At 63.8% G+C, this 373,312-nt stretch carries 341 protein-coding genes, 7 tRNA genes and 4 pseudogenes (1 of these 352 only partly in view); 152 read left to right on the top strand and 200 right to left on the bottom strand.

Annotation, left to right across the window (positions count from 1 at the left end; genetic code table 11):
* The 3 genes from uvrA to L6639_RS13825 all read right to left on the bottom strand — a co-directional run.
* Positions 1 to 817 carry the start of an excinuclease ABC subunit UvrA gene (uvrA, locus tag L6639_RS13815; protein ID WP_237862231.1) on the bottom strand. The gene continues 2,159 nt to the left of window position 1, outside the view, so the window shows 817 of its 2,976 coding nt (coding positions 1-817); the start codon lies at positions 815 to 817; its stop codon lies off the left edge, out of view.
* A gap of 279 nt (positions 818 to 1,096) precedes the next feature.
* A complete protein-coding gene (locus tag L6639_RS13820; protein WP_237862233.1) occupies positions 1,097 to 1,771 on the bottom strand; it encodes an outer membrane protein in 675 nt (224 codons plus the stop codon).
* 236 nt (positions 1,772 to 2,007) lie between these two features.
* Positions 2,008 to 2,772, bottom strand: a complete 765-nt coding sequence (locus L6639_RS13825; RefSeq protein WP_237862235.1) for an outer membrane protein — start codon at positions 2,770 to 2,772, stop codon at positions 2,008 to 2,010.
* Positions 2,773 to 3,194: 422 nt separating this feature from the next.
* On the opposite strand from L6639_RS13825, the gene L6639_RS13830 reads away from it, so the two are divergent.
* The 3 genes from L6639_RS13830 to gyrA all read left to right on the top strand — a co-directional run bounded on the left by L6639_RS13830 (position 3,195) and on the right by gyrA (position 7,192).
* Positions 3,195 to 3,692, top strand: coding sequence for a single-stranded DNA-binding protein (locus L6639_RS13830; RefSeq protein WP_092234768.1), 498 nt, complete (start codon positions 3,195 to 3,197; stop codon positions 3,690 to 3,692).
* 188 nt (positions 3,693 to 3,880) lie between these two features.
* Positions 3,881 to 4,279, top strand: coding sequence for a DUF2306 domain-containing protein (locus L6639_RS13835; RefSeq protein ID WP_237862237.1), 399 nt, complete (start codon positions 3,881 to 3,883; stop codon positions 4,277 to 4,279).
* Positions 4,280 to 4,447: 168 nt separating this feature from the next.
* Positions 4,448 to 7,192: a DNA gyrase subunit A gene (gene gyrA / locus L6639_RS13840; RefSeq protein ID WP_237862239.1), complete on the top strand. Its 2,745-nt coding sequence runs from the start codon at positions 4,448 to 4,450 to the stop codon at positions 7,190 to 7,192.
* A 106-nt stretch (positions 7,193 to 7,298) separates the two neighbouring features.
* Here gyrA and L6639_RS13845 read toward each other — a convergent pair whose 3' ends face one another.
* Entirely contained in the window at positions 7,299 to 9,152 is a 1,854-nt protein-coding gene (locus tag L6639_RS13845) for a potassium transporter Kup (protein WP_237862568.1), read from the bottom strand.
* A gap of 203 nt (positions 9,153 to 9,355) precedes the next feature.
* Positions 9,356 to 9,613: a hypothetical protein gene (locus L6639_RS13850; RefSeq protein WP_237862241.1), complete on the bottom strand. Its 258-nt coding sequence runs from the start codon at positions 9,611 to 9,613 to the stop codon at positions 9,356 to 9,358.
* A gap of 258 nt (positions 9,614 to 9,871) precedes the next feature.
* Between L6639_RS13850 and coaD the strand changes: the two genes are divergently transcribed.
* The 5 genes from coaD to queA are packed head-to-tail and all read left to right on the top strand — an operon-like array spanning position 9,872 to position 13,002.
* Entirely contained in the window at positions 9,872 to 10,366 is a 495-nt protein-coding gene (gene coaD / locus L6639_RS13855) for a pantetheine-phosphate adenylyltransferase (protein WP_237862243.1), read from the top strand.
* Positions 10,367 to 10,406: 40 nt separating this feature from the next.
* Positions 10,407 to 10,982, top strand: a complete 576-nt coding sequence (locus tag L6639_RS13860) for a peptidylprolyl isomerase (protein ID WP_237862244.1) — start codon at positions 10,407 to 10,409, stop codon at positions 10,980 to 10,982.
* Positions 10,983 to 10,990: 8 nt separating this feature from the next.
* Entirely contained in the window at positions 10,991 to 11,416 is a 426-nt protein-coding gene (locus L6639_RS13865; protein WP_237862245.1) for a hypothetical protein, read from the top strand.
* Entirely contained in the window at positions 11,413 to 11,877 is a 465-nt protein-coding gene (locus L6639_RS13870) for a peptidylprolyl isomerase (protein WP_128951691.1), read from the top strand. Before L6639_RS13865 ends, L6639_RS13870 begins: the two co-directional genes overlap by 4 nt.
* A gap of 51 nt (positions 11,878 to 11,928) precedes the next feature.
* Positions 11,929 to 13,002 (top strand): tRNA preQ1(34) S-adenosylmethionine ribosyltransferase-isomerase QueA, encoded by a 1,074-nt coding sequence (gene queA, locus L6639_RS13875; protein ID WP_237862246.1) that lies wholly within the window; start codon positions 11,929 to 11,931, stop codon positions 13,000 to 13,002.
* A 169-nt stretch (positions 13,003 to 13,171) separates the two neighbouring features.
* Here the strand turns inward: queA and L6639_RS13880 are convergent, their stop codons facing one another.
* From L6639_RS13880 to L6639_RS13895, 4 genes are all read right to left on the bottom strand, one after another.
* On the bottom strand, positions 13,172 to 14,209 hold the full coding sequence (locus tag L6639_RS13880) for an aspartate-semialdehyde dehydrogenase (protein ID WP_237862247.1): 1,038 nt from the start codon (positions 14,207 to 14,209) through the stop codon (positions 13,172 to 13,174).
* A 215-nt stretch (positions 14,210 to 14,424) separates the two neighbouring features.
* Positions 14,425 to 15,030 (bottom strand): PepSY domain-containing protein, encoded by a 606-nt coding sequence (locus L6639_RS13885; RefSeq protein ID WP_237862248.1) that lies wholly within the window; start codon positions 15,028 to 15,030, stop codon positions 14,425 to 14,427.
* A 268-nt stretch (positions 15,031 to 15,298) separates the two neighbouring features.
* Positions 15,299 to 16,045, bottom strand: coding sequence for a TetR/AcrR family transcriptional regulator (locus L6639_RS13890; RefSeq protein ID WP_237862569.1), 747 nt, complete (start codon positions 16,043 to 16,045; stop codon positions 15,299 to 15,301).
* A 150-nt stretch (positions 16,046 to 16,195) separates the two neighbouring features.
* Entirely contained in the window at positions 16,196 to 17,338 is a 1,143-nt protein-coding gene (locus tag L6639_RS13895) for a patatin-like phospholipase family protein (RefSeq protein ID WP_237862249.1), read from the bottom strand.
* 224 nt (positions 17,339 to 17,562) lie between these two features.
* On the opposite strand from L6639_RS13895, the gene tgt reads away from it, so the two are divergent.
* On the top strand, positions 17,563 to 18,711 hold the full coding sequence (gene tgt / locus L6639_RS13900) for a tRNA guanosine(34) transglycosylase Tgt (RefSeq protein ID WP_237862250.1): 1,149 nt from the start codon (positions 17,563 to 17,565) through the stop codon (positions 18,709 to 18,711).
* 12 nt (positions 18,712 to 18,723) lie between these two features.
* On the opposite strand, the gene L6639_RS13905 is transcribed toward tgt, so the two are convergent.
* The 5 genes from L6639_RS13905 to L6639_RS13925 all read right to left on the bottom strand — a co-directional run bounded on the left by L6639_RS13905 (position 18,724) and on the right by L6639_RS13925 (position 21,890).
* Positions 18,724 to 18,942, bottom strand: coding sequence for a hypothetical protein (locus tag L6639_RS13905; protein ID WP_237862251.1), 219 nt, complete (start codon positions 18,940 to 18,942; stop codon positions 18,724 to 18,726).
* Between the two features lie 206 nt (positions 18,943 to 19,148).
* Positions 19,149 to 20,657, bottom strand: coding sequence for a YncE family protein (locus L6639_RS13910; protein WP_237862252.1), 1,509 nt, complete (start codon positions 20,655 to 20,657; stop codon positions 19,149 to 19,151).
* 13 nt (positions 20,658 to 20,670) lie between these two features.
* The gene (locus tag L6639_RS13915; RefSeq protein WP_237862253.1) at positions 20,671 to 21,081 is read right to left on the bottom strand and encodes a DUF305 domain-containing protein; all 411 of its coding nucleotides are present in this window, start codon (positions 21,079 to 21,081) and stop codon (positions 20,671 to 20,673) included.
* 15 nt (positions 21,082 to 21,096) lie between these two features.
* Positions 21,097 to 21,636: an ester cyclase gene (locus tag L6639_RS13920; protein WP_237862254.1), complete on the bottom strand. Its 540-nt coding sequence runs from the start codon at positions 21,634 to 21,636 to the stop codon at positions 21,097 to 21,099.
* A 44-nt stretch (positions 21,637 to 21,680) separates the two neighbouring features.
* A complete protein-coding gene (locus L6639_RS13925; protein ID WP_237862255.1) occupies positions 21,681 to 21,890 on the bottom strand; it encodes a hypothetical protein in 210 nt (69 codons plus the stop codon).
* Here L6639_RS13925 and cysK point away from each other — a divergent pair.
* Both cysK and L6639_RS13935 read left to right on the top strand, forming a co-directional pair.
* Positions 21,889 to 22,860 carry a cysteine synthase A gene (cysK, locus tag L6639_RS13930; protein WP_237862256.1) on the top strand — a complete coding sequence of 324 codons (972 nt, stop codon included), beginning with the start codon at positions 21,889 to 21,891 and terminating at the stop codon, positions 22,858 to 22,860. The two genes, L6639_RS13925 and cysK, sit on opposite strands and share 2 nt — an antisense overlap.
* Positions 22,861 to 22,863: 3 nt before the next feature.
* Positions 22,864 to 23,103, top strand: coding sequence for a BrnA antitoxin family protein (locus L6639_RS13935; protein ID WP_194475792.1), 240 nt, complete (start codon positions 22,864 to 22,866; stop codon positions 23,101 to 23,103).
* A gap of 236 nt (positions 23,104 to 23,339) precedes the next feature.
* Here the strand turns inward: L6639_RS13935 and L6639_RS13940 are convergent, their stop codons facing one another.
* Together L6639_RS13940 and L6639_RS13945 are read right to left on the bottom strand one after the other, a co-directional pair.
* A complete protein-coding gene (locus L6639_RS13940) occupies positions 23,340 to 24,755 on the bottom strand; it encodes a caspase family protein (protein ID WP_237862257.1) in 1,416 nt (471 codons plus the stop codon).
* Positions 24,756 to 24,957: 202 nt separating this feature from the next.
* Positions 24,958 to 25,833 carry a DMT family transporter gene (locus tag L6639_RS13945; RefSeq protein ID WP_237862258.1) on the bottom strand — a complete coding sequence of 292 codons (876 nt, stop codon included), beginning with the start codon at positions 25,831 to 25,833 and terminating at the stop codon, positions 24,958 to 24,960.
* A gap of 147 nt (positions 25,834 to 25,980) precedes the next feature.
* Here L6639_RS13945 and L6639_RS13950 point away from each other — a divergent pair, with 147 nt between their 5' ends.
* Positions 25,981 to 26,379: a RidA family protein gene (locus L6639_RS13950; protein WP_237862259.1), complete on the top strand. Its 399-nt coding sequence runs from the start codon at positions 25,981 to 25,983 to the stop codon at positions 26,377 to 26,379.
* A gap of 69 nt (positions 26,380 to 26,448) precedes the next feature.
* On the opposite strand, the gene L6639_RS13955 is transcribed toward L6639_RS13950, so the two are convergent.
* The 3 genes from L6639_RS13955 to L6639_RS13965 all read right to left on the bottom strand — a co-directional run bounded on the left by L6639_RS13955 (position 26,449) and on the right by L6639_RS13965 (position 28,063).
* Positions 26,449 to 26,997 carry a hypothetical protein gene (locus tag L6639_RS13955; protein WP_237862260.1) on the bottom strand — a complete coding sequence of 183 codons (549 nt, stop codon included), beginning with the start codon at positions 26,995 to 26,997 and terminating at the stop codon, positions 26,449 to 26,451.
* On the bottom strand, positions 26,942 to 27,292 hold the full coding sequence (locus L6639_RS13960; protein WP_237862261.1) for a hypothetical protein: 351 nt from the start codon (positions 27,290 to 27,292) through the stop codon (positions 26,942 to 26,944). The genes L6639_RS13955 and L6639_RS13960 overlap by 56 nt, the downstream gene beginning before the upstream one ends.
* A 183-nt stretch (positions 27,293 to 27,475) precedes the next feature.
* Positions 27,476 to 28,063, bottom strand: coding sequence for a formyltransferase family protein (locus L6639_RS13965; RefSeq protein WP_237862262.1), 588 nt, complete (start codon positions 28,061 to 28,063; stop codon positions 27,476 to 27,478).
* Positions 28,064 to 28,251: 188 nt separating this feature from the next.
* On the opposite strand from L6639_RS13965, the gene L6639_RS13970 reads away from it, so the two are divergent.
* Together L6639_RS13970 and L6639_RS13975 are read left to right on the top strand one after the other, a co-directional pair.
* A complete protein-coding gene (locus tag L6639_RS13970) occupies positions 28,252 to 28,527 on the top strand; it encodes a hypothetical protein (protein WP_237862263.1) in 276 nt (91 codons plus the stop codon).
* Positions 28,528 to 28,865: 338 nt separating this feature from the next.
* Positions 28,866 to 29,102: a hypothetical protein gene (locus L6639_RS13975; protein ID WP_237862264.1), complete on the top strand. Its 237-nt coding sequence runs from the start codon at positions 28,866 to 28,868 to the stop codon at positions 29,100 to 29,102.
* A gap of 3 nt (positions 29,103 to 29,105) precedes the next feature.
* Here the strand turns inward: L6639_RS13975 and L6639_RS13980 are convergent, their stop codons facing one another.
* Together L6639_RS13980 and L6639_RS13985 are read right to left on the bottom strand one after the other, a co-directional pair.
* Positions 29,106 to 29,408 carry a hypothetical protein gene (locus tag L6639_RS13980; protein ID WP_237862265.1) on the bottom strand — a complete coding sequence of 101 codons (303 nt, stop codon included), beginning with the start codon at positions 29,406 to 29,408 and terminating at the stop codon, positions 29,106 to 29,108.
* 96 nt (positions 29,409 to 29,504) lie between these two features.
* The gene (locus tag L6639_RS13985; protein WP_237862266.1) at positions 29,505 to 31,547 is read right to left on the bottom strand and encodes an acetoacetate--CoA ligase; all 2,043 of its coding nucleotides are present in this window, start codon (positions 31,545 to 31,547) and stop codon (positions 29,505 to 29,507) included.
* Between the two features lie 267 nt (positions 31,548 to 31,814).
* On the opposite strand from L6639_RS13985, the gene L6639_RS13990 reads away from it, so the two are divergent.
* Positions 31,815 to 32,060: a hypothetical protein gene (locus L6639_RS13990; RefSeq protein WP_237862267.1), complete on the top strand. Its 246-nt coding sequence runs from the start codon at positions 31,815 to 31,817 to the stop codon at positions 32,058 to 32,060.
* A gap of 17 nt (positions 32,061 to 32,077) precedes the next feature.
* Here the strand turns inward: L6639_RS13990 and L6639_RS13995 are convergent, their stop codons facing one another.
* Complete coding sequence (locus L6639_RS13995; protein WP_237862268.1) at positions 32,078 to 32,302, bottom strand: hypothetical protein; 225 nt, start codon at positions 32,300 to 32,302, stop codon at positions 32,078 to 32,080.
* Between the two features lie 267 nt (positions 32,303 to 32,569).
* Here L6639_RS13995 and L6639_RS14000 point away from each other — a divergent pair, with 267 nt between their 5' ends.
* Both L6639_RS14000 and L6639_RS14005 read left to right on the top strand, forming a co-directional pair.
* Positions 32,570 to 33,670, top strand: coding sequence for an AI-2E family transporter (locus L6639_RS14000; RefSeq protein WP_237862269.1), 1,101 nt, complete (start codon positions 32,570 to 32,572; stop codon positions 33,668 to 33,670).
* A 141-nt stretch (positions 33,671 to 33,811) separates the two neighbouring features.
* Positions 33,812 to 34,204 carry an NUDIX hydrolase gene (locus L6639_RS14005; protein WP_057755621.1) on the top strand — a complete coding sequence of 131 codons (393 nt, stop codon included), beginning with the start codon at positions 33,812 to 33,814 and terminating at the stop codon, positions 34,202 to 34,204.
* Positions 34,205 to 34,406: 202 nt separating this feature from the next.
* Here the strand turns inward: L6639_RS14005 and L6639_RS14010 are convergent, their stop codons facing one another.
* The 4 genes from L6639_RS14010 to L6639_RS14025 form a co-directional block, all read right to left on the bottom strand.
* Complete coding sequence (locus tag L6639_RS14010) at positions 34,407 to 34,694, bottom strand: YciI family protein (protein WP_237862270.1); 288 nt, start codon at positions 34,692 to 34,694, stop codon at positions 34,407 to 34,409.
* A 504-nt stretch (positions 34,695 to 35,198) separates the two neighbouring features.
* A complete protein-coding gene (locus tag L6639_RS14015; protein ID WP_237862271.1) occupies positions 35,199 to 35,441 on the bottom strand; it encodes a hypothetical protein in 243 nt (80 codons plus the stop codon).
* 144 nt (positions 35,442 to 35,585) lie between these two features.
* On the bottom strand, positions 35,586 to 35,828 hold the full coding sequence (locus L6639_RS14020; RefSeq protein ID WP_237862272.1) for a hypothetical protein: 243 nt from the start codon (positions 35,826 to 35,828) through the stop codon (positions 35,586 to 35,588).
* A 173-nt stretch (positions 35,829 to 36,001) separates the two neighbouring features.
* The gene (locus tag L6639_RS14025; protein ID WP_237862273.1) at positions 36,002 to 36,172 is read right to left on the bottom strand and encodes a hypothetical protein; all 171 of its coding nucleotides are present in this window, start codon (positions 36,170 to 36,172) and stop codon (positions 36,002 to 36,004) included.
* Between the two features lie 289 nt (positions 36,173 to 36,461).
* Here L6639_RS14025 and L6639_RS14030 point away from each other — a divergent pair, with 289 nt between their 5' ends.
* Entirely contained in the window at positions 36,462 to 37,139 is a 678-nt protein-coding gene (locus L6639_RS14030) for a hypothetical protein (RefSeq protein ID WP_333909362.1), read from the top strand.
* A gap of 149 nt (positions 37,140 to 37,288) precedes the next feature.
* Here the strand turns inward: L6639_RS14030 and L6639_RS14035 are convergent, their stop codons facing one another.
* The 4 genes from L6639_RS14035 to L6639_RS14050 all read right to left on the bottom strand — a co-directional run bounded on the left by L6639_RS14035 (position 37,289) and on the right by L6639_RS14050 (position 42,840).
* Positions 37,289 to 37,732, bottom strand: coding sequence for a hypothetical protein (locus tag L6639_RS14035; protein ID WP_237862275.1), 444 nt, complete (start codon positions 37,730 to 37,732; stop codon positions 37,289 to 37,291).
* Between the two features lie 1,246 nt (positions 37,733 to 38,978).
* Positions 38,979 to 39,054, bottom strand: a tRNA-Lys gene (locus tag L6639_RS14040).
* Positions 39,055 to 39,369: 315 nt separating this feature from the next.
* On the bottom strand, positions 39,370 to 42,030 hold the full coding sequence (locus L6639_RS14045; RefSeq protein ID WP_237862276.1) for a glycosyltransferase: 2,661 nt from the start codon (positions 42,028 to 42,030) through the stop codon (positions 39,370 to 39,372).
* A 213-nt stretch (positions 42,031 to 42,243) separates the two neighbouring features.
* Positions 42,244 to 42,840 carry a beta-1-3, beta-1-6-glucan biosynthesis protein gene (locus tag L6639_RS14050; protein ID WP_237862277.1) on the bottom strand — a complete coding sequence of 199 codons (597 nt, stop codon included), beginning with the start codon at positions 42,838 to 42,840 and terminating at the stop codon, positions 42,244 to 42,246.
* A 330-nt stretch (positions 42,841 to 43,170) separates the two neighbouring features.
* Between L6639_RS14050 and L6639_RS14055 the strand changes: the two genes are divergently transcribed.
* The gene (locus L6639_RS14055; protein ID WP_237862278.1) at positions 43,171 to 44,730 is read left to right on the top strand and encodes a glycoside hydrolase family 17 protein; all 1,560 of its coding nucleotides are present in this window, start codon (positions 43,171 to 43,173) and stop codon (positions 44,728 to 44,730) included.
* Here L6639_RS14055 and L6639_RS14060 read toward each other — a convergent pair.
* Both L6639_RS14060 and L6639_RS14065 read right to left on the bottom strand, forming a co-directional pair.
* Positions 44,690 to 45,070: a hypothetical protein gene (locus tag L6639_RS14060; RefSeq protein WP_237862279.1), complete on the bottom strand. Its 381-nt coding sequence runs from the start codon at positions 45,068 to 45,070 to the stop codon at positions 44,690 to 44,692. The genes L6639_RS14055 and L6639_RS14060 overlap by 41 nt on opposite strands.
* A gap of 443 nt (positions 45,071 to 45,513) precedes the next feature.
* Positions 45,514 to 46,950 carry a hypothetical protein gene (locus L6639_RS14065; RefSeq protein ID WP_237862280.1) on the bottom strand — a complete coding sequence of 479 codons (1,437 nt, stop codon included), beginning with the start codon at positions 46,948 to 46,950 and terminating at the stop codon, positions 45,514 to 45,516.
* Between the two features lie 180 nt (positions 46,951 to 47,130).
* On the opposite strand from L6639_RS14065, the gene glmU reads away from it, so the two are divergent.
* Positions 47,131 to 48,486 (top strand): bifunctional UDP-N-acetylglucosamine diphosphorylase/glucosamine-1-phosphate N-acetyltransferase GlmU, encoded by a 1,356-nt coding sequence (glmU, locus tag L6639_RS14070; protein WP_237862281.1) that lies wholly within the window; start codon positions 47,131 to 47,133, stop codon positions 48,484 to 48,486.
* A gap of 24 nt (positions 48,487 to 48,510) precedes the next feature.
* A complete protein-coding gene (locus tag L6639_RS14075) occupies positions 48,511 to 48,696 on the top strand; it encodes a hypothetical protein (protein WP_237862282.1) in 186 nt (61 codons plus the stop codon).
* 9 nt (positions 48,697 to 48,705) lie between these two features.
* Here the strand turns inward: L6639_RS14075 and L6639_RS14080 are convergent, their stop codons facing one another.
* A complete protein-coding gene (locus tag L6639_RS14080; protein ID WP_237862283.1) occupies positions 48,706 to 48,927 on the bottom strand; it encodes a hypothetical protein in 222 nt (73 codons plus the stop codon).
* A gap of 221 nt (positions 48,928 to 49,148) precedes the next feature.
* On the opposite strand from L6639_RS14080, the gene glmS reads away from it, so the two are divergent.
* From glmS to L6639_RS14095, 3 genes are all read left to right on the top strand, one after another.
* Positions 49,149 to 50,975 (top strand): glutamine--fructose-6-phosphate transaminase (isomerizing), encoded by a 1,827-nt coding sequence (gene glmS / locus L6639_RS14085; RefSeq protein WP_237862284.1) that lies wholly within the window; start codon positions 49,149 to 49,151, stop codon positions 50,973 to 50,975.
* Between the two features lie 80 nt (positions 50,976 to 51,055).
* Positions 51,056 to 51,826, top strand: coding sequence for a DUF502 domain-containing protein (locus L6639_RS14090; protein ID WP_237862285.1), 771 nt, complete (start codon positions 51,056 to 51,058; stop codon positions 51,824 to 51,826).
* A gap of 107 nt (positions 51,827 to 51,933) precedes the next feature.
* Positions 51,934 to 52,791: an NAD(P)-dependent oxidoreductase gene (locus L6639_RS14095; RefSeq protein ID WP_237862286.1), complete on the top strand. Its 858-nt coding sequence runs from the start codon at positions 51,934 to 51,936 to the stop codon at positions 52,789 to 52,791.
* Between the two features lie 202 nt (positions 52,792 to 52,993).
* Here the strand turns inward: L6639_RS14095 and L6639_RS14100 are convergent, their stop codons facing one another.
* Positions 52,994 to 53,521 (bottom strand): P-loop NTPase family protein, encoded by a 528-nt coding sequence (locus L6639_RS14100; protein ID WP_237862287.1) that lies wholly within the window; start codon positions 53,519 to 53,521, stop codon positions 52,994 to 52,996.
* 147 nt (positions 53,522 to 53,668) lie between these two features.
* Between L6639_RS14100 and panE the strand changes: the two genes are divergently transcribed.
* The gene (panE, locus tag L6639_RS14105; RefSeq protein ID WP_237862288.1) at positions 53,669 to 54,598 is read left to right on the top strand and encodes a 2-dehydropantoate 2-reductase; all 930 of its coding nucleotides are present in this window, start codon (positions 53,669 to 53,671) and stop codon (positions 54,596 to 54,598) included.
* Here panE and recG read toward each other — a convergent pair.
* Positions 54,595 to 56,703: an ATP-dependent DNA helicase RecG gene (gene recG / locus L6639_RS14110; protein WP_237862289.1), complete on the bottom strand. Its 2,109-nt coding sequence runs from the start codon at positions 56,701 to 56,703 to the stop codon at positions 54,595 to 54,597. The two genes, panE and recG, sit on opposite strands and share 4 nt — an antisense overlap.
* Positions 56,704 to 56,888: 185 nt before the next feature.
* Between recG and L6639_RS14115 the strand changes: the two genes are divergently transcribed.
* The 3 genes from L6639_RS14115 (at position 56,889) to L6639_RS14125 (ending at position 62,121) form a co-directional block, all read left to right on the top strand.
* Positions 56,889 to 57,179: an FAD assembly factor SdhE gene (locus tag L6639_RS14115; protein WP_237862290.1), complete on the top strand. Its 291-nt coding sequence runs from the start codon at positions 56,889 to 56,891 to the stop codon at positions 57,177 to 57,179.
* Positions 57,176 to 60,694 (top strand): transcription-repair coupling factor, encoded by a 3,519-nt coding sequence (gene mfd, locus L6639_RS14120; RefSeq protein WP_237862291.1) that lies wholly within the window; start codon positions 57,176 to 57,178, stop codon positions 60,692 to 60,694. Before L6639_RS14115 ends, mfd begins: the two co-directional genes overlap by 4 nt.
* Before the next feature lie 296 nt (positions 60,695 to 60,990).
* A complete protein-coding gene (locus tag L6639_RS14125; protein WP_237862570.1) occupies positions 60,991 to 62,121 on the top strand; it encodes an acyl-CoA desaturase in 1,131 nt (376 codons plus the stop codon).
* 39 nt (positions 62,122 to 62,160) lie between these two features.
* On the opposite strand, the gene L6639_RS14130 is transcribed toward L6639_RS14125, so the two are convergent.
* The 3 genes from L6639_RS14130 to L6639_RS14140 form a co-directional block, all read right to left on the bottom strand.
* Complete coding sequence (locus L6639_RS14130; RefSeq protein WP_237862292.1) at positions 62,161 to 63,384, bottom strand: GGDEF domain-containing protein; 1,224 nt, start codon at positions 63,382 to 63,384, stop codon at positions 62,161 to 62,163.
* 85 nt (positions 63,385 to 63,469) lie between these two features.
* Positions 63,470 to 64,972: an AMP-binding protein gene (locus L6639_RS14135; RefSeq protein WP_237862293.1), complete on the bottom strand. Its 1,503-nt coding sequence runs from the start codon at positions 64,970 to 64,972 to the stop codon at positions 63,470 to 63,472.
* Between the two features lie 4 nt (positions 64,973 to 64,976).
* A complete protein-coding gene (locus L6639_RS14140; protein WP_237862294.1) occupies positions 64,977 to 66,821 on the bottom strand; it encodes an extracellular solute-binding protein in 1,845 nt (614 codons plus the stop codon).
* 258 nt (positions 66,822 to 67,079) lie between these two features.
* On the opposite strand from L6639_RS14140, the gene L6639_RS14145 reads away from it, so the two are divergent.
* Positions 67,080 to 67,904: an invasion associated locus B family protein gene (locus tag L6639_RS14145; protein WP_237862295.1), complete on the top strand. Its 825-nt coding sequence runs from the start codon at positions 67,080 to 67,082 to the stop codon at positions 67,902 to 67,904.
* 93 nt (positions 67,905 to 67,997) lie between these two features.
* On the opposite strand, the gene hspQ is transcribed toward L6639_RS14145, so the two are convergent.
* Positions 67,998 to 68,330: a heat shock protein HspQ gene (gene hspQ, locus L6639_RS14150; RefSeq protein ID WP_018317973.1), complete on the bottom strand. Its 333-nt coding sequence runs from the start codon at positions 68,328 to 68,330 to the stop codon at positions 67,998 to 68,000.
* A gap of 106 nt (positions 68,331 to 68,436) precedes the next feature.
* Between hspQ and L6639_RS14155 the strand changes: the two genes are divergently transcribed.
* On the top strand, positions 68,437 to 69,390 hold the full coding sequence (locus L6639_RS14155) for an AEC family transporter (protein WP_237862296.1): 954 nt from the start codon (positions 68,437 to 68,439) through the stop codon (positions 69,388 to 69,390).
* Between the two features lie 12 nt (positions 69,391 to 69,402).
* Here the strand turns inward: L6639_RS14155 and L6639_RS14160 are convergent, their stop codons facing one another.
* Positions 69,403 to 70,587 (bottom strand): UbiH/UbiF family hydroxylase, encoded by a 1,185-nt coding sequence (locus L6639_RS14160; RefSeq protein WP_237862297.1) that lies wholly within the window; start codon positions 70,585 to 70,587, stop codon positions 69,403 to 69,405.
* A 128-nt stretch (positions 70,588 to 70,715) separates the two neighbouring features.
* On the opposite strand from L6639_RS14160, the gene pcsA reads away from it, so the two are divergent.
* The 3 genes from pcsA to L6639_RS14175 all read left to right on the top strand — a co-directional run bounded on the left by pcsA (position 70,716) and on the right by L6639_RS14175 (position 73,216).
* The gene (gene pcsA, locus L6639_RS14165; RefSeq protein ID WP_237862298.1) at positions 70,716 to 71,441 is read left to right on the top strand and encodes a phosphatidylcholine synthase; all 726 of its coding nucleotides are present in this window, start codon (positions 70,716 to 70,718) and stop codon (positions 71,439 to 71,441) included.
* Positions 71,438 to 72,166, top strand: a complete 729-nt coding sequence (locus L6639_RS14170; protein WP_237862299.1) for a TerC family protein — start codon at positions 71,438 to 71,440, stop codon at positions 72,164 to 72,166. Before pcsA ends, L6639_RS14170 begins: the two co-directional genes overlap by 4 nt.
* 75 nt (positions 72,167 to 72,241) lie before the next feature.
* Positions 72,242 to 73,216: a quinone oxidoreductase family protein gene (locus L6639_RS14175; protein WP_237862300.1), complete on the top strand. Its 975-nt coding sequence runs from the start codon at positions 72,242 to 72,244 to the stop codon at positions 73,214 to 73,216.
* A 1-nt stretch (position 73,217) separates the two neighbouring features.
* On the opposite strand, the gene L6639_RS14180 is transcribed toward L6639_RS14175, so the two are convergent.
* The 4 genes and pseudogenes from L6639_RS14180 to L6639_RS14195 all read right to left on the bottom strand — a co-directional run bounded on the left by L6639_RS14180 (position 73,218) and on the right by L6639_RS14195 (position 76,646).
* A tRNA-Arg gene (locus tag L6639_RS14180) sits at positions 73,218 to 73,293 on the bottom strand.
* A 13-nt stretch (positions 73,294 to 73,306) separates the two neighbouring features.
* Complete coding sequence (locus L6639_RS14185) at positions 73,307 to 74,503, bottom strand: acetylornithine transaminase (protein ID WP_237862301.1); 1,197 nt, start codon at positions 74,501 to 74,503, stop codon at positions 73,307 to 73,309.
* A gap of 254 nt (positions 74,504 to 74,757) precedes the next feature.
* Positions 74,758 to 75,400 (bottom strand): annotated as a pseudogene (locus L6639_RS14190) (DUF962 domain-containing protein).
* Between the two features lie 97 nt (positions 75,401 to 75,497).
* Complete coding sequence (locus tag L6639_RS14195) at positions 75,498 to 76,646, bottom strand: tetratricopeptide repeat protein (protein ID WP_237862302.1); 1,149 nt, start codon at positions 76,644 to 76,646, stop codon at positions 75,498 to 75,500.
* Between the two features lie 125 nt (positions 76,647 to 76,771).
* Between L6639_RS14195 and L6639_RS14200 the strand changes: the two genes are divergently transcribed.
* Positions 76,772 to 77,713, top strand: a complete 942-nt coding sequence (locus L6639_RS14200; protein WP_237862303.1) for a hypothetical protein — start codon at positions 76,772 to 76,774, stop codon at positions 77,711 to 77,713.
* 82 nt (positions 77,714 to 77,795) lie between these two features.
* Positions 77,796 to 79,058 (top strand): methyl-accepting chemotaxis protein, encoded by a 1,263-nt coding sequence (locus L6639_RS14205; RefSeq protein WP_271605882.1) that lies wholly within the window; start codon positions 77,796 to 77,798, stop codon positions 79,056 to 79,058.
* A 21-nt stretch (positions 79,059 to 79,079) separates the two neighbouring features.
* Here the strand turns inward: L6639_RS14205 and L6639_RS14210 are convergent.
* Positions 79,080 to 79,298 (bottom strand): annotated as a pseudogene (locus tag L6639_RS14210) (30S ribosomal protein S12 methylthiotransferase RimO); the annotation flags it as partial.
* 88 nt (positions 79,299 to 79,386) lie between these two features.
* On the opposite strand from L6639_RS14210, the gene L6639_RS14215 reads away from it, so the two are divergent.
* Positions 79,387 to 79,818, top strand: a complete 432-nt coding sequence (locus tag L6639_RS14215) for a MerR family transcriptional regulator (RefSeq protein ID WP_237862305.1) — start codon at positions 79,387 to 79,389, stop codon at positions 79,816 to 79,818.
* On the top strand, positions 79,751 to 80,155 hold the full coding sequence (locus tag L6639_RS14220; RefSeq protein WP_237862306.1) for a carboxymuconolactone decarboxylase family protein: 405 nt from the start codon (positions 79,751 to 79,753) through the stop codon (positions 80,153 to 80,155). Before L6639_RS14215 ends, L6639_RS14220 begins: the two co-directional genes overlap by 68 nt.
* A gap of 168 nt (positions 80,156 to 80,323) precedes the next feature.
* Here the strand turns inward: L6639_RS14220 and rimO are convergent, their stop codons facing one another.
* The gene (gene rimO, locus L6639_RS14225) at positions 80,324 to 81,649 is read right to left on the bottom strand and encodes a 30S ribosomal protein S12 methylthiotransferase RimO (RefSeq protein WP_237862307.1); all 1,326 of its coding nucleotides are present in this window, start codon (positions 81,647 to 81,649) and stop codon (positions 80,324 to 80,326) included.
* A 111-nt stretch (positions 81,650 to 81,760) separates the two neighbouring features.
* Between rimO and L6639_RS14230 the strand changes: the two genes are divergently transcribed.
* The 5 genes from L6639_RS14230 (at position 81,761) to L6639_RS14250 (ending at position 88,107) form a co-directional block, all read left to right on the top strand.
* Positions 81,761 to 82,351, top strand: coding sequence for an ANTAR domain-containing response regulator (locus L6639_RS14230; RefSeq protein ID WP_128951752.1), 591 nt, complete (start codon positions 81,761 to 81,763; stop codon positions 82,349 to 82,351).
* The gene (locus tag L6639_RS14235) at positions 82,348 to 83,511 is read left to right on the top strand and encodes a CmpA/NrtA family ABC transporter substrate-binding protein (protein ID WP_237862308.1); all 1,164 of its coding nucleotides are present in this window, start codon (positions 82,348 to 82,350) and stop codon (positions 83,509 to 83,511) included. The genes L6639_RS14230 and L6639_RS14235 overlap by 4 nt, the downstream gene beginning before the upstream one ends.
* Positions 83,512 to 83,856: 345 nt before the next feature.
* A complete protein-coding gene (locus L6639_RS14240; protein ID WP_237862309.1) occupies positions 83,857 to 84,687 on the top strand; it encodes a formate/nitrite transporter family protein in 831 nt (276 codons plus the stop codon).
* Positions 84,688 to 84,700: 13 nt separating this feature from the next.
* Positions 84,701 to 86,497: a NirA family protein gene (locus L6639_RS14245; protein WP_237862310.1), complete on the top strand. Its 1,797-nt coding sequence runs from the start codon at positions 84,701 to 84,703 to the stop codon at positions 86,495 to 86,497.
* Positions 86,494 to 88,107, top strand: a complete 1,614-nt coding sequence (locus L6639_RS14250) for a sulfite reductase subunit alpha (RefSeq protein WP_237862311.1) — start codon at positions 86,494 to 86,496, stop codon at positions 88,105 to 88,107. Before L6639_RS14245 ends, L6639_RS14250 begins: the two co-directional genes overlap by 4 nt.
* Before the next feature lie 435 nt (positions 88,108 to 88,542).
* On the opposite strand, the gene L6639_RS14255 is transcribed toward L6639_RS14250, so the two are convergent.
* From L6639_RS14255 to pxpB, 3 genes are read right to left on the bottom strand one after another with little or no spacing between them, the layout of a single operon-like run.
* On the bottom strand, positions 88,543 to 89,313 hold the full coding sequence (locus L6639_RS14255) for a LamB/YcsF family protein (RefSeq protein WP_237862312.1): 771 nt from the start codon (positions 89,311 to 89,313) through the stop codon (positions 88,543 to 88,545).
* A 31-nt stretch (positions 89,314 to 89,344) separates the two neighbouring features.
* Complete coding sequence (locus L6639_RS14260) at positions 89,345 to 90,382, bottom strand: 5-oxoprolinase subunit C family protein (RefSeq protein WP_237862313.1); 1,038 nt, start codon at positions 90,380 to 90,382, stop codon at positions 89,345 to 89,347.
* The gene (pxpB, locus tag L6639_RS14265) at positions 90,379 to 91,110 is read right to left on the bottom strand and encodes a 5-oxoprolinase subunit PxpB (protein ID WP_237862314.1); all 732 of its coding nucleotides are present in this window, start codon (positions 91,108 to 91,110) and stop codon (positions 90,379 to 90,381) included. The genes L6639_RS14260 and pxpB overlap by 4 nt, the downstream gene beginning before the upstream one ends.
* 247 nt (positions 91,111 to 91,357) lie before the next feature.
* On the opposite strand from pxpB, the gene L6639_RS14270 reads away from it, so the two are divergent.
* Positions 91,358 to 92,056, top strand: a complete 699-nt coding sequence (locus L6639_RS14270) for a ribonuclease activity regulator RraA (protein WP_237862315.1) — start codon at positions 91,358 to 91,360, stop codon at positions 92,054 to 92,056.
* Positions 92,057 to 92,073: 17 nt separating this feature from the next.
* Positions 92,074 to 92,478 carry a (R)-mandelonitrile lyase gene (locus L6639_RS14275; protein ID WP_237862316.1) on the top strand — a complete coding sequence of 135 codons (405 nt, stop codon included), beginning with the start codon at positions 92,074 to 92,076 and terminating at the stop codon, positions 92,476 to 92,478.
* 10 nt (positions 92,479 to 92,488) lie between these two features.
* On the opposite strand, the gene L6639_RS14280 is transcribed toward L6639_RS14275, so the two are convergent.
* The 4 genes from L6639_RS14280 to L6639_RS14295 all read right to left on the bottom strand — a co-directional run bounded on the left by L6639_RS14280 (position 92,489) and on the right by L6639_RS14295 (position 95,359).
* Positions 92,489 to 92,845: a hypothetical protein gene (locus L6639_RS14280; RefSeq protein WP_237862317.1), complete on the bottom strand. Its 357-nt coding sequence runs from the start codon at positions 92,843 to 92,845 to the stop codon at positions 92,489 to 92,491.
* Between the two features lie 181 nt (positions 92,846 to 93,026).
* Positions 93,027 to 93,920 (bottom strand): DUF2147 domain-containing protein, encoded by an 894-nt coding sequence (locus L6639_RS14285; RefSeq protein ID WP_237862318.1) that lies wholly within the window; start codon positions 93,918 to 93,920, stop codon positions 93,027 to 93,029.
* 154 nt (positions 93,921 to 94,074) lie between these two features.
* The gene (locus tag L6639_RS14290) at positions 94,075 to 94,575 is read right to left on the bottom strand and encodes a hypothetical protein (protein WP_237862319.1); all 501 of its coding nucleotides are present in this window, start codon (positions 94,573 to 94,575) and stop codon (positions 94,075 to 94,077) included.
* Between the two features lies 1 nt (position 94,576).
* A complete protein-coding gene (locus L6639_RS14295) occupies positions 94,577 to 95,359 on the bottom strand; it encodes a transporter substrate-binding domain-containing protein (protein WP_237862320.1) in 783 nt (260 codons plus the stop codon).
* A 114-nt stretch (positions 95,360 to 95,473) separates the two neighbouring features.
* Here L6639_RS14295 and L6639_RS14300 point away from each other — a divergent pair, with 114 nt between their 5' ends.
* Positions 95,474 to 95,971: a DUF1993 domain-containing protein gene (locus tag L6639_RS14300; protein WP_237862571.1), complete on the top strand. Its 498-nt coding sequence runs from the start codon at positions 95,474 to 95,476 to the stop codon at positions 95,969 to 95,971.
* A 60-nt stretch (positions 95,972 to 96,031) separates the two neighbouring features.
* Here L6639_RS14300 and L6639_RS14305 read toward each other — a convergent pair whose 3' ends face one another.
* From L6639_RS14305 to L6639_RS14330, 6 genes are all read right to left on the bottom strand, one after another.
* A complete protein-coding gene (locus L6639_RS14305; RefSeq protein WP_237862321.1) occupies positions 96,032 to 96,508 on the bottom strand; it encodes a hypothetical protein in 477 nt (158 codons plus the stop codon).
* A 171-nt stretch (positions 96,509 to 96,679) separates the two neighbouring features.
* Positions 96,680 to 97,669, bottom strand: coding sequence for a hydroxyacid dehydrogenase (locus L6639_RS14310; RefSeq protein WP_237862322.1), 990 nt, complete (start codon positions 97,667 to 97,669; stop codon positions 96,680 to 96,682).
* A gap of 35 nt (positions 97,670 to 97,704) precedes the next feature.
* Complete coding sequence (locus L6639_RS14315; RefSeq protein ID WP_237862323.1) at positions 97,705 to 98,805, bottom strand: ABC transporter ATP-binding protein; 1,101 nt, start codon at positions 98,803 to 98,805, stop codon at positions 97,705 to 97,707.
* A gap of 6 nt (positions 98,806 to 98,811) precedes the next feature.
* On the bottom strand, positions 98,812 to 99,717 hold the full coding sequence (locus tag L6639_RS14320; RefSeq protein ID WP_237862324.1) for a carbohydrate ABC transporter permease: 906 nt from the start codon (positions 99,715 to 99,717) through the stop codon (positions 98,812 to 98,814).
* Positions 99,717 to 100,655 carry a carbohydrate ABC transporter permease gene (locus tag L6639_RS14325; RefSeq protein ID WP_237862325.1) on the bottom strand — a complete coding sequence of 313 codons (939 nt, stop codon included), beginning with the start codon at positions 100,653 to 100,655 and terminating at the stop codon, positions 99,717 to 99,719. The genes L6639_RS14320 and L6639_RS14325 overlap by 1 nt, the downstream gene beginning before the upstream one ends.
* Before the next feature lie 132 nt (positions 100,656 to 100,787).
* Positions 100,788 to 102,128, bottom strand: coding sequence for an ABC transporter substrate-binding protein (locus L6639_RS14330; RefSeq protein ID WP_237862326.1), 1,341 nt, complete (start codon positions 102,126 to 102,128; stop codon positions 100,788 to 100,790).
* 485 nt (positions 102,129 to 102,613) lie between these two features.
* Between L6639_RS14330 and L6639_RS14335 the strand changes: the two genes are divergently transcribed.
* Entirely contained in the window at positions 102,614 to 103,432 is an 819-nt protein-coding gene (locus L6639_RS14335; RefSeq protein ID WP_237862327.1) for a Spy/CpxP family protein refolding chaperone, read from the top strand.
* A gap of 126 nt (positions 103,433 to 103,558) precedes the next feature.
* Complete coding sequence (locus L6639_RS14340; RefSeq protein WP_237862328.1) at positions 103,559 to 103,936, top strand: response regulator; 378 nt, start codon at positions 103,559 to 103,561, stop codon at positions 103,934 to 103,936.
* An 83-nt stretch (positions 103,937 to 104,019) separates the two neighbouring features.
* Here L6639_RS14340 and L6639_RS14345 read toward each other — a convergent pair whose 3' ends face one another.
* The 3 genes from L6639_RS14345 to glk all read right to left on the bottom strand — a co-directional run bounded on the left by L6639_RS14345 (position 104,020) and on the right by glk (position 105,637).
* Complete coding sequence (locus L6639_RS14345; RefSeq protein WP_237862587.1) at positions 104,020 to 104,169, bottom strand: hypothetical protein; 150 nt, start codon at positions 104,167 to 104,169, stop codon at positions 104,020 to 104,022.
* Positions 104,170 to 104,321: 152 nt separating this feature from the next.
* On the bottom strand, positions 104,322 to 104,525 hold the full coding sequence (locus L6639_RS14350) for a hypothetical protein (protein ID WP_237862329.1): 204 nt from the start codon (positions 104,523 to 104,525) through the stop codon (positions 104,322 to 104,324).
* Between the two features lie 143 nt (positions 104,526 to 104,668).
* Positions 104,669 to 105,637 (bottom strand): glucokinase, encoded by a 969-nt coding sequence (glk, locus tag L6639_RS14355; RefSeq protein WP_237862330.1) that lies wholly within the window; start codon positions 105,635 to 105,637, stop codon positions 104,669 to 104,671.
* A gap of 254 nt (positions 105,638 to 105,891) precedes the next feature.
* On the opposite strand from glk, the gene pncA reads away from it, so the two are divergent.
* From pncA to L6639_RS14420, 13 genes are all read left to right on the top strand, one after another.
* Positions 105,892 to 106,518: a bifunctional nicotinamidase/pyrazinamidase gene (pncA, locus tag L6639_RS14360; RefSeq protein WP_237862331.1), complete on the top strand. Its 627-nt coding sequence runs from the start codon at positions 105,892 to 105,894 to the stop codon at positions 106,516 to 106,518.
* A 16-nt stretch (positions 106,519 to 106,534) separates the two neighbouring features.
* The gene (locus L6639_RS14365) at positions 106,535 to 107,650 is read left to right on the top strand and encodes an alpha/beta fold hydrolase (RefSeq protein WP_377818701.1); all 1,116 of its coding nucleotides are present in this window, start codon (positions 106,535 to 106,537) and stop codon (positions 107,648 to 107,650) included.
* Positions 107,651 to 107,776: 126 nt separating this feature from the next.
* Positions 107,777 to 109,810 carry an NAD(+) synthase gene (locus tag L6639_RS14370; protein WP_237862333.1) on the top strand — a complete coding sequence of 678 codons (2,034 nt, stop codon included), beginning with the start codon at positions 107,777 to 107,779 and terminating at the stop codon, positions 109,808 to 109,810.
* A 37-nt stretch (positions 109,811 to 109,847) separates the two neighbouring features.
* Entirely contained in the window at positions 109,848 to 110,231 is a 384-nt protein-coding gene (locus tag L6639_RS14375; RefSeq protein ID WP_237862334.1) for a GrlR family regulatory protein, read from the top strand.
* Positions 110,232 to 110,361: 130 nt separating this feature from the next.
* A complete protein-coding gene (locus tag L6639_RS14380; protein ID WP_237862335.1) occupies positions 110,362 to 110,574 on the top strand; it encodes a hypothetical protein in 213 nt (70 codons plus the stop codon).
* A 384-nt stretch (positions 110,575 to 110,958) separates the two neighbouring features.
* Positions 110,959 to 111,774, top strand: a complete 816-nt coding sequence (locus L6639_RS14385) for a sugar phosphate isomerase/epimerase family protein (RefSeq protein ID WP_237862336.1) — start codon at positions 110,959 to 110,961, stop codon at positions 111,772 to 111,774.
* A 27-nt stretch (positions 111,775 to 111,801) separates the two neighbouring features.
* The gene (locus L6639_RS14390) at positions 111,802 to 113,439 is read left to right on the top strand and encodes an ABC transporter substrate-binding protein (RefSeq protein ID WP_237862337.1); all 1,638 of its coding nucleotides are present in this window, start codon (positions 111,802 to 111,804) and stop codon (positions 113,437 to 113,439) included.
* 4 nt (positions 113,440 to 113,443) lie between these two features.
* Positions 113,444 to 114,427 carry an ABC transporter ATP-binding protein gene (locus L6639_RS14395; RefSeq protein WP_237862338.1) on the top strand — a complete coding sequence of 328 codons (984 nt, stop codon included), beginning with the start codon at positions 113,444 to 113,446 and terminating at the stop codon, positions 114,425 to 114,427.
* The gene (locus L6639_RS14400) at positions 114,424 to 115,410 is read left to right on the top strand and encodes an ABC transporter ATP-binding protein (protein ID WP_237862339.1); all 987 of its coding nucleotides are present in this window, start codon (positions 114,424 to 114,426) and stop codon (positions 115,408 to 115,410) included. Before L6639_RS14395 ends, L6639_RS14400 begins: the two co-directional genes overlap by 4 nt.
* Positions 115,410 to 116,339, top strand: coding sequence for an ABC transporter permease (locus L6639_RS14405; RefSeq protein ID WP_237862340.1), 930 nt, complete (start codon positions 115,410 to 115,412; stop codon positions 116,337 to 116,339). Before L6639_RS14400 ends, L6639_RS14405 begins: the two co-directional genes overlap by 1 nt.
* Entirely contained in the window at positions 116,336 to 117,196 is an 861-nt protein-coding gene (locus L6639_RS14410) for an ABC transporter permease (protein ID WP_237862341.1), read from the top strand. Before L6639_RS14405 ends, L6639_RS14410 begins: the two co-directional genes overlap by 4 nt.
* Before the next feature lie 161 nt (positions 117,197 to 117,357).
* On the top strand, positions 117,358 to 119,205 hold the full coding sequence (gene ilvD, locus L6639_RS14415) for a dihydroxy-acid dehydratase (RefSeq protein WP_237862342.1): 1,848 nt from the start codon (positions 117,358 to 117,360) through the stop codon (positions 119,203 to 119,205).
* A 235-nt stretch (positions 119,206 to 119,440) separates the two neighbouring features.
* Positions 119,441 to 119,767: a hypothetical protein gene (locus tag L6639_RS14420; RefSeq protein ID WP_128951785.1), complete on the top strand. Its 327-nt coding sequence runs from the start codon at positions 119,441 to 119,443 to the stop codon at positions 119,765 to 119,767.
* A gap of 131 nt (positions 119,768 to 119,898) precedes the next feature.
* Here L6639_RS14420 and L6639_RS14425 read toward each other — a convergent pair whose 3' ends face one another.
* Positions 119,899 to 120,315: a hypothetical protein gene (locus tag L6639_RS14425; RefSeq protein WP_237862343.1), complete on the bottom strand. Its 417-nt coding sequence runs from the start codon at positions 120,313 to 120,315 to the stop codon at positions 119,899 to 119,901.
* 233 nt (positions 120,316 to 120,548) lie between these two features.
* Between L6639_RS14425 and L6639_RS14430 the strand changes: the two genes are divergently transcribed.
* Positions 120,549 to 120,638 (top strand) — tRNA-Ser (locus L6639_RS14430).
* A gap of 280 nt (positions 120,639 to 120,918) precedes the next feature.
* Here the strand turns inward: L6639_RS14430 and L6639_RS14435 are convergent.
* The 14 genes from L6639_RS14435 to L6639_RS14500 all read right to left on the bottom strand — a co-directional run bounded on the left by L6639_RS14435 (position 120,919) and on the right by L6639_RS14500 (position 135,208).
* On the bottom strand, positions 120,919 to 121,368 hold the full coding sequence (locus tag L6639_RS14435) for a DUF1275 family protein (protein WP_237862344.1): 450 nt from the start codon (positions 121,366 to 121,368) through the stop codon (positions 120,919 to 120,921).
* A 224-nt stretch (positions 121,369 to 121,592) separates the two neighbouring features.
* Positions 121,593 to 122,303: an SDR family NAD(P)-dependent oxidoreductase gene (locus L6639_RS14440; RefSeq protein ID WP_237862345.1), complete on the bottom strand. Its 711-nt coding sequence runs from the start codon at positions 122,301 to 122,303 to the stop codon at positions 121,593 to 121,595.
* A gap of 37 nt (positions 122,304 to 122,340) precedes the next feature.
* A complete protein-coding gene (locus L6639_RS14445; protein ID WP_237862346.1) occupies positions 122,341 to 123,123 on the bottom strand; it encodes a 3-hydroxybutyrate dehydrogenase in 783 nt (260 codons plus the stop codon).
* A gap of 44 nt (positions 123,124 to 123,167) precedes the next feature.
* Complete coding sequence (locus L6639_RS14450) at positions 123,168 to 124,772, bottom strand: MDR family MFS transporter (RefSeq protein ID WP_237862347.1); 1,605 nt, start codon at positions 124,770 to 124,772, stop codon at positions 123,168 to 123,170.
* Between the two features lie 41 nt (positions 124,773 to 124,813).
* Positions 124,814 to 125,962 carry an HlyD family secretion protein gene (locus tag L6639_RS14455; protein ID WP_237862348.1) on the bottom strand — a complete coding sequence of 383 codons (1,149 nt, stop codon included), beginning with the start codon at positions 125,960 to 125,962 and terminating at the stop codon, positions 124,814 to 124,816.
* Between the two features lie 53 nt (positions 125,963 to 126,015).
* On the bottom strand, positions 126,016 to 127,191 hold the full coding sequence (locus L6639_RS14460; RefSeq protein WP_237862349.1) for a DUF3734 domain-containing protein: 1,176 nt from the start codon (positions 127,189 to 127,191) through the stop codon (positions 126,016 to 126,018).
* Positions 127,192 to 127,225: 34 nt separating this feature from the next.
* The gene (locus L6639_RS14465) at positions 127,226 to 128,023 is read right to left on the bottom strand and encodes an acetoacetate decarboxylase (RefSeq protein WP_237862350.1); all 798 of its coding nucleotides are present in this window, start codon (positions 128,021 to 128,023) and stop codon (positions 127,226 to 127,228) included.
* 75 nt (positions 128,024 to 128,098) lie between these two features.
* Complete coding sequence (locus L6639_RS14470) at positions 128,099 to 129,304, bottom strand: NAD(P)/FAD-dependent oxidoreductase (protein WP_237862351.1); 1,206 nt, start codon at positions 129,302 to 129,304, stop codon at positions 128,099 to 128,101.
* Between the two features lie 123 nt (positions 129,305 to 129,427).
* Positions 129,428 to 129,718, bottom strand: coding sequence for a hypothetical protein (locus L6639_RS14475; RefSeq protein WP_237862352.1), 291 nt, complete (start codon positions 129,716 to 129,718; stop codon positions 129,428 to 129,430).
* Between the two features lie 101 nt (positions 129,719 to 129,819).
* Entirely contained in the window at positions 129,820 to 130,770 is a 951-nt protein-coding gene (locus tag L6639_RS14480) for a helix-turn-helix transcriptional regulator (protein WP_237862353.1), read from the bottom strand.
* Positions 130,771 to 130,823: 53 nt separating this feature from the next.
* A complete protein-coding gene (locus L6639_RS14485; protein WP_377802680.1) occupies positions 130,824 to 131,702 on the bottom strand; it encodes a helix-turn-helix transcriptional regulator in 879 nt (292 codons plus the stop codon).
* Positions 131,703 to 131,970: 268 nt separating this feature from the next.
* A complete protein-coding gene (locus L6639_RS14490; RefSeq protein WP_237862355.1) occupies positions 131,971 to 134,079 on the bottom strand; it encodes a PAS domain-containing sensor histidine kinase in 2,109 nt (702 codons plus the stop codon).
* Positions 134,072 to 134,506, bottom strand: coding sequence for a response regulator transcription factor (locus L6639_RS14495; protein WP_237862356.1), 435 nt, complete (start codon positions 134,504 to 134,506; stop codon positions 134,072 to 134,074). The genes L6639_RS14490 and L6639_RS14495 overlap by 8 nt, the downstream gene beginning before the upstream one ends.
* Before the next feature lie 39 nt (positions 134,507 to 134,545).
* Positions 134,546 to 135,208 carry a response regulator transcription factor gene (locus L6639_RS14500; protein ID WP_237862572.1) on the bottom strand — a complete coding sequence of 221 codons (663 nt, stop codon included), beginning with the start codon at positions 135,206 to 135,208 and terminating at the stop codon, positions 134,546 to 134,548.
* A 466-nt stretch (positions 135,209 to 135,674) separates the two neighbouring features.
* On the opposite strand from L6639_RS14500, the gene L6639_RS14505 reads away from it, so the two are divergent.
* Together L6639_RS14505 and L6639_RS14510 are read left to right on the top strand one after the other, a co-directional pair.
* Positions 135,675 to 136,439, top strand: a complete 765-nt coding sequence (locus L6639_RS14505; RefSeq protein ID WP_237862357.1) for a sigma-70 family RNA polymerase sigma factor — start codon at positions 135,675 to 135,677, stop codon at positions 136,437 to 136,439.
* Positions 136,440 to 136,561: 122 nt separating this feature from the next.
* Positions 136,562 to 137,491 carry a helix-turn-helix domain-containing protein gene (locus tag L6639_RS14510; RefSeq protein ID WP_237862358.1) on the top strand — a complete coding sequence of 310 codons (930 nt, stop codon included), beginning with the start codon at positions 136,562 to 136,564 and terminating at the stop codon, positions 137,489 to 137,491.
* 1,491 nt (positions 137,492 to 138,982) lie between these two features.
* Here L6639_RS14510 and L6639_RS14515 read toward each other — a convergent pair.
* On the bottom strand, positions 138,983 to 139,495 hold the full coding sequence (locus L6639_RS14515; RefSeq protein ID WP_237862359.1) for a GNAT family N-acetyltransferase: 513 nt from the start codon (positions 139,493 to 139,495) through the stop codon (positions 138,983 to 138,985).
* A 157-nt stretch (positions 139,496 to 139,652) separates the two neighbouring features.
* Between L6639_RS14515 and L6639_RS14520 the strand changes: the two genes are divergently transcribed.
* The 3 genes from L6639_RS14520 to L6639_RS14530 all read left to right on the top strand — a co-directional run bounded on the left by L6639_RS14520 (position 139,653) and on the right by L6639_RS14530 (position 142,123).
* Positions 139,653 to 140,744, top strand: coding sequence for an AI-2E family transporter (locus tag L6639_RS14520; RefSeq protein WP_237862360.1), 1,092 nt, complete (start codon positions 139,653 to 139,655; stop codon positions 140,742 to 140,744).
* Between the two features lie 70 nt (positions 140,745 to 140,814).
* Positions 140,815 to 141,279 (top strand): potassium channel family protein, encoded by a 465-nt coding sequence (locus L6639_RS14525; protein WP_237862573.1) that lies wholly within the window; start codon positions 140,815 to 140,817, stop codon positions 141,277 to 141,279.
* A gap of 154 nt (positions 141,280 to 141,433) precedes the next feature.
* Positions 141,434 to 142,123, top strand: coding sequence for a MarC family protein (locus L6639_RS14530; RefSeq protein ID WP_237862361.1), 690 nt, complete (start codon positions 141,434 to 141,436; stop codon positions 142,121 to 142,123).
* A gap of 15 nt (positions 142,124 to 142,138) precedes the next feature.
* On the opposite strand, the gene L6639_RS14535 is transcribed toward L6639_RS14530, so the two are convergent.
* Positions 142,139 to 142,822 carry a helix-turn-helix domain-containing protein gene (locus L6639_RS14535; RefSeq protein ID WP_237862362.1) on the bottom strand — a complete coding sequence of 228 codons (684 nt, stop codon included), beginning with the start codon at positions 142,820 to 142,822 and terminating at the stop codon, positions 142,139 to 142,141.
* A 272-nt stretch (positions 142,823 to 143,094) separates the two neighbouring features.
* Between L6639_RS14535 and L6639_RS14540 the strand changes: the two genes are divergently transcribed.
* On the top strand, positions 143,095 to 143,718 hold the full coding sequence (locus L6639_RS14540) for a response regulator transcription factor (RefSeq protein ID WP_237862363.1): 624 nt from the start codon (positions 143,095 to 143,097) through the stop codon (positions 143,716 to 143,718).
* A 171-nt stretch (positions 143,719 to 143,889) separates the two neighbouring features.
* Entirely contained in the window at positions 143,890 to 144,213 is a 324-nt protein-coding gene (locus L6639_RS14545; RefSeq protein ID WP_237862364.1) for a response regulator, read from the top strand.
* Positions 144,214 to 144,227: 14 nt separating this feature from the next.
* Here L6639_RS14545 and L6639_RS14550 read toward each other — a convergent pair whose 3' ends face one another.
* Genes L6639_RS14550 through L6639_RS14560 form a run of 3 tightly spaced genes read right to left on the bottom strand, consistent with a single transcriptional unit; the run spans position 144,228 to position 147,423 of the window.
* Positions 144,228 to 144,815, bottom strand: coding sequence for an invasion associated locus B family protein (locus L6639_RS14550; protein ID WP_237862365.1), 588 nt, complete (start codon positions 144,813 to 144,815; stop codon positions 144,228 to 144,230).
* Positions 144,816 to 144,838: 23 nt separating this feature from the next.
* Positions 144,839 to 145,723: an alpha/beta hydrolase family protein gene (locus L6639_RS14555; protein WP_237862366.1), complete on the bottom strand. Its 885-nt coding sequence runs from the start codon at positions 145,721 to 145,723 to the stop codon at positions 144,839 to 144,841.
* Positions 145,724 to 145,734: 11 nt separating this feature from the next.
* On the bottom strand, positions 145,735 to 147,423 hold the full coding sequence (locus L6639_RS14560; RefSeq protein WP_237862367.1) for an aspartate:alanine exchanger family transporter: 1,689 nt from the start codon (positions 147,421 to 147,423) through the stop codon (positions 145,735 to 145,737).
* Positions 147,424 to 147,557: 134 nt separating this feature from the next.
* Between L6639_RS14560 and L6639_RS14565 the strand changes: the two genes are divergently transcribed.
* From L6639_RS14565 to L6639_RS14585, 5 genes are all read left to right on the top strand, one after another.
* A complete protein-coding gene (locus L6639_RS14565) occupies positions 147,558 to 148,238 on the top strand; it encodes a YoaK family protein (RefSeq protein ID WP_237862574.1) in 681 nt (226 codons plus the stop codon).
* Positions 148,235 to 149,938, top strand: a complete 1,704-nt coding sequence (locus L6639_RS14570) for a SulP family inorganic anion transporter (protein WP_237862368.1) — start codon at positions 148,235 to 148,237, stop codon at positions 149,936 to 149,938. The genes L6639_RS14565 and L6639_RS14570 overlap by 4 nt, the downstream gene beginning before the upstream one ends.
* 138 nt (positions 149,939 to 150,076) lie before the next feature.
* Positions 150,077 to 152,830: a decarboxylase gene (locus tag L6639_RS14575; protein ID WP_237862369.1), complete on the top strand. Its 2,754-nt coding sequence runs from the start codon at positions 150,077 to 150,079 to the stop codon at positions 152,828 to 152,830.
* Positions 152,831 to 152,848: 18 nt separating this feature from the next.
* Entirely contained in the window at positions 152,849 to 154,549 is a 1,701-nt protein-coding gene (locus L6639_RS14580) for an aspartate:alanine exchanger family transporter (protein WP_237862370.1), read from the top strand.
* A 20-nt stretch (positions 154,550 to 154,569) separates the two neighbouring features.
* Positions 154,570 to 155,004, top strand: coding sequence for a hypothetical protein (locus tag L6639_RS14585; protein WP_237862371.1), 435 nt, complete (start codon positions 154,570 to 154,572; stop codon positions 155,002 to 155,004).
* 70 nt (positions 155,005 to 155,074) lie between these two features.
* On the opposite strand, the gene ppk2 is transcribed toward L6639_RS14585, so the two are convergent.
* Positions 155,075 to 155,875, bottom strand: a complete 801-nt coding sequence (gene ppk2 / locus L6639_RS14590) for a polyphosphate kinase 2 (protein ID WP_237862372.1) — start codon at positions 155,873 to 155,875, stop codon at positions 155,075 to 155,077.
* 127 nt (positions 155,876 to 156,002) lie between these two features.
* Positions 156,003 to 156,458, bottom strand: a complete 456-nt coding sequence (locus tag L6639_RS14595; RefSeq protein WP_237862373.1) for a hypothetical protein — start codon at positions 156,456 to 156,458, stop codon at positions 156,003 to 156,005.
* A 164-nt stretch (positions 156,459 to 156,622) separates the two neighbouring features.
* Between L6639_RS14595 and L6639_RS14600 the strand changes: the two genes are divergently transcribed.
* The 7 genes from L6639_RS14600 (at position 156,623) to L6639_RS14630 (ending at position 163,869) form a co-directional block, all read left to right on the top strand.
* Positions 156,623 to 157,033, top strand: coding sequence for a hypothetical protein (locus tag L6639_RS14600; RefSeq protein ID WP_237862575.1), 411 nt, complete (start codon positions 156,623 to 156,625; stop codon positions 157,031 to 157,033).
* Positions 157,026 to 158,261, top strand: a complete 1,236-nt coding sequence (locus L6639_RS14605; protein ID WP_237862374.1) for an HlyD family secretion protein — start codon at positions 157,026 to 157,028, stop codon at positions 158,259 to 158,261. Before L6639_RS14600 ends, L6639_RS14605 begins: the two co-directional genes overlap by 8 nt.
* An 18-nt stretch (positions 158,262 to 158,279) precedes the next feature.
* Positions 158,280 to 158,702 carry a hypothetical protein gene (locus L6639_RS14610; protein WP_237862375.1) on the top strand — a complete coding sequence of 141 codons (423 nt, stop codon included), beginning with the start codon at positions 158,280 to 158,282 and terminating at the stop codon, positions 158,700 to 158,702.
* Positions 158,703 to 158,787: 85 nt separating this feature from the next.
* Positions 158,788 to 160,683, top strand: coding sequence for a sensor histidine kinase (locus tag L6639_RS14615; RefSeq protein WP_237862376.1), 1,896 nt, complete (start codon positions 158,788 to 158,790; stop codon positions 160,681 to 160,683).
* A 105-nt stretch (positions 160,684 to 160,788) separates the two neighbouring features.
* Entirely contained in the window at positions 160,789 to 162,501 is a 1,713-nt protein-coding gene (locus tag L6639_RS14620) for a DUF3300 domain-containing protein (RefSeq protein ID WP_237862576.1), read from the top strand.
* Complete coding sequence (locus L6639_RS14625; protein WP_237862377.1) at positions 162,498 to 163,415, top strand: DUF2950 domain-containing protein; 918 nt, start codon at positions 162,498 to 162,500, stop codon at positions 163,413 to 163,415. Before L6639_RS14620 ends, L6639_RS14625 begins: the two co-directional genes overlap by 4 nt.
* On the top strand, positions 163,399 to 163,869 hold the full coding sequence (locus L6639_RS14630) for a hypothetical protein (protein WP_237862378.1): 471 nt from the start codon (positions 163,399 to 163,401) through the stop codon (positions 163,867 to 163,869). Before L6639_RS14625 ends, L6639_RS14630 begins: the two co-directional genes overlap by 17 nt.
* Before the next feature lie 21 nt (positions 163,870 to 163,890).
* Here the strand turns inward: L6639_RS14630 and L6639_RS14635 are convergent, their stop codons facing one another.
* From L6639_RS14635 to L6639_RS14650, 4 genes are all read right to left on the bottom strand, one after another.
* Positions 163,891 to 165,096, bottom strand: coding sequence for an MFS transporter (locus L6639_RS14635; RefSeq protein WP_237862379.1), 1,206 nt, complete (start codon positions 165,094 to 165,096; stop codon positions 163,891 to 163,893).
* 106 nt (positions 165,097 to 165,202) lie between these two features.
* A complete protein-coding gene (locus L6639_RS14640) occupies positions 165,203 to 165,685 on the bottom strand; it encodes a cupin domain-containing protein (protein WP_237862380.1) in 483 nt (160 codons plus the stop codon).
* Between the two features lie 113 nt (positions 165,686 to 165,798).
* Positions 165,799 to 167,160, bottom strand: a complete 1,362-nt coding sequence (locus L6639_RS14645; RefSeq protein ID WP_237862381.1) for a dihydrolipoyl dehydrogenase family protein — start codon at positions 167,158 to 167,160, stop codon at positions 165,799 to 165,801.
* Between the two features lie 11 nt (positions 167,161 to 167,171).
* Positions 167,172 to 167,666, bottom strand: a complete 495-nt coding sequence (locus tag L6639_RS14650) for a DUF302 domain-containing protein (RefSeq protein WP_237862382.1) — start codon at positions 167,664 to 167,666, stop codon at positions 167,172 to 167,174.
* 268 nt (positions 167,667 to 167,934) lie between these two features.
* On the opposite strand from L6639_RS14650, the gene L6639_RS14655 reads away from it, so the two are divergent.
* Positions 167,935 to 168,651, top strand: coding sequence for a peroxiredoxin-like family protein (locus L6639_RS14655; RefSeq protein ID WP_237862383.1), 717 nt, complete (start codon positions 167,935 to 167,937; stop codon positions 168,649 to 168,651).
* A gap of 38 nt (positions 168,652 to 168,689) precedes the next feature.
* Here the strand turns inward: L6639_RS14655 and L6639_RS14660 are convergent, their stop codons facing one another.
* Positions 168,690 to 169,577, bottom strand: a complete 888-nt coding sequence (locus L6639_RS14660; RefSeq protein ID WP_237862384.1) for a LysR family transcriptional regulator — start codon at positions 169,575 to 169,577, stop codon at positions 168,690 to 168,692.
* Positions 169,578 to 169,767: 190 nt separating this feature from the next.
* Here L6639_RS14660 and L6639_RS14665 point away from each other — a divergent pair, with 190 nt between their 5' ends.
* Together L6639_RS14665 and L6639_RS14670 are read left to right on the top strand one after the other, a co-directional pair.
* The gene (locus tag L6639_RS14665) at positions 169,768 to 170,592 is read left to right on the top strand and encodes a 3-hydroxybutyrate dehydrogenase (protein WP_237862385.1); all 825 of its coding nucleotides are present in this window, start codon (positions 169,768 to 169,770) and stop codon (positions 170,590 to 170,592) included.
* Positions 170,593 to 170,662: 70 nt separating this feature from the next.
* A complete protein-coding gene (locus L6639_RS14670; protein WP_237862386.1) occupies positions 170,663 to 171,805 on the top strand; it encodes a patatin-like phospholipase family protein in 1,143 nt (380 codons plus the stop codon).
* 109 nt (positions 171,806 to 171,914) lie between these two features.
* Here L6639_RS14670 and L6639_RS14675 read toward each other — a convergent pair whose 3' ends face one another.
* The 5 genes from L6639_RS14675 to L6639_RS14695 form a co-directional block, all read right to left on the bottom strand.
* Positions 171,915 to 172,973: a class I SAM-dependent methyltransferase gene (locus L6639_RS14675; RefSeq protein ID WP_237862387.1), complete on the bottom strand. Its 1,059-nt coding sequence runs from the start codon at positions 172,971 to 172,973 to the stop codon at positions 171,915 to 171,917.
* A 69-nt stretch (positions 172,974 to 173,042) separates the two neighbouring features.
* Positions 173,043 to 173,555, bottom strand: coding sequence for a DoxX family protein (locus L6639_RS14680; protein ID WP_237862388.1), 513 nt, complete (start codon positions 173,553 to 173,555; stop codon positions 173,043 to 173,045).
* Complete coding sequence (locus L6639_RS14685; RefSeq protein ID WP_237862389.1) at positions 173,552 to 174,334, bottom strand: HvfC/BufC N-terminal domain-containing protein; 783 nt, start codon at positions 174,332 to 174,334, stop codon at positions 173,552 to 173,554. Before L6639_RS14685 ends, L6639_RS14680 begins: the two co-directional genes overlap by 4 nt.
* Positions 174,324 to 175,229 (bottom strand): MNIO family bufferin maturase, encoded by a 906-nt coding sequence (bufB, locus tag L6639_RS14690; RefSeq protein WP_237862390.1) that lies wholly within the window; start codon positions 175,227 to 175,229, stop codon positions 174,324 to 174,326. The genes L6639_RS14685 and bufB overlap by 11 nt, the downstream gene beginning before the upstream one ends.
* Before the next feature lie 41 nt (positions 175,230 to 175,270).
* Entirely contained in the window at positions 175,271 to 175,576 is a 306-nt protein-coding gene (locus L6639_RS14695; protein ID WP_237862391.1) for a BufA1 family periplasmic bufferin-type metallophore, read from the bottom strand.
* Between the two features lie 297 nt (positions 175,577 to 175,873).
* On the opposite strand from L6639_RS14695, the gene L6639_RS14700 reads away from it, so the two are divergent.
* Positions 175,874 to 177,967 carry an adenylate/guanylate cyclase domain-containing protein gene (locus tag L6639_RS14700; protein ID WP_237862392.1) on the top strand — a complete coding sequence of 698 codons (2,094 nt, stop codon included), beginning with the start codon at positions 175,874 to 175,876 and terminating at the stop codon, positions 177,965 to 177,967.
* 47 nt (positions 177,968 to 178,014) lie between these two features.
* Here the strand turns inward: L6639_RS14700 and L6639_RS14705 are convergent, their stop codons facing one another.
* Positions 178,015 to 179,100: a helix-turn-helix transcriptional regulator gene (locus tag L6639_RS14705; protein WP_237862393.1), complete on the bottom strand. Its 1,086-nt coding sequence runs from the start codon at positions 179,098 to 179,100 to the stop codon at positions 178,015 to 178,017.
* A gap of 393 nt (positions 179,101 to 179,493) precedes the next feature.
* Here L6639_RS14705 and L6639_RS14710 point away from each other — a divergent pair, with 393 nt between their 5' ends.
* Both L6639_RS14710 and L6639_RS14715 read left to right on the top strand, forming a co-directional pair.
* The gene (locus L6639_RS14710) at positions 179,494 to 192,096 is read left to right on the top strand and encodes an Ig-like domain-containing protein (RefSeq protein ID WP_237862394.1); all 12,603 of its coding nucleotides are present in this window, start codon (positions 179,494 to 179,496) and stop codon (positions 192,094 to 192,096) included.
* Between the two features lie 307 nt (positions 192,097 to 192,403).
* Complete coding sequence (locus L6639_RS14715) at positions 192,404 to 192,595, top strand: hypothetical protein (protein ID WP_237862395.1); 192 nt, start codon at positions 192,404 to 192,406, stop codon at positions 192,593 to 192,595.
* 4 nt (positions 192,596 to 192,599) lie between these two features.
* On the opposite strand, the gene L6639_RS14720 is transcribed toward L6639_RS14715, so the two are convergent.
* Positions 192,600 to 192,827 carry a hypothetical protein gene (locus L6639_RS14720; RefSeq protein WP_237862396.1) on the bottom strand — a complete coding sequence of 76 codons (228 nt, stop codon included), beginning with the start codon at positions 192,825 to 192,827 and terminating at the stop codon, positions 192,600 to 192,602.
* Positions 192,828 to 193,030: 203 nt separating this feature from the next.
* On the opposite strand from L6639_RS14720, the gene L6639_RS14725 reads away from it, so the two are divergent.
* On the top strand, positions 193,031 to 193,357 hold the full coding sequence (locus tag L6639_RS14725; RefSeq protein WP_237862397.1) for a DUF1476 domain-containing protein: 327 nt from the start codon (positions 193,031 to 193,033) through the stop codon (positions 193,355 to 193,357).
* Positions 193,358 to 193,371: 14 nt separating this feature from the next.
* Here the strand turns inward: L6639_RS14725 and L6639_RS14730 are convergent, their stop codons facing one another.
* Positions 193,372 to 193,950: a TIGR00645 family protein gene (locus tag L6639_RS14730; RefSeq protein WP_237862398.1), complete on the bottom strand. Its 579-nt coding sequence runs from the start codon at positions 193,948 to 193,950 to the stop codon at positions 193,372 to 193,374.
* 148 nt (positions 193,951 to 194,098) lie between these two features.
* On the opposite strand from L6639_RS14730, the gene L6639_RS14735 reads away from it, so the two are divergent.
* Complete coding sequence (locus tag L6639_RS14735; RefSeq protein WP_237862577.1) at positions 194,099 to 194,392, top strand: hypothetical protein; 294 nt, start codon at positions 194,099 to 194,101, stop codon at positions 194,390 to 194,392.
* 30 nt (positions 194,393 to 194,422) lie between these two features.
* Here L6639_RS14735 and L6639_RS43050 read toward each other — a convergent pair whose 3' ends face one another.
* Positions 194,423 to 194,551 (bottom strand): hypothetical protein, encoded by a 129-nt coding sequence (locus L6639_RS43050; protein WP_271597404.1) that lies wholly within the window; start codon positions 194,549 to 194,551, stop codon positions 194,423 to 194,425.
* Positions 194,552 to 195,353: 802 nt separating this feature from the next.
* On the opposite strand from L6639_RS43050, the gene L6639_RS14740 reads away from it, so the two are divergent.
* Positions 195,354 to 196,283, top strand: a complete 930-nt coding sequence (locus tag L6639_RS14740; protein WP_237862399.1) for a septal ring lytic transglycosylase RlpA family protein — start codon at positions 195,354 to 195,356, stop codon at positions 196,281 to 196,283.
* Positions 196,284 to 196,300: 17 nt separating this feature from the next.
* On the opposite strand, the gene L6639_RS14745 is transcribed toward L6639_RS14740, so the two are convergent.
* Positions 196,301 to 197,260 (bottom strand): alpha/beta fold hydrolase, encoded by a 960-nt coding sequence (locus L6639_RS14745; RefSeq protein WP_237862400.1) that lies wholly within the window; start codon positions 197,258 to 197,260, stop codon positions 196,301 to 196,303.
* Between the two features lie 152 nt (positions 197,261 to 197,412).
* On the opposite strand from L6639_RS14745, the gene L6639_RS14750 reads away from it, so the two are divergent.
* The 7 genes from L6639_RS14750 (at position 197,413) to L6639_RS14780 (ending at position 206,700) form a co-directional block, all read left to right on the top strand.
* Positions 197,413 to 198,675 carry a D-alanyl-D-alanine carboxypeptidase family protein gene (locus tag L6639_RS14750; protein ID WP_237862401.1) on the top strand — a complete coding sequence of 421 codons (1,263 nt, stop codon included), beginning with the start codon at positions 197,413 to 197,415 and terminating at the stop codon, positions 198,673 to 198,675.
* A gap of 2 nt (positions 198,676 to 198,677) precedes the next feature.
* Complete coding sequence (gene tmk / locus L6639_RS14755; RefSeq protein ID WP_237862402.1) at positions 198,678 to 199,364, top strand: dTMP kinase; 687 nt, start codon at positions 198,678 to 198,680, stop codon at positions 199,362 to 199,364.
* Complete coding sequence (locus L6639_RS14760; RefSeq protein WP_237862403.1) at positions 199,361 to 200,407, top strand: DNA polymerase III subunit delta'; 1,047 nt, start codon at positions 199,361 to 199,363, stop codon at positions 200,405 to 200,407. The genes tmk and L6639_RS14760 overlap by 4 nt, the downstream gene beginning before the upstream one ends.
* Positions 200,408 to 200,516: 109 nt before the next feature.
* Entirely contained in the window at positions 200,517 to 202,469 is a 1,953-nt protein-coding gene (gene metG / locus L6639_RS14765) for a methionine--tRNA ligase (protein ID WP_237862404.1), read from the top strand.
* 424 nt (positions 202,470 to 202,893) lie between these two features.
* Complete coding sequence (locus L6639_RS14770) at positions 202,894 to 204,951, top strand: hybrid sensor histidine kinase/response regulator (protein ID WP_237862405.1); 2,058 nt, start codon at positions 202,894 to 202,896, stop codon at positions 204,949 to 204,951.
* A 161-nt stretch (positions 204,952 to 205,112) separates the two neighbouring features.
* Positions 205,113 to 205,889, top strand: a complete 777-nt coding sequence (locus tag L6639_RS14775; protein WP_237862406.1) for a TatD family hydrolase — start codon at positions 205,113 to 205,115, stop codon at positions 205,887 to 205,889.
* A 13-nt stretch (positions 205,890 to 205,902) separates the two neighbouring features.
* Positions 205,903 to 206,700, top strand: a complete 798-nt coding sequence (locus tag L6639_RS14780) for an MBL fold metallo-hydrolase (RefSeq protein WP_237862407.1) — start codon at positions 205,903 to 205,905, stop codon at positions 206,698 to 206,700.
* A 26-nt stretch (positions 206,701 to 206,726) separates the two neighbouring features.
* Here L6639_RS14780 and L6639_RS14785 read toward each other — a convergent pair whose 3' ends face one another.
* The 5 genes from L6639_RS14785 to L6639_RS14805 all read right to left on the bottom strand — a co-directional run bounded on the left by L6639_RS14785 (position 206,727) and on the right by L6639_RS14805 (position 213,295).
* Positions 206,727 to 208,376 carry an acyl-CoA synthetase gene (locus tag L6639_RS14785; RefSeq protein WP_237862408.1) on the bottom strand — a complete coding sequence of 550 codons (1,650 nt, stop codon included), beginning with the start codon at positions 208,374 to 208,376 and terminating at the stop codon, positions 206,727 to 206,729.
* Between the two features lie 26 nt (positions 208,377 to 208,402).
* On the bottom strand, positions 208,403 to 210,292 hold the full coding sequence (locus L6639_RS14790; RefSeq protein WP_237862409.1) for a TRAP transporter large permease: 1,890 nt from the start codon (positions 210,290 to 210,292) through the stop codon (positions 208,403 to 208,405).
* 15 nt (positions 210,293 to 210,307) lie between these two features.
* Positions 210,308 to 211,327 carry a TRAP transporter substrate-binding protein gene (locus tag L6639_RS14795; RefSeq protein WP_237862410.1) on the bottom strand — a complete coding sequence of 340 codons (1,020 nt, stop codon included), beginning with the start codon at positions 211,325 to 211,327 and terminating at the stop codon, positions 210,308 to 210,310.
* Between the two features lie 454 nt (positions 211,328 to 211,781).
* Entirely contained in the window at positions 211,782 to 212,000 is a 219-nt protein-coding gene (locus L6639_RS14800) for a hypothetical protein (protein ID WP_237862411.1), read from the bottom strand.
* Positions 211,997 to 213,295 (bottom strand): DUF2254 domain-containing protein, encoded by a 1,299-nt coding sequence (locus tag L6639_RS14805; RefSeq protein WP_237862412.1) that lies wholly within the window; start codon positions 213,293 to 213,295, stop codon positions 211,997 to 211,999. The genes L6639_RS14800 and L6639_RS14805 overlap by 4 nt, the downstream gene beginning before the upstream one ends.
* 151 nt (positions 213,296 to 213,446) lie before the next feature.
* On the opposite strand from L6639_RS14805, the gene L6639_RS14810 reads away from it, so the two are divergent.
* Both L6639_RS14810 and L6639_RS14815 read left to right on the top strand, forming a co-directional pair.
* Positions 213,447 to 213,896 (top strand): DUF1622 domain-containing protein, encoded by a 450-nt coding sequence (locus L6639_RS14810; RefSeq protein WP_237862413.1) that lies wholly within the window; start codon positions 213,447 to 213,449, stop codon positions 213,894 to 213,896.
* Positions 213,897 to 214,319: 423 nt separating this feature from the next.
* Positions 214,320 to 219,089 carry a hypothetical protein gene (locus L6639_RS14815; protein WP_237862414.1) on the top strand — a complete coding sequence of 1,590 codons (4,770 nt, stop codon included), beginning with the start codon at positions 214,320 to 214,322 and terminating at the stop codon, positions 219,087 to 219,089.
* A gap of 14 nt (positions 219,090 to 219,103) precedes the next feature.
* Here the strand turns inward: L6639_RS14815 and L6639_RS14820 are convergent, their stop codons facing one another.
* Both L6639_RS14820 and L6639_RS14825 read right to left on the bottom strand, forming a co-directional pair.
* Complete coding sequence (locus L6639_RS14820; RefSeq protein ID WP_338076535.1) at positions 219,104 to 222,145, bottom strand: ATP-binding protein; 3,042 nt, start codon at positions 222,143 to 222,145, stop codon at positions 219,104 to 219,106.
* Positions 222,146 to 222,548: 403 nt separating this feature from the next.
* Positions 222,549 to 223,298, bottom strand: coding sequence for a trypsin-like peptidase domain-containing protein (locus L6639_RS14825; RefSeq protein ID WP_237862415.1), 750 nt, complete (start codon positions 223,296 to 223,298; stop codon positions 222,549 to 222,551).
* A 161-nt stretch (positions 223,299 to 223,459) separates the two neighbouring features.
* Between L6639_RS14825 and L6639_RS14830 the strand changes: the two genes are divergently transcribed.
* Both L6639_RS14830 and L6639_RS14835 read left to right on the top strand, forming a co-directional pair.
* The gene (locus L6639_RS14830) at positions 223,460 to 223,762 is read left to right on the top strand and encodes a hypothetical protein (RefSeq protein ID WP_237862416.1); all 303 of its coding nucleotides are present in this window, start codon (positions 223,460 to 223,462) and stop codon (positions 223,760 to 223,762) included.
* 22 nt (positions 223,763 to 223,784) lie between these two features.
* Positions 223,785 to 223,922, top strand: a complete 138-nt coding sequence (locus L6639_RS14835; protein WP_237862417.1) for a hypothetical protein — start codon at positions 223,785 to 223,787, stop codon at positions 223,920 to 223,922.
* 41 nt (positions 223,923 to 223,963) lie between these two features.
* On the opposite strand, the gene L6639_RS14840 is transcribed toward L6639_RS14835, so the two are convergent.
* Positions 223,964 to 224,722, bottom strand: coding sequence for a CBS domain-containing protein (locus L6639_RS14840; RefSeq protein ID WP_237862418.1), 759 nt, complete (start codon positions 224,720 to 224,722; stop codon positions 223,964 to 223,966).
* Here L6639_RS14840 and L6639_RS14845 point away from each other — a divergent pair.
* A complete protein-coding gene (locus tag L6639_RS14845; protein ID WP_237862419.1) occupies positions 224,703 to 225,548 on the top strand; it encodes a c-type cytochrome in 846 nt (281 codons plus the stop codon). The genes L6639_RS14840 and L6639_RS14845 overlap by 20 nt on opposite strands.
* Before the next feature lie 57 nt (positions 225,549 to 225,605).
* On the opposite strand, the gene L6639_RS14850 is transcribed toward L6639_RS14845, so the two are convergent.
* On the bottom strand, positions 225,606 to 226,421 hold the full coding sequence (locus L6639_RS14850) for a hypothetical protein (protein WP_237862420.1): 816 nt from the start codon (positions 226,419 to 226,421) through the stop codon (positions 225,606 to 225,608).
* Positions 226,422 to 226,615: 194 nt separating this feature from the next.
* Here L6639_RS14850 and L6639_RS14855 point away from each other — a divergent pair, with 194 nt between their 5' ends.
* Entirely contained in the window at positions 226,616 to 227,176 is a 561-nt protein-coding gene (locus L6639_RS14855; RefSeq protein WP_237862421.1) for a helix-turn-helix domain-containing protein, read from the top strand.
* On the opposite strand, the gene L6639_RS14860 is transcribed toward L6639_RS14855, so the two are convergent.
* Positions 227,173 to 229,164 (bottom strand): primary-amine oxidase, encoded by a 1,992-nt coding sequence (locus tag L6639_RS14860; protein ID WP_237862422.1) that lies wholly within the window; start codon positions 229,162 to 229,164, stop codon positions 227,173 to 227,175. The two genes, L6639_RS14855 and L6639_RS14860, sit on opposite strands and share 4 nt — an antisense overlap.
* Positions 229,165 to 229,179: 15 nt before the next feature.
* Positions 229,180 to 230,376 carry a serine hydrolase domain-containing protein gene (locus tag L6639_RS14865; RefSeq protein ID WP_237862423.1) on the bottom strand — a complete coding sequence of 399 codons (1,197 nt, stop codon included), beginning with the start codon at positions 230,374 to 230,376 and terminating at the stop codon, positions 229,180 to 229,182.
* Positions 230,377 to 230,556: 180 nt separating this feature from the next.
* On the opposite strand from L6639_RS14865, the gene L6639_RS14870 reads away from it, so the two are divergent.
* Entirely contained in the window at positions 230,557 to 231,540 is a 984-nt protein-coding gene (locus L6639_RS14870) for a helix-turn-helix domain-containing protein (protein WP_237862424.1), read from the top strand.
* Positions 231,541 to 231,546: 6 nt separating this feature from the next.
* Here the strand turns inward: L6639_RS14870 and L6639_RS14875 are convergent, their stop codons facing one another.
* The 4 genes from L6639_RS14875 to L6639_RS14890 form a co-directional block, all read right to left on the bottom strand.
* Complete coding sequence (locus L6639_RS14875; protein ID WP_237862425.1) at positions 231,547 to 232,212, bottom strand: methionine ABC transporter permease; 666 nt, start codon at positions 232,210 to 232,212, stop codon at positions 231,547 to 231,549.
* Positions 232,202 to 233,329: a methionine ABC transporter ATP-binding protein gene (locus L6639_RS14880; protein ID WP_237862579.1), complete on the bottom strand. Its 1,128-nt coding sequence runs from the start codon at positions 233,327 to 233,329 to the stop codon at positions 232,202 to 232,204. Before L6639_RS14880 ends, L6639_RS14875 begins: the two co-directional genes overlap by 11 nt.
* Positions 233,330 to 233,563: 234 nt before the next feature.
* Positions 233,564 to 235,039 (bottom strand): DASS family sodium-coupled anion symporter, encoded by a 1,476-nt coding sequence (locus L6639_RS14885; RefSeq protein ID WP_237862426.1) that lies wholly within the window; start codon positions 235,037 to 235,039, stop codon positions 233,564 to 233,566.
* A gap of 103 nt (positions 235,040 to 235,142) precedes the next feature.
* The gene (locus L6639_RS14890; protein WP_237862427.1) at positions 235,143 to 235,949 is read right to left on the bottom strand and encodes an enoyl-CoA hydratase/isomerase family protein; all 807 of its coding nucleotides are present in this window, start codon (positions 235,947 to 235,949) and stop codon (positions 235,143 to 235,145) included.
* A 123-nt stretch (positions 235,950 to 236,072) separates the two neighbouring features.
* Here L6639_RS14890 and nthA point away from each other — a divergent pair, with 123 nt between their 5' ends.
* From nthA to L6639_RS14905, 3 genes are read left to right on the top strand one after another with little or no spacing between them, the layout of a single operon-like run.
* A complete protein-coding gene (gene nthA, locus L6639_RS14895; protein WP_237862580.1) occupies positions 236,073 to 236,702 on the top strand; it encodes a nitrile hydratase subunit alpha in 630 nt (209 codons plus the stop codon).
* Entirely contained in the window at positions 236,699 to 237,358 is a 660-nt protein-coding gene (gene nthB / locus L6639_RS14900; protein WP_237862428.1) for a nitrile hydratase subunit beta, read from the top strand. Before nthA ends, nthB begins: the two co-directional genes overlap by 4 nt.
* On the top strand, positions 237,358 to 237,738 hold the full coding sequence (locus tag L6639_RS14905; RefSeq protein WP_237862429.1) for a nitrile hydratase accessory protein: 381 nt from the start codon (positions 237,358 to 237,360) through the stop codon (positions 237,736 to 237,738). The genes nthB and L6639_RS14905 overlap by 1 nt, the downstream gene beginning before the upstream one ends.
* Before the next feature lie 144 nt (positions 237,739 to 237,882).
* On the opposite strand, the gene queC is transcribed toward L6639_RS14905, so the two are convergent.
* Positions 237,883 to 238,596, bottom strand: coding sequence for a 7-cyano-7-deazaguanine synthase QueC (gene queC, locus L6639_RS14910; protein WP_237862430.1), 714 nt, complete (start codon positions 238,594 to 238,596; stop codon positions 237,883 to 237,885).
* A gap of 127 nt (positions 238,597 to 238,723) precedes the next feature.
* Here queC and mazG point away from each other — a divergent pair, with 127 nt between their 5' ends.
* Complete coding sequence (mazG, locus tag L6639_RS14915) at positions 238,724 to 239,542, top strand: nucleoside triphosphate pyrophosphohydrolase (protein ID WP_237862431.1); 819 nt, start codon at positions 238,724 to 238,726, stop codon at positions 239,540 to 239,542.
* Between the two features lie 14 nt (positions 239,543 to 239,556).
* On the top strand, positions 239,557 to 240,015 hold the full coding sequence (locus L6639_RS14920) for a GNAT family N-acetyltransferase (RefSeq protein WP_237862432.1): 459 nt from the start codon (positions 239,557 to 239,559) through the stop codon (positions 240,013 to 240,015).
* Between the two features lie 11 nt (positions 240,016 to 240,026).
* Here L6639_RS14920 and L6639_RS14925 read toward each other — a convergent pair whose 3' ends face one another.
* The 9 genes from L6639_RS14925 to L6639_RS14965 all read right to left on the bottom strand — a co-directional run bounded on the left by L6639_RS14925 (position 240,027) and on the right by L6639_RS14965 (position 250,498).
* Positions 240,027 to 240,470, bottom strand: coding sequence for an SMI1/KNR4 family protein (locus L6639_RS14925; RefSeq protein WP_237862433.1), 444 nt, complete (start codon positions 240,468 to 240,470; stop codon positions 240,027 to 240,029).
* 40 nt (positions 240,471 to 240,510) lie between these two features.
* Positions 240,511 to 241,893 (bottom strand): GTPase HflX, encoded by a 1,383-nt coding sequence (hflX, locus tag L6639_RS14930; RefSeq protein ID WP_237862434.1) that lies wholly within the window; start codon positions 241,891 to 241,893, stop codon positions 240,511 to 240,513.
* Between the two features lie 11 nt (positions 241,894 to 241,904).
* Positions 241,905 to 242,153 carry an RNA chaperone Hfq gene (gene hfq, locus L6639_RS14935; protein WP_007591126.1) on the bottom strand — a complete coding sequence of 83 codons (249 nt, stop codon included), beginning with the start codon at positions 242,151 to 242,153 and terminating at the stop codon, positions 241,905 to 241,907.
* A 248-nt stretch (positions 242,154 to 242,401) separates the two neighbouring features.
* Entirely contained in the window at positions 242,402 to 243,772 is a 1,371-nt protein-coding gene (gene ntrX / locus L6639_RS14940) for a nitrogen assimilation response regulator NtrX (RefSeq protein ID WP_237862435.1), read from the bottom strand.
* Positions 243,773 to 243,789: 17 nt separating this feature from the next.
* Complete coding sequence (locus L6639_RS14945; protein ID WP_237862436.1) at positions 243,790 to 246,204, bottom strand: sensor histidine kinase NtrY-like; 2,415 nt, start codon at positions 246,202 to 246,204, stop codon at positions 243,790 to 243,792.
* Between the two features lie 349 nt (positions 246,205 to 246,553).
* Positions 246,554 to 246,724 (bottom strand): hypothetical protein, encoded by a 171-nt coding sequence (locus L6639_RS14950; protein ID WP_237862437.1) that lies wholly within the window; start codon positions 246,722 to 246,724, stop codon positions 246,554 to 246,556.
* Positions 246,725 to 246,750: 26 nt separating this feature from the next.
* Complete coding sequence (locus L6639_RS14955) at positions 246,751 to 247,101, bottom strand: phasin (protein WP_237862438.1); 351 nt, start codon at positions 247,099 to 247,101, stop codon at positions 246,751 to 246,753.
* Between the two features lie 16 nt (positions 247,102 to 247,117).
* Entirely contained in the window at positions 247,118 to 247,981 is an 864-nt protein-coding gene (locus L6639_RS14960; RefSeq protein WP_237862439.1) for an alpha/beta fold hydrolase, read from the bottom strand.
* A gap of 9 nt (positions 247,982 to 247,990) precedes the next feature.
* The gene (locus L6639_RS14965) at positions 247,991 to 250,498 is read right to left on the bottom strand and encodes an alpha/beta hydrolase (RefSeq protein ID WP_237862440.1); all 2,508 of its coding nucleotides are present in this window, start codon (positions 250,496 to 250,498) and stop codon (positions 247,991 to 247,993) included.
* Positions 250,499 to 250,629: 131 nt separating this feature from the next.
* On the opposite strand from L6639_RS14965, the gene L6639_RS14970 reads away from it, so the two are divergent.
* From L6639_RS14970 to L6639_RS14990, 5 genes are all read left to right on the top strand, one after another.
* Positions 250,630 to 251,556, top strand: a complete 927-nt coding sequence (locus L6639_RS14970; protein ID WP_237862441.1) for an alpha/beta fold hydrolase — start codon at positions 250,630 to 250,632, stop codon at positions 251,554 to 251,556.
* Complete coding sequence (locus L6639_RS14975; protein ID WP_237862442.1) at positions 251,553 to 252,149, top strand: hypothetical protein; 597 nt, start codon at positions 251,553 to 251,555, stop codon at positions 252,147 to 252,149. Before L6639_RS14970 ends, L6639_RS14975 begins: the two co-directional genes overlap by 4 nt.
* Before the next feature lie 93 nt (positions 252,150 to 252,242).
* A complete protein-coding gene (locus L6639_RS14980) occupies positions 252,243 to 252,890 on the top strand; it encodes a CoA transferase subunit A (RefSeq protein ID WP_237862443.1) in 648 nt (215 codons plus the stop codon).
* 3 nt (positions 252,891 to 252,893) lie between these two features.
* A complete protein-coding gene (locus tag L6639_RS14985; RefSeq protein ID WP_237862444.1) occupies positions 252,894 to 253,544 on the top strand; it encodes a 3-oxoacid CoA-transferase subunit B in 651 nt (216 codons plus the stop codon).
* Between the two features lie 12 nt (positions 253,545 to 253,556).
* Positions 253,557 to 254,015 carry a MaoC family dehydratase gene (locus L6639_RS14990; protein ID WP_237862445.1) on the top strand — a complete coding sequence of 153 codons (459 nt, stop codon included), beginning with the start codon at positions 253,557 to 253,559 and terminating at the stop codon, positions 254,013 to 254,015.
* A 6-nt stretch (positions 254,016 to 254,021) separates the two neighbouring features.
* Here the strand turns inward: L6639_RS14990 and fabI are convergent, their stop codons facing one another.
* The 4 genes from fabI to L6639_RS15010 are packed head-to-tail and all read right to left on the bottom strand — an operon-like array spanning position 254,022 to position 259,238.
* Positions 254,022 to 254,810: an enoyl-ACP reductase FabI gene (gene fabI / locus L6639_RS14995; protein WP_237862446.1), complete on the bottom strand. Its 789-nt coding sequence runs from the start codon at positions 254,808 to 254,810 to the stop codon at positions 254,022 to 254,024.
* Positions 254,807 to 256,021, bottom strand: a complete 1,215-nt coding sequence (locus L6639_RS15000) for an acetate/propionate family kinase (RefSeq protein ID WP_237862447.1) — start codon at positions 256,019 to 256,021, stop codon at positions 254,807 to 254,809. The genes fabI and L6639_RS15000 overlap by 4 nt, the downstream gene beginning before the upstream one ends.
* 5 nt (positions 256,022 to 256,026) lie before the next feature.
* Positions 256,027 to 256,986 carry a phosphate acetyltransferase gene (locus L6639_RS15005; RefSeq protein WP_237862448.1) on the bottom strand — a complete coding sequence of 320 codons (960 nt, stop codon included), beginning with the start codon at positions 256,984 to 256,986 and terminating at the stop codon, positions 256,027 to 256,029.
* Positions 256,987 to 257,015: 29 nt separating this feature from the next.
* Positions 257,016 to 259,238 (bottom strand): DUF3141 domain-containing protein, encoded by a 2,223-nt coding sequence (locus L6639_RS15010; RefSeq protein WP_237862449.1) that lies wholly within the window; start codon positions 259,236 to 259,238, stop codon positions 257,016 to 257,018.
* A gap of 179 nt (positions 259,239 to 259,417) precedes the next feature.
* Here L6639_RS15010 and L6639_RS15015 point away from each other — a divergent pair, with 179 nt between their 5' ends.
* Positions 259,418 to 259,564, top strand: coding sequence for a hypothetical protein (locus tag L6639_RS15015; protein ID WP_237862450.1), 147 nt, complete (start codon positions 259,418 to 259,420; stop codon positions 259,562 to 259,564).
* A 187-nt stretch (positions 259,565 to 259,751) separates the two neighbouring features.
* On the opposite strand, the gene ntrC is transcribed toward L6639_RS15015, so the two are convergent.
* Genes ntrC through dusB form a run of 3 tightly spaced genes read right to left on the bottom strand, consistent with a single transcriptional unit; the run spans position 259,752 to position 263,371 of the window.
* Positions 259,752 to 261,194 carry a nitrogen regulation protein NR(I) gene (gene ntrC, locus L6639_RS15020; protein WP_237862451.1) on the bottom strand — a complete coding sequence of 481 codons (1,443 nt, stop codon included), beginning with the start codon at positions 261,192 to 261,194 and terminating at the stop codon, positions 259,752 to 259,754.
* Between the two features lie 9 nt (positions 261,195 to 261,203).
* Complete coding sequence (locus tag L6639_RS15025) at positions 261,204 to 262,373, bottom strand: two-component system sensor histidine kinase NtrB (protein WP_237862452.1); 1,170 nt, start codon at positions 262,371 to 262,373, stop codon at positions 261,204 to 261,206.
* Entirely contained in the window at positions 262,370 to 263,371 is a 1,002-nt protein-coding gene (gene dusB / locus L6639_RS15030; RefSeq protein ID WP_237862453.1) for a tRNA dihydrouridine synthase DusB, read from the bottom strand. Before dusB ends, L6639_RS15025 begins: the two co-directional genes overlap by 4 nt.
* 282 nt (positions 263,372 to 263,653) lie before the next feature.
* Here dusB and L6639_RS15035 point away from each other — a divergent pair, with 282 nt between their 5' ends.
* The 8 genes from L6639_RS15035 (at position 263,654) to L6639_RS15070 (ending at position 271,373) form a co-directional block, all read left to right on the top strand.
* A complete protein-coding gene (locus L6639_RS15035) occupies positions 263,654 to 264,850 on the top strand; it encodes a bifunctional 2-C-methyl-D-erythritol 4-phosphate cytidylyltransferase/2-C-methyl-D-erythritol 2,4-cyclodiphosphate synthase (protein ID WP_237862454.1) in 1,197 nt (398 codons plus the stop codon).
* A 3-nt stretch (positions 264,851 to 264,853) separates the two neighbouring features.
* On the top strand, positions 264,854 to 265,462 hold the full coding sequence (locus L6639_RS15040) for a CinA family protein (RefSeq protein WP_237862455.1): 609 nt from the start codon (positions 264,854 to 264,856) through the stop codon (positions 265,460 to 265,462).
* 776 nt (positions 265,463 to 266,238) lie between these two features.
* A complete protein-coding gene (locus tag L6639_RS15045) occupies positions 266,239 to 266,946 on the top strand; it encodes a c-type cytochrome (RefSeq protein ID WP_237862456.1) in 708 nt (235 codons plus the stop codon).
* A gap of 52 nt (positions 266,947 to 266,998) precedes the next feature.
* Positions 266,999 to 268,207, top strand: coding sequence for a cytochrome c (locus tag L6639_RS15050; RefSeq protein ID WP_237862457.1), 1,209 nt, complete (start codon positions 266,999 to 267,001; stop codon positions 268,205 to 268,207).
* Between the two features lie 8 nt (positions 268,208 to 268,215).
* Positions 268,216 to 268,392 carry a hypothetical protein gene (locus L6639_RS15055; RefSeq protein ID WP_211395848.1) on the top strand — a complete coding sequence of 59 codons (177 nt, stop codon included), beginning with the start codon at positions 268,216 to 268,218 and terminating at the stop codon, positions 268,390 to 268,392.
* Positions 268,389 to 268,952 carry a cupredoxin domain-containing protein gene (locus L6639_RS15060; protein ID WP_237862458.1) on the top strand — a complete coding sequence of 188 codons (564 nt, stop codon included), beginning with the start codon at positions 268,389 to 268,391 and terminating at the stop codon, positions 268,950 to 268,952. Before L6639_RS15055 ends, L6639_RS15060 begins: the two co-directional genes overlap by 4 nt.
* Entirely contained in the window at positions 268,939 to 270,558 is a 1,620-nt protein-coding gene (locus tag L6639_RS15065) for a b(o/a)3-type cytochrome-c oxidase subunit 1 (protein ID WP_237862459.1), read from the top strand. The genes L6639_RS15060 and L6639_RS15065 overlap by 14 nt, the downstream gene beginning before the upstream one ends.
* The gene (locus L6639_RS15070; protein ID WP_237862460.1) at positions 270,558 to 271,373 is read left to right on the top strand and encodes a c-type cytochrome; all 816 of its coding nucleotides are present in this window, start codon (positions 270,558 to 270,560) and stop codon (positions 271,371 to 271,373) included. Before L6639_RS15065 ends, L6639_RS15070 begins: the two co-directional genes overlap by 1 nt.
* On the opposite strand, the gene L6639_RS15075 is transcribed toward L6639_RS15070, so the two are convergent.
* Together L6639_RS15075 and lipA are read right to left on the bottom strand one after the other, a co-directional pair.
* Positions 271,374 to 271,856 carry a type II toxin-antitoxin system RatA family toxin gene (locus tag L6639_RS15075; RefSeq protein ID WP_237862461.1) on the bottom strand — a complete coding sequence of 161 codons (483 nt, stop codon included), beginning with the start codon at positions 271,854 to 271,856 and terminating at the stop codon, positions 271,374 to 271,376. It abuts the gene before it with no gap.
* A 6-nt stretch (positions 271,857 to 271,862) separates the two neighbouring features.
* The gene (lipA, locus tag L6639_RS15080; protein ID WP_237862462.1) at positions 271,863 to 272,819 is read right to left on the bottom strand and encodes a lipoyl synthase; all 957 of its coding nucleotides are present in this window, start codon (positions 272,817 to 272,819) and stop codon (positions 271,863 to 271,865) included.
* Positions 272,820 to 272,949: 130 nt separating this feature from the next.
* Between lipA and L6639_RS15085 the strand changes: the two genes are divergently transcribed.
* The gene (locus L6639_RS15085) at positions 272,950 to 273,552 is read left to right on the top strand and encodes a DNA-3-methyladenine glycosylase (protein WP_237862463.1); all 603 of its coding nucleotides are present in this window, start codon (positions 272,950 to 272,952) and stop codon (positions 273,550 to 273,552) included.
* A 2-nt stretch (positions 273,553 to 273,554) separates the two neighbouring features.
* Here L6639_RS15085 and L6639_RS15090 read toward each other — a convergent pair whose 3' ends face one another.
* From L6639_RS15090 to L6639_RS15135, 10 genes are all read right to left on the bottom strand, one after another.
* Positions 273,555 to 276,431 carry a valine--tRNA ligase gene (locus L6639_RS15090; RefSeq protein WP_237862464.1) on the bottom strand — a complete coding sequence of 959 codons (2,877 nt, stop codon included), beginning with the start codon at positions 276,429 to 276,431 and terminating at the stop codon, positions 273,555 to 273,557.
* A 129-nt stretch (positions 276,432 to 276,560) separates the two neighbouring features.
* Entirely contained in the window at positions 276,561 to 277,334 is a 774-nt protein-coding gene (locus L6639_RS15095; protein ID WP_237862465.1) for a PopZ family protein, read from the bottom strand.
* A 304-nt stretch (positions 277,335 to 277,638) separates the two neighbouring features.
* Complete coding sequence (locus L6639_RS15100; protein WP_237862581.1) at positions 277,639 to 279,030, bottom strand: TolC family outer membrane protein; 1,392 nt, start codon at positions 279,028 to 279,030, stop codon at positions 277,639 to 277,641.
* A 205-nt stretch (positions 279,031 to 279,235) separates the two neighbouring features.
* Positions 279,236 to 279,898, bottom strand: coding sequence for a protein-L-isoaspartate O-methyltransferase family protein (locus tag L6639_RS15105; RefSeq protein WP_237862466.1), 663 nt, complete (start codon positions 279,896 to 279,898; stop codon positions 279,236 to 279,238).
* A gap of 137 nt (positions 279,899 to 280,035) precedes the next feature.
* Positions 280,036 to 280,215, bottom strand: a complete 180-nt coding sequence (locus L6639_RS15110) for a hypothetical protein (protein WP_237862467.1) — start codon at positions 280,213 to 280,215, stop codon at positions 280,036 to 280,038.
* A gap of 214 nt (positions 280,216 to 280,429) precedes the next feature.
* A tRNA-Asn gene (locus L6639_RS15115) sits at positions 280,430 to 280,504 on the bottom strand.
* A 135-nt stretch (positions 280,505 to 280,639) separates the two neighbouring features.
* A complete protein-coding gene (locus tag L6639_RS15120; protein ID WP_237862468.1) occupies positions 280,640 to 281,008 on the bottom strand; it encodes a hypothetical protein in 369 nt (122 codons plus the stop codon).
* A 212-nt stretch (positions 281,009 to 281,220) separates the two neighbouring features.
* Positions 281,221 to 282,924 (bottom strand): flotillin family protein, encoded by a 1,704-nt coding sequence (locus tag L6639_RS15125; protein ID WP_237862469.1) that lies wholly within the window; start codon positions 282,922 to 282,924, stop codon positions 281,221 to 281,223.
* A 19-nt stretch (positions 282,925 to 282,943) separates the two neighbouring features.
* Positions 282,944 to 283,606 carry an OB-fold-containig protein gene (locus L6639_RS15130; RefSeq protein ID WP_237862470.1) on the bottom strand — a complete coding sequence of 221 codons (663 nt, stop codon included), beginning with the start codon at positions 283,604 to 283,606 and terminating at the stop codon, positions 282,944 to 282,946.
* A gap of 13 nt (positions 283,607 to 283,619) precedes the next feature.
* Positions 283,620 to 284,783 carry a PspA/IM30 family protein gene (locus L6639_RS15135; protein ID WP_237862471.1) on the bottom strand — a complete coding sequence of 388 codons (1,164 nt, stop codon included), beginning with the start codon at positions 284,781 to 284,783 and terminating at the stop codon, positions 283,620 to 283,622.
* A gap of 325 nt (positions 284,784 to 285,108) precedes the next feature.
* On the opposite strand from L6639_RS15135, the gene L6639_RS15140 reads away from it, so the two are divergent.
* On the top strand, positions 285,109 to 286,251 hold the full coding sequence (locus L6639_RS15140) for a transporter substrate-binding domain-containing protein (protein ID WP_237862472.1): 1,143 nt from the start codon (positions 285,109 to 285,111) through the stop codon (positions 286,249 to 286,251).
* Positions 286,252 to 286,488: 237 nt separating this feature from the next.
* On the opposite strand, the gene L6639_RS15145 is transcribed toward L6639_RS15140, so the two are convergent.
* Positions 286,489 to 286,752, bottom strand: coding sequence for a hypothetical protein (locus L6639_RS15145; RefSeq protein ID WP_237862473.1), 264 nt, complete (start codon positions 286,750 to 286,752; stop codon positions 286,489 to 286,491).
* Between the two features lie 289 nt (positions 286,753 to 287,041).
* Between L6639_RS15145 and L6639_RS15150 the strand changes: the two genes are divergently transcribed.
* Complete coding sequence (locus L6639_RS15150; protein ID WP_237862474.1) at positions 287,042 to 287,260, top strand: hypothetical protein; 219 nt, start codon at positions 287,042 to 287,044, stop codon at positions 287,258 to 287,260.
* Between the two features lie 32 nt (positions 287,261 to 287,292).
* Here the strand turns inward: L6639_RS15150 and L6639_RS15155 are convergent, their stop codons facing one another.
* The 9 genes from L6639_RS15155 to L6639_RS15195 all read right to left on the bottom strand — a co-directional run bounded on the left by L6639_RS15155 (position 287,293) and on the right by L6639_RS15195 (position 299,402).
* Positions 287,293 to 287,439, bottom strand: a complete 147-nt coding sequence (locus L6639_RS15155; RefSeq protein ID WP_237862475.1) for a hypothetical protein — start codon at positions 287,437 to 287,439, stop codon at positions 287,293 to 287,295.
* Positions 287,440 to 287,630: 191 nt separating this feature from the next.
* A tRNA-Cys gene (locus tag L6639_RS15160) sits at positions 287,631 to 287,704 on the bottom strand.
* A gap of 56 nt (positions 287,705 to 287,760) precedes the next feature.
* Entirely contained in the window at positions 287,761 to 288,513 is a 753-nt protein-coding gene (locus L6639_RS15165) for an ABC transporter ATP-binding protein (protein WP_237862476.1), read from the bottom strand.
* Between the two features lie 8 nt (positions 288,514 to 288,521).
* Complete coding sequence (locus L6639_RS15170; protein WP_237862477.1) at positions 288,522 to 289,352, bottom strand: ABC transporter permease; 831 nt, start codon at positions 289,350 to 289,352, stop codon at positions 288,522 to 288,524.
* 85 nt (positions 289,353 to 289,437) lie between these two features.
* Positions 289,438 to 290,178 (bottom strand): tRNA-uridine aminocarboxypropyltransferase, encoded by a 741-nt coding sequence (locus L6639_RS15175; protein WP_237862478.1) that lies wholly within the window; start codon positions 290,176 to 290,178, stop codon positions 289,438 to 289,440.
* 41 nt (positions 290,179 to 290,219) lie between these two features.
* A complete protein-coding gene (locus L6639_RS15180) occupies positions 290,220 to 293,324 on the bottom strand; it encodes an efflux RND transporter permease subunit (protein ID WP_237862479.1) in 3,105 nt (1,034 codons plus the stop codon).
* Positions 293,324 to 296,470: an efflux RND transporter permease subunit gene (locus tag L6639_RS15185; RefSeq protein ID WP_237862480.1), complete on the bottom strand. Its 3,147-nt coding sequence runs from the start codon at positions 296,468 to 296,470 to the stop codon at positions 293,324 to 293,326. Before L6639_RS15185 ends, L6639_RS15180 begins: the two co-directional genes overlap by 1 nt.
* Positions 296,471 to 296,506: 36 nt before the next feature.
* Positions 296,507 to 297,931 carry an efflux RND transporter periplasmic adaptor subunit gene (locus tag L6639_RS15190; RefSeq protein ID WP_237862481.1) on the bottom strand — a complete coding sequence of 475 codons (1,425 nt, stop codon included), beginning with the start codon at positions 297,929 to 297,931 and terminating at the stop codon, positions 296,507 to 296,509.
* The gene (locus tag L6639_RS15195; RefSeq protein ID WP_377818691.1) at positions 297,921 to 299,402 is read right to left on the bottom strand and encodes an efflux transporter outer membrane subunit; all 1,482 of its coding nucleotides are present in this window, start codon (positions 299,400 to 299,402) and stop codon (positions 297,921 to 297,923) included. Before L6639_RS15195 ends, L6639_RS15190 begins: the two co-directional genes overlap by 11 nt.
* 401 nt (positions 299,403 to 299,803) lie before the next feature.
* Between L6639_RS15195 and L6639_RS15200 the strand changes: the two genes are divergently transcribed.
* From L6639_RS15200 to L6639_RS15215, 4 genes are all read left to right on the top strand, one after another.
* Positions 299,804 to 301,117, top strand: a complete 1,314-nt coding sequence (locus tag L6639_RS15200) for an NAD(P)/FAD-dependent oxidoreductase (RefSeq protein WP_237862482.1) — start codon at positions 299,804 to 299,806, stop codon at positions 301,115 to 301,117.
* 4 nt (positions 301,118 to 301,121) lie between these two features.
* Positions 301,122 to 301,958 carry a DUF1365 domain-containing protein gene (locus L6639_RS15205; protein WP_237862483.1) on the top strand — a complete coding sequence of 279 codons (837 nt, stop codon included), beginning with the start codon at positions 301,122 to 301,124 and terminating at the stop codon, positions 301,956 to 301,958.
* Positions 301,959 to 302,052: 94 nt separating this feature from the next.
* Positions 302,053 to 303,282, top strand: coding sequence for an SAM-dependent methyltransferase (locus L6639_RS15210; protein WP_237862484.1), 1,230 nt, complete (start codon positions 302,053 to 302,055; stop codon positions 303,280 to 303,282).
* Between the two features lie 83 nt (positions 303,283 to 303,365).
* Positions 303,366 to 304,400 (top strand): cysteine synthase A, encoded by a 1,035-nt coding sequence (locus tag L6639_RS15215; RefSeq protein ID WP_237862485.1) that lies wholly within the window; start codon positions 303,366 to 303,368, stop codon positions 304,398 to 304,400.
* A gap of 28 nt (positions 304,401 to 304,428) precedes the next feature.
* On the opposite strand, the gene L6639_RS15220 is transcribed toward L6639_RS15215, so the two are convergent.
* The 7 genes from L6639_RS15220 to L6639_RS15250 form a co-directional block, all read right to left on the bottom strand.
* Positions 304,429 to 304,965, bottom strand: coding sequence for a DUF805 domain-containing protein (locus L6639_RS15220; protein ID WP_237862486.1), 537 nt, complete (start codon positions 304,963 to 304,965; stop codon positions 304,429 to 304,431).
* A 110-nt stretch (positions 304,966 to 305,075) separates the two neighbouring features.
* Positions 305,076 to 307,322 (bottom strand): O-linked N-acetylglucosamine transferase, SPINDLY family protein, encoded by a 2,247-nt coding sequence (locus L6639_RS15225; RefSeq protein ID WP_237862487.1) that lies wholly within the window; start codon positions 307,320 to 307,322, stop codon positions 305,076 to 305,078.
* A 141-nt stretch (positions 307,323 to 307,463) separates the two neighbouring features.
* On the bottom strand, positions 307,464 to 309,701 hold the full coding sequence (locus L6639_RS15230) for an O-linked N-acetylglucosamine transferase family protein (RefSeq protein WP_237862488.1): 2,238 nt from the start codon (positions 309,699 to 309,701) through the stop codon (positions 307,464 to 307,466).
* A 90-nt stretch (positions 309,702 to 309,791) separates the two neighbouring features.
* Positions 309,792 to 310,529 carry an amino acid ABC transporter ATP-binding protein gene (locus L6639_RS15235; RefSeq protein WP_237862489.1) on the bottom strand — a complete coding sequence of 246 codons (738 nt, stop codon included), beginning with the start codon at positions 310,527 to 310,529 and terminating at the stop codon, positions 309,792 to 309,794.
* Between the two features lie 11 nt (positions 310,530 to 310,540).
* A complete protein-coding gene (locus tag L6639_RS15240; protein WP_237862490.1) occupies positions 310,541 to 312,061 on the bottom strand; it encodes an amino acid ABC transporter permease in 1,521 nt (506 codons plus the stop codon).
* Positions 312,058 to 313,263: an amino acid ABC transporter permease gene (locus L6639_RS15245; RefSeq protein WP_237862491.1), complete on the bottom strand. Its 1,206-nt coding sequence runs from the start codon at positions 313,261 to 313,263 to the stop codon at positions 312,058 to 312,060. The genes L6639_RS15240 and L6639_RS15245 overlap by 4 nt, the downstream gene beginning before the upstream one ends.
* A gap of 24 nt (positions 313,264 to 313,287) precedes the next feature.
* Positions 313,288 to 314,304, bottom strand: a complete 1,017-nt coding sequence (locus L6639_RS15250; RefSeq protein WP_237862492.1) for an amino acid ABC transporter substrate-binding protein — start codon at positions 314,302 to 314,304, stop codon at positions 313,288 to 313,290.
* A gap of 369 nt (positions 314,305 to 314,673) precedes the next feature.
* Between L6639_RS15250 and metC the strand changes: the two genes are divergently transcribed.
* Entirely contained in the window at positions 314,674 to 315,858 is a 1,185-nt protein-coding gene (metC, locus tag L6639_RS15255; protein ID WP_237862493.1) for a cystathionine beta-lyase, read from the top strand.
* Between the two features lie 156 nt (positions 315,859 to 316,014).
* On the top strand, positions 316,015 to 317,703 hold the full coding sequence (locus tag L6639_RS15260; protein ID WP_237862494.1) for a Na/Pi cotransporter family protein: 1,689 nt from the start codon (positions 316,015 to 316,017) through the stop codon (positions 317,701 to 317,703).
* 9 nt (positions 317,704 to 317,712) lie between these two features.
* Here L6639_RS15260 and L6639_RS15265 read toward each other — a convergent pair whose 3' ends face one another.
* The 6 genes from L6639_RS15265 to L6639_RS15290 form a co-directional block, all read right to left on the bottom strand.
* Positions 317,713 to 318,051, bottom strand: coding sequence for a lipid-A-disaccharide synthase N-terminal domain-containing protein (locus L6639_RS15265; RefSeq protein WP_237862495.1), 339 nt, complete (start codon positions 318,049 to 318,051; stop codon positions 317,713 to 317,715).
* Complete coding sequence (locus L6639_RS15270) at positions 318,048 to 318,782, bottom strand: glycosyltransferase family 2 protein (protein WP_237862496.1); 735 nt, start codon at positions 318,780 to 318,782, stop codon at positions 318,048 to 318,050. Before L6639_RS15270 ends, L6639_RS15265 begins: the two co-directional genes overlap by 4 nt.
* A gap of 63 nt (positions 318,783 to 318,845) precedes the next feature.
* Positions 318,846 to 319,691 carry a phosphatase PAP2 family protein gene (locus L6639_RS15275; RefSeq protein ID WP_237862497.1) on the bottom strand — a complete coding sequence of 282 codons (846 nt, stop codon included), beginning with the start codon at positions 319,689 to 319,691 and terminating at the stop codon, positions 318,846 to 318,848.
* A 1-nt stretch (position 319,692) separates the two neighbouring features.
* Entirely contained in the window at positions 319,693 to 321,435 is a 1,743-nt protein-coding gene (locus tag L6639_RS15280) for an ArnT family glycosyltransferase (RefSeq protein WP_237862498.1), read from the bottom strand.
* 50 nt (positions 321,436 to 321,485) lie between these two features.
* The gene (pbpC, locus tag L6639_RS15285; RefSeq protein WP_237862499.1) at positions 321,486 to 323,693 is read right to left on the bottom strand and encodes a penicillin-binding protein 1C; all 2,208 of its coding nucleotides are present in this window, start codon (positions 323,691 to 323,693) and stop codon (positions 321,486 to 321,488) included.
* Between the two features lie 8 nt (positions 323,694 to 323,701).
* Positions 323,702 to 328,909 (bottom strand): alpha-2-macroglobulin family protein, encoded by a 5,208-nt coding sequence (locus tag L6639_RS15290; protein WP_237862500.1) that lies wholly within the window; start codon positions 328,907 to 328,909, stop codon positions 323,702 to 323,704.
* Between the two features lie 404 nt (positions 328,910 to 329,313).
* Between L6639_RS15290 and L6639_RS15295 the strand changes: the two genes are divergently transcribed.
* Positions 329,314 to 329,390, top strand: a tRNA-Arg gene (locus tag L6639_RS15295).
* A gap of 169 nt (positions 329,391 to 329,559) precedes the next feature.
* A complete protein-coding gene (locus tag L6639_RS15300; RefSeq protein WP_237862501.1) occupies positions 329,560 to 329,772 on the top strand; it encodes a hypothetical protein in 213 nt (70 codons plus the stop codon).
* Between the two features lie 142 nt (positions 329,773 to 329,914).
* Here L6639_RS15300 and L6639_RS15305 read toward each other — a convergent pair whose 3' ends face one another.
* The gene (locus L6639_RS15305; RefSeq protein WP_237862502.1) at positions 329,915 to 330,217 is read right to left on the bottom strand and encodes a hypothetical protein; all 303 of its coding nucleotides are present in this window, start codon (positions 330,215 to 330,217) and stop codon (positions 329,915 to 329,917) included.
* A 151-nt stretch (positions 330,218 to 330,368) separates the two neighbouring features.
* Here L6639_RS15305 and L6639_RS15310 point away from each other — a divergent pair, with 151 nt between their 5' ends.
* Positions 330,369 to 330,539, top strand: a complete 171-nt coding sequence (locus L6639_RS15310; protein WP_237862503.1) for a hypothetical protein — start codon at positions 330,369 to 330,371, stop codon at positions 330,537 to 330,539.
* Between the two features lie 305 nt (positions 330,540 to 330,844).
* On the opposite strand, the gene L6639_RS15315 is transcribed toward L6639_RS15310, so the two are convergent.
* The 3 genes from L6639_RS15315 to L6639_RS15325 all read right to left on the bottom strand — a co-directional run bounded on the left by L6639_RS15315 (position 330,845) and on the right by L6639_RS15325 (position 332,356).
* Positions 330,845 to 331,636, bottom strand: a complete 792-nt coding sequence (locus L6639_RS15315; protein ID WP_237862504.1) for a hypothetical protein — start codon at positions 331,634 to 331,636, stop codon at positions 330,845 to 330,847.
* A 171-nt stretch (positions 331,637 to 331,807) separates the two neighbouring features.
* Entirely contained in the window at positions 331,808 to 332,044 is a 237-nt protein-coding gene (locus L6639_RS15320; RefSeq protein WP_237862505.1) for a hypothetical protein, read from the bottom strand.
* Positions 332,045 to 332,119: 75 nt separating this feature from the next.
* The gene (locus L6639_RS15325) at positions 332,120 to 332,356 is read right to left on the bottom strand and encodes a hypothetical protein (RefSeq protein ID WP_237862506.1); all 237 of its coding nucleotides are present in this window, start codon (positions 332,354 to 332,356) and stop codon (positions 332,120 to 332,122) included.
* Positions 332,357 to 332,615: 259 nt separating this feature from the next.
* Between L6639_RS15325 and L6639_RS15330 the strand changes: the two genes are divergently transcribed.
* On the top strand, positions 332,616 to 332,963 hold the full coding sequence (locus tag L6639_RS15330; RefSeq protein WP_237862507.1) for a DUF6481 family protein: 348 nt from the start codon (positions 332,616 to 332,618) through the stop codon (positions 332,961 to 332,963).
* Between the two features lie 156 nt (positions 332,964 to 333,119).
* Here the strand turns inward: L6639_RS15330 and L6639_RS15335 are convergent, their stop codons facing one another.
* A complete protein-coding gene (locus L6639_RS15335) occupies positions 333,120 to 333,365 on the bottom strand; it encodes a pentapeptide MXKDX repeat protein (RefSeq protein ID WP_237862508.1) in 246 nt (81 codons plus the stop codon).
* 346 nt (positions 333,366 to 333,711) lie between these two features.
* Between L6639_RS15335 and L6639_RS15340 the strand changes: the two genes are divergently transcribed.
* The 3 genes from L6639_RS15340 to L6639_RS15350 are packed head-to-tail and all read left to right on the top strand — an operon-like array spanning position 333,712 to position 336,640.
* Entirely contained in the window at positions 333,712 to 334,734 is a 1,023-nt protein-coding gene (locus tag L6639_RS15340; RefSeq protein WP_237862509.1) for a TRAP transporter substrate-binding protein, read from the top strand.
* Positions 334,731 to 335,285 carry a TRAP transporter small permease gene (locus L6639_RS15345; RefSeq protein WP_237862510.1) on the top strand — a complete coding sequence of 185 codons (555 nt, stop codon included), beginning with the start codon at positions 334,731 to 334,733 and terminating at the stop codon, positions 335,283 to 335,285. The genes L6639_RS15340 and L6639_RS15345 overlap by 4 nt, the downstream gene beginning before the upstream one ends.
* Positions 335,282 to 336,640 (top strand): TRAP transporter large permease, encoded by a 1,359-nt coding sequence (locus L6639_RS15350; protein ID WP_237862511.1) that lies wholly within the window; start codon positions 335,282 to 335,284, stop codon positions 336,638 to 336,640. Before L6639_RS15345 ends, L6639_RS15350 begins: the two co-directional genes overlap by 4 nt.
* A gap of 97 nt (positions 336,641 to 336,737) precedes the next feature.
* Here L6639_RS15350 and L6639_RS15355 read toward each other — a convergent pair.
* From L6639_RS15355 to L6639_RS15370, 4 genes and pseudogenes are all read right to left on the bottom strand, one after another.
* A pseudogene (locus L6639_RS15355) lies at positions 336,738 to 337,648 on the bottom strand (hydroxymethylglutaryl-CoA lyase).
* Between the two features lies 1 nt (position 337,649).
* Entirely contained in the window at positions 337,650 to 339,653 is a 2,004-nt protein-coding gene (locus tag L6639_RS15360) for an acetyl/propionyl/methylcrotonyl-CoA carboxylase subunit alpha (protein WP_237862512.1), read from the bottom strand.
* 4 nt (positions 339,654 to 339,657) lie between these two features.
* Positions 339,658 to 341,262, bottom strand: coding sequence for a carboxyl transferase domain-containing protein (locus L6639_RS15365; RefSeq protein WP_237862513.1), 1,605 nt, complete (start codon positions 341,260 to 341,262; stop codon positions 339,658 to 339,660).
* Positions 341,263 to 341,296: 34 nt separating this feature from the next.
* Positions 341,297 to 342,469 carry an isovaleryl-CoA dehydrogenase gene (locus L6639_RS15370; protein ID WP_237862514.1) on the bottom strand — a complete coding sequence of 391 codons (1,173 nt, stop codon included), beginning with the start codon at positions 342,467 to 342,469 and terminating at the stop codon, positions 341,297 to 341,299.
* Positions 342,470 to 342,583: 114 nt separating this feature from the next.
* Between L6639_RS15370 and L6639_RS15375 the strand changes: the two genes are divergently transcribed.
* A complete protein-coding gene (locus L6639_RS15375) occupies positions 342,584 to 343,612 on the top strand; it encodes an AraC family transcriptional regulator (RefSeq protein ID WP_237862515.1) in 1,029 nt (342 codons plus the stop codon).
* A gap of 92 nt (positions 343,613 to 343,704) precedes the next feature.
* Here L6639_RS15375 and L6639_RS15380 read toward each other — a convergent pair whose 3' ends face one another.
* The 5 genes from L6639_RS15380 to L6639_RS15400 form a co-directional block, all read right to left on the bottom strand.
* Positions 343,705 to 345,138, bottom strand: a complete 1,434-nt coding sequence (locus L6639_RS15380) for an HlyD family type I secretion periplasmic adaptor subunit (protein ID WP_237862516.1) — start codon at positions 345,136 to 345,138, stop codon at positions 343,705 to 343,707.
* The gene (locus L6639_RS15385) at positions 345,128 to 347,272 is read right to left on the bottom strand and encodes a type I secretion system permease/ATPase (protein ID WP_237862517.1); all 2,145 of its coding nucleotides are present in this window, start codon (positions 347,270 to 347,272) and stop codon (positions 345,128 to 345,130) included. Before L6639_RS15385 ends, L6639_RS15380 begins: the two co-directional genes overlap by 11 nt.
* A gap of 22 nt (positions 347,273 to 347,294) precedes the next feature.
* Positions 347,295 to 348,239, bottom strand: a complete 945-nt coding sequence (locus L6639_RS15390) for a hypothetical protein (protein WP_237862518.1) — start codon at positions 348,237 to 348,239, stop codon at positions 347,295 to 347,297.
* 216 nt (positions 348,240 to 348,455) lie between these two features.
* On the bottom strand, positions 348,456 to 348,953 hold the full coding sequence (locus L6639_RS15395) for an Lrp/AsnC family transcriptional regulator (protein ID WP_237862519.1): 498 nt from the start codon (positions 348,951 to 348,953) through the stop codon (positions 348,456 to 348,458).
* Positions 348,954 to 349,046: 93 nt separating this feature from the next.
* Positions 349,047 to 349,352 carry an ETC complex I subunit gene (locus tag L6639_RS15400; protein ID WP_237862520.1) on the bottom strand — a complete coding sequence of 102 codons (306 nt, stop codon included), beginning with the start codon at positions 349,350 to 349,352 and terminating at the stop codon, positions 349,047 to 349,049.
* Between the two features lie 315 nt (positions 349,353 to 349,667).
* Between L6639_RS15400 and L6639_RS15405 the strand changes: the two genes are divergently transcribed.
* On the top strand, positions 349,668 to 350,846 hold the full coding sequence (locus L6639_RS15405) for an OpgC domain-containing protein (RefSeq protein WP_237862521.1): 1,179 nt from the start codon (positions 349,668 to 349,670) through the stop codon (positions 350,844 to 350,846).
* A gap of 211 nt (positions 350,847 to 351,057) precedes the next feature.
* The gene (locus L6639_RS15410; protein WP_237862522.1) at positions 351,058 to 351,483 is read left to right on the top strand and encodes a translational machinery protein; all 426 of its coding nucleotides are present in this window, start codon (positions 351,058 to 351,060) and stop codon (positions 351,481 to 351,483) included.
* 16 nt (positions 351,484 to 351,499) lie between these two features.
* Here the strand turns inward: L6639_RS15410 and L6639_RS15415 are convergent, their stop codons facing one another.
* From L6639_RS15415 to L6639_RS15435, 5 genes are all read right to left on the bottom strand, one after another.
* Entirely contained in the window at positions 351,500 to 351,694 is a 195-nt protein-coding gene (locus tag L6639_RS15415; protein WP_237862523.1) for a hypothetical protein, read from the bottom strand.
* Between the two features lie 853 nt (positions 351,695 to 352,547).
* Positions 352,548 to 352,624 (bottom strand) — tRNA-Pro (locus tag L6639_RS15420).
* Positions 352,625 to 352,756: 132 nt separating this feature from the next.
* Positions 352,757 to 353,242: a DUF192 domain-containing protein gene (locus L6639_RS15425; protein WP_237862524.1), complete on the bottom strand. Its 486-nt coding sequence runs from the start codon at positions 353,240 to 353,242 to the stop codon at positions 352,757 to 352,759.
* A gap of 161 nt (positions 353,243 to 353,403) precedes the next feature.
* On the bottom strand, positions 353,404 to 354,036 hold the full coding sequence (locus L6639_RS15430) for a cold-shock protein (RefSeq protein WP_237862583.1): 633 nt from the start codon (positions 354,034 to 354,036) through the stop codon (positions 353,404 to 353,406).
* Between the two features lie 199 nt (positions 354,037 to 354,235).
* Positions 354,236 to 354,997, bottom strand: coding sequence for an SIR2 family NAD-dependent protein deacylase (locus L6639_RS15435; RefSeq protein WP_237862525.1), 762 nt, complete (start codon positions 354,995 to 354,997; stop codon positions 354,236 to 354,238).
* 270 nt (positions 354,998 to 355,267) lie between these two features.
* Here L6639_RS15435 and L6639_RS15440 point away from each other — a divergent pair, with 270 nt between their 5' ends.
* Positions 355,268 to 355,432: a hypothetical protein gene (locus L6639_RS15440; protein WP_164933808.1), complete on the top strand. Its 165-nt coding sequence runs from the start codon at positions 355,268 to 355,270 to the stop codon at positions 355,430 to 355,432.
* Between the two features lie 72 nt (positions 355,433 to 355,504).
* On the opposite strand, the gene L6639_RS15445 is transcribed toward L6639_RS15440, so the two are convergent.
* Complete coding sequence (locus tag L6639_RS15445) at positions 355,505 to 355,789, bottom strand: hypothetical protein (RefSeq protein WP_237862526.1); 285 nt, start codon at positions 355,787 to 355,789, stop codon at positions 355,505 to 355,507.
* A 279-nt stretch (positions 355,790 to 356,068) separates the two neighbouring features.
* On the opposite strand from L6639_RS15445, the gene L6639_RS15450 reads away from it, so the two are divergent.
* The gene (locus tag L6639_RS15450) at positions 356,069 to 356,299 is read left to right on the top strand and encodes a hypothetical protein (RefSeq protein WP_237862527.1); all 231 of its coding nucleotides are present in this window, start codon (positions 356,069 to 356,071) and stop codon (positions 356,297 to 356,299) included.
* Between the two features lie 78 nt (positions 356,300 to 356,377).
* Positions 356,378 to 356,503, top strand: coding sequence for a hypothetical protein (locus L6639_RS43055; protein WP_271607020.1), 126 nt, complete (start codon positions 356,378 to 356,380; stop codon positions 356,501 to 356,503).
* Here L6639_RS43055 and L6639_RS15455 read toward each other — a convergent pair.
* The 5 genes from L6639_RS15455 to L6639_RS15475 all read right to left on the bottom strand — a co-directional run bounded on the left by L6639_RS15455 (position 356,500) and on the right by L6639_RS15475 (position 359,574).
* The gene (locus tag L6639_RS15455) at positions 356,500 to 356,697 is read right to left on the bottom strand and encodes a hypothetical protein (protein WP_237862528.1); all 198 of its coding nucleotides are present in this window, start codon (positions 356,695 to 356,697) and stop codon (positions 356,500 to 356,502) included. The two genes, L6639_RS43055 and L6639_RS15455, sit on opposite strands and share 4 nt — an antisense overlap.
* A 140-nt stretch (positions 356,698 to 356,837) precedes the next feature.
* Entirely contained in the window at positions 356,838 to 357,188 is a 351-nt protein-coding gene (locus L6639_RS15460; protein ID WP_237862529.1) for a GrlR family regulatory protein, read from the bottom strand.
* A 462-nt stretch (positions 357,189 to 357,650) separates the two neighbouring features.
* Positions 357,651 to 357,791, bottom strand: a complete 141-nt coding sequence (locus L6639_RS15465; RefSeq protein WP_237862530.1) for a hypothetical protein — start codon at positions 357,789 to 357,791, stop codon at positions 357,651 to 357,653.
* 503 nt (positions 357,792 to 358,294) lie between these two features.
* Complete coding sequence (locus tag L6639_RS15470; RefSeq protein ID WP_128962535.1) at positions 358,295 to 358,591, bottom strand: HU family DNA-binding protein; 297 nt, start codon at positions 358,589 to 358,591, stop codon at positions 358,295 to 358,297.
* A gap of 191 nt (positions 358,592 to 358,782) precedes the next feature.
* A complete protein-coding gene (locus L6639_RS15475) occupies positions 358,783 to 359,574 on the bottom strand; it encodes an AraC family transcriptional regulator (RefSeq protein ID WP_237862584.1) in 792 nt (263 codons plus the stop codon).
* A 98-nt stretch (positions 359,575 to 359,672) separates the two neighbouring features.
* Here L6639_RS15475 and L6639_RS15480 point away from each other — a divergent pair, with 98 nt between their 5' ends.
* Together L6639_RS15480 and L6639_RS15485 are read left to right on the top strand one after the other, a co-directional pair.
* Positions 359,673 to 361,214, top strand: a complete 1,542-nt coding sequence (locus L6639_RS15480; protein WP_237862531.1) for a carboxylesterase/lipase family protein — start codon at positions 359,673 to 359,675, stop codon at positions 361,212 to 361,214.
* A 157-nt stretch (positions 361,215 to 361,371) separates the two neighbouring features.
* Positions 361,372 to 361,674: a hypothetical protein gene (locus tag L6639_RS15485; protein WP_237862532.1), complete on the top strand. Its 303-nt coding sequence runs from the start codon at positions 361,372 to 361,374 to the stop codon at positions 361,672 to 361,674.
* 48 nt (positions 361,675 to 361,722) lie between these two features.
* Here L6639_RS15485 and L6639_RS15490 read toward each other — a convergent pair whose 3' ends face one another.
* The 3 genes from L6639_RS15490 to L6639_RS15500 form a co-directional block, all read right to left on the bottom strand.
* Positions 361,723 to 361,887, bottom strand: a complete 165-nt coding sequence (locus tag L6639_RS15490) for a hypothetical protein (protein WP_237862533.1) — start codon at positions 361,885 to 361,887, stop codon at positions 361,723 to 361,725.
* A 6-nt stretch (positions 361,888 to 361,893) separates the two neighbouring features.
* The gene (locus L6639_RS15495) at positions 361,894 to 362,100 is read right to left on the bottom strand and encodes a hypothetical protein (protein ID WP_237862534.1); all 207 of its coding nucleotides are present in this window, start codon (positions 362,098 to 362,100) and stop codon (positions 361,894 to 361,896) included.
* A 98-nt stretch (positions 362,101 to 362,198) separates the two neighbouring features.
* Entirely contained in the window at positions 362,199 to 362,519 is a 321-nt protein-coding gene (locus tag L6639_RS15500; protein WP_237862535.1) for a hypothetical protein, read from the bottom strand.
* Between the two features lie 109 nt (positions 362,520 to 362,628).
* Between L6639_RS15500 and L6639_RS15505 the strand changes: the two genes are divergently transcribed.
* The 3 genes from L6639_RS15505 to L6639_RS15515 all read left to right on the top strand — a co-directional run bounded on the left by L6639_RS15505 (position 362,629) and on the right by L6639_RS15515 (position 364,468).
* Entirely contained in the window at positions 362,629 to 363,528 is a 900-nt protein-coding gene (locus L6639_RS15505; RefSeq protein WP_237862536.1) for a LysR family transcriptional regulator, read from the top strand.
* A 22-nt stretch (positions 363,529 to 363,550) separates the two neighbouring features.
* Entirely contained in the window at positions 363,551 to 363,838 is a 288-nt protein-coding gene (locus tag L6639_RS15510; protein WP_237862537.1) for a hypothetical protein, read from the top strand.
* A gap of 312 nt (positions 363,839 to 364,150) precedes the next feature.
* Complete coding sequence (locus L6639_RS15515) at positions 364,151 to 364,468, top strand: PilZ domain-containing protein (protein ID WP_237862538.1); 318 nt, start codon at positions 364,151 to 364,153, stop codon at positions 364,466 to 364,468.
* Between the two features lie 28 nt (positions 364,469 to 364,496).
* On the opposite strand, the gene L6639_RS15520 is transcribed toward L6639_RS15515, so the two are convergent.
* The 4 genes from L6639_RS15520 to L6639_RS15535 form a co-directional block, all read right to left on the bottom strand.
* Positions 364,497 to 367,190 (bottom strand): hypothetical protein, encoded by a 2,694-nt coding sequence (locus L6639_RS15520; RefSeq protein WP_237862539.1) that lies wholly within the window; start codon positions 367,188 to 367,190, stop codon positions 364,497 to 364,499.
* A gap of 276 nt (positions 367,191 to 367,466) precedes the next feature.
* Positions 367,467 to 368,072 (bottom strand): hypothetical protein, encoded by a 606-nt coding sequence (locus L6639_RS15525; protein ID WP_237862540.1) that lies wholly within the window; start codon positions 368,070 to 368,072, stop codon positions 367,467 to 367,469.
* Positions 368,073 to 368,148: 76 nt separating this feature from the next.
* Complete coding sequence (locus tag L6639_RS15530) at positions 368,149 to 368,469, bottom strand: AzlD domain-containing protein (protein WP_276576234.1); 321 nt, start codon at positions 368,467 to 368,469, stop codon at positions 368,149 to 368,151.
* Positions 368,462 to 369,187 (bottom strand): AzlC family ABC transporter permease, encoded by a 726-nt coding sequence (locus tag L6639_RS15535; RefSeq protein WP_338076536.1) that lies wholly within the window; start codon positions 369,185 to 369,187, stop codon positions 368,462 to 368,464. The genes L6639_RS15530 and L6639_RS15535 overlap by 8 nt, the downstream gene beginning before the upstream one ends.
* Before the next feature lie 24 nt (positions 369,188 to 369,211).
* Here L6639_RS15535 and L6639_RS15540 point away from each other — a divergent pair, with 24 nt between their 5' ends.
* The 3 genes and pseudogenes from L6639_RS15540 to L6639_RS43460 all read left to right on the top strand — a co-directional run bounded on the left by L6639_RS15540 (position 369,212) and on the right by L6639_RS43460 (position 371,674).
* Positions 369,212 to 369,835, top strand: coding sequence for a CGNR zinc finger domain-containing protein (locus L6639_RS15540; RefSeq protein ID WP_237862542.1), 624 nt, complete (start codon positions 369,212 to 369,214; stop codon positions 369,833 to 369,835).
* A gap of 408 nt (positions 369,836 to 370,243) precedes the next feature.
* Positions 370,244 to 371,128, top strand: a pseudogene (locus L6639_RS43455) (tannase/feruloyl esterase family alpha/beta hydrolase); the annotation flags it as partial.
* Positions 371,129 to 371,134: 6 nt separating this feature from the next.
* Positions 371,135 to 371,674, top strand: a complete 540-nt coding sequence (locus L6639_RS43460; RefSeq protein ID WP_465251681.1) for a tannase/feruloyl esterase family alpha/beta hydrolase — start codon at positions 371,135 to 371,137, stop codon at positions 371,672 to 371,674.
* Positions 371,675 to 371,799: 125 nt separating this feature from the next.
* Here the strand turns inward: L6639_RS43460 and L6639_RS15550 are convergent, their stop codons facing one another.
* Together L6639_RS15550 and L6639_RS15555 are read right to left on the bottom strand one after the other, a co-directional pair.
* Positions 371,800 to 372,381, bottom strand: coding sequence for a hypothetical protein (locus L6639_RS15550; RefSeq protein WP_237862544.1), 582 nt, complete (start codon positions 372,379 to 372,381; stop codon positions 371,800 to 371,802).
* Entirely contained in the window at positions 372,378 to 373,190 is an 813-nt protein-coding gene (locus L6639_RS15555) for an abortive infection family protein (protein ID WP_237862545.1), read from the bottom strand. Before L6639_RS15555 ends, L6639_RS15550 begins: the two co-directional genes overlap by 4 nt.
* Between the last annotated feature and the right edge of the window lie 122 nt (positions 373,191 to 373,312).

Consider the following 373,312-nt stretch of genomic DNA (forward strand, 5'->3'; position numbering starts at 1 on the left):
CGTGGATCTTTGCGGTCTTCTTTTTCTCTTCGACCGGCGCCGCCGCCGGGCTGTCGGCGAACTCGACGACAGCGAGGCCCTCGGCGAGCTTCAGCGCGGTCTCAAAGCTTTCGGCGAGGCGCTGGCCGATATCGGCACGCACCACGATGCGGTCGACGACGACGTCGATGTCGTGCGGGAATTTCTTGTCCAGCGTCGGCGCTTCCGCGAGCTCGTAGAACGTGCCGTCGATCTTGACGCGCTGGAAGCCCTTCTTGAGCCATTCGGCGAGCTCTTTCCGATACTCGCCCTTGCGCCCGCGCACGACGGGCGCGAGCAGATAGAGGCGGGTGCCCTCGGGCAGCGCCAGCACGCGGTCGACCATCTGCGAGACGGTCTGGCTCTCGATCGGCAGGCCCGTGGCCGGCGAATAGGGCACGCCGACGCGCGCCCAGAGCAGGCGCATGTAGTCGTAGATCTCGGTGACCGTGCCGACGGTCGAGCGAGGATTCTTCGAGGTCGTCTTCTGCTCGATCGAGATCGCCGGCGACAGGCCGTCGATCTGGTCGACGTCAGGCTTCTGCATCATCTCCAGGAACTGGCGCGCATAGGCCGACAGCGATTCGACGTAGCGGCGCTGGCCCTCGGCGTAGATGGTGTCGAAGGCGAGCGAGGATTTGCCGGAGCCTGATAGCCCGGTGAACACCACGAGCTTGTCGCGGGGAATCTCGACGTCGATGTTCTTGAGGTTGTGCTCGCGCGCGCCGCGGATCGTAATTGCGCGCAGGCTGGAGCCCGCGTTCTGCTGTTGGCGCTTCGCCTTGATCACTTCATCCATCCGATTTGCCCTCAAGGAATCCAAAAGCGCGCGATCGCGCCAACGTGCAGGCGCGCTTCGCCCGGAACCGGGATCGGCGCCAATGGGGTTGTGAGCGAACGTAGGAAGAACGAAGGCGGATTTCCAGTGGGACTTGCGAATCGTCAACGGATTGTTGGGTCGCTGGCGGGACTTGGCAGCAGCGCCGGGCAATCGAGGCCGACGGGACAAACAAAAAGGCCGGCGCGAGGCCGGCCTTTCGTGACGATCTGACGTCGGTCGCGAAGATCAGTACTGAACTCAGTACTTGGCAACGACCGGGCCATTGAAGTGGTAGTTCACGCCGAGCTGCACGGTGTGCAGGTTGAGCGTGCCGGTCGGCAGGGCGCCCGAGAAATAGGTCTCGCCGCCGAGGCTGCGATACAGGTACTCACCCTTGACCGACCACTGCGGAGCGATGAAGGCCTCGACGCCGGCGCCGACGGTCCAGCCCGAGTGGAACTGGCTGTCGGAGATGCTCACACCGAGCGCGGAGAGGGTGATCTTGTTGTCGATCCAGGCGTAACCACCGGTGCCGTAGAACAGCACGTTGTTGACGGCGTAGCCGATGCGGCCGCGCACGGTGCCGAGCGCGTCGGTCTTCGAGTTCGCGGTCACGACACCGAAACCGGGAACGGTGGCCGCAGCGGAGGCGCTGACGTCAGCCCAGGAGCCATCGGCCTCGATACCGAACACGACGTTACCGGTCTGCCAGTTGTAGCCGGCGGTGCCGCCGACGAAGCCGCCCTGCATCCGCGGGCTGTTCGCATCTTCCCAGGCGCCGCCGCCGACGAGACCGAGGTAGAAGCCGGTCCAGTTGTAGACCGAGGCCATCGCCACGGGAGCCTTGGTGTAGGGGCGCGCCGCCAGGTCGGCAGCCGAAGCGGCGCCAGTGAGGGCGATCAGAGCGGCCGAAGCCAACAAAACCTTCTTCATTTTCAACTTATCCCAGTCCCAGTTTCTGTTGTTGCCTTCCGCAAGATCGGAAGGGCATCGGACGTTCCGGTCCAACTGATGACGTGCTTACACCACCAAAGCTGCAAGTTGTGTCTCTCAAAAGCCACAACAAATACAAAATGTAACGATCGCTGACCTATGGTTCCCGCTCGGGAACAGAAAAACAAAAGGCCGGCGCGAGGCCGGCCTTTTATTCTCGAACGATTCCAGGTGGATCAGTACTTCGCGATGACAGGGCCGCCCCAACGATAATTGACCCGGACGAGACCCATGTCGACATTCTGGCCGATTCGGTCGGTCTGGAATGCAGTGCCACCGGGCGCATTGAGCGTCAGAGTTCTGCTCCCCAGGAAGATGTGGTCGTACTCGAAGCCCACCGACCAGTTCGGCGCAAAGCCGAACTCGACGCCGGCGCCGACCGTGCCGCCCCAGCGGTTGTCGCTGGTCGAGGCGAGCAGGGTGCCGGCTCCGGCGAGTCCGGGCGCGGTGTAGATATTGAACTTGTCGGCGATCACGGCACCGCCGCCCTTCACGTAAAACAGCACGTTGTTCCAGGCGTAGCCGACTTGGCCCGTGATCAAGCCGAAGGCGTCGATCTTCGAGCGGTTGCGCTGGGTCAGGATGAGCGTGCTGACATTGTCACCGGCGAAGTCGGCCCAGTTGCCCTGACCTTCGAGGCCGAACACCCAGTTGGCGGACTGCCAGCGGTAGCCGACCTGGCCACCGACCGTGCCGCCGGTCGCATTGTGGCAACCCTCGCCAAGCAGCGCGCCGGTGGTCGGCGCGACGAAGTCCCAGCACTTGTGGCTCGATCCGCCACCGCCGTTGATGCCGATGTAGAAGCCGCTCCAGTCATAGATGGTGGCGATCATTGGCGCCGGCGCCTTGGTGTAGGGACGCGCCGCAAGATCGGCTGCACTCGCCGGTGCAGACAGGCCCAAAGCAACAATACCGATTGTACTGAACAGAATTTTCTTCATTGCGGTCTCCCCAGTGTCGTCCGCTCCAGTTGTCCCCTGAAGCGGTCAATCAGGCGCGACGCCCATTCGAACCAATTCCGACTCAACGGTAGTCCAATCGGGCGGCAGAGTCCGTCTCTGGAATGCAACAGTCGTCAGGCAATTGATCTGGCCTAACCTAATGAATGTTAAGCGCTTTCTTGCCTTTCCGGTTCCAATTCATGGCGCCGTGCATAGCGGCATTTGATATCGTTTGCACGCTTGGGTCGCGCCAATTTCACCGGGAACAAATCTGGAACACATGTTCGATCGGTGCTATATGTGGGGATAACCGAGGGCGTGCCGGGCCGATCGGCCCCTGTAAGCGTATAGGGTCGACCCAACAGGCGGCAGCGCGGGCGCGCCTTTTCGAAATTCAGTGGCATTTGGAGTGGAGAGCGGCGATGGCGGGAAGCGTCAACAAGGTCATTTTGGTCGGAAATCTCGGCAAGGATCCGGAAATCCGCCGCACCCAGGACGGGCGGCCGATCGCGAATCTGAGCATCGCGACCTCCGAGACCTGGCGCGACAAGAACAGCGGCGAGCGCAAGGAAAAGACCGAGTGGCACCGCGTCGTGATCTTCAATGAAGGGCTCTGCAAGGTCGCCGAGCAGTATCTGAAAAAGGGCGCCAAGGTTTACATCGAGGGCGCGCTCCAGACCCGCAAATGGACCGACCAGAGTGGCGTCGAGAAGTACTCGACCGAGGTCGTGCTCCAGGGCTTCAATTCGACCCTGACCATGCTCGACGGCCGCGGCGGTGGCGGAGGAGGCGGCAGCTTCGGTGATGAGCCGGGCGGCGATTTCGGCTCGTCCGGTCCGGTCAGCAGCGCACCGCGCCGCCCCGTGGCTGCTGGCGGCGGTGGCCGCAACAACGACATGGACGACGATATCCCATTCTAAGGCCAAGCGGGCTTCGGCTCGGCTCGTGTAAAGCGACAGAGCTTCTTGCCAATTGGCGGGCTCAGCTTGGCTTTTCCTGGCTGGCCTCATGTATTGTCTCAAGCCTTTGACTAGGCGTGATGTGAATGATATTAACTTCATGTTAATCTTGTTCACATGGTCGGCTCCCCGGTCGAAGAACGTGCCACATGAGCCTCGCGCCGCTGCTTGATGCTGCTCCGGCGATCCCGTTGCATGCCTTCGCAGCGATGGCGGCGTTCGTGCTTGGCCTCGTCCAGTTCGCGGCGCCCAAGGGCACGCTGCCGCACCGGACTATCGGCTGGATCTGGGTCGCGCTCATGGCCGTAGTGGCGGCCTCGTCGTTCTGGATCCATGAGATTCGCCTGGTCGGATCGTTCAGCCCGATCCATCTGCTGTCGATCTTCACACTGGTGATGCTGCCGCTTGCGGTTTGGCGGGCGCACACCCACCGCGTAACCGATCACCGGCGCATCATGATCCTGATGTTTGCTGGCGCGCTGGTGGTGGCAGGCCTGTTCACGCTGCTGCCTGGCCGCATCATGCACCACGTGGTTTTCGGGACTTGAGCGGCGGTTCCCGGCGGCTCGCTCAGGCCGCGCCCCGGGCGGTGACGGGTAGGGCGTAAGTCTCTGGAAAAACAGTCGGAAAAAGCGCTTTCCGGAAGCCCCCAAGGGTGGTTATCAGGGCGTCGATGCGCTATATGATTCCCAGATAAAATCTCACCGGATTCCCCTTTGGCTGACGACGACAACAAGCCCGGCGACCAGCCGGCGCAACCCTCGGACATTCGCCCCGTCTCCATTTTCGAGGAGATGAAGAAGTCCTATCTCGACTACGCCATGAGCGTGATCGTGGCGCGCGCGCTGCCCGATGCCCGCGACGGTCTGAAGCCGGTGCATCGCCGCATCCTCTACTCGATGAACGAGCAGGGGCACACGCCCGACAAGAAGTACGTCAAATCCGCCCGCGTGGTCGGCGACGTCATCGGTAAGTATCACCCGCACGGCGACCAGTCGATCTATGACGCGATGGTCCGCATGGCGCAGGACTTCTCGATGCGCGTGCCGCTAATCGACGGCCAGGGCAATTTCGGCTCGGTCGACGGCGATCCCCCCGCCGCCTATCGCTACACCGAAGCGCGCTTGACGAAGGCGGCGCTGGCTCTGCTGGCCGACATCGACAAAGACACCGTCGACTTCCAGCCGAACTACGACAACAACGAAACCGAACCGTCGGTTCTTCCGGCCAAGTTCCCGAACCTGCTCGTCAACGGCGCCGGCGGCATCGCGGTCGGCATGGCGACCAACATCCCGCCGCATAATCTCGGCGAGGTCATCGATGCCTGCGTCGCTTTGATCGACAATCCTGCGCTGACCATCGACGAACTCATCAATATCGTGCCGGGACCGGATTTTCCGACCGGCGGCGTCATCCTCGGACGTCAGGGCATCCGTTCCGCCTATCACCTCGGCCGCGGCTCGATCGTCATGCGCGGCAAGGTCGCGATCGAGAACATCCGCAAGGAGCGTGAGGCGATCATCATCAGCGAGATTCCCTACCAGGTGAACAAGGCGACGATGGTCGAGCGCATCGCCGAACTGGTGAAGGAAAAGAAGATCGAGGGCATCGGCGACCTGCGTGATGAATCCGACCGCGAAGGCTACCGCGTTGTCATCGAATTGAAGCGCGATGCCGTGCCGGATGTGGTGCTGAACCAGCTCTACAGATTCACGCCGCTGCAGACGAGCTTCGGCGTCAACATGGTGGCGCTGGATAGCGGCCGTCCGCGGATTATGCATCTGAAGGACCTGTTGGCGATCTTCGTCGACTTCCGTGAGCGGGTCGTCACGCGGCGGACCAAGTACCTGCTCGCCAAGGCGCGTGATCGCGCGCACATCCTGGTCGGTCTGGCGATTGCGGTCGCCAATATCGACGAGATGATCCGCGTCATTCGGACCTCGCCAGACCCGGCCACTGCGCGCGACACCCTGATGTCGCGCGACTGGCCGGCACGGGACGTCGAGGACATGCTGACGCTGATCGACGATCCACGCCACCGCATCAGCGAAGACGGCACGATCCGGCTGTCGTTGGAGCAGGCCAGGGCCATTCTCGACCTCCGCCTGCAGCGCCTCACGGCCCTCGGCCGTGACGAAATCCGCGACGAGCTCGACACGCTCGCCGGCGAGATTGCCGATTATCTCGATATCCTGCGTTCGCGCGCCCGTGTCCTGGACATCGTCAAGACCGAGCTTGCCGAGGTGAAGGCGGAGTTCGCCACGCCGCGCAAGACTGTGATCATTGAGCAGGAAGGCGAGGTCGAGGACGAGGACCTGATCCAGCGCGAGGAGATGGTCGTCACCGTCTCGCACGCCGGCTACGTCAAGCGGGTGCCGCTGTCGGCCTATCGCGCCCAGCGCCGCGGCGGCAAGGGCCGCGCCGGCATGCAGACCCGCGACGAGGATTTCGTCAGCCGCCTGTTCGTGGCCTCCACGCACACGCCGGTGCTGTTCTTCTCGTCCCGAGGCCAGGTCTACAAGGAGAAGGTCTGGCGCTTGCCGATGGCCGCGCCGAACGCGCGCGGCAAGGCGATGATCAACATCCTGCCGCTGGAGCAGGGCGAGCGCATCACCACCATCATGCCGCTGCCCGAGGACGAATCGACCTGGGCCAACCTCGACGTGATGTTCGCCACAACGGGCGGCAACGTCCGCCGGAACAAGCTGTCCGACTTCGTCGACGTCCGCCGCTCCGGCATCATCGCCATGAAGCTCGACGACGGCGAGGCGATCGTCGACGTGCAGATCTGCACCGAGCATGACGACGTGCTGCTGACTGCGGCCGGCGGCCAGTGCATCCGCTTCCCGGTCCCTGACGTGCGCGTCTTCACCGGGCGCACCTCGATGGGCGTGCGCGGCATCGCGCTTGGCGAGGGCGACAAGGTGATCTCGCTAGCGATCCTGCGCCATGTCGAGACCACGTCCGATGAGCGTTCAGCCTATTTGAAGATGCGCCGCGCGGTCGCCGGCGAAGCTGCGGCGGAAGAGCCGGCAGCGGATGCCGAGGCAGAGGAGACCTCCGGCAGCTTCCAGCTGGCGCAAGAGCGCTATGCCGAGATGTCGGCGGCCGAGCAGGTCGTCCTCACCGTCTCCGTCAACGGCTATGGCAAGCGGACTTCGTCGTACGAGTACCGCACCACCGGCCGCGGCGGCAAAGGCATCGTCGCCATGAGCGTCAACAACCGCAACGGCAACCTGGTGGCGTCCTTCCCCGTCGAGGATGCGGATCAAATCATGCTGGTCACCGACAAGGGCCAGCTGATCCGCTGCCCGGTCGAAGGCATCCGCATCGCGGGCCGCTCGACGCAAGGCGTGATCGTGTTCGACACCGCCGAGGACGAGCACGTCGTCTCGGTCGAGCACATCACGGAAGAGGCGGAGAGTGGGAATGGCGCGAATGGGGAGACGAGCGGGGATTGATGTGTCATCCCCGTAGCCCTGATGGCGCAAAGCGAAATCCGGGTTGCTTGCCATACGCTGAGAGACCCCGGATTGCGCTTCGCGCCATCCGGGCTACGCACTTGCCCTAGATCTCCAGCTCCGTCCCGAACTCCACGACCTGCTTGGTCGGCACGCCGAAAAACGCCGCTGACCGCTCGGCGTTGCGCTGGAGGAAGGCGAACAGGCCTTCGCGCCAGACCCACATGCCCGGAACGTCCTCGCGCGGGATGATGGTCTCGCGCCCGACATAGTAGGTGATGTCGGAGAGATCGATGCCGGGCAGCTTGCCCTGGCGGCAGACGAGCTTCAATCCGTCATAGATCGTCGGGTTCTGCATGAAGCCGTAATGCAGGATCACGCGGGTGATGCCGGGAATGATCTCGATGATTTCGGCGCGGTCCTCGTCGGCGATGTGCGGGGATTCTTCGATCAGCACCGTCACGAGGAGGATTCGCTCGTGCAGCACGCGGTTGTGTTTGACGAATTGCGTCAGTGCGAGCGGCACACCCTTCGGCGCCGAGGCTAGGTATACGGCTGTCCCGGGCAGCCTCGCCTTACACTGGTTGACGGCGGTTTCGATCAGGTCCTCCTCCGGCTGGCGCAGCCGGGCGCGGGCCGCCTCGACCAGCTTCACGCCGGCGCGCCAGGTCAGCATCAGGAAGGCGACGAGGCCGGCGAGCAGCAGCGGAAACCAGCCGCCCTCGAACAGCTTGATCGAGTTGGCGGAGAAGAAGATCACGTCGATCACGAAGAAGAAGCCGTTCACGGCCACCACGAGCCACGGCGAATAGCCCCACTGGATCGCGACCAACGCCGCGAGCAGTGTGGTGATCGCCATCAGCAGCGACACCGCGATGCCATAGGCGCCGGCCAGCGCATCCGAGGTGCCGAAGCTCAGCACGGCGCCGAGGGTTGCCGCGGCGAGCAGCCAGTTCACCAGCGGCACGTAGATCTGGCCGATCGCATCGCTCGTCGTGTGACGGATCTGCATGCGCGGCAGGAAGCCGAGCTGGATCGATTGCTGGGTGAGCGAGAACACGCCGGAGATGATGGCCTGCGAGGCGATCACGGTCGCAACGGCCGAGAACGCCACGAGGCCGTAATGCAGGAAATCAGGGCAGAGCTGGAAGAACGGATTCTCGATCATCGAGGGATCGGTGATCAGCAGCCCGGCCTGGCCGAAATAGTTCAGCACCAGTGCCGGCAGGCAGATCGTGAACCAGGCGAGTCGGATCGGCAGACGGCCGAAATGCCCCATGTCGGCATACATCGCCTCACCGCCGGTGACCGCGAGGAAGGCCGCGCCCAGGATCGCGAAGGAGACCTGGAAGTCCTGGTGGATCAGGAAGTCCACGGCGTAAAACGGGCTGAGCGCCGCGAGCACCGCCGGCGCCTTGAGGATGCCGTGGATGCCGAGCGCGGCCAGCACGATGAACCAGGCCAGCATGACCGGTCCGAAGATGCGACCGATGAAGCCGGTGCCTTGTTTTTGCATCACGAACAGGCCCACCAGGATGGCGATCGTCAGTGGCACCACGACCGGCGAAAGCGAGGGAGCGTCGACCTTGAGTCCTTCGATGGCCGATAGCACCGAGATGGCCGGCGTGATCGCGCCGTCGCCATAGAGCAGCGCCGCGCCGACCAGGCCGACGACCAGCAGGTGCGCGCGCCAAGTGCCGGGCTGGGCGTGACGGGCATGCAGCAGCGCCAGCAGCGCAACGATGCCGCCTTCGCCGCGGTTGTCCGCGCGCAGGATCAGCAGAGCATATTTCAGCGAGATGATCAGCAGCAGCGCCCACAGGATCAGCGAGGCAACGCCGAGGACAGCGTCTTGTGTCACGGTGCCGCCATGGGCGGCCGCCTTGGCGGCTTCCTTCAGCGCATAGAGGGGGCTGGTGCCGATATCGCCATAGACCACCCCGAGGGCGCCCATGGTCATTGCAAGCGGAAGCGGATTGGGATGATGGCCGGAAGCGACTGCGGGCGTACTGGACAAATGCAAACCCCTCAATGGGACCTCGCCCGTCGGGCCATTCCGAGGGGCGCGCGCGCCAAACACTCTGCGACGAGACGTCGCAAATTGCCATGGGGTTTCTATCGGGGTTTGTGCCGGCGTTTTATGACGCCAGCCTGACAATCCGCCTACGGAGTGCGGTCTGCCGTGACAAGGCGAGCAATGCGGACGTCAGCCTTGGTGCCGGCGCGGCGCAGGCAGGAGGCCTCGAAATTCGGCCACGCCTGCTGCGAGCAATCCCTGCCGATGGCCTTGATGTCGAGCCGGTCGCTCTTGGCCAGCGGTTGCGGCACGCTCGCTTCGACTGTCGGAGCGAAGCCGGGCAGGAGGGTGAGGGCTGCAGCAACACACGCAGCAAGAGCGATCGCTGAAAGAGCCTTGATCATTGACTGTCCCCTGTGATGCAGCCGCTACGCCCAGTATGCGGCCCGTCGTTCGTTGGCTGGATTGATAACCATGGCCAGTTTCCGGACGTCTTCACCGATGCTGGAAATGGTTTCGTGCGCGTGCCGTTGTGTGTCGTGGACGCCCCGAGGACGAAACAAACCGGGGCCTTCCGCCGCGCAATGGCGGAAAAATCGGCGAAAACGGGCAGGGAACCGGTCCGGCTTGCCGGGCAGGGCCGGGCGCGGTAGGACGTGGGCATGCCGCGTATTGCCTTTTACCCAGGTTCCTTCGACCCCATCACCAACGGCCATCTGGACGTGGTCCGGAGCAGCGTGCCGCTGTGCGACCGGCTGGTGGTCGCGGTCGGGATCCATCCCGGCAAGAAGCCGCTGTTTTCGACCGAAGAGCGGCTCAAGATGCTTCATGACGTCTGCGGGCCGGTAGCGGCCCAGGCCGGTTGCACGCTCGAGGCGGTGACCTACGACGATCTCGCTGTGGCCGCGGCGCGCAAATACGGCGCCACCGTCATGATTCGGGGCCTGCGCGACGGCACCGACCTCGACTACGAGATGCGGCTCGCGGGCATGAACGGCACCATGGCGCCCGAGGTGCAAACCGTCTTCCTGCCGGCCTCACCTCTGGTCCGCCCGATTACCGGCACATTGGTGCGTCAGATCGCCGGCATGGGCGGAGACGTCTCGGCCTTCGTACCGCCGCTCGTTGCATCTCAGCTCAAGGCAAAATTCGCCTGAAAACGGCGCGCTTTTTCATCTCACCTGATCCGGAGTTTCCATGATCCGTCGTCTCGCAATTCTTGCCACGATGTTCGTCGCGCTTATTGGCGCGGTCCCGGCCGTGGCGCAGCAGCTGCCCGCCAATCTCGACAAGGCCAATGCGCTCGTCATCGACACCACCAAGGGCCGTATCGTCATCAAGCTCCGGACCGACCTGGCGCCGCAGCACGCCGAACGCCTCAAGCAGCTCGCGCGCGAAGGCTTTTACAACAACGTTCCGTTCCACCGCGTCATGGATGGCTTCATGGCCCAGACCGGCGATGGCCAGAACGGCAACGGTACCGGTGGCTCGAAATATCCGAACCTGAAGCAGGAATTCTCCAAGGTCCACTTCTCCCGCGGCATCGTCGGCATGGCTCGGCGCGGCGACAGCGTCGATACCGCCAACTCGCAGTTCTTCATCATGTTCGCCGACGGCGGCAGCCTCGACGGTCAGTACACCGTGGTCGGCGAGGTCGTGCAGGGCATGGACGTCGTCGACAAGCTGAAGAAGGCACCGGCCGGTTCGCCGAGCGGCACTGTCACCGATCCCGACAAGATGGTGAAGGTGCAGGTCGCCTCCGACATCAAGTAGGAGGGCTCATGGCGCGCCGCGGCGACAGGCTCCTGCTCGCTGCCGCGGCGCTGCTGTTCGGCCTCACCAATGCGGCCGCACAGGACGCACCTGTCAACACCATCCAGGACGTCTTCCAGCACTTGCGGAGTTGCTGGAAGCCGCCGCCGCCGGCCAAGGCCCGCCCACTCGACATCACCGTCGTGGTGAGCTTTAACCGGTCCGGAAACATTCTGGGCCATCCGAGGATTACCTATGAATCCGCGGAGGCCTCCGACAATGACCGGCTGCAATACCGGATCGCGGTGATGGAGGCGTTGCAACGCTGCACGCCGGTGCCATTTACCGATGCAATGGCGGGCGCTGCCGCGGGACGTCCATTCGCGATCCAGTTCCGCAGCCGCAAAACGTCACCTGACAAGACTTCACCTTCAACACAAGAGAGACGAGCATGAGCGTCACCGAAAACACATTGATCCTCGAGACCACGCAGGGCCCCGTCACCATCGAGATGCGCCCGGACCTCGCGCCCGGCCATGTCGCCCGCATCAAGGAGCTGGTCCGCGAGGGCTTCTACGACGGCATCGTGTTCCATCGTGTGATCGAGGGCTTCATGGCGCAGACCGGCTGCCCGCATGGCACCGGCACCGGCGGCTCGGGCAAGAAGCTGAAGGCCGAGTTCAACAAGGAGCCGCATGTGCGCGGCACCACCTCGATGGCCCGCGCGGCGAGCCCCGATTCCGGTGACAGCCAGTTCTTCATCTGCTTCGACGATGCCCGCTTCCTCGACAACCAGTACACGGTGTGGGGCAAGGTCACCGAGGGTATGGAGAACGTCGACAAGATCAAGCGCGGCGAGCCGGTACAGAACCCGGACAAGATCGTCAAGGCGCGGATGGCGGCCGACAAGGAGTAAGCTCCTCATTCCAGGGGCGCGCATCGGCGCGCTCCTGGTGGCAAGTCACGAATGCGCACCGACCTCTTCGATTTCGACCTGCCGCCCGAGCGCATCGCGTTGCGCCCGGCTAGTCCGCGCGACTCCGCGAAAATGCTGGTCGTCGAGAACGGCGCGCTGCGCGACCAGACCATCGCGGATTTGCCGCACTGGCTGAAGCCGGGCGACCAGCTCGTCGTCAACGACACCAAGGTGATCGCGGCGCAGTTGAAGGGCCGGCGTATCGGCCGCGAGACCGAGCCGAAGATCGAGGCGACGCTGATCAAGCGCCTCGACGGGTCGCGCTGGCAGGCGCTGGTAAAGCCTGCGAAGAAGCTTGTCGCCGGCGACCGCATCCGCTTCGGCAATGAGGGCAAGGTCTGCCTGCTCGGCCATCTCGATGCCGAGGTCGAAGCCAAGGGTGCTGAAGGCGAGGTGACCTTATCATTCTCGTTCCATGGCCCGGCGCTGGATCAGGCGATCGCCGACCTCGGCAGCCCGCCGCTGCCGCCCTACATCGCCTCCAAGCGCACGCCTGACGATCAGGACATCGCGGACTACCAGACCATGTTCGCAGCCAACGAAGGCGCCGTCGCTGCGCCAACCGCGGGACTGCATTTCACGGCGGCGCTGGAGCAGGCGCTGCGCGACCGCGGCGTCGGCATCGTCAAGGTGACGCTGCATGTGGGGGCGGGGACGTTCCTGCCGGTGAAGGTCGACGACACCGACGCTCACAAGATGCATGCTGAGTGGGGCACGATCTCCGCCGAGACCGCAGAGCGGCTCAACACCGCACGGAAGAAGGGCGGCCGCATCATCGCCGTCGGCACCACGTCATTGCGGCTGCTGGAGAGCGCGGCGAGCGAGGACGGGACCATCCAGCCGTTCACGGCCGAGACCTCGATCTTCATCACGCCCGGCTATCATTTCCGCGCCGTCGATATCCTGATGACGAATTTTCACCTGCCGAAGTCGACATTGTTCATGCTGGTGTCGGCCTTCGCCGGTCTGAACACGATGAAGCAGGCTTATGCGCATGCGATCGCGAGCGGGTACCGGTTTTATTCGTATGGCGATGCGTGCTTGCTGTTTAGGGCGCGGGCATGAGCAACAAGCGCCGCTTCATCACCGTCACCCTGAGGTGCTCGCGCCTCTTCAGCGAGCCTTGAAGGGCGACGGCCCCGCTGCTCCGTCTCGGCCGTTCATCCTTCGAGGCTCTCCCAGCGCTGCAAAGCAGCGCTGGGCTCGCGCCTCAGGATGACGGGTCGAGGGCGCGTTACGCCATCACCCGCTGCGGCAACAGCTCCGCGATTTGTACCGCGTTCAGCGCAGCGCCCTTCAGCAGCTGATCAGCCGCCACGAACATCGAGATCGAATGGCCGGAGGGGTCGCTGAGGTCCTTGCGGATGCGGCCGACCAGGACGTCGTCCTGGCCCGAGGCGTCGATCGGCATCGGGAAGTAGTTCTTGACGCGGTCGTCGACCACCTTCACGCTGGGCGCCTGCGCCATGAGGCTGCGGACCTCGTCCTCGGTGATCGGCTTTTCGCATTCGAAGGTGATAGCCTCGCAATGCGCGCGCAGCACCGGCACGCGGACGCAGGTGACGCCGATCGCGATCTTCTCGTCCTCGAAGATCTTGCGGGTTTCCTTGATGACCTTGGTCTCTTCGTCGTTGTAGCCGGTCTCGGGGTCGACAGCCGTGTTGTGATTGAAGAGATTGAACGCGTAGGGATGCGGCATCACCTTGGGCGTATAGACCTGCCCGTTGAGATTGGCGCGGGTGCTCTCGACGAGCTCGTCCATCGCGGCCGCGCCGGCGCCGGAGGCCGCCTGGTAGGTCGAGATGATCACGCGCTTGATGCGGTTCTTTTGGTGGATCGGCCAGAGCGGCACCAGCGCGGTGATCGCGGCACAGTTCGGGTTGGCAATGATGCCCTTGTGATCGCGGACGCGGTTGCCGTTGACCTCTGGAATCACCAGCGGAACGTTCGGGTCCATGCGGAAGGCGGAGGAATTGTCGACGACGACGGCGCCGGCCTTGACCGCAATGGGCGCGAACTTCTTGGAGATACCGCTGCCGGCGGAGAACAGCGCGATGTCGACGCCCTCGAAGGCGCGCTCGGTCAGTTCCTCGATGACGACATCCCTGCCGCGGAACGACACCGTTTTGCCGGCGGAGCGGGCGCTGGCGAGCGCCTTGAGCCTGCCGACGCGGAAGCCGCGCTTGTCCATGGTGGCGATGAATTCGGCGCCCACCGCACCGGTGACGCCGACAATCGCGACGACGGGATCGTTACTCACTGTGTCCTCCATTGAGATCGATTTAGACAACAAAAAAGCCCCGGACCATCATGGGCGGGGCTGCGGTAGAGCTGATGCGTTTTAGTCGACGACTATGCGCGCACGCCTCCCCGGGCCCCGAAGGCCGTGGTGGTTTTGGTCGTGCGTTTGGTGGTCGCGAACATGGCGGGACTTATGCGGGAGAGTTCTGCGTCCGTCAATGGCTTTCGGGCGGGATTGTGGCCCCGTTATTTGCCGCGGGCGCCCGGCGGCTCGAGCAGGACCTCCTTGAGGTCGTCGCCGCTGATGACGACGATCGCGAAATTGAGCCGGCCGCGCTCGCGCACCAGCCCGCCGCTGATGGCCTTGCCTGATGCCGCCTTCTCGGCGACGCGCACCGCGTCAGCCAGGCGGTGCTTGATGATGCCGAGTACGGCGAGGTTGCTGCGATCCTCATTGTCCAGCTCGGTCAGGGGAAGGGCAGCTTCGCCGCCAATGACCTCGCCGGTCGCCGCGTTGATGGTGTACCGCCAGATCCGGTCATTGTGCAGGGTCTTGACCCGATACACCGGCACGCCCGAGCCGCCATCGAAGCTGATGTCCGCGGTGGTCGCGCCGGCATGACGCGCTTCCGCGATCGCCATCGCCTGGCTGATCGAGACCGACGAAGAGCGGAAGCGTTCGATTTCGCGGCTGACGGCCTGGCGGTCCGCCGCGGCGTCCCCATCTGTGTCGCTGTGGAGGGCGGCGGGCGTAGAGACCGCCGAGATGGTCGCGCGAGCGGGCGCTGCGATGAGCAGGCCCGACAGGGCGATCGCCAGCAAACCGCATACCCCTGGTCTCGTCGCGCTCATGGTCCAAACCTTCGGCCGGCAGGTCTCACGCCAGCAAGTCTGCCGGATGTTCGTAAAGAAATCGCGGCCGACCTTGGGCACCGGCCGGCCGCGGAACGTCACCACGGGCTGTACCCGTCGCGGCGATCCAAGCGGCCCGGTCCTCTTTGGGGCTGGTGAAAAAAGTGGCCCGCACCGCTCTATAAACAAAACCATACCGTATCGTTTTGTTATGGTCAACGAAGCGGCCAGCGTCTGCAGGGGACAAATCGCAGGTCTCACGGAAATGTCAGCGGGAGGGACGGCGCCGTTGCGCGGCTTTTGGCGCGTTTGGGATGCGGTCCGCAGGACCGATCGCGCCGGCCAGGAACAGCTTGATCGCCGCGCGCATCCGCTTCTCGGCGGCCTTCAGCTCCATCGGCGTCCCGAACGTCGCCATGCGGTGCGTGTGGCCAACGACAACGTCGAGGAACACTTCGGCCGCGATCGTGGTGTCGTCGACATCCAGCGCGCCTTGCGCCACCAGACGGTCGAAGAAGCGCGCGGTGGTCGCGACGGCCTTCAACCAGCCCTCTTCCTTGCCGAGCTTGGCGACGTCGGGGAAGTTGATGGCCTGTGACGTCATCATGCGGCTGAAGGCCACGGCGTCGGGACCGCAGGTGAAATTGAGCATCTCGCGCCCGATCTCGACCAGCCGCTGTTCGACCGGGATATCGTTTGCGCTGCTGAGCTGCGTCTCTGCCGCAGCCGACAGCGGCGCGAGCCAGCGCGCGATCTCGCGGCGGAGCACGGCGGCAAACAGGCCGCGCTTGTCGCCGTAACGGGAATAGACGGTGGGCTTGCTGACCCGCGCGGCCTCGGCCACCGCATCGAGCGAGGTCGCGTCAAAGCCGCGATCGAGGAACAGGCGGGTGGCGACCTCGATCAGCCGCTGATCGCGTTCGATTGCGGCGCTCTTGGTCGGCCGGCCGCCGCGCGATTTCGAGACCTCGCGTCGCGACGTTGCCGTTCTTGCCTTGATCGCAGCCAATCCCATGCCCGATGATGTGCCCAATGATCCGCCCGATGATTCCTGCGCGGTCGTGCCGGTGGTCATTGCTCTATAACGCGCGGCAACCGGGGCGTCATCGCGAATCTGGCCGAATTGGCCGTATCGTCAACGGTCTTCCACCATCGCCGTTCCGCCTCATGGCATCCGCGAGGTCCAGGCTTGGCCGCCCGCCGCTTTCTCATAGCCGTACTGGTAGAGCGCACGCATATAGCCGGTATCAAAACCTTCGGACGGCGGCGCCGGATAGTCACGCTCGATGTAGGAAAGATGGAAGCCGAGGTGGTTGCGTTGGGCAAAATCGTAGGTCGACAAGATGACCGAGCGCGTCTGCGATTGAGTGATCGAGGAGAGGCTGCGTGAGGCGACATCGATCGTGCTGTTGGCGACCAGCTCGAAGTTGCGCTCGATCTTCTTGTTGACGAGGATGTAGATGTCCATCTTCGCGTTGCCGGGCAGGCGTCCCTGCAACAGCAAGGCTTCGGGCAGCGTCAGCACCGGGGCGGTCACGCCGCCGTCGACATGCATCTCCTGAAACCTGCGCCCCTGGCCTTCGGCCTCGATCAGGATCGGCGGAAACACCAGGGGAATGCTGGCGGAGGCCGCCATCACATCACGAAACAGCTTTAGCGCTTCGGGCGTGCCGACCGCGGCGATCTTGCCCATGTCCCAGATCGCGGTGCGCTGGGTGTCGAGATCGGTGGTGACGACCAATAGCCGCCGGCCCTTGGCGTTCTCGCGCGCGACCTGCGCCATGATCTCCGGCCCGACATAGCGCGCGACCAGCTCGCGCAGCCGCGTATTGCCGAACAGGCCGGAGCCGAACAGCACGCGGATGATGCTCGGATCGTTCAAGAGGCTCTCGGCGATGCCGCTGGTGTAGAGCTCGCGCAACGTGTCGTCATATTGCGATCCGAGGAACGCAAAGGGCGCGATCAGGCCGCCGGTGCTCACGCCGGAGACGACGGAGAAGGTCGGACGGTTGCGCGCCGCGGTCCAGCCGTTCAGCACGCCGACGCCATAGGCGCCATCGGCGCCGCCGCCTGAAAGCGCCAGATAGGTTCGGCTCCGGGTCGCCTTGTCCTGCTCGAAGCTGAATTTGGTGACAGGCTCGTCGGCGTAGCGCCGCAGACCCTCGATATCGAGCACGCGCGAGCTGCTTGCATCGGCCGCCGTGTAGGGTGTCCGGGGGATCGAGGTGCAGGCGGCGAGGGCCAGGCTGCACGCCACGGCCAGCGACCTGATCAGGCGCTTTGTCCAGTCGTCTGAGACGGCGGACATGTCCGTCGAACATGTGGGGAGGGGCATCGGTCGGTGGCTGACGATCACGCATTTGCGGCCGCCGGCCATTTGCCGCGGCGTCTCGTCCAACCCCCGGCAGCGAAACTATACTGTATCGTTTTGTTTATCAAGCGACTGCGATCATCACGTCCCCGTCAACGCTGTGCCAGTCTGAGGCATCCTGCGGGTTGATCGGGCTCGCCCGACACGCAATAAGCACCGCCATGAATCCTGCTGACACCGCTCTACCCAATCATTTCGAACTGCTCGCCACCGATGGCGCCGCGCGCACCGGCCGCCTGACCACGCCCCATGGCGTGGTGCGGACCCCGGCCTTCATGCCCGTTGGCACCGCCGGCGCCATGAAGGGGATGCACTGGCGCGAGGTGCGCGATGCCGGCGCCGATATCGTGCTCGGCAACACCTATCACCTGATGCTGCGCCCCGGCGCGGAGCGTATCCACGCGCTTGGTGGCTTGCAGCGCTTCACGGGCTGGAACGGGCCGATGCTGACGGATTCCGGCGGCTTCCAGGTGATGTCGCTGGCGGACCTGCGCAAGGTCAGCGAGCATGCCGTGACGTTCCGCTCGCATATCGACGGCGCCAAGGTCGAGCTGTCGCCGGAGCGCTCGATCGAGGTGCAGCGCTTCCTCGGCTCCGACATCGCGATGCAGATGGACGAATGCGTGCGGCTGCCGGCCGAGCGCGACGACATCGAGCGTGCGATGCGGCTGTCGCTGCGCTGGGCCGAACGAAGCAAGCGTGCCTTCGAGAGCGCGCCGGACGGCTACATGCTGTTCGGCATCGTGCAAGGCGGCGACGTGCCGGAGCTGCGCCATGCGAGCGCGCAGGGCCTGGTCGAGATCGGCTTTCACGGCTACGCGATCGGGGGCCTCGCCGTCGGCGAGCCGCAGGCCGTGATGCTGGCGATGATCGACGAGACCGCGCCCCGGCTACCGACCGACCGGCCACGCTATCTGATGGGCGTCGGCACGCCCGATGACATTCTCGAAGCGGTGAAGCGCGGCGTCGACATGTTCGATTGCGTGATGCCGACGCGCAATGGCCGTCACGGGGTCGCCTTCACCCGTTTCGGCCAGGTCAACTTGCGCAACGCCCGCCACGCCGACGATCCGCGTCCGCTCGACGAGGAGAGCGCGTGGCCGTCGACGCGCAATTGCGCGCGCGCCTATCTGCACCATCTCGTCAAGGCGGGCGAGACGCTGGGGGCGATGCTGCTGTCCGAAATCAATATCGCCTACTACCAGTTCCTGATGCAGGGCATCAGAGACGCGATCGCACACGGAACATTCGACGAGTTCTATCAGCGTACGCGCGAGGACTGGGCGAGGGGCGATATCGCCCCGCGCTAGGTCGATCAAAGGTCAGTTGCACACGATCCGCTGCTTGACGGCATGCTTGGTCACGAAACCATAGCCGCAATTGTCGCAGGTCCAGAGATACGAGATCACGTGGTCCGAGACGTAGGCGGACGCTTCAGCGGCAACCATTGAATCGGCGCAGACGGGACAGGTGGGCAACTCACTACAACGCGGATCACGCGTTGGCGCGACGGTCGACAACACTTCAGCAACTGCTGACATCGTGGTGACCTCCCTGCTTCGAGACCTAAGTCTAACATAAGCAGAATCAGTTGACGAGGTCGCAACACGAACGTGTTGATTTTTCGTAATTGCTCCCGCTTCGGCGACGTCTTTGCGATTGTTCCGGATCTATCGCAATGCAAACAACAGTGTGCATTGCGATAGGACGGATGAATTTGTGTTGATCAGATGTCGCGCGAAGCTGCTTACGGCGCCTGCACCTGCACCGGCTTTCCAATCTCGGTCATTGAGCCGGGGGCGATCACGAGATAGCGGCGTGAATCAGCTGTGTCGCTCTGCACAATTTGGCGGATCGGACCAAGCGCATTGACGATCGCCGATCCAGCCGGATTGGTCATGAAGCCAGCCAAGGGCTCGAGCTTGCCGCTGCCGTCGGGATGCGTGGCGAGCGCCAACACGTAGTTGTGTTTGGGCTCGAGCCCGGTCGCTGCGGCCTGCAACACCTGGGACAGGCCCTGGTCGAACAGGCTGACGCTGGTCAGGGCCTTCGTGCTCTCCGAGACCGGACCGACCCGAGCCATGGCGAAATGCGCGACCGCACCGGCAATGCCGAGCTGCTGCAAATTCGCGGCTTCAGGACTCGTTGCCTCGTCCATGACGCTCATGGCGCCGTTTCCGGACTCGCGTACCGTCGGCACAGCATCGGGCACATAAGCGACGGCCTGGGGCGCCTGGCCGATCGGGATGTTCGCGATGACACGGTTCGTGAGCGTGTCGACGGCTGTCAGCTGATCGTCATTCTCCAACCCGACATAGATCCGCGAGCCGTCGCCGGATGGCCAGATGCCATGCGGCAGCTTGCCGACCGGAATGGTCGCAACCTTGCTGAAGTCATCAGTGCGGTAGACCTGGATCTCGTTCAGACCGCCGACGGTGATGTAGGCGAACTGCCCATTGGCGTTGCGGACGATGTTGACGTGATTGGTGATCGGCCCCGTATCCAGCGTCTTGAGCAGGTTGAAGGGAGGGCGGGCGTCGAAGACCTGCGCCTTGCCGGTATCCTTCAGGGTGAACCAGACTTGCGCGCCGTCAGGCGTGGCTGCGAGATCGGGACAGAACGGGCTGGCCTGCGCAACCTTTCCGACGACGGAATGATCGGCCACGGAGATGACCGCGATTTCCGGAACGAACGACGAGCAGACATAGCCGTATTTGCCGTCGGGCGAGAAGATCTGCATCCCCGGCCCGTTCGCCAGCACGATCCGCGCCTTCTCTTCAAAGCTGACGGGGTCGAGGACGGCCACGTAGTTCTCGCCGCGCACGGTCACCCAGACCTCCTTGCCGTCGGGCGTGAAGAAGGCTTCATGCGGCGAGCGGCCGACATAGGTCGTGTGCTTGACCATGTTGGTCGCGGTATCGATGAAGGTGACGGAGTTGGATCCGATCGAGACCACGGCCAGCGTGCGGTGGTCAGGCGAAAATCCCATGCCATGCACCAGCAGCTGTCCCCGATAGAGCGGGCTGAAATTGGCCGGCGACGGCGCGCCCAGCCTGATCACGCCGAGCAGCTTGTTGTCGGCGGGATCGGTGACCGAGATCGTGTTGGAGAATTGCTCGGCTGCGTAGACCCGGTCGTGGTGGCTGACGGGAATGTCGGCCGCGGCCGAGGAGCCCGGCGCCTGTCCGCTCCAGGCCGGCAGTGCCGAAAAACCGGACAGGCCAAGCGAAATTGTGAGCGCGAGAATTCGCTTCATGGCGGGCTTCCTCCTATTTGCGAACCAGGGCCGCCCTGGTCGTTGACGGCGGCGGTTGATCGAGCGCAAGCTGCATGACGGCGATCTCCTGCTGCTGATCGACGATGATCTCCTGGGCGATGCGGCGCAGGGATTCATTTCGGCCGTAACGCAATTCGGCCTGCGCCATCGCGATCGCGCCGCGGTGGTGCGGGATCATCATCGCGGAGAAATCACGATCGACATCGCCTGACGGCGCGATATCCATCTCGCTCATCATCCGATGCATCGCGGTCTGGTTTTCGGCCATGAAAGACGCTTCGTCGCCGCACAGCTCCGACGTCATCGTGTGGGATTCCAGATGGGCGGGTTGGCTGGCGAACCTGGTGCCGCCGGCGAACGCCGCCACGGCGAGGGGCAGGGCGACTGCCAGGGATTTCCACATGGGCGCTCCTGATTTTTACTTCGGCAGTTGGCCGACCTGTTGCAGCAGGGTGAGATTGTCTTCCAGGTGCCAGTTCTCGGCGATGCGCCCGCCCGCGACCCTGTATATGTCGGTCGCGATGAATTCGATGACCTCGCCCTTTCCTTGCGCTTCCTTGAAGCGGCCGGTGAAGTGTCCGCGGAAGTGCAGATGCGCGACCACGCGATCTCCGGCCACGATCATCTGTTCGATCTCGCAGCTCAGATCAGGGATGGCCGTGCGCACGAATTTCGAGGCGGCGAGCGGGCCCTGGATGCCCTGGGCCCGTCCGGGCGGCAATGTGCGGTCCATGAAATCAGGCGCCAGCGCATCGGTCGCGAGCTGCTCTTCTCCATTATTCCAGAACGAGTCGTAGCGGCGGGCCGCAAGGATTTGCGCCTCGCGCTGCGCTTCGGGCAGGCTGGCATCGACGACGAGCTGCCTTGGCTGGACGAGCTCGGCCGCCTGGGCGGGAGGAACGACAAAGGCTGCAACGGCAATCGCCATCGGGAGCAATCGCTTCTTCGTTGCGGTCATTTCAGAGTGGAAATCCATCGCCAATTGTCTCGGGGCATGGGAAGTCAGTACGTGCCGCGCATACTGCCTCCGAGGTCGCCCTGAGACACCCGAAAATGTCCGCAAGCGATTGAGTATCCGTGCGAATGCGAAATCTGCATCGCTTGATGGAAGTCGATCTCGCCTGTTGCTAAGGTGATTGCATCGACGTTGGCGGTCATGCGATCCAGACGCACGGGAAACGCCACGAATCGTCGTAACAGGGAGTTGATCATGGACGCATCGTCCAAGACGGGACGCCAGCCCGGCCGCGGCCGGATCTATGACTCGATCGTCGAGGCGTTCGGCGACACGCCGATCGTTCGCCTGCGCCGGCTGCCGGGCATGCGCGGCGTCAACGCGACGATTCTGGCGAAGCTTGAATATTTCAATCCAGCCGCAAGCGTGAAGGACCGCATCGGCGCCGCCATGATCATCGCCATGGAGAAGGCGGGCATCGTCAAGCCCGACACGGTGCTGATCGAGCCGACATCAGGCAATACCGGCATCGCACTCGCCTTCGTCGCGGCTTCACGTGGTTACCGTCTGAAGCTGGTGATGCCGGAATCCATGTCGATCGAGCGGCGCAAGATGCTGGCGTTCCTCGGCGCCGAGCTGGTGCTGACGCCGGCGGCGCAAGGCATGAAGGGCGCGATCGCGACCGCCGAAGAGCTGTTGAAGACGACGCCGAACTCGGTGATGCCGCAGCAATTCAAGAACCTCGCCAATCCCGAGGTGCATCGCCGTACCACGGCGGAAGAGATCTGGAACGACACCGCTGGCAATATCGATTACTTCGTCGCCGGCGTCGGCACCGGCGGCACCATCACAGGCGTCGGTCAGGTTCTGAAGCCGCGCAAGGCATCCCTGCGCGTGGTTGCAGTCGAGCCCGAGGAGAGCCCGGTGCTATCAGGCGGCACGCACACGCCGCACAAGATCCAGGGCATTGGCGCGGGCTTCGTCCCCGACATTCTCGATCGCTCCGTGATCGACGAGATCGTGAAGGTCAATTCGACGACAGCGATCGAAACCTCGCGGGCGCTGGCGCGGCATGAGGGAATTCCGGGCGGCATCTCCTCGGGGGCTGCGATCGCCGCCGCGCTCGAGATCGGCAAGCGGCCGGAAGCTGCGGGAAAAACCATTTTGGCTATCGTGCCGTCGTTCTCCGAGCGCTATCTTTCGACGGCATTGTTTGAAGGGATCTGAGAGATGGCGGATCAACCGAGGCGGCCGCGGACATTGGGCGATGCGCGCACCGAAGCCGAGGCGGCATTCAAGAAGGTGACGGCCAAGGTGGCCGCACCGCCACCGAAGCAGAACGTGGCGCCTGGCATCAAGGAGCAGGTGACGCTGCGCATCGATCAGGACGTTCTGGAGTTCTTCCAGGAGGGCGGCCCAGGCTGGCAGGACCGCATCAACGAGGCGCTGCGGAAGGCCGCGGGGAAGTAGGCGCTTGGCTTGCTGCGAGCCGAGACGCTCGCGTGAGGCACGCCTCTCTCCTCGTCGTTGCGAGGAGCCCTTGCGACGAAGCAATCCAGACTATTGCCGGGGCGGGATTTTGGATTGCTTCGCTGCGCTCGCAATGACAGAATTTGCGGCAGCACTGTCCTTCTGCCTTCACCAAGAACAGCAAAGAAAAAGCCCGGCGTGAGCCGGGCTTTTTGTTTTGAGACTGGATTTTTGCCTCAGCGGCGGAACATTCCGCCCATCATGCCGCCGACCACGCCGCCCATGAAAGCCGCACCGGCGTCGCCGCCACCGCTGTGGCGGGGGGCGGGCGCGCTCTGCGCCTGTGCCGGGGCTGCGCGCCGGGTCGGCTTCGGGCTGTCTTCGCTCGCGGTCGTCGTGGTGGCGACGATCTCGGACAGCAGGGCCTTGTGCTGGAGCTTGTTGAGGAAGCCCGTCGACGGATAGCCGCGGGCGGCCTGCCAGCGCTTGAGCACCGAGCGGGTCTCGTCGCTGAACGCGCCGGTGACCTTGGTGTCGAAGCCGAGGCCGGTGAGGCGGCGCTGCACGTCACGGCGCTGACCCTTGTCGAGACCGATCTGGTCCTCGGTGAGCTGGGTGGCGTCGTCGGTGAAAGTTGCGGGATCGACGCCGGCATTGAGGTTGCGGGTCGTGGTCGACGGACCGTTCTGGATCGCAGCGAGCCGCGCCATTGCCAGCGGCTTGAACTGGCCGTTGGGATAAGCGGAGAGGTAGGCGTTGAGCTCTTCCGGCTTGTTGGATTCCTTCACCGAGCGCCAAAACTCGACTTCAGCCTCGGAGTTACCGGCCACCGCGGCTGGCGCGGCGGTAGCCGTCGGCGCCGCATTGGCGACTTGGGTCGTCGGCGCCGGATTGAGGTAGACGGCGCCGATCAAATTGGTGTGGCCCCAGGGAAGCTGGCCCTTGTGGGTCTCTTCATTGACCTGCGCGCGCACCGAGGTCATCGCCTGCTGAATCTCGACGCCGGGCTTGGTGATGTTGTCGATCAGCGCGCGGGTGAACGGGCTGTTGTTGCCCTCCTGGCCGTCGAGCGCAGTCTGGCCCGGGCCGGTGGCGAACGCGATCAGCGTGCCTTCGCCCGACTTCATCTCGGCGAGACCGCTGCCGACATTGACGCTGCGGGTGGCCGAGTTCGACTTGATCTTGGCGGCGAAGGGATTGTCGCGGCAGGCATCGAGGAACACCAGCTTGACCTTGGCATCGCCCATGGTCTGGTCGAGGGTCAGGTCGATGTTAATGGCCGCGCCAAGCTTGACGTCCATCTCCGACTTGATGTCGGCATCGACGGGCAGGAGATAGTTGGTGCCGCCGACGGCGATGCCGTGACCGGCATAATAGAACACCGCAACATCGGAGCCCTGCGCCTTGCGGCCGAAATCGAGCAGCTTCTCCGTCATCTGGTCGCGGGTCAGGTTGGATCCTTCGATCACCTCGAAGCCGACATTGCGCAGCGTGGCCGCCATCGCCTTGGCGTCGATCGGCGGGTTCGGCAATTGCGCGACGTTCTTGTAGGCGCCGTTGCCGACGACGAAGGCGACGCGGCGGTCGGCCTTGGCGGCGCTGACCGACAGCGCCATGCACATCAGCGAAACGATGATGGTGAGAGTGCGCATCTGAAATCCCCAACAGAATCGAATGACAGGCAGCAACAGATTGGCGTCGAACCTACACGAAAGCGGCTGGCCTCGCGCTAGCAAAACAACTGATGACCCAACCCATTGCCCTGTGACCAAGTGTGCACGATGGAATGCCCCTCCAACGTGATCCAAATCACGCTCGACCACTCGGATGTGTCGCATCAGGCCGCGTGGCGGTTCACTGAGCGCGGGCCGAAACCAGGGCGGCCGGCTTCAAATTCAGGAGATTGCCAAACAGGATCAGCGCCGCGCCAAGCACGGTCCAGGCGTCGAGCCGCTCGGAATAGAGCAACCAGCCGGCGGTCGCGGTGAGGGGAACCCGCAGGAAGTCCATGGGCACGACAATTGTGGCGTCCGCATAGCGCAGCGCGCTGGCGAGGCAGTAGTGCGAGAAAGTGCCGCAGACCCCGATGACAAGCAGCCAGCCCCAGAGTGTCGCCGACGGCCATGTCCAAACGTAGAGCGTCGGCGCGAAGCCCACCACCACCTGAACCACGATCATCCAGAACAGGATCGACAAGGCGCTCTCGGTCCGGGTCAGCGACTTCGCCAAAGCCATGGAGATGCTGAAGCCAATCGCGGCGCCGAGCGCGATCAATTGACCCGGATTGATCTCGCCGGTAGCGGGCCGCACGATCATGACGACGCCGACGATGCCCAGCACGACGGCGGCGATCTTCCAGATGGTCATGCGCTCGGACAGGAAGGTTGCGGCGAGCAGTGCGGTCCAGATCGGCATCGTGAATTCGATCGCGACGACCTGGCCGATTCCGATCAGCATCAGCGCGTAGAACCAGCCGAGCTGCGCAAAATAATGCACGCCGTTGCGTGCGAGATGCTGCGGCAGACGCTTGGTCGCAACGGCCTTGAAGCCGCCGGAGCGGTAAATGATCGGCAGCAGCAGCGTAAAGCCGATCAGCGAGCGCACCTCCATGATTTCAAAGACGTTCAGGAAGCGTGTGGTCTCGCGGCCGGCAACCGCCATGATCAGCATCAGGGACAGCCAGCCGGCCATCCACAGTGCAGCCATCGTTCTCGACGGTGTTGTGCTCATCGGTGCGGGCGGGAGATCGAACCAGAGGGGAGGCCGGTATCAGCGACATCGCCGGTGATTGCAACGGCCAAATCTGCCGATGCAGCGATGCGCGGCGACGTGCTAAGCCAAGCCTAGACCAACAAGAAAATCGGGAGAGCTTCGCTCATGCGCATCTTGCAGCCAGCCGAATGGAAGAAGCCGCGCGGCTTTTCACATGGCGTCGTGGCCGAGGGGCCGGGCCGCTGGGTCGTGCTGGCCGGACAGACCGGCGGCGACGAGACCGGCAATTATGAGCCCGACATGGCGGCCCAGGTTGCAACCGCGCTGAAGCGGATCATCAAGCTTCTCGCGGAGGCCGGCGCCGGTCCCGAGCACATCGTGCGCCTGACCTGGTACCTGACCAGCCGCAGCGAATATGAGGCTGCGGGCGCCGGTATTGGTGCCGCCTGGAAGGAGACGCTCGGGCGCAATTTTCCGCCGTCGACGCTGCTCTATATCGGTGGGCTCGTGGACGACCGTGCCAAGGTCGAGATCGAGGTCACGGCGTTCGTGCCGACTTCGTAAGATCCTGCGCATAAAAAATCGACCCGGCGAGGTCACCGGGTCGATGATCGTGTCACCCGTGCTGTCGGCCTATCTCGACAGCGAGATATTGGCGCCACGGAACTGGCTGTCCGCACGCATTGTGACGCTCTGCTTGTTGCCGCTCGTTCTCAGCGCAATGTTGGCGTTGAATCCGGCGGCAGAGGCGACCACTTCGAAGTTCCCGCCGCCGCCGCGGCCCTGAAGTGAGCCGGAGATGTTGCGGCTCGCCTCGGACCAGCTTCCCGTAATGGTATTACCCGCCGACTGAACGTTCGCGGAGAGGATGAATTTGTAGGCGTCGCTGGCGCAAGTCAGCGTCATTTCCATCGTGGGTCCAATGGGGGCGTATTTGGCCCGGCAACGGATGCGTTCCGTCGATCCGTCCTCGAGGCTGACGGTGCCGCTGCCGCTCCAGCTGCCCGCAAGCGGCGCGAAGGGGCCAGCCTGGGCCTTGCCCTCCGAGCTGGTGGCAGCAGCAGTCACAAACAAAACGGCGACCGCCATGAGCAGCCGCCGATTGAGGACGTTCATTCCGAATTGCTTATTGGCGCGATGCTTCCCACCGCCCGCTGCACGGTATGCCTGCAGATGCTCCATTCCACTTTCCCGATCCGGCGTTGCCGCTGAGTTGACCGTTGGCATATGCACCATTGATCGAAACTTTCACAAGACCCCCACTGCCGATGGTGCCGGAAACGTTAGCGCCGGGCGCGGTGATCTTGCCGTCGGCAACCGTCAGCATGGAACTCGCGGTCGCCTCGCAGGAACCGGTCTTGGTCACAATCGTGACCTGCCAATTGCCGTCATAGGGGGTCTGGGCGAAAGCGGGAGCGGCGAGAGTGGCAGTAATAATTGAAGCGGCACAGAACGCCGCGATGCGACCAAAACGCATGAATTCCGTCCTTGAATGTGTCTGATATGCTGACCGTTATTCGGGCCCAAATGTGACGGAAATTTGGTGCAATGCAAAGTCGAAAATTGTTCCTGTGGAAACAATGGTTTATTTGCGTTTTGGCCCCAATTTTTGAAGCAGAATCAATGCGACTTCACGTTAATCCTTAACGCGATAGGCGACTTAGGAAAGACTGGGCGCTGAGGTCGCGAACTGCTCGTCCTGAGTCTTGGCCGGCAGCGCCTTGTGGACCTTGGCGTAGTCGATCACATCAGCCAGCAGCTTGAGCCCGAGCGGCGCCAGCGCGCGTTCCCAGAGCTCGCGGGCGGTCTCACCCTTCTTCACGAAGCACCAGTCCTGAGCGGCGATGGCGCCGGCATCCATACGGTCGGCGAGATGATAGATCGTGCCGCCGGCAATCGGGTCGCCTTCCTTGATGGTCCATTCCACTGCGGCTTTGCCGCGATGGCGCGGTAGCAGCGAGGGGTGATAGCCGATCCCGCCGAGCTTGCTGGCTGCGAGCGCGTCCTTGCCGATCCGGGCATGGCTGTGCGCGGTGATGATCAGATCGGTGTCGGGGGCGATTTCGGAGGCCACCACCAGCTTCGGATTGGCCTGCACCACGACCTCGATGCCGGCAGCCTTGGCGGTTGCGGCCAGGCGGTCGTCGGCGTCGGCTACCACGACCCGCACGACCCCGACGCCGTGCTCGCGAAGCATGTTCAGGGTGGTCACGCCGAAATGGCGGGAGCCGACGAGGGTAATGCGCATGGGTGTCTGTTCCGTCTCGCAGCTGCGTCCTCCCCCGATAACACGTCCGGACGCCCTGTCACCACCCGCGCGGCGTTTGCGCCGGTTATCAACAACGCGCGGGCAAGAAACTCGGCGATTGCACCACGGGCCGTTCCGGTGTTTCGATACGCAGACCGCGACCTGCCCGGAGCGAGCCTATGCGCTGCGTGTTGTCTGTCATTTTCGCGACGCTGATGGTGGCGGCTCCAGCCCACGCCGGTGGACCATACCCGGCGGTCCCGCCCGAGATCGGGGTGGCGCCGTTCATCGGCCCGACCTGGGACGGTTATCGTTGCGCTGAAGGCACGATCTATAATTTCTACCATGGCGCCTATTACGGCGAGGAGCCGCCGGCGCTCCATCGCGGCTATGCCTACAGGCCGTATTACCGCTACAGCGCTTATCGCAAATGGCCGCACAAATATTTCTGCGTCTCGGACTGAGCGTTGCCGCAGCGCCACGGTCGGCGGCAAATGATCAATGCGCCGGTTCCTGTGTTTCGTTTTTAACAGAGGAATTCCGTATGTGCGGCTAAACTCTGCGCCAACCGGGGCTGGTCAGATTTCATTCCGGATCCGTTTTCGAACCCGGTTGAAGCCGCTGGCGCAATCGCCAGCGGCTTTTTCGTTGTCCGCCTCACCGGATCATCAAACGGTAACACGTTCTCAACCTCATTGTCGTATCGACGAATCCGTCGCGGATTTGTATTGCGTACCGCGACACCAAGAATGTCCCGCCGGCGTGGGTGCGCCGTGCCGGCATTTTTGCCGGGACCTTTTTCATGTCGAACGCAATTGCGCAGATCGTTGACGCCTATGTGCGGCTGAAGAACCGCCGTGGCCTCGATGAGCTGATGATGCACAGGCAGCGCCTCGCCGTCGATCTGAAGAGCAAGTCAGGCGCTTACGACTTCAGCCTGCCGATCAGCAAGATCGACGAGGAGATCGCGATCATCGAGGAAGGCCTCAGCCGGCTGAAGGCTGAATCCACCGACACCGGCACAACGCGTCCGATCTGACGCTCAGTCGCGCCGTCCGCCATCGATCACGGTGAACAAGGGCCGCGCCGGGGTCGGCTCGACCAGCAGTTCCTCCACCAGCGCGGTTGCCGCGTCGACATATTTGCGCGTGGGCTTGTCGAGCTCGCGTTCCGCCTCGTCATCGAGCGCCACTTTTGCGGCCTCGACCAGCTTGCGCATTCGCGCCGCGTGGTCATCGCCTGCCGTCAGCGTCGCGCGTGCCAGCGAACGCAGCACGAACAGCTCGCCTTCGAGGCGAAGCAGGCGGTCGTTGAGCCGGGTGAGGACAGCGTTGAGGTCGGCCATGGCGTGCTGTTCGTTGCAGGGGTCCTGACCCGTCTAGCTGTCATCGGTGAACGTAGTGCAAATGCCGAAGGCGCAATTGGTCCGATCTGTCCGAGATCAGACCGCATTTCGCGCCAGATAGTCGCGCGCGAAGGCCAGATACCAGTCGAGGCAGGCCGGATTGGCCATCGCTTCTTTGTTGATGACCTTCTCGACGGGGTGGCCGAGCAGCAGCTTCTTGATCGGCAGCTCCTGCTTCTTGCCCGACAGCGTGCGCGGGATCTCGGCGACGGCAAAGATCTCGTTCGGCAGAAAGCGGCGTGAGAGACCTGCCTCGATCGCCTTGTTGATCTTCGCCTGCATCGCGCCGTCGAAGGCGACGCCCTCGCGCAGCACCACGAACAGCGGCATGTAGCTGTCGCGGCCGAGATATTCGAGGTCGACGACAAGGCTGTCGAGCACCTCCGGCAACGCCTCGATCGCGGAATAGAGCTCGCTGGTACCCATGCGCAGGCCGTGCCGGTTGATCGTCGCATCGCTGCGGCCGTAGATCACGCAGGAACCATCCAGGTTGACCTTGAGCCAGTCGCCGTGCCGCCACACCGGCCCGCGGCCGCTGCCGTCGAAATTGTCAGGATAGGTCTCGAAATAGCTGGCGAGATAGCGCGCGTTGCCCTTGTCGTTCCAGAAATAGAGCGGCATCGACGGCATCGGCTCGGTGCAGACGAGCTCGCCGACCTCGTCCGTGACGGCGCAGCCCTGTTCGCTGAAGGCTTCCACGGCGGCGCCGAGCAGGCGGCATTGCATCGCCCCCGGCGTCTGCGGCAATTCCCTGTTGCCCCCGATGAAGGCGCCGGCGAAATCGGTGCCGCCGGAGATGTTCGCCCACCAGATATCGGCCTGCGCCTTGCTGCCGTTGGTCTTCGACAGTGCGGCGAAGCGTTCGTTGAACCAGGCCTGGGTGTCGGCGCTGAGCGGCGAGCCGGTCGAGCCGAGACAGCGCAGGCGTGAGAGATCGCCGGCAGCGGCAAGGTCAATCTCCGCCTTGGCGCAATTGGCGAAGAACGCCGCGCCCGCGCCGAAGAAGGTTGCTTTCGATTGCGCCACGAAGCGCCACAGCGTGGTCCAATCAGGCTTGTCTCTGGTGCCGCCGGGGCTGCCGTCGAAAATGCAGCAGGTGGTGCCGCTCAGCAGACCTCCCACTTGCGAATTCCACATGATCCAGCCCGTCGACGAGTACCAGTGATAGCGCTCGCCGAATGAGTTCTCGTGATAGGAGCAGCCGATGTCGTTGTGCAGTCCGAGCAGAGCCAGCACGACGATGACGATGCCGCCATGGCCATGGACGATCGGCTTCGGCAGACCGGTGGTGCCGCTGGAATAGACGATCCAGAGCGGATGATCGAACGGCAGCCATTCCGGCTCGAACGCGTCGACCGCGGCGCCCGTCGTCGCGGTGATGTCGGAGAGCAGGGCGTCCGGCGCCGCGGAAGCTTCGCTATGCAGGATCACATGCTCGACCGTCGGCAGCGATCGCCGCAGCTCGGCGACGACGTCCTTGCGATCGTGCCTGCGCCCGGCATAGGTGACGGCGTCGCAGGCGATCAGCACTTTTGGCTCGATCTGCTTGAACCGGTCGATCACGGCCGGCGCGGCCATGTCGGGCGCGCAGACGCTCCAGACCGCACCGATGCTGGCGCTGGCGAGAAACGCGATGATGGTCTCGGGGATGTTGGGGAGGTACGCCGCGACGCGGTCGCCGGGCTTGATCCCCTTGTCCTTCAGATGCAAAGCGAGCGCGGCCGCCTTGCGCCGCAGCTCGGGCCAGCTGGTTTCCGTGAGCTTGCCGTCCTCGCCGCTCGAGACGATCGCGGGCAGGCCTGCGGCATGCGCCGCGTCCACATGCCGGAACACCTGCCGCGCATAGTTCACCTGCGCGCCGGGAAACCACACCGCGCCGGGCATCTTGCGCTCGGTGATGACGGCCGCAAATGGCGTCGGCGACTGCAGGTCGTAATAGTCCCAGATGCTGCGCCAGAACGCATCGAGGTCGCGCACCGACCATTGCCGCATCTCTTCGTAAGTCGAAAAGGTCAGGCCGCGTTGCTCGGCGAGCCAGCTGCGATAGAGGGCGATCTGCGGGACGAAAGGAGCGGTCATCATATATCGGCTTCAGTTGCGGAGAAGGCGAACTTAGCCGGTGTCGACCTTTAGCAAAAGCCGCGCATCGCCCGCCGAATGGCAGGCATGACTTCGCGACCTCGGTGTGCTTTCGGCCAGCTCCAATGCCGCACCCATCGTTGATCTACGTCAACGTTGCCCGTGCACCGCGACGCACGTTGCGTTCAGTTCAGGCTGGGGCACAGCCATCACTATCCAATTGTGCAATGAGGGAGGATCACCATGCGCCGGAGCGAGCGTCGTTCGATGAAGCCAGTGGTTGTCGCAGCGATTGCGGCCGCCGGTCTTTTGGGGACCGTTGGTGTCGCGCTCAGTCCGACACCCGCGAGGGCCGTGGTCTATTGCCAATATATCGATTATCCGCCGTCCTGCGTCGCACGCGCCGGCGTGGTGCTGCGGCCACGCCCTGTTGCACGTGCGGCGGTTCGGGCCGGCACGGCGAGCAGGACCAATCTGAATGGCGGTGTCAACCGCGTCGGCGTGCGTCGGTAAGCGATCTGCGATCGTTACTACTGCACGCCGGCCCAGCGCCGGCCGAACACCGCTGGCTTGGTCCTCACGGCCTGCCAGCCGAAGAAATGGTGCTTGCCGGACCAGCTGTGCACCACGCTGCCGCAGATGGCGCATTTGAAGCTGCCGGCATGCGGCTCGGCATGCTCCTCCCGGGTCGCGGTGTAGTTCATGCTGCAACCCGTGCAGGTGAATTCTTCGATCGTCCAGATGCTGTTGGCCATTGCACCGCAAGTGTTTTTGGGACCTTGCGACGAAGCATAAGTGCGAGCCTTTGCATCGGCGTAAATTGGTCGGCTGAAATCCGGTTAATCGTCGTTAGGCAATCCCGGCGCACGTTGCGGATCTTTCTGGATTTTCCTGGATTTGGGCTAGCCTTGCAGGATCGGGCCCGTCTCCGGCCGTCTTGACGGCCGGCCCGGGGCTCGCAATAACCCGGGGCCGCGCAAGCGCCGGCACCCGCGTTGATGCCCGCAAGGAAAGCCGTGCCTGTGAAAAGTCTGCGTCAGCTCCTGACGGGCGAGGACGTCATCCAGCTCGTGATCCGGCTCGGCCTGTTGGCGCTGCTGATCATCTGGACATTCCTGATCGTCCGGCCGTTCGTGCCGATCCTGGCCTGGAGCGGCGTGCTCGCGGTCGCATTCTATCCGGCCTTTAGCTGGCTGGCCAAAGTGCTTGGCGGCCGGCCCAAGACCGCAGCCGCTATCCTCACCCTGGTCACGCTCGGCATCGTGCTCGGTCCGGCGACATGGCTCGGCGTGAGTGCGGTCGACGGGGGCAGGGAGCTGGCGCATCAGCTCAGCACCGGCGACCTCGCGCTACAGTCCGCTCCGGAACCGATCAAGTCATGGCCGGTGATCGGTCCGACATTGTTCGAGTTGTGGGACCAGGCCTACACCAACATCCGCGCGGTGCTGCGTGAGGTCGCGCCCTATCTCCAGCCGCTGGCAGGACCGCTGCTGACGCTCGCTGGTGATGCCAGCCTCGGCACGCTCCAATTCCTGGTCTCGGTGTTTGTGGCCGGCTTCCTGTTTCCGCACGGGCCACGGCTGGTTGCGGCCGGGCGCGGCTTCCTGTCGCGCATCGTGCCCGAGCAGAGCGAGCATTTCCTCACGCTTGGCGGCGCCACCATCCGTGCGGTCGCACAAGGCGTGATCGGCGTTGCCATCGTGCAGGCGCTGCTGGCCGGCATCGGCTTCAAGCTCGCTGCCGTGCCGAGCGCCGGATTGCTGGCCTTCCTCGTGCTGCTGCTGTCGATCGTGCAAATCGGCGCCTTTCTCGTATTGCTGCCTGTCATCATCTGGATCTGGACCGCCAAGGACGTCACCACCGCCCTGGTGCTGACCGTGTTCTTCGTCGTGGTCGGCTTCATCGACACCATGCTGAAGCCGCTCGTGATGGGACGCGGTCTCAACACGCCGACCATCGTCATCTTCGTCGGCGTGATCGGCGGCACGCTGGCCCACGGCATTGTCGGCCTGTTCATCGGGCCGATCATCCTGTCGGTGGCGTGGGAGATGGCAGCGGCGTGGATCGGGAGCGAGGCGGGGAAGCGGACCGCTGTATCGCAGGCTTCCGACGAGGTCCCATAGCGTCTCACGCGCGGGCCACACGCCTTTCGCAGAATGTGGACAATTGGGGATGGCGGTGGCCATCAGGGCGGCCGCGGAACTTGTCTAATGAATTAGACAAGTTACGATGGCGCCAGATTCTTTTTTCGGTTTGCGATAGGAATGGCGAAGTCTTCCAAGCTGGTTGCCGCCAAACGCGGCAAGGTCTTGTTGGTCAGGAGACGGTCGGACGGCCTCTGGATGTTCCCGGGCGGCCGCAAGCGTGCGCGCGAAACCGAGAAGGCCTGCCTGCGGCGCGAGATCAAGGAAGAGCTGCCGAAGCTGAAACTCGGCCGGATCAGCCTCTGGAAAGAGGTGAAGGCCAAGAACAAGCGTTCGGGCCGCAAGATGAGCGACGCGATCTTCATCGCCAAGAGCGCCAAGGGGCGCCTTGCGATCGGCGACAAGAAGGAGATCGACCGCGCCGCCTGGCAGAAACCGCGCGGCATCCGCCTGACCGCGACCTCGCGCTACATCCGGGATCGCCTGTTTCCGCGGAAGTCGCGCCGGAGCTAGCCGCCAAGTGCGACAACCGAGGGCGTGACAATAAGGGGTGTGACAAAGAATCCGACAAGGCGCGCATCGCGTGTGAAGCAGTTCACAAGCCGCCACGAAGAGGGCTGCTACACAAGCGTCATTGCCCTTACCAATTCATAATCTTTGAAACACCCCCAGTGTCTCCACGCACTGGGGTTTTTCGCGTCCAGCCCCGGATGGCTCAGCCCTGCCGCCGCACGAAGCCGGTGATCGTGACTTTCTCCCAGATGCCGGCCGCCGCGAACGGATCGGCGCGATTGAAGGCTTCGACCTCAGTACGGCCAGGAGACTCGATCAGGAACAGGCTGCCGATCATGGTGGCGCCGTCGTCGGCGACCAGCGGCCCCGACATCACGATCTTGACGCCGAAGCGCGAGGTATCGCCGAGGAAGGCCTTGTGGGCCTCGTAATTGGCAAGCCGCCTCGGCAGTGCACCGGTGCGGTCGATGGCGTGGATGGCAAACAGCATGATGTCTCCGGGAGCCCTGAGGGATGACTGTCACGTTAGCCATCCGATTGCGCCATCGCGGCTGGATCGGAGCAACGTTGGTGGCCGAGCAGCCGCTACTCGGACCTTCCATGCACCCGAGCCCGCCCGGCGGATGACGACCGCGAACGCGGAGCCGCCCGCGGTTCTGGCGGGGTCGCGATCCTGACCGCCTCGGCCTCGCGCTGCTCTTTGCGCGCCTGCCGTGCGCTTCGCATTGCGCGCTTGATGAACGGGTGCTGAGCGTCGTCGGCGAAGAACAGCACGACTTCGCAACAAGGACATTGCCTGGAATAGCCGTCCTGCAATCGTCCTGCGCGATCGCGAAACATCGTCTTGCAACGCGTGCACTGGATCTGGACGAAACTCATGCGCCGACAACAATGATCATTGGAAATCGGCAGCCACGGTGGGGCCGAACATCTGAAGAAACCCTCAACGCCGGCGTCCGCTTTCTCGTTGCCGCGTGCATTCGCGTGCGAGGCCCTACTGCTTCGCCACCATCGCATCGAGGCAGTGATTGACAAAGTCGGCCCGATCTCGCGGCAACACCTTCGCCAGATCGGCCTTCTGCGCGCATTCGCGCTGGCGGATCTGCTCGGCGCGGCGTTTTTCGGCCGCCTCGCGGTACTCGGGTGCAACCTTGCTGGGATCGACGAGAGCTTGTGAGCGGGCAGGCGAGGTGGCGAGCAGCGCGACAACTGCGACAGCAATAATGACCTGTTTCAAATGAGCCTCCGTAAAAGGCTCATCGTAGCGCCCGCTGCCGGGCGGCTCAACCGTGCATGCGACCGATAGCGGGGCAGCCTCGTCCGCGCGGCTAGCGGCCGTCTGAACAGTTCATCCCGAGGACATCAATTCGGTTAAACGACGTCACTTTGGGACATGGTCGATCTTGTGTCCCAAATGCCCGGTGTCGTGGTCACGACGCAATTGGCTCAGCGACGTTTCGTTCAACTGATGCAAGACCTCGCCGAGAGTTGCCGTATCCGGATACCCGGCCGCAAAGCCCTTGCCGTAGATCTTCCGCAGTGTCCCGATCAGCGTGTTGCCGTGCTTCTTGCTGATTGCTCCATCCTTGTCCCGGTGGCGACCATCAAGGCCCGGTTCCTTCATGTTGCACTCCCTCGCAGCGTCTGCGCGCCTGGAAAAAGCGTGCGCCCAAAACAGTCGGTTGGCAATGGGACGGCACGTGCAAGCTGAACACTTGCGTACGGCACCGCCGCGACATTGCTTTCGCTTCCGCAAGGGATCGCGAGCCCAAGCGACCCAGGTGCGCGGGGAGGCGGCTAGGCGGCCTGCTCCTCGAAGGAGGTGTAGACCCGGCCATCGGGATCGACGATCTGAACGTCGCGGCACCCGTCCTGGATCAGCTCCCTGGCCTTCTTCAGGGCGGCGGCGAGGGACTCACGCTTGAGGCTGACGACGCCTGCCGTGTCGAAACCGGTGATTTCAAACATGCCGTTCCCTCCGTTTTGTCGAATCCTACACCTTTCGGGTCTGATGTCTCCTGGCTTTTTTCGGCTGGGCAGATGGAACAGGGGACAGCATGAGCCCGCCGTCACGGCTCGCAGCGCCCCGTAATCAGCCGGGGTCACGGGACCTGCCCGGCGACCGCGTCGCTAACGTGGAATTAATCCGAAAAGCCCACAATTTTAGGCAGTTGTGTAAGTGAGTGCTGCGTAAAGGAGGCGTCGAGAGGACGTTCCGGCGACGGCCTCCTTTTGCTCGCTCATGAGGTCAATGCGCATGACCACGACATCCGAAACGCTGGGCTTCGCCGAGCACCTCGACGCTGCAGCCCTTGCAGCCGCAGCGTCAGAATCCCAGCCTGAGTCCGAGGCCCTGGAAGCTCCAGTACCGCTCAAGCGCTCCAGCCGTAAATCGGTCCTGGCCTTCGCGGTGTGTGCCCTGGCGATCAATGGCGCGGCGGCCATCTACACTTCGCCCTTTGATCTGCCTTCACCTGACATCAGCAACCTGGCCGCGCTGTTTCCGCGCCAGGAAGAGCCTGCGCCGAAACCGGATCCCGTTGTCGCTGCCCTGAAGGAGATCCAGTCGGCCCAGCAGCAGCAGGCCGCCGCGCTGCAGGAGATCAATTCGTCCTTGCAGCAGAACACGGCGCTGCGTCAGCAGGACTCGACGACCCTGATGTCGCTCCGGCAGAGCATCACGGACGAGCGGGGCGATGTGAAGAAGATATCGCCGCAGCTTTCGACGCTGATCTCGAAGATCGACACGCTGCAAAACACGATGATGTCCGATGTCACGGCCTCCATCCCGCGCTTGCGCGCGCGCGATCGGCTGTTGCTGCGCAAGCGGATGGTTCGGCAGCCGAAGTCGATCGGGCCGGTTTCGATTGGGCCGGTTTCGGTCGGAGGCGCTCCGCTAAGCGCGCCCGCGACGGTTGCGGTCCCGGAGAGCTGAAGGCGGGGCGGGCAAAGCGCGGGGCCATTTCCGCGCAAGCCTCCTTGCGGGAGGCGCCGTGCACAGTCACCTTGAATCGAACAGGGGCGATTGGCGATCGAACTTCGCGTCGGGTCATCACCATCGAGTTAGCAGGCGGGCTGACGCGCCTAAAGATGGAGAAGCATGTACATCGATATCATCAGGCCAACGAAAAATAGGATCGTTGAGCCATAGATCATGTAGACAGCCAAGCGAGCTGATTCACCGGCTCTCTCGCCGGGATCCGGCACGGGCTTGCCAGCGCGTACAGCTTCGACTGAGTCGCGGTAAGCCGTGTCGATCGAGGAGACTGCTGAATAGTAGAAGAAGTAGGCGAATGAAAAGCTCGCAATCCCCAGCGCGAACGATAGCGCTGAAACCTTCAATCCGGTCAGGGGGACGTGCTTGTCGAAAGCGCTTCCAATCGCCGCCGCCGATGCAAGCAAGCCAGCCGCGTTCCCTGCGCCGACAATTCGAATTGCTTCAAACGATAGTTCATAAGAAGTCTTGCCGATAACTTTCTTCGTCAACTCATGCGAATCTATCGTCTGCCTCTCTTCTTGCTGGGACATCTGGACAATCTACAATTCACAACCTTGTGGTGTTGTTGCGTATCTTCGCCGGCAGTTGCGGGGACGGTGCTGGACTGCAACCCTGAAGTGAGACACGGGAGTTACGGGAGTTACGGTGACAGTGCACTAAATTGGCATTGCCTGGCGCCGACGTTCTTAGCAAGGCTTTAGGAAGGCGGTAGGGTACGGAGTTTAGTGCACTGTCACCGCAATTCGCTGTCACCGCGTAATTCTGGCGGTCGCCTCATAGCCGAAGGCGACGCCATCGAGCCGAGATCTACTGCCGTTCCTCAAATATGTTGCAGTGAGGATCGCCTGGCTTCACCCGGCGAAGCTCCTGGAACGACGGCCCGTCACATTGGAGCAGCGTGTATTCCTTGTAAGAGGGCGGCGGTACGCGCCAGCAAAGCGCCTCACCAGCGGGAACTGTGTGGGCATCTCCCATGCCGATCACATAGTTGCAGTCCGACACAGGCTTTTTGACCTGATCTTCTGCATGAGCCTGGGCTAGCGAAGCCACTGCGAAGAACGCCACGGACAAGACGCGCATTGTTCTCCCCTCTCGCGACAGCAAACACTCTTCACTTAGGAGGAGACCAGTGGGGGAGGTAAGAAATTCCCCGATTTCTGACGGCCGCATGGGGCGGCATCAGCACGACATTGACGAACTCCTGATCACGTCCGCCGCGGCAGGTGCGAGCGTTCCATCTCGCTGAAGGTGATTTCGGTCACACAATCAGGCACGACAGCGTCATCCCACTGAATTGAGCGATCGTGAACCCACCGGCACTTGGGGATGATTGACGGCCGAACCACATGTCCAGCTGCGAATGCTCGATTGGAAACAGCGATGATGCGGTCTGTTTTAGCCCTGGGCCTATTGCTTGCTCTGAGTGCTGCGGGGAATGCTGCCACGGCGCATCGCTCAACGTCACCATTGCGCACACGCCAGCAAGTGTTCGTTCCTCCCGCTCAATCCGTTGTTCCCGGTCGAGGCGTGGCCACCCCCGGCTTCGCCGTCCCGGGCTGGACCGACGAGGCCACAAGGCGATGGCTGGACAGCCCCACCGCCTGCTTGGGCTGTGGCGGATAGCCCGCCACGGTGTGGCATCTGACGGCGGAATGGTCGCGGGAAAGCGGGTGGAACGAGGCGGAGGCCGCTCGCACTGGGACCACTCAATACTCGGCATCCCACGTGGTGCGTGCCGATCCCAGGCGATGAGCAGGGCTGCCACCACTGGCTTGTTGGTGAGCGCGCTGGGGCTCGAACCCAGGACCCCGTGATTAAAAGTCACGTGCTCTACCGGCTGAGCTACGCGCTCCCATGGCCGCTGATGGCTTCGAAATCGCCATCGTCTTCGGACATTCGAGAAGCATGTCTTGCCGCTACGCTTCAAACTCGCGTCGCGGGGAAAACCGGCTGTTTCCGGATCATGCCTTTCGGCCCGCGCTGTGTAGGGGGATGGGGCGCTGAGGTCAATAGCAGGGGTGACTGCCAAAACACGCGGCAGAAGCGGGGATTTTCCTGCCGCTTCCAGCGCTTAGACCAGGGTTTTGAACCTGTTTGGCGGGGCGTCATCCACGCTCAAACACCTCGTGACTTTTATTGACGGGAGGTGGGGCACCAATCCGCCCCCTCAGTTCGCCTCCCGTCGCACCTCGCTCGGCACTGGTTGCGCGTTGCCGGGCCCTGGCAGGGCGACGGGGCGGAGACCAATCAGCTCGGCGGTGCGGATCGCGCTGTCGCGCCAGAACTGGAACGAGTTGATGCGGCTGAGCTCGAGGATCGCGATCGCGACCGCGGCGAGGAACGGCAGGCTCTGCAGCACCAGCACGCCAGCGAAGATGTAGATCTCGGTGATCTGGCGGAAGGAGTTGGAGGCGATCAGCACGCCGGCGCCGACCAGGAGCAGGACGCCGATCACGGCCTCCCAGAACGCCTGGAATTCGATCGACATCCGGCTCAAGCCGCCCTTGGACGTGCGCGCGAAGGCGATGTGTTCGGTGATCAGGCCTTGCGCGACGGCGCGTGACACCGTCCATTGCACGCTCATCGCTGCGATCATGGCGCCCAGCATCTGGCCGGGCTTGATCGCGACGCGGGCGCGATACATCGACAGGAAATGCGCAAGCGAGACGACGAAGGCGCCGATGATCGGCAGCGTCAGGATCTTGTCGGGGATGGCGATGTCGGCGAAGGCGACGATCGGCACCCAGACGAGGTTGAGCAGCGCCACCACCACGCCGAGGCTTTCGGCTCCGAGCCAGTTCAGCCAGCCAAGGCCGTATTCGCGCTTCTGGTCGGGCGTCAGCCGGCTCCGTCCGGGCAGGAACTGGCGCCAGTGCTTCTTCACGATCTGCAGGCCGCCATAGGCCCAGCGGTGGCGCTGCTTCTTGAAGGCCTCGTAGGTGTCGGGCAGCAGCCCCTTGCCATAGCGAGTGTTGGTGTAGTGGGTGATCCAGCCGAGCTCCTGGATCGCAAGGCCGAGATCGGAGTCCTCGCAGATCGTGTCGGATGACCAGCCGCCGGCCATGTCCATCGCGGCGCGGCGGATCAGGCACATCGTGCCGTGCACGATGACGGCGTTGAGCTCGTTGCGCTGGACCATGCCGATGTCGAAGAAGCCGGCATATTCGCCGTTCATGATGTAATGCATGATCGACAAATCGCCGTCGCGATGCTCCTGCGGCGCCTGCACCAGGCCAACGCGCGGATCGGCAAAAGCGGGCACGAGGTCCTTCAGCCAGTCGGGCTCGACGACGTAGTCGGCATCGAGGATGCCGATGATCTCGGCATCCACGGCAGTGCGGTCCATGGCGATACGCAGCGCGCCGGCCTTGAAGCCCTGCACTTTCTCGGCGTTGATGAACTTGAAGCGCTCCCCGAGCGCGCGGCAATGGTCCTGGATCGGCTGCCAGAACGCCGGGTCCGGCGTGTTGTTGATGATGACGACGCATTCGTAGTTCGGATAGTCGAGCCGCGACAGCGCATCGAGCGTCTGCTTCAGCATCTCGACCGGCTCGTAATATGCGGGGATATGGATCGAGACCTTCGGGTAATAATTCTCAGGCACGTTCTCGATCGGCTTGCTCTTGGTGATCAACCGCTGCGGCGGCCGTCCGAAGGCAACAGCCGCGATCTCGTCGATGCGGGCCATCGCGATGAGGACGAGAGGAACGAGGAGAATCATGCCGAGGGTCAGCGCGAAGGCCGAGCCGAAGATGAAATAGTGGCCGTTCCAGAACGCGAACACGGTCGCGGCCCAGGCGCCGACGCCGTTGGCCGTGGCGGACAGCAGAAAGGCCTGTTTTGCCGTCGGCTGGTGCAGCCGCAAGATGGGCAGCGACAGCAGGACGCCGACCAGGAGGGCGATCGTCATGAGCTTCCAGTAGTCGGGGTTCTCGACCGGGCCGGTCCAGGCGAATTTCGGCTCGCGGCTGGCGTTCAGGATGCCCCAGTACGGACCGACGCCGCCTTCAAAATACTTCCAGGGCTGATCGATCGCCTCGACGATGTTGTATTCCATGCCCATGGCTTCGGCACGGCTGACGAAGTTCCGCAAGGTCAACGCTTGCTGGAACAGACCTGGATCGGCCTTGCGCAGATTATAGCCCGCGCTTGGCCAGCCGAACTCGGCGATCACGATGCGCTTGCCGGGAAACAGGTTGCGCAGCAGGTTGTAGCGGTCGACGGCCTGGTCGACGGCCTCGTCCGAGTGGAAGTTCTCCCAATAGGGCAGCACGTGCGCAGCGATGAAGTCGACGTTGGAGGCAAGGTCGGGGTTGTCGCGCCAGATGTTCCAGATCTCGCCGGTGGTGACGGGCACGCGCACCGCGCTCTTCACCTTCTTGATCATCTCGATGAGGTCTTCGACCTTCTGCTCACCGCGGTAGATCACCTCGTTGCCGACGACGACGCCGTTGACGTTGCTGTTCTTGCGGGCGAGCTCGATGGCGGATTTGATCTCGCGCTCGTTGCGCTCCTCGTCCTTGCCGATCCACGCACCGACGGTGACCTTGAGCCCGAATTCGGCGGCGATCGGGGGCACCAGCTCGTTGCCCTCCGTGGACGAGTACGAACGGATCGCGCGCGTCATGGTCGAGAGTTTTTTCATATCGGCGCGAATCCGTTCGGGGTCGACGGTGTTGTCGACGACATGCCCGGGTTCGAACGGCGTATAGGACAGGCTCGGCAGCAGGCCCTTGAAATCAGGCGCGGGTTCCCGGTCGCGCAGGACTCCCCAGATGCCGGCGTGGAGGACGGACACGAGCAACAGAACGGCGGCGACAACGCGCATCGCGGCTAAACCAATAGGGGCTGAAATGGCAGGGCTGCGGATCCGACCCCGAGATCCGACCGAGTCCGCGGCAAAGGGAGCATACCTCTGCCGCACGGTTTCTCAACTGTCATGGCCTCATGTCCTTATGAGGGCATGGCCTTTTGGGAGCGCGGCAGTGCCAACCCCAGCTATCGCCGATCGTTCCTGAACGACAGGTGAAACGACCTTCGGCTATTTCTGGGGTGCGGGCGAGGGGCTTGCGGCAGGCGCTGGGCTCGCGGCCGGCTGGGCGGCCGGCGCGGCGCCGTTGGTCTGCGCCGGGGGCTGGGAGGCTGCTGCCGCCGCCTGTTGCGGCTGGGCGGCCGGATTGATCCAGCAGGCGTGGACGCGGCTATCCAGGGTCTCGGCAACCTTGGGATCGATCTGGGCGCCGAAGCGGGTCAGGCAGCGGAACGCAGCCTGGATGTGGCCGCCGGGGCAGCCGAAGCGGTCATAGAGGTCGAGATGGCGGAACGCGGTATCGAGGTCATCCCGCCACATCAGCCGCACCACGCGCCGCCCGAGCCAGACGCATTCGGGATTACCTGCCGGCCCGTTGATGGCCTGGGCGGCCTCGGCGAATTCGTCGGTGCGGCGCTGGTTCTGGGCGGTGGCGTCCTTGGCGGCGTCGGCAGGCTGGGCGGCGGCCTTGCTCTGGTCGGGCGCGGGGGTCCCGCTCTGGGCGGAGGCGCCACCGAGGCTGGCCAGAAGGACAAGGGAAGAAACGGCCAACGAGGCGGCGAACTGCCGCAGGACCGCATTTCGTAACTCGAACACCCGTCGCCGCATGAATTCCCCAATGTCTCAGCCGTCCGCCCGCGGGAGGACCTCGCGGACGCCGGTCGTGATGGCGTCCAAATGGGTCTCCAATGCGGCGGAAAAGTCCCGCGAAATCCATTGGCCTGTATTTGGATTTTTGTCCAGCAAAGTCACGATGCTAGGGGCCGGTCGAACCGCCGCAGCCCAATTCGTCGGGGAGAGGGCGCGGCCAAGGCGCCTCACCCCCTTGGCAGACGACGTGCGAGCAGGTAATCGACGGACCCTTCGCGGAGGACGGAACAAATTTCTCTTCGTACGCCACTGGCGCTCCTGCTCGTCTCACTGGGTGCGATTGCTGCCGTGTGGTGGTGGCTTGCCACGCCGATCACGCTCGCGCGCGCCCCCATCGACCCCAATGACAAGGTTCAATGCGTCTCCTATGCGCCGTTCCGCGGCGAGCAAACGCCGCTGGACGCATGGACCCACATCGAGGCCGATCAAATTGAGCAGGATCTGCGCCAGCTCAAGCAGATCACCGACTGCGTCCGCACCTACTCCATTGAAAATGGGCTCGACCAGGTGCCCGCCGTTGCGACCAAGGTCGGCGGGCTGAAGGTGATCCAGGGCATCTGGCTCGGCAGCAATCGCGCCAAGAACTTTGCGCAGGTGGCGACCGCGATCCGCCTCACCAAGGAATTCCCCGACACCATCTCCGCGCTCGTCGTCGGCAACGAGGTGTTGCTGCGCGGCGAGATGACGACGCAGGATCTCATCGCCATCATCCGTTCAGTGAAGGCGCAGGTCACCGTGCCCGTGACCTATGCCGACGTTTGGGAATATTGGCTGAAGAACCGCGAGGTCTATGACGCCGTCGATTTCGTCACCATTCACATCCTGCCTTACTGGGAGGACATGCCGGTGAAGGCGAAATTCGCCTCGTCCCATGTCGAGGCGATCCGCGAGCGGATGGCGGCGGCATTCCCTGACAAGGAGATCCTGATCGGTGAAACCGGCTGGCCGAGCGAGGGCCGCATGCGCGATGGCGCGCTTCCGTCACGCACCAACCAGGCGCGCGTCGTCTCGGAGATCTTGGGCCTCGCGAAGTCCCAGAAGTTTCGCGTCAATCTCATCGAGGCCTATGACCAGCCGTGGAAACGGCGGCTGGAAGGCACCGTCGGCGGCTATTGGGGCCTGCTCGATTCCGTACGGCGCCAGCTGAAATATCCGCCGGGCCAGCCGATCAGCAATTTCCCCCTCTGGAAATGGTACATGGGCGCCGGCATGGGCCTCAGCGTGCTGGTGTTCGCGGTTGCGGGTATCACGCTGCGGCGCCGGCCCTGGACGCCGCGCTTCTCGGCCTGGCTTGCCGTCGGCATCTCCGCGACATCGGCGGGCATCCTGCTCGGGATCGCCGCCGACAAGATGTATTACGAGAGCTATGGCTGGGGCGGCTGGCTGCAATGGGGGGCATTGCTGCTTGCCGGCATCCTCTCGCCGATCTTCTGCGCGCAGGCGCTTGTCATCGGCCGCAATCTTCCGAGCTTCCTCGACCTGCTCGGGCCGCGCGAGGGCCGCAAATGGTCGAAGCTTTCGGCCGTGCTCGGCCTGACCCTGGCGGTGACGGCGGTGATCGGGGCCGAGACCGCGCTCGGCTTCGTGTTCGATCCGCGCTACCGCGACTTCCCCTATGCCTCGCTGACGATGGCGGTGGTGCCGTTCGCGCTGCTGATGCTAAACCGGCCGCAGATCGGCGTGCGTCCGATCGCGGAAGCGGTGTTCGCGGGACTGCTGGCGGTATCGGCGGTCTACGTGTTTCTGAACGAAGGCCGCGACAATTGGCAGGCGATGTGGACCGGCGCGATCTATCTCTTGTTCGCGCTCACGCTGTGGCGGGCGCGGGCCGAGCAAAGCCAAGGATGAGCAGGCCGATCGCAAGGCCCGCCAGCACGATGTTGTAGAGCACGATGCCGAGGCCGGCTGCGACCACGCCGAGCGTGAGCAGCACGATCGAGGGCCGCATCAGGTTCAGCGTCGCGATGACGAGCGCAACGATGCCGAACACCGAGTTCTTGAACAGCGACGTCGACAGCGAGCGCGCCTTGCAGATCATGGTCTGCAGGCCGGCGTCGCACGCGAGCGCCACCGTCGAGAACTCGATCGCGAGATAGCGCACATAGAGCGCCCAGCCGACGGTGACGAACCCGACGACGATGAGAAACTGGACCTGATAGGGCGTGAGGCGAAACGGCTTCTTTGTCATGCCGGCAATATGGTCGGGATGGCCGGAGGGAGCAACAGGGGGCAGGGCATTTTTGCACCGGGTCACTGCTCGGCCCGCTGGCTTATTTGCTGCACTCCGCGAATCGGAACCGTAGCGATACGGATTTGCGAAAATTTTGGCCCGCCCTAACGTTCGACTCGAACGCGCGGGGCGTGACGGCTGATTCGATCAGGAGCTGATCACCTCGTTCAAGGGCGCGATGGCGAGGAAGCAAGCGGGGTTCGCAATGACTGAAGCGTTGCAGATCAATTTCGCGCTGTGGGGCATGATCATCTGTGCGGCGATCAAGATCAGCCAGATGATGGCCATCTAGCGGGGCGCATCCGTCGCCAGATCGCAGCGCGCAAGCTTGGTCATGAGCTGGCCCCGGCCTCGCTCACGCAACCCTGAGCTCCGGCTCGTCAATCAAGCGCGCTGATCGCCTATCGCCTGAAGAACGACGATATCGCCGATCCCGCTGACGCCGTCTCCGGTGGCTTGGCTGCGGCTGCCGCCGGCTGCGGCGCGGGCGCCGGCTCTTCGCGCTTCGAGCGCTTGGAGGAGTAGCTGCGGCGATGCCTGTCGGGCTTGACGGTCGGCGCAGGCGAAGGCGCCGGGGTCGTCTCGGCTTGTGGCACGGAGTCCTGGGTCTTCTCGGAGTTCTTCTCCGATCCCTTGTCTTGGGATTTGTCTTGGGATTTGTCCTGGGATTTGTCCTGAGATCTTTCCTGGGATTTTTCCGAGCCGCCGCGCATCGACAGGCGCTGGCCATCGAACACCGTGGTCTCGCAATGGCGGTCGCTTTCGGCGAGGCCGGCACAGAGCTTTGCCGCGGCGGCGGCATTGATCAGCGGACCTGCGCCGAGCCGGAGCTGCATGCCGAGGCCGTTCGAGCCTTCCTTGATCATGATGATCGGCCGGAGTGCGGCGATCTCGGGGTTGGACTTGCTCAGTCCACGCCAGAGCGCGCGCAAGCCATCGACCGAATTCGCACCGCCGAGTTCGATCGCAAAGCGCGTCTGCTGAACTGCGATGGCGGTGGCCTCGGCTTCCGTTGCCTCCGCCGGCTTGGCTGATGCCGCTGCGACTTCGGTCGGAGCTGGCGCCGGCTCGGGCTTCTTGTCGGCGGCCTTCTCGCTTTGCTCCGGCTGGATCAGTTTCGACGCGGCGGGATCGGGCGGCGCCATGATCGATTTCTGCTGCACCAACGGAAGAATGGGCACAGTCGATGCCGTCGCCGGCGACTGCGGAACGAGCGAGGCGGCAGCCGCCGTCTGCGGGGGCGGGTTCGACTGATCCTTCGCCGCCTCTTTCGAGGCGTCCTTGCTCGCGTTGTCCTTGGCCTCTTTGCCGGGCGTGGCGCGCGGCTTGTCGACCAGCGAGGCGGCGGTCGATGCGACCGGTGCGACGTCAGGTGCCGGAGGCGCGGGCTGCGCGGCGGCGACGGGCGTCTCTTGCGGCTTGGAGGCTGGCGCCGGCTGCGACGTCGCGCTTTGCTTGGCGATGGCGCCGGTGACGGAGTCGAGCCCTTGCTCGAGCACCGTGACACGCGAATAGAGCCGGTCGCGATCGGTGTTCAGGGTGTCGATCGCGGAGGCGAGGCGCCGGGCTTCGAGCTGGCTTTGCTTGGTCAGCACCTGAATCTGATCGGATTGGCGGACGAGGTCGGCGGAGGCGACCTGGTCGCGCCGCCAGCCGAGCTGGGCCTGGTTGGCCATCACGGCGATCACGACGGCGCCGACAGCGCCGACGCCCCATGAGCCCAGCCGCCACAGCAAACGACGATCGAAAGGGCCTTCCTCGGCCAAAAGTCCGGAGAACAGCCCGCCGGTCTCCTTGTCGCCGAAGGCATCCGCCAGTGGGTCGGAATCCTTTGCCATGAACGTTAAGTGCCCAGCCCTGTCTGGCTTCCCCGAATCAATCAAGGAACATTAACAGGAAAACCCACGCGCACTTGAATTCCGGGCGTTTGCGGGGGTAGCAAGGCAGAAAGCTCAGGTGGCATCGGCGTGTCGCCCGTCGATGTGATGATCGATTCGGCCATATTTGACAGGATTGCGATGACCGTCCGCTCTAGCCTCACGATCGTGCTCGCCGCCGGCGAGGGCACGCGCATGCGATCGAACCTGCCGAAAGTGCTGCATTCCGTCGCCCACCAGTCGTTGCTGGCCCATGTGCTCGGCGCCGCTCCGCAGGGAACCGGTACGGCGCTTGCGGTGGTGATCGGCCCCGACCATCAGGCGGTCGCGGACGAGGCAAGGCGTATCCGCCCCGACGCGCTCATCTTCGTGCAGGCCGAGCGGCTCGGCACGGCGCATGCGGTGCTGGCGGCGCGTGAGGCCATTGCGCGCGGCGTGGATGACATCCTGATCGCCTTCGGCGACACGCCACTGATCTCGGCCGAGACTTTTGCGCGGCTGCGTGCGCCGCTCGCTAGCGGGGCCGCGATCGCCGCGCTCGGCTTCCGCGCCGCGGATCCGTCAGGTTATGGACGCTTCATCGTCGAGGGCGATCGCCTGGTTGCGATCCGCGAGCATGCCGATGCGAGTGCCGAGGAACGCAAGATCGATCTGTGCAATGCCGGCGTGATGGCGATCGACGGCCGCCGTGCGCTCGCGATCCTCGACAGGATCGGCAACGCGAATTCCAAGGGCGAGTTCTATCTGACCGATGCGGTCGGCGTTACCAACGACAATGGATGGGAGTCCGTCGTGATCGAAACAAGCGAGGACGAAGTGCGCGGCATCAACACCAAGGCCCAGCTTGCGGAAGCGGAAGGCGTGATGCAGGCGCGGCTGCGCAGGGCTGCAATGGAGGCGGGCGTCACGCTGATCGCCCCCGAAACGGTCTTCCTCGCCGCCGATACCGTGTTCGGCAAGGACGTCACCATCGAGCCGTTTGTGGTGATCGGCCCCGGCGTGTCGATCGCCGACGGCACCGTCATTCATTCCTTCTCGCATATCGTCGGGACCGCGCTCGGCAAGAAGGTGTCGATCGGACCCTATGCGCGGCTCAGGCCCGGCACGTCGCTCGGCGACGGTGCGCGGATCGGCAATTTCGTGGAGACCAAGGCGGCGACGCTCGAGGCCGGCGTCAAGGTCAACCATCTCTCCTACATTGGAGACGCCACCGTCGGTGCCAATTCCAACATCGGCGCCGGCACCATCACCTGCAACTACGATGGCTTCAAGAAGCACAAGACGGTGATCGGGCAGGGCGCCTTCGTCGGTACCAATTCCTCGCTGGTCGCGCCGGTGAAGATCGGCAACGGCGCCTATATCGGCTCGGGTTCTGTGATCACGCGCGATGTGCCCGACGACGCGATGGCGCTCGAGCGCAGCCAGCAGACCATCCGCGAAGGCGGCGCGGCGCGCTACCGCGAGATGAAGACGGGCGGCAAGAAAACTGAGAAGTAGTCGGGGAAATGAGCGCTGATTGCCGTGTCCCCGCGCTTTGTTCGTGATCTCGTCAGTTTTCTGATTGACACATTCGTCACGGGGATTGGGCGAGTTCTGCTGTGGGAAATCAACGAGTACGAACCGCCAGCGATTGTAGCTCTCGTCATCGGGCTGACGTTCTGGGCGCTCCTCATTTTCCTCGTGTGGGCCGCGCTGATGGGGTGGTGAGGTCTGCCGTTATTCGTCGTCGGCGAATTCGGAGAAGATGGCGCGCGTCAGGCGCCAGCCGCGCGGCTTGGCGCGTTTGACCGGCTCGCCTTCAGGATGCTTGATGAAAACGGGCTTGCTTTCCTTGCCGCGCTGAGGCGGCGGCCAATGCGCAAGGTGCGTGCCGGAGGTCTCACTGGCGCGGATATACAGCGATGACAGACCCTTGCGGTCGGACGTGGTGGCTTTCATGGCCTTGATCTCCCGGGCGGGAATCGTTGGCCAAACTTGTTGACATCGGGTTAATGCGCGCGGTTAAAGGCCGACTAAATCGACGCAGGCGAAGCTCAGGTTGCGGTCCACGCTGTCTCAATCCGCAATAATTATTGAGTATCTGGTTCCCTCTGAATTTCGCTAAAAACCGAGCGCGTCGTTTAGGCGATTTTTCGACGATTTGGGGGATATTGATCCGCATGTGCGGGATTGTCGGCATTCTCGGGCGCGAGCCGGTTGCAGAGCAATTGGTGGATTCGCTCAAACGTCTCGAATATCGCGGCTATGATTCCGCGGGTGTCGCCACTCTCGAAGGCAAGCACCTGGCGCGCCGCCGCGCCGAGGGCAAGCTGAAGAATTTGGAGAAGCGGCTGGAAGCCGAGCCGCTGAAGGGGACGACCGGCATCGGTCACACCCGCTGGGCCACGCACGGCAAGCCGACCGTCAACAACGCCCATCCGCATGCGACCGATCGCGTTGCGGTCGTGCATAACGGCATCATCGAGAATTTCCGTGAGCTGCGCGAGGAGCTCGAGAAGAAGGGCACGGTGTTCCACACCGAGACCGACACCGAGATCGTGCTGCACCTCGTCGACGATCTTCTGACGCGCGGAAACAAACCGGTGGAAGCGGTCAAGCTGACGCTGGCGCGCTTGCGCGGCGCCTTCGCGCTCGGCTTCATCTTCGCCGGCGACGACGACCTCATGATCGGCGCCCGCAACGGACCGCCACTCGCGATCGGCTATGGCGACGGCGAGATGTATCTCGGCTCGGACGCCATCGCGCTCGGCCCGTTCACCGACACGATCAGCTATCTCGAGGATGGCGACTGGGTGGTGCTGACCCGCAAGGGCGCCAACATCTTCGACAAGGACGGCCAGTCCGTCGAACGCGACAAGATCAGGCACGCCGCCTCGACCTCGCTGGTCGACAAGGCGAACTACCGCCACTTCATGGCGAAGGAAATCCACGAGCAGCCGGAAGTGGTCGGCCATACGCTGGCGCGCTATGTCGACATGGCGACCGAGCGGGTCTCGCTGCCGGTCAAGCTGCCGTTCGATTTCAAGGACATCCAGCGCATCAACATCACGGCCTGCGGCACCGCGAGTTACGCCGGTATCGTCGCCAAATACTGGTTCGAGCGCTTTGCGCGCCTGCCGGTCGAGGTCGATGTTGCCTCCGAATTCCGCTACCGCGAAGCGCCGCTGCGCAAGGGCGATCTAGCGATCTTCATCTCGCAATCCGGCGAGACCGCCGACACGCTGGCGGCGCTGCGCTACGCCAAGGCGGAGGGCGCGCACACGATCGGCGTCGTCAACGTGCCGACCTCGACGATCGCGCGCGAAAGCGAGACCGTGCTGCAGACGTTGGCCGGCCCCGAGATCGGCGTCGCCTCGACCAAGGCCTTCACCTGCCAGCTCATGGTGCTGGCAAATCTGGCTATCGCGGCCGGCAAGGCGAGAGGCGTATTGTCCGATGAGGACGAGACCAAGCTCGTTCACGGCCTCGTCGAGATTCCGCGTCTGATGTCGGATGCGCTCACCACCGAGGTTCAGATCGAGAAGCTCGCGCACCGGATCGCAAAATCCCGCGACGTGCTCTATCTCGGTCGCGGCACCAGCTTTCCGCTGGCGCTCGAAGGCGCGCTGAAGCTGAAGGAAATCTCCTACATCCACGCCGAGGGCTATGCCGCCGGCGAGCTCAAGCACGGCCCGATCGCGCTGATCGACGAGACCATGCCTGTCGTCGTGATCGCGCCCTATGACCGCGTGTTCGAGAAGACCGTCTCCAACATGCAGGAGGTCGCGGCCCGCGGCGGCAACATCATCCTGATGACCGACGCCAAAGGCGCTGCGGAGGCGACGGTGAATTCGCTCGTCACCATCGTCCTGCCCGACATGGCCGCGGCCTTCACGCCGATGGTCTACGCCGTTCCGGTCCAACTGCTCGCCTATCACACGGCGGTCGTGATGGGCACCGACGTCGATCAGCCGCGCAATCTCGCGAAATCCGTGACAGTGGAATAGGCAGAAGGGATTCAAGTCGCGCTCTTCCAAAACCTGCTAGAAGCCCCTAGCTTGGACGAAGCGACCGACCTGGAACCCGAATGACCACCCGCGACGACGCGCCAGCGCCTCTTGATCCTGCCCCGGAACCGCATACCGGCCTGATGGGCCGGTTTCGCAATTATTTCCTGACTGGGCTGATCGTCACCGGTCCGATTGCGATCACGCTGTATCTGGTCTGGTGGTTCGTCACCTGGGTCGACGGCGTGGTGCGGCCATTCGTGCCGCTGGCCTATCGGCCGGAAACCTATCTGCCTTACGGCGTTCCCGGCTGGGGACTGATTGTCGCATTCTTCACGCTGACGCTGGTCGGCTTCCTCGCGGCGAACCTGATCGGCCGCACGCTGGTCGATGTCGGCGAGACTTTCCTCGGCCGGATCCCGGCGGTGCGCGCAATCTATCGCGGCCTGAAGCAGGTGTTCGAGACGTTGTTCTCGGGCAAGGGTTCGAGCTTCCGCAAGGTGGGCCTCGTCGAGTTTCCTTCGCCCGGCATGTGGTCGATCGTGCTGATCTCCCAATCGCCGAACGAAGAGGTTTCACGCAGCCTGCCGGGGCAGGAGGAACATGTCTCGGTGTTTCTGCCGTGCTCACCGAACCCGACCACCGGATTCTTCTTTTACGTGCCCAAGAGCAAGATCATCGAGGTCGATCTCACTGCCGAGGATGCCGCAACGCTGATCATGTCGGCCGGCGTGGTGCAGCCCGGCTCGGCCCCGGACCCGAAGAAGGCCGCCGCGCTCGCGGGCATGGCCAATGCCGCGCGCATTGCCAATGCCTCCACGCTCCAGCCCGAGCCTGCGAAGGCGGAGTAGGGCTATTCCCCGGCGGGATAGCCTGCGGTCACGCAGGCGTTTGCGTCCTCTGCTATTGTTCCAGTCGGACCGAGCGTCACGCTTGGAAGTCGAACTGGAGTGCCTCGATGTCAAAGACCATTGCGATCCTCGCGCCCGGTGCCATGGGCAGCGCGGTGGCCCGTCGCCTGAGCGAGAACGGCGCGCGCGTGCTGACATCTTTGAAGGGACGCAGCGAGGCGACGCAGCAGCGCGCGGCGGATGCCGGCATGATCGGCGCCGAGGACGATGCGATCGCGGGTGCCGATATCATTCTCTCGATCGTGCCGCCGGGCGAGGCGGAGGCACTGGCGGAGCGACTGGCCGGCCTGATCGTGAAGCGGGCGAAGAAGCCGGTCGTGGTCGACTGCAACGCCGTCAACGTCGACACGGTGAGGCGGATCGAAGAGATCATCGGCTCGGCGCAGGCGCCCTTCGTCGACGGCGGCATCATCGGCTTCCCGCCGCAGCCGGGCGGCAAGAGTCCGGCCTTCTACATGTCCGGCGAGCACGCCAAGGATCTCGCCGATCTCAGGGATTTCGGGCTCGACATCCGCATCGTCGAAGGTCCGGTGGGTGCCGCCTCTGCGCTCAAGATGTCCTATGCCGGCATCGTCAAGGGTCTCGCCGGCATCGGCTCGGCCATGGTGGTCGCGGCGACCAAGGCGGGAGCCGCGGACGCGCTCCGCGACGAGCTCGCGCTCAGCCAGCCCGCAATCCTGGCGCGGCTCGAGGTCGCACTGCCGGACATGATCCCCAAGGCCTATCGTTGGGTCGCCGAGATGCAGGAGATATCAGGCTTCCTCGGGCCCGATCATCCGGCAAGCCAGATCTACGAAGGTTTTGCCAAATGGTTCGAGCATCTCGCCGCTGACGCGAAGGGAGAGGCGGTCGATGTGGCGCTGCTGAAGGCGTTCGCGGCCAGTGTCGCGAAGAAGAAGGCCTGATGATCAGGCTTTCGGGCCCGAAGCGTCAGACCAGTTGACCATTACCGCGTCCAGGCGATCGCGATCCCGTGAGCTGACTTCATGTGTCCTGAGGGACCGAGCATCCCGCGCATCACGACGTGCATGATGCAGCATAAATCGGAGCTCAGCCCGGGATGCCGCGCGATCGTGGATCGCGACACCGCGCCGCCGCAGCAGGCGGTCAAGACGGACCCCGATCTGGAGTAAGAGTCGCCACAAAATCCGTGATGTCCCGGTCGCTTCCCAGGCGCACGACTGGGACCTGGGCGCCATATTTTAACCGTTCCGCCTCGATGACCGGCGCACGTTCGGTGCCATATCGCCAGGCCTCGCGCATCAATTTCCAGTCGAACTGCTCCGGGCATCCCTTCGGCAAATCGGGCCTCATCGCGTCGCGATCGACAGCCGAGCGCCGGAGAATGCGCCACTGGCACAGCCAGCGCGGGCGGTCGATGACGACCAGAAGCTCGGCACGCGCGAGCGTGAGATCGAAGGCCAGTCCTGAGAAGCTGCCATCGACGACCCATGCATCGGCCGCGATCGCTTCACTGACGCGGAGGCGAAAGCCTGCCGTTTCGGATGGTTTCCATCCCGGCCGCCAATAGAGCACGTCGAGATGGATGACCGGCAGCCCGAGCTTTCTCCCGAGCTTGAGCGCAAGAGCAGTCTTTCCACTTCCCTGGCTGCCAACGACGATGATCCGGCGCATAATGCGAGGGTTTCACGAAATTTGCCGCATTGAAAGATAGTCGCGCGGGCCGAACTGATCGAGGCGTGGAGAGTCCATCCACGTCGTCAACGCGAGCGGCATCTGCTATTGTTTTACGGACGCAGGATTTCTGCGATGGGAGTTCGAATGCGGGTTTTGGTGATCGGCGCGGGCGCGCTCGGGGGGTATTACGGCGCTTGCGTCGCGCGGGCAGGTGGCGACGTGACGTTTCTGGTTCGCGCGAAACGAGCCGAGCAATTGCGCCGGGATGGATTGCGGATCGTGAGCCCGCATGGCGACTTTGCCGTGCAGCCGAAGATCGTCGAGGCCAGCGATCTCAAGGCGCCCTACGATGTCGTGCTCGTCGGCGTGAAAGCCTACTCGCTCGACGACGCAATGAGCCAGTTCGCCCCCGCCGTCGGCACCAACACCATGGTTCTGCCGATCCTGAACGGGTTGAAACATATCGACGCTCTGACCGCGCGGTTCGGCGCGGCGTGCGTCCTCGGTGGCTTGGCCAATGTCAGCGCCGGGCTCGATGCGGATGGCCGTGTCGTTCAGTTCATGGCCAATCAGACCATCGTCTTCGGCGAGACCAAGGGGGCGCTGAGTGAGCGCACGCTGGCTTTGGAGAATCTGTTCAACGTCCCCGGGATCGACGTGCGCGCCAGCGAAGCGATCATGCAGGACATGTGGGAAAAGTTCGTCCAGCTCTCGACGCTCGCCGGCGTCACCTGCCTGATGCGCGCAAGCATCGGCGACATCCTGGCCGTTCCGAACGGCGAGCAATCAATCTTCCGCTTGTTCGCGGAATGCTGCACAGTTGCGACCGCTTCGGGTTTTGAGCCGCGGGCCCCGTTCGTCGAGTTCGACCGAAAACTGTTCACGACCCTGGACTCGCCGCTCAAGGCCTCGATGCTGCGCGACATCGAGCGCGGCTCGATGACCGAGTCCGAGCATATCCTGGGTGATATGGCCAACCGGGCACGGTCGCTTGGCATCGAAACGCCGCTGCTGGATCTGGCACGGGCGCATGTTGCGGCTTATGAAGTCGGGCGCCGGAGAGCCGCGAGCTAGCCAGCCCCGATCAAGGGGATCGCCTCGTCCCGCTCGTAGAGATACAGCAGGCACCTTAGCGCCTCGCCGCGCTCGCCTTTCAGCTTCGGGTCGTCCTTCATGATGCGTAGCGCTTCGTCGCGGGCCTGCGTGATGAGTTGGCCGTGCACTTCCGAGCGCGCGATGCGGTAGCCTGGCAGGCCGCTCTGGCGCACCCCGAGCACGTCGCCTTCACCGCGCAGCTTCAGATCCTCCTCGGCGATGCGAAAGCCGTCGGTGGTCTCGCGGATCACCTTCAGCCGCGCCTTCGACATCTCGCCGAGCGGCTCGCTGTAGAGCAGGATGCAGGTCGAGGCCTCCGAGCCGCGGCCGATGCGGCCGCGGAGCTGATGCAGCTGCGCGAGGCCAAAGCGCTCGGCATTCTCGATCACCATGATGGTCGCGGCCGGCACGTCGACACCAACCTCGACGACGGTGGTCGCAACCAGAAGGCCGATCTCGTGGGCCGCGAACTGCCCCATGACACGGTCTTTCTCGATGCCTTTCATCTGGCCATGGACCAAACCGACACGATCTCCAAAGCGCTTTTGCAGGCTCTCGAAACGCTTGGTCGCATTGGTGAGGTGCTCGGTGCCTTCGGCCTCGGATTCCTCGACCAGCGGGCAGATCCAGTACACCAGCTTGCCGGACTCCAGCGCGCGGCCGACGCCGTCCATGACCTCACCGAGCCGGCTCATGGCGACGGCACGGGTGTCGATCGGCTGGCGGCCGGCGGGTTTTTCGCGGAGCTCGCTAATATCCATGTCACCGAAATAGGTGAGCACCAGCGTGCGCGGGATCGGCGTGGCGCTCAGCACGAGAACATCGACCGCTTCCCCCTTCGACGTCAGCGCCAGCCGCTCGCGCACGCCGAAGCGGTGCTGCTCGTCGACGATGGCGAGCGCAAGATCGCTAAAGAGCACGTCGTCCTGGATCAGCGCATGGGTGCCGACGAGCAGGTCGATCTCGCCCTCGGCAAGCTGCGCGATGATCTCGCGCCGCTCCTTGCCCTTTTCGCGGCCGGTGAGGATCGCAACCCGCATGCCGGCGCGCTCGGCGAGCGGCACGATGGTCTTGATGTGCTGGCGCGCCAGGATCTCGGTCGGGGCCATCAGCGCGGCCTGCTTGCCGACTTCGGCGACGGCCGCAGCCGCCAGCAGCGCCACCACCGTCTTCCCGGAGCCGACATCGCCCTGGAGCAGGCGCAGCATGCGCACCGGCTGCTTCAGGTCGTCGGCGATGGCCGCCGCAGCGTTGCGCTGGGAGGGTGTCAACGCATAGGGCAGGGCGTCGATGATCTTGTTGCGCAAGTGCCCGTCGCCTGCGTTGCGCACGCCGGCAGGCCGCCGCAGCTGCGCGCGGATCAAAGCGAGCGCGAGCTGGCCGGCCAGCAACTCGTCGAAGGCCAGGCGCGACCAGAAACGCTGGTCGGGCAGGATGTCCGTGAGTTCGACCGGCTGGTGCACGCGATTGAGTGCTTCCGCAACAGGCGGAAAATCGCAGCGGCGCAGCACCTCCGGGCTGATCCATTCGGGCAGCGCAGGCAGCTTGAGCAGCGCCTGCGCGATTGCGCGGCGGAGCGAGCCGAGCGCGAGACCCTCGGTGAGCGGATAGACGGGATCGATCCCCGAGAGCTTCGAGATCGCTTCCTCGTCCAGCACGCGGTCGGGATGCACGATCTGCGGGATGCCGTCATACATCTGCAACGTGCCGGAAACGAAGCGCTTCTCGCCCACGGGCAGCAGCTTCTCGACATAGCCGGGCTTGGCGCGAAAGAACGTCAGCACGACATCGCCGGTATCGTCGCTGGCATAGACCAAATACGGCGCGCGCACATTGCGCGGCGGAGGCGGGCGGTGACGATCGACGGTGACCTCCAGCGTCACCATGGCTCCCTGGACGGCGTCGCGGATCTTCGGCCGGGCCCGGCGGTCGATCACCTGGCTCGGCAGATGCAAGAGCAGGTCGACCAGCCGCGGCGTCTCGCTCCGGCTGAGCAGATATTGCAGCAGCTTGTCCTGCTTCGGACCGACGCCGGGCAGGCTGGTCACGGGAGCAAACAGCGGATTGAGCAGGCTGGGGCGCATGAGGGCGAATCTAGGATCGTTTCGGCCCGTCATGCCCGGCTTTATGCCGGGCATCCACGTCTTTTTTCGTGGCGCCTCCGGCGGGTGCCGCCATGCCAAATCGAGGGCTGACACCGGCAGTTCCAGTGGCTATATCACGGCGGCCCGGCACGTCCGGGCTTTCGGCGTTTGACTGGATTTGAGACATGACGGGAACGACACGATCGAGCAGCGGCCTGGATGATCGCCGCAAGCGGCTTCTATTCCGCTGCTGGCACCGCGGCACGCGCGAGATGGACCTGATCCTCGGCCGCTTCGCGGATGCCGAGATTGGCAACCTCTCGGACGCTGAGTTGACCGAGCTCGAGACCCTGCTCGAGGTCAACGATCCAGATCTCTATGCCGCCATCACGGGTGACAAGCTGCTGCCAGCCGAGGTCACCGGCGCGCTGTTCGCCCGCATCAAGGCCTATCCGATCGCGGACCGCCAGTCGTGAAGCAAGGGATGAAATCTCCGGCCGAGCTGCTCACGCCCGGCCGCGCGCTGACGCTTGCCAATGTCGCCGAGGGCGCCGAAGGCCTCATCGTCTCAGATCTGGCGCGCGCGATCGCGGCGCGGCCGAAGAAGCCGGCTGTCAGCCTCGCGGTGGTCTGCCGCGACGGCGGGCGCATGCAGCAGCTCGAACGCGCGCTGCAATTCTTCGCGCCTGATCTGCCGGTGCTGACTTTTCCGGCCTGGGACTGCCAGCCCTATGACCGGGTCTCGCCGCATGGCGGCATTTTGGCGCAACGCCTGACCACGCTGGCGCGGCTTGCGGCGCTCACCGGCAGCGACAAGCCGCTGATCGTGCTGACAACCGTGAATGCCGTTGTGCAGCGCGTGCCCGCACGCGAACTCGTTGCGGCGCAGGCGCTCTCGGTCGCACCCGGCAACGTGGTGCCGATGGACACCATCGTCGCCTGGCTCGAGCATAATGGTTACAACCGCTCGTCCACCGTACGCGAGCCCGGCGAATACGCCGTGCGCGGCGGCATTTTGGACCTGTTTCCGGCCGGCCTGGAGCAGCCCGTCCGCTTTGACTTCTTCGGCGACAGCCTGGAATCGATCCGCTCCTTCGATGCCGAGACCCAGCGCACGCTGCTCGACATGCGTTCGCTCGATCTGGTGCCGATCTCGGAATTCCAGCTCGTCACCGATACGATCCGCCGTTTCCGCATGGGCTATGTCGCCGAATTCGGCGCGCCCGAGCGCGACGATGCGCTCTACGAGGCCGTCAGCGAAGGCCGCCGCCATCCCGGCATGGAGCACTGGCTGCCGCTGTTCCAGGACCGGATGGACACGCTGTTCGATTACCTGCAAGGCGCCGCCGTCGCGATCGAGCCGCAGGCCGAGGACGCCATCCGCGAGCGCTTCAAGCAGATCCAGGACTATTACGAGGCCCGCCGCGATGCGATGGAGCATCCGGGTGGCGGCGCCATCTACAAGCCGCTGCCGCCCGACCGGCTCTATCTGACTGAGGAGGAGTGGAGCAAGCGCGAACGCGACATCCCGCTGGCGCGGCTGACGGCATTCTCGGTGCCGACCGACGGCACCAGCGTCGTCGACGCTGGCGCGCGCAAAGGCCGCGATTTTGCGCCGGAGCGTAACGACTCCACGGTCAACGTGTTCGAGTCTGTCGTCAGCCACGTCATGGCCCTGCAGTCTAGCCGCAAGAAGGTTGTGATCGCGCTGTGGAGCGAAGGCTCGCGCGACCGCATGACCTCGATGCTGCGCGACCACAAGCTGACGCACACCACCAGCGTCAACACTTGGCGCACGGTGCAGGCAACCCCGCGCAACGAGACCATGCTCGCCGTGCTTGGCCTCGAGAGCGGTTTCGAGACCGACGAGATCGCTGTCATCAGCGAGCAGGACATTCTCGGCGACCGCCTGGTGCGGCCGCGCAAGGCGAGCCGCAAGCTCGACAATTTCATTTCTGAGGTCACGAGCCTCACCGCCGGCGACATCGTCGTCCACGTCGATCATGGTATCGGCCGCTTCATTGGCCTTCAAACGCTGGACGTCGCCGGCGCGCCGCATGACTGTCTCGAGCTGCATTATGCTGCCGAGACGAAGCTGTTCCTGCCAGTCGAGAACATCGAACTCTTGTCGCGCTACGGCTCCGACCAGACCACGGTCGAGCTCGATCGCCTCGGCGGCTCCGGCTGGCAGACGCGCAAGGCCAAACTAAAGAACCGCATCCGCGAGATCGCGGGCGAGCTGATCAAGATCGCCGCCGCGCGCCATCTGCATGAGGCGCCGAAGCTGCCGGTGCAGCAGGGCCTCTATGACGAGTTCTGCGCGCGCTTCCCCTATGACGAGACCGAGGACCAGTTAGGGGCCATCGAGTCCACGCTGAAGGATCTCGAGCTCGGCCGCCCCATGGACCGGCTGATCTGCGGCGATGTCGGCTTCGGCAAGACCGAGGTGGCGCTCCGCGCCGCGTTTGCCGTCGCGCTCGAAGGCAAGCAGGTCGCCGTCGTGGTGCCGACCACGCTGCTGGCGCGCCAGCACGCCAAAACCTTCACCGAGCGCTTCAAGGGCTTTCCTGTGAACGTGGCGCAGGCCTCGCGCCTGATCCCGACCAAGGAGCTGAACCAGGTCAAGAAGGGCATCGCCGACGGCTCGATCGATATCGTCGTCGGCACGCACGCGCTGCTCGGCAAGGCCATCAAGTTCCGCGATCTCGGCCTCGTCATCGTCGACGAGGAGCAGCACTTTGGCGTCACTCACAAGGAGCGGCTGAAGGCGCTGCGGTCCGAGGTGCACGTGCTGACGCTGTCGGCAACTCCGATCCCGCGCACATTGCAGCTGGCGCTGACCGGCGTGCGCGAGCTCTCGATCATTGCCTCGCCGCCGGTCGATCGCCTCGCGGTCCGCACCTTCGTCGCTCCGCACGATCCGCTGATGATCCGCGAGGCGCTGCTGCGCGAGCGCTATCGCGGCGGCCAGGCGTTTTACGTCGTGCCGCGCATCGACGACCTCGCCGAGGTCAAGGATTTCCTCGACAAGAACGTGCCGGAGATGAAGGTCGCGGTCGCGCATGGCCAGATGCCGCCGGCGGTGATCGAAGACATCATGACCGCTTTCTACGACGGCAAGTTCGACATCCTGCTGTCGACCACGATCGTAGAATCCGGTCTCGACATCCCCAACGCCAACACGCTGATCGTGCATCGCGCCGACATGTTCGGCCTTGCCCAGCTCTATCAGCTGCGCGGCCGCGTCGGCCGTTCCAAGCTGCGCGCCTATGCGCTGTTCACGCTGCCGTCGCAGCAGAAGATCACGGCGCAGGCCGAGCGCCGGCTCACCGTGCTGCAATCGCTGGAGACGCTGGGCGCGGGCTTCCAGCTCGCCTCGCACGACCTCGATATCAGAGGTGCCGGCAACCTGCTTGGCGAAGAGCAGTCCGGCCACATCAAGGAGGTCGGCTTCGAGCTCTACCAGTCGATGCTGGAGGAGGCGATCGTCAACCTCAAGGCTGGCGTGTCCGAGCCCGCCGCCGACCGCTGGTCGCCGACCATCACCATCGGCATGCCTGTGCTCATTCCGGAGGATTATGTCAGCGATCTCTCGGTGCGGCTGTCGCTCTACCGGCGGCTCGCCGATCTCGACAGCGAGGAGGAGATCGAGAATTTTGGCGCCGAGATGCGCGATCGTTTCGGCGTGCTGCCCGACGAGGTGCGCTATCTCTTCAAGGTCGCCGCCATCAAGGCGTTCTGCCGCCAGGCCAATGTCGAGAAGATCGATGCTGGCCCGAAGGGCGCCGTCATCACCTTCCGCGACAATTCGTTTGCTCACCCTGATCGCCTGGTGTCGTTCATCAGGAGCCACGGTCAGGCCGCCAAGGTGCGGCCCGACATGAAGGTGGTGTTCCTGCAGAACTGGGAGACGCCGGAAGAGCGCCTCGCCGGCACCACCGAGATCATGCGGCAATTGGCGCAGCTCGCGAAGAGCAAGAAGGCGGCGTAGAGTCCGTAGTATTGCGGAGGCGGCGCACCACGATACAGGCTGCGCCGTGCCAAGGTCTGAAAACAGCGACATATCGGCACTTGCGGAATGACGAAGCAGCCGCCAGATTCCGAATTCACTAACTGAGTCCTGCGTACCGTATCCGTCGATCCGCGACTGGTTTACCGGCCGCGGTTTTTTTTACCGGTTTGCGGGTTGGCCCGCACGTCGAAACAGGTGAGGTCGCGCGCGTGTCTATCAATACCGGTTCTAGCCAGGAATCAGAGCAGAACTCGGAGCACGACCACGACGATGTCATGTATCCGCAGGTCCTCCCGTTCGTGTTGATCCATGCGGGATGCCTCGCGGCTATCTGGTCTGGCGTCACGTGGCAAGCGGCCGCGATGTGCGCCGCCCTGTATGGGTTGCGCATGTTCGGGATCACCGGCGGATACCATCGGTACTTCTCGCATCGATCCTACGCGACGAGCCGGGTGTTTCAGTTCATCCTGGCCTTCCTCGCGCAGAGCAGCGCTCAGAAGAGCGTGCTTTGGTGGGCTGCCAAGCACCGCCATCATCATCTTCACTCGGATACGGTGCACGATGTGCACTCACCCCGGCACAAGGGTTTTGTGTTCAGCCATGTCGGCTGGATCTTTTACCGGCAACATGATGCGACTGACCTCGTGAAAGTCGCGGATCTGGCGTCGTATCCCGAGTTGATGTGGCTGCACCGGCTGGAGCTGTTGCCTTCAGTCGTGCTCGCCGCACTGTGCTTCCTTGTTGCCGGATGGTCGGGGCTTGTGGTCGGATTCCTCTGGAGCACCGTGCTGCTCTATCACGCCACGTTCTGCATCAACTCGCTCGCACACGTGCACGGGCGCAAGCGGTACGTGACCGGCGATGACTCCCGCAACAATTGGCTGCTTGCTTTGCTGACGATGGGCGAGGGCTGGCACAACAACCATCATGCCTATCAGGCCAGTGCGCGGCAGGGTTTCCACTGGTATGAGATTGACCTCACTTATTACGTGCTGGTGGCGTTGTCCTGGCTCGGCATTGTCAGGGATATGAAGATGCCGCCCAAGCAGGTTCTGCGCAACGAGCATCGGTTGGGATCACGGGTGGTCAAGCAGGCGGCCGAGCAGCTCGCCGCCCGCTTCAACCCCGAGCACATCGCGCATGCCATCAGAACGTCGATCCACGAGACCGAATTGTCGGTCCGGGACACGCTCAGTCAGTTGCAGCACCACGCCGATTTGCGCCTGTCCAGCATGCCGACCCGCGACCAGTTGCTGGCCGAAGCGCAGCGCATGTTCGCCAAGACGATATCGCTGGACGACATTGTCGACCGCGCCTACGAGCTCCTGAATGATTCCGTCGGTTTTCTCCTGGCCGCTCCTGCGCCCGCCCTGGCGACCAACGCGAAATCCAAGGGGCGCGTTTAGCGCGCGGTTATTTCTTCTGGAGGCGTGGCGCGCGGATGGCTAGGACGCGGCGCGCGATGCATCGGCCGACAGCCGTCCGAGCAGCGACCTCGCTGTATCCGACGGCGACAGCGAGTCCACTGACACCACGGGATCGCTGCGCATCTCGTGCTTGCCGTTCGATGTGTGTTTCATTACCGCCGACAAGCGGCGGGCGATCATGTGCGCCGTGCGGAAGTCGGTCTCGGCGAACACCACGATGACAGAGCCGTCCTTCTGCGCCGCGCCAAAGTCCATCTGCCGCATCAGGCGGCTGAGGATGCGCGCGGCATCGAGTTGCGCGCGGGGATTACCGGGGTCGAAGGCGAAGCGTGCTACCGACAGGCCGCCGCCACGGACGAGCGTCTGCTCCACTGCCTTGGCGAAGTCGCGCGCAAAAGCTTCCACCGTCAAGAGACCGCTACGCGGATCGAGCCAGCCGCCGGCGTCGATCGAGCGCAGCGTGCGGCTCAGTTGCGCCTCCATGGCGTGCTGGCGGATCAACGGCAGTGCGTTGGCGGCGACCTTGGTGGGCTCGCCGGGGATCAGCTCGAGATTGGGCAAGTCATAGCTCTGCGTGAGCTGATGCGCGGTGACGACCACAGGCAGGTTGCGGAAACGCGTATCCTCCGCGAGCACCGTGAGAAAGGCGTCGGTGACGCGCGGGGTGAAACCGTCAGACAGAACGACACCGTCGATATCGCGTGTATTGAGATGCTTGGCGGCGGCCTCGATCGAAAGCGCGCCGACGACGCCGGTGCGCTCGCCGAGCGCGACCGACAGCGCAGGGTAGGCGGCGCCGCGGCCGATCAAGAGCACGATGGCATCGCGCACGGGATCGGCGTCCGGCAGAGCGACCTTCACCTCCGGCAGGCGGCGCAGCACGGTGGCATGCAGCGTGCGGATGCGGATCGCGGCGCGCAGGCGCGCGATCAGGCGTTCGGCGGCATTGCCGCGTGTGGCGAAAGGCAGCGCGTTGTGGGGCAGCGTTGCTTGCGCATCCAGCGCGACCAGCGGCAGATAAAGCGGCTGATCCGCGATCTTCTTCGCGAGCAGGGGCATGTACGGCTCGTGTCCGCCAGACATCGCCGCAAGGACGGCGGCCGGCTGCACCTCTTCGACGGCGCGCGACGCGCTCGCCCAATCGCTGTCGACGACGGGAAAGAGACGGGCCTCGTCCAGCGCCGCAAGGAAGGCTGGGCGCTCGGAATTGGACACAAAGAGGATCGGGCCCGCCTGGGACATCAGGATACTCTGATCACGCAATCGATGCTGCGCAATCTAGTCCGGCCGCCTTAATGCAGCGTCAATGTATCAGGCAAAACTGCGCTCAAACCGGGCCGGAGCGGTCGCGAAAAGCCTCAACCATCAGGGGGTTAAGACCGAGTTCGCTGAGCGCCTCGCGGGCGCGGGCATTGTCCTGGGCCCGGCCCGCCAACCGATGGCCCGAGAGCCGGTCGGGCAGGGCCGTCAGCAGCGCGCCCTGGCCGAGCCGGCGCGCCCATTCCTGCAGGTCGTTGGAGAGGAAGCGATAGCCGCCGACGGCCATGATGCCGGATGGCGGCGCAGTGATGCAGATTGCACCGCTGGCGCGGTCGATCCGGGCGGCATAGCCGGTGTCGACATAGTCGCGTGGCGGCTGGGCCGTCAGCGTCTCGCCGACCGGCTGCGGCGGCGCGTAGGCCGCGATCGGCACCATCGGGCCGCGCAGGCCGAGCGTGCCCTTCGGCGTCAGCAGGATCTCGCCGGCGATCGAGGAGCTGGACTGCTCACGTGGAGCGCCGTGCGGGCCGGGCATCACCGCGACAGGCACGCCGTCCTCGCCGCGCCTGGCGCCGAACAGACCGGCCTCGCCGAACAGGTAGACGTCCGTGAGCGGCGCATGCGGCGCGATCCAGGCTTCGCTCGCCGCCACCTGCTCCGGCGCGCGCCAGAGCCCGATGACATTGCGCAAGGTCGGCATCCGCGCCGCCAGACCGGAATCGCCGAGGCGCAGGGCGAGCTGGGCCGGCGCGATCAGCACGTCGCAGGCGTGCTCGTTGATCTGCTGCTCCAGCACCTCGCTCTCGAACGGATGATGCAGCGCAAGCGTGCCGCCGCACAACAGCCACGCCGCGAGCGAGGAGGCGAGGCCCGCGAACGACATCGGTGTGAACGCCGACATCACCGTGGCGCCCTGCTGGATGTCGGCTTCCAGCGACATCGCGAGCCCGCCCGCGATCAGGCTGAAATGCGGCCGCGGCACCGGGCGGAAACCTTCCGCCGTGACGTCGAAGGAGATCATCGCCGCCTTGCGGCCGTCCTGGATCACGGCGCGCGTGGTGCCGGGCGGGCGTGCCAGCACCTCGTCGAGCGAACCCATGCCTTCGGGCAAATCGGTGCCGAAGCCGAACACGTGGTGGATCGAGAAGGCCTCGGCGGCTGCGTGCATCGCGAGGTCGGCGTAGCTGACACTGTCGACCTTGCTCATGGTGACGATGGCGCGGGCCGCGGTGCGGTTGAGCGCGGCCGCCAGTTCCGCCTGTCGCCACAGTAGCGGCAGCACGGCCACGACCAGGCCGGCGCGATGGGCGGCCAGCACCGTCAGCACGAACTCGATGGTCGAGGGCAACTGGATCGCGATCACCGAATTGGCCGGTAGGCCCGATTCGACGAAATGCGCCGACAGCGCCTCGATGGCGGTGTCCGCCTCGGCGTAGGTCAGCCGCCGCGGCTGGTGGCCGGTGATGCGGGATTTGTTGAGAGGGTCGAGCAAAGCGGGCGCGTGCGGCTGCCGCATCAGCGTCCGCTGGAACAGCGTGTCGAGCGTCGGCGATACGGCTGGCTGGTTCACGGCGTCACTTCGCTGGACTGGCTTGAGGCTCACCCTTCGACCACCAAGTCTCCGGCAAATAGCCTGAGAGCGCAGTGGCCTGTGGTTGTTCTATCCGATTCCAGCGCGCGATCCATTGCTCGGATACGTTAAACAAGGGGATTGTGTAGAAGCCCGCCATCAAGGCGCGGTCGAGCGCCCGCACCGCATCGACGAAATCCGTATGATCACGGGCCTCCAGCAGGGCCTTGATCATGGCATCGACCGCGGGATCCCTCGCGCCCATATAGTTTCGGGTCCCCGGATTGTCGGCCGCCGCGCTGCCCCAATAGAAGTACTGCTCGTTGCCGGGCGACAGCGACTGATCCCAGCGGTTCTGGATCATGTCGAACTCGTAGGACAGCCGGCGCTGGTCGAACTGCACCGGATCGACCGCGCGCACGCTCACATCGATGCCGGCGCGCTTGAGGTCGCGCTGGAACGCGAGCGCGATGCGTTCCTGGTCGCGGGTCGTCACCAGCATCTCGAAGGTGAAAGGCGCTTTTGTCTGGCGGTTGCGCAGCACGGTGCCTTCGAGATCGTAGCCGGCGTCCGACAGCAGCTTCAGCGCTGCACGCAGCGTGGTCCGGTCGCGCCCCGAGCCGTCGGTGACGGGCAGGCGGTAGCTGCCATCCATGATATCTACGGGGATCTGCGCCGCGAAAGGCTTCAGCAGCTCGCGCTCGCGCGCATCCGCGGGCCGAGCATAGGCCGACAGCTCGGAGCCGGCAAAATAGCCGGCGACGCGTGAATACAGCGAGAAGAAATAGTTGCGGTTGACCAGCTCGAAATCGAACAACAGCGTCAGCGCCTGGCGCACGCGGATGTCGGCGAATACAGGACGCCGTGTGTTGAACACCAGGAATTCCGAGGGCTGCGGCACGCCCGGCTTGAAGGTGTCGCGGATCACCTCGCCGCTCTTGGCGGCCGGGAAATCGTAGCCGTCGTGCCAGCGCAGCGGCTCGTTCTCGACGCGGAAATCATAGAGGCCGCGCTTGAACGCTTCGAACTGGCCATTGGCCTCGCGATAATAGTCGAGCCGGATCTCGTCGAAATTGAAGAGCCCGCGATTGACCGGGAGATCGCGGCCCCAGTAATCGGGATTGCGTGTGAGGGTGACGCTGGCGCCGGGCTTGACCGCCGTGACGCGGTAGGGGCCGGAGGCGATCGGTCCTGACAGCGTCGTCTCCTCGAAATTCGCAACGTCGACGGCGTGCTTGGGGAGGATTGGCATCAGGCCGAGGATCAGCGGTAGCTCGCGGTCGTCGGCCCCGGTGAGATCGAAGCGGACGGTGAGGGGATCGGGTGCCTCCGCCTTGGCGACCTTGGAATAGTACTGCCGGAGGTTCGGACGGCCATGGTCGCGCAGCAGCTGCCAGGAGAACAGCACGTCCTCGGCGGTCACAGGCTTGCCGTCGGAGAAGCGCGCACGTGAATCGATGTGGAACGTGACGTAGCTCCGCTCGTCATCGGTCTCGACGGATTTGGCGAGCAGGCCGTAGAGCGTGAACGGCTCGTCCTGGCCGCGCGCCAGCAGGCTTTCGACCACGTAGGCGCGGATCGGCTGCACCGCCAATCCCTTCACGATGAACGGATTGAGACTGTCGAACGTGCCGAGAATGCCCCAGGTCAGCCGGCCGCCCTTGGGGGCGTCAGGATTGGCGTAGGGCATGTGGGTGAAATCGGCCGGCAGCGCTGGCTTGCCGTGCATGGCCATCGCATGCAACTCCTCGGCCTGCCCAGCGCTTGCGATCAGGCCGACGCTGAGGATCAAGGCGAGGCTGCAAAGACGGAGACCGGGCCCCTCGAGCAGGCGCTGGAACATGAACATTCGGACACGTTGATTCGAGGGCTGGTGTAGGGAATCCTATCACAGGGATTTCACTGGGCGTCCGCCCGGATGTGGCCAAAGACGCTTGTCGGCATTGATCTTTCCGTCGACCACGTTAAGAAGGCACGCAATCGCGCAAGAGCGCCGAGCCCGTCACTGATCTGCCTCAATTGACGGGGAGAGAGCCGCGCCCAAGGCGGCTTGGTTCGGTGCTTCGGAGCGGTTCGGGCACTTCCCGTTCAGAAAGGGTTTTCTGCAATGAATTTCCGTTATTTGGCCGCGTCCGTCCGGCCGCGCGGGCGAGTTCTCGCTCTGTTGACGGCGACGGCATTGGCCATCCCGTTTGCCGCTGAAGCCCAGACCCCCGCACCGGCCCCGGGCGCCCCCAAGGCTGCCCCGAAAGCCGCTCCAAAGGCAGCTCCCAAGGCTGCTCCGGCGCCCGCGCCGGCTCCCCAGGCCCAGCAGGCTCCGGCACAGCCGGGTGCTCCGGCGGCGCAGGGTGCCCAGCCCGCCGATCAGCAGATCCAGCTGATCTACGCGCCCTGGACCAAGTTCTGCCTCAAGGGCCAGGATGCCAACGCCAAGCAGGTCTGCTTCACCGGCAAGGACGGTCGCATCGAATCAGGCCAGCCGGTCATCGCCGCTGTCATCATCGAGCCGGAAGGCGAGCCGAAGAAGATCCTGCGCGTGACGCTGCCGCTCGGCATGCAGCTCGTGCACGGCACCCGCATCATCGTCGACAACAACCCGCCGCTGCAGAGCCCGTATGTGATCTGCTTCCAGAACGGCTGTATGTCCGACTACGAGGCAACGCCCGAGCTGATCGCCAACCTGAAGAAGGGCCAGAACCTCGTGGTGCAGGCGATCAACGCCAACGGTGCGCCGCTGACCCTGCCTCTGCCGCTCACCGGTGAATTCCAGAAGGCCTATGACGGTCCGCCGACCGATCCGAAGGTGTTTGAGGAAACCCAGAAGAAGCTGCAGGAAGAGCTTCAGAAGAAGGCTGAAGAGCAGCGCAAGAAGCTGGAGCAAAACGGCGGGGCGCCTGGTGCACCCGCTGCAGCTCCGGCGGGCCAAAAGTAATCGGACTCAGTCCCGGACATGAAAAAGGCGCCCGATCGGGCGCCTTTTTTTGCTGGCTGCTTGATGGCGGTGAAGCTCAGGTCGACGAACGGCTTAGTTCAGCGACGGATTGCGCGGGCGGTAGCCGCCATCCTTGTTCTTGATGAAGATCTCGGCCACCTGGGAATGCCGGATCGGCTCGCCGGACTCGTCGGGCAGCAGGTTCTGCTCGGAGACATAGGCGACGTACTCGGACTCCGCGTTCTCCGCGAGCAAATGGTAGAACGGCTGATCCTTGTGGGGCCGGACCTCTTCGGGGATCGACAGCCACCACTCCTCGGTGTTGTTGAATTCCGGATCGATGTCGAAGATCACCCCCCGGAACGAGAAGATCCGGTGGCGCACGACCTGTCCGATCTGGAATTTGGCTGTCCGCGCTTTAATCATCCTTCGTCGATAGACCAGGATTGTGGCCGATGCTAGTGGCCTGATCTGGAATTAACCTGCCGTTAAGGGGCGGATAACTCCTAAGCCTTCAGAAAACACTTCATCAATGGCCGATATCCTCAATCTGGCGCTACCATATTTCGGCTTGATCTTCGTCGGTTTCGCTTGCGGTAAGGTCAAGTCCTTGCCGGAATCGGGGCTCGCCTGGATGAACTTCTTCCTGCTCTACGTGTCGTTGCCGGCGCTGCTGTTTGCGATCATGTCGAAGACGCCATTCTCGGAGCTGAACAACCCGCCATTCCTGGTGGCGACCACGCTGTCGACAATGGCGGCGTTCACCATCGCGCTGGTGGTCGGCAAGGCGCTCGGGAAGCTGACGCTGCGTGAGGCGACGCTCGCCGGCCTCTCCGGCGGTTACGGCAATATCGGCTACATGGGGCCCGGGCTGGCGCTTGCCGTGCTCGGGTCAAAGGCGGCGGCGCCGACCGCGCTCATCTTCTGTTGCGACAGCATCTTCCTGTTCACGATCGTGCCGCTGCTGATCGAGCTGTCAGACCGCGACCATCCCTCGATCGTGCACGCCTTCGGCGTGGTGCTGAAACAGATCGTGCTCAACCCGCTGATCATGTCGGCCTGTTTTGGCGCAGCCGTTGCCGCGCTGCATATCGAGCTGCCGGTCGCGCTCGACCGCACCATTACCTTCCTCCAGAACGCGGCCGCGCCGACCGCGTTGTTCGTGCTCGGTGTGACCGTTGCGCTTCGCCCGTTCGATCGCGTGCCCTGGGAAGTGCCCGGCGTGATCGCGGTCAAGCTGCTGATCCATCCGCTCGCAGCGTTCGGCCTGATGCTGGCGTTCGGCCCGTTCGCGCAGCCCTGGGCCGCCACAGCGATTCTGATGGCCTCGCTGCCGCCGGCGCTGAATGTGTTCGTGATCGCCCGGCAGAACGATGCCTGGATCGAACCCGCCTCCGTCGCCGTGCTGCTCGGCACGTTCGCGTCGGTGGTCACGCTGACCAGCGTGATGTGGCTGCTGCAGACCGGCCGGCTCGCGTTTCCGTAAAGGCCGCTTGCGCTATTTGCGCCAGGTCGGCGTCAGTCCCTCGCGCATGGCAAAGCGCCTGAGCGGGCCGATGGCGCCTAACAGGTGCATGCCGACGGCGCGGACCGGCTGGAGCGGCAGGAAATCGTTGAGTAGCGAACGATTGGCGATGTCGATCGCAAAGGTCCTGCTCAGAATGTCCGGGCGCCGCGCCCGGTCGTAACGCCTGAGCACCTCATCCGCGCCAGGGTCCTGTCCCGATGCGATGGCCTCGCCGGCGAGCCGGGCGATGTCGGCCGCATCTCGCAGGCCGAGATTGAGACCCTGGGCACCGATCGGGGGAACCACATGGGCGGCTTCGCCGACCAGCGCAACGCGGTCGCGCGCGAAGGATTGCGGCCGCTCAATCGCCAGCGGAAACACATTGCGGCCGGGCTCGACCGTCATGCGGCCGAGGATGGAATGCGACTGCTTCTCGATCGCGACGGAGAGATCTTCGTCGCTGAGGCCGCGAAGCCGCTCGGCCTCGGCCGGTGCCGAGACCCAGACCACGCTGGAGCGGTTGCCGGGCAGGGGCACGAACACGCAAGGGCCATGCGGCGTGTGGAACTCGGTCGAGACGTTGCGGTGCGGGCGGGCATGAGCGACGTTGAAGGTCAGGGCGGTCTGCGTCAGGTCGCGCCGCGTCACCGCAATGCCGGCGGCCTCCCGGCACAGCGAATGCCGGCCGTCGGCGCCGACCACGAGCCGAGCTGTCAGAAACTGTCCGGCGGCCGTGCGCATCGCGACGTCATCGGCTTCGATTACGACGTTTTCGGCCTCGTCGTCGAAACGCACGAGGTTCGGAAGCTCGGCCGCACGCGCTTCCAGCGCCAGCATCAGCGAGCGGTTGTCGATATTGTAACCGAACGCATCGAGCGCGATCTCGTGGCAGGAGAATCGGACCTCGGGCGCGCGGAACAGCCTGTTGGTGTCGTCGACGAGACGCATCACCTCAAGGCTGGCCGCCTTGTCCTTGCAGCGCGACCAGACCTCGAGGCTCTCCAGGAGATCGACGGAGGCACCCAGCAGCGCGGTGGTCCTGTTATCTGCATAGGGCAGGCGTCGCGCGACCAGCGCGGTCCGCGCCCCTCGCTGCGCCAAGGCAATTGCCGCGGCAAGGCCTGCCGGTCCACCGCCGATGACGCTTGCGTCAAAATGTGTCGATGCGTCTGTCATGGAACGACATTTGACACGCCCTGCGGCAAATTCAAGCCCACCTATTTTGCCTGATTTTATGACCGATTGCGCGGCGCAACGCCGCGGTGGCGGATGTGCAAACCGGTCCCGTTCTGGTAGCAGAGGCCATGGATAGCCAAGGGGATTCCCTCAAGCCGACGCCCGTGGTCCGTGCCGCGGCGTTTTCGGTGCACATCTTCACCGCCTTCGGCGCGGCGATCGCGCTGCTCGCGATGCTGGAGGCCGTGCGCGAGCATTGGGCGGCGATGTTCGGCTGGCTGGGCGTCGCCCTCATCATCGACGCCATCGACGGGCCGATCGCGCGCCTGCTCGATGTCAAGAACGTGCAGCCGAACTGGTCCGGCGACGTGCTCGACCTCGTGGTCGACTTCGTCACCTATGTGTTCGTGCCCGCCTATGCGATCGTGGCGAGCGGCATGCTGCTGCCGGTGGCGGCGCCCTTGCTCGGCATCGCCATCATCGTCACCAGCGCGCTCTATTTCGCCGATCTGCGCATGAAGGCGGACGACAATCATTTTCGCGGCTTTCCGGCGCTGTGGAACGCGGCGGCGTTCTATCTGTTCCTGCTGCACTGGCCGCCGCTGTCGTCGACGCTGCTGGTGGCGGCGCTAGTGGTGCTGACCTTCGTGCCGTTCCACGTGCTGCACCCTGTCCGCGTCGTGCGGCTGCGCTGGCTGACGATGTCGCTAATCGTGCTGTGGGGCGTACTCGGCTTCTACGCGCTGGAGATGGATTTTCGCGTCGGCACCGGCCTAACGGTTGCGCTCTGCGCGATCGCGTTCTGGATCGCATTCAGTGATGCATTGATCCGCCTTGTGAGATCGTTCGGATGATGCATTTGTTGACCAGCCCCGAGGCCTGGGCGGCGCTGCTCACCCTGACCTCACTCGAGATCGTGCTCGGCATCGACAACGTGATCTTCCTGTCGGTGATCGTCTCGCGCATCCCCGAGCCGCTGGCCCATCGCGCCCGGCAGATCGGGCTGGCGCTGGCTCTGGTCTTCCGCATCATCCTGCTCAGCGTGCTGGTCTGGCTGATCGGCCTGACCGCGCCGGTGTTCTCGTTCTCAGATTATGATTTCTCCTGGCGCGATCTGATCCTGATCGGCGGCGGCCTGTTCCTGATCGCGAAGGCGACGCACGAGATCCATGCCGAAGTCGACGCCGACGACGAGGAAGGCGAGGGCAAGTCCGCTCGCAGCGCCTTCTTCTGGGTGATCCTCCAGATCGTCGTCATCGACATCGTGTTCTCGCTGGACTCGATCATCACCGCAATCGGCATGGCCCAGGACCTCGAGATCATGATTGCGGCCGTCGTGATCGCCTGCCTGATCATGTACATTTCCTCAGGACCCGTGGCGCGATTCGTCGCGGAACATCCGACCACCAAAATGCTGGCCCTGGCATTTCTGGTGCTGATCGGCGTTGCCCTAGTTGCGGACGGATTCAAATTCCACATTCCCCGCGGTTACATCTATTTCGCAATTGCGTTCTCGGCGGCGGTGGAATTCTTCAACGTGCTGGCCAAGCGCAACCGCAGGAAGGTCGGCAAGCCGTAACCGTTCCAATCTGGGGCGAGTTGACAAGGCGGGCGCGATGTCTTTCGCTGGCTGATGCGAAGAGGAGGTCAGGTGATGACCAAAGCGGTCCGTGTGCACAAGGTCGGAGGCCCCGACGCGCTGGTCTATGAAAGCGTCGACCTGCCGACGCCCGGACCCGGCGAGGTGCGCATCCGCCAGCACGCGGTCGGCCTGAACTTCATCGACGTCTATTACCGCACCGGCCTCTACAAGGCGCCGGGACTGCCCTTCATCGCCGGCAATGAGGCCTCGGGCGAGGTGGTCGCCGTCGGGCCGGGCGTGACGAATTTTCATCCTGGCGACCGCGTCGCCTACTACCATAATCTTGGCGCGTACACGAGCGAGCGCAACATCCCCTGGGAGAAGCTGGTCAAGCTGCCCGATCACATCACCCACGAGCAGGGCGCCGTGCTGATGCTCAAGGGCCTGACCGTCTGGTATCTCCTGCACAAGACGTTCAAGGTCGAACCGCATCATCGCGTGCTGATCCATGCCGCCGCCGGCGGCATCGGCCTCTTGGCCTGCCAATGGGCGAGCGCGCTCGGCGCCCACGTCATCGGCACGGTCGGCACGCGCGAGAAAGCCGAGCTCGCGGAGGCCAATGGCTGCGACCACGTCATCCTCTACAACGAGGAAGACTTCGTCGCGCGCGTCAAACAGATCAGCCGCAACGAGGGCTGCGACGTTGTCTATGACGGCGTCGGCAAATCGACCTTTCCGGGCTCGCTGTCGTGCCTCAAGCCGCGCGGCATGTTCGTCTCCTTCGGCAACGCCTCAGGCCCGGTGCCGCCGTTCTCGATCGCCGAGCTGAACAATCACGGCTCGCTATTTGCGACCCGGCCGAAGCTCAACGACTATATTGGCACGCGCAAGGAGCTGCTGGAAGGCGCCGATACGCTGTTCTCCGCCGTCATCAACGGCAAGCTGCACGTGCCGATCAACCACGCCTATGCGCTCAAGGACGCGGCGAAGGCGCATATCGATCTCGAAAGCCGCAAGACGACGGGTGCGTCGATCCTGAAGCCGTAGATGGCGGTCCCGCGAGGACTCGAACCTCGAACCTCCGCGTCCGCAACGCGGTGCTCTATCCCTTGAGCTACGGAACCCTGCCACCTCGGTTTACGCCACGCGTCTTGCCGCGCCGGCCTTGGTCAGGATGTCGTCGAGACAGCCAATCATCTCGGCGATCTCTGCCTTCGTGACGTTCAGCGCCGGCATGAAGCGCAGGCTGTCGAGCTGCGGCGCGTTGAGCAATACGCCGGCCTCGAACGCCTGCGCGACGATCCCGGACGCGATCGGCAGCTTGAGGTCGAGCGCGAGCAACAACCCGCGACCGCGCACGCCGCCGAGGCCATGCCGCGCCGAGACCTTTTGCAGCTCGCTTTCGAGCAGCAGGCCGGTCTCGGTGACCTGCTTCAGGAACTCCGGCTTACCGACCTCAGCGAGCACAGCGAGCCCGGCCGCGCACATCACAGGGTTGCCGTTGAACGTGCCGCCCTGGTCGCCGTGCTCGAAGCAGGAGGCGCGTTCGGTCGCGAGCAGCGCCGCGAGCGGCACGCCGCCGCCGATGCCCTTGCCGAGCGTCATGATGTCAGGCGCGATGCCGGCGTGCTCATAGTGGAACAGCTTTCCGGTCCGGCCCATGCCGGTCTGGATCTCGTCGAAAATGAGCAGCAGGCCGTGGGCCTCGGTCAGCGCCCGCAGCTCGCGCAGGAACTGGTCGGTCGCAGGCCACACGCCTGATTCGCCCTGGATCGGCTCGAGCATCACCGCGACGGTGTTGTCGTTGATCAGCCTTTCGACCGAGGCAATGTCGTTCAGCTTGGCTTTCTTGAAGCCGGCAACCTTCGGTTCGAACAGCGGCTCGAACGCCTTCTTGCCCGAGGCCGACATCGTCGCCAGCGTCCGTCCGTGGAAGCCGCCTTCGAAGCTGATGATCTCGAACGCGCCGCCCTTGTGCAGGCTGCCATATTTGCGCGCGAGCTTGATCGCGCCCTCATTGGCCTCCGCGCCGGAATTGGCAAAGAACACCTGGTCGAACGCGCTTTTCTCGACCAGCGCCTTTGCAAGCTTGAGGCTCGGCTCGTTGTAGAAGGCCGGGCTCGGCGTCAGCAGCCGCTTCGCCTGCGCGGCGAGCGCATCCGCGATGACGGACGGGGAATGGCCGAGGCAGTTCACGGCCCAGCCCTGCACGAAATCAAGATAGCGCTTGCGACTGTCGTCCCAGAGGTATGAGCCGGCGCCGCGGACGAACACGGCTTTCGGCCGTGCAGTGATGTCCATCAGCGCGTCATACGGATGGGTGGCGGTGGTCATGTCGAACTCCTCTGGAGGCGGGTGAAAAAGGACGCGAAAAGCAAGAAGGCCGCACTTTGCGGGTGCGGCCTTCTCGAAAACTTTGCTGAATTACTGGTTCAGCGGCGTCGTCGGACATGGCGCAACCCATCATCGTCGCTGGTGCGACGACGGAAAGCTGCGCGGCGGTTGGTCCGAGAGTTGATCATGGGGCGCGTCCGTACAGCCGAAGGGCAGGGCTTGTCAAGCCGGTCGTTTGCGAGCCATCCGCTCGCTCAGGTCAGATGCGCGGCTTCCTCGGCTTTCTCGTCCCCCCCAGTCGGCATCCGCGATCGCGCTGTCGATCAGCTCGCCGCGCATCAGCCTGAGCGGCGAATTCCAGTACAGCGCGATGTTGTGGAAGGGATCCGTCAGCACCTTGAAGCTCCACACCAGTCCGGTCGTGACGCCGCGCGCGGCGAACAGCTGCAGCATGCGCGCCAGCCCGCCACTGACGCCGATCGCAAGCCAGAGCACACCGACGTGGCGGACGAAGTCGAGGCGATCGGCCGGCGGAGCAAACAGGCCGAACAGCGTCGGATACGCGTACAGTGCAATCGGCGCGCTGCCCCAGACCAGCAAAAGGATGATCTTGCGCGTCTGGTTGTAGCCGACCTTCACCGCTTCCTTGTATTCGTTGCTGACGTCATTGACCGCGTCGTAGCCATTCGGCTCGAAGAAAAAGTGCCCGGCCTGGCGCGTCAGCATCGCGAGCCAGCCGACTAAACCGGCGAGCGCGGGATCCCTGAACAGCAACGCATAGCAGGCGAGGAAGATGATCGCGCTGATGAGGTGCAGCGTCTGGTTGACGGTGCTCTGGTGGTAGAAGCGGTAATCGTCGAAGCGCTGCGTGCGCAGCATGTCCGGGAGACGGCTCATCAATAATCCTCGCTCGCGTTGAAAGCGCGCGAGGATTAGGACGAGTCCGTGACCTCTGCGTGAAAGCAATATAGTGTCACATTGGCGCGCGGGAGGATTACTCCACGCCGTAATGTGCGAACTCGTCGGCGATGGCGGCATTGATCGCCTTCGCCGCCGCGATGTCGCGCTCGGCGCCTTCACCGTCGCCCTTCTTTCGCTTCGCAAGCCCGCGGCCGTAGAGCGACGAGTCGAGCTTCGGCTTTGCGCCCAGGGCGGTGTCGTAGTCGGCGATTGCCGCGTCGAGATTGCCGAGCTTCAAATAGGTGAGGGCGCGGCTATCCAGCGTGTAGGGATCGTTCGGCCGCATCCGCAGCGACTGCTCGCAATCGGCCAGCGCGTCCTGCAGGCGGCCCAGGATCGCGCGCGTCATGCAGCGCGAATTGAACACGCCGGCGTAGCTCGCATTGGCCGCGAGCGCGCGATCGTAATCCGCGAGCGCCGGCGCATAATCATGCGCGTCGAAATACATGTTCGCGCGCGCATAGAAATCGCGGTCGTTGTTGGGGTTGAGCTCGATCGACTTGGCGAAATCGGCCAGCGCGCGATCGCGATCGCCGCGATCGCGGAAGATGCGCGCACGGTTGCCATAGGCCGGGCCATAGGTCGGATCGAGCTTGATCGACAGATCGAGATCCGCCAGCGCACGTTCGGCCTCGCCATGTTCGCGATAGGCCGTGCCCCGGTTGTAGAAGGCGAGCGCGAATTTCGGATCGAGCTTGATCGCCTTGTTGTAGTCGGTGAGCGCATGCTCATAGTCGTCTTTGCCGATGTAGGAATTGCCCCGGTTGTTGTAGTACCACGCGTCGTCGGGAACGAGCCGGATAGCGCGCGTGTAGTCCATGATGGCATGGTCGCGGTCGCCGAGATCGTCATGGACGATGCCGCGATTGAACCACGCGGCAGCATCAGTCTCGTCGAGATCGATCGAGCGGTTGAGATCGGCCAAGGCACGCTCGGTCTCGCCCTTGCGCCGAAACATCTCGCCGCGATTGGCGAGCGCGACCGCATTCGACGGATTGGCCTTCAGCACGACCGAGCAACCGGCGAGCCGCTGGTCGTCACTGACCTTGTCGGAACCGAAGCACCATTGCCGCGCCTGCGCCGCCGACGGGGATTGCGCGGCGGCCGGAAACGTGAGCAGGGTCAATGTGGCCGCGAGCGCGCGCAGCGCGGGCCGGATATCGATCTTGTGATTGCGTGTCATTTGTTTGCTGCGCAGAAACCTATGAGCCTCTAGCGCGTTTGTGATCTCGAAACGCGAATTGGTTCGAACCGGACCTCAGCCGGGACAGACCAATGGGGACGGGACCATCAAGATAGTTTTCAGCCTTGTCCGACACGCCTTATCCGATTGACCTCGACAGCATTCGCGGCGCGTTTCCGCCGGGCATCGAGGCGCCGCCCCTGCTGTTGGATTTTGCCGGCTGGCTGAACGGTCGCCCCTGGGGCAGCGTCGGCTGCTTCTCCCTGCAAGGCCAGTTCTCCGATCAGGCCCCGATCTTCGATGGCAGCCCCTTGCGCGACCGCTTCGCGCTGTTCATGCGACTGCCTGACGGTTCGGCCGTCGGCGGCTGGTATGGCGCTGGTCTCGACCGTGACGCCCCCCCGATCGTGGGACTGGGCTCGGAGGGCGATTACGAGTTGCTTGCGCCATCCCTCGACGCATTGCTGGCGAAACTGACCTCTCTGCAATTCGACAAGGCCTGGCACGATCTGCGGCCGCATGACGAGGTCGAGCCGCAGACCGTCGAGCTTGCGCAATGGCTTGCGCGACGCCCGGCCGGCGAACCTGTCGCCTGTGAGGACGGGGAGCTGCCCGACTTCCGCGGCTTCGTCGAGAAGTGGAGCCGGGACCGCGAGGAATATTGGGCCAATCACCGCCTGATGGCCGAGCTCGGCTGGCGGCTGGCCGCGCATCTGCCCAGGGGCAAGAAGGCCTGGGACAAGACTCATTTCGAGGTTGCTATATCAGGCAAGCAATACGAGGCGCGCGTGCTATCGCGCGGGCCGCAGCCCTTCGAGGAAGCTGCCTCGATCGAATCCCTGCTGCGCGACCTGCGCGAGGAGATGCGCCGCGCCCAGCCCGAGCTCGGACTGTGGTACGCGATGAAATTCGGCCTCTACGCCGACGGCCGCGTCATGCCGAATTTCGAATACGATGTGCGCCCGACCATCAACGGCGAGCCGGCGCTGCTCACTGAGGCCAAGGCCGATCTCGCCCGCGCCCCGCGTCCCGAGCGCTGGGTGCCGAAATGGCTTGCTGCGGGCTGATCGCGCCCCGGCAGGCACCCCTTAAGTGTTTGGTTAATGTTTCCTTGCTAGTCACTGGACCGCTTCGGGATGGGGGGAGCGGATGAGATTCTTCGGGCGACGGACAAGCCAGGACCGCAATGGTCAGGTCGGGCAAGCAGTCTTCGAACATTCGGTTGATGCGGTCATGGTGCTGGCGGGACCCAAGATCATCGCCTGTAACGAGGCGGCGGTCAGGTTTGGCGGTTATCGTAGCAAGGCTGATCTGCTGTCCCGGTCACCGGCCGATATGGCCCCTGAATTCCAAGCAGACGGCCGTCGCTCGTCGGACTGCGTCAAGGAGACACTCGCGCGGGCGATGAAGGAGGGCCACGCCCGCTTCGAATGGATCACGCGCCGAGCGGATGGGCAGATGGTCCCGGTACAGGTCACACTTGTTCCCGCGGAGATCGATGGCCAGCCCGTCGTCATCAGCTTTCGGCGTGATTTATCGGAGCTGATTGCCGCGCGGGAAGAGAAGAAGCGCGCCATCGCCAAACTTGCCGGCGAATTCGAGGAAACCATCGGCTCCATTGCCAACGCCGTGTCGTCGGCTGCCAAGGACGTGGAGGCGACGGCCGGCTCGCTCAGCTCGACCGCCGAGAACGCCGCGCAGCGCGTCTCGACCGTCGCTGCCGCCTCGTCCGAAGCATCTGCCAACGTCCAGTCGGTCGCGGGCGCGACCGAAGAGCTGTCGAGCTCCGTTGCCGAGATCAACCGTCAGGTCGCGACTTCCTCAAGCATTGCCGGCGAGGCGGTGCAGGCATCCGCGCGCACCAATGATCTCGTGAGGAGCCTGTCGGAGGCCGCAGCCAGGATCGGTGCGGTCACCGAAATGATCAATGCGATTGCGAGCCAGACTAATCTTCTGGCCTTGAACGCTACGATCGAGGCGGCGCGAGCTGGCGATGCCGGTCGCGGTTTCGCCGTCGTTGCCGCCGAAGTCAAAAGCCTCTCCAGCCAGACTGCCAAGGCCACCGAGGAGATCAGCGCTCACATCAGTGCCATGCAGCGGGCGACCGACGATACCGTTGCCGCGATCCAGGGGGTCGGCACGACGATCGGACAGATCAGCGACATTGCCAAGACGATTGCCGTTGCTGTCGAGCAGCAAGGACAGGCGACCCAGGAGATCGCGCGTTCGGTCAGTCAGGCCGCTACGGGGACCAGCGAAGTCGCCAGCAACATCAATGCCGTGACGCAGACGATCGACGCCGCTGGCGCATCCGCCATTAACATGCATGGCGCGGCGGGCCAGTTGTCGCGCCATGCCGATGCGTTGCGCGACAAGGTGTCCGGTTTCCTTAAGGCCGTGCGCGCCGCATAGCCCACGGCGCTCGGTTGATCGTCAAAACCCCGCGACGCTGCCGTGCAGATCGTATTGGTCGGCGAGTTCGATTTTCGCAGTAACGATCTCGCCGACACGCAAGGGACGGCGGCTCGACAGATACACCGCACCGTCGATCTCGGGCGCATCGGCTTTGGAGCGACCCTTGGCGACCGTTGGCCCGACCTCGTCGATGATGATCTGCTGGCGCGTGCCGACCTTGCGCTTCAGCCGGCGCGCCTCGCGGGTAGGGTACCTTCGATCCCCCTTGACTTAGAGTGCGCTCGAAGGGGTATCTGTACGTGCGTCAGTACGAGAACGGGCACTCATGAAGATCGGCGACCTCGCAAAACGAACCGGCCTGTCGGTTCACACGTTGCGTTATTATGAGCGCATCGGGCTGCTGCCATACGCAGACCGGGACCATTCGGGCCAGCGCGACTTTGACGCATCGATCCTCACATGGATCACATTCATCGGTCGGCTCAAGACCACGGGAATGCCGATCCGGGACATGTTGCGTTACACGGCGCTCCGTGATGAAGGCGAAGCCACCGGGCCAGCCCGGCGGCAGATGCTGGAAATCCACCGGGAACAGGTTCGCACGCAGATTGCCGAGCTCCAGGAATGCCTGCTCGTCCTTGATACCAAGATCGCCGGCTATGTCGGCGGCGAACAGAGGACGAAGGAAGATGACGCACGCCCAAACACAAGTCGAAAGCCGCTTCGATCGCGGTCAACGAGCCCTGTCACGCATTGACGGCACGGCCGGTGAAAAGGTCGTCGCCTCACTCGCCGACATCGCTCCGGATTTCGCACGATACGTGATCGAATTTCCCTTCGGCGACATCTACAGCCGGCCGGAGCTTGGCCTCCGCGATCGAGAGATCGCAACGATTGCCGCGCTGACCGCGCTCGGAAATGCCGCACCTCAGCTCAAAGTGCACATCGAGGCGGGTCTGAACGTCGGGCTGACTCGCGACGAGATCGTGGAGATCATCATGCAGATGGCCGTCTATGCGGGCTTCCCGGCAGCGGTGAACGGGCTGTTCGCAGCCAAGGAGGTGTTTTCCGCGCATGACGGAGCTGTAGCTTAGCGACGCCATCGCATGCGAAATTCACATGAGGTCGTCATGCCCGGGCAAAAGCGCGAACAGCGTCCTCGCGCTGGATGTCCCGGGCATCCACGTTCTTCGCGCCGTGCGCCAAGGCGTGGATGGCCGGGACAAGCCCGGCCATGACGTTGTGGGAACGTCAGTGCGCTTTCAAAACCCCGCGACGCTGCCGTGCAGATCGTATTGATCCGCGCGCTCGATCTTCGCGGTGACGATCTCGCCGACGCGCAAGGGCCGGCGGCTCGACAGATACACCGCACCGTCGATCTCCGGCGCATCGGCTTTGGAGCGACCCTTCGCGACCGTCGGCCCGACCTCGTCGATGATGATCTGCTGGCGCGTGCCGACCTTGCGCTTCAGCCGGCGCGCCGAGATCTTCTGCTGGCGCGCCATCAGCGCGTTGTAGCGCTCCTGCTTGACTTCTTCCGGCACGGGATTGGCGATGGCATTCGAGGTCGCGCCCGCAACCGGCTCGTATTTGAAGCAGCCGAGGCGATCGATTTCGGCTTCATCGAGCCAGTCGAGCAGATAGGCGAAGTCGGCATCGGTCTCGCCGGGGAAGCCGACGATGAAGGTCGAGCGCAGCGCAAGGTCAGGGCATTCCTCGCGCCAGCGCTTGATCCGCGCCAGCGTCTTGTCCTGCGCCGCCGGGCGCTTCATCGCCTTCAGCACCTCGGGGCTTGCATGCTGGAACGGGATGTCGAGATAGGGCAGCACCTTGCCCTCGTTCATCAGCGCGATGACCTCGTCGACATGCGGGTAAGGGTAGACATATTGCAGGCGGACCCAGGCCCCGAGCTCGCCGAGCTCGCGCGCGAGGTCGAGGAACTTGGCGCGGACCTGGCGGTCCTTCCACGGGCTCTCGGCATATTTGAGATCGACGCCATAGGCCGAGGTGTCCTGCGAGATCACCAGTAGCTCCCTGACGCCGGCGCCGACCAGGCGCTCGGCCTCGCGCAGCACATCATTGGCCGGACGCGAGACCAGATCGCCGCGCAGCTTCGGGATGATGCAGAACGTGCAGCGGTTGTTGCAGCCCTCGGAAATCTTCAAATAGGCGTAGTGGCGCGGCGTCAGCTTGATGCCTTGCGGTGGCACCAGATCGAGATGCGGATTGTGCGCCGGCGGCAGCGCGCGGTGCACGGCATCGAGCACGCTCTCGTACTGCTGCGGGCCGGTGATGGAGAGCACGCCGGGATAGGCCTGTTCGATCTGCTCGGGCTCGGCGCCCATGCAGCCCGTCACGATGACCTTGCCGTTCTCGGCCATGGCCTCGCCGATCGCCGAGAGCGATTCCTGCTTGGCGCTGTCGAGGAAGCCACAAGTGTTAACGATGACGATGTCGGCCCCGTCATGCTTGCGGGCGAGCTCGTAGCCCTCCGCGCGCAGGCGCGTGATGATGCGCTCGGAATCCACCAATGCCTTGGGACACCCGAGTGACACGAAGCTGACCTTGGGCGCAGCCGTCTGATCCATATCCAAATCTGCCTGATTGACGGGCTTGAGCTAGTCCCAATTGCCCATAATTACAACCCTTTGCATGACGCTCCGGCATGCTATGGATGAATCGCCTGCCGTGAGTGAGCCATGAGCGCCGAACAGTCGCCCAAAATCGTGATCGTCGACGAAAGCCCGGTCAGGGCCGCGATCCTCGAGGAGGGCTTGCGGGAGGCCGGGTTCACGCAAGTGGTCCATATCCGCGAGATGCAGAGCCTGCTGGCCCGTATTTATGCGGTGGACCCCGATATCATTCTAATCGATCTCGAAAACCCCAGCCGCGACGTGCTGGAGGCGATGTTCCAGGTCAGCCGCGCGGTGAAGCGACCGATTGCCATGTTCGTCGATCAGAGCGACTCCGCCTCGATCCAGGCGTCCGTGGAGGCGGGGGTGTCCGCCTACATTGTCGACGGGCTGAAGAAGGAGCGCATCAAGCCGATCCTCGACCTCTGCGTGTCGCGCTTCAACGCCTTCGCAAAACTCCAGGAGGAGCTGGAGCGGACCAAGTCGCAGCTCGAGGACCGCAAGATCATCGAGAAGGCCAAGGGCATCCTGATGAAGGTGAAGGGCCTCACCGAGGACGAGGCCTACGTGCTGCTGCGCTCCACCGCCATGCGCGAGAAGAAGAAAATCGGCGAGATCGCCCAGTCGATCATCACCGCGTCGGAGATGCTGAAATGACCGCACCCCTTCGCATCGGATTCATCCCGCTGGTCGATGCCGCCGCGCTGATCGTCGCCGTCGACAAGGGCTTTACGGCCGCCGAAGGGCTCGAGGTCGAGCTGGTGCGCGAGGTCTCCTGGTCGAACGTCCGCGACAAGCTGAACATCGGCCTGTTCGACGCCGCGCATCTGCTGGCGCCTGTCGCGATTGCGTCTTCGCTCGGGCTCGGCCACGTCAAGGTGCCGATCGCGGCCCCCTTCAATCTCGGCATCAACGGCAACGCGATCACGGTGTCGCCGGCACTGCACGCCGCGCTGATGGAAGTGATCGATGGCGACCGCTTCGATCCGATGGTCACAGCAAAGGCGCTGGCGAAGGTCGTCGCAAAGCGCCGCAAGGCTGGCGCCGATCCGCTGACCTTCGGCATGACCTTTCCGTTCTCGACCCACAATTACCAGCTGCGATTCTGGATGGCGGCGGCGGGCGTCGATCCCGACGAGGACGTGCGCCTCGTTGTGCTGCCGCCGCCCTACATGGTCGACAGTCTCAAGAGCGGCCATGTCGATGCCTTCTGCGTCGGCGCTCCCTGGAACTCGATCGCCGTCGATCTCGGCATCGGTCATATCCTGCACTTCGTCTCCGACATTCTCGGGCGCGCGGCAGAGAAGGTGCTGGCTGTGCGGCAGGTTTGGGCCGACAAGCACCCGGACGTGGTCGCGGCGCTGGTGCGGGCCGCGGTGAAGGCAGCCGAATTCATCGAGGAGCCTGCCAACCTCGCCCAGGCCGCGCAGATCCTGGCACAGCCGGAGCGGATCGGTGTCGATGCCGAGGTAATCCAGCGATCGCTTATCGGGCGGTTGAAGATTTCGCCCGATGGCGCGATGCGCGAGAGCGGCCGCTATCTCCTGGTTGGACGTGAAGGGGCAGGGCGCCCGGACCCAGTCCAGGCCGCCTGGCTCTACGCGCAGATGGTGCGCTGGGGACAGACGCCGCTCCGCCCAGAGGCCGTGAAGACCGCCATGGGCGTGTTCCGGCCGGATCTCTACGACGCCGCCCTCGGGCAGAGCGGAGCGGACCAGCCCAACGCCCCCTTCAGCGCCTTTGCCGGGCCGGCTTTCGACCCCACTGATCTCGGCGGATATCTCGCCTCGTTTGAGGTCGGACGGCAGGCCAAATAGGCCTGCTCAAAGCTTAATCACATCGATTCGAAGCTTAATCTTTGGGCCATTGCTGCCCGAAGCAGCATGAACCATGATCCACTTCATGCGCTGCACCCAAGAGCAAGCTACTGATTTCATGTGGTTTTGCAACTTATGCTGCGTTGGCACACTCCTTGAATAGAGGATCCCAGCCGCCCGGCGTGGGCGCCAGCGGCTCCAAGTCCATGGTGGATTTCCGCAGCAACGAGGCTGATCGGATCGCCCCGGGTTCCGGCAAAGGCGCGTGCCTGCAACCGGCTTCCCCGCGATCAACATCCGTTTCACCCGTTGACGCCGCCGAGCGCGGCAAGCTGGAGCTACGATATGGATTACGCGAAACCCTCCGACGTTGTGGCTTCGATGGTCGATGCCAGCCTGAAGAAGCTGGCGCTTGCCCCGCGGGATATTCTGATCCGCGGAGCGATTTCCGGGGCTCTGCTCGGTGCTGCCACCACGCTCGCCTTCACCGGCGCTCTCACCACCGGCCAACCGCTCGTCGGCGCACTGATCTTCCCGGTCAGCCTCGTGATGATCGTGCTGCTCGGCCTCGAGCTTGTCACCGGCAGCTTTGCCATCGTTCCGCTCGCGCGCCTCGAAGGCAAGGCGAGCTGGAACGCGGTGATCGCCAACTGGTCCTGGGTGTTCGTCGCGAATTTGCTCGGCAGCCTCGCTTTCGGCGCGCTGATCGCGATCTCGCTGACCAACATGGGCAAGGTCGAGGTCGCCGGCGTCGCCGCGAAGATCGTTGCGGTCGCCGAAGCCAAGACCATCGGCAATGCCGCGATCGGCACCGCCGGCATGGTCTCGGTCTTCGTCAAGGCAATCCTCTGCAACTGGCTGGTCTGCCTCGGCGTCGTCATGGCGATGACCTCGACCTCCACGGTCGGCAAGATCGCCGCGACCTGGCTGCCGATCTTCCTGTTCTTCGCGCTCGGCTTCGAGCACGCCGTCGTCAACATGTTCGTCATCCCGACCGGCATGCTGCTGGGCGCCAAGGTCAGCCTTTCCGATTGGTGGCTGTGGAATCAGATCCCGGTGACGCTTGGCAATCTCGTCGGCGGCTTCGTCTTCACCGGCCTTGCGCTCTACGCGACTTACAAGCCCGCCAAGCCCGCGGCCGATGTCGCGCAGGTCGCGGTCCAGGCAGCAGAGTAGGTTCATTCAGTCCATGAAACTCGATACAGCACCCACGGCCGATTTCTCCGACGAGCAGAAGCGGTATCTCGAAGGTTTCATGTCCGGCATGCAGGTCGGACGTGTCGGGCGCGCCTTCGCAGCCGGCGGAGCGCCTGCCGCCGGCGCTCCGTCTGAACCGATGGGGCCGGACGCTGCGGCGATCAAGGCGCAGGACAAGCTCACGGCGGCGGGCAAGAAGCTCGCCGATCAGGAGAAGTTCAAGCGCGAGATGCATCCGTTCGATGCCTATGAGCGGCTGAAGGACCAGGCGCGCAACAACGCCAATCCGACGCCGGCGGATAATTTCCGCTGGCGCTATTACGGCATCTTCTGGGTGGCGCCGGCGCAGACTTCCTATATGGCGCGCCTGCGTATTCCCAACGGCATTTTGAAGCACTGGCAGATGTCGGGCCTCGCCGACATCGCGGAAAGCTGCGGCGGCGGCTACACCCATGTCACCACCCGCGCCAACTTCCAGATCCGCGAGATCGAGCCGAAGAACGCGGTCAAGCTGATCGAGGGGGTCCAGGACATCGGCCTGTGCTCGCGCGGCGCCGGCGCCGACAACATCCGCAACGTCACGGGCACGCCGACGGCCGGCATCGATCCGCAAGAGCTGCTCGACACGCGTCCTTACGCGCGCGAGTGGCACTACCACATCCTCAACGACCGCTCGCTGTTCGGCCTGCCACGCAAGTTCAACGTTGCCTTCGACGGCGCCGGCAAGATCGCCGCGCTGGAGGAAACCAACGACATCGCCTTCACCGCGGTCGAGGTGAAGGACGGCCATGGCGTCGAGCCCGGTGTCTGGTTCAAGCTCGGCCTCGGCGGCATCACCGGCCATAAGGACTTTGCAAAATATTCCGGCATCGTCGTGCGCCCCGAAGACGCGACCGCTGTTGCCGATGCCATCGTGCGCATCTTCATCGAGCACGGCGACCGCACCAACCGCAACAAGGCGCGGCTGAAATACGTGCTCGACAGCATGGGTCACGACGGCTTCCTCAAGCTCGTCGAGGAGCAACTGAAGAAGCCGTTCGCGCGCGTTCCGGCCGAGGCGTTGCTTCCGCGTCCCTTGTCCGACCGCATGGCCCATATCGGCGTGCACAAGCAGAAGCAGGCCGGGCTCAACTGGCTCGGCGTGGCGCTGCCGGTCGGCAAGCTCACCTGCGAGCAGATGCGCGGGCTCGCCAAGATCGCGCAGGATCTCGGCGACGGCGATATCCGCCTGACGGTCTGGCAGAACCTGTTGATCTCGGGCGTCCGCGACGAGAGCGTCGCGCTCGCCACCGCCGCGGTCGAGAAACTTGGCCTTGCCACGCAAGTGTCGAACGTCCGGGCCGGCCTGATTGCCTGCACCGGCAATGCCGGCTGCAAGTTCGCGGCCTCCGACACCAAGCGTCACGCCGCTGCGATCGGCGACTGGTGTGACGAGCGCATCAATCTCGACACGCCGCTCAACATCCATCTGACCGGCTGCCATCACTCCTGCGCGCAGCACTACATTTCCGACATCGGCCTGATCGCGGCCAAGGTGCCGGGGGCGAGCGAGGACGATCAGGTCGAGGGCTACCACCTCTTTACTGGCGGCGGCTTCGGCCCCGACGCCGATATCGGCCAGGAGGTGTTTCACGATCTGAAGGCCGAGGATGCGCCGAAGATCGTCGAGAGCCTGCTCAAGGCGTATCTCGCCAACCGCACCTCGCCCGAAGAGACGTTTCTGACCTTCTCCCGTCGCCATGACGGTGAAGCCCTGCGCAAACTCGCCGAAGCGGAAGTAGCAGCATGACCCAGATGTCCGTGCCTCCCAAGATCGAGATCATTCCGGCCAATGCACCGTTTAGTGAGGGCCAGCGGCTCTGGCTGAACGGATTTCTCGTCGGCATGCTCGGCCTCGACGGCTCGACGGCTCTGTCGCCGATCGAGAACGGTGCCTTGCTGGCGCCGCAGGGCGATGGCGACGATGGCGAGGCACCCTGGCACGATCCGGCGATGCCGATCGCCGACCGCATGAAACTCGCCGAGGGACGTCCGCTCCGCCGCCGCATGATGGCGGCGATGGCGCAACAGGATTGTGGCCAGTGCGGCTACAATTGCGCCGACTATTCCGACTCGATCGCGAACAAGAGCGAAGCGCGTCTCAACCTCTGCGCCCCCGGCGGCAAGGAGACGGCGCGGATGCTCAAGCAGCTGTTCGAGGAGGTCGACAAGGCGCCGGCGGCGAAGCCCGCGGCAGGGGCGGCTAGGGCTGCGAGTGCGCCGGCTGCGCCTGAGGTGAAGGCCGAGGTCGGCCGTGCCCGCGAAAATCCGGCTGAAGCCACCTTCCTGTCGCGGCGCTTGCTCAACAAGGGCGGTTCGGAGAAGGAGACCTATCACGTCGAGTTCGACCTCTCCGAGAGCAAGCTCGACTATGTCGTCGGCGACAGTTTTGGCGTGTTCGCCCGCAACGACCTCGGTCTGGTCGACCAGATCATCGCGCTGCTCGGCGCGTCCCACACCACCAAGGTCAACAACAAGACGTTGCGCGAGGCGCTGGTCGAGGACGTCTCGCTATCGCCGGCGCCGGACAAGCTGTTCGAACTGCTTTCGTTCATCACCGGCGGCGCGCAACGCGAGAAGGCGAGGGCGCTGGCGCAGGGCGAGGATCCCGATGGCGATGCGGCAACGCTCGACGTGATGGCGGCGCTGCAGAAGTTTTCGGGCACGCGGCCGCATCCGGAGGCCTTCGTCGAGGCGCTGGAGCCGCTGCAGCCGCGGCTCTATTCGATCTCATCGTCGCACAATGCGACGCCCGGAAAGCTTTCGCTGACGGTCGATTCCGTTCGCTACGTCGTCGGCAAGCGCAAGCGTCTCGGCGTCGCCTCGACCTTCCTCGGCGAGCGTATCGCCGAGGGCGACAAGCTCAAGGTCTATGTGCAGAAGGCGCACGGTTTCGGCTTGCCGCAGGATCCGAAGACGCCCGTCATCATGATCGGTCCCGGCACCGGGGTTGCGCCATTCCGCGCCTTCCTGCTCGACCGCAAGGCAACCGGCGCGCAAGGCAAGAACTGGCTGTTCTTCGGCCATCAGCGCAGCGACTGCGATTTCTTCTATCGCGACGAGCTCAACGCGATGAAGACTTCGGGGCTGCTGACGCGGCTGTCGCTCGCCTGGTCGCGCGACGGCGAGAAGAAGTTCTACGTGCAGGACCGCATGCGCGAGCTCGGCCGCGAAGTGTGGACGTGGCTCGCCGAGGGCGCGCATCTCTACATCTGCGGCGATGCAAAGCGCATGGCCAAGGATGTTGAGCGCGCGCTGGTCGACATTGTCGCCCAGTTCGGTGCGCGCTCGACCGACGAGGCGGTCAGCTTTGTCGCCGATCTCAAGAAGAAGGGCCGTTTCCAGGCTGACGTGTACTAAGGCCCGGGGAGACCAGCGTGAATCGCCGCCGTGGCGCAATCGCGCCCGCGGCGGCGTTCTACTGTGCATGGGGTTGTTTTCAAAGGTTTGGTCCGGGTGGAACCGGAACCGGTTCCATTTGGCTTGGATTTTAGCGAATAAGATTTCTGGAACCCGCGGCTGCGAAGAATTTTCGCCTGCAAAGCGAGCCAGGGAAGCGCTTCCATCGCTATTTGCACGATGGTCTTACAGCCGTCGTGCTGGATCGTTCATACTGGGCGGATGGTGCGTTGGAAATCGACCATCCGGGAATTGTCGGCGGAAGCCAGGCTTCATCTCTATGCGCGATCGGTCTCGCGCAGGGCAAAGGCGAACGCGCACCACATCGGCATCTTCGGCGCGTGCGCGCTCATCGCAGTGCTTCTCTTCGGCACGCTGTCGGCGCACCCGTTCTGATCACGACCCGCGCTTGAACGGCGCGACCTCGATGCCAGCATCCTTCAAGGCCTGACGCAAGGTCCGCGCGATCTCGACGGCGCCGTGCGTATCGCCGTGAATACACACCGTGTCCGTGCGCATCTTGATGACCTTGCCGGTGACCGACACCACCGCACCGTCCTGCACCATGCGCACCACGCGGTCGGCGATCGCTTTCGCGTCGTGCAGCACCGCGCCGGGCTTCTTGCGCGAGACGAGGTTGCCATCGTCCTCATAGGCGCGGTCGGCAAACACCTCATGCACCATCCGCAGGTTCGCTTCCTCGCCGGCCTTCACCAGCTTCGAATTGGCGAGCACCACGAAGATCAGGCTGGGGTCGACTGCCTTGATTCCAGCCGCGATCGCCTTCGCCGTCATGTCGTCCTCGCAGGCGACGTTGGAGAGCGCGCCATGTGCCTTCACATGCGTGACCTTGTGGCCTGCCGCGGTCGCGATCGCCTGCAGCGCGCCGATCTGGTAGGCGACGAGGTTCTCGATCTCGGAGGACTTGAGGCCCGCGATCGGATGCCGGCCAAAGCCGTGCAGGTCGCGATATCCAGGATGCGCGCCGACCGAGACGCCGCGCGCCTTCGCCAGCTCCACCGTCCGCCGCATGATGTCCGGGTCGCCGGCATGGAAGCCGCAGGCGACATTGACCGAGCTTGCGAGCTCGATCATGGCGGCGTCGTTGCCCATCTCCCACGCGCCAAAACCTTCGCCGAGGTCGCAATTGAGATCGATCGTCTTCATGGTTGCTCTCCGCCTTTGGTCTTGTTGTCGCTTACGGCTCTGCCGCGACCTGCCAGGTCCCGGCATCCATCGCGCTCACCGCATAGCCCGCAACATTGGCATCGCTGAGTGCCTCGATGTTGAGCTCGACGGTGTCCGACGAGCGCAGGCGATCGGGCAGGGTGCGGATCAGCTGCTGAAACCTGCGTGCCTCGTCCTGCGCCTCGGCCATCGTGACGGCCTTGAATCGGAACGCCGTTCCGGCCGAGGTCTGCGCGAGACGGCCGACATCGGCTGTGATCACGGTCGCGATCTTCGGGTAGCCGCCAGAGGTGCCGCGGTCCATCATCAGTGCGATCGGCGAGCCGTTGCCGGGCACCTGGATGCTGCCGTTGACCGTGCCGTCGGAGACGATGTTGTGGCCGTGCAGATGCTTGATCGCGGGGCCCTCGAGCCGATAGCCCATGCGATCTGACGTCGCCGAGATCTTCCACTCGCTACCCAGGAACAGCGCCTTGTTGGCATCGTCGAACTCGTCGTCCTGCGGGCCCAGCACGACGCGGATCGGTCCGGTCGCGGGCTTGGGCAATTCGATCCGCAACTCGGGCGCACCGCTCGCGGCATCGACCGCGAATTCGTCGCCGGCCTGCAGCGGCCGCGGGTAGGGGCTGCCGAGCCCGGCGCGGGCGTTCACCGCAAGGCTGCCGAACACCTCTTCGCCCTTGATGGCGCCTTCGATCGCCAGATACGTGAACGCGCCGCCACGGGCAAAGCCAAGTGTCAGCGTCTCGCCATCCTTCAGCGTCACGGACGAATCCATAGCCACCGGTTTCCCGGCGATATCGGCGTTGCGCGGCGCGCCTGATATGGCGACGCGCACGGCGCCGTCCCGGGCCGTGAAGGTGGCACCGAACGGGCCGATCTCGACCGCGGCTGCGAACGGCTCGTTGCCAACGAGCGTATTCGCTGCGGCCAGCGTCAGCCGATCCATGGCGCCGCTGACCGTGAGGCCATAGCGCTGCGCGCCGAGGCGGCCGCCGTCCTGGACGGAGCTCGCAGGCCCGATGCTGGTGACGATCAGCCGGCTCATGCGTCGACCCGTTCGGCGATGATCTCGCCGGCCTCGGCCGCGCGATCCAGCTCCTCGAACGTCTTGTGGTCGATCGCAAAAAACGTCACGCGATCGCCGGGCTCGGTGAGGAAGGTCGGATTGCGGTGGAGTTGATAGGTTCGCACAGGCGTGCGCCCGAGCAGATGCCAGCCGCTCGGCGCGGCCAGGCACTGGATGCCCGCCTGGATGCCGCCGATCGAGATCGTTCCCGCAGGCGTGAACAGCCGGGGCGACTGCCGCCGCGACATGTGCAGCGATTTGTCGAGGCCGCTGAGATAGGACCAGCCGGGCGTGAAGCCGATCATGGCGACGCGATAATCGCCGCCGGCGTGGCGGGCGACGATGTCGTCGGGTGTGGTGCTCAGCGCCTTTGCGACATCCTCGAGATCGATGCCATGCTCGCCGCCATAGGCGACGGGAATGCGCCAGCGCCGTGCTTTTGTGGTCGGCGGCAGCGGCTGGGTCGCGAGCGCAAGCAGCTTTTCGCCGAGCGCGTCAAAACCGATCTTGCCGGGATCGTAATGCACCAGCAGCGAGCGATAGGTCGGGATCGTCTCGGAGATGCCCTCGATGGGGCTTGCCGCCAGCGCCTTGTCGAGCGCGAGCACGCGCTCATTGGCGGCGTCGTCGATGGTGCGGCTGAACTCGACCGTGACGGCGCTGTCGCCACTGGGCAGAAGGCGGGGCGGTGGAAGCGTCGCGGCCATGAGATGTCGAATTCGGGCCTTGAGGAAATGCGCGGGCTCGACCTTGAGTTCCGCCTCAACCTGCTTCGCGTAAATGCGCCCGCAAGTCCAATAAATTAATGCCGGGGGTGACGATAAAGCCTTGTTATCGCGTCGCATAACCGCCCGGCAGGGTCGCATTCTTGACAGGGCTTTGGCCCTTGACGACGAGCCTCCGGCTCGCAAGATGCGCGCGTTCTTTCCTGCACCTCGGAGCTCGTTCTCGTCCATGTCGCTGTCCCCCGAAGCCCGCAAGACCCTCGCCGGCATCACCACTGCCACCATCACCACGGTCCTGCTGAAGAAGGGCCTGCGCAATGTGTGGATGCGCGGCGCGCGTCCGCTTCGCCCGGGCCTGCCGCGCCTGGTAGGACCGGCGTTCACGCTGCGCTTCGTGCCGGCGCGCGAGGATCTGGCGACGCCGGAGTCTTGGTCGTCGCCGATCTCGACCCGCACCGCGATCGAGGCGATGCCGGAAGGCTGCATCGCCGTGGTCGACGCCATGGGCATCACCGACGCCGGCATCTTCGGCGACATCCTCTGCGCGCGCATGATGAAGCGCGGCGTCACCGCGCTCGTCACCGACGGCGTCGTGCGTGACGTCGAGGGGGTGCTCGGGACCAATCTGCCGGTGTGGTGCGACGGCTATGCCGCGCCGCCGTCCGTGGCCGGCCTCACCTTCGTCGGCTGGGGCGAGCCGATCGGCTGCGGCGGCGTCGCCGTATTCCCGAACGACATCGTGGTCGCCGATCAGGACGGCTGCGTGCTGATCCCGGCGGCAATGCTCGAGCACGTCCTTGCCGAGGGCGTCGAGCAGGAGCGGATGGAAGCCTGGATCGTCAACGAGGTGAACAACGGTGCGGTGCTGCCGGGCCTTTATCCCATGAACGCCGAAACCAAGGCACGCTACGCCGCCAGCAACAAGTAACAGGAAACGAGGACACCATGGACATCACGCTCGCAGGCACGCGGCCGACCCGTCGCGCGCCCAAGGAAAATTTTACCGGCACCGTGTTGCAGGATCCCATCAACATGGCGCCCGCGCCGGCACGGCTGAACGTCTCGCGCGTCTCGTTCGAGCCGGGCGCCCGCATCAACTGGCACCACCATCCGCTTGGGCAGACGCTCTACGTGATTTCCGGTGTCGGCCGCGTCCAGACCAAGGGCGGCCCGGTCAAGGAAATCCGTCCTGGCGACACCGTCTGGATCCCGCCAGGTGAAGTGCACTGGCACGGCGCCTCGCCTGGTAACAGCATGTGCCATATCGCCATGCAGGAAGCGCTCGACGGCGTCTATTCGACATGGCTTGAGCCGGTCACCGACGCCGAATACGGCGCGGCGCTGGGCTAGAGCGCTCCGCTTACATCCGCTCCGCCGTCCACGTGCCCGAGCACATGGCCCCGCGCCATGTGCCGGAGCCTGACGTGCCGCTGAGCCGGCCGGAGCCGACCGCGTGCTTGATGCCGGTGCTCAAGGAGACGTTGATGCTGCCGGCATCGGCGACGCGCCCTGACGCCGTCACTGCCGTGCTGCTCGAGGCGATCTGGCCGTTACTGATGCCGATCGCGACAGTGGCGCCGTTGCCGCAGGTTTCGCTCGACGACGAGATGCGGACATTCCATGTCCCGTCGAAGGTCGAGCCCGCAGCATCGGCCTGCGCGAGCGGGAAGGCGATGGCGATAATGGTGGCGAAGAGACCCTTGCAAAATCCGTTCATGACACGCCCCTTGTGATTGACCATGCGGGGATCGTGTCACGGGCACGGAACCGGCGATGTGAGGGCTGTCACGCGCGTCAGGTTCTCTGTGAGGTGACGCACATCGGAGTGACATCGCGGGCAAAAGCAAAGGGGCCCGGATCACGGGCCCCTTGTCTTTCTCGAAATTGTCGAGCGAGGTCTAGTTCACGCGCGTCCAGGTTTGACCGCCGCAGAACATGCCGCCAAAGGCGCAGCCCTGCACGCGCAGGCGGTCGCCTCCCTTCAGCGAGATCGTCGAATCGTAGGTGGAGCCGCTGTTGGGATCGAGGATGCGGCCTGACCATTTCAGGTCCTTGCCAGGCTTCATGTTGATCAGAACTTGCTCGCCATTCTGGTTCGATTTGCTGTCGACCGAATAGCCGCACAAATTATTGCCGCACTGCTCGATGCGGACCTTGCCTTCCTTCTCCTCGGTGAGCCAGACGCCGAGCGGTGAATTGAGATCGCGCGCGGGTGCGGCTGCGGGAGGCGGCGGTGCGACGGCCGCAGCCTGAACAGGCGCCGGGGCAGGCGCTGGCGCAGGTGGTGGAGGCGGCGCTGGCGGTGCAGCCGCTACGGTCGGAGCCGGCGGTGGAGGTGGTGCGGGCGGCACCGCGGCGACCGTTGGGGCTGCACTCGGAGCCGGTTGTGGCGGCGGCACCATATCGTCGGGCGGAGCCGTGCTGGCGGTCGTCGCCCCAGGCGGAGCAGCTGGCGGTGGCGGCGCTGGCGGTGGTGCTGCGGCCGCTGCCGGGGCGGGCGCCGCGGGAGCCTGTTCTGCCGCCGGAGGCGCGGCAACGGGAGGTGGGGCCGGCGCGGGCGGCGGTTGCGGATCGACCTTGGCCTGCTGCGGCGCCTGCTGGTCCTGCTTGGTGTCGTTCTTCTTGGCTTTCTTGGCTTTGCCCTGGCCGGTGTTGTCATAGACGCCGGGGATCTGCACCGTGCCGCGGTCCGGATCGATGCGGATGGTGCGCCCGCCATACTCGAACGTGTACTGCGCCTGCGCTGCGGTGCTCACCAAAAGGAATGCGGCCGTGGCCAACAGCTTCCTCATTTCCATCTCCCGAAAAGCTGATCCCCGCACCGACGATTACGCCCCGGTTCATCTGTGAAAAGTGATCTAGATCACTGTCTCCGTATGAGTCGTCTGCCGGTGGTCCCCGGTTCAATAACGCCGGACTCGGTCCAGAGTTGGACGGGTGGTCCACCTACTTCTCCGGGCAGCGCGAATCCGCGGCCTGCTCGGCACGGGCGAGGGCCGCCGCGTTGGCCTTGTCGGTGTGGATTTCGACCGCTCCAACGAGGCAGGCCTTCTCGCCATTGATCGCAAACACCGAGAGCTCCTGGATTTCGCGCTCATCGTCACCGACCCGGCTCCAGGTCCGGATCACCGCGGCCCTGGGGACGCCGGCGCGCATGATCCACTGCACCTTGTCGCCAAAGGCTTTGCCGGCACCGCGCCATTGCGCCGTCGGCCCCTGCACCTTCTCGATCGCGCGCCTCGGCGCAATCATCAGCGAGACGATGTTGCCCTCGTCGGCGAAGCGCACGACGTAGCCGGCCGGACCTGGGCAGGTCCACAGCCCGAACCCTTCCTTGCATTGGTCCTTGCAGGCGGGGCCCATCGCCGGCGTGAAAGGCGTCTGCCCGAATGCGCTGCCGGCTCCCGCCAGCGCGAGCGCCGTCGCCGACACGATCACCAGCCGCATGCTAGTCGAACCAGGCGGCGTAGATCTTCTTGTAGCTGCCATCCTCCATGGAGATGTGCAGCCATTGGTCGACGAAGGCTTTCAGCGCCATGTCGCGCTGGAGCCAGTAGGCCTTCTCCGAGAAGTCGAACGGCTTGTCCGGATGCACTGCGCAGAGCACGCCTGAGTTCTGCTTCTGCTGGTAGCGGGTCTCGGAGGCGTCCGTCATCATCAGGTCAGCGTTACCCTTGGCGATCTCGTGGAAGATCTCGGTGTTGTCGGGGAAGACGGTGATGTCGGCATCCTTGATGTTGGCGCGCGCGAAACGCTCATTGGTGCCGCCGGGATTGACGATGACGCGGATGCCTTTCTTGTCGATGTCGGCAATGGACTGGTACTTGCCGACGTCGGCGCAGCGCGCGATCGGTGTCTTGCCCTCGCGCATGATCGGGATCGAGAAGTAGCCCTTCTTCTGGCGATCGAGCGTCACGGAGACGCCTCCCATCGCGATGTCGAACTGGTCCGCCTCGAAATCCTTCATCAGCTTCGGCCAGGCCGTCGGCACGAACTCGACCTTGACGCCGAGCGCCTTGCCCAGCGCCTGCGCCATGTCGACGTCGAAGCCGGAGAACTGCTGTGTTGCCTTGTCCAGATAGGTGAAGGGCTTGTAGTCGCCGGTCATGCCGACGCGCAAGGTGCCGCGCTTGATGATCTCGTCGAGGCGAGAGGGCGACGCCTGCTGCGCGTGAGCCGAAAGGTTCATCAGCAGTGCGACGGCCAAAGCCGCCAAGATTCGAACGGTCATCTCTTTTCCACCCAAGCCCGAGCTGTCATTGTGCAGCTCTTCTGAGTTGGATTTAGACCAGATGCCGGCCGCTGGCGAGGCGGAATTGAAGGGAATTGTGAAGTGACGATCTCGATGTACGAGGCCTCTGTCGGCCTCTTCGTGCCTTACCTGCGCAATCTGTCCGTGCTGCTCGACAAGGGCGTTGCCTATGCCGAGACCCGCAAGTTCAATCCGGCGGTCCTGCTCGGCATGCGCATGGCGCCGAACATGTACGATCTGGCGCAGCAGGTCGGCGAGGCCTGCCGCCACGCCACAGTCGCGCCGGCCCTGCTGGCGCAGTGCGAGCCGGTTGCGCTGCCGCCGCTGGAGCACGACATGGCCGGGCTTCAGGCTCGGATCGCCACCTCAATCGAGTTCATTGAAAGTCTTCCGCGTGCCGAAATCGACGCGGCGGCGGAGCTGAAGGTCTTCTTCAAGCTGAAGAACGGGACCGAGCTGCCCTTTACCGGGCGGACGCTGCTGCTCACCAACAGCGTCCCGCAGTTCTTCTTTCACGTCACGACCGCGTACGACCTGTTGCGGCACGCAGGCGTCGAGTTGGTGAAGAAGGACTTTTTGGGAAGGAAGTAGAGGCTTGGTCTACACCTCTCCCCGTCAGGGAGAGGTGTACGGAGTGATAGGGCAAAGGAACTACGCTTCGCCCTTGCGCTCGTAATCGGCGAGCGAGCTGCGGCCGGCGATCTCGCTGCGCAGCAGCTCGAAGCGCCTGTTGGCCTCGTCCTCGTGTTCGTCGACGAAATGCACGGCGGCCTCGCTGGTCATTGGGCCACTGACCACGGGAGCAGACTGCTCGCCGATGGTCTCGTGCACGTAATACTGGCCGTCGTCGCCGCGATGGACCGTCCATTTCAGGCGGATCGCCACCATCGGTCCGGGACCGACTTTGCTATAGCCGTCGGCGTCGGCCGGGTGCTGCGGCACCAGCGGCTGCTCCTCGACCACGGGATGGTCGTGCGCGTCCACGGTAGAATGTTCGGCTACGGCAGGATGCTCATCAGCGACGGCCGCCTCCGTCTCGGTGTCCCGGACAACGAAGGTCGGCTCGGGGTGCTCGAAAATGCTGGCGATGGTCGCCAGCGCTTGGTCGGTCGGGTCGATCTCTGACAAGGTCCATCCTCCAGCTCGACGCGGCCGGCAAGTCTGTCCCACTGCCGCCGCGGCCGGATACATTACGCGGGTTTGATTAAGGCTGAGTTGGGGCCCGATCTGCACCAAAATGGGACGCATTCTGGCCATCCGAAGGCGGGTAGAATGGCGGCCCGCCCCCGGGGATTTGCCTCAGCCGAGCACGTCTTGATTGATGATGTTCTGCCTGATTGGATCGCCGTCGAGCACACTCAAGATGTTGCGCGCGGTCTGCTCGCTCATGCGCTGGACCGCCTCGACAGTCACGCCGGCGACGTGCGGGGCCATAATGACGTTGGGCAGCGTGAACAGCGCATTGCTGACCGGCGGCGGCTCGACCTCGAACACGTCGATGCCGGCGCCTGCAACCTTGCCGGAGACGAGGGCATCGTACAGCGCGGCCTCCTTCACGATGCCGCCGCGGGCGGTATTGATCAGATAGGACCTTGGCTTCATCCGGCCGATCCTGTCAGCATCGAACAGGCCGACGGTCTCAGGTGTCTTCGGGCAGTGGATGGTGACGAAGTCGGCGTTCGGCAGCGCCGCGTCGAGATCAGTGACCGGCTCGCAGCCGGCGGTCTTGATGTCGGCGGCAGGCTTATAGGGGTCGTAGACCTGCACCTTCATTTCCATCGCCTGACAGCGCTTGGCGGTGCGGCTGCCGATGCGGCCGAAGCCGATGATCAGCACGGTCTTGCCGTAGAGATCGAACGGCAGCATGCCGAGCCGGTTGGCCCATTGGCCGTCCTTGACGCAGGCATGCATCTCATTGGCGCGCTTGGCCAGCGTCAGCATCATGAACAGCGCCTGCTCGGCCACCGAGGGCGAGTTCGCGCTACCCGCGACCATCAGCGGCACCTTGCGGCGGGAGAGCGCGGGTACATCGACGGCGTCGTAGCCGACGCCGATCCGGGTCACGACTTTCATGTCGCGGGCCGCCTCGAGTTCGGTCTCGCCGAACGCGGTGGCGCCGAGCGCCACGCCGTGGACCGGCGCGTGACTCTTCAGCAGAGCCTCAAAATCCTTGGCGGAGATCAGGTTCGCAAACTCGACGAGTTCGATATCGTCTCGCTGGGTGAGGAGGGCGCGCGCCCCTTGCGACAAAGTTTGTGTAACGAAAATCTTCTTCTTGTTGGTCGCCATCGCTCCCCGCCTGCTCCAAGTTTCTTAGACCGGCGTCACAGCACGGCGCCGGTCTCCTCGTTTAGCAGGTGCATGTTGTTGAGGTCCATCGCCAAACGCATGGGAGCCCCGTCCTTGGCGCCGGCATTGGGGTCGACACGGCCGCAGACCGGCGTGCCGTCGAGCCCGAAATAGACCAGCGTCTCCATTCCCATCGGCTCGGTGACGTCGAGCACGGTGTCGAAGCTCTCGACTCCCGACCCTAGATGCGCATGCGACTCGGTGAGATGCTCGGGGCGGATGCCAAGCAGCAGCTTGTCGGTACGCGGCAGCGCGTTGTAGCGCGCGGCGCGCGCCGACGGCAATGCAAAGGCGATGCGGTCGGTGAGGCGGATCTGGAGCGTGCCGCCGGCATCCTCCAGCCGACAGGGGATGAAATTCATCGCGGGCGAGCCGATGAAGCCTGCAACAAAACGCGTCGCCGGCTTGTGGTAGAGCTCGTTTGGCGTGCCGATCTGCTCGATCCGTCCCTTGTTCATCACCACCACACGATCGGCCAGCGTCATCGCCTCGACCTGGTCGTGGGTGACGTAGACGGTCGTGGTGCGCACCTTCTGGTGCACCTTCTTGATCTCGATGCGCATCTGCACGCGAAGTTTCGCGTCGAGGTTGGACAGCGGTTCGTCGAACAGGAAGACCTTTGGATTGCGCACGATGGCGCGCCCCATGGCGACGCGCTGGCGCTGGCCGCCCGAGAGCTGCTTCGGCTTACGGTCGATCAGGTCGGTGATGTCGAGCAAGCGTGCGGCTTCGGTCACCCGCGCCTTGATCTCGGCCTTGGGATAGTGCTTCAGCCGCAGGCCGAACGACATGTTCTCGGCAACCGTCATGTGCGGGTAGAGCGCGTAGTTCTGGAACACCATGGCGATGTCGCGATCCTTGGGCGGCACGTCGTTGACGACGTCGCCGCCGATCATGATGTCGCCGTCGCTGATGTCCTCGAGCCCCGCGATCATGCGCAGCGTGGTCGATTTGCCGCAGCCGGAGGGACCGACCAGCACGATGAACTCGTGGTCGGCGATATCAAGGTCGATACCACGGACGGCTTCGACATCATCGTAGCGCTTGATCACCTTACGCAAGGAAACGTCGGCCATGAGCATTCAACCCTTTGTCGCGCCGGCAGTCAGGCCAGCAATGTAGTAGTCCATCAGGAAGGCGTAGATGATCAGCGGCGGGGCCGCGCCGAGCAGCGCGCCGGTCATGATCTGCCCCCAGTTGAAGACGTCGCCCTTGATCAGCGTGGTGGTGATGCCGACCGGCAGCACGAGCTGGTCGACCGATGTCGTGAACACCAGGGGATAGAGGAACTGGGCCCAGGACACCGTGAACGCGAAGATGGTCGCCGCGATCAGCCCGGGCAGTGCCACCGGAATGAAGATGCGCAGCAGCGTCTGGAGCCAGGAGGCGCCGTCGATGATCGCGGCCTCGTCGAGCTCCTTCGGGATCGAGGCGAAATAGCCGATCATGATCCAGGTGCAGAACGGCACCGTCAGCGTCGGATAGATGAACACCAGCACATACCAGCGGTTCAGGAGCGTGATGCCGGTGAAGTCCTGGATCATCGCCAGCATCTTGAACAGCGGAATGAACAGCAGGCTGTCCGGGATCAGATAAGTCAGGAACACGCCGGTCGCGAGCGTCGCCGATCCCCAGAATTTCATCCGCGCCAGAGCGAACGCCGCGGGGATGCTGATCAGCATCGTCACGATCACGACCACGATCGAGATGATCGACGAATTCCAGAAGAATCGCAAAAACTGGTTCGAGGTCAGCAGCTCGACATAGTTCGAGAGCGTTGGGTGAAACACCCACCACGGGTTGGTTGCCGCCGAGATCTCTGCGCTGCTCTTGAGCGAGGTGATCAGCATGTAAACTGGCGGCGTCAGGAAGAAGATCGCAAACAACACCAGGAAGAAATAGGACCAGCGCAATGCCCAGGCGCGATCCCGGCTCATGCTGCCGAGTTTGCGGGTCGGTCCAGCCTTGTCGATTACGAGCGTACTCATCAGGCTTCATTCCCGCGTTTGGAGACGTCGCGCAGGATGAAGATCGCCGCGACGGCGAGGATCGGCACCATGAACAGCGAGACGCAGGCGCCGAGCGGAATGTCGCTGCTCTGGATGCCGACCTGGAATGCCCAGGTGGCGAACAGATGCGTCGTGTCCAGCGGTCCGCCCGAGGTCAGGATGCGCACGATGTCGAAATTGGCGAAGGTCACGATCAGCGAGAACAGCGTGGTGATCGCGATGATGTTGCGCATCATCGGCAGCGTGATGTACCAGATCTTCTGCCACCAATTGGCGCCGTCGATCGCCGCCGCCTCATAGAGCTGGTCGGGAACCGATTTGAGCGCGGCCAGGTACATGATCAGGAAGAACGGCGCGCCGTACCAGACGTTGACAAGGATGACGGAGAAGCGTGCCCAGAAGGTCTCACCGAGCCAGGGGATCGGGCCGACGCCGAAGAAGGAGAGCGTGTAGTTAAAGGCGCTATAGGACGGATCGAACAGCCACAGCCAGGCCAGCGTGCTCATCGCCGGCGGAATCACCCAGGGCACCAGCAGCATGCCGCGCCATTTGCGCTGCTTCTTGCCGGGAATGTTGTGAACGAAATGCGCGACGATGAAGCCGATCAGTGCCTTGAAGACCACGGCGGTGACCGCAAAGATGCAAGACTGCTTCACCACCATCCAGAACGTCTCGCGTTTGAACAGGAAGGTGAAATTGCCCAGCCCAACGAATTTGGTCATCGCCTTGTTCAGCGTCGCCAGATATAGCGAGAAGAAGGCGGGGTAGAGCACGAGCAACGCGATCAGAAGGATCAGTGGCAGCGTCAGGAAGAACGCCACGGTCGATTTCCGGCCCAGCATGTTGCGCAGACCCGAAGCTTTTCGCGGGCGCGCGTTGCGGACGAGGCGACCTTGCTGAACGACGACATCGGCCATGGAATGAGCTTTCTGACGGAAGATGAAGGAGGAAGCCGGCGACCGGTCGACTCCTTTGTCATGCGGACGGAGTGCGAGCGCGCCTTGGCGGCTCATGCCCGGAGGCACGAACCGCCTTGGCACACACCCGGCTCAGGTCCGCATAAAACCCTCGCACTCGTCCTCGGCCCAGGCGAGCGCGGTTTCCATCTTCTCACCCTGCGCGAAGCGCAACGCCATCTTGGTCAGCGTGGCCTGGAAATAGATCTGCTGGGCGATCTTCGGCGGCGCCGGTGACGCGGCGATCGACAGGGTCTGACGATGGTAGGGATCCGGATAGTGGAACAGCGTGCCCTTGGGCGGCCCTTCCTCGGCCCAGGTCTTGAGCTTCGTCATGTTCGCGTAGGCCGGGAGATCGTATCCGCCGCTCGCCACGACGAACTTTTCAATCGCCGCGGGTGAAGACAGATGGACGAGCAGGCTCTTGGCCGCCTCCTTGTTCTTGCCGAAGCTCCAGACGCCCCAGAAATAAGGAAGGAACGGCGCAAAGCGGCCCTTCGGCCCCGACGGGAAACCATGAGTCCAGCATTGCTCGGCGACCTGCGGCGCATCGCGCTTGGCAACGGCCCAGGCGCTCGGTGGGTTCATGATCATCGCGCCGCGGCCCGAGATCAGCCATTTGTTGTTGGAGGCGTCATCCCAGGACGGCGCATCGGCTGGCAACACGGCGATCAGCTTCTTGTAGAATTCGAGTGCCTGCCGCACCGCGTCAGTCTTGACGGTGACGTCGCCCTTGGCATTGACGAGCTCGGCGCCAAACGATTGGAAGATTGCACCCGCCGTATCGACGCTGTCGGTGGTCTCGCCGAGACCGATGCCGAAGGGGAAGCCGGCCTTCTGACAGGCTTCCGCCGCCTTCAGGAATGTCTCCAACGTCCAATTGTCATCTTTCGGCGGGCCGCCGGCCGGGTACATCTCCTGGACGTCGATGCCCGCGTGCTTCTTCATGAGATCGATACGGGAGCAGGGGCCCTTGATCTGGCTTCCTGGGGTTGCCGGTACTGCAAGCCATTTGCCGCCCGACTGCGCCAGATATTTGACAGTGCCGTTGACCTCGCCATTCTGCTTGATGAGCGGCTCCATGACGTCGTTGAGCGGCTCGAGGTTTTCGGAATAAGCGTGCGGCCACCAGCTCGGCATCTGAAGAATGTCGTGACCCGACTTGGCCTGTGCTTCGGCCGCCGCGGTCAGCTCAATCTTCTTGTTGTTGCTGGTGATGTAATCAATCGAAACCTCAACTTTTTCCTTCTCACCCCATTCCTTGACGAGTGCGGTGGAGGCATCGTTGGCGCCGGGCACCCAGTGGTCCCAGAAACCGATCGAGAGTTTGCCGGCGGCGTAAGCGCCTCGGACATAGGGCGCTGCGATCAGCGCCGTGGAGGACATTGCAGTGGCAGCCACAAATTGACGTCGCGTCAGTGTCTTGCGTGACATCTCGTTTCCTCGCCTTGGTTTGTTTTATTGTTCTGTCGTTTCCTTTGAATTTCCCAAGTTTGTTTTTGATTTTGTTGTTGGACGTTTCTTTTTGGCCTCGTCATCCCCAGCGGCAGATTCACGCGAGGGGACGCGGCAAATTGGTAGCGCGATCAGATCATGATTGATTGCGTCTGTCGAGAAAGCCGAATGCGTCGCGCTCTAGAACTAACGTTGTGTATGGGGCAGCGACGGCGCACGTCGTCGGTCATGAGCTGCGGCAGCTCTTATTGCGATGCACACGTGGAGCGAAGCCGCAAATGACCCGTGCGCAATTACGCCGTAGTTCCGAATAGGCTTGCATCGCCGCTTCGCGCCAAAGCTCTTTCGAGCGGGGACAGCGATGTCCGTACCTAGACCTCGGCTCGGCGAAAACGGTAGAGTTGCAACCGGCAGGAGGCCTGCCGTTTCCTTGAGAAGGCAAGCAGATCGAGATGGAGACCCAAATGATCAACCCGGCGCCGCCTGCGCGGCTTGGCCTGCGACGATGGCTCGCGCTCGGGTCCGTGCTGACACTGCTTGTCGGCGCGTCCGCGGTTGCGAATGCACAAGGTTTGGTCAAGGGCGTCCAGGACGGAGCCGCGGCTGGTAACAAGGCGGCGGGTCCTGTCGGAGGCGTCCTCGGCGGCGCCATCGGCGGCGTGGTCGGCGTATTCACCGGTGTGCTCGGCGTCGGGAATAACAACAACGGCCAGGCGCCGGCAGCCAAGGACGCCAGCAAGGATGCTGGTAAGGACGCTTCCAAGGATGCGAAGGACGCCAAGCAGTCGGGCCCGGCCAAGGACAAGGACGCCAAGACAGCAAAAGGCGCCAAGGGAGCCAAGGCGAGCAAGGAAGCCAAGAACGCTCCCCAGGACACCAAGGACAATAAGGACGTCACGGTCCTGACCCAGCCCGGCGCGCCGCAACTGACCGCCGACCAGATCGTCGCCAACAGCGATTCCTATATCGAGCGGATCAAGACCGAGCTGAATCTCACGCCCGATCAGGAGAAGAACTGGTTCGGCTTCTCCAGTGCCATGCACTATCTCGGGCACAATGGCGCGGAGCGACTCAACCTGCGGATGGAGCGGGCCAAGCGCGATCCGCCCGACGACATTATCGAGCAGATGCGCAACGAGGCGCAGTTCCTGATCGACCGCGCCGCCGACCAGCGCAATGTCGCCGATGCGGCCGAGCCGCTGTACTCGAGCCTCGATGACAAGCAGAAGCAGGTGTTCATCCAGGAGATGGTTCGCCTCAGCCATGAGCGCGGGCTGGATTGACCAGATTTGGATTGATCGAGCTTGAATCGGATTGCATGCATTGGTGGAATTTGAAGGCCACGAATTCGTGAATCCTTTTCGCAAATGGGGTATGCTTAGCTTCGCAACGAGGCTTGCGGGGTTGATATGGCGGACGGACTCTCCGTTTTCCTGGTCGAAGACGAGGCGTTGATCCGGATGATGATGGCTGACATGGTGGAAGAGCTTGGCCACCATGTCGTCGCGGAAGCGGACAATGTGCGCGATGCGAGCGCTTTTGCGATGACCGCGCAGTACGATTTCGCGATCCTCGACATCAATCTGATGGGCGTTTATGTCGATCCGGTCGCCGATCTGATCGAGCGGCGCGGCAAGCCGTTTCTGTTTGCCACCGGTTACGGGCCGGAATTGCTGCCGTCCTTGCTCCGGCGCCGGCCAATTCTGCGCAAGCCGATAGCGCTCGATCAGCTCAAGAGCATCATCGACTCGCTGTTTCCGGATATGCCCGCCAAAGTGCCGCACTGACACCGTCGACAGTGGAGGCATCGCCCATGAAAATGGCCGCCCGAAAGGGGCGGCCATTTGGTGACGGAAGGTCCGTCAGTGAATCACATCAGGCCGGCGCTGAGGTCGACGCCCTGCGCCATCAGGCTGAACGAGGCAATGAGGCCCAGGCAGCAGAAGATGACAATCGCTTTAAAAGAATAATCGTTCGACCGGGTCTGGATGGCAGCCGGCATTTCGGCGAGCGAAATCATGCTCATGTTCATTCCCCCTCTGTTTAATCCTGAATTGCATCAGGTGAGGGAACTTCTAGAGCAGAAAGTTTGATACAGGATTGCCAAGGATACTTAACGGAATCGCAATCGATCGCAGACTCCTGGCCGCCGGGCGTCAGGCCTTGCAAGCGTTAGTTGCGGCCGCCCCTTAGCACCGTCGCAATGGTGTGGGCCGTCATGGCGGCGCGGTCCGAGGCACGCTGTGCGGCCAAGCGGTCCCTCGCTTTTTCCTCGATCAACAGCTCGATCAGCGCTACCCGCTTCGTTTCATCATCCGCCTCGGTCAGCAGCCGGTGATAGCGGTGATAGTCGAATCCTACATCCTGCTTACGCATGTCACGCCCCCGATACGTACGCCACACACGCCGGGATTGTTTCGCATCGGACGCAAACGGGCAAGCACGATCCTGCATGGAACTGCGGATTGGCCGCAGTCAGCTGTGAATTGCCGGAGACAGACGATCCGTGCCGGCGCCCCTCAAGCCAGATTGTGATCGGCGAACATCTTCAGGCCGACGAAGCTTGCGTCGGGCTTCATGACAAGGCGCGTCGGGATGTTGCGCAAATAATCCTGGAAGCGCCCCTTGGCTTCGAAACGCGCACGGAACGCTGAAGCCAAGAGGAATTCCGGAAAGCGTGGGACGATTCCGCCGGCAATGTAGACGCCGCCCCTGGCGCCGAAGGTCACCGCAAGATTGCCGGCCACGGAGCCGAGGATGGCGCAAAACATCTCCAGCGTCGCGCGACTGAGCAGGCAAGAGCCGTCCAGCGCCGACTTGGTGATCGCTGCCGCATCGCGTTGCGGCACCTGGGCTTCATCGACCTCGGCCATCGCCTCGTAGAGGGATTGCAGGCCGGAACCGGACAGGGCGCCGCGCTCGATCGAGACATGGCCGAAGCGCCGGCGCATCGAGGCGATTACCCGTTCCTCGCGTTCGTTCTCCGCCGGCAAGGTGGCATGCCCGGCCTCCGTGACGACAGCGAGCCGGGAGCCGTGGCGTTCGACCAGGCAGGAGACGCCAAAACCAGTCCCGGGTCCGACCACCAGCAGTGGCTCACCTGGCATGCCGTCCTGCCCGCCGAGCGGAATCAGGTCGGCCGGCTGCAGGGCGGGCAGGGACCAGGCCACCACCTCGAAATCGTTGAGCACGTGGACGCTGTCGAAGCCGAGCGCCGGCTGGAGCTCGTTGCCGTCGATGACCCAGGGGCTGTTGGTCATGACGCAGCGGTTATTGGTAACGGGGCCCGCTACAGCCAGAACGGCCCTAACCGGCTTTTCGCTGTCGGCCCGGCGCAGCACGTCGGCGATGGCCTCGCGGACCGTTGGATGGTCGGCGACCTTCACATAGTCGATCGGTCCGATCTGCTCGCCATTGCTCAGCGCGAAACGTGCATTGGTGCCGCCGATATCGGCGAGAAGAATGTTTCCTGTCTTGCCGATACTCATGGTCCTTTGGCTGCCGTGGCCTTTGGCCACAGGAACCGTTCTCCTCTGCTTCGTCGCTGCGATCCGTATGGCGCGGATACCAGAGATTCCGCTCTTGGGCACAGCTAGTCAACACGGACCCCCCAAAAGCGTTGCATTCAGGACGGTGGTTGCGAAGCCGGGCGGGAAGGTCGACATTGGCGAGAGCGGCCGGCGCCCGATGCGCCGGTCAGACGGCATTGGACTTGCGATTGGGAAGCGATTGGGGCCTCTCGATGAAGATATCCGACCGCGACGTGCTGCTGGTGATCGACGTGCAGAACGATTTTTGCACCGGAGGGGCGCTCGCCGTTCCCGGCGGCGAGAAGGTCGTCCCCGCCATCAACCGGATCGCCCAAAAATTCGCCAATGTGGTGCTGACGCAGGACTGGCACCCAGGCAATCACGTCTCCTTCGCGCCGAACCATCCGGGCAAGCAGCCGTTCCAGACCATCGAGTTGGACTATGGCACCCAGGTGCTGTGGCCGACCCATTGCGTCCAGGGCACGACTGGTGCCGAATTCCATCGGGATCTGGACCTGACGCGGGCAAGCCTGGTGGTGCGCAAGGGCTTTCGCCGCGGGATCGATTCCTATTCGGCGCTGTTTGAGAATGACAAGACGACGCCGACCGGCCTGCTGGGCTATTTGCGCGAGCGCGAGCTGAAGACCGTTTTCGTTGCCGGCCTTGCGCTCGATTTTTGCGTCCGCTTCTCCGCCGAGGATGCCCGCAAGGCTGGCTTCGAAGTTGCAGTGATCGAGGACGCCTGCCGTGGCATCGACCTCGACGGCTCGGCCGCGGCGACCCATCGAAGTCTTGGGGAGCTCGGTATTTCCGTCGTCAGCCTGGAGGCGTTCTTGTGAGGATCAATCGGTAATGGTGGCGGAGAAGACCAGTCAGCAGCCCGAGGAGGCGGGGCGTGGCCCCGATGACCCCATGCTGTGGCCGTTTGCGGCAGCAAAGCTCGCGATGGATGCCTGCTTCTGGTGGTTGGAACGCAGCCCGACGGAGCAGGGCGAAAGCGAGCTCCCCTGGACCACATCAGGCACCGTAGCATTGGAGCTTGCCACCATGCGGCTGCGGGATTGCGCGCCGACGCGATCCGGCCAGCCGGCGCTTATTTGCGCGCCCTATGCGCTGCACCGGGCCCTGATCGCAGATTTTGCACCCGGTCACAGCGTGGTGCAGTCGCTGCAACAGGGCGGTATCGATCGGGTCTATCTTACCGACTGGCGCTCGGCCACGCCTGAGATGCGCCACCTCTCGATCGACAGCTATCTGTCCGATCTCAACGTGGCTGTCGACGAGATCGGCGCGCCGGTCGATCTGGTCGGCCTGTGCCAGGGCGGCTGGCTGTCGCTGCTCTATGCGGCGCGTTTTCCGGCCAAGGTACGGCGGCTGGTGCTGGTTGGCGCGCCGGTCGACCTCTCGGTCGAGTCCAGGCTGGCGCAGCTCGCCCGCAACGCGCCCGAGATGGTCTACGATCAGCTCGTCGCGCGCGGCGGCGGCAATGTCAGCGGCGAGGAGATGCTGCATGTCTGGTCGAAGGTGCCAGGCCCCGACGACATCGCGGCGGCATTGCAGCGAGACCTCTCGGACGAGGAGGGGGCGGTCCTGCTGGCGCGCTTCGACCGCTGGAACAGCGAAACGCTCAATTTGCCCGGCACCTACTATCTTCAGATCGTCAACTGGATCTTCCGCGAGAATCGGATCGCATCGGGTCATTTCACTGCGCTCGGCCGTGCGATCGACCTGAGGGACGTCAAGGCGCCAGTGTTCATGCTGGCCGGGCTCGATGACAATGTCGTGCCGGCCGCGCAGGCCTTTGCCACGGGGAAGCTCCTCGGCACGCCGCCGGCTTTCGTCGCAGCACGCTCGGAGCCGAGTGACCATCTCGGTCTGTTTATGGGTGCGCGGACCCATGCCCATGCCTGGCCCCGGATCGCCGAATGGCTGCGCAACGACCTCTCCGGCGTGCTGGCGCGCAGCGCCTGACATCAGCGTGGCTTGCAAATCCGTTATGCATGACGACGGATGGCCTGCACGGGGCTCGGTCGATGGGCTACATAGAGTCGAGAGCCGGCCGCGGCCGGTCCGACAAGATCTAAGGTCCTTTGCGCGATGAGCTTCCACTCGATCTACGCCCACGGCTTTGCGCGCGTTGCGGCCTGCGTCACCACCTCCCATGTGGCTGATCCCACCGCCAATACGAAGGCGATCATCGCGGCGGCAAAGACCTGCGACGCGCAGTCGGTCGCGGTCGCCGTGTTTTCCGAGCTATGCCTGTCCGGCTACGCGATCGAGGACCTCGTCAAGCAGGATCCACTGCTCGATGCCGTCGAGCGCGGGCTCGCGTCGATCGTCGAGGCTTCGTCGGGCCTGATGACCGTGCTGATCGTCGGTGCGCCGCTACGCTTTGGCAATCGCATCTATAATTGTGCCGTCGTCCTTCACCGCGGCCGTATTCTGGGCGTCGTGCCCAAGATCTATCTGCCGACCTATCGCGAATTCTACGAGGGCCGCCATTTCGCCTCGGGCGCCGGCATCGCCGGTGAGGCGGTTGCCATCGGCAAGCTCCAGGCGCCGTTCGGCACCGACCTGCTGTTTGCGGCCGAGGACGTGCCCGGTCTCACCATCGGCGTCGAGATCTGCGAGGACATGTGGGTTCCGGTGACGCCGGCCTCCGAACTGGCACTGGCCGGCGCCAGCATGCTGATCAACCTCTCGGGCAGCCCGATCACGATCGGCCGGGCGCGCTCGCGTGCGCTGCTCTGCCAGTCGACCTCGGCGCGCTGCCTTGCGGCCTATGTCTATTCCGCCGCAGGCGCCGGGGAATCCACCACGGACCTCGCCTGGGACGGCCAGACCTCGATCTACGAGAATGGCGTGCTGCTGGCCGAGGGCGAGCGCTTCAGGCAGGACGGCCAGATCACGATGGCCGACGTCGACCTCGACCTGCTCAGGCAGGAGCGTGCCTTGATGGGCACGTTCGACGACAACCGCCGGCAGCGCGAAGCGCTATTCCGGAAAGTGACATTCGCCCTCAAGCCGCCGTCCGCGGATATCGGCTTCCTGCGCAAGGTCGAGCGTTTCCCGTTCGTGCCGAGCGACGAGCATTTGCTCGAGCAGGACTGCTACGAGGCCTACAACATCCAGGTCGCGGGCCTCGTGCAGCGCATGCGCGCCACCGGCACCAAGCGTGTTGTGATCGGCGTATCGGGCGGCCTCGATTCCACCCACGCGCTGATCGTCGCCGCCAAGGCCGTCGACCTGCTCGGCCTGCCGCGCGAGAATATTTTGGCCTACACCATGCCGGGCTTCGCCACCGGCAGCGAAAGCAAGACCAATGCACTGGCGCTGATGAAGGCGTTGCAGACCACCTGGCAGGAGCTCGACATCCGCACCACCGCCACGCAGATGCTGAAGGACATCGGCCATCCCTTCGGCAAAGGCGAGAAGGTCTACGACGTCACCTTCGAGAACGTGCAGGCGGGCCTGCGCACCGACTATCTGTTCCGGCTCGCCAACCATCATGGCGGCATCGTCATCGGCACCGGCGACCTCTCCGAACTCGCGCTGGGCTGGTGCACCTATGGCGTCGGCGACCAGATGGCGCATTACAACGTCAACGCCGGCGTGCCGAAGACGCTGATCCAGCATCTGATCCGCTGGGTGATTGCTTCGAAGCAGTTCAGCCGCGATGTGAACGGAACCCTGGCCTCAATCCTCTCGGCCGAAATCTCGCCGGAGCTGGTTCCCGTGAAGCCGGGCGAGAAGCCGCAAAGCACCGAGGCTTCCGTCGGGCCCTACGAATTGCAGGATTTCAACCTGTTCTACACGCTGCGCTTCGGCCTGCGGCCGTCCAAGATCGCCTTCATGGCGTTCCAGGCGTGGAAGGATGTCGCCGAGGGCGAATGGCCGCCGGCATTCCCGGCCGATAAACGTCGCGCATACGATCTTAAGGAGATCCGCCGCTGGCTTGAGGTGTTCCTGCGACGGTTCTTCGCCTTCAGCCAGTTCAAGCGCTCGGCGATGCCAAACGGGCCAAAAGTTTCAGCCGGCGGCTCGCTGTCACCGCGTGGTGACTGGCGCGCGCCGTCGGATTCCAGCGCCGCGGCCTGGCTCGAGGACCTCGAGCGAAACGTGCCGAGCTGAGGGCGCGGCGGGTCGGCATTGCCAGGGAGACGATCTGATGTCGGCCGGGGACGGGTCGGAAGCGGGCGAGGAGGCCAGGGTCGTCAACGGCCTCTACATCTTCGACATCGAGATGCGTGACGGCAAGCGCGGTCAGGCGAGAGGCGTGGTCGTGCTGTGCGACGGGCGCATCATGGGTGGCGACAGCTATTTCTACTATACGGGCAGCTACACCTTCCGGAACGGCAAGTGGCGCGGCGACATGATCGTCAACCAGCACACCGAGGCGGTCGGAAGGACTCTCGCCTTCGGAGGCAGGGAAGTCACTTGCGGCTTTTCGGGGGACTACTCGGCCGGCGGTGCGGAGGTTGAAGGCATGGCGCTGGTCGGCAAGACCAGCGTGACGTTCACGGCGCGGCTGACATTAAAGGATGCGATGTAGGGCGACCTGATCTTCCCACGAGCGAACGACGATTCGGCTCAGGAACATTCGTACCGACGGGGCGTTCGCGTCTGTCATTGAAATCGAGCCGTCAACGGTGGGCTCGAGTGCGTGGACGGATTCACTGAGCGTGACGGTTCAGATGCCGGGCGGCGGCTCATCCACCCCGATCCCGCTCGGTACCGCCGCCGGCGATATCATGGTCGCGACGCAAGGGCAGGGTGACTGCACGGTGACTATCGATCCGCAAACGCGCCGGGTGCTGGACCGGCAAGGCTCCGCCAAAACGACTTCGCGCCGCGCGGCTCATAAAGCCGGCGGCGCGAAATTGCGTTCGAAGTAGAAAGTTCCGAGGTCCGGAGTGCCTAGGAGTCCGGACCTCGTCACCTTGCCCCAGCCTTCAATCCCCCGCCCCATGTGGTCCCCCAACCCCATGGTGCGCGATCAGAGGGTGATGCCCGTGGAAGTGGCCGCCGATCGATGTCCCGCGATGTACGCGAGTTGTGGTTAGGATTCCATTCCGGATCACTACGGACTGAAAAACACTTGATCCAGCACGCGGATGTATGCGCATGCGCACGCTGCATTTGCCGCTGCACGAAATCATGCAAGCGCGCGACACGATGTCCACATCTCATGCAGCTTGCGGAACCTCGATTTCACCGGCCTGTCATTGAACTGGTCTAGCGCTGCTCTCCGTCATCGCTGACGATCAAGGGAGCAAGTCATGTCGAAGCCGGTGTTGGGCGCCGCACTGTCCATCAAGTCGATCCCCGCTCATCGCGACTGGCTTCTCGAACGGCAGCGCGATCTCGAAATTCAGGATTTCTTCCGCGCCGATCTGCTTGACGGCGACTGGCGCACGCCCGCCGCTGAAATCAAGCAGATGCTGTCGGGCCACACCGGGCGCCTCGGCATCCACGGTCCGTTCTGGGGCTTCAAGATCGACAGCCACGATCCCCTGATCCGCCAGGCCGTGACCAAGCGGCTGCTGCAAGGCCTTGATGCTGCGGAATTCCTCGGCGCGACGCAGATGGTCATGCATTCGCCCTTCACCACCTGGGATCACAACAACCTCGATCTCTATCCTGATAACCGCACCAACATCGTCGAGCGCGTCAAGGCGACGCTGGCTGAGGTGATCGCGCGCGCCGAGACCATCGGCTGCGAGATCGTCATCGAGAACATCGAGGACAAGGACCCGCGCGACCGCGTCCGTCTCGCCAAGGCGCTCGAAAGCAGCAAGGTCCGTGTCTCGCTCGACACCGGCCACGCCAACTACGCCCACATCTCCACCGGTGCGCCGCCCGTCGATTATTACGTCGAGACCGCCGGCGACATGCTGACGCATGTGCATCTCCAGGACACCGACGGTTTTGCCGACCGCCACTGGGCGCCGGGTGAAGGCAACATCCCCTGGGTGGCCGTGTTCCGTGCGCTCGACCGGCTGAATTCCAATCCGCGGCTGATCCTCGAACTGCGCAACCATGACGACGTCCGCAAGGGTGCGGCGCATCTCGCCGCGCTCGGTCTCGCCGAATAACAGACATCAGAGGGCAGGGTCACCGCCATGAGCAAGCTTACCCGTCGTACGATCCTTAAGTCCGGCGGTGCCGCCGCCGGCACGCTGCTGCTGCCACGCTTTGCGATTGGGCAGGCCGACAACCGTCCGTCGGTGACGATCGCGGTGCAGAAGGTGACCAACGCCAACGTGCTCGACGTGTTGCGCGAGCAGTCCAACGTCGGCGAGCGCGTGTTCTTCTCATCAATCTGGGAAGGCCTGATTTCCAAGAACTGGCGCGGCAATCTCGAGGCCATGCCCGGTCTTGCCACCGAATGGCGCCGCATCGACGACCAGACTGTGGAAGTGAAGCTGCGCCAGGGCGTGAAATTCCACAATGGCGACGAGCTGACGGCCGAGGACGTTCTCTTCACCTTCAGCCGCGAGCGCATGTTCGGCGAGACCGAGGCCAAGAGCCGCAGCACCATTCAGGCGTTCGAGAAGATCCCGATGCCGAAGCCCGGCAAGGAATTGCCACCCGACGTGCCCGCGGTTGCGCGCCGCATCTGGCCGGACCTCGTGCGCGTCGACGCCGTCGATAAATACACAGTGCGCTTCTACAACGCGACGCCCGACGTCACCATCGAGGGCCGGCTGTCGCGCTATGGCTCCGACATCGCCAACCGCCGCGCCTGGGACGAATCCGCAAGCTATCTCGACTGGGCGCGCAAGCCTGTCACCACCGGTCCCTACAAGGTCGTCGAGCTCAAGCCCGACGTGTCGCTGACGCTGGAAGCGCACGACGGATATTGGGGCGGCCGTCCGCCGCTCAAGCGCATCCGCTTCCTGGAAGTCCCTGAAGTGGCGAGCCGCATCAACGGGCTGCTCTCGGGCGAATATCAGTTCGCCTGCGACATCCCGCCGGACCAGATCGCCGGCATCGAGAAGAATTCCGCGTTCGAGGTGCAGGGCGGCACCATCCTCAATCACCGCCTGACGGTGTTCGACAAGAACCACGCCGTGCTCGCCAACCCGCTGGTGCGCCGCGCCTTCACCCACGCCATCGACCGGCAGGCCATCGTCGACAGTCTGTGGGCCGGCCGCACCCGCGTGCCGAAGGGCCTGCAGTGGGAGTTCTATGGCGACATGTTCAACGCCGATTGGGACGTGCCCGCCTATGATCCCAAGCTCGCGCAGGATCTGTTGAGGCAGGCGAACTACAAAGGCGATCCGATCCCGTACCGCCTGCTCAACAATTACTACACCAATCAGGTCGCGACCGCGCAGGTGCTGGTCGAGATGTGGAAGTCGGTTGGTCTCAACGTTGAGATCGAGACCAAGGAGAACTGGTCGCAGATCATGGAACGCGCGCCGACGCGTGCGGTGCGCGACTGGTCGAACTCGGCGGCCTTCAACGATCCGGTGTCGTCGCTGGTTGCCCAGCATGGTCCGAACGGCCAGCAGCAGCAGATCGGCGAATGGACCAACGCCGAGCTGAACAAGCTCTCCGAGTTCCTGGAGACCTCGACCGACCGCGCGGCACGCAAGAAAGCTTTCCACCGGATGCTGGAGATCGCCGAGCGCGAGGACCCCGCCTACACGGTGCTGCACCAGAACGCGACCTTCACGGCCAAGCCGAAATCGATCAAATGGAAGGCGGCCCCGGCGTTCGCGATGGATTTCCGCGCCGGCAATTTCGAGGCGTAGGGCGGTGACGCCGCTCATCAGCATCCAGGGCTTGAGCGTTGCCTTTGGCGGCGTGCCGGTCCTGCGGGGCGTCGATCTCGCGCTTGGCAAGGGCGAAGCTCTCGGCCTCGTCGGCGAGTCCGGCTCGGGCAAATCAGTCACGTGGCTTGCCGCGCTTGGGCTCCTGCCGCGACATGCTGATGTCTCGGGCTCCGTCCGGCTCGACGGACGCGAGCTGCTTGACGCGCCGGCCTCCGAGCTCGACAAGGTCAGGGGCGGGAGGATCGCCATGATCTTCCAGGATCCGGCGAGCGCACTCAATCCGGTGCTGACCATTCGCAAGCAACTTTGCGAAGCCTTGGCGCTGCATCGCGATCTCTCCGGCGAGGCCGTGAAGGCGGAAGCGCTGCGGCTGCTCAACCTCGTCGGCATTCCCGACGCGGCGCGGCGGCTCTCCGCCTATCCGCACGAATTCTCCGGCGGCCAGGTCCAGCGCATCATGATCGCGATGGCGCTTGCCGGAAATCCTGACCTGCTGATCGCGGACGAGCCGACCACCGCGCTCGATGCCACCATCCAGGCGCAGATCCTCGAACTGCTCTCCACCATCCGCCGGGAGATGAACATGGCGATGGTTTTGATCAGCCACGATCTCGGCGTCGTCGCCGAAAACTGCGACCGCGTTGCCGTGATGTATGCCGGCCGCATCGTCGAGCAGGCGCCCGCCAACCAGCTCTTCGCCGACCCCGTCCATCCCTATGCGCAGGGCCTGATCGGGGCGCTGCCGCCGCTCGACGGGCCGCGCCGTCGCCTAACCGCCATTCCCGGCGCGGTGCCCGATCCGGCGCACATGCCCGGCGGATGTGCCTTCGCGCCACGCTGTGCGCTGGCAGCCGAACCGTGCGGCCTTGCCGCGCCGACCCTTGTGCCCATCGCCGACGATCGCACAGTGGCCTGCATCCGCGCCGAGGCCTCGCGCCGCGCGCTGCTCGGGATCGCCGCCGAATGAACCCGCCGCTCGTCGAGGTGTCCTCGATCTTACGCAGCTATGCGATGCGTTCCGTGATGTTCGGCCGCGCGACGGCTGTGCATGCCGTTGACGGCGTATCGCTGACGATTCCCAAGGGCGAAACACTCGGCCTCGTCGGCGAGTCCGGCTCGGGCAAGTCCACGACGGGACGCATCGTGCTGGGCCTTGAGCCGCCCGATCGCGGCGAAGTGAGGTTCGAGGGCAAGCCGATGGCGGCGCTCGGAACGCCAGCGTGGCGCGCGCAACGCGCCCGCATGCAGATGATTTTTCAGGATCCGCTGGGCGCGCTGGACCGACGCCTGCCGGTCGCGACCCAAATTCGCGAGCCCCTGGATATTCACGGCATCGGCACACCGGACGAGCGCGAAGAGCGGGTCCGTGAATTGTTCCGGGCGGTCGAGCTGACGCCTGCCCATGGCGCGCGTTATCCCGGAGCGCTCTCCGGCGGCCAGCGCCAGCGCGTCGTGCTGGCGCGGGCGCTGGCAACGAAGCCGGATTTCCTCGTCTGTGACGAACCGGTCAGTGCGCTCGACGTCTCGATCCAGGCGCAGGTCGTGAACCTGCTCTGCGATCTCCAGGCGCAGCTTGGGCTGACGCTGCTGTTCATCAGCCACGATCTGCGCGTCGTCAGGCAGATCAGCAATGTCGTCGCCGTGATGTATCTCGGCCGCATCGTCGAGATCGGCAGCGCCGACGATCTCTTTGCGCGCCCAGAACACCCGTACACGCAAGCGCTGGTCTCAGCGTCACCCGCGCCCGGTCGCCGCAGCGCGGGTCGCATCATGCTCTCAGGCGATCCGCCGAACCCGGCCGCGCGTCCGAACGGCTGCGCATTCCATCCGCGCTGCCCGCGCGCCATCGCGCGCTGCGCGAGCGAGGTGCCGGCACTTTCCGCGGTCGGCGGCGACAGGCAGGTGGCCTGCCATCTCGTCACGGGCGCCCAAACGCGGGATGCCGCGTGATGGGACGCTATTTCGCCATTCGAATCGGACGCGCGGCGCTTACGATCGTGCTCGTCGTCACCTTCGCCTTCGTCGTGCTGCGTCTCTCGGGCGATCCCGCGCTGATGATCCTGGGCCCGGAGGCGCCGCCGGAAGTCCTCGCCGCGTTCCGCAAGGCCTGGGGCCTCGATGACCCCATCTGGTTTCAGTACCTCGATTACTTCGGCGCCATCGCCAAGGGCGAACTCGGCCGCTCCATGCGCGACGGAAGGCCCGCGATGGAGCTCGTGCTGGAGCGAATTCCGGCGACGCTGGCGCTGACGCTGCCGGCCTTTGTGTTCAAGGTCGCGCTTGGCATTCCTGCCGGAATCTATGCCGCGCTGCATCGCGGTTCGGCCATCGATCGCGCCGTGATGATGACGGCGGTTGCCGGCTTCACCGTGCCGAGTTTTGTCCTTGCGCTGCTGCTGGTGCTGATCTTCGCCGTGCAACTCGGCTGGCTGCCGTCAGGCGGACAGGACAGCTGGCGTCACGCTATCCTCCCGATCGCGACACTCAGCCTTGGCGGGGCCGCGGTGCTCGCACGTTTCACCCGCAGCGCGATGCTGGAAGTGCTCGGCCAGCCCTATATCCGCACGGCGTCGGCCAAGGGCGTGCCGTGGCGCAAGGTCGTGACCTCGCATGCGCTGCCAAACGCGGCGATCCCGACCGTGACCATTCTTGGCTTCATGATCGGCTCGCTGATTGCGGGTGCGGTCGTGGTCGAGAGCGTGTTTGCCTGGCCGGGGGTAGGGCGGCTGCTTGTCGTCGCCGTCGCCAACCGCGATCTCGCGGTCGTGCAGTGCATCTTGCTGCTGGTTGCACTGACCATGGTGACGTCGAACCTCGTCGTCGACTTCCTTTACGGCTTCCTCGATCCGCGCTTGCGCGCCAAAGGAGCGCATGCATGACCGAGGCAACGCTGAAGGACACCGCTGTCAGCAGGCGCATCAGCCTGCCGGCGATCCCGATCTCGGTTACGCTCGCAATCACCTGGATCGTCGCGATGCTCGTCATCGCGGCCTTCGCCGAGAAGTTCACGCCCTATGGCTATACCCAGTTCGACCTGCACAATCGCCTCTCTGCGCCCGGCCATGTCGCGCATTGGCTCGGCACCGACGAGCTCGGCCGCGACGTGCTGTCGCGCCTGCTCGTCTCGATCCGCATCTCGCTGCTGATCGCATTCGGCGCGACCGCGATCTCGGCCGTTGCAGGTACCACGCTCGGCTTCCTCGCCGCGCATTTCCGCGGTGCGGTCGAGCAGCTCGTGCTGATGCTGTCCGATTTCCAGGCCAGCATGCCGTTCCTGATCATGGCACTCGCCGTGCTCGCCTTCTTTGGCAACTCCCTGCCGCTCCTGATCGGCCTGATGGGCCTGTTCGGCTGGGAGCGCTACGCCCGCATTGCGCGGGGCCTTGCCATCTCCGCCAATGCGCAAGGGTACGCCGCTGCCGTCCGACAATTGGGGGCGCGGCCTTCGCGGATCTATCTCAGGCACATCCTGCCGAACATCGCCTCGACCCTGATCGTCTCGACGACGCTTGTTTTCCCAGAGGTGATCTTGATGGAGTCGGGCCTGTCCTTCCTCGGCCTGGGCGTGCAGCCGCCGATGACCAGCCTCGGCAACATGGTCGGCTACGGCCGCGAGTATTTGACCCGGGCGCCCTGGATTATGCTGGCGCCGGCCACGACGATCGTGGTCACGACGCTGTCCGTCTCCGTGATCGGCGATTGGCTGCGCGACAAGCTCGATCCGACCCTGCAATAGGCGCGCGCCGGGAGCAGGGGAGGCCTGCACCGGGCCAATCCGGGGGTGTCAGGGGCAAGTTCCCGTTGCGCCTGACCACCCCGTGCGCTATCCGGCCGGAAAGGCCTGAGGCGGCTCCAAATTTTCCGCCCGGCCGGTCAACCCCGAGGACGGAAACCGCCATGCCAGCCTATCGCTCCCGCACCACCACCCACGGCCGCAACATGGCGGGCGCCCGCGGCCTTTGGCGCGCGACGGGCATGAAGGACGGCGATTTCGGCAAGCCGATCATCGCGGTCGTCAACTCCTTCACCCAGTTCGTGCCCGGCCACGTCCACCTCAAGGACCTCGGCCAGCTGGTCGCCCGTGAGATTGAGCAGGCCGGCGGCGTTGCCAAGGAATTCAACACCATCGCGGTCGACGACGGCATCGCCATGGGCCATGACGGCATGCTCTACAGCCTGCCGTCGCGCGAGCTGATCGCCGACAGCGTCGAGTACATGGCCAACGCCCATTGCGCCGACGGCCTCGTCTGCATCTCCAATTGCGACAAGATCACGCCCGGCATGCTGATGGCCGCGCTGCGGCTCAACATCCCCGCCGTGTTCGTCTCGGGCGGGCCGATGGAAGCCGGCAAGGTCAAGCTGCAGGGCAAGACCAAGGCCGTCGACCTCATCGACGCCATGGTGGCTGCTGCCGACTCCAAGGTCAGCGACGAGGACGTCAAGGTGATCGAGCGCTCGGCGTGCCCGACCTGCGGCTCCTGCTCGGGCATGTTCACCGCCAACTCGATGAACTGCCTCACCGAGGCGCTCGGCCTGGCGCTGCCCGGCAATGGCACGGTCGTCGCGACCCATGCCGACCGCAAGCGCCTGTTCGTCGAGGCCGGCCACACCATCGTCGATCTCGTCCGCCGCTACTACGAGCAGGACGATGCATCCGTGCTCCCGCGCAACATCGCCAACTTCAAGGCATTCGAGAACGCCATGACGCTCGACATCGCCATGGGCGGCTCGACCAACACCGTGCTGCATCTTCTGGCCGCCGCCCACGAGGGCGAGGTCAAATTCACCATGCAGGACATCGACCGCCTGTCGCGCCGCGTGCCCGTGCTCTGCAAGGTTGCGCCCTCGGTCGCCGACGTGCATGTCGAGGACGTGCATCGCGCCGGCGGCATTTTGGGCATTTTGGGCGAGCTCGACCGCGCCGGCCTGATCGACACCTCTGTTACGACCGTGCACGCGCCGACCATGAACGAGGCGCTCGAGCGCTGGGATATCAAGCGCTCCAAGAGCGAAGCGGTGCGGACCTTCTATCGCGCCTCGCCCGGCGGCATCCCCACCCAGGTCGCCTTCAGCCAGGACCGCCGCTACGACGAGCTCGATGCCGACCGCGAGAAGGGTGTCGTGCGCAGCATCGAGCACGCCTTCAGCAAGGATGGCGGTCTCGCCGTGCTCTACGGCAACCTCGCGCAGGACGGCTGCATCGTGAAGACCGCGGGCGTCGATTCTTCGATCCTGAAATTCTCCGGCCCCGCGCGCGTGTTCGAGAGCCAGGACGCGGCCGTCGAAGGCATTCTGGGCGGCAAGGTCGTCGCCGGCGAGATCGTCGTGATCATCTACGAAGGCCCGCGCGGCGGCCCCGGCATGCAGGAGATGCTGTATCCGACCAGCTATCTGAAATCGATGGGCCTCGGAAAGGCTTGCGCGCTCGTCACCGACGGACGTTTCTCCGGCGGTTCGTCGGGTCTGTCGATCGGTCATCTTTCGCCGGAAGCGGCCGAAGGCGGCAACATCGGTCTCGTGCGCACCGGCGATGTCATCGCCATCGACATCCCGAACCGCAGCATCAACCTCGAGATCTCCGACGAGGAGCTCGCGAGCCGTCGCGCGGCCGAAGAGGCGAAGGGCGATGCCGCCTGGCAGCCGGCTGCGCGCAAGCGCAACGTCTCGACTGCGCTGCAGGCCTACGCTGCGCTCACCACCAGCGCTGCGCGCGGCGCCGTGCGCGAAGTGAAGCGCCGCAAATAGACGCATCTTCCGTGGGTGTGATCGCAACTCTTGCGCTCACGCATGGTCAACAAGTTCTGAACGGCCGGCGATAGCCGGCCGTTCGCATTAAGGATGCCCCGACGAACTTCGGCAGAGATGAGTTTTGCGGCGTATAATGCGGCCACCTTCGCAAATCCATTTCGGGCAATTGGGGCGCCACATAATGTCTCGTAGTCTTGCTGTTGTCTTCTCTACAGTCGTCGCCGCGTTTTCGATGACATCAGCGGCTTCTGCCGGCTGCTATAATTGCTACGCGCCGCCGCAGCCGTGCACGACCTGCTATCAGCAGCAATACGTCGCGCCGCAATACCGCACCGTCGATGAGACCGTGATGGTATCGCCGGGGGCGACCGTGGCGCACCGCACGCCCGCGCAGTACCGCACCGTGATGGTTCCGCAGACCGTGATGGTGGCGCCGCCGGGTGTGCAGTACGAGCGCATCCCGCCGCAATACGCCACACGCCAGCGCGTCGAGATGGTCTCGCCGGGTTATTCCTATTATGCTCCGGTGCAGCCGGCTTGCGGCCATTGCGGCTACTGAGCCGACATCGTAACGGACGGATTTGGCGCGGGGCTCTCATGGGGCGCCGCGCTTTTTTTGTCCGTTGCCAAGGAGAAATGGATCGCTTTGAAAGACGACGGCCCGCTTATCCGGTCTCTACCAGATTCCGTTCATGGAATGGCCACCTTGTTCGACACGACTATTCGGCGCCGCAGCCGGTCGATGAGAGCGATGTAAACCGCCCTTGGCCGACTCGCTTCCGGAATCGAGAACCAGAACTCTGAGAGAAGGGACGGATCTGTGAAGCCGCAGAATCCATAGAGCCTCTGGCCTCTGGCGTTGTAGATCTCGACCCAGGTGCGAGATGCAGAGGTATTGAGCCCGCATGGTGGCAGCTTTGGCGAAGCTGCAAAGAGCGCGGGCGAGTAATCGCTCCAGTTGACCACCCTCAGCCCGACGATAAGCGTGGGTCCGAAAATCACTTGCCCGGCAAACTGCAGGACGGGACGTGGAAACGGCTGCGCCAGCGCGGGCGTCGCAAATCCAACCAAAAGCACCAGGGCCCAAAGAATTCGCTTCAGCCTCATATTGATCCTCCCTCGAAGGCGTAGGGCCACGCTAGCGACGACCGACGGAAGCCCATTGATCCCGGTCAACGGAGAGGCGGTTCCTTTTGGCGGCGAAGCAACTACGGATCGGTCGCGATGACACCCTCCTTCCGAAACAGGGCTCCTGATGGCGCCCGAATCTCGATCGCGCCGCCAAGGCCAAACTTCGCGTTGCCTTCCCGAACGGCCTGCGATAAGCGACAGCCAGGTTTGGAAGGGTGGCCGAGTGGTTTAAGGCACCGGTCTTGAAAACCGGCGTGCCCGCAAGGGTACCGTGGGTTCGAATCCCACCCCTTCCGCCAGTATATTGTTCTCCACTGTTCACCGCCCCTCGTAGCCAAGATATTGCAATATCAGAAGAATTTCCCCTGCGCGCCACGCTTGGAGTGAGTGGCTACGGTTGCAAGCTACAAATAGATTCGCTGCCACTTGGAATTTTGAGGGGCCACCCGGCATCCGGCGCGCTAGCTCGGACGTGACCCCATAAATCTTGAGTAGCCGGCGGACGCATAAGATCTGTTCACGTTGGCGCGTAGTGAACTCCCGAAGCAACGGCCCGCGGCGTGCCAGCGTTGACAATCGCTAACGCACCGCGGTTGCAACTGCGGCTACTGCTGCTGGAAGCGACCAAGCCCAGTCACCTGCCGCCGAAACCGCTACTGCGGCAACGACGCACCCCAGGAGGAAACCGAGTAGGCGATGAAGCGAGTGACTGAGCGGCGTTGAATCTTGCGGCAGCAGAGGGTTGTGCACGGCAAGCAGGTCCATAGTCGACAAAACGGCGTTGGCCAGATTGCCGGTCATCACCGCTGTCGAGATTGCGCCGGGCACTGCGAGACGGAGGAGCGCGTATTGGCAGGCCATGGCCGACACGGCCAACAGCGCAGCCGCACCGGCCCGCAATCCAACCGGATCGGCAGATGGCTTGGCGATGACGCTGAAGATCAACAGCGTAGCTAGCATGAGGAATTGAACGCGAAGCAACAGCTGCGCCAGGTTCGAGCCGCGACGGCCGGAAGCTTTGGCGACCATCCAGATGACCGCCAGGGCCAGGTGAAGTCGACCATTCCGGCGATGACGCTGAGCAACGGCGGCAGCCGCGCCTCCAGGCGCGACAGCTTCGCTGCATCATTCGCTAAATCCACGGGCCGTTCTAATATGGGGCTGTCTTGAGCGAACATAGACCAGCAGTTCCAGTTGAGCTTCAGCGGCTCCATCGACCTCAGGTCTGGTGACCGGGGTCGTACGGCTCCGTCCTAGAAGCCAGCGCTTTGTCCGCCATCGACATGCAGGATTTCGCCCGTGACGAAGCCGGCAGTTTCAAGATAGAGGACGGCTTCGACGATTTCGTGGACCTCGCCCATGCGCCCAATTGGATGCTGCTTCGCGAGGACATCATACATCTCGGGCCTGTGCATCGACGTCTTGGTTGCCCCGGGGGCCACAGCGTTGACGCGGATTCCCTTGCTTGCGTACTCGATTGCAAGCGACTTCGTCGCCGCATTCAAACCACCCTTCGTCAGGGCCGCTAGTGCCGACGGCGCGCTGCTACTGACGTTCTCGTCGAGGCTGCTCGTGATCTGCACGATATGCCCGGACCCGCGCCTTAGCATTTGCGCGGCAGCACGCCGCGTCACGTGGAAGAAGCCGCTGAGGTTGATCGATAGCATCCTGGAATAGTCGTCGTCGGTATACTCAATGAACGGCTTTCCGATGAAGATACCGGCATTGTTCACAAGCGTGTCGATGCGACCGAACCGATCGAGTGCCTGCAAAACAATCTGCTCTGCCGTCGTCGGGTCGCCGATGTCGCCGGATACTGCGAGAATATCCGGATCCGGCGACGGCTTGATCGAGCGGGCGTTCGCAACCACACGGTAGTTTCTGTCGCGATATGCCTTGACCAACGCCTCTCCGATACCCCGCGAGGCGCCGGTGATGATTGCAACTTTGCGTTCTGTGTCCATGATGGCTTCCGTTCCTGTTCTTCGACTGCTGCTTCAGCTATTGCGCGGTCCAGCCGCCATCGACCGAAATCGCGGTGCCCGTAATCTGGTCTGCCGCAGCGGAACATAGGAAGGCCACTGTGCCTCCAAGCTGCTCCGGGGAGACGAACTCCGAGGACGGCTGTTTCTCGCCCAGCAGTGCCTTTGCGGCATCCATCTGGCTGATGTTCTTCTGCGCAGCGATGTCGCTGATCTGCTTTTCGACCAAGGGCGTCCGTACCCACCCAGGACAGACTGCGTTGCAGGTCACGCCGGTGCCGGCCGTCTCCAGGCCAACCACCTTGGTCAGGCCGATCAAGCCGTGCTTGGCCGCCACGTAGGCTGCCTTGTGGGTCGATCCGACCAGGCCGTGCGCGGAGGCGATGTTGACGATTCGCCCCCAGCCCTGCTTCTTCATCTCGGGGACCGCCGCCGCGATGCCGTGGAATGCGGCCGACAGATTGATGTCCAGGATCGCGTGCCAGTTGGCGGGCGGAAACTCTTCTACGGGTGCGGTGAACTGGATGCCGGCATTGTTCACGAGGATATCGAGGCGCCCGAATGTCTCGACCGTCGTGGCGATCAACCGGCGTACGGCGTCGCCCTTCGACATATCGGCGCCGTCGTAGACGACGCGCACCCCGTGCTCGCGCTCGATCCCGCCGCGGATCGCCTCGATCTCACTTGCGTCGCCGAAGCCGTTCAACACAATGTTGGCGCGAAGCCTGGCGAGCTGCCGGGCGATACCGAGCCCGATTCCGCTGGTCGATCCGGTAACGATTGCGACTTTGCTTTTCAACATTTGACGTCCTTTCAGTGCTTGGAGGTGGTTGTCGTCTTGGTCGGTCAGTGGCCGCCGCCGGCTTCGATATGGCCGGGTTTCGTGAGCATGAGCGCTGCTGCGAGGGCGACGATCTGCGAGGCGCCGAGCAGATAGAAGGTGTCGCTGAAGCCCAGGATGAATGCCTGCTTCTGGATGATCTTGCCGATCGCGACATAGGCCCGATGAGCCGCATCGACGCGGTCGATCACGCCGTGATTGATGAAATATTGCGTGAGCTGCTCGAGCCGCGTGCGGGTCGCGTTCTCGAACATCGAGACGGATTGCGTCAGGATGTTGGAATGATACTGCTCGCGCTTGGTCAGAAGCGTCTGAAGCGCGGCAATGCCGATGGCGCCGCCGAGATTGCGCATCATGTTGAACAAGGCCGATGCCGATCCGGCGTTCTCCGCCTCGACGCCCGACGTCGCGACGGCCGAGAGCGGGGCGAAGACCAGGGCCTGACCAAAGGCGCGGATGACGTTCGGCCATAGCAGCTGGTCCGCCGCATAATCGTTGGTCATGAAGATGTTCATGAAGTTGGACCCCGCGAACAGTGCAAAGCCGACGCCGATCACGATGCGCGGATCAAGGCGCTTCAGCAGCTGCGGCACCAGCGGAATCAACAGGAGCTGGGGAAATCCGGTCCACGCCAGCACCATGCCGATCTGCTCGGAATTGTATCCCTGGATGCGGGACAGATAGACCGGCAGGACGTAGACGGAGCCATACAGCGCGACGCCGAGCAGAAAGTTCGCGAGCACGCCGAAGCCGAAATTGCGACGGAACAGGATGCGGAGATTGAGCAACGGCTTCTTCGTCAGCAATTCGATCACGACGAACAGCGGCAGAGCGATAGCGGCGACAATTGCGAAATGAACGATGAACGGCGAGCCGAACCAGTCATCCTTGTTGCCTTCCTCCAGCACGGTCTGCAGCGCCGACAGGCCGATCGCCATCGTGATGATGCCGAGCCAGTCGCCTTCGCGCAGCAGCGACAGCTTCATCGGGCCGGGTTCGAGCGAGACATAGAGCATCGCGATCATGATCGCGCCCGGCACGGTGTTGACGTAGAAGATGTATTGCCAGCCAAGATTCTCGGTGAGATAGCCGCCGATGGTCGGACCAATCGCGGGCGCGAACGTGGCTGAGATCGCGAACATCGCGAGCCCGATCGGTTGCTTCGCCTTGGGAAGCAAGGTGATGATCAGCGTGAACGCCATCGGGATCAGGACGCCGCCCGTGAACCCTTGCACGGCGCGCAGCACGATCATCTGCGGCAGGTCCTGGGCCAAGGCGCAGGCCGCCGAGAACACCAGGAACAGGAGGGCGTTGGTCAGCAGGTAGATGCGGATCGAGAACACCTGGGCGAGCCAGCCGGAGAGTGGAATCACCACGATCTCGGCAATCAGATAGGAGGTCGAGATCCAGCCGCCATCATCGATGCCCGCACCGATCCCGCCCTGGATATCGGCCAGCGAGGCATTGACGATCTGGATATTGAGAACCGCCATGAAGGCGCCGAGCGTGGCGCCGATCACGGCAAGCCAGGTCTTGGCGGAGACGGCAGGCGTTGCAGCTTCTGGCTCGCTGGCCGGAACGTCGTCGAGGGTGGTGTTCAACGTGGTCATGGTTGTTCCTCGTCACGTGCGACTGAGCGGCGCGCGGTTGCTCAGCTGCGGGGCTTGCCGTCGCGCGAGGCGAGCTGCTTCCCGGCTGCGCGCTCGGCGACCACCGTCGACTTCGTGTCGATCGTCGGCACGGCCGACATGCCCGGACGCAACAGGCCTTTCAGGCCATGGCCGTCGAGTACGATCTTCACCGGCACGCGCTGGACGATCTTGGTGAAATTGCCGGTTGCGTTATCCGGCGGCAACAGCGCGAATTCCAGGCCACTCGCGGGGGACAGGCTGTCGACATGACCCTTCAGCACGGTCGATTCGAAACTATCGACGTATAGCTCGACGGGCTGGCCGCTACGCACGTGGGTGAGCTGTGTTTCCTTGAAATTGGCGACCACATAAACCGCATCGAGCGGCACCACGGCCATCAATTGCGTGCCGGCCTGGACATATTGGCCGACCCGGAGCGAGCGGGCACCGATCGTTCCATCGACCGGGGCTGTGATCCGGGTATAGGACAGGTTCAGCGCTGCCTGCTGCTCGACCGCACGGGCGCGATCACGCTGTGCGACGGCCTGCGCGCGCTGGGTCGCAAGCACCTCGACCTTCTGGTTGGCGGCGATCAATCCAGCTTTACCTTGCTGCAGCTGCGCGGTCTGCGCCCGCAGCGCCGCGTCGGTCTGCTGGGCGCGCTGGATGGTGCCGGAGCCCGACATCATGAGATCGTCGTAGCGGGCTCTCTCTTCCTTGGCGAACTTCAGGTTCGCCTCGGTGGCCTCCACCGCAGCGGCCTGCTGTTGAATCAACGGCTGCTGCAGCGCGATTTGCGCGTCGAGATTCTTCACCGCGGATTCCGCGGCAGCGACGTCGGCCTTGGCCTGGCTGAGGGCTGTCCTGAAGTCGCGGTCGTCGATCCTTGCCAGCAGCTGGCCGGCCGTCACCGACTCATTGTCCGTGACCAGCACTTCCGCGATGTAGCCCGATACTTTCGGCGCGATGATCGTGGAATCTGCTTTGACGTAGGCGTCGTCAGTCGTTTCCAGATAGCGGCCGGTCGTGAAATAGTAATGGCCGAAATGGGCTGCGGCAGCGACGCCGAGCGCCGCAGGGAAGGCGATCGCCGCTCGCCTGATCGCCTGTCGCGACGGACGCAGCTTCAACTTCGCCGTGGGATCTGCAACGTAATAGGCGTTCGACATGGCATTCTCCGAATGACCTGATCAAGGGCAGTTGGGCGACGAGCTGGAGCAGCCTAGTCGCGGCGATGGACGTCATGGGTGACGATGCCGAGCTCCGGGTCGGGCGGGTCCAGGCGATTCGGGTCGGCGAGGGTGCGGCGGATGTCGTCGAGGCCGCTCTGCCAGTGGGCGCGCATCGCGCTCAGGCCGAATTCGTAGTCTCGCGAATGGCCCTCGTGGCTCTTGGTCTGATAGATCAGATGAACGATGTTGTAGGCGCGCTGGCGTGCCATCTCGGCGATGGCGCACATCTCGGGATCACGCATTGCGGATTCCGGCAACTTCTCGATCGTCCGCTGCAGCGCCTGACGCATCGTCTGCATCCGCAGCGCCTGATCGGTGACGTTGCGGGTACGGCTGGAATACTGGATGTCCTTCTGCCGACTCGACACCTCCATCATGTCGTAGGGAACGCGTCCCTTGGCCGACCAGAGGTCGATCTGGAACGTCAGCGTGTCGCACGGCTCGCCGGACAGCACACGGGAAAGGGGGGTGTTGGAGACTACGCCGCCGTCCCAATAGTGCTCGCCTTCGATTTCGACGGAGGGGAAACCCGGAGGCAGCGCGCCCGACGCCATGAAATGTTTCGGTCCCAGCCGGCGCTCGGCGGTGTCGAAATAGGTCAAATTGCCCGTGCGGACATTGACCGCGCCGACGCTGACGCGGACCTCGCCCGAATTCAGTCGATCGAAGTCGACTAGCCGCTCCAGCGTTTGTTGCAGCGGCGCTGTGTCGTAGAAGCTGGTCGCTGCGTCGCCGGAGAACGGCGACCAAAGCGGCGAGGGGAAGCGCGGCCTGAAGAATCCCGGCTGGCCCTGCACCAACGCCCGCGTCGCAGCCAGCGCGTTGCGGATCGAGCGAATGTCGAACGCAAAGGGCAGGGCATTGGCCAGTCCTTCGCCGGCCGGCCACTCGATCGAGAAAGCACAGATGGTTTCCCAGAACTCGCGCAGCCGCGCGACGCGCTCGGCCTCGGGTGAGCCCGCGATGATGGCGGCGTTGAGCGCGCCGATCGAAATGCCGGCCAGCCAGTTCGGCCGGATGCCGGCCTCGTGCAGGCCCTCATAGACGCCGGCCTGATAGGCGCCGAGTGCGCCGCCGCCTTGCAGCACGAGAGCAACGACATCATAAGGCAGTGATTTGTTCGACTGCGACACAGGGTTGCTCTGCTCGCGCATCATGTTCAGCATTTTGATGACTCCCGATGGCATGGATGACGTTCGATCAGCCGGTGCTCGCATCGGCCAGGCTCTCTGCGTGGCCGTGGCGGCGCGTGGTCGCGCTTGACGCGAGATAGTCGTGGACCACGGTGCCTAGCCCGAGCGTCAGGTCGGCGACGACATGCTTGGCCGACAGCACCTGGAGGACCGGCAGCTCGGCGACCGGAGCAAGCGCATGCGAATACAAGTCGAGCGCAGCCGGCCCGGTCCATGCGCCCTTCACGGTGATGTCCTCGAGGTGGTAGCGCACCAGCTCGCAGATGCGCGGCGTGCCGTCGACATGCGGAATGATCTTGAGCAGGAAGTTCGGCGCGGTGAGCTTCTTCGCTTCCATCGCGGCGTCGAGCGCGCGATGCTTGTAGCCCATCGTGCCGGTTGCGATGCGGACCGAGCCGTAGTTCAGCGTGCCGACCAGCGTGTCGATCTCGACCGCGAGCTTCGGTTGCGCTAGCTTCTTGGGGAAACCCCACAGCTCGCGTCCGCCCGCGATGGGAGGGTGATCGTTGAGAAACATCTGATGCGTGAAGCTGCCGGTCTGGCCCTGATAGGACACCGGAATGACCTGGCCACTTTCGGTGTAGTCGCCAAAGCCGGTGGAATCGGGCATGCGGATGAATTCGTAGTTCACCACCGGCTCGGTGATTTCGAGCGGAGCCGGCACGATTCGGCGCAGCGCCTCGGGATCCGTTCGGTATTGGATGATGAAGTATTCGCGGTTGACGAAGCGATAGGGTCCGGGTGGGAAGGCCGGATTGGTCAGCGGCATTGCAAACGCAGTCGTGCGCACGGTCTCGTGTTTCATCGGTCTGGCTCCAGATTTACGGAAGACGACGGGCCGCGCTCTGCGCGAGATTCGCGGCCCGATCGATTGACACGGCTAAAGTTCGCCGACGTGCTCGGGATCGGCCGCCGCCAGTGCCGCAGCGCGTTCGGCCGGCGGCGGATAGATCCAGACGGTGTTGATCTGCTGCTTGGTCTTCTTTGCTTCCGCGCCGACCAGTTTCAGCGTTCGCTCCCACCCAAGCGTGAAGATCGCGCCGGCCTCCCCGAGGTCGAGACAGGTGGCGTAGGCTTCCTGGTGGTATGGCTTGGTCGGAATTCCCAGAAGCTCGGCGGCTGCGTTATTGCCGGCAAAGGCACCCATCCGCAGGGCATGCTGGCACGACATCAGGGCGTAGTTTCCAATTCCGTCGCACGCAGCCCTGGCGGCGTCACCTGTGGCGAACACGCCAGGCACCGACAGCACGCGCAGATCGCGGTCGACCAGCAGCCGGCCGAAATTGTCCCGCTCGGCCGGAATCTGCGCGGTCAACGGCGCGGCGCGCATGCCGGCGGCCCAGATCACGGTCGCACTCGCGATGTGCTCGCCACTCGACAGCGTGACGCCGGACTTATCCAGCGACGCGACGCCGACACCAACCCGGGTCTCGACACCGAGATTGCGGAGGGACTCCTCGATGACGGGGCGCGGGCTCGCGCCCATGTCGGGAGCGACCGCACTGTTCCGCTCGACGATGATGACACGGGGTTTGGCATCCTTGCCGAGGATCGCGCGGAGTCGTGACGGCATCTCGGTCGCCACCTCGATTCCCGTGAAACCGCCGCCGGCCACAACGACCGTGTCGCGCGCCGCGGATTGCGGCTGATGCGCCAGGGCGTGCAGATGCCGGTCGAGCGCGATCGCGTCGTCGAGCTGGTCGACGCTGAAGCCGTGCTCGGCGAGGCCGGGAATATTCGGGCGGAACAACCGGCTGCCGGTGGCGACGATCAACCGATCATAGGGAAGCGTCTTTCGTGCGCCCTTGGCCGCAACGATCTGCACGGTGCGGGTCTTGCTGTCGATCGTCTCGGCGCTGCCCTGCACGTAGTCGACGTCGATCGCGTTGAGGACGTCCAGCAGAGGTGCCGTCAGGGTCTCAGGCTTCGGCTCGTAGAGCCGGGGGCGGACCACCAGGGTCGGCTCCGGTGCAACAAGCGCGATTTCGAGAGCCTCGGGCGAGACGCCCTGGATGTCGCGCAAACGGGCTGCGGAAAGGGCGGCGTACATGCCGGCAAAGCCGGAACCAATGATGACGAGTCGCATGTGGTGGTCTCCTGTGGTTTGTGGTTGCTCGGACTTAGGCGCGTTGCCGCCGCCGCCTCTCGTTGGCGGCAAGGCTTTTGCGATCGATGATGACGCGAAGAGGTGGAACGAAATCGCGTGGTCTTACCGGGAAGCGCAACTCGACATCGAGGACTTCAGCGGGAGCCAGCGGTTGCGAAACATCACCGGCTGAGCTGCGTTCGGAAGCCAGTCGGCGTAGGGCCGAGCGTCGTCCGTGGTCATGATCGACATCACCGGAATGGCCCTCTGCATGGACTGAGCCGGAATTTCCATCTGTTCGCCGGTTGCCGAGGTGAAGCGGACGGCCAGCGAAAGGCCGTACAGGATCGTGGTTGCGGCAATTCTCCTTCGCGGTACGAATGCAAGAAGGCTGATGAGGGTTCTCGAGGCCATCGTTTGTCTCCGTATTTGGGAGCGTAGGGGACCCTGAACATCTACCTGTCCGGAGCTGCAATTGCGCCAGAGCGATTGCGGCACCTGCAGAGCGATTGTCATTACCGCGTGCGTCGTCGCCATTCGCTCGGAGTTTCGCCGGTCAGCTTCTTGAACGCTGCCGCAAACGCAGTTTGCGAAGCGTAGCCAAGCTGTTCGGCTACTGAAGCGATCGCCACGTCGCTGTCGCGCAGCATGTTCATGGCCCGCTCGAGCTGGTTCTGGCGCAGCCAGGCATGAGGCGACAGTCCGGTGCTTTCCCTGAAGGCCCGGCAAAAGTGGAAGCGCGACAGCCCGGCATCGGACGCGAGCGCGGCGAGGGACACGTCAGCATCGCTGTCCGAGCGCAGTCGCTCGATGGCACGTCGCAGCGCATGGGGAGAGAGCCCGCCCGCGATTGGCTCCTGCGCAGTCGGCGTGCCGGAGTGCTCTGCCAGGAGACGCGTCGCTATCAGATCCGTCAGTTGCTGTCTGAATAGAGCATCCAAAGCTGCATTGCCTTGCAACACGTCGGCCGCACTCATCAGCAGTTCGAAAGTGAGGGAATCGAGATATGCAGTTCTTTCCAGAAGATCGCCGGGAGCGGGTGCATTGGCTTCACGCGAAACGCGTTCGAGGGTTGCGGGCGGAAGATAGAGCTGGATGACGTCCACAGAGCCGGGGATATCCCATCGCGCGCTTGTCCCGGCCGGGATGATCGTCACCACTCCGGAACGCGCCGTGCCAATCGCAACCGACCTGCCGATGCGCCGCTCGAGGCGTTGGACCCCGGTGGGGTAAGCCATGATGACGTGGTCGGCCATGGGTTCGACCACATCGTGCAGGGCGCCATGCTTCCAGTGCGCGATTGCGCCGTTGGAGGGGTCGGAAGCCATCTGGAGCGGTGCGGTCTTGAGGACGCGCGACATCTCCAGATCGGCGGGACGCCGGTCACCGACCGGCAACTCGCGCTGGCGACCGCCAGGCGCAACCAGCAGAGCCCTCAGAGGATCGTTCAAGATCTCGTTGCTCATGGCGCTATCCTCGCATTCGGAAACGGGCTTCGTTACCTGCGGAGCGATTGATGCTAACGGACGCGCTGTCGCCAATCGCTTGGCGTTTCGCCGGTCGATCGCCGGAATGCCGCGGCGAAGGCCGTTTGCGAGGTATAGCCGAGCTCCGCTGCGACCGAGGCGATGGTTGCGTCGGTGTCGCGCAGTATATTCATGGCCTGCTCGAGCCGGTATTGCCGCAGCCAGGCATGAGGTGAAAGACCGGCGCTCTCCTTGAAGGCACGGCAGAAATGGAAGCGCGACAGGCCGGCGTCAGAAGCCAGCGCATCGAGGGAGAGGTCCGCCTCGCTGTCCGAGCGCAAGCGTTCGATCGCACGGAGCAAGACTTTGGGCGAAAGCCCGCCCACGACCGGCTGGAATGTCGTTGGCGAGCCGGTGTGTGCCGCCAGGAGGCGCGTGGCCAGGAGGTCTGTCAGTTGGAGCCTGAACAGCGTATCGAGGGCTCCATTGCCGTTCAGCACGCCGGCTGCACTCAGCAGCAGTCGGGACGTAACGGGGTCGGGGTGTGCCGTTCGCTCGAGGAGATCGGTCGACGAGGTCCCGGCTTCGTCGGCGACGCGCTTCAGCGAGGCATGAGGAAGATAGAGCTGAACGACATCGACGGATTTCGGAATGTCCCATCGGGAGCTCGATCCTTCCGGAATGATGATCACGACGCCGCGACGGAACGTTCCTTTGGCAACCGAGCTTCCGGTCCGCCGCTCCATGCGCTGGACCGTGCCATTGTAAGCCATGACGACGTGGTGGCTCATGGGTTCGACCACGTCGTGCAGCGGTTCATGTTGCCAGTGGGCGATCCCTGCACCGGAAGAGTCCAATGCCATGTGCAGAGGTGTCGTGTGGAGAACGCGAGCCATCTCCGCATCGGCAGCAAGCCGCTCGGCAGTCGGCATGTCCGCCTCGCGCGTCCTGGCCGCGACCGGCAGAGCCTTGACTGGATCGGTAATCGGCTTGCTCATGGATATTGCTCGCGTCGAGAACAACCTGTGCTCCGCTTTCGCCGGCCTATACGTGGCCGCCGAGGCAGGCTCCTTGTTCCGTGCATGATGATGGGAAACAGCGCGCAGCGGTATCGTGCTGCCGGTTCGGTCTGGCTGGTTCAGCGGATAGAGTCAGCTGTACCTTGGGATAGGATGACGCGTGATGTGCCGGATTTTCGGGTCATGCGCGTGCGGATGGCGCCACCGAGCTTGTTTCAGGGCCGGCAACCGTCAACGGCGGGAGCGCGAAGTGGAAATGCGCTCCGCCGTTCGCACGGTTCACGCCCGTGATACGACCGCCATGCGCCGTGATGATCGACTGGCAGATAGCGAGGCCAATGCCGATTCCCGTATCCTTGGTGCTGAAGAAGCTGTCAAAGATGTGTTCCAAATCCTTGGCGGGAACGCCCGGTCCATTGTCGAGAACGGAGAAGACCACCGAACCTTCGTCGTCGATCGACGTCCGGGTGTCGATCCGGCGCGTCGGTTGGCCCGACTGCACGATGGCCTGGACGCTGTTGACCAGCAAATTGATGATCACTTGCTGCAACTGAATCCGGTCGCCCATGACCTTGGGAAGCTCAGCGCCGAAGTTCGCTGAAAGGAGGATCGACTTTGAATCGATGTCATGGCGAATGAACAGGAGCGCTTCCTCGACCACCTCGTTCAGGTCGATCAGGCGCTTCTCCGGTTCGTGCTTCGCTGCCATGTCGCGGATGCGATGAATGATGTCGCTGGCGCGGCGCGCGTTCGATACGATTCGTGAGGTGAGTTGCGTGACCTTTTCCGTGTTCTGATCTTCGCGTGCCAGCCACCTCAAGCTGGTCTCGCCGTTAGTCACGATGGCCGCAAGCGGCTGATTGATTTCATGGGCGATCGACGTCGCAAGCTCTCCGAGCGTCGCGATGCGCCCGGCATGCGAGAAGTCGGCCTGCAGCTTGCGAAGCTGCTGTTCGGCGTTCAACCGCTCGCTGATGTCCTGCATGGTGATGAAGGTGTTGTCGAGCTGCTCGGGCGGCACCGGATATGTCACCGTGAACAGGACGTCGACGATCGAACCGTCAAAGGCGCGGATCCTGGTTTCCGCAATGAAATTCCGGCGGCCTTCGAAGTGCGCCACCATCACTCGTTCAGCCAGTCCTGGAGCGGCGGCGAAAATGTACCTGACGGACTTGATGAGATCGGCGGGGTTGCCGGCGCGAAACAGCGAGACGGCGTCCCGGTTGACGTCGGTGACGCGAACGACGTCTTTGGCGTGTTCGACGAGATCCGGATTGCGCCCGAGATGGGCCGCGATATCGTGGACACCGGCTGCCTTCAATTGGTCGAAAGCCTCACCTGCGCGACGCGAATCGACCTGCCAAAGCGCGGTCGGAAGATACTGGATCAGCCTGCGATATCGATCCTCGCTCGCCTGCAGTTCCCAGGTGGTCCGGTCGTCATTCGTCACGCCGTTGATCGTCACGAACACGGTGTCGGGCGGCTTCGGCTCCGCCGAATGCCAGGCCTTGATGACGGGTTCGCGCAAGCTCCCGCTCAAGACCATCTTGCGTGTCTCGAGGCGCGTGCGATCGCTGGCGACACTTTCGAGCAGTGTCGCCAGGACAGAGCGGCTCTCGGCTGGCCAGAACGTGTCGATGGATTTTCCGATCATCTGCTCGTAGCCGGCATGCGCACCGAACATGCGGACCGCGCGATCGTTGACGGCCAGGATGCGGGTTGCGGACAGCATCCTGTCGACCCAATCCGGATGCTGATCGAAGTCGATCGCGACGCCGCTACGTCGATGTTCCGCGATCGCATCGAGCAAGGGGCGCGCGGCCGACGTGTCGAGCTCCCAGGATGCAGCGAGGGACGATTGCAGCTCCGCATCCATGCGCAGATACGACGCTCGGGTGAGGGACCCGGCGTCACGACCGAATTCGACAATATCGAGAAGGTCGCCGGCGGAGTCCCGCCTGACGATTTGTCTCACGGCGGCGACGATATCAGTTCCGGTCAGCCCGCGCCGGTGGACCACACCCTCCCACCGGCCTTCGCGCAGCAGTGCGTTGAAATGGTCGGTGCCGGCGTGGGCGAGCGATCCGATCGTCTGGACATGCTGCCCGACCATCGCCAGGGCAGGCCATCCGTAGAGCGCTTCCGAGGCCGGGTTCCAGTACCTGATGACACCATGAACGTCGCTGACGATGATGCTTTCGGATGCCAGATCGGAGAGTTCCGCGACGAAAGGAGCGGCGAAAGCGGGGTCGTGGCCGTTTGCTGCGGCGCGTCGGGAAGAATTAGTCATCTGACGGTGCGTCCCGTCGATCGTCGCGCACGCCGCTTGCGCGGTTTAGCGCCGACTCCAGGTGGCGAAGCAGAACATCATCATTGACCGGCTTCGTCAGGCAGGCAAGGGCGCCGCCGCTCAGCGCGCGTGCGCGGGTGGCCGCATTTGTATCAGCAGAGATGACAATAACCGGCATCGACGAGCCAAGTTCCCGTAGTCGCTCCTGGAGTTCGAGGCCACTCCGGCCCGGCATGCTCACGTCGGTAATCAGACAGTCGAACCGATCGGGCTGATATTCGGCCATGAAGGCTTCCGCTCGATCGAATGTCCGGCATGCGAGTCCCAGCACCAAGAGGAGATCCGAAAGCGCCTCTCGCACGGCCTCGTCGTCATCTATGACAGCGACGATGGGTGCTTTGGGCGGACGAGCGGTTTTCGCTGGCATGGCCCTTCGACCATCCGCCCATTGCGTCCTGGGTTGTACCTATTCTTTGGTGTAGGCCGATGGCTTCCCTCGAATTTCCGGGGGCAATGATTCCCAGATCCTGACCAACTGGCCGACCGATCCGGCCTGGAGTTTCCGCGTCGCATTGCCGCGGTGCAGCTTGACCGTGATTTCGCTGATGCCGAGATCGAACGCGATCTGCTTGTTGAGACGACCCCTGACCACTTCACGCAGCACTTCACGTTCGCGCGGAGTCAATGTCACGTAGCGATCGACATGTTGGCGGACACGTTCGGCCGATGCCCTTTGCGCCAGGTCTTTTTCGATCGCTGCGGTGACCGCGTCGAGCAACGCCTGATCCCTGACTGGCTTGGTCAGGAAATCCACCGCTCCTGCCTTCATCGCTTGCACCGTCATGGCGATATCGCCGTGACCGGTGAGGAAAACGATCGGCCGCGCGTTGCCGTTTGCGGCAAGATGCTGCTGCAGATCCAGGCCGCTGGCGCCGGGCATGCGGACGTCGAGGATCAGGCAACCCGGTCGCTCCGGCAGATCGGCGTGCAACAGTTCCTGGGTCGAGCCGAAGCAGCACGCGTCGAGTCCAACCGACAGCAGCAACTCGCGCAGCGCGAAGCGAATCTCTTCGTCGTCGTCCACGATCAGCACAAGCGGACGGTCGGTGATGTCGGCGTTGATGGTCATGAGATGGCAAGGCGGGTCAGGTGGAGCATGAGAGCTGGCGGTAATATCAAGCATGGCTTGGCCTCTTGATCGCTTCCTGCTCCGCGGTTTGTCGCCGTTTCCTGGCCGGGGCTTTCGGCCCTCAGCTTCGCGGTCTCACCCGGGTTCTTACGGCTCTTAAGGCTATGCAATACCGTCGTCTTTCCCAAAACCCGCGTGTTTTGTCTGATTCTGCTCTGCGCCTTGAGGCGATCGTGCGTTTGGGCAAAGTCGTCACCTGCGACCCAGAGCCGTCGTGAGCGTTTCACAAGCGTGTGCCCGACGGAGAGACCTGACCGGAGCTACGGCTTCGAGCTCCCCTTGGCCCGCCGAGCGGGTAATAGACCCTAGACCAGAAGACTAGAAGCGGACGCCCCTCGTAGGATAGCCGAAGAGGCTTCATGCGACCCATCCTCATCGCAATCTCGTCAAGAGAACGGAGGGGACGATGTCTGTTATCAGGGAACGACAACGAGCGCGGGTGCGTACCCCATCATTTCATCGACCTCGGCGAAGCGCTCCCTTATCCGGCTGCGCCCAAATGGGCTCAGTCGCGTCCGCAACCAGGTGCAATGATCCTGTTTTGCAATCATCGGACGGGCCATTCGATGCCAAGAGCCGCGAGAGGCTGGTCTATGCGGTCCGCCAGGAGGCCGACGTTTCCGACGAGATGCTGCTGAAGAACGTCGCCGAGGGCGACAAGGCGGCCATGCACATCATCTTCGCCCGCCACCGCAAGAGAGTGTCCCAATTCATTCGGTGTCTCGTCCGGAATCCCGCGATCGTCGACGATCTCGTCAACCAGGTGTTCCTCGATGTGTGGCGCTCCGCAAACATGTTCGAAGGTCGCGCGCGCGTTTCCACATGGCTGCTCTCGATCGCCCGATTCAAGGCCATCAACTCGCGGCGAGAACGAACGCACGAGAAGATCGATCAAGACGAGACTCTTGGGATCATCGATGACGGGGATACACCTGATGTTGCTCTGGACCGCAAGGAAACAGAGGGACTTTTGCGGGCGTGTATCGATGAGCTATCCCCGGCTCACCGGGAGATCATCGACCTGTACTACTATCGTGAAAACTCCACGGCCGAAGTCAGCGAGATCATCGGCATTCCGCAGGCGACCGTGAAAAGCAGGATCTTTTACGCGCGCAAGCAACTCGCGAGGATCCTGGTGGCGGCGGGTCTCGACGCCGCGGCAACACGTTGAAATCGCGTTGTAAACCATTCGTGTCATGGGTTCCGCTGGACGGCTCTCCCTCAACCGCGATAATGGAGGCCGACGTGGCAGTAGGCTGATCTGCGGGTCTGTAGGAGCGATGGTCGACCGATATGGCACAGAGCGGCTTTCATGGGGAGAAGTTCAGGGAGCTTCTGCACCTTCGGGACACGCCCTCGTCGCTGATCGCCCGTTCCGTGCGCGGCGTCGAGGTCGCTGCGACGGAAACGCGGGATGACAATCCCGTTCCGGGCCTTTGCGGTGCGGTCGATCCGGAAGACGCCTACCTCGTCAGCTTGAAGCTTCGCGATTACCCGGATTGCGAATATTGGGAGCATGGCAAGTGCGTGACCAAGCCCAATATCCGGGCAGGCGCGACTTACCTCTATGACCTGAAGAACGATCCGCGCTTTGTGATCGACAAGCCGTTCCATTCTGTTCATTTCTACGTTCCTGCTTCGGCCCTTAACGGCATTGCAGGGCAGTTCGGCGTGCGGCGTGTCGGGCAGCTCGATTGCCAGTTCGGCACCGGCTTTCGCGACGAAGTCGTGCATCACATCGGCGCGGCACTTCGCCAGGGATTGCGCCGGCCCGCTGAAGCCAACCAGCTTTTCGTAGACCACATGATGCTTGCGCTCACTGCGCACGTCGCTCAGGCGTATGGTGGCCTGCGCAACGCCGAACTCGTGCCCAGTGGTCTTGCCCCATGGCAGGTGAGGCGCGCTTGCGAAAAGCTCGAGTCGGATCTCAGCGGGAAGTTCGCGTTGGAGGAGATCGCGGCGGAGTTGGGCCTGTCGGTTGGCCATTTTTCTCGCTCGTTTCGAGCGTCCGTCGGGCTGCCGCCACATCAGTGGCTGCTTCGCCAACGCGTCAGCGCTGCGAAGCAGTTGATGACCGTTCGGGACCTGTCGCTCGCCGAGATCGCAATGTCGGTCGGTTTTGCCAATCAAAGCCATTTTACGCGGGTATTTTCCACTTTGGTCGGTCTAAGCCCGGGCGCTTGGCGCCGCGACATGCGGGGTAATTCGGTACGTGAGACGTGAGCTCCGGATAGTGAGTTTCGTCCTCGGCCGAGCGGTTAACCCCGGGCAGGGATTCGCGATCGGCAGAGTTCCGTTTGTCCCCGTGTTCCGGATCCCTGTGCAGAACGCTAGGTAAGAAAAAGTGCGCTAATCCAGCAAAATCAGTCGATTGCTCGGTACTCGCGTGTTCGCGAACGTTTTCTGCAATTCGAGCATTTGTCGCGACCTATGCCCAGGTCACTCTCGAGCAGCATGCTTGCGGAGCGTGACCAATGAGGCGCCGTCGTCGAACTCACCGCAAGCGCGACCAGCAGCGGCTGATTGCGCCGAGACGACCAAGGCCCGCCGGTTCAGGCGGCGGCTTCCTTAATAATAGCGATAATAGCGCCGGGGGCGGCGATCGTAGTAATCGTCGCCGTAGTACCCCTGCCGGCCCTGTTGAAATTGAGGCGGTACTGTCCCGGTCGGGTAGCATTGCCCATCTCGGATATCGATGTCAGCACCGTTGCCGCAAGGAACGGGATATCGGCCGCCGTAACCGTATCCACGTCGATACTGCCACTGCCTCGCAGCCTGTTCCTGAGGCGGAAGGTATCCGTTCGGATAGCACCAGCCATCCCGAGCACTGATATCCCAACCGTCCCCACAAGGGGGCGGGTGCCTGGGGACGCCGTACTGGACCTGCTGCATAGGCGGCTGAAAGTCCATGGTCGGCAAAGCCTGACCTGCGAGTAGCGATGCGGCGAGGCCGATAATGATCATCTGAAAACCTCCATAAGGCGAAGCGTGCTTCAGCAGGTATGAACCCCTCGTGAATGGCAGGGTTCACGAAGACGGGCTCGTCACTTGGGAGAACGGGTGGTTTTCCTGGCCTGATGGCAAGCCGCTGGTTGCTCCGTTCGGAGTCGCGGCGGCGTTTGACGCGTGGCATTCCGCGATCCAGGCGCAGCGCCGGCGAGAGTTAAAATTCGCGATTACTGGCGGCTCAAAATGCGCGGGCGCTACTGCGCGTCGCGGGAGTGGAAGAGAGCGGCGGACTCCTACATGGAGGAGCTACTGAGGGATCCGCAAGGCTGACGAGTGAGCACATGCTCGTGCAAGTCTTGTAGCACGTGCCCATTCCAGCATTGATGGTGCTTTTGGGAGAAGGCAAGCAAGACCATAAAACCCACAGCGACCACAACGCATCCGGTTACAAAGTTCTGCATCCATGCACTCCGGAGCAAGCTGTGAGTGGCTAACCCTGGGGGCATCTTAACGAACAGAAATACAAAATCCATCGCGTGAAGGCTTCACGGGTGGGGGGCAGATCGCCGCCGTGTCCTCGGAGAGGGGGCATCGGCCGGCCGTGCCCGGTACCGGGGGCCTCGCATTCCAGCCTGGGAGCGTGTCCTCGCGCGGCTCTGCGAGGCAGGCGCGCTGCGGGAGTTGCAAAGGTTGACAGGTCACCCCTTCAATTTCAGCGTCAATAATTCTGTCTAATTGGCTGAATTGACTGGAGTTTGATCCGATTTAGCTCAACTTCAATTCCAGGTGGAGGGCATCGGGATCCTGGCCCTTTACGCGCACGAATCCGAATCTATCGAAGACGCGGCGCATGGCGGCGTTCTCGAGGAGCACCTCGGCCGTCAATTCGCTCAGCTTGGCGTCGCGCGCCAGCGCGATCAGGTGGCGCAGTAGCAGGCCGCCGATGCCGCGCCCTTGCCAGGCGTCGATCACCATGAAGGCCATTTCGGCGCGGCCAGGCTCTGTGACGATGTAGCGGCCGCCGCCGACGATGCCCGCATCGTCCACGCAGGCGACCAGCGCGACATGATGCTCGAAATCGATCTCCATGAAGAAGTCGCGCTCCCTGTCCGAAAAATGCTGCTTCGGGATGAAGAAGCGACGCCGCCGCGACTGCGCGCTGGTCTGGCCCAGCGCGGCGAGCATCTCGACCGCATCCTCGGGGCGGAGCGCTCGGATCTCGACGGGCGTGCCGTCGCGCAACGTGTCCCTGTGCGAGTAGCTCGCGGCATCAGTCATCGGTGTCTCGCTGCGTTTATGAGGCGGAGACGACGACTGTCGTCTGCATCCGGCGATCAGGCTGGTGACTGCGGCGGAACTGCTTGATCTGGATCAAGCCGGCTGCGCGAGCGGGGCGGCTACGCTTGGCGGGCTCCTGAGGACACAGGCACCGCGCGTGAAGACAATTCGACAAGTTCTGACGACCGACGGCGTCATCCAGCTCGTGATCCGGCTCGGATTGCTCGGGCTGCTGGTCGTGTGGACCTTCCTGATCATCCAGCCGTTCGTGCCGATCCTGACCTGGAGCGCGGTGCTCGCGGTGGCGTTCTATCCGGTCTTCAGCTGGCTCGCCAAATTCCTCGGCGGCAGCCCGCGTATTGCGGCGGCCATCCTCACGGTGGTCATGCTCGGCATCGTCATCGGGCCCGCGGCGTGGCTAGGCTTGAGTGCCGTCGAAGGGATCAGGGACATCGCAAGCCAGATCAGCGCTGGCGAGCTCGCGCTTCGGGAAGCACCTGAGCGGATCAAGAGCTGGCCCTTGATCGGCCCGCAGCTCTACGATCTCTGGAATCTGGCCTACACCAATATCCGCGCGGTGCTGCGGGAGGTCACACCGTATCTGAAGCCGTTGGCCGGGTTCATGCTGTCATTCGTCGGCAGCGCCGGCATCGGCACGCTTCAGTTCCTGCTGTCAGTGCTGGTCGCCGGGCTCCTTTTTCCCTACGGGCCGCAGCTTGCCGGCGCGATTCGCAGTTTCCTGTACCGGATCGTGCCGGAACAGAGCGAGCATTTTCTAGAGCTCTCCGGCGCAACCATCCGCGCGGTGTCGCAGGGCGTGATCGGCGTTGCGATCATTCAGGCCTTGCTCGCCGGCATCGGTTTCAAGCTCGCCGCCATTCCGAGCGCAGGCCTGCTCGCCGTCATCGTTCTGTTGTTGTCGATCGTGCAGATCGGCGCGGCCATCGTTCTTCTTCCCGTGGTCATCTGGATCTGGACGGACAAGGACATCACCACGGCACTGCCGCTGACGGTCTTCTTCGTCATCGTCGGCCTGCTCGACAACATCCTGAAGCCTTTGGTCATGGGGCGCGGGCTGACCACGCCTACGCTCGTGATCCTGATCGGCGTGATCGGCGGAACGCTCGCGCACGGGATCATCGGGCTCTTCATCGGGCCGATCATCCTGGCGGTTGCCTGGGAGCTTGCCGCCGCCTGGATCCGCATCGAGCAGGCCGCGCCGGTGCCGGACGGGATTGCCGATCGTTGACCCAAATCAACGTCGACGATTGCAGCCCCCCTTGAATATCGTTCGGCACCCGCGAGGTTGGTCGATCCTTATGCTGTTGCAATTGACGGTCGGCGCGCTGATCAGTGCGATCAATATCGGCATCCACGCGCTGGTTACACTCGTCGCCGTCGCAATTGCCCGCAGCGCAGGTCTTCGAAAGGTTGAGCGGCCGAGATTGCACCTGATGGGCGTGATGGTTGCGACGGCAGCGGTCCTGAACGTCGCGCACGCGCTGGAAGTTCTGGTATGGGCATGGACCTATGCCGTCGTCCAGGCCGTGGCCGCTGCCGACAGCGACCTCGTCTATTTCGCTTTCGTCAACTACACGACGCTTGGCTACGGCGACATCACGCCGGTGCGCGAATGGCGGCTGATCGGGCCGTTGACCGCGATGAACGGCGTGCTGCTGTTCGGCTGGTCAGCCGCGATTCTGTTCGAGGTCCTGCGCAAGACGCTCGACCACGTCGGGCTGATCAAGGACGACGCCGTCCGGGGAAAGGAACAAGTGCCGTGAATGCGACTGTCCCGAAAACGATGAGAGCACTCCGAAACGCAATTTCGCTGGACATGGACCGAAGCGACCATCGGGCGGAGCTGACGTGATGTGCGGATCGTGCCTGTCAGGCTCGTCCGGAAACCTTTCGCGGCGCAACGGGATCTGAGGCCAGATGCCCAATTTCGCGACATCCCGGTGGGTTGCCGATTTCTTGTTCGGCTTTGGCGCGCTGTTCGCGATCATCAATCCCTACGGGCTGGCTTTCATCTTCCTCGACCGGACCAGGGGCCTTTCTGAGGACGAGCGTGCGGATCTTGCGCTGCGCGTTGCCGGATATGCATTCGCTGTTCTGTTGGTCTCGCAGTTTCTCGGCAGCCAGATTCTGAACTTCTTCGGCGTGACCATACCGGCGCTGCGGATTGCCGGGGGCCTCGTGGTTGCCGCAACCGGCTGGTCGATGCTCCACGCCTTGCCCGGTGCGGCCGGGCCCCATGCGGAGGCGACTGCCGATCTTGCGACCATGAAGCGGATGGCGTTCTTCCCGCTGACGATCCCGCTCACAACCGGACCTGGGACGATTGCGACCGCCATCGCCATCGGAATAAGCCGGACCGACAGTCTGGACGCGATGTTCGGATCGTCGATTGTTTCGCTGGCAATTGCGATCGCCGTAACCGCGGCAATATACCACGCCTACCGCAAGTCGAGTGCCATGGCGCGCGTGTTCGGCGAGGAAGGCACCAGCGTGGTTACAAAGCTGTCGGCATTCCTGCTGCTCTGCATCGGCGTGCAGATCATCATCACCGGGACAACGGACGTCGCGCGAACCATCCTGGATGGTGCTTCGCGCACCGTCCATTAGCGGTTTCCCGTCTGATCAAGCCGGCAGATCGAGGCTTGCAAGCTGGTGCCGGTCCAGCAACACGATCTGGCGCTGTGTGTTGCCGATAAAGCCGATGACGCCAAGTTCATGCAACCGCGACAATGCACGTGAGACGGTCTCTAGCGTCAGCCCGAGATAGTCGGCGATATCGCGCCTCGACATAGGCAGCGCCATGACCCCAGCCGCTGTCAGCCGCTTGTCCATCTCGAGCAGGAACGCCGCAACGCGCTCCAGCGAGGTCTTGCGCCCGAGCAGCAGCATATGATCTTCCGCATGCTGCAGATTGTTCGTGGTCATGCTGAGCAGGTTCCTGGCGACCACGGTGTCACTTTCAGCGACCAGTTCAAGGCTCTGCCGCTTGACGAGACGTACCGTGGTATCGACGATCGCCTCGGCTGTGAACCGGTGCTCGCTGCCATTCTCCAGGCCAAAGATATCGCCAGTGAGATGAAAGGCGCCGATCTGCCTGCGACCGTCCGACAGCAGCTTGTAGCTCCGCACCGCCCCAGACTTGACTTGATAGACATAATCGGCGGGTTCCTTCTCGCCGTAGACTTCAGAACCTTTCTTGTAGGAAAATTCGCTCAGACTAACCAGCGCAGTTGACGAGCTGGTCATGCCGAGGTCGCGGAGCGAATTGGGGCGGGGCGCGGAATCCGTGGTGATGCGAACGAACATAGGCCAACTCCTCAGCTCAACGCCGAATTGGTCTGTCGGACAGAAAATCTCGCCGCAGGAAATGCGCCGCGCTATCCCACTCCCGCTGAAGTTGATTTACGACTATCGCGGTATTCCCATCCATTGTCCCAAGGGCCAATGTACCTAGGGACAGAATGAAATTTCGTTGCGCGGATTGAGAAGCCCTTGCTGCCTTCGGAAAGGATGCCGTGTGGAAGCACGATCGTTTCGGTCTTTCATCCGTCATTGCTAGACTTTGCGAGAGGTGAAGAGTGCCCGGCCTGGTCCACGTAGTTGATGACGACGCATCGTTCCGGACGGCTATCGAACGCCGGCTGAAGCTCGCCGGCTATGATGTCGCGACTTATGCGTCGGCGCAGGATCTGCTGGACGCAGCGCCAGGTGACGATCAGCCGGGATGCATTCTGCTCGACGTGCGGATACCGGGACTGAGCGGCCCCGAATTGCAGAGCCGGCTGGTCGCGTCAGGCTCGACGCTGCCCATCATCTTCCTGACCGGACATGCCGATACGGCAACGACGGTGCGGACCATCAAGGCCGGAGCGGAAGACTTTCTGACCAAGCCGGTCTCGTCAGAATTGCTGCTTGACGCGATCGAACGTGCGCTGGCGCGGCAGGACGCCGTGCGGAGCCAACGTGGCAGGCTAGAGGTTTTTCGCGCGCACCTCGCCAGGCTGACCCAGCGCGAACGGCAGGTGTTTGATCTCATTGTCCGCGGCAAGATCAACAAGCAGATCGCATATGAATTGGGGACGACCGAGCGGACCGTGAAAGCCCACCGCCATCAGGTGATGGAGAAGATGCAAGTTCATTCGCTTGCAGAGCTTGTTTCGATCGCGGAACGACTTGGGATGCTCGATACGAAGGGCGATTAGCTTCCCGTCGCTGGAAAAGTAGTTTGCCGCATTGGACTGCCCTAAGGGACAATATGAAAGTTCGTGGAGCGGTGCTGCCATGCGGGCATCGCGCTATAGATAGCGCCGGACCGAAAGGTCGCCTCCTTGCCGTCCCGCGATACAGTTTTCGTCGTCGATGACGACCCTTCGATGCGGACCAGCCTGAGCAGGCTGCTTCGTGCGCACGGGTTCGTTGCAACGTTGTTCGACTCAGCGAACGTTTTGCTCGATCAGGGCAAGTTCGACAAGGCGATCTGCATCGTGCTCGACATCAATCTCGGTGGAAAGTCGGGCATCGATTTGAGGCTCCGACTGGCAGGGCAGGGGGTTGTCGCGCCGGTCATCTACATCACCGGAAATGACAGTGCGGCAAATCGTGCCGCCGCGATTGCATCAGGTTGCGTTGCATATCTGACAAAGCCATTCTCGGCGCAATCGCTGATCGCCTCAGTCGAGCGTGCATCCGCCGCCTGACTTTTCGGCCCCTCTCATTCGTCGACATATTGCTCCAGCGTTTTGGCCGGCGCACCCTTGTGGACGGTGGCGAATTGCGCGAGCGGTATCGACGTCGTCAAGGCAAGCAGATTGGCGTCGACGACCTCCAGCGTCAGCGTCTTGCCGGACTCCATCTCCTTGATCATGGCTGGGTCGGCAACATCAGCTGCGATGCAGGTATTGGTGGCGCACCAATTATAGGGGACCCGGCGAGCAGAGCCTTGATCGATCCTCACCTTGGCCGGCTGTTGCAGATACATGCCGACGGGCATGAACAGTTGCAGACGCACCATAGGTGAGTCCTCGCGCTCGATGAGGTCCACGCGTATTGCCGTTTGTCCGGTTGGAAATATTCCGGTGATGGATGTTCGGCAGAGCTTGGGCGCGCCGCCCGCCGTGAAGCATACCTTCTGCCAGTCGCCATAGGTGACATCCTTGGCTTCGCGCTGGCCTCGCGTTGCGACCTCAGCCGATTTGTCGACTTGCGCCGTCGCCTTCCGTGCGGCGAGGCCTGGACTCGTCGCGGAGCTAGCGACAGCGAGGACCAGAAAGCCGGAAAGAAAACGAAGAGGACGGGGCATCGTCGCGGCTCCCAAGTTCAGGCTCATTTTTGCGCATCGAGAAACTGACTCACGATTGGCGACCAGATCGGGATCGCGTCCGGCGAGCCAATAAAGTAATGGCCCTCACTTCCGAATGGCGGCATCAAATGGTACTCTGCCTTGCCGCCGGCGGCGGTAAAGGCCGCATGCATCCGCTTCGACAGATCAGGGCCGAAAAACGTGTCGTTTTCGATGTAGATCCACAGCATCGGTATCCGCGATGTGCGGCCGAAATTCCCCGTCGCCTCGACGAGCTTGTCGGGCGCGCAATTGTTGTTCGGCTTGCCCCCGACGCGGCCGCCACGGCCGGCGGCGAAAGTGATGATGGCCTTCACTTCCGGTGGGTTCATGCTCGATAATGCAATTGACGCCCAACCACCGGCGGATTGGCCGACGACGATGACATCCTTTGGAATGATGCGCTTCTCGGCGGTCAGATAGTCGATGATCCAGCGATCGACCTGTGCGATCGCGAGGCCGGCATCGGGGAAATTGGGGTTCTCACATTTGCCGATCTTCGAGAAAAATGGTCCATACAGCCCGCGCTCCGGAATATCGATCGCGGCCGCCCCATATCCGGTGCCCACCGGCGCGATCACGAGATAGCCGCGCTTCGCGAACCATTTGGCTGCGTCGCGAAACTCCACCAGCGGGAAAAAGCTGCGGTCAGCCATGTTGAGCGAAACGCCGTGGTTCATGATCACGAGCGGGAAGGGGCCGTCGCCGACCGGGCGCACGAGATAGGCGAACATCGGTAACGGCAACGTCAGGGCCCAGAGCTCCTCCTGGATGCGGACCTCATCATCGGCGCGCGCCGGCGCTGCGAAGATGAGGAGGCCGAGCATGACCGTCACGAACGGGCCGAGGATTGCACGCAAGTCACGCATCTGGGCCTCCGTCATCCCGAATATGTGGCGGCGACGACGATCGGACCGAGCACCGTCAGCACGACGTTGCCGACCGCATACGGCACCGCAACGCCAAGCACCGGGGTCTTGCTCTCGGCAACGTCGCAGGCGCCGGTCACGGCGGCATCGACCGTCATGGCGCCGGCCAGCGCGCCGCACGTCACAACCGGGTTCATCCGCAGCACGTAACAGGCGACGATCGTACCGACCGTCAGCGGGACGAGCGTGACAACGATCCCCATGCCGACAAGCAACAAGCCGTGGGCCTGGATCGCCGACCAGGCGGCGAGGCCGTTGCCCAGGCCGATCGCAGCAATGAAGCCGCCCAGGCCGATATCACCCAAGGTCTGCTGCGCGGCTGGCGGCATGGCGCCCATGCTAGGCTTGCGCGAACGCAACCAGCCGCAGACCAGGCCCGCAATCAGCGCGCCGCCTCCGCCGCCCAGCGTCAGCGCAACATTGCCAATCTTGAAGCTGGCGAGACCGGCCAGAAGACCGATGGCAATGCCGGCGGCAAGAAACGCAATATCAGTGCGATCGCTCGTGTTCAGGGCAGAGCCAACCTGCGCCGTCGCGCGCGCGATATTGGGGGTGCTGCCGACCAGCGTCATAACGTCCCCGACATAGACGCGTGTATCGGGCCCGAGCGGCACCTCGCGGCCCATTCGGGTCAGTGCGCGCAGGAAGACGCCGCGGGCGCTATCGCCGACGATCTCGGCGACTTCCCGGATCGAGCGGCCATGCAGCTTGCGGTTCTCCACCAGCACGTCGATGACATTGCCGGGCAGGCTGCGCAACAATTCGTCGGCGTCGATTTCCGCACCGATGACCGGCTTGGCGGCGACGATCGCCGCGGTCGGACCGGTCAGGACGATGTCGTCACCATTTTCGAGCACGACATCGCGATGCGGTCCGACGTCGGCGCCCTGGCGGACGATCCGCTCGACGACGGTGCGCCCGCCGATCTCGGCTTCAATGGCTTCGACGGTGCGGCCGGCGGCCGCCGAGACGCGATAGGCCCGAGCCTGGAATTTGCGGTAGGAGAGATTGTCCGACTTCGCGGGGACGCCGCCGGCAAGCTCGGCCTCGAGTTTCTTGGCCTCCGCCTTGAGATCGACCCGCATCAGCCGCGGCGCGACGAACGGGACGAACAGCAGCGTCAGGATGTAGCCGAGCACGTAGGTGACAGCATAGCCGGCGGCGATATTGGCTTCCTGTTGTTTCAGGATGTCCGGCGCGAGGCCGAGTTGCGCCAGCGCGCCTGATGCGGTGCCGATCACCGAGGACTGGGTCAGCGCACCGGCGGTGAGGCCCGCGGCGGTGCCGGTATCGAGCTTGAACAGCCGGGCAAAGATCAGCACGAGCACGAGGCCCGTCGCGCCGATCACCAGCGACAGCACGACCTGGGCCAGCGTCCGGATGCTCAAGGAGGCGAAGAATTCCGGGCCGGAGCGGTAGCCGATCGTGAAGACGAACAGGCTGAACAGGATGGCCCGCAGGATCGGTGGAAAGGTGAAGCTGCCGAGCTGTCCGATCAACACGGCGACGATCAAGATGCAGGCGGTGGTGCCGATCGAGAAACCGCGGACCTTGATACGGCCGAGAATGGTGCCGATCGCGATCGCCAGCAGCAGGAAGATTTCCGGTGCGGCGGCGATGATCCACCTGACGGTTTCCATGGTCGACGTTCCCCGGCGCTTCTCCCGCGATTTGATTTGCTGCGGGGGGAGATTGCTTGATCCAGATCAAGCCCCGGCGAGGACGCGGCGGCGCCTATGAACCAAATGAAGAATTTAGGCTCCGTATTGTCGACATGAGCACCTTGGACGTTGCCGCCGGCGCAATCCGCCGCGATGAGACGGTCGAGATTGTCCTGCTGCTGGCGTTCGCCGGCGGCTATATTGACGCCTATACTTGGATCATCCACGGCGTCATGGCGAATGCCCAGACGGCCAATGTGATCTTTCTCTGGGTCTACGCCATGGCCGGCAATTGGACCAAGGCATTGCATTTCGTGCCGCCCATCCTGGCCTTCACCGCCGGCATCGTCATAGCCGCCTGGCTGCGCCGTGTGGCCGGAGAGCGGGCCAGCGCGCTCAGCGTCCTGGTCGAGATTGTCTTCTTGATCGTGATCGGCATCTTGCACAACCGGATGCCGGATATTGCAGGAACGCTTGGCATTTCCATGGTCGCGGCGATGCAGTCGGCCATATTTATCAAAGTCGAGGGCGTGGCTTGCAGCACGGTCATGATCACCGGCAACATGCGTCAGACCGTCGAGAATATCTTCGCGGTCGCCTACGGAGGTGCGCCGCTTGGGACCCTGCGCAGGTCCGCCATCTTCTTCGCGCTGTGCGCGGTGTTCGGCTGCGGCGCGGCCGCTGGTGCCTTCGCCACCGAGACCATTCCCAACCTCGCGCTCGGCATTCCCGTCGTCGCGCTGCTGATTGTCCTGCTGCGCTGCGAAGCGACACCGCGTGAGGTGATCACATGAATACGCCACCCGAATCGAGCTGGACGCGGTTCTTTCCACCGGCTGGCTGGCTTGCCGCCTATCGTCGCGAATGGCTTCCTTCCGATGCCGTCGCCGGCGTCACGCTCGCCGCGTACGCCATTCCGGTTTCGCTGGCCTACGCCGCGCTCGCCGGCCTGCAGCCGCAGATCGGTGTCTATGGCTACATGCTCGGCGGCATCGGTTATGCGTTGCTTGGGGCTTCGCGGCAGTTGGCGATCGGCCCAACGTCGGCGATCTCGCTGATGATCGCCGCGACCGTCGGCGTGCTCGCCGGCGGCGATGCCGTGAAATACGCGCAGATCGCAAGTCTCGCGGCTTTCGGCGTTGCCGTGCTCTGCTTCATCGCCTGGCTGTTCAAGCTCAGCGTGCTGGTTCGGCTCGTTAGCGACAGCATCCTTGTCGGATTCAAGGCGGGGGCGGGGCTCACGATCATCATGAGCCAGTTGCCGAGCCTATTCGGCGTTGCCGGCGGCGGACACAATTTCTTTGACCGTGCCTTCAAGCTGGTCGGACAGCTCGGTCATCTCGATCTCCTGGTGCTGGCGATCGGTGCTGTAGCACTCCTGCTGCTTCTGCTCGGCGAACGGCTCTTGCCTGGCAAGCCGGTCGGCATCACGGTCGTGGCGCTTGCGATTGTAGTGGCGACGATATCAGGCTTTCCCGGCCTCGGTGTGCCCGTTACCGGGAAGATCCCGGAGGGGCTCCCGGCGCTGGGCATGCCAACCTTCGGCCTGCTTGAGTTCGACGATCTGTTTCCGCTCGCAGCCGGCTGCGTGCTGCTGGCCTATATCGAGGGTGTATCGGCGGCGCGGAGCTTTGCCGTCAAGCACGGCTATGCGCTCGACGTCCGCCAGGAGTTCTTGGGGCTGGGCGCTGCGAACCTCGCAGCCGCCTTCGGCCATGGCTATCCCGTCGCCGGCGGCTTGTCGCAATCGGCGGTCAATGACAGCGCCGGTGCGCGAACGCCTCTGGCGCTCGTCATCTGTTCCGTGACGCTAGGGCTCTGTCTCCTGTTCTTCACGGGGCTGCTGACCAACCTGCCAAAGGCGGTGCTCGCGGCTATCGTCTTTGCCGCGGTCTACAAGCTGGTCGATATCCGCGCGCTGGTGCGGATGTGGCAGGTGAGCCGGATCGACTTCTACGCTGCGTCGATCGCTCTGATTGCCGTGCTGTTGCTCGGCATCCTCCAGGGTGTCCTGCTGGCCTCGATCGCGTCGATCGTCCTGCTGCTGGCGCGCGCTTCGCGGCCGAACGTCGCATTCCTCGGCCGCTTGCCGGGCAGCGGCCGCTATTCGGACAGCGCGCGGCACGCGGACGTCGAGCCACTCGTTGGCATCATCGCGTTTCGCCCCGAAGGGTCGCTGCTCTACATCAATGCCGAAACGATTCTGGATACAGTGCTGACCGCGCTCCGAACCGCGCCGGGCGTCCATCTGGTCGCCTGCGACCTTTCGGCGTCGCCCTATATCGATCTGGCGGGCGCGCGCATGCTGCACGATCTCTACGACGAGCTCGCCTCGCGCCACGTGACCCTCTGCATCGTCGGCGCGCATGCGCAGCTTCGCGACCTCCTGCGCGCCGAGGGGCTCGGGGAGAAGACCGACAGCGGTCAGTGGCTGCGCTCGCTCGACAGCGTGCTCGGCGAAAACACCGGCGGTCCGGCTCAGCGAACGGCATGACGAGCTTGTTGCGATGCGAATGGCATCGCGCCCGGCCTGCCGAGAATGCGTGCGACCGTTGACTTGGATCAATGGAGCGACGGGCGCCCAAAGCACGATCCCGCATCACCTTTCGCCTGTAAGGATCGGGAGAGATATATGTCCAAGGACACCAAGGCCGCGCAGAAGCGCATCGACCAGTTCTTCTCCGGTCCCGGCGCGCGGGCGGACGATTGGCGTGATCTGGTCGAGGCTGCCAAGGTTTGGGCGCGCGGCGGCGATCGCGCGGCTTATGACGAGGCGCTGGCCAGTCTGTCGGTGACGGAAGAATTCCACGGCTATCCCGGCCTGCAATTGATGGCGGCCCTGCGCGAGGCAGCCTCGTCGGGCGATGCGGCCGCCTCGCGGTCGCTTGCGACGCGGATCACCCAGGCCTTGGCCACGCGATCCTTCCGCCAGCATGCCGGCGATTGGAATGCGAAGGAAGATGGCAATGGCGATGCGCCCGAACTGGTGTCGCCCACCTTCGGTGGTCATAAGTCACGCCGACCCTATTTCGAGACTTTGATCGTCACCGGCATGCCGTCCAGCCAATGGCCGGCTCTCGCGGCCGAATGGCGCAAGCTGCGCCGCCCCGAGGATGGCTTCATCTACGAACCGGTCATCGTCGGCAGCCTCGAAGACGCCTTCTGCGCGACCATGCTCAATCCGAATCTGGGCGCCGTCATCATCAACGAGGGCTTTGGCCTTCGTTCGCGGCACGATGCGCCGGTCCTCCGTTCGTTAACGGCTACGGCCGGTCTCAAGGATGAATCCGACGCGTCCGCGCTGCGGCTTGCCCAGATCATCAAGCGGGTCAGGCCCGAGCTCGACCTCTACATGATCTCGAACCGAGACGTCGAGGAACTCGCCGGGAACCCCGAGGCCAGCGTCGTTCGCCGCATCTTCTATTCGGTGGAAGAGCTGTTGGAGCTGCATCTGTCGATCCTCGAGGGCATCCAGGATCGCTACGACACGCCGTTCTTCGACAATCTCAAGAAATACGCCCAGCGTCCGATCGGCACCTTCCACGCGCTGCCGATCGCCCGCGGCAAGTCGATCTTCAAATCCGACTGGATCCGCGACATGGGCGAGTTTTACGGCCCGAACCTGTTCCTGGCCGAAAGCAGCGCGACCACTGGCGGTCTCGACAGCATGCTGGAGCCGACCGGGAACATCAAGAAAGCCCAGGAAAAGGCGGCGAGGGCGCTTGGTGCCGACCGCGTCTTCTTTGTCACCAACGGCACCTCGACTTCGAACAAGATGGCGGTGCAGGCGCTGCTTGCGCCGGGCGACATCGCGATCGTCGATCGCAACTGCCACAAGTCGCACCATTACGGCATGGTGCTCGCCGGTGCGCAGCCGCTCTATGTCGAAGCGTTCCCGATGACGGAATATTCGATGTATGGCGCAGTGCCGCTCAAGACGATCAAGCAGGCGCTGCTGAACGCCAAGGCCGAGGGCCGGCTCGACCGCGTCAAGATGCTGGACCTGACCAACTGCACCTTCGACGGCCACATCTACAACACCCGCCGGGTGATGGAGGAATGTCTCGCCATCAAGCCGAACCTGATCTTCCTGTGGGACGAAGCCTGGTTCGGCTTCGCGCGCTTCTCGCCGTTCTTGCGCCGCCGCACAGGCCTCGGCGCCGCCAACGACATCGAGGCGTGGATGCGTGATCCCAAATCGGTCGACGCCTATGAGAAGCAGCAGGCACAGCTTGGCAAGAACCCGACGGATGAGGTTCTGCTCAGCACAAGGCTGATCCCCGATCCCAGGCAGATCCGCTTGCGGGTCTATCAGACCAACTCGACCCACAAGTCGATGTCGGCGATCCGGCAGGGGTCGATGCTGTCGGTCAAGGACGTCGAATTCCACACGGTCGAGCAGCAGTTCAAGGAGGCCGTGTTCACGCATGCCTCCACCAGCCCGAACCAGCAGCTCATCGCCAGCCTCGACATTTCGCGGCGGCAGATGGAGCTGGAGGGATATGGTCTCGTCGCCAATGCGATCGAGATCGCGTTCGCGATCCGTCAGGCCGTCAACAACAATCCGCTGCTCTCGAAATACTTCCGCATCCTTGGTGCCGACGCCATGGTGCCGGCGCAATACCGCCAGAGCGGCTTCACGGATTATCTCTCGGCTGGCGTGAACTGGGCGACGACGCTGAAAAGCCTCGACGAGGACGAGTTCTGCCTCGATCCGACCCGCATGACCCTCGTGTGTGGCATGGCAGGCTTCGATGGCACCCAGTTCAAGGGCATTCTCGCCAACGAGTACAACATCCAGGTCAACAAGACCTCGCGCAACTCTGTGCTGGTCCAGTCCAACATCAACAACACCCGCAGCGACGTCGCGCATCTCATTCGGGTCCTCGCCGAGATCGCAGGCGAGGTCGACCGCGGGCTGGTGCAAGGCGGCGAAAATGCGCGCAAGACCTTCGAGGCGCGCGTCAAGAGCCTGATGAAGGACGTGCCCGACCTGCCGAACTTCTCGCACTTCCATCCGAGCTTCCGCGGCGATTCCGGCGCCAAGACCAACGAGGGCGACATCCGCACCGGCTTCTACGCCGCCTATGACGTCGCGGGCTGCGAGCATATCCGCCTCCACGATCCCGAGATCGACCGCCGGCTGAAGGCCGGCCCCGAACTGGTCTCGGCGAACTTCGTGATCCCGTATCCACCGGGTTTCCCGATCATGGTGCCGGGCCAGGTGATCACCCAGGAGACGATCGACTTCATGCGCAAGCTCGATGTGAAGGAGATCCATGGCTACGACGCCAAGGAAGGGCTGAAGCTCGTGCGCACGGAGGCTTTGGCGAAGCTTGGCCGGCCGAAGCCCGGCGCGCAGCCGAAGCTCAAGGCCGCGTCATAGGTATGAGAGGGGACCGACATGCAGGGGTTTTTCACGTTCCTTCAGCAGAACCCGTATCTGCTGCTGTTCTTCGTCGTCGGCCTCGCCGTCTATATTGGCCGGGCCAGCATCAAGGGATATGGCCTCGGCATGGTCGCCGGCGCCATCGTGGTGGGCGCCGGCCTGTCGGTGTGGTCGTCGACCTACGGCGTCAAGCTCGAGCTGAACAACTTTGCCAAGAGCCTGTTCTACTATCTCTTCATGTACGGGGTGGGCCTGCGTGTCGGGCCATCCTTCATCAACAGCCTGAAAGGTGACGGGCTGAAGTTCTGCATATTGGCGCTGGTGTCGAGCGTGCTCGGCCTCGCGCTGGTCGTTCTTGGTGCCAAGATCTTCGACCTTCCTGTCGGTGCTGCCGGCGGCATGCTGGCGGGCTCGCAGACGATGTCCGCGGCGATCGGCTCGGCGGAGCAGGCGATTACCTCAGGCGTCGTCAAGTTGCCCGAGGGTATGAAGCCCGAGCAGGCTTCCGGCATGATCGCGCTGTCCTATGGCATCACCTACATCTGGGGCACCGTCGGCATCATCCTGATCTGCAAATATCTGCCGCGCTGGTGGGGTGTCGACGCCAAGGCTGCCGCGAGGCAGTATGAGCAGGAATTCGGGGTCAAGGATCTCGAAGGCGGCGGCCTCACCGGCTATCGTCAGTTCGGCCTGCGTGCCTATCGGTTGGAAAATCCCGCGACCGCCGGAATCAGCATCGCCAAGTTCCGCGCGATGAATCCGGAATACCGGATCGTCAATGTCGGGCGCAACGGCGAGCCGCAGGGGGCCGATGCCGATCTCGTGCTGCAAAAGGGCGACATTGTCGCCCTTGGCGGCTCGACCGAGCATCTCACCGACAAGATGGGCCTGATCGGCCCGGAGGTCGCAGATGCCAAGACACTCGGCATTCCCATGGACCAGGCAGACATCCTCATCACCAACAAGGAGATGGTGGGCCGCACCTTCGAATCCTTCCGCGATACGGCGATTGCTGGCCAGTTGCAGGTCACCAAGGTCGAGCGCGGCGGCGTGCAGATCCCGGCCGGTCTCAAGACCAAGCTGGAGCGGATGGACATCGTCTCGGTGGTCGGCCTCAAGTCTGCGGTCAGCGAGCTCGGCGACATGTGGGGCCGCATTGCGCGCACCAACACGTCGACCGACCTGCTGACGCTGGCGGTCGGCATGATCCTCGGCTTCCTGATCGGAATGGTAGACTTCCCGGCGTTCGGCGCCAGGGTTGGCCTCGGCAATGCCGGCGGCCTCCTGCTGTCGGGTGTGATCGTGTCCTCGATCGTGTCGCGGCTGCGCTTCTTCGGCAACACGCCGAACGCGGCCCGCAACGTGCTCGAGGATCTCGGCCTCGTCGTGTTCGTTGCCATCGTCGGCGTCAATGCCGGCGCCGGGCTGCTGTCGCAGCTAACGGGTGCGATTGCCCTCAAGATATTCATCGTCGGGTTCATTGCCTGCACGATCCCGCCGTTCATCGTCTGGGCGATCGGCTTCCACGTCTTCAAGATCAACCCGGCGGTGCTGATGGGCGGCGTCGCCGGCGCGCGGTCGCATTCCGGTCCGTGCCGGGAGGCTGCGGTCGAGATCCAGAGCTCCGTGCCCTGGATCGGATTCCCGGTCGGCTATGCCGTCTCGGGTATCCTGCTGACGATCTTCGGCTACTTCGCAATGCTGCTGGCGCAGTAAACAAAAGGGGAAAGAACGCTATGAGAAAATTGACCGTCGGAGCTGCGCTGGCCGCTTCGCTTGCGATCGTTGCAGGTTTCAGCACGCCTTCGCGCGCTGACACCGGCCAGGTCGCCGTCGTCTTCACCAAGGGCGGCTTCATCGTCGGCGTCGGTGGCGGGGAGGGCGTGCTGCTCTACAGGGGCCACAAATATCCCTTCACGGTATCAGGGATGAGCGTCGGCTTCACGATTGGCGCCTCGACGACCAAGTTCGTAGGCCATGCCTATCACCTGAAGGGGCCGGCCTCGATCGAAGGTTCCTATGCAGCGGGCGGAGCCGGCGGTGCGGTCGCCGCCGGCGCCGGCGCCGTGCAGTTGCAGAACGGCAATGGTGTGATCCTTCAGCTCACAGGACCGAAGGTCGGCGCGGAAGTGTCGGCTGCGGTTGGTGGCGTGACCATCAAGCTGAAATAGGCGTGAACGAGGCTTGCAATAAAGCGGGCTGCGTCACCGCAGCCCGTTTTTCATGTTGGGATCATGCGTCTCAATATCGCTCTTCGACGAATTTCAGCCCGCGCAGGCTGGCCTGATCGTTGTAGCGGCCCTTGTGGGAGCGCTGCGGCAGCTTGACCTTCTCGCGCTTGATCTTCTTGTAAGGGATCGCCTGCAAAATATGCGAGATGATGTTGAGGCGGGCGCGCCGCTTGTCGTCGGAGCGGATCAGTCGCCATGGCGCATGCTTGGTGTCGGTCGCCTCGAACATCATGTCTCGCGCGCGGGAATAATCGTACCAGCGGCCAAACGACTCGGTGTCCATCGGGCTCAGCTTCCACTGCCGCAACGGATCCTCGATCCGCGCCCTGAAGCGGAGCTCCTGCTCCTCCATGCCGACCTCGAGCCACAGCTTGATCAGGATGATGCCGGCGTCCACGGCGAATTTCTCGACCAGCGGGCACAATTCCAGGAAGCGCTTGTGCTCGGCCGGCGAGCAGAAGCCCATAACATATTCGACGCCGGCGCGGTTGTACCAGCTGCGGTCGAAGATCACGATCTCGCCGCCGGCGGGATATTGCTCGATGTAGCGTTGCAGGAAGAGTTGGGATTTTTGGCGGTCGGAGGGCGCGGGCAGGGCGCAGACGCGGAATACGCGCGGGCTGACCTTTTCGGTCAAGGCCTTGATGGTCCCGCCCTTGCCGGCGGCATCGCGCCCTTCGAAGATGATAATCACCTTCAGCTTTTGGGCCCTGACCCATTCCTGGAGGTGGCAGAGCTCGACCTGAAGCTTTTCCAGCTCCTTCTCATAAGCCTTGCGCTTCATTTTTTCCGCGGGCTCGTTCTTGGCCATGCCTGTCCTTTCGGCTGCTAGAGCATGATCCGGAAAAGTGTGAAGCGGTTTTCCGAAAAGATCATGCTCAAACAAAGAGCTAAAGCGCTATGACGATTCAACCCAATCTCATCGCGCTTCAACGTCGTTACTCGTCGTCCCATGAAATGGTCACGCCGATGTCGCCCGGCATGCCGCCCGGAAAATCGATGACCTGATAAGCGATGCGATAGCCGCGCGGCTTCAGATAGTCGGTCCAGAGCTGGAAGATTTCCTTGGGGATCCCGGTCAGGGTGGTCTCCCAGCCCTTTTCCATCTGGTTGATGGCGCGCCCCTTGTCGGTGCAGAGCGAATTGGGGAAACGATAGACCAGCACCTCGGTGAGGCCGTTGCGCACGGCACGCTGGATGATCGTCGCGGCGAGCTTGATCTTCTCTTCCTCGCTCTTGCCGGAGGGCTTGCTCAAGCGCTCGATCAGCGCACGCTTCTCGGCTTCGGCGGCGGCGGCAAGTCGGACATACTCTTCCGCCTTCTCGGCCTCTTTCAGTGCGGCCTCTTTGCGGATCTGGGTGGCGTTGGGAATGAGATCGTCAAGCCCGGGCATGGCTGCGGCTCCCTGTGATTATTCGAACGGCATTTGCAGAAACGCTATGTCCGGCGTGGGACATTTCCCTTGATTCAAATCAAGCAAATTGCGGGCCGAGCTGGACACAGTGCAGCAAGTGCACGTTTGGCCGGGAGAGACCTTTGAGCGATCAGCTAAATCCGATGGCACCGCACCATCTGCCGTTCTATCTCGCGCCGGGGAGCGGGGCCGACACGCTGATGGTGGTGATGGGGATATTCCTGATCGGCACCGTGCTCTGGATCGGCACGCTTTATTGGAAGCTGCACAGCCTTCCCGAGCGGATGGCACACAAATCGCAGAAGCTCCAATTCGAGTTCGTGGCCGTGCTGGGCCTGATCTCGCTGTTCACCCATATGCACATCTTCTGGATCGCAGGCCTGCTGCTCGCACTGATCGACATCCCCGACTTCGGAACGCCGCTGCGCAGCATCGCTGACTCTGTCGAGAAGATTGCCGATGCGACGCCGGGAGAGGCGGGCGAACCTGCTGAAGCGCCACCACCGGCCGAGACGCCGGCTACCCCCAAGGAGAAGGAGCACAGCCATGTTTGAGCTTATGTTCTGCTCGCTCCTCACGATCGTGCCTGATTATCTCTATCGCCGCTATGGCCAGGGCAAGCGCTTTGGCAAGGAGATCACGTTCTTCTCGGTCTGGTATGAGCTGCGCTGGGGCATCACCGGCTGTTTGATGCTGACGATTTCGCTGATCACGATGATCTTCTATTTCCATCCGGCGACGGATTCGGCGACGCTCTACTATCGAACCGTACCAATCGCGCCTGTAGGCGTGGCTGGCCGGGTAGCCGAGGTGAATGTCGGCTTCAGCGCGCCGGTGAAGAAGGGTGACGTGCTGTTCAGGCTTGACAGTGCGAAGCAGGAAGCCGCGCTCGAAACCGCCAAGCGCAAGGTTGCCGAGATCGACGCCACCTTGCAGACAGCGCAGGCAGAAGTCGTCAAGGCCGAGGCCCAGATCGGCGAAGCCAAGGCGAACTATCAGCAAGCCAAGGATGAGCTGGACGTCAAGAGAGAGCTCCAGAGCCGCAATCCCGGTATCGTGCCGCAACGTGACATCGACAAGCTTAAGGTGCTGGTCGATCAGCGCCAGTCCGGCATCGATGCTGCGACCGCTGCAAGACAGGCGGCGTCATTGCAGGTCTCGACCTCGCTGCCGGCGCAGAAGGCAAGCGCCGAAGCTGCCGTGGCGGAGGCGCAGGTGCTTCTGGACCAGACGGTCATCCGCGCCGGCGTCGACGGCCGGGTCGAACAGTTCCTGCTCCGCACCGGTGATGTCGTCAATCAAATGCTGCGGCCTGCGGGGGTGCTCATCCCGGACGGCGCCGGCAGAAAGGCTCTGCAGGCTGGCTTCGGCCAGATCGAAGCTGGCGTGCTGAAGGAAGGAATGGTGGCGGAAGCGGCCTGCATCTCAAAACCTTGGGTAATCATTCCCATGGTCATCACGACTGTGCAGGACTACATCGCGGCCGGACAGTTCCAGGGTGGCCAGCAACTGGTCGAGGCGCAGAACGCGGCCGCGCCCGGCACGATCCTGGTGTTCCTCGAACCGCTCTACAAGAACGGGCTCGACGGCGTGACGCCGGGCAGCAGCTGCGTCGTCAACGCCTATACCAGCAATCATGAGGAAATTTCGGCGGAGCATACCAGCACCGGCCGGGCCATCGCGCTTCACGTCGTCGATGGCGTCGGCCTCGTGCATGCGATGCTGCTGCGCATTCAGGCCTTGCTGATGCCCATCAAGACGCTCGTGTTGAGCGGTCATTGATTGCTCGAAGGAATAGAAATGGATCCAGTAAAATCGATTGCGCTGGGCGGGCTGATCTCGGTTTCGCTGCTCGCCAACATCAGCCAGGCAGAGGCCATCGATCTCAACGGCCCCTGGGCGACCGACGCAAACAACTGTCAAAAGGTCTTCGAGCGCAAGGGCAACCAGGTCGGCTTCACCGACATGTCTGAAGTTTTCGGCGGCGGCTTCATCGTCGATGGCGACCAGATCATCGGCAAGTTCGCACGCTGCCGGATCAAGGCGCGGAAGGACGACGGGCCAAATGTCAATCTGATCGCGGCCTGCGCGACCGACATCATGCTTTCCAGCGTCCAGTTCAGCCTGAAGGAGCTGGATGCCGACAGTCTCGTCCGCCTGTTCCCGGGCATGGAGGACATGGAGATCCGCTATCACCGCTGCCCGGCGAAGCCTGGGCCATAGTGCCCGCTCTGCGGCCTGTTGGAGCCACGCAATTCCCGCTAGAATTATGGCTAGAAGCGGCTGGAAAGGCCGCCGGCGGAGCGAGATGAGCGGGCGCAAATCCAGGGTGTCGGTCAAGCTGAGGCCGGTTTGGGCTGTTTGGCTCGGCCTCGGCCTGTTGCTGGGCGCCTGCGTTCTCTCCGGCAGCGCCGATGCCGCCCAGCGCAGCGCGCGCGGCGAACTCAAGCGCGTGCTCATCCTGCATTCCTTCGGCCGCGAATTCCGCCCCTGGAGCGAGTATGCGCGGAGCATCAAGGCCGGGCTCGAGCAACGATCGTCCTGGCCGCTCGACATCCAGGAACACGCGCTGCTCAGCGCGCGTTTCAACAATCCTGGCCCGGAAGCGCCCTTCGTCGAGTATCTCGCCTCGCTCTATCAGGGCGCACCGCCCGACATCGTGTTGAGCATCGGTGCTCCGGCGGCGCGGTTCGTGCAGCGGTATCGCGCGAAGCTTTTCCCCGATACGCCGATGGTGCTGACCGTGGTCGAGGAGCGGCTGGTGAACCGCCTTGATCTTACCGACAACGACGTCGTTGTGTCGGCACGTCTCGATTTCATGGCGGTGTTTGACAACATCCTGCGCGTCCTGCCGGACACCAAAACGGTCGGCGTCGTGATCGGAGCATCGCCACTCGAGAACTTCTGGATCGACCAGTTGAAGCAGGATCTCAAACCGCTCGGAAATCGTGTCGACCTCGTCTGGTATTCCGACCTGCCATTCGAGGAGATCCTCCATCGCGCGGCCAAGCTTCCGCCCCATACTGTGCTGTTCTGGGGGCTGATGTCGGTCGACGCTGCAGGCGTCGTCTACGAGGGGGACATAGCCTTGCGTAGCCTGCGCGCGGTCGCCAACGCGCCGATTTTCTCGTACCAGGACCCCTTCTTCGGCGACGGCACCGTCGGCGGCCCGATGCAGCTCACGGCGGAGATCAGCCGCAAGACGGTCGATGCGGTGATGCGTGTTCTCGGAGGCGAGAAACCGTCTGCCATCAAGTACGCGCCGATCGAATTCGGGCGGCCGAAATATGATTGGCGCGAATTGCAGCGCTGGGGCATCAGCGAAAGCAATCTGCCTCCCGGCAGCGAAGTTCTGTTTCGCGAGCCCACCATCTGGGAGCGTTATCGCAAGCAGATATTGCTGATCGCCGCCATCATTCTGGTGCAGGCTGGCTTGATCAGCGGATTGTTGCATGAGCGCCAGCGCCGCCGGGTTGCAGAGGTCGAGTCGCGCCAGCGCTTCGCAGAGCTTGCCCACGCAAACCGCTATTCGGCCGTCGGTGAGTTGACGACCTCGATCGCGCATGAACTCAATCAGCCGCTGGGCTCGATCCTGACCAACACCGAGGCGGCCGAGCTCATGCTTAAGGGCAATTCACCCGACCTCAACGAGATCCGCCTGATCCTCGCCGATATCAGGCGCGACGATCAGCGGGCGAGCGAGGTGATCCGCCGGCTGCGCAGTGTCCTGAAGAAGACGCCGTTCGAGGTCAAGGATATCGAACTCAACGAAACGGTCCGGGAAGCGGTCGGCCTCGTCAGGGCCGTTGCCGACGGACGCCGGATCACGCTGATCTATACGCCGGTGTTGGTCGATCTGCACGTCAAGGGCGATCCCATCCAGCTTCAGCAGGTCGTTCTCAACCTGATCATCAACGCGATGGACGCGATCTCCGATGCGAGCACCGGCAGACGCGAGGTCAGCGTCTGGACCGTGCGCACCAGTGGCGAGGCCGAGGTCAATGTCGTCGATACCGGACCGGGTGTGCCGGCCTCCGATCTCGCCCATGTGTTCGATCCCTTCTTTTCCACCAAGCCTCAAGGCATGGGCATGGGACTTGCGATCGCGAAAACCATCGTCGAGGCCCACCAGGGCACGATCAGCGCTACCAACCAACAGGCGGGCGGGGCACGGTTCGCCATCCGGCTGCCGCTCCTCGGCTGATCTCTCGCGCCGCAACAGCTCGGTGGCCCGATTCCGTTGATCTCGATCAACGAAAGCCGGTCCCCCGGCCCGATGGTCGTGGATGGAAAGTTGGCGGAGGTCGTGATGTTTCGCTGCGGCAATATCCTGATGGCGCTTGCGCTGATGGTGGCGGTTCCCGCCGTCGCAATGGCTCAGGCCACCACGCCGGCAACGCCGGCCGCCGCTCCAGCTGCGCAGACGCAGCCGGCAGCGCCACCAGCCACTGCCGCCGAGCTCTTGAAGCCCGAGCAGCTCGAGGCGCTGGTCGCGCCGATCGCGCTCTATCCCGATGAATTGCTGGCCAACGTGCTGGCGGCCTCGACCTATCCGCTCGAAGTGGTGCAGGCCGATCGCTGGCTGAAGGACAACAAGAGCCTCAAGGGCGACGCGCTGAAGACGCAGGTCGACAAGCAGAGCTGGGACGACAGCATCAAGGCGCTCGCCAGCACGGCGGACGTTCTCGCCATGATGAGCGACAAGCTCGAATGGACCCAGAAGCTCGGCGACGCCTTTCTGGCCCAGCAGCCCGACGTGATGGATGCGATCCAGCGTCTGCGCAACAAGGCTTACGACAATAAGAAGCTGGTCACCACCAAGCAACAGAAGGTCAGCGTCCAGTCCCAGGAAGGCAAGCAGGTCGTCGTCATCCAGCAGGCCAACCCTGCGGAGATGTACGTTCCGTATTACGATCCGGCGACGGTCTACGGCACCTGGCCCTATGCGGAATATCCGCCCTATTACTGGGGCTATCCCTCCTATATCGGCGCGGGCGTGGTCGCAGCCGGCATCGCCTTCGGTACCGCCTGGGCGATCGGGCGCTGGGGCAATTACTGGGGCGGCGGCTGCAACTGGGGTAACCGCAACGTCTACGTCAATCATCGCACCACCAACATCAACGGCGGGGGGTGGCAGCACAATCCGGCGCATCGCGGCGGAGTGCGTTACAACAACACCAACGTCCAGCAGCGCTTCGGCAACACCAACGTCAGGGCGGGCGCGTCGGACCGGATGGATTTCCGCGGCCGCGACGGCAATCAGGTGCTGCGTCCCAACCAGGGCGGCCCAGGAGATCGTGCAGGAGACCGTGCTGGCGATCGTGCAGGCGATCGTGCCGGTGACCGTGCAGGTGATCGTGGCGGTCCGGGCGATCGGGCCGGAGATCGGGCTGGTGATCGCGCGGGCAATCGCGGCGATCGAGCGGGCGCTGGCGACCGCGCCGGTGCCGGTGATCGTACCAAGGGCGGCGGCGACCGCGCCAAAGCTGGCAACAAGGGCGGGGGGGATCGTGCGAAGGCTGCGAACCGCGGCGGCGCCGCTGCCAATCGCGGCGGCGCCATGAACGTCTCTTCCGGCCGGTCGGCAGCGGCAGCATCGGCACGCGGAAGCGCGAGCATGGCGAGCATGCCGCGCGGGGGCGGTGGCGGACCGAGCATGGCCGGGCGCGGCGGCGGTGGTGGAATGGCCGCGCGTGGCGGAGGCGGTGGTTTCGGAGGCGGAGGCGGCCGTGGCGGCGGCGGCGGTGGCCGGCGCTCCGATATCGCGCTGAAGCACGACATCGTCGTGCTCGGCCATCTCTCCAACGGGCTCGGCTATTATCGCTTCAGCTACATCGGCAGCGACAAGACCTATGTCGGCGTGATGGCGCAGGAGGTCGAGCAGGTGATGCCTGACGCGGTGACCCGTGGCAGCGACGGTTATCTGAGGGTCTATTACGACAAGCTCGGGCTGACATTCCGCACCTACCGCGACTGGCTCGCCGGCGGCGCGAAGATCCCGGCGGCGGAGGTGACGCCATGAACGGCAGGAAATCGTTCCATCGTGCGATCGTGCCCGGCGTGATCGCGCTGGTACTGTTCGCCTCGCCGTCGCGGGCGCAGCAATCCTACAAGTCCCCGGAGGACGCCGCAGCCGCGCTAGCCGACGCGGTCAAGGCGGGCCCGAAAGACATCCTGAAAGTGCTGGGCAGGGCGGCCGAGGACATCGTCTCGTCAGGTGACGAGGTCGCCGACAAGGACATCCGCGCGCGGTTCTCGTCAATGTACGACACCAAGCATGGCATCAAGGCGGAGGGCAACAAGACCGCGACGTTGTTGCTGGGGCCCGACGACTTCCCGTTCCCGATTCCGCTGGCGAACACCAAGGCCGGCTGGGAGTTCAATACGGACGAAGGCCGCATCGAGGTGCTTCGCCGGCGCATCGGCCGCAACGAGCTCGACGCGATCCAGACCGCGCTCGCCTATGTCGACGCGCAGAACGAATACGCCGACAGGGACCGCGGCGAAGGCGCCGGTGTCTATGCCCAGCGCTTCGTCTCGTCGCCTGGCAAGAAGGACGGCCTGTTCTGGCGTGACGACAGCGATCCGAGCCCGCTCGGCCCACTGGCGGCTGAGGCCTCGAAGGAGGGCTATCGCGCCGGCGACGTCGGACCCGCGCCCTATCACGGTTACTACTTCCACATCCTCAAGGGGCAGGGGCGCGATGCGCCGGGCGGCACGCTCAACTATGTCGTCAAAGGCAAGATGATCGGCGGCTTCGGGCTGATCGCCTGGCCCGCCGAATACGGCAATTCCGGCGTGATGACCTTCCTGGTCAACCATGCCGGCACCGTCTACCAGAAGGATCTCGGCAAGCGCACCGAGTTCATCGCCGAGCGCACCACGCTGTTCGATCCTGACGAGACCTGGAAGAAGGTCGATGCCGCAAAACCCTGAATGGCGCATCGACATTCGCCGTCACGCGTTCCGTCTGATGGCGGTCTTCCTGCTCGCGATCGGGTTAGCGGCGCCGCCGAAGCCGTCCTTTGCGCAGGCTGCCGGCCATGTCCGGGCCAAGATCGTCAAGGCCGGCCTGCTGGTCGGCGGCGGCGTCGGCCGCGGCGTGCTCACCTATCGCGGCAAGACCTATCCATTCAAGATCACTGGCCTGAGCCTTGGCATCACGGCCGGCGCCACGGTCGGTCGCTTCGATGGCTGGGCCTCTGATATCCGCGACGTCGGCGACTTCGCCGGCACCTATAGCTCCGTCGGCGGCGGCTTTGCGCTGGTCGGCGGCGTCAACGGCGTTCATCTCCGCAACGAAAAGGGCGTCACCATCATTCTGCAAGGCCCCAAAGCTGGGCTCGAGCTTGCGGCCAATATCAGCGAGATAACGATCTCGCTGAAGTGAGCCACGTCGCACGCGCCGTCTTCAGGCGATCTTCAACTTGAGCGTCAACAGCGCCGCTGAGCTGAGCGCAACTGCGACGCCGATCGCGCACGCCGTCCATCCCATCGAATCAAAGAGTTGTCCAAGCACTGCCGTACCTGTCAAACCTCCGAGGAAATAGCAGGCCAGATAGGTGCCGCTGGCGACGCCGCGGTTGTCGGTCGCGGCCTGCCCGACGAAGCCCGTCGCGACCGCTTGAGCGAAGAACGTCCCCACGCCGACCAGGACCATGCCTGTCAACACCTCGGCAAGATGCGGGCGCAGCATCAAAAGCACACCAAGCGCGGCAAGGCCGAGCGCGCCCCAGATGGCCGGTCGTGTCCCGATGCGCGTGGCGACCTTGCCGGCAAGAAGGGTGGTGACGATCGAGGGCAGGAAGACAAAATAGACGAAGCCAAGGTCCATCATCCCAAGCGAGAGTGGCGGCCGCACCAGCACGAAATTCACGAACGTGAAGGTCCCGATGAAGGCGAACAGGATGCAAAAGCCGATGCCGAAAGCTGCGCGCAGCCGTGGATTGCGCCAATGCGCGAACATGGCGGCAAGTGGCGAGGCGGCTGGAGTCATCGCATGCATCGGCTGGACGCGATTGATGGTGAAATAGACCAGCACAGCGCCCGTCAGATTGAGAGCGGCAAAGAAGTAGAAATTCCCGGACAGTCCAAGGCTGTCAGCGACGGCGGCCGAGATCAGCCGCCCGATCAGATTGCTCGCGACGTTTCCGGTGATGTAGGCGGCAAACGCCCCGCCGGCATCCGTCGCGCTGCATTGTTCGCCGAGGTGAGCGAGCGTCAGCGCAAACGCCGACGCCATGCACAGGCCTTGCGCGACCCGAAGACCCGTGAAGACAGCAAGGTTGGGCGCCACCGCAAGCAGACTGGTCGGGATCGCGAGCAGCGTGAGGCTGAGAAGAATGCCAAGCCGCCGGTCGATATGCGGGCTGAGGAAGCCGACGACGAGGCTTGAGATCGCCATGCCAAAGGTGGAGGCGTTGACAGCAAAGCCCATGGCGGCCGGCGTCACGCCGTAATGGCGCGTCAGGGACGGCAGAATGGCCTGGGTCGCAAAGAGATCGACGACCGTCAGGAACGCGGTCAACCCGATGACGAGCGAGCGGAAGGCGACGCCGGGCGAGCGTCCGTGCATCGCCATGTTCGCGGGTCTCACGTGCGCGGACAGATCCGTCATGACACGGCATCTCCTGGCGAGAAGGAGGATGTGACGCCCGGCATGTGGGGCGACATGGGGGGCGGGCGTCACATCCGGTAGCGAGGGCAGGGGCTTGGTGTACTCGCTACATGTTGTGGTCGTGCTGATCCTTGCGGACGTCGCCGACATAGAGAATGACGGTTTCCTTGCCGAGATTCTTCCACCAATGCGAGGTGCCGGAAACTTCGGGCCTGATATCGCCGGCCTTGTGCACGATCGGATCGACGCAATTGGAGGCGTATTCGACGATCTCGCCCTGCTGCACGAAGATCAGTGCCGGACGGTCGTCATGGCTATGCCAGGGCACGATGCCGCCGGGTTCGATCGTCAACTTGCGGAATCGCAGCTCGCGATCTTTGATGTTGGCCGGCTGCTTCTCGAGGTCGATCGAACCGAGCGTGACGTCGGTGACGCCGACCGGCTTGTAGTCGACCATCTGCCGTGCATTCGGCTTCATCTTGTCGGCCGGGCATTCGCCCGCGAAGGCCGGTTGCGCGGTGAGTGCGAAGGCGCCGGCGAGGGCGAGGGCAGGCCAGATGGTGTACGAGAGCTTGAGGTTCGTGGTCATTTCATGTGTCTCCTCTGTTGGCCGCGACCTCCGGTCACCGGCTATGGCATCAGCATCGTCGAAGTGGTGCGCTTGATGAAATACCGTCTGTCTCTTGAGACGATAGCGTGCCGCTATGCGCGCCCGAGCATGTGCTTGATGTCGGCCGAGAACGTCGGATAGGCGTAGACATTGTCTCGGAGTTGGCTGGCCGTGATGCTGAACTTGATCGCGAGCCCGAAAATGTTGATGAGCTCCTGGCTGCCGTGGCCGACGAAATGCGCTCCGAGGATACAGTCCGAGACGCGGTCCACGATCACCTTCGACCAGGCGACGGTTTCGGCATAGGATCGAGCTGAGAACCAGTCGCGCATGTCGTTGACGTGAACGTCGATGGTGGCACCGGTCTGACGCGCCGTGGTTTCGGTAATGCCCACGGCGGCCAGTGCCGGCACGGTGTAAACAGATGTCGCCATACCCGCATAATCGGGCCTATGTTTCGCTCCGGCGACGATATTGCGTCCGACGATGTCGCCTTCATAGGTCGCGATTGGCGACAGTTGCGGTGAGATCGGGACCGCGTCGCCGCAGACATAGACCAGCGGGTTTGATCTCGAGCGCAGATACTGATCGATTGCGATGCGGCCATTGGCATGCTCGACGCCACCTGCGGCGAGATCGAGACCGTCGATATTTGCCACGCGGCCGGCACCATTGACGACGCGATCGGCCACAGCGGCATGTTCGACGCCGTCATGAGTGAATATCACGCGAAGCTGCCCGCCGGCGGCCTCTATGCGCCTGATGTCGACACCGGTGTTGATCTTGATTCCGAGCCGCTCGCTCTCGGCCCGCAATTGGGCGACCGCGTCGGCGTCCATGGTGGGCAGAAGCTGCGGAAGCGCTTCCAGAATGGTCACGGCCGCGCCGGCCCGCGCATAAACATGGCCGAATTCCAGTGCAATCACGCCGCCGCCCACGAAGATCATCGAGGTCGGCAGCACCCGGTCGCGCAGCATGTCGTCCGAGGTTATCATGTGCTCGGCACCGGGAATCGGCAGGGGCCGCGGCCTTGATCCCGTTGCGATCACGATATGGCGGCCTTCCAGCAGACGGTCGCCGACGCGAATGGTATTGGGCGAGACAAAGGTACCAAAGCCCTTGATCACCTCGACCTCGCGGCGCGTCATCGCGCGGGTAAGATTGGCCGGAATGTCCTTGATCATGTCCTTTTCGCGGTCGATCAGTGCGGCCCAGTCGAGCCGCGGCCTGCCGACCGCGATGTGGTGCGCCTCGGCGCGCTCGATGTCGTGCAGCGCCTGACCTGCGGCGACCAGGACTTTTTTCGGCGTGCAGCCCCGGTTGGGGCAGGTGCCGCCGAGATCGGATGCTTCGATCATGGCGACGGACTGGCCGGCCCGCCGGACCGGGCCGGTCACGCCGATCCCGGCATTACCGCCACCCATGATCACCACATCAAATGTCTCGCGTGCCATGGAAGCAGCACCTATTTGCCGGTGATCGTGAACGTGATCGATCTGACGACTGTCGTCGCCATCTTGAACTGCGCTTCGCGGTTTGTGATGTTGTGGCGCTTGGCGATCCAGTCGAAATCGGTCCACACTGCCCAAACATCGCCATTGTCGTCCTGCGTTAGCAACAGGCGCACCGGCCAGTCGAGTCCGGCATTGGGATTGGCGGTGATGAACTGGGTGCCGAGTGGCGGATTACCGAAGATGAGCAGCGTCGAGGGACGCAGCTTGATGCCGGCATCAGCAGCAAGCTTCGATTGGTCGACTTCGAGGAAGAACTTGATGCCCTTGGCGGCGATGTCGGCCTTGATGCGACTGATTGCCTCCGCCATCGGCACGGCACTTTTTACGCGAACGACGCCGTCATCGCTGTCGGCGCGGGCCGCCGGGGCGGCGCCCGACAGCAGGAGAAATATCAGTGCCAGCGAGGCGGCGAAATGGGAGAGAGGCGAGGCGATTTGGCGATTCATGATCGGCTCCTGACGGCTGCAGCTTGGACTGCGCTCAGGATGGACGCCGCACTGAACGAGGTGAAATGCGATCTTGCTCTCGATGCGATAGCCCCGTGCTATCGGGCGTCGATAGGCGACGGCTATCGAACCGATTGGGGATCGGCATTTCCGCCTTCAGGAAATCCGGCGTTCGATGCCAGGGTGCCAGTCGGCGTTGACGGTGACCCTTGCAGGGGGGACCAGAACGCAAAATAATGTCCCTCGCACCATGTGCCGGAGCGGAAGAATGACGTCCCTGACCCCAGCCGATGCTGAGCAGTTGAAACTCGCCTTTCAGCGCTGCCGCGACATGGAGGGCACGCTGAACGAGCAGCTTCGCGCCTATGCGGATGCCGGCCGCGAGATATTCCCGGCTTACGGGGATGCGGTCGATCGCCTGGTCGAGCGACTCAGCCAGAACGGGGGCGGCGAGAACGCGCCGCGTCCGGGCGAGGTGATGCCGCCCTTCCTGCTGCCCGACGATCGGGGGCAACTCGTCGGGCTGCCATCATTGCTTGCACGCGGGCCTGTGGCCGTCATGTTCTTTCGCGGGCACTGGTGTCCCTACTGCCGGTTGAACGTCCGCGCGGTGATCCAGGCGCAGGATCGGATCCGCGCGGTAGGCGCACAGATCGTCGCGATCATGCCGGAGACGCAGGAGTTTACCGGGAAGTTCATCGCCGATTCGGGCGCGCCGTTCCCGGTGCTCACCGACCTCGACAACGGCTATGCGCTGTCGCTCAACCTGGCGATCTGGCTTGGCACCGAGATCCAGCGGTTATTGTCATACCAGGACATGGCAAAATTCCACGGGAATGACGGCTGGATGTTGCCGATCCCGGCTGTGTTCGTTGTCGGTCGGGACGGCCTCGTCAAAGCCCGCTTCGTCGACCCAGATTTTCGCAAGCGCATGGAGATCGACGATTTGCTCGCGGCGCTGGAGAGCGCGGGCCGGGAGAATTAGTTCTGCCGTCGCCGACTCCTCTCCGACAGGAGGGGATATCACCCCGCAATCGCCCGCCAATCCGCGCCGCGCAGCATCCGCATCACCGTGTTCGCGACGGCTGTCCGCTGACGGCCAGCGATGCCGTAGAGGCTAACGGTGCGGCGCGCGTCGAGGCCGCTCACGGCGGCGCGCTTGAGGTTCTCGGGCACCGGTGAGGAGTGCGGCATCAGCGCGATGCCGATGTCGGCCTCGACAAGCTCGATCAGGTCGCGCTCGCTGGAGATCTCATGGCCATGATCGACATCGATGCCGTGCTCGCGCAAGCTCGACGAGATCCGGCCGGCATGCTCGCAATAGTTTCGGCTCAGCAATTGCTCTGCGCGCAGATCGTCGAATTCGATCGTGCCCTGGCTCGCAAGCCGGTGACCTTTTCCGATCACGAGGTCGAAATTCTCGGTGAATAGCGGCCAGACGTCGAGCCGCTCCCAGGCCCCGTCAATCTCGGCGGCAATGCCGAGCTCGGCTTCACCCTTCTTGAGATAGTCGGCGACTTCGCGGCTTGAACCACGCAAGAAGCGGAACTCGAGCCGGTTGAACTGCCGCCTGATCTGATTGAGGTGGGGGATGAGCAGTGAAAGATCGATTGCATGGGTCAGTGCGACACGCAGCGCGCCGACCTCACCGCTTTTGAAGGAGGAGGCGAGTGAGCGTGCGCCGGCGGCGGCCTCATAGCACTGCTTCAACAGCGGATGCATCCGTTGGCCAAGCTCGGTCAGTTGTGCGGCCGGCCGCTCGCGGCGAAACAAGTCGCCGCCAAGCTCGGCCTCGAGTTGCTTGATGGCGCGCGTCAGCGAAGGCTGCGTCACGTTGCATTCCTCGGCGGCGCGCGTGAAGTTCAGGAGTTGCGCTACCGCGAGGAAATAGCGGACCTGGTGCATTTCCATGGATGGCTCCCAGCAGGATCGGGACGGAACTTAACCGATCGGGACGGGGAATGACATCCCGCACCCGATAGCGCGCGCGTATCATTTCGGAAGCCATCAGGCATTTCCGCTTCTTGAGGCCATCGCTCACAATTCGCATCAGTCAGGGGTCCGGTCACGAGGCCGACCCGTCGTCATAGGAGGATTGGCCATGAATATTCCCGTCAAGCCACAGACATCTCAGACCACAAGGGCGCTCGCCGGCAAAGTCGCGCTCGTCACGGGCTCGACCAGCGGCATCGGGCTCGGCATCGCCAGGGCGCTCGCCGCTGAAGGTGCCGACGTCGTCCTGAACGGGCTCGGCATGGCGGCCGAGATCGGCAAGATCCGTGAGCAGATTGCGGCCGAGTTCGGCGTCAAGGTAAGCTTCTCGCCCGCCGATATGACCCGGCCGAAATCGATTGCCGAGATGATCGCCGCGACCATCGCGGAGTCCGGCCGGCTCGACATCCTCGTCAACAACGCCGGCATCCAGCACGTCGCGCCGCTTGATCAATTCCCGGTCGAAAAATGGGACCAGATCCTTGCGATCAATCTGACCTCGGCCTTTCACACCACGCGGCTTGCACTTCCCGCGATGCGCCAGAACGGCTTCGGCCGTATTATCAATATCGCCTCGACGCACGGCCTTGTGGCTTCGCCTTTCAAAGCGGCCTATGTCACCGCCAAGCACGGAATCGTTGGCCTGACCAAGGTGACGGCGCTGGAGACTGCGGAGGAGGCGATCACCTGCAACGCGATCTGTCCCGGCTATGTCTACACGCCGCTGGTCGAAGCGCAGATCGACGATCAGGCCAAGGCGCACGGCATTTCCCGCGACCAGGTGATCCGCGACGTCCTGCTCGCGCAGCAGCCAAACAAGCGCTTCACCACGGTGGAAGAACTCGGCGCTCTCACGGTGTTTCTCTCGACGGAAGCTGCAGGCTCAATCACCGGCATTGCGCTGCCGGTCGATGGCGGCTGGACCGCGCATTGACATGAGCCGGCGTAACAAACCGCGACGGTTCCCGAATATCCAACCAGTGCAAGCTCACAGGGAGCGCGACATGAACGGCAATACAGAGAGTATCGGGTCACGTGACCTGCCGGGCCAGGTCGTGCTGGTGCTGCAAGGCGGCGGCGCGCTCGGCTCCTACCAGGCCGGCGTCTACCAGGCCCTGCATGAGGCCGGGATCGAGCCGGACTGGATCATCGGCACCTCGATCGGTGCGATCAATGCCAGCCTGATCGCTGGCAATGAGCCGGAGCATCGGCTCGAGCGGCTGAAAGTGTTTTGGAAGCGGATGGAGCAGAGCCCGGCCTGGAGCTTCCGCACCGCATTCCCCGGCTTCAACGAGAAGCTCACCTATTGGTCGACCGTCACCAGCGGCATTCCCGGCTTCTTCCGGCCCAATCCGCTGGCGCATGCCGGTGATTCCTATCCGCTCGGCGCCGATCACGCAGGCTTCTATTCCACCGCGCCGCTCGAGAAGACGCTGAACGAGCTTGTCGACTTCAGCCTGGTCAATCGCTGCACGCCGCGGCTCACGGTGGGCGCGGCCCATGTGCGCTCGAGTCGTATGCGCTATTTCGACAGCCGCGACGGCGAGCTGACAGTGAAGCATGTGATGGCGTCAGGCGCGCTGCCGCCGGCGTTTCCGGCCGTGCGTATCGACGGCGAGCTCTACTGGGACGGGGGGATCCTGTCCAACACGCCGACGGAAGCGGTGTTCGACGACAATCCGCGCAAGAACTCGCTGATCTTCGCGGTGCATCTCTGGAATCCCGTAGGTGGTGAGCCAACCACGATGGCCGAGGTCCTGAACCGCCATAAGGACGTTCAATACTCCAGTCGGATCGCAAGCCAAGTTACGCGCCAGCAGCAGGCGCATCGTTTGCGTCACGTCATCAACCAGCTGGCCGCAAGGCTCCCCGAGCACGAACGCGGTAATCCGGCAGTCCGTGAACTGATGAGCTATGGCTGTCCGACACGAATGCATGTGGTGCGGCTGCTTGCCCCGCAACTCGATCATGAGACGCACACCAAGGATATCGACTTCAGCCCGACCGGGATCATGCGGCGCTGGGAGGCTGGCTATGCACACACCCGGGCGGCATTGGCAAGCAAGCCATGGGAAGGCGAGTTCGACCCGCTGGCGGGCGTGATCCTGCATGATCAGCACGAGATGATGCCGATGGCAGCCGAATGAGACGTGCCATCGGGATCATTGTCGCTTGCCTTGGCCGTGATGAGCTCGCCGCGTGGGATTTAACGAGAGGATGTCCGTGGGGACGTGACCACGGACATCCTGCTATGTCTTACGGGCGCGCCTCGAGGATCAGGTTGAACGGCGTCTCCGCGGCACGGCGGAAACGCGTGAAGCCGCCCTGGCGGGCCACATCGCGCAGTCGCGCTTCGCCAGCCTGCGCTCCCAGGGCCAGGCCGACTTCCTGGTCCAACGATGCCGGCGTACAGACCATCGTCGAGGCCGCGTAGTAGACGCGCCCGACCGGGTTCAGATTCTCCTCGAGACGGTCCTTGGCGAACGGCTCGATCAAGAGGCAGGTGCCGTCATCGGCAAGCGTGGAGCGGGTATGCCGTAGCGCGCCGACGGGATCGCCCATGTCGTGCAGGCAATCGAAGAAGCAAACGAGGTCGTAGGCCTGCGCCGGGAACGTCTTGGCCGAACAGGTGGCGAAGTGGACGCGACCGGAGAGCCCTGCCTCGCTTGCGGCCTTGCGAGCCGCCTCGATCGAGCCGTCGTGGTAGTCGAAGCCGTAGAACGTCGAATTGGGAAACGCCTCGGCCATTAATCGCGTCGAAACGCCGTGCCCGCAGCCGACGTCGGCGACCTTGGCGCCGTGCTTGAGCTTGTCGACCACTCCCTCGAGTGCAGGGAGCCAATCCTGGACCAGATAATGCTTATAGCTGGTACGGAAGAAGCGCGCCGTTCCGCAGAACAGGCACTCGCTGCGCTTGTTCCAACCGACGCCCTTGCCGGTTCTGAAGGCGTCCGCGATCTTGGGTTCGTCGAGGAAAGTCGCTGAGACGAGGCTGCCGACCGCGCCGAGGAAGACAGGGCTGTCCTCGTCTGCCAGCGCAAGAATCTGCTCCGGCAGCATCGAGAATGTGCCTGTAGCACTGTCGTACTCGACGTAGCCAGAAGCGGCCTGTGCCGCGAGCCATTCGCGGATGTAGCGCTCGGCGGTGCCGGTCGCCTTGGCCAGGGCGGCGGCATCCATCGGACCGTCTTGTGCAAGAGCCTTGTAGAGTCCGAGCTTGTCGCCGAGCAGCATAAGCGAAGCGCTCATCGCTGCGCCGACGTCGCCGATCATCTTGCCCATGAAAGAATTGAGGCGGTCTTCGTTGACTTCCATGACGTTCCTCCATTGCGTTCGAGTTGAACTTGAGGGCTTCGCGCACGGACGGTCACAACTATCCGGGCGTTATCGGTCGGGACGCATCACAAACCTGCAAAACAAATGATCGAGCGAGACCCGCCCCGGTCCATAGGCCATGATCGCCAGCGCCATCGCGGCCCAGGTGATGTGGACCGGCCAGCCGTCCGGCACGGTGAGCTCGACGATGACGGTCATGAACAGCAGCCCAAGTGCGGCAAAGCGCGTGCCGAGGCCGAGCACCAGCAGGACTGGAAACATAATCTCGCCGCAGCCGGACAGGAAGGCCATCGTCGCGGGGATCGGGTAGTGATAGGGGCCGCCGGGCAGATGCAGCATGAACTCGTCGGTAAACAGCGTCACCGCAACGTCGCTGAGCTTGAGAAAGCCAGTCCATTTGAGGATCCCGGAACGCCAGAATGGGACCGCCAATGCCAGGCGCAGCGCGAGCTGCACCATGGATGGAGTTGCGATCGTCTGGACGAGACCATTGGCTCGGTCGATGAGCGCTCCGAAAGAAGGCATGGCTGTTGCGGGCGCGATGCGTTGTTCTGAGATCATCTTGCGTCTCCAGACGTCAGCGAGGCGAAGGCGCCCGCCTCGAACAGGCCGGCGATGTTGGTGGCGAGATCGAATTCGGGTTCGTCTTCCAGCGCCGCTGCAGCGGCTTCTGCCAGCATGCATCCCGACATCAGGCAGGCCAGGAACGCCGCGCCGCCGGGCGGTAACAGTTGCACAACGACATCGGCGTCCGGCCGCGTGATCAGCGCGTCTTCTGGTACAGATGCGTCGATGGTGCTCGCAGCCGCTGTGCCGCGGTTGGCGGCAAAGATGGTCACCGCCGCGTAAGACGACCGCACCACACGGGTCGCCGGATGCACAGTGAAGACAAGACTGGCCAGGCGATCCGGCGCGACAGTTGCGAGTGCAGACGGCGAAAGCGTCGTGCTGTCGGCGGCGTGATAGGCGTCAAGCCATGCCCGCTCGATCCGCGCGACATCGGCGAGCCAGGGCAGCGACTGCGCGTGTTCATAACCTTCGATGAAGGCCGGAAAATTGCGACCGTAGTCGAACAGCAGGGGGGACGTCGGCGGGATTTCCCGGATATGGAAACGCGCCATGGCACGGAAAAAATCTTCTCCCGTCAGGCGCTGCACGGCCGGGTAAATCGACGCGAGCGCGTCGATCAGGCTGACCGTGACGTTGTTGCGATAGACGTTGTAGCACGTGACGGCCGATTTGCCGCATGGCCCGGTCACGATGCTCGGTACCTCGCTGCCAGGATCGAGCAAGGCAGGCGCGAACGCGGCCGCGTAGGAGGCGTGCGGTTCAGGCTGCATGACGAACCGTCCTGATATGGCGATCCAGGATCGCCTGTGCGGCCGCGGCTTCGGCCTGCAGGACGGGCCAATCCGGAATATTGCTGTCCCATTCGATCAGCGTCGGAACAGGGCCGCAGCGCGCGATCACGATCTCGAACAGCTTCCACACTGCGTCCGCGACCGGACCGTCATGGCTGTCGATCAGCAACAGCTTGCCTTCGCCGTCGCTCTGCTCGGCGTGGCCGGCAAGGTGAATTTCGCCGACACGTGCCAAGGGGAAGTCGGCAAGATATTGCAGCGCCGAGAAGCAGTGGTTGGCTGCGGAGACGAAGACGTTGTTGATGTCGAGCAACAGGCCGCAGCCGGTCCGCTCGGACACGGTGCGGATGAAATCTGTTTCGCACATTGTTGAGGTTCGAAACGCGACGTAGGTCGAGGGGTTTTCCAGCAGGATCGGCCGCCGGATCGCCTCCTGAACCTCTTCGATGTGGTCGCAGACGTGGGCGAGTGTCGTCTTGTTGTAAGGCAACGGCAGGAGATCGTTGAAAAAGCTGGTCTCGTGTGTCGACCATGCCAGATGCTCGGAGACGAGGGCGGGCTGGTAGCGCGCGACGAGGCCGCGAAAGCGCGCCAGGTGCGCACGGTCGAGCGGCGCGGGCCCACCGATCGACATGCAGACGCCGTGCAGCGAGAGCTGATGATCGCGGCGCAGCCGTTCCAGCATCCGATGGGGCGGTCCGCCCGCGCCCATGTAATTCTCGGCGTGAACCTCAAAGAAGCCGCGCTGCGGGCCCTCGTCGAGAATTGCGGTGATGTGCTCGGGCTTGAAGCTCGTCCCCGCGACGCCGTCGACGGGAAGCGAAAAGCGGAGGGGGACGGCCGCAGACTTCCGTAGCCTGATCGTTGCGTCCATGTCGCTCCTCCGCGCTTGTTTGCCTTGATGTGGCGTGTGCCTCAGACCGGCTTGAGCGAGCCCTTCTTGCCGCCAGGCAGATCGATGCTGGCGCAGGTGCCGCCCTGGACGAATTTCCATGCGTTGCCCTGGAAATCGACGGTCGAGGTGCCCTGGCAGGTCGTGCCCGGGCCGGCGGCGCAGTCATTCTGGCCCTTCAGCGCCACGCCGAAGCACTTTTCCTTCTTGGCTGCGATGGCGGCATCGGCCTCGGCCTTGGTCAGCGGAGCGGCCGAGGCGAGGGTTGCGAGTGCGGTTGAGACGGCGCCGGCGAGTACGAGCGAGCTGATGGTGGTCCTGGCAGACATGAAATATCTCCTCTGGAGTAGGGCGATGGGCCCACTGTCTCGTTCGTCCTCGCCGCAGCCGCCGTTACAGGAGAAACCGCTCACGAGTTGGTGAGACCATTGGGTGACGCGCACGACGCCGTGCGCTTGGGGGCGGATTAGCGCAGGGCACGCGGGATAATTCCAATGCCTTGTCTCTATGGAGACCTTAGCCCGTGGGCATTGGCCGGGACTGCCAGCATCTGCCAGAGGTAACGAACAGCTGCGGGCCTGCGAAGAAGGTTAGCAGTCGACCTCGCCAACCCGTCGGATCACGCCATGAACGCCCATCCCGGACGCGTGACATCAAGCCAGACGCTACGGCGGCTGACGTTCAGCATCCGTCTGGCGGTGTCGGCTCTGGTCCTGACCGCGATCCTTTTGACCGCGGCCTTGTCCAGCCTCCTGTGGTGGCGCACGGCGGAGGCAACCAGCCGGCAACTTGCCTCGACCATCAATGAGCAGATCGTCGCCGCCGTCCGCAAGGAAGTCGGTGCGATCGTCGACGAGGCGCGCGCGGCGCACACCGCGATCCGTACCCTATTCCTGCAGAACGTCCTCGATACCCGCGAGGCCGACAAGCGTGAATTCGTGTTCCTGTCCCAACTGCAATCGCAGGCGACGATCTCCTGGGTTGCGTTCGGCTGGCCCGACGGCGCGTTCTTCGCGGCTCACAAGCTCGGCGACGGCCGGCTCGAGATGATGGAGATCTCGCTGACCGATCATGTCGGCCAGCGCCGCGTTGACGAATACGATGTCGTGCCGGGCGACATCGAGTTCGCCAACCGACGTTTCGAGCCGACCGATTTCCGCGTTGCCGATCGCACCTGGTTCAAGACCGGACTCACGGGCGAAGAGCCCGAATGGTTCAAGGTCACGGACCATCCGATCGGACAACGTCCGTCGATCGCCTTCGCGGGTCCGATCGACGTCTATCAAGAACGCCAGGGCGTTCTCGCAATCATGATCGAATACACGCGCCTTGCGCGCTTCCTCGCCCAGCTCGAGGTTGGCCGCACCGGAACGGCCTTCATCTTCGACGGCAACGGCGAGCTCGTCGCCGCGCCCGATAAGGATGCCGACGAATTGCACCCCGCGCGCGGTGGCCAGAAGTTGCTGCCGCTGGCGCAGAAGGCCCTGGCCCAGGCCGGCACTGCCAAGGACGGCTGGCGTAGCCGGCTCACCTCAGACGGCGCCGCCTACGAGTTTGCACTCACGCCGCTGCCGTTTCCCGGCTGGCGGCTCGCAACCATCATTCCAGAGGCCGAATTTCTCGGCCCTGTCGAGACAACGCTACGGCACTTGATCCTCGGCCTCGCCGTCGGCGCGGTGCTTGCGGCGCTCGCGTCCGCCTTGCTCGCCCGCACGGTGATCGCGGCACCGCTCTCCCGTGTCGTCGGCGAGATCCGCCACGTCGAGACCTTTGCACTGGAGCTGGTGCGCCGCCATCCCTCACGATTGAAGGAAATCGCAAGCTTGTCGGGCGCAATTGCAGAGATGGCCGGCGGCCTTTCGGCATTCCGAAAGTTCATTCCCGCCGATCTCGTCCGTGCGCTGTTGCGGCAGGGCGTGGAGGCAAAGCCCGGCGGGACGATGCAGGAATTGAGCGTGATGTTTGTCGACATCGCCGGCTTTACCGGCCTCTCGGAGCGGATGGGCGACCGCGTCGTACCCTTGCTGTCGCGCTATCTCGACCTTGCCTCGGAGGTCGTCGTGGCCAATGGCGGGACGATCGACAAGTTCATAGGCGATGCCGTGATGGCCTTCTGGGGCGCGCCGCAGCCGCAAGCCGATCACGCGGAGCGCTGCTGCCGCGCCGCGCTGGACATCCGCCGCGCGATCGCGGAGTCCGGCCTCACCGACGATCTCGGCCATCCTCTGCAGATTCGCATCGGCATCAATTCCGGCCGCATGCTGGTCGGCAATATCGGCTCCGAGTTGCGGCTGAACTACACGGTGATCGGCGACGCCGTGAACGTGGCGAGTCGCCTCGAAAGCGCCAACAAGAGCTATGGCACGCAAGTCTTGATCGGCGAGGCAACCGAGCGCCTTGCCCGTGATGCCATTGTCACACGCGAGATCGACAGTATCGCAGTCTACGGCCGCGAGGAGGGGATCGCTGTCCATGAACTGATAGGCTTGGCAGGGAAGGCCGACGCAGAGCGCCACGCCGCAACGTGGATCGCGCGCTACGAGCAGGGCCTTGCCAAATATCGTAGCCGCGAGCTCGATGACGCGATCGTCGATTTCGAGAAGGTGCTGCTGGATCAACCGCAGGATATTCCGGCGAAGGCAATGCTCGCCCGGTGCAGGGAGCTGCTGGAGGATAAACAGGGATTTTGGCGACCGGTCACCACCTTGAACTCGAAATAGGCATTGAGGCGACTGCTGAGCAGCTTAGAATAGCCTGCGCTTTTGTTCTAGCGCGGGGTTCCGATCGGAATCCGCGACAGCAGCAGCGCCAGTTCGGACTGCCGTGACGTCGCGGTCTTGCCGAAGATGGATTTAAGACGGCTGCGCAGCGTTTCCCTGGAGACGCCGCTCTGGGCCGCAATCTCGAGCAGCGTCTTGCCGAGCGCAATGTCGGCGGCAAGCTTGGCTTCAGCGGGGCTGAGGCCGAAGGCCTGTTGCAAGGCGACGACGTTCGGGCGAGGGGCCTCCGCATTGAGATCGACGACCGAGATCACGGCGGCGACCATGTGGAACAGGTCCCGCGCGTGGCCGACGACCGGGACGACGGTCGCGATCAGCGGGCGCGCCGAATTCCGTTTTGGCAGAACGATCGGCTTGCAGGGCGCTGCGTGATCCGTGTCCCGCCTGGTTGCGGATCCGACCGCCTGTCCCAGCTTCTGGTTCGCGTCAGGATGCCAGGACGCCATGCGACGATCTTTGATGGCGAGCGCGCCGCGGATCGCTTGTTCGAAACTGGGGCTCGCATGCATGATCGTGCCGTCGTAGCCAAGCAGAGCGATCGGTTGGCCGTTGAGCGCGAGCGCGTCCGCCAATCTTTGCGAGGAGACCAGCCCGACCCGGACCATGAGTCGGCCGATGTTCTGCAGCTGGCCGGCGAGCGCGTTGATGTCCTCGATCTCCTCGCGGCTATAGGGCTCCTGGTCGGCGCGGCGGATGATGGAGGTCGACAATCGCGAGACGCCTTCCTTGGCGAGGATGACGCCGGCGAACGATGAAAAACCCGTGCGCATGAAGAATTCCTGATGAAAAAGATCGCGCCGGAGCTCGTCCGGCGTAAAGCAGTTCTGTTCGGTCAGTACGCCCTTCCATCCCCTGAAGATCAGGTCCAGTCCGCGGGCCCGGTGCGAGTTCAGCTCCGGTGCTCGCCATTTCCGCCTGAAACCATCGTGCAGCTCATCGATGCCTTCCGAGCCGATGGTGCCCAGGGTCAGGAGACCTTCTGAAAGGTGCAGTGCAGCACCCCCTGCGCCGCACGCCTCGGACAATGTGTGAAGGGCTCGCGGCAATAGATCGGGCAGAAGCGCCGCTTCCATGAACCTATCGATAACCGATGTAAATTCCGCGGAACGTACCGCGCTCAATGCCAGCCCCCTCCCAAATGAACGAATAGATCAGCAATCGGGAAAAATTGAGCAGGACCGCGTGAGCGAGGCAAGCCCCTCGAAAGGAGGGGGCTTCAAAAAAGTCTGGATTCGCTGCCCCGCAGCAAGTCAACCCACGCCGCGAAAGACTGCTGGCAACCTTACGCGTTAGAATTAACTGGGAAATTTTTGCAGGACTGACCCGTTTGGGTGGAGCGTTGCCGCTGAATTCGGCGATAACTTCACGAATCAATTTTGATCCCGGCCGTTGGCTCAATGAGGAGCCACGATGCCGCCACCTGGCGGCCTATCGCGGCCAATAATCTATTTCCGGGGGAGGCCTGTATGTCTAACGACGGCATTATTTCGATTATTGGCAACACCAATACCACGGTCGTAGATGGCAACAACAGCCTCGTTGTCGCAGGCAATGGCAACGACAGCATCACGGTCGGTGCCAACAGCGCCATCGCCGCCGGCAACGGCAACGACACGCTGACCGCCGGATCGGGCAGCATCGTCATTGCAGGAAACGGCAACGACACGGTCGTCGTCGGCGCCGATAGCGCGATCGCCGTCGGCAACGGCAATGACACGCTGACCGCCGGTGCAAACAGCATCGTCATCGCCGGCAACGGCAACGACATCATCAATCTGGGCGCGAACGACATCGTCACCGTCGGCAACGGCAAGGATACGTTCGTCCTTCCCGGCGACGGGCAGGTGACGCTATCAGCACCGCAGAGCCTTTCGGTGAGCGAGGATGGCTCGATTGCGCTGGCGATCGCGGCCGTCGCGTCGGGCTTTGGATGGGGCCAGGAGAATATCTTCGGCTTCAATGCGTCGAACGACAAAATACTGCTGAGCAGCGCACAGTTTGCCAATTTCGCGGCCGTCATGGCCGCCGCCAAGCAGGTCGGCAGCAATACCGTCATCACCGCGGATGCCGGCGACAGCATCGTTCTGAACAATGTCAAGCTGTCGAGCCTCACGGCCAAGGACTTCGCCTTCACGGCCGCTCCGGCACTCGTTTACAAGATCTCCGGGATTCCCGCCGACGCCACGCTGGCGGATACGGCGGGGCCGATCCAGGTCGTCAACGGCACGGTGACCCTGACCCAGGCACAGCTGGCCGGCTTGACGCTGAAGGCGGGCGAGGTGACCTCGGCAAATCTCGTCGTGACCGCGACCGATCCCACGACCGGCAACTCGGTCTCCAAGACCGTGGCACTGTCCGTCACCCCGGTGGCGCCGACACTCCATACACCGGCGACGCTGAGCGTGGCGTCCGGCGGAACTGTTGCGCTCGGTATCACCGAGACGCCGTTCGACCCACGCGACACCGTGTCCATCAGCATCAGGGGCGTGCCTGCAGACGCCACCCTTTCAGCCGGCACGAAGAATGCAGACGGCAGCTGGACGCTCACGCCGGCACAATTGACCAATCTCACTCTCAAGGCCGGCGCCGCGGCGACAGCCAGCCTCACCGTGACGGCAACCAACACGCTGGGCCAGACCGCGTCCTCGCCAGTGGCGCATATCCAGCTCACGATCGCATCGCCACTCACCGTCACCTTCGACAAGGTGATCTTCACCGATACCGGCGTTCAAGGCGATCACCTGACTGACGTCGGCACCGTGACGCTGTCGGGAACGCTGACCGACACGATCGCCGTTTCGACAGTCAACGTCTACAACGCCGGCGCGTTGATCGGGTCGGCGACGATCAACCCCGACCATACCTGGACGCTCACCACCACGCTTGCGGATGGCAATTACAACCAGCTTTCCGTCACGGCGACGGATATTGCGGGCACCAAGGCGAGCGCCGGCACCAGCCAATACGTGCTGATCGACACGACGGCCCCGACAGTAAACTCACAGTCGGAGTCTAATCCCGGACTGACTCAGTCCACCACCGAGGTGATCACCGTCAATGCCAGCGACGCCCATGGCGTCCAGTCTGTTGCGATCTATAACGACGTAACGCATCAGAAGGTCGGCGACGCAACGCTCAGCAACGGCGTCTGGACCTATCCGGCTTCGGGTCTCGCCGACGGCACCTACAAATTCTATGCTGTTGTCACCGATGCCGCCGGCAACCAGACCAAGACAGCTGATCTCACCACCGTAACGGTCGACACCACGGCCCCGACGGTCGTCTCGGAGTCGGAATCCGTCTCGGGCCCGACGCAGCTCACGTCCGATATCATCAAGGTCAATGCGACCGATCTGAACGACGTTGCCTCGGTGGCGATCTACGACCATGCGACGAACCAGAAGGTCGGCGACGCAGCGCTCGGCAGCGACGGTGCCTGGGCCTATACGGCCTCCAATCTGACGGGCGGTGCGCACACTTTCTACGCGGTCGTCACTGACGTCGCCGGCAATCACACCACGACATCAGACCTCGCCACCGTAACGGTCGACAACACACCTCCGGTCATCAGCTTCGGCCAGGTCAAGCTGGACAATCCAGACACGACGGGAACGATGTCGAACGACGGCGGCGCGACGTTGTCTGGCACGGTCTCGGACAACATCGCCGTCGCCCAGGTTCAGGTCTTCAACGGCGCGACGCTGCTTGGCACGGCCAGCGTTGCGAACGGCACGTGGAGCCTTCATACGGTCCTGAGCGTGGGGTCGTACGACCAGTTGCACGCGATTGCGACCGACACTGCCGGCAACAGCACGGATATTGCCAGCCATAGCGTGGTGACCATCACTCAGGTTTCGGGCCTCGCCACCGACGGCTACATCTCGGGTGCTACGGTGTTTGCCGACACCAACGGCAACGGCAAGCTCGACGCCGGAGAGGCGTCCGGCATCACCGACGCGGGCGGCCATTTCGTGTTGGGGGCGGGCACGACGTCAGGGCCTCTGGTTCTGACCGGCGGTACCGACACCGCGACCGGGCAGCAGTTCACGGGCGTGCTGACCGCGCCCACGGGATCGACCCAGGTCACCGCGCTCACGACGCTCGTCCAGTCGGTCGCGGCCGCCAATGGTGGTGACGTGGCGGCCGCTTCCCAGGCCGTCGCCGCAGCGCTTGGCATCGACCCGACCATCGATCTCACCAAGACCGACATCTTGACGAACGCCTACACCGGCGACGCCCAGCCCTTCGTGGCGGCGGCCAAGGTGCTCAATACCGTGTCGATGGTGGCATCGGCCGTCTCGGGCACCGGTGCGTCGACCTTCACGTCGGCAGCGACCGGCGCGTTTTCGGCGCTCGCCGCCCAGATCGTGTCGACAGGTGGTCTCGACCTCACCAGTTCAAGCGTTGTCAGCGCCGTGGTCTCGAGCACGCTGACCAGCGCGGGCGCCACGCTGACTGGTACGCAAACGAGTGAAATCGCCAACGTCGTCACGTCAGTGAACACGGCGACCGATCAAGCCGTGCAGGCGTCGACCGGTGGCAGCACCGCGGATCTCCTCGCCAATGTCAGCGCGACCTCGATCGTGGCGCAGGGCAGTGCGTCCGCGGATCTGAAAACGGGCACCCAAAGCGGCGATCTCTCGGGCGCTGTCGCCAACAACACGAGCACAGCCCTTTCAACCGCCGTTCAAAGCGCCGTCAGCCAGGTATCGACTGCAAGCCTCGCACCCGCGGCACCAGACTTCGTCAGCCTGACGCCGACCGACGCTTCGCCGACCGCCTCGAGCGCGGTCCATTACCTGCTGACTTTCTCCAACTCGGTCCAGGGGGTGACCGCAAGCGACTTTAGCCTCGCTACAAGCGGTCTCACCGGCGCGAGTATCACGAGCGTTACGGCCGTGGCGGGGAGCGCCGGCGCGCAATATCTGGTCGAGATCAATCCGGGTTCCGGCAATGGCGCACTGTCGCTCAGTTTCGCCGGCACCACCGTGCAGGATCTGAGCGGCGTAGCGCTGCAGGACCAGAGCACACACACGTCGACAAGCTATACGGTCGATCATTCCGCCGGCGAGCAAGCCGCCCTGGCGCTGGCCGTCACCAACACGCAAGTCAATGCCGCAGGTTCGGCGCTGCTGAATTTCACGATCAGCGGGCTTCAGCCGACCGATACGGGTGTCGTCACCTTTACCGACGGTCAGAACTCGGTCTCCGTCAACGTGAACGGCGGGCAGAGCGGCTATAGCGCGAACCTCAGTGCGCTGAGCGACGGGCCGATCTCGTCCCAGCTCGCCGTCAACACCAATGCCGCCGGCCATTCCTTCACGCCGGTTGCCGGTTCCAGCGCGGTGACACTGACCGGCTTCAGCACGCCCTCGAGCGGCATCAGCGTCGTCCAGAACGCTATCGGTGACATTGCCGTCGTCTCGGCGGTCGCCGTCACCAATCAGTCGGGCATCGGGCTGCTGGCCCAGGAAAGCGCTGGCGGTGTCGGCAACATCGTCGTCAACACGACCGGCAGCGTGACCGGCACGGGCAGCGGAGCGGTCGGTCTCGAAGCACAGAACCTTGACGCCTCCAACGGGGGCAACGTGTCGGTCACAGCGACCGGAGGCGTCACTGGTAACCAGCACGCCATCGTCGCCTCGACGGCGGGGAGCGGCAATGTGTCAGTCGAAGCCGGCGGCGCGATTGCCTCGACCGTGCAATTCGGAATCCGTGCCGCGGCTTCCGGAACCGGCGACGTTTCCGTCCTCACCGACGCCGGCAGCACGATCAATTCGGGTGGTGCGGGCATCAGCGCCATTAATTTCGACACCGTGCTTGCGGCAAGCGCCAACAGCTCGGTGACAGTCACCAACAATGCCGTGATCAACTCCGGCACGACGCTCAATCCGAGCGGCTCGGTGCCGCAGGGCATCGCCGCCGGCTTCTACGGTGCCAATGGCACATCGAACACCGCCATCAACGGCACGGTTCTCGTCAACAATAACGCCAATATCACCGCCGCAGCCGGTTACGGCGTCGACGCCTATAACTGGGGCAACGGCGACGTGACCGTGAACGAAGCGGCCAACACATCAGTGTCGGGCGCCCAGTACGGTCTTGCGGCCTATGCCCTGAGCAAGGGCTCGGGCAATGTTGCGGTCAATGTCGGCGCGAATGTCGCAGTCAACGCGACCACGTTGTTCGGCATCCAGGCTTATGTCAGCGGCGTCGGCAATGTCAGCGTCCAGACCGGCGACGGCGATACGATTTATGGCGGCAGCATCGGCGTCAACGCCCAGAGCCAGGCAATCTCGGAGCCCGCGACCGGCAACATCAATGTGGTGCTGGGTAAGGACACCATCCATTCGGGCACGCTGAACACGCCGAACGGCTCGGCAACCCCCGGAGCCGTCTCGGTCGGCTACCTGCCGAACGGAACCCAGGCGGCCTCGAACGCAGTTCTCGGCAATGTCATGGTGCAGAGCGACGCCCAGATCACCGCTGACAAGGCGAACGGCATCAATGCCTATAACTGGGGTAAGGGCAACGTGACGGTGTCCACTGGCCCCGACTCCACGATCCACGCGGCGGGCAACGGCATCCAGGCCAATGCCCTGAACGGCGGCAATGTCAGCGTCACCAATGGCGGTTCAATCAATTCCGGTGCGACCGGCATCTCCGCCAATTCGAACATGGGCCTCGGCACTGTCGGCGGCACAGTCACCGTCGTCAACAACGGGACGATCACCGCCGCGGGGACCGGCATCGGCTCCGGCGGCAACCATGTCGGCGCCATCTCGATCACCAACAACGGTACGGTGATGGCCACCCAGTTTGCCGGAATCGGCATCACTGCCGTCAGCGGCGACGCCACGATTACCAATACCGGAGCGACGTCAGGAACGAACGGAATCTTCGCTTCGGACAATGGGTCCGCGAACGTCTTCATCACCAACCAGGGGACTGCGACCGGCACGACCTTCTCGGGCATCGGTGCCAACCTGACAGCCGCCGGCGCAACGGGCTCGATCAGCATCACCAACGCCGGCACCGTTACGAGTCTCGGGAGTGGTTCGGCGATCGGACTCACCGAGAACAATGTCGGCAGCGTCACCATCAACAACACCGGCATCATCGGCTCGAACGCCACGGGGCAAGCAATTTTCGCGGGCGGCGGCGATATCACGCTGACCAACAGCGGCACGATCACCGGCAACATCAATGTCGGCAACGGCACGTTCAACAACCAGGACAGCGGGGTCTGGGCGGTCGGCGCCTGGAGCGGGTTCGGCACGGCTTCGACCACCGGCGTCGTTGAAAGCAACACCGTCAACAATGCGGGCACCATCAACCTGTCGGCCGGCGCCAGTATCAATGGCGCCAACGGCCTCGTCGTGAACAACAGCGGACACCTCGACAACCTGTCCGGGACCAACATGATCAACGGGTCCGTGAACAACACGGGCACGCTCGAGGTTGCGTCCGGCTCCCTAGAGATCGGCGGTGGGCTCAGCGGGACGGGGTCCGTTCTGGTCGATACCGGCGCGACCCTGGTTCTCGATGGGGCAACCGCGCAGACGGTCACCTTCACGGGCAGCGGCGGCACGCTCAATCTCAACTTTGGTGCCGTCAGCGGCACCATCGCGGCGGTCTCCTCGACCGGCGGAATATTCAACGCCACGGGGGCGGGCAACATCACCACCGCAAGTGGCGATGCGCTGGACTTCACGGCCTCTGGCGGAAATGCCGGCAACCCGGCCAGTGTGGTTTTGACGCCATCCGGTACGCTGACGGGAGCGGCCGCCGGTCTTGTGGCGAGCCAGAACGGGGTCGGCGATGTCACAATCATTGCCTCAGGTGCTGTCTCCGGCCTGGACGGGGATGGTATCGTCGCCCAGGACAGCGCCAGCGGCGCGGGCAACATCAGCGTCACGGCGACGGGTGGGGTGAGTGCCAGCGGCACTACGTCGGTCCTGACCGGCAGCCCCCTAGTTCAGACCACACAGGGCTATGCAGCCATTCGCGCGCAGAACCTCGACACGGCCAACAATGGCAACGTGACGGTTACGACATCGGGCGCGCTCACCGGATCGCAGTTTGGCGTCCGAGCGCAGACCAGCGGCAGCGGCAATGTCAGCGTCACCACCGATGCAACCAGTGTCATCAACTCAGGCGGCTCGGGCATCAGCGTGGTCAACTTCGATACGTCGATGCTGGCCTCGGCCGACAGCACGATCATGGTCACGGCTCACGGCAGCATCAACGCCGGATCCATGGTGAACCCCAATGGTTCGACACCTGCGGCCATCAACGCTTCCTATTATGCCAATCCTGTCGGCACGATCACTCCTGTTCACAACGACAACGTCAATGGCACCGTCCTCGTCACGAGCGATGCCATCATAAACTCGGCCGGCTACGGTATTCAGGCCAACAATTTCGGCAACGGCAATGTGACCGTGAACGAAACCGGAGGCAGCATTACGTCCACGGGTTTTGGCATCAACGCCTACAGTCGCGATATCGGCAGCGTCAGCGTTTCGACCTCCTCGGGAGTCAGCATCAACTCCACCGGTACCGGTATCAATGCGGCCAACCAGGCCATTTTCGATGCCTCGAACAATGCAACCGTCACAGTCATCAATTACGCAACGATCCAATCCGGAGCCGTGGCCAATGGCTCGACGCTTGCCGGCATCATTGCCGGCTTTAGCGGAACTTATGGATTGGTCGCTCCTGGTCCCAACTCCGGCGTGAACGGGACCGTTCTCGTAGACAATTACGGCAACATCTCCGCCGCCAAGGGCTATGGGATCGATGCGTACAACTGGGGCAATGGTGACGTCACGGTGAATGACGGCGCCGGCACCACGGTCACGGGCAATCTCATCGGTGTCGCGGCGTTCGGCTTGGAGGGTGTCGCTGGACAACCAGGTGGAACTGGCAACGTCAGTATCACTGTCGGTGCCAACGCGACGGTCAACAGCGGCGCTGGCAACGACGGCATCCAGGCCTACTCCCTCGATAACGGTAATGTTGGCGTCACCACCGCCGACAACCTCACCGTCAACGCCGGCCGCTACGGCATCGGGGCGTTTGATCAATCTTCGACGGTTTCGGCCGGTAGCACCCTTTCTGTCGTTGCGGGGACCGGGACGATCGATGCCATCAGTGGCGGCATCAACGCCGGCTATTCCCCTGGAAGCAACGCGATCGAGCCGGGCGTGGCTGGCAACGTCTCCGTTGTCAGCAATGCAACCATCGTCGTCACGGGAAGCAATGGCTTCGGCATCGGCGCCTTCAACTGGGGCACCGGCGACGCCACGGTGACGACTGGCGCGGCCTCGAACGTCACCGCGACCAACGGGACGGGTAACGCCATCAACGCCAGCACCAATGATGGCGGCAATGTCACCATCAGCAACGCCGGCGTGGCGACCGGTGGCGGGACAGGCATCAGCGCCTTTGTCGCCGGCAATGCGGTGCACGCCGGTACCATTTCCGTGACCAACACGGGACCGGCGACCGGAAACAGCTTCTCGGGCATCAACGCCAATGATTCCGCGGGCGGCAACGTCTCGGTCACCAACAGCGGATCGGCGACCGGCAAGACCGGCATCAGCGCGTTCAGCAATGGTGCCGGCAGCATCAGCATCACGAACGGTGGTGCCGCAACCGGCACGAGCTTCTCTGGCATCGGCGCCAACCTGACAGCTGCCGGCGCAACGGGCTCGATCAGCATCACCAATTCGGGCACGGTGACAAGCCTCGGCAATGGCGCGGCGATTGGACTCAATGAGAACAATACCGGTACCGTCACCATCAACAACACCGGCATCATCGGCTCTAACGCTACGGGGCAAGCAATTTTCGCGGGCGGCGGCGATATTACGCTGACCAACAGCGGCACGATCACCGGCAACATCAATGTCGGCAACGGCACGTTCAACAACCAGGCCAGCGGCATCTGGGCCGTCGGCACCTGGAGCGGGTTCGGCACGGCTTCGACCACCGGCGTCATCGAGAGCAACACCGTCAACAACGCCGGCACCATCAACCTGTCAGCCGGCGCCAGCATCAACGGCGCCAACGGCCTCGTCGTCAATAATAGCGGACATCTCGACAACCTGTCCGGAACCAACATGATCAACGGGGCCGTGAACAACACGGGCACGCTTGAGGTTGCGTCCGGCTCACTCGAGATCGGCGGCGGCCTGAGCGGGACGGGGGCGGTCCTGGTCGACACCGGCGCAACCCTGGTTCTTGACAGTGCGACTGCGCAGACGGTGACCTTCACCGGTAACGGCGGCACGCTCGCTCTCAACTTTGGCGCCGTCAGCGGGACCATCGCGGCGGTGTCCTCGACCGGCGGCAATTTTGCGATCAACGGTTGGGGATCTGTCGCCACTGCGGTTGGCGACGGCATCGACTTCACGGCCACCGGCGGAACCTCCGGCAACGTGGCCGCGATCTCGGTCGCACCCGGCGGCGCCATCACCGGCGCGGCCAACGGCATCGTGGTGACCCAGAACGGCACCGGCGACATCTTCGTCTCCACGTCAGGTCCGATCGTCGGTCAGACGGGGACGGGCATCCTCGCGCAGGACAGCGCAAGCGGCGTCGGCAATATCCAGGTGGTGTCGACGGGCAGCGTCACCGGCTCGGGCGCCGCATTGTTCGGCATCGAGGCGCAGAACCTGAACGCGGCGAATGGCGGCAACGTCTCGGTGACGGCGACGGGCGGGGTCAGCGGCAACCAGCACGCTATCATCGCCACGACCGCGGGTAGCGGCAATGTGTCGGTCGAAGCGGGTGGGGCGATTGCCTCGACAGTGCAGTTCGGAATCCGGGCCGCGGCTCTCGGCACCGGCAACGTTTCGGTCCTCACCGATGCCGGCAGCACGATCAATTCCGGAGGTGCGGGCATCAGTGCCCTTAATCAGGATACGGTCATTGCCGCGGGCGTCGGCAGCTCGGTGACGGTCACCAACAACGCCGTCATCAACTCAGGCACCACGCTCAACCCCAGCGGCTCGGTGCCGCAGGGCATCGCCGCCGGCTACTATGGCGCCAATGGTACGGCCAACACCAACATCAACGGTACCGTCGTCATCAACAATAACGCCAACATCACGGCTGCAGCAGGCTATGGCCTCAACGGTTACAATTACGGCAACGGCAATGTGACGCTGAACGAGGGGGCCAACACCTCGGTGACAGCCGACCAATATGGGCTCGGGGCTTTTGCCAACAGCAAGGGGAGCGGCAGTGTCGCGATCAATGTTGGCGCAAATGTCGCGATCCATGCGACCAACTTGATCGGCATCCAGGCCTCGACCACCGGTGTTGGAGACATCAACATCCAGACCGGCGACGGAGATACGATTTACGGCGGCAGCATTGGCGTCAATGCCCAGAGCCAGGCCGCGTCGGAGCCTGCCACCGGGAACGTCATGGTGGTGCTAGGCAACGACGTCATTCATTCGGGCACGCACGTGACCGGGAACGGCGGAGCGACACCGGGTGCGGTCTCGGTCGGCTACGCGCCCAACGGCGTTGGAACGGCAACGAATGCTGTGCTTGGCAACGTCACCGTCCAGAGCAACGCGCAGATAACGGCGGACGCAGCCGCTGGTATCAACGCCTACAATTGGGGCAAGGGCAACACCACGGTGTCAACAGGCTCTGCGTCGTCGATCACAGCGCCCGGTAACGGTATCCAGGCCAGCGCCCAGAACGGCGGCAATGTCAGCATCACCAATGGCGGTTCGATCCATTCTGGTGCGACCGGCATCTCTGCGAACGTGAATGCCGGTCTCTCCGCGACTGGCGGCACCATTACCATCACCAACAATGGTACGATCAGCGCCGGCACCACCGGTATCTTCGCTGGCGGCAGTCACGTCGGGGATGTCTCGATCACCAACACCGGCACAGTCAACGGCACCAGTTCCAACGGTATCGCCGTGAACCTGACGGCAAGCGGTTCGACGGGATCGACCACCATCACCAACAGCGGTACCGTCACCACCGCGAGCACGATCTCCGCAATCAGCGTCAATGAAAACGCGGTCGGCACGGTGACGCTCAACAATTCCGGAACCATCGGATCTTCCGCTTCGGCCGGCGCGATCTTCGAGGCCGGCGGCAGCCAGATCACCATTAACAACAGCGGGACCATCCTTGGTGGTGTCAACACCGGGGGCGGGGGCATTGGCGCCACGACCACGTTCAACAACAACGCCGGAGGCGTCTGGCAGACCGTCTATGTCGATGACGAGGGCACGATCAATGCGGCGGGTCCGGGCTCGCAGATCACGCTCACCAACGCGTCCATTGGCTTTTCCGGCACCGGCAGCTTGAATCTGTCGGCCGGGGCGACGTTCACCAGCGATTCTCTCTCGATCGGAAACCAGGTCGGCAGTCATGGAACGGTCGTCGTGACCGGGGCTGGCACGAGTCTCAACGCAACGGCGGGTCCGTTTCAGAACATCCAGGTGGGCAGCTCCGGCTCGGCTTCGCTGAGCATCGCCGACCATGCCGCTGTCCTGACCGGAAACATGGATGTCGGCGTCATCTATGCGGCGGGCATTATCGACACGCTCGATATCAATAACGCCACCCTGACCCTTGTTCAGGGCCTCACGATCGGCGATTCCGGAACGGCCCACGCCACGGTGGAAAACGGCGGTAGCATCAGCGCGGGCTATGTCGGTCTCGGCCAACAGGTCGGCGGGGACGGCAGCCTCACCCTTGATGGCGCGGGATCACATCTGGCGATCCTGGGCGATACAGACGGCATCAATGTGGGCTTCGGTGGCGCTGGGCATCTGACGTTGTCAAACGGTGCCACGATCACCGCGGACTTTGTCAACATCGGCTCGCTTGCAGGAAGCTCGGGTAGCTTGATCGTCTCGGGCGCCGACACCAGCCTCGACACCACCTCGGGCACCTATCAGAACATCCAGGTTGGTAGCGACGGTGCCGCCACCATGACGATCTCAGACCACGCGATTGTCACGACCACCAACATGACGCTTGCCGTCAACCATGACGCCGGTGTGACCGACACGCTGACCGTGGACGATGCCAGCTTGCATGTCGGCGGGACGATGACGATCGGCAACGGCGGCGCAGCCACCGCTCTCGTGGAGAACGGAGGCAGCCTGACCGCCGGCTCGCTGATCCTGGCGGAACTGTCAGGAAGCTCCGGCAGTCTCACCGTTGATGGCGCGGGCTCCGTGGTCACCGCTTCCTATATCTCGATGGGCGGGCCGTCGGCCGTGCTGACGCTGAGCAATGGCGGTGCCGTCGACGTCGGATCGAGCGCCACGACGATCGCGAACACCATCCATATCGGCGGCGATGGAGCTCTGGTCGGCACTGGCGAGATCACATCGGCGATCGTCAACGACGGGACCATCACGGCGGCCGGTGGCGCGCTTCAGATCGATCAGCAACTGACCGGCTCAGGATCTGCGCATATCAACGTCGGCGCCACTCTCGACCTGTCGAATGGCGCGGTGTCCTCGCAGATCATCCTGTTCACGGCGCCGAGCGGCTCTACCGCTTCCCTGGTTGTCGATCATGCGGCGAGCCTGCAAGCGTTCATCTCAGGGTTCACCGGCGATGGCACGCTTGGCGGCTCCGATCAGATCGATCTGAAGGACATCAACTACAACTCGCTTTCGGAAAATTACGATGCCGTCAACAACGTGCTCAACATCTCCGATGGCACGAACTCGGCCGCAATTCACTTCATCGGATCGTACCAGCAAGCGAACTTCAGCTTTGTCAGCGACGGCCAGAACGGAACGATCGTCTACGATCCGCCCGTCGCGGGCGGTACGGCGGCCGGATCGACTGGCACGTCTGCGGTCGCCGCAGGGGATGGCTTCAAGTTCGCCGCGGCCAGCATCGCGCCGAACACAGATGCGGGCGATGCGCATGGCAACAGCAGCGCGTCCCTGGGCCAGATCCTCAACATGCATGTCGATGCATCGGCAACGCCGTCAGGCCAGATGCTCGATCTCGCCTTGGCCGACAACAAGTTCTTGCCGGGGCATGATTACCATGTGCTCTAGCCGCGCGGCCTGAACGCGCCAACCGGCCGTGGACCGAATGACAGAACTGCCGGAGTGATCGCAGCGATCGCTTCGGCAGTTGACGCCGATCGATGGTTCAATTTCGGAATAATCGCATTTTGCCACTGTTTTGCCCGACGCGTCAATTGGTTTTCTCGGGACGGGCAGGATGACGCGCGCAAGGCTTGATTCGACGGGGCCACGCTACTGTGCATGGGGTTGTTTTGGGCTTTCTTTCGGCAGCATGCGACCGGGCTGGCTGGCGGCGGGAGCTGGAACCTTTCGGTCACCGGCGCGTTATCTCGCCATGACTGAAGACCTTTCCTTCCGACGCAAACCCCTGACACCCGAACAGCGCCAGGCGCGCGATGCGGCTCGCCGGATCGAGGCCGAGAAGGCCATGCGCGACCATGAGGAGGCGCAGAAGGCGTTTTACGCCAACCGCGAGCGGCTCAGGGCCGAGCGGCTCGCCCGCGAGGCGGCCGCGGCAAAAACCTGACGGTTCAATGCCGGCTGGACGGGCGCGTGGCGGTGAGGGAAAGCTTGAGTGCCCGGACAGCGACCGCAACGACCCCGCGAGGCGCGTGGAGCGCCTCGATGGCCTCGGCCGCGATGCGGCAATCATCGGCGACCTTGAGCAAGCCTGATCGGGCGAGGTCCATGGTCGATAGCGCGGCCTGCTCGATGCACACCCGCTCAAGCCGTCGAAATTCCCTGACCTTTCTGTTCATGCGTCGCTTCTCGATGTCCCCCAGGCGATACGGCCGCGTGTCTGCCTGACAAATCGCAAGTATGGCTGGTCCGGGCCTGACGCCGTTGACGGCTTGACGGCGTTCGCCTTCGGCCGGAAGATTTCAGATCTGATCCGCAGCTGACCAGAACCACGGAGAATTTCGCTCCCAGTCCAGATCCCACCAGCACAATGGAGCTGACCATGACCACGTTCGACAAGCGCGAGCAGGGCTTTGAGGCCAAATTCGCCCATGACGAGGAGCTCATGTTCAAGGCCGCGGCCCGGTCGAACAAGCTGCTCGGGCTGTGGGCTGCAGGCGAGCTCGGGCTCAGCGGCGATGCCGCCGCTGCTTACGCAACGAAGCTGGTGACCGATAGTCTGGCGAATCGGGCGATGGACGAGACCTTGAACAAGGTCTCGAGCGACCTTGCCGCGAAGGGCATTTCGCGCGAGCAGGTTGCGCAGAAGATGCAGGAGTGCCTGCACCAGGCGCTGGCGCAGCTCGAAGCCGCATCGCGCCAGGCTTGACGTCGGTCAGCACCTCACTCCTGTTGCTTGCGCGTGGTCGTATCGCTGAACCTGTCGACAAAGGCGATCCCGATCGCCGAGGCGACGAAAGTGATGTGGATCAGCACCTGCCACATCACGCCGTTCTCGGTGAGGCTGGCGCGGCTCGAGCCGAGATTGCCGGCCTCGATGAAGGTGCGCAGCAGGGCGATCGAGGAGATGCCGATGATCGCCATCGCAAGCTTGATCTTGAGCACGCTGGCATTGACGTGGCCGAGCCATTCCGGCTCGTCGGGATGGCCCTGGAGGTCGAGGCGGGAGACGAAGGTCTCGTAGCCGCCGACGATCACCATCACCAAGAGGTTGGAGATCATCACGACGTCGATCAGCGCCAGCACGCTCATCATGATCTCCTGCTCGGTGAGCTCGATCGCATGCGATGCGAGGTGCCAGAGCTCCTTCAGGAACAGCACGATGTAGACGCATTGCGCCACGATCAGTCCGAGATAGAGCGGCAGCTGCAGCCAGCGCGACCCGAAGATGATCATCGGCAACAGGCCGAGGCGCGGCGAGGGCGGGCGGGGGCCGGTCGTGGTTTCGGGCTCTACCGACATGCAAGATCCGATGATGGAGGTGACGCTGGTCTCGTGTACCCCGCCCCGACGGCCGGAGGAAGACGTCACGCCCGGTCGGCTTCTGGAGCTCGCGTCGTCTCATGCTATCGTGCCGAATGGGCGGCCGGCGATCCCAGGGAGGCAGACAGTGCTAGGCAGCGGCTTCGGCCAACGGCTCGGACGGATCGCGCTTGCAAGCTCGGTGGTCTTTGGCGCCGGCAAGGCCGCGGAGGTGGCGGCGACACCGCTGACGCCGTTTCGCTATGAGGACCAGGCCCAGCGCCATTGCCCCAGCGACAAGGTGGTGTGGCTGGATTTCAGGAAGGGTGTCTACTACCGCAAGGGACAGAGGCTGTATGGCCAGGGGTTTGACGGCAGCTTCGTCTGCGCGAGTGAAGCCCGCGACGGCCTCTATCGCAGCTCTCCGTTGGGCCTGCGCTGAGTGGGGCGAGGGCGCGTGGCGGAAGCGCAGCTATTTCTGCTTCGGCAGCGTCACCGGGACATGCGCAGAGGTGCTGATGACCCGGGGGCTTCCATCGGGATAAGTCCGGCCGCCGCGGATCAGCGATTCCAGAACCAGGATGAATTTCTCGGCTAGCATGTTCGACACCTTAGCTGGTGGTGGCCTCTTGAAATTACGTCGAGGCGCCGAACACGAGAATTCAATCAACTAAACGGGAGCGGAGTTGTCGCGCATGTTGCGCTGCGATGCGCAGCGATCTGAAAATGCGAAGGGTGGTTGGAGGATCAGCCGAAGGCTAACGCCACAAGGCTCGAGCAGAGCAAGACCAGACCGCCTGCGGTCAATGCCAGAAAGCCATCGGATACGAGGTCATGTTTGCGCATGGGACACCTGCTGCTCTCGTCCTCGATGCTCGATCGGATTGATTAAAATTGTCCGAACGTGCCGCTGTGAAGAGGTGATGCAATGTCGCCCGCGAGAGTGCCTTCAGGCCCTCGTGCGGTAGCCTTCGAACGCATGGGCCAGGAATATCCCCGCGCTTACCAGACCCATCAGTGCCGAAACCGTCTCGATCATCGTTAAATTCCAATCCCGCCCCTGCACGCGAGAGAACGCGGGCGGCCTTGCACAGTCAAAAGAATTCCGGTGAAGCCAGCGATATCGGGGGTGGAGTGAGCTTTTAGCGCAACAGCTTGTGCGGGACTGGCACAGACGAGCCGGTGCCACGGCCTTCACGCCCCGTAGATCAACGGAGAATTGCGAACGTCCTGTTTACCATCCCGGTGCGTTCGCTGTGGGCTCCCCATTTCCGCCGTGTTCGGGTTGCGTTATCGTTACCGTCTCTGGGACGGTGGTGGGCCGCCCGGAGCGTTGAGGTCCGGAGGTGCTCCCGCAGGAAAGCGGGTTGGGTACGTCTCCGGCGAAATGGTATTTGGGGCGAATGGGGATCCGACGGTCAGATTCGGTGGTGCGGGCTGCGCGGTGCGTTGCGGCGGTCGCCATCTGCCTGGCGCTCGCCAATTGCGCCTCGTCCAACAAGTTCGCCAACCGGGTCGATCCCAAATACGGCGTGTCATCGAGCCCGCGAGTCGTGGCCTGGGGCGAGCCCGTCCCCAAAGGCGGCGGCACCTATCGCGTCGGCAAGCCTTATGTCGTGGCCGGCCGGACCTACGTGCCGGAGGAGGACGCCAACTACCGGGCCGAGGGCATGGCGTCCTGGTACGGCGATGATTTCCACGGCCGTCTGACCGCCAATGGCGAGGTCTTTGACATCGGCTCGCTGACGGCGGCCCATCCGACCCTGCCGATGCCGTGCTATGCACGGGTGACCAACCTCTCCAACGGCAAGTCGCTGATCGTCCGCGTCAATGATCGCGGTCCCTATCACGGCAACCGCCTCATCGACGTCTCGAACAAAGCCGCCGAACTGCTTGAATTCAAAGGAAATGGCGTCGCCAAGGTCCGCGTCGAATATGTCGGCCGGGCGCCGCTGGAAGGCTCGGACGACCGCCAGCTGATGGCGACTCTGCGCACCGGCGTGCCGGCGCCGTCGCCCTCGATGGTCCGGGTCGCCTCGGCGCGGCCGTTCGTGCCCGAGTTGCCTTCGTCGAACCGCGGTGCGATCCGGGGCGAGGTCCCGATGCCGGAAGGGCGGCCTTACAGCCTTGGCAACACCTCGGCCGATGTCGCCTCGATCAATGCGACCTCGGAGATGTCGGCCTCGAGCCGCAGCCGGGGCCGGTCGCTCCAGAATGTTCGCCAGGTGTCCTATGACCAGGACGGCCGCTATTCCTCCGATAGCGGTCCTGCGGCCTCTGATGACGGCGCAGCCGAGGCCCGCAGCATCCTGACCGGCCGCGGCCTGTACTGATTCCTCGATTGCGCCGCCTAGTGCGACGACGCTTCGCGCAGGAATCTGACCAGCGCGGCGTTGACCTCGTCGGGCCGCTCTTGCTGCACCCAATGGCCCGCGCCCTCGATGATCAGCTTTCGCGTGAGATTGGGCAGCACGCGCTCTAGTTCGTTGGCGCGCTTGGCGCCGATCAGGCCGGTGATGACGGCGTCTTGTGCGCCGGCGATGAAGAGGGAGGGCTGGTGGATCTGCGCGTCCTGCCAGGGCGCGGTCAGCTCCCAATTGTGGTCGATATTGCGGTACCAGTTCAGTCCGCCGCGGAAGCCGGACTTGCGGAAGTTTTCGGTAAAATGAGCAAGATCGTCCTCGCTCAACCACGCCGGTAGCGGCGCGTCGGCAGTCGCATGACCGAGAAAGCCCTTGCCCTCCTGCACGAACATCGCGGCATTCGGGTCGGCAAGCCCGCGGCCGCCAAGTACCATGCGCATGGTCCGGGCGACGTCCTGCTCGAACTCGGCCTCGGCGACACCGGGCGCCTGGAAATACTGCCAGTAGAAATTGGTAATGCCGCCCTGGCGCAGCAGCTCGAGCGGCCGACCGCGTCCGCGGAACGGCGGCGGCACGCTCAGGCCCGCGACCGCCGTGAAGATGTCGGGACGGAACAGGGCCGCATGCCAGGCGACCGGGGCGCCCCAGTCGTGGCCGACCACCATTGCCTTGGTCTTGCCGAGCGCCTTGACCAGGCCGACGACGTCGCCCACCAGGTCAAAGATCGAATAGGCTGATACGTCCGGCGGCGCCGTGCTCTGGCCAAAGCCGCGCATGTCGGGGGCCACGACGTGAAAGCCCGCGGCCGCCAACGCCGGGATCTGATGTCGCCACGAATACGACAGTTCCGGCCAGCCATGGCACAGCACCACGAGCGGTCCCTGGCCGGCGGCTTCGCGGATGAAGAGGTCGATTCCGTTGGCCTTGATCACGCGAGTCGTGGACATCGCTTTTCCGCCTTGTTTCAGAGGTTTGGTCAGGAAACATGAGGTGTCACGATAGAGATGCGACGAGAATCGTGCAATCTCGGGGCAAGCGCCGATCCTCGTGTTGTTCGCACCGGTTCCGTTTGTTAGAACGCGGCTCTCAGGGCTTCGCCATGGCATTTCATCTCATCCTGCTCAGCCATCCCCGGTTTACAGCCGGAGCGTTGGCGCGCGGGCTGGTCGCGGCGGCGCTTGCCGTGAGCCTCAGCTGGGGCGGGGTGCTCTATGCCGCCAATCAAAGCGTCCAGGGCGCCAAGAAAACCGAAGATGCCGGCTTCGACGGCGATGCCCCCACGGCGATCCTGATCGAGGCCTCCAGCGGCAGCGTGCTGTTCGAAAAGAATGCCGACGAGCTGCGCGCGCCCTCCAGCATGATGAAGCTCGTGACCGCGGAGGTCGTGTTCAACGCGATCAAGAAGGGCGACATTAAGCTGACCGACGAATATCGGATCAGCGAGAATGCCTGGCGAAGGGGCGGAGCGCCCTCGGGCGGCTCGACCATGTTCGCAGCCATCAACAGCAAGGTCTCGGTCGACGACCTCCTGCACGGTGCGATCATCCAGAGCGGCAACGATGCCTGCATCGCGCTCGCCGAAGGCATTGCCGGCAACGAGAAGATCTTCGCCTCCGACTTCATGACCAAGCGCGCCCGCGAGCTCGGCATGACCAAGTCGACCTTTGCCAATTCTAACGGCTTGCCCGACCCCGGCAACAAGATGACGGTGCGCGAGCTCGGTATGCTCGCGCGGCACATCATCCTGGACTTCCCCGAGTTCTACAAACTGTTCGGCGAGAAGGAGTTCACCTGGAACAAGATCAGGCAGCCCAACCGCAATCCCTTGCTTAACTCGATGGAAGGGGCCGACGGCCTCAAGACCGGTTACACCAAGGAGGGCGGCTATGGCATGGTCGGCTCGGCGGTGCAGAACGGTACGCGGTTGATCGTCGTCGTCAACGGGCTTGAGGATATCGAGGATCGTGCCACCGAAGCCAAGAAGATGCTGGAATGGGGTTTTCGCAATTTCGAGACCCGGACGCTGATTGCAGCTGACCAGCCCGTCGGTTACGCCAAGGTGTTTGGCGGCGAGAGCCGCTCGGTGAAGCTGGTTGCGAAAGAGCCGGTGAAGGTGATGGTGCACAAGAGCGGCGGCGATAAGCTGATCGCACGCATTGTCTATAGCGGTCCCGTGCGTGCACCGATTCAGGAAGGCCAGCGGGTCGGCGTGGTCAAGGTCTGGCGCAGCGGCAATATCGCGGTGGAAACGCCGGTCTACGCGGCAGAATCGATCGGCACCGGCTCGACCATGCGGCGCGCGATCGACGGCGCCAGCGAGCTTGTGATCGGCATGTTCCGCGCGGGCGCCGAGAAGCTTTGACGATGAGTGAGAGCACGGGACAGCGGCCGTCCGGGCGCGGACGCTTCATCACCTTTGAAGGCGGCGAGGGGACCGGCAAGTCGACCCAGATCAAGAAACTCGCCGAGCGTCTCAGCGCGGCCAGATTGCGGATCCTGGTCACGCGCGAGCCCGGCGGCTCGCCCGGCGCCGAGATCATGCGCCATCTGGTGCTGTCGGGGATGGGCAAGCTACTCGGGCCCGAAGCCGAGACGCTGCTATTCGCGGCCGCGCGCGACGACCACGTCCGCACCGTGATCGAGCCCGCGCTCAAACAAGGCGTCTGGGTGCTGTGCGACCGCTTCGCCGACTCGACACGAGCCTATCAGGGCAGCCTCGGCAGCGTGCCTGCCGGGCTGATCAACGCGATGCAGCGGGTCACCATCGGCGATCTCAAGCCTGATCTCACCATCATCCTCGATCTGCCAGTCGAGATCGGCCTGGCACGCGCGGCGGCACGGCGCGGCAGCGGCACGCCTGACCGGTTCGAGGGCGAGAAGCTTGCATTCCACCAGGGCCTGCGCGAGGCCTATCGCAAGATCGGCGCGGATGATCCCGCGCGCTGCGTGCTGATCGACGCCAATTCCGATCCTGATACGGTCGCCGGCCGCGTCTGGGCCGCGCTGCGCGAACGCCTCCTGCCGACGCCAGCATCGGTGATTTCGGCATGAGCCCGCGTCAGGCCGAGCGCGAGAGCGCTATCCCGCATCCCCGCGAGACCAGCCTCCTATTCGGCCATCGCGAGGCCGAGACGGCACTGCTGACCGCCTATCGCAGCGGGCGCATCCCGCATGCCTGGTTGATCGGCGGCCCACAGGGGATCGGCAAGGCAACGCTGGCCTATCGTATGGCGCGCTTCGTGCTCGCCCACGGCCAGCCGCTGGCGGCGGCCGTGCAGACCGCCGAAGACCTCGCCATTGATCCTGATGACGCCGTGGCGCGACAGGTCGCAGCCGGCTCGCATGGCGGCCTGCTGACGTTGGAGCGCACCGCCAACGACCGCGGGGTGATGCGCACGGTCATCACGGTCGACGAGACCCGCGAGACGATCGCGTTCTTCGGCTCGACGGCAGCAGCGGAGGGTTGGCGCGTCTGCATCGTCGACACCGTCGACGAGCTCAATCCCAATGCGGCGAATGCGCTGCTCAAGATCCTCGAGGAGCCGCCGCAGCGATCGCTGTTCCTTTTGGTGAGCCAGGCACCGGCTCGCGTGCTCGCCACCATCCAGTCGCGTTGCCGCAAGCTGCGCTTGCGATCACTGACTACCGACGAGGTCATTGGCGCGGCCGCTGCGGCTGCCGACATCCCGCCGACCGATTTGGCGCTGCGCGAGGCAGCGGAGGCCTCCGAGGGCAGCGTCTCGCGCGCGCTGACGCTGCTCGGCGGCGACGCGTTGAAGCTCCAGCAGCGCACGGCGGCGCTGCTGGCACGGTTGCCGGAGGTCGATCCGCGTGATCTGCACACGCTTGGTGAGTCCCTCGGCACCAGCGACCGCGTAGCGCTTGCCGCCTTCGTCGACGGCATCGATCGCTGGATTGCGGACCGCCTGCATGCAGATGATGCCAATGCCAACCAGAACCTGCCGCGCCTTGCGCGCTTGAGCGAGGTATGGGAAAAGATCGTCCGCGCCGCGCGCGACACCGAAACCTACAATCTGGAGCGAAAGCCCCTGGTTTTCTCGGTGTTCGGCTGGCTGGCGGACGCAACGCGCTAGAGCATGATTCGGAAAAGTGCGTAGCGGTTTTCCAAGAGGATCATGCTCGAAATAACAACCTAACGCAGGTTCGTTTCCAAATTTCGGGAAGCCGGTAAAGGAATTTGTCGTGGCAACACGAGCTAAGAAAGCCGCCAAGGGCAAGAGCAGCAAGAAGGCTGCAAAGAAGGTCGCCAAGACGGCCGTGAAGGCACTGGCGCGCAAGGCTGCCAAGAAGGTCAAGAAAACCAAGAAGGCTGTCGCCAAGAGGGGCGTGAAGAACAGCGCTGCGAAGACGGCAACGAAGGCCAGCAAGAAGGCTGCGAAGAAGCAGGTCGTCGCCAAGAAAGCGGCGAAGAAACCAGCTAAAGCTCCTGCAAAGAATGCGGTCAAGAAGGCAAGAGTGGCTGAGCCCGCCGTGATCGCCGCACCGGCTCCGATCGCCGCGCCGCCAAAAGCCGCGAAGCCCAAAGTGTCAAAACCCAAGGCGCCGAAGCTGATGGCCGCACCGAAAGCGGATAAGCCCGCGGCCGCGCCCGCTCGCGACAACGTCTTCTACATCTCGACCGCCATCGCCTATCCCAACGGCAGCCCGCATATCGGGCACGCCTATGAGGCAATCTCGGCCGACGTGCTGGCGCGCTTCGCCCGGCTCGACGGCAAGGACGTGTTCTTCCTGACCGGCACGGACGAGCACGGCCAGAAGATGGTTCAGACCGCGCAGAACGAGGGCCTGTCCCCGTCCGCACTTGCGACCCGCAATGCCAACCGCTTCAAGGAGATGGATCAGCGCCTGAACGTCTCGTTCGACCGCTTCATTCGCACCACCGAAGAGCAGCATCATCGCTCGAGCCAGGAGATCTGGCGGCGCATGGAAGCGAATGGCGACATCTACGCCGACACCTATTCGGGCTGGTACTCGGTGCGTGATGAGGCCTATTACGCCGAGGATGAAACACGCCTGAATGACGATGGCGTACGCCTCGGACCGCAGGGCACGCCGGTCGAATGGGTCGAGGAGAAGAGCTATTTCTTCCGCCTGTCGGCCTATCAGGACAAGCTGCTGAAGCTTTATGCGGACCATCCTGAATTTGTCGGCCCGGATGCGCGCCGCAACGAGGTGGTAAGTTTCGTCAAGGGAGGCCTGCGCGATCTCTCGATCTCGCGCACCACCTTCGATTGGGGCGTGAAGGTGCCAGGCAACGAAGAGCATGTGATGTATGTCTGGGTCGACGCGCTGACCAACTACATCACCGGCGTCGGCTTCCCCGACGAAAGCGACAAGAACTGGCGTTACTGGCCGGCGGACGTGCATATCATCGGCAAGGACATCATCCGTTTCCACGCCGTATACTGGCCGGCGTTCCTGCTGTCGGCCGGCCTTGCGCTGCCGAAGCGGGTCTATGCCCACGGGTTCCTCTTCAACAGGGGCGAGAAGATGTCGAAGTCGGTCGGCAACGTCGTCGATCCCTTCAATCTCGCCGACCAGTACGGCGTCGACCAGATGCGCTATTTCTTCCTGCGCGAGGTGTCCTACGGCCAGGACGGCAACTACAACCATGAGGCCATCGTCGCGCGCATCAATGCCGATCTCGCCAACGATCTCGGCAACCTCGCGCAACGCTCTTTGTCGATGATCGCAAAACAGCTTGGCGGCGTGCTGCCGGAGCCCGGCGCGTTCAGCGACAACGATCAGGCGATCCTGGCGATGGCAGACGGCATGATTGCCGCGTCGCGCGAAGCCATGGCGACGCAGCAGATCCATCACTGGCTCAATGCCGTGTGGGCCGTGGTCGCGGAAGCCAATCGCTATTTCGCGGGCGAGGCGCCATGGGCGCTCGCCAAGACTGATCCTGTCAGGCAGAAGACGGTGCTCTATGTCACCGCCGAAGTTGTGCGCCAGATCGCGATCCTGGCCCAGCCCGCGATGCCGACCGCATCAGGGCTGCTGCTCGATAGCCTCGGCATCCCGGCAGCCGAGCGCAATTTCGCGATGCTCGGCGGCGAGAAGCGTATCGCTCCCGGCACGACACTGCCAGCACCGACGCCAGCGTTCCCGCGCTACATCGAGCCCGCGGCCTAGCCTTACGCAACCTTGTGGTGATGCGATTCGGAAACCGGGTCGTGTCACCACGAAGCGATTGCAGGTGTATCAGGACCTGCCAGCCATCGCCGTTGGCCGAAAATCGGTATCGAGATAGGCGGCATCGCTCTGCGACCGGTGTCAAACGCGAGATTCGATTCGCGTCATTGATTCAGATCATTGCAAACGAAACGCAGGTCTCTGCTTCTCATACGGGAAGCAGCAGGGCCAGGTTGCCTCGCGGCGTTCGATGGGTGACGCATCCATTGCAACGATAAGTGACGCATGCCAATGAGAGGTCCGAGGCTTTAGCGGCGCCGGTTTGCAGTCGCCGCAGGGACTGCAACGTGCCAAGGGAAATGGTTAGCTCGATATTGCGTCGTTCGCCTGGAAGCGACCTTGAGAGCCGCATGGTAGGTGGGATTTGAGCTATCCGGATACCCGAGACGCTGGCGAGGCTTCCGGAGAATTGAAAACCTCGCTATGGCTCAAACTGCAACAGCGGCTACGCGCGCTGAAATTCGGCAAGGAGTTCGCGCATCGGACCAAGGCAGCAGCCGATTTGCGCGCGAGCGAAGCGAGATTCAGAGGGGTCCTCGCGGCGAGTCCAGACGCGGTGCTCATGGTCAACAACGCCGGTGTGATCGAGTTCGCCAGCGACCGCGTCCAGGATATTTTTGGGTACGCGCCTGAAGAGCTCGTGGACAAGCCCGTCAGCATACTGATCCCGGAGCGATTTCGTAGCGGACATTTGCCCCATCTGAGTGCCTACTTCACGCAACCGAAGACCCGCATGATGGGCGGTGGTCTGTTGCTGTGGGGACGCCGCAAAGATTCGACGGAATTTCCGGCCGAGATCAGTCTCAGTCCAATTGCGATGGCCGATCGGTCCGCCGCGATCGCTGCGGTAAGGGACATTTCGGAGCGCAGGGCTCTTGAGGCTCTCCAGCAAAAGGCGGCAGAAGCCTTGCGCGAGAGCGAAAGACGCCTGAGGTATTTCATCAAGTATGCCCCCGCCGCGATTGCGATACTTGATAGAGAGCTGCGCTACCTCGTCTACAGCGACCGGTGGCTTGCGGACTATGGCCTTGGCGGGCAGGACCTGCGCGGGCTGTCACATTATGAGGTCTTTCCTGAGATCCCGGGCCGCTGGCGCGACATTCATCGCCGCGCGCTTGCAGGCGAGACTCTTCGTGCCGATGAAGATTCTTTCACGAGGGTCGACGGGCGCGTGCAATGGCTACGTTGGGAGGTGCGCCCCTGGTTTGATACCCTTGGCAACATTGGCGGTGTTGCCTTCTTGACCGAGGACATTACGGATCGCAAGCGGATGGAAGCGCAGCTGTTGCAGGCGCAGAAGATGCAGGCAATCGGGCAGCTGACAGGCGGGGTCGCCCACGACTTCAACAATCTGTTGACGGTCATTCTCGGCAATGCAGAGGTCTTGCTTGACGAGATGAAGAGCGACGATGCGCATCGCAAGCTGGTCGAGCCAATTGTTGCAGCCGCTGAACGTGGCGCAAGTTTGACACAGCTGATGCTTGCCTTCGCCCGACGCCAGGCTCTCGAGCCGAGCACTTTTGATCTGAACGAGGTCGTGACGCGCATGAACGCGCTGCTACGGCGTACGATCGGCGAGATCGTCGAGGTCGATCTTCGTTTGATGAAGTCATTGTGGGCAGTAACCGCAGATATCCGTCAAATGGAGACTGCGATCCTCAACGTCGTTCTGAATGCGCGCGATGCAATGCCGCAGGGAGGCAAGCTGACGATCGAGACCAGCAATGTCGAACTGTCGGACGACTATGCCGCGCATAGCGTGGAGGTCAATCCAGGCCAATACGTCATGATGGCTTTGTCCGATACGGGAAGCGGCATAGCGCCCGAAGTCCTTGACCGGATTTTCGAGCCGTTTTTCACAACCAAGCCGGTCGGCAAGGGGACGGGACTTGGGCTGAGCATGGTGCACGGCTTCGTCAAGCAGACGGGCGGACACATCCAGATTTACAGCGAGGTCGGACACGGCACCTGCGTGAAGATCTTTTTGCCGCGTGCCAAAGCCGATGCGATCACTGCCGCTCAGCCAGCCCGTGCTCCTGCAACCCTTGCGACGGGCACTGAATCGATCCTCGTCGTGGAGGACGATCCTCACGTGCGGATGTTCGCGGTCCAGCAATTGCGCCGCCTGGGCTATACAGTGACCGAGGCCAGCGATGGGCCGTCTGCGCTACAGGAGGTGTCGCGTTCCGGTTCTCCCGATCTCTTGTTTACAGACGTCGTAATGCCTGGCGGCATGACCGGAAGGCAACTCGCCGAGCGGGTGGGGCAGATGGCCCCCGGCATCAAGATTTTGTACACATCGGGTTACACCGAGAACTCGATCACCCATCATGGCCGCCTCGATCCTGGGATTCATCTGCTGCAAAAGCCTTACAAGAGCGACAAGCTCGCGCGTAAGGTGCGCGAAGTGCTGGACCTCTGATCGCGCTGCCTACACTTGGCCTCCGCGTTAGATTGCACGTGCTTCGGAACCAGCCCGGATGAGCGGTTGTCGGTCCCGTTGACGTCCCCTGACGCTTCCCCTACCTGTGAACGGCTGGTCCCGACTGGCCTCAGGATTTGTTTGGAAAGCGATACTCGGAGATGTTGGTCGACAGTCACTGCCACCTGGATTTCCCGGACTTTGCGGAGGATCTCGACGGGATCGTGTCGCGTGCCCGCGCGGCCGGGATTGGCCGCATGGTCACGATCTCGACACGGGTGCGAAAGCTCGGTCAGCTTCTCGCCATCGCCGAGCGCTATGATGACGTCTATTGCTCGGTCGGCACCCATCCGCACAATGCGGATGAGGAAGACTGCATCTCGCCGGACGAGTTGATCGCGCTGACACGGCATCCCAAGGTGATCGCGCTCGGCGAAGCCGGGCTCGACTATTTCTACGATGATGGCTCACCGGAGGCGCAGGCGAGGGGCTTTCGTGCCCATATCGCCGCCGCGCGCGCCACCGGCCTGCCGCTGGTGATCCACACCCGCGAGGCAGATGAGGATTGCGCCCGCATCCTGGAGGAGGAGGCGGCAACGGGATCGTTTCGCGCCGTGCTGCATTGTTACACCGGCGGGCGTGAGCTGGCGCTCAAGGCGGTGTCGCTCGGGCTCTATGTGGGATTCACGGGCATCTTGACCTTCAAGAAGTCGGATACTCTGCGCGCCCTCGCGGCCGAACTACCTGCTGACCGTATTCTGGTTGAAACAGACTCGCCTTACCTTGCGCCGGGCAAGTTCCGGGGCAAGCGCAACGAGCCGGCCTATGTGGTCGAGGTCGCCAAGGTGCTGGCCGAAACGCGCGGCGTGTCGCTCGATGAGATTTCACGCCAGACGACTGAAAATTTCTTCCGCCTGTTCTCCAAGGTGAAAGCTTGAGGTTGGTAGCCGCATGACGCTGACGCTGACGATCCTGGGCTGCGGCTCCTCCGCCGGTGTGCCGCGTCCCGCCCTCGGCTGGGGCGCATGCGATCCCACCAACCCCAAGAACCGCCGCCGCCGCTGCTCGCTGCTGGTCGAAAAGACATCTCATCACGGCACCACGCGCATTGTGATCGATACCTCGCCCGACCTGCGCGAGCAGCTCATCTCGACCGATGTCGACCACATCGACGCGGTGTTCCTGACGCATGAACATGCCGATCAGACCCACGGCATGGACGATCTGCGTCCGGTCGTGATGCACATGCGCAGGCGCATTCCGGTCTATTTCAATCAGTCGACCGCGAAAGACATCCTGGCGCGGTTCTCCTATTGCTTCATCGCGCCGGAGGGCAGCGACTATCCGCCGATCCTCGTCAGGCATTCGATCGAGGCCGGCGGGAGCCAGATCATCAGCGGCAAGGGCGGCGAGGTGACCATGACCGCCTTTCTGGTCCAGCACGGCAACATTCCAGCGCTCGGCTATCGCATCGGCAATGCAGCCTACACGCCTGACCTCAACGACATCCCCCGGGAGAGCTGGGACGCTTTGGAAAACCTCGATCTATGGATCGTCGATGGCCTGCGCTACACCCAGCATGTCAGCCATTTCAGCATCAGCGACGCCTTGTCGTGGATCGAGCGCTTCAAGCCCAAGCGCGCCGTCATCACCAACATGACGGCGGATGTCGATTATGAGGTGATCCGGCAGAAGCTACCCGCGAGCGTGGTGCCGGCCTATGACGGCTTAAGGCTGGAGACGCATTAGCCTGCCAGCAGCGTACCACCGCTAAACTAGGTCGAGATCGCCTTCGCCGATCCAACCTCGTTGCGCAAAAGGAATTTCTGGATCTTGCCCGTCGACGTCTTCGGGATTGGTCCGAACACGACGGCCTTCGGCGTCTTGAAGCCGCTCATATGCGTGCGGCAGAAGGCGATGATCTCGGCCTCGCTCGCGCTGGCGCCATCCTTCAGCTCGACGAAGGCGCAAGGCACCTCGCCCCATTTCGGATCGGGCTTGGCGACGACGGCGGCGAACAGCACGGCCGGGTGCTTGTAGAGGATGTCCTCGACCTCGACGGACGAAATGTTCTCGCCGCCGGAAATGATGATGTCTTTGGAGCGGTCCTTGATGATGACGTAGCCGTGCTCGTCGAGCACGCCGAGATCGCCGGTGTGAAACCAGCCGCCCTCGAACGCTTCTTTCGTCGCCTTCTCGTTCTTGAGATAGCCCTTCATCACGATGTTGCCGCGGAACATGACCTCGCCGATGGTCTCGCCGTCGCGCGGCACCTCCTGCATTGTCTGCGGATCGATGACGGTGACGCCTTCCTCGAGCGGGTAGGGCACGCCCTGCCGGCGCTTCATCTTGGCGCGCTCGGCGGGCGGCAACTCGTCCCAGCCGGGCTGTTCGGCGCAGACGGAGGCGGGGCCGTAGACCTCGGTCAGGCCATACACATGCGTGAGCTTGATGCCGATATTTTCGGCGCCTTCAAGCACTGCAACCGGCGGCGCTGCGCCGGCGATCAGGCCGACGACGCGGCGGGCCGCGTTGCCTCTTGGCGCATCGGGCGCATTGATCAGCGTGTTGTACACGATCGGCGCGCCGCACATGTGGGTGACGCCATGCCGCCCGATCAACTCGAAGATCTTGGTCGGCTCGACCTTGCGCAGGCAAACATTGATGCCGGCGGCCGCTGCAAGCGTCCAGGGGAAGCACCAGCCGTTGCAATGGAACATTGGCAAGGTCCAGAGATAGACCGGATGCTGGCCGAGATTGCCGGCGAGAATGTTGCTGACGGCGTTGAGATACGCGCCGCGATGATGGGTGACGACGCCTTTGGGATTGCCCGTGGTGCCCGAGGTATAGCTCAGCGCGATCGCGTCCCATTCGTCGCTCGGAAGGATCGCCGTGAAATTCGGATCACCTTGGGCGAGGGCGGACTCGTACTCGATCTCGCCGATGCGCTTACCACCCTTGAAGGCGGTATCGTCGACGTCGATCACGAACGGCTTCGGTCCGGCCATCTGTTCCAGCGCATCGGTGATCACGCCTGAAAATTCAGGATCAACCAGAATGATCTTGGCGCCGCCGTGGTCGAGCTGAAACGCGATCGAAGGCGCATCAAGGCGGATGTTGAGTGCGTTGAGCACCGCGCCGGTCATGGGGACCGCGAAATGCGCCTCGTTCATTGCCGGGATGTTCGGCAGCATCGCAGCGACCGTGTCGCCGACGCCGATGCCCTTGCCGGCAAGATAGGAGGCAAAGCGCTTGCAACGCTCATGCGTTTGGCGCCAGGTGAAGCTGCGGCCCTCATAGACCGTGCTGACGTGATCGGGATAGACAGCGGCACTGCGCGCAAGGAAGCTCAGCGGCGACAGCGGCACGTAATTGGCGGGGGTCTTGTCGAGGCCGATATTGTACTGGTTCTGCCGATCACTCATCGACACCCTCCTCTTGACGCCGTGCGTTACAGGAATCCGATCGAGATCCAGGGGAACACCGCGACGACGATTAATCCCACCAGCAGCGCCAGCAGATAGCCCCAGATCGGCTTGATGCCCTCGGCCGGGTCGACGCGTCCGATGGCGCAAGCGGCATAATAGCCGACGCCGAACGGCGGAGCGAATAGCCCGATACCCATCGCCAGAATGATGATCATGGCGTAGTGCACCTCGTGCACGCCGACGGCCCGTGCGATCGGAAACAGCAGCGGCCCGAACAGCACGATCGCAGGAATGCCCTCCAGCACGCTGCCGAGGATCGTGAAGGCCAGGATCGACACGGCGATGAAGGTCGCAGCGCCCCCTGGCAATCCGGTCATGGCGGAGGCCAGCGAGCGCGAGAAGCCTGATTGCGTCAGGCCCCAGGCCATGCCTGTGGCCGTGCCGATGATCAGCAGGATCGCACCCGACAGCGCCGCCGTCTCGACCAGCATCGGAAACAGCCGCTGCCAGTCGAAGCGGCGGTAGATGATCAGGCCGACGAGGGCGCCATAGACGATGCCGATGGTGGAGACTTCGGTGGCAGTCGCAATGCCTTCGACGACGGCGTATCGGATCACGAAGGGCAGTGCGAGCGCGGGCAGGGCGATGACGAAGGTCTTGCCGATCTCGCTACCGGTGGCGCGGCGAACATGGCTCATGTCCTCGTGGCGATAGCGCCACCACACCAGCATACAGAGCGTGAACGCGAGCACGACGCCCGGCAGCAGGCCGCCGGTGAAGAGGGCGGCGATCGAGACGCCGGTGACCGAGCCGATCGTGATCAGCACCAGGCTTGGCGGAATGGTTTCAGTCTGGGCGCCGGTCGCCGCCAGCAGCGCGACGAGATCGCCGGGCCTGGCACCACGCTGCTTCATCTCAGGAAACAGCACGGGCGCGACCGCAGCCATGTCCGCGGCCTTGGCGCCGGATATCCCGGAGACCAGGTACATGGCGCCGACCAGCACATAGTGCAGGCCGCCGCGGACATGGCCGAGCAGGCTCGCCAGGAACGCCACCATGGCCCGGGCCATGCCGGTCATCTCGATCAGCAGGCCCAGAAACACGAAGAGCGGCACGGACAGCAGGATGAGATGGCTCATGCCTTCGTCCATCCGTCCGACCAGGACCATGACCGGCGTGTGCGTGGTCAGCGCCAGATAGCCGAAGATCGCAAGGCCAAAGCCGAACGCAATGGGAACGCCGGCGAAGACGCAAAAGCCGGCGACGCCGACGAAGAAGATGAGGAGATTGAGATTGCCGAGCGGCCGCAGGTAGGGCTGTGCCAGCCAGAACAGCCCGACCACGAGAGCGACCGACAGCACGGCTGTCAGCACCATCCGGTAGTCGGCCGCGCGCACCAGACGCAGCAGCGCGAATGCCGCCATCAGGCAGAGCCCGACCGGCAGCGCGACGGCGCGCCACATGTTCGATATCTGGAGCGCCGGCGTGGTAATGAAGCTCTCTTCGTACGCGTACTCGTAGGCCGGCCAGACGATCATCGCGAGGAACGCCAACGCGGCAGAGACCGCCACCAGATCGAGCCAGGCCCGCATCGCAGGCCCGGCGCTGGCGACGATCGCGGTCATGCGCATGTGCTCGGAGCGGCGGAACGCCACCGCCGCGCCCAGCATGGCCAGCCACAGGAACAGGATTGAGGCCAGCTCGTCCGACCAGATCAGCGGCCGGTGCAAGCCGTAGCGCGCGACCACGCCGGCGAACAGGATCACGATCTCGGTCACGACCAGGATCGCCGCGGGGATCTCGACGGCGAGGCCGAGAAGGCGCTCCAGCGAGGCCAGCAACGAAGATCGGCGAGGGGACTGAACGGCCACCTCGCCCACCACTTCGCTCACCTGAACCCCGACCTGAGCCATGACGGCCCCAACGCGTTACGACAGCTTGCCGACGGCCTTTTCCAGCAGCTCCCAGGCCTGCTCGCCATATTTGCCCTTCCACTCGGCATAGAAGCCGGCGGAGCGCAGCTTGTCGCGGAATGGCGCGACCGTGGGCTGGTTGAAGGTCAGGCCCTTGCCTGCGAGCTCCTGCCGGAGATTGGCGTTCAGCTTAGCGGTATCCTCGCGCTCCTTGAGGGCGGCGGCGTTGATGTTCTTGGCGACGATGGTCTTGATGTCGTCAGGCAGCGCAGCCCAGGCTTTGCGGTTGGCCAGGAACCAGAAGCCGTCCCACATGTGGTTGGTCAGCGAGCAGTATTTCTGCACCTCGTAGAGCTTTGCCGTCGAGATGATCGCCAGCGGGTTCTCCTGGCCCTCGACGATCTTGGTCTGGAGCGCGGAATAGACCTCGGCGAAGTTGATCGAGGCGGGCGCGGCGTCGAACGCCTTGAACATCGAGGTCCACAGCGGCGACACCGGGACACGGATCTTGAAGCCCTTGAAGTCATCGGGCCCGGTGATCGGCTTGGTCGACGACGTGGTCTGGCGGAAGCCGTTGTCCCAGATCTTGTCCATGACCTCGAGACCTGCCTTCTTGATCTCGCCGCGGACAAAGGCGCCGAGGTCGCCGTCCATGGCCTTCCAGACCGTGTCATAATCCGGGAAAGCGAAGCCGATGCCATTGATGGACGCGGCCGGAACCAGGGTCGACAGGATCAGGCCCGACAGCGTGAAGAACTCGACGCCGCCGGAGCGGATCTGGCTGAGCATGTCGGTGTCGGACCCGAGCTGGTTGTTCGGGAAGATCTGGAGGTCGAACTTGCCGCCGGTCTCGCTCTTGATCGCCGCAGCCATCTCCTTGGCGCGGACGTTCAGCGGGTGCGAGTCAGGCAGGTTGTTGGCGTACTTGTAGGTGAACTCGGCAGCCTGGGCACGCGCCACATAGGGCGCGCTGACGCCGCCAAAAAAGGCGGTCGCGGCGGTGGCCTTGAGAAGCGTGCGGCGGGAAAAACTCATGGGTCTGCTTCCTCGGAAGTTTGTTCTTGTTATGAGACGCAAACCTATACGGCCGTCTGGTCAGCAGTCATCTGCGATCTCGCGAAGCTCGCTTATTGCAGCCGGACAAGGTCGCGGCAATATCGGCTTTCGGCGTGCCCAGCCGCGATCCAAAACGCGAAAACAACCCCATGCACAGTAGGCGTCAAGATTGCAGGCCATCCGCGATGGCACGACCCAAGATTGGTGCTGGAGTGAAGGCGACGTGGCAGAACTTCGACCTAAATAACTGATCTAATTCGATATAAATATATTCCATAATATACCTTATGCGAATTACGGATTGGCTGATGCAGCGCAGCCGGACGGCGATCACACCACTCATCGCCGCTATGAGCGGCCCCGCTCCGGCCCGTGGGCCGCCCGGCGCCAGAGCACTGCGCTGTCCAGGAAGAGCGGCGCGAGGAACTGGTCCTCACGCGCGCCAAGGCGGTCGCGCAGAAACCCCACGAACCACAGGAATGAGATTGAGCGCGAGCGCGACGTTGCCGTGCCGCTGTGAGGCCAGGCTCCGGGTCGAGCGCATCAGCCAGAACGCCGCAGGCAGCAGCACCGAAAACGGGGTGCCGGAGGCAGCAGCGAGGCCGTGGTGCTCGCGGTTCTGCACGGGGCGCTCGGTCGTTTCAGCGATCACGATGCCGCCCGTCCCTTCTGCTCGGTTAAGCCCGCGCCGGACGCGGCCCCTACCTCCTGGCGGTGCGACAAGCCGAGCCCCTGCCGGTCCTCGATACGGGCGGCCGCGCGGTCCTCAGGATCGAAGGTTGATCGCTCGATTCCGGAATCGAGATGACCGAGATAGGCGCGAACCAGTTTCGCACGCTCACCGTCGACACAGACGGACAACTCCACCAGGGCTGCGCGCAGACGACGCATCACCTGGATCGAGGTCGATCCGAACTGCCGGATCTCGTCGAAGGCGAGCGCGAGGTAATCCTCCCAGGACGGCATCCGATAAATCACCCTCAGAATGTCGTCCTCGTCATATGCGCGGCAGGTTTCAAGGTCGCATTTCGCCAGCCGTCGCAGCAGATCTTCGATCTGGTCGATGGCCTGCACGGCAGTTGTGGGGTCGTTGATGGCGGGAGACAGCGCCTTGATCGCGACATCGACCAGCAGGCGCATGGCATATTTGGGATCCTGGTCAAAGGTCCGTTGGTCGTCAAGATGGACGTGACGACGCAGCTCTTTTTCGGAGAGGACAGCGCCCGCCCCGTGGGCTCGCAGAACCACAGTGTCTTCGAGCAGCGTGTCGCCGACGCCGCACTCGATCACCACGAGACCGTCCATGCGGCGGGCAAGCGCGACCAGCCGCGAAATATCGATCGATGTCACCGATTGCGGCCTTCCGACGTGCCTGACGATCAGCTCCGGCCGCGCAGGTTGCTCCTGCGGTCGCGCGCGCGTTCCAGATACGGGCCACTGGGCGGCCTGATAGGTGCTGACGATGACCTGGCGGCCGGTATCGCCGAGCGTCTGCAGCACGCGCACGATCTGAAGATTGTTCAAGCGCTGGACGAGCTGCGCCAGCATCAACACACTGACCATCAGCATGGCCGCCACGATCGCTGCGGACAGGAAGGGTACGCCTTGGGTACCCTGGCGGTCGACCCAGGCCAACGTGGCCAGGCTGTACATGAAGGTCGCGACGAACATGCCGAGCGAGTGAAACAACAGCCGGTCGCGCGCGAACCAGACGACGAGACGTGGGGAATAGACCACCGCATTGAACTGAACCAGTACGAAGGCGATCGAGAAGACAATGCCAGTCAGCGCCATCATTCCCGAGGCAACCGCGGACAGATACGCCTGAGCAGAGGACGTGGACAAATTGAGACTAACGGCCAGAAACGCTGACTCGAAGCGCGGCACGAGAAAGCCCGCCGCGATGCTCGCAGCGGCGTAGAGAGTGGGGATCAGCCAGAGCTGCATGCCACTTCCTTTCCGTTGTCCCGCAATCTGGATCGGTGAACCGTCGAGTATTTAGCATCTTCGTGATTGCCTGCGGCTCGTTGATCTCGATCAACAATGGGCACGACGATCCGTGGATCGATCAAAAGTCGATGCGACAAGAGCCTCGACCATGAACTTCGCCGTCGATTCCCCGCCCTCCTTTGAGACTGCCACCAGCCATTGGATTCACCTCATCGGCGTTGGCATCGAGATATTCGGCGTCTTCATCATCGTCGTGGGGATCATCTGGTCCGCCCGTTACATCCTCGGATCAAACCCGGTCGGGCCAGGACAGCTTGGGCAAGAGATCAAGTCTCGCTACGACAACTACAAGATCAGCATCGGGCGGTCGCTTCTGCTCGGCCTCGAGGTGCTGGTTGCCGCGGATATCGTGAAGACGATCGCCATCGAGCTGACATTCATGAGCTTGGGCCTGCTCGCCGGCCTCGTTGTGGTCCGCACCTTCCTGAGCTGGACCCTGACGCTCGAGATCGAGGGCCGCTGGCCTTGGCAGCACGAGCCGGTGTCGGCGCGCGGGACGGAGCGGCAGCAAAGCTCCTCGGAAGCTGTGCCGAGCTGAGGCGCGTTCGCCGCGTCGTCCGGCCTTCGAAATGGGCTCTCCTGTGCCCCTCCGACGGCGGCGCGCTGCCGAGGTCAATGAATCGCATGTGGATCGAGCCGTAGCGCCGGTTAGGCGCCCTCCCCAATGGAGCTGCTTTGCTTGGTTCGTGCGACTGGGGCGCTCCGCACCAAAAATGAATCAAAAAGTGTGGGCCAGTTCATAGAACCGCCAGCGCCGGAACAGCACAGTTGAAGTTTAGAAATAGCGACTTTGGGTTGAGGTGCCGCCGACTTTGCGACCGAAGGCATCGGGCAAATTCTTATGGCCGAGCCGGCCGATCTCATACGAGCTTAAAGTGCATTTGGTAAAATAGTACGCAAAAGATGTATTTCGGCTGGGTCGCGACGACAGGTCGGCCGCCAGCCGCCAGGGAGGCAGGACATGCGTCGCGATTTGACCATCAAGACCGGCAGCATGGCCGGCACGTCGGATTTCAGGGTGTTGGCTCCGATCAAGAAGGGGTTCGTGCCGTCCCTGGACGCGACCACGTACAAGACGCGGGCCAAATACGTTCTGCGGGGGCTGAATGGCGGACGTGCGAGCGCATATGAATACGAACTCGCCCGCGTCCTGTCCGACTCCGTGGACCGTGTGGGACGCATCCATTCCGTTGGCATCGCCGTGCTCGAGCCCGAGGACGGTACCGAGGACCCCGTCGACTATGTGCTGCTGACGGCAACATTCGACGGGTCCTGGGAGGCCTATGTCCGCGTCATCTGGCAGAAGGCCGCGCGCCTGCTCGATCTCATCTTCTGCAATACCGAGGGCTATGTCCTCGGTTACGAAAACACCTATGAAGACTGGGGCATCTGGCTGAAGAGCCGGCAGAGTGAAGCCTACTTCCTCTACACCACGCCGGATCTGACCGTGGACGACACCCGCTTCCTGCGGATGGAAGAGCGGGTTTATCGGCGCGCCTCGGGCGCCGGTGCCGACAAGATCGTCACGGAAATCAAAATTCCCTCGCCGGAAGAGATTGCGCGACGGTCCATCTTCCAAGTGGACGGCCTGATCGGCGTCGATCCCACCGACGCAGGCTTCAGCAAGCCCCTCACCCTCGAGGCCGCCGGTCGGCCCCCTTTCCGTCACGGCGTACGCGCGCTCGCCGGGCTCTACCATCTGGCCGACTTCTACCCACCCGGCACGCATGACGGGGTGATCCTGCACCGTGCGGCGCATGAGCTGCTGCCGGAATTCGTCACCATGATCAACGACGGCAACAGCTACGCCGAAGGCATAGGCCGCGCGCGCCTGCGCATTGACGAAGCGATGACGTGGCTGATGACCCCGCCCGATGTCGCGGAGCCGCGGCGCGACCTGCCATCCATCCCGCCGATCGAACAGAGGTTGCAGGAGCCCGGCAACGTGCAGGCCGGGATCGTGAACCCCTACCCGGATTCGGACCATGGCGGCCTGCTGCTGTTGCAATTTGTGACGCCGGCTGCACTCGCGGCGTTCTTGAACGAACTAAAGGTGACGACCGAAGCCGACGCTCTGAGCGCGGGGCAGATCGTCACCAACATCGCCTTCACGGTCGAGGGCCTGCGCCACGCCGGCCTGACGGATGATGAGGTGCGCAGCCTGCCGGATGAGTTCGTGCAGGGCATGCAACGGCGCGCCGGCCTGCTGGGCGACGTCCGCTGGAATCATCCTGAGCGATGGCGCCTGCCGGCGAGCAACTGGACGCTCGGGGCTGATGCGCCGGACCTGCGTGCAGATGATCCTACTCCGCGCATCGACCTGGGCGCCGTCCACGCCATGCTTCAGCTGCGTCACTTGTCTACGGCGACGCCGATGGCGGAGACGAGAGCAGCGTTGCTGGCCGAGATGAAGCGTCTGGTCGACGTGGATCCCGGCGTCAGGCCGCTCTCGATCCAGTGGATGCAGCGGCAGCGCGATGCCGCCGGTAACGTCCAGGACCATTTCGGTTTCAAGGACGGGACGTCCAATCCGGTGCTCAACAAACGCGATGCCGGCCTGCGCTATTCCAATCAGGTACATCTCGGCGAGATCCTGTGCGGCTATCCGAACGTGGCCGACAAGACCGCCCCTTACGGCGACGCCAGCAATCGCGCTCACGCCATGCTTCGCGACGGCAGTTTTCTGGCGCTGCGCAAACTGCGGCAGGATATCGAGGAGCTGGAGGAGGTCCTGCTTCGCAGCACGCGGCAGGCGACCGACGCGGCGGCCGCCGGCGACCCCACCCCAGTCCTGACGCGCGAGACGCTTCTGGCCAAGATGATGGGGCGCTGGCCCACCGGCCACCCGAAGGCGGGCGAGCCGCTCACCCCTACTCCACCAGCCGGCCCGGGGTTCAATGACTTCAACTATGATTACGACACGAAGGCCCAGTCCTGCCCGTTCCACGCGCACATCAGGCGCGCAAATCCACGGGTGCGATTGACTCTGGCCGACGGCGGCGCCCGGCCGCCGCGTATCGTCCGACGCGGCATGTCCTACGGTCCGCCCGTCAAGCGTGGCGACGCGCAGGCTGCCAAGGATGCCCTGCAACAGGAGCGCGGTCTCGTCTTCATGGCCTACAACGCCAGCCTCGGCGAGCAGTTCGAGGTGGTGCAGAGCTGGCTCGCCGGCGGCAACAGCTCGGGCAGTTCCTCCGGGGAGAGCGATCCGTTCCTCGGTCTCGCCGAAGCTGGTCGTCTCCGGCATTTCCGTTTCGAGCACGAAGGCCAGACCGTTCGCATGTCGCTCGACGGTTCGGACCGGCTCCACGACGAACCCCGCCCCTTCGTTCGTCTCGAATGGGGCGCGTATTTCTTCGCGCCATCGAAGAAGGCGTTGGCGAGCTTGCAACAATGGGCCGCAAGCCTCGGCCGCAAGCCGCTGGTGCCGTGGAGCGTGGACGATGGTGAAAAAGAAATCGCACGGCTGCGCGAGATCGAGCGCGTCGAGGGCGAAGCCGCTGCGATGGCAGGCTGGAAGACGGCGATCGAGGACCCGGATTCAGCTGCGAATTTCATCAATGCGTCGGTATGGGCTGCGATCCGCGAGCGCCACGGCGGCGTGCTGCGCACACCCTTCGGGGTGCTGGTGGCCGACCGGGACATGGTCACACAGGTGCTGACCGATCCGTACCGCCATTTGACGATCACCGGCTATCTCCCCCGCATGCAAGTGTCGTTCGGCATTCTCTATCTCGGCCGCGACGCCGGACAGGAAGACCAGGCCTACGAGCAGGAGTCCGCTGTCTGCAATGACGCCATCATGGCTCTCGACCAGCCAGCCGCATTCGCGCTTGCACGTGCGACCACCCAGAAAGTCCTGCAAACTCTGGTAGACCTATCGATCGGCTTTGCCCAGGCCGACGGCGAAGCGAGCTGGGAGCTGACGGTCGATGTGCGCGAGCTGCTGGAGCCGCTGCTGGCCGTGTTCTGTGAAGAGTGGTTCGGGCTGACCCAGGACGGAGGTTTCTTCCGCCGCGCCGGCTATCGCTGGGACTGGACGCCTGGCCAGCCACCCAACTATCCCGGCCATTTCCTGTCACCCTCGCGTTACATCTTCCAACCGCATCCCAATCAGCAGGTGGAGGCGATTGGTGCTGCGCACGGCTCGGCGGCACGGACCGCCATGATCGGCTTCCTCAACCGCTTCAACGCTACGATCAAGGCGCCCGTGACACGGGCCGTGCTCGATTCCCAACGGGCTCAGGGCGACATCCCGTTTGTGGCGCGCACCATTACCGGCTCCATGATGGGCTTCATTCCAACCGTCGAAGGCAATTTGCGCAGGATCTTGAATGAATGGCTGCGCGAAGGGACCTTGTGGTCGTTGCGCGCGCGCTATGCCGGCACGGCCGCAACGGATTACACCGATGCCCTCAACCGGTTGGGAGACGACTTCATTCCCGCGATGCAGCTGCGTGCGGTGCCCGAATTGATATGGCGGACGGCTGTCGCGTCATTCGCGTTGGGGACGGGCGAGCACACGGTCGATGTCAAGCCGGGCGACATCGTCGTCGCCGGCGCGGTCTCCGCGACACAGCAGAACCTCGTCGACGGCCGTAAGGACTACTATCACGCCTTCGGCGGCAACCGGAGGGTCGCGGGCCATCCCACGCATGCGTGTCCCGGCGCGCATCCGGCGCTGGCCGTGATGTTGGGTTTCTTCAGCGGCCTGGTGGAGTCGACGCTGCCGTTGCGCGCGGGCCCCGCGCCGCTGACGTTGAGTTTGGACGGAAGGCTGCCGGAAAACCCCGGCTCTCCCCTCACCCTTGCCCTGGAGACCAGAATGCTAACCGCCAACGATTTTCGTGCATTCGAATTGCGTTCGCCGTCTGTTGCCGCGCTCCACGATCCCCATGAATTTCAGATCCAGGAGGCCAAGAAGCTCCAGAAAGTGGCCACGGCCCAACTCGTGACACTCGGTGACTCCTGGCTGTTCAAATTCCCATTCGGCCTCCGGCCAAGCCTCGTCTCTTCGCTCGAGAAGCTCGGCTATGTTGCGGCTGACAGCCAGCGCTTCGGCACGTATGGCCGGCGGCTGGAGGAGATGGCCGGCGCCAATAGTCTGGATGAGATAAGGAACTGCTTCCAGAACCCCGATCCCTCCGTACCGGCACCGCAGGCCATGCTGATCGGTGGCGGCGGAAATGACGTGGTCTCCGGCTACACCTCGCCGGCGAGCACGCCGCTGTACAAGATGCTGCTCCAGGCGCCGCCCGCCGGCACCGATCCGCTGATCGAGAGTGAGGTTCACGCGTTCATCGACGTCAAGATCGCGAACTTCTACCGGACGATCCTCGATTGTGTCGTCCACGAGCTGAAGGATCTGACCAACATTCCGATCCTGATCCATGACTACGATCATTCGATTCCTGACGGCCGCAAGGATCCGGTGGCAGGGCCCTGGCTGTTCCCGATCTTCCAGGCGCGCGGGATCACCGATCTGGCGGTGTCGCGAGACGTGACGCGACGTCTGATCGACAGGGTCGGCGCGATGGTGGCAACGGTCGCGGCCAGCTATCCCGGCCGCGTATTCCCCGTCAAAACCGCGGGCACGCTGGAAGCGGACCCTCGTTTTCCAGGAAATTACAAGCTGCTATGGGCCAACGAATTCCATCCGACCGAGGACGGCTTCGACCTGCTCGCCAAGGTGGTCGCCGACAAGCTCAAGAACGATTTCAATATCGGTTGAAGAGAGCCGCCAGCTTACAGGAGACGGCTTGTCTGTTCCGCATGCCAGTGCATGCCGAGCGCGTTGAGCCTTTCGGCAGCCTCGGTTGCGGTTTGACGGGCCGCTTCGCCCTGCCCTTGCTGCGCGAGAAGCTCGGCGCGCGCGGCCAGATTCAGAGCAGCATCGCGCAGCGAGCCGCGCCAGCCGGCGGAGCTCTCGGCCCGCAGCAACCAGCGCCGGCTTCGTCCAAAATCGCCCCGACGGGCCGCGAGCCTCGCGAGCGCGCGGCACGCCATTGCCTCGCCCAGCCGCTCACCCTCGCGCGCGCGGCCCAGCACATGGGCTGCATACCGCCGTGCCGTATCGACATCGCCTTCGGCCGCCGCCGCCTCGACCAGCCAGCTATATTGAACCGACGTGTAGAAGTGAAAGTTGCGCCGCTCCATCCATTGCGCGGCGTTTCGTAGCTGCTGCAAACCATCGGCGTCGCCGGTCGTGGACCAGCGGGCAAATCCGGACGCAGCGCGGCACGCTGCCAGCATCAGCAGGCTGCGCATGTTTTCGGCGGCGCGGGCGCCCTCCACGGCCAATTGCTCAGCCTCCTGCCAACGGCCTTGCCAGACCAGCGCGACCGAGATCCAATTGCGCACCGAGCTGACGACCGGATGGGTCGAACCTTCGACCAGGCTCATCGCTTCGTTGAAGCACTCGTGAGCGCCATCGAAATCGCCACGATCGGCCAGGATGCTGCCCGTGCAGGACAGCGAATAGGCCGAGCCGACGGCGATCGCGCCATGTCGGCGGCTGCGCGCAGTCGAGATGGCGGCGTCGATCAAGGCGGTGGCCTCGTCGTATTGGCAGCTCGCGGCGAGAATCTGGCCCAGCACGGCTTTTATCCGGGCGATCAGGCGCGGCTCGCCGTGCTTGTGCGCCCATTCCAGCGCCGTTCTCGTGTGCGTCACCCCTTCGCGAAAGCGGCCGAAGCCGTAGCACATGTAGCCGAGCCACTCATAGGCACCGGCCGTTGCGCCGGTGTCGCCGAGCGAGGACGCGATCGCGACCGCCCGTTCGAACACGCTGGTGTCCTCGGTCAACGACAGGGGATCGAAGATGTTGGCCATGCCGAGTTTGTTCGCCAGCAAGCACCAGCGCAGGGACTGCTCGCGCGAGCGTTCCGGCACGCGATCCAGCGCATCCATGGCGGCCTTATATTGGGACCCGGCAAGGTCCAGCGCGAAGGCGGCCATGGCCTTGTCGCCAGCGCGTTCGGCATAATGAGCCGCGTTTTCCCAATGGCCTGCGCCGCGCGAATGGTAGGCCAGGGCTTCCAGCGTATCTTCGCGATCGGCCTGCTCGGACCGCGCCAGCAAACTGGCTTCGATGCGCTTGTGCAAGGCCTGACGCTCGTGCAGGGTGATGCTGTCGTAGACAGCATCCCGCGTGATGCCGTGCTTGAAGCGAAGCACATCGCCGGCTGGATCGGCGAAGAGAAAATCCGCGTCGGCCAACGCCCGCAAGGTCTCCGCGTCGGGCTCGCTGCCGCAGGCCGCCATGAGTAGGCTTTTCGGCACCGTGTTTCCGATCACCGCGGCGGCGCGGACGACCTTCACCTGACCGGGCGGCAGGCGCGACAGGCGCGAAGCGACCAGCGTGGCGATCCATCCGCCTTGCTGGCTGCGCATCTCGAACGATGCACTGTCGTTGGCTGCGATCGAATGGCACAGCTCTTCGATGAACAATGGCACCCCGCCGGCATAGGCGTGAACACGGGCCACCAGGAAAGGATCGGCCTGTGGCACCCAGCGTCGTACGGCGATGTCGGTTTCCTGTCCCTCGAACGGCTCCAGCCGCATATGCGGCGCGCCGGAAATCCACTCGGTTCCGTCGTCGCGCGGCCGGCTGGCGAGGATGAAGCGCGGTCCGTTAGGCAATTGCAGGAGCTTTTCCAGCAACTGCCGGCTCGCGTCGTCGGACCATTGCCAATCGTCGATCACCATCATCAACGCGCCCTGCGCGGACAGGACGGTAAAGAAGCCGAGCAGGTCACCGACGACGCCATCGACGGTCATGCGACCGCCGCGCGCATCGGCACCCGTTGAGGCGAGTGCGATGATCGTTTCCGCGCGTGAACCGAGTTGGGCGAACCATGGCTGCAGGGCGTCGCGCGCCGTCTCGTCGGCCTCGGCGATGGATGCGTTCGGTCCTATTCCCAAAGATGTGCGCAGCATCTGCAGAAACGGTTGCAGCACCTCCGCACCGACATAGCTCTCGCAACTGCCCCGCAGCAGCTTGAACTGATCGGTATCGCAGTCTCGCAGCACCTCTTCCAGCAGCCGCGTTTTGCCAAGTCCAGGACCGCCGACGATGACCGCACAACGTCGCGAGACCGGCTGTGGTTCGCTGAGAAAGCCGGTCAAGAAGTCGAATGCTTCATTGCGCCCGGTGAAGGGCGTCAAGCCGCGCCTGGACGTTGCGTCAAACCGCCGGGTCACCGTGCTTCGTCGCAGCACCGCGCGCGCCTGCGGCATGTCCGGTCCCGCATCTGTCACCTGAACCGGGGCGCCGAGCTCGAAGAAATTCGCATGCGGACCGAGGGCATCAACGCTGGCGAGGATCTGGCCCGGGGCAGCCCGACGCGACAGATGCGCAGCCGTGTTCACGACATCGCCGACCAGGTCATATCGGCCGGACTCGATATCCCCCTCAGTCAGGAGCAAGGTGCCGGCGTGGATGCCCGAATGCATGCGGAGCGGCAGCAGAGCTGGGGACACGCTGTCGTGGCGCAACAACCCGACCCACCTGTGAATGTCGATGGCGGCTTCGGCGGCACGACGACCGTCATCCTCGCCGGACCGCGGATAGCCGAACACGGCGAGAACGCCATCTCCCTGCGTCCGGATGACGCGCCCACCATGCTTGGACACCGCGCGATGCCAGATGTCCCTGAGCTGCCCCAGCAGTTCGGAGAGATGTTCGGATTCGATTTCCCGGCCCAGCACGGTGGACCCGACGAGGTCAGAGAAAAGCACCGTCAATCGATGACGTTCGCCTTTCAGGTCGCGGGACTGCGTGTTCATCGGCGCTGTCGAGGCCAGCTCGTTCCCAAACAGCAAGCACGGCCCAAGCTGGCGCCAGACCGGATGCCGCAAGATATATCATACACGCCCGCAAGTTGCCGGCTAGCGTCCGCAGGTGCAAAGGTAAATCTCGCGCAGCGGCATTTGCGAATGACAGATTCGCGGCCGCGGCCGCCTGAAAACCAGCTCTAATCACCTGATGCACGCCCCTCGGGCGGATCACCCAAATAATTGGCTGATGCAGGAAGGCAGGACGGCCGGCACCTCCCCTCCCAAAAGGCCCGGTGACATTCGGTCGCGACAGAACCGGGACCCGCTCCGGCCGAAATCCGCGATACCGGCGTCGGGCGTCAGCACGATACCATCGCGAACCGGACGATCCGTTGCGCGATCGCCCGGCTTCCTACTGTGCGGCCACAAAGAGCCTCCTGACCGCGTCGACCGGCGCAGCGAAGGCAAACCCGCTCCGTCGCGCCAGGACGACCCCGATCAGCTTCCCCTGCAGATTGACCAGCGCGCCGCCCGAACTCCCTTGGGCGACGCGAACATCCGATTGGATCAGATCGCCGTTGGCGATGCCGGGGCACGAACGATGGAGGGCTGACACGATGCCAACTGTCACGCTCTGTCCCCAATCCCCTGGATTTCCGATCGCCAGGACCGGCGCTCCCACCTCGAGCGCGCTAGCGTAATCGAGAGTTATCGCGCGCAGATTGTCGGGGGCGACGCGGAGCAGCGCAACGTCGTCTCGATCGGATCGTACGAGCACAAGGGCATCCAACGCCCGGCCATCCTGGAGCTGTGCCTTTACGACCGAGGCGCTGGCGACCAGGTGATTTGCGGTCACGATGAAGCCCGCCAGGGCGTCCACGACGACACCCGCTCCCTGCCATTCTCGTGGTGTGGGAGGATCGGGGAATCCGGCTTCCGGATCGAAGATTCGAGGCTCCGAGGGCAGGCCCCAAGCCCGGATTCCCACCACGGCCGGCGAGATGCGTTTGACCAGAGGCGCAAGGTTCATGGTCGAGAACGTCTCTGCCTGCTCCCTGTCAAATTCATTGGCTCGGCAAACGCCCGATCCAAGCACAAGCGCCAGGCTCAATGCCGACACGATCGTGGATTTGAGGAAGCGGGAGAAGGTACAAAGCGGCATGAGGGACGCCTCCGGCGATCCGAGTGACGCCACTCAAGAAGCCTAACAACAGCGGTTCGGCGCGATTTGAGAATTCTCAATGTTCGCCCGGCTTCGGAACCTCCTCGTGAACGTCGGACCGCCGCGCCCTCTTCCATGCGTCCTTACGGATATGTCCTTAGGTGAAAGGCCCGAATTTCGGCCCTCCGACCGCTGCGTTAAAGATCCATTGCCAGCGTGAATTCGGCTCGTTGACGATGGAGCCTGCCGTGAATCACTCGATCTACACCATCGATAAGACAACCCATCTGAAGGTGGTCGTCTTGGTGCTCGTCGGCAGCATCGCCATGATGGCGATCACGCTGACTGCCCATTTGGCTCATCCTGAAGTCAATGCGCGGGCGACGGCGACCCGGACCGTCTACAAGCCTGATCCCGGTCATACCCTGACCGAACTGACCCGACACGAGAAGCATCCAATCTAGATCATTTGACGGAGAGCAACGAATGACCAACGATGCGATCAAGGCGCTGATGGTACTTGCGCTCTACGGGATCCTTGAGATCGCGCTGTTTTCCCCGGCAATCGGCAAATTCGCCAAGCGTATCGTGCCGTCTGGCAACCGTCGCGCCCGCGACAGGTAAATTCAGGAGGACGCACCCCGCGATTGCGGTGTGCGCTTTGACTACAATGGCTCGTCGTCCAGCGTGGACGGCTCCATCTGCAACGATACGAAATCGCCGCCGCCGTAATCATCCTCGGGATCCGGTCGATCGGGCTGGAGATAAAGCCGGTCCTCCACCGCTCGAACGCCTGCAACGTTCTCGCAGGCCACAATGACCGCCTGATGCGCGTTTTCACCCCTGACGACGCCACGTAACGTGACTGTTCCGCCCTTCACGCTGACGTTCAGGCAGGTCGGCTGCCACGGCATCCGGGTCAGTGCAGCAAGGACGGAGCGACGAATCTGGCTGTCATCGCTGGAGTAGCCGGAAGCACTGGTCAGGGGGCCGGCAACTGCGGACAGGAAGTCGGATCGGGTGATGATCCCGACGACGCGCTCGCCGCGCATGACAGGCACATGATTCAGATGCCGCCGCTCCATCAAGTCGGCAACCTCCACAAGCGGCGCCTGCTCGGTGGTGGACACCGGCTGGCGGGTCATCACCTGCTCGACTGTGCGTCCGTGTTCCTTCACGAACTCGGCTGCAATCCGATCGGCTCCGCGCAACATCGTGAGCAAACGGTTGCGTTCATGCTCGGTGCCGATTTCAGTCCGCCGAAGGAAATCGCTTTCGCACAGGATGCCGACGAGTGTCCCGGTTGAGTCCACCACGGGCAGGCCGCTAATATGATGCGCAAGCATCACCTTGATGGCGTCGGCGACCGGCGCCTCCGGCCGTATCGTCACAACGCATCTGGACATGATCTGGTGGGCGCGCATGTCTTCCTCCGAGAGAGACACAACAGGTATTTGCCGTGGCGAACAACGTCTTGATCAGGATCAACGCCAGTACGGTCTGCAATGCCATCCTCAAATGCGACATCGGAACATTTCGAACATGCGCCTACGAACGGTTCTGTTGAGTGCGATCATCGTCGTGCTGTCCGCCTTCGGCGCGGCGGCGCCGGCCGAATTGTCTGCGACACTGGCCGACCTCATGACCAGACTTCAGCTCCAGCACGCAAAGCTTTGGTTTGCGGGCAAGCTGAGCAATTGGAGCCTGGCGAATTACGAGATTCAACAGATCGACGCCAATCTTGAAGCGACCAGCAGATTGCTCGCGAACCCGTCACAAGCCGATCGCGCCAAGGAGCAGGTCCGGGCCGTACGCCAGGCGCTCCAGTCGAAGGACGTCCCCGCGTTCATGACATCGTATGCCAGCCTGACGAACGAATGCAACGGTTGCCACCGGAGCAGCGGATATGCCTGGATCGCCATGCAGATCCCGCTCACCCTGCCCGTTCCCAATCAGTTGTTTGTCGACCAGGTGTCCGAGGGGCGCGCGATCGCCAACGCCACTTGCGGGACGTGCCACGTCGTCGCTGACGCTGCCAAGGAAACACCAGCGTTCCGCCCGTCCCCACCAGCTTTCCCGGAGATCGTCAGCCGATCATCCTTCTCCGCGGACGGCCTCCGGCATTTCCTGACGTCAGGCCATCGGCGACTGGGACCCGACCAGGCCATGCCGAATCCGAGGCTCAACGAGTCCCAGATCGAAGCCGTCGTGGCCTATCTGGAGACATTGCGGGTCGACCAGCGGCGCTGAGACGCGCCCCCCGCGGCACCACTCTCGCACGTCGCTGCGATCTTCGGTCGATGCACGCTATCGCAACGGCAGCAGATCCAGTTGGCCCTGCGCCTTCTTGACCGCCGCTGCGAACCAGCTCTGGCTGGGCGCCTCCTTGGCGAAACACTTGGTATAGGCCGCCATCGCCTGGTCTTCCTTGGCCATGGCATCCTCCGGCACTTTCTTCGCCATCATCTGCTTCCAGACCTTTTCGCAGGCGGGGATTTCAGCTGTCTTGATGGCCTCGGTCGCAGCAAGGAAGTAGACCTTCTCGCCCTGGATGGCCACCACGTCGATCTCGTGCGGCGGTCCCTTCAAATCGCCATTGCCGCGCACGCCGAGCACCGCGACGGCGGCGCTCACGGATGCCGGCTTGGTGATGGGCAGCTCGGCATATTTGGCAAAGGCCGCGTCCTGGATGGCGGCATAGTAGAAGGTATCGGACTTGAACGCCGCGTCGGTCTCCTGCGGCATGGGATCCCTGCGGTGCTCGGCAAGCCAGTGCTTGAGCAGCGTCGTTGTCGTCACCACGGCCTGCTGCTTGTCGCCCTCTGTGGCGAAGGCGAGCCCGTCGAGGTGACCAAAGCCGATGTCGCCCTTGAACAGCGTATCGACGTTCGACTTGCCCTCGGCCGGGAGTCCCTTGATCACAACTGGTCCCACCAGGCCACGCAGCACGCCGGTCAGCTCGTTGAGCGCGGCATCGTGTTGCTTGCTGGTTTCGTCGCTCTCCTTGGCCTTCGAAAACCTAGTAATGTAGCGGTCTCGCAGATCGAGATAGTGCTGTTCGGAAGAGGCTGCGTGTGCAGGCGTGGCGAAGGCAAGCAGGCCGAGCAGAACGATCGATCTCATTGCGATGTCCGAAGGGTTTTGGGGCAGTCTCCAATCTTGGTGACGCGACCGGCCCGGAAGGTTCATCCCGGGCGGCGCGCCGTGCTCCGCCGGAGAACCAATCCTTCACCATGGCGTGCGGGTTCGATTGAGCGCCGGGAGACCGAGAGGTAAAATCCGCCGCAATGTTTCGCGGGGCCTCCATGAGCGACTTGATGAGCGACTTGCGCGCTGCGACCAGGCAATCCACGGCGAGAACAGGGATCATCGAGTTCGAGGGTGCCAGGGGAACCGTGAGCATCCCCTGCACCATCGCCGATGTCTCCGGCACCGGCGCACGCTTGAAGCTCGACTGGTCGTTGGCGTTTCCGAAAGAGGCCTCGCTGATCTTCGCCGACGGCTTGCGCAAGGCCTGCCGGGTGGCCTGGCAGAAGCGGCGGCTGCTCGGCGTCGCGTTCGCCGATGGCGTCGCGAGCGCGGACGAGCAGGCCCTGATGATGACCGAGGAAGAACAGGCCCTGCATCGGCGGCACATCGGTGCCCAAGTGAAGGGCGCGCGCGAGGCGCGTGGCTACACCGAGGCCCAGATTGCGAACCTCGTCGGCGTCTCGCCCGACTTTGTCGCTCGTGCCGAGCGTGGTGAGATCAGCATCCCGCTGCACCAGCTCACCCATATGGCCGATCTGTTTCTGGTCGATCTCGACTCGCTCGTTGCCGGTCCGGCGTCGATCGCGGGGCCGCACGGGCAAGAGCCTGCCGGGGCCCCGCTCCGCTAGCCCTTGTGGCAGCACGATTCGCTGGCGGCGTCCTGTTCGCCTGCGAGCACGCTGCGGCTGTTGCGATCCGGCGGGATGTCGAAGGCCGCATTGGCCGCGAAGAAGCCGGTCGGCTTCAGCGTGAAGCCGGCATATTCGACCGGCATGATCGGAAAATCCTCGGGCTTGCAGATGTGGGTGTGGCCGAACGAGTGCCACAGCACGATGTCGGCGTTCTCGATATTGCGGTTCTGCGCGGCGTAGCGCGGCAGGCCGTCGCCGCCGGCGTGGTTGTTGGGATAATCGCCGCTGGCGTATTTCTCGTCCTTGTCGAAGGCGGTGACCCAGACGTGCTTGGTCGCAAACCCACCGCGCCTGCGCACATAGCTGCCCTCCTGCGCCAGCATCAGCGGGCTCGGATTGACCATCAGCTTGTAGGCCGGCGCATTGCCGACCGAATTGGTCTCATTGGGATTGCTGATCTTCCAGAACCGGCCGGTCTCGCCATTGGCAACGGAAGCGGCGTCGCGCTCGCGCGACAGCACGCGCGTGGTGGTGTCGAACGCGTTGCCGTGTGGATTGTCCGCGCCCCAGGGCCGCGGCACGAACTCGTGCTCACTGACGGTGTTGCCGCCGCCATCGAGATCCATGTGCATGCGCACGTTGAAGAAGTGCTGGTGCGTCGGGCCGCCGAGGACGTCGTCGACCATGCCACCCCATTTGTACTTTTCGCCCGGCTGCACGGCCGCGGTCTGGATGATGCCGGTGAGTTTTGTCTCGAGCTGGATGGTGCCGTCCTGGTAGAGGTACCAGTAGAAGCCATAATCGTAATTGCCGACGGTGGCAAAGAACGAGATCACGAGCCGCCGGGAGCGGCGCACCTCGAACAGGCCGTTGCGGAATTCGTAGTGTTTCCAGGCAATTCCGTAGTCTTCTTCATGCATGCAGATGGCGTTCTGCATGACGAAGGGTTTTCCATTATTGTCGGCGGCCGGCACGTCGAAATACCTGATATGGCCGAGGCAATCGCAGCCGAGCTCCAGCGCGTTGGCGAGCATGCCGAGGCCGTATTCGCCGGCGTCGAACGCCGACTTCCAGAAATGGTTCGCGGTCGGATCGGCGTAAGGCACCACCATCTCGGTGACGCTGGCGCGATGGATCAGCGAGCGCTTGCGCGCGCCGTCCTGGTACGCGAGCTGATGCAGCACCAATCCCTCGCGCGGCGTGAAGCCGACCCGAAAACTCCATTTTTGCCAGTCGACCTTCCAGCCGTCGACCGCAAAGCTCGGCCCTTCCGGCTGCTCGATATGCAGCGGCTTGATGTCGGTGCGCGGGTTCGCAACTTCATGCGCGCCATAGTTCCGCTTCTTGCGCGGGATCGGCACGATCGGGTCTGCGTCCGTGAGGTCGATGACCTTGCCGCCGATCAGGTCGACGACCGCGACCACGCCCTCGATCGGATGGGCGTAGCCGTTGTCCTGCGGATGCTCGCGGAAGAAACTGACGGCACGAACGATGCGCGCGCCGCGCTCATATTCGAAATCGAAGAAGCCCGAGGAGAACGGGTCAACCTGGACCAGTTCGATGTCCTTGTTGGTGAGCCCGCGCCGATGCATCGCCGCGCGCCAGCCCGGATCGGCCTTGACCACGGCCTCGCACTTGAAGAATTCCTCGAGCATCACCGATGGCTGCCCATAGGGCGCCTCGCGGTTCGGAATCACATTTCGCGCGACGATCTCGTTGCGGCCGAGATCGACGATGTGCTCGATCGCCTCGCCCGTCACAACGTCGAGGGTCAGCGCGAAGGCACAGCGTGGCGTCCCGCCCGCGGCCAATTCCTGCTTGGTCGGCTCTTCCAGCCGCACGGTCGGGAAGCGGCAGTTCTCCGGCGAAGCGGCTGCCGCACGCACCAGCGTGCAGGCGGCCGTGATCTCCTCCGTTGTCAACGGATCCAGCGGATGCGGCGTCGCGATCTGCGTTGATGAATTGGCTTTGACTGTATCGAGCATGGTGATGTCCGGAGGTCAGCGCGGAGCCAGATGTGTGACGATCGCCCGGAAGGCAGCGAACCAGCGTTGATCGACCGGCACATCCATCGCCTTGGGCTGCGTCGCGAGCTTGACGATGACGGTGTCCGCGTCGATATCCACATAGAGATGCTGGCCGTGGATTCCGATCGCGGTCAGCGCATTGCGCGCCGGATCGATCGTGAACCATTTGCTGCGATAGCGCGCACCCGGGAAGAACTCCGCGAGGTCGCCGTCGGCCCAGGCCTTGGGGTCGCCGTTCTCCCTGATATCGTCGATCCACCAGCCGGGCACCACCTGCCGCCCCTCGACCACGCCGCGATTGCGCATCATCTCGCCGAAGCGCAGCAGGTCGCGCGCGGTGACCGAGATGCCGCCGGCGATGCGGCCCATGCCATGGCCGTCGAGCGTGAGCGAGCCGTCCTCCTCCGCGCCCAGGGGCTGCCAGAGATATTCCGACAGAATGCGCGGATAGGGCATGCCGCAGGCGCGCTCATAGACCCAGCCGAGCACCTCGGTGTTGGTCGAGACGTAGTGAAACACCTTGCCGTGCGGTTTGCCGGTGCCACGGAGCGTCATCAGATAGGCACGCTGATGGCTGGGCTCGATGCCAGCCGGCGGCAGGTCCCAGCCTGAGGAGAAGCGATAGCGGGCGACATCGCCTGCTGGGTCCTCGTAGTCTTCCTCGAACTGGATGGCGACGGCCATGTCGAGCAGGTTGCGGACCGTGCAGGTGCCGTAGACAGAGCTCTCCAGCTCCGGCACATAGCGCACCACCCTCGCCTCGGGATCGACCAGACCGCGTGCGGCCAGGACACCGCCGACCGTGCCTGATATCGCCTTGCTGATCGAGCAGATCAGATGCGGCGTGGTCACGCTCATGCCGTCACCGTACCATTCGTGGACCAGCGTGCCCCGATGCATGACCAACAGCGCATCGGCAAAAGTCTCGCGGAGCGTCGCCTCGATCGTGGTCGCCTGACCGTCAGGCGCGGTGAAGCCGAGCTTTGCCAGCTCGCGCGGGGCGCTTGCGATCGACGTCGGCTGCGCGGAGCGACGGATCTCGGCGGTCGGCAGCACTTCGCGGGTGTGGGTGAAGCCCCAGCGGATAGCAGGAAAACTGCGCCAGTTGGCGCGAGTCACCTGGGCCTCCGGCGCCGGCGGGCTGCCGCGCATGATTTCGGTCGGTCGCATCTCGATTCCTCCGCAAGCCATCCCGGCTCCGGTGCCGCGAGTGGTCATGGGGAAGACTGCACAGCGTCACGGCCAGGCGTTATCGAGATCCGGCAATATTTCGCTGGACAGGGCCTGTGGCCGTGCCAGTCTGGCGTCGTCCTTGCTAGCTGCTTGGCGACTGAATTCCGACGTGCTGTCATGGCCTTAAGCGAAACTCTTCCGATTCAGGACTCGGCTGCCAACCTGTTTCAGGCGAGCAGCACGGACGTGGACGAGCATTGCGCCGCGCTCGGCCACTGGCGGCTCAGCTACGACCAGATCAGCGCGGGCGCATTCCGCGGCAGCTTCACCCAGCTTTCCCTGCCCCGCATTGACGTGTTCTGCGAGATCACCAGCCAGCAGGTCCGCCAATACGGCCAGTTAGGCGCCGACAGCTTTGGCATCGGCCTGCCCTGGCACGGCGACGGCGAGATTAATTGCAACGGCGCCAGTGTTGCGGGCACGCACGTGATCACCTGCATCGACGCCGAGGTCGACATGTGCACGCCGAAAGCGTTCGAGTTTCGTGGCGTCGTCACCAGCGCGGCGCTGATCGAGGAACTGGCTGCTCGCCTCAACATCGAGCTGCCGCGTACGGTCTGGCACCAGCTGCGGGCGATGGAGATGGCGGAGGCGCCGGTCGCTCGGTTGCGCGCGCACCTCGCCGCGATCCAGGAGACGATCACGACCGCGCCGGAACGGTTCGACGATGCAGCCACCCGCCAAGCCTTGGAGGATGCCCTCCTCGTCGAGATCATGGACATGCTGCCGACGGCGCGTTCCGACGATCCTGGCCGTAGTGCCGTGGCGCGCAAGCGCGCCGTCGATCGCGCCCGCGCGCTGATGCATGGCAGCGGCGACCGCTCGCTCTCATTGCTCGAGATCTGCAAGGCGGTCGGCGCCAGCCCGCGCAAGCTCGGCTATTGCTTCCAGGAGGTCTTGGGGACGAGCCCGATGCACTATTGGCGTGCGATGCGGCTGAACCGCGTGCGGCGTGACCTCAAGCGCGGCGACGGAACCTCAGTCTACGACGTCGCCGTGCAGCACGGCTTCTGGCACTTCAGCCAGTTCTCGCTCGACTACAAGCGCCACTTCTCTGAGTTGCCCTCGGAGACGCTGCGGCGCGCAAAGCTGTCGGCCTGAGTTACCTCAGCGGTGCCGCAGCCGGCGGTTGACCCGCCGCGCAAGATAGTCGCCGGCGCTCTGCACGAGCTGCACCAGCGCGATCAGCACGACCACAACGGCCAGCATCATCTCCGGCATGAAACGCTGGTAGCCGTAGCGGATGCTAAGATCGCCCAAGCCGCCGCCGCCGACCGCGCCGACCATGGCGGAGTAACCGAGCAGGCTGACCACTGCGAGCGTCAGCGCCAGCAGCAGGCCGGACAGCGCCTCGGGGATCAGTACCTTGAACACGATCTGGAGCGGTGAAGCCCCAAACGACGACGCAGTCTCGATCAAGCCGCCATCGACCTCACGGATCGCAGCCTCGACCAGGCGCGCGATGAAGGGCGTCGAGGCGATGGTCAGCGGCACGATCGCCGCCGTCGATCCGATCGACGTGCCCGCGACAAAACGCGTGAATGGGATGATGGCCACGACCAGGATGATGAAGGGCGTGGAGCGGGTCGCGTTGACGACCATGCCAAGTGCTGCGTTGACGGCGGGAGCCGCAAACAGCTCGCCCTTGCGGCTGGTGGCAAGGAACACGCCCAGCGGCAGGCCAAACACGGTGCCGAGCGCCGCCGCGATCCCAACCATGAACAGGGTTTCGAAGGTGGCCTGGATGATCAGGTTGATGAGTTCAGGCGACATAGCCGAGACGCTCCGCAGAGGCTTGATATTGAGAGAGCAAGGCCAGCGTGCGCGTCACCGCGCCCTCGCCGCCAGAATCACCAAGGGGAATTCCGAGCACCAGAGAGCCGGCATGCTGGCCGCCGATCTCATCGATGCGCGCCGATAGCAGCGAGACGTCGAGGCCGAGCTCGCGCGCGAGCCGCGCGACCAGCGTGTCGCCGGCCCCTGCCCCGCGCACCTGGACACGGATCACGGCATGGCTGCCCGGCTCCCGCACGATCCGGCTGACGAGTGAGACCGGCAGGCTGTCGCCGTCCGCCAGGAAGGACTGCGTGATCGGATGCTTGGGATGGGTGAAGATGTCGGCGACATGGCCGTTCTCGACGACGCGGCCGGCATCGAGCACGACAACTTCCTTGGCGAGCTGGCGCACCACGGACATCTCATGGGTGATCAGCACGATGGTTACGCCGAGCTCTCGGTTGATGTTCGCAAGCAGATCGAGGATCGCGCGCGTTGTCTGCGGATCGAGCGCCGAGGTCGCCTCGTCCGACAGCAGCACGTCCGGCCGCGTCGCGAGCGCGCGGGCAATACCGACGCGCTGCTTCTGGCCGCCTGACAGCTCTGACGGATAGCGGTCATGCTTGTCGGCGATGCCGACAAGGGCAAGTAATTCGGTCACGCGTGCCTTGATGTCGGCCTTGGACCAGCCGGCGATCTCCAGCGGCAACGCGATGTTGTCGGCCGCGGTGCGCGAGGACAGCAGATTGAAGTGCTGGAAGATCATGCCGATCGAGCGCTGTGCCAGCCGCAGCTCGCGGCCCGTGAGCGCGGAGATGTCTCTGTTGTCGACCACGACGCGGCCCGTGCTCGGCTTCTCCAGCCCGTTGATGAGCCGAACCAGGCTCGACTTGCCGGCGCCGGAGCGACCGATCACGCCGGTGATGGAGCCGCGTGCGATCGCAAACTCGATGCCTTGCAGCGCGCTGACGCCGGGCTTGCCGCGATAGGCCGGATAGATCTTCGAGATGTTCTCGAAGCGTACCATCGCGTCTGGCTGAGCCGCGGTGTCCTGGATTTCGACCGGCTCTCCGATCACGAGCGATGGGTGCGCATTCATGGAAGCGGCTTTCATGCAGGACATTTAGCCCGCCCGCCCGAAAGGCGCACGCGAGGCCAGGTCGCGATCCAGGCGACGATGGGTGGAACCAAGACAGGCGCCCGATGGCGACGCTGCATTGCAGCAGATCATCGCCTTTTCCAGTCTTTCTTGCAATTTCAGAGATTTGCGGGGGATTGGGCGAAGTTTTCCCAATCACTCGCCGGGGAAGAAAATTCTCCTGCCGAGGATATTTGTCTCCGAGGAAGCTCACCGGACCATGGACAGCCAGGGCAGGACGATGACCAATAGTCCGGCGAAATAGAGCACCCCGAAGATCAGGCCAAAGCCCCAGAACTGGCCCTTCCCGATATAGCCGCTGCCGTAATACATCGGCGCCGGCCCGGTGGCGTAAGGCGAGATCACGCCCATCAGGCCGAGCGAATACATGCAGAGCATGGCAAGCGTCGTTACCGGCAAATCGGCGATACCGGAGCCGACCGCGAGCACCACCGGCAGCACGGCCGCGGCATGCGAGGTGATGCTCGAGAAGAAATAGTGGATCCAGAAGAACAGCGCGACCAGCAGGATCATCGCGGTCGACGGCGAGAGCCCGGAGAGCGGCTTTGCGAATTCATTGGCGAACCATTTGATGAAGCCGATCTCGTTGAGGCCTGAGGCCAGCGTCAGCAGCGAGGTGAAATAGAAGAACACTTCCCAGGCGCTCTTCTCGCTGACGATGTCGGCAAATTCGATCACGCCCGTGACCAGCATCAGCGAGATCACGATGAACACGACGGTCGTGGCATTGACGAAGTTCGAGCCGAGCAAGGGGATGTGAATGTCCGGGCTCGAGCCCGCGATCCACAGGAACATCGCGAGCACGATCAGCACCAGCATGATCCACTCGTTGCGCGACATCGGGCCCATCTCGCTGAGCTCCTTCGCCGCCCAGTCGGAAATCTCGGGGCTGCGCTTCACCTCCGGACGGCAGATGACATAGCTGAGCAGCGGAACGAGCAGCATCAGCAGAATGCCGAGCGGCGCAAAGCCGACGAACCACTGGCCCCAACTCACCTCGACACCAACGGTCTTCTTGGCGATCGCGAGCGCCGCCGCGTTCGGTGCCAGCGCCGTGAAGAACAGCGAGCTCGTGATCGCGGTTGCCGCGAACGCGGTCCACATCACATAGGTGCCGATCTTGCCGGCGGTCGGCCCCGGCTCTGAGCCATAGATGCGTGGGATGTTGCTGATGATGGGATAGACGATGCCGCCGCTGCGCGCGGTGTTGGAGGGCGTTGCCGGCGCCAGCAGGAAGTCCGACATCGCCACCGCATAGCCGAGGCCGAGCGTGTTGATGCCAAGGCGTCGCACCAGCACCAGCGCGATGCGCCGGCCGAGCTGGCTCTTGCGATAGCCGATCGAGAACACGAAGGCGCCGACGATCAGCCACACCGTGCTCTCGGCGAAGCCCGCCAGCATCCAGCGCAGCGATTTATTGGGATCGGGATCGATATAGCCACTGATGCCTGCGACCGTAAGGCCAATCAGGCCGACCGCGCCGACCGGCATCGATTCCAGGACCAGCCCGGTGATGACGGCCGCGAACACGGCAAAATAGTGCCACTGATTGACGTTGAGACCTGCCGGCACCGGCCACAGATAGATCGCAAGCCAAACCACGAGCGGTGCGATCAACTTCCAGCGAAAGCCTTTCGCCTCAGGTGCCTGCGAACTGGCGGTCATACGCCCTCCCCGTGAATCAACTTCGGAATAGCCCGTTGGCCGGCCGTTTTGTCCCCGGGGCGGCGTATACGGAGTGTCCGTGCCGTGATCAATGGGCTGTGATCTACCGTCCCCGGAAGCGCGGCTTGCGACGGCCGAGGAATGCCTCGACACCCTCCTTGTGGTCCTCGCTGAGGCTGGCGAGCGCGAACTGGTCGACGTCCATGTGGCTGGCGAGATCGTCCAACGCATGCGCGAGACGGTTGACGGTCAGCTTGGTCATGGCAACAGACAGCGGCGGCTGCGCGGCCACCTTGCGAGCCAGTTCCATGGCGGCATCGAAGGCATAACCGGGATCGACCACCTGCTCGACCAAGCCCCATTGATAGGCCTCGTCAGCGGAGATGCGCTCATCGGCCAGGATCACCGCCTGCTTGGTGCGGGCCGGCCCGATCAGGTGCAGCATGCGCGGGATGCTCTGCCAGCTCATGTTCATGCCGAGCCCGATCTCGGGCACGCGCAGATGCGCATCGCTCCCCATCACGCGGAAGTCGAGCGCGACCGCGAGCGCCAGGCCGCCGCCAATGCAAAAGCCTTCGATCGCCGCGATCGTGATCTGCTCCATCTCCTGCCAGGCGCGTGTCAGGCGCGGCCCAAGCTTGAGATGTCGCCTGAGCGCGCCGAGGTCCATTTCCTTGCGCGATCGCCCTTCGTCATCCTTCAGATCGAAGCCGGCGCTGAACGCGCCCGAATTGCCTGTCAGCACCACGACCGACGTTGTCGGGTCATCCTCGAAGCTGCGCGCAGCCGCGGTGAGCTGGCGCAGCGCTTCCGGCGACAGGGCGTTGATCCCGTCATGGCGATCGAACCGCACCACGGCGATTCGTCCATCCGGCCCAAGGCTTTTCTCGATCTTGACGAACTCCTTCATGGGACGCCTCCGAAGCTGAATTTCGCCTGATCGTAGCGCACATCAGGCGTCACGAATATGGGACCTGATGCAGCGCAACGAATGCTCGACAGGACAGGATCATTGCGCTTAATCTTTCGCGCCATGAGCCACGATCACGACCATCATCATCACGACGACCATTCGGAATTGTCCGAGACCGAGCTGCGCGTGCGCGCGCTCGAGACTGTCCTGACCGAGAAGGGCTATGTCGAGCCGGCTGCGCTCGACGCCATCATCCAGGCCTACGAGACCAAGATCGGCCCGCATAATGGCGCGCGCGTCATCGCCAAGGCCTGGACCGATCCGGCGTTCAAGCAGGCGCTGCTGGAGGACGGCAGCCAGGCGATCGGCACGCTCGGCCATGTCAGCCGCGTCGGCGACCATCTCGTCGTGGTCGAGAATACGCCTGAGCGGCACAACATGGTCGTGTGCACGCTGTGCTCCTGCTACCCCTGGGAAATGCTGGGGTTGCCTCCGGTCTGGTACAAGGCCTCGCCCTACCGCTCGCGTGCCGTGAAGGATCCGCGCGGCGTGCTCGCCGATTTCGGTGTGAGCGTGCCCAAGGACATCGAGATCCGGGTGTGGGATTCCACCGCCGAGACGCGCTTCCTGGTGCTGCCGATGCGCCCCGCAGGAACGGAAGGCTGGAGCGAAGAGCAGCTTGCCGAGCTCGTGACGCGGGACTCCATGATCGGAACCGGTTTTCCCAGGACGCCGGGAGCTCCGTCGTGAACGGCGTGCACGACATGGGCGGCATGGACGGTTTTGGCAAGGTCGAGCCAGAGCCCAACGAGCCTGTCTTCCATGAAGAATGGGAGTCCCGGGTGCTGGCGATGGTGCGCGCGATGGGGGCGGCCGGCGCCTTCAACATCGATACCTCGCGCTTCTATCGCGAGACGATCCCGCCACATGTCTATCTCTCCAGCTCCTACTACAAGAAGTGGTTCCTCGGCCTCGAGGAGATGCTGATCGAGAAGGGCTACCTCACCCGGGAGGAAGTCGCCGCGGGCCATGCCAAGAAGCCCGGCAAGGCCCTCAAGCACGGCAAGTTCGATCTCGGTCAGGTCGAGCGCATCATGGTACGCGGCAAGTTCGCCCGCCCTGCTCCAGCGCCGGCAAAATTCAAGATCGGCGACCGCGTGCGTGCCAAGAACATTCATCCGACCACGCATACGCGGCTGCCGCGCTATGTCCGCGGCCATGTCGGCGTGGTCGAGCTCAATCACGGTTGCCACGTGTTTCCCGACACGGCGGCGATGGAGCGCGGCGAGAACCCGCAATGGCTCTACACCGTCGTGTTCGAAGGCCGGGATCTCTGGGGCGCGGATGGTGATCCGACCCTGAAGGTCTCGATCGACGCGTTCGAGCCATATCTGGATCCGGCGTGATGAGCAGCAGCGCTGCCGCCGCAGCGACGGCGGCGATTCCAAGCATTCCGCGTGACGACGACGGCCCGGTGTTTCGTGCTCCGTGGGAAGCGCAGGCCTTTGCGATGGCCTTGAGCCTGCACGATCGCGGCGTGTTCACGTGGCCCGAATGGGCCGCAGCCCTCGCTGACGAGATCAAGCGTGCGCAGGCCGCGGGCGATCCTGATACGGGCGAGACCTATTATCTGCACTGGCTCGCCACGCTGGAAGGCCTCGTCGCACGCAAGGGCGTCGCGTCGATGGACACGCTGCATCGCTATCGCGATGCGTGGGATCACGCCGCGGACCGCACGCCGCACGGCAAGCCGATCGAACTGCGGCCGGAGGATTTTGCGCGGTAGTTGCCTCACCCGTCATTGCGAGCGCAGCGAAGCAATCCAGAATCCCTCAAGAGCGGCAGTCTGGATTGCTTCGTCGCATCAGCGCAAAAATTGCTACGCAATTTTGTCGCGAGCTCCTCGCAATGATGGCGGAGCGAGACGCAGCTACTTGGCCGCCACAAACTCCCGCCACCCCTTCGCCCGCAGGCTGCATGCCGGGCACTCGCCGCAGCCATACCCCCAATCATGCTGCGCGCCGCGTTCGCCGAGATAGCAGGTGTGGGACTGCTCGCGGATCAGATCGACCAGCGGGTCGCCGCCAAGGTCATGGGCGAGCTTCCATGTCGCCGCCTTGTCGATCCACATCAGCGGCGTGTGCAGCTCGAAGGATCTTGCCATCCCGAGCGAGAGCGCTGATTGCATGGCGCGGATGGTCTCGTCGCGGCAATCGGGATAGCCGGAATAATCGGTCTCGCACATGCCGCCGACGATGTGGGTGATGCCGCGCCGATAGGCCAGCGCCGCAGCAAAGGTCAGGAACACGAGATTACGGCCGGGCACAAAAGTGTTCGGCAGGCCATCGGCGCCCATGGTGATCGCGACATCGCGCGTCAGCGCCGTCTCGGACACCGCGGCCAGCGTCGGGATCGACAGGGTGTGGCTCTCGCCGAGCTTTGCGGCCCAATCGGCCCGCAGGCCCTTGATGCCCTCGAACAGGCGGTCGCGGCAATCGAGCTCGACGGCATGGCGCTGGCCGTACTCGAACCCCAGCGTCTCCACGCGCGCGAAGCGGCTGAGCGCCCAGGCAAGGCAAGTGGTGGAATCCTGACCGCCGGAGAACAGCACCAGCGCGGTTTGTGATGAATATGCGTCGCTCATGGGCCGCGCTTTAGCACTGCGGAACGAATCAGCCAATCGGTGGAAATCGACCTGTTCCGCAGGCCGACGCTGGGAACGGCGGCCCGCTTTTGGCATAAGCTTTTTGGACCCAGGAGACTGCCCAGCAATGACCCCTTCCCGCGACATTTCCCGCCTGATCGAGATCATGGCGGCGCTGCGCACGCCGGTGACCGGCTGCCCCTGGGACCTCGAGCAGGATTTTTCGACCATCGCCCCCTACACGATCGAGGAAGCCTATGAGGTGGTCGACGCCATCGACCGAGGCGATCTCGACGATCTGCGCGAAGAGCTCGGCGACCTCCTGCTGCAGGTGGTGTTCCACGCCCAGATGGCCGAGGAGCAGAATGCGTTTTCCTTTGGAGACGTCGTCGAAGCCATCACGCGAAAAATGATCCGGCGCCATCCCCATGTCTTCGCCGACAAGGACGGCAACCTCGCCTCTTCCCACGTCAAGGAAGTCTGGGACCGCATCAAGGCCGAGGAGAAAGCCGAGCGCGCCGCGCGCCGGCCGCCGGAGGCAACGCCGCCGCACAAGTCGTTGCTGTCAGGCGTCAAGGCCGGCCAGCCCGCGCTGACGCGCGCGATGGAGCTGCAGCGCAAGGCCTCGACCGTCGGCTTCGACTGGAACGATCCGCGCGCCGTGCTGCAAAAAATCCGCGAGGAAGCCGACGAGATCGAGGCCGCGCTCGACCGCAACGACAAGCAGGAGATCGCGGAGGAGACGGGTGATCTGATGTTCGCCCTCGTCAACCTCGCCCGGCATGTCGACGCCGATCCGGAAGCCGCGCTGCGTGCGACGAATGCGAAATTCGAGCGGCGCTTTGCCTATATCGAGCGCGCACTGGAAGCGCAGGGCCGCACGCTGGAGCAGGCGTCGCTGGCGGAGATGGATGCGCTGTGGAACGCCGCGAAGACCGCCAGCTGATTCAAGGATACGCAGTGGACATCAGGCAGGACGATCCGAAAGCGCCACATGTCGCCGACTTGTTGGCACATCATCTCGAAGAGCTGCGTAGCGTCATGGGTAAGCACGCGCAGGCACTGGACGCGAGCGGTCTTTCTGCCCCGTCCGTGACGTTCTGGACGGCCTGGCAAGGCGACGCGCTGGCTGGCTTCGGGGCCTTGAAGCAGCTGGATGCCACACATGGCGAAGTGAAGTCGATGCGTGCCGCGCCCTCTGCGCGGCGGACCGGGGCCGGGCGCGCGATTCTGAACCACATCATCGCTGAAGGCCGCAAGCGCGGATATGCGCGTCTCAGCCTGGAGACCGGCACGGCGCCGCTGCACGCTCCGGCCGTCGCGCTCTACCGCAGCGTTGGCTTCGTCTCGTGTGCGCCGTTCGCCGACTATCTGGCGAGCCCGCACAACCAGTTCATGAGCCTCGATCTGTCGAACTGAATCCGTGGGTGCTAGCTCTGCTCGACTGCAATCAGCTCGCGGAGCCAATCCGCGAAGGAGTTGGCGACAAGTTGCAGGTGCTGATCCGGACCTGCCTCGTGATTCCAGAAAACAACGCGATGCTCGTCGTCAACAACGTCCCGGACATCAAGACAATGATGGTTTCCGAAGCCGTCATTGTAGAATGCTATGAGATATGGTGGCATCGGCGGGTACATTTCAGTCCGCTCGCTCAGCGTCATTTCCTTGAGCCGGCACCACAACTGAATCTTCGCGCCAAGACCGTAAATATCGTTCGCGCCAACGCGCAGCCAGCCATAGGCTTGCAGGTAGTCGGCAAAGCTTCCAACGAAATGAGCGCCTAGTTCGCGCTCGCAACTGGCGATCTCGTCGGCCGACGCTCCCGGACCGTGCTCAATCTCACCTGGGAAGTCTTGCAAGATTGTGCGGATCACTTCTGCGGACGTTGTGCTGCTTATCCGGGGCGCCCGCGGCTCATGCCACGTGATGCGGCACGGCGTCGAACCTGTTCACCACGATGTCCCGCTTGGTCTCGTCCACCCGCACGGTCATATCAAAACGGCCGTCGTGCAGCTCCTTGGCCAGGACCTCGGAATTGCGATGTAGCCAGCTGATGCCGGCGCCGTCAGAGGCGTCAATCGAGAGATCGAGCGTGGTGCGTTTGGCCGCAAGTCGTTCCTCGATCGCGGCGAGCAGCGCATCGATCCCCTCGCCTGACACGGCGGAGACCAGCATCGCGGGATGATCTTCCGGCCGGCGCGCTGCAATGTTCAACAGCGCTTCGCGCTTATCAGGCTCGTAGCGGTCGATCTTGTTCCAGACCTCGATGATGCGGCCGGAATCATCTGGATTGATGCCGAGCTGGCGCAGCACGGCATCGACGTCGCTCTGCTGGGCCTCCGCGTCTTCGTGCGAGATGTCGCGGACGTGCAGGATGACGTCGGCCTCCAGCACCTCCTCAAGCGTGGCGCGGAAGGCGGCAACGAGTTGGGTCGGCAGGTTGGAGATGAAGCCGACGGTGTCCGATAGCATCGCCTTGCCGCCATGCGGCAGCGTGAGCGCGCGCAGGGTGGGATCGAGCGTGGCGAACAGCATGTCGGCGGCCTGGACGTCGGCGCGGGTCAGGCGGTTGAACAGCGTCGACTTGCCGGCATTAGTATAGCCGACCAGCGCGACCACGCGGTACGGCACGCGCTGGCGGCCGGCGCGATGCAGGCGGCGCGTCGCCTGCACCTTCTTCAGCTCGCTTTCGAGCTTGGTGATGCGCTCCTGGATCAGGCGGCGGTCGGCCTCGATCTGCGTCTCGCCAGGACCGCCCATGAAGCCGAATCCGCCGCGCTGGCGTTCGAGATGGGTCCACGACCGCACCAGACGCGAGCGCTGATAGTTGAGATGCGCGAGCTCGACCTGGAGCGAGCCCTCCTTGGTCTTGGCGCGGCGGCCGAAGATTTCCAGGATCAAGCCGGTGCGGTCGAGCACCTTGGCCTGCAATTCCTTCTCGAGATTGCGCTGCTGGATCGGCGCCAGCGCGCAATCCATCACCACGAGCTCGACGTCGAGGCTCTTGGCGAGTGCGGCGATCTCCTCAACCTTGCCCTTGCCGATATAGGTCGCGGGCCGGATCTGGTTGATCGGCGCGATGATGGCATCGGCAATGACGAGGTCGATCGCGCGCGCGAGGCCCGCAGCTTCATCGAGCCGGGCCTCGGCGTCGCGTTGAACATGACTCTCCGATTGCGCGTCGGCACTTCCCGCGCGCGCTCGCAAATAGGGGCCGACGACAAGCACCCGCCCCGTTTGCTTAGCCCCAGCCGACCGCGGACGGTCGGCCTCCCCGTCGAAATTCCGGGGTTCCAATCAGATCACTCTCAAGCCGGCTGATCCTCGCCGCCTTCGAACAGCTGGATCGGAGCGCCCGGCATGATGGTCGAGATCGCGTGCTTGTAGACCAGCTGCGAGTGACCGTCGCGCCGAAGCAGCAAACAGAAATTGTCGAACCAGGTCACGATGCCCTGGAGCTTTACTCCGTTGACCAGAAAGATCGTCAGTGGCGTTTTGGTTTTGCGAACGTGATTGAGGAAGGTGTCCTGTAGGTTTTGTGCGCGGTCTGCCGCCATTGTTTTTTTCTCGCTTTGAGTTTCTTTTTATTGCGCCCGGGAGCGGCCCTGTTTTCAAAAATTGAGCCTTCTTCCGGTCGCCGCTCCTCATGAGATCCCCCTCGGAGGAACAGCTGGCCGATTAGAGGACAGGTGGACATTTTAGGCAAGCCGCTTCGCGCGGCACAACGCGCCCTATTTCTCCGAAAAACTACGGAAATAGATGATTTTTCTCAGATATCACGCAAGAGCGGCCGCGACGTCGGGCCTTAGCCAACTCCGAGCGCTTTCAACTTCCGGTGTAGTGCCGACCGTTCCATGCCAACAAACTCGGCCGTACGAGAAATATTTCCTGAGAAACGGCTGATCTGGGCAATCAAATAGTCGCGCTCGAACACTTCGCGTGCCTCTCGCAGCGGCAGGCCCATGATGTGCTCGCCATTGTTGCTGGTCGGCATCGCCGGCACCATCGAGCCGACGTCCTGGGGCAGCATGTCGGCGGTGATGATCACCTCCGGACCGCCCGCGGCCAGAATCATGACTCTCTCAACGTTGTTGCGAAGCTGGCGCACATTGCCCGGCCAGACATGCGATTGCAGCACCGCCATCGCGTCCTGGCCGATCTGGCGCTTGGGCAGGCCGCTGCCGGCCGAGATCTGCTCCATGAAATAATCGATCAATTCAGGAATGTCCTCGCGCCGCTCCGACAGCGCGGGCACGCGGATCGGCACCACCGAGAGACGGTGATAGAGGTCCTCGCGGAAATGGCCGGCCGCGATCTCCTCCTCGAGATTGCGCGCGGTCGACGAGATGATGCGGACGTCGACTTGCACCTTGGCGGTGCCGCCGACGCGCTGGAACGACTGCTCCACCAGCACGCGCAGGATCTTGTTCTGGGTCTCGCGCGGCATGTCCGCGATCTCGTCGATGAACAGCGTGCCGCCATGCGCTTCCTCGAGCGCACCAGGCTTGCGCGGATGCTCGCCGTTGGACTGCTCGACGCCGAACAGCTCGTGCTCCATCCGCTCCGGCGTCATCGCCGCCGCATTGATGACGACGAACGGGCCGTCGGCGCGACCCGAGGCCGTATGCAGCGTGCGCGCGGTCAGTTCCTTGCCGGCGCCGGCGGGACCGACGATCAGGATGCGGCTGTTGGCCTTGGCCGCGCGCTCGATGGTCTGGCGCAGCTGGTTCATGCTCGGCGAGCGGCCGACCAGCGAGCTTGCGCTCGGCGCGAGCTGCTTCAGCTCCTTGACCTCGCGCTTGAGGCGCGAGTTTTCCAGCGCTCTGGTGGCGACCAGAATGAGACGGTCGGCCTTGAACGGCTTCTCGATGAAATCATAGGCGCCGCGCTTGATCGCGGCGACGGCGGTCTCGATGTTGCCGTGACCGGAGATCATCACCACAGGCAGATCGGCATTATCCTTCTTGACCTGCTCCAGGAGCTGCAAGCCATCGAGCTTGGAGCCCTGCAGCCAGATGTCGAGGAACACCAGATGCGGCCGGCGGTTGGCGATCTCGGCCAGCGCCGAGTCGCTGTCGCGCGCGGTCCTCGTGACAAAACCCTCGTCTTCGAGGATGCCCGCAACGAGATCCCGAATATCGGCCTCATCATCGACAATCAGAATTTCACTTGCCATGGGTCGCGCCTGTCTTCTCAGCTGCCTGTGGAGGCTTCGATTTTCTTAGAATCATTGGTCTTTTCAGCCGGCTCTTTGGTTTCGGCCGCGGGCTCTTTTGTTTCCTGCGCCGTAACGGAGTCCTTGGCCGACTCTGTCGTCGTTGGCTTGACCTCGGGCGTGGTTGCGCCTTTGGCCACGGCCGGCACGGGCTCGGCACCTTCGGCCTTCTTGGCCTGGCCGGAGATCGCAAAGCGCATCCGCATCCAGGCGCCGCGCTGGCCTTCGCGGAAGTCAGAGGCATCCTTCAGCTCGATACGACCGCCATGGTCTTCCAGCACCCGGCCGACGATGGCAAGGCCAAGGCCAGTGCCCTTGGCGCGCGTCGTCACATAGGGCTCGAGCAGCCGCGAGCGCGCGACCTTGGGCAGGCCGATGCCATTGTCGATGACGTCGATCAACACGTCCTCGCCCTCGCGCGACACCACGACGTCGATGCGGCCCTTGCCGAGCTCTTCCGGCGGGACCTGCTCGATCGCCTCGGTGGCGTTCTTGACGATATTGGTGACCGCCTGCGAGATCAGCCGGCGGTCGAACTGGGCGCGCAGCGGATCTTCTCTGAACTCGGCCTCGATATCGAGTTCGGGATGGGCGACCTTCATCAGAAACACCGCCTGCCGCACGGTGTCGGCGACGTCCTCACCTTCCATGACGGGTTTCGGCATCCGCGCAAAGCGCGAGAATTCGTCGACCATGCGCCTGATGTCGTCGACCTGGCGCACGATTGTGTCGGTGCACTGGTCGAAGATCTGCTTGTCCTTCGCCTCGGTGATATCCTTGCCGAACTTGCGGCGGATACGTTCGGCCGACAGCTGGATCGGCGTCAGCGGGTTCTTGATCTCGTGGGCGATGCGGCGCGCGACATCGCCCCAGGCCGAGGTGCGCTGCGCCGAGACCAGCTCGGTGATGTCGTCGAGCGTGATGATGTAGCTGTCATGCGGTTGGTTCTTCTCGGCGCTGACACGGACCGAGAGATTGCGCTCGGTGCCGTCGCGCGTGATGGTGATCTGGCCCTGCACCAGGCGCTGGGTCCCTTCCCGCGACGCCTTCATCATCTCGTCGAGCTCGGGCAGCACGTCGGAGAGCGGATGGCCGAGCGTCTCGGCCTCGGAATGCCCGATCAGCTTCTCGGCGGAACGGTTGAGGATGCCGACGCTGCCCGAGGTGTCGACGCCGATAATTCCGGCGCTGGCCGACGACAGCACGGCCTCGATGAAGCGACGGCGGCTGTCGATGAGATCGCTGGCATTGACGAGCTCATCGCGCTGGCTGCGCAATTCCTGCGTCATCTTGTTGAAGGTCTCGCCAAGCTGGGCGAGGTCGCCTTCCGATTTGTGCACCTGCACCTTCACATGGAGGTCGCCGGTCGAGACGGTGTGGGCTGCGTTCATCAACCGTCGGATCGGCGCCACCAGCGAGTTGGCGAAGCTGAGCCCGATCAGCACCGAGGCCATCAAAATGGTGAGCGCGATCACCGCGAACATCAGCGCGAACGCGACCTGGATTCCGAGCTTGCGCGACTCAATCTGGGCATATTCGGCAACGCTCAGCTCGGTCTGTCTGAGTTGCGCGACGACCCTTGGATCAAGAGGGCGCGCGACGTAGAGGAAGGTATCGGTGAAGCCCTTGAGCCTGATTACGGCTGCCACCAGATTTTGATCGGGCAGAACCGCGATTTCGGGCTCGTTCTCGTTGACGTTCTGAAGAAACTCCGGCGCAGGCGGCGCGAAGGTGAGCGGGACACCGCCGGTTTCCGCCGACAGGATCGGATTGGCGTCCTTGCCCATCAGCATCGCGCCCGGCAGGTTACGTGCCGCTGCGCTCGAGGTCAGCAGTTGCAGGAACGACTGCCGATCCTGGTCAAACAGCAGCGGAACGCGCGAGATGTCGTTAGCCATGCCGAGAATGTCGCCGCGGATCACTTGCGCGTGCTCCTGCATGTAGGCGCGCGCGATGATCAGCGAATTCTGGATGACTTCCTTGGTCGGTCCAGAGAACAATCGGTCGAGGCCGCGTTCGATCGTGACGTTGGCGACGACGGAAACAAGCACCGCCGGCAGCACGGCGACGATCGAGAACAGACTGACGATCTGCACGTGCAGCCGCGCCGCCGCCCGCCCGCGCCGGCGGGCCTGGATCATCTGCCAGACTTCGCGGACAATGATCCCGATCAGGAGCAGGATGGTGCCCGCATTGATCGCCAGGAAGGAGCTGACGACCTCCCGAGTTGGCTCGATGCTGGTCAGGCCAGTTAAAACCAGGAAGGTCAGAAGCGCCGACAGCAATGCGAGAGCCACGGCAAACGGGCCCAGCCAGCGCCTTACCGACCAGCGCCGGGGCTCTTCGGCTGGGGCCGAGTCAAAGGATGCGGCCGAGGTATCTGCGCTGGTCATTCCGGCAATGGGTGCTGAATACGGGGTCCGCTTGGGCGGAGACTGATGTATTCGTACCACATTGTTGCTAAGACGCGACAGTGTCAAATAGCCACGTGATCTCAGTAGCTTGCCGAATTCAACTTCTTCTTTTAGCCATGATTTCCCAAAACGGAGAAGCCGGGATTCGAGTGCTCCTCGCGGCAGGGCCCCTCGCCGGCAGCTGCTCACGGAACCAGCCCCGTCCGCCATGACCTGCGAGCCCGCGGTCCGCGCCAGATCAATTCCCGGCCTGCCGTGAGACTCCCGCGACCCGGTAGGACATTCCTTGACTTGGGTGACGTCAGCTGATTGCCACGGCGCTGCCAGCTCAATCCTGCTTGCGCCGATCGAGGCGTTTTCGCTGAGCCTTCATACGCCTGATCTCCTCGTTCAGCTCGTCGGTCTTTGCCTCGAGCCGTTGATCTCTCGACACCTGCTGATCGGCGCTGCGCAGCTTCTCGATGGTCTTTTCGACCGAGAGCTTCCTGATTTCAGCCATGACCTTCTCCAACCGGGTGATGTGGCTCAGATTTTGGTACCGAACATGGCGCTCGCCGCCTTCATCGCGGACTCGCCCATGGTCTTGGCCTGGTCGGTGAGCGCGCGCATCTGGTCCTGGAAGAACTCGGATTGAATCTTGAGCGCATCCTGCACGTCCTGGGCCTGGATGAGCTTTTCGCCGAGATCGAACGTCGCCGAGACGTTGTGCTGCATGCGGGCGCAGATCTCCTTTGCCTGACCGGCAATCGGCAAGGACGAAGAGCCAAGCCCCTTCTCCAGGAGGTCAAAGTATTCCGCATTCGCCTTGCGCAAGCGTCCGAGCGTTTCTCCGAGCATCGTTCGGATTGCTTCTGCGGATGGGTTGATCTCAGCCATGGCCTCTCTCCTGTGGTTATGCAGCAAGTCCCCCGAAGCAGGCGCCGAAATAGCCGGCATAGAGCGCCGGCATTTCCAGGTTCATCGAATGTCCGATCCGGGGCACGATCACGAGGCGGCAGTCCGGCATCGCTTCTGCCATCGTGCGTAGGTCAGCCGGCGGGATCCAGCCGTCCCATTCGCCCCACAGCACCAGATGCGGATGCCGCAGCTCTTTCATACGGCGCTCGAGCTCGCGGCTTTCTCTTTCCCGCGTCAGATTGATCGGCGTCCCGATCCAGATGCCTTCCGAGACGCCAAAGGTCTGGTCAATGATGCGGTCGAACAGCGCCTGGATCTCGCCCAGGCCTTCGCGGAAGCGAGGCACGGCGTTCGGCGCCATGCTGTCTGGTACGAACAGCGAGGAAGCCGCGGTCGCCATGACCGTCCGCGTCAGCTCCCTATTCGCCATCATCGCCCGAAACAGGCCGATCTGATCGGCATTGAAGGCCATGCCGAGCGGCGTCACCGGATCGAGCGCGAACACGCGGCCAAAGCGCTGGGGCTGCGCCAGCAGCATGCGCGCCGCAATGATGCCGCCGGTCGAATGCGTGGCGAGATGGCAATAGCCGATCCCCAGCGTATCGAGCGCGGCGATCATGTCATCGGCGTGCTGCTGCATGGAATAGTTTGAATAGTCTGCCGCAGGCTTCGGCCGATCGCTGTCGCCGCAGCCGCGCCAGTCGATGCCGATGACACGGAGGCCCGAGGGAAACAGCGGTGCGGCGAGCTCGATCCAGTCCTTGCTGGCGAGATTGCCGTGGATGAAGACGACGGTGACGTCGCCCTGTCCCCACTCCCGCCAGCCAAGCTGAACTTCTCCCGCCTGCACCCGTGGCATCAACCGATCCTATTTGTTCAAGCCAGCCGTGGGCGCAGCGCCAGGCGGGGTCGGCGCCACGGGGATGGCCGAGGCGACGGCGCCCTTGATCATGCGGTCGGTGCCCAGTGGCGATGATGTGTCCACGCGTCCCTTGATCACGAAGTCGACGACATCGGCGGAATACTCCACCGGGTTGTCGGTGTGGATGAAGTGCCCCGTCTCTGGATAGATCTTGAGCATCGGCCGGTTGCCGGCATTGGTCATGCGCGACATGAACGGCGTGATGACGTCGCGTCCGAGATCCGTCAGTCCGTTGAAGGCCGGCGTCGGAATGAACGGTTCCTTGTCGCCGAACGCGAGGAAGATCGGCGCCTTGATCTCCGTGACCCGCTCGTAGAGGTTCTTCGGATCATCCTGCTGAAGCTCGGATCCGATTGTGTAGATGTCGAAGATGAAGACGTTGCACCATTGTTCGAGCTCCTTGGGGTTGCCCTTGGTGAGCCCGACGCGCTGCTCGGTATGGAAGCGCGCATACTCGCTGTCGCTGAAGAAGTAGCCGCTCTTCGCCGCCGACACCACGCCGGTGTCGGGATCACGCTTCTTGAAATAGAAGAAGTCGCGGATGCCCTGCTCGTCACGGGCCTTCTCAGCAGCCAGGATGCCAGTCTGGTCCCAGATCTGCCTCCACTTGTCGAAGTCGCGGCCGAGACCCGGCTGGAACAAAGGTGCTTTCTTATCCTTCGCAATGGTGATGTCGCGCGGGTATTCCTCGAGTCCTGAAGGCGCTTCGAGTGCAAGCCCCTGCACCGCGTCCGGCCAGGTCAGTGCATAGCCCATCACGAACTGGCCGCCGAGCGAGTGGCCGAGATAATAGGCCTTCTTGACACCGAGCTGGTTGACGACGAGATCGTAGATGGTCTCGCGCATGTCCTGCATGGTGCGCGCCGGGCTCTTGTCGAGATTGCCCGGCCCCGACATGCCGTAGCCCGGCAAGTCAGGAACGATCACGCGCAGGCCGCTGCGCAGCGCGTATTGCATGATGTTGCCGTAGTGCCCGCCGAAGGCGCCCTTTCCGTGGATGATCACGAGCACCTTCGGGTCCTTATCGGTGCCGGCATACTCATCCATGTAACCGATCTGCCAGGTATTGCCGATCTTGTCTTTGGCATTGGCGTACTTGACCGGATAAGGATAGGTCACGAAATCCTTCCAGAAGGATTTGCCCGGATCGATCTTTTCGGCGACGCCCGGAACGCGATAATTTTTGTCGACAAACAACTGGGCGCGATCGAGCGCCGCCACGTCGTCCATGAAGGCGACGAACTTGGGATCGTTCTTGCGCTGGTTGATGATCGGGAACACGCCGTAATGGGCGACCGGGCTTTCCTGCGCGATCAGGTCTGCCCCCGGCACGCGATCGACAGCCTTCTGTGCCAGCTTGAAGTTGAGCCAGAGATCGTTGGTGATGTGCATCACCAGCGTGCGCGCCTGGATACGGCCGAGATAGGGATTGATGTTGTGGGTCTCGCCGACCCGATTGCGCCAGACGAGATCGACGGCGTCATAGAGCTTGGCGCGGTTAGTGACATTCAGGCCCGCCTTCTCGTTCGGGGGATCCCAGTAGAAGATTTCAGGCTGGACGGCCTTCCAGTCCTGGGTCGTGCGAAAGGCAAAATCGTATCCGGTCATTCCCAGGATCGACCAGCCGAACGCGACGCCCGGCACCGGATGCTTCTCCTTGGGGAGCTTGTAATAGTCACCCTTGGTCGCCTGCCAGACCGGGTCGCCCTCGATCGCCGCCGTCATCATCTGGAAGGTCCAGTTACCGACAGGGTCGTCGCCGTCTGACTGCGTCGTGCCGCCGATCGGCATCAGCGCGTTGATATATTCCGGATGCATCACGCCCCAGACATAGGTCTGCGTGCCGCCCATGGAGACGCCGGTCACGAGCGCAACGCGCGCGACCTTCAGCTCGTCCCGTAGCAGGCGATAGTTCGCCTGCACCATGTCGTAGTAGCTGTATTGCGGAAACTTGATGCCAAGACCGTCTGACGGCTTGCTCGCACCCCAGGTGCCGAGCGGATCGACCATGATGACGTAGTAGCGGTCGGTGTCGATCGGCCGGCCCGGGCCGATGATCGGAACACCGCCCGAGAGTGGCGCGCCCTTGACCCACTGCTCATACATGTCCGTGGAGTCGCCGGAATAGTAGGAATTGACGACGACGGCATTGGTGATTTCGCCCGCGGCATTGCGCCGCGCGTTGCCGATCGCGATGTAACTGGTGCGAAGCTTGCCTGCGCCGAGCGATTCCAGCGTGACGCCGCCCTCGCCGCCAAACTCCCATTTGGCGGGATCGGACAGGTCATATTTACCGCCCAGCCTGAAGTTCGCGATCTCGTAGGTCTTCTTCAAACCATCATGTTGCACTTGCGACGAACGCCGCGTGAAAGGTTGTGCAACTGCCAGCGACATGCCGACGAGCAGCAGGATGAGGCCGACGAAACCGCGCCTTACGAATCCTCTCCCGATCATGATGGAGTCCTCCTCCCTTGCGCATTTTGACGGAACGCTAGGCAGGCCGATCGGGCGAGCTTTGATCTAACTCAATGGAATGCGTCCCGTCGGATGAAGGATCGCGCAATCAAAACCTGCTGGCGAACGCAATGCCCTTCCTCAGTCATGGCTCGTACCGGATTCGCTATGAGCTCGACGGTCCGGCCGACGCGCCGGCCTATGTGCTCGTCAACGGGCTCACACAATATGCCGAGCTGTGGGCGGCCTATCGTGATGCTCTGCTGGCCCGGCACTTTCGCGTCGCCACATTTGACCTGCTTGGCCAGGGCGTCTCGGACAAGCCGGCGCTCTTCATCAATCAGGACGATCATGTCGCCGTGCTTCACCAACTGATCAGCGCGCTCGGCGACGGACCCGTCTTCCTCAGCGGCATCAGTTTCGGCGGCCTGATCGCGCTGCGCTATGCCATCGAACACGGCAAGCGTCTGTCCGGGCTGGTGCCGATGAGCTGCTTTGCCGAGCTGTCGCCGCAGCTGCTCTTGATCGGCAACGCACTGCGTACCGGCCTCATCCTCGGTGGCACCAGTTACCTCCAGGACCTGCTGCTGCCAATGAACCTGTCTGACCAATGGCTGGAACCGCTGCTGGACAAGCTCGACAGCGTCAAGCGGCAGGGTTGGCTCGTCAACGACGTCTATGCGCTGCAAAACCTGATGGAGTCCTTTCTCGACTTCCATCCGATCACCTCGCAGCTTTCGTCCATCGCCGTCCCGACCATGATACTGAATGGCGAATTCGACTTCCTGACTCCCCGCTCCCTGCACGAGACGCTTCGCGTCGAAATCCCCGACAGTGCGTTGGTGATCATTCCGGAGGGCTATCACGCCTTCACCCTCGAGAAGGGAGCGCTCACCGCAGATCTGCTCGCGCGCTTTGCCGAGGACGTGCTGGCCGGGCGCTGGAAGGGCAACAAGGCGGTCTTGATTGCGCCCGACGAGCCCGGCGGCGAGCTTTCGCCGTTTCCGGCCGGCTACGACCATCTGCGCGCGATTCCCGTGCAGAGGCCCTCGCCATGAGCAGCTTCCTCGGGCCGCTCGACGCTGACGGTCGTGTGCCGCCGCACCAGCAGACGCGCGTGGCTGCTTTCCTGATCTCGGCGCATGGCGCGCTCGCACGGCAATTCGCGCTGGCGCTGCCGTTACGGATCGAGGCCGCCTGGCAGACCGAATTGAACGCCCAGTTCTACCGCGAGTCCGAGATCGTCTCGTTGCTCCAGCGCGCGACCACCTGGGTGCCGGATATCGCCCTGGGCTACATGGCCGCTTCGTGGGAGACGACCTGGCTTCCTCCGGCAATCGAATTGACCGGGGATCGCAGTCTTGCGCCTGCCGTCCATCTGGCCACGCTTGCGCATGCCGTTCATGCCGCCATCCGCCCGGCAGCGCTGCTGCCGACCGAGGCCAGCCCGGCTGATCCCTTCGTCCTGGCGTTGCGTCGCATCGAGTTCGAGAGCGGCCGCTTGCTCCAGGCGCAAATCCTGTTCCTGAAAGGGCCTGAGCTCGTGCCCTTCCGCGATGCCGTCAGCGCGACGCTGGAGCAGCGGCACAATGAGATGCGCAGGCTCTGGCGCGAGATGTTGGCGAGCATCGGCATCGACATACGCGAATGATCGGAAGCCTTGACGCAGATCAACGATGGAAATCTGCCGTCCCGGAACATTCCTCCAACACCATGTCCGCTCCTGCCGATCGGAGTTCCATCGATGAAGGCCGTTTCCATCGAAGAAGCCGTTGCGATGATCCCCGCCGGGGCAAGCCTCATGGTCGGAGGTTTCATGGGCGTTGGAACGCCGGAACGTCTGCTCGACGAACTCGTGCGGCAGAAGAAGACCGGGCTAAGCCTGATTTGCAATGATGCAGCCACCCCGGGCAAGGGTGTCGGCAAGCTGTTCGATGCGGCGCTGGTCGCTCGCTTGACTGCCACCCATATCGGCCTCAATCCCAAGGCGCAGCAACAGATGCTGGCGAACCAGATCGCCGTCGATCTCGTCCCGCAGGGTACTTTCGTCGAGCGCATTCGCGCAGGCGGATGCGGTCTCGGCGGCGTTCTGACCCCCACCGGAGTCGGCACGTTGGTTGCCGAAGGCAAGCGTGAGATCGAGGTCGACGGCAAGCCATTCCTGCTGGAGACCGCTCTGCGAGCGCAGTTCGCGCTGGTGCATGCATTCCTCGCCGACTATCTCGGCAACCTCGCCTACGCGCTGACGTCACGCAATTTCAATCCCGTCATGGCGATGGCCGCCGATACCGTCATCGTCACCGCGGAGAACATCGTGCCCGTCGGAGTTATCGCGCCCGATCACGTCGTGACGCCGGCACCGCTTGTCGACTACCTCATCACCAACGGGTGACACATGGACCCGCAGATCATCATCGCCCGGCGCGTCGCCAAGGAGCTGAGAAGCGGCAACCTCGTCAATCTCGGGATCGGAATCCCGACGCTGGTCGCAAATTACGTTCCAGCCGATCTCAAAGTGTTCTTCCAATCCGAGAACGGCTTGATCGGCACCGGCCCAATTCCGGAGCAAGGCCTGGAGCACCCGACGCTCACGGACGCTGGCGGCCGTCCGATCAGTGCGCTGCCGGGCGCTGCGACCTTCGACAGCGCGATGTCGTTTGGGCTGATCCGCGGCGGCCATGTCGATATCACCGTTCTCGGAGGCCTCCAGGTTGATGCGCACGGCCATCTCGCCAACTGGATGATCCCGGGCAAGATGGTGCCCGGCATGGGCGGCGCGATGGATCTCGTGACGGGCGCCAAGCGCGTCATCGTCGCCATGCAGCATGCGGCCAAGGGCAAGTCCAAGATTGTCGCCAAATGTACGCTGCCGCTGACCTCGGCGCGGCCCGTGAATCTGGTGGTCACCGACATGGCCGTGATCGGCTTTCCCGACGGCAAGGCAACACTGCTGGAAACCGCTCCCGGCGTCACCGTCGGCGAGGTCCTGGCGGTGACCGAAGCCGAGCTCGCGATCCCTCAATCCGTGCTGGAAATGAAGATCTGAGGAAGCCAGGCCATGCGGATATTCAGCGACTTCAACGACATCAAATCCGCCATTGGTATCGAGATCGGCGTCAGCGACTGGGTCGAGGTGTCGCAGGATCGTATCAACCAGTTCGCGGCCGCGACCTGCGACGAGCAGTGGATCCATGTCGATCAGGAGCGCGCCAGCAAGGAGATGCCTGGCGGCAAGACCATCGCCCACGGCCTGCTCTCGCTGGCGCTGGCGCCCCTCTTCATCCGCTCCGTGATCGGCCTGAAAGGTTTGCGCAACACGCTGAATTACGGCGCCGATCGCATCCGCTATCTGGCGCCGGTTCCGGCCGGCTCAAAGCTGCGCGGCCGCGTCACAGTCGCGGAGGCCGAGGACGTGCCGCCGGATGGCCTGCGCGTCAACTATCATCTCGTCATCGAGATCGAGGGCGGCAAGAAGCCCGCCTGCGTCGCCGAGCTCATTGCCTTGCATTATCGTTGAGCGCGCTCAATCGATGATGTGATAGCCGCCATCGATATACAGCACGCCGCCGGTGATCAGCTTGGCGCCGTCGAGCGCGAGGAAAGCGGTGGCATTGCCGACATCGTCGATGCTGACGAGACTACGCGACGGCGCCTTGGATTGCGCCTTGTCCATCAGCTCGTCGAATTCGGGAATGCCCGAGGCGGCACGGGTCGCAAGCGGTCCCGGCGAGATTGCGTGGACGCGGATGCCCTTCGGACCGAGTTCCGCTGCAACATAGCGGACGGAGGCTTCGAGCGCGGCTTTCGCCACGCCCATGATGTTGTAATTCTCGACGACCATCTGGCTGCCGTAATAGGTCATGGTGAACAGCGTGCCCCCGTTCTTCATCAGGGGTTCGGCGAGATGGGCCATCCGCAAGAACGACCAGCACGACACGTCCATGGTCTTGAGGAAGCCGTCGCGACCGACGTCGACGACGCGGCCGTGCAGCGCTTCCTTGGGTGAGAAGGCGATGGAATGGAGCAGGAAATCGAGCTGTCCCCATTCCGACGCGATGCGTTCGAACACCGCCTCAGTCTGGCCTTCAGCCATGACGTCGAGCGGCATGAAGATCGGGGCTTCCAGCGCCTGCGCCAGCGGCTCGACATGCCTCTTGGCGCGATCGTTGAGATAGGTCACGGCGAGATCCGCGCCGAGCGCGCGGAACGCCCGCGCGCATCCCCAGGCGATCGACTGGTCGTTGGCGATGCCGACGATCAGCCCCTTCTTTCCCTTGAGGGCCACCTTGCTGTCCGGAAATACGGGGATCATGACACCCTCTCAGGTCTAGCGTTGAGCGATTGGCCGTTCATCAGCAGCGACAGCGTGTGCTGTGCGATCATCAGCTCCTCGTCGGTCGGAATGACATAGACGGGGATGCGGCTGTCGGCATGGGAGATCAGCCGCGCATGGCGGGCGTTCTCGCCTGCATCGAGCACTGCACCGAGCCATTCGAGCCTGGCTGCAACGCGCGCGCGGATCGATTCCGAGTTCTCGCCGATACCGGCTGTGAACACGAAGGCATCCAGCCCTTGCAGGGCCGCAGCCAGCATTCCGGCGTTGAGGGCGATCCGGTAGACGAAATAGTCGATCGCGAGCCTTGCTTGCGGATCGTCGCTGGCCTCCAGCTCGCGCATGTCGTTGCTGATGCCGGAGAGGCCTTTCAGGCCGCATTCGCGGTAGAGGAAGTCCTGCACTTTCGAAGGCGGCATGCCCTTTTCGGAGATCAGATAAAGCAGCACGCCTGGATCGATTTGTCCGGGTCGCGTTCCCATCGGCAGGCCGTCCAGCGCCGTGAAGCCCATGGTGCTCTCGACGCTGCGGCCGTCCATGAGCGCGCACATCGAGGCCCCGCTGCCGAGATGGGCGACGATCACGCGCTGCTTCGCGATCGCGGGCGCGACGCCCGGCAGCGTTCGGGCGATGTACTCATAGGACAGGCCGTGGAATCCGTAGCGCCTGACGCCTTCGGCGTGGAGCTGATGCGGAATGGCATAGTGATCGGCGACGGCATCATGGTTGCGGTGAAAGGCCGTATCGAAGCACGCCACCTGCGGCAGCTTTGGGAAATTCGTCAGCAACGAGCGGATCGGTGCGAGATTGTGCGGCTGGTGCAGCGGCGCCAGAGAAACAAATCGTTCGAGGCGGGACACGACGCCATGGTCGATCAGGACCGGCCGCGAATAGTCCGGGCCGCCATGCACGACGCGGTGGCCGACCGCGATGGGCGTGACCTGGAGCTCGTTGCGCAGCCAGTCTCCGGCAACGGCCATTGCCGCCGGAACATCGGGGACCGCCTCGATCGGATAGGCGCGATCGGCCAGGGACTGCCCGCTGGCACCGCCGGCACGCAGGCGCGGCCGGCTGCCGATGCCGTCCATCTGCCCCTTGATCTGCCGGCGCAGCGTGCCCTCGCCTTCGATCGAATAGACCTGGAACTTGACACTCGAGGAGCCGGCATTGACGACGAGGATCGTGTCCATGGCGGTCACGCGGCGACTGTCGGCGCCTTCTGGCGCCGGGCGGATGCGTAAAGCGCTGCGACCGCGCAGGATGCCATGCGCGCGCGCGGCGAGTCCGCGCGCGAGGTCAGCACGACCGGCACCCGTGCGCCCAGCACGATGCCCGCGCCGTCGGCCTTGGCGAAATAAGCGAGATTCTTGGCCAGCATGTTGCCGGATTCGAGATCCGGAACCATCAGGATCTGGGCTCGTCCCGCGACCTCGGAGACGATGCCCTTGATCCGCGCCGCTTCCGGATCGATGGCGTTGTCGAACGCCAGCGGGCCGTCGAGCACGCCGCCGGTGATCTGGCCGCGATCGGCCATCTTGCAGAGGGCCGCGGCCTCGATCGTGGATGGGATCTTCGAGGTGACCGTTTCGACCGCCGACAGGATCGCAACCCGCGGCGTCTTGCCGAAGCCGGCCTGGTTGTAGAGATCGATCGCGTTCTGGATGATGTCGCGCTTGGCGTCGAGATCGGGGAAGATGTTGATCGCGGCATCCGTCACGAAAATCGTCTCGGCGTAAGCCGGCACGTCCATGACGAAAACATGGCTGATGCGCCGGTCGGTGCGAAGGCCGCCCGTCTTCGCCGTGACGGCGCGCATCAGCTCGTCCGTATGCAGGCTGCCCTTCATCAGCAGCTCGCCTCTGGCGGCATGGATCAGCTCGACCCCCTTGGCCGCCGCATCGTCGCTGTGCGCGGCGTCGACGATCTCGAATCCTGAGACGTCGAGATCGAATTTTGCGGCCGTATCCCTGATCTTTTTCTCGGGCCCGACCAGGATCGGCCGGATGATGCCCGCGCTGGCGCTGTCGATGGCGCCGCGGAGTGAGGTCTCGTCGCAGGGGTGCACGACGATGGTCGGTGTCGGGGGCACGGCCTGCGCCATCGCGATCAGCCGGTCGTACTTGCTGCCGGTCTTGTGCGTCGTATCGGCCGACATCGTGTCACTCCCGTTTCCGCCAATCCGCGCTACGACGCTCTTGCCTGCGAGTCGAAAGGGGCAACGTTCGACACCGCCTCGCCCTCCCCGTCCAGGCCGAACAGCCCGGCAACACGGCTCAAGCGATTGGCGCGCTCGCCGGTGATGTCCTCGCTCGCCGACAGTACCTCGCGCATCGCCGCGAAGGCCGCGCGCCGCTGGTTCATATCGGCAGGCAACAGACCCGGAATGGCCGCCAGCGCGCCCTCCCGATCCAGCAGCAGCATGAAGAACTGCTCGCGCACCAGCATCTTGAATTCGGACAACGTCACCCGGGGGCCGGCATGGTCGCGCCTGAGCTGACGCAGCGCCTCGATGCTGCGCTCGTCCACCATGCCGCGCGCGGAGCCGACATAGAGCAGCGCGCGGATGGAGGCTTCACGGAGACCACCCTCGCCGATCTTCGCCTTCAACTCCGCAACACGCTTCGCGAGCATGACGCGATGTTCGTCCGACATCTCGCGGCGGCGTGACGGCACGGAATTGGGATCGATGCCGACTACGGCCTGGAGCGCAGGTGAGCCATAAACGTTGAGGAAGATGGTCTCGCTGAGCGCCTCCTGGGTGTCGCGCCAGCTGTCGAGCGCGTGCACGATCTGCTTCGAGATCTGCTCCTGGAAGGCCAGGAACGGATTGTCCTTCGACACCGGCCTGCGCTTCTCCTCGACGCGATCGGCGACCGCTTTCACCGCAGACATCCAGGGATTCTGGCTGCTGAATGCCTCGTACTGCATCCGCAGCGGATGCATGTTGCGCGCCCAATCCGCCACCTGCGGTGTCACCATCTTCTTGATCCAGGGCTGCACGAACTTCTGATAGGCCGCCAGATTGAGCTCGGAGACGCGCTTGGCGGCCGCGAACCGCCGCTCGTCCTCGGGGGAATTGCCGCCCATGGCCCTGATGTCGTCGAGCGTTCGTGCCTCGCAGCGCATCACCCATTGCCCCGCCGCAAGATCGGCATTGAGCGTCTCGTTGCCCCTCGCCTCGAACGTCGCCTCGTAGAGCCCGGGCGGAAGCACGTCGATCAGGTCGATGTTGCTGGAGAACTCGGCATGCTCCTTCTTAGCGACGCCGCCGGACACGAAGATGCCGAGATGGCCGATGCTGTCGTGAACGGTGTAGACGATGGTCTGACCGTAGGCCCTGATCTCGTCGATATCGGCATAACAGTCGAGGATCCAGTCAAGCGCCTGCTGCGGCGGGGTGACGTTGTCGCCCTTGGAGCAGAACACCACGATCGGCGAGCGGATGTTGCGCAGATCGACTTTCTGGCCATCAGACATCTCGATGCGGCCGGCCGCGAGATTGTTGCCGATGAACAGCTCGTCGACGATGAACTGGATCTCTTCCGCATTGAGGTTGACGTGGCCGCCCCACCAGCGCTCGAAATCGAGATATCGCTCGGCCTCGCTGTCGACCTTGGAATAGACGTTGTACTGCTTCGTCCAGAGCGTGTTCGACGGGTTCTGGTTCTCGAAATTTTGCACCAGCCAGGCGCCGTCGAACTTGCCGGCGCCGAGATCACTGGCGAGCGCGGTAAGCCAGCTTCCGCCCAACAGGCCGCCCGAATAGCGCATCGGATATTTGCCGTGGACGCCGGCCCAATAGGCGAGCGGCGCGCCAGCGATGATCAGCGGCCCGAACAGTTCCGGCCGCAGCGATGCCAGGATCATGACCGCCCAGCCGGCCTGACAATTGCCGATGACGCAGGGCTTGCCGTCCGCGTCGGGATGACGGCTGATGACAGTTTCAAGAAACTTCGCTTCGGCCCGCGCGACGCGCTCGATCGTCTGGCCCGGCATGGGTTCGGGCAGGAACCCAATGAAATAGCAGGGATGCCCCGCCCTCATCGCGACGCCGATCTCGCTGTCCGCCTTGAAACCGCCGATGCCGGGACCATGGCCTGCGCGCGGATCGACCACGACGAATGGTCGCCGGGTCATGTCGATCGTGACATCCTTGGGTGGGATGATGCGCACCAGTGCGTAATTGACGGGCTCGTCCAGCGTGCGGCCGTCCGTGATCAATTCGGCAGCATATTGCAGCACATGCGGTGCTGTTTGCGCGACATGCTCGCGATATTGGTCGCCGCGCTGGCGCATGATGTCCAAAAACAGCACGCTGCGCTGTCCGGCATCGACCAGATACTCCACGGCCGAGGCGACCAGCCCCGACATGGGACCATCAGGCAGTTTCAGATCTTCCATCGCCATCTTCGACCTCATCGTCGTCGTGCAAGGTCATTCAAGGCGAGCCCCCATCGGCCTACGTTGACATAGGTCAACGGTGGGCGGCTTGCGCGCGCAGCCGCTACGCGGAACCCTGTGGGGAAAAGGTAAGAAGACCATGTCCGACGGCGGGAACAGATTCCGGCCCTTCCGGCTTAACCGGCATGGACAGGTTCTTTCTCGCAACGATGGTTTCGGCGGTGCTGCTGCTGATCGTGGCCTCTGACCTTCTGGTCAACGGGCCGAGCAGGCAGGACCAGACCGCGCAGATGGCCAACATCCAGCCGGTCGCAGCTCACTTGCTCAGGTAGGTGCGAGACTGCGCGCTGCACGGGACGACCAATTCGAATGCTCCAACGGAACATTTCAGCCTTATCAGGACTTCTGATCTCCGCGCCTGCCACGAACGGCCAGCGCGATCCGGACAGGCTCAGCTCCGCTGTGGTAGGGGGAGCTGAGCCACCTCCGCGAAAACGTGTATAGCGTTTGTCGCGATGGCTAACCCCCGCTCCTGTAGACCTGGATATCGAGATCCCGGATCTTCTTCCGCAGCGTGTTGCGGTTGAGGCCGAGCAGATCGGCGGCGCGGATCTGGTTGCCGCGGGTGGCGGCCAGCGCAGCCGTCAGCAGCGGCACCTCGATCTCCTTGAGGATGCGGTGATAGAGGCCGGGCGGCGGCACGCCGTTCGGGAAACCCTGGAAGTGCGATGAGAGATAGGCCTCCACCGCGCCGCCAAGATTGTCGACACCTTGCTGGACGGCGGCACCCGGGCTGACAGAGGGCGGCGCCAGCTCGCCGTCGATGACGGATGCGGTGATCACGTCCTGCGGATAAAGCGCAGCAAGGCGTCGGGCGAGATTCTCCAGCTCGCGCACATTGCCGGGCCAGCGATGCTGCTTCATCCGCTCAAGCGCCAGCGCATCGAGCTTCTTCGGCGGCAAGCCGTCTTTCTCAGCGAGCGCGAAGAAGTGACGCACGAGATCCGGAAGATCCTCGATACGCTCGCGCAAGGGCGGCAGCCGCAGCGGCACGACGTTGAGGCGGAAGAAAAGGTCCTCGCGGAACAGCCCCTGCTGGATCAGCACACGCAGATCCTTGTTGGACGCAGCAACGATCCGCACGTCGGTCTTGATCGGGGTGCGGCCGCCGACGGTCGTGTATTCGCCCTGCTGAAGCACGCGCAGCAGGCGGGTCTGCGCCTCCATCGGCATGTCGCCGATCTCGTCGAGGAACAATGTGCCGCCCTCGGCCTGCTCGAACCGGCCGGACGCCCGCGTGTTGGCGCCGGTGAAGGCGCCGCGCTCGTGGCCGAACAGCTCGGATTCAATGAGGTCACGCGGGATCGCCGCCATGTTGACCGCGACGAACGGACCGTTGCGACGCTTGCCGTAATCGTGCAGCGCGCGCGCCACCAGCTCCTTACCGGTGCCTGACTCGCCCGTGATCATCACGGTAAGGTCGGTCTGCATCAGGCGCGCGAGAACGCGGTAGATTTCCTGCATCGCCGGCGAGCGGCCGACCAGCGGGATAGCCTCCATCTCGGCGTCATCGTCGGGCGTCGCGACCCGCTCCTTCGGCTCGGCGAGCGCACGGCCGACGATCGCGATCAGCTCCTTCAGGTCGAAGGGCTTAGGCAGATATTCATAGGCGCCGCGCTCGGAGGCGCGGATCGCCGTCATGAACGTGTTTTGCGCGCTCATGACGATGACGGGCAAATTCGGCCGCATCTTCTTGATCCGCGGCAACAGGTCGAAGGCGTTTTCGTCCGGCATCACCACATCGGTGATGACGAGATCGCCCTCCCCCTGGCTGACCCAGCGCCATAGCGTCGCGGCGTTGCCGGTCAGCCTGACTTCATACCCGGCCCGGGAAAGTGCCTGGTTGAGAACCGTGCGGATGGCGGTGTCGTCATCAGCTACGAGAATGCTACCTGCGGGCATCGTTAATCCTCATTTTGCCCCCTGTGATGCAGACGACGACTTCCCGGCAGAGCCGTCGCGACTGCTGTGATCTGCGTGTTTGACCGATGTCGAGTACATCGGCATCAGCACGCGGAAGGTGGTCTTGCGCGGCTGAGACTCGCATTCGATGATGCCCCCGTGATCGCCGACGATCTTCGCGACCAGAGCAAGACCGAGGCCAGAGCCGGTCTGCTTGGTGGTCACGAACGGGTCGAACAGGTTGGGCAGAAGATCGTCCGGCACGCCGGGTCCATTGTCCTTCACGCAGAATTCGAGCGGCAGGGATACCCGGGATTTTTGACCGGGGACTGACAGGCGCACGCCCGGGCGGAACGCGGTGGTGAGCTGGATCTCGGCGTCAGGCACGTCGATCAGCGCTTCGGCGGCATTCTTCACCAGATTGAGGAACACCTGGATCAGCTGGTCCTGGTTGGCCAGCACTGGAGGCAGCGAGGGATCATAGTCTTCGATGAAGCGGATGTTGCGGGCAAAGCCCGACTGCGCCAGCCGCTTCACGTGGTCGAGTACGGAATGGATGTTGACGGGGCCGCGCACCACCGGGCGCTCGTCGCCAAAAACCTCCATGCGGTCGACCAGCGTCACGATGCGGTCGGCCTCATCGCAGATCAGGCGGGTCAGCATGCGGTCTTCGGACGACGCCTGCTGCTCCAGGAGCTGCGCCGCGCCGCGGATGCCCGAGAGCGGATTCTTGATCTCATGCGCAAGCATCGCTGCTAGCGCTATCACCGAGCGCGCAGCGCTGCGGTGGGTGAGCTGGCGATCCATCTTGTCGGCGATGGAGCGCTCCTGGAGCATCACCACGATATGGCCAGGGCGCTCGGTGAGCGGGGCGACATGAAGATCGACCTGGCGGTCGCCGCCCATGCGCGGCGTGCCCAGATCGACCTTGTATTCGTTGACCGGCGAGTTCGACGAGCGCACCTGGTCGATCAGCGCCAGCAAGGGGCTGCCAAACGGCACCAGCTCTTTCAGCGACTGCCGCTTCAGGAACTGCGTCGAGATTTCGAAGAACGCTTCGGTCGCAATATTGGCGGCGACGATCTTGCCGTCCGGCCCGATCATCAGCACGGGGTTGGGCAAGGCATCGAGAATTGCCTCGCTGTCGGCCGGTTTGCGATGGTCAGCGGCTGAGCTCATGCAGCGGCGCTCCATGCAAAATCGTCGAAGGCATCCTGCAACGACCGGTGGACGAGGCCCGGATCCTCGGATGTCAAAATCTTCTGGCGCCAGGCCTTCAACGTCTCGACCGACACGCCGCTGGCTTCGGCCGCAACATCGAGCGCCCAGCCGAGATGTTTGCGCGCATGCTTGAGGCCGACACGCAGGCCATAGAGTGCGCAAACGCCCTCATAAAGCGTGCGGACATAATGCAGCTGCGTCGCGAGCGAGGGCGCGGCTTCGGCCGCCCCACCCTTCAACCGCCGCCCGATCTCGCCCGGCAGCCAGGGCTGGCCGTTGGCGCCGCGACCGATCATCACGGCATCGGCGCCGGAGGCCTCGAGCGCCGCGAGCGCTTTCTCGTAAGACGTGATGTCGCCATTGACGACGAGCGGAATGGAGATCGCCTCGCGTACCGCGCGGATCGCATCCCAATCGGCCTCGCCCTTATAGAACTGGCAACGGGTGCGGCCGTGAACAGTGACGAGCTTGATGCCGGCGGCTTCCGCGCGACGGGCCAGCTCAGGCGCGTTGCGGGTGCGATCGTCCCAGCCGAGCCGCATCTTCAGCGTCACCGGCACTTTCACCGCTGATATCGTCGCTTCGATCAGGCCGACGGCGTGATCGAGGTCGCGCATCAGGGCCGAGCCCGACTGGCCGCCGGTGACGTGGCGGGCCGGACAGCCCATATTGATATCGATGATGTCGGCGCCTTCGGCCTCGGCGATCCGGGCGCCCTCGGCCATCCAATGCGCCTCGCAGCCGGCGAGCTGGACCACATGGGGCCCAACACCGGTCGCTTCGCAGCGCAACCGCGACATGCGGTGACCATTGGCGAGCTCGTCACTGGCCGTCATTTCGGAGACGACCAGGCCAGCCCCAAGCTCGGCGGCCAGACGGCGGACGGGTGAGTCCGTCACTCCCGACATCGGTGCCAGGAAGACCGGATTGGCGATCTCAATATCGCCTATTTTCAATGGCTTAGAGCCTGATACTGCCGAGCCGGTCACAGGGGTCTCGTTGCGTGGACGGCGCCTCATCGCGCCTGCCATGATCTATCTTGCGCACAATTCTTGTGCAGTCAAGCGTCATGCCTACAGTTTAGACAGTTCTGCAGATCTTTCAAGTGCAGTGCAGCAAAATGCTGAATCCCACAATCCGGGGAAACCCCCTTTTTTTGCGGGCCTGCCGTGCTAGAGGCATGCCGGCAGTCACCTCACTCCCCGACTCCCCCCTTAGCAGTTGAATATTTGAGTCCTATGGCGAAATCACAGCGCACCGCAGTCGTTCTCGTCGCGGCCGGACGTGGCCTGCGCGCAGGCGCCGGTGGCCCCAAGCAATATCGCGAGATAGGCGGCGTGCCCGTGATCTACCGCGCCATGGAGGCGTTCAGCACCCATCCCGATGTGTTCGCCGTGCAGCCGGTAGTGAACCCCGACGACAGCGCCATGTTCACGGCAGCGGTCGCAGGCCTCAAGCACGAGGCACCGGCCAATGGCGGCGCGACGCGCCAGGCCTCGGTGCTGTCAGGCCTCGAAGCGCTTGCGAAGCACAAGCCCGACATCGTCCTGATTCATGACGCCGCACGGCCCTTTGTCTCTTCGGGTGTGATCTCGCGCGCGATCGAGGCGGCCAGCCGCACGGGCGCTGCGATCCCAGTCGTCCCCGTCACTGACACGATCAAGGTGACGAGTGCGAACGGTGACGTCGAGGACACGCCTGATAGGGCGTCCTTGCGAGTCGCGCAGACGCCGCAATCCTTTCGTTTCGATGTCATCCTCGAGGCGCATCGTCGCGCGGCCAAGGACGGGCGATCTGATTTCACCGATGACGCTGCGATCGCCGAATGGGCGGGATTGACGGTTGCGACCTTTGAAGGCGATGTTGCCAATATGAAGCTCACCACTCCCGAAGATTTCGTGCGCGAGGAAGCGCGCCTGGCCAGCGTGCTCGGTGATATCAGAACCGGCACGGGCTACGACGTGCACGCCTTCGGCGAAGGCGACCATCTGATGCTCTGCGGCGTGCGTGTACCGCATACGAAAGGCTTCCTGGCGCATTCCGACGGTGACGTCGGCCTGCATGCCCTGGTCGATGCGATCCTCGGCGCGCTCGCCGATGGCGACATTGGTTCGCACTTCCCGCCGAGCGATGCGAAGTGGAAGGGTGCCTCCTCCGACCAGTTCCTGAAATACGCCATCGAGCGCGTCACGGCGCGCGGCGGCCGCATCGCCAATCTCGAGGTCACCATGATCTGCGAGCGGCCGAAGATCGGCCCCCTGCGCGATGCCATGCGCGCGCGCATCGCCGAGATCTCCGGCGTCGACATCTCCCGTGTCGCGGTGAAGGCGACCACCAGCGAGCGGCTCGGCTTCACCGGCCGCGAGGAAGGCATCGCGGCTACCGCGAGCGCCACCATCCGCCTGCCATTTAACGAAAAGACTTGGAGCGTCTAGGTCATGGGCGGCAGCGACGCACGCGCCCTCTCCCGCTCGCTGCTCGATTTGTGCCGGATGCGCAAGCTGACGATCGCGACCGCCGAGTCCTGTACCGGCGGCCTTGTGGCCGGTGCGTTGACCGACATCCCCGGCTCGTCCGACGTCATTGACCGCGGCTTCGTCACCTATTCCAACGACGCCAAGCGCGCGATGCTCGGCGTCGAGGCAAGCACGCTCACCAATTTCGGCGCGGTCAGCAAGGAGACCGCGACCGCCATGGCAGTCGGAGCGCTCGAGCGCGCGGATGTCGACCTTGCCGTTGCGATCACGGGCATCGCGGGCCCTGGCGGCGCCACGCCGGGCAAGCCGGTCGGCCTCGTCCATTTCGCCGCTGCGGCGCGCGACGGCCGCATCATCCACCGCGAGCAACGTTTTGGCGCGATCGGGCGCACCGCGGTGCGCCAGCGCTCGGTGGTCGAAGCCCTGCGCATGCTGATGGAGCTCGCCCGCGGCCCGCAAGCTGCCGCCAAGCCGCAACGCGCCGCCGCGAGCCGCCTGCGTCCCCGCGTCACGCGCACGCCGCGCCGGCATGCGACAAAGCGCAGGCCGCCACGGTCGCCGCGGGGTTGAGCGCTCTCTCGGCTTTCGTAAGGGTGGGTCAGCCTCGCGGCTGCGCGAAGCGCTAACCGCGAGGCGCAACCGACCGACCGGAGAGATACCAACCGCCGGCCAGCGGCTTAATCGCATAGATGGGGTCGACCTGACATCCGGGAATCGATCGAGACGGGTTCGACGCTCAAGGCAGGTTCGATCCTTGCGAGGTTCGCTTGATCCGAGGGATGACAGGAAGCTTTTGCTCGATTGCCTTCGCGAGCACGGTTCCCGTGGTACGACCGAGCTCCTTCGCGATCATTGTGATTGGCTTGGTCCCTGCAAGCTTCCTGAGCCGATCGAGGTCGTCGTCGCTCCACGATTGCCTCCAACGCGCCATGTCTCCTGGTCCTGCTACGTAAGCCCTGCGCCCGACTCGGATTGTAATTGCATCTCTCACGAATGCAGCTGATGCGGGTGTGCCGCCCACGGCAAGGGGCGTTCCGTCAGTCCAAAGCGTTTTGGCACAAATTGCACTTGTCACTCCAAATGTGCGCAGTTGGTGAGCCGCCTCTGACATCAGAGGGTGAAGAAATGAAACAAGGCTCGGGCAAGACATGCAGCGAGGATGCGGCGACATGCGTTCTTGTCAAAACGCACACAATTTTGTTCGAAACGATCGCGAAGCGCGATGCAGCGGCGCGACCGAACGTCATCGCCCTATTGCGAACTTGCGCGGAAAAATATTGCCGCAATAATGCTGCCCTACGTTGTGATCCGGAATCAACCGGATCAGCATTCTGGAGGGCGACAAAGTGTTCGCTCGCGCCACGGCCTTAGCCGTACTTGTCGCCACTCTGGCCGCCTTTGATGGTGCGGCCGCGCAAACGGCGAGCCTGCCGCCCGATACGATGGCGGCGCGGGTCGAGGCCTGTACGCCCTGCCACGGCAACAAAGGCGAAGGCACCAGCGATGTCTATTTCCCGCGCCTCGCCGGCAAGCCCGCGGGCTATCTCTACAATCAACTCCTCGCCTTCAAGAGTGGCCGGCGGAAGTACCCGCCGATGAATTACCTGCTGGAATTCCTCACCGATCCGTATTTGCAGCAAATGGCGGAGTATTTCGCCGATCAGCATCCGCCTTTGCCGCCCGTCGCAGCCAACGATGCGAGCCAGGAGGTGCTGCAGCGCGGTCAGCTCCTGGTGTCGCGTGGTGACCCTCAGCGCCAGATACCGGCTTGCGGGAGCTGCCACGGACCGGCCTTGACCGGAATGGAGCCGGGAATTCCGGGCCTGCTCGGACTGCGGCCGAACTACATCAGCGCGCAATTGGGGGCGTGGCGCTACGGCACCCGCACCGCGAAGGCCCCGGACTGCATGCAGCAGGTCGCTGCCCGGCTGACAGAGGAGGACGTCACCGCAGTCGCGGCATGGCTTGCAAGCCGTCAGGCCCCGGTGAACCTTGCTCCGGTGCCCAAGGGCACCTACGTGCTGCCATTCGCCTGCGGCAGTGAAGGGGATTGAGGAGATGGGGATGCATTGGTGCTCACCAATCCTTGGCACGTGGCTGTTGCTCATGGCCGGTTCGACCGTGGAGGCGCAGCAGGTCGAGCCCGCCGGCACCAAACTCGTCGCGCGCGGCGAATATCTGGCGCGCGCCGGCGATTGCATTGCCTGCCACACTGCGCCGGAGGGCCGAACCTTCGCCGGCGGGCGCGCCATGCCAACACCGTTCGGGACGCTGTATTCGTCCAACATTACGCCGGACCGGGAGACCGGGATTGGCAAATGGACCGCGGAGGACTTCTACAAGTCGATGCATTATGGCCGCTTTCCCGACGGTGGACTGATGTATCCGGCAATGCCTTTCGCGTCCTACACCAAGGTCACACGCGCCGACACCGACGCGATTTTCGCCTATTTGAAGTCGATCCCGCCGGTGAACCAGCGAAACCGCGAGCACGATCTACGCTTCCCCTATGACAATCGCCAGCTCATCCTCGGCTGGCGCACGCTGTTCTTTAGTGAGGGCGAGTTCAAGCCCGATCCGAGCAAATCGGCCGAGTGGAATCGCGGCGCCTATCTGGTCGAGGGCCTCGGCCATTGCGGCATGTGCCATTCGCCGATCAACGCGCTTGGCGGCACGTCGCAGTCCGACGCCTTCAAGGGCGGTCTGATTCCCATGCAGAACTGGTACGCGCCCTCGCTCACCTCCAACCGCGAGGCCGGCCTCGGCGACTGGAGCATCAAGGACATCACCGATCTGCTCCAGACAGGCGTCTCCGCGCGCGGCGTGGTTTACGGGCCGATGGCCGAGGTCGTGCACAACAGCCTGCAATTTCTCAATGACGAAGACACCAAGGCGATGGCGGTCTACCTCAAGGGCATCGCGGAAGGCTCGTCACCGCCGCCCGCAAGCTCCGTTCTGCCCAACACCGAGAGCAGCCTGCTGATCAGCCTCGGCAAGACCGTCTACGACAAGAATTGCGCGAGCTGTCACGGCACGCAGGGCGAAGGCAAGCCGCCACACTGGCCGCCGCTCGCCAACAATCAGTCGATCGAGATGCAGTCGGCGGTCAACCCGATCCGCATGGTGCTCAACGGCGGCTATCCGCCGGGTACCAAGGGCAACCCGATGCCCTATGGCATGCCGCCCTTCGCGGGCCTCCTCTCCGACAACGAGGTCGCCGCCGTCGTCTCCTACATCCGCACCGCCTGGGGCAATCGTGGCTCGCCGGTCTCGGCGCGCGAGGCCAACGAGCTGCGCTCCGCGCCTTTGAATTGAGATCCGCCATGTTCAATTCCGATCCTCCAACCAGCCCAGCAGCCGCCGATCAGGCCGTCGAGGAAGTCGTTGCCCAGGGGCCTTCAGGGGCGATTGTGCTGGCCGGCATCGCCACGGCCTGCGTGGTCGCGATGTGGCTCGCGTTCTATCTGTTCGTCTTCCTGCCGCGCGGGTCGCTGCAATGAGCACAGGGCAAGCCCACGGCAGCGTCGAGGTCGCGGCGCGCGTCGAGCGGCGCTGGGCCACGATTGCCGTGATCATCATCGTGGGCATGGCGTTGCTCGCGGCTTTCGCCGGCATCCATCGTGCGACCATGCCGCAGCCGCGGGTCGAGACCACCGATCCCTCGCGCATCCATCTCTCGGGCGAGTTCGTCGAGAGCAATCTCGGCAGCGTGCTGGAAGCCAACGGCAATGTCACCGTGCGCGCGATCGGCCAGCAATATTCCTTCACGCCGGCCTGCATCGTGGTGCCCGTCGATACGCCGATCACGCTGCGCGCGACCAGCGCCGACGTCGTGCACGGCATCCTGGTCCAGGGCACCAACGTCAACACCATGCTGGTGCCGGGCTACATCTCCGAGCAGCTGATGCGCTTTACGAAGACCGGCGACTATCTGATGCCCTGCCAGGAGTTCTGCTCCTTCGGCCATGAAGGCATGTGGGGCAAGATCAAGGTGATCGACAAGACTGACTTCGCAAATCGCGCGAAGGCCGGCGGGAGGCTGAGCTGTGTTGGTCAATAGGAAGCTCATTCTCGCCCATTTCTGGCTGGCGTTTGCGGTGTTCGGCGTCGCGCTGACGCTTGGCGCCTGGCAGATGTTCATTCGTAGCCCGCTCGGCACCTGGCTCTCCAACCCCGAGCTCTATTACCGCTCGCTGACCGCGCACGGCACAGTCATGGGCTACGTGTTCCCGACGCTGGTCGCGATGGGATTTGGCTATGCCATCAGCGAGTCCGCGCTGGAGCAGCGCCTGGTCGGCGTGCGCTGGGCCTGGACCGGATTCTGGCTGATCGTCGCCGGCAGCATCATGGCGGTGATCCCGATCGCGCTCGGGCGCGCCTCCGTGCTCTACACGTTCTATCCGCCGCTGATCGGCAACATCTTCTACTACCTCGGGGTCGTGCTCGTCGTGGTCGGCTCCTGGATCTGGGTCGCGCTGATGTCGATTAACTTGCGCATCTGGCGCAAGGCCCATCCTGGGGCGCCGGTGCCGCTCGCGATGTTCGCCAATGTCGCCGGCTCCTATCTCTGGGCCTGGACCGCGGTCGGCGCGGCGCTCGAGTTGCTGCTCCAGATCATTCCCGTCGCCGCGGGGCTAAAGAACACCATCGATGCGGGGCTTGCCCGGGTGTTCTTCTCCTGGACGCTCCACGCCATCGTCTATTTCTGGCTGATGCCGACCTACATCGCCTATTACACGATCGTGCCGCGCGCAATCGGCGGCCGGGTCTACTCGGACAGCATGGCGCGGATCTCCTTCATCCTGTTCCTGGTGGTGGCCATGCCCATCGGCATGCACCACACCTTCGCCGATCCGCAAGTCGGCGCCGGCTTCAAGTTCATCCATTCGGCTTTCACCGCGCTGGTGGCGCTGCCGACGTTGCTCACGGTGTTCACGATCTGCGCCTCGGTCGAGATCGCGGCGCGGCTTCGCGGTGGCCGCGGCCTGTTCGGCTGGCTCAGGGCCCTGCCCTGGGACAATCCGATGATGCTGGCGTTGGCGTTCTCCTTCGTCATGCTCGGCTTTGGCGGCGCCGGCGGGCTCATCAACATGAGCTATCAGCTCGATGCGTCCATCCACAACACCCAGTGGATCACCGGTCATTTCCACCTGATCTTCGGCGGCGCCATCGTCATCATGTATTTTGCGATCGCCTATGATCTATGGCCGCATCTGACCGGACGCGAGCTGATCGATGTCCGTCTTATCCGCACCCAGCTGTGGCTGTGGTTCATCGGCATGGTCGTCACCACCTTCCCGTGGCACTGGGTCGGCATTTTGGGCATGCCGCGCCGCATGGCCTATTTCGACTTCGCCGATCCCGCGATCGCGCCGCAGGCGCTTTCGGTGATATTCTCCGCGATCGGCGGCTTCGTCCTGCTGACCTCGGGGATCATGTTCATTGTCATCCTGGCGCGCGGCATGCGTGCGCCTCAGGTCGACGCCGGCGCCTATCGCTTTGCGGTCGCCATGCACCAGCCGGCAACCGTGCCCGTTGCACTCAACACCCATGCGCTGTGGGTGGCATTGATGATAGCGCTCACCATCACCAACTACGGCTATCCGATCCTCAACCTCGCGACCACGGGGACGTCGGTGCCAGCCGTCTATGTGGGAGCGCAGTGATGAGCGCCCGCGACCTTTTCTCCCTCAACAATCCTCATTTCACGCGGGGCGTCGGCATCATTGCCGCAATCCTGATTGTGACCGCGATTGCCGGCTTTATCGTGCTGCCCTTTGCCCAGCCCTGGATCCAGTTCGCCAATGTCTGGGACGCGATCTGTAGCGCCGCAGGCGTGGTACAACGGACCGCGACCGTCACAGCGCCCGAAGAGACAAAACGTCTGTCCGATGTCGTCCTGACCTCGCATACGCTGTCGCGTCCAAGCCAGGAAGCGATCGGCCGCGGTGCGACGCTGGCGCAGCGCTGTGCCATCTGTCACGGTCCGACCGGCATTAGCCGCGCAGACTCGCCGAACCTCGCCGGCCAATATGCCGCCGTGATCTACAAGGAGCTGCACGATTTCCGCTCCGGTGCGCGCAGCAATGCCGTGATGTCGCCGTTTGCCGTCAACCTGACCGACGATGAAATCGCCGACCTCTCAAACTATTATGCTTATTTGCCACGGCTTCCGGCCTATCACCCGACGCCGCAACTACCGAAGCCCAACATCGTCATCTTTGGTGCGCCGCTGCGCGGCATCGCACCCTGCGGCGCCTGCCATGGCAGCCTCGACAACAAGACCGGCAGCCCGTGGCTGGAAGGACAGTCCGAGGCCTACATGAAAGCTCAGCTCCAGGCGTTTGCCGAAGGCGAGCGCCGCAATGACATCAGCCAGCAGATGCGCAACATCGCCCGCGCGATGACGCCTCAGGAGATTGATGCTGCCGCAGCGTATTACGCCTCGCAGCCGCCGGATGTCGTCAAAGCCGTGGATTGATCAGGACGACGCCAGCTTCGGCCGGCCGTAGATCGCATCCGCCCGCTTTTCGAACGCGGTTGAAAACCGCGCAAACGCCGCGTCGAACATCGACCCCATCAGCATCGCCAGCATGCGGCTCTTAAATTCATAGGCGAGGAAGAAGCCGACGTCGCAGAATTCATTGCCGTCCTGCTGGCCTCTCGCCTCGAACGTCCAGCGATTTTCGAGATTGCTGAAGGGACCTTGCAGATATTCGACCAGGATCTTCAGATTCGCGCGGTCGAGCGTCACGCGGCTGGTGAAGGATTCCTTGACCAGCTTGAACGACACAGTCATGTCGGCGACCAGCACCTCGGTGCCGTCGGGCTTCGCCATCCGCTGGCGGATCTTCAGCGCGCTGCACAGCGGCACGAATTCCGGGTAACGCTCGACGTCGGCGACCAGATCAAACATCTCGGGTGCGCTGTGATTGACACGGCGCTTGCTCGAAAATTTGGGCATATCGGTTCAGCGCGCGGTCGCGGCCCGAGCGGCCTTCAGTCTCGCAAAGTCCTCGCCGGCGTGATGCGACGAGCGTGTCAGCGGGCTCGCCGACACCATCAGGAAGCCCTTGGTGTAGGCGACCTTTTCGTAAGAACTGAACTCGTCCGGCGGCACGTAGCGCATCACGGCGTGGTGCTTGCGGGTCGGCTGGAGATATTGCCCGATGGTCAGGAAATCGACGTCGGCCGAGCGCAGATCGTCCATCACCTGCTGCACCTCGTGGCGCTCCTCGCCGAGGCCGACCATGATGCCTGATTTGGTGAAGATGGTGGGATCGAGCTCCTTGACCCGCTGCAGCAGCCGGATCGAGTGGAAGTAGCGCGCACCGGGCCGCACCGTGAGATAGCGCGACGGCACGGTCTCGAGATTGTGGTTGAATACGTCGGGCCGCGCGGCGACGACGACTTCGAGCGCTCCCTCCTTGCGCAAAAAGTCCGGCGTCAGGATCTCGATGGTGGTCGAGGGACAGGCGGCGCGGATGGCGCGGATGGTCTGGGCAAAATGCTCGGCTCCGCCATCGGCGAGATCGTCGCGGTCGACCGAGGTGATGACGACGTGGGCGAGACCCAGCTTGGCGACAGCCTCTGCGACGTTCTGCGGCTCGGCCGTATCCAGCGCGTTGGGCAGGCCGGTCTTGACGTTGCAGAAGGCGCAGGCGCGGGTGCAGGTGTCGCCCATGATCATGAAGGTCGCGTGCTTCTTGTCCCAGCACTCGCCGATGTTCGGGCAGCCGGCCTCCTCGCACACCGTGTGCAGGCCGTTGGCACGCACGATGTTGCGGGTGTCGGCATAGCCGCGGGTGTTGGGCGCGCGCACGCGAATCCAGTCCGGCTTCGGCGGCGAAGCGGAATCAGGGCGGTTCACCTTTTCGGGGTGGCGCGGGCGCAGCGGGTTCGTGATGGTATCGACAATAACGACCATGATCTGTCCGGTCTGTTCAGGTCCTACCTAGTCGGTCTGGCTGCCTGCCGCAACCCGGCTCGCGCCGCTTCAGGGAACATGGCAGATATGGGCAATATCCTGCTCTGTTCTCAGGCGATTCTCACCTCGAATGGCTCCAGTCTCGAAGACTTCCACACCCCGGCTCGGCAAAGCCCTGAAGCGCGGCTTTTTCGACCGCGACGTCCGCGAGGTCGCTCACGACCTGATCGGGGCCACCATGCTGGTCGACGGCGTCGGCGGGATCATCGTCGAGGTCGAGGCCTATCATCATACCGAGCCGGCGGCGCACTCCTACAATGGCCCGACGCCGCGGAACCAGATCATGTTCGGTCCGCCCGGCTTTGCTTATGTCTACCGCTCCTACGGCATCCACTGGTGCGTCAACTTCGTCTGCGAGGCCGCAGGCTCGGCCAGCGCCGTGCTGATCCGTGCGCTGGAGCCGACCCATGGCCTCGCCGCAATGCGCCGACGGCGCCATCTCCAGGAGGTGCACGCACTGTGCTCGGGTCCGGGCAAGCTGACCGAGGCGCTCGGCATCACCATCGCGCACAACACCCTGCCCTTGGACCGGCCGCCGATCGCGCTGCATGCGCGGACGGAGGATCTCGAGGTCGCAACTGGCATCCGGATCGGCATCACCAAGGCGGTCGAGCTACCCTGGCGCTATGGCGTCAAGGGCTCGAAATTCCTCAGCAAGCCGTTTCCGAAATAGGCCTACGACGCCTGCTTCAGCCGCTCCAGCGCCTCGAGCAGCTTGGCCTTGCGGGCGAGCGCTGCCTCGCGCTTTTCGCGCTCTTCCTCGACGACCTCTTCGGCCGCGTTGGCGACGAACTTCTCGTTGGCGAGCTTGGACTCGGCACGCTTGATGTCGGCGTCGGCCTTGCCGATTTCCTTGTCGAGGCGTGCACGCTCGGCGGCGAAATCGACCACGCCCTTCAGCGGCAGCGCCGCGACCTCGCCGCGCACGAGGAGTTGAACCGCTCCGTCAGGCGCGCGATCGGCGAAGGAGATGTCCGACAGCCGCGCCATGCGCTTGATGACGTCGGTCCAGCGTGGCGCACGTTCCCTGGTCTCGGCCGAGGCCCCCGCGAGCACGAGGGCCGTCAGCGTCGCCGGTGCAATATTCATCTCGGCGCGCACCGAGCGGATCTGCGTGATCAGGTCGATCACCCAGCCGATCTCCGCCTCCGCCTTGGGATCGGTGAAGTCGGCGTGGTCGAAGATCGGCATCACGAACGCCGGCGAGACCAGCGGATCGGTCGGCCCGGCTGCAGCCGCGAGCATCGCAAGCTGCTCCGGTGTCGGCTCAGCCCGCTTCAGCGGCCATGGTGCCAGTGCGAGCAGGCCATCGCGCTTGGCCGTCACCTCCCACAGCTCTTCGGTGATGAAGGGCATGAAGGGGTGCAGCAGCTTCAGGATCTCGTCGCGCGCCCAGGCGACCATGGCGCGGGTCTCGTCCTTTGCGGGGCTATCGGGACCGAGCAGGACGGGCTTGGCGAGTTCAACATACCAATCGCAATAGACGTTCCAGACGAAGCGGTAGATCGCGCCGGCGGCATCGTTGAAGCGATAGGCCTCGATGGCTTCGGTCACCTCGCGCGTGGTGTGCGCGCTTTCATGGGCGATCCAGCGGTTCAGCGTTTCCTTGGCCTTGGCCGGCTCGAAACCTTCGGGCACGGCGCAATGGTTCATCTCGGCGAAGCGCGAGGCGTTCCAGAGCTTGGTCGCGAAATTGCGGTAGCCTTCGACGCGGCTGGTGGCGAGCTTGATGTCGCGCCCTTGCGCGGCCATCGCAGCCAACGTGAAGCGCAACGCGTCGGCGCCATATTCGTCGATCAGGTTGAGGGGATCGATGACGTTGCCTTTGGACTTCGACATCTTGGCGCCCTTCTCGTCGCGGACGAGGGCGTGGATGTAGATCGTCGAGAACGGGATCTCCTTCATGAAGTGAAGGCCCATCATCATCATCCGGGCGACCCAGAAGAAGATGATGTCGAAGCCGGTCACCAGCGCGTTGGTCGGGTAGTAGCGCTGCACCTCGGGCGCATCTTCAGGCCAGCCGAGCGTCGAGAACGGCCACAGCGCTGAGGAGAACCAGGTGTCGAGCACGTCCTCATCGCGCGTGATGAAGCCTTCGCGCTTGTTGCGGTCGAGCGCCATTTCGCGGCCCTGTTCGACCGTGATGACTTCCTGCTCGACATAATAGCCGAGCGCATGGCTGATCGCCTCCTCCTCGGTCTCTGCGACGAACACCTTGCCGTCTGGGCCGTACCAAGCCGGGATCTGATGGCCCCACCAGAGCTGGCGCGAAATGCACCAGGGCTGGATGTTCTCCATCCACTCGTAATAGGTCTTCTCCCAATTCTTCGGCACGAAGGTCGTCTCGCCCGAACGCACCGCCGCAATCGCAGGCTTTGCCAGCGTTTTGGCGTCGACATACCACTGATCGGTGAGATACGGCTCGATCACGCTGTTGGACCGATCACCGTGCGGGACCATGTGGGTGTGCGGCTCGATGCGCTCGACGAAGCCGAACGATTCCAGCCGCTCGACGATGCGCTTGCGCGCCGCGAAGCGGTCGACCTTGTTGAACTCCTCGGCGAATTGCGCGGCGCCTTCCGGCAGGCCTTTCAGATAATCCTCGTTGTCGACGAGGTCGAGGCATCCTTCCTTGTCCAGCACGCTGATGCGGCGCAGGCCGTGGCGATTGCCGACCTCGAAATCGTTGAAGTCGTGCGCCGGCGTCACCTTCACCGCGCCCGAGCCCTTTTCCGGATCGGAATATTCGTCGGCGACGATCCTGATCTTGCGGCCGACCAGCGGCAGGACCACGTTCTTGCCGATCAGCTTCTGATAGCGCTCGTCCTCGGGATGCACGGCTACGCCGGTATCGCCGAGCATGGTCTCGGGCCGCGTGGTGGCAACCACGATGAAGGTCGAGCGATCCTCCGGATCGAAGGTCTTGCCCTCGATCGGATAGCGCAGGTACCAAAGGTGACCCTTCACCTCGGTCTGCTGCACTTCGAGATCGGAGATCGCGGTGAGCAGCTTGGTGTCCCAGTTCACCAGCCGCTTGTCCTTGTAGATTAGGCCGTCGCGGTGCAGTTCAACGAACACCTTGATGACGGCCTTGGACAGGCCCTCGTCCATAGTGAAGCGCTCGCGCGACCAGTCGCAGGAGGCGCCGAGACGCTTGAGCTGGTTGATGATGGTGTCGCCGCTCTCGGCCTTCCACTGCCAGACCCGCTCCAGGAACTTCTCGCGACCCATCTCGCGGCGCCCGGGCTGCTGGCGCTCCATCAGCTGCCGCTCGACCACCATCTGGGTGGCGATGCCGGCATGGTCGGTACCGGGCTGCCACAGCACGTCGCGGCCGCGCATGCGCTCGAACCGGCACAGGATGTCCTGGAGCGTGTTGTTGAGGGCGTGGCCCATGTGCAGCGAGCCCGTCACGTTCGGCGGCGGGATCACGATGGTAAAGGGCACTGCGTCGCGGCGGTCGGGACGGCCAGCCTTGAAGGCAAGGCTGTCCTCCCACACCACGGACATGCGGGCTTCGATATCGGCGGGCTGGTAATTTTTCTCGATCATGGGGCTGCTAGAAAGCCGCGCGCGGGGCTCAAGTCAACGGAAAGCTCAGCGGCAAAAGGGCTTTCCGGCCCGTTCGGCAGGCCGAATATGGCGCTCAAGCGGGGCTTTATGAGGGCTTGGCTTCGGCCGTCACCGACCGCCGCGTGAGACCCGCTCGATTTCGGCCTTCACAATGCGTTCGACCAGGCCCGGCAGATTGTCGTCGAGCCAGGATTTCAGCATCGGGCGCAGCATCTCCTTGACCAGGTCCTCCAGCGTCCGCGCGTTGCTGCTGAGCACCGTGTGAGCCAGCGAATTGAAGGCGGATTCGACCGCCGAGACGGTCGACTGGGCCAGAATCGGCTGCTGCGGCGGCAGCGGCGGCGCGTCGTAATCGACCGGCGCGTAGGACGGCGGAGGCGTTGGACGCGGCGGCGGTGCCTCGGCGAATTCGAGATCGTCGCGCGGCTCGACCCTGTGGAAGCTCGGCGGCGGCGGCGCCGGTGTCGGCTCGGGATCCAACGCCATCTCGTCGGTCAGCTCGAGCACGTCGGGCTCTGGCTCTGGCTCAGGCTCGGGTTCTGGCTCCGGAGCTCGCACCTCAGGCGCAGACGTGGCCTCGTCCAGCCCCGCCAGCAGCGCGTCGATGTCGTCCTGGTTGTTGGGGCCGGCATCGGCGGCGGGCGCGGGCGACGGAGGCGGCGCGGGCTTCGCAGCCGGCGGCGGCGCGGGCTTTTCGGCGGCAGGTTTTGCAGGCGCGATTTTGGACGGAGGGATGTCGGCCATCGGCTTTGCCGCGGGTGCAGGTGCGGGCTTTGCAGCCTCTGCCGGCGGCGGCTTCGCCTCGTCATCAGCAATGATGCGCCGGATCGAGGCCAGAATCTCCTCCATGGAGGGTTCTGTGACCTTTGCAGGCTGCGTCATCTCCGACTCCACATCATCAACGCCCTCGCATGCGCTGTTTTACACCAAGCACGACGGCATTGGCCGGTTCCGGATGGGTCGTCCGACATTTTCGTCGCGACAGCCAGACTTGTCCCCAGATCACGGCTCAAAGTGAGGCGGCGCGCCCCTGCCCCGTCACTCAAGCATTACGCACGCAACATTGGATGCGGGCCGAATCGACCAGCAGCTTCTTGGCAAGGCTATGTCAGGGCTTTTGACGATTGCAAGCAAAGCGCCGGTCGGTCTCTGCAAGTTTGCGAGGCCGACCGGAGAACTACGGCAATCAGCGTCCGTCGGGCGTACGCACGCCGACCCAGCTGTCGCGGACCTGGTGGTAGTGCACGCTCGGATCGTAGACGGTGGTGTTTAGGCCGAGCACCTGCGGTGCAAGGCGACCGACGGCTGCGAGCACGTTGTAGGACGCAACGACCCGATCGTGCTGTGCGGTGACCAGCGCGACGCGCGCATTGACCAGCGCTTGCTGGGCGTTGAGGACGTCGAGGGTCGTGCGCTGACCGGCCTTGGCTTCCTCGCGCACACCGTTCAGCGCGATCTCGGACGCGGTGACCTGCGCCTGCGCGGACTGCACCTGCGCCTTGCCGGCCTGCAAAGCCCCCCAGAACTGCACCACGTTCGCGCGGACAGTGTCACGAGTCTTCTCGAGGTTCAGACGCTGCTGTGCCAGGTTTTCCTTGGATTGGCGGATCAGCGAATATTCTGCACCGCCCTGATAGATCGGCACGGAGGCCGTCGCGACGGCGGATGCGGTATTCGTTCGGAAAACCGTCAGCTGCTGCTGGTAGGCTGTGCTGGCAGTCGCATTGAGGGTGACCGTCGGCAGCAATGCGCCTTCGTTGACCTTGACCTGGAGATAGTTGACGTCGATGCCATACATCGCAGCCGTGACATCGGGATGTTCCGTCAGGCTGAGCTCGACTGCCGAGGCAAGCGTTGGCGGCAGGAACCGGTCGACCGGGGATCCGGGTGCGAGATTCGACGGCTCGTTGCCGATGACCCGGCGGAAATTCGCGCGCGTCGTCGTGAGAGTCGATTCCGCTGTCAGCGCTTGAGTCTTGCCGGCAGCCAGCTGCGCTTCGGATTGCGCGACGTCGGTGCGTGTCACCTCGCCCACGTTGAAGCGATCACGCGTCTGCTTCAGCGTCTGTTCGAGAACACGCACGTTGCTGCGCTGGACTTCAAGGGTCGCGGAGTCGCGCAGATAGTCCATATAGGTCGTAGCGGCACTCAGAAGCACGCTTTGATCCATGCTGCGCAGTGCTTCGCGCGTACCGGAGACCTGGCTCTCCGCTGCCCGCGTCTTGTTGGCGGTCTGATTGCCATTGTACAGCGTCTGACTAACGGTCACGCTGGCGGCGTTGGGCTGAAGGGGCGGATCGCTATGGATGGCGAGGCCCTTCTGCGTCGCCTGGACGTCCTGATATTGATACCCGCTGCTAAGGTTCAGTTTGACGGTGGGGCGATAGCCCGACAGAGCTTGAGGCACTCCTTCGTCGGTCGAGCGCACCTGGGCGCGCTGTGCGTTGAGCTGCGGATTGTTCTGATAGGCGCGCACCAGCGCAGCCTCGATCGTATCCGCCAATGCAGGCGTCGGCCCGGCAAGCGCCGTCAGCAGGACCGAAACCGCTGCTCCGGTGAAAAGCTTCACCCTATGCATCCCTGAAATTCCGTTCATTCTCACGCCAAGCTCGTGCCCGCGAGCCTGGTTACCGTATCCGAGTGGAGTCGTTGCCCCGCAGCAACATAGGACGCGGTCAAGCGCGACGGAACTACCCCCGAGTAGTTCCCAGCGGAAACTCTTCACGTGCAGCATCCCGGCCACACTTCTGATTCAGAACGGGATTTTAACGGGATTTCAGCCGTCAGAAGACGAAGGCGGCGGCCCGTTCCAGGCCGGGCAGCACCGGGGCAGCCGCATCGAACAGCGGCCGATAGCCGAATTCGCCGTGCGAGCGGGTAACGATCATGGCTCGCGACGGCCTGGATTCGGCCGAGACCCCCACCAGGCGTCCGCCTTCTTTGAGCTGACCAAACAGAGCATCCGGCGTCACCTCGGTCGCGCCGTTGAGGACGATCACGTCATAGGGCGCGGCGGCCGGGTCGCCCTCGGCGCAGGCGGCGGCCTTGCAGGTCACGTTTGTGAGCCCGAGGTTGGCAAACGCGTCCTTGGCTTTGGCAACCAGAGCCGAATCGCCTTCCGTGGCCGTAACCTGGCGCGCGAGCTTCGCGGTCAGCGCGGCGAGGTAGCCGGTCGCGCAGCCGACGACCAGCACGTTGTCGCCCTCGCCGATCTCAGCGGCTTGGAGCAGCTTGCCGGTCAGCTGCGGCTTGATCAGATAACGCTTGGCAGCGCCTTCGCTGACGTCGAGATCGAGGTCGAGGTAGGCCAGCGCCTGTCGGCTCGCCGGCACGAAGGCCTCGCGGGGAACCGTGAACATGGCATCGAGAATGCGGCGATCGGTGACATCATTGGTGCGCACCTGGCCATCGACCATTTTTTGGCGCGCGGTCGAGAAACCGGACATTTGCGGACCCTGCAAGGCGGACGATGCCGCGGAGATGAATTTGCGGCATCTTTGGAACAGGCTCCGCGAAAACGCAACAAGTCCGTTGGCCGGTCAGCCAACGGTTGCGCAACGTTAGAGCATGGAGGTGCGACGGCTTATTCGATCGCAACTGCCAGACGGCCAATGAGGGCGGCCACTTCGTCCAGCCGCGCCGAATCGGGGGTCTCGACCGCGCGGGCAAGACAAGCAAGGCATTCATCGTCGCTCAATTCAGGGACGTCGGCCGGTAGAATCGAGGGGGCCCGGCGGGCACGGTCGATCTGGATGTCGGGCATGGGAATCAGCTCCGTAAGAGTCCGGCCCAGCAACGCTCGATGTGAATTAAGTCGATTTGGTGCCGCTTGCTTTGCGGTGTGCGTCTCGGCGTACACGTCCGCTTGAACGCGATTCTGCGGGGGATACCGGCGTGGCGGCGCTGAGGGATTGATCGAGCTAGATCGCGTGCGACATCAATGCACGCCTACAAACAACTGAAAATAAAGCGGAATTTGGCTCCCCGGGCTGGATTCGAACCAGCGACCATCCGATTAACAGTCGGATGCTCTACCGCTGAGCTACCGAGGAAAAGGGCGAACCGTTCGTTCGCGCGCGCTGCGTATAACAAAGCCGATTGCGCTTGCAAAGGACGAATTCGTCATCATCCGCAAAGCATCGAGGAAGGGCTGATCCAGCCCTTCCTCGGGCTTGGGTCAGGCCGGGTTACTCGGCGACGAACGAGGTGGTCTTGGTGCGGGGGTCGTAGCGCAGCCGCAGCGCTGTGAACTTGCAGAGGTTGACGTTCTTCCACAGGACGGACTCGTCATAGTTCTGCCAGTCAACGCGGATGTTCCAAACGCACCCCTCGTCGTCATCGTCGAACTCGACATAGGTGCTCGCCTGGTTCTGCAACACCTTGTCAAGTTCGTTGTCCCATTCGTCCAGGCCATCATCAGGGGCATTGAAGCCCAGGAATTTGATGGCGTAGCCGGTCTCGTTGACGACGGTGACGTTGCGGGAATCGGCGGCGAAGGCCGCCGTGGCGGCGAGAGACAGGCCGACGGCGATCAGTCCGGAGAGAAAATACTTCATATGAAAATCCCCTGATAGAAACAGGCCTCAGCGCCTGACGTCGATCGGCGCAGGCGCCGCGGCAACAAATGGCGTTGCCTCGAGAAATTCGTCCGGAGCGCAGTCGAAAGGTTCGACACACTATCGAACTGCACTCCGGAGCCGTGCGCGACGCGAGACGCGCACGGGCAATTTCTTATCGTTTCGATTTCTCAGCAGCAATGAACCGGCATTCACAGATCGGCGGAGTTTGTTTTCTCCGGGGCAGGCACCGCTGCCGGCGTTACCGCCGCACCATTGGCCTTGCCGGTCACGGCGCCGACCAGCGTCTTCACCGGATCGTCGCCCGTCGCAAAGCCGCTCTGGCGCAGGATCTCGTCGATCATCGGCCGCAGGGCGTGCACCTTGAGGAGCTCGCCGGCGAGCCCCTCGCCGAAGCCGACATTGCCGCCGCCGACGCCGTTGCCGCCGAACGCGCCGCCGGTATGCAGGATGCGGACGTCCTTGAGGTTGGCGATCGGCCTGACCATCTCCGCCAGCGCCGAGGGCATCGTCTCGATCCGCTTCTTTGCAATCTCGAAATCGATGACGTTGGCGCCGAGCTTGTTCTGCGCTTCGTTCTTCATGGTGATGACGGCCGCCTCGGCCTCACCGATATTGCGGACACCAACCGCCTTGATCTTGTTGGATTCAGCCTCGGCGGTCGCCAGTGTCTTGACGGCCTCGGCGCGGTCGAGCGAGGCCTTCTTCTCGGCTTCGGCCGCGACGATCAGCTCGGTCGATTTGCGCTCGGCCTCCGTGCGCGCGGCGAGCACCTGGGTCAGACGGGCGCGGTCCGCGACCTCGACCGCGCGCGCGGTGACCACCTTTTCCTCTGCGGAAACGGCAAGTGCTTCGGCCGCCTTGGCGTTGGCCACGGCTTCCGAGGTCTGTTTGCTCTTGGATGCGATCTGGATCTCGTTCTCCTGCGTCGCGATCTGGATCTCGCGCTGCGCGTCGGTCTTGCGCTTGTTGATGGCGAGGTCGGACTCGATGACCGCAGTTTCCTTGACCTGCTTGGCGCCAGCCTCCTTCTCGGCAACCGCCCGGTCGGTGTCGATGCGCGCGTTCTCCTCGGTCAGGCGGGCGGTCTGCGTGGCGGTTGCGACTTCGGCGCGGGTGCTCGCGGTCTTGTTGGCGATGTCGCGCTCTTGCGAGAGCTCAGCTTCCTTCTTGGTGCGTTCGATGGTCAGGGTCTGCTGCCGCGCCTCGAGGTCCTTCTGGGCGATAGCGACCTCGTTGTCGCGCACGATCGCGTTGCGGTCGCGGCGGCGGGTCTCGGTGATGGTCTTGAGCTGGGTCAGGCCTTCGGCGTCGAAGAAGTTCTCGGGGTTGAAGAACTTGACGTCGGTCTGGTCGAGCTTGGTGAGCGACACCGACTCCAGCTCGAGACCGTTGGACTTCACATCGGATTCGACGGTCGCCTGCACGTGCTTGACGAAATCGCTGCGCTTTTCCTGCAATTCCAGGATGGTCATGGTCGCCGCCACCGAGCGCAGGCCGTCGACGAATTTCGCCTCGACCTGGTTGCGCAGAGCTTCGGCGTCATTGGTCAGCGCGCCCAAGGTCTGGCTTGCGAGCGCAATGCTCTCGTCATCGGGGCGAACGCGGACGTAGAATTCGGCGACGATATCGACGCGCAGCCGGTCCTTGGTGATGAGCGACTCCCGCTCCTTGCGCTCGACCGTGAGCCTGAGCGTCTTGAGGTTGACGCTGGCATAGGAGTGAAAGATCGGCAGGATCATGGCGCCGCCGTCGAGCACGACCTTCTTGCCGCCAAGGCCGGTGCGTACGAAGGCCTCGTCGCGGGTGGCGCGCTTGTAGAGGATGGTGAAGATGATCCCGAGGACGATGATCAGCGTGACGCCGATCATGGCCGGGACTGCGATGTCGAACATGACTTTCTCCAAAAATGACTTAGCTGCTGCTTAGAGCGGGTTTGGTCGGTTTCAGTTCATCGTCGGCCCTGACAGCCACGAAGCGGGTATCGACGCGGTCGACCAGCAGCACCAGCGTGCCCTGCGGCAAAGGCGCTGAGCTGGGAGCGGCCACCGCCGAGACGAAGTGGCGGTTGCCGTGGATATCGGCGACGCTGACACGGCCGGGCGGACCCTGGTCGAGCGGGCCGACGACGACCTCGCCAACGCGGCCGACGAGATCGCCGAGGCCGATCGCGTAGCTTTCATCCTTCGGAATGATCCGCGCGATGCCCCGGCTCGCGCCGCGGACCAGCGGGACCGAGACGACGACGGCCGCAAGCGAGGCGAGACTGGCCGGCAAGGGCCCGGCCACCATTCGGGCGACGTCCTGGATCAGGAAGCCGGTGATCGAGAAGGCGCCCAGCGCCAGCAGCAGGAAGATCAAGAGCGGCACGCCGCCGACATTGATCCAGGAGATGGCGTTGATCACGCCATTGTCGCTGGGATGGCTGAAATCGATGCTGGTGCCGAGCATCTCGCTCAAGGAGGCCCCGACCAGCATGGTGACCACTTCGAGCGTGCCGACGATGAGGATCATGGCTGCCGCGATCGCGAACGGCCTGACCTCCGGCGCCATGACGTGTTCGAGCAATGCGCTCATGACACGATACTCTTCAGGAGCGCGACTTCAACCGCGCCAGCCTCGCTGCAATCTCCTTGTCGCGATGCAACGTGCTGAGCTCGTCAATGTCGCTTGAATACGGGATGGCAGCCGGCACGCCGGTGGCGCGCGCCACCGCCCTGCCCGCGCGCAGAGCCTTTGCCGCCGCCGAGGTGCCGCCCTGTTTGCGGGGCGACGTCGCGGCCTGATGGCTCGCAGCCGCCTCGCTCTTTGCGAGATCGGCGCGGCGCTGCTCGGCATCCTGGAGCGCCGAGAGCACCGCGCGCAGCGACGTCACGCATTGCTCGATCTTCTCGTTGTTCTCGTCGATGGCGCGGGAGAGCACCTCGAACTGTGCCTCCAGATCCATCTGCCGCGCGATGCCGGCGCGGGCGAGATCATCGCGCCCGTCCGCGATCACCCCCTCGATCTTCGCAGTCAGATCGGTTATCTCGCGCTCGATCTCGGTTCGCCGGGCGTTGAGGCGGTATTCCTCGGCCCGCGCAGACGCGAGCGCATCGCGCGCCTCGCCTTCGGCGCGCTCAATCTCGCGGATGGCCTGTCCCACCACGCCAAGCTTGTTCTTGCCTTCCGCCTGCTCGATCGCGTCATAGGCGATGCCGGCGATCAGACGTCCGACCCGCGACAGGAAATTCTCGGGAGCGGCTGCGATGGTATCCATAGCGTTCTCCTCCTCTGGCAGACTGTTCGGCGTGACGCCGTAGTGAACCTCGAAACCGTCGTCGGTGCGGATGAGATGCGCGGGCACGCTCTGCCCCCAGCCATCCGCGTAGCCGACATAGTCGAAGGGCACGCTGAAGCGCCCTTGAACGGTTGAAATCGAAATGGTGGCCGGCCCCTTGATCTTGGCGAGCTTGTCGTCGAGCGGCAGGCGGCGACCTTGCGCGGCGCGATACTCGGTGCGGTCGCGCAGGCCCAGCGTCACCAGCCGTGACGGCAGCGCGGTCTCTTTCCGGATTGGCTCATAGGCATGGGCATGCAGCAGCACGACGTTGGAGCCCACATTGTGGGTCCGGGCGACCTCATCCAGGATCTCCATCATGCGGTCATAGGCCCTGAACGTCGCCTCCATCGCGGCCTTGGCGGCCGGGTCAGGGGCAAGCCTGTATCGAAGCGCCGATGGCGCGTTTCGGGGCGACGGGCTCATGAAAAGCACTAAAGCACCATTTTGGTGCTTTACAAGGGGGTAGCTCGATCACGTTCCACTGATCCTGATGCACTCTTTGGATTAGTCGCTGTCGCCTGCGGCCGCGTTCAAGGTGTGCCATCACTCCTAAATCACCGACGATCAAGACTTCTTGCACGTGCGGGTTGCAATTTTATGGAAAGCCGTTTGCGACCTGGAGCACCTGCCCGAAGTGTGACGCAATGTTCTCTCAGCACCCGTCGTTGCGCGGGGTCTTGCGAGGAAGAGGCAACCGCGGTGCTTTATTTGTCTGCATCTCAATACACAGGCACACTTGCGCGACTGGAAACCATCGATGACTCGTCCGCAGCCAGCCACCAGCTCTTGCACCCGAACCGACCGCCTGTCTCGGTCGGTCGGAGCCGAGATCGCCCGCGCACTGGCGTTGGCACTGCTCGTCTGCGTGACCTGGTCGGCGGCTCAGGCCGAGACGGCCAAGCTGCGGGTGGCGACCCGCATCGTGCCGCCGATGGTCGTCGAAAAGAACGGCGTGCTGAGTGGCTTCAGTATCGAGCTCTGGAACAGCATCGGCAAACGACTGAACCGCGAGACCGAATATGTCGTGTTGCCCGATGTGAGCGAATTGCTTGACGCGGTCGGAAGCGGACGAGCCGATCTCGCCATCGCGGCCATCTCGATCACGTCAGAGCGGGAGGACAGGTTCGACTTCTCTCAGCCGATCATGAACTCAGGCTTGCAGATCCTGGTGCGCGGCACGGCCGTCATTGTCGAAGCCAATCCATTGCGCGAGCTGATGCGATTGTTCTTCTCACGCACGTTGCTGGTCTGGCTCGGCATTGCGCTGCTCCTGATCCTGGTGCCGGCGCACCTGATGTTCCTGGTCGAGCGAACGCATCACAGCGGGATTATTCCGACCAAGAAGTATTTTCCGGGGATCTTCCACGCGATGTTCTGGGCGGCGGGCACGCTGGCCACTCAGGCCGATCAGATGCCGCGACACTGGATAGCCCGGATCGTCGCCGTGCTGTGGATGTTCACGGGGGTGGTGTTTGTCGCGTTCTATACGGCGCAATTGACCGCTTCATTGACGGTGCAACAGATCAAGGGGCCGATCAACGGCCAGCAGGACCTCGTCGGCAAGACCGTCGGCACCACAAGGGGCAGCACTGCAACGGGCTATCTGAATGAGCTCAAGGCTCAGGTTCGCGAGTTCGAGAAGGTCGATGACCTCTACAAGGCGCTGCTGGATCAGCAGGTCGACGCCGTCGTGTTCGATTCACCCGCTCTGCTCTACTACACGACCCACGACGGCAGCAGATTGGCCCGGACCGTTGGTGACGTGTTTCACAGGGAAGACTACGGCATCGTCTTTCCGACCGGCAGTCCACTACGCAAGCAGGTCAACGAGGCCCTTCTGGGGCTGCGCGAGAACGACACGTACCAGCGGATGTACGAGGAATGGTTCGGCAAGCGCTAGCTGCTCAACCGAGGTGGGATCCCGTCCTTCGGACTGCGAGAACCCGTCAGATCAGATGATTGGGTGCAAAACGCATCTAGATCATGACTCTGTCGGATATCATTCGGATCTGATCCGCATCTGCGTCGGATAAACAGCCATTCAACAGCTTGTCCGCAGCATATCCACAGCCGTCGCCCGAAGGATTTACGCTGGAGACGCAAAGCACTTGCTGCGCACAAATCCACAGGGAGCGCATCAGCCGCCGGCCTGGTCGAACACCGCGCGGCAGGCCTCGCTCAGGCTTGAGCGGTTACGGCGCAGGCAGGCCGTGATGGCTCGAACGTTGGGGATTTCGCCGGCACAGAGCCTGTAAACGTCGGGTGTACAGGCCCGGCGCTGCTCCGCTGTGCCCTGCTGCGCATTGGCGGCGGATGCAAACAACGTCAGGAACAGGCCGAGTGTGGAGGCGCGACGCGCCCGGCTTCTCACACCCGCAAACCGCAAGAACCTCGCCTTCATGACCAGTCTCCTGTCCGCCCTTCCTGCCCGGCCGCCATCGGCCGGTGTGAGCAAAGAGGTAGGAGGATTAAATCGCGGGGGATGTGATCTCTTTCACACTTGCCGCCGCTTGGAACCTCCTAGGGTTCCCGGGGTTTTCTTGGAGTTTTCTTGGGGATTTTTGGGGACCTTTCAGAAATCGCTAACCAAACCGATCCCGATCGCCCGATCGTTAAAATGCGAACGACCGGGTCAATCGGGAAGCAAACCGGCTTTGCGACACTGCGCTATCCGCGTTCCGGAGGGTGTGATGAGCGAAGCCGAATTCAATCTGATGCTGGATGCTGTCCGGGACGCCATGATTCACGACAATTTCGCAGCCGCGCCGGAGGAAGACTTCGTGCCCCGCTCGTGGAGCTTCGACGCTGCGCCCAAGAAAGCGCTTAAGCAAGCGCTCAAGGCCGCGAATGACAACGAGGGCGCCTGGCCCCTGCTGCCCTTTCCGGACGGCTGGTACGCCGCCTGCTGAGGCAAAACTGACGGCGGGCCACGGGCCTGCGATCAATTCTTGACGCTGTCCTTGTCGTCCTGCTGTACCCTGTCCGGTGCAGCCGGCGGGAAAATGCTGTCATAGATCGCGCGCGCCTCGGCAATGAGGCGAGCCCGCTCCAGCTCGGATTTCGGGATAAACCGGACGATTTCGCCCACGTGTGCTCCAGCGCTCGATTGATAGGACTGCATGCCTTCGCAGATGCGAAGTTTATGCCATCGGGCCTGAATCGAGGGTTTCCAACAAGCCCCGGGCAAACCCGGTGGCGCGGGCCATGCAGTCGCCATCCGCGCCATCGGCGGATCGGGGCGAAATCATGATTTAGGTTGAAATATCAGAAGCTTGGTGATGGAGGCCACGACCAGAATTGAACTGGTGTACACGGTTTTGCAGACCGTTGCGTAACCACTCCGCCACGTGGCCCCGTAGAGGCGGAGCAATATAGGGGATCAACGGCTTAGGCAACCCCGGCGGGGTAGTTACACCTTCGCAGCCCCGAGATATCGGGCAAGAACCTCCTCGATCGTGCCTGATAAGGTGATCCGCCCCTCCTCCAGCAGGATGGCGCGGTTGCAGGTGCTCTTGATCAGATCGAGATCGTGCGAGGCCAGCACCAGGATGCCGGCGCGGGCCACGATCTCATCGAGCCGCAGCCTGGCCTTCTTCCGGAACTGCTGATCGCCGACGCCGATCCATTCATCGAGCAGCACGATCTCGCCCTCGACGGCGGTGGCGACCGCGAAGATCAGGCGCAGCATCATGCCACTGGAATACGTGCGCAGCGGCAAATCCAGCCGGTCGCCGAGCTCGGTGAATTCGGCTATCTCGACGCGGCGAGCGTCGATCTCGGTGCGTCGCGCACCGATCACAAGGCCGCGGCGCATGATGTTCTCGTAACCGGTCGCCTCCTCGTCGAAGCCGGCCGACAGGTCGAACAGCGACAGGCAGCGGCCGAGCACATCGATGTTGCCTGCGGTCGGATGGTAGATGCCGGCCAGCACCCGCAGCAGTGTGGTTTTGCCGGCGCCGTTGGCCCCGACGATCGCGACGCGGTCGCCGGCGCGGACGTCGAGATCGATGCCATTGAGCGCAGTGACGATGTGCGGGCGCGGCGCCTTGCGGCGCAAGGTCATGGCGCGCACGAAGCGGCTGCGCAGCGAGCGGTCGCGGAACGACAGCACGGGAAACGTCACCGAGACGTTGCGCAGAATGATGTGGGCTTGGGGGCTCATCTCGCGCCTCACAGCCAATACGCCACGCGGTGGCGGTATCTTGCGTAGCAGCCGAGCCCGATGGCGGCCGCAGCGAGCGCGTAAGCGATGCCAAGCAGCCAATGCGCCGCGTCCGTTGGCTGCGACAACAACGGCTTGCGCACGAGATCGAGCAGCGTCGTAAACGGATTGACCCATGTCAGCCAGGCGAGCGCGGTGCCGCGCACGCTGTCCTCGGTCCAGATCACGGGGGTGAGGAAGAAGATGAATTGCAGCCCACTCACGACCGCAGACCCGATATCGCGAAATCGCGCGCAGAGCACACCGAGCACGACTGCGCCGCCGAGCAGAACCATCAGCAGAAGCGCAAAGCCGGGCAGCGCAAGCAGCATGGTCCAGCGCAGTGGCCAGGGCATCACGACATGGAGCATGACGACGATCAGGAGATGATGGGTGAAGATGAGGACGTTGCGCGCGATCATCTGCAGCACGTGCACGATCAGCGGCGCCGGCACGGCCTTGATCAGATGGCCGGAGGCCACGAAAATGTTGGCGCCTTCCTGGAGCGTGGTCGCGATCAGCGTCCAGACGATCAGGCCCACAGCGAAAGGCGGCAGGAAGATAGCGATCTCCTGCTTGAATAGAGCGGCATAGACCGTGCCGACGCTTGCGATGGTCGCCGCCAGCGTCAGCGTGATCCAGAGCGGTCCGATCACGGTGCGCCGGTAGCGCAACGAGATGTCCATCAGGGCGAGCGTGCCCCAACGATCGAACTGCGCGGCCTGGGCCAGAATCTCCTTCGCTGCGCTCTGAATTCGACTCTCCCTCTGCTTTGCGGACTTGCGACGCTGCGACGGCATCGCAGGCCACGGGCCTGTCGGCCGGTGGTCTGTATCTGCCTGCTCCTTGCGGGGCAATCAACCGGAGGGATGAAGTAGGCTTAAGTCAGGACCGTTTGCCGCGGCGGATACCGCGCCGACGGTCCTTCACAGGCGGCTTCGGAGCCAGTTCCGGCATTTCGGCCTGGACCTCGCGGAAGCGTGTCAACAGCCGTTCAAAACTGGCGTTCAGCGTCTCGGCGATGTCGGGGCGTCGCTCGAGCCCCGCCAGCAGCGTTGCCGCTGCCTCGATGGTCGACAGCCCGTCCTTGCGCGGCTCGCGACGCAGGCGGCCATAGCGCGAGGGGTGCTTCGGATTGAGGATCACGCGTTGGCATTTCAGCATCCAGGGATTGCGCCACCACAGCGCCTTCGCCTGGCTCCAGGTGCCGTCGAGCAGCACCACGCCTTCGAGCTTGTTGAAAATGGCGCGCTGGTTGTCCGCGATCTCGCCCTTGCGGTTGAGCGCAACGATCTCGCCCTCCGCATCGAGGTCGGCGGCGCGCGCCGAGCCGAGATAGAGCACAGCCCAGTGCGAGGCGTTCTCGACCGGTCGGCCAAGCGCCTTGGACAGGCTCGGCCAGGACAGGCCGACCCGCAAGGTCGCGTCGTCAAAGTGCTTGGCGAGCAGCCGCGCGGTACCGAGCGCCCTGTCCTGCTCCTGCGGATGCTGCAGGATCAGGAGCGACAGCTTGTTCTCGATCGGCGTGACGCTGTCGCAGATGCACAGCGGCATCGGCTTCTGGCAGTGCGGACATTCGGGAATCGGCTCCGGCGTGGTGGCCGTGGTCTCAGCTGGTTTCGACATGACCGCCGCTATACGCTTGGTACGGCCGTTCAACAACCCGCCTATTCTGCCGGCGCTGCCAGCGCGCGCGGCTCGGACCGCCGGCGCAGCCGATCGATCAACAAGTAAATCACGGGCGTGGTGTAGAGGGTCAGGACCTGCGAGACGAATAGGCCGCCGATGATGGTAATGCCGAGCGGGCGGCGCAGCTCCGTGCCCGGCCCGGTCGCCACGACAAGCGGAATGCCGGCAAACAGCGCGGCCATGGTCGTCATCAGGATCGGGCGGAAGCGCGCCTGGCAGGCCTCGAAGATAGCCTCAGCCGACGACAGCCCGCGCTGACGCTCGGCATCGAGCGCGAAGTCGACCATCATGATGCCGTTCTTCTTGACGATGCCGATCAGGAGGATGATGCCGACGAAGGCGATCACCGTCAGCGGCGTGTTGGTGATCTGAAGCGCGAGCAGAGCGCCCAGACCGGCCGACGGCAGCGTCGAGATGATCGTGAGCGGATGGGCGAGACTCTCGTAGAGCACTCCTAACACGATGTACATCGCCACCAGCGCGCCGAGGATCAAGAGCGGTTGCCGGCCGCTGGTCCTGGCGAAATCGCCGGCATTGCCGTCAAAGCTGCCACGGATGCCTTCGGGCATGTGCAATTCATCGACCGCGCGCTGGATGTTTTGCGTGGCGGCCTGGAGCTCCACATCGGGCAACGTGTTGAACGACACTGTGGTCGAGGGCACCGACTGCGAATGATAGACCGCGAGCGCGGCAAGCCCGCGTGTCGCGTGGACCACGGCCGAGAGCGGCACCTGCACGCCTCCCGCGCCGGCGACATAGATGCGCTCGAGGTTGGACGGATCGACCTGGAATTTCGGATCGATCTCCAGCACGGTCATGTACTGGTTGCGCTGGGTATAGATGATCGAGATCTGGCGCTGCGAGAAGGCGTTGTTCAGGGCGTTGTCGATGTCCTGGACCTTGACGCCGAGCGCTGCTGCCTTCTGGCGGTCGATGTTCAGCGTGAGCTGAAGTCCGCCGGGATCACGGTCACTCGAGATGTCGGTGATGCCCTCCACCGTCTCCATGCGCTTGGCTACGATAGGCGCCCATTTCTGCAGCAGGTCGAGGTCGGTGCTCGATAGCGTATATTGGTAATTGGAATCGCTCTGCCGGCCACCGGCGCGGACATCCTGCGCCGCAAACATGAAGAGACGGATCCCGGGCACGGGAAACAGCGCCTTCCTGAGACGGTCGATCACGACCTGGGTCGAGACGTGGTCGCGCTCCTCCGGCGGCTTCAGGCTGATGTACATGACGCCGCGGTTCGAGGTCGCGCCTCCTGGCCCGGCTCCACCGCCGACGGTCGAACCGATGCCGGCGACAGCCGGATCCTGCATCACAATGTCGGCGAGGCGTTGCTGCAGCGTCAGCATCGACTGGAACGAGATGTCGGCCGAGGCCCGTGTTGCGCCGATGACGAAGCCGGAATCATCAGTCGGGAAATAGCCCTTGGGCACCTTGACGTAGAGCAGCACCGTCAGTCCGATGGTGGCGAAGAACACCAGTAGCGTCAGCAGCGGGAATTCGAGCACGGCGCGCAGGGTGCGGGCGTAGAACGCAACGACGCGCGACAGCGAGCCCTCGATCAGGCGGTCGAACAGCGTGGCGGATCCGGACGTGATCTCCTTCACATAATGGGCGCAGATCATCGGCGTAACCGTCAGCGACACCAGGGTCGACACTACGATCGCGAAGGTCAGCGTCAACGAGAATTCGCGCAGCAGGCGACCGACGATGCCGTCCATGAAGATCAGCGGCGTGAATGCCGCGATCAGCGACAGGCTGATCGAGACCACGGTGAAGCCGATCTGCTTGGCGCCCTCCAGCGCCGCCCGCATCGGTCGCATGCCATGCTCGAGATTGCGGAACATGTTCTCGATCATGACGATGGCGTCGTCGACCACGAAGCCGACCGAGATCGCGAGCGCCATCAGCGACAGATTGTCGATCGAGAAGCCGGCGACCCACATGCCGGCGCAGGTGCCGGCCAGCGCCAGCGGCACCGAGATGCCGGCGGCGATCGTCGGCGTCAGCCGGCGCAGGAACACGAACACCACGACCATGACCAGGACTGCGGTCGCGAGCAGCGTCCATTGCATATCCATCACGCTGGCGCGGATCGTGGTGGTCCGATCGACCAGCGTCGAGACGTCCACACCGGCCGGAATCCATTGCTTCAGCGCTGGGATGAGCGCCTTGACCCGGTCGACCGTGTCGATGACGTTGGCGTCACCCTGTTTGGTGATCTGGATCAGCACCGCCGGCTGCTTGTTGAACCAGGCGATCGAGCGGGCGTTGCGGACGGCGTCCTCGATATCGGCGACGTCGGACAGTCGGACGAAATTGCCACCGGAGCTCTTGATGACGATGTCGCCGAATTCCTTGGCCGTGCGCATCTGCCTGTTCAGCGACAGCGTCTCGCTCTGGCGCTCGCCGTTGAAGATGCCAACGGGGCCGAGCGGGTTGGCGTTGATGATGGCGGTTCTGACGTCGTCGGTCGCGATCCCTGCATTCGACAGCGCCACCGGGTTGAGCTGGACCCGCACCGCCGGCTGGTCGGCGCCTGATACCGTCACGTCACCGACGCCTGGGACCTGCGAGATGCGTTGCGCCAGCACAGTATCGGCGACGTCGTAGATCGCACTGGCCGACAGCGTCTTGGAGGTCAGCGCCAGCACGAAGACCGGCGCGCCGGCCGTGTTGGCTTTGCGAAAGCGCGGCAGCGCCGGCAGGTCGCTGGGAAGGTCGACGAGGGCCGCGTTGATCGCGGCCTGCACATCGCGCGCCGCCTTGTCGATGTTGCGGCCGATATCGAACTGGAGCTGGATGTTCGCGGTGCCGAGCGAGCTCGTCGACGTGATCTGGTTGATGCCCGCGATTTCGCCGAGCCGCCGTTCGAGTGGCGCGGCGACGGTCGCGGCCATCACGGAAGGGTCGGCGCCGGGGCGGCTTGCTGAGACGAAGATGGCAGGGAAGTCGACGTTCGGGACCGAGGCAACGGGGAGGAACTCGTAGGCGACGGCCCCCAGCAGGAACAGCCCGATCGACAGCAGCGTGGTCGCGACGGGACGGCGGATGAAGGGCTCCGAGATCGATGCCATCACTGCATCCCCTCGGTCGCCCCGGCCGTCGGCGGCTCGGGCTCGGGCGGCGGCAGCGCCTGCTCGAGGCGGCGGTTGATGCGGTCGAGCGCGAGATAGATCACGGGCGTGGTATAGAGCGTCAGCAGCTGGCTTAGCAGCAGGCCGCCGATGATGGAGATGCCGAGCGGGAAGCGCAGCTCGGCGCCGGTGCCGCTCTCGATCGCCAGCGGCAGCGCGCCGAACAGCGCCGCCAGCGTCGTCATCATGATCGGACGGAAGCGAAGCAGACAGGCCTGCACGATGGCTTCGTCGGCCGGCATGCCCTGCCCGCGCTCGGCTTCAAGTGCAAAGTCGATCATCATGATCGCGTTCTTCTTGACGATGCCCATCAGCAGGATGATGCCGATCAGGCCGATCACCGAGAGGTCCTGTCCGAACAGCATCAACGCCAGGATGGCGCCGACGCCGGCCGACGGCAGCGTCGAGAGGATCGTGATCGGGTGGATGTAGCTTTCATAGAGCACGCCCAGCACGATGTAGATCGTGATCACGGCGGCGAGCAGCAGCCAGGGCTGGCCGGCCAGCGCCTTGGCGAATTCGGCCGCGTCGCCGGCATAGACGCCGACGATGCTGTTGGGCATCTCGATCCGGGTCTCGATCGCCTTCACCGCCTCGACCGCGTCGCCGAGCGCCGCGCCCGGCGCGAGGTTGAAGCTGAGCGAGATCGCCGGGAATTGCGCCTGGTGCGAGATCGCCAGCGGCGCTGTGGTGCGATTCAAGGTCGCCACGGCGTCGAGCGGCACTTGCGCGTTGGGTGCGCCGGCGGTCGCGCTGGCGCCGCCCGGCAAGTACAGCTTTGACAGGATCGAGGGATCGCGCTGGTACATCGGCAGCGCCTCCAGCACCACGCGGTACTGGTTGGCCTGGCCATAGATGGTCGAGATCTGGCGCTGCGCGAAGGCATCGTTGAGCGTGTCGGTGATGGCTTGCAGGCTGACGCCGAGCTGGCCGGCGCGGGTGCGGTCGACCTCCAGCTGCGCGCGCAGGCCGCCTTCCTGGGCTTCGGAGGAGACGTCGCGGAAAAGGGGATCGCGCCGCATCTCGTCGACGAGCTTGCGTGCCCATTCCGACACCAGCGCCGCGTCGGTGCCGGTCAGCGTGTATTGGTACTGCGAGCGGCTCGACTGGGTCGAGATCTGCACGTCCTGCACCGGCTGGAAATAGACGGTCATGCCGGGAATGCCGGAGACTTTCTCCTTCAACCGGGCAATGACCGCGCCGACATCGTCGCGTCGCTCGCCGCGCGGCTTCAAGGTCATGACCAGCCGTCCGACATTGGTGGTCGGATTGACCGAGCCCGCGCCAATCACCGAGACCACGCCGGTGACGTCAGGGTCGGCCTTGATGGCGTCGGCGGCATCGGCCTGCCGCTTCTGCATCTCGGCGAACGACACGTCAGGCCCGGCTTCGGTCACCGCCGTGATCGAGGCCGTATCCTGCAGCGGCAGAAAGCCCTTTGGCGCGACGATATAGAGGACAAGAGTTGCGGCCAAAGTCACGAAGGTCACGACCAGCGTGGTGCGCTGATGCCGCAAAACCACGAGCAGCGTGCGGTGATAAAATTCGACGGTGCGGTCGATGAAGCGGCTGACGGCGGCGAGACCCGGTACCGCCAACTCCTCATGGGCGTGCCTGAGCAGACGCGAGCACATCATCGGGGTCAGCGTCAGTGAGACCACCGCCGAGGTCACGACCGCGATGGTCAAGGTCAGTGCGAATTCGCGGAACATGCGTCCCACGAGGCCCGACATGAACAGTAGCGGAATGAACACCGCGATCAGCGACACCGTCAGCGAGATCACGGTGAAGCCGATTTCACTGGCCCCCTTCAGCGAGGCGGTCATCGCGTTGTCGCCATTCTCCATATGGCGGACGATGTTCTCGATCATGACGATGGCGTCGTCGACGACGAAGCCGGTGCCGATCGTCAGCGCCATCAGCGACAGATTGTCGAGGCTGAAGCCGGCAAAGTACATGATGCCGAAGCTCGTGATCAGCGACAGCGGGAGCGCAACGCCCGCAATCACGGTTGCGCGCAGCGAGCGCAGGAACAGCAGCACGACCAGTGTCACCAGCACGACGGCCAGCACGAGCGTGAACTGCACGTCATGGACGGAGGCGCGAATGGTGACGGTGCGGTCGGAGACGATGGTCAGTTTGACGCCGGCCGGAATCGCGCGCTGCACCTTCGGGATCTCGGCGCGGATCTGCTTGACGACATCGATGACGTTGGCGCCGGGCTGGCGCTGGATGTCGATGATGACGGCCGGCGTGCCCTGATACCAGCCGCCGGTGCGGTCGTTCTCGAGCCCGTCGACGATCTGCGCGACGTCGCCGATCGTGACGGGCGAGCCGTTGCGATAGGCGATGATGATCGGCCTGTAGGCGTCGGCGGCGGCGATCTGGTCGTTGGCCGCGATGATGTAGGATTGCTGGGCGCCGTCGAGCGAGCCCTTTGGCCCGGAGACGTTGGCGTTTGCGATGGCGGCGCGCAAGTCCTCCATGGCGATGCCGTAGGCGGCAAGCCGCGCCAGATCGGCCTGGATGCGCACGGCCGGCTTTAGCCCGCCGAGCACGGAGACGCGGCCGACGCCGGAGATCTGGCTCAGGCGCTGCGCCAGCAGCGTGTCGGCGATGTCGCTCATCGCCCGCAGCGAGATGGTGTCCGAGCGCAGCGCCAGCGTCATGACCGGCGCATCGGCCGGGTTCACCTTGGCGTAGGTCGGCGGATAAGGCAGTGTCTTGGGCAGCACGCCGGCGGCGGCGTTGATCGCGGCCTGCACGTCCTGGGTCGCGCCGTCGATGTCGCGGTTGAGATCGAACTGGAGCGAGATCTGGCTGACGCCGAAAGAGCTCGTCGAGTTCATCGCCGTCAGCGACGGGATCTGGCCGAGCTGCCGCTCCAGCGGCGCCGTGATCAGCGAGGCGATCACGTCGGGGCTCGCGCCCGGCAGCTGCGTCGTCACTTGCACGGTCGGGAAGTCGACCTGCGGCAGCGCCGAGACCGGCAGCGCGAAATAGCCCAGCAGCCCGCCAATCAGCAGCGCAATGCCAAGCAGCGAAGTTGCGATCGGACGGCGGATGAAGGGTTCGGAGACACCCATGGGATGCGCCTGCCGCTCAGGCGGCTGTTGCCGGGATCATGGCTGCTTGGCTCCAGGTCCCGATGGTTGAGCCCCCGGCCCCGGCGCAGGCCCAGTCTGGCCCTTCTGGTCGCCCTCGCTGCTCTTCCGCTTGGCGCGGAACTCGCCGTCCTTGCCTTGTCCGTCCTTCTGGCCATCCTTTTGGCCATCCTTGGCCTGGCCGCCCTTCCCGTCGGCTTGCGGCGCGCGCGTGCGCTTGCGCGGAGCGAGGTCGGCCGACGGCGTCTGCTCGTCGCGGCCGATGACGACCTTGGAGCCGTCGGACAGATTGGCGAAGCCCGTGGTGACGACCTTGTCGTTTGCCGTCAGGCCGCTCGCAATGACCGCATCATGCTCGTTCTGCTGCGTCACTGTCACGGGCTTGGCCGTAACGACGTTGTCCGCGCCGATGACATAGCTGAACGTGCCGATCGGTCCGCGCTGCACCGCCGAGGTCGGCACCACCAGCGCCTGGTTCAGCGTTTCGACCTTGAGGCGGACATTGACGAACTGGCCGGGCCAGAGCTGGTAATTGGCGTTGGGGAATTCCGCCTTGAGCCTCAGCGTACCCGTGGTCTGATCGACCTGGTTGTCGATCCCGGTGAGCTTGCCGGTGTCGATCACGGTGACGCCGTCATTGCCGAACACGTCGACCGACAGCGCGCCCTTTGCGGCCGCCGCGTTGACGCGCATGATCTGCTGCTGCGGCAGGCTGAACCACACCGCGATAGGCTGCAATTGCGTGATGACGACGAGGCCGATGGTGTCGGAGGCGTGGATGATGTTGCCCTGGTCGACCTGGCGCAGGCCAGCGCGGCCCGACAGTGGCGCCACGATCTTGGTGTAGCTCAGCGTTGCCGCCGCATTGTCGATTGCAGCCTGATCGGCCTTGACCAGCGCCTCGGTCTGCGCGACCGCCGCGCGCTGGGTGTCGGCCTGTTGCTTGGAGCCGGCATTGGAGGCCGCGAGCTGTTCGTAGCGCGTCAGGTCAATGCGCTGGTTGGCGAGCTGGGCCTCGTCCTGGGCCTTCTTGGCCACTGCCTGGTCATAGGTCGCCTGGTAGAGCGCCGGATCGATCTCGCCGAGCACGTCGCCCTTCTTGACGTCCTGGCCTTCGGTGAACTTCACCGCGATCAGCTTGCCGTCGACCTGCGAGCGCACCGTCACCGTGTTCAGCGCGCGGATTGAGCCGACGCCGTCGAGATAGACTGGCACGTCCTGAACCCTGGGCGTTGCCGCCAGCACCGGCACCGGCAGATCGGGCCGCTGCTGGCCGCGACCGCCAGCTGCCTGCTGCGGTTGCTGATGCCACACGGTCCAGCCGAGATAGCCGAGCCCGCCGAGGATCGCGAGCGTGATCAGGATCATGACGAAGCCGCGGCCGCGCGACTTTTTCGCCGTCCCCGCTTTCGCGCCGTCCTTCGTGTCCGGCTTAAAGAGCATTGACCGGTTTCTCCATTCGCGGCTCCCAGCCGCCGCCGAGCGCCTGGTACAGGCTGACGATGGCAAGAAGGCGCGCGAGCTGTGCCTGTGACAGCGTGTCTTCGGCCTGGAACAGCGTCAGCTGGGTGTTGAGCACGGTCACGATATCGGCCGTGCCGGCGCGCAGTTGCTGCTCGGCGAGATCGAAGGCGCGCCGCGAGGCGTTGACTACGTCGCGCTGCAATTGCAGCTTGATCGTGGTCTGCTTGATTGAAAATAGTGCGTTGTCGACGTCGGTGAAGGCCTGAACGATGGTTTTGCGGTAGGTCTGCAGCAGTTCGTCCTGGCGGGCCTTGGCAAATTCGAAATTGCCGAGGATCTTGCCGCCGTCGAAGATCGGCTGCGTCGCGCTGCCGACCAGCTGGAAGAACGCCGCGTGCGGCTGGAACAGCGAGAAGAGTGCCGAGCTCTGATAACCGCCATTGCCGGTGAGCTGGATGCTCGGGAAGAACTGCGCGCGGGCATTGCCGATATTCGCAGTGGCGGAGGCAAGCTGCGCCTCCTGCCGGCGGATATCAGGCCGCTGCGTCAGCAGCTCCGACGGCAGCCCTGGCGTGACACGCGGAATGGCGATCCGGTCCAGCGAACCGCCGGCAAGGCGCACGCTCTCCGGCGGCCGCGACACCAGTACCGCAAGCGCGTTGGCGTTCTGGTCGAGGGTCTGGCGCAATGGCGGCACCAGCGCCTTCTGGTTGGCGAGCACGCTCTCTTGCTGGGCGACGTCGAGATCGGTCCCCGTCCCGGCCTTGCGGCGCTCGCGGATGGCATCGAGGATACGCTGGGCGCTGGCGATATTGCGCTGAGCGGTGCGCAGGCGGTCTTGCGAGGCCAGCACCTGGAAATAGGCATTGGCGACGGCTGCGAGCGTCGTCAGCGCGACCGTATCGCGGTCGAAACGATTGGCCTTGGCGGTCTCCTCGGCCGTTTGCAGCGCATCGCGGTTCTGGCCCCAGAAATCGAGCTGATAGCTGGCGCTCAGCGACGCCTGGTAGTTGACAACCTCGCGGCCGCCATTGGTGAGCCCCGAAGAAGACGAGCCGGAGGTGCGCGAATAAGTCTCTTGTCCCGTTCCCGACAGGCTCGGCAACAGCGCCGCGCCCGCCTGCCGCGCCTGGGCGTCCGCCTCGACGATGCGCGCGACCGCGGCAGCGATGTCGAGATTGACGGTCTGCGCCTCTTCCATCAGCTGCGTCAGCTCCGCCGAACGGAAGCCGCGCCACCAATCCAGCGTCGGCGGCGCGTCCGCCTTCCTGGCGTATTTGTACTGCATGGGAACATCGAGCGCGGAATCGGGAAGATCCTGGGTCAGCACGCAGGCGCCCGAGATCGCGGCCAGGCACACCACCGCGACGGCTCGCAGCGTCCCGGACGCGGACCCAAGGACTTGGCCAAGGAAATTCGGCCCGACGAGGGTCGGAACCCGCTGTGTCACATCCGCCCCCTGACGGGCAGATCATGCCGCCACCGCGCGGCCGGATGAGCCGATTCGCGGATGGGCGGCCGGAGGCCATTCTGTAACTCGTTCACAGCGTGATGCTTTCTGCGGAACCTAAAATCCATTCTAGCCGGGCGCGGAACTGCGGGACAGTCCCGCACCTGCGAAACCCACCGCGGGCCCGCGTCCGCTACCGGACCATTGGAATGAAGGATATGCCTGTGTTGCAGTCGCTTCTTCGATCCGGAAAGGTTTGGAAACACAATCAAGCTTACAAAGATTTCATGTGATATTGCAGCCACAGTTGCCTCGAAGACGCAACGCCAAGATCGCTCTCCACTGAAACCCGCGCCGCAACGCACCGTAGCTTGTCCAGCACAAGGCAGGGGCATTGACGCATGCGCATCGCGGTCATCGGAACGGGCATTGCCGGCAACACGGCGGCCTGGACGCTTTCCCAGCGCTACCCTGTGACTGTCTACGACAGGGAGCTGCGACCGGGCGGCCACAGCCACACCGTCACCATCGACTATCTGGGCACGCCTGTCACCGTCGATATCGGCTTCATCGTCTACAACGAGCTCAACTATCCCGATCTGACCGCGATGTTCGCCCATCTCGGCGTCGAGACGGTCGCAAGCTGCATGAGCTTTGCAGTGTCCGCCGATGGCGGTCGTTTTGAATGGCGCGGCGGTGGCAATGACTGGTGGGCGACGGTGGCCGGCCTGTTTGCTCAGCCTGCCAATCTTCTCTCCCCATCCTACCTGCGGATGCTGACGGAGATCCCGACATTCGGCCGTCAAAGCGTCGACGACCTTCGCAACGGCAGCCTGAGCGGACTGACGCTCGGCGCCTATTTTCGCCAACGGCAGTTCTCCAAGCGTTTGCTGACCGACTATATCGCCCCGATGGGGGCAGCCATCTGGTCCGCTCCCGCCAGCGAAATGCTCGACTTCCCGGCCGAGAACTTCGTCGCCTTCTTCGACAATCATCGCCTGCTGCACTACGACCGGCCAGTCTGGCGCACTGTCAGGGGCGGCAGCCAGACCTATGTCGGGCGGCTCCAGGCCGCCTTCAGGGACCGCGTCCGGCTCGGCTGCGCCGTGACGTCGATCGCGCGCACGGCGCATGGCGTCGTGGTCGGTGACAGCCATGGCCGGCACGAGAGCTTCGACCATGTAGTGATTGCGGCGCACAGCGACCAGGCACTTGCCATGCTGTCGGATGCAGACCCGCGCGAGCGCGACATCCTCGGAGCCATCAACTATTCTCCGAACAAGGTCTATCTGCATCGTGACACCAGGCTGATGCCAAAGCGGCGCCGCGCCTGGGCGTCATGGAATTTCCTGCGCTGGCAGCGCGAGGGAGCGGCGATGAACGATGTCGCGGTGACCTACTGGATGAACCGGCTCCAGGGCATCGACGCCGACAAGCCGCTGTTCGTAAGCCTCAACCCGCCGTTCGAACCCGCGCCCGAACTCACGTTTGGCCAATATCTCTGCGAGCATCCGCAGTACAATGCAGCTGCCTTTGCCGCACAGAAGCGGCTGGCCGAGATCCAGGGCCCGCGGCACACCTGGTTCTGTGGCGCGTGGACCGGCTACGGCTTTCACGAGGACGGCCTGCGCTCGGGCCTTAGCGTGGCCGAGGCACTCGGGGCGACCGCGCCCTGGCGCACGGCTCCAGTCGAGCTGGCGGAGGCTGCAGAGTAGCGCAATGACGAGTACAGCCCGTCCAGCATCGGATGCCGCCTCGCTCTATTTCGGTGACGTCATGCATGCGCGGCTCAAGCCCATGGGCCATCGCTTCAGCTACCGCGTCATGAGCCTCTTGATCGATCTCGACCGGCTGGATGAGACTGACAGGCAGTCGGCGCTGTTCGGCGTCAACCGCGCCGCGCTCTACAGCTTCCACGAGAAGGACCACGGCCCGCGCGATGGCTCCTCGCTGCGCGCCTATGTGGAGCGCTGCGCCGCCGCTGAAGGCATCAATCTCCGCGGAGGCCGGGTCGAGCTGCTCTGCTATCCTCGCCTGCTCGGCTACGGCTTCAATCCGCTCTCGGTCTATTTTTGCCGTGACGCCAATGGCGAACTCGCGTTGGTGATCTACGAGGTGCGCAACACCTTTGGCGAGCTTCATCCGTACATCCTCCCTGTCAGGGCCGACGAGCTGAATGCCGCCGGTCTGCGACAGCAACAGGACAAGCTGTTCTACGTCTCGCCCTTTGTGCCTATGGCGATGCGCTACCATTTCCGAGTGCTGCCGCCGTCCGACACGGTCAAGCTGCGCATTCTGGAGACCGACAATGATGGCCCACTGCTCGCAGCGACTTTCAGCGGCCGTCGCTGCGCGCTGACCTCCTCTGCCCTGCTGCGATCCTTCTTCAGCCTGCCGCTCGTCAGCCTCAAGGTGATGGCCGCGATCCACTGGGAAGCGCTGCGGCTCTGGCTGAAGGGAGCGCGGCTGGTGCCACGATCCGATGCCGCAGGGCAGCGCAGCGACGAAACCATCTTGGCGCGCGGCAAATCGCGTCCCTATATTATAGGTCGCTGACCGTTTGAGGGGCGCGCTCGGGTCAAGCAACAAAGCGGGATCGGCGCGCTCGGCTCGCGGTTGGACAGTATCCGTTGAAGTCATGGATCTGCCGATGTCGAATGCCATTTCGGTGACACCTGATGACGTCGAGACAGTGCTGGCCGACCTGCCGCGCATCGTTCGCCTTGCGCTGACCTTCGGGTCGCGGCTGCGGCGCGGCACGCTCGACGTCACGCTGCCGGACGGCCGCGTGATCAGACTCGGAGGACACGAGCCGGGTCCGAATGCTGCGATGCGCCTGCACAATTACGGCTTCGCATCGCGCCTGATCAATGGCGGCGACATCGGCGTCGCCGAAGCCTACCTTGCCGGCGATTGGGACACGCCCGATCTCACGCAGTTTCTCTACCTGTTCTGCGTCAACCACGATTTGATCCAGGCGATGCTGCGCGACAAGCCGCTGATGCGGCTCGTGCAGATGCTTCAGCATTGGTTCAACCGCAACACTCGCCGCCAGGCGCGGCGCAACATCCACGCCCATTACGACATCGGCAATGCGTTCTACTCAGCCTGGCTGGATCCGAGCATGACCTATTCGTCGGCGCTGTTCGAGGGCTCGACCACCGACCTCACGGCAGCCCAAACCAACAAATATCGCCGCCTCGCCGAGGCGCTCGACCTGAAGCCTGGCCAGAAGCTGCTCGAGATCGGCTGCGGCTGGGGTGGCTTCGCCGAGTTTGCCGCAAAGACGTTTGGCGCGCGCGTCGTCGGCCTGACTATCTCGACCGAGCAGCGCGATTTTGCGCAGAAGCGGATCCACGAAGCAGGCCTCGCCGAACAGGTCGAGATCCGGTTGCAGGACTATCGCGACGAGCGTGATCGCTACGACCGGATCGCCTCGATCGAGATGATCGAGGCGGTCGGCGAGGAATTCTGGCCGCGCTATTTCGCTCAGCTGCGCGACCGGCTGCTGCCGGGCGGATTGGCAGGCATCCAGGCCATCACGATCCAGGACCGGCTTTTCCAGGGCTACCGACGCGAGGTCGACTTCATCCAGCGCTATGTTTTTCCGGGCGGCATGCTGCCCTCGCCCGCAGTGCTGAAATCGCTCGGAGACCGGTTCAGCATCCCCGTCATCCGCGAGCGCATCTTCGGGCAAGATTATGCCAAGACGCTTGCCACCTGGCGAAATAACTTTCGCGCGGCTTGGCCGGGTCTCGTTCCGCTCGGCTTCGACGATCGGTTCCGGCGGCTGTGGGAGTACTATCTCGCCTATTGCGAGGCCGGATTCCTGTCCGGCAATATCGACGTCCGGCAGGTCATCTTCGCAAAGCAGCAATAAGAGTTCGCGCCCTCGCCTTGTGCGGCTGGCGACCCTACTTTAGGGTCGGACCCTCATCCTGAACCAGCCGGTAATTGCCTGACATGACCATCAAAAACGACGTTGTCGAAGCCATCGGCAACACCCCGCTCATCAAGCTCAAGCGCGCCTCCGAACTGACCGGCTGCACCATTCTCGGCAAGGCCGAGTTCATGAATCCCGGCCAGTCGGTGAAGGATCGCGCCGGCAAATGGATGATCCAGGAAGCCGAGAAGCGCGGCGAGCTGAAGCCGGGTGGCCTCGTCGTGGAAGCAACGGCCGGCAACACCGGCATTGGGCTGGCGGTGGTCGCGAGCGCGCGCGGCTATCGCACGTTGATCGTGATTCCGGAGACGCAGAGCCAGGAGAAGAAGGATTTCCTGAAGCTGTGCGGCGCCCAGCTGCTGGAGTCTCCGGCCCTGCCTTACTCCAATCCGAACAATTACCAGCATGTCGGCCGCCGTCTTGCCGACGAGCTGCGCAAGACCGAGCCGAACGGCGTGCTATTCGCCGACCAATGGAACAACCTCGACAACGCCAAGGCGCATTACGACTCCACCGGCCCCGAGATCTGGGCACAGACCGGCGGCAAGATCGACGGCTTTGTCTGCTCGGTCGGCAGCGGCGGCACCCTGGCCGGCACCAGCCGTTTTCTGAAAGAGAAGAACAAGGACATCCGGATCGCCTGCGCCGATCCGCACGGCGCCGGCATGTTCGAATACTTCCGGACCGGCACCGCCAAGGCGAGCCCGGGCGACTCCATCACGGAAGGCATCGGCCTCGGCCGGAAAACCGCGATCGTCGAGAGCGCGAAGGTCGACGATGCCTATCTCGTTCCTGACGCCGAAGCCGTGACTGTCATCTACGAGCTGCTCCAGCACGAAGGCCTGTGTCTCGGTGGCTCGACCGGTATCAACATTGTCGGCGCGATGCGGCTCGCCAAGCAGCTCGGACCCGGCAAGACCATCGTCACCATCCTCTGCGATTCCGGCAGCCGCTATCAGTCAAAACTGTTCAACGCCGATTTCATGCGCGCCAAGAATCTGCCCGTGCCGGAATGGCTGGAGAGGCGCAGCAACATCAAGCTGCCGTTCGTCTAGTCCAGCGCGAGCAGTCGGCTCCAGACGCTTAACTCCAGCTCGCACGCGCCGAGCCTTGCGACACGCGCGCAAGGCGCCGCTCAGACGTCGATGATTTGCTGGCCGCACGCGACGGCGGCTCGAACGGGTTGGTGTAAGCGCCCCCGATCTCGGCGCTCGGCCAGAAGGTGAGCGCCAGCAGCAGGCCGAGATTGACCAGCCCGCCGACCATCGTGCCCTGATGCTCCCCGCCAATGGCCGAGGCCGGAAGCCGGCCCGCCACCACATGATCGACGATCATGAGCGCGATCCAGGCCGGGATGACGCAGACCGGGTCCCAGCCGATGTCTCGGATGCGCATGGATTGCAGCGTGAAGGTCGCAAGACCAAAGAAGATCATCGCGACAATGATCGCCCTGTTATGGGTGAGATCCTCGGGGCGGACCATGCTCGGCGACGTCGTGCGCAGCATGGCCATCGCGATGGCAAAGCAGATCGCGGTCATCGCGATCGCCAGCGCAACCGTGGCCAGGAAGAAATGCAATCGCCCGAGGCGGGCGTTGAGGCCGAATACGAAACCGAGCATTTGACGCTCCCCTTTTGCGCCACATACGCAAAGGGTGCTTTCGGACGCGTGAAGCGGCCGGGCGTCATTATCGGTATGATTGTTGGCCGGCGACGGAATTGCGTAAAACTCTAGGTTTCGGCGTCCTCGCCGGACTTCAAAGCCGCGGCACAATAGTCCCGCCAGAACTGGCGATAGCCCGCCTCCACCCTGCCCGCATAGATTTCGACATTGCCGGCAGCCGAGGCTGCGATCTGCGCCGGCAAGTCCGCGCGCAATTTCGCCAGATAATCCGGCTGCGCCGCGAACTTGCACGCAATCTCGACATAGCCGTCATCATCGTCGGCGACCCAGTCGCCAAGGCCAGCGGAAGCCACGATGGAGCCACCTGCGCGCGAGGAAGCTCCGTTGCCGAGCTTGGCGACGACAGGAACGCCCTTGTAGAGAGATTCCCAGGTGCTGATGCCGCCGTTTTGCGGAAACGTATCCAGGGAAATGTCGATCTGGGCAAAAGCCTGCAAGTGCTCGGCGCGCGGCGTGGAGCCGAGGCAAGTGATGTTCTCCTCAGCAATGCCCTGCGCGACGAAGCGCGCGATCAGACTGTCGCGCAGCAAGGGATCGTCGAGCAGCCCATGCTTGAGGATGATCTTCGATCCCGGCACCTTGCTCATGATGCGCGACCACACCCGGATCGCATCATCCGAGATCTTGTAGATGCGGTTGAACACGCCGAAGGTGACGTAGCCGTTGCGGAGCATCGGAAGTTCGGAAGGAGTCAGATCCGAGACCGGCTCCATCGTGATCAGGCACGGCAGATCATGGACCTTTTCGGCGAGCAGATGGCGCGCCGATTCCGGGATGAAGATCGGATCGGCAAGCACGTAGTCCATGGTCTGAAGGCCCGTGCCGGTCGCGTGTCCGAAGCCCGAAACCTGGATGGGAGCCGGCTTCCGCGCGAACACATGGAGCCGGTGACCGGTCGTATGCCCGGATACGTCGATCAGGATATCGACCTTGTCGGTCTGAATGCGATCGGCCAGCTCGTTGTCCGACATCTGCCCGGCATCGACCCAGACGTCCGCCAACGCCTTGAAACTCTCGGTGATCTCGTCCTGCAACGGCCAGCAGGAATAGCAGATGACCTCGAATTTGGCGTGGTCGTGATGGCGCAACACCGGCAACAGGGTGAGCGCCGCCGAGTGGTTTCTGAATTCGGACGAGACATATCCGATCACGATCCGCCTGTCCGGATCGAGCTCCCGCGGCGGCAGCTCGATCCGTGACAATTGGGAGCCGACCGCGTCCCACCAATATTTTCGTGCCGCCTGCTGGACCGCGAAATCGGCCTCGGCGAGATAATCCAGCAGGAAGATCTTGCGCGCGATCGCGTCGGCATAGTCCGGCATGATCTCGAGCGCCGCGTCGAGATGCTCGAGCGCCGTCTTGATGTCGCCCTGGCTCGCGTAACACGACGCCAGCAGCGCCATGCCGAGCGCGGACCGCGGATTTTGCTCGAGCAGCGTCTTGACGGCTGCAAACGCCTTTGCCGTGTTTCCGAGGAGAATGTTGACTTGCGTCGTCCCGCGCAACGCCAGCTCGAGCGTGGGCGAAATCGACAACGCCGCATCGAAATCCGCTGCCGCCTGCTCCAGCCGCGACAGATCGAAATGGAGCCGTCCGCGCTGTGCCAGCATCTTGGCCGAACCGGGCTTGATCGCGAGCCCCGCGGCAAGAGCGGCTGCGGCTTCCCTGAAGTGCCGGAGCTCGACGCTCACCATGCCTTTGCCGGCGTGGGCCTCCGCGTGACGCGGCTGAAACAACAAGGCGCGATCGAAACTCTGGTCGGCACGCTCGAACTGGCCCATCGCCAGCTCCGCCATGCCACGGTTGCAAAAGGCGTCGGCATAGTCCGGCTTCAGCTTGATGGCGCGCTCGTGAAGTTCGATCGCCTGCTCGGGATGTCCCATGTGTAGCAGCGTGTTGCCGAGATTGGTCAGCGCGGTCAGAAAATTCGGCTTCAGCGCGATGGCCTTCTCCTGGCAGCAGCGCGCCTCCTCGTAATTCTTGAGGTCGAAAAACACGGTCGCGAGGTTATTGTGAGCGTCGGGAGAGCGCGGATCGAGTGCGATCGCGCGCTCGATCAATTGCTGCGCCTCTTCAAGGCGCCCGCCATCATGCGCACACATGCCGAGCAGATGCGTGGCGTCGACGTGATCCGGAAGCACCTCCAGGATCTGACGGCAGAGCGCCTCAGTCTCCGCGTAGCGACCCTGGCCGTAAGCAGAAGCTGCCGCAGAAAGGATAGCGTCCGCCTGCTTCTTGAATTTCTTCTGCAATCGCGCGTTCTGGAACGCGCGCGCGCCGGCGCTGCTCTGCAAGATTGCTCTCCGAAGGATACCCGCCGAAGAGTCTAGCTGATTCGCGAGGCCAGCCGGCCGGTCCGCCGGACCGGAGAGGCCCCGGATTTTCCCGGAATGTCAGGCGTTACGCGCGTTCCTGGCTCGGTGCGCCCAACCTGCCTACCCGACGTCACCGCCAGCCGCGGTCACGGCACAATGGTCGCGCCAGAACTGGCGATAAGCCGCCTCGACCTCGCGCGCATAGTGTTCGACATTGCCGGCCGCGGAGGCTGCAATCTGCGCCGGCAAACCCGCGCGCAGCTTCGCCAGATACTCTGGCTGCGCCGCGAACTTGCACGCGATCTCGGCATAACCGTCATCATCGTTGGCGACCCATTCGCCAAGGCCGGCTGCAGCCACGATCGAGCCGCCGGCGCGCGACGAGGCGCCGTTGCCGAGCTTGGCGACAACAGGGACGCCCGCATAGAGCGATTCCCAGGTACTGATGCCGCCGTTCTGCGGGAACGTGTCGAGCGAAATGTCGATCTGGGCAAAGGCGCGCAGATGCTCGTGGCGCGGGCTCGAACCCAGGCACGTGACATTGGCTTCGGCGATGCCCTGCGCCGCAAACCTCGCTACCAGGCCGTCGCGCACCAGGGGATCGTCGAGCAGGGTATGCTTGACGATGATCCGCGATCCCGGCACCTCGCGCATGATGTGCGACCACACCCGGATCGCCTCGTCCGAGATCTTGTAGATGCGGTTGAACACGCCGAAAGTCACGTAGCCGTTGCGGAGCATGGGCAGCTCCGACGGCGGCACATCCAGGATGGGATCGATCGTGATCAGGCACGGCAGGTCATGGACCTTCTCGGCCAACAGATGGCGCGCCGATTGCGGAATGAAGACCGGATCCGCGAGCACGTAGTCCATGGTCTGAAGGCCCGTCCCGGTCGCATGCCCGAAGCCCGACACCTGGATCGGCGCCGGCTTGCGGGCGAAAACATGAAGCCTGTTGCCGGTCGTATGCCCGGATACGTCGACCAGAATATCGACCTTGTCGGCCTGAATGCGATCGGCCAATTGGTCGTCGGAAAGCTGCCCAGCCTCGACCCAGACATCCGCCAGGGAGTGGAATTTGGCGGTCATCTCGTCGCGCACCTGCGCACACGAGTAGCAGATGATTTCGAACTTGGCGTGATCGTGATGACGGAGCACCGGCAGCAGGGTAAACGCCGCCGAGTGGTACCAGAACTCGGCCGCGACATAACCGATCACGATCCGCCTGTCGGGATCGAGCTGTTGGGGCGCAAGCTGCCTTTGCGGCACTCTGACGCCGATCACGTCCCACCACTGCTTTCGCGCGGCCTGCTGAACCGCGAAATCGGCCTCGCCGAGATAATCCAGAAAGAAGATCTTTCGCCCGATCAAGCTCGCATCCGGCGCGATTGCGATCGCGGCGTCGAGAAGCTCGACCGCCGATGCGATCTCTCCCTGGTTTGCAAGACAGGCGCTCAGCAGCGCCATCGCCACCGCGGAGCCCGGATTTTCCTCGAGAAGCGTGGTGCAGGCCAGCATCGCCTGCGCCGTATTGCCCATGCTGAGCGCGACCTGGGCCTTCCCCTCCAAGGCCACCTCGAGCCTGGGAGACAGCGCGAGCGCAGCGTCAAAATCCGCCGCCGCCTGCTCCGGTCTCGACAGTTCGAGATTGACCCGTCCGCGGTTCGCCAGGATCTTCGCCGAGCCCGGCCTGAGCGCGAGCGCCGCCTCAAGGGCGCTCTTGGCCTCGTCGTAGTTCTTGAGCTGAATATTGACCAACCCCTTGCCGACGAGCGCCTCCACGTGTCGCGGCTGAAACAGCAAGGTACGATCAAAACTTTCCTTGGCGCGGTCGAACTGTTGCAGGGCCAGCTCCGCCAAACCACGATTGCACAGCGCATCGACATAGTCGGGCTTGAGCTTGATCGCGCGATCGTACATTTCGATCGCCTGCGCGACCCGGTTCAGGTGCAGCAAGGCATTGCCGAGATTGGCCAAGGCCATCGGGAAATTCGGCTTCAGCGCGATGGCCTTCTCCAGGGACGCGCGCGCATCCTCGTATTGCCCGAGTGCGAAATGCGTGGCTCCCAGATCTGAAAGGGCCTGTGTTGAGCGCGGATCGACGACCACGGCTTGCGTGAATGCCTGTTTCGCGGCCTCGAAGCGCTGACCCGAGAACGCGCACAAGCCCAGCAGGTGCAAGGCTGCAAAATGCTCCGGGAGCTCATTCAGTATCTGTCGGCAGAGCGCCTCGGCCTCGGCATGCCGGCCCTGGCCGTAGGCCGCGTTCGCGGCGGAGATAATGGCCTCCGCCTGCTTCTTGAATTTCTTCTGCAATCGCGCGTTCTGGAACGCGCGTGCGCCGGCGCTGCTCTGCAAGGTCACTCTCCAAGGGATGGCCGACGGAGAGTCTAGCTGATTCGCATGGCCGGCCGGCCGATTGGCGGCGCCCCCGAGATGCCCCCGGTATCAGCGCAGGATTTGGCTCAGGAACAGCTTGGTGCGGGCGTGCTGGGGCGCGGCGAAGAATTCCTTCGGCGTGTTGGCCTCGATGATCTGGCCGGCGTCCATGAACACCACACGGTTGGCGACTTCCTTGGCAAAGCCCATCTCGTGAGTGACGACCAGCATGGTCATGCCCTCCTCGGCGAGGTCGACCATGGTGTCGAGCACCTCCTTGACCATTTCGGGGTCGAGCGCCGAGGTCGGCTCGTCGAACAGCATCACCTTCGGGTTCATGGTCAGAGCGCGCGCGATGGCGACGCGCTGCTGCTGGCCGCCGGACATCTGGCCCGGGAATTTGTTGGCCTGGTGCGGGATCTTGACCCGCTCCAGGAATTTCATCGCGGTGGCTTCGGCGTCCTTCTTGGGAATGTTGCGGACCCAGATCGGCGCCAGCGTGCAATTGTCGAGCACGGTGAGATGCGGGAACAGATTAAAGCTCTGGAACACCATGCCGACCTCGCGGCGCACCGCGTCGACATGCTTGAGGTTCGGCCCGAGCTCGATGCCGTCGACGACGATCTCGCCCTCCTGGAATTCCTCGAGCGCGTTGATGCAGCGGATCAAAGTCGATTTGCCCGAGCCCGAGGGGCCGCAGATCACGATGCGCTCGCCCTTGTTGACCGCGAGGTCGATGTCGCGAAGCACGTGAAACTCGCCGTACCATTTGTTGAGGCCGGAAATCTTGACGATGGGGTCGGTCATGGTGGCCTCGATCAGTTGCGGCGGTGAGCGTTGAGGCGGTGCTCGACGAAGAGCGAGTAGCGCGACATTCCGAAGCAGAAGATGAAGTAGATGATGCCGGTGAACGCGAAGCCGGTGAAGGCGGTCGACGGCGTGGTCCAGACCGGATCGGCGAATGAAGCCCGCAGCGAGCCGAGAAGATCGAACAGCGCAACGATCGAGACCAGCGACGTGTCCTTGAACAGCGAAATGAAGCTGTTGACGATGGCGGGAATGACGTGGCGCAGCGCCTGCGGCAGCACGATCAGCGAGGTCGTCTTCCACCAGGACAGGCCGAGCGCGGAGGCCGCCTCTCCCTGCCCGCGTGGCACCGCCGCCAGACCGCCACGCAAATTCTCGGCCTGATAGGCGCCGGTGAACAGCGAAACGCCGATCAGCGCGCGCACCAGGCCGTCGACGGTGAAGTTTCCCGGCAGGAACAGCGGTAGCATGTAGGTCGCGAAAAACAGCACCGTGATCAGCGGCACCCCGCGCCAGAACTCGATATAGGTGATCGAGAATATCCGGATCAGGGGAATGGTCGAGCGCCGGCCGAGCGCGAGCGCGACGCCGATCGGCAGTGACGCCACGATGCCGGTAATCGCGATCACCAGGGTCACCAGCAGCCCGCCCCACAGCCGCGTATCGACGACCGGCAAGCCGCCGCGATCGAGCCCCATCAGCTTGATCAGCGCCGCAATTCCGGCGAACGTGGCGAGGCATGTGATCAGCGGCCGTGATCCGGCACGCGCTCCGCCACCGAGCACGAACAGGATCACCGACACAATCACGGCTGTGATCAGGAAGTCGGGCCAGGGCCCCTGCCCGGACGCCAGCATCTGGTCGCGCAGCCAGGTCAATGGAAAGATCACCCAGTGCAGCAACGTGCCGACCAGCACGATGGCGCTGCCGATCGCCCAGAGCGCCGGGCCGGCGGCCGAGGTCTTGCTCAGTCCGACCACAGCCTCACCGGCCCCGCTGATGCTGTCGGCGAACAATTGCAGCAGGCCCGCAACCCAGCTCACGCCGAAGCCGGCGATGCCGCCGCCATGCAGCAGGAAGAATGCGACCGCAGGAAAGGCTAGGAAGAACAGCCCGGCATTCACGCTCTTGGCCGGCAGACGTGGGATTAGCAGCGGCAGAAGCAGCACAGCGCCCAGCGCGAAGGTCAGGTTGACCCGCCAGCGTTCGGCCTCGGGATAGAAGCCGTAGAAAAGCTGCGTGGACTTAGCCTGGATAAAGGGCCAGCAGGCGCCGACCGGACGACCTGCATTCTCCGCGAGGCAGGCCGTGCGGTCGTTGCCACTCCAGACCGCATCGACCAGGAGAAACTTGATGCTTGGAACAACGATGTACCAGACCAGCAACAGGCCGAGAATCGTCAGCAGGATATTGGTCGGCGAGTTCAGCAGGCGCGTGCGCACGAAGCCGACAAAGCCGGTGGTCTTCACGGGCGCCGCGCGCTCGGACACCAGGTCCTGCCGGACAAAGGAAGACGCGGCAATATCGGTCATGCACCCAGGCTCCGGCTGATGCGCCAGCCATAGACGCTCATGACAGCGCTGGTGACGAGCGAGGTCAGGAGATAGACGCCCATTGTCATGGCGATGATCTCGATTGCCTGTCCGGTCTGGCTCAGGGCCGTGCCGGCGAACACCGAGACGAGATCTGGATAACCGATCGCGACCGCCAGCGACGAGTTCTTGGTCAGGTTGAGGTACTGGTTGGTGAGCGGCGGCACGATCACGCGCATGGCCTGCGGCACCACGATCAGCCGCAACGTCGCGCCTCGGCTGAGACCCAGCGAGGAGCCCGCCTCCATCTGCCCCTTATGAACCGAGAGAATGCCTGCACGCACGATCTCGGCGATGAAGGCCGCGGTATAGGTCGAGAGCCCAACTGTCAGTGCGACGAATTCCGGAATGATCCGCGCCCCGCCAGCAAAGTTGAATCCCTTCAACTGCGGAAATTCGAATGTGACGGGCAGACCGAACACAAGCGTCGTGACGAGCGGTAATCCGACGAGCAATGCCAGAACGTACGGCCAGATCTGGATCGCGCGGCCCTGATCAAACAGCGCCCTCCGCGCGTAGCTGCGCAACGCCAGCGACGCGACGACGCCGAGCGCGAGCATGGCAAGGAATGGAACGAGGCCGGGCTGAGCCAGCGGCGATGGCACGATCACGCCGCGATTGTTGAGGAAGAAGGCGCCGAGGACCGACACACTTTGCCGCGGCGCCGGCAGTGCCGCGAGCACCGCAAGATACCAGAACAGGATCTGGAACAGCAGCGGCAGGTTGCGGATCGCCTCGACATAGAGACCGCCGACACGCGACACCAGCCAGTTGGGCGACAAACGGCAGAGTGCGACGATGAAACCGATCACGGTGGCAAAGAAGATGCCCACCACCGAAACGAGCAGCGTGTTCAAGACACCGACGATGAAGACGCGGAAATAGGTATCGGACCCCGAATAGGGGATCAGGGTCTGATTGACGTCGAAGCTGGCGCTGTTCCGCAGGAACCCGAAGCCCGCTGCAATGTGCTGGGACTCGAGGTTGGTACGGGCATTCGAGATGATCTCGTAGGCAATCCAGGCCAGGACCGCGCCAAAGACAAGCTGGACGGCGACGCCGTTCCAGCCTGCCTTGCCACCGAGCGCGCGCCGGAGCTTCAGCGCGAGCTGTGGTGGCGGTTTCCGGGCCTCGACGCCCATCGGCGCAGCCTACGGCTTTGCCGATCAGCGGATCGGCGGCGAGTATTGCAGGCCGCCCTTGGTCCAGAGACTGTTGATGCCACGGCTGATCTTGAGCGGCGAACCGGCGCCAACGTTGCGATCGAACGACTCTCCGTAATTGCCGACCGCCTTCACGATCCGGATCACCCAGTCCTTGGTGAGGCCAAGCTGTTCGCCGAGATTGCCGTCGGTGCCGAGCACCCGCTTCAGCTCCGGCTTGTCGGATTTCGCCATCTCGTCGACGTTCTTCTGGGTGATGCCGAGCTCCTCGGCCGTGACCATCGCAAACAGCGTCCATTTCACGATGTCGAACCACTGATCGTCGCCGTGACGCACCATGGGACCCAGCGGCTCCTTCGAAATGATCTCGGGCAGCACAACGTGATCGGCGGGATTCGTCAGCTTCAGGCGGCTGGCATAGAGGCCGGACGAGTCGTCGGTGAAGACGTCGCAGCGTCCCGACTCGTAGGCCTTGACCGCCTCGTCGATCGTGCCGAACGCGATGACCTCGTACTTCATGTTGTTGGCCTTGAAGTAATCGGCGAGGTTCAGCTCGGTGGTGGTGCCGGTCTGGACGCAGACGGAGGCGCTGTTGAGCTCAAGTGCGGAATTGACCTTGAGCGACTTCTTCACCATGAAGCCCTGCCCGTCATAATAGGTGACGCCGGTGAAATTGGCGCCGAGCGAGGTGTCGCGCGAAACCGTCCATGTGGTGTTGCGCGACAGCACGTCGATCTCGCCGGATTGGAGCGCCGTGAAGCGGTCCTTGGCAGACAACGGCACGAACTTGATCTTGGTCGGGTCGTTCAAGACCACCGCCGCGATCGCGCGGCAGACGTCGACGTCGATGCCGGTCCAATTGCCCTTGTCGTCGGGCGAGGAGAAGCCGGGCAGGCCCTGGCTGACGCCGCAGGACAGCATGCCCCGGTCCTTGATGGTCTTGAGCGTTTGCGCGTCGGCGGCTTGGGCGGAGAGGCCGGCGGCGAGAGCAAGAGTGAGAGCCAGGGTTACGCGTTTCATGGGCTTCAAGCCTTTCAAAGTCATCAAGGTCGGGAACGGAATCCCTGCAAGGCTGCGCCTTGCAAGAGTCATGCTGGAAAACCTTGCCGAACACTCGCCCATCCCAAGGAGGCCATACCTTAATCCTCGCCGCAGGCGCCCGCCGTTGTGGCTGTGGCGCAAGGTCCGGTCAGACGATGGATCGAAGGTCGCGGCAGGCCCCTCAACATGCGGCGACTGAATAGCACCTGCGCATCACAGAACGACTGGCGAGCCGGGTCAAGGGGTTGACGGGACTCTTCTGTGTTCTGTTATTAACGATCGCGGCCCCGGGGCCGCCCCGGCCGTGCGATCCGCGCCCGGCGGAAACGCTTTTTTGAAAGCAGACGCATGGATTCCTCGCACCCCCCAGAGCAGCACGCCGAAACCCGCCTGGTCACCTCCGGCCGCGACACCAAGGCGCAGAAGGGGTTCGTCAATCCGCCCGTGTTCCACGGCTCGACCGTGCTCTATCCAACCGCCGAGGACCTGCATGCCCATCGCGGCGAGTTCACCTATGGCCGCCATGGCACTCCGACCACGCGGGCGTTCCAGGACACGCTGATGGCACTTGAGGGACCGCAATGCGCTGGCGTCGGCATCGTGCCGTCGGGCTTGTCGGCGATCTCCACCACCCTGCTCTCGGTGCTGAAGACCGGCGACCACATCCTGGTCGTTGACAACATTTATCGGCCCTCGCGCAATTTCTGCAACGGCATGCTCGCCCGTTACGGCGTCGAGACCACTTACTTTGACCCGCTGATCGGCGCTGCCGTCGAGAAGTTGTTCAAGCCCAATACCCGCGCTGTGCTGGTCGAGGCGCCGGGGTCGCAATCCTTCGAGATGCCTGATATCCGCGCCATCGCCGAGGTCGCGCATGCGCATGACGCTCTCGTCGTCGACGACAACACCTGGGCGACGCCGCTCTATCACCGCTCGCTCGAACAGGGTGTCGACATCTCCATGCAGGCGGCCACCAAATATATCGGCGGCCATTCCGACATCATGTTCGGCACGATTTCGGCCAATGCCAGGGCCTGGCCGCAGATATCCGAAGGCATCCGCCTGCTCGGCGTCTGCGCCGGCCCCGATGACGTCTTCCTCGCGCTGCGCGGCTTGCGCACGCTGTCGGTGCGGCTGGCGCAGCATCATCGTTCAGGTCTGGAGATGGCGCGCTGGCTCGCATCGCGGCCCGAGGTCACGCGCGTGCTGCATCCGGGGCTCGAGACCGATCCGGGCCATGCGATCTGGAAGCGCGACTTCACCGGCGCTTCCGGCCTGTTCAGCATCGTGCTGAAGCCGGCGCCGCAAAAGGCGGTCGACACCATGCTCAACACGCTCAAGCTGTTCGGCATGGGCTTTTCTTGGGGCGGCTTCGAAAGCCTTGCGATTCCCTTCGACTGCGACGCCTACCGCACCGCGACCAAATGGGCGCCGGGCGGCCCGACGCTCCGCCTCCACATCGGCCTTGAGAGCGTCGACGACCTCAAAGGCGATCTCGATCGCGGCTTCGCTGCCCTCAAAGCGGCCATGTGAGCCTACTCACGCGGCATCCCGCCTGCGGACGCGCCAATGCGCGCCGCGGGAACGTGCATGAATACCGGACGTTAACGCCGTCGCGCCAACAGGGGGTTGATCCCCCGACGTTTGGCGTTAGCCTGACCCCTTCGACTCTAAGTCCGGACACGGAGAATGGGTACGTTGGTCCTGCTAGATCTGATGGGTGGCGTGGCGCTGCTGCTGTGGGGCCTGCATATGGTCCACAGCGGGATTTTGCGTGCGTTCGGTCCTGACCTCAGGCATCTGCTCGGCAAGGCCCTCGGCAACCGCTTCAGCGCCTTCGCCGCCGGCCTCGGCCTCACTGCGCTACTCCAGAGCAGCACGGCAACAGCCCTGCTCACCAGCTCGTTCGCCGCCGAAGGGCTGCTGAGCCTTGTCGCTGCGCTTGCCATCATGCTAGGGGCCAATGTCGGCACGACCCTGATCGTGCAGGTGCTGTCGTTCAACATCGCCGCCGTCGCACCCGTGCTGTTCGTGCTCGGCCTCGTCGCCTTCCGCTCCGGTCCGCGCTCGCGGATCAAGGATATCGGCCGCGTCTGCATCGGCCTCGGCTTGATGCTGCTGTCGCTGCATATCCTGCTCGACACGCTGGCGCCTGCGGAGAACGCGCCGGGCATGCGGGTCGTGATGACGGCGATCACGGGCGATCCCGTCCTGTGCATCGTGATCGCCGCCCTCCTCACCTGGCTGGTGCATTCGAGCGTCGCCAGCGTGCTGCTGATCATGTCGCTGGCCTATTCGCAGTTCATCACGCCGTATGCGGCTCTCGCTTTGGTTCTCGGCGCCAATCTCGGCAGCGCCATCAATCCCGTGTTCGAAGGCGCAAAGCGCGACGATCCCGCAAGCTACCGGCTGCCGGTCGGCAATCTCGTCAATCGCGTGGTCGGCATCGCCCTGGTCCTGCCGTTCCTGCACACGATCGCGGATCACATGCATGCCTGGCAGCCGGATCTCGCCCGGATGACGGCCGCCTTCCATATCGCCTTCAATGTCGGCACGGCCATCCTTTTCGTCGGCCTGCTCGATACCATGTCACGTCTGCTGACCCGGCTACTGCCGGATCGCGTAGAGGAAACCGATCCGGCCCGCCCGCGCTATCTCGATGAGACCGCGCTGGAGACGCCGTCCCTGGCGCTCGCGGACGCCGCACGCGAGACGCTCCGCATGGGCGATCTGGTCGAAACCATGCTGCGCAAGGTGATGGCCGCGATGATGACCGGCGACCGTTCGCTGGTCGACCAGGTCTCGAAGACGGACAACATCGTCGACAGCCTCGACGAGGCCATCAAGCTCTACGTCACCAAGCTGACCCGCGGCAGCCTCGACGAAAGCGAGGGCCGGCGTGCGATGGAGATCATCTCTTTCGCCATCAACCTCGAACATATCGGCGACATCATCGACAAGAATCTGAGCGAGCTCGCCACCAAGAAGATCAAGCGCCGTTTCCAGTTCTCGTCCGAGGGCGCGGACGAGCTCGCCGCCTTCCACAAGCGCACGATGGATTCGCTGCGGATCGCCTTCGGCGTGTTCATGTCAGGCGATGCCAACGAGGCCCGCAAGCTGCTGGTGGAGAAGACGGCACTGAAAAACACCGAGCTCGCCGCCGTCGAGCGCCATCTCGACCGCCTGCGCGAAGGTCGCCCCGAGACGATCGAGACCACATCGCTGCATCTGGACGTGTTGCGCGATCTGCGCCGCATCCATTCGCATATCTGCTCGGTCGCCTATCCCGTGCTGGATGCGGCCGGCGAGCCCTATCGCCGCTCCGAGGCGGAGACATCAGCCCTGCCCGCCTCAGGCGCGACGGCGCTGCCGCGCTAGGGCCAGGAATCAGCGCTCCAGCGTCTTCGACGAGCGGCCGCGGTTCTTGATGATCAGCATGATGTTGCGGACATAAATGATCGTCGCCAGCGCCTGCCCGAGGATGATGACGGGCTCACGCTTGACGACGCCGTAGACCAGCGTCATCAGGCCGCCGCCCATCGAGCAGAACCAGAACGCCATCGGCACCACGCTGTTGCCGGCCCGCTCGCTCGCGATCCATTGCACCAGGAAACGCGCGGTGAAGAACAGCTGCGCGACCAGGCCGAACGCCAGCCAGAAATCGAACTTGGCGACGAAGACGTCGTACAGATAATTGCTGAGGGCCTGGCCGTATTGGATGATCATGCGTTCACCTCAGTCACTTCAGGCGTCGGCTTCTTGCGGCGGATCAGCCACCACACGCCGGCGAGATCCATGATCCCGATCCAAAGCCGGTCGAAGAAGCCGTAATTGGACACGCCGGAATGGCGCGGCCGGTCGATCACGTCGACATAGGCGATATCGAATCCTTCGCGGCGCATCAGCGCCGGCAGGAAACGATGCAGCCCGTCGAAATAAGGCATCATCAGGAAGACCTCGCGACGGAACGCCTTCAGGCCGCAGCCAGTGTCGCGCGTGCCGTCCTTGAGGATCGCATTGCGGACCTTGTTGGCCACCCGCGACTGGAATTTCTTGAAGCCGGTGTCCTTGCGCCCAACGCGCTGTCCGGCGGCAAGGCCGACATTGACACCCTTCTCGACCGCCGCGATCAGATCCGGCAGGAAGGCCGGATTGTTCTGGCCGTCACCATCGAGCGTCGCCACGATCGTGCCGCGCGCCGCGCGCACGCCGCTGCGAACCGCGGCCGACTGGCCGGCGGATTTTGCGTGACGAAGCTGCCGCAGATTGCCGCGCTGCTTCATCATCGCCGCAAGCCGGTCGCCGGTCGCATCGGTCGAGCCGTCGTTGACATAGATGATCTCATAGGCCCAGCGGCCGTCGAGCGCGGCCGTGATCTCCTCGATCAGGGGCGCAATGTTGTCGGCTTCGTTGCGCACGGGGACAACGATGGAAACCGAAGGCTGGGACGACGACAAATCGAAAGCTCGTGGTTGGATTGGCCCGCCCCCGGGAACCCTTGGCCCGGGAAGCAGCCGCTTTTATGGGGCGGATGGGCTGCGGGCAACCCTTTTGAGGCGTCCTGGAAGCGGTCCTGGAAGTGGCACGATGGTGCCATCGGCGCGGATGGCAAAGCCGAGCCTGCGGGCGGCAAACCAGTAGCGCACGGCCATGGCGCCGACCATGCCGACCAGAGCCCCGGCCGTGACGTCGCTCGGGTGATGCGCCAGCAGTACCAGCCGCGTCAGCACGATCACGACCGCGTAAGTGAACATGAACACGCGCAGGCGCGGCCAGAGCGCCGCGACCGCAAAGGCCAGAGCGAACGCCGTCACTGCATGCCCCGACGGCAGGCTGGCATAAGCTCCCGTGCCTTCGAGCGGTATGAAGTTGAACGGATCGGCCTTGCCGCCGACGAACGGACGCCCGCGGCCGATGAGATATTTCAGAATCTCGGCGACGAACACCGACAGGGCGACAGACAGAAACAGATATTGCAGCCTCGTGCCGAAGCCGAGCAGCAGCGCACGGCGAGTGCCGTGCATCCCGGCCGCAACGAGCGCCACGATCACCAGCGCCGCGCCCAGCACCGAGAGCACGTTCTCATCCTTGCCGAAATCGGTGAGGATGCGGATCGGCCATAGCCAGGCCGTGCCCCGCGCCGGCATCAGCTGGATCTCGGTCCGATCGAACGCGAGCATCAGCACGATGATCAGGGCTGCCCCTGCCGCGCTCAGCCACAGCGAATGCCGCGCCAATTTTCGCGCAGCCGCGGCACGGCGCGAATGCGACGGCGAGCGCACCAATTGCGCCAGTGCATGGCCAACGACCGTGAACAACTGCACGGGATAGCTTGCACGCGGCGCAATGGTGGTACTGCCTGGCATCCTACTCGGTGCCCTCGGAACGGAAGATCGAGATCGAAATTGCGCGCCCTTGCGAGAAATTATAGCCGTCGATGCGCGCCCCGACCTTGTAGCGCAGCCCGATGGCCTCGGCGCGCTGCACGAAGCTGCGCTCCGAGCGTTGCTCGACCAGCGCAAACCGGCAACTTCCCTGCCTGAGGAAATCGGCGGCGCCTGAGCCGTCGGTCAACAGCGTCTGGGTGCCGGTCAGGAAGACAAGGCTTGGCTCGGCATAGCCGGCCGAGGCCGCCCGCGGGCCGACGCAGGTCACGTTGCGCAAAGCGCGCGCGACCTCGATGCTCGGAAACAGCGGCGTCAATGACGGCAGCACAATGCCATAGACCACGACAGCCAGCATGAGCGCTGCGACCAGCGCGTTGAGCACCGAGCGCTCGGCGCGATTGGTGTCGAACAGCCACCAGGCGAACAGGCCGAAGATCAGCGAGGCCGCGATGAACGGCCAGGCCACGAAGGCCGGCTGCCGCGTCAGCATGACGGCGCCGACCACCGCGATGATCGAACCGCCCGCGGGAATTACGAACCACCAGGCCGAGCCGCGCGCCAGCCAGGAGCGCGACAGCACGTTCCGCTCCAGCGCGCCGACGGTGAGGATCGCAATCGCGGGATAGAGCGGCAGCACGTAATGCGGCAACTTGGTCAGCACGGCCTCGAATACGATCCAGGACGGGACCAGCCAGGCCAGCAAGAATTGCGCGCCGGGCTCACGCCGCGCCCGCCACACGGCCGGCGCCGCCATCGCCGCGAGCGGCGCACCGGGCCAGAAGGTAATCCAGAACAGCGCCAAATAGACGCCGGGCGGCGCGCCATGGGATTCCTGCGCGCCGATCTTGCTCAGCATGTCGCCGCCGACGGAGTCCGCAAAAAACGCATCGCCGGCGCGCCAGAAGATCGCGACGAACCAGGGCAGCACCAGCACCAGCATCCACATCAGGCCCCAAACGGGCCGCAAGCGCCACAGCCAGGAGGCGTCGCGGTCCTGGATCGCGAGCGCAACGATGGTGAGCCCGGCGAACATCAGGATCAGCGGGCCCTTGATCAGGATGCCGACCGCGAGCGCGGTCCAGAAGATCGCGGGCCAGGTCCAGGGCGGATGTGTCTCGTCCTCGGCGCGCTGCCAGGACAGGTAGGCGCGCGACATCGCACCCATTGCCGCGACCACCGAGAACAGCAGCACGGCGTCGGTCTTGGCCAGGCGGGCCTCGACTCCAAGCAGCACGGAGGCGGCCATCAGGAGCGCGGCAAGCACCGCCGCGCGCCGCGTGACGAAGCCCAGCGCCGTCCAATAGGTCATCAGCACCGCACCTATCGCCCCGATCAACGAGGGCAGCCGATAGACCCAGATGCGCAATTCGGCCTTGGGCAGCTTCAGCGCCGTCGCCGCTTCGACGGCCGCCGATTGCAACCAGTAGATGCCGACCGGCTTCTTGTAGCGAACGTCCTCCTGGAAGCGAATGTCCACATAGTCGCGGCTTTCGACCATTTGCTTGGTGGCCTGCGCGAACCGTGCCTCATCGCGGTCAACGGGCGGGATGGTGAAAAATCCCGGCAGGAACAGCAGCAGCGCGCACAGCACCAGGAAGCCCACCGCACGGGCGTGGCTGGCAGTGACGACGTCGAGCATCAGCACGAGCCGACTGCCCGGATTCACGGGCGTTTTCGGCTCTCGCGGCGCTCCAAATCGGGGAGTCGGATAGGTCTCGGCCATTGGTTCCGCTTACGCTGAAACCGCCATCGCCACAACCGCTTGAGCCGCTCTCATTGAATTCGAATGACGACTGTGTCCGCGGCGCCCGTGGCGTCGATCACGGTCAGCCGTGCAAAGCCCGGGCCGGGCGGATCGATCAGGCGCTGGCGGCGTCCGTCGATCTCGCCGCGCGCCGTACCGTTGACCATGACAGTCATCGGCAGCACCCCGCCGGCGACCTTGACGGGCATGGCAGCAGCGTCAGTGCCGCCCGATCGATCCACATCGATCCGGGAGCCGTTGAGCGGGAACTGGATGTGGAGCGCCTGCTCGCCGCCTGTCCGGACGAGTTCCCCCACGGGGCGGAACCGCTTCAGCGGCAATGGCAACTTCGCGTTGCTGGCAAGCAGGGTTCCCTTCGGTGGCTTCGGCAGAGGGGTCAGCGTCTTTCCGGTCCGTGCGAAGGCATCGAACAGGATGGGCGCGGCGGCAACGCGGCCGATAAGGCCGGGAACCGGCGCGCCATCGGGGCGGCCGACCCAGACGCCGATGGTCATGCGGCCATCGAAGCCGACCGACCAGGCATCGCGATAGCCATAGGAGGTGCCTGTCTTGAAGGCGATGCGGTTATGAGCCGCGTTCTCCGGCGGCGGGGTTCCCAGCAACACATTGCCGACCTGCCAGGCCGCCACCGGGTCCAAGAGCCGCAGCGCCTCGCGATCATCCGTGGCGGCCATGATCTCGCGCAATGGCCTGGTGGTGCCGAGCCGGGCGAACCCTGCATAAAGCTGCGCCAGATCCTGGAGCGTGACACCAACGCCGCCGAGGCCCATCGCGAGCCCCGGCGCCTCGTCCTTAGGCAGAACCAGATTGCCGCCGGCCTGGCGCAGCCGCGAGGCCAGCCGGCTCGAGCCGACGCGGTCGAGCAGCACGATCGCTGGCACATTCAACGAGAGTTGCAACGCCTTCTTCACCGGCACCGTGCCCTGGAACGTCATGTCGAAATTTTCAGGCGCGTAGGAGCCGAAGCGCACCGGGCGGTCGTCGATCAGGCTGTCTGGATGAACAAAGCCGTCTTCAAAGGCGAGACCGTAGATGAAGGGTTTCAGCGTCGACCCCGGCGAGCGGATGGCGCGGGTCATGTCGACCTGCCCTGCCCGACTCTCGTCGAAATAATCCGCCGAACCGACACGCGCGAGCACGTCGCCGCTCTCATTGTCGACCACGATGATGCCGACCGAGATGTTCGGTCCTAGCGCAACGGCGCGGTCGTGCGCCAGCGGCTCCAGCACCTTCTGCAGATTTGAGTCCAGCGTCAGCTTGATAACCGGCGCATCCTTGACCGTTGCCAGCGCGCTGTCGGAGGCGTGCGGCGCCAGGATCGGCATCGGCTTGCGCAGCGTTGGCACGGGCACGGCCTTGGCCTGCTTGGCATCGTCGATGCCGACCACATGCTCTTCGACCATGCGGTCGAGCACGCGATCCCGCGCGATGCGCGCGGCTTCCGGAAAACGGTCGAGACGACGTGTTTCCGGCGATTGCGGCAGCGCCACCAGCAGCGCAGCTTCCGCCAGCGACAGCCGCTTCGGCTCCTTGCCGAGATAGGCGATCGATGCGGCACGGATGCCTTCGAGATTGCCGCCATAGGGCGCAAGCGCGAGGTAGAGGTCGAGGATCTCGTCCTTGCTCATCGTCCGCTCCAGCTCGATCGCGCGGACGATCTGGTGCAGCTTTGCATAGAGCGAGCGCTGCCGCCGCGGCTCCATCAGCCGCGCCAGCTGCATCGAGATGGTCGAGCCGCCCGACACGATGTGGCCGCGCGTGGTCAGCTGCACCGCAGCCCGGCCCAGCGCCAGCGGATCGATGCCGTCATGGGCATAGAAGCGCTGGTCTTCATAGGCGAACAGCAGCTTCAGGTAAGTCGGATCGACATTGGCCTTGGCATCGACGGGCAGGCGCCACCGCCCGTCCGCCATCGCATAGGCGCGCAACAGCTTGCCGTTGCGATCGACAACGGTGGTCGAGACGCGGCGCGCTTCGTCGAGCGGCAGCGGGCCGAGGGAATAGACCCAGCCGACGAAGCCGATGAGGGCGAGGATGAAGGCGAGCGCGGCGATCGAGAAGAGACGACGGCCGTGCCCTACGGCTCGGCCGTCGTTCCGGGATGGTCCGAAGGACCAGACCCGGAACCTCGAGATTCTCAGGCGCGCAATCGCGCGCCTTAGTTCGGTGCTGCGCACCGCCCCGGAATGACGAGAAACGCGATCAGCCTCGCTCATCTCACTCCTCACTTCGCCGCCCGCACCTCGACTGTACCCGTTCCGGTGCGGCCGTAACGCGAGGGGTTGTACATGTCCTCGACATAGGCCTGCGGCAACACGTATTTGCCTGGTGAGACCACGCGCACGACATAGGCGACGGTGAAGACTGCCTTGGAGTCCGAGGCCCGGTCGACGGCCGCGGTGAAGCGGTCGTCGCGGAATTCGGTGTCTTCAGGCTCCTCACCATCCTCGATCCAGTCCAGCGTGCCGCTGTCGCCCGACGAGACCAGCTTCGGGTTGTCGATCTCGAGCCCCGCCGGCAGATAGTCGGACACCATGATGTGGCCGTATTCGGGCTTGGCTTCCGTAATCTTCAACACCACGGCAAAGCGATCGTTCTGCTTGACCTTGCTAATGTCGGCCGGCTTGCCGTCGAGCGTGAAGTAGTTCCGCTCGATCTTGAAGCCGTTCGACGCGGCCGGCTCCGGCGTCACCGGCGAGCCGGAGACCGAGATCACCGCCTGCACCGGCGCATCGCCGGTGTTGGTGATCTTCAGCGGCTTGCCGCTCAGCGTCTCCGCCTTGTAGCTGCGGTAGAGCGCAGTCTTGATCGGCTGACCGTCGACCTCGATCGAGAGGTTTTCCTTGGCCAGCGCCCGCGCCGCCAGCACCAACCACGCATTCTCCTGCGTGGAGGTGTAAGGCGTGAGCCCGCGCGCGGTCTCGACCCGCGCAACGGCCTGCGTCAGCGTCGCCTTCGGCGCATTGCCTTCGCTGGCGAGCGAGACCAGCGCGGCGGCATCACGGAGTTGCGAGCCGTAATCGCTGCGGCCGAACTCCAGCACCGGCTTTGGCGCGAGGCTGTCGAGCGCTGCACCATAGACCCGCTCGGCGCGGTTGCGGTCGCCAACCAAAGCGAGCGCCGCCGCGAGCTGAGACTTGGCGATCGGCGTCGCCAGATTGTTCAGCTTGGTGTCGGCGAGATAGCGGAGGTCGCCGATGGGAGCAGCGCCGTTGCGGGCGAGCACGTAGAGGCCGTAGGCGAGATCGCGGCCGCCGTCCTTCTCCGGCTCGTTGCCGTTGACGACGGAGTTTCTGATGCGATCAAGCGCATTCTTGAACAGGACATCAGGCACCACAAAGCCCTTTTCGCGGGCGCGGGTGAGGAAGTCGGTCACGTACGCATCGAGCCAGGCGTCATCGCCGCCGGCCGACCACAGGCCGAACGAGCCGTTGGAGCCCTGGCGCGCCAGCAGCCGCTCGATGGCGTCGCGGATGCGCTGATCGACCTCGGTATCCATGGCCAGATGTGCGCCGGCCGCGAGGTCGTTGACGTAGAGCAACGGCATCGCGCGGCTCGTGATCTGCTCCGAGCAGCCATAGGGATAGCGGTCGAGCGCTTTCAGGATGGTCGCCGCATCGAGCGCTGTGGACAGGCTCGCCGAGACCGAGACGCTGCCGGTGCCCGGCACCAGGTCGGAGAACATGTCCGAGGTCAGCGTCAGGCTCTCGCCCTTCGCCAGCGTCCGGATCGAACGCCGCGCCAGCACTTGCGTCGCCGCCTTGACGTCGAGCGCGTAGTGGCGCGCGAGCGTGAGGCCATTCGGCCCCTTGATGTCGACATCGAGCGTCGCCTGCCCGGCCGCGGTCGCATCGACCGCCAGCGCGAACGAATTGCGCTGCTTGGCGGCGAGCTTGACGGTGGTTGCGGGGTTACCGGTCATCTTCACCGGGCCGCCGGTCTTGACGTTGATGACGTAATCGCCGGCCTGGCCTTCGACATTGTCGATCTCGAGATTGACAGTGCCGTGGTCGCCATTGAGCAGGAAGCGCGGCAAGGTCGTGGTCAGCACCACGGGGTCGCGGATCACGACATCGGTGTTGGCGCGGCCGAGCTTGGTCGCGGTCCACGCCACCGCCATGACGCGCGCGGTGCCGGCGAACTCCGGAATGTCGAAGCTGACTTCCGCGGTGCCGTCGGCGCCGACGGTGACGATGCCGGAATAGAGCGCCAGCGGCTTCTGCGCGGGCGGTGAGCCCTGCAGTTCAGCCGCACCTGCGTCGCCGCCGGATTTGATCTGGCCGCGCGTGCCGGACATGCCGTCGATCAGCTGCCCATAGAGATCACGGATCTCCGCAGTCAACTGGCGCTGGCCGAGATAATAATCATCCGGCGCCGGCGGCTTGTAATTGGTGAGGTTGAGAATGCCGACGTCGACCGCGGCGATGACGATCTTGGCGTCTTCGCCGGGGTTGAGCCCGTCGAGCTTGACGGGGATCTTCAGCATCGAATTCGGCCGGATTAGATCCGGCGGCGACAGCTTCACAGCAAGCGTGCGGGCCTGCTTGTCGATCCCGAACCATTTCAGGCCGATCGCGCGGCCCGGCATACGCTGCGCAGCCGCATCGAGCGGACGGCGCAGCGTTGCCACAACATAGGCACCGGTGCTCCAATCCTTGCCGACCGGGAGCTTGACCTGCGCGGTGCCTTCCTTGACGTCGACGGTCTGCGTCGTCAGCAGGCGGTCGCCGACCACGTTGACGGTGAGCTTGCCGGCGGAGCGGACGTTGACCGACACGGTCATGGTGTCGCCGGATGCGTATTGCGGTTTGTCGATCGAGGTCTCCAGCAAATCAGGCGTGTCGGCGCTGCCATCGGAATACCAGCCGACGTCGAACTGCACCGAGGTCACCGGGCCGTCAGCGTCATTCGACTTTACGTCCAGCCGGTAGCGGCCGGGGCGTGGCGCCAGCGAGATGCGGGTCGGCTTGTCTGCCGCAATCGTCACGTCACCATCGGCGACGCGCGAGGTCGACTTGACCGGCTCGTACTCCCAGTAATTGTTCTGGCGGTACCACTGATAGCGCGACTCCATCTTCAGGAGCTCGTAGCGCAGGCCGTCGCGGGGAAGCGTCTTGCCTTCCGGTGAGACGAATACGACGTCGAACTCGGCCTTGTCGCCTTCCGCGACGTTCTTGTCGCCGAACAGCGGCTTGACGCCGATCAGCGCGGTCGCCGGCGCGACCGGCAGCACCAGTTTGCGCTCGACGGCGCGGCCGCCGGTCTCGACCATGCGGATGAAGATCTGCGCCTCTTGCGGACGCGTCGAGGATGGCTGCTTGTCAAGCGTCACCGGGAAGGTCGCAACGCCATTGGCGTCGGCCTCGGGCAGGTTCTCCAACGGTGTGCGCTCGTTCGACGTGGTCTGCTCGTCATCGACGCCGAACTGGTAGCCGGCAAAGCCGGGCCGCCCAGCCGCCGCGGGCGCAATCAGCATGTCGCCCTCGAGGCTGAGGCCGGAGGCCGGCGCGCCATAGAGGAAATGACCGTCCGCCTTAAGCTCCACAGGAGCGTTAGCTTTGATCAGCTTGTCCTTGGCGGACAAGTCGAATTCGATCCTGTCGGGCACGTAGTCTTCGACCATGAAGGTGGTCTCGCCGACCGACGAGCCCTTCGGATCGGTGAAGGCGCGCACCCGCCATGTCCCGGTCGGAACGGCCGAATTGAGCGGCACGGCAAGCGTGCGGCCGCCGGCGCCTTGGTCCGCCAGCACGGCGCGGCGGAATTCGACGCCATCGGGACGCTCGATCACCAGGGTCAGCGGTCCGCCGTTGACGGCATTGCCCTGCCCGTCGCGCAGCAGCGCGGTGAGATAGACGGTCTCGCTCGAGCGATAGACGCCGCGCTCGGCGTAGACGAAGGCGTCGGCGCCCGCAGGCACGGCGCGGCCCGCAACGCCGCGGTCGGACAGATCAAAGGCCGAGGTCTTCAGGCTCAGGAAGGCGTAGTCCGCCTTCTCGCCTGTCACCGTCAACATCGCCGGCGACAGGCCGCCCTCGCCCCGCGCGAGGCCCGCCTCGAACAGTACGTGACCGGCATCATCGGTCTTGCGCGTCGCCAAAATCTCGTTGTTGCGGGCGACCAGCCGCACCTCGGCTTTGCCGACCGGATCAGTCGAGGCCAGCGAATTGACGAAGACATGGATGCCGTCATTGCCTGAGTAGGCCGCGACGCCGAGATCGGACACGATGAACCATTGGGTGGCGAGCTGATAATCATCGTCGCTGCCCGGACCCTTGGCCGCCGCCGTCATCACATAGACGCCGGGCTGCAGCTCACCCAGCGCCTCGTCGACCGGGAATGCGGTGGTGACGTCCTGGTTCAGCGTCATCGCGGTCGCAAGCTCGCCGGACCAGACCTTGACGCCGCGCTCGTCACCGAGATCGCCGAGCTGGTACTTCGACAACGTCTTCTGGAAGTCGCTGTCGACCACCGTGTTGATCAGGTTGCGATCGCCGATCCGGAAAACATTAATGTTCACGGCAGGCGTGTTGACGCTGACCACGGGAATGCCGCGCTGGCCGGTGCGCGGCAGCACATAGGCGCGGCTGGTGAAGCGCACGAACGGCTTGCGGTCGCGCACATAGATGTTGAATTCGGCCGATTTCGGCAGGCCTTCCTTGACGGTCGATGGCAGGCCGGCGCGCAGATTGATGTTGTAGCGCTCGCCATGCTTCAGCCCGTCAACGCAGAGCTGCTTGCCCTCGGCCGACAGCGCCGGCTTGTCCTGACCTGCGAGCGCCAGAAACGGCGCGAAATCGGTGCGCTTGGCGAGTTCTTCCGAGAACTGGAAGCAGGCGCGCGGGCTCGCCGAATCCGAGTCCACGGTATAATCGAGCAAGCGGAAGCCGTGCTCGTCGCGCAGCTTTTCATATTGGCCGCGGACATCGGCGACCTCGCGCATGTCCAGCGACAGCCGCAATGCGTCGAGCGCTGGGCGAAACAGGTGCCGTTCGGCGAGCGACCTGCCGAGCACGGCGAGCGCATCGGCTTCCTCACCCTGATTGCCGGCGCGCATGTAGGCGATGTAGGCGGCGGTCGAGGCGCGCTCCCAGAGGAACGTCTGCTCGCTCGAACTCTTCGGCGTGATCTGGAAGATGACCTTTGCAAGCCGCAGCCAGTTGCCGGCGTCATCAGGCGTGGTGGCGGCAATCTGGCCGAGGACCGAGAGCCCGGTGCGGTAATCGTTGCGCCTGAATGCGGCGTCGGCGTCGGTCTTCAGGGTCGCGTTGGTCTTGGCGACCGGCCCCGCTTCACTCTTGATCTGCGCCTCGAGCTTGATCGCGGAATCGGCGAGATCGTCACGCTTGAATGCCTTGTCTGCTGCCTGCGCAGCGCAAAGGCCAAACGCCAGCACGGCGCAGAGAGCGACGGCGCGAACCAGACCAATCATGAAAGGACTCCCGGAAATCGCGGACGAGCGCCGCGGCGGCGATAATGTGTGCGGAAAGGTGACGGACTCATGGCGATGGAACCAAAGGTGCAAAACGTCGCATTCGCCATGGCAAGGCACGCCCAAAGGAGACCGATCGAGATACCGCCGCGCACGCCGTCCTGAGGCGCAGGCAACACCTGAAACAGTCGACCGGCGACCGTGTCCCGGAAGCTGGCCAGCGTTGCCGGCGACGTAATCCGTCGTCCAGTCCGCTGCCGCTCAACCCGGCACCCTGACACTCCGCCGTTCCGGTTTGTCGCTGCATTGAGGAAAACGGTTCGGTTCAGGCTTGGCGAAAGACCAGATTTTTCATATTGCCATGATATATGAACAGCCGGCCCCCAAACCGGGCTGGCCGGAACGGTCCCGTAGCTCAACTGGATAGAGCATCAGATTTCTACTCTGAGGGTTGCAGGTTCGATTCCTGCCGGGATCGCCAGGCGTCTGGTCGACATGCGCTGACGTTCATCATTAACGCGCCACCTGACTTCCTATCGCAAATCTGTCGTGTTTCACGAACGCGTGGGCCGCCTTGCCGCGGGCTTTGAACCCGGAGGGTGCGCCCTATCTAAGCGCGACGAGCGGTTGCGCTCAAACAAGGACTTTCGATGCCGCGGGCCGAATTGACGAGAATGGGGATCGCCGTTGCGGTGGCGCTGGTCGCGATGTCGTATCTGGCAATCGACGCCGGGCTCGTGGACCTCAGCTCCGGCGCGATCACAAAGCGCATCGAAATAGCCCAGGCGTCGATTGCCGATGCCGCCATGAGTCAGCATCAACTGGCCTCCGCTGTCCAGGCGTGGACGCACCGCGATCGTTAGAAGCCGCGGTCGGCGATGAGGTGATCTCGGTCTTTCGCGCCATCGCTGCGATCGCCAGCACTGCAACGCGCACGATGGCCGACGGTACTTTTCGATTCGATGGGGCGGCTGGGACCAAACGGGGCGGTAGGGCCGAATGCGGTCAGTCCGTGTCCGTGGGCTCGTCATCGCGACGATCGCGCGCAAGCTGATGCCAGGCCAGCGCCAGTTCGATGAGGCGTTGCCGGTCGGGGCCTTCCGACGCCGCGGCGCGCTTCATTGCCGCCTCGGCTTCGTGCTGTGGATCGTACTTGGTACACATGAGTGCCGACTCTAACCGCTCGATCCGGACAAGTGCGTGGCAATTTCGTCCGTATGATTGCGGATAATTGGGCGTGTTACCGACGATTTCGGCACGCTCTAATTGTGACCCGCATAGAATTGCACTGGCGGTTTCAAACCGCACGCAAATCCCCTGCTGCGCGCGATGTGATGATCATACGCACAAATCGGTGAGGCCCGTTCATTTGCGCCGATCTGTGAATTGCATCACAGCCGTGGCCCGGCGCGTTCGCTAAGAAGCAACATAGTACTCCGCAGAACGCGACAGAGGATCGATGGCTGTCCCCCTCACGAGACGAGAAGCCGAAGCGCAAGCGCCCACGTCAACGCGCAAGGCCGACCTGCACGGCTTCGCCTTTCTCGCAACAATCGCCGTCGTGATGACCGCCTGGATCGGCGCCCTGGTCTGGGCTGCGATGGCGTTCCTGACCTGGCTTGTCTCGTAGCGCGGATCGCGCGCTATAACAGACAGTGCACGATCTGCACCGTCTTGATCCCCCCGCAAACGATCATGGCCCACAGCGCCAAGCTGATCTGGATCGCGTCCAGCATGTTCCCGTCCCCTGCGACTCACCTTTGATTTTTTCTTTGATCAATCGCGTGATGCCGCAATGAGCGCTAGTGGAAATTTGAGGCAGTTGTTGTGCGCCGCCACAAGGGTTCACCTGCAAAAGCGCAGGCTTCGGCGACCTCCGGAACAAATGAGGCGGACCTGAGCCCGCCTCATTCAGTTCAGATCTCGCTCGAGCGCTCAGTAGCAGGCGCGCGGATCGGCCTGCACGTACTGGCCACTCGGATAGCGATAGTAGCAAACGCCCTCGGCGACATAGTAGCCGGGACGCGAAGCGGCCGTTGCTCCAGCGATTGCGCCGGTCGCGCCACCGATGATGGCACCCGCGGCTGCGCCCGAGGCTCTGCCGGAAATCAGTCCGCCGAGCACACCCCCGACGATGGCGCCGCCCAGCGCGCTCGCGCCGGGATCGGGGGGCGGCGGCGGGGGCGGCGGCGGTTCGTAGGCCACGGGCGGGCCCGGTGGCGGCGCGTAGGCCACCGGCGCGTCGTCCACATAGTCCTCGGAGATATAGGCGGGCGGGCCATCCATCCGTTGCGGATAATAATACCAGACGCCGCCGACATCCCACCACCAGCCGGGACGGCCATTGTGAACCTCGTGACGCCAGCGTCCGCCCTCCCAGGCGAGATTGCCGCGGTAGGCGTGTCCACCCCAGTCGCGCGCGGGCGCCGGACCGCGCGCCATGGTGCGGCCGGGCCCCGGGGGCGGCGCAGCGGCACGGTGCGGACCGGGACCCGGTCCGGGCGCCATATGGGCCTGACCACTGGGTTGCGTCACCGTACGCCCTGCCTGCGGCGGCGGACCTTTGCGCGCGTTCTGATTGGTCGGCGGCGGGCTGCCTGCGCCCTGCCCTGGCGGCTGGCCGGCACCCTTGGGCGGACCGGCGTCCTGCGCCTGCGCGGACAATGCCAGCAACGACATGGCCGAAACCACGGGAATGATGATCTTCATGCGGCTGGACGCACTCATCGGTGCCTACCCCTTACTTTCAGAAATTGCCGTGGCCCACGCGCGATAGACGAATCGGATCGCATTTGGCTGATGCCGGCTGACATAATTGACCTGCCAAGGCCATTTATGTCCCGTTACAAATGTTTAAGATCGCGGCGAATTTTCGTCCGGACGGGCGGCGGGCCGGGCTTAGCGAGCCGGCTCGATCACATCGCAATTGCGTCGCCCCGACATCAGGCAATCCTGCATCTTGCTGGCGGCGGTGAGGTCCCGAGCGAGCCACAGGCCGAGCGCGAGAAGAACGGCAGCAATGATGAGACCCGCGATCGCTCCGCGACGACTGTCGCCGGATGGGCGCTTGGGCGAAGGATTCGGCGAAGCTTTGGGCTTCCCTACGGGATCGGGCATCGAGTCCGGCTGGGACATGGCGACCTTGGCGCTCGGCGAGGCCGTTTATCACCTCTGCGACCTCGCGTCACATCCCCGCGCGGCTTTCGCCGTTCAACCCTTGGTCTGCCTCACCGCTTCCTTGCGCAAGGTCTCGACCGCCGGGATCGCCTGCTGGGTGCGCGGCGCGCAGCTCGTCAGGATGAATGCGGTTTGGGTGCACTCCCAGGCGGCTCCAAGAACGGTACTTTCGATGGGCTGCGGACGGGCAGCCAGCAGCACCGCGCCTACGACCGCCACTGCGGCGACCACGATCGCAAGGGCTTTCAGGCTCAGCCGGAAAAAGATCATGCCCGTGCTCCGTCTCGTATGGCGGACGCTAGGCGCCGCCGCTGGGTGTCCTTATGAGGGACATCACAATTCGGCAGTTTTTCCGGGCTACGAATGGTCGGCTGGTTAAGCGATTTCGTGGACCTGATCGGCTGCGATTATGGGTGGCTTCACGGCGCGTGGCGATGTACACGCTTCTGCGTCGTGTGGTGCCTGCTTGTGCCCAGCCGACGTACCAACAGTCACCCATTTAGGATTGAAAGCGAGGAAGGCAAGGCCCGTGAGTGGATTTAGGGAACCAGGCTTCACCGACCGGCAGAAGGCGGCGCAGGAAGCGCGCAAAAATCTTTTGAACAAATTCAAGTCGCAGCCGGGGCACGACGATCCTGCGGTGGCGGCGAAGCGTGCCGAGCGCGAGGCGCTTGCAGCCAAGCGCACCGAAGCCAAGGCCGCGCGAGAGGCCGAAAAGGCCGAGCAGAAGCGCCTCGCAGAAGAGGCCAAGGCCGCTGAAGCTGCACGCCTTGCGCGTGAGGCCGAGGAAGCGGCCGCCAAGGCGGCAGCGCTCGAGGCCGAGCAGAAGGCCAAGCGCGACGCCCGCTACGCCGCCCGCAAGGCCAAGCGGAAGTGATCTTCAGCAAAATTTGACCTGAGGCGCGTGCGCTTCAGGTCAAATGATGCCGGACCGGGCGCGCAAGCGCGCAACCGGCGATGGACCGTGGGCGTACACTGATCAAACGCAGGCCGGGCTCGCCTCGTTGGAGGCGGCCGGCATGACGACAGGAGATCAGTTTTTCTTCATCATCCCGTCGTCTTTCTTCATGCCATCCTTGGACATCGTATCTTTCTTCATCATGCCGTCGTCCTTGGACATGTGATCCTTCTTCATACCGTCCTTGGACATCGTGTCCTTCTTCATCATGCCGTCGTCCTTGCCCATCTTGTCCTGGGCAAAAGCGGCCGGCGACAGCGCCAGGCCAAGCGAGAGAGCGGCAGCCGAGACGCCGAGCACGATGCGGGTGCGAATGGTCATGAGAAATATTCCCTTCGAGATGGTGTTGTGAAAGCGACAGGTGCCGCTACTCAATCTCGACGGATCGGCACGCATGCTTGTTACGCGGCATCGCGAACTTTTTTCGTAAGCCGCCTGACGCCTGCGCGATCGCTCCTTGACCAAAAGCGTTAACGACCGAAACACGAGGGCCCGGCGAGTGCAGCGCAGCAAGGCGAACACTTGCCGGAGCCTTCGGTCTCGAACTATCAGATGAGAGAAGTTCGGGTGAAAGACCGGCTAGGATGGGCCTCTGCGCCGGTCTCTTGATCCACCCAAATTACGTCAAACAAGAACCGTCCCAAGAAACCGTCGAAGGGGATACTCCATGTTCACGCGTCGTCACCTGCTCGCGACTGCTGTCGCAGCCCCCGCCATTCTCCGCTTCGGCATCGGCACCGCGCATGCCGCGACCACGCTGAAGATCTCACACCAGTTTCCCGGCGGCACCATCGACAAGGGCGATTTCCGCGACCGGCTCTGCCGCATGTTCGCGGCTGAAGTCAGTAAGCGCAGCAATGGCGACATTGCCGCCGAGATCTATCCGAACTCCTCGCTGATCAAGACCAACGCGCAGTTCTCCGCGATGCGCAAGGGCGCGCTCGACATCTCGCTGTATCCGATGCCCTATGCCGGCGGCGAACTGCCGGAGACCAATATCGGCCTGATGCCCGGCCTCGTCACCACCTACGACCAGGGCATGCGCTGGAAGAAGGAGCCGGTCGGCAAGGCGCTCTCCGACTTCCTCGCCGACAAGGGCATCATCCTGCTCTCTTGGGTGTGGCAGGCCGGCGGCGTCGCCAGCCGCTCCAAGCCGATCGTGGCGCCGGAAGACGCCAAGGGCATGAAGGTGCGCGGCGGCTCGCGCGAGATGGACATGGTGCTGCAGACCGCCGGCGCCTCGGTGCTGTCGGTGCCGTCCAACGAAATCTACGCGGCGATGCAGACCGGCGCATGCGATGCCGGCATCACCTCCTCCACCAGCCTGATCTCGTTCCGCCTCGAAGAGGTCGCGAAGTCGCTGACCTCGGGCGCGGGTACGTCCTACTGGTTCATGCTCGAGCCTCTGATGATGTCGAAGGCGATCTTCGACAAGCTGCCGAAGAACCAGCAGGACATCCTCGTCGCCGTCGGTGAAGAGTTAGAGGCCTTCGGCCGCAAGGGCGCGCAGGATGACGATATCGAGGTCGCCAAGGTCTATGAGAAGGCCGGCGCCAAGGTCTCGGCGCTCGATGCCGCCACCGTCGGCAAATGGCGCGACATCGCCCGCGATACCGCGTGGAAGGATTACGGCGCCAAGACCGCGACCGCCGCCAACCTGCTCAAGCTCGCCTCCGACGTCGCTGCATGAGCCACGGCCCTCTGCCGGATCGTGACGATCAGGCGAGTGCTGCCGCACGGACCGGCCTTGCGGCAGCGCTCGATCGCGGTCTCGCGATCCTCAACCGCATCATCCTCGTATTCGCCGCACTGGCGCTGGTCGCGGCCTGCGCCATCCTGAGCTACAGCGTGCTGAGCCGCGCGCTGTTCAAGGCCGCCAATTACTGGCAGGACGAGGCCGCCGTGTTCCTCCTGGTCGGCGCGACCTTCATGACGGCGGCCTACGTGCAGCAGAACCGCGGCCATATCGGCATCGAAGCCTTCGTCGGCCTGCTGTCGCCGCTGGCAAACAGGATCCGGCTCTGGATCGTCGATGCCGCAACGTTCCTGTTCTGCGCCTTCTTCACCTGGAAGTCGTGGACGCTGACACATGAGGCCTATGTCGACGGCCAGGTCTCGAACTCGATGTGGTCGCCACCGCTCGCCGTTCCCTATTCCCTGATGGCGCTTGGCATGAGCCTGCTCTGCGTCCAGATCCTCGTGCAGCTGGCGCTGCCCTTCGCTGGAGCCAGGCGGTCATGAGCGTTTTCGGCATCGGTATCGCTTACGGAGTGGCGACGCTGCTCGTGATGTTTTCGGGCATGCCGATTGCGTTCGCGCTCGGCGCGGTCGCGGTCGTGTTCATGGGGATCTACATGCCCTCGGCCTCGCTCGATACGGTGACGCAGAACGTCTACGAGGAGATGGCCTCGATCACGCTGCTGTCGATCCCGCTCTTCATCCTGAAGGGTGCGGCGATCGGCAAGTCGCGCGCTGGCCAGGATCTCTATTCCGCGCTGCACGCCTGGCTGCACCGCGTGCCCGGCGGCCTCGGCGTCGCCAACGTGTTCGCCTGCGCTTTGTTTGCGGCAATGGCGGGCTCGAGCCCTGCGACCTGCTCGGCCATCGGCTCGGCCGGCATCCCCGAGATGCGCAAGCGCGGCTATTCCGGCGGCTTTGCCGCCGGCATCATCGCCGCCGGCGGCACGCTCGGCATTCTCCTGCCGCCCTCGATCACCATGATCCTGTTTGCGGTCGCCGCCGAAAAGTCGCTCGGGCGGCTATTCCTCGCCGGCATCGGTCCCGGCCTGTTGCTGGTCTCGCTGTTCGGTTTCTACGCGGTGTTCCGCTTCCGCCGGGAATATGCCGCGGCCGAAGCGGCCTACAAGAACGGCGGCCCGGAAGCGGCAATCCTTGCCCGCGACGAATACACACTCGCCGAACGTTTCAGCGTTCTGCCCCGCGTGATCCCGTTCGTGCTGCTGCTCACCGGTGTCATGGCAGCGCTCTATGGCGGCTTTGCCACGCCGTCGGAGACCGCCGGCCTTGGCGGACTTTTGGCGCTGGGGCTGATCGCGGCGATCTACGGCGTGTGGCGGCCTGAGGATCTCGGCCCGATCATGAAGTCGACGGTCCGGGAATCGACCATGCTGATGATGATCATCGGCATGTCGCTGCTCTATTCCTACGTGATGAGCTATCTGCACATCTCGCAATCGGCCGCCGAATCCGTCGTCGCGATGCATCTGCCGCGCTGGGGGCTGCTGTTCGCGGTCCTCGTCATGGTGGTCGTGCTGGGCTTCTTCCTGCCGCCGGTCTCGATCATCCTGATGACCGCGCCGATCATCCTGCCGCCGCTCCGCGCCGCCAATTTCGACATCATCTGGTTTGGCGTGGTCATGACCATCGTGATGGAGATGGGGCTGATCCATCCACCCGTCGGACTCAACATCTTCGTCATCCGCAACGTCGCCCCGGATATTCCGCTGAGCGAGGTGATCTGGGGCACACTGCCCTTCGTGCTCCTGATGATGGGCGCGGTGCTGCTGCTGTGTCTGGTGCCGGAGATCTCGACCTGGCTGCCGGATTTGGTGATGGGGCCGGACGGAAGCAGGTGATGCGCTCACCACCGTCATTGCGAGCGCAGCGAAGCAATCCAGAGTCTTTCCGCGGTGGGATTCTGGATTGCTTCGCTGCGCTCGCAATGACCGAGGACTAGGAGGCAGCCCGCTTCTTCTTCGCATTCAGCGCCGAAGCCACGCGGCTCACCGGCGGCTTGCCCAGCACGACACTCATCGCGTTCGTCGCCGCGAGCAGCTTGTCAATATCGACCCCGGTCCTCACGCCCATGCCCTCGAGCATGTAGACGACGTCCTCGGTCGCGACGTTGCCCGTCGCCCCGGGCGCGTAGGGACAGCCGCCGAGCCCACCAGCGGCAGCGTCAATGACGCAGACGCCCTCCTCCAGGCCAGCATAGAGATTGGCCAGCGCCTGGCCGTAGGTATCGTGGAAATGCATCGCGAGCTTTGCGGCGGGAACGTTGGCGGCGACCACGCGCAGCATCTCCTTGGCCTTGGCAGGCGTGCCGACGCCGATGGTGTCGCCGAGCGATATCTCGTAGCAGCCGAGGTCCCACAACGTGCCGGCGAGATCGGCGACCGCCTTCGGCTTGATCTCGCCGTCGAAGGGGCAGCCGAGCACGCAGGAGATATAACCGCGCACCTTCACGCCATCGTCCCTGGCGCGCGCCAGCACCGGCTTGAACCGCTCAATTACTCCGCGACCGTGCAGTTGATGTTGGCGCGCGAGAACCCTTCCGAGGCGGCCGCAAACACCGAAACAACTTTCGCGCCGGCCGCGCGGGCGGCGTCATAGCCCTTCTCGTTCGGCACGAGCACGTGGAATTCAGCGCCCTTGACGTGGCTGACGCCGCGCAGCACGGCGTCGGAGCTCGCCATTTGCGGGATTGCCTTGGGCGAGACGAAGGCGCCGACCTCGACGGTATGAAGTCCAGCTCCAACCAGCGCCTCGATGAAGGCGATGCGGGCCTCAACGCCGACCAGCGTCTTCTCGTTCTGGAGCCCGTCGCGGGGCCCCATCTCGACGATGCGGACGGGATCGCTCATGTCACTCTCCGGAAGCTTCGACCACGGCGAGCTCGATGCCTTCCTGCACGATGTCGCCGACCTTGCACTTGATGGACTTCAGCACGCCGGCATAGGGCGCCCGCAAGGTCTGCTCCATCTTCATCACTTCCAGCGTAAGGATCGGTGCGCCCTTCTCGAGTTTGGCGCCCTCCTCGGCCAGCACGGCGACGACAGTACCCGGCAGAGGCGCTGCGATCTTGTCCGCGCCGGTCTGCTCGTCGGTCTCGCCGCCGAATGGATCGACCCAGTGCAGGTCGAAGCGGCCGTTGCGCGTACGCAAATACAGCTCGTGGCCGTCGATCACGGCGGCGACGGATGATTTGACGCCATCCAGTGTCAGATCGAAGCCGCCGTCCTTCGGCACAACAGTGAACGCCAGCTCACGCTCGCCGATCACGAGCGTCGACGGCCCGCTGCCATAGTTCAGCGCGATTTTCTGCTCGGGGCCATGGCCGACGCGCAAGGCGAAGTTGCGCTGGCGACGGCCGACCGGCTGCCAGCCAAAGGTCTGCCACGGGGAGTTTGCCTCGCCTTGCGCCGCCCGCCGTTCGTCATTGACGATCGCGGCAACTGCGGCGCAGAGCTCGAGCTCGCCAGGCGCTGGCGCTCCCGAGGTGAGCGCCGCCAGCTCGCGCTCGATGAAGCCGGTGTCGATCGCATTGGCCCGCACCTTCGGGTGCGTGATCAGCGCGGACAGGAACGGGATGTTGGTGACGATGCCACGGACGTCGGAGTCTTCCAGGCCACGGTTGAGGCGGTCGATCGCCACGTCACGCGTCGGCGCCCAGGCGATCATTTTTGCCAGCATGGCGTCGTAGTACGGCGAGACGCTATCGCCATCTCGATAGCCGGCATCGATGCGCAGGCCGCCCGTCTCCGCCGGCAATCGCCAGGTCGATATCCTGCCGACCGACGGCATGAAGTTCTTGGTCGGGTTCTCGGCATAGACACGAGCCTCGACGGCGTGGCCGTTGAGCTTGATCTCGTCCTGTTTCAGCGGCAGCGCCTCGCCGAAAGCGACGCGCAGCTGCCACTCGACGAGGTCGACGCCCGTGATCAGCTCGGTGACGGGATGCTCGACCTGAAGACGCGTGTTCATCTCGATGAAGAACACGTCCTTGCCGTCGGAGACGAATTCGATGGTGCCGGCGCCGACATAGTTCACAGCGCCTGCCGCCTTGCGCGCGGCAGCGCAGACGGTCTCACGCTGGGCGGCATTGAGCGTCGGCGACGGCGCTTCCTCGATCACCTTCTGGTGCCGGCGCTGCAGGGTGCATTCGCGCTCGAACAGCGACAGCAGATTGCCGTGGCTGTCGCCGATGATCTGCACCTCGATATGCCTGGGATTGTCGACATATTTCTCGATCAGCATACGGTCGTCGCCGAACGCCGCCTTGGCTTCGCGCTTGGCGCTAACGATCGCCGGCCCGAGTTCGGCAGCCGAACGCACGATCCGCATGCCGCGGCCACCGCCGCCGGCGGAGGCTTTCACCAGCACGGGGAAGCCGGCCTTTTCAGCCGCCTTTGCCAGCGTCGTATCGTCCTGCGCATCGCCGTGATAGCCGGGCACCAGCGGCACCCCGGCCTTCTCCATCAGCGCCTTCGAGCCTGACTTCGAGCCCATCGCATTCATCATCTCGGCGGTCGGGCCGACGAAGACGAGGCCGGCGTCGTAACAGGCCTGTGCGAATTCGGCATTCTCCGACAGGAAGCCGTAACCGGGATGCACGGCCTCGGCACCGGTCTTGCGCGCGGCTTCGATTAGCCGTTCGACACTGAGATAGCTGTCGCGGGCGCGCGCGGGTCCGAGCAGCACGGCCTCATCGGCGAGCGCGACATGCATGGCATCACGGTCGGCCTCGGAATAGACGGCGACCGTGCGCAGCCCCATGGCACGGGCGGTGCGGATGACGCGGCAGGCGATCTCGCCGCGGTTGGCGATCAGGAGGGTGCGAAAGCGGCGGTAGAGTTTTGTGCGGTCCATCGCATCACATCCTGAACAGGCCGAACTTCGTCGGCTCGATCGGCGCATTCGATGCCGCCGAGAGGCCAAGGCCGAGCACGAGACGCGTGTCGGCCGGATCGATCACGCCGTCGTCCCACAGACGCGCGGTCGCGTAATAAGGATGCCCCTGGCTCTCATACTGATCGCGGATCGGCTTGCGGAACTTATCTTCCTCCTCCTTCGACCAGCTATCGCCTTTGGCCTCGATATTGTCGCGCCGGACCTGGCTCAGCACCATGGAGGCCTGCTCGCCGCCCATCACCGAGATACGCGCGTTCGGCCACATCCAGAGGAAGCGCGGCGCGTAGGCGCGGCCGCACATGCCGTAATTGCCGGCGCCATAGGAGCCGCCGATCACGACAGTGAATTTCGGCACCGAGGCGGTCGCCACCGCCGTCACCAACTTGGCCCCGTCGCGCGCGATGCCACCGGCCTCGTATTTCTTGCCGACCATGAAGCCGGTGATGTTCTGCAGGAACACCAGCGGAATGCCGCGCTGGCAGCACAGCTCGATGAAGTGCGCGCCCTTCAGCGAGCTCTCGCTGAACAGGATGCCGTTGTTGGCGATAATGCCGACTGGATAACCCCAGATATGGGCGAAGCCACACACCAACGTCGTGCCGTAGAGCTTCTTGAACTCGTCGAACTCGGAGCCGTCAACCACACGCGCAATGATGTCGTGCACGTCGAACGGCTTGCGGCCATCGACGGGCACCACGCCGTAGATCTCCTCCGCCGCAAACAGCGGATCGCGCGGCGGATGCATGTTGAGGTTCGGCCGCGCGGACGGCTTCAGTGTGCCGACGATACGGCGGGCAATGCCGATCGCATGGGCATCATTCTGAGCGTAGTGATCGGTGACACCGGATTGCCGCGAATGCACGTCGGCGCCGCCGAGCTCTTCGGCGCTGACGACCTCGCCGGTCGCGGCCTTCACCAGCGGCGGGCCGCCGAGGAAGATGGTGCCTTGATTGCGCACGATGATGCTCTCGTCCGACATCGCAGGCACGTAAGCGCCGCCGGCGGTGCAGGAGCCCATCACGATGGCGATCTGCGGAATGCCTTGGGAGGACATCTGCGCCTGGTTGTAGAAGATGCGGCCGAAATGCCGCTCGTCCGGGAAGATTTCGTCCTGCAGCGGCAGGAAGGCGCCGCCGGAATCGACCATGTAGACGCAGGGCAGATTGTTCTGCCGAGCGATGTCCTGCGCCCGCAGATGCTTCTTCACGGTCATGGGATAATAGGTGCCGCCCTTGATGGTGGCATCGTTGGCGACGATGACGCATTCGCGGCCCGAGATACGGCCGACGCCGGTGACGATGCTCGCCGAATGCACGTCGCCGCCGTAGAGGCCGTGCGCCGCCAGCGGCGACAACTCCAGGAACGAGGTGCCGGGATCGACCAGCAGATCGACGCGCTCACGCGCCAGCATCTTGCCGCGCGATGTATGGCGGTTGCGCGAGGCCTCGCCGCCGCCGCCGGCGACCTGGGCGAGCTTTTCACGCAAATCCGCAACGAGGCCGCGCATGGCATCCGCATTGCGCGCGAAATCGGATGACGATGGATCGATGCTGGAATGGAGCGGCATGTGGTCCCGCGTTTCTGATGACGTGGTTGAGGGTTTAGGCGGTTTCCGACATCAGCTCACGGCCGATCAGCATGCGGCGCACTTCTGATGTCCCCGCGCCGATCTCGTAGAGCTTCGCGTCGCGCCAGAGCCGGCCGACCGGAAATTCGGATGTATAGCCGACGCCGCCGAGCGCCTGGATCGCCTCGCCCGCCATCCATGTCGCCTTTTCGGCGGAATAGAGAATGGCCGCCGCCGCGTCCTTGCGCAGTGTGCGCGCGTGGTCGGCGTGGTCGCAGGCCTTTCCCACGGCGTAGACGTAAGCGCGCGTAGCCTGCCAGGTCGCATACATGTCGGCGAGCTTGCCCTGCATCAGCTGGAAATCGCCGATCGGTTGGCCAAATTGCTTGCGCTCGTGCATGTAGGGCACGACAGCGTCCATGCAGGCGGCCATGATTCCGAGCGGTCCGCCCGACAGCACAGCGCGCTCATAGTCGAGGCCCGACATCAGCACCTTGACGCCTTCGCCGACCTTACCCATCACGTTCTCTTCAGGCACCTCGCATTCGTCGAAGAACAGCGGATAGGTATTGGAGCCGCGCATGCCGAGCTTGTCGAGATGCTGGCCGTGGCTGAAGCCTTTAAAGCCCTTCTCGATCAAGAAGGCGGTCATGCCGCGCGGGCCGGCCTCGGGATCGGTCTTGGCGTAGACCACCAGCACGTCGGCATCGCCGCCATTGGTGATCCACATCTTCGAGCCGTTGAGCACATAGCGATCGCCGCGCTTGTCGGCACGCAGCTTCATCGAGACGACATCGGAGCCGGCGCCCGGCTCGGACATTGCGAGCGCCCCGACATATTCGCCTGATATCAGCTTCGGCAGATAGCGCTGGCGCTGGGCGTCACTGCCGTTGCGGCGGATCTGGTTGACGCAAAGATTGGAGTGCGCGCCATAGGACAGGCCCACGGCCGCGGAGCCGCGCGATATCTCCTCCATGGCGACAATATGGGCGAGATAGCCCATGTTGGAGCCGCCATATTGCTCCGGCGCGGTCATGCCGAGCACGCCGAGGTCGCCGAGCCGCTTCCACAGGTCGGCCGGGAACAGATTGGCCTTCTCGATCTCGGCGGCGCGCGGGGCGACCTCCGCCTCTACGAAGGCGCGCAGCGTGTCGCGCAGCATGCTGATGTCGTCGCCCAGATCGAAATCGATGCTCGGGATGTTCAAGGCGATTCCTCCTAGATCTTGTCGGGTCCGAACCTACCCCCGCCCGGGCGTTCTGGCGGTCGAAAAGGTTGCATTTTCCGCCAAGTTTGGCGAGGATTTTCCAAAGGACATCCAATGCCTTTCCAGGCCGCAACAGCCACGCCCCGCCGCGCCATGACCCCCGCCGCTTTCGTCCTCGGCGTGGTCGCGGCCTATGCCCGCCATGGACGGGATCCGGCTGAGGCGCTCGCCAAGGGCCAGGTCCCATCCGATCTCGTTCGGTCGGCCAACGGGCGGATTACGGCCGCCCAGTTCGAGGCGCTGGCCGGCCACGCCATGCGCGAGCTCGACGACGAGGCACTCGGCTGGTTCTCGCGCCGCCTGCCGTGGGGCAGCTACGGCATGCTGTGCCGTGCCTCGATCACCGCGCCCAATCTCGAGGTCGCGCTGAAGCGCTGGTGCCGGCATCACCGCCTGCTGACCGAGGACGTGCTGTTCGAGCTTGCGGTCAGCGGCGAGACCGCGACCATCTCCATTCGCGAGCAGCGCGATCTCGGACCTTTGCGCGAATTCTGCCTCGTCACCCTGCTCCGTTATGTGCTCGGCTTCTCCTGCTGGGCGGTGGATTCCGCAATTGCGTTACGCGCGGCGGAATTTCCTTATGCAGAGCCCGCCCATGTGTCGGTCTATCCGACCATCTTCTGCAAGCACATCCGCTTCGACGCGGACGCGGCATGCATCGTCTTCGACAAGCATTATCTCTCGCTGCCGCTGACGCGCAGCCCCGCCGACCTCGACAGCATGCTCAAGGGCGCGCTGCGCCTGACGGTGCTGCCCTATCGCCGCGACCGCTTGCTGGTCGAGCGTGTCCGCCGCGTGCTGCGCGAGGGGCGCGGACGCATTCTCGGCGCAGAGGATGTCGCAAGCGAACTCGCGCTGTCCACCCGCACCATGCATCGTCGGCTGCGCGAAGAAGCAACTTCGCTGCGCGACCTGAAGGAAGAAGCAAAGCTCGAGCTCGCCAAGCAGGAGCTGATGCGCGGGCGCACGCCGATCAAGCGGATCGCCGAGATCGCCGGCTTCCGCAACGAGAAGAGTTTTTCCCGGGCTTTCCGCTCCTGGACCGGCGCCAGCCCGCGCGAATTTCGCGACCGCTATCGCTAAAACGGCGAGCGACCTCATTGTCGGCTCACGAACGCCCGCAATCACGAGTGTTTCGGCGGCACTAGCGGCTGTGCCCATGCCGGGCAAGCCCCTCACCTCTCCCGCAAGGATTCCTGCCTGTACCGCAGCAGCGGCGAGAGAAGATATTCGATGATCCGCCGCTTCCCGGTCTTGATCTCGGCGGTCACCGCCATCCCCGGCTCGAGGTCCGTCATGCGGCCGTCGACGAGCATGCTCGTCCGATCAAGCGCAATGCGGGCGGCATAGAGGAGGTCCTGCCCCGCCGGCGCGCTCGCCGCAGCGTCGCCGGACCTTGGCGAACTGCCGCCATGGGCGGTCGCCTTGTCGCGGGTGATGGCATCGCGCGATAAGCTCGTTACTCTGCCGCGCAGCACCCCATATTTGGTGAAGTTGAAAGTGTCGACCTTGATCTCCGCCTCGTCGCCGTCGCGAACGAAGCCGACATCGCGGTTGGCCAGCATCGCTTCGATTTCAATGGTCGCCTCGGCGGGGACCACCACCAGCAGCGGCTGAGCCGGCGTGACGACACCGCCGACCGTGTGAACCGCAAGCTGTTGCACGGTGCCGTCGATTGGCGCCCGCAGGATCTGGTCCTGCATGCGCCGCTCGGCTTTGACGAGGTCCTCGGTGAGCTGCGCCGCCTTCTGCTCGGCCTCGACGAGGTCTGTCGTCAGTCCGCGGACATATTCGGCACGGGCCTGATCGCGCTGGCCGACGGCCGAGCGTTGTGCGGCCTCGACCTCGGCGAGACGCCGTCGCTGCACCACCAGCTCGCGCTGCAGCTCCGTCAACCGCACCTTGGCATCGAGATAAGCGATCCGGTTGCCGTATTGAATATTCATGGCCTTCTCGCGCACCTCGGCGGCCTCGGTCACGAGCGGCAGCTCGGCTTCGACCTTGTCGATTGCCGCCTTGACGCTGTCCGCTTCCGCCCGCTTTTGCGCGATCTGCTGCTCGAGCGCCTCGATCTTGGCGATCTGCTGCTCGGCCTGCGCGGTCATGACGGCCCTGGCCCGCGCGACCTCCCGCGCCTGCGCCTCGGGCGGCGGTGCAAAGTTGACCGGGTGCAAATCTCCGTCGAGCCCGGCAATGAGCGCCGAGAGCCGCGCAACGTCGAGCCGGACGCGCTGCAGCTCAGGCCGGATGCGATCGCGGTCCGCCATGCTGGCCGTCTGATCCATGGCGATGAGGACGTCGCCCTGCTTCACACGGTCGCCGTCCCGGACGTTGATGCTGGCGATGACGCCGCTGTCCAGGGGCTGGATGGACTTGACCCGATCGGTCGGCACCACCTTGCCTTGCGCGGTCGCGACGATGTCGATGTGGCCGAACGAAGCCCAGGCGATCGCTATCAGGAGCGAGGCGCCGATGGTCGCGGCGATGGCGCGGCCGAGCGGCGAAGCAGGCGTTTCCATGATCTCCAGCGCCGCGGGCAGGAACTCGCGCTCGTCGCTGCGGAGACCGTTTCCGCCCCAGGCGTCCCGCGCAATGGTGCTAGCCGACATCGCGGAGGCCTCCCTGCAGGCGGTGGAGATTGGCATAGCGCCCGTTGCGCTGGATCAACTCGTCATGGCTGCCGTCCTCGACGAGCCGGCCGTGATCCAGCGTCAGGATGCGGTCGGCGCGGCGCACGGTCGAAAGCCGGTGCGCGATGATCAGCACGGTGCGGCCGTGCGCTATTCTGTGCATGTTGTCCTGGATGATACGCTCGCTCTCATAGTCCAGCGCCGAGGTGGCCTCGTCGAAGATCAGGATGCGGGGGTCGCCGATCAGCGCGCGCGCGATGGCGATGCGCTGGCGCTGGCCGCCGGACAGGCTCGCGCCGCGTTCGCCCACGATCGTATCGTAGCCCCGCGGCAGCTCCAGAATGAAATCGTGCGCGCCGGCGAGCTTTGCAGCCACGATCACGCGCTCCATCGGGAACGCGGGATCGGCGAGCGCGATGTTGTCGCGGATCGAGCGGTTGAGCAGGAAATTCTCCTGCAGCACGACGCCGATCTGGCGACGCAGCCAGGCGACATCGACGAGCGCAAGGTCCGTGCCGTCGATCATGATGCGACCGCTCTCGGGCACGTAGAGCCGCTGCACCAGCTTCGTGAGCGTCGATTTCCCGGAGCCGGAGGGACCGACGATCCCCACCACCTGCCCCGGCGGCACGTGCAGGCTGACCTCGTGCAGGACCTCCGGTCCGTCGATCCGATAGCGGAAACCGACACGTTCGAAACTGATCCCGCCCTTGATGGGTGGCAACGCGGCGTGACCGGTGAGATGGGTCGGCTCCGGCGCCGTGTTGAGAATATCGCCAAGCCGCGCGATCGACAGACGCGCCTGGTGGAAGTCCTGCCACAGCTGCGCGAGCCGCAGCACCGGCTGCGACACGCGGCCGGCGAGCATGTTGAAGGCCACGAGCTCACCGACCGACAGCGCGCCCTCGATCACGAGCCGGGCTCCGAAATAGAGCGTCAGCGCAGTGACGAGCTTGCTGATCAGTTGCACGGCCTGGCTCGCCCAGTTGCCGAGCGCGAGCACGCGGAAACTCGCACTGACATAGCCGGCGAGCTGCTCCTCCCAGCGGCGCTGCATCTGCGGCTCTACCGCCATGGACTTCAGCGTCTCGACGCCGGCGACGCTTTCGACAAGAAAGGCCTGGTTCTCGGCGCCGCGGTTGAATTTCTCGTCGAGCCGCGCGCGAAACAGCGGTGTCACCCCGGCCGACAGCGCCACGTAAAGCGGAACCGAGCCCACCACGATCCAGCTCAGGAGCGGCGAGTAGGAGAACATCACCGCCAGGAACACGATGGTGAAGACCAGATCGACCACCAGCGTCAGGGCCGAGCCCGTGAGAAAGTTGCGGATGTTCTCCAGTTCGCGAACGCGCGCCACGGAATCCCCGACCCGCCGCGCTTCGAAATAAGCGAGCGGCAGCGCCAGCAGATGTCGGTAGAGCCGAGCGCCGAGCTCGACGTCGATGCGGTTCGTGGTATGCGCGAAGAGGTGGGTACGCAGCGCCGCGAGCAGCGTTTCCAGGACGGATACCGCGATCAGCCCGAACACCAGAACGTCGAGCGTGGTGAGGCCGCGATGCACGAGCACCTTGTCGATCACCACCTGGAAGAACAACGGTGAGATCAGCGCGAAGACCTGGAGAAAGAACGAGGCGGCCAGCACCTCGGCGAACAGGCCGCGATATTTGTGCATCGCCTGTAGGAACCAGCCGACGTCGAAGCGCCGGACCAGCTCGCCGAGCGAGGCGCGGCGCGTCATCACGATCAACCCGCCGCCCCATGCCGCCTCGAAGGCGGCGCGCGGCAGCAGCTCGGGCTTTCCCGTCGTCGAATTGTGGATGATGACCTTGTCCTCGGACAATTTCGCCACGATGACGAAGCTGCCGTCGCGCCATTCCGCGATGGCCGGCAACGAGGTCTTGCAGAGTCGCGTCCAATCCTTCCGGACGCGACGTGCCTTGAGGCCGAGATCCCGGGCGCAGCGCAAAATCTCGGTCGTGCCGAAGCGCACACCGCCAAGTCGGTGCCGAAGCTGCTCCGCATCGCCGGGGATGCCGAAGAAGCGGAGCAGCAGGGTCAGCGACTCGAGCCCGCTGTCAGGCGTGACGGCGACGTCTGACGACGTTGTGGGCATGACCCTGATCCCCGACCCGGCTCTAGGAGACGTGGGCCGCGGCTGCGATCACGGCCCCGGCCGGAGGGCCTGCGACCATTTCCACCGGATGCGAGACGATCACGCCGCCGCCGGCGTCGGCGGACAGGGCGAAATCCGCATTGGTGAACTGCCCGATCAGGTTGAGCTTGGCGACTGTCGCGCCGTCGGAGATCGTGAGCACGCCTCCCGTGTTGGCGGCGTTCTCCGAGAAACCAAACGTGGTGCCGGCGCCGGACTTGATATTGTGCAGGTCGATCTTGTCCGCCGCCTGCCAGCCCGAGATGTATCCGGTGAAGTCGCTGGCCAAGGCGAGATCAAGTGTCGCGTTGGTGCCTCCGAAGGCCATGTCCTTTGCCGTGCCACCCGCCTGGACGGACAGGAGGCCACCGGTCTCGACCTTGGTTTCGTCGGCACGGCCGCCCTTGAACACGATTTCCTTGCCGCTGGCGCCGATGTCCGTTTCCGCGGTGCCGCCCCAATCGTAGAGCACGCCGCCCTTCTCGACGTACGTGAAACCTGCCCCGCCCCCCGACTTGACGAACTGCGCCCCGCCCATCAGGTAGGTATAACCTGCGATACCGCCGGACTCGACGACCTGAAAGCCGCCGCTCTGGATCACGGCGGTGTTGGAGGCGCCCCACAGATCCTGCACGCCGCCGCCATTGACGATGGTGTCGAAGGCGTTGCCGTGAGTGTCCTGCACGCCACCGGAATTGATGACCGTGTTGTACGCGGTCGCGCCCTCCCGGAGGTTCTGGAGCCCGCCGTCGTTGATCGTTATGTCGTGCGTCCTTCCGCGATGATAGACATCTTGAACGCCGCCGTCGTTGATCGTCGTATTGAAGACGTCACCGCCGACGACGATTTCCGTGCCGCCATTGATGACCGTGTCGGCGTCAGCCATGCCGACCACTCGGATCTGGCCCTTCCCGATAGTGCCTGCCATTTTGATCTCCATAAATTTTGTCAAATGCCTGAAGCGAACATGTCGCTGCGCAAATGAGTTTTGATGAACCGTAGCGTCCGGTTGGTCGCGTCCGGAAACCGGCGGTTCAAACGAATTTTTTTGCGGAGATTTTCCGGGATTATAGGGAAATAAAGCAGGACTATACGGAAATCCGAAGCGTCGTCGGCGACCCCGTCGCCCTCTCCCTCCCCCGCGCTAGCCGGCCGAAACGGTCCCTGCCGCAAGCTCCTCAACCGGCAGCGGCACGTCCTTCGCAACGCCAAGAACCGGAAAGCTGCGGACGTTCTTCACGTTAGGCATGGCGGCGAAATGCAACAGCTGCTGGCGCATGCTCTCGACGCTCGGCGCCACGCATTTGAGAAGATAGTCGGTGTCGCCCGAAATCCGCCAGCACTGCTGTATCCGCGGGATCGCTGAGATCGAGCCCTCGAAGGCCGCGAGCACCGGCTGCGCCTGGCTGCCGAGCTGGATCGAGACGAACGACACCACCTCATAGCCGAGCAGCCGTTCGTCGATGACCGCGCGCACGGCGCGGATCACCCCGCGCCTGAACAGCGATTTGAGCCGTCGCAGGCAGTTCGGCGCGGACACGCCGACGCGCAGCGCCAGCTCGTTGTTACGGACGCGCCCGTCCTGCTGCAATTCGGAGAGTATCTTCAGATCGACGCTGTCGAGCTGGTCGCGCCCGGCCATCCCCTACCTCGTCATGGTCCCGTCATAGGACCAGCGAAGCACGGGGGGCGCGCAGTGCCAAGGCCCGTTCCGTCGGACGGCCGAAGGAGCCCCTTAATGCGTCCAGGGCTCACCGCGGCGGAAAGAGAAATTGTCGGCGTAGGCGACCTGGCGGTGCAAGGAATCCTTGGGCTCGATCACCTGGTAGGCGATGCCCTTGCGCTCGCAATAGGCGACCGCCTCGTCCTTGGTGTGGAAGCGTAGCGTGATCTGCTGCTTCATGTCGCCGGACGAGGTCCAGCCCATCAGCGGCTCGACCGAACGGGGCTGCTCCGGCTCGTAATCGAGCTGCCATTCCTTGGTCTTCGACCGGCCGGATTGCATCGCGTTCTTGGCGGGCTTGAAAATGCGTGCGGTCATTGGCGGTCCGGCCTCTTCGTCTTTCGTTCGATTTTCATGCGTCACGGTAGCGATTGGTGCAAACCGCGGGCATAGTATAGAGACACCTTTCGGGAACTGATCGGTGATTCCGGCCCTCCCAGGTCCCTCACCGATGGGTATAGTCATTATGCTGCACTGTGACAATTGCGTACCCGCCTTCCGTCCGGGAATCCCGCCCGGCGGCCAAGCCTTGCCAACACAAGCCTTGCCAACACAAGCCTTGCTAACACCTGCCTTGCCAACATTCGCCTCGCCGACCTCAGCGTATCCGTCCCTTTCGAGAGCTTCCGTCGCATGGCCTTCCTGAACATCAACGCCACGCTGCCCGAAAAGGGCCGTGACCTCAGGCTCGACCTGTTTCGCGGTATCGCCAACTGGGCGATCTTCCTCGACCACATCCCCGACAACATCGTGAACTGGATCACGACGCGCAACTACGGCTTTTCGGACGCGGCCGATTTGTTCGTCTTCATCTCCGGCTACACGGCTACGTTCGTCTACGCCCGGATGATGCTGGAGCGCGGCTTCATCGTCGGCGCCACCCGCCTGACCAAGCGGGTCTGGCAGCTCTATGTCGCCCACATCATCCTGTTCGTGATCTATATCGCCTCGATCAGCTATCTGGCGCTGCGCTTCGGCGATTCCGAGATGATCAACGAGTTCAACGTCGCCGGCCTCGTCGACAACGCCACCGAGACCTTGCGCCAGGGCCTGTTCCTGCGGTTCAAGCCGCTCAATCTCGACGTGCTGCCACTCTACATCGTGTTGATGGGCCTGTTTCCGCCGGTGCTGTGGTTCATGCTGCGCAAGCCTGATCTGACGATGGTGCTGTCCATCGTCCTGTGGCTCTCGGCGCGACACTTCGGCTGGAATTTGACCGCCTATCCGGGCGGCCAGTGGTATTTCAACCCCTATTGCTGGCAGGTGCTGTTCGTGTTCGGCGCCTGGTGCGCGATGGGCGGCGCACGCCGTTCGGGCTGGCTGATCAATTCGTCGGTTACGTTGTGGGTCTGCCTCGCCTATCTCGCCTTCGCGCTGGTCATGACCATGGCCGGCCGTTTTCCGGCGCTTGGCGGCATGTTCCCGGAATGGCTGTTCTCGGCGTTCAATCCGAACGACAAGACCAACCTTGCGCCCTACCGCTTCATCCACTTCGTCGTGATCGTGATCCTGGTGATCCGCTTCGTGCCGAAGGAATGGCCGGGGCTGGAGTGGAAGGTCTTCGATCCCGTGATCGTCTGCGGCCAGCAATCGCTCGCCGTGTTCTGCGTCGGCGTTTTCCTGTCCTTCGTCGGCCATTTCGAGCTGTCGATGAGCTCGGGCTCGCTGTTCGCGCAGCTGTTCGTCTCCATCGCCGGAATCGCGATCATGACGACGGTGGCCTATTACATCTCGTGGTCGAAGCGGCAGGACAAGCCGCTGAAGCCGCCGCCGGCGAAGTCCGCAGCTCCCCCCGCGGCAAAGGCCGCCTGAGCCGTCGAACGCCCGCTGGTTCAAGCGAGCGTTCGACGTCCATTGCCATATCCGGCTTGTGGGGATCAGGCTGGCCGGGTCAACTTGACTTGGGTCAACCAGGAGCGATGCCGATCAGCCTAGGGTTATCGTGACACGCGCCGCCGCACTGATGTCGGCGGCCTTCCCTCGGACAAGGCCCAAGGACAAGGCCCAAGGACAAGACAAGCACATGCCCTCTCATTTTCACGCCGTGGTCTGGATCGATCATTCGCAGGCCCGGATCTTCCATCTTGGCCTGAGCGGCTCCGACGAAGTCACCCTGCATCCGCAATTGGCAACGCGGCACCTTCATCACAAGGCCAACACGATCGGCAGCGGCCACGCCGCGCCGGACAAAACCTTCCTCGCCGAGGTGACCAAGGCCATCGCCGATGCCGGAGAAATCCTCATCATCGGTCCGGCGAACGCGAAGATGGAGCTCGCCAGCCACATTCGCGCCCATGCGCCCGATCTCGCCAAGCGGATCGTCGCGGTGGAAGCGGCCGATCATCCCACGGACAACGAGATCGTCGCTTACGCCAAGCGTCACTTCAAATTGCCGCTCCCGCGCATACAGGCCCCCGGCGCCGCCGCGGGGGAAAGACATCAGGGCTGAGCGAAGCGCCTCCGTTTCAGGCCGCCGCCTCGCCGTCATACTCGGTGAATTTCTTGTAGATCCAGTCGCGGCCGTCGTGACGACGCCAGACCTTGCCGTAGACGAGCTGCCCATTGATTGAGCGGCGCGGCACGATGACGGTCCAGAGATGCCAGATCTCGGTCCAGTTCGGCCGTTGGCGGGATGTTTTCGTGGTGAGATCGAAAGCCATGACGGACAACTCGCGCGAAACGAAACACCGCGACGAATGTGATCTCGTGTGAGCCGCTGCTGGGCGTCGTCGCGGGCCGGGACCAGTTGATATCATCAGCCAAAATGACCGCAACGATGGTCCGCGCTTAACCTAACCGATCAACCTTACCCGTCGTCGGAAGGCCGCGTTGCCAGTTGAAACGCCTGCCCATCTTTCCTAAGATGCATGCGCAATTTGAGAATGAATGCGCCGTTTCCGAAGAGCGCACCGGGGCTGATTTCAGGCTGATTTTTTCAAGCGACTGACTGCGCGGGTCGACGATCATGAATTTGCAATGTGCCTATTTGCGGCTGGCAATGGCTTCGCCGCCCCCGACACCGGTCGCTATGCGGCCGCCGGATCAATCGCCAAAGGCTGTCAACGACAATCATCCGGTCTGGCCGCTGATCCCGTTTCCGGCGGGCTGGTACGCCTCGGGCTAAAAGCCCCGAAAAGCGCAACGCCGCGCAAGCGGAGTATCCTCGCTTGGCGGCGTCCGTTAGGCATTGGGCGCTGAAATCCCCAACACCGATATGTCTATGGCGACGTCCAAAGGTTCGATGAGGCTTTGGTCATTCTGCGCGCGTTAGCTTTGGTGTTTCAGAAGGTTGTCCATCTGGTCTGAACCTAGGAAGCTGAGGTTGCGAAGCTTCAACGTTCCAAGGAAAGACCAGATGAACGTCCACAAGAATGCGCCTTTGACGCCCAAAGGTCGAGAGGCGATGGAGTGCAGCGTCGTCGAGGACGGGCTGAGCCAGGCCAACGTGTGCGGTCGGCTAACCTGTGTCCGCGCTCTTGGATCTCTGGGGATGAAGAGGGTCCACGCCCGGACTGGTCGGGGCAGCTGGATTCGAACCAACGACCTGCAGTACCCAAAACTGCCGCGCTACCAGGCTGCGCTATACCCCGAATGTCCGGCGAGCCCCGTCGATACACGCTTCCTGGGGGGCCATCAAGCTTTCCAAGCCGCCAGCCAAGCGAAGCCGCCGACAGGATACCCTCCCGGATTTACCGGGCCGGGCCGCAATAGCCCTACCCGACCTATTTGCTGCCGAACAAGGGGTGTCCGACGTGATCGCCGGGACGGATACCGTATTTCTGCGCTGTTCCCGCCACCACCTCGAGGACGGCCCGGGCGGGCCCCTTGGACGAGATAATCTTGGTCGAAAGCGGTTCGGTGTTTTCGGCGATGCGCAGGATGCGGCCGTCGGCGCGAATGAAGATCATGTCGAGCGACACATAAGTGTTCTTCATCCACATCGACACTTCCTGCTCGGGATTGAAGTCGAACAGCATGCCTTTGCCGTCAGCCAATTCCTTGCGGTACATCAGCCCGGTCTGCTTCTCCTCATCCGTGGTCGCCATCTCCACCGAGAACACCTGGACGCCGTTCTTGGTGACGATCTCAAGCGGCTGGAAACTGGCGGCACGAACGGGAGCGCCGGCGACGGAGAAGCCGACAATGACGAGAGCGGCGGCAAGAAAGCCCCGGGCAACGGACCGGGCGGCCTTTCGATCAAAGCTCATGGCGGGGATACTCGGCAGGAAATGCGGCAAGAAAGTCAGGACCACAATGACTGGCCCAACGGTGGGGATTGCGACATCCTTACGCGGCCACCGCCCCAAAAGCCAGAAGCGCGCAGGCCACCCCGCGCGCTTCTGCCCACCAATACGGAAATTTGAAGCTTCTAGTGCGACTGGAGACCCGGCGAGCCGGTCTCCGGATGGATCTCGGCCGCCATCATCCCCTTGGAGCCGGGCCCGAAGCGAACCAGCACATACTGGCCCGGGCGCAGCTCGGTCATGCCGAAACGGCGCAGCGTCTCCATGTGCACGAAAATGTCGGGCGTGCCCTCGCCGCAGGTCAGGAAGCCGAAGCCCCGCAGCCGGTTGAACCATTTGACCTGGGCCCGCTCGAGGCCGCTGGTCGCGGTCACCGTGACGTGGGTGCGCGGCGGCAGCATCTGCGCCGGATGGATCGCGGTCGACTCGTCCATCGAGACGACGCGGAAGGCCTGGTAGCCCTTGGCGCGCTGGATGCACTCGACGACGATGCGGGCACCCTCATAGGCGGTCTGGAAGCCGTCGCGTCTAAGCACGGTAACGTGCAGGAGGACGTCGGGCCAGCCATTGTCGGGGACGATGAAGCCGTAGCCCTTTGATGCATCGAACCATTTGATGACGCCATGAACCTCGACGAGGTTGGCGCTGCCCTCACCTAGCCCGGTGAAAGGACTGAGCGCATTGTCGCGACCGGCGCCGTGCTCGCCCGACGCGGGAACTCCCAGCTTCTTGGACTCAAATCCGTCCGACGACCCCATAACCCCGGACCCCGCAACTGCCATGCAACCCGCCACATTGGCGGTGCTCGAATCACGCGTCTTAAGAGAATCTTCTCACCTCGACGCGACGCGAATCTTTCGACTCAAAAGATAACACTCCCGGTTGAGACGCATAGATAAAAAAGAGATTCGGCGGAACCTATGAACAGCTTGCACAGCCGCGAATCAAACTAACGCCTCAATTGCCGACAAAGGGTCCGAGCGTTTCGCCGATGTCGTGGCGGATGACGAGGTCGGCGATGTCGTCCTGCTCGGTCGGCTCGCGATTGATGATCACCAAACGTGCACCCGAGTTCTTCGCCATCATCGGGAAGCCGGCCGCCGGCCACACCACGAGCGAGGAACCGATCGCGATGAACAGATCGCAGGCCTGCGCCAGCTCGGTCGCGCGTTGCATTTCATCCTCGGGCATCGCCTGACCGAATGAGATCGTTGCGGTTTTGACCGGCTCGTCGCAGGCAGTGCAGTTGGGCGCCGCACCGTCTGCGTCGAACCGGCGCTTCACCCAGTCGAGCTGGTAGGTCTGCCCACACCCGATGCAGCGCGCGTAAGTGGTATTGCCGTGAAGTTCAATCACGCGATCGGCCGCGAAGCCCGAGGCCTGGTGCAGATTGTCGATGTTCTGGGTGATGACCGCCGGGATCTTGCCGGCACGATGCAGCGAGGCGAGCGCGCGATGGCCGCGTCCGGGCTTGGCTGCGGAAAACACCTCCTCCATCGCAAAGCGCCTTCGCCAGGACTCGTCACGCGCCTCCTGGCTTGCGACGAACTCGTCGAACTGGATCGGACGATTGCGAGTCCAAATTCCGCCCGGCGAGCGGAAGTCGGGGATGCCGCATTCAGTCGAGATGCCCGCGCCGGTGAACGGCACGATGATCTTTGCGCGCGCGATCATGTCGCCGAGCCGTTCGACGCCGCTCTGAAGATTTTCTGCAATCACGCGCCGCCTCCCGATTCAATTTCGCGCTAGCTGCAACATGTGCAAGCGGCAAGATTGTTGACGCTCTTATCCACCGGCGTGCAAGAGTTCTGCAACGACAGGGCGGCAATTTTTTCCGACCCTCGCTTATCACAATCCTGCAATGCCTCCTCCCCATTGACGCCCCAATCAGAAGCGCCAATGCATGTGTTGACGCGACTCAACGTGATTGCGGCGGCAGTGCTTGAGTTCACAAGTGCACACATAGTCAGGTGTAGTGGGGATTTTGACATGACCGAGGACGAACAACGCAAGATCCGCGAACGCGAAGAGATCGCCGCCCGTGTCGCCGCCTTCCGTGCCACGCAAGAGAAATTCAAGCGCGAGCGCGAAGAGTATTTCGTCTCGACGCTGGAGAACGCGCGCAAGGTGGAGCGGCCCTCGCTCTGGCCGTGAGCGCATCGCGCGGGACAGGCGCCAACGAAAAAAGCCCGGAGCATCGCTCCGGGCTTTTCGATTCCTCCACTGTTACCAATGACGGTAGTAGCGATGGTGCCGGTAATACGGCCCGCCATAATAGGCGTACGGGCCAGGGCCGTAATCATAATAGGCCGGGCCGCCGTAATAGCCGTAGCCCGGGCCGTAATAGCCATAGCCGTACGGATGGGACGCGGCGACGGCGCCGGCTGTGATCGCACCGGCGGCGAGACCGAACGCGAGGCCCGGGCCAATACCGCGCGCCTGTGCAGGGGCCGCAACCGCGGTCACGCCGACGGCGGCGACGGTGGCAAGGATTGCGAGTGTCTTTTTCATGATCTCCTCCTTCGCATCTGGGCGGACAACGCGAGCTGACGGCAAAGGTTCGCTCCGGATGGAACCGCAGCGGGCAGAAATAATCTCGCGGCGGATGGAACGATTTGGCGGGCGGTGGATTGTTGCTGTACATGCGAAGGCCTCCGCCATCCGGGTGGGGCAAGAGCATGAAGACCCCGTCAGCATCTCCGCGGTGCTGGCGGGGTTTTCAATTTCGCGGACAAGAATGGCAGCAGACATCAACGGCTGCCAACGGGGCGGGAGGCCGAGGAGACAAGATTGCCGATATCCGCTTTGCTCGCCCGCATCCGCAGGCTCGTTCCCACAACCAACACGCAGCACTACGACGAGATCGTCCGGAGCTTCGGCGTCGGTGCGCTCCGCCCGCCGCCAACGCCGATGAGCGACGGCGAGCTCGCCCGCGCCATCGCCGAGTTTCTCAAATCATCGCCGTCCACGGAATCGGTTGCGACGCTCGGCCGGCGGCTCGATCCCACCTCGCCGCTTTGAGCGGCGTTTCCTCGCAAGCGGCGGAACAAGCGCCTCGCGCGCGGGTTGAAATCGTCTCCCCGCAAGAGGAGGCTCATCATGCCCGTCTGGCTCGAAGTCTTGCTCAATCTGTCCGGCTATGCCGGCTTCGTGGCGCTCGCAACAAGCGGCGCTGCGTGCTCTCGCAATTCCGCCGAGGACGAGACCTACCGCAGTAAACGCTAATTCGCCGGCGGCGCGTGACCCGCGGTGCGCACCAGCCGGTCGGCCTTGAGCGCGACGCGCGTGTCCTCGTCCTGCGGCCGGAGCGAAACGCTGATCGCCACGAAGGCGAGACAGAACAGCGCGCCGACGACGGCGACACGGCGATAAGTCTGGCGGTCGCCCTGATAAAATGACGGTTCTAAAAAAGGTGTCATGGCAATAACAGGTTTTCTTGTTGTCTTTGCCAGACACCTACCCCAACGCGCAGGCGACGCAACGCGATTGGGCTTTTAACCTAACCGAATAGGGTTATCGCGAGGGCGGCAAGCTTTCGTTAGGAGATCGCGCGAGCGCTTCAGACGTCGGCGAGCCACTTCAGCGTCGCGCTAAAGCCGAGGCTGCGATGGCCGGCGACCAGCACGGTGCCGTATACTTCGGCCCCCTCCTCGGTGAACGTCCCCGAGAATCCGCTGGTCGCCTCGGCGCCGCCAAACAGCGGCCTGGCAAGCGGATCGGCAAACGGCGAATGCTGGTTGGTGGCAAGCTCGCCCTTCCAGGTACCATTGCCTGACGTGTAGGACCCGCGTGACCAGAAGTAAGGCCCGCCGCCGAGCAGGACGCCATCGCGCAGGATCAACACGCCGCTGTCGCGGCCCTTCACGCCGTCGAGCATGCGGATGTGGATGGAGTAGAGCCCGTTCTTCATGGATGCGCCTGCCGTCCCAGCGACGATAGCGCGGCGTGCGGAGAGCGTCGAGACAGGGGCTTGCCGCCTGTTGCGGTCCGCCGACCATCTTTGTTCCAGCTTCGCCTGCATTTCGTTCTCAAAAGAACGAATCGGAATCAACGAAATCGCGCGGAACAGGTCTTAACAAATCATTTGCATGCGAATGAGCGACAAACCGCCGCAAGCAGGCGATCCCGCCATGTCGTCGATCATTGATTGCGGCGACCGCAATGACGACACCATGGTGCGGAGCATCGCGCTGACTCGTGTTGGCACAGGCCGCGCGCTGAGGCCCGGACACACACGACCTGTTCTGCATCCGACTCCATTTCGTTCTCGAAGAACGAATCGGAGGCGAGTCAATCAGTGGGAAGCATTTCCTAACGAGCGATGAAGCGACGCGCCGTCACGTAAGATCGTCATCGCCTCGAGCGGAGGTGCTCAAGCCGCCGCGCGCTTGGCGTTGCCCCTCTCCGCAAAGCATTCCAGGATCTGGATGCGGATTTCCTCTGCGGCCGGGCCCTCGACCTTCCTGAGCTGGTTCCAGAGCCGGATCACTTCGCGCTGCTTTTCAACGGTCATGAGTCATCTCCTGAGCTGATGACTCACTAGAACAAAATAAGAACAAAAAGTCCAGCCCACACGCCAAAATTCCTGTGCGTGTCGCGTTGAACCTTTCCGGCGCGCCCGAGACCTATGGAAGCTGGGGATTTCAGCGCCCAGTCATATGGCAGCGCCGCGATGGACGAACATATTCCGTCACCGCGGCGCTGTTGCTTTTTGCGTTTTCAACCTTAAGTTAGGCGAGCGACTGGCGGCCAGGCGCTGAAATCCCAACGCCGTCAGCGAGAGAGCCCCGTGCGCAAGCGCGGGGTTTTTTCGTTGTGCTGGCGATGGGCGTGCAACATTCCACGCTGAACTTTTTCAGCGCTGGCGCGTCTTATCAATGAAGCTTCCCCCCAAGGCTTCACCCCATCAGAAAACCCCGCTCCCCCCAAGCGGGGTTTTCCCCTTTTTGAAGACATCACGTATTCCAAGATCTCACTCCGCCCATCCGCGTGCCGTCCGGGCGCGCGCGGCTCGGATCAGACGGCGTCCTTGGCCACCTTCAGCGGCGAGGCCTTGACCGACTTGCTCGCCGGCTTGGCAGCAAACTGCATCGGCTCCTTGGTGAAGGGATTGACGCCCATGCGGGCCTCGGTCGCCGGCTTGTTGACGACCGACATCTTCACGAAACCGGGAATAACGAACTCGCCGGACTCGTTGAGCTCCTTGTAACCGACCGTCGCCATGTACTCGATGACCGACTTCACGTCGTTCTTCGCAAGCTGCGTGCCCTCGGCAATCGCATCGATCAACTGAGTCTTGGTCATCTTCGGCATGTCTGGAATTCCTCTGAATGGGGTGCGCGCGAGCTGCGCTGTAGCCTTGTCCCGGAAACGGTAAAACTACGCGCGCCGCGTCTGTTCGTGCCTGAAGGCCACGAAGCAGCCGGGCTTAGAGCCCATTAGGGGCGAAAACGCAAGCAGCAGTTCGGCTCGAGTTCCGTCATGTTTCCGGCGCCCCGCGGCGACTACGTCGCCTGGGCAACAGTGGCGAGATATTTCGCCGGCGGCTTGCCAAGCGCCTTCCTGAACATCGTGATGAAGGCGGTGACCGATTCATAGCCGAGATCGGCCGAGACCTGCTGCACGCTTGCGCCCGCGGCAAGCTCGCGGATCGCGACGATCAGATGCAGCTGCTGACGCCAGCGTCCGAACGTCAGCCCGGTCTCTTTCGCAACGAGGCGCGCAAGACTGCTCTCGCTGAGCGCGACGTGATCGGCCCATTGTGCCAGCGTACGACGGTCCGCGGGATTGTCCGCCAAGGCTGCAGCAATGCGCTTCAACCGCGGCTCACGCGAGAGCGGCAGATGCAATTGCTGCACGGGCATGCGCGGCAGCTCGCCAAGCAGCACGCCGATCAGGCGCTCCCGCCTCGCCTCGTCATGCTGCGCGCCATCGGACAGCTCGACGACCAATTCGCGCAGCAAGGGCGAGATCGAGATGGTGCAGCAACGCTCCGGCAGATCGACCAGCTCCGCCTCGACATAGACGAAGAACAGCCGCGCATTCGCGGTGGCGCGATTGCTGTGCGGCATGCGGCTCGGAATCCAGACCGCGCAATGCGGTGGCACCATCCACAGCCCGCTGGGAACGCGGCAGGTGACGCCGCCGCCGAGCGACACCACCAGCTGCCCCTTGCGATGGCTGTGCTCGGGGACTTCCTCCTTGGTCCCGTCGGCGTCGACGCGCACGGCAATGACAGGTGCGGCGCGGTCGTCCACATCGAGATCTAGCCAGGGGTATCTGAGCTTTTGCCGGATCATTGACTGAATTTAGCGATCGATTGCGATTATGCAAAAATTCATCCAACGCCAAAGTCGATAGATCTCGCCTCACGTCAACCCAAGGAGATGCGACCGTGCACGGCTCGATCATGCCTTCAGCCCGGATGGGCCGAACCATTCGCACGCAGGCCGGCCAGGTCCGCGGCGCGGTGCCAGACGGCAACGGCGTGCTCGCATTCAGGGGCATCCCCTACGCTGCACCTCCCGTCGGACCGCTGCGCTGGCGCGCGCCGCAAGCACCGACGCCATGGAGCGGCGTGCGCGATGCGCTCGACTTTGGCGCGGCGTCGCTCTCATCGCTCGAACATGATCCGCGGCCCGGACCGCGCAGCGAAGACTGCCTTACGCTCAATGTGTGGACGGCGGCGAAGGCGCCCGACGAGAAGCGGCCCGTGATGGTGTGGATCCACGGCGGCGGCTTTCAATTCGGCTCGTCGGCCAATCCCGCCACCGACGGAAGCGTGCTGGCTGCGAAGGGCGTCGTTATCGTCAGCTTCAACTACCGGCTCGGCCTCTTCGGCTTCCTCGCCCACCCTGATCTCGATACGCAGGCGCCCTCGGGCAATTTCGGCCTCCAGGATCAGCTCGCGGCGCTGCGCTGGGTCAAAGCCAACATCGCCGCGTTTGGCGGAGACCCCGGCAACGTCACCTTGTTCGGTGAATCCGCTGGTGCGATGGCTGTCGGCCTCCTGATGGCCTCACCGCTCGCGCGCGGGCTGTTCCACAAGGCGATCGGCCAGAGCGGAGCGTTCTGGGACGGCCGGCACGGGTCGCTGCAAGGGTTTGACGAAGCCCGTGCCCGCGGCCTCGCCTTCGTCCGTCAGCACGGCAACGGATCGATCGCAGCGCTGCGCGCGATGCCGGCCGAACCGTTGAACGCGGCCGCGCCATGGAGCTTCGCGCGCGATCACGTCACGCAAGCCTTCTCGCCAAGCATCGACCGTTACGTGGTGCCTGATGTGCCCGCGCGACGCTTCCTGCGCGGCGAGCAGATGCATATCCCGTTGCTCGCGGGATGGAACAGCGCGGAGGAATTTCCCTTCATGCCGCTCTCCCTGCCCGCTCACTCGGCGCAAGCCTTTCGTGCCGCGGCAGCAGAGCTATTCGGCGAGGGCCGGATGGCGGATTTCCAAAAGCTCTATCCTGATGACACGGACGCAGAAGCGAGGGCGTCGGCCGCCGCGCTCACGGGCGACATGGTGGTCGGCGAGCAGTGCTGGCAGGCGCTGCGACTGCACCGGTCCAGCACGCGTGCACCCGTCTACGCCTATCATTTTTCCTATACGTCGCCCTACACGCCGATCGCCTCGCACGTCACCGAAATCCCCTTCGTCTTCGGCACGCTGACGCCGCAGCGGATCATCGGCAGCACGACGCCGCCTGATGATGCCGACCGCGCGCTGGCGGAGGCGATGATGAGCTATTGGGTGAATTTTGCGACGCGCGGGAACCCCAATGCATCAGGCCTGCCGCCCTGGCCGCCCCATGATGAGCGCGATCTCGTGCATGTCCTCGGTTCGACGATCGAGGCCCGCCCGAATCCGCAGGCTGACCGCTTCGCCTTCCTCGGCAGTTTCAGGGAGGACGGCATGCTTCCGATGCGCTGGCGCGCGTAAGGCCGCGAAAGAGAGCTCCGCGCGTGCCTTGAGGGGAGTTTTCCACACGAGGCGTCACCTCAACGTGAAACTTCCATCTTGATGGATGTTGTTCAGACTCTGGTAACCCAACGCATCCACTCTCCATCCAGTCTTGTTGCGTTGGAGTACCCGAAAAGTGCTGAATTTTGAGGAGCTGCGTGAACTCGCAGCCGATGTCCGCGTGTTTGTCGATGTCGCCGAAGACAAGGCCGAGGCGCTCAGGTCGGTCATCAGGGCCTACGACGTGGTGCTGGCGATCTTCCCGTCCGGAGACGGCATGGGCCTTCACGTCATCAAGGGCAAAGAGATCCTGGACGAAATCGCAAAGTCGCGCACGCATGCGATCTACAGCCATACGGCGATCGCGGTGCCCGACCTCGAACATGCCGAAGTGCTGAAATATTTGACGGCGCCGGCAGAGCAACGGATCGCGGCGTAGGCCGCACGAGCCGCCACAGCGAGCGATCGTTCTCGCAACGATCGCTCCTCAGTGCCCCCATACCGCGATGGCGAAGCCGATCGCGAGAATGCCGATGCCGGCGATCACGCCCCCGGCTTCGACTGCGTCGTCCACACCGAACATCTTGGCGATGAGGGTCCCGACCGCGCTCAGGACGATGTCGAAGACGAAGCCGAGCAAGGCGTCAAGCATGGCGGCTCATCCGGCCTTGCCGTGCTTCAGGCCGTGCACCGCGTCGCCAATCGAACCGCCGACGACCAGCGCAGCGAAGACAGGCCAGCCAGCAGACACGACTAGGATCGTCGCCAAATGCGCGTCCTCGCCCGGCCGCCGATAGGCATCGAAGCCGGCGAAAAAGACCACTGCGATCAGGCAACTGACGACGTATCGCTTGAACCATTCCACAACGAATGACCTCGTTTCCAGGCATTCGTCGCCTCGAGCGCCACCCCGGTTCACTGGGCCGGCAACCCCGCCTCCTCCCCCGGCCGGACATCAGCCGATCAGTGGTTCGGCACGATTTCCCACGACGACACGTAATTCATGATGGGACGCTCGAACCTTGCACCCTTGCTCGTGAACACCTTGCCGAGGTCAAGCATCGGCTGAAACGTATCAAGCTGCTTGGCATCCTCCAGGGTACGCCACAGACTGACCTGGGCGAGCGCATGCGAAGGCTCATCCTCTCCGGAGTAGAAGTGGATCAGGCCGCGCATCTGCCGGATGCCAGGCGCGAGGACGTCAAGCGACTCCGCCATCATTTGCCTGAATTCGGCGAACTGGTTGGGATCGCAGCGCATCACGGACACACGGACGGTCGGCATGTTTGTCTCCTCACTCAACCCACGATCAAGCGGCGGGCCGATATGCTGAAGGATAGTGCGCCGGATCCAGCCGTTGAAATTCCTCTTACTTGGTGCTGCTATCCATTTCATGGATAGCAAGAAAGTCGATCTCAACCTGCTTGTCGCGCTCGATGCGCTTCTGGCCGAACCCAACGTCACGCGAGCGGCCCGCCGCCTCGGCCTGAGCCAGCCGGCGCTTAGCGCGCAGCTGGCGCGCCTGCGCGATCTGTTCGGCGACCCGCTGTTTCTGCCGGCGCAACGTGGCCTGACACCGACGGCGCGCGCGATGGAGCTGCAGGCGCCGGTACGACAGGCACTCGACCAGGTGCAAGAGGTGCTGGCGCGGGGACGCGGGTTCGATCCGGCCACCGCCGACGTCACCGTCGCGCTCGCCTGCTCCGACTATGTGCAGGTCGCCATTATCACTCCGCTGGTGCTCGACCTGCGCGTCAGCGCCCCAAAACTGAAGCTAGCAATTCGTCAGCTGGATGGCAGCCTGCTGGGCCAGCAGATGGTATCGGGCGTGGTCGACCTCGCCGTGATGACGCCGGCGACGGCGCCCGCGGCGCTGCGAACGCGACGGTTGTTTCATGAGCGCTACGTCACGATCGCGCGGCGGCAGCATCCGACGGTGAAGGGACGCCTCACGCTCGATGATTTCGTCGCGCTCGATCATGTCGTGGTCTCGCCGCGCGGGGGCGGTTTCGGCGGACCTGTCGACACGGCCCTCGGCAAGCTCGGGCGCAAGCGCAGCATCGCGGTGTCGACGGCGAGCTTTTTGTTCGTGCCCGACCTCGTCGCCCGCTCCGATCTGATCGCGACGGTGCCGGAGCGGCTGGTGCGCGGGCGCGCCGAGCGCCTCCAGGTGCTGGAGCCGCCGCTCGCGGTCGACGGCTTTACCATCGGCCTCGTCTGGCACGAGCGCACCGAACAGCACCCGGCGCATCGCTGGATCAGGCAGCGCCTGCGCACATTGTGCGCCGGATGAAGCGGCGAAGCAGGAAAGGTTGATGCTGCAGGGGCTAAGGTTCGCCTATCCTGCCTGGCCAGGATCCATCGGCTGGGTCCTTACTCGCGAAATGGCATCCAGCCGCAACCAGGCCCAGCGCAATGTTCACGCCAAGCAGGATTTGCAGGACGAGGCCCATGTCCTCGCTCACGTACCTGACGTCGTGGCGGAGGACATAGCGCACGGGATGCACACCGTCAGGCTCATGAGGAGAGATGGCCACAAGCGCAAGCAACGCGACCGTCCCGCAAAGCGCAGCAACCCACGCAATCCGTCCGAGCCTTCGTAGCCAGCGCTTCATGCCAATCTCGTCAGGGCCGCTCCCCCGTTTTGCTTGCCGATGGCAAGCTCGCGATCGCAAGATTGGTCTTGAGGGTGTGAGCCATGTGACTTAGTCGCCCTGGCTCGCCGGCGGTTCAGGGGGCACCTCGCCACCTGGCACCCCGGTCGATGCACGCAACAGTCAGTAGTGCTCGACAGCGCAACGATCGCGTGCAATCTCACCGTGATTTCAAGTCTCCGCCGCCGCCTCGTTCACCGAAGATCAAGCTTCTCACTCCATTCTCGACCGCCGCTTGGGGATCATCAGCGGGGGTGCGCGATGAGCGAGGGAGAGCAACGCAAGGACAGGCGCGTCGCGTTCGAACGGCCCCTCGACGCGCGCGTCATGGCGATCGACGGCACATGGCAGCGCGCCTGCAAGATCCACGACGTCTCCGAAATGGGGGCGAAGCTGGTGATCGACGGCGCGGTGACGGATATCGGCCAGAAGGAATTTTTCCTGGTGCTGTCCCCCATCGGCCTGGCCTACCGACACTGCGAGCTCGCCTGGATCAATGGCGAGTTCGTCGGCGTCCAGTTCATCAATCGCGGCAGAGCATCGAAGCGAGCGCGTCGCGGCGAAACACTGGTGAAGTGACGGCCTCATCAAGCCGCCATTTCGTGGCTTAGGTAAATCTCCCGTTCGGATCCGTGTACCGATACGTGTAGGTGTTGTTGTTCATGTCCTCATAGGTCCGGATTTCGAGCACCACATAAACGATCTTCCACGAACCCGAGCCCGGATCGATATTGTTCGGAAGAAACGCGCTGGGGTTCGCCGTCGTGGCATTCGAGTTGCCGTAGGTGATCAGTTCCTGCACCCAATAGCCCGGACTCAGTCCGGATGCGTCGCCGGGCTGCGGATCGGGCAGCAGCAACAGCGCGAAGCGGTAGGACGCAATCACGCTGCTGGCCCAGGCCGGGTCGATCGCGAGTTTCGCACTGTCAGGCAGATTGCCCCAGTTCGGTGGCCCCCACGGTGGGGTTGCGCTGAACGGCTGCAATGAAACGCCCCATTGCGCGGTCTTCGTGTCGATCGTGGTGCTCGAATAGCCGCCTTTGACCCCGAGCATGACGCTGCCCGAGCTCGAGACTCCACCGATGAGCGGCACCCCTGCCTTGGCGTCCCAATAGAAACCGAGCGCGACCGAGCCGCCGACATTCCAGGAGCCATTGTGCATGGACGTTTGCAGCCCCGTGAAAGCGGAGCCGGTCACTCCGCCAAGCGTCCAGGAGAAGTTGAGATATTTTTGCGACTGCTCGCCGGCGGCTGCGCCGAAGTCGAACGCGGCCGGCCAGATCACGGAATCGAAATAGTCGGTGATCGCGCCCTTCGTCAGCGCAGCCATCGTGGCATTGATGCCGCAGGGCGTGCTGTCGGAGCGCGTCCCGTCGATCGTATAGGTCATGAGATCCCCGGGCGTCACCATGAAAGGCACGTAGTCGTAACCGTTGGACTGACCGGTGCTTGGATTCGTCACCGCGAAGATCGGTGCCTGCGGGGCCGAGATGGTGGCGTTCTGGGTGCCGTCGCTGATCACATTCTTGTTTGCGTCGAGGAAGCGCAAATTGGTGATCGACACCGAACCCGACGCTGCGAACACCGTGCCGTAGGGGACAATGCCGTTCCCGATCATCGACCCCTTATCGACGCTCGCGGTTGCGGGCTGCTGGAGCGGCTGCGTGAGGGTGCTCGAGGTCGAGGTCGACCATGTCTTGACGTATCCGCCGGAAGCCGACGCATCCCAGGCCATGCCCGCGCCGCCGCCCTCGCCAAACGATTCGTCGCCGACCTCGGCACCAATCTTCCCATTGGTGGTCAGGGTCCCGCCCAAATTCCAGCTCTGCTCGCCCTGCTCCTTCTTCTCTTGCGACGTTCCGTAGATCACCGAGCCGAGATCGTTGGTCGTGCTTTCGAACTGCCAACCGATGATGTTCGAGACAGGCAGCGGGATCGGTCCTTCGATGATCCCGGTAACGACGACGGCGGGTCCCACCGTCGGCGAATACAGCGAGATGTTGGCGTAGTTCGAGATCACCTCGGCCGTGCCGTATGGCTGCACCTGCGCCACCGTCGTCCCGCCATAGAACAACAGCTGCAACAGCTGATAGGAGGTGGTGGTCATATTGCCAGTGCCGTCCGCGTTCGGCTCCGGCGTGGACTGCGCCGGATTGGTGGTGTCGACGATGAACAGCATGCTGGCCGGCGTGCTCGTGTCCGCCGAGGAAGCCGTCACGGTATACTGGCTCGCATAGGCGAGCGGCCCGTAGGTCGAGAACGTCTCGAACAGCAGGGCCTTCGACAGGTTCTTCTCGTTGGTGACCGACGACCCGCAGGCGATGATGCGGCCCGCAGGATCGGGCAGCACCGTGAGCGGAGATTTGGTTGCGACCGGGCTCGACCAGGCGAGCGCCGGCTGTCCCGCAGCCGGCGAGCCGTTGTCGTCAAGCGGCCAGGTGAGCGCAACCTGGAACGACGCCTTGTTCGACCCGTTCGCGTCGGCCATGGTCAGCGTCAGGACCGTCACCATGTCGAGCGCGAGGTTGTTGCTGCTATCGGCGTCGCTGACTTGCGGGACGATCGCGAGGCCGATCCGATTGCCGAGGCTGGTGCCCGAGCGGCCGGCCACCGGAGGCAGCAATGCGCCGATTTCGGCAGCGCTCCGCGCCGTCGACGAGCCGTTCCGCGCGGGCCAGCTTCCGAACACGCCTGCGCTGCTGGTGATGGTTTTGGTCGGCTGCTGGTCGGCCACGTAATAGACGCCGACCATTGCGAAATCCATCAGCTTGCCGTTCTCGATCGGAAACGGCTGCACCAATCCCACCAGGAATGCCTGCGATCCCAGGGACACTGCGCTGACGGAAGCACCGTCCTGCAGGGCAAAGGGAAGATTGTTCTCGTCGCATAGCACGAAGCCGGCGAGCCAGTCCGTCGGCGCGCTGGAGCTTCCCGGCGGCGTGACTGATGTCAGCGAGCTCACCATGACGCCGGCGTTGTTCGATTCCTTCCACAAATCAGGCTGATTCCAGAACAAATACAGGGCCGGGACTTCGCCGGACTGGATCGCGAGCGCGCATCCGCCCTTGGTTTGCGGCGCAAATCCGTTCGGCAGCGTGAGCCGGCTGTTCGACCATGAGCTCTTGTTGCCAAGCGTGGTGGACGCGAAGCCCAAATCGGTCGAGTAGAGCGACTGCTGGATGTCGGAATGTTCGTCCGCGCCGACGACGAAGATGTCCGCGCCGAACAGTGCGACGGCATTGCCCTGGGGCCTTGCCCCAAAGCCGAGCTGAATTTCCGGATTTTGCGCGGGGGTCGCCATTCACACACCTCCTCCGGCAGACGCCTGTCATGCCGCCGGCGGCATTACAGTCTATGGTTGCGACAATTGGAAGTCGCATTCTGGTGACGATGCACATGTCTGGCGGGCTCGCGGCAAAGCGACCATCGCCGCAAGTCTTGTCGCTGGGCAGCAAGAGACCTGCGGACTTACGGCACTTCCGAAGGTGGTAGGAGAAGCTGGGGCATGTGATGCGGCCGGGAGCGAACGTGACTCGCTCGCCTCACGCTGTGAAGCATGAACACTGCCAGAGCCACTTCAATTCGTCGTGGTCTTGCCGCCGCGCATGGACACGAGCTTGTCCTCACGAAATCCGAGAATGAGCCATGCAGTCTCGTCGAAACCGTGTGCGAGCTTTCCCGCGTGAGAATACACCATCTGAGCCGCTTCCGACTTCGACGGCGGTCCCAACGCGGTGATGACCTCCTGACGCGACATGCCTAAATGCAGCTTGCCGTCGAAGACGACGGGCGAGAATTTTTCCGGGATGATGGCGCAATCGGTCGAGGCCCCGGCGTCTGTCCCGACGAGCTCTTCAACGATCTCGGTGACGCGATGGTCCGTACCGCCCATCTCTCCGCTGGACACCACCCATATCAGATGCTGCGCGCGCCGATAACACAGCCAGTAGACGCTGCCTGCAGCGTCGCCCTGGTGTTGGATGGTCCCTTCGCCCACGGCTTTGCGGACCGCGCCGAGCGGCGTCTCTTCGAAGCGGCCGGCGAATGCGCCCAGCGAAAAGCGGATCGCCAATCTCTTCACGACCGTCGGCGGCACGCGCTCGAGCGCATGTTCGTCGAATGGCGGCGGCGTCTGCGCGGAGCAGTCGCGCGCGGGAATCGCGAAAAGCAGAAGCAGCAGCAAGAAGAGCGTCTTTGTCCGAGCCATGCAGCTTAGTCGCGCTCGCTCGACAAGGGTTCAGACGGCTTACTTTCCCTCATCAGGGAGAGCCTGCTGCCGCAAGACGCACGCCGGCGACGAGTGCGGCGGCAGCGAAGCCAACGGCCAACGCCGCCCACTCCTTGCGCGTCACTGTCATGACGGCAAGCGAGGCCGCGCAGCCGACGATGCTTGCCAGCCCACCTTCGAGGCAGGCGGCTGCCACGAAGGCAACGAAGAGATTCCCGGGAGCCAGTTGGAAGAACCTTGCCATTGCGCTGCCCTCCCGCATCAATCCGCCCGCGAGAAACCCTCCCGATCGCATGGTATAGCTGACAAGCCCCAGCACACAGATGGCCGCGAGCGTGCGCCAGTCAAGCATGGTCGGCGCGCATCATGCTGAAGCCGGTGCCGATCGCGCCGCCGGCCAGCATGGCCCAATTCGGCGATACGAATCTGCCGACAAGAAGTGCGCCCGCAGCCGACAGCAGCCAAGGCAGAACAGAACGCGCGCCACGCCACTGGGTCGGCAGCAGGGTGACGATGAACGCCGCAGGGAGCAAAGCTGCGGCGACCGAAAGCGGGCCATCCGGTGCCAGCGGCAGGCCGTAGCCAAGGGCCGTCCCTCCGATCCAGCCGACGGCCATGGGCACGCTCGCGCCCAGCAGATACCCGATATCGGCATCGTTGCTTTCCGCGTCCGCGCTCGTCATGAGCCAGGAGGCGTCCGCCAGGAGAAACAGGATTGGCAGCGTGATGCGCTTTCTGAGTTGGCCGAAGATCTGGTAGAGGTGAGCGCCCATGACGAGATATCGCGCGTTTGTCGCGATACAGGCCACCGCCATCGGAATGATCGGCGGGACCGCGGCCCACATACCGAGAGTGACAGCCTGCGCCGTGGCAGAGTAGACGACGACGCTGAACAGAACTGAAGGCACGAAGCCGAGCCCGACACCGCGATAGGCGACACCCATGACCACGCCAGCCACACCATTGCTCAACAGGAACGGAAGCGCCGCGAGCAAGCCGCGCCGAAACCCTGCGCGTGAGCAGATCGCCTTTGCCGAAGACGCTGGTTGCGTTGTAATGGTCATGACCATTATATAGGCCCGGCAGGCTCAGCCATGTCAAGGGATCCCCAACGCGCAGCGACGCAATTTTTCGGCGGCAGGGTCTGTCTCGACTTCGCCAACACGTTGGATTGGCGGACATCTGGTGATCCGCAGGAGTTGATCCCCGACTACACCGCCTTTCTCGGCTGGTGTGCCCGCCGGCGAACCCTGTCACCTCAGGCGATCAAGGCGCTCGAAGTCATCGCCCGCAAGAAGCCGGCTGCCGCTGCCGCCGCACAGACCGAGCTCCTCTCGCTGCGCTCGGAGATCTGGAGCATCTGTGATGCGCTACGCCGGGGCGAGCGCAGCGACTTGGCCTTCGTCAATGCGCTGCTCGCAAAAGCTCCGCCGCAGCCGAGCCTCGTTCGAACCGACGGCTCGTATTTGCACAATTTTTCGGGCCGGACTCTCTCCGAACCGCTCTGGCCCATCCTGTGGTCCCTGACTGCGGTTCTGACGTCGGCAGATGCGTCGCGCATCGGCTGCTGCCAGGCTGATGGTTGCGGCTGGTTCTATGTCGACGAAAGCCCGAACCGAACCCGCCTGTGGTGTTCAAGCGAGGTTTGCGGAAATCGCGAGCGAGCGCGACGCGCCTACGCCAAGCGCCGAAAGACGATCCCGGGCAAGAGAGGCTAAGTCTTCGAGGGGAATGGGGCGCGACGCAATTTCGGAATTGCGCACAACCCATCAGCTCCGTGCGGCTCGCATCGGCCTGACGCGGTTGAAAGCCTGCGCCGCTGGACTGCACCCCCCGAATATCTCAGGATGGTTTCAGCATCAGTGCACCAGATCGTCCAGGGCCCGGTGCGAGTGACGTGCACCGCAATAAAATTCAGAAAACGGCAGGGAAGAACGATGCAGCGAAAAAGAAATGTGGCGCTTGATGGTGCCATGGCTTGCCTGGCTCTGGGAGCGGCCATCACGGTCATTGCGATCTCGCCGGCAAGCGCCGACGATTCAGCCAACATACCACCCGCGCTCAAATGCGCTGACTTGACTGGCTGGAAGCTGCCGGGATCGACGGCGTCAGTCACCAAGGCGGAAATGGTACCGGAGGCGCCGCCGGGCACCGTGCAGCCGTCGCCGCCGGCGCCGGCCACCGTATCGGTGGCGCTGCCGCCGAACTGCCGCGTGGATGGCGTGATCGATCAGCGCGTCGGCGTCGAGGGCAAGTCCTACGCGATCGGCTTTGCCGTCGCCCTGCCCGATCGCTGGAACGGCCGGTTCTTGTTTCAAGGCGGCGGCGGTTTGAACGGCTCGATCCGGCCGCCGCTGGGTTTCCAGGCGGCTGGCGAGGTGCCGGCGCTGGCGCGCGGCTTTGCCGTTGTTACGACCGACAGCGGTCATCAGGGCGCGGTGTTCGATGCCTCGTTCCTGAAGGACCAGGAAGCCGCGCTCAACTTCGCCACTGCATCCGTCGGCAAGGTGACGATCGCAGCCAAGGCGATCGTCGCGCATTACTATGGCCAGGGCGCAAAACATTCCTATTTCACGGGGTGCTCGACCGGAGGCCGCGAAGCCATGCTGGCCTCAGTGCGCTATCCCGAGCAATTCGACGGCATCGTCGCCGGCGCGCCTGCGATGCGCACCGGCAACTCCAATATCGGTCTCGCCTGGGCCAACGCCGCCTTCAGCCGGATCGCGCCGAAAGATGCGTCCGGCAAGCCGGAGCCCGCCAGGACTTTTTCCGCTGATGAGCGCAAGCTGATCACGAACGCGATCCTCGATGCCTGCGACGCCAAGGACGGCATCAAGGATGGCCTGATCTTCGACGGCAAGGCCTGTCAATTCGACCCTGCGGTCCTCACCTGTAAGGGCGACATCAAGGAGTCCTGCCTGGCGCCGGCGCAGGTCGATGCCCTCAGGAAAGCTTTTGCCGGACCGAAGAATTCACGCGGCACGCCTATCTACCCGCCGTTCCCGTGGGACAGCGGCGTGGCGGCCGAAGGCGTTTCCATTCCCGGCATCCTGACATCTGGCGCGCGCAGTCCGGTCGGACCGCCCGTTTGGGAAAGCATCGACGTCGATCAACTCGAAGACCGGGTCAACGCGAGCGGGATGGATCGCCTCGCCAACACCGCCTACTGGACCAACCTGTCGAGCTATTTCGGCCATGGCGGCAAGCTGCTATTTTACCACGGTGTGAGCGACCCCTGGTTCTCGGCGAACGACACCGTGAATTACTACGAGCGCATGGCGGCTGATTCCGGCGGCATGGAGATGGTGCGGGAGAAATCGAGCCGGGCCTTCCTGGTGCCCGGCATGGGTCACTGCTCGAGCGGCGCAACGCTCGATCGTTTCGATCTCCTCAGCGCGGTCGTGAACTGGGTGGAAGACGGCAAGGCGCCCGATGCGGTGATCGCGACGGGACCCGCCTTTCCCGGCCGCAGCCGGCCGCTTTGCGCCTATCCGCAACATGCGCAGTACAAGGGCCAAGGCGATCCGGAGAGCGCGGCGAGTTTTGAGTGCAAATAGCGTAGATGGGCGCGGTCAGATGCGAACTATAGAACGCGACGTCAGGGATTGGCGCACGTGGCGGGACCATGACCAGACGGCAATGAACCGCACGGCATATTGCAAAATCGACACTAGCCAGATGACTAAGCGCCGCGGTAGCCCTCGGAGTGCATCTGTCCGCACGCATCAAGGTACATGGTGATGCTGTTATGAGCTCGGATCAGACCTTCTAATTCCACATGTGTCAGCTCAAATCTCTTTCCCTTAATATCTGTGGGATAGCGGAAGCGATCACCCTTCGGATCGACCTCTTGAATATCGGCAATTTGCTTGGCCACGACGACACCCCACTCGTCAGTTGTAGGACATCCCCATCGAGCCATGAACTCGGATAGTTGGTCCCACAGCGAAACGAGATCATGGCCATCAACCTTCGGCGTAGCGTTGTCGGTCAGGGCATATTCGAGGATGGCGCACTTCAGGGCTAGTTCGATCGCATGGCGCGCCAGAAAGAAAAGTGGAATGCTTAGATTGCTCGCCCGATGGTTAGGCGAATAAGCCTTCCGGGCAAGTTCATCGAACGCCAAGCTGTAGGTGAACGCGACATACTCCCACGTCGTCGCGAAATTATTGATGTCGCCACCATGATGGATGTACTTAGCCATCAGCGACTGCCCGTCGAACTCCGACAGGTCCAACAATTCGTCGTAAGTTTTGGCCGTCATTTCTTCCGCCCGCGAGCTTCCCACGTTTCGAGAATGAACAGTGCCATCGTATGCGCGGCGTGAACCGCCAGTCGGGCATGGCGAGCTTCGATCCTGTAATTCTTCGTGCCGTGCCCGTGAGCAGAGCCTTCATGGGTCCGCAATGCCCCCACGCCGGCAGCGATGCTGAAGAGGCCTGACAGAATTTGCTTGAGGTCATCGTCGGCCATTTGGCCCGGCGAGAGCCCAAGGTTTTTAGCAACCTCTGTCCAAAGCGGCGCAATCGTCTGCTTGTTGGGTAGAGGAATGTTTTCCGCTTGGAGATATTGCTTGCAGACTGCTTCGACGATTGCGCAGGCTGCCGTCACCGCAGCGCCAGGGTCCGAACCAATCGAGTTGTAGGCCCGCTGGTATTCGAGGTCCACCGCGGCTAGGCCGCCCGCCTTGAGCCGTTCGCCCAAGGATTTGGAGGGCCCCTTCAGGTGTGCCCCGATGATGTAACCGCCGCGCTGATAGGTTAGCTGCTCCTTTTCGAGGACGGTTTTGATCCTCTCCCGGGCATCACCATCTTTCGCATACTGCTCCAGACGCCAAGGCGTGGGCTCCGCATCCATCACTTCCGCGATAAGTGTCCCAAATAGCCTAAGCGGATCAGCACATTCTGCATTTGCACGCCGCAACCAAGCGAGACATTTTTGCGTCTTGTTTCCCTCGGGCGGATCGCCCGGAAACCCCGCCTGCATGAACAAAGCGTTCAGTTCGGCGTGCGTATAGTGTGAGTCGAGGATCGGCGCCGTTGTGCCTATCAGCGCTGGCGGAATCTGGGTCATTTTTAATTCCATGCCCTATGGGGCGCGGGGGCTTTAATGGTGGACTGCGGATTCCGATGATCTCGCCCGGGTGTACCGATTTGATCTCGCCCAGGATTCCGAGATGATCTCGCCCACCGTTC

This window comes from Bradyrhizobium zhengyangense (assembly GCF_022012555.1).
In the GTDB taxonomy this organism is placed as follows: Bacteria; Pseudomonadota; Alphaproteobacteria; order Rhizobiales; family Xanthobacteraceae; genus Bradyrhizobium; species Bradyrhizobium zhengyangense.

Bases quoted from the DNA above. Each gene is read 5' to 3' on its own strand.
- L6639_RS14535 (WP_237862362.1), bottom strand. From the start codon at position 142,822: ATGTTCGTTCGCATCACCACGGATTCCGCGCCCCGCCCCAATTCGCTC.
- L6639_RS14140 (WP_237862294.1), bottom strand. From the start codon at position 66,821: ATGTTCATGTTCCAGCGCCTGCTCGAGGGGCCCGGTCTCCGTCTTTGC.
- L6639_RS14060 (WP_237862279.1), bottom strand. From the start codon at position 45,070: ATGACAAAGAAGCCGTTTCGCCTCACGCCCTATCAGGTCCAGTTTCTC.
- L6639_RS14235 (WP_237862308.1), top strand. From the start codon at position 82,348: ATGACCGCACCCCTTCGCATCGGATTCATCCCGCTGGTCGATGCCGCC.
- L6639_RS15025 (WP_237862452.1), bottom strand. From the start codon at position 262,373: ATGAGCTCAGCCGCTGACCATCGCAAACCGGCCGACAGCGAGGCAATT.
- L6639_RS14965 (WP_237862440.1), bottom strand. From the start codon at position 250,498: ATGATCGGGAGAGGATTCGTAAGGCGCGGTTTCGTCGGCCTCATCCTG.
- L6639_RS14640 (WP_237862380.1), bottom strand. From the start codon at position 165,685: ATGACCACGAACCTCAAGCTCTCGTACACCATCTGGCCTGCCCTCGCC.
- L6639_RS14400 (WP_237862339.1), top strand. From the start codon at position 114,424: ATGAACCCGCCGCTCGTCGAGGTGTCCTCGATCTTACGCAGCTATGCG.
- L6639_RS14620 (WP_237862576.1), top strand. From the start codon at position 160,789: ATGTTTCGCTGCGGCAATATCCTGATGGCGCTTGCGCTGATGGTGGCG.
- L6639_RS15430 (WP_237862583.1), bottom strand. From the start codon at position 354,036: ATGGGGTCGTCGGACGGATTTGAGTCCAAGAAGCTGGGAGTTCCCGCG.
- L6639_RS13885 (WP_237862248.1), bottom strand. From the start codon at position 15,030: ATGAGCGCGACGAGACCAGGGGTATGCGGTTTGCTGGCGATCGCCCTG.
- L6639_RS14435 (WP_237862344.1), bottom strand. From the start codon at position 121,368: ATGGTCGCCAAAGCTTCCGGCCGTCGCGGCTCGAACCTGGCGCAGCTG.
- L6639_RS15300 (WP_237862501.1), top strand. From the start codon at position 329,560: ATGCCGCGGGCCGAATTGACGAGAATGGGGATCGCCGTTGCGGTGGCG.
- L6639_RS14130 (WP_237862292.1), bottom strand. From the start codon at position 63,384: ATGTCCCAGGCGGGCCCGATCCTCTTTGTGTCCAATTCCGAGCGCCCA.
- L6639_RS13825 (WP_237862235.1), bottom strand. From the start codon at position 2,772: ATGAAGAAAATTCTGTTCAGTACAATCGGTATTGTTGCTTTGGGCCTG.
- L6639_RS14100 (WP_237862287.1), bottom strand. From the start codon at position 53,521: ATGCGCCGGATCATCGTCGTTGGCAGCCAGGGAAGTGGAAAGACTGCT.
- nthA (WP_237862580.1), top strand. From the start codon at position 236,073: ATGAGCCACGATCACGACCATCATCATCACGACGACCATTCGGAATTG.
- L6639_RS15490 (WP_237862533.1), bottom strand. From the start codon at position 361,887: ATGCTTGACGCCTTGCTCGGCTTCGTCTTCGACATCGTCCTGAGCGCG.
- L6639_RS15075 (WP_237862461.1), bottom strand. From the start codon at position 271,856: ATGCCCAAATTTTCGAGCAAGCGCCGTGTCAATCACAGCGCACCCGAG.
- L6639_RS14340 (WP_237862328.1), top strand. From the start codon at position 103,559: ATGGCGGACGGACTCTCCGTTTTCCTGGTCGAAGACGAGGCGTTGATC.
- L6639_RS15120 (WP_237862468.1), bottom strand. From the start codon at position 281,008: ATGAAGTATTTTCTCTCCGGACTGATCGCCGTCGGCCTGTCTCTCGCC.
- L6639_RS15540 (WP_237862542.1), top strand. From the start codon at position 369,212: ATGTCAAGGGATCCCCAACGCGCAGCGACGCAATTTTTCGGCGGCAGG.
- L6639_RS14630 (WP_237862378.1), top strand. From the start codon at position 163,399: ATGCCGCAAAACCCTGAATGGCGCATCGACATTCGCCGTCACGCGTTC.
- L6639_RS43050 (WP_271597404.1), bottom strand. From the start codon at position 194,551: ATGCTAGCCGAGAAATTCATCCTGGTTCTGGAATCGCTGATCCGCGGC.
- L6639_RS15500 (WP_237862535.1), bottom strand. From the start codon at position 362,519: ATGCCGACCGTCCGTGTGTCCGTGATGCGCTGCGATCCCAACCAGTTC.
- L6639_RS14970 (WP_237862441.1), top strand. From the start codon at position 250,630: ATGCCCTTCCTCAGTCATGGCTCGTACCGGATTCGCTATGAGCTCGAC.
- L6639_RS14615 (WP_237862376.1), top strand. From the start codon at position 158,788: ATGAGCGGGCGCAAATCCAGGGTGTCGGTCAAGCTGAGGCCGGTTTGG.
- L6639_RS14955 (WP_237862438.1), bottom strand. From the start codon at position 247,101: ATGGCTGAGATCAACCCATCCGCAGAAGCAATCCGAACGATGCTCGGA.
- L6639_RS14035 (WP_237862275.1), bottom strand. From the start codon at position 37,732: ATGTCCCAGCAAGAAGAGAGGCAGACGATAGATTCGCATGAGTTGACG.
- L6639_RS14715 (WP_237862395.1), top strand. From the start codon at position 192,404: ATGACTGAAGACCTTTCCTTCCGACGCAAACCCCTGACACCCGAACAG.
- mazG (WP_237862431.1), top strand. From the start codon at position 238,724: ATGACCCCTTCCCGCGACATTTCCCGCCTGATCGAGATCATGGCGGCG.
- L6639_RS14625 (WP_237862377.1), top strand. From the start codon at position 162,498: ATGAACGGCAGGAAATCGTTCCATCGTGCGATCGTGCCCGGCGTGATC.
- L6639_RS14545 (WP_237862364.1), top strand. From the start codon at position 143,890: ATGCGGACCAGCCTGAGCAGGCTGCTTCGTGCGCACGGGTTCGTTGCA.
- L6639_RS14680 (WP_237862388.1), bottom strand. From the start codon at position 173,555: ATGATCTCAGAACAACGCATCGCGCCCGCAACAGCCATGCCTTCTTTC.
- L6639_RS14490 (WP_237862355.1), bottom strand. From the start codon at position 134,079: ATGACTAATTCTTCCCGACGCGCCGCAGCAAACGGCCACGACCCCGCT.
- L6639_RS14335 (WP_237862327.1), top strand. From the start codon at position 102,614: ATGATCAACCCGGCGCCGCCTGCGCGGCTTGGCCTGCGACGATGGCTC.
- rimO (WP_237862307.1), bottom strand. From the start codon at position 81,649: ATGGATCAGACGGCTGCGCCCAAGGTCAGCTTCGTGTCACTCGGGTGT.
- pcsA (WP_237862298.1), top strand. From the start codon at position 70,716: ATGGATAGCCAAGGGGATTCCCTCAAGCCGACGCCCGTGGTCCGTGCC.
- L6639_RS14080 (WP_237862283.1), bottom strand. From the start codon at position 48,927: ATGAAAGCCACCACGTCCGACCGCAAGGGTCTGTCATCGCTGTATATC.
- L6639_RS15125 (WP_237862469.1), bottom strand. From the start codon at position 282,924: ATGTTCGACATCGCAGTCCCGGCCATGATCGGCGTCACGCTGATCATC.
- hfq (WP_007591126.1), bottom strand. From the start codon at position 242,153: ATGGCGGCAGACCGCGCACAAAACCTACAGGACACCTTCCTCAATCAC.
- L6639_RS13955 (WP_237862260.1), bottom strand. From the start codon at position 26,997: ATGGAGCATCTGCAGGCATACCGTGCAGCGGGCGGTGGGAAGCATCGC.
- L6639_RS14670 (WP_237862386.1), top strand. From the start codon at position 170,663: ATGAACGGCAATACAGAGAGTATCGGGTCACGTGACCTGCCGGGCCAG.
- L6639_RS14465 (WP_237862350.1), bottom strand. From the start codon at position 128,023: ATGAAACACGAGACCGTGCGCACGACTGCGTTTGCAATGCCGCTGACC.
- L6639_RS14300 (WP_237862571.1), top strand. From the start codon at position 95,474: ATGTACGAGGCCTCTGTCGGCCTCTTCGTGCCTTACCTGCGCAATCTG.
- L6639_RS14205 (WP_271605882.1), top strand. From the start codon at position 77,796: ATGAGATTCTTCGGGCGACGGACAAGCCAGGACCGCAATGGTCAGGTC.
- L6639_RS15240 (WP_237862490.1), bottom strand. From the start codon at position 312,061: ATGACCGATATTGCCGCGTCTTCCTTTGTCCGGCAGGACCTGGTGTCC.
- recG (WP_237862289.1), bottom strand. From the start codon at position 56,703: ATGCGCCCCAGCCTGCTCAATCCGCTGTTTGCTCCCGTGACCAGCCTG.
- L6639_RS14450 (WP_237862347.1), bottom strand. From the start codon at position 124,772: ATGACCACGTTGAACACCACCCTCGACGACGTTCCGGCCAGCGAGCCA.
- L6639_RS14555 (WP_237862366.1), bottom strand. From the start codon at position 145,723: ATGCGTGACTTGCGTGCAATCCTCGGCCCGTTCGTGACGGTCATGCTC.
- L6639_RS15515 (WP_237862538.1), top strand. From the start codon at position 364,151: ATGAGCGAGGGAGAGCAACGCAAGGACAGGCGCGTCGCGTTCGAACGG.
- L6639_RS14405 (WP_237862340.1), top strand. From the start codon at position 115,410: ATGGGACGCTATTTCGCCATTCGAATCGGACGCGCGGCGCTTACGATC.
- bufB (WP_237862390.1), bottom strand. From the start codon at position 175,229: ATGGACGCAACGATCAGGCTACGGAAGTCTGCGGCCGTCCCCCTCCGC.
- L6639_RS15390 (WP_237862518.1), bottom strand. From the start codon at position 348,239: ATGGCAGGCACTATCGGGAAGGGCCAGATCCGAGTGGTCGGCATGGCT.
- L6639_RS15050 (WP_237862457.1), top strand. From the start codon at position 266,999: ATGGCCGGTTCGACCGTGGAGGCGCAGCAGGTCGAGCCCGCCGGCACC.
- ppk2 (WP_237862372.1), bottom strand. From the start codon at position 155,875: ATGGCCAAGAACGAGCCCGCGGAAAAAATGAAGCGCAAGGCTTATGAG.
- L6639_RS13925 (WP_237862255.1), bottom strand. From the start codon at position 21,890: ATGATCAACTCCCTGTTACGACGATTCGTGGCGTTTCCCGTGCGTCTG.
- L6639_RS14790 (WP_237862409.1), bottom strand. From the start codon at position 210,292: ATGGCTCAGGTCGGGGTTCAGGTGAGCGAAGTGGTGGGCGAGGTGGCC.
- L6639_RS13960 (WP_237862261.1), bottom strand. From the start codon at position 27,292: ATGCGTTTTGGTCGCATCGCGGCGTTCTGTGCCGCTTCAATTATTACT.
- L6639_RS15340 (WP_237862509.1), top strand. From the start codon at position 333,712: ATGTTCACGCGTCGTCACCTGCTCGCGACTGCTGTCGCAGCCCCCGCC.
- L6639_RS15530 (WP_276576234.1), bottom strand. From the start codon at position 368,469: ATGCTTGACTGGCGCACGCTCGCGGCCATCTGTGTGCTGGGGCTTGTC.
- L6639_RS15375 (WP_237862515.1), top strand. From the start codon at position 342,584: ATGCCTTTCCAGGCCGCAACAGCCACGCCCCGCCGCGCCATGACCCCC.
- L6639_RS14155 (WP_237862296.1), top strand. From the start codon at position 68,437: ATGGCCGATATCCTCAATCTGGCGCTACCATATTTCGGCTTGATCTTC.
- L6639_RS14840 (WP_237862418.1), bottom strand. From the start codon at position 224,722: ATGCGCGCCCACCAGATCATGTCCAGATGCGTTGTGACGATACGGCCG.
- L6639_RS14460 (WP_237862349.1), bottom strand. From the start codon at position 127,191: ATGCTGAACATGATGCGCGAGCAGAGCAACCCTGTGTCGCAGTCGAAC.
- L6639_RS14820 (WP_338076535.1), bottom strand. From the start codon at position 222,145: ATGAACACGCAGTCCCGCGACCTGAAAGGCGAACGTCATCGATTGACG.
- L6639_RS15245 (WP_237862491.1), bottom strand. From the start codon at position 313,263: ATGGGCGTCGAGGCCCGGAAACCGCCACCACAGCTCGCGCTGAAGCTC.
- L6639_RS13965 (WP_237862262.1), bottom strand. From the start codon at position 28,063: ATGCGCATTACCCTCGTCGGCTCCCGCCATTTCGGCGTGACCACCCTG.
- L6639_RS14890 (WP_237862427.1), bottom strand. From the start codon at position 235,949: ATGAAGGAGTTCGTCAAGATCGAGAAAAGCCTTGGGCCGGATGGACGA.
- glmU (WP_237862281.1), top strand. From the start codon at position 47,131: ATGACCGTCCGCTCTAGCCTCACGATCGTGCTCGCCGCCGGCGAGGGC.
- L6639_RS15460 (WP_237862529.1), bottom strand. From the start codon at position 357,188: ATGAAGAACGGGCTCTACTCCATCCACATCCGCATGCTCGACGGCGTG.
- L6639_RS14295 (WP_237862320.1), bottom strand. From the start codon at position 95,359: ATGACCGTTCGAATCTTGGCGGCTTTGGCCGTCGCACTGCTGATGAAC.
- L6639_RS15010 (WP_237862449.1), bottom strand. From the start codon at position 259,238: ATGGCGATGGAAGATCTGAAACTGCCTGATGGTCCCATGTCGGGGCTG.
- L6639_RS14065 (WP_237862280.1), bottom strand. From the start codon at position 46,950: ATGGCAAAGGATTCCGACCCACTGGCGGATGCCTTCGGCGACAAGGAG.
- L6639_RS13985 (WP_237862266.1), bottom strand. From the start codon at position 31,547: ATGACCGCTCCTTTCGTCCCGCAGATCGCCCTCTATCGCAGCTGGCTC.
- L6639_RS14090 (WP_237862285.1), top strand. From the start codon at position 51,056: ATGACCACCCGCGACGACGCGCCAGCGCCTCTTGATCCTGCCCCGGAA.
- L6639_RS14635 (WP_237862379.1), bottom strand. From the start codon at position 165,096: ATGACGGATCTGTCCGCGCACGTGAGACCCGCGAACATGGCGATGCAC.
- coaD (WP_237862243.1), top strand. From the start codon at position 9,872: ATGCCGCGTATTGCCTTTTACCCAGGTTCCTTCGACCCCATCACCAAC.
- L6639_RS14835 (WP_237862417.1), top strand. From the start codon at position 223,785: ATGACCAACGATGCGATCAAGGCGCTGATGGTACTTGCGCTCTACGGG.
- L6639_RS14020 (WP_237862272.1), bottom strand. From the start codon at position 35,828: ATGAAGGAACCGGGCCTTGATGGTCGCCACCGGGACAAGGATGGAGCA.
- panE (WP_237862288.1), top strand. From the start codon at position 53,669: ATGCGGGTTTTGGTGATCGGCGCGGGCGCGCTCGGGGGGTATTACGGC.
- L6639_RS15505 (WP_237862536.1), top strand. From the start codon at position 362,629: ATGGATAGCAAGAAAGTCGATCTCAACCTGCTTGTCGCGCTCGATGCG.
- L6639_RS14565 (WP_237862574.1), top strand. From the start codon at position 147,558: ATGAGCACCTTGGACGTTGCCGCCGGCGCAATCCGCCGCGATGAGACG.
- L6639_RS13910 (WP_237862252.1), bottom strand. From the start codon at position 20,657: ATGAAGCGAATTCTCGCGCTCACAATTTCGCTTGGCCTGTCCGGTTTT.
- L6639_RS15510 (WP_237862537.1), top strand. From the start codon at position 363,551: ATGCTGCAGGGGCTAAGGTTCGCCTATCCTGCCTGGCCAGGATCCATC.
- L6639_RS15280 (WP_237862498.1), bottom strand. From the start codon at position 321,435: ATGGCCGAGACCTATCCGACTCCCCGATTTGGAGCGCCGCGAGAGCCG.
- L6639_RS14050 (WP_237862277.1), bottom strand. From the start codon at position 42,840: ATGCGGCGACGGGTGTTCGAGTTACGAAATGCGGTCCTGCGGCAGTTC.
- metC (WP_237862493.1), top strand. From the start codon at position 314,674: ATGGATTCCTCGCACCCCCCAGAGCAGCACGCCGAAACCCGCCTGGTC.
- L6639_RS14845 (WP_237862419.1), top strand. From the start codon at position 224,703: ATGATCTGGTGGGCGCGCATGTCTTCCTCCGAGAGAGACACAACAGGT.
- L6639_RS14445 (WP_237862346.1), bottom strand. From the start codon at position 123,123: ATGTTGAAAAGCAAAGTCGCAATCGTTACCGGATCGACCAGCGGAATC.
- L6639_RS15345 (WP_237862510.1), top strand. From the start codon at position 334,731: ATGAGCCACGGCCCTCTGCCGGATCGTGACGATCAGGCGAGTGCTGCC.
- L6639_RS14385 (WP_237862336.1), top strand. From the start codon at position 110,959: ATGTCGAAGCCGGTGTTGGGCGCCGCACTGTCCATCAAGTCGATCCCC.
- L6639_RS14255 (WP_237862312.1), bottom strand. From the start codon at position 89,313: ATGAAGACGATCGATCTCAATTGCGACCTCGGCGAAGGTTTTGGCGCG.
- L6639_RS13835 (WP_237862237.1), top strand. From the start codon at position 3,881: ATGAGCCTCGCGCCGCTGCTTGATGCTGCTCCGGCGATCCCGTTGCAT.
- L6639_RS14745 (WP_237862400.1), bottom strand. From the start codon at position 197,260: ATGTCCACGACTCGCGTGATCAAGGCCAACGGAATCGACCTCTTCATC.
- cysK (WP_237862256.1), top strand. From the start codon at position 21,889: ATGGACGCATCGTCCAAGACGGGACGCCAGCCCGGCCGCGGCCGGATC.
- L6639_RS14725 (WP_237862397.1), top strand. From the start codon at position 193,031: ATGACCACGTTCGACAAGCGCGAGCAGGGCTTTGAGGCCAAATTCGCC.
- L6639_RS15405 (WP_237862521.1), top strand. From the start codon at position 349,668: ATGGCCTTCCTGAACATCAACGCCACGCTGCCCGAAAAGGGCCGTGAC.
- L6639_RS15070 (WP_237862460.1), top strand. From the start codon at position 270,558: ATGAGCGCCCGCGACCTTTTCTCCCTCAACAATCCTCATTTCACGCGG.
- L6639_RS15275 (WP_237862497.1), bottom strand. From the start codon at position 319,691: ATGCCAGGCAGTACCACCATTGCGCCGCGTGCAAGCTATCCCGTGCAG.
- L6639_RS14660 (WP_237862384.1), bottom strand. From the start codon at position 169,577: ATGGAAATGCACCAGGTCCGCTATTTCCTCGCGGTAGCGCAACTCCTG.
- queC (WP_237862430.1), bottom strand. From the start codon at position 238,596: ATGAGCGACGCATATTCATCACAAACCGCGCTGGTGCTGTTCTCCGGC.
- L6639_RS14115 (WP_237862290.1), top strand. From the start codon at position 56,889: ATGACGGGAACGACACGATCGAGCAGCGGCCTGGATGATCGCCGCAAG.
- L6639_RS14220 (WP_237862306.1), top strand. From the start codon at position 79,751: ATGACGCACGCCCAAACACAAGTCGAAAGCCGCTTCGATCGCGGTCAA.
- L6639_RS14860 (WP_237862422.1), bottom strand. From the start codon at position 229,164: ATGCTCGATACAGTCAAAGCCAATTCATCAACGCAGATCGCGACGCCG.
- L6639_RS15250 (WP_237862492.1), bottom strand. From the start codon at position 314,304: ATGAAACGCGTAACCCTGGCTCTCACTCTTGCTCTCGCCGCCGGCCTC.
- L6639_RS14505 (WP_237862357.1), top strand. From the start codon at position 135,675: ATGTCTGTTATCAGGGAACGACAACGAGCGCGGGTGCGTACCCCATCA.
- L6639_RS14600 (WP_237862575.1), top strand. From the start codon at position 156,623: ATGGCACCGCACCATCTGCCGTTCTATCTCGCGCCGGGGAGCGGGGCC.
- L6639_RS14095 (WP_237862286.1), top strand. From the start codon at position 51,934: ATGTCAAAGACCATTGCGATCCTCGCGCCCGGTGCCATGGGCAGCGCG.
- L6639_RS14990 (WP_237862445.1), top strand. From the start codon at position 253,557: ATGCGGATATTCAGCGACTTCAACGACATCAAATCCGCCATTGGTATC.
- L6639_RS15095 (WP_237862465.1), bottom strand. From the start codon at position 277,334: ATGACGCAGCCTGCAAAGGTCACAGAACCCTCCATGGAGGAGATTCTG.
- L6639_RS14420 (WP_128951785.1), top strand. From the start codon at position 119,441: ATGACATCAGCGGCTTCTGCCGGCTGCTATAATTGCTACGCGCCGCCG.
- L6639_RS13920 (WP_237862254.1), bottom strand. From the start codon at position 21,636: ATGACCGCAACGAAGAAGCGATTGCTCCCGATGGCGATTGCCGTTGCA.
- L6639_RS15550 (WP_237862544.1), bottom strand. From the start codon at position 372,381: ATGACGGCCAAAACTTACGACGAATTGTTGGACCTGTCGGAGTTCGAC.
- L6639_RS15015 (WP_237862450.1), top strand. From the start codon at position 259,418: ATGGACAGGTTCTTTCTCGCAACGATGGTTTCGGCGGTGCTGCTGCTG.
- L6639_RS14655 (WP_237862383.1), top strand. From the start codon at position 167,935: ATGACGTCCCTGACCCCAGCCGATGCTGAGCAGTTGAAACTCGCCTTT.
- L6639_RS14030 (WP_333909362.1), top strand. From the start codon at position 36,462: ATGACCACGACATCCGAAACGCTGGGCTTCGCCGAGCACCTCGACGCT.
- L6639_RS14005 (WP_057755621.1), top strand. From the start codon at position 33,812: ATGGCGAAGTCTTCCAAGCTGGTTGCCGCCAAACGCGGCAAGGTCTTG.
- L6639_RS15170 (WP_237862477.1), bottom strand. From the start codon at position 289,352: ATGCCGTCGCAGCGTCGCAAGTCCGCAAAGCAGAGGGAGAGTCGAATT.
- L6639_RS15185 (WP_237862480.1), bottom strand. From the start codon at position 296,470: ATGGGTGTCTCCGAACCCTTCATCCGCCGTCCGATCGCAACTTCGCTG.
- L6639_RS14865 (WP_237862423.1), bottom strand. From the start codon at position 230,376: ATGCGACCGACCGAAATCATGCGCGGCAGCCCGCCGGCGCCGGAGGCC.
- L6639_RS14425 (WP_237862343.1), bottom strand. From the start codon at position 120,315: ATGAGGCTGAAGCGAATTCTTTGGGCCCTGGTGCTTTTGGTTGGATTT.
- L6639_RS14290 (WP_237862319.1), bottom strand. From the start codon at position 94,575: ATGCGGCTGGTGATCGTGTCGGCGACGGCGCTCGCGCTGGCGGGAGCC.
- L6639_RS13995 (WP_237862268.1), bottom strand. From the start codon at position 32,302: ATGGCCAACAGCATCTGGACGATCGAAGAATTCACCTGCACGGGTTGC.
- L6639_RS13980 (WP_237862265.1), bottom strand. From the start codon at position 29,408: ATGGCCGACCTCAACGCTGTCCTCACCCGGCTCAACGACCGCCTGCTT.
- glk (WP_237862330.1), bottom strand. From the start codon at position 105,637: ATGAGTATCGGCAAGACAGGAAACATTCTTCTCGCCGATATCGGCGGC.
- L6639_RS15335 (WP_237862508.1), bottom strand. From the start codon at position 333,365: ATGACCATTCGCACCCGCATCGTGCTCGGCGTCTCGGCTGCCGCTCTC.
- L6639_RS14875 (WP_237862425.1), bottom strand. From the start codon at position 232,212: ATGTCGCCTGAACTCATCAACCTGATCATCCAGGCCACCTTCGAAACC.
- L6639_RS15290 (WP_237862500.1), bottom strand. From the start codon at position 328,909: ATGATTGGTCTGGTTCGCGCCGTCGCTCTCTGCGCCGTGCTGGCGTTT.
- L6639_RS14750 (WP_237862401.1), top strand. From the start codon at position 197,413: ATGGCATTTCATCTCATCCTGCTCAGCCATCCCCGGTTTACAGCCGGA.
- tgt (WP_237862250.1), top strand. From the start codon at position 17,563: ATGAATCCTGCTGACACCGCTCTACCCAATCATTTCGAACTGCTCGCC.
- L6639_RS15320 (WP_237862505.1), bottom strand. From the start codon at position 332,044: ATGTCCCAGCCGGACTCGATGCCCGATCCCGTAGGGAAGCCCAAAGCT.
- L6639_RS14825 (WP_237862415.1), bottom strand. From the start codon at position 223,298: ATGCCGCTTTGTACCTTCTCCCGCTTCCTCAAATCCACGATCGTGTCG.
- L6639_RS14810 (WP_237862413.1), top strand. From the start codon at position 213,447: ATGAACTTCGCCGTCGATTCCCCGCCCTCCTTTGAGACTGCCACCAGC.
- L6639_RS13990 (WP_237862267.1), top strand. From the start codon at position 31,815: ATGAAGCCAGTGGTTGTCGCAGCGATTGCGGCCGCCGGTCTTTTGGGG.
- L6639_RS14045 (WP_237862276.1), bottom strand. From the start codon at position 42,030: ATGCGCGTTGTCGCCGCCGTTCTGTTGCTCGTGTCCGTCCTCCACGCC.
- L6639_RS15090 (WP_237862464.1), bottom strand. From the start codon at position 276,431: ATGATCGAGAAAAATTACCAGCCCGCCGATATCGAAGCCCGCATGTCC.
- L6639_RS13940 (WP_237862257.1), bottom strand. From the start codon at position 24,755: ATGCGCACTCTCACCATCATCGTTTCGCTGATGTGCATGGCGCTGTCG.
- L6639_RS14550 (WP_237862365.1), bottom strand. From the start codon at position 144,815: ATGCCCCGTCCTCTTCGTTTTCTTTCCGGCTTTCTGGTCCTCGCTGTC.
- L6639_RS14510 (WP_237862358.1), top strand. From the start codon at position 136,562: ATGGCACAGAGCGGCTTTCATGGGGAGAAGTTCAGGGAGCTTCTGCAC.
- L6639_RS15175 (WP_237862478.1), bottom strand. From the start codon at position 290,178: ATGTCGAAACCAGCTGAGACCACGGCCACCACGCCGGAGCCGATTCCC.
- L6639_RS15360 (WP_237862512.1), bottom strand. From the start codon at position 339,653: ATGGACCGCACAAAACTCTACCGCCGCTTTCGCACCCTCCTGATCGCC.
- L6639_RS14170 (WP_237862299.1), top strand. From the start codon at position 71,438: ATGATGCATTTGTTGACCAGCCCCGAGGCCTGGGCGGCGCTGCTCACC.
- L6639_RS15440 (WP_164933808.1), top strand. From the start codon at position 355,268: ATGACCGAGGACGAACAACGCAAGATCCGCGAACGCGAAGAGATCGCC.
- L6639_RS13870 (WP_128951691.1), top strand. From the start codon at position 11,413: ATGAGCGTCACCGAAAACACATTGATCCTCGAGACCACGCAGGGCCCC.
- L6639_RS15200 (WP_237862482.1), top strand. From the start codon at position 299,804: ATGCGCATCGCGGTCATCGGAACGGGCATTGCCGGCAACACGGCGGCC.
- L6639_RS15060 (WP_237862458.1), top strand. From the start codon at position 268,389: ATGAGCACAGGGCAAGCCCACGGCAGCGTCGAGGTCGCGGCGCGCGTC.
- L6639_RS14325 (WP_237862325.1), bottom strand. From the start codon at position 100,655: ATGGCCGATGTCGTCGTTCAGCAAGGTCGCCTCGTCCGCAACGCGCGC.
- L6639_RS15415 (WP_237862523.1), bottom strand. From the start codon at position 351,694: ATGGCTTTCGATCTCACCACGAAAACATCCCGCCAACGGCCGAACTGG.
- L6639_RS14410 (WP_237862341.1), top strand. From the start codon at position 116,336: ATGACCGAGGCAACGCTGAAGGACACCGCTGTCAGCAGGCGCATCAGC.
- L6639_RS14695 (WP_237862391.1), bottom strand. From the start codon at position 175,576: ATGTCTGCCAGGACCACCATCAGCTCGCTCGTACTCGCCGGCGCCGTC.
- L6639_RS15325 (WP_237862506.1), bottom strand. From the start codon at position 332,356: ATGATCTTTTTCCGGCTGAGCCTGAAAGCCCTTGCGATCGTGGTCGCC.
- L6639_RS14580 (WP_237862370.1), top strand. From the start codon at position 152,849: ATGCAGGGGTTTTTCACGTTCCTTCAGCAGAACCCGTATCTGCTGCTG.
- L6639_RS14700 (WP_237862392.1), top strand. From the start codon at position 175,874: ATGAACGCCCATCCCGGACGCGTGACATCAAGCCAGACGCTACGGCGG.
- L6639_RS14905 (WP_237862429.1), top strand. From the start codon at position 237,358: ATGAGCAGCAGCGCTGCCGCCGCAGCGACGGCGGCGATTCCAAGCATT.
- L6639_RS14730 (WP_237862398.1), bottom strand. From the start codon at position 193,950: ATGTCGGTAGAGCCCGAAACCACGACCGGCCCCCGCCCGCCCTCGCCG.
- L6639_RS15455 (WP_237862528.1), bottom strand. From the start codon at position 356,697: ATGACACCTTTTTTAGAACCGTCATTTTATCAGGGCGACCGCCAGACT.
- L6639_RS15465 (WP_237862530.1), bottom strand. From the start codon at position 357,791: ATGACCGTTGAAAAGCAGCGCGAAGTGATCCGGCTCTGGAACCAGCTC.
- L6639_RS13830 (WP_092234768.1), top strand. From the start codon at position 3,195: ATGGCGGGAAGCGTCAACAAGGTCATTTTGGTCGGAAATCTCGGCAAG.
- L6639_RS14650 (WP_237862382.1), bottom strand. From the start codon at position 167,666: ATGAATCGCCAAATCGCCTCGCCTCTCTCCCATTTCGCCGCCTCGCTG.
- L6639_RS14740 (WP_237862399.1), top strand. From the start codon at position 195,354: ATGGGGATCCGACGGTCAGATTCGGTGGTGCGGGCTGCGCGGTGCGTT.
- L6639_RS14230 (WP_128951752.1), top strand. From the start codon at position 81,761: ATGAGCGCCGAACAGTCGCCCAAAATCGTGATCGTCGACGAAAGCCCG.
- L6639_RS15165 (WP_237862476.1), bottom strand. From the start codon at position 288,513: ATGAGCCCCCAAGCCCACATCATTCTGCGCAACGTCTCGGTGACGTTT.
- ntrC (WP_237862451.1), bottom strand. From the start codon at position 261,194: ATGCCCGCAGGTAGCATTCTCGTAGCTGATGACGACACCGCCATCCGC.
- L6639_RS15395 (WP_237862519.1), bottom strand. From the start codon at position 348,953: ATGGCCGGGCGCGACCAGCTCGACAGCGTCGATCTGAAGATACTCTCC.
- L6639_RS15410 (WP_237862522.1), top strand. From the start codon at position 351,058: ATGCCCTCTCATTTTCACGCCGTGGTCTGGATCGATCATTCGCAGGCC.
- L6639_RS14805 (WP_237862412.1), bottom strand. From the start codon at position 213,295: ATGCAGCTCTGGCTGATCCCCACTCTCTACGCCGCTGCGAGCATCGCG.
- pbpC (WP_237862499.1), bottom strand. From the start codon at position 323,693: ATGAGCGAGGCTGATCGCGTTTCTCGTCATTCCGGGGCGGTGCGCAGC.
- L6639_RS15110 (WP_237862467.1), bottom strand. From the start codon at position 280,215: ATGCCCGACATCCAGATCGACCGTGCCCGCCGGGCCCCCTCGATTCTA.
- L6639_RS15365 (WP_237862513.1), bottom strand. From the start codon at position 341,262: ATGCCGCTCCATTCCAGCATCGATCCATCGTCATCCGATTTCGCGCGC.
- L6639_RS14390 (WP_237862337.1), top strand. From the start codon at position 111,802: ATGAGCAAGCTTACCCGTCGTACGATCCTTAAGTCCGGCGGTGCCGCC.
- L6639_RS14960 (WP_237862439.1), bottom strand. From the start codon at position 247,981: ATGCCACGGGTGCAGGCGGGAGAAGTTCAGCTTGGCTGGCGGGAGTGG.
- L6639_RS15190 (WP_237862481.1), bottom strand. From the start codon at position 297,931: ATGCTCTTTAAGCCGGACACGAAGGACGGCGCGAAAGCGGGGACGGCG.
- L6639_RS14195 (WP_237862302.1), bottom strand. From the start codon at position 76,646: ATGACACGCAATCACAAGATCGATATCCGGCCCGCGCTGCGCGCGCTC.
- L6639_RS15535 (WP_338076536.1), bottom strand. From the start codon at position 369,187: ATGGTCATGACCATTACAACGCAACCAGCGTCTTCGGCAAAGGCGATC.
- L6639_RS14855 (WP_237862421.1), top strand. From the start codon at position 226,616: ATGAGCGACTTGCGCGCTGCGACCAGGCAATCCACGGCGAGAACAGGG.
- L6639_RS15040 (WP_237862455.1), top strand. From the start codon at position 264,854: ATGGGCGGCAGCGACGCACGCGCCCTCTCCCGCTCGCTGCTCGATTTG.
- L6639_RS14500 (WP_237862572.1), bottom strand. From the start codon at position 135,208: ATGACCATCAACGCCGACATCACCGACCGTCCGCTTGTGCTGATCGTG.
- L6639_RS15265 (WP_237862495.1), bottom strand. From the start codon at position 318,051: ATGATCATCCAATACGGCCAGGCCCTCAGCAATTATCTGTACGACGTC.
- L6639_RS15555 (WP_237862545.1), bottom strand. From the start codon at position 373,190: ATGACCCAGATTCCGCCAGCGCTGATAGGCACAACGGCGCCGATCCTC.
- queA (WP_237862246.1), top strand. From the start codon at position 11,929: ATGCGCACCGACCTCTTCGATTTCGACCTGCCGCCCGAGCGCATCGCG.
- L6639_RS13865 (WP_237862245.1), top strand. From the start codon at position 10,991: ATGGCGCGCCGCGGCGACAGGCTCCTGCTCGCTGCCGCGGCGCTGCTG.
- L6639_RS14330 (WP_237862326.1), bottom strand. From the start codon at position 102,128: ATGTCACGCAAGACACTGACGCGACGTCAATTTGTGGCTGCCACTGCA.
- L6639_RS13945 (WP_237862258.1), bottom strand. From the start codon at position 25,833: ATGAGCACAACACCGTCGAGAACGATGGCTGCACTGTGGATGGCCGGC.
- L6639_RS14315 (WP_237862323.1), bottom strand. From the start codon at position 98,805: ATGGCCGACGTTTCCTTGCGTAAGGTGATCAAGCGCTACGATGATGTC.
- L6639_RS14775 (WP_237862406.1), top strand. From the start codon at position 205,113: ATGTTGGTCGACAGTCACTGCCACCTGGATTTCCCGGACTTTGCGGAG.
- L6639_RS14370 (WP_237862333.1), top strand. From the start codon at position 107,777: ATGAGCTTCCACTCGATCTACGCCCACGGCTTTGCGCGCGTTGCGGCC.
- L6639_RS14705 (WP_237862393.1), bottom strand. From the start codon at position 179,100: ATGGAAGCGGCGCTTCTGCCCGATCTATTGCCGCGAGCCCTTCACACA.
- L6639_RS14310 (WP_237862322.1), bottom strand. From the start codon at position 97,669: ATGGCGACCAACAAGAAGAAGATTTTCGTTACACAAACTTTGTCGCAA.
- L6639_RS14675 (WP_237862387.1), bottom strand. From the start codon at position 172,973: ATGGAAGTCAACGAAGACCGCCTCAATTCTTTCATGGGCAAGATGATC.
- L6639_RS14980 (WP_237862443.1), top strand. From the start codon at position 252,243: ATGAAGGCCGTTTCCATCGAAGAAGCCGTTGCGATGATCCCCGCCGGG.
- L6639_RS14175 (WP_237862300.1), top strand. From the start codon at position 72,242: ATGACCAAAGCGGTCCGTGTGCACAAGGTCGGAGGCCCCGACGCGCTG.
- L6639_RS14975 (WP_237862442.1), top strand. From the start codon at position 251,553: ATGAGCAGCTTCCTCGGGCCGCTCGACGCTGACGGTCGTGTGCCGCCG.
- L6639_RS15425 (WP_237862524.1), bottom strand. From the start codon at position 353,242: ATGAGCTTTGATCGAAAGGCCGCCCGGTCCGTTGCCCGGGGCTTTCTT.
- L6639_RS14185 (WP_237862301.1), bottom strand. From the start codon at position 74,503: ATGACCACCGCCACCCATCCGTATGACGCGCTGATGGACATCACTGCA.
- L6639_RS15150 (WP_237862474.1), top strand. From the start codon at position 287,042: ATGAGCGAAGCCGAATTCAATCTGATGCTGGATGCTGTCCGGGACGCC.
- L6639_RS15220 (WP_237862486.1), bottom strand. From the start codon at position 304,965: ATGCTCGGTTTCGTATTCGGCCTCAACGCCCGCCTCGGGCGATTGCAT.
- L6639_RS14275 (WP_237862316.1), top strand. From the start codon at position 92,074: ATGGACATCACGCTCGCAGGCACGCGGCCGACCCGTCGCGCGCCCAAG.
- L6639_RS14125 (WP_237862570.1), top strand. From the start codon at position 60,991: ATGTATCCGCAGGTCCTCCCGTTCGTGTTGATCCATGCGGGATGCCTC.
- L6639_RS14215 (WP_237862305.1), top strand. From the start codon at position 79,387: ATGAAGATCGGCGACCTCGCAAAACGAACCGGCCTGTCGGTTCACACG.
- L6639_RS15260 (WP_237862494.1), top strand. From the start codon at position 316,015: ATGGGTACGTTGGTCCTGCTAGATCTGATGGGTGGCGTGGCGCTGCTG.
- L6639_RS14780 (WP_237862407.1), top strand. From the start codon at position 205,903: ATGACGCTGACGCTGACGATCCTGGGCTGCGGCTCCTCCGCCGGTGTG.
- pncA (WP_237862331.1), top strand. From the start codon at position 105,892: ATGAAGATATCCGACCGCGACGTGCTGCTGGTGATCGACGTGCAGAAC.
- L6639_RS14870 (WP_237862424.1), top strand. From the start codon at position 230,557: ATGGCCTTAAGCGAAACTCTTCCGATTCAGGACTCGGCTGCCAACCTG.
- L6639_RS43055 (WP_271607020.1), top strand. From the start codon at position 356,378: ATGCCCGTCTGGCTCGAAGTCTTGCTCAATCTGTCCGGCTATGCCGGC.
- L6639_RS13880 (WP_237862247.1), bottom strand. From the start codon at position 14,209: ATGGAGGACACAGTGAGTAACGATCCCGTCGTCGCGATTGTCGGCGTC.
- L6639_RS14605 (WP_237862374.1), top strand. From the start codon at position 157,026: ATGTTTGAGCTTATGTTCTGCTCGCTCCTCACGATCGTGCCTGATTAT.
- L6639_RS13935 (WP_194475792.1), top strand. From the start codon at position 22,864: ATGGCGGATCAACCGAGGCGGCCGCGGACATTGGGCGATGCGCGCACC.
- L6639_RS15035 (WP_237862454.1), top strand. From the start codon at position 263,654: ATGGCGAAATCACAGCGCACCGCAGTCGTTCTCGTCGCGGCCGGACGT.
- L6639_RS14880 (WP_237862579.1), bottom strand. From the start codon at position 233,329: ATGAAAGCCGCTTCCATGAATGCGCACCCATCGCTCGTGATCGGAGAG.
- L6639_RS15350 (WP_237862511.1), top strand. From the start codon at position 335,282: ATGAGCGTTTTCGGCATCGGTATCGCTTACGGAGTGGCGACGCTGCTC.
- ilvD (WP_237862342.1), top strand. From the start codon at position 117,358: ATGCCAGCCTATCGCTCCCGCACCACCACCCACGGCCGCAACATGGCG.
- L6639_RS13915 (WP_237862253.1), bottom strand. From the start codon at position 21,081: ATGTGGAAATCCCTGGCAGTCGCCCTGCCCCTCGCCGTGGCGGCGTTC.
- L6639_RS15210 (WP_237862484.1), top strand. From the start codon at position 302,053: ATGTCGAATGCCATTTCGGTGACACCTGATGACGTCGAGACAGTGCTG.
- pxpB (WP_237862314.1), bottom strand. From the start codon at position 91,110: ATGGCCGCGACGCTTCCACCGCCCCGCCTTCTGCCCAGTGGCGACAGC.
- L6639_RS14850 (WP_237862420.1), bottom strand. From the start codon at position 226,421: ATGAGATCGATCGTTCTGCTCGGCCTGCTTGCCTTCGCCACGCCTGCA.
- L6639_RS14530 (WP_237862361.1), top strand. From the start codon at position 141,434: ATGCCCAATTTCGCGACATCCCGGTGGGTTGCCGATTTCTTGTTCGGC.
- fabI (WP_237862446.1), bottom strand. From the start codon at position 254,810: ATGATCCCCGTATTTCCGGACAGCAAGGTGGCCCTCAAGGGAAAGAAG.
- L6639_RS15105 (WP_237862466.1), bottom strand. From the start codon at position 279,898: ATGTCCGGTTTCTCGACCGCGCGCCAAAAAATGGTCGATGGCCAGGTG.
- L6639_RS14350 (WP_237862329.1), bottom strand. From the start codon at position 104,525: ATGCGTAAGCAGGATGTAGGATTCGACTATCACCGCTATCACCGGCTG.
- L6639_RS14720 (WP_237862396.1), bottom strand. From the start codon at position 192,827: ATGAACAGAAAGGTCAGGGAATTTCGACGGCTTGAGCGGGTGTGCATC.
- L6639_RS14610 (WP_237862375.1), top strand. From the start codon at position 158,280: ATGGATCCAGTAAAATCGATTGCGCTGGGCGGGCTGATCTCGGTTTCG.
- L6639_RS15470 (WP_128962535.1), bottom strand. From the start codon at position 358,591: ATGCCGAAGATGACCAAGACTCAGTTGATCGATGCGATTGCCGAGGGC.
- tmk (WP_237862402.1), top strand. From the start codon at position 198,678: ATGAGTGAGAGCACGGGACAGCGGCCGTCCGGGCGCGGACGCTTCATC.
- L6639_RS15055 (WP_211395848.1), top strand. From the start codon at position 268,216: ATGTTCAATTCCGATCCTCCAACCAGCCCAGCAGCCGCCGATCAGGCC.
- L6639_RS14785 (WP_237862408.1), bottom strand. From the start codon at position 208,376: ATGAGTGATCGGCAGAACCAGTACAATATCGGCCTCGACAAGACCCCC.
- L6639_RS14280 (WP_237862317.1), bottom strand. From the start codon at position 92,845: ATGAACGGATTTTGCAAGGGTCTCTTCGCCACCATTATCGCCATCGCC.
- hspQ (WP_018317973.1), bottom strand. From the start codon at position 68,330: ATGATTAAAGCGCGGACAGCCAAATTCCAGATCGGACAGGTCGTGCGC.
- L6639_RS14575 (WP_237862369.1), top strand. From the start codon at position 150,077: ATGTCCAAGGACACCAAGGCCGCGCAGAAGCGCATCGACCAGTTCTTC.
- L6639_RS15385 (WP_237862517.1), bottom strand. From the start codon at position 347,272: ATGCCCACAACGTCGTCAGACGTCGCCGTCACGCCTGACAGCGGGCTC.
- L6639_RS15315 (WP_237862504.1), bottom strand. From the start codon at position 331,636: ATGAGTGCGTCCAGCCGCATGAAGATCATCATTCCCGTGGTTTCGGCC.
- L6639_RS13950 (WP_237862259.1), top strand. From the start codon at position 25,981: ATGCGCATCTTGCAGCCAGCCGAATGGAAGAAGCCGCGCGGCTTTTCA.
- glmS (WP_237862284.1), top strand. From the start codon at position 49,149: ATGTGCGGGATTGTCGGCATTCTCGGGCGCGAGCCGGTTGCAGAGCAA.
- L6639_RS14710 (WP_237862394.1), top strand. From the start codon at position 179,494: ATGTCTAACGACGGCATTATTTCGATTATTGGCAACACCAATACCACG.
- ntrX (WP_237862435.1), bottom strand. From the start codon at position 243,772: ATGGCAAGTGAAATTCTGATTGTCGATGATGAGGCCGATATTCGGGAT.
- L6639_RS14495 (WP_237862356.1), bottom strand. From the start codon at position 134,506: ATGCCAGCGAAAACCGCTCGTCCGCCCAAAGCACCCATCGTCGCTGTC.
- L6639_RS15000 (WP_237862447.1), bottom strand. From the start codon at position 256,021: ATGGACACGATCCTCGTCGTCAATGCCGGCTCCTCGAGTGTCAAGTTC.
- L6639_RS14795 (WP_237862410.1), bottom strand. From the start codon at position 211,327: ATGAGTTTTTCCCGCCGCACGCTTCTCAAGGCCACCGCCGCGACCGCC.
- L6639_RS14345 (WP_237862587.1), bottom strand. From the start codon at position 104,169: ATGATTTCGCTCGCCGAAATGCCGGCTGCCATCCAGACCCGGTCGAAC.
- L6639_RS14270 (WP_237862315.1), top strand. From the start codon at position 91,358: ATGTCGCTGTCCCCCGAAGCCCGCAAGACCCTCGCCGGCATCACCACT.
- L6639_RS15130 (WP_237862470.1), bottom strand. From the start codon at position 283,606: ATGAGCGCATTGCTCGAACACGTCATGGCGCCGGAGGTCAGGCCGTTC.
- L6639_RS15180 (WP_237862479.1), bottom strand. From the start codon at position 293,324: ATGGCATCGATCTCGGAGCCCTTCATCCGCCGTCCCGTCGCGACCACG.
- L6639_RS14455 (WP_237862348.1), bottom strand. From the start codon at position 125,962: ATGTCGAACGCCTATTACGTTGCAGATCCCACGGCGAAGTTGAAGCTG.
- L6639_RS15235 (WP_237862489.1), bottom strand. From the start codon at position 310,529: ATGACCGACCCCATCGTCAAGATTTCCGGCCTCAACAAATGGTACGGC.
- L6639_RS13890 (WP_237862569.1), bottom strand. From the start codon at position 16,045: ATGGGATTGGCTGCGATCAAGGCAAGAACGGCAACGTCGCGACGCGAG.
- L6639_RS14560 (WP_237862367.1), bottom strand. From the start codon at position 147,423: ATGGAAACCGTCAGGTGGATCATCGCCGCCGCACCGGAAATCTTCCTG.
- L6639_RS13845 (WP_237862568.1), bottom strand. From the start codon at position 9,152: ATGACCATGGGCGCCCTCGGGGTGGTCTATGGCGATATCGGCACCAGC.
- L6639_RS14240 (WP_237862309.1), top strand. From the start codon at position 83,857: ATGGATTACGCGAAACCCTCCGACGTTGTGGCTTCGATGGTCGATGCC.
- L6639_RS15100 (WP_237862581.1), bottom strand. From the start codon at position 279,030: ATGCATAGGGTGAAGCTTTTCACCGGAGCAGCGGTTTCGGTCCTGCTG.
- L6639_RS15520 (WP_237862539.1), bottom strand. From the start codon at position 367,190: ATGGCGACCCCCGCGCAAAATCCGGAAATTCAGCTCGGCTTTGGGGCA.
- L6639_RS14595 (WP_237862373.1), bottom strand. From the start codon at position 156,458: ATGCCCGGGCTTGACGATCTCATTCCCAACGCCACCCAGATCCGCAAA.
- L6639_RS15400 (WP_237862520.1), bottom strand. From the start codon at position 349,352: ATGACCGCACGCATTTTCAAGCCCGCCAAGAACGCGATGCAATCCGGC.
- L6639_RS14440 (WP_237862345.1), bottom strand. From the start codon at position 122,303: ATGGACACAGAACGCAAAGTTGCAATCATCACCGGCGCCTCGCGGGGT.
- L6639_RS14260 (WP_237862313.1), bottom strand. From the start codon at position 90,382: ATGAGCCGGCTGATCGTCACCAGCATCGGGCCTGCGAGCTCCGTCCAG.
- L6639_RS14525 (WP_237862573.1), top strand. From the start codon at position 140,815: ATGCTGTTGCAATTGACGGTCGGCGCGCTGATCAGTGCGATCAATATC.
- lipA (WP_237862462.1), bottom strand. From the start codon at position 272,819: ATGGTCGTTATTGTCGATACCATCACGAACCCGCTGCGCCCGCGCCAC.
- L6639_RS13895 (WP_237862249.1), bottom strand. From the start codon at position 17,338: ATGTCCGCCGTCTCAGACGACTGGACAAAGCGCCTGATCAGGTCGCTG.
- L6639_RS14375 (WP_237862334.1), top strand. From the start codon at position 109,848: ATGTCGGCCGGGGACGGGTCGGAAGCGGGCGAGGAGGCCAGGGTCGTC.
- L6639_RS14160 (WP_237862297.1), bottom strand. From the start codon at position 70,587: ATGACAGACGCATCGACACATTTTGACGCAAGCGTCATCGGCGGTGGA.
- L6639_RS14570 (WP_237862368.1), top strand. From the start codon at position 148,235: ATGAATACGCCACCCGAATCGAGCTGGACGCGGTTCTTTCCACCGGCT.
- L6639_RS14665 (WP_237862385.1), top strand. From the start codon at position 169,768: ATGAATATTCCCGTCAAGCCACAGACATCTCAGACCACAAGGGCGCTC.
- L6639_RS15005 (WP_237862448.1), bottom strand. From the start codon at position 256,986: ATGTCGGCCGATACGACGCACAAGACCGGCAGCAAGTACGACCGGCTG.
- L6639_RS14475 (WP_237862352.1), bottom strand. From the start codon at position 129,718: ATGGCCTCGAGAACCCTCATCAGCCTTCTTGCATTCGTACCGCGAAGG.
- L6639_RS15445 (WP_237862526.1), bottom strand. From the start codon at position 355,789: ATGAAAAAGACACTCGCAATCCTTGCCACCGTCGCCGCCGTCGGCGTG.
- L6639_RS15215 (WP_237862485.1), top strand. From the start codon at position 303,366: ATGACCATCAAAAACGACGTTGTCGAAGCCATCGGCAACACCCCGCTC.
- L6639_RS14485 (WP_377802680.1), bottom strand. From the start codon at position 131,702: ATGCCGACTGCCGAGCGGCTTGCTGCCGATGCGGAGATGGCTCGCGTT.
- L6639_RS14285 (WP_237862318.1), bottom strand. From the start codon at position 93,920: ATGAGGAAGCTGTTGGCCACGGCCGCATTCCTTTTGGTGAGCACCGCA.
- L6639_RS14025 (WP_237862273.1), bottom strand. From the start codon at position 36,172: ATGTTTGAAATCACCGGTTTCGACACGGCAGGCGTCGTCAGCCTCAAG.
- L6639_RS14480 (WP_237862353.1), bottom strand. From the start codon at position 130,770: ATGAGCAACGAGATCTTGAACGATCCTCTGAGGGCTCTGCTGGTTGCG.
- L6639_RS14945 (WP_237862436.1), bottom strand. From the start codon at position 246,204: ATGACCAGCGCAGATACCTCGGCCGCATCCTTTGACTCGGCCCCAGCC.
- L6639_RS14585 (WP_237862371.1), top strand. From the start codon at position 154,570: ATGAGAAAATTGACCGTCGGAGCTGCGCTGGCCGCTTCGCTTGCGATC.
- L6639_RS14685 (WP_237862389.1), bottom strand. From the start codon at position 174,334: ATGCAGCCTGAACCGCACGCCTCCTACGCGGCCGCGTTCGCGCCTGCC.
- L6639_RS15380 (WP_237862516.1), bottom strand. From the start codon at position 345,138: ATGTCGGCTAGCACCATTGCGCGGGACGCCTGGGGCGGAAACGGTCTC.
- L6639_RS14885 (WP_237862426.1), bottom strand. From the start codon at position 235,039: ATGACCGCCAGTTCGCAGGCACCTGAGGCGAAAGGCTTTCGCTGGAAG.
- L6639_RS14760 (WP_237862403.1), top strand. From the start codon at position 199,361: ATGAGCCCGCGTCAGGCCGAGCGCGAGAGCGCTATCCCGCATCCCCGC.
- L6639_RS14815 (WP_237862414.1), top strand. From the start codon at position 214,320: ATGCGTCGCGATTTGACCATCAAGACCGGCAGCATGGCCGGCACGTCG.
- L6639_RS15205 (WP_237862483.1), top strand. From the start codon at position 301,122: ATGACGAGTACAGCCCGTCCAGCATCGGATGCCGCCTCGCTCTATTTC.
- L6639_RS14245 (WP_237862310.1), top strand. From the start codon at position 84,701: ATGAAACTCGATACAGCACCCACGGCCGATTTCTCCGACGAGCAGAAG.
- L6639_RS13860 (WP_237862244.1), top strand. From the start codon at position 10,407: ATGATCCGTCGTCTCGCAATTCTTGCCACGATGTTCGTCGCGCTTATT.
- L6639_RS13905 (WP_237862251.1), bottom strand. From the start codon at position 18,942: ATGTCAGCAGTTGCTGAAGTGTTGTCGACCGTCGCGCCAACGCGTGAT.
- L6639_RS14250 (WP_237862311.1), top strand. From the start codon at position 86,494: ATGACCCAGATGTCCGTGCCTCCCAAGATCGAGATCATTCCGGCCAAT.
- L6639_RS13820 (WP_237862233.1), bottom strand. From the start codon at position 1,771: ATGAAGAAGGTTTTGTTGGCTTCGGCCGCTCTGATCGCCCTCACTGGC.
- L6639_RS14145 (WP_237862295.1), top strand. From the start codon at position 67,080: ATGAATTTCCGTTATTTGGCCGCGTCCGTCCGGCCGCGCGGGCGAGTT.
- L6639_RS13975 (WP_237862264.1), top strand. From the start codon at position 28,866: ATGTCGAACGCAATTGCGCAGATCGTTGACGCCTATGTGCGGCTGAAG.
- L6639_RS14645 (WP_237862381.1), bottom strand. From the start codon at position 167,160: ATGGCACGCGAGACATTTGATGTGGTGATCATGGGTGGCGGTAATGCC.
- L6639_RS14950 (WP_237862437.1), bottom strand. From the start codon at position 246,724: ATGGCTGAAATCAGGAAGCTCTCGGTCGAAAAGACCATCGAGAAGCTG.
- L6639_RS13850 (WP_237862241.1), bottom strand. From the start codon at position 9,613: ATGATCAAGGCTCTTTCAGCGATCGCTCTTGCTGCGTGTGTTGCTGCA.
- L6639_RS14320 (WP_237862324.1), bottom strand. From the start codon at position 99,717: ATGAGTACGCTCGTAATCGACAAGGCTGGACCGACCCGCAAACTCGGC.
- L6639_RS15145 (WP_237862473.1), bottom strand. From the start codon at position 286,752: ATGAAGGCGAGGTTCTTGCGGTTTGCGGGTGTGAGAAGCCGGGCGCGT.
- L6639_RS15310 (WP_237862503.1), top strand. From the start codon at position 330,369: ATGGCTGTCCCCCTCACGAGACGAGAAGCCGAAGCGCAAGCGCCCACG.
- L6639_RS14985 (WP_237862444.1), top strand. From the start codon at position 252,894: ATGGACCCGCAGATCATCATCGCCCGGCGCGTCGCCAAGGAGCTGAGA.
- L6639_RS14515 (WP_237862359.1), bottom strand. From the start codon at position 139,495: ATGACTGATGCCGCGAGCTACTCGCACAGGGACACGTTGCGCGACGGC.
- L6639_RS14470 (WP_237862351.1), bottom strand. From the start codon at position 129,304: ATGCGACTCGTCATCATTGGTTCCGGCTTTGCCGGCATGTACGCCGCC.
- L6639_RS15140 (WP_237862472.1), top strand. From the start codon at position 285,109: ATGACTCGTCCGCAGCCAGCCACCAGCTCTTGCACCCGAACCGACCGC.
- L6639_RS15085 (WP_237862463.1), top strand. From the start codon at position 272,950: ATGGCTCCAGTCTCGAAGACTTCCACACCCCGGCTCGGCAAAGCCCTG.
- L6639_RS14010 (WP_237862270.1), bottom strand. From the start codon at position 34,694: ATGCTGTTTGCCATCCACGCCATCGACCGCACCGGTGCACTGCCGAGG.